Origin of the sequence: Polaribacter sp. HaHaR_3_91 (assembly GCF_019278525.1) — a bacterium.
Taxonomy (GTDB): domain Bacteria; phylum Bacteroidota; class Bacteroidia; order Flavobacteriales; family Flavobacteriaceae; genus Polaribacter.
This window is the reverse complement of sequence record NZ_CP058986.1, coordinates 2,209,730-2,671,102: the sequence shown is the minus strand read 5'-3', so window position 1 is coordinate 2,671,102 and position 461,373 is coordinate 2,209,730. Positions and strand designations below refer to the sequence as shown.

419 protein-coding genes, 1 other RNA gene and 2 riboswitches (1 of these 422 running past the window's edge) are annotated in these 461,373 nt (G+C 29.9%); of the genes, 228 read left to right on the top strand and 192 right to left on the bottom strand.

Going from position 1 to position 461,373, the window contains the following annotated elements; genetic code table 11:
* The 4 genes in view from H0I27_RS11335 to pyrR are tightly spaced (at most 41 nt apart) and all read right to left on the bottom strand, a layout consistent with a single transcriptional unit that may run on beyond the window.
* Positions 1–34, bottom strand: partial view of a T9SS type A sorting domain-containing protein gene (locus tag H0I27_RS11335; protein ID WP_218730816.1) — the 5' end (the start) only. Its footprint begins 287 nt before the window's first position; only the first 34 of its 321 coding nucleotides appear in the window; its start codon is at positions 32–34; its stop codon lies beyond the left edge, outside the window.
* Positions 35–45: 11 nt separating this feature from the next.
* Entirely contained in the window at positions 46–378 is a 333-nt protein-coding gene (locus H0I27_RS11330; RefSeq protein ID WP_218730815.1) for a hypothetical protein, read from the bottom strand.
* Between the two features lie 41 nt (positions 379–419).
* On the bottom strand, positions 420–1,349 hold the full coding sequence (locus H0I27_RS11325; protein ID WP_218730814.1) for an aspartate carbamoyltransferase catalytic subunit: 930 nt from the start codon (positions 1,347–1,349) through the stop codon (positions 420–422).
* 2 nt (positions 1,350–1,351) lie between these two features.
* Positions 1,352–1,891, bottom strand: a complete 540-nt coding sequence (pyrR, locus tag H0I27_RS11320; protein ID WP_218730813.1) for a bifunctional pyr operon transcriptional regulator/uracil phosphoribosyltransferase PyrR — start codon at positions 1,889–1,891, stop codon at positions 1,352–1,354.
* Positions 1,892–2,109: 218 nt separating this feature from the next.
* Between pyrR and H0I27_RS11315 the strand changes: the two genes are divergently transcribed.
* Positions 2,110–3,456, top strand: coding sequence for a lipopolysaccharide assembly protein LapB (locus H0I27_RS11315; protein ID WP_254713080.1), 1,347 nt, complete (start codon positions 2,110–2,112; stop codon positions 3,454–3,456).
* Positions 3,457–3,516: 60 nt separating this feature from the next.
* Here H0I27_RS11315 and H0I27_RS11310 read toward each other — a convergent pair whose 3' ends face one another.
* The 5 genes from H0I27_RS11310 to H0I27_RS11290 all read right to left on the bottom strand — a co-directional run bounded on the left by H0I27_RS11310 (position 3,517) and on the right by H0I27_RS11290 (position 8,523).
* Positions 3,517–4,671, bottom strand: a complete 1,155-nt coding sequence (locus tag H0I27_RS11310; RefSeq protein WP_218730811.1) for an iron-containing alcohol dehydrogenase — start codon at positions 4,669–4,671, stop codon at positions 3,517–3,519.
* Positions 4,672–4,868: 197 nt separating this feature from the next.
* Complete coding sequence (locus H0I27_RS11305; protein WP_218730810.1) at positions 4,869–5,900, bottom strand: M28 family metallopeptidase; 1,032 nt, start codon at positions 5,898–5,900, stop codon at positions 4,869–4,871.
* Between the two features lie 50 nt (positions 5,901–5,950).
* On the bottom strand, positions 5,951–6,751 hold the full coding sequence (locus tag H0I27_RS11300; RefSeq protein ID WP_218730809.1) for an ABC transporter ATP-binding protein: 801 nt from the start codon (positions 6,749–6,751) through the stop codon (positions 5,951–5,953).
* Positions 6,752–6,800: 49 nt separating this feature from the next.
* Positions 6,801–7,829, bottom strand: a complete 1,029-nt coding sequence (locus H0I27_RS11295; RefSeq protein WP_218730808.1) for an iron ABC transporter permease — start codon at positions 7,827–7,829, stop codon at positions 6,801–6,803.
* Between the two features lie 112 nt (positions 7,830–7,941).
* Positions 7,942–8,523 (bottom strand): non-canonical purine NTP diphosphatase, encoded by a 582-nt coding sequence (locus H0I27_RS11290; protein WP_218730807.1) that lies wholly within the window; start codon positions 8,521–8,523, stop codon positions 7,942–7,944.
* Between the two features lie 954 nt (positions 8,524–9,477).
* Here H0I27_RS11290 and H0I27_RS17640 point away from each other — a divergent pair.
* Positions 9,478–10,197 (top strand): AraC family transcriptional regulator, encoded by a 720-nt coding sequence (locus H0I27_RS17640; protein WP_254713079.1) that lies wholly within the window; start codon positions 9,478–9,480, stop codon positions 10,195–10,197.
* 11 nt (positions 10,198–10,208) lie between these two features.
* Here H0I27_RS17640 and rlmH read toward each other — a convergent pair whose 3' ends face one another.
* Positions 10,209–10,682, bottom strand: a complete 474-nt coding sequence (rlmH, locus tag H0I27_RS11280) for a 23S rRNA (pseudouridine(1915)-N(3))-methyltransferase RlmH (protein ID WP_218730805.1) — start codon at positions 10,680–10,682, stop codon at positions 10,209–10,211.
* A gap of 166 nt (positions 10,683–10,848) precedes the next feature.
* Between rlmH and nadC the strand changes: the two genes are divergently transcribed.
* The 7 genes from nadC (at position 10,849) to folE (ending at position 18,153) form a co-directional block, all read left to right on the top strand.
* Positions 10,849–11,706 carry a carboxylating nicotinate-nucleotide diphosphorylase gene (gene nadC / locus H0I27_RS11275; RefSeq protein WP_218730804.1) on the top strand — a complete coding sequence of 286 codons (858 nt, stop codon included), beginning with the start codon at positions 10,849–10,851 and terminating at the stop codon, positions 11,704–11,706.
* A gap of 100 nt (positions 11,707–11,806) precedes the next feature.
* A complete protein-coding gene (locus tag H0I27_RS11270) occupies positions 11,807–13,909 on the top strand; it encodes a M3 family metallopeptidase (protein ID WP_218730803.1) in 2,103 nt (700 codons plus the stop codon).
* Between the two features lie 8 nt (positions 13,910–13,917).
* Entirely contained in the window at positions 13,918–14,286 is a 369-nt protein-coding gene (locus tag H0I27_RS11265; protein ID WP_218730802.1) for a copper resistance protein NlpE, read from the top strand.
* Positions 14,287–14,292: 6 nt separating this feature from the next.
* A complete protein-coding gene (locus tag H0I27_RS11260; protein ID WP_218730801.1) occupies positions 14,293–14,865 on the top strand; it encodes a pentapeptide repeat-containing protein in 573 nt (190 codons plus the stop codon).
* 91 nt (positions 14,866–14,956) lie between these two features.
* Positions 14,957–15,895, top strand: a complete 939-nt coding sequence (locus H0I27_RS11255) for a YihY/virulence factor BrkB family protein (RefSeq protein WP_218730800.1) — start codon at positions 14,957–14,959, stop codon at positions 15,893–15,895.
* A 117-nt stretch (positions 15,896–16,012) separates the two neighbouring features.
* Positions 16,013–17,380, top strand: a complete 1,368-nt coding sequence (gene hisS, locus H0I27_RS11250; RefSeq protein WP_218730799.1) for a histidine--tRNA ligase — start codon at positions 16,013–16,015, stop codon at positions 17,378–17,380.
* 104 nt (positions 17,381–17,484) lie between these two features.
* Complete coding sequence (gene folE / locus H0I27_RS11245; RefSeq protein WP_240915486.1) at positions 17,485–18,153, top strand: GTP cyclohydrolase I FolE; 669 nt, start codon at positions 17,485–17,487, stop codon at positions 18,151–18,153.
* Between the two features lie 206 nt (positions 18,154–18,359).
* On the opposite strand, the gene secA is transcribed toward folE, so the two are convergent.
* The 4 genes from secA to H0I27_RS11225 all read right to left on the bottom strand — a co-directional run bounded on the left by secA (position 18,360) and on the right by H0I27_RS11225 (position 23,675).
* The gene (gene secA / locus H0I27_RS11240) at positions 18,360–21,701 is read right to left on the bottom strand and encodes a preprotein translocase subunit SecA (protein ID WP_218730798.1); all 3,342 of its coding nucleotides are present in this window, start codon (positions 21,699–21,701) and stop codon (positions 18,360–18,362) included.
* 142 nt (positions 21,702–21,843) lie between these two features.
* Positions 21,844–22,065, bottom strand: a complete 222-nt coding sequence (locus tag H0I27_RS11235; protein ID WP_065318236.1) for a DUF2795 domain-containing protein — start codon at positions 22,063–22,065, stop codon at positions 21,844–21,846.
* Positions 22,066–22,234: 169 nt separating this feature from the next.
* Positions 22,235–22,807 (bottom strand): cob(I)yrinic acid a,c-diamide adenosyltransferase, encoded by a 573-nt coding sequence (locus H0I27_RS11230; RefSeq protein ID WP_218730797.1) that lies wholly within the window; start codon positions 22,805–22,807, stop codon positions 22,235–22,237.
* 91 nt (positions 22,808–22,898) lie between these two features.
* Entirely contained in the window at positions 22,899–23,675 is a 777-nt protein-coding gene (locus H0I27_RS11225) for an O-methyltransferase (protein ID WP_218730796.1), read from the bottom strand.
* 86 nt (positions 23,676–23,761) lie between these two features.
* Between H0I27_RS11225 and H0I27_RS11220 the strand changes: the two genes are divergently transcribed.
* Together H0I27_RS11220 and H0I27_RS11215 are read left to right on the top strand one after the other, a co-directional pair.
* Positions 23,762–24,553 carry a polysaccharide biosynthesis/export family protein gene (locus tag H0I27_RS11220; RefSeq protein WP_218730795.1) on the top strand — a complete coding sequence of 264 codons (792 nt, stop codon included), beginning with the start codon at positions 23,762–23,764 and terminating at the stop codon, positions 24,551–24,553.
* A gap of 6 nt (positions 24,554–24,559) precedes the next feature.
* Complete coding sequence (locus H0I27_RS11215) at positions 24,560–27,028, top strand: exopolysaccharide transport family protein (RefSeq protein ID WP_218730794.1); 2,469 nt, start codon at positions 24,560–24,562, stop codon at positions 27,026–27,028.
* Positions 27,029–27,108: 80 nt separating this feature from the next.
* On the opposite strand, the gene H0I27_RS11210 is transcribed toward H0I27_RS11215, so the two are convergent.
* Positions 27,109–27,582, bottom strand: coding sequence for a nucleoside deaminase (locus H0I27_RS11210; protein ID WP_218730793.1), 474 nt, complete (start codon positions 27,580–27,582; stop codon positions 27,109–27,111).
* Between the two features lie 89 nt (positions 27,583–27,671).
* On the bottom strand, positions 27,672–29,069 hold the full coding sequence (gene fumC, locus H0I27_RS11205) for a class II fumarate hydratase (protein ID WP_218730792.1): 1,398 nt from the start codon (positions 29,067–29,069) through the stop codon (positions 27,672–27,674).
* Between the two features lie 159 nt (positions 29,070–29,228).
* Between fumC and H0I27_RS11200 the strand changes: the two genes are divergently transcribed.
* Positions 29,229–29,402 carry a hypothetical protein gene (locus H0I27_RS11200; protein ID WP_165733463.1) on the top strand — a complete coding sequence of 58 codons (174 nt, stop codon included), beginning with the start codon at positions 29,229–29,231 and terminating at the stop codon, positions 29,400–29,402.
* Between the two features lie 292 nt (positions 29,403–29,694).
* Here H0I27_RS11200 and H0I27_RS11195 read toward each other — a convergent pair whose 3' ends face one another.
* The 3 genes from H0I27_RS11195 to prfB form a co-directional block, all read right to left on the bottom strand.
* Positions 29,695–32,157: a TonB-dependent receptor gene (locus H0I27_RS11195; RefSeq protein WP_218730791.1), complete on the bottom strand. Its 2,463-nt coding sequence runs from the start codon at positions 32,155–32,157 to the stop codon at positions 29,695–29,697.
* 100 nt (positions 32,158–32,257) lie between these two features.
* Positions 32,258–32,599 carry an arsenate reductase (glutaredoxin) gene (gene arsC / locus H0I27_RS11190; RefSeq protein WP_218730790.1) on the bottom strand — a complete coding sequence of 114 codons (342 nt, stop codon included), beginning with the start codon at positions 32,597–32,599 and terminating at the stop codon, positions 32,258–32,260.
* A 132-nt stretch (positions 32,600–32,731) separates the two neighbouring features.
* Positions 32,732–33,826, bottom strand: coding sequence for a peptide chain release factor 2 (prfB, locus tag H0I27_RS11185; RefSeq protein WP_218730789.1), 1,095 nt, complete (start codon positions 33,824–33,826; stop codon positions 32,732–32,734).
* 87 nt (positions 33,827–33,913) lie between these two features.
* Between prfB and H0I27_RS11180 the strand changes: the two genes are divergently transcribed.
* Positions 33,914–36,334 (top strand): zinc-dependent metalloprotease, encoded by a 2,421-nt coding sequence (locus H0I27_RS11180; RefSeq protein WP_218730788.1) that lies wholly within the window; start codon positions 33,914–33,916, stop codon positions 36,332–36,334.
* Between the two features lie 11 nt (positions 36,335–36,345).
* Positions 36,346–37,365 (top strand): low specificity L-threonine aldolase, encoded by a 1,020-nt coding sequence (locus H0I27_RS11175; RefSeq protein ID WP_218730787.1) that lies wholly within the window; start codon positions 36,346–36,348, stop codon positions 37,363–37,365.
* Here the strand turns inward: H0I27_RS11175 and H0I27_RS11170 are convergent.
* The 3 genes from H0I27_RS11170 to H0I27_RS11160 are packed head-to-tail and all read right to left on the bottom strand — an operon-like array spanning position 37,362 to position 38,966.
* Entirely contained in the window at positions 37,362–37,844 is a 483-nt protein-coding gene (locus H0I27_RS11170) for a hypothetical protein (RefSeq protein ID WP_218730786.1), read from the bottom strand. The two genes, H0I27_RS11175 and H0I27_RS11170, sit on opposite strands and share 4 nt — an antisense overlap.
* 8 nt (positions 37,845–37,852) lie before the next feature.
* The gene (locus H0I27_RS11165) at positions 37,853–38,467 is read right to left on the bottom strand and encodes a hypothetical protein (protein WP_218730785.1); all 615 of its coding nucleotides are present in this window, start codon (positions 38,465–38,467) and stop codon (positions 37,853–37,855) included.
* A 4-nt stretch (positions 38,468–38,471) separates the two neighbouring features.
* The gene (locus H0I27_RS11160) at positions 38,472–38,966 is read right to left on the bottom strand and encodes an RNA polymerase sigma factor (protein WP_218730784.1); all 495 of its coding nucleotides are present in this window, start codon (positions 38,964–38,966) and stop codon (positions 38,472–38,474) included.
* Between the two features lie 119 nt (positions 38,967–39,085).
* On the opposite strand from H0I27_RS11160, the gene H0I27_RS11155 reads away from it, so the two are divergent.
* The 5 genes from H0I27_RS11155 (at position 39,086) to H0I27_RS11135 (ending at position 44,001) form a co-directional block, all read left to right on the top strand.
* Entirely contained in the window at positions 39,086–39,979 is an 894-nt protein-coding gene (locus tag H0I27_RS11155) for a MerR family transcriptional regulator (protein WP_218730783.1), read from the top strand.
* A 58-nt stretch (positions 39,980–40,037) separates the two neighbouring features.
* Positions 40,038–41,504: an NAD(P)/FAD-dependent oxidoreductase gene (locus H0I27_RS11150; RefSeq protein ID WP_218730782.1), complete on the top strand. Its 1,467-nt coding sequence runs from the start codon at positions 40,038–40,040 to the stop codon at positions 41,502–41,504.
* 2 nt (positions 41,505–41,506) lie between these two features.
* The gene (locus tag H0I27_RS11145; RefSeq protein ID WP_218730781.1) at positions 41,507–42,349 is read left to right on the top strand and encodes a phytoene/squalene synthase family protein; all 843 of its coding nucleotides are present in this window, start codon (positions 41,507–41,509) and stop codon (positions 42,347–42,349) included.
* Complete coding sequence (locus H0I27_RS11140; protein WP_218730780.1) at positions 42,349–42,798, top strand: sterol desaturase family protein; 450 nt, start codon at positions 42,349–42,351, stop codon at positions 42,796–42,798. The genes H0I27_RS11145 and H0I27_RS11140 overlap by 1 nt, the downstream gene beginning before the upstream one ends.
* Before the next feature lie 66 nt (positions 42,799–42,864).
* Complete coding sequence (locus H0I27_RS11135) at positions 42,865–44,001, top strand: lycopene cyclase family protein (RefSeq protein WP_218730779.1); 1,137 nt, start codon at positions 42,865–42,867, stop codon at positions 43,999–44,001.
* On the opposite strand, the gene mqo is transcribed toward H0I27_RS11135, so the two are convergent.
* The 4 genes from mqo to H0I27_RS11115 all read right to left on the bottom strand — a co-directional run bounded on the left by mqo (position 43,996) and on the right by H0I27_RS11115 (position 47,971).
* On the bottom strand, positions 43,996–45,357 hold the full coding sequence (gene mqo / locus H0I27_RS11130) for a malate dehydrogenase (quinone) (RefSeq protein WP_218730778.1): 1,362 nt from the start codon (positions 45,355–45,357) through the stop codon (positions 43,996–43,998). The two genes, H0I27_RS11135 and mqo, sit on opposite strands and share 6 nt — an antisense overlap.
* A 312-nt stretch (positions 45,358–45,669) precedes the next feature.
* Positions 45,670–46,581 carry an alpha/beta hydrolase gene (locus H0I27_RS11125; protein WP_218730777.1) on the bottom strand — a complete coding sequence of 304 codons (912 nt, stop codon included), beginning with the start codon at positions 46,579–46,581 and terminating at the stop codon, positions 45,670–45,672.
* A 10-nt stretch (positions 46,582–46,591) separates the two neighbouring features.
* Entirely contained in the window at positions 46,592–47,320 is a 729-nt protein-coding gene (locus H0I27_RS11120; RefSeq protein WP_218730776.1) for an esterase family protein, read from the bottom strand.
* Positions 47,321–47,350: 30 nt separating this feature from the next.
* On the bottom strand, positions 47,351–47,971 hold the full coding sequence (locus tag H0I27_RS11115) for a GDSL-type esterase/lipase family protein (RefSeq protein ID WP_218730775.1): 621 nt from the start codon (positions 47,969–47,971) through the stop codon (positions 47,351–47,353).
* A 390-nt stretch (positions 47,972–48,361) separates the two neighbouring features.
* On the opposite strand from H0I27_RS11115, the gene H0I27_RS11110 reads away from it, so the two are divergent.
* Complete coding sequence (locus H0I27_RS11110) at positions 48,362–49,147, top strand: metallophosphoesterase (RefSeq protein ID WP_218730774.1); 786 nt, start codon at positions 48,362–48,364, stop codon at positions 49,145–49,147.
* Between the two features lie 5 nt (positions 49,148–49,152).
* The gene (locus H0I27_RS11105; protein WP_218730773.1) at positions 49,153–49,749 is read left to right on the top strand and encodes a hypothetical protein; all 597 of its coding nucleotides are present in this window, start codon (positions 49,153–49,155) and stop codon (positions 49,747–49,749) included.
* Positions 49,750–49,829: 80 nt separating this feature from the next.
* Here H0I27_RS11105 and argH read toward each other — a convergent pair whose 3' ends face one another.
* The 11 genes from argH to H0I27_RS11050 all read right to left on the bottom strand — a co-directional run bounded on the left by argH (position 49,830) and on the right by H0I27_RS11050 (position 61,266).
* Positions 49,830–51,104 (bottom strand): argininosuccinate lyase, encoded by a 1,275-nt coding sequence (argH, locus tag H0I27_RS11100; RefSeq protein ID WP_218730772.1) that lies wholly within the window; start codon positions 51,102–51,104, stop codon positions 49,830–49,832.
* Between the two features lie 105 nt (positions 51,105–51,209).
* The gene (locus tag H0I27_RS11095; protein WP_218730771.1) at positions 51,210–52,277 is read right to left on the bottom strand and encodes a M20 family metallo-hydrolase; all 1,068 of its coding nucleotides are present in this window, start codon (positions 52,275–52,277) and stop codon (positions 51,210–51,212) included.
* A gap of 3 nt (positions 52,278–52,280) precedes the next feature.
* Positions 52,281–53,057: an acetylglutamate kinase gene (argB, locus tag H0I27_RS11090; RefSeq protein WP_218730770.1), complete on the bottom strand. Its 777-nt coding sequence runs from the start codon at positions 53,055–53,057 to the stop codon at positions 52,281–52,283.
* Positions 53,058–53,144: 87 nt separating this feature from the next.
* Positions 53,145–54,083, bottom strand: coding sequence for an acetylornithine carbamoyltransferase (locus H0I27_RS11085; protein WP_218730769.1), 939 nt, complete (start codon positions 54,081–54,083; stop codon positions 53,145–53,147).
* A 91-nt stretch (positions 54,084–54,174) separates the two neighbouring features.
* Complete coding sequence (gene proB / locus H0I27_RS11080) at positions 54,175–54,939, bottom strand: glutamate 5-kinase (protein ID WP_218730768.1); 765 nt, start codon at positions 54,937–54,939, stop codon at positions 54,175–54,177.
* 52 nt (positions 54,940–54,991) lie between these two features.
* Entirely contained in the window at positions 54,992–56,188 is a 1,197-nt protein-coding gene (locus H0I27_RS11075) for a glutamate-5-semialdehyde dehydrogenase (protein ID WP_218730767.1), read from the bottom strand.
* Positions 56,189–56,265: 77 nt separating this feature from the next.
* A complete protein-coding gene (locus H0I27_RS11070; RefSeq protein WP_218730766.1) occupies positions 56,266–57,396 on the bottom strand; it encodes an aspartate aminotransferase family protein in 1,131 nt (376 codons plus the stop codon).
* Positions 57,397–57,435: 39 nt separating this feature from the next.
* Positions 57,436–58,227: a pyrroline-5-carboxylate reductase gene (proC, locus tag H0I27_RS11065; RefSeq protein WP_218730765.1), complete on the bottom strand. Its 792-nt coding sequence runs from the start codon at positions 58,225–58,227 to the stop codon at positions 57,436–57,438.
* A 154-nt stretch (positions 58,228–58,381) separates the two neighbouring features.
* Positions 58,382–59,365, bottom strand: coding sequence for an N-acetyl-gamma-glutamyl-phosphate reductase (gene argC / locus H0I27_RS11060; protein ID WP_218730764.1), 984 nt, complete (start codon positions 59,363–59,365; stop codon positions 58,382–58,384).
* Between the two features lie 100 nt (positions 59,366–59,465).
* Positions 59,466–60,644, bottom strand: a complete 1,179-nt coding sequence (locus H0I27_RS11055; protein WP_218730763.1) for an argininosuccinate synthase — start codon at positions 60,642–60,644, stop codon at positions 59,466–59,468.
* Positions 60,645–60,648: 4 nt separating this feature from the next.
* On the bottom strand, positions 60,649–61,266 hold the full coding sequence (locus H0I27_RS11050) for a GNAT family N-acetyltransferase (RefSeq protein ID WP_218730762.1): 618 nt from the start codon (positions 61,264–61,266) through the stop codon (positions 60,649–60,651).
* 610 nt (positions 61,267–61,876) lie between these two features.
* On the opposite strand from H0I27_RS11050, the gene H0I27_RS11045 reads away from it, so the two are divergent.
* The 16 genes from H0I27_RS11045 (at position 61,877) to H0I27_RS10970 (ending at position 74,631) form a co-directional block, all read left to right on the top strand.
* Entirely contained in the window at positions 61,877–62,290 is a 414-nt protein-coding gene (locus H0I27_RS11045) for a DUF2141 domain-containing protein (RefSeq protein ID WP_218730761.1), read from the top strand.
* Between the two features lie 29 nt (positions 62,291–62,319).
* On the top strand, positions 62,320–63,681 hold the full coding sequence (locus H0I27_RS11040; RefSeq protein WP_218730760.1) for a 2TM domain-containing protein: 1,362 nt from the start codon (positions 62,320–62,322) through the stop codon (positions 63,679–63,681).
* Positions 63,681–64,004, top strand: a complete 324-nt coding sequence (locus H0I27_RS11035; protein ID WP_218730759.1) for a 2TM domain-containing protein — start codon at positions 63,681–63,683, stop codon at positions 64,002–64,004. The genes H0I27_RS11040 and H0I27_RS11035 overlap by 1 nt, the downstream gene beginning before the upstream one ends.
* 2 nt (positions 64,005–64,006) lie before the next feature.
* A complete protein-coding gene (locus tag H0I27_RS11030; protein ID WP_218730758.1) occupies positions 64,007–64,294 on the top strand; it encodes a 2TM domain-containing protein in 288 nt (95 codons plus the stop codon).
* Positions 64,295–64,296: 2 nt separating this feature from the next.
* Positions 64,297–64,632 (top strand): 2TM domain-containing protein, encoded by a 336-nt coding sequence (locus H0I27_RS11025; protein WP_218730757.1) that lies wholly within the window; start codon positions 64,297–64,299, stop codon positions 64,630–64,632.
* 4 nt (positions 64,633–64,636) lie between these two features.
* The gene (locus H0I27_RS11020) at positions 64,637–64,948 is read left to right on the top strand and encodes a 2TM domain-containing protein (RefSeq protein ID WP_218730756.1); all 312 of its coding nucleotides are present in this window, start codon (positions 64,637–64,639) and stop codon (positions 64,946–64,948) included.
* A 79-nt stretch (positions 64,949–65,027) separates the two neighbouring features.
* A complete protein-coding gene (locus H0I27_RS11015; RefSeq protein ID WP_218730755.1) occupies positions 65,028–65,783 on the top strand; it encodes a LytTR family DNA-binding domain-containing protein in 756 nt (251 codons plus the stop codon).
* A 154-nt stretch (positions 65,784–65,937) separates the two neighbouring features.
* Complete coding sequence (locus tag H0I27_RS11010) at positions 65,938–66,402, top strand: nuclear transport factor 2 family protein (RefSeq protein WP_218730754.1); 465 nt, start codon at positions 65,938–65,940, stop codon at positions 66,400–66,402.
* Positions 66,403–66,517: 115 nt separating this feature from the next.
* Positions 66,518–66,733, top strand: coding sequence for a DUF2007 domain-containing protein (locus H0I27_RS11005; protein WP_218730753.1), 216 nt, complete (start codon positions 66,518–66,520; stop codon positions 66,731–66,733).
* Positions 66,734–67,084: 351 nt separating this feature from the next.
* The gene (locus H0I27_RS11000) at positions 67,085–68,086 is read left to right on the top strand and encodes a bifunctional oligoribonuclease/PAP phosphatase NrnA (protein ID WP_218730752.1); all 1,002 of its coding nucleotides are present in this window, start codon (positions 67,085–67,087) and stop codon (positions 68,084–68,086) included.
* A gap of 155 nt (positions 68,087–68,241) precedes the next feature.
* Complete coding sequence (locus H0I27_RS10995) at positions 68,242–70,329, top strand: lipocalin family protein (RefSeq protein WP_218730751.1); 2,088 nt, start codon at positions 68,242–68,244, stop codon at positions 70,327–70,329.
* A 70-nt stretch (positions 70,330–70,399) separates the two neighbouring features.
* Positions 70,400–71,971 carry a helicase HerA-like domain-containing protein gene (locus tag H0I27_RS10990; RefSeq protein WP_218730750.1) on the top strand — a complete coding sequence of 524 codons (1,572 nt, stop codon included), beginning with the start codon at positions 70,400–70,402 and terminating at the stop codon, positions 71,969–71,971.
* 41 nt (positions 71,972–72,012) lie between these two features.
* On the top strand, positions 72,013–72,579 hold the full coding sequence (locus H0I27_RS10985) for a hypothetical protein (RefSeq protein ID WP_218730749.1): 567 nt from the start codon (positions 72,013–72,015) through the stop codon (positions 72,577–72,579).
* A gap of 188 nt (positions 72,580–72,767) precedes the next feature.
* A complete protein-coding gene (locus H0I27_RS10980) occupies positions 72,768–73,172 on the top strand; it encodes a hypothetical protein (protein ID WP_218730748.1) in 405 nt (134 codons plus the stop codon).
* Positions 73,169–73,534 (top strand): cupin domain-containing protein, encoded by a 366-nt coding sequence (locus tag H0I27_RS10975; RefSeq protein ID WP_218730747.1) that lies wholly within the window; start codon positions 73,169–73,171, stop codon positions 73,532–73,534. The genes H0I27_RS10980 and H0I27_RS10975 overlap by 4 nt, the downstream gene beginning before the upstream one ends.
* An 80-nt stretch (positions 73,535–73,614) precedes the next feature.
* The gene (locus H0I27_RS10970; protein ID WP_218730746.1) at positions 73,615–74,631 is read left to right on the top strand and encodes an AI-2E family transporter; all 1,017 of its coding nucleotides are present in this window, start codon (positions 73,615–73,617) and stop codon (positions 74,629–74,631) included.
* Positions 74,632–74,701: 70 nt separating this feature from the next.
* On the opposite strand, the gene folD is transcribed toward H0I27_RS10970, so the two are convergent.
* The 9 genes from folD to msrB all read right to left on the bottom strand — a co-directional run bounded on the left by folD (position 74,702) and on the right by msrB (position 83,230).
* Entirely contained in the window at positions 74,702–75,577 is an 876-nt protein-coding gene (gene folD, locus H0I27_RS10965; RefSeq protein ID WP_218730745.1) for a bifunctional methylenetetrahydrofolate dehydrogenase/methenyltetrahydrofolate cyclohydrolase FolD, read from the bottom strand.
* Positions 75,578–75,662: 85 nt separating this feature from the next.
* Positions 75,663–76,991, bottom strand: a complete 1,329-nt coding sequence (gene ffh / locus H0I27_RS10960; RefSeq protein WP_165733415.1) for a signal recognition particle protein — start codon at positions 76,989–76,991, stop codon at positions 75,663–75,665.
* Positions 76,992–77,222: 231 nt separating this feature from the next.
* Positions 77,223–77,765, bottom strand: coding sequence for a DinB family protein (locus H0I27_RS10955; RefSeq protein WP_218730744.1), 543 nt, complete (start codon positions 77,763–77,765; stop codon positions 77,223–77,225).
* Between the two features lie 216 nt (positions 77,766–77,981).
* A complete protein-coding gene (locus H0I27_RS10950; protein ID WP_218730743.1) occupies positions 77,982–79,367 on the bottom strand; it encodes a hypothetical protein in 1,386 nt (461 codons plus the stop codon).
* Positions 79,368–79,501: 134 nt separating this feature from the next.
* Complete coding sequence (locus H0I27_RS10945; protein ID WP_218730742.1) at positions 79,502–80,200, bottom strand: hypothetical protein; 699 nt, start codon at positions 80,198–80,200, stop codon at positions 79,502–79,504.
* Positions 80,201–80,287: 87 nt separating this feature from the next.
* Positions 80,288–81,436 carry a hypothetical protein gene (locus tag H0I27_RS10940; RefSeq protein WP_218730741.1) on the bottom strand — a complete coding sequence of 383 codons (1,149 nt, stop codon included), beginning with the start codon at positions 81,434–81,436 and terminating at the stop codon, positions 80,288–80,290.
* A gap of 9 nt (positions 81,437–81,445) precedes the next feature.
* Positions 81,446–82,096 (bottom strand): hypothetical protein, encoded by a 651-nt coding sequence (locus tag H0I27_RS10935; RefSeq protein ID WP_218730740.1) that lies wholly within the window; start codon positions 82,094–82,096, stop codon positions 81,446–81,448.
* 33 nt (positions 82,097–82,129) lie between these two features.
* The gene (locus H0I27_RS10930; RefSeq protein ID WP_218730739.1) at positions 82,130–82,657 is read right to left on the bottom strand and encodes a T9SS type A sorting domain-containing protein; all 528 of its coding nucleotides are present in this window, start codon (positions 82,655–82,657) and stop codon (positions 82,130–82,132) included.
* Positions 82,658–82,753: 96 nt separating this feature from the next.
* Entirely contained in the window at positions 82,754–83,230 is a 477-nt protein-coding gene (msrB, locus tag H0I27_RS10925; RefSeq protein WP_218730738.1) for a peptide-methionine (R)-S-oxide reductase MsrB, read from the bottom strand.
* Between the two features lie 186 nt (positions 83,231–83,416).
* On the opposite strand from msrB, the gene H0I27_RS10920 reads away from it, so the two are divergent.
* Entirely contained in the window at positions 83,417–84,220 is an 804-nt protein-coding gene (locus H0I27_RS10920) for a M48 family metallopeptidase (RefSeq protein WP_218730737.1), read from the top strand.
* A 99-nt stretch (positions 84,221–84,319) separates the two neighbouring features.
* Positions 84,320–85,627 (top strand): MFS transporter, encoded by a 1,308-nt coding sequence (locus tag H0I27_RS10915; protein WP_218730736.1) that lies wholly within the window; start codon positions 84,320–84,322, stop codon positions 85,625–85,627.
* Positions 85,628–85,680: 53 nt separating this feature from the next.
* Here the strand turns inward: H0I27_RS10915 and H0I27_RS10910 are convergent, their stop codons facing one another.
* The 6 genes from H0I27_RS10910 to H0I27_RS10885 form a co-directional block, all read right to left on the bottom strand.
* Positions 85,681–86,241: a type 1 periplasmic binding fold superfamily protein gene (locus tag H0I27_RS10910; protein ID WP_218730735.1), complete on the bottom strand. Its 561-nt coding sequence runs from the start codon at positions 86,239–86,241 to the stop codon at positions 85,681–85,683.
* A gap of 24 nt (positions 86,242–86,265) precedes the next feature.
* Positions 86,266–88,668, bottom strand: a complete 2,403-nt coding sequence (locus H0I27_RS10905; RefSeq protein ID WP_218730734.1) for a TonB-dependent receptor — start codon at positions 88,666–88,668, stop codon at positions 86,266–86,268.
* A gap of 36 nt (positions 88,669–88,704) precedes the next feature.
* A complete protein-coding gene (locus H0I27_RS10900; protein WP_218730733.1) occupies positions 88,705–88,986 on the bottom strand; it encodes a hypothetical protein in 282 nt (93 codons plus the stop codon).
* A 226-nt stretch (positions 88,987–89,212) separates the two neighbouring features.
* Positions 89,213–89,698: a hypothetical protein gene (locus H0I27_RS10895; protein WP_254712658.1), complete on the bottom strand. Its 486-nt coding sequence runs from the start codon at positions 89,696–89,698 to the stop codon at positions 89,213–89,215.
* Between the two features lie 3 nt (positions 89,699–89,701).
* Complete coding sequence (gene purB / locus H0I27_RS10890) at positions 89,702–91,045, bottom strand: adenylosuccinate lyase (RefSeq protein WP_218730732.1); 1,344 nt, start codon at positions 91,043–91,045, stop codon at positions 89,702–89,704.
* A 45-nt stretch (positions 91,046–91,090) separates the two neighbouring features.
* Entirely contained in the window at positions 91,091–91,642 is a 552-nt protein-coding gene (locus H0I27_RS10885; RefSeq protein WP_218730731.1) for an adenylosuccinate lyase, read from the bottom strand.
* A gap of 78 nt (positions 91,643–91,720) precedes the next feature.
* Between H0I27_RS10885 and H0I27_RS10880 the strand changes: the two genes are divergently transcribed.
* From H0I27_RS10880 to H0I27_RS10850, 7 genes are all read left to right on the top strand, one after another.
* The gene (locus H0I27_RS10880) at positions 91,721–92,434 is read left to right on the top strand and encodes a toxin-antitoxin system YwqK family antitoxin (RefSeq protein WP_218730730.1); all 714 of its coding nucleotides are present in this window, start codon (positions 91,721–91,723) and stop codon (positions 92,432–92,434) included.
* Between the two features lie 126 nt (positions 92,435–92,560).
* Complete coding sequence (gene mnmA, locus H0I27_RS10875) at positions 92,561–93,748, top strand: tRNA 2-thiouridine(34) synthase MnmA (RefSeq protein ID WP_218730729.1); 1,188 nt, start codon at positions 92,561–92,563, stop codon at positions 93,746–93,748.
* Positions 93,749–93,788: 40 nt separating this feature from the next.
* Positions 93,789–95,447 (top strand): S8 family serine peptidase, encoded by a 1,659-nt coding sequence (locus H0I27_RS10870; protein ID WP_218730728.1) that lies wholly within the window; start codon positions 93,789–93,791, stop codon positions 95,445–95,447.
* Entirely contained in the window at positions 95,447–96,388 is a 942-nt protein-coding gene (locus H0I27_RS10865; RefSeq protein WP_218730727.1) for a nitronate monooxygenase family protein, read from the top strand. The genes H0I27_RS10870 and H0I27_RS10865 overlap by 1 nt, the downstream gene beginning before the upstream one ends.
* Positions 96,389–96,505: 117 nt before the next feature.
* Positions 96,506–96,697, top strand: coding sequence for a cold-shock protein (locus H0I27_RS10860; RefSeq protein WP_018943662.1), 192 nt, complete (start codon positions 96,506–96,508; stop codon positions 96,695–96,697).
* 189 nt (positions 96,698–96,886) lie between these two features.
* The gene (locus H0I27_RS10855) at positions 96,887–97,078 is read left to right on the top strand and encodes a cold-shock protein (protein WP_218730726.1); all 192 of its coding nucleotides are present in this window, start codon (positions 96,887–96,889) and stop codon (positions 97,076–97,078) included.
* 87 nt (positions 97,079–97,165) lie between these two features.
* Entirely contained in the window at positions 97,166–97,363 is a 198-nt protein-coding gene (locus H0I27_RS10850; RefSeq protein WP_284041439.1) for a YwbE family protein, read from the top strand.
* An 8-nt stretch (positions 97,364–97,371) separates the two neighbouring features.
* On the opposite strand, the gene H0I27_RS10845 is transcribed toward H0I27_RS10850, so the two are convergent.
* From H0I27_RS10845 to mtaB, 3 genes are read right to left on the bottom strand one after another with little or no spacing between them, the layout of a single operon-like run.
* Positions 97,372–98,274, bottom strand: coding sequence for a lytic transglycosylase domain-containing protein (locus H0I27_RS10845; protein WP_218730725.1), 903 nt, complete (start codon positions 98,272–98,274; stop codon positions 97,372–97,374).
* A gap of 45 nt (positions 98,275–98,319) precedes the next feature.
* The gene (locus tag H0I27_RS10840) at positions 98,320–98,979 is read right to left on the bottom strand and encodes an alpha/beta hydrolase (protein ID WP_218730724.1); all 660 of its coding nucleotides are present in this window, start codon (positions 98,977–98,979) and stop codon (positions 98,320–98,322) included.
* 30 nt (positions 98,980–99,009) lie between these two features.
* The gene (gene mtaB, locus H0I27_RS10835) at positions 99,010–100,344 is read right to left on the bottom strand and encodes a tRNA (N(6)-L-threonylcarbamoyladenosine(37)-C(2))-methylthiotransferase MtaB (protein WP_218730723.1); all 1,335 of its coding nucleotides are present in this window, start codon (positions 100,342–100,344) and stop codon (positions 99,010–99,012) included.
* Between the two features lie 123 nt (positions 100,345–100,467).
* Between mtaB and H0I27_RS10830 the strand changes: the two genes are divergently transcribed.
* On the top strand, positions 100,468–100,962 hold the full coding sequence (locus H0I27_RS10830) for a GNAT family N-acetyltransferase (RefSeq protein WP_218730722.1): 495 nt from the start codon (positions 100,468–100,470) through the stop codon (positions 100,960–100,962).
* 38 nt (positions 100,963–101,000) lie between these two features.
* The gene (locus H0I27_RS10825; protein ID WP_218730721.1) at positions 101,001–102,170 is read left to right on the top strand and encodes an NAD(P)/FAD-dependent oxidoreductase; all 1,170 of its coding nucleotides are present in this window, start codon (positions 101,001–101,003) and stop codon (positions 102,168–102,170) included.
* Positions 102,171–102,175: 5 nt separating this feature from the next.
* On the opposite strand, the gene H0I27_RS10820 is transcribed toward H0I27_RS10825, so the two are convergent.
* The 7 genes from H0I27_RS10820 to H0I27_RS10790 form a co-directional block, all read right to left on the bottom strand.
* Positions 102,176–103,183: an endonuclease/exonuclease/phosphatase family protein gene (locus H0I27_RS10820; RefSeq protein ID WP_218730720.1), complete on the bottom strand. Its 1,008-nt coding sequence runs from the start codon at positions 103,181–103,183 to the stop codon at positions 102,176–102,178.
* 4 nt (positions 103,184–103,187) lie between these two features.
* Positions 103,188–104,039 carry a rhomboid family intramembrane serine protease gene (locus H0I27_RS10815; RefSeq protein WP_218730719.1) on the bottom strand — a complete coding sequence of 284 codons (852 nt, stop codon included), beginning with the start codon at positions 104,037–104,039 and terminating at the stop codon, positions 103,188–103,190.
* Complete coding sequence (locus H0I27_RS10810; protein WP_165733389.1) at positions 104,039–104,773, bottom strand: rhomboid family intramembrane serine protease; 735 nt, start codon at positions 104,771–104,773, stop codon at positions 104,039–104,041. The genes H0I27_RS10815 and H0I27_RS10810 overlap by 1 nt, the downstream gene beginning before the upstream one ends.
* A 2-nt stretch (positions 104,774–104,775) precedes the next feature.
* Positions 104,776–106,593, bottom strand: a complete 1,818-nt coding sequence (mutL, locus tag H0I27_RS10805) for a DNA mismatch repair endonuclease MutL (RefSeq protein WP_218730718.1) — start codon at positions 106,591–106,593, stop codon at positions 104,776–104,778.
* A gap of 6 nt (positions 106,594–106,599) precedes the next feature.
* Positions 106,600–106,869 (bottom strand): riboflavin synthase subunit beta, encoded by a 270-nt coding sequence (locus H0I27_RS10800; protein ID WP_165733387.1) that lies wholly within the window; start codon positions 106,867–106,869, stop codon positions 106,600–106,602.
* A gap of 223 nt (positions 106,870–107,092) precedes the next feature.
* Positions 107,093–107,599 carry a 6,7-dimethyl-8-ribityllumazine synthase gene (ribH, locus tag H0I27_RS10795; protein ID WP_218730717.1) on the bottom strand — a complete coding sequence of 169 codons (507 nt, stop codon included), beginning with the start codon at positions 107,597–107,599 and terminating at the stop codon, positions 107,093–107,095.
* A 79-nt stretch (positions 107,600–107,678) separates the two neighbouring features.
* Positions 107,679–108,470 (bottom strand): tol-pal system YbgF family protein, encoded by a 792-nt coding sequence (locus H0I27_RS10790; protein ID WP_254712656.1) that lies wholly within the window; start codon positions 108,468–108,470, stop codon positions 107,679–107,681.
* Positions 108,471–108,558: 88 nt separating this feature from the next.
* On the opposite strand from H0I27_RS10790, the gene H0I27_RS10785 reads away from it, so the two are divergent.
* From H0I27_RS10785 to H0I27_RS10775, 3 genes are read left to right on the top strand one after another with little or no spacing between them, the layout of a single operon-like run.
* Entirely contained in the window at positions 108,559–109,638 is a 1,080-nt protein-coding gene (locus H0I27_RS10785) for a DNA replication/repair protein RecF (protein WP_218730716.1), read from the top strand.
* Between the two features lie 43 nt (positions 109,639–109,681).
* On the top strand, positions 109,682–109,978 hold the full coding sequence (locus tag H0I27_RS10780) for a DUF721 domain-containing protein (RefSeq protein ID WP_165733384.1): 297 nt from the start codon (positions 109,682–109,684) through the stop codon (positions 109,976–109,978).
* 15 nt (positions 109,979–109,993) lie between these two features.
* The gene (locus tag H0I27_RS10775) at positions 109,994–111,106 is read left to right on the top strand and encodes a tetratricopeptide repeat protein (protein WP_218730715.1); all 1,113 of its coding nucleotides are present in this window, start codon (positions 109,994–109,996) and stop codon (positions 111,104–111,106) included.
* Positions 111,107–111,188: 82 nt separating this feature from the next.
* Here H0I27_RS10775 and H0I27_RS10770 read toward each other — a convergent pair whose 3' ends face one another.
* Positions 111,189–111,608, bottom strand: coding sequence for a nucleoside-diphosphate kinase (locus H0I27_RS10770; RefSeq protein ID WP_218730714.1), 420 nt, complete (start codon positions 111,606–111,608; stop codon positions 111,189–111,191).
* Between the two features lie 415 nt (positions 111,609–112,023).
* Between H0I27_RS10770 and H0I27_RS10765 the strand changes: the two genes are divergently transcribed.
* The 6 genes from H0I27_RS10765 to pheT all read left to right on the top strand — a co-directional run bounded on the left by H0I27_RS10765 (position 112,024) and on the right by pheT (position 118,912).
* Positions 112,024–113,052 (top strand): bifunctional oligoribonuclease/PAP phosphatase NrnA, encoded by a 1,029-nt coding sequence (locus H0I27_RS10765; protein ID WP_218730713.1) that lies wholly within the window; start codon positions 112,024–112,026, stop codon positions 113,050–113,052.
* The gene (gene gldI, locus H0I27_RS10760) at positions 113,042–113,575 is read left to right on the top strand and encodes a gliding motility-associated peptidyl-prolyl isomerase GldI (RefSeq protein ID WP_218730712.1); all 534 of its coding nucleotides are present in this window, start codon (positions 113,042–113,044) and stop codon (positions 113,573–113,575) included. The genes H0I27_RS10765 and gldI overlap by 11 nt, the downstream gene beginning before the upstream one ends.
* A gap of 2 nt (positions 113,576–113,577) precedes the next feature.
* The gene (locus H0I27_RS10755) at positions 113,578–114,306 is read left to right on the top strand and encodes an FKBP-type peptidyl-prolyl cis-trans isomerase (protein WP_218730711.1); all 729 of its coding nucleotides are present in this window, start codon (positions 113,578–113,580) and stop codon (positions 114,304–114,306) included.
* 8 nt (positions 114,307–114,314) lie between these two features.
* Positions 114,315–115,478, top strand: a complete 1,164-nt coding sequence (locus H0I27_RS10750) for a peptidylprolyl isomerase (protein WP_218730710.1) — start codon at positions 114,315–114,317, stop codon at positions 115,476–115,478.
* A complete protein-coding gene (locus tag H0I27_RS10745) occupies positions 115,468–116,040 on the top strand; it encodes a phosphatase PAP2 family protein (protein ID WP_218730709.1) in 573 nt (190 codons plus the stop codon). Before H0I27_RS10750 ends, H0I27_RS10745 begins: the two co-directional genes overlap by 11 nt.
* Positions 116,041–116,485: 445 nt before the next feature.
* Positions 116,486–118,912 carry a phenylalanine--tRNA ligase subunit beta gene (pheT, locus tag H0I27_RS10740; RefSeq protein WP_218730708.1) on the top strand — a complete coding sequence of 809 codons (2,427 nt, stop codon included), beginning with the start codon at positions 116,486–116,488 and terminating at the stop codon, positions 118,910–118,912.
* A 291-nt stretch (positions 118,913–119,203) separates the two neighbouring features.
* Here the strand turns inward: pheT and lipA are convergent, their stop codons facing one another.
* From lipA to H0I27_RS10715, 5 genes are all read right to left on the bottom strand, one after another.
* Entirely contained in the window at positions 119,204–120,073 is an 870-nt protein-coding gene (gene lipA / locus H0I27_RS10735) for a lipoyl synthase (RefSeq protein ID WP_218730707.1), read from the bottom strand.
* A 111-nt stretch (positions 120,074–120,184) separates the two neighbouring features.
* Entirely contained in the window at positions 120,185–120,337 is a 153-nt protein-coding gene (locus tag H0I27_RS10730) for a hypothetical protein (protein WP_218730706.1), read from the bottom strand.
* A 53-nt stretch (positions 120,338–120,390) separates the two neighbouring features.
* Complete coding sequence (locus H0I27_RS10725; RefSeq protein ID WP_218730705.1) at positions 120,391–120,954, bottom strand: RNA polymerase sigma factor; 564 nt, start codon at positions 120,952–120,954, stop codon at positions 120,391–120,393.
* On the bottom strand, positions 120,945–122,048 hold the full coding sequence (locus H0I27_RS10720) for a glycosyltransferase (RefSeq protein ID WP_218730704.1): 1,104 nt from the start codon (positions 122,046–122,048) through the stop codon (positions 120,945–120,947). Before H0I27_RS10720 ends, H0I27_RS10725 begins: the two co-directional genes overlap by 10 nt.
* 13 nt (positions 122,049–122,061) lie before the next feature.
* Positions 122,062–122,265 (bottom strand): membrane or secreted protein, encoded by a 204-nt coding sequence (locus H0I27_RS10715; RefSeq protein ID WP_165733369.1) that lies wholly within the window; start codon positions 122,263–122,265, stop codon positions 122,062–122,064.
* A gap of 133 nt (positions 122,266–122,398) precedes the next feature.
* Between H0I27_RS10715 and H0I27_RS10710 the strand changes: the two genes are divergently transcribed.
* The 10 genes from H0I27_RS10710 to H0I27_RS10665 all read left to right on the top strand — a co-directional run bounded on the left by H0I27_RS10710 (position 122,399) and on the right by H0I27_RS10665 (position 130,061).
* Positions 122,399–123,229: a mechanosensitive ion channel family protein gene (locus H0I27_RS10710; RefSeq protein ID WP_218730703.1), complete on the top strand. Its 831-nt coding sequence runs from the start codon at positions 122,399–122,401 to the stop codon at positions 123,227–123,229.
* Positions 123,230–123,298: 69 nt separating this feature from the next.
* Positions 123,299–123,892 (top strand): RNA polymerase sigma factor, encoded by a 594-nt coding sequence (locus H0I27_RS10705; protein ID WP_254713078.1) that lies wholly within the window; start codon positions 123,299–123,301, stop codon positions 123,890–123,892.
* A 63-nt stretch (positions 123,893–123,955) separates the two neighbouring features.
* On the top strand, positions 123,956–124,276 hold the full coding sequence (locus H0I27_RS10700; protein WP_218730702.1) for a hypothetical protein: 321 nt from the start codon (positions 123,956–123,958) through the stop codon (positions 124,274–124,276).
* Between the two features lie 5 nt (positions 124,277–124,281).
* Entirely contained in the window at positions 124,282–124,770 is a 489-nt protein-coding gene (locus tag H0I27_RS10695; protein ID WP_218730701.1) for a Spy/CpxP family protein refolding chaperone, read from the top strand.
* 228 nt (positions 124,771–124,998) lie between these two features.
* Entirely contained in the window at positions 124,999–125,292 is a 294-nt protein-coding gene (locus H0I27_RS10690; protein WP_218730700.1) for an EF-hand domain-containing protein, read from the top strand.
* 43 nt (positions 125,293–125,335) lie between these two features.
* Positions 125,336–126,748 (top strand): CotH kinase family protein, encoded by a 1,413-nt coding sequence (locus H0I27_RS10685; RefSeq protein ID WP_218730699.1) that lies wholly within the window; start codon positions 125,336–125,338, stop codon positions 126,746–126,748.
* Positions 126,749–126,884: 136 nt separating this feature from the next.
* The gene (locus H0I27_RS10680) at positions 126,885–127,964 is read left to right on the top strand and encodes a YHYH protein (RefSeq protein WP_218730698.1); all 1,080 of its coding nucleotides are present in this window, start codon (positions 126,885–126,887) and stop codon (positions 127,962–127,964) included.
* Positions 127,965–128,031: 67 nt separating this feature from the next.
* Positions 128,032–128,796, top strand: coding sequence for a YHYH protein (locus tag H0I27_RS10675; protein WP_218730697.1), 765 nt, complete (start codon positions 128,032–128,034; stop codon positions 128,794–128,796).
* A gap of 1 nt (position 128,797) precedes the next feature.
* Entirely contained in the window at positions 128,798–129,418 is a 621-nt protein-coding gene (locus H0I27_RS10670) for a toxin-antitoxin system YwqK family antitoxin (RefSeq protein WP_218730696.1), read from the top strand.
* On the top strand, positions 129,387–130,061 hold the full coding sequence (locus tag H0I27_RS10665; protein ID WP_218730695.1) for an SCO family protein: 675 nt from the start codon (positions 129,387–129,389) through the stop codon (positions 130,059–130,061). The genes H0I27_RS10670 and H0I27_RS10665 overlap by 32 nt, the downstream gene beginning before the upstream one ends.
* A 58-nt stretch (positions 130,062–130,119) precedes the next feature.
* On the opposite strand, the gene murB is transcribed toward H0I27_RS10665, so the two are convergent.
* From murB to H0I27_RS10640, 5 genes are all read right to left on the bottom strand, one after another.
* Positions 130,120–131,130 (bottom strand): UDP-N-acetylmuramate dehydrogenase, encoded by a 1,011-nt coding sequence (murB, locus tag H0I27_RS10660; protein ID WP_218730694.1) that lies wholly within the window; start codon positions 131,128–131,130, stop codon positions 130,120–130,122.
* A gap of 81 nt (positions 131,131–131,211) precedes the next feature.
* The gene (locus tag H0I27_RS10655) at positions 131,212–131,439 is read right to left on the bottom strand and encodes a PLD nuclease N-terminal domain-containing protein (RefSeq protein WP_218730693.1); all 228 of its coding nucleotides are present in this window, start codon (positions 131,437–131,439) and stop codon (positions 131,212–131,214) included.
* Between the two features lie 173 nt (positions 131,440–131,612).
* Complete coding sequence (locus tag H0I27_RS10650; protein WP_218730692.1) at positions 131,613–132,167, bottom strand: hypothetical protein; 555 nt, start codon at positions 132,165–132,167, stop codon at positions 131,613–131,615.
* A 159-nt stretch (positions 132,168–132,326) separates the two neighbouring features.
* On the bottom strand, positions 132,327–132,923 hold the full coding sequence (locus tag H0I27_RS10645; protein WP_218730691.1) for a hypothetical protein: 597 nt from the start codon (positions 132,921–132,923) through the stop codon (positions 132,327–132,329).
* A gap of 99 nt (positions 132,924–133,022) precedes the next feature.
* Positions 133,023–134,213: a pyridoxal phosphate-dependent aminotransferase gene (locus H0I27_RS10640; protein ID WP_218730690.1), complete on the bottom strand. Its 1,191-nt coding sequence runs from the start codon at positions 134,211–134,213 to the stop codon at positions 133,023–133,025.
* A 302-nt stretch (positions 134,214–134,515) separates the two neighbouring features.
* Here H0I27_RS10640 and H0I27_RS10635 point away from each other — a divergent pair, with 302 nt between their 5' ends.
* Entirely contained in the window at positions 134,516–135,736 is a 1,221-nt protein-coding gene (locus H0I27_RS10635; RefSeq protein WP_254713077.1) for a retropepsin-like aspartic protease, read from the top strand.
* Position 135,737: 1 nt separating this feature from the next.
* Here H0I27_RS10635 and H0I27_RS10630 read toward each other — a convergent pair whose 3' ends face one another.
* Entirely contained in the window at positions 135,738–136,142 is a 405-nt protein-coding gene (locus H0I27_RS10630; protein ID WP_218730688.1) for a DUF1573 domain-containing protein, read from the bottom strand.
* 123 nt (positions 136,143–136,265) lie between these two features.
* Between H0I27_RS10630 and H0I27_RS10625 the strand changes: the two genes are divergently transcribed.
* Both H0I27_RS10625 and H0I27_RS10620 read left to right on the top strand, forming a co-directional pair.
* Positions 136,266–138,902 carry a valine--tRNA ligase gene (locus tag H0I27_RS10625; RefSeq protein WP_218730687.1) on the top strand — a complete coding sequence of 879 codons (2,637 nt, stop codon included), beginning with the start codon at positions 136,266–136,268 and terminating at the stop codon, positions 138,900–138,902.
* A 183-nt stretch (positions 138,903–139,085) separates the two neighbouring features.
* Complete coding sequence (locus tag H0I27_RS10620) at positions 139,086–139,952, top strand: OmpA family protein (protein WP_218730686.1); 867 nt, start codon at positions 139,086–139,088, stop codon at positions 139,950–139,952.
* A 176-nt stretch (positions 139,953–140,128) separates the two neighbouring features.
* Here H0I27_RS10620 and H0I27_RS10615 read toward each other — a convergent pair whose 3' ends face one another.
* Positions 140,129–141,127 carry an aldo/keto reductase gene (locus H0I27_RS10615; protein ID WP_218730685.1) on the bottom strand — a complete coding sequence of 333 codons (999 nt, stop codon included), beginning with the start codon at positions 141,125–141,127 and terminating at the stop codon, positions 140,129–140,131.
* A 106-nt stretch (positions 141,128–141,233) separates the two neighbouring features.
* The gene (locus H0I27_RS10610) at positions 141,234–144,131 is read right to left on the bottom strand and encodes an FAD-binding and (Fe-S)-binding domain-containing protein (RefSeq protein ID WP_218730684.1); all 2,898 of its coding nucleotides are present in this window, start codon (positions 144,129–144,131) and stop codon (positions 141,234–141,236) included.
* Between the two features lie 331 nt (positions 144,132–144,462).
* Here H0I27_RS10610 and H0I27_RS10605 point away from each other — a divergent pair, with 331 nt between their 5' ends.
* Positions 144,463–145,530: a methyltransferase gene (locus H0I27_RS10605; protein ID WP_218730683.1), complete on the top strand. Its 1,068-nt coding sequence runs from the start codon at positions 144,463–144,465 to the stop codon at positions 145,528–145,530.
* A gap of 305 nt (positions 145,531–145,835) precedes the next feature.
* Here H0I27_RS10605 and H0I27_RS10600 read toward each other — a convergent pair whose 3' ends face one another.
* Positions 145,836–147,011, bottom strand: coding sequence for an MFS transporter (locus H0I27_RS10600; protein ID WP_218730682.1), 1,176 nt, complete (start codon positions 147,009–147,011; stop codon positions 145,836–145,838).
* Positions 147,012–147,097: 86 nt separating this feature from the next.
* On the opposite strand from H0I27_RS10600, the gene H0I27_RS10595 reads away from it, so the two are divergent.
* The 6 genes from H0I27_RS10595 to H0I27_RS10570 all read left to right on the top strand — a co-directional run bounded on the left by H0I27_RS10595 (position 147,098) and on the right by H0I27_RS10570 (position 155,950).
* Positions 147,098–147,955 carry a hydroxymethylglutaryl-CoA lyase gene (locus tag H0I27_RS10595; protein ID WP_218730681.1) on the top strand — a complete coding sequence of 286 codons (858 nt, stop codon included), beginning with the start codon at positions 147,098–147,100 and terminating at the stop codon, positions 147,953–147,955.
* Between the two features lie 110 nt (positions 147,956–148,065).
* Complete coding sequence (locus tag H0I27_RS10590; RefSeq protein WP_218730680.1) at positions 148,066–149,571, top strand: bifunctional UDP-sugar hydrolase/5'-nucleotidase; 1,506 nt, start codon at positions 148,066–148,068, stop codon at positions 149,569–149,571.
* Positions 149,572–149,694: 123 nt separating this feature from the next.
* The gene (locus H0I27_RS10585; protein WP_218730679.1) at positions 149,695–150,876 is read left to right on the top strand and encodes a DUF4856 domain-containing protein; all 1,182 of its coding nucleotides are present in this window, start codon (positions 149,695–149,697) and stop codon (positions 150,874–150,876) included.
* A gap of 94 nt (positions 150,877–150,970) precedes the next feature.
* The gene (locus H0I27_RS10580) at positions 150,971–152,071 is read left to right on the top strand and encodes an imelysin family protein (RefSeq protein WP_218730678.1); all 1,101 of its coding nucleotides are present in this window, start codon (positions 150,971–150,973) and stop codon (positions 152,069–152,071) included.
* Positions 152,072–152,142: 71 nt separating this feature from the next.
* Positions 152,143–153,546 carry an HTTM domain-containing protein gene (locus tag H0I27_RS10575; protein ID WP_218730677.1) on the top strand — a complete coding sequence of 468 codons (1,404 nt, stop codon included), beginning with the start codon at positions 152,143–152,145 and terminating at the stop codon, positions 153,544–153,546.
* A gap of 4 nt (positions 153,547–153,550) precedes the next feature.
* Positions 153,551–155,950, top strand: a complete 2,400-nt coding sequence (locus tag H0I27_RS10570) for a TonB-dependent receptor plug domain-containing protein (protein ID WP_218730676.1) — start codon at positions 153,551–153,553, stop codon at positions 155,948–155,950.
* 122 nt (positions 155,951–156,072) lie between these two features.
* On the opposite strand, the gene H0I27_RS10565 is transcribed toward H0I27_RS10570, so the two are convergent.
* From H0I27_RS10565 to H0I27_RS10555, 3 genes are all read right to left on the bottom strand, one after another.
* Complete coding sequence (locus H0I27_RS10565; RefSeq protein WP_218730675.1) at positions 156,073–157,140, bottom strand: imelysin family protein; 1,068 nt, start codon at positions 157,138–157,140, stop codon at positions 156,073–156,075.
* A gap of 2 nt (positions 157,141–157,142) precedes the next feature.
* Positions 157,143–158,552, bottom strand: coding sequence for a di-heme oxidoredictase family protein (locus H0I27_RS10560; RefSeq protein ID WP_218730674.1), 1,410 nt, complete (start codon positions 158,550–158,552; stop codon positions 157,143–157,145).
* Between the two features lie 84 nt (positions 158,553–158,636).
* Positions 158,637–159,851, bottom strand: coding sequence for an imelysin family protein (locus H0I27_RS10555; RefSeq protein WP_218730673.1), 1,215 nt, complete (start codon positions 159,849–159,851; stop codon positions 158,637–158,639).
* A gap of 209 nt (positions 159,852–160,060) precedes the next feature.
* On the opposite strand from H0I27_RS10555, the gene guaB reads away from it, so the two are divergent.
* Complete coding sequence (gene guaB, locus H0I27_RS10550; RefSeq protein ID WP_218730672.1) at positions 160,061–161,536, top strand: IMP dehydrogenase; 1,476 nt, start codon at positions 160,061–160,063, stop codon at positions 161,534–161,536.
* Positions 161,537–161,688: 152 nt separating this feature from the next.
* Here guaB and H0I27_RS10545 read toward each other — a convergent pair whose 3' ends face one another.
* Positions 161,689–162,237, bottom strand: coding sequence for an acyl-CoA thioesterase (locus H0I27_RS10545; protein ID WP_218730671.1), 549 nt, complete (start codon positions 162,235–162,237; stop codon positions 161,689–161,691).
* Positions 162,238–162,737: 500 nt separating this feature from the next.
* Here H0I27_RS10545 and H0I27_RS10540 point away from each other — a divergent pair, with 500 nt between their 5' ends.
* On the top strand, positions 162,738–163,913 hold the full coding sequence (locus tag H0I27_RS10540; RefSeq protein ID WP_218730670.1) for a GlmU family protein: 1,176 nt from the start codon (positions 162,738–162,740) through the stop codon (positions 163,911–163,913).
* A gap of 148 nt (positions 163,914–164,061) precedes the next feature.
* Here the strand turns inward: H0I27_RS10540 and priA are convergent, their stop codons facing one another.
* Positions 164,062–166,506: a primosomal protein N' gene (gene priA, locus H0I27_RS10535; protein WP_218730669.1), complete on the bottom strand. Its 2,445-nt coding sequence runs from the start codon at positions 166,504–166,506 to the stop codon at positions 164,062–164,064.
* A gap of 549 nt (positions 166,507–167,055) precedes the next feature.
* Here priA and H0I27_RS10530 point away from each other — a divergent pair.
* The 7 genes from H0I27_RS10530 (at position 167,056) to H0I27_RS10500 (ending at position 178,168) form a co-directional block, all read left to right on the top strand.
* A complete protein-coding gene (locus H0I27_RS10530) occupies positions 167,056–168,804 on the top strand; it encodes a TrkH family potassium uptake protein (RefSeq protein ID WP_218730668.1) in 1,749 nt (582 codons plus the stop codon).
* 4 nt (positions 168,805–168,808) lie between these two features.
* Complete coding sequence (locus H0I27_RS10525; protein ID WP_218730667.1) at positions 168,809–169,492, top strand: TrkA family potassium uptake protein; 684 nt, start codon at positions 168,809–168,811, stop codon at positions 169,490–169,492.
* A gap of 38 nt (positions 169,493–169,530) precedes the next feature.
* A complete protein-coding gene (locus H0I27_RS10520) occupies positions 169,531–170,100 on the top strand; it encodes an AraC family transcriptional regulator (protein ID WP_254713076.1) in 570 nt (189 codons plus the stop codon).
* 102 nt (positions 170,101–170,202) lie between these two features.
* Positions 170,203–172,416: a cation-translocating P-type ATPase gene (locus tag H0I27_RS10515; protein WP_218730666.1), complete on the top strand. Its 2,214-nt coding sequence runs from the start codon at positions 170,203–170,205 to the stop codon at positions 172,414–172,416.
* A gap of 12 nt (positions 172,417–172,428) precedes the next feature.
* Complete coding sequence (locus H0I27_RS10510; RefSeq protein WP_218730665.1) at positions 172,429–172,641, top strand: heavy-metal-associated domain-containing protein; 213 nt, start codon at positions 172,429–172,431, stop codon at positions 172,639–172,641.
* Positions 172,642–172,799: 158 nt separating this feature from the next.
* A complete protein-coding gene (locus tag H0I27_RS10505; protein WP_218730664.1) occupies positions 172,800–174,077 on the top strand; it encodes an APC family permease in 1,278 nt (425 codons plus the stop codon).
* A gap of 350 nt (positions 174,078–174,427) precedes the next feature.
* Positions 174,428–178,168 (top strand): ATP-binding protein, encoded by a 3,741-nt coding sequence (locus tag H0I27_RS10500; protein ID WP_218730663.1) that lies wholly within the window; start codon positions 174,428–174,430, stop codon positions 178,166–178,168.
* Between the two features lie 225 nt (positions 178,169–178,393).
* On the opposite strand, the gene H0I27_RS10495 is transcribed toward H0I27_RS10500, so the two are convergent.
* Both H0I27_RS10495 and lon read right to left on the bottom strand, forming a co-directional pair.
* On the bottom strand, positions 178,394–179,185 hold the full coding sequence (locus H0I27_RS10495; protein WP_218730662.1) for a sugar phosphate nucleotidyltransferase: 792 nt from the start codon (positions 179,183–179,185) through the stop codon (positions 178,394–178,396).
* 322 nt (positions 179,186–179,507) lie between these two features.
* Complete coding sequence (lon, locus tag H0I27_RS10490) at positions 179,508–181,961, bottom strand: endopeptidase La (RefSeq protein WP_218730661.1); 2,454 nt, start codon at positions 181,959–181,961, stop codon at positions 179,508–179,510.
* Positions 181,962–182,190: 229 nt separating this feature from the next.
* Between lon and H0I27_RS10485 the strand changes: the two genes are divergently transcribed.
* Positions 182,191–182,565: a DUF2200 domain-containing protein gene (locus H0I27_RS10485; protein ID WP_218730660.1), complete on the top strand. Its 375-nt coding sequence runs from the start codon at positions 182,191–182,193 to the stop codon at positions 182,563–182,565.
* Here the strand turns inward: H0I27_RS10485 and H0I27_RS10480 are convergent.
* Positions 182,555–183,226: a class I SAM-dependent methyltransferase gene (locus H0I27_RS10480; protein WP_254713075.1), complete on the bottom strand. Its 672-nt coding sequence runs from the start codon at positions 183,224–183,226 to the stop codon at positions 182,555–182,557. The two genes, H0I27_RS10485 and H0I27_RS10480, sit on opposite strands and share 11 nt — an antisense overlap.
* 59 nt (positions 183,227–183,285) lie before the next feature.
* On the opposite strand from H0I27_RS10480, the gene H0I27_RS10475 reads away from it, so the two are divergent.
* Together H0I27_RS10475 and H0I27_RS10470 are read left to right on the top strand one after the other, a co-directional pair.
* On the top strand, positions 183,286–184,239 hold the full coding sequence (locus H0I27_RS10475; RefSeq protein WP_218730659.1) for a hypothetical protein: 954 nt from the start codon (positions 183,286–183,288) through the stop codon (positions 184,237–184,239).
* Between the two features lie 95 nt (positions 184,240–184,334).
* Entirely contained in the window at positions 184,335–185,069 is a 735-nt protein-coding gene (locus tag H0I27_RS10470; protein ID WP_218730658.1) for a head GIN domain-containing protein, read from the top strand.
* Position 185,070: 1 nt separating this feature from the next.
* Here H0I27_RS10470 and H0I27_RS10465 read toward each other — a convergent pair whose 3' ends face one another.
* Positions 185,071–185,883 carry a DUF1853 family protein gene (locus H0I27_RS10465; RefSeq protein WP_218730657.1) on the bottom strand — a complete coding sequence of 271 codons (813 nt, stop codon included), beginning with the start codon at positions 185,881–185,883 and terminating at the stop codon, positions 185,071–185,073.
* A 251-nt stretch (positions 185,884–186,134) separates the two neighbouring features.
* Here H0I27_RS10465 and H0I27_RS10460 point away from each other — a divergent pair, with 251 nt between their 5' ends.
* Entirely contained in the window at positions 186,135–186,806 is a 672-nt protein-coding gene (locus H0I27_RS10460) for a DUF2461 domain-containing protein (protein WP_218730656.1), read from the top strand.
* Positions 186,807–186,994: 188 nt separating this feature from the next.
* Here H0I27_RS10460 and H0I27_RS10455 read toward each other — a convergent pair whose 3' ends face one another.
* Entirely contained in the window at positions 186,995–188,335 is a 1,341-nt protein-coding gene (locus H0I27_RS10455) for an MATE family efflux transporter (RefSeq protein ID WP_218730655.1), read from the bottom strand.
* Positions 188,336–188,440: 105 nt separating this feature from the next.
* Between H0I27_RS10455 and H0I27_RS10450 the strand changes: the two genes are divergently transcribed.
* The 3 genes from H0I27_RS10450 (at position 188,441) to H0I27_RS10440 (ending at position 190,684) form a co-directional block, all read left to right on the top strand.
* Entirely contained in the window at positions 188,441–188,836 is a 396-nt protein-coding gene (locus H0I27_RS10450; RefSeq protein ID WP_218730654.1) for a thioesterase family protein, read from the top strand.
* 30 nt (positions 188,837–188,866) lie between these two features.
* Positions 188,867–189,988, top strand: a complete 1,122-nt coding sequence (locus H0I27_RS10445; protein ID WP_218730653.1) for a DEAD/DEAH box helicase — start codon at positions 188,867–188,869, stop codon at positions 189,986–189,988.
* A 75-nt stretch (positions 189,989–190,063) separates the two neighbouring features.
* On the top strand, positions 190,064–190,684 hold the full coding sequence (locus H0I27_RS10440) for a trimeric intracellular cation channel family protein (protein ID WP_218730652.1): 621 nt from the start codon (positions 190,064–190,066) through the stop codon (positions 190,682–190,684).
* 54 nt (positions 190,685–190,738) lie between these two features.
* On the opposite strand, the gene H0I27_RS10435 is transcribed toward H0I27_RS10440, so the two are convergent.
* A complete protein-coding gene (locus H0I27_RS10435) occupies positions 190,739–193,993 on the bottom strand; it encodes a S41 family peptidase (RefSeq protein ID WP_218730651.1) in 3,255 nt (1,084 codons plus the stop codon).
* A gap of 140 nt (positions 193,994–194,133) precedes the next feature.
* Entirely contained in the window at positions 194,134–194,568 is a 435-nt protein-coding gene (locus H0I27_RS10430; RefSeq protein WP_218730650.1) for a hypothetical protein, read from the bottom strand.
* A gap of 118 nt (positions 194,569–194,686) precedes the next feature.
* On the opposite strand from H0I27_RS10430, the gene H0I27_RS10425 reads away from it, so the two are divergent.
* The gene (locus H0I27_RS10425) at positions 194,687–195,130 is read left to right on the top strand and encodes a hypothetical protein (protein WP_218730649.1); all 444 of its coding nucleotides are present in this window, start codon (positions 194,687–194,689) and stop codon (positions 195,128–195,130) included.
* Between the two features lies 1 nt (position 195,131).
* Complete coding sequence (locus H0I27_RS10420) at positions 195,132–195,332, top strand: helix-turn-helix transcriptional regulator (protein ID WP_218730648.1); 201 nt, start codon at positions 195,132–195,134, stop codon at positions 195,330–195,332.
* Between the two features lie 10 nt (positions 195,333–195,342).
* Here the strand turns inward: H0I27_RS10420 and H0I27_RS10415 are convergent, their stop codons facing one another.
* The 5 genes from H0I27_RS10415 to H0I27_RS10395 all read right to left on the bottom strand — a co-directional run bounded on the left by H0I27_RS10415 (position 195,343) and on the right by H0I27_RS10395 (position 201,671).
* A complete protein-coding gene (locus tag H0I27_RS10415) occupies positions 195,343–196,743 on the bottom strand; it encodes a TolC family protein (protein ID WP_218730647.1) in 1,401 nt (466 codons plus the stop codon).
* A 27-nt stretch (positions 196,744–196,770) separates the two neighbouring features.
* Complete coding sequence (locus H0I27_RS10410) at positions 196,771–198,123, bottom strand: HlyD family secretion protein (RefSeq protein ID WP_218730646.1); 1,353 nt, start codon at positions 198,121–198,123, stop codon at positions 196,771–196,773.
* Between the two features lie 6 nt (positions 198,124–198,129).
* On the bottom strand, positions 198,130–199,794 hold the full coding sequence (locus H0I27_RS10405) for a peptidase domain-containing ABC transporter (RefSeq protein WP_218730645.1): 1,665 nt from the start codon (positions 199,792–199,794) through the stop codon (positions 198,130–198,132).
* A gap of 2 nt (positions 199,795–199,796) precedes the next feature.
* A complete protein-coding gene (locus tag H0I27_RS10400) occupies positions 199,797–200,468 on the bottom strand; it encodes a TetR/AcrR family transcriptional regulator (RefSeq protein ID WP_218730644.1) in 672 nt (223 codons plus the stop codon).
* Between the two features lie 174 nt (positions 200,469–200,642).
* Entirely contained in the window at positions 200,643–201,671 is a 1,029-nt protein-coding gene (locus H0I27_RS10395; RefSeq protein ID WP_218730643.1) for a hypothetical protein, read from the bottom strand.
* A 276-nt stretch (positions 201,672–201,947) separates the two neighbouring features.
* On the opposite strand from H0I27_RS10395, the gene H0I27_RS10390 reads away from it, so the two are divergent.
* From H0I27_RS10390 to H0I27_RS10380, 3 genes are all read left to right on the top strand, one after another.
* On the top strand, positions 201,948–202,400 hold the full coding sequence (locus H0I27_RS10390) for a cold-shock protein (RefSeq protein WP_068449806.1): 453 nt from the start codon (positions 201,948–201,950) through the stop codon (positions 202,398–202,400).
* A gap of 88 nt (positions 202,401–202,488) precedes the next feature.
* Positions 202,489–203,304, top strand: a complete 816-nt coding sequence (locus tag H0I27_RS10385; protein ID WP_218730642.1) for a helix-turn-helix domain-containing protein — start codon at positions 202,489–202,491, stop codon at positions 203,302–203,304.
* A 184-nt stretch (positions 203,305–203,488) separates the two neighbouring features.
* The gene (locus H0I27_RS10380; RefSeq protein WP_218730641.1) at positions 203,489–206,002 is read left to right on the top strand and encodes an outer membrane beta-barrel protein; all 2,514 of its coding nucleotides are present in this window, start codon (positions 203,489–203,491) and stop codon (positions 206,000–206,002) included.
* Between the two features lie 92 nt (positions 206,003–206,094).
* On the opposite strand, the gene aroB is transcribed toward H0I27_RS10380, so the two are convergent.
* Entirely contained in the window at positions 206,095–207,153 is a 1,059-nt protein-coding gene (gene aroB, locus H0I27_RS10375) for a 3-dehydroquinate synthase (protein ID WP_218730640.1), read from the bottom strand.
* An 88-nt stretch (positions 207,154–207,241) separates the two neighbouring features.
* Here aroB and H0I27_RS10370 point away from each other — a divergent pair, with 88 nt between their 5' ends.
* From H0I27_RS10370 to H0I27_RS10305, 14 genes are all read left to right on the top strand, one after another.
* Positions 207,242–208,405: a proline dehydrogenase family protein gene (locus H0I27_RS10370; protein WP_218730639.1), complete on the top strand. Its 1,164-nt coding sequence runs from the start codon at positions 207,242–207,244 to the stop codon at positions 208,403–208,405.
* The gene (locus tag H0I27_RS10365) at positions 208,405–208,710 is read left to right on the top strand and encodes an LETM1 domain-containing protein (RefSeq protein ID WP_218730638.1); all 306 of its coding nucleotides are present in this window, start codon (positions 208,405–208,407) and stop codon (positions 208,708–208,710) included. Before H0I27_RS10370 ends, H0I27_RS10365 begins: the two co-directional genes overlap by 1 nt.
* An 87-nt stretch (positions 208,711–208,797) precedes the next feature.
* Positions 208,798–208,892, top strand: a riboswitch (TPP riboswitch).
* Between the two features lie 48 nt (positions 208,893–208,940).
* Complete coding sequence (gene thiS / locus H0I27_RS10360) at positions 208,941–209,144, top strand: sulfur carrier protein ThiS (RefSeq protein ID WP_068449831.1); 204 nt, start codon at positions 208,941–208,943, stop codon at positions 209,142–209,144.
* Between the two features lie 49 nt (positions 209,145–209,193).
* Complete coding sequence (gene thiC / locus H0I27_RS10355) at positions 209,194–211,053, top strand: phosphomethylpyrimidine synthase ThiC (protein WP_218730637.1); 1,860 nt, start codon at positions 209,194–209,196, stop codon at positions 211,051–211,053.
* 200 nt (positions 211,054–211,253) lie between these two features.
* On the top strand, positions 211,254–211,850 hold the full coding sequence (locus H0I27_RS10350; protein ID WP_218730636.1) for a thiamine phosphate synthase: 597 nt from the start codon (positions 211,254–211,256) through the stop codon (positions 211,848–211,850).
* Positions 211,851–212,270: 420 nt separating this feature from the next.
* On the top strand, positions 212,271–213,035 hold the full coding sequence (locus H0I27_RS10345) for a hydroxymethylpyrimidine/phosphomethylpyrimidine kinase (protein WP_218730635.1): 765 nt from the start codon (positions 212,271–212,273) through the stop codon (positions 213,033–213,035).
* Positions 213,032–213,637, top strand: coding sequence for a thiamine phosphate synthase (gene thiE, locus H0I27_RS10340; protein WP_218730634.1), 606 nt, complete (start codon positions 213,032–213,034; stop codon positions 213,635–213,637). The genes H0I27_RS10345 and thiE overlap by 4 nt, the downstream gene beginning before the upstream one ends.
* Before the next feature lie 104 nt (positions 213,638–213,741).
* Positions 213,742–214,512: a thiazole synthase gene (locus tag H0I27_RS10335; RefSeq protein WP_218730633.1), complete on the top strand. Its 771-nt coding sequence runs from the start codon at positions 213,742–213,744 to the stop codon at positions 214,510–214,512.
* A 4-nt stretch (positions 214,513–214,516) separates the two neighbouring features.
* A complete protein-coding gene (thiH, locus tag H0I27_RS10330; RefSeq protein ID WP_218730632.1) occupies positions 214,517–215,626 on the top strand; it encodes a 2-iminoacetate synthase ThiH in 1,110 nt (369 codons plus the stop codon).
* 43 nt (positions 215,627–215,669) lie between these two features.
* A complete protein-coding gene (moeB, locus tag H0I27_RS10325; protein WP_368407318.1) occupies positions 215,670–216,719 on the top strand; it encodes a molybdopterin-synthase adenylyltransferase MoeB in 1,050 nt (349 codons plus the stop codon).
* 123 nt (positions 216,720–216,842) lie between these two features.
* Positions 216,843–218,615 (top strand): translational GTPase TypA, encoded by a 1,773-nt coding sequence (gene typA / locus H0I27_RS10320; RefSeq protein ID WP_218730631.1) that lies wholly within the window; start codon positions 216,843–216,845, stop codon positions 218,613–218,615.
* 180 nt (positions 218,616–218,795) lie between these two features.
* Positions 218,796–219,572 (top strand): zinc-dependent peptidase, encoded by a 777-nt coding sequence (locus H0I27_RS10315; RefSeq protein WP_218730630.1) that lies wholly within the window; start codon positions 218,796–218,798, stop codon positions 219,570–219,572.
* 38 nt (positions 219,573–219,610) lie between these two features.
* Positions 219,611–219,988 carry a hypothetical protein gene (locus H0I27_RS10310; protein WP_218730629.1) on the top strand — a complete coding sequence of 126 codons (378 nt, stop codon included), beginning with the start codon at positions 219,611–219,613 and terminating at the stop codon, positions 219,986–219,988.
* A gap of 424 nt (positions 219,989–220,412) precedes the next feature.
* Complete coding sequence (locus H0I27_RS10305; protein WP_218730628.1) at positions 220,413–221,222, top strand: SHOCT domain-containing protein; 810 nt, start codon at positions 220,413–220,415, stop codon at positions 221,220–221,222.
* 139 nt (positions 221,223–221,361) lie between these two features.
* Here H0I27_RS10305 and H0I27_RS10300 read toward each other — a convergent pair whose 3' ends face one another.
* The 8 genes from H0I27_RS10300 to H0I27_RS10265 all read right to left on the bottom strand — a co-directional run bounded on the left by H0I27_RS10300 (position 221,362) and on the right by H0I27_RS10265 (position 230,650).
* Entirely contained in the window at positions 221,362–225,015 is a 3,654-nt protein-coding gene (locus tag H0I27_RS10300; RefSeq protein ID WP_218730627.1) for an AAA family ATPase, read from the bottom strand.
* A gap of 12 nt (positions 225,016–225,027) precedes the next feature.
* Complete coding sequence (locus H0I27_RS10295; protein WP_218730626.1) at positions 225,028–226,230, bottom strand: exonuclease SbcCD subunit D C-terminal domain-containing protein; 1,203 nt, start codon at positions 226,228–226,230, stop codon at positions 225,028–225,030.
* 278 nt (positions 226,231–226,508) lie between these two features.
* The gene (locus H0I27_RS10290) at positions 226,509–227,567 is read right to left on the bottom strand and encodes a YHYH protein (RefSeq protein WP_218730625.1); all 1,059 of its coding nucleotides are present in this window, start codon (positions 227,565–227,567) and stop codon (positions 226,509–226,511) included.
* Between the two features lie 44 nt (positions 227,568–227,611).
* Positions 227,612–228,205, bottom strand: coding sequence for a hypothetical protein (locus H0I27_RS10285; RefSeq protein ID WP_218730624.1), 594 nt, complete (start codon positions 228,203–228,205; stop codon positions 227,612–227,614).
* Between the two features lie 28 nt (positions 228,206–228,233).
* Positions 228,234–229,226 (bottom strand): YHYH protein, encoded by a 993-nt coding sequence (locus tag H0I27_RS10280; RefSeq protein ID WP_218730623.1) that lies wholly within the window; start codon positions 229,224–229,226, stop codon positions 228,234–228,236.
* Between the two features lie 209 nt (positions 229,227–229,435).
* Complete coding sequence (locus H0I27_RS10275; protein ID WP_218730622.1) at positions 229,436–229,627, bottom strand: hypothetical protein; 192 nt, start codon at positions 229,625–229,627, stop codon at positions 229,436–229,438.
* Between the two features lie 91 nt (positions 229,628–229,718).
* Complete coding sequence (locus H0I27_RS10270; RefSeq protein WP_218730621.1) at positions 229,719–230,135, bottom strand: UPF0158 family protein; 417 nt, start codon at positions 230,133–230,135, stop codon at positions 229,719–229,721.
* Positions 230,136–230,305: 170 nt separating this feature from the next.
* Entirely contained in the window at positions 230,306–230,650 is a 345-nt protein-coding gene (locus tag H0I27_RS10265; RefSeq protein ID WP_218730620.1) for a DUF3024 domain-containing protein, read from the bottom strand.
* A 588-nt stretch (positions 230,651–231,238) separates the two neighbouring features.
* Between H0I27_RS10265 and H0I27_RS10260 the strand changes: the two genes are divergently transcribed.
* Positions 231,239–231,685, top strand: a complete 447-nt coding sequence (locus H0I27_RS10260) for a peptidylprolyl isomerase (RefSeq protein ID WP_218730619.1) — start codon at positions 231,239–231,241, stop codon at positions 231,683–231,685.
* A gap of 135 nt (positions 231,686–231,820) precedes the next feature.
* Here the strand turns inward: H0I27_RS10260 and H0I27_RS10255 are convergent, their stop codons facing one another.
* The 8 genes from H0I27_RS10255 to H0I27_RS10220 all read right to left on the bottom strand — a co-directional run bounded on the left by H0I27_RS10255 (position 231,821) and on the right by H0I27_RS10220 (position 237,318).
* The gene (locus H0I27_RS10255) at positions 231,821–232,654 is read right to left on the bottom strand and encodes a DUF6503 family protein (protein ID WP_218730618.1); all 834 of its coding nucleotides are present in this window, start codon (positions 232,652–232,654) and stop codon (positions 231,821–231,823) included.
* A gap of 129 nt (positions 232,655–232,783) precedes the next feature.
* The gene (locus H0I27_RS10250) at positions 232,784–233,449 is read right to left on the bottom strand and encodes a peroxiredoxin-like family protein (RefSeq protein WP_218730617.1); all 666 of its coding nucleotides are present in this window, start codon (positions 233,447–233,449) and stop codon (positions 232,784–232,786) included.
* Between the two features lie 189 nt (positions 233,450–233,638).
* Entirely contained in the window at positions 233,639–234,289 is a 651-nt protein-coding gene (locus H0I27_RS10245; RefSeq protein ID WP_218730616.1) for a DsbA family protein, read from the bottom strand.
* 50 nt (positions 234,290–234,339) lie between these two features.
* Complete coding sequence (locus tag H0I27_RS10240) at positions 234,340–235,008, bottom strand: hypothetical protein (protein WP_218730615.1); 669 nt, start codon at positions 235,006–235,008, stop codon at positions 234,340–234,342.
* Positions 235,009–235,026: 18 nt separating this feature from the next.
* Positions 235,027–235,722: a haloacid dehalogenase type II gene (locus H0I27_RS10235; RefSeq protein ID WP_218730614.1), complete on the bottom strand. Its 696-nt coding sequence runs from the start codon at positions 235,720–235,722 to the stop codon at positions 235,027–235,029.
* 2 nt (positions 235,723–235,724) lie between these two features.
* Positions 235,725–236,039 carry an EthD family reductase gene (locus tag H0I27_RS10230; protein WP_218730613.1) on the bottom strand — a complete coding sequence of 105 codons (315 nt, stop codon included), beginning with the start codon at positions 236,037–236,039 and terminating at the stop codon, positions 235,725–235,727.
* 86 nt (positions 236,040–236,125) lie between these two features.
* Positions 236,126–236,677 carry a carboxymuconolactone decarboxylase family protein gene (locus H0I27_RS10225; RefSeq protein ID WP_218730612.1) on the bottom strand — a complete coding sequence of 184 codons (552 nt, stop codon included), beginning with the start codon at positions 236,675–236,677 and terminating at the stop codon, positions 236,126–236,128.
* 77 nt (positions 236,678–236,754) lie between these two features.
* The gene (locus H0I27_RS10220; RefSeq protein WP_218730611.1) at positions 236,755–237,318 is read right to left on the bottom strand and encodes a TetR/AcrR family transcriptional regulator; all 564 of its coding nucleotides are present in this window, start codon (positions 237,316–237,318) and stop codon (positions 236,755–236,757) included.
* A gap of 270 nt (positions 237,319–237,588) precedes the next feature.
* On the opposite strand from H0I27_RS10220, the gene H0I27_RS10215 reads away from it, so the two are divergent.
* The 3 genes from H0I27_RS10215 (at position 237,589) to H0I27_RS10205 (ending at position 242,332) form a co-directional block, all read left to right on the top strand.
* On the top strand, positions 237,589–239,055 hold the full coding sequence (locus H0I27_RS10215) for a carbohydrate porin (RefSeq protein WP_218730610.1): 1,467 nt from the start codon (positions 237,589–237,591) through the stop codon (positions 239,053–239,055).
* A gap of 49 nt (positions 239,056–239,104) precedes the next feature.
* Positions 239,105–241,126, top strand: a complete 2,022-nt coding sequence (locus H0I27_RS10210; RefSeq protein WP_218730609.1) for a glycoside hydrolase family 97 protein — start codon at positions 239,105–239,107, stop codon at positions 241,124–241,126.
* A gap of 135 nt (positions 241,127–241,261) precedes the next feature.
* The gene (locus tag H0I27_RS10205) at positions 241,262–242,332 is read left to right on the top strand and encodes a LacI family DNA-binding transcriptional regulator (protein ID WP_218730608.1); all 1,071 of its coding nucleotides are present in this window, start codon (positions 241,262–241,264) and stop codon (positions 242,330–242,332) included.
* 55 nt (positions 242,333–242,387) lie between these two features.
* Here H0I27_RS10205 and ttcA read toward each other — a convergent pair whose 3' ends face one another.
* From ttcA to H0I27_RS10180, 5 genes are all read right to left on the bottom strand, one after another.
* Positions 242,388–243,185 (bottom strand): tRNA 2-thiocytidine(32) synthetase TtcA, encoded by a 798-nt coding sequence (gene ttcA, locus H0I27_RS10200; RefSeq protein WP_218730607.1) that lies wholly within the window; start codon positions 243,183–243,185, stop codon positions 242,388–242,390.
* 221 nt (positions 243,186–243,406) lie between these two features.
* Positions 243,407–244,033 (bottom strand): energy transducer TonB, encoded by a 627-nt coding sequence (locus tag H0I27_RS10195; RefSeq protein ID WP_218730606.1) that lies wholly within the window; start codon positions 244,031–244,033, stop codon positions 243,407–243,409.
* A gap of 181 nt (positions 244,034–244,214) precedes the next feature.
* The gene (locus H0I27_RS10190; RefSeq protein WP_218730605.1) at positions 244,215–245,363 is read right to left on the bottom strand and encodes a serine hydrolase; all 1,149 of its coding nucleotides are present in this window, start codon (positions 245,361–245,363) and stop codon (positions 244,215–244,217) included.
* Positions 245,364–245,486: 123 nt separating this feature from the next.
* Positions 245,487–246,740: a DUF6161 domain-containing protein gene (locus tag H0I27_RS10185; protein ID WP_218730604.1), complete on the bottom strand. Its 1,254-nt coding sequence runs from the start codon at positions 246,738–246,740 to the stop codon at positions 245,487–245,489.
* Between the two features lie 310 nt (positions 246,741–247,050).
* Positions 247,051–248,649, bottom strand: coding sequence for a T9SS type A sorting domain-containing protein (locus H0I27_RS10180; RefSeq protein ID WP_218730603.1), 1,599 nt, complete (start codon positions 248,647–248,649; stop codon positions 247,051–247,053).
* Positions 248,650–249,430: 781 nt separating this feature from the next.
* Here H0I27_RS10180 and H0I27_RS10175 point away from each other — a divergent pair.
* Positions 249,431–251,743: a T9SS type A sorting domain-containing protein gene (locus tag H0I27_RS10175; RefSeq protein ID WP_218730602.1), complete on the top strand. Its 2,313-nt coding sequence runs from the start codon at positions 249,431–249,433 to the stop codon at positions 251,741–251,743.
* Positions 251,744–252,082: 339 nt separating this feature from the next.
* On the opposite strand, the gene H0I27_RS10170 is transcribed toward H0I27_RS10175, so the two are convergent.
* On the bottom strand, positions 252,083–253,210 hold the full coding sequence (locus H0I27_RS10170; protein ID WP_254713074.1) for an MBL fold metallo-hydrolase: 1,128 nt from the start codon (positions 253,208–253,210) through the stop codon (positions 252,083–252,085).
* A 530-nt stretch (positions 253,211–253,740) separates the two neighbouring features.
* On the opposite strand from H0I27_RS10170, the gene hisG reads away from it, so the two are divergent.
* The 8 genes from hisG to hisIE all read left to right on the top strand — a co-directional run bounded on the left by hisG (position 253,741) and on the right by hisIE (position 261,537).
* On the top strand, positions 253,741–254,598 hold the full coding sequence (hisG, locus tag H0I27_RS10165) for an ATP phosphoribosyltransferase (RefSeq protein ID WP_218730601.1): 858 nt from the start codon (positions 253,741–253,743) through the stop codon (positions 254,596–254,598).
* Positions 254,599–254,710: 112 nt separating this feature from the next.
* Positions 254,711–255,991 (top strand): histidinol dehydrogenase, encoded by a 1,281-nt coding sequence (gene hisD / locus H0I27_RS10160; protein ID WP_218730600.1) that lies wholly within the window; start codon positions 254,711–254,713, stop codon positions 255,989–255,991.
* A gap of 38 nt (positions 255,992–256,029) precedes the next feature.
* Entirely contained in the window at positions 256,030–257,088 is a 1,059-nt protein-coding gene (gene hisC, locus H0I27_RS10155) for a histidinol-phosphate transaminase (RefSeq protein WP_218730599.1), read from the top strand.
* Between the two features lie 178 nt (positions 257,089–257,266).
* Positions 257,267–258,406, top strand: a complete 1,140-nt coding sequence (gene hisB, locus H0I27_RS10150) for a bifunctional histidinol-phosphatase/imidazoleglycerol-phosphate dehydratase HisB (protein ID WP_218730598.1) — start codon at positions 257,267–257,269, stop codon at positions 258,404–258,406.
* On the top strand, positions 258,406–258,987 hold the full coding sequence (gene hisH / locus H0I27_RS10145) for an imidazole glycerol phosphate synthase subunit HisH (protein ID WP_218730597.1): 582 nt from the start codon (positions 258,406–258,408) through the stop codon (positions 258,985–258,987). The genes hisB and hisH overlap by 1 nt, the downstream gene beginning before the upstream one ends.
* 162 nt (positions 258,988–259,149) lie before the next feature.
* Positions 259,150–259,887 (top strand): 1-(5-phosphoribosyl)-5-[(5-phosphoribosylamino)methylideneamino]imidazole-4-carboxamide isomerase, encoded by a 738-nt coding sequence (gene hisA / locus H0I27_RS10140; protein WP_218730596.1) that lies wholly within the window; start codon positions 259,150–259,152, stop codon positions 259,885–259,887.
* 84 nt (positions 259,888–259,971) lie between these two features.
* Complete coding sequence (gene hisF, locus H0I27_RS10135; protein ID WP_218730595.1) at positions 259,972–260,727, top strand: imidazole glycerol phosphate synthase subunit HisF; 756 nt, start codon at positions 259,972–259,974, stop codon at positions 260,725–260,727.
* 210 nt (positions 260,728–260,937) lie between these two features.
* Positions 260,938–261,537 (top strand): bifunctional phosphoribosyl-AMP cyclohydrolase/phosphoribosyl-ATP diphosphatase HisIE, encoded by a 600-nt coding sequence (gene hisIE / locus H0I27_RS10130; RefSeq protein WP_218730594.1) that lies wholly within the window; start codon positions 260,938–260,940, stop codon positions 261,535–261,537.
* 80 nt (positions 261,538–261,617) lie between these two features.
* Here the strand turns inward: hisIE and H0I27_RS10125 are convergent, their stop codons facing one another.
* From H0I27_RS10125 to H0I27_RS10100, 6 genes are all read right to left on the bottom strand, one after another.
* Positions 261,618–262,568 (bottom strand): DUF5694 domain-containing protein, encoded by a 951-nt coding sequence (locus H0I27_RS10125; protein ID WP_218730593.1) that lies wholly within the window; start codon positions 262,566–262,568, stop codon positions 261,618–261,620.
* Between the two features lie 93 nt (positions 262,569–262,661).
* The gene (locus tag H0I27_RS10120; RefSeq protein ID WP_218730592.1) at positions 262,662–263,459 is read right to left on the bottom strand and encodes a LytTR family DNA-binding domain-containing protein; all 798 of its coding nucleotides are present in this window, start codon (positions 263,457–263,459) and stop codon (positions 262,662–262,664) included.
* A gap of 283 nt (positions 263,460–263,742) precedes the next feature.
* On the bottom strand, positions 263,743–264,237 hold the full coding sequence (locus H0I27_RS10115) for a hypothetical protein (RefSeq protein WP_218730591.1): 495 nt from the start codon (positions 264,235–264,237) through the stop codon (positions 263,743–263,745).
* 203 nt (positions 264,238–264,440) lie between these two features.
* On the bottom strand, positions 264,441–264,578 hold the full coding sequence (locus tag H0I27_RS10110) for a hypothetical protein (RefSeq protein ID WP_218730590.1): 138 nt from the start codon (positions 264,576–264,578) through the stop codon (positions 264,441–264,443).
* A 2-nt stretch (positions 264,579–264,580) separates the two neighbouring features.
* Positions 264,581–264,874 carry a hypothetical protein gene (locus H0I27_RS10105; RefSeq protein WP_218730589.1) on the bottom strand — a complete coding sequence of 98 codons (294 nt, stop codon included), beginning with the start codon at positions 264,872–264,874 and terminating at the stop codon, positions 264,581–264,583.
* A gap of 7 nt (positions 264,875–264,881) precedes the next feature.
* Positions 264,882–265,037, bottom strand: a complete 156-nt coding sequence (locus H0I27_RS10100; RefSeq protein WP_218730588.1) for a YqaE/Pmp3 family membrane protein — start codon at positions 265,035–265,037, stop codon at positions 264,882–264,884.
* Between the two features lie 365 nt (positions 265,038–265,402).
* Here H0I27_RS10100 and H0I27_RS10095 point away from each other — a divergent pair, with 365 nt between their 5' ends.
* The gene (locus H0I27_RS10095; protein ID WP_218730587.1) at positions 265,403–265,543 is read left to right on the top strand and encodes a hypothetical protein; all 141 of its coding nucleotides are present in this window, start codon (positions 265,403–265,405) and stop codon (positions 265,541–265,543) included.
* A 167-nt stretch (positions 265,544–265,710) separates the two neighbouring features.
* Here the strand turns inward: H0I27_RS10095 and H0I27_RS10090 are convergent, their stop codons facing one another.
* Positions 265,711–267,207 (bottom strand): hypothetical protein, encoded by a 1,497-nt coding sequence (locus tag H0I27_RS10090; protein ID WP_218730586.1) that lies wholly within the window; start codon positions 267,205–267,207, stop codon positions 265,711–265,713.
* Positions 267,208–267,357: 150 nt separating this feature from the next.
* Here H0I27_RS10090 and yiaA point away from each other — a divergent pair, with 150 nt between their 5' ends.
* The 5 genes from yiaA (at position 267,358) to H0I27_RS10065 (ending at position 272,515) form a co-directional block, all read left to right on the top strand.
* Positions 267,358–267,846, top strand: coding sequence for an inner membrane protein YiaA (gene yiaA, locus H0I27_RS10085; RefSeq protein WP_218730585.1), 489 nt, complete (start codon positions 267,358–267,360; stop codon positions 267,844–267,846).
* A gap of 151 nt (positions 267,847–267,997) precedes the next feature.
* Complete coding sequence (locus H0I27_RS10080) at positions 267,998–268,918, top strand: EamA family transporter (protein ID WP_218730584.1); 921 nt, start codon at positions 267,998–268,000, stop codon at positions 268,916–268,918.
* Between the two features lie 207 nt (positions 268,919–269,125).
* A complete protein-coding gene (locus tag H0I27_RS10075) occupies positions 269,126–271,153 on the top strand; it encodes a VWA domain-containing protein (protein ID WP_254713073.1) in 2,028 nt (675 codons plus the stop codon).
* A gap of 14 nt (positions 271,154–271,167) precedes the next feature.
* Positions 271,168–271,557 carry an acyl-CoA thioesterase gene (locus H0I27_RS10070; RefSeq protein WP_218730583.1) on the top strand — a complete coding sequence of 130 codons (390 nt, stop codon included), beginning with the start codon at positions 271,168–271,170 and terminating at the stop codon, positions 271,555–271,557.
* Between the two features lie 127 nt (positions 271,558–271,684).
* Positions 271,685–272,515 (top strand): prohibitin family protein, encoded by an 831-nt coding sequence (locus H0I27_RS10065; RefSeq protein WP_218730582.1) that lies wholly within the window; start codon positions 271,685–271,687, stop codon positions 272,513–272,515.
* Between the two features lie 634 nt (positions 272,516–273,149).
* Here H0I27_RS10065 and H0I27_RS10060 read toward each other — a convergent pair.
* From H0I27_RS10060 to smpB, 4 genes are all read right to left on the bottom strand, one after another.
* Positions 273,150–273,953 (bottom strand): carboxypeptidase-like regulatory domain-containing protein, encoded by an 804-nt coding sequence (locus H0I27_RS10060; RefSeq protein ID WP_218730581.1) that lies wholly within the window; start codon positions 273,951–273,953, stop codon positions 273,150–273,152.
* A gap of 519 nt (positions 273,954–274,472) precedes the next feature.
* Positions 274,473–275,051 carry a Maf family nucleotide pyrophosphatase gene (locus tag H0I27_RS10055; protein WP_218730580.1) on the bottom strand — a complete coding sequence of 193 codons (579 nt, stop codon included), beginning with the start codon at positions 275,049–275,051 and terminating at the stop codon, positions 274,473–274,475.
* Between the two features lie 40 nt (positions 275,052–275,091).
* Positions 275,092–276,060, bottom strand: coding sequence for a geranylgeranylglycerol-phosphate geranylgeranyltransferase (locus tag H0I27_RS10050; protein WP_218730579.1), 969 nt, complete (start codon positions 276,058–276,060; stop codon positions 275,092–275,094).
* On the bottom strand, positions 276,060–276,527 hold the full coding sequence (smpB, locus tag H0I27_RS10045) for an SsrA-binding protein SmpB (protein ID WP_165733248.1): 468 nt from the start codon (positions 276,525–276,527) through the stop codon (positions 276,060–276,062). The genes H0I27_RS10050 and smpB overlap by 1 nt, the downstream gene beginning before the upstream one ends.
* Before the next feature lie 102 nt (positions 276,528–276,629).
* On the opposite strand from smpB, the gene H0I27_RS10040 reads away from it, so the two are divergent.
* Positions 276,630–277,376 carry a DUF6503 family protein gene (locus tag H0I27_RS10040; RefSeq protein WP_218730578.1) on the top strand — a complete coding sequence of 249 codons (747 nt, stop codon included), beginning with the start codon at positions 276,630–276,632 and terminating at the stop codon, positions 277,374–277,376.
* Positions 277,377–277,509: 133 nt separating this feature from the next.
* Here the strand turns inward: H0I27_RS10040 and H0I27_RS10035 are convergent, their stop codons facing one another.
* Together H0I27_RS10035 and clpB are read right to left on the bottom strand one after the other, a co-directional pair.
* Complete coding sequence (locus H0I27_RS10035) at positions 277,510–278,007, bottom strand: histidine phosphatase family protein (protein WP_218730577.1); 498 nt, start codon at positions 278,005–278,007, stop codon at positions 277,510–277,512.
* Between the two features lie 153 nt (positions 278,008–278,160).
* Positions 278,161–280,770, bottom strand: a complete 2,610-nt coding sequence (gene clpB / locus H0I27_RS10030) for an ATP-dependent chaperone ClpB (RefSeq protein WP_218730576.1) — start codon at positions 280,768–280,770, stop codon at positions 278,161–278,163.
* 165 nt (positions 280,771–280,935) lie between these two features.
* Between clpB and ytxJ the strand changes: the two genes are divergently transcribed.
* From ytxJ to H0I27_RS09995, 7 genes are all read left to right on the top strand, one after another.
* Positions 280,936–281,337 carry a bacillithiol system redox-active protein YtxJ gene (gene ytxJ / locus H0I27_RS10025; protein WP_218730575.1) on the top strand — a complete coding sequence of 134 codons (402 nt, stop codon included), beginning with the start codon at positions 280,936–280,938 and terminating at the stop codon, positions 281,335–281,337.
* A 59-nt stretch (positions 281,338–281,396) separates the two neighbouring features.
* Positions 281,397–282,947, top strand: a complete 1,551-nt coding sequence (locus tag H0I27_RS10020) for a DEAD/DEAH box helicase (RefSeq protein ID WP_218730574.1) — start codon at positions 281,397–281,399, stop codon at positions 282,945–282,947.
* A 595-nt stretch (positions 282,948–283,542) separates the two neighbouring features.
* On the top strand, positions 283,543–284,934 hold the full coding sequence (locus H0I27_RS10015; protein ID WP_218730573.1) for an arginine decarboxylase: 1,392 nt from the start codon (positions 283,543–283,545) through the stop codon (positions 284,932–284,934).
* An 11-nt stretch (positions 284,935–284,945) separates the two neighbouring features.
* Positions 284,946–285,893 (top strand): agmatinase, encoded by a 948-nt coding sequence (speB, locus tag H0I27_RS10010; RefSeq protein WP_218730572.1) that lies wholly within the window; start codon positions 284,946–284,948, stop codon positions 285,891–285,893.
* A 9-nt stretch (positions 285,894–285,902) separates the two neighbouring features.
* Positions 285,903–287,435: a carbon-nitrogen hydrolase family protein gene (locus tag H0I27_RS10005; RefSeq protein WP_158837720.1), complete on the top strand. Its 1,533-nt coding sequence runs from the start codon at positions 285,903–285,905 to the stop codon at positions 287,433–287,435.
* Positions 287,436–287,444: 9 nt separating this feature from the next.
* Positions 287,445–288,413 (top strand): deoxyhypusine synthase family protein, encoded by a 969-nt coding sequence (locus H0I27_RS10000; protein WP_218730571.1) that lies wholly within the window; start codon positions 287,445–287,447, stop codon positions 288,411–288,413.
* A 67-nt stretch (positions 288,414–288,480) separates the two neighbouring features.
* Positions 288,481–288,759 carry a hypothetical protein gene (locus H0I27_RS09995; RefSeq protein ID WP_218730570.1) on the top strand — a complete coding sequence of 93 codons (279 nt, stop codon included), beginning with the start codon at positions 288,481–288,483 and terminating at the stop codon, positions 288,757–288,759.
* Between the two features lie 66 nt (positions 288,760–288,825).
* Here H0I27_RS09995 and H0I27_RS09990 read toward each other — a convergent pair whose 3' ends face one another.
* Entirely contained in the window at positions 288,826–289,530 is a 705-nt protein-coding gene (locus H0I27_RS09990) for a hypothetical protein (RefSeq protein WP_218730569.1), read from the bottom strand.
* 803 nt (positions 289,531–290,333) lie between these two features.
* Here H0I27_RS09990 and H0I27_RS09985 point away from each other — a divergent pair.
* The 17 genes from H0I27_RS09985 (at position 290,334) to H0I27_RS09905 (ending at position 309,564) form a co-directional block, all read left to right on the top strand.
* On the top strand, positions 290,334–290,861 hold the full coding sequence (locus H0I27_RS09985) for a UpxY family transcription antiterminator (protein WP_218730568.1): 528 nt from the start codon (positions 290,334–290,336) through the stop codon (positions 290,859–290,861).
* A 447-nt stretch (positions 290,862–291,308) separates the two neighbouring features.
* Entirely contained in the window at positions 291,309–292,760 is a 1,452-nt protein-coding gene (locus H0I27_RS09980) for a lipopolysaccharide biosynthesis protein (protein WP_218730567.1), read from the top strand.
* A complete protein-coding gene (locus H0I27_RS09975) occupies positions 292,753–293,319 on the top strand; it encodes a serine O-acetyltransferase (protein WP_218730566.1) in 567 nt (188 codons plus the stop codon). The genes H0I27_RS09980 and H0I27_RS09975 overlap by 8 nt, the downstream gene beginning before the upstream one ends.
* On the top strand, positions 293,309–294,622 hold the full coding sequence (locus tag H0I27_RS09970) for a glycosyltransferase family 4 protein (protein WP_218730565.1): 1,314 nt from the start codon (positions 293,309–293,311) through the stop codon (positions 294,620–294,622). Before H0I27_RS09975 ends, H0I27_RS09970 begins: the two co-directional genes overlap by 11 nt.
* Before the next feature lie 84 nt (positions 294,623–294,706).
* A complete protein-coding gene (locus H0I27_RS09965; protein WP_218730564.1) occupies positions 294,707–295,846 on the top strand; it encodes a glycosyltransferase family 1 protein in 1,140 nt (379 codons plus the stop codon).
* Positions 295,847–295,850: 4 nt separating this feature from the next.
* On the top strand, positions 295,851–296,984 hold the full coding sequence (locus tag H0I27_RS09960) for a glycosyltransferase family 4 protein (protein ID WP_218730563.1): 1,134 nt from the start codon (positions 295,851–295,853) through the stop codon (positions 296,982–296,984).
* A gap of 113 nt (positions 296,985–297,097) precedes the next feature.
* Complete coding sequence (locus tag H0I27_RS09955; RefSeq protein WP_218730562.1) at positions 297,098–298,390, top strand: O-antigen ligase; 1,293 nt, start codon at positions 297,098–297,100, stop codon at positions 298,388–298,390.
* Positions 298,391–298,397: 7 nt separating this feature from the next.
* Entirely contained in the window at positions 298,398–299,327 is a 930-nt protein-coding gene (locus H0I27_RS09950) for a glycosyltransferase family 2 protein (protein ID WP_218730561.1), read from the top strand.
* Between the two features lie 6 nt (positions 299,328–299,333).
* On the top strand, positions 299,334–300,437 hold the full coding sequence (locus H0I27_RS09945; RefSeq protein ID WP_218730560.1) for a glycosyltransferase: 1,104 nt from the start codon (positions 299,334–299,336) through the stop codon (positions 300,435–300,437).
* Between the two features lie 354 nt (positions 300,438–300,791).
* Positions 300,792–301,913, top strand: a complete 1,122-nt coding sequence (locus H0I27_RS09940; protein ID WP_254713072.1) for an MBOAT family protein — start codon at positions 300,792–300,794, stop codon at positions 301,911–301,913.
* Between the two features lie 3 nt (positions 301,914–301,916).
* On the top strand, positions 301,917–302,828 hold the full coding sequence (locus tag H0I27_RS09935; protein ID WP_218730558.1) for a hypothetical protein: 912 nt from the start codon (positions 301,917–301,919) through the stop codon (positions 302,826–302,828).
* Positions 302,829–302,911: 83 nt separating this feature from the next.
* Complete coding sequence (locus H0I27_RS09930) at positions 302,912–303,430, top strand: serine O-acetyltransferase (protein ID WP_218730557.1); 519 nt, start codon at positions 302,912–302,914, stop codon at positions 303,428–303,430.
* A complete protein-coding gene (locus tag H0I27_RS09925; RefSeq protein WP_218730556.1) occupies positions 303,430–304,524 on the top strand; it encodes a glycosyltransferase family 4 protein in 1,095 nt (364 codons plus the stop codon). The genes H0I27_RS09930 and H0I27_RS09925 overlap by 1 nt, the downstream gene beginning before the upstream one ends.
* 14 nt (positions 304,525–304,538) lie before the next feature.
* A complete protein-coding gene (locus H0I27_RS09920; protein ID WP_218730555.1) occupies positions 304,539–305,261 on the top strand; it encodes a WecB/TagA/CpsF family glycosyltransferase in 723 nt (240 codons plus the stop codon).
* A gap of 12 nt (positions 305,262–305,273) precedes the next feature.
* On the top strand, positions 305,274–306,395 hold the full coding sequence (locus H0I27_RS09915; protein ID WP_218730554.1) for an MraY family glycosyltransferase: 1,122 nt from the start codon (positions 305,274–305,276) through the stop codon (positions 306,393–306,395).
* Positions 306,396–306,442: 47 nt separating this feature from the next.
* Entirely contained in the window at positions 306,443–307,198 is a 756-nt protein-coding gene (locus H0I27_RS09910) for a polysaccharide biosynthesis/export family protein (RefSeq protein WP_218730553.1), read from the top strand.
* 14 nt (positions 307,199–307,212) lie between these two features.
* Positions 307,213–309,564 carry a polysaccharide biosynthesis tyrosine autokinase gene (locus H0I27_RS09905; RefSeq protein WP_218730552.1) on the top strand — a complete coding sequence of 784 codons (2,352 nt, stop codon included), beginning with the start codon at positions 307,213–307,215 and terminating at the stop codon, positions 309,562–309,564.
* 271 nt (positions 309,565–309,835) lie between these two features.
* Here H0I27_RS09905 and H0I27_RS09900 read toward each other — a convergent pair whose 3' ends face one another.
* From H0I27_RS09900 to H0I27_RS09890, 3 genes are all read right to left on the bottom strand, one after another.
* Positions 309,836–311,488: an ATP-dependent endonuclease gene (locus tag H0I27_RS09900; protein ID WP_218730551.1), complete on the bottom strand. Its 1,653-nt coding sequence runs from the start codon at positions 311,486–311,488 to the stop codon at positions 309,836–309,838.
* Between the two features lie 130 nt (positions 311,489–311,618).
* Positions 311,619–312,275, bottom strand: a complete 657-nt coding sequence (locus H0I27_RS09895; RefSeq protein WP_218730550.1) for an HAD family phosphatase — start codon at positions 312,273–312,275, stop codon at positions 311,619–311,621.
* A 28-nt stretch (positions 312,276–312,303) separates the two neighbouring features.
* Entirely contained in the window at positions 312,304–312,720 is a 417-nt protein-coding gene (locus tag H0I27_RS09890; RefSeq protein WP_218730549.1) for a thiol-disulfide oxidoreductase DCC family protein, read from the bottom strand.
* 244 nt (positions 312,721–312,964) lie between these two features.
* On the opposite strand from H0I27_RS09890, the gene H0I27_RS09885 reads away from it, so the two are divergent.
* From H0I27_RS09885 to H0I27_RS09870, 4 genes are read left to right on the top strand one after another with little or no spacing between them, the layout of a single operon-like run.
* The gene (locus H0I27_RS09885; protein ID WP_068452426.1) at positions 312,965–313,657 is read left to right on the top strand and encodes an ABC transporter ATP-binding protein; all 693 of its coding nucleotides are present in this window, start codon (positions 312,965–312,967) and stop codon (positions 313,655–313,657) included.
* A 2-nt stretch (positions 313,658–313,659) separates the two neighbouring features.
* Positions 313,660–314,889 (top strand): ABC transporter permease, encoded by a 1,230-nt coding sequence (locus H0I27_RS09880; protein WP_218730548.1) that lies wholly within the window; start codon positions 313,660–313,662, stop codon positions 314,887–314,889.
* 2 nt (positions 314,890–314,891) lie between these two features.
* Positions 314,892–316,112 (top strand): ABC transporter permease, encoded by a 1,221-nt coding sequence (locus H0I27_RS09875; RefSeq protein WP_218730547.1) that lies wholly within the window; start codon positions 314,892–314,894, stop codon positions 316,110–316,112.
* A 35-nt stretch (positions 316,113–316,147) separates the two neighbouring features.
* Entirely contained in the window at positions 316,148–317,257 is a 1,110-nt protein-coding gene (locus H0I27_RS09870; RefSeq protein WP_218730546.1) for an efflux RND transporter periplasmic adaptor subunit, read from the top strand.
* Positions 317,258–317,563: 306 nt separating this feature from the next.
* Here the strand turns inward: H0I27_RS09870 and H0I27_RS09865 are convergent, their stop codons facing one another.
* Positions 317,564–318,214, bottom strand: coding sequence for a hypothetical protein (locus H0I27_RS09865; protein WP_218730545.1), 651 nt, complete (start codon positions 318,212–318,214; stop codon positions 317,564–317,566).
* A complete protein-coding gene (locus tag H0I27_RS09860) occupies positions 318,201–319,073 on the bottom strand; it encodes a hypothetical protein (protein WP_218730544.1) in 873 nt (290 codons plus the stop codon). Before H0I27_RS09860 ends, H0I27_RS09865 begins: the two co-directional genes overlap by 14 nt.
* 260 nt (positions 319,074–319,333) lie before the next feature.
* Between H0I27_RS09860 and H0I27_RS09855 the strand changes: the two genes are divergently transcribed.
* From H0I27_RS09855 to H0I27_RS09815, 9 genes are all read left to right on the top strand, one after another.
* Positions 319,334–319,894, top strand: coding sequence for an RNA polymerase sigma factor (locus tag H0I27_RS09855; protein WP_218730543.1), 561 nt, complete (start codon positions 319,334–319,336; stop codon positions 319,892–319,894).
* Positions 319,881–320,696, top strand: a complete 816-nt coding sequence (locus tag H0I27_RS09850) for a hypothetical protein (RefSeq protein WP_218730542.1) — start codon at positions 319,881–319,883, stop codon at positions 320,694–320,696. Before H0I27_RS09855 ends, H0I27_RS09850 begins: the two co-directional genes overlap by 14 nt.
* 102 nt (positions 320,697–320,798) lie before the next feature.
* Positions 320,799–321,887 carry a hypothetical protein gene (locus H0I27_RS09845; RefSeq protein WP_218730541.1) on the top strand — a complete coding sequence of 363 codons (1,089 nt, stop codon included), beginning with the start codon at positions 320,799–320,801 and terminating at the stop codon, positions 321,885–321,887.
* Positions 321,888–322,093: 206 nt separating this feature from the next.
* On the top strand, positions 322,094–323,194 hold the full coding sequence (gene ald, locus H0I27_RS09840) for an alanine dehydrogenase (protein ID WP_218730540.1): 1,101 nt from the start codon (positions 322,094–322,096) through the stop codon (positions 323,192–323,194).
* A 288-nt stretch (positions 323,195–323,482) separates the two neighbouring features.
* Positions 323,483–323,824, top strand: a complete 342-nt coding sequence (gene rpsF / locus H0I27_RS09835; RefSeq protein WP_105048729.1) for a 30S ribosomal protein S6 — start codon at positions 323,483–323,485, stop codon at positions 323,822–323,824.
* A 3-nt stretch (positions 323,825–323,827) separates the two neighbouring features.
* Positions 323,828–324,124 (top strand): 30S ribosomal protein S18, encoded by a 297-nt coding sequence (gene rpsR / locus H0I27_RS09830; RefSeq protein WP_068452452.1) that lies wholly within the window; start codon positions 323,828–323,830, stop codon positions 324,122–324,124.
* A gap of 14 nt (positions 324,125–324,138) precedes the next feature.
* The gene (rplI, locus tag H0I27_RS09825) at positions 324,139–324,585 is read left to right on the top strand and encodes a 50S ribosomal protein L9 (protein ID WP_166384849.1); all 447 of its coding nucleotides are present in this window, start codon (positions 324,139–324,141) and stop codon (positions 324,583–324,585) included.
* A gap of 100 nt (positions 324,586–324,685) precedes the next feature.
* On the top strand, positions 324,686–327,859 hold the full coding sequence (locus H0I27_RS09820) for a carboxypeptidase regulatory-like domain-containing protein (protein WP_218730539.1): 3,174 nt from the start codon (positions 324,686–324,688) through the stop codon (positions 327,857–327,859).
* A 63-nt stretch (positions 327,860–327,922) separates the two neighbouring features.
* Entirely contained in the window at positions 327,923–328,393 is a 471-nt protein-coding gene (locus tag H0I27_RS09815; protein ID WP_218730538.1) for a DUF6495 family protein, read from the top strand.
* 202 nt (positions 328,394–328,595) lie between these two features.
* On the opposite strand, the gene H0I27_RS09810 is transcribed toward H0I27_RS09815, so the two are convergent.
* A complete protein-coding gene (locus tag H0I27_RS09810; protein WP_218730537.1) occupies positions 328,596–329,522 on the bottom strand; it encodes a sterol desaturase family protein in 927 nt (308 codons plus the stop codon).
* Between the two features lie 252 nt (positions 329,523–329,774).
* On the opposite strand from H0I27_RS09810, the gene H0I27_RS09805 reads away from it, so the two are divergent.
* Complete coding sequence (locus H0I27_RS09805; RefSeq protein ID WP_218730536.1) at positions 329,775–331,571, top strand: long-chain fatty acid--CoA ligase; 1,797 nt, start codon at positions 329,775–329,777, stop codon at positions 331,569–331,571.
* A gap of 59 nt (positions 331,572–331,630) precedes the next feature.
* Here H0I27_RS09805 and H0I27_RS09800 read toward each other — a convergent pair whose 3' ends face one another.
* The gene (locus H0I27_RS09800; RefSeq protein WP_218730535.1) at positions 331,631–334,003 is read right to left on the bottom strand and encodes a type IA DNA topoisomerase; all 2,373 of its coding nucleotides are present in this window, start codon (positions 334,001–334,003) and stop codon (positions 331,631–331,633) included.
* A 191-nt stretch (positions 334,004–334,194) separates the two neighbouring features.
* Between H0I27_RS09800 and H0I27_RS09795 the strand changes: the two genes are divergently transcribed.
* Positions 334,195–334,377, top strand: a complete 183-nt coding sequence (locus tag H0I27_RS09795; protein ID WP_218730534.1) for a hypothetical protein — start codon at positions 334,195–334,197, stop codon at positions 334,375–334,377.
* A 212-nt stretch (positions 334,378–334,589) separates the two neighbouring features.
* Here H0I27_RS09795 and H0I27_RS09790 read toward each other — a convergent pair whose 3' ends face one another.
* The 5 genes from H0I27_RS09790 to lysA all read right to left on the bottom strand — a co-directional run bounded on the left by H0I27_RS09790 (position 334,590) and on the right by lysA (position 339,479).
* Positions 334,590–334,736, bottom strand: coding sequence for a hypothetical protein (locus tag H0I27_RS09790; RefSeq protein WP_218730533.1), 147 nt, complete (start codon positions 334,734–334,736; stop codon positions 334,590–334,592).
* 24 nt (positions 334,737–334,760) lie between these two features.
* Positions 334,761–336,884, bottom strand: coding sequence for a Tex family protein (locus H0I27_RS09785; RefSeq protein ID WP_218730532.1), 2,124 nt, complete (start codon positions 336,882–336,884; stop codon positions 334,761–334,763).
* A 132-nt stretch (positions 336,885–337,016) separates the two neighbouring features.
* The gene (locus H0I27_RS09780; protein WP_218733848.1) at positions 337,017–337,529 is read right to left on the bottom strand and encodes a GNAT family N-acetyltransferase; all 513 of its coding nucleotides are present in this window, start codon (positions 337,527–337,529) and stop codon (positions 337,017–337,019) included.
* A gap of 13 nt (positions 337,530–337,542) precedes the next feature.
* The gene (locus H0I27_RS09775; RefSeq protein ID WP_218730531.1) at positions 337,543–338,154 is read right to left on the bottom strand and encodes a fumarylacetoacetate hydrolase family protein; all 612 of its coding nucleotides are present in this window, start codon (positions 338,152–338,154) and stop codon (positions 337,543–337,545) included.
* A gap of 95 nt (positions 338,155–338,249) precedes the next feature.
* A complete protein-coding gene (gene lysA / locus H0I27_RS09770) occupies positions 338,250–339,479 on the bottom strand; it encodes a diaminopimelate decarboxylase (RefSeq protein WP_218730530.1) in 1,230 nt (409 codons plus the stop codon).
* Between the two features lie 302 nt (positions 339,480–339,781).
* Here lysA and H0I27_RS09765 point away from each other — a divergent pair, with 302 nt between their 5' ends.
* The 5 genes from H0I27_RS09765 to H0I27_RS09745 all read left to right on the top strand — a co-directional run bounded on the left by H0I27_RS09765 (position 339,782) and on the right by H0I27_RS09745 (position 346,440).
* Positions 339,782–341,644: a DNA topoisomerase IV subunit B gene (locus tag H0I27_RS09765; protein WP_218730529.1), complete on the top strand. Its 1,863-nt coding sequence runs from the start codon at positions 339,782–339,784 to the stop codon at positions 341,642–341,644.
* On the top strand, positions 341,634–341,825 hold the full coding sequence (locus H0I27_RS09760; RefSeq protein ID WP_218730528.1) for a hypothetical protein: 192 nt from the start codon (positions 341,634–341,636) through the stop codon (positions 341,823–341,825). Before H0I27_RS09765 ends, H0I27_RS09760 begins: the two co-directional genes overlap by 11 nt.
* Before the next feature lie 46 nt (positions 341,826–341,871).
* Positions 341,872–342,045 carry an ORF6N domain-containing protein gene (locus H0I27_RS09755; RefSeq protein WP_218730527.1) on the top strand — a complete coding sequence of 58 codons (174 nt, stop codon included), beginning with the start codon at positions 341,872–341,874 and terminating at the stop codon, positions 342,043–342,045.
* Positions 342,046–342,187: 142 nt separating this feature from the next.
* A complete protein-coding gene (locus H0I27_RS09750) occupies positions 342,188–344,941 on the top strand; it encodes a DNA gyrase/topoisomerase IV subunit A (protein ID WP_218730526.1) in 2,754 nt (917 codons plus the stop codon).
* A gap of 179 nt (positions 344,942–345,120) precedes the next feature.
* Positions 345,121–346,440 (top strand): LuxR C-terminal-related transcriptional regulator, encoded by a 1,320-nt coding sequence (locus tag H0I27_RS09745; protein ID WP_218730525.1) that lies wholly within the window; start codon positions 345,121–345,123, stop codon positions 346,438–346,440.
* A 151-nt stretch (positions 346,441–346,591) separates the two neighbouring features.
* On the opposite strand, the gene H0I27_RS09740 is transcribed toward H0I27_RS09745, so the two are convergent.
* Together H0I27_RS09740 and H0I27_RS09735 are read right to left on the bottom strand one after the other, a co-directional pair.
* Positions 346,592–347,722, bottom strand: coding sequence for an ABC transporter substrate-binding protein (locus H0I27_RS09740; protein ID WP_218730524.1), 1,131 nt, complete (start codon positions 347,720–347,722; stop codon positions 346,592–346,594).
* The gene (locus H0I27_RS09735; protein ID WP_218730523.1) at positions 347,722–348,759 is read right to left on the bottom strand and encodes a GMP reductase; all 1,038 of its coding nucleotides are present in this window, start codon (positions 348,757–348,759) and stop codon (positions 347,722–347,724) included. Before H0I27_RS09735 ends, H0I27_RS09740 begins: the two co-directional genes overlap by 1 nt.
* Before the next feature lie 75 nt (positions 348,760–348,834).
* Positions 348,835–349,082, top strand: a riboswitch (cobalamin riboswitch).
* A gap of 138 nt (positions 349,083–349,220) precedes the next feature.
* Between H0I27_RS09735 and H0I27_RS09730 the strand changes: the two genes are divergently transcribed.
* Positions 349,221–351,158: a TonB-dependent siderophore receptor gene (locus tag H0I27_RS09730; protein WP_218730522.1), complete on the top strand. Its 1,938-nt coding sequence runs from the start codon at positions 349,221–349,223 to the stop codon at positions 351,156–351,158.
* Positions 351,159–351,222: 64 nt separating this feature from the next.
* Here H0I27_RS09730 and H0I27_RS09725 read toward each other — a convergent pair whose 3' ends face one another.
* Genes H0I27_RS09725 through H0I27_RS09715 form a run of 3 tightly spaced genes read right to left on the bottom strand, consistent with a single transcriptional unit; the run spans position 351,223 to position 353,074 of the window.
* Positions 351,223–351,735: a hypothetical protein gene (locus tag H0I27_RS09725; RefSeq protein ID WP_218730521.1), complete on the bottom strand. Its 513-nt coding sequence runs from the start codon at positions 351,733–351,735 to the stop codon at positions 351,223–351,225.
* Between the two features lie 3 nt (positions 351,736–351,738).
* On the bottom strand, positions 351,739–352,437 hold the full coding sequence (locus tag H0I27_RS09720) for a DUF3307 domain-containing protein (protein WP_302849946.1): 699 nt from the start codon (positions 352,435–352,437) through the stop codon (positions 351,739–351,741).
* 22 nt (positions 352,438–352,459) lie between these two features.
* The gene (locus H0I27_RS09715) at positions 352,460–353,074 is read right to left on the bottom strand and encodes a sigma factor-like helix-turn-helix DNA-binding protein (protein ID WP_218730519.1); all 615 of its coding nucleotides are present in this window, start codon (positions 353,072–353,074) and stop codon (positions 352,460–352,462) included.
* Positions 353,075–353,313: 239 nt separating this feature from the next.
* On the opposite strand from H0I27_RS09715, the gene H0I27_RS09710 reads away from it, so the two are divergent.
* The 12 genes from H0I27_RS09710 (at position 353,314) to H0I27_RS09655 (ending at position 369,031) form a co-directional block, all read left to right on the top strand.
* Entirely contained in the window at positions 353,314–355,635 is a 2,322-nt protein-coding gene (locus H0I27_RS09710) for an ATP-dependent helicase (protein ID WP_218730518.1), read from the top strand.
* A 141-nt stretch (positions 355,636–355,776) separates the two neighbouring features.
* Positions 355,777–356,433, top strand: coding sequence for a DUF4290 domain-containing protein (locus tag H0I27_RS09705; RefSeq protein WP_218730517.1), 657 nt, complete (start codon positions 355,777–355,779; stop codon positions 356,431–356,433).
* Positions 356,434–356,436: 3 nt separating this feature from the next.
* Entirely contained in the window at positions 356,437–357,747 is a 1,311-nt protein-coding gene (gene murA / locus H0I27_RS09700) for a UDP-N-acetylglucosamine 1-carboxyvinyltransferase (protein ID WP_218730516.1), read from the top strand.
* Positions 357,748–357,785: 38 nt separating this feature from the next.
* A complete protein-coding gene (locus H0I27_RS09695) occupies positions 357,786–358,334 on the top strand; it encodes an HNH endonuclease (RefSeq protein WP_218730515.1) in 549 nt (182 codons plus the stop codon).
* A 91-nt stretch (positions 358,335–358,425) separates the two neighbouring features.
* The gene (locus H0I27_RS09690; protein WP_218730514.1) at positions 358,426–358,974 is read left to right on the top strand and encodes a nucleotide exchange factor GrpE; all 549 of its coding nucleotides are present in this window, start codon (positions 358,426–358,428) and stop codon (positions 358,972–358,974) included.
* A gap of 131 nt (positions 358,975–359,105) precedes the next feature.
* Positions 359,106–360,248 carry a molecular chaperone DnaJ gene (dnaJ, locus tag H0I27_RS09685; protein WP_218730513.1) on the top strand — a complete coding sequence of 381 codons (1,143 nt, stop codon included), beginning with the start codon at positions 359,106–359,108 and terminating at the stop codon, positions 360,246–360,248.
* A 190-nt stretch (positions 360,249–360,438) separates the two neighbouring features.
* An RNA gene (gene rnpB / locus H0I27_RS09680) (RNase P RNA component class A) lies at positions 360,439–360,741 on the top strand.
* Between the two features lie 234 nt (positions 360,742–360,975).
* A complete protein-coding gene (locus H0I27_RS09675; protein ID WP_218730512.1) occupies positions 360,976–363,753 on the top strand; it encodes a bifunctional aconitate hydratase 2/2-methylisocitrate dehydratase in 2,778 nt (925 codons plus the stop codon).
* A gap of 525 nt (positions 363,754–364,278) precedes the next feature.
* Positions 364,279–366,546, top strand: coding sequence for an aconitate hydratase (locus H0I27_RS09670; protein WP_218730511.1), 2,268 nt, complete (start codon positions 364,279–364,281; stop codon positions 366,544–366,546).
* Positions 366,547–366,610: 64 nt separating this feature from the next.
* Positions 366,611–367,306, top strand: a complete 696-nt coding sequence (locus H0I27_RS09665; RefSeq protein WP_218730510.1) for a peptidoglycan DD-metalloendopeptidase family protein — start codon at positions 366,611–366,613, stop codon at positions 367,304–367,306.
* Between the two features lie 63 nt (positions 367,307–367,369).
* The gene (locus H0I27_RS09660; RefSeq protein ID WP_218730509.1) at positions 367,370–368,041 is read left to right on the top strand and encodes a Crp/Fnr family transcriptional regulator; all 672 of its coding nucleotides are present in this window, start codon (positions 367,370–367,372) and stop codon (positions 368,039–368,041) included.
* A gap of 75 nt (positions 368,042–368,116) precedes the next feature.
* Positions 368,117–369,031, top strand: coding sequence for an anti-sigma factor (locus H0I27_RS09655; RefSeq protein ID WP_218730508.1), 915 nt, complete (start codon positions 368,117–368,119; stop codon positions 369,029–369,031).
* 119 nt (positions 369,032–369,150) lie between these two features.
* On the opposite strand, the gene H0I27_RS09650 is transcribed toward H0I27_RS09655, so the two are convergent.
* The 3 genes from H0I27_RS09650 to H0I27_RS09640 all read right to left on the bottom strand — a co-directional run bounded on the left by H0I27_RS09650 (position 369,151) and on the right by H0I27_RS09640 (position 372,770).
* Complete coding sequence (locus H0I27_RS09650) at positions 369,151–370,332, bottom strand: aspartate aminotransferase family protein (protein WP_218730507.1); 1,182 nt, start codon at positions 370,330–370,332, stop codon at positions 369,151–369,153.
* A 2-nt stretch (positions 370,333–370,334) separates the two neighbouring features.
* Entirely contained in the window at positions 370,335–371,978 is a 1,644-nt protein-coding gene (locus H0I27_RS09645) for an OstA-like protein (protein ID WP_254713071.1), read from the bottom strand.
* A 78-nt stretch (positions 371,979–372,056) separates the two neighbouring features.
* Positions 372,057–372,770 (bottom strand): DUF542 domain-containing protein, encoded by a 714-nt coding sequence (locus tag H0I27_RS09640; RefSeq protein WP_218730506.1) that lies wholly within the window; start codon positions 372,768–372,770, stop codon positions 372,057–372,059.
* 269 nt (positions 372,771–373,039) lie between these two features.
* Between H0I27_RS09640 and H0I27_RS09635 the strand changes: the two genes are divergently transcribed.
* On the top strand, positions 373,040–374,476 hold the full coding sequence (locus H0I27_RS09635; RefSeq protein WP_218730505.1) for an aspartate aminotransferase family protein: 1,437 nt from the start codon (positions 373,040–373,042) through the stop codon (positions 374,474–374,476).
* Here H0I27_RS09635 and H0I27_RS09630 read toward each other — a convergent pair.
* Positions 374,445–375,665: a hypothetical protein gene (locus H0I27_RS09630; RefSeq protein WP_218730504.1), complete on the bottom strand. Its 1,221-nt coding sequence runs from the start codon at positions 375,663–375,665 to the stop codon at positions 374,445–374,447. The two genes, H0I27_RS09635 and H0I27_RS09630, sit on opposite strands and share 32 nt — an antisense overlap.
* 2 nt (positions 375,666–375,667) lie before the next feature.
* Positions 375,668–376,102, bottom strand: a complete 435-nt coding sequence (locus H0I27_RS09625) for an Rrf2 family transcriptional regulator (RefSeq protein ID WP_218730503.1) — start codon at positions 376,100–376,102, stop codon at positions 375,668–375,670.
* 145 nt (positions 376,103–376,247) lie between these two features.
* Here H0I27_RS09625 and nirK point away from each other — a divergent pair, with 145 nt between their 5' ends.
* The 6 genes from nirK to H0I27_RS09595 all read left to right on the top strand — a co-directional run bounded on the left by nirK (position 376,248) and on the right by H0I27_RS09595 (position 382,664).
* Positions 376,248–377,699 (top strand): copper-containing nitrite reductase, encoded by a 1,452-nt coding sequence (gene nirK, locus H0I27_RS09620; RefSeq protein ID WP_218730502.1) that lies wholly within the window; start codon positions 376,248–376,250, stop codon positions 377,697–377,699.
* A gap of 22 nt (positions 377,700–377,721) precedes the next feature.
* Complete coding sequence (locus H0I27_RS09615; RefSeq protein WP_254712839.1) at positions 377,722–378,492, top strand: formylglycine-generating enzyme family protein; 771 nt, start codon at positions 377,722–377,724, stop codon at positions 378,490–378,492.
* A gap of 4 nt (positions 378,493–378,496) precedes the next feature.
* Positions 378,497–379,213, top strand: a complete 717-nt coding sequence (locus H0I27_RS09610; protein ID WP_218730500.1) for an SCO family protein — start codon at positions 378,497–378,499, stop codon at positions 379,211–379,213.
* Position 379,214: 1 nt separating this feature from the next.
* The gene (gene ric / locus H0I27_RS09605) at positions 379,215–379,937 is read left to right on the top strand and encodes an iron-sulfur cluster repair di-iron protein (RefSeq protein ID WP_218730499.1); all 723 of its coding nucleotides are present in this window, start codon (positions 379,215–379,217) and stop codon (positions 379,935–379,937) included.
* 156 nt (positions 379,938–380,093) lie between these two features.
* The gene (locus tag H0I27_RS09600) at positions 380,094–381,890 is read left to right on the top strand and encodes a hypothetical protein (protein ID WP_218730498.1); all 1,797 of its coding nucleotides are present in this window, start codon (positions 380,094–380,096) and stop codon (positions 381,888–381,890) included.
* Between the two features lie 267 nt (positions 381,891–382,157).
* Positions 382,158–382,664 carry a cytochrome c family protein gene (locus H0I27_RS09595; protein WP_218730497.1) on the top strand — a complete coding sequence of 169 codons (507 nt, stop codon included), beginning with the start codon at positions 382,158–382,160 and terminating at the stop codon, positions 382,662–382,664.
* A gap of 141 nt (positions 382,665–382,805) precedes the next feature.
* Here H0I27_RS09595 and H0I27_RS09590 read toward each other — a convergent pair whose 3' ends face one another.
* From H0I27_RS09590 to H0I27_RS09580, 3 genes are all read right to left on the bottom strand, one after another.
* Positions 382,806–384,086 carry an adenylosuccinate synthase gene (locus H0I27_RS09590; RefSeq protein WP_218730496.1) on the bottom strand — a complete coding sequence of 427 codons (1,281 nt, stop codon included), beginning with the start codon at positions 384,084–384,086 and terminating at the stop codon, positions 382,806–382,808.
* 41 nt (positions 384,087–384,127) lie between these two features.
* Positions 384,128–384,577 carry a Fur family transcriptional regulator gene (locus H0I27_RS09585; protein WP_165734070.1) on the bottom strand — a complete coding sequence of 150 codons (450 nt, stop codon included), beginning with the start codon at positions 384,575–384,577 and terminating at the stop codon, positions 384,128–384,130.
* A gap of 73 nt (positions 384,578–384,650) precedes the next feature.
* A complete protein-coding gene (locus H0I27_RS09580; RefSeq protein WP_218730495.1) occupies positions 384,651–386,870 on the bottom strand; it encodes a bifunctional (p)ppGpp synthetase/guanosine-3',5'-bis(diphosphate) 3'-pyrophosphohydrolase in 2,220 nt (739 codons plus the stop codon).
* A 107-nt stretch (positions 386,871–386,977) separates the two neighbouring features.
* Between H0I27_RS09580 and H0I27_RS09575 the strand changes: the two genes are divergently transcribed.
* Positions 386,978–387,451, top strand: coding sequence for a hypothetical protein (locus H0I27_RS09575; protein WP_218730494.1), 474 nt, complete (start codon positions 386,978–386,980; stop codon positions 387,449–387,451).
* Here H0I27_RS09575 and H0I27_RS09570 read toward each other — a convergent pair.
* The 10 genes from H0I27_RS09570 to H0I27_RS09525 form a co-directional block, all read right to left on the bottom strand.
* Positions 387,448–388,680 (bottom strand): M48 family metallopeptidase, encoded by a 1,233-nt coding sequence (locus H0I27_RS09570; protein ID WP_218730493.1) that lies wholly within the window; start codon positions 388,678–388,680, stop codon positions 387,448–387,450. The genes H0I27_RS09575 and H0I27_RS09570 overlap by 4 nt on opposite strands.
* 45 nt (positions 388,681–388,725) lie before the next feature.
* On the bottom strand, positions 388,726–389,178 hold the full coding sequence (locus H0I27_RS09565; RefSeq protein WP_218730492.1) for a GNAT family N-acetyltransferase: 453 nt from the start codon (positions 389,176–389,178) through the stop codon (positions 388,726–388,728).
* 56 nt (positions 389,179–389,234) lie between these two features.
* Entirely contained in the window at positions 389,235–389,981 is a 747-nt protein-coding gene (gene ppgK, locus H0I27_RS09560; protein WP_218730491.1) for a polyphosphate--glucose phosphotransferase, read from the bottom strand.
* 5 nt (positions 389,982–389,986) lie between these two features.
* Positions 389,987–390,781 (bottom strand): RNA methyltransferase, encoded by a 795-nt coding sequence (locus H0I27_RS09555; RefSeq protein ID WP_218730490.1) that lies wholly within the window; start codon positions 390,779–390,781, stop codon positions 389,987–389,989.
* Positions 390,782–391,006: 225 nt separating this feature from the next.
* Positions 391,007–391,813: a type 1 glutamine amidotransferase domain-containing protein gene (locus H0I27_RS09550; protein ID WP_218730489.1), complete on the bottom strand. Its 807-nt coding sequence runs from the start codon at positions 391,811–391,813 to the stop codon at positions 391,007–391,009.
* Between the two features lie 8 nt (positions 391,814–391,821).
* Positions 391,822–392,982 (bottom strand): iron-containing alcohol dehydrogenase, encoded by a 1,161-nt coding sequence (locus H0I27_RS09545; protein WP_218730488.1) that lies wholly within the window; start codon positions 392,980–392,982, stop codon positions 391,822–391,824.
* Between the two features lie 15 nt (positions 392,983–392,997).
* On the bottom strand, positions 392,998–393,993 hold the full coding sequence (locus tag H0I27_RS09540) for an NADP-dependent oxidoreductase (protein ID WP_218730487.1): 996 nt from the start codon (positions 393,991–393,993) through the stop codon (positions 392,998–393,000).
* 16 nt (positions 393,994–394,009) lie between these two features.
* On the bottom strand, positions 394,010–394,639 hold the full coding sequence (locus H0I27_RS09535) for an NAD(P)H-dependent oxidoreductase (RefSeq protein WP_218730486.1): 630 nt from the start codon (positions 394,637–394,639) through the stop codon (positions 394,010–394,012).
* 14 nt (positions 394,640–394,653) lie between these two features.
* On the bottom strand, positions 394,654–395,316 hold the full coding sequence (locus tag H0I27_RS09530) for an NAD(P)H-binding protein (protein ID WP_218730485.1): 663 nt from the start codon (positions 395,314–395,316) through the stop codon (positions 394,654–394,656).
* Between the two features lies 1 nt (position 395,317).
* Positions 395,318–395,902 carry a TetR/AcrR family transcriptional regulator gene (locus H0I27_RS09525; RefSeq protein WP_218730484.1) on the bottom strand — a complete coding sequence of 195 codons (585 nt, stop codon included), beginning with the start codon at positions 395,900–395,902 and terminating at the stop codon, positions 395,318–395,320.
* A 209-nt stretch (positions 395,903–396,111) separates the two neighbouring features.
* Between H0I27_RS09525 and H0I27_RS09520 the strand changes: the two genes are divergently transcribed.
* The 7 genes from H0I27_RS09520 to H0I27_RS09490 all read left to right on the top strand — a co-directional run bounded on the left by H0I27_RS09520 (position 396,112) and on the right by H0I27_RS09490 (position 403,206).
* Positions 396,112–397,014, top strand: coding sequence for an AraC family transcriptional regulator (locus H0I27_RS09520; RefSeq protein WP_218730483.1), 903 nt, complete (start codon positions 396,112–396,114; stop codon positions 397,012–397,014).
* Between the two features lie 123 nt (positions 397,015–397,137).
* Positions 397,138–397,944 (top strand): universal stress protein, encoded by an 807-nt coding sequence (locus H0I27_RS09515; protein WP_218730482.1) that lies wholly within the window; start codon positions 397,138–397,140, stop codon positions 397,942–397,944.
* A gap of 194 nt (positions 397,945–398,138) precedes the next feature.
* Positions 398,139–398,570 (top strand): Rrf2 family transcriptional regulator, encoded by a 432-nt coding sequence (locus H0I27_RS09510; RefSeq protein ID WP_218730481.1) that lies wholly within the window; start codon positions 398,139–398,141, stop codon positions 398,568–398,570.
* 59 nt (positions 398,571–398,629) lie between these two features.
* Positions 398,630–398,965, top strand: coding sequence for a cupin domain-containing protein (locus H0I27_RS09505; RefSeq protein ID WP_218730480.1), 336 nt, complete (start codon positions 398,630–398,632; stop codon positions 398,963–398,965).
* Positions 398,966–398,985: 20 nt separating this feature from the next.
* Complete coding sequence (locus H0I27_RS09500; RefSeq protein ID WP_218730479.1) at positions 398,986–401,205, top strand: nitric-oxide reductase large subunit; 2,220 nt, start codon at positions 398,986–398,988, stop codon at positions 401,203–401,205.
* A gap of 66 nt (positions 401,206–401,271) precedes the next feature.
* On the top strand, positions 401,272–401,661 hold the full coding sequence (locus H0I27_RS09495) for a group III truncated hemoglobin (RefSeq protein ID WP_218730478.1): 390 nt from the start codon (positions 401,272–401,274) through the stop codon (positions 401,659–401,661).
* A gap of 270 nt (positions 401,662–401,931) precedes the next feature.
* Positions 401,932–403,206 carry a porin gene (locus H0I27_RS09490; protein ID WP_218730477.1) on the top strand — a complete coding sequence of 425 codons (1,275 nt, stop codon included), beginning with the start codon at positions 401,932–401,934 and terminating at the stop codon, positions 403,204–403,206.
* A 19-nt stretch (positions 403,207–403,225) separates the two neighbouring features.
* Here the strand turns inward: H0I27_RS09490 and H0I27_RS09485 are convergent, their stop codons facing one another.
* Entirely contained in the window at positions 403,226–403,663 is a 438-nt protein-coding gene (locus H0I27_RS09485; protein ID WP_218730476.1) for a redoxin domain-containing protein, read from the bottom strand.
* 151 nt (positions 403,664–403,814) lie between these two features.
* Between H0I27_RS09485 and H0I27_RS09480 the strand changes: the two genes are divergently transcribed.
* The 6 genes from H0I27_RS09480 to H0I27_RS09455 all read left to right on the top strand — a co-directional run bounded on the left by H0I27_RS09480 (position 403,815) and on the right by H0I27_RS09455 (position 411,227).
* Positions 403,815–404,822, top strand: coding sequence for an LLM class flavin-dependent oxidoreductase (locus H0I27_RS09480; RefSeq protein ID WP_218730475.1), 1,008 nt, complete (start codon positions 403,815–403,817; stop codon positions 404,820–404,822).
* A gap of 239 nt (positions 404,823–405,061) precedes the next feature.
* Positions 405,062–405,847 (top strand): patatin-like phospholipase family protein, encoded by a 786-nt coding sequence (locus H0I27_RS09475; RefSeq protein WP_218730474.1) that lies wholly within the window; start codon positions 405,062–405,064, stop codon positions 405,845–405,847.
* An 858-nt stretch (positions 405,848–406,705) separates the two neighbouring features.
* On the top strand, positions 406,706–408,037 hold the full coding sequence (locus tag H0I27_RS09470; RefSeq protein ID WP_218730473.1) for a TolC family protein: 1,332 nt from the start codon (positions 406,706–406,708) through the stop codon (positions 408,035–408,037).
* Positions 408,038–408,048: 11 nt separating this feature from the next.
* Positions 408,049–409,254 (top strand): efflux RND transporter periplasmic adaptor subunit, encoded by a 1,206-nt coding sequence (locus H0I27_RS09465; protein ID WP_218730472.1) that lies wholly within the window; start codon positions 408,049–408,051, stop codon positions 409,252–409,254.
* 6 nt (positions 409,255–409,260) lie between these two features.
* The gene (locus H0I27_RS09460) at positions 409,261–410,004 is read left to right on the top strand and encodes an ABC transporter ATP-binding protein (protein WP_218730471.1); all 744 of its coding nucleotides are present in this window, start codon (positions 409,261–409,263) and stop codon (positions 410,002–410,004) included.
* A 2-nt stretch (positions 410,005–410,006) separates the two neighbouring features.
* Positions 410,007–411,227: an ABC transporter permease gene (locus H0I27_RS09455; protein WP_218730470.1), complete on the top strand. Its 1,221-nt coding sequence runs from the start codon at positions 410,007–410,009 to the stop codon at positions 411,225–411,227.
* Positions 411,228–411,299: 72 nt separating this feature from the next.
* Here H0I27_RS09455 and H0I27_RS09450 read toward each other — a convergent pair whose 3' ends face one another.
* The 9 genes from H0I27_RS09450 to H0I27_RS09410 form a co-directional block, all read right to left on the bottom strand.
* Complete coding sequence (locus tag H0I27_RS09450; RefSeq protein ID WP_218730469.1) at positions 411,300–412,478, bottom strand: MFS transporter; 1,179 nt, start codon at positions 412,476–412,478, stop codon at positions 411,300–411,302.
* Between the two features lie 390 nt (positions 412,479–412,868).
* The gene (locus H0I27_RS09445; protein ID WP_218730468.1) at positions 412,869–413,546 is read right to left on the bottom strand and encodes a hypothetical protein; all 678 of its coding nucleotides are present in this window, start codon (positions 413,544–413,546) and stop codon (positions 412,869–412,871) included.
* A 238-nt stretch (positions 413,547–413,784) separates the two neighbouring features.
* The gene (gene blaOXA, locus H0I27_RS09440) at positions 413,785–414,591 is read right to left on the bottom strand and encodes a class D beta-lactamase (RefSeq protein ID WP_218730467.1); all 807 of its coding nucleotides are present in this window, start codon (positions 414,589–414,591) and stop codon (positions 413,785–413,787) included.
* 320 nt (positions 414,592–414,911) lie between these two features.
* Complete coding sequence (locus H0I27_RS09435) at positions 414,912–415,256, bottom strand: NAD(P)H-dependent oxidoreductase (protein ID WP_302849955.1); 345 nt, start codon at positions 415,254–415,256, stop codon at positions 414,912–414,914.
* 60 nt (positions 415,257–415,316) lie between these two features.
* Positions 415,317–415,880, bottom strand: a complete 564-nt coding sequence (locus H0I27_RS09430) for a Crp/Fnr family transcriptional regulator (RefSeq protein WP_218730466.1) — start codon at positions 415,878–415,880, stop codon at positions 415,317–415,319.
* A gap of 29 nt (positions 415,881–415,909) precedes the next feature.
* Entirely contained in the window at positions 415,910–416,530 is a 621-nt protein-coding gene (locus tag H0I27_RS09425; RefSeq protein WP_218730465.1) for a hypothetical protein, read from the bottom strand.
* A gap of 306 nt (positions 416,531–416,836) precedes the next feature.
* Complete coding sequence (locus H0I27_RS09420) at positions 416,837–417,334, bottom strand: hypothetical protein (RefSeq protein WP_218730464.1); 498 nt, start codon at positions 417,332–417,334, stop codon at positions 416,837–416,839.
* A gap of 438 nt (positions 417,335–417,772) precedes the next feature.
* The gene (locus H0I27_RS09415) at positions 417,773–418,168 is read right to left on the bottom strand and encodes a hypothetical protein (protein WP_218730463.1); all 396 of its coding nucleotides are present in this window, start codon (positions 418,166–418,168) and stop codon (positions 417,773–417,775) included.
* Positions 418,169–418,201: 33 nt separating this feature from the next.
* Complete coding sequence (locus H0I27_RS09410) at positions 418,202–418,828, bottom strand: hypothetical protein (RefSeq protein WP_218730462.1); 627 nt, start codon at positions 418,826–418,828, stop codon at positions 418,202–418,204.
* A gap of 847 nt (positions 418,829–419,675) precedes the next feature.
* On the opposite strand from H0I27_RS09410, the gene H0I27_RS09405 reads away from it, so the two are divergent.
* From H0I27_RS09405 to H0I27_RS09375, 7 genes are all read left to right on the top strand, one after another.
* A complete protein-coding gene (locus tag H0I27_RS09405; RefSeq protein ID WP_254713069.1) occupies positions 419,676–420,647 on the top strand; it encodes a sensor histidine kinase in 972 nt (323 codons plus the stop codon).
* Between the two features lie 3 nt (positions 420,648–420,650).
* The gene (locus tag H0I27_RS09400; protein WP_218730460.1) at positions 420,651–421,379 is read left to right on the top strand and encodes a LytTR family DNA-binding domain-containing protein; all 729 of its coding nucleotides are present in this window, start codon (positions 420,651–420,653) and stop codon (positions 421,377–421,379) included.
* 319 nt (positions 421,380–421,698) lie between these two features.
* Positions 421,699–422,193, top strand: coding sequence for a TlpA disulfide reductase family protein (locus H0I27_RS09395; RefSeq protein ID WP_218730459.1), 495 nt, complete (start codon positions 421,699–421,701; stop codon positions 422,191–422,193).
* A 10-nt stretch (positions 422,194–422,203) separates the two neighbouring features.
* The gene (locus H0I27_RS09390; RefSeq protein WP_254713068.1) at positions 422,204–422,902 is read left to right on the top strand and encodes a thioredoxin family protein; all 699 of its coding nucleotides are present in this window, start codon (positions 422,204–422,206) and stop codon (positions 422,900–422,902) included.
* Positions 422,903–423,065: 163 nt separating this feature from the next.
* Complete coding sequence (locus H0I27_RS09385; protein WP_218730458.1) at positions 423,066–423,812, top strand: hypothetical protein; 747 nt, start codon at positions 423,066–423,068, stop codon at positions 423,810–423,812.
* Between the two features lie 250 nt (positions 423,813–424,062).
* The gene (locus tag H0I27_RS09380; protein WP_218730457.1) at positions 424,063–424,365 is read left to right on the top strand and encodes a hypothetical protein; all 303 of its coding nucleotides are present in this window, start codon (positions 424,063–424,065) and stop codon (positions 424,363–424,365) included.
* 351 nt (positions 424,366–424,716) lie between these two features.
* Positions 424,717–425,331, top strand: a complete 615-nt coding sequence (locus H0I27_RS09375) for a DUF6515 family protein (RefSeq protein WP_218730456.1) — start codon at positions 424,717–424,719, stop codon at positions 425,329–425,331.
* 76 nt (positions 425,332–425,407) lie between these two features.
* Here H0I27_RS09375 and H0I27_RS09370 read toward each other — a convergent pair whose 3' ends face one another.
* The 4 genes from H0I27_RS09370 to H0I27_RS09355 form a co-directional block, all read right to left on the bottom strand.
* A complete protein-coding gene (locus tag H0I27_RS09370) occupies positions 425,408–426,661 on the bottom strand; it encodes a mechanosensitive ion channel family protein (protein WP_218730455.1) in 1,254 nt (417 codons plus the stop codon).
* Between the two features lie 175 nt (positions 426,662–426,836).
* Complete coding sequence (locus tag H0I27_RS09365) at positions 426,837–427,475, bottom strand: thiamine phosphate synthase (RefSeq protein WP_218730454.1); 639 nt, start codon at positions 427,473–427,475, stop codon at positions 426,837–426,839.
* A 64-nt stretch (positions 427,476–427,539) separates the two neighbouring features.
* A complete protein-coding gene (map, locus tag H0I27_RS09360) occupies positions 427,540–428,304 on the bottom strand; it encodes a type I methionyl aminopeptidase (protein WP_218730453.1) in 765 nt (254 codons plus the stop codon).
* 24 nt (positions 428,305–428,328) lie between these two features.
* Positions 428,329–428,943 (bottom strand): DEAD/DEAH box helicase, encoded by a 615-nt coding sequence (locus H0I27_RS09355; RefSeq protein WP_218730452.1) that lies wholly within the window; start codon positions 428,941–428,943, stop codon positions 428,329–428,331.
* 433 nt (positions 428,944–429,376) lie between these two features.
* Here H0I27_RS09355 and H0I27_RS09350 point away from each other — a divergent pair, with 433 nt between their 5' ends.
* Positions 429,377–430,000 carry a MarC family protein gene (locus H0I27_RS09350; RefSeq protein WP_218730451.1) on the top strand — a complete coding sequence of 208 codons (624 nt, stop codon included), beginning with the start codon at positions 429,377–429,379 and terminating at the stop codon, positions 429,998–430,000.
* 115 nt (positions 430,001–430,115) lie between these two features.
* Here the strand turns inward: H0I27_RS09350 and H0I27_RS09345 are convergent, their stop codons facing one another.
* Positions 430,116–433,967, bottom strand: coding sequence for a T9SS type A sorting domain-containing protein (locus H0I27_RS09345; RefSeq protein WP_218730450.1), 3,852 nt, complete (start codon positions 433,965–433,967; stop codon positions 430,116–430,118).
* 423 nt (positions 433,968–434,390) lie between these two features.
* Between H0I27_RS09345 and H0I27_RS09340 the strand changes: the two genes are divergently transcribed.
* Positions 434,391–436,223: a cation:proton antiporter gene (locus H0I27_RS09340; RefSeq protein ID WP_218730449.1), complete on the top strand. Its 1,833-nt coding sequence runs from the start codon at positions 434,391–434,393 to the stop codon at positions 436,221–436,223.
* A gap of 449 nt (positions 436,224–436,672) precedes the next feature.
* On the opposite strand, the gene H0I27_RS09335 is transcribed toward H0I27_RS09340, so the two are convergent.
* On the bottom strand, positions 436,673–437,554 hold the full coding sequence (locus tag H0I27_RS09335) for an outer membrane beta-barrel protein (protein ID WP_218730448.1): 882 nt from the start codon (positions 437,552–437,554) through the stop codon (positions 436,673–436,675).
* 339 nt (positions 437,555–437,893) lie between these two features.
* Positions 437,894–438,946: an oxidoreductase gene (locus H0I27_RS09330; protein WP_218730447.1), complete on the bottom strand. Its 1,053-nt coding sequence runs from the start codon at positions 438,944–438,946 to the stop codon at positions 437,894–437,896.
* A gap of 47 nt (positions 438,947–438,993) precedes the next feature.
* Between H0I27_RS09330 and H0I27_RS09325 the strand changes: the two genes are divergently transcribed.
* Together H0I27_RS09325 and H0I27_RS09320 are read left to right on the top strand one after the other, a co-directional pair.
* A complete protein-coding gene (locus H0I27_RS09325; RefSeq protein ID WP_218730446.1) occupies positions 438,994–439,962 on the top strand; it encodes a patatin family protein in 969 nt (322 codons plus the stop codon).
* 1,604 nt (positions 439,963–441,566) lie between these two features.
* Positions 441,567–442,115, top strand: a complete 549-nt coding sequence (locus H0I27_RS09320) for a transposase (RefSeq protein ID WP_218730445.1) — start codon at positions 441,567–441,569, stop codon at positions 442,113–442,115.
* Between the two features lie 706 nt (positions 442,116–442,821).
* On the opposite strand, the gene H0I27_RS09315 is transcribed toward H0I27_RS09320, so the two are convergent.
* A complete protein-coding gene (locus tag H0I27_RS09315) occupies positions 442,822–444,294 on the bottom strand; it encodes a S41 family peptidase (protein ID WP_218730444.1) in 1,473 nt (490 codons plus the stop codon).
* Between the two features lie 144 nt (positions 444,295–444,438).
* Between H0I27_RS09315 and H0I27_RS09310 the strand changes: the two genes are divergently transcribed.
* The 5 genes from H0I27_RS09310 (at position 444,439) to H0I27_RS09290 (ending at position 449,376) form a co-directional block, all read left to right on the top strand.
* Entirely contained in the window at positions 444,439–444,948 is a 510-nt protein-coding gene (locus tag H0I27_RS09310) for an RNA polymerase sigma factor (RefSeq protein WP_218730443.1), read from the top strand.
* Complete coding sequence (locus H0I27_RS09305; protein WP_218730442.1) at positions 444,935–445,357, top strand: hypothetical protein; 423 nt, start codon at positions 444,935–444,937, stop codon at positions 445,355–445,357. Before H0I27_RS09310 ends, H0I27_RS09305 begins: the two co-directional genes overlap by 14 nt.
* A gap of 42 nt (positions 445,358–445,399) precedes the next feature.
* A complete protein-coding gene (locus tag H0I27_RS09300; RefSeq protein WP_218730441.1) occupies positions 445,400–445,906 on the top strand; it encodes a DUF4252 domain-containing protein in 507 nt (168 codons plus the stop codon).
* 118 nt (positions 445,907–446,024) lie between these two features.
* Complete coding sequence (locus tag H0I27_RS09295) at positions 446,025–446,567, top strand: DUF4252 domain-containing protein (protein WP_218730440.1); 543 nt, start codon at positions 446,025–446,027, stop codon at positions 446,565–446,567.
* Positions 446,568–446,934: 367 nt separating this feature from the next.
* Positions 446,935–449,376, top strand: a complete 2,442-nt coding sequence (locus H0I27_RS09290; RefSeq protein WP_218730439.1) for a M1 family metallopeptidase — start codon at positions 446,935–446,937, stop codon at positions 449,374–449,376.
* Between the two features lie 104 nt (positions 449,377–449,480).
* Here H0I27_RS09290 and H0I27_RS09285 read toward each other — a convergent pair whose 3' ends face one another.
* The 7 genes from H0I27_RS09285 to H0I27_RS09255 all read right to left on the bottom strand — a co-directional run bounded on the left by H0I27_RS09285 (position 449,481) and on the right by H0I27_RS09255 (position 457,363).
* On the bottom strand, positions 449,481–451,838 hold the full coding sequence (locus H0I27_RS09285; protein ID WP_218730438.1) for an ATP-binding protein: 2,358 nt from the start codon (positions 451,836–451,838) through the stop codon (positions 449,481–449,483).
* A gap of 254 nt (positions 451,839–452,092) precedes the next feature.
* Positions 452,093–452,617 (bottom strand): thioredoxin family protein, encoded by a 525-nt coding sequence (locus H0I27_RS09280; RefSeq protein ID WP_218730437.1) that lies wholly within the window; start codon positions 452,615–452,617, stop codon positions 452,093–452,095.
* A gap of 36 nt (positions 452,618–452,653) precedes the next feature.
* Positions 452,654–453,304 (bottom strand): peroxiredoxin-like family protein, encoded by a 651-nt coding sequence (locus tag H0I27_RS09275; RefSeq protein ID WP_218730436.1) that lies wholly within the window; start codon positions 453,302–453,304, stop codon positions 452,654–452,656.
* A 7-nt stretch (positions 453,305–453,311) separates the two neighbouring features.
* Positions 453,312–453,917 (bottom strand): YbhB/YbcL family Raf kinase inhibitor-like protein, encoded by a 606-nt coding sequence (locus H0I27_RS09270; RefSeq protein WP_218730435.1) that lies wholly within the window; start codon positions 453,915–453,917, stop codon positions 453,312–453,314.
* A 193-nt stretch (positions 453,918–454,110) separates the two neighbouring features.
* Complete coding sequence (locus H0I27_RS09265; protein WP_254713067.1) at positions 454,111–454,743, bottom strand: tRNA-uridine aminocarboxypropyltransferase; 633 nt, start codon at positions 454,741–454,743, stop codon at positions 454,111–454,113.
* Between the two features lie 151 nt (positions 454,744–454,894).
* Positions 454,895–455,503: a hypothetical protein gene (locus H0I27_RS09260; protein ID WP_218730433.1), complete on the bottom strand. Its 609-nt coding sequence runs from the start codon at positions 455,501–455,503 to the stop codon at positions 454,895–454,897.
* A gap of 51 nt (positions 455,504–455,554) precedes the next feature.
* Complete coding sequence (locus H0I27_RS09255) at positions 455,555–457,363, bottom strand: ATP-binding protein (protein WP_218730432.1); 1,809 nt, start codon at positions 457,361–457,363, stop codon at positions 455,555–455,557.
* 187 nt (positions 457,364–457,550) lie between these two features.
* Between H0I27_RS09255 and H0I27_RS09250 the strand changes: the two genes are divergently transcribed.
* Together H0I27_RS09250 and H0I27_RS09245 are read left to right on the top strand one after the other, a co-directional pair.
* Positions 457,551–459,410, top strand: a complete 1,860-nt coding sequence (locus H0I27_RS09250) for a radical SAM protein (RefSeq protein WP_218730431.1) — start codon at positions 457,551–457,553, stop codon at positions 459,408–459,410.
* 633 nt (positions 459,411–460,043) lie between these two features.
* The gene (locus H0I27_RS09245) at positions 460,044–460,373 is read left to right on the top strand and encodes a GIY-YIG nuclease family protein (protein WP_368384537.1); all 330 of its coding nucleotides are present in this window, start codon (positions 460,044–460,046) and stop codon (positions 460,371–460,373) included.
* 361 nt (positions 460,374–460,734) lie between these two features.
* On the opposite strand, the gene H0I27_RS09240 is transcribed toward H0I27_RS09245, so the two are convergent.
* Positions 460,735–461,247 carry a VOC family protein gene (locus H0I27_RS09240; protein WP_218730430.1) on the bottom strand — a complete coding sequence of 171 codons (513 nt, stop codon included), beginning with the start codon at positions 461,245–461,247 and terminating at the stop codon, positions 460,735–460,737.
* Positions 461,248–461,373: the final 126 nt, after the last annotated feature.

Genomic DNA, 461,373 nt, shown 5'->3' with positions numbered 1-461,373 from the left:
ATAAAAATAAAATAAAAAGTAGTTTTTTTACCATTTGCTTCTTGTTTAAAATCCTAGTTCCCTTTCCATAGCTTCCATTTCTATTACATCTATTGCTTCTTGTAAGGTAGGTGTAATGTTGAAGTGGTCTGGAAAATCGTCTATATTAATACTAGAATTTACTAATACAAATGATGTGCCATTTTCCTTTTTTTGTGCTGCTATTCTCAAAAATAGTGAAAAATCTTTTATTGAAGCGTTAATGTTATCTGAAATTTGTATAATAATATGCTCTTTAGATCTTTTTTCTTCTTCAATTAAGAAAGAATTATAGAATTCAGAGAATGACTTTTCATCACTTGAAATAAGTGTATATGTATCTTTTTTGTCTATTTTCATGTTTACAGATTTAGTACACGAATTGTAAATCGCGTTTATATTTATCTTTTAACCTGTTGTGCTAATAAATAAATAACGGCCATTCTTACGGCAACTCCGTTTTCTACTTGGTTTAGAATAATAGATTGATTAGAGTCAGCAACCTCACTTGTTATTTCTACACCACGATTTATAGGTCCTGGATGCATGATTACAATTTTCTTGTCTAAATTATCTAGAATCTCCTGATTTATACCAAAAAGTTGCGTGTATTCTCTGGTAGAAGGAAAGTACTTAAGATCCATTCTTTCATTTTGAACACGTAAAACATTGGCAACATCACACCATTCTAAAGCTTTTTTAAGATTGGTTTCTACTTCTACACCCAAACTAGAAATGTATTTAGGAATAAGGGTTGTAGGACCACAAACCTTTACTTTAGCACCTTGTAATTGCAGCGCAAAAATGTTAGATAATGCAACTCTAGAGTGTAAGATATCACCTACAATAACAATTTTTTTGCCCTTTACACTACCCAATTTTTCTCTAATAGAATAAGAATCTAAAAGAGCCTGTGTTGGATGTTCATGCGTTCCATCTCCAGCATTAATAATTTTAGCATCTACATGTTTAGATAGAAAAACTCCAGCACCAACACTTGCATGTCGCATAACAACAATGTCAACTTTCATTGCCAATATATTGTTTACAGTATCAATTAAAGTTTCTCCTTTTTTTACAGAAGATTGTCCTGCAGAAAAGTTAATTACATCTGCAGAAAGCCTTTTTTCTGCCAATTCGAAACTTAGTTTTGTACGCGTACTGTTTTCAAAAAACAAGTTAGCAATAGTAATATCTCTAAGAGAAGGAACTTTTTTAATAGGTCTGTTAATTACCTCTTTAAAATGATCTGCAGTTCTAAAAATAAGATCAATATCAGTTTCTTTTAGATACTTAATTCCTAATAAATGTTCTACACTTAATTCTGACATAATTATTTTGATTCTATGTAAACTGCGTCTTTTTTATGTGTTTCTTTCCAGGTAACTAATACCTTTTCATGGTTAATAGCATCTACTTGACGGCCTCTATAATTTGGCTGAATTGGTAAATGTCTACTAAAACGTCTGTCTATTAATACTAATAGCTCAATATTTTCTGGTCTGCCGTAGGCTTGCATTGCAGTTAATGCAGCTCTAATACTTCTACCAGAAAACAAAACATCGTCAATAATTACTACATTTTTACCTTCAATTATAAAGTCCATTTTAGTTGCTGTAGCTGCTAAAGGTGCATCTCTTCTTCTAAAATCGTCTCTGTAAAAGGTAATATCTAATAATCCTAATTTTAAGTTTTTAACGTTGTAGGTGTTTTTTAATAAATCGGCTAATCTATTAGCCAAAAAACTACCTCTAGGTTGTAAACCAATTAATACGGTATTAGAAAAATCGTTATGATTTTCGATTAACTGACAAGCCAATCGATGTAAAATTATTTCAATATCCTTTGAGTTAAGTAAGTTTTTTTTGCTCATAAGAAAAGCTATCAATTTAGCTTGATAGTTATTGAAAATCAAAATTACTGTAAATAAATGTATGTGCAAAATTTATAGCAACTAAAAACGAAATCACTTTAATGTTAACTAAATTGTTAAAAAAAAAATAACCTAAATTAAATGGGAACTAGGAGTTATAGTACCTTTAATATACTAATTCAAAACTAATAGTTATGTCCCTCTTAAAGTTTGAATCCATGCTTAAAACCAACGCAGTTTATTTTTTTGATCTGGTTGAGTTTGAAGAAATAATTGTACATTATTTAGATGCTGGTAAACATGCTTTGGCTAAAAAAGCAGTAAAATTAGGGTTGCAACAACACCCTGCTTCTGTAGATTTAAAATTACTACAAGTAGAAATTTATGTTTTTGAAGATGAGTTAGATAAAGCATCCATATTATTAAAAATAATTGAGCGTTTAGAGCCTAATAATGATGAAGTTTTTATACAAAAAGCAACCATCAGTTCTAAACAAGGAAACCATAAAGAGTCTATAGAATTATTAAAAAAAGCGTTGACTTTTACAGATGATAAAGTAGATGTTTGGTCTCTTTTAGGCATGGAATATTTGTATTTAGACGACTTTAATAATGCACGTTCTACGTTTATAAAGTGTGTAGAAGTAGATTTTGAAGATTATTCTGCCTTATATAATGTTGTCTATTGTTTTGATATGGAGGCTAAACATGAAGAAGCAATTACCTATTTAAACAGTTATGTAGAAATAAATCCATATTGTGAAGTTGCTTGGCATCAATTAGGAAGGCAGTATTTTATTTTAGAAATGTTTGAAAAGGCATTGATGTCTTTTGAATATGCTGTTTTAATTGATGAATCTTTTATTGGGGGTTATTTAGAAAAAGCAAAAACCTTAGAGCAACTAGGGCGTTATAAAGAAGCGATAGATAATTATTTAATTACCTTAGAATTAGATGATGCGACTGCTTTTGTGTGCCTTAGGGTAGGTGAGTGTTATGAAAAATTATTAAATTTAGATGAAGCTATTTCATTTTATAAAAAAGCGGTACATGAAGATCCTTTATTAGATAAAGGTTGGGTGTCACTTGCTAATTTATCATTCTTAGATGAAAACTATCAGAAAGCAGCTTATTATATTTCTAAGGCGTTAAAAATTGAAGAGGACAATTTCTTGTATTGGAGACGATATGCTGAAATTAATTTAAGACTTAATTTCTATGAAGAAGCTGTAGTTGGTTATGTAAAATGTTTAAGTTTAAATGATACTGACTTAGAGGTTTTTATTGGTCTAACGGATGTATTATCTTTTTTAGGTGAATTTAACGATGCAATAAGTACTTTAATTAAAGCACAAAAATTTTACAAAGATGCTGCTGAAATAGAATATAGATTAGCAGGCTTATTTTTTATTCTGAATAAAGAAAAATACGGATTTGACCACTTAATTACTGCTTTAAAAATAGATTACGATTATAATATTATTTTAAAAGAATTGTACCCAATTGTCTATGATGATAAAAAAGTACAAAAGCTTTTAGTTGATTATAAAAAAGCGATGGAATAAGTTCAAAAATTAAAAACCTCACAATATTGTGAGGTTTTTAAATATTATTTTAAAAAAAAATTACATTGCTGATTTATAAATTGCAATAGTATCTTCTAGTGTAACTTCTCTAGGGTTTCCTCCTGTACAAACATCTGCTAAAGCATTTTTAGCCATTTCTGCAAAATCTTCTTCTTTAACACCTAATTCTTTTAATCCAGAAGGAATTCCAACAGATTTAGATAAGGCTTTTATAGCAGAAATAGCAGCATTAGCACCTTGTGTATCGCTCATTTCTAATACACCAACTCCCATAGCTCTTGCTACTCTTTTTAATTTATGTGCACAAGCAGGTAGGTTAAAAGCTTCTACATGTGGTAATAGAATTGCATTAGCAACACCATGAGGTAAATTATACATACCACCTAGTTGATGTGCCATAGAATGCACATAACCTAAACCAGCATTTGAAAAAGCTTGACCAGCAATAAACTGACCCCAAGCCATCTTGCTTCTTGCTTCGATATTTTTACCATCTACAACAGCTATTTCTAAACTTTGTGAAATTAATTTAATAGCCTCTAATGCCAAAGCATCAGACCAACCAAAAGCTCCTTTAGTAACATACGTTTCAATAGCATGTGTTAAGGCATCCATACCTGTTGCTGCGGTTAGACCTGCAGGCATACCAATCATTAATTCTGGATCGTTTACAGCAATTGAAACTAAACAATTTTTATCGACCATCACCATTTTAATATGACGTTCCGCATCGGTAATCACATAATTAATAGTAACCTCACTCGCAGTACCAGCAGTTGTATTAATTGCTACAATTGGTAATGCTGCTTTTTTTGATATATTAATACCATCGTAATCTTTAATATCTCCACCATTTGTTGCTAAAATACCAATAGCTTTACCACAATCTTGTGGAGAACCGCCACCTAGCGTCAAGATAAAATCACATGAATTGTCTTTTAACAATTCTAAACCTGCGTTTACATTTTGGCAAGTAGGGTTTGGCTGAACCTTATCAAAAAGGACTACTTCAACCTCTGAAGCTTCCATTACATCAATAATTTTTTGAGCAACACCAATTTTCACTAAAACCTCGTCAGTTACAAAAAGTGCTTTTTTGTAAGGTAAGCTTTTTAATTCTTCTCCTAAATCGTTTAACGCTCCTGGGCCAATTAAACTTAATGGTGGTAAGTAAATTCTTCTGTTTTGTAACATTTTTAGTTTGTTTAGTTGTAGTTAATAAAAATCGGTGTTTTTACACTGTTTTTCTGTTCGCAAAATTAGCGGTTATATAAGTTTTTAGATATGACTATTATCATGATTCATTTTGTTATCAATAAAAATTAATTATGCATACAAAAAAACCTCACAATATTGTGAGGTTTTCTTAATTTTTTATTGACTAAAATGTATTACTTGCCAGCTTTATCAACAACTAATCTTGCTTCTCTATTGGCAACTTCCCATGCTGTATAAAACACTAAACGCGTTCTTTTTTTTAATAAGTCATATTCAATTTTATCAGGAGTATCAGAAGGCTTGTGGTAGTCTTCATGAGTTCCGTTAAAATAAAATATTACAGGTACATTGTGTTTTGCAAAGTTATAATGATCTGATCTGTAATAAAAACGATTAGGATCATTTTCGTCATTATATTTATAATCTAAATTAATATTGGTATATTTTGTATTTGCTTTTTCAGAAATTTCGTGAAGCTCTGTACTTAATTTATCTGCACCAATTAAATACACATAATTAGAATCTAAAGTATGTGCTTTATCAACTCTACCAATCATATCTATATTTAAATCACAAACGGTATTTGTTAAAGGAAAAACAGGGTTTTCTGTATAGTACTTAGAACCTAATAAGCCTTTTTCTTCTCCGGTAACATGTAAAAATAACACAGATCTTTTAGGCCCTTTTCCAGCTTTAGCTGCTTTTTGAAAAGCTTCTGCAATTTCTAAAATAGCCATAGAACCAGAACCATCATCATCTGCTCCATTATAAATTACACCATTCTTTATTCCTTCATGATCTAAATGTGCAGAAATAACAACAATTTCATTTGGTTTTTCTGTACCTTTTATAAAAGCTAAAACATTTTCAGAATCTTTTAAGTTTCCTCTTCTAGAGTTTTTATTTAAAAATTCTGCAGAAACTTCCTGAAAATAATCATCACCACCTAAAGGTGAAGCAATACCTTGGCTTACGTAAAAATCTTTTAAATATTTAATTGCTTTTTTTTGTCCAGGCTCACCTGTATTTCTTCCCTCAAACTCATCTGAAGCAAAAATATATAAATGTGTTTTTAAGTTTTCAGCCGTAATTGATTCTGCATATTTTGCAGCATAATCGATATTTAAATCTTCTTGCGTGGTGGTTTTACTAGAGCTACATGCTATTAAAAAGAATAGCCCAATAGTGTAAAAGGTGTTTTTCATGAGTTGGTTGAATAAAAATTATAAAGTTGATTGTAAATTAAACATCAAACTTAACTTTTGTTAATCACAAATTGTTGTAACGTTTTGTTAAAATTAACAAGTTCTTTAGGAAAAAGGGTGTCAAAAGCATTTGTTGCTATCAATTCTGTTGGCGTACCAAAATGAACGGTGTTTTCTGTTAAAAGCATTACTTGATCGGCTAATTGAATAGAAAGGTTTATTTCGTGAGAAGAAATAATAACGGTTTTATGAGTGTCTGCAACTAACTTTTTTAACAATGAAAATATTTTAATAGTATGATGCATATCTAAATGGGCTGTTGGCTCATCTAAAATAATAATATCTGTATCTTGTGCAAGTGCACGTGCAATTAAAACTCTTTGTAATTGACCGTCACTTAATTCATAAAAACGATTATTTTTAAGATGTTCTATTTCTGTTTGTTGTAATGCAGTTTCTACTTTTTCGATGTCTTTACTAGAAAGTTTATCAATCCAATTTGTGTAAGGTTGTCTACCAAGGGCAATTAATTCGTAAACCGTTAATTGGCTTTCTGGTAAACGTTCTGTTAATACTAAACTTAACTGTGTAGAAAGTGTGGTTTCTGTAAGGTTTTTTAAGTTTTTCTGATGAATAAATATAGCACCAGAAATAGGTTTCTGAACCTTAGAAAGTGTTCTTAAAAGAGTCGATTTTCCAATTCCGTTTTTGCCTAAAACCGTTATTAATTTTCCCTTTTCAATTTCTAAATTGATGTTTGAAGCAATAATTTTAGGGGTCTTTTTTTGCTGATAACCTATAGATAGATTTTCAGTTTTTAAAACGATATGTTTATTTTCTTGTTTATTCATAAATGAGCTACCTCCTTCCCAAAAGGAAGGTTAGGATTAATTTATCCTTTTAAACAAATAATCTCTTTTTTCTAATTAGCAACCAAATAACAATGGGTGCACCAAATAAAGATGTAATTGCATTTATAGGCAATGTAAATTCACTTGTAGGCATTTGTGCTATGGCGTCGCAAATTAACAAAACAATGGCACCAATAATAGCTACTGCGGGCAATAATATTTTATGATTAGAGCTCGAGAATAACATTCTTGCAATGTGCGGAACTGCCAATCCTACAAATGCAATTGGTCCAGAAAATGCTGTAATTACACCCGTTAAAACACTGGTAATTAGTAAAATAATATTTCGGCTTTTTTTGACATTAACGCCTAAGCTTTTTGCGTAATTTTCACCTAATAAAAAACTGTTTAAAGGTTTTATAACGGTAATAGTTCCTAAAATTCCGATGCAATAAATAATAGTAAAAACGGTAATTTCATTCCAAGTTAAATTACCCAAACTTCCAAAACTCCAAAAGAGGTATTGCTGTATTTGGGCTGCTTCACTAAAGTAAGCTAAAACACTAATAACTGCAGATGTTAGTGAGCCAAACATTAATCCAATTATTAAAATAGACATAGTGTTTCTAACTTTGTTTGCTGCAATAATTACAGCAGATAAAACTAAAAAAGCACCAAGACTTGCAGCTATAGGTAATGACCAATTAGATACAGAACTTGTTAGAAAAAAGCCACCAAAAACAGAAGAACCTAAAATTAAAATAGCAACTCCTAAACTTGCTCCAGAAGAGATACCCAATACAAAAGGACCCGCCAAAGGATTCCTAAATAAGGTTTGCATGAGTAAACCACAAATAGACAAGCCAGAACCTACTAAAATAGCTGTTATGGCTTTTGGTACTCTAAAATTAACAATAATGGTTTCCCAACTTTCTTTGGTTACATTACCGCCAAAAAGGCTGTTGAAAATATCTTTAAACGGAATAGAAACAGACCCAAAACTGATATTCAAAAAGAACAAAACTACCAGTGAAATTGATAAAAAAAGGAAGTGTTTTGTGTATGATTTGTTTTCCATTGATGCTTGTTGGTTGTGCACAGTCTAAACTTACTTAAACTTCTCTAAAGCTGTGCTTTTATCTTCAAGTTAAAATATTTTTAACTTGAAGATAATGTTCCAGAGTTTGATTCTAATAATTATATTTTGATAAAAATTTTACTAATTTCTGAATTGCAATTCCTCTATGAGAAATGGTGTTCTTTTCTTCTGAAGTCATTTCTGCAAAAGATTTTTCATAACCTTTTGGTTTAAATATGGGGTCATATCCAAAACCTTTTTCTCCGTGTTTCTTTTCTAGAATGTCTCCTTTGCAAATTCCTTCAAAAAGAAAATTTTCGTCATTTAAGTTTAAAGCAACAGCGGTTCTAAATTGTGCTTTTCTATTTTCAGTAGGTTTTAAATCTACCAATAATTTTTGCATATTGTTTTCAGAATTAGAAGGCTCACCTGCAAAACGTGCAGAATATACACCTGGTTTTCCGTTTAAACTTTCTACTTCTAAACCGGTATCATCAGCAAAACAATTATAACCGAATTTTTTGGTAATATAATCTGCCTTTAATTTAGCGTTTCCTTCTAAAGTGGTTTCTGTTTCTTCTATTTCATCAAAACAGTTAATGTCTTTTAAACTCAATAATTGTATTGAGTCTGGTAACATTTCTTGAACTTCAGCAAGTTTGTTTAAATTGTTGGTAGCGAAAACTAATTTCATCTGTTTCATTTTAGCAAATGTAAGAAATTAAACAGTGAAATTTTAAAGAGTTCAGCGATAGAAATTGATTAATATAAAAATTTAAATTAAGGAATTATTGTAACAGGAAGAGCTCTTGTGAAAAGTGTAAAATAAAGTGTTATAGGTTACGATTTTTTTTTGGTAAGTATAAAAAACTTGTCAACATGTGTTTACATAAAAATCAAAAGAAACTATTTTATTATTCCCCCAAATTCATAAAAATTACTTTTTAATTTTCTATAAACACATATATTGTCGTTGACAAGTTTATTTACTCTTCTTCTTTTTCTTCTTTGCATATGCCAACTCAAACTTAGAATAAATAAATAATGTAAACTTCATTTAAAAATTTAAGGACTAGTCATTTTAATGAAATCAGTAAGAATTTTAATGAATCAGTAATAAAATTAAAAGAATATTAGTTAATTTTTTGTAGGTTTGATAAATAAAAACACCTCAAATGGTTTGATCGAAGCCTTTTTATTTTTATTTACAGGCATTATTGGGCTTGTTATACTTACCTTAATGATTAGGTCATATAGATCTAATCCATTTTGTAATTTTTTTTTAGTTTTAATTATAAGTGTAATTTCATTTCGTTATTTTTTTCATGGTAGTTATGTTTTAGGTTTACAATCGATTTTAAAACCAGATAGCGGTTTATATTCCTTACTTTTTTTAATTCTTGCTCCTTCTTTATATTTATATTATAAGCATTTAGTAGATCAGAAAAAAGCATACAACCCTAAAGATTTTAAACATCTTTTTTTTATAATATTTCTATATCTAATCAATTCAGTCGAAGTTTTACAAAATAGCTTTATATTTTATTTTGGTACAATGACTAATTTTTATTTGATATCAATTTTTGTGCTGTTTTATATCGTTTTAATATTTATATTGTTAAAGAATAAAGTTTGGTTCAGAAAAAACATGCTTTTAAATAAAGATCATTTTAATTTGGTTAAAAATTGGACCATTTATTTTTTTGTAATTAACATACTTTGTAGTTTAATGGTTTTTATTTCCTTGTATTTAGAGTTTAAATCAGGTAGTAAGGTTTCGGGGAAAACAATGGCTGTTTTTTCAATGGTTTTCTGGTTATCCGTTTTCTTTAAAATTTTAATCTCTCCAGAAATTTTATACGGACTTCCTATTCTTAATAAAACCTTATTAAAATTTAATGAGGTATCACCTGAAGAGGAAGAGCAATTAGCTTCAGTAAGTGACATTGTAGGTAATAATTGGGTAATAGAAGTCGCTATAAAAGAAGATAGTCAAGATTATAGATTACAAGAAAATATAAGAACCAATATTGTAAGTTATATTCAAGAAGTTGATAAATTAAGTGCAGAACAATTTATTTTTAGAGGTCAAAAAGTTTCACAGAGTGATATTGCAGAAACTTTAGGGGTACCTACAAGTCATATTGTTTATTTGTTTAAATATCATTCTAAAATTTCTTTTACAGAATATAGAAAAAATAGTAGAATACAAGATGCTCTTAAACTTATTGAAGGTGGTTTTTTAAACACAGAAACCTTTGAGTCTTTAGCCTATAAAACGGGATTTGCATCTTATAATCCTTTTTTTATTGCCTTTAAAAGTATTACATCACATTCACCTCAAGATTACAGTAGAAGTAAGAAATAGAAAAATATTTTTTACTCATGATGGTAAGGCTCATTCTTAAGAATTGTAAAACCTCTATACAATTGTTCAACAATAAAAAGACGAATCATTTGGTGTGAAAATGTCATTTTAGATAAAGATATTTTTCCGACAGACTTTCTATAAACCGCATCAGAAAAACCATAAGGTCCACCAATTACTAAAACTAATTGTTTTATACCAGCGTTCATTTTTTTCTGTAAATATTTAGAAAACTCAATAGAGGTGAAGTGTTTGCCTTTATCATCTAACAAAACTAAATTATCTGTGTTTTGTAGTTTAGATAAAATCAATTCACCTTCTTTTTCTTTTTGTTGAATTTCGCTTAAATTCTTTACGTTTTTAATATCGGGAATAATCTCTAATTCAAACTTTATATAGTGCTTTAATCTATTTTGATATTCATCAATTAACTGAATCAAATTTTTATTGTCAGTTTTACCAATGGCTAGTAATTTAATTTTCATAATTCTTGTCAGGTCGAGCGCAGTCGAGACCTTATAAAAACCTCTCGACTGCACTCGAGGAGACAATTATTGTCGGTACAAATTTATCTGTTTTAAAACATAAATTCAACAGAAGTAACAAAAAGTTGAAAATCATTGGTTATTTTTACATCAGAATTCAATAATTATGATATCAAAAGAACAATTTCAGAACGAGTTAGATTTAATTATAAAAAATGCTATTAGAGAAGATATTGGAGATGGAGACCATACTTCACTTTCTTGTATTCCTGCCGATGCAGAAGGAAAGGCAAAATTGTTGGTAAAAGAAGACGGAATTATAGCCGGAGTAGAATTTGCAAAACAAGTTTTTTCTTACGTTGATAAAGATTTAGAAATAGAAACATTTATAAATGATGGTGATGATGTAAAATATGGAGATATTGTTTTTCATGTTTCCGGGAAGTCTCAATCGATTTTAATGGCAGAACGTTTGGTTTTAAATGCTATGCAAAGAATGTCTGCAATAGCAACAAAAACAGCCTTTTTTGCAAATTTATTAAAAGGAACAAAAACTAAAGTATTAGATACTAGAAAAACAACACCAGGAATTAGAGCTATTGAAAAATGGGCTGTAAAAATTGGAGGAGGAGAAAACCATCGTTTTGCATTGTATGATATGGTAATGATTAAAGACAATCACATCGATTTCGCTGGCGGAATTACAGCTGCAATTACCAAAACAAAGAAATATTTAGCAGAAAAGAATATCGATATTAAAATTATTGTGGAAGCGAGAAGTTTAGAAGAAATTAAAGAAATTTTATCTAACGACGGTGTTTACAGAATTTTAATAGATAACTTTAATTATGAAGATACTAAAAAAGCAGTTGCACTAATTGGTGATACTTGCTTAACAGAATCTTCAGGCGGAATTAACGAGGAAACGATTAGAAAATACGGAGAATGTGGTGTAGATTTTATATCTTCTGGTGCATTAACACATTCGGTTTATAATTTAGATTTAAGTTTAAAAGCTTTTTAAGAATGTTAAAAAGTTTGAAAAAAATACAAAGTTGCAGTATACAAAGTCTGACTTTGCAACTCTGTTACTGCTTTTAACTTTGTAACTAAAATAAAAAAAAATGAAAAAATATATAACAATAGCTGCATCTTTAATGTTGGTGATTTCTTGCAACACTAAAGAAGCTAAAAAAGAAAACACAATGGATATTTCTAAAAATCCTTTATTAGTGAAAAGTACGTTAGAATATGGTACACCAGATTTTACTAAAATTAAAGCAAAACATTTTTTACCGGCTATTTTAGAAGGTATGAAATTGCAAAATGAGGCAATTGAAAAAATTACTCAGAATACTGAGGCTCCAAATTTTGAAAATACCATTTTAGCTTTAGAAGAAAGTAGTAAAAAGTTAGATGATGTAACTGCTGTTTTTTATGGATTGGCAGGCGCGCATACCAATGATACTATTAAAGAAAATCAAAAAGAATTAGCGCCAAAGTTTTCTAAACACAACGATGATATTTTATTAAATACACAATTGTTTGCAAAAGTAAAATCGGTTTATGAAAATCTTTCTGAAGCTAATTTAGATGCTGAATCTAAACATTTGGTTGGAGAATATTTTAAGAATTTTTCTAAAGCAGGCGCAAATTTATCCGAAGAAAAAAAAGAGAAATTAAAAGAAATCAATTCAGAAATAGCGAGTTTATCTAACGATTTTGGAAAAAAATTATTAGATGCAAGTAAAAAAGGAGGAATTACAGTTACTAATAAAGAAGGTTTAAAAGGTTTTTCTGATGAAAAAATAAAGTCTTTAGAAAAAGATGGTGCCTATGAAATTCAGTTAGTAAATACAACGCAACAAGCTTCTTTACAAACGTTAGAAAATAGAGAAGTAAGAAAAGAATTGTTTGAAAAATCAATTCATAGAGCAGATGCTGGTGAGTATGATACAAGTGATCTTGTTTTAAAAATGACAAAGTTAAGATCGGAAAAAGCACAAATATTAGGTTTTGATAACTATGCTAGTTGGAGTTTACAAGGAACCATGGCGGCAACTCCAGACAAGGTTTTTAACATGTTCAAAAATTTAATTCCTGGTTCTTTAGACAAAGCAGCATCAGAAATAAAAGAGATTCAAGCAGAAATTAATAAAGAAGGAGAAGACTTTAAATTAGCTGCTTACGATTGGAATTATTATGCAGAAAAAGTACGTAAATCTAAATATAACTTAAATGAAGATGATGTAAAACCTTATTTTGAAATGACAAACGTTTTAGAAAAAGGAGTTTTTTATGCGGCAACAAAATTATACGGAATTACATTTAAAAAACGTACAGATATTCCTACTTATCACCCAGATGTTGTGGTGTATGAGTTGTTTGAAGAGGACGGTTCTAAATTAGGATTATTCTTTGGAGATTATTTTGCAAGAGATAGCAAACGTGGTGGTGCGTGGATGAGTAATTTTGTAAAACAATCTAAATTACGCAATCAAAAACCTGTAATTTATAATGTTTGTAATTCGTTAAAACCAGCAGAAGGAGAACCGACATTAATCAGTTTTGATGAAGTTGAAACCATGTTTCATGAGTTTGGCCATGCATTACACGGTTTCTTCGGAAATCAAAAATATGCATCTATTTCTGGTACAAGTACCGCAAGAGATTTTGTAGAATTTCCTTCTCAGTTTAATGAAAATTGGTCAACACATCCAGAAATTTTAAATAATTACGCGATACATTATAAAACAGGAGAAGTGATTCCTGCTGAATTGTTGCAAAAAATTAAAGATGCGGGTACTTTTAACCAAGGATATTCTATGATAGAGAATTTATGTTCTTCTAGTTTAGACATGAAATGGCATACAATTTCACCAAAAGAGACCATTGAAGATGTAGCTAATTTTGAAGCAGAAGCCTTAAAAAGTATGAAATTAAATTTGGATGAAATTCCTCCAAGATACCGTTCTACTTATTTTGCACACATTTTTAGTGGTGGTTACGCTGCTGGTTATTATTCTTATTTATGGACAGAAATGTTGAGTCATGATGCGTATGATTGGTTTAAAGACAATGGCTTGTTAACTCGTGAAAACGGACAAAAATTCCGTGAGCAAGTTTTATCTAAAGGAAACACAATGGATTATGCAGAAATGTATAAAACATTTGCAGGGAGAGATCCTAAAGCAGCACCAATGTTAGAAGCAAGAGGTTTAAAATAATTAATAAAATGAAACATATTATAAAAGTTATAGCGGTAGTTTGTATTCTATTTTTAGCATGTAAAAATAACACAGCACAAGATGTTTCTGGTGTTTATATTGGCGAGTTTCCATGTGCTAATTGTACGGGAATCGATAATAAAATGACCTTAAATTCTGATAAAACTTTTGTGTTAGAGAGTGTATATAAGGGACAAGGTGATGATACTGTTTTTACGAAAACAGGAAATTATTCCGTTGAAAACGGAAAAGTAATTTTAGAGTTGGAAACGAGTCCTTTTAAATATGAAATTGGAGACAATTATATTGAAATGCTAGATATTGATGGTAATAAAATTAAAAGTGAATTAAACTATAAATTAACAAAACAAGAGTAAGTTTAGATGACAGATACTTATTTTGATAGCGAAGAATTTACTAAAATAGATTTCAGGAAAACTAAAATAAACAAAGGCGAGTATGATAATTGTACATTTACCAATTGTAATTTTGAGAATGTACATGCGTCCAATATTCAGTTTGTAGAATGCGAATTTATAGATTGTAATTTTAGCAATGCAATTTTAGATAATACTGCTTTTAGAGAGGTTGCTTTTATCAATTGTAAAATGATGGGAGTGAAATTTAATGAATGCGATGCGTTTTTACTACAGTTTAGTTTTAAAGATTGTCAATTAAGTTTTTCGTCTTTTTATAAATTAAAAATTCCGAATACAAAGTTTGGTAATTGTAACTTACAAGAAGTAGATTTTACAGAAGCAGTTTTAACCAATTCTTCTTTTGATAATTGTGATTTTAAAGGGGCAATTTTTGACAGAACAAATTTAGAGAAGTCAGATTTTAGAACTGCTTTTAACTTTAATATTAGTCCGGAAAATAATAGTTTAAAAGGAGGGAAGTTTAGTAAAGAGAATATTATTGGGCTTTTATCAGAATATAAAATTATTATTGAATAATTTATAATTAAAACGAAAGTAAAATTAACTACTGTTTTTACTCATGCAGTTTGTAACTTTGCTACTAAATTTAACTTTGTAACTCAAAATAATGAGTAAAGAAATAGAAGAGAAATTAGAAAAAATACCAGTTGTAAATTTCTTGGTACTATTTGGAAAAAGAGTAAAAATTCCTGGTTTAGAAGGAATGTCCTTGTACGATGTTATAGAAATGTACATAATTGGTATTGTAAAAGGAGCTTTAACAACTAGAGCAGGTGGAATTGCATTTAGTTTTTTTATGGCCGTTTTTCCTTTTTTACTGTTTATTTTAACGTTAATTCCATACATTCCAATAGAAGGTTTTCAAGAAGGCTTATTTTCATTTATAAAGGAGGTGTTGCCTCCACAAACATTTGAAGCTGTAGATGTTGTGTTAAAAGATATTATTAACAATCAATATGGAGGTTTGCTTTCTTTTGGTTTTTTATTGTCTATCTTTTTAATGACAAATGGTGTGAATGCTATCTTTGGTGGTTTTGAGCATTCATATCATATAACTGATGTTAGAAATGTTTTTAGAGCCTATTTTGTTTCTTTAGGAGTTTCTTTATTAATGTCATTCTTTTTAATAGTTACCATTACCACCTTAATTTTATATCAAGTAGCACTATCTAAAATAGACGAAACGGGTTGGTTAGATACCGGTGATTTAGATCTTTTTCTTTTGGGTAAAAATGCCGTTTTCTTAGTAATGATTTTTACTATTGTATCTTTGCTTTTTAGGTACGGAACAAAACAGGGTAAAGAAACAAAATTCTTTTCTGCAGGTGCAATTTTAACCACAGTTGTGTCTTTATGTACGTTTTATTTATTCGGTATTTATGTAGTTAAATTTGCACAATACAATCAATTATACGGTTCTATTGGTACGCTTTTAATCTTGATGTTATTTGTGTGGCTAAATGCAATTATCTTATTGTTAGGCTTTGAGTTAAATGCTGCTATTTACGCTTTAAGATTCAGAAATAAAATTGATTCTATTTTATAACATTTCTAAGTTTTTCACGATATTTGCGTTCGCTAAAAGCGATTATCATTTAACAATTATCAGTAATCTAATCTGGTTTATTAAAAAATGATAAAAGAACATTGATAACTGATTTATATGAAACCAAGTATTCCAAAAGGAACTAGAGATTTTTCGCCAACAGAAGTAGCCAACAGAACGTATATAATGAATACGATAAAAACTGCTTTTGAAACATTCGGATTTCAACCTATAGAAACGCCAAGTTTTGAAAATTCATCAACTTTAATGGGGAAATATGGTGAAGAAGGAGATCGTTTGATTTTTAAGATTTTAAATTCTGGAGACTTTTTAAAGAAAGCCGATGAAGGTCTTTTATCACAAAAAAACAGCTTAAAAGTTACTAGTCAAATTTCAGAAAAAGCATTACGTTACGATTTAACAGTGCCCTTTGCACGTTACGTTGTACAACATCAAAATGATATTACATTTCCTTTTAAAAGGTATCAAGTACAACCCGTTTGGAGAGCAGACAGACCACAGAAAGGACGTTTTAGAGAGTTTTTTCAGTGTGATGCAGATGTTGTTGGTAGTAAATCTTTATGGCAAGAAGTAGAATTTGTACAATTATATGATACCGTTTTTAGTAAACTTGGTTTAGCAGGTACGAATATTAAAATTAATAATAGAAAAATACTTTCTGGAATCGCAGAAGTTATTGGTGCACAAGATAAATTAATCGATTTTACAGTAGCTTTAGATAAGTTAGATAAAATTGGTAAAGACGGTGTTGTTAAAGAGATGTTATCTAAAGGAATTACGGAGGACGCCATTGATAAAGTACAACCTTTGTTCGATTTTTCTGGATCTAATTTAGATAAACTAGCTTCGTTAGAAAGTATGTTGTCAACTTCTGAAGAAGGAACAAATGGAGTAGAAGAGTTGCGTTTTGTAATTAATTCTGTGGAAGAATTAGGTTTAGAAACAGCAACTTTAGAAGTAGATGTTACTTTAGCAAGAGGATTAAATTATTACACCGGTGCAATTTTTGAAGTTGCTGCGCCAAAAGGTGTAAAAATGGGGTCTATTGGTGGTGGTGGAAGATATGACGATTTAACAGGAATCTTTGGTTTAAAAGATGTTTCTGGAGTTGGTATTTCTTTTGGATTAGACAGAATCTATTTAGTATTAGAAGAGTTAGGTTTGTTTAAAGCTGTAGACTTACCAAAACCTAAGGTTATTTTCTTAAATTTTGAGTCTGATACGAATGTTCTAAAAATGAAAGCCATTAAGGTTTTAAGAGAAAATAATATAAAAAGTGAATTTTATCCTGATTTAGCAGAAAGTAATAAGGCACAAAAACGACAATGGAAATACGTTAGTTCTAGAGAAATAGAATTTGTAGTTTCTAATGTAGTAAATGATGTTTTTACTTTAAAGAATATGAATTCAGGAGAGCAAACAGATGGTGATTTATCAGAAATACTAACCTTACTAAAAGCATAAATTATAGTTTTATAATTTTTATTGATTCGTAAACTAAAATAATACGTTGCAAACACGTAAATTTGCACTATAATAAGAATGAAATGTTTGAATTGAGCAGCAAAATGAATGACGAAAGAATTGAAGAAATAGGAGAGAATCACGTTGGTACATCAGCCAAAACTCCATTAAGAGCAGATGCTTTTGATATAACTGATGAAGAAAAAATTGAAAGAATTCAACAGAGTGTTAAGGATATTTTAACCACTTTAGGTTTGGATTTGACAGATGATAGTTTACAAGGAACTCCTAAAAGAGTTGCTAAATCTTTTGTTAATGAACTTTTTATGGGATTAAACCCTAAAAATTTACCAAAAGCATCAACTTTTGATAATAATTACAATTATGGTGAAATGTTGGTAGAAAGAAATATCGTTGTATATTCTACTTGCGAACATCATTTATTACCAATTATTGGTAGAGCACATGTTGCTTACATTTCTGATGGGAAAGTAATTGGACTTTCTAAAATGAATAGAATTGTAGAGTATTTTTCTAAGAGACCTCAAGTGCAAGAGCGTTTAACAATGCAAGTTGTACAAGCGATGCAAGAAGCTTTAGGTGTAGAGGATGTTGCTTGTGTTATTGATGCAAAGCACTTATGTGTTAATTCTAGAGGTATTAAAGACATTGAAAGCTCTACTGTTACTGCAGAGTTTGGAGGTAAATTTAAAGAAAAAGAAACGAAAAGAGAATTTTTAGAGTACTTAAAAATGAATACAAGTTTTGAATAAAACTATTATTTCTGCTTAAACAGAATTCTATAAATATTAAAAACCGTTTAGAAATTTTCTAAACGGTTTTTTTTGTTTAATATTTTTGAATTATTCTTGAAATAATAAAAATGAATGCTGTATTCTTTAAAATAAAAAAGTCCAGAGCTTAAAACTCTAGACTTCTATTGATGATATACTGTTTCTTTTAATAGAAAATAAATAGATTAGTTATTTACCAATACCCATTCTCCTTTTTCTAATAAAGGAATTGCTTGTTTAAATTTAACAGCTTTTTCTTCTCCGCTCATTACATTTTTAATGGTAACTCGCTCATTTCTACCAACTTTAGGTTGTTCACGAACTATGGTTTCAACAGGTTCAGATTGTTTTTGACGAGAGCTTTCTATAGCTTGCTCTGTAGAGTTTTGAACATCTGCTTTAGATGTATTTAAACTTTCTCTTTTTTGTTGACGCGCTTCTGAAATTTGATTTGCATCTTGACTAGGAAGCTCTCCTTTAAATAAGAAAGATAAAACCTCTCTATTTATTTCATCAACGGTAGTTTTAAACAATTCAAAAGCCTCAAACTTATAGATTAATAAAGGATCTTTTTGCTCATAAGACGCATTCTGAACAGATTGTTTTAAATCGTCCATTTTACGTAAATGATCTTTCCAGTTCTCATCTATAATTGCCAACGTAATATTTTTCTCGAAATCTGTAATTAAACTTTTTCCTTCACTTTCATAAGCATCTTTTAAGTTGGTTACAACTTGTAAAGATTTAGTTCCGTCTGTAAAAGGAACTACAATACGCTCATAACGATCACCTTCATTTTCAAAAACATCTTTAATTACAGGAAACGCTAAAACGGCATTTCTTTCAATTTTGTTTTTGTAATGTTCAGTAACAAGATCATATAATTTGTCTGTGATTTCTTTTTGTGAAAGTTTATCAAATTCTTCTTCTGTAAAAGGAGAAGTCATTGATGAAAATTTAATCAATTCAAATTCAAAATTATGAAAATTCTTAGCAGCTTTATTCGTATTTGTAATAGATTCGCAAGTGTCATAAATCATGTTTGCAATATCTACCTGTAAATGTTTACCATCTAATGCATGACGTCTTCTTTTATAAACAAACTCACGTTGAGCATTCATTATATCATCATATTCTAACAAACGCTTACGAATACCAAAGTTATTTTCTTCTACTTTCTTTTGTGCTCTTTCAATAGATTTGGTAATCATAGAATGCTGAATTACTTCACCTTCTTTTAAGCCCATTCTATCCATCATTTTGGCAATTCTATCAGAACCAAAAAGACGCATTAAATTGTCATCTAAAGCAACGTAAAATTGAGTAGACCCAACATCACCTTGTCTTCCTGCACGTCCACGTAATTGTCTATCTACACGTCTAGAATCATGACGTTCTGTACCAATAATAGCTAAACCACCAGCATCTTTTACTTCTTTAGATAATTTAATATCGGTACCACGACCTGCCATGTTTGTTGCAATGGTTACAATACCAGGTTTACCAGCTTGGGCAACAACATCTGCTTCTCTTTTGTGTAATTTTGCATTTAAAATATTATGAGGAATCTTACGCATTTGTAACATTCTACCTAATAACTCTGAAATCTCTACAGAAGTTGTACCAACTAAAACAGGTCTATTTTGTTCTACTAGTTTTACAATATCTTCAATTACTGCATTGTATTTCTCACGTGCAGTTTTGTAAATTAAATCTTCTTTATCATCCCTTTGAATAGGTCTGTTTGTAGGGATTTCTACAACATCTAATTTATATATTTCCCATAACTCACCAGCTTCTGTAATTGCTGTACCTGTCATACCAGACAGTTTTCTGTACATTCTAAAGTAGTTCTGTAAAGTTACGGTAGCAAAAGTTTGAGTAGCATCTTCAATTTTTACATTTTCTTTTGCCTCAATTGCTTGGTGTAATCCGTCTGAATAACGACGACCGTCCATGATACGCCCTGTCTGTTCATCAACAATCATTACTTTATTGTCCATAACAACATACTCAACATCTTTTTCAAAAACAGTGTATGCTTTTAATAGTTGATTCATTGTATGAATACGCTCACTTTTTATGCTAAAGTCTTTGTATAACTCTTCTTTTTGAGCAGTTTTTTCTTCTTTACTACTTTCAGAATTATCTATTTCACCAATTTTAACTCCGATGTCTGGTAACACAAAGAAGTTTTCATTTGCAGTTTTTTCTGATAAATCTGCAATTCCTTTGTCTGTTAAATCAATTTGATTATTTTTTTCTTCAACAACAAACCATAAGTCTTCATCTACTTGTGGCATTAACTTGTTGTTATCTTGCATGTAGTAGTTTTCTGTTTTCTGCAAGATTTGTTTATTTCCCTCTTGAGATAAAAACTTAATTAATGCTTTGTTTTTAGGTAATCCTCTGTAAACTCTTAATAATAAGAATCCACCATCTTTATCATTACCGTCTGCAATTAATTTTTTGGCTTCAGCAAAAACACTTACCAAATGATTTTTTTGTTTAGTAACTATTTCAGAAACTAAAGGTTTTAATTCGTTAAATTCATGTCTGTCTCCTTGAGGTACTGGTCCAGAAATAATTAAAGGAGTTCTAGCATCATCAATTAAAACAGAATCTACTTCATCAATAATAGCGTAGTTAGGAGCTCTTTGTACTAAATCGTCTTTAGAGCTAGCCATATTATCACGTAAATAATCGAAACCAAATTCGTTATTTGTACCATAAGTAATGTCTGCGTTGTAGGCTTTTCTACGTGCATCAGAATTTGGTTGATGATAATCGATACAATCTGTTGTAAAACCATGAAACTCAAAAATTGGTCCCATCCACGCTTTATCACGTTTTGCTAAATAATCATTTACGGTTACTAAATGAACTCCGTTACCAGTTAATGCATTTAAATAAACAGGTAGGGTAGAAACTAATGTTTTTCCCTCACCAGTCATCATTTCAGCAACTTTACCTTGGTGTAAAACGGATCCACCAATTAATTGAACATCATAATGAACCATGTCCCAAGTAACAGCTTTACCCGATGCATCCCAAGAGTTTGCCCAAAAAGCTTTATCACCTTCTAAAGTAACGTTATCTCTTTCTGCAGATAATTCTCTATCAAAAGCAGAAGCTGTAACTTCTACTTGTTCATTTTCTACAAAGCGTTTTGCAGTTTCTTTTACAACAGCAAAAGCTTCTGGCATAATTTTAAGTAAAGTTTCTTCAGAAACTTTATATGCATCATCTTTTAGAGTATCTATTTCAGTATAAATATCTTCTTGACGATCTATATTTGCTGTCTTAGCTTCTTCTTCTAATTCAGTAATTTTAGTATCAAATTCTTTTGTAGCGATTTTTATTCTTTCTTTAAACTCAATGGTTTTTGCCCTTAAAGCATCATTAGAAAGTTTAGAAAATTCTATCTCGAATTTTTTTACATTTTCAACAACTGGTTGTAAAATTTTTAAATCTTTTTCTTGTTTATCACCAACAAAAAGTTTGATTACTGAATTTAAAATATTCATTTATTATGTTATTTTCAGTTAAATTAATAACTGCATTATAGTTCCGTATCAGGTTTTTTAAAAGCCTGAAAAATAGTTTCCTAGGTTGTAAGAAAACAAAAAAAAAGCCTCTTTAGAGACTTTTTATATTTAATTATTATGTTTAGTATTCATCCTCATTCCAAAGATAATCATCTTCGGTAGGATAATCTGGCCAAATTTCAACAATTGAGTCATACGCATCACCTTCATCTTCTATATCTTGTAGGTTTTCTACTACTTCTAAAGGAGATCCAGTTCTAATAGCGTAATCTATTAATTCGTCTTTGGTTGCTGGCCAAGGCGCATCTGCTAAATAAGATGCTAATTCTAATGTCCAATACATTTCTTAATGTTTAATTTTGTGCAAAAATAATTTTTTTACTGAATTATACAAGTCTTTTTTAAGAAATATATAGAGAAGTTATTCTTTCAATTTGTTAATATCTTAAAATTAATGCTTTAAGGATGAAATAAAATGAAAAACTTCTTTAAATCGATAAAAAAAGAACGTGTTAGTTTTTTGTAGGAATCCATTTGATTTCGGCTACTGATAAGTCTTTGGACAACTTTCGTGCCAACGTAAAAAGGTAGTCAGAAAGTCGGTTTAAGTATTTTAGTATGTCAATATTAATGTTTTCTTGATCATTTAGTTCTACAACTAAGCGTTCTGCCCGTCTGCAAATGCATCTTGCAATATGACAAAATGACACAGATTGATGTCCGCCAGGAAGAATAAAATGAGTCATTTGAGGAAGCTCTAAATCCATTTTATCAATTTCTTCTTCTAAAAACAGAATAGAAGCATTATCAATTTTTGGAATGTTAAGTCTCTCTTTTCCATTTTTTAAAGTTTCTTTTTCTGGAGGCGTTGCTAACATGGCACCTAAAGTAAATAATTCATTTTGAATTTTTAATAAAGAATCTTTTATAGGTATACTTATGTCTTGATCTTTTATTAATCCAATATAAGAATTTAGTTCGTCTACATTACCATAACTTTCTATACGTAAATTGTATTTTTTTACTCTAGTACCTCCAAAAAGAGCAGTTGTACCAGCGTCACCAGTTTTTGTGTATATTTTCATAATATTAGTCGCGGTTTTTCATTAAATCAAAGTTACAAAGTTTAAAAAGAGTGCTGTTTAAAATTAACACGATTTAACACTTTAAAAAAAATTAGACTCTTATTTTAAAATGTTCTTTTTCTTGTTCTTTTCTAAAGAAAACAATTCCCCAGTAAAAAATATCAACGGTAACGGTTACTTTTTTGTGATTTTTAATTTCTGTCCAGGCTTCTTTCATTTCGTCACTCCAATAAATGTCATCAAAAATCCATACTGAATTATTAGTAACCGTATCTAAACAAGTATTAAAATAATGTAAGGTGTCTTTTTTTGTATGATTCCCATCAAAATATATACAATCGAATTCTTGGTTTTTAATAGCTAAAGGTAACGTTTCTTTAAAATCACCTGTAATTATTTGAATGTTTTTGTAATTGTTATTAGAGAATAAATAATCTGCAACTTTACTTGTTTCTGGGCAACCTTCTAATGTTGTAATATTTGTTTTATTATTTCCAATTTTAATTGCTGATGTACCTAAACCTAAAGAAGTACCAATTTCTAATAAATTATCAGGTTTAAAATATTGAATTAAACGAATTAATAATTTAGCTTTTTTGTTTGATAAACCTGCAATTTTTGCAATTTTAGAAACTTGACGCTCATTATTTTTAAAAACTTTAGATCCTGCACCAAAATCTGTGACTTTTATCAAACTTTTGTTGTCTAATAATTGTTGTTTTGTTTTAGAAAACAATTTTACTAATATTGGATCTGTTTTTTTATAAAAACATTTGGTTATTAAATCATACACAAAAGGAGAGTGGACCCCATGTTGATTAGATGATTTTACGAGAAATTTTAAATATTTTGTTATCAAATAAATCATTTTTATATAAAAAACGAAAGTAAAATAAAATTATAGTAAACCACTTTTAAAAAGTATATTTGTGCATATTTATGATTAAAATTACAATGAGAAACCATTTTTTACTGCTCTTATTTATTCCTTTTCTTTTTTCGTGTATACCAGCTAAGGATATAATTTATCTACAAGGAGAGCCAATTGCAAAAAAAGAGATTAAAAGAATTAATAATATACCCTACAAGTTACAGGTTGATGATATCTTAAATATAGATATAAAATCTAATGAAGAGTCTTTAGTCGCTGTTTTTAAGAAACAATCTACAGGAAATGCAGGAGGTGCTGCAGCTGGTCTTAGTGAAGGAGCATCTTATTTTTCAGGATACAGTATAGATAGTTACGGAAACATTAGAATGCCAACTTTAGGTGAAATTAATGTTTTAGGATATACAGTGCTGGAGGTTCGGAAAAAAATAGAAAATGAATTAAAAAAATTCATTAAAACCCAAGAAGAACTTTTTGTTTCAGTAAAATTGGCTGGTATTAAATATACCGTTATTGGAGAAATAGGAAGTCCTGGGCCTAATGTTATATTTCAAAATAAGCTTTCAATTATAGATGCCATTTCTAGTTCTGGAGATATTACTGCTGTTGGAAATAGAAAAAAAGTTGAAATTATTAGAAACTCAATTACGGGAACAGAAAAATTTACAATTGATTTAACACAAATAAGTGCTTTTGATTCTGATGTTTTTTATGTTAAACCAAATGATATTATAAATGTTATTCCATTGAAACAAAAAACATGGGGAACAGGTACTACTGGTCTTGGAGCACTCACAACAATTGTTTCGTTATTTACATTGATAAGTACTACTTTTATTTTAGCAAGAAATTTATAGGGATTTATGGATAATTTAAATAAACTAAATAACAGTACTATTCAAGCTAATGTTGATGTTAAAGGGTATGTTTTTAAGGTTTTATCTTATTGGAAACTTTTTTTTGTAACTATTATTATTGCCTTGATAGTTGCCAAATTTATGAATGATTATAAAACAAAAATTTATAATCTAAATACCGTAATATCTGTAAAAGAAGAAAACAATCCATTGTTTTCTACAGGAACAAACATAGCATTTAATTGGGGAGGAGCAAGTGATGCCGTAGAAACTATAAAAGTAGTTTTAACTTCTAGAACACATAATGAAAAGGTAGTTAGAAAATTAAATTTCTTCATAAACTATTTAAAAGAAGGCAGGTATAGGTTAGTGGATGTTTATGGTTACACTCCCTTTGTGGTAGATTTAGATACTAGTAAACCTCAATTATATGGACAACTTATACAAGTAGAAATTACAGGTGAAGATACTTATAAATTATCTTTTGATCTTAAAGAGAATACTTCAAATGCTTTAATTACCTATGATACAAATACAACAAGTGTTCACAATTTTTCCTCTCCACTTTTTTCTAAAGAGTATAAAATTGATGAACAGATAAATACTGAATTTTTAAATTTTTCATTGCAAAAAACCAAAAAGTTTACTGTTGGTGAAAAATTTTATATTCAATTTGTAAGTTTTGATGGAACTGTAGGTAGTAATAAATCTATTGGTGTTGAAGGTATAGCTAATGGAGCTTCTATGCTTAGATTGTCTAAAGGAGGTACAAATAAAAATAGAATTGTAGACTACTTAAATGCAACGGTTGTTATTCTTGATGAAGATAAGCAAGAACAAAAAATTCTTTATGCTAAAAAGACGAAAGATTATATAGAGCTTTTGTTTACACAATTAGAAGATAGTTTACAGCGAATAGAAAAGGAATTAGGGGTTTTTAAGGAAAAAAATAATATTTACAATTTATCTGAAGAAGGTAGTCTTGTTTTTAATGAAACTATTGAGATAGATCAAGAGAAAAAAAATGTTTTAGAGTTTAATGAATATCTTAATAATTTAAGAAGTTATTTACTTTCTCACGATACCTATGGGGAAAATATTCCTGTTCCTGCTTTAATAGCTGTTCAAGATGGGAAGATTTCTGGTGAAATATCTACACTTATACAATTATCTAGTTTAAGAGAAAAATTAAGAGGTTCTGTAACAGATAATCATCCACAGGTTATTAAGTTGAGTAATGACATTAATATTTCTAAAACTAATTTATTAGAAAATATATCCACTTTAAAAGTTGTTAATCAAAATAAAATTAACAAATTAAATGCTGAATTAGCTACTTATAAAAGCAAACTTAAAAAATTACCTAAAACAGAACAAGGTTTATTAAAGTTTGAAAAAAACTATCAAATTTCAGAAGCAAATTATAATTATTTGAAGCAAAAAAGTTACGAAGCAGGTTCTGCAATTGCTGCAAATGTATCTGATGTTAAAATTATAGATACGGCTAAAGACTTAGGTAATGGTCCTGTATACCCAATACCAAGTTTTAATTATTTAGTTGGTTTAATGTTGGGAATTGTTTTTCCTTTATTTTATATTATTACTAGAGAGGTTTTAGATAATAAAATTCACACAGCAGAGGATATTCAAAATAACTATGCAATTCCTGTTTTAGGTGTTGTAGGTAAAAACCATGGAAATAATAATCTAGCGGTTTTTAATAAGCCAAAATCCTCAGTTTCAGAATCCTTCAGAGCGCTTAGGTCTAATATTCAATTTTTATTTAAAAATACAGATTCAGATAAATCCAAAACATTGGTTTTAACTTCTTCAGTAAGTGGTGAAGGGAAAACAATGATTTCTATAAATATGGCAACTGTTTTTGCTTTAAGCGGAAAGAAAACAGTTTTAGTAGGTTTAGATTTAAGAAAACCTAAAATTTATGATGATTTTGATTTAACCAATGATGTTGGTGTGGTAAACCACTTAATCAAGCAAAAGACATTAGATGAAATTATAATTAAGACTAAAGTGCCAAACTTAGATCTTATTTTGTCTGGACCAATACCTCCAAATCCTTCTGAATTATTATTGAATGAAACAGCAGACAAGATGATTAAAGACCTTCAAGAAAGATATGATTATGTTATTATTGATACACCACCTGTTGGTTTAGTTTCTGATGCATTAGAGTTGTTTAAATATGGAGATGCTATTATTTATGTTATCCGTCAGGATTATTCCGAAAAGGGAATGATGAGAATGATAGATGATAAGTATAAAAATAAAGAAGTAACCAATATTAGTTATGTTTTAAACGACTTTTCTATAAAGAATAAATACGGTTATGGTTACGGCTATGGTTATGGCTACGGTTACGGCTATGGTTATGGAAAATACGGTAATGGTTATCATGAGGATGAAGATAATAAAGGCTTCTTCTCTAGAATATCTAGTTTATTTAAAAAGAATTAAAAATTAAAAAAGCATCGTTAATTCGATGCTTTTTTAGTTATATAAAAACTGAGGAAAAATTTCAGTTTTTTAGAGGGAATTTAATAAGCTGTTTTATCTTGCTTTTCTGCCCATTTATTAAAAGGCTCTAGTGAAATCTCTCTTCCTATTTGCTCAAACGGAATGCTTCTTTTCTCGTAAGGTAAAGGAATTTCTTTGTAGATAAATTCATCGTCAAAGCCAATATTTGCAGCATCTTGCTGATTACTTCCGTAAAAAACTTTGTCTGGTCTTGCCCAGTAAATAGCACCTAAGCACATAGGGCAAGGTTCGCAAGAAGTATATATAATACAACCGTCTAACTGAAAAGAACCAATATTTTTACAAGCATCTCTTATTGCAGTAACTTCTGCGTGTGCAGTTGGATCATTGGTAGATGTTACTTTGTTATTTCCGCGACCAATTACTTCTCCGTCTTTTACAACGATACACCCAAAAGGCCCCCCTTCGTTATTATTCATTCCTTTTAAAGCTGCTTTTACAGCTTCGCTCATAAATTCTTCGTGTTTGTTCATCTTCATTTTCTTTTATTATGATTTACTTTGTTTAGCCAAAAAAAGCTGCATAAGGTATGCAGCTTTTAGAGAATGTAAAATTAATATTTTTATTTTAAACCGCCGGTCATTTCTTCTGGTTTTACCCATTCGTCATATTGTTCTGGAGTTACATAGCCTAAACGAACAGCTTCTTCTTTTAAAGTTGTTCCGTTAGCATGCGCTGTATTTGCAATTTCTGCAGATTTATAATACCCAATTTTAGTATTTAAAGCAGTAACTAACATTAAAGAATTATTTACCAATTCTGTAATTCTAGCATGATTTGGTTCTATACCAGAAGCACAATGTTCATCAAAAGACTTACATACATCACCAATTAATTGAGCAGATTGTAAAACATTTGCAGCCATTACAGGTTTAAAAACATTTAATTCATAATGTCCTTGAGCACCACCAATTGTTACGGCAACGTCATTACCCATCACTTGAGCAGCAACCATTGTCATAGCTTCACACTGTGTTGGGTTTACTTTACCTGGCATAATAGAAGATCCAGGTTCGTTTGCAGGAATAATAATTTCTCCAATTCCAGATCTTGGTCCTGAAGCCATCATTCTAATATCGTTGGCAATTTTATTTAAAGAAACAGCAATTTGCTTTAAAGCTCCATGCGTTTCCACTAAAGCATCGTGTGCTGCTAAAGCTTCATATTTGTTTTCTGCTGTAATAAATGGCATTCCTGTAAATTGTGCAATATATTTTGCTACCAAAACATCATAACCTGCAGGTGTATTTAACCCTGTACCTACTGCTGTACCACCTAAAGCTAATTGAGATAAATGATCTAAAGTATTATTTAACGCTTTTAAACCGAAGTTTAATTGTGCAACGTAACCAGAAAACTCTTGACCTAAAGTAAGTGGAGTAGCATCCATTAAATGCGTTCTACCAATTTTTACTACATCTTTAAAAGCTTCTGTTTTTGCTTTTAAAGTATCTCTTAATTGCGTAATTCCAGGAATAGTAGTTTCTATAATTTTTTTGTAAGCAGCAATGTGCATACCTGTAGGAAATGTATCGTTAGATGATTGCGATTTGTTTACATCATCATTTGGCTGAATCACTTTTTCGCCTTCACCAATTACTTTTCCTGCAATTTCTTGCGCTCTATTAGCAATTACTTCATTCACATTCATGTTAGATTGTGTACCAGAACCTGTTTGCCAAATAACTAAAGGAAACTGATCATCTAATTTTCCTTCTAAAATTTCATCACAAACTTGTGCGATTAAATCTCTTTTTTCTTCTGTTAAAACACCTAATTCTGCATTTGTATATGCAGCTGCTTTTTTAAGATATGCAAAACCATAAACAATTTCTAATGGCATAGAACCAGAAGCACCTATTTTAAAGTTGTTTCTAGAGCGTTCTGTTTGTGCACCCCAATATTTGTCTGCAGGAACTTCTACGTTTCCCATAGTGTCTTTTTCGATTCTATATTTCATAATTATAATGTAAATTTTAGATACACAAATTTACAAAAAACTATGATTACATAAAGTTGATATTTATCATTTTTAGATAACTAAAAAAAATGTTTTTTTGATGCCTATCTTTTAAAAATAAATATTATTTTTGCATTAATAATTTTACAAAATATACAAATGTTAGATTTTTCAGAATTTTCAGGATTGGTTTTATTTATGTTTATTTTTACAGCTGGTTTTTGGTTGTTAATATTCTTATTAACATTTGTGGTTCCTTACTGGATTGGTGGAACTATCTGGGAAAATATGAAGTTAAAAAAAGAAGCTAAAAAAGCTGCGGAAGGTAAGTAGTCTTTTTAAAACATATAATTAAAAAAAACTCGTTCATTTATTTGAACGAGTTTTTTTTGGGCGTTACCACAAGGGTCGGGCTTTCTGTTACAAGTCCTCGTTTTTTACAAAGGTAAAAATCTGTGGGCTTTTCACTTCAATCCCTAACGCGGGCAAACTTGCAAAAACTTGTTGTAGTAACAAATAATTAGCAAATATGCCCGCGTTAGGGATTGAAGCATTTGTTTGAGCTCTTTTTTCTTTTTCAGAAAAAAAGCGAGTGTGGAAAGCCTGTTAAAACGCCCAAATACTTTTAAAATTCATCTCCGCCACCATCATCTTCTCTATTTTCAGCTGGTTTTCTATCTTTTTGGTTTTTACTCTGATTAAATCTGTAGGTAAAAGTTAAAGACACCTGGCGCATTCTTCTTTGAAATGTTTGGTCTGTGATATTGGTTGGGTTTTCTCTACTTGGAGCGTACCCAACAACCTCGTACTTTCTAGAGTTAAAAAGATCACTAACATTAAGTACTAAGGTTCCTTTGTCTTTTAAAATATCTTTACTAAGTGCTATGTTTGTAGATAAAATACCTTCTCTTTCGCTTTGTGCATCGTTTTTTGGACCGTAATAAAAAACTCTTGTTTGAGATTGAATATCCCAAGGAAGTGTAATTTTAGCATCGAAACGTGTGAACCAAGAGTCGTTTTTTGTATCGAAATTTTGAGTAATTGGTGTTAGGTTACCATTACTTGGGTCTGTAACGTTGTAAGTGTATTCTCCTTCTGTTTCGAATTGATAGTAGTTAAAGCTACCAGAAAAACGTACTTTTCTACTAGCATTATAATTTGCTGTAAATTCAAAACCAGATCTGTCTTCTGAAGCCAAATTAATTGGTTGTCTAATAATTACATTGGTTTCTAGTCCGTTTACAACTCTAACATCTTGACTGTTAACTCTCGAAATATTGTTTGTTGAATGTTGGTAATAAATAGAAGAGTTTAAAGTTAATTTACCCCAAGTATTTAAGTAACCTAAATCGAAAGAATTTGTATATGTAGGGTCTAGGTCTACGTTTCCTTTAGAAAAAATAACTTCACTTTCTCTACTTTCAAATGGGTTTAAATAGCGAGAGCTTGGTCTTCTTAACCTTTTACTATACCCTAAGGTAAAACTTTGATCATCATTTAATTCATATCCAAAGTTTACGGTTGGAAATAAATCTGTATAATTTTTATTGTAATTTTCATTGTTATTCAATAATTGAATATCAATGTTTGTAATTTCTGCTCTTAAACCTAATAAATAAGAAAACTTGTTAATTTTACTACCAAATTGTGTGTAAAAAGCATTTACATTTTGAATGAATTCTAAGTTATTAGAAGGGTTGTATGCTGGGTCTAAATTAGGAGCGACAACTAGGTAATTTGATGATAAATCTTGGAAACTACCACGGTAACCTGCTTCAAATTGCGAGTTTTTACCAATTGGTAACACGTAATCTGCCTGCACTAAATTGTCTATAGAAAGTTCGTTTGTAGTGTTTGTTTCTGGGTTTATATCTATAATAATTGCATTCTCGTTTTCCTTACTAGCACTATGTTGTAAATCTAGCGTTAATTTATGTCCGTCTTCATTAAAATTATTTACATAATTTAAAGAAAACTGTAATGTTTTATCATCTTCTCCTTCAGTTTGAATACGTGTAGAGTTGTATAAATTGTTATCTAAAGCATCAAAAGAGCTAATGTTATTCTTAGAAATATCATTACCATCAGAATCTCTTACAAATATAGTACCTGTAATAGAACTTTTTTTGTTTAAATAATATTCTAAACCAAAATTAGCATTAAAGCCTTTTCTACTTCGGTCATTATCTCTGTTTTCTACTCTAATACTATCTATATTTCCATTAGTTAGGTAAGTTATATCAGAATTATAAACACCAGGACCTGCATTATCGTTATACCCTAAATTAGTAAAGACATTTATTTTTTCGGTACGTAAATTTAAATTTACACCACCTTGATAATTTTTAGGATCTCCAACAGTAACGTTTACAGAACCATTTAAACCAGAAGATTTTCCTTTTCTTAAAATGATATTTAAAATACCTGCAGTTCCTTCAGAATCGTATCTTGCAGATGGAGATGTAATTACTTCAACTCTTTCAATAGCATCAGAAGGTAATTGTTTTAAGGCATCTGCACCGCTTAAACCAACTAAAGCAGATGGTTTTCCGTCGATTAAAATACGTACGTTTTCACTACCTCTTAAACTAACAATTCCTTCGGGATCTACGTCTACAGAAGGTACATTGTCTAAAACATCAGAAGCGGTACCACCTTTAACCGTCATGTCTTTACCAACATTATATATTTTTTTATCTAAACGAATATCTACAGTAGATTTTTCGGCTATAACAACCACTTCATCTAAACTACTAGCATCTTCATATAGTTTAATAGTTCCTAAGTTTTTGTTTGATGAAATTTCTTGAACTGGAAATTTGATGGTTTTAAAAGAAATAAACTCTACACTTATTTCGTACGTTCCTTTTGGGTTTTTAATATTAAAACTACCTGTTTGATCTGTAATTCCACCAGAAACTACTTGTGTTTCAGTGTTTTTTAAAACTACAGTAGCATATTCTAATGGTTGATTGGTGTTTGCATCTACAACTTTACCTGTAATAGAAATGGTTTCATTACTAGGCTTTTGAGCTAGCAAATAGGTTGATGTTAATAGGCAAAGTAATAAGAGTGTAATTTTCTTCATAATTGTCTTTGAATCTTGTTATTTTAAGACAGCAAAGTTCTCTCTAAGTTTAATTAGAAGTAGTTAAAGAAAAGTTAAACAAAACACAAAAAAGTTAAGGTTAAATTATTGATTTAATATTTTCTGGAGGTCTGCCAATAACTGCTTTGTTATTATTGATAACAATTGGGCGTTCTATTAACTTTGGGGACTCTATCATTGCTTTGATAATCTCCTTGTCTGATAATTCTTTCCCTTTGTAGTTTTCTTTCCATATTTTTTCTGTTTTTCTAACTAACTGAATAGGAGAGATGTCTAACATTTTAATAATTTCTGTTAGTTCTTTTTCTGATGGAATTTTTTCTAAATATTTTACAATTTCGAATTCTTTCTTAGAGTTTTCTATAATTTCTAAGCCTTGTCTAGATTTAGAACAACGTGGATTGTGATATATTTTAATCATCTGTATGTTTTTAGTTTTCTATTTGTTAGCAAACAAGTTTAGCCCTGATTGAAATGACATCCTTTTTTTATTTTTCTTAAAAAAAGATATAATGGAAAGCAGGAAACAGCTTCTAATAATTGTGTTTTAAATCTAATCGCTTTTTTGTCCATTTAACATTAAATAAGACTTTAAAAACGGGTTTATATCTCCGTTCATTACATTGTCTACATTACCCGTTTCGTGACCAGTTCTTACATCTTTCACCAATTTATAAGGATGCATTACATAGTTTCTAATTTGGCTTCCCCATTCCGTTTTTAGCTTTCCAGATTCAATCTCGTCTCTTGTGGCTTGTTGTTTTTGCAATTCAATTTCATATAATTGAGATTTTAGCATTTTTAATGCTGTTGCTCTATTATCGTGCTGAGAACGTGAGTTAGAACAAGAAATCTGAATTCCGGTTGGTTTGTGTGTTAACTGAACTTTGGTTTCTACTTTGTTTACATTTTGTCCGCCAGCACCACTAGAACGCGCAGTTACAATTTCTATATCTGCCGGATTAATTTCTATTTCTATAGAATCATCGGCAACAGGAAAAACATAGACAGAGCCAAAGGTTGTATGACGTTTTCCATTAGAATCGAATGGTGAAATACGTACCAAACGATGCACGCCATTTTCTCCTTTTAGCCATCCAAAGGCATAATCGCCATCTACTTCTATGGTTATGGTTTTAATACCAGCTACATCACCTGCTTGGTAATTAAGTGTTTTTAATTTATAACCTTGTTTTTCTGCCCACATGGTATACATTCTGGACAACATTTCTACCCAATCGCAACTTTCTGTTCCACCTGCGCCTGCATTAATTTGTATGGTAGCAGATAATACATCTCCTTCGTCGGATAACATGTTTTTAAACTCTAAATCTTCTAAAAATGTACTTGCTTTTTCAAATTGTTCTACAACTTCTGCTTCTTCAATTTCACCTTCTTTGTAAAACTCGTATAAGACATTTACATCTTCACTTAAAGTGATGGATTTATGATAGTCTTCTACCCACTTTTTCTTTAATCGAAGCTCTTTCATAAAAACTTCTGCTTCTTTAGGGTTGTTCCAAAAATCTGGATCTACCGTTTTCTCTTCTTCATTGGCAATTTCAATCAGTTTTTTATCAATCTCTAAATAAGATTTTAACTTTTCAATTCTTTCGGCAATATCTTTAAGTTGTTCTTGTGTAATCATAAGTAGAACAAAAATAAATGAAATTTTAAGATTTCTTGTTTTAAAAGGTGATAGTTATTTTATAGTTTTATAGAAATTATACAAAACATGAAAAAAACACTACTTATTTTATTTTTAATTACACTTTCTGTTGATGGATTTTCTCAGTTTTTTACAGAAAAAACAGGTAATAAATTGCAAAAAGGAATTACTAAATTCGAAGGTTATTTTACCTTTTATTATAATGATAACTCTGATAAAATATTTCTTGAAATAGATACTTTAGAAGAAGAATTTCTTTATGTACGTTCTCTTTCTGAAGGAGTTGGGTCTAATGATATTGGTTTAGATAGAGGCCAGTTAGGAGGTGGTGTAGTAGTTTATTTAAAAAAAGCTGGTAATAAATTATTGTTAATACAGCCTAATTTAGAGTATAGAGCTATAACAGATAATAAGGAAGAAAAAGAATCTGTAAAAGAAGCATTTGCAAAATCTGTTTTGCATGGTTTTACAATAAAAGAAACTAAAAAAGGCGTGTATTTAGTAGATGCAACAGATTTTTTTATAAGAGATGCTCATGGAGTTTCTGCAAAGTTGGTAAGAACAAAACAAGGTAGTTATAGTTTAGATAAAAGTAAATCTGCTTTTAATATTAAAAGAACAAAAGCGTTTCCTAAAAATGTTGAGTTTGATGTTTTGTTAACTTTTAAAGGTACTGCCAAAGGAGGTGACATAAGTAGTGTAAGTCCTAATGCTAGTTTGGTAACTGTAAACCAACATCATTCTTTTGTAGAATTACCAGATAATAAGTACAAACCAAGAAAGTTCGATCCTCGTTCTGGTGGGTATCCAATGTCTTATTTAGATTATGCAACTCCAGTAAACGAGCCCATAAAAATGCAATTTATTCGTCGTCATAGATTGGAGAAGAAAAACCCAGAAGCAGTAATTTCTGAAGCTAAAGAACCAATTATTTATTATTTAGATAGAGGTACTCCAGAACCTGTACGTTCTGCTTTGTTAGAAGGCGGACGTTGGTGGAACCAAGCTTTTGAATCGATTGGTTACAAAAATGCTTTTCAAATGAAAATGTTGCCAGAGGGAGCAGATCCGTTAGATGTTCGTTATAATATGGTACAATGGGTACATCGTTCTACCCGTGGTTGGAGTTATGGTGCTAGTATTTCTGACCCAAGAACGGGAGAAATTATTAAAGGGCATGTTAGTTTAGGAAGTTTAAGAATTCGTCAAGATTTTTTAATAGCACAAGCTTTGCAAGCTCCTTATGCAAATAATAATTCTGATGATAGTTTTGCTTTAGAAATGGCAGTTGCAAGAATAAGACAATTATCTGCACATGAAATAGGGCATACTTTAGGTTTTGCTCATAATTTTGCTGCTAGTACAAATGGTAGAGCTTCTGTAATGGATTATCCGCATCCAAAGTTTACTTTAAAAGGAGGTAAAATTGATTTTTCTAATGCTTATGATAATAAAATAGGAGATTGGGATAAAGTAATTGTCGCCTATTTTTATCAAGATTTTAAAACGGATGAAGAGAATGAATTAAATAAAATTATTGAGAATGCTACTGCAAAAGGATTTAAGTATTTATCTGATGCAGATTCTAGATCTCAAGGAAGCGCCAGTGCATCTTCTCATTTATGGGATAATGGCGGTACTATTTATGAAGAATTATATAATTTACTTGAAATTAGAAAAATGGCGATTGCTAATTTTTCTACCGATAATATAAAAACCAATCAACCTTACTCTGTTTTAGAAGATGTATTTGTTCCGTTGTATTTTTTCCACAGATTTCAAACAGAAGCAACCGTAAAATTAATTGGTGGTTTAGAGTATTCTTATGCAGTAAAAGGAGGTAAAGAAACTGTTGTAAAAAGAGTTTCTGGTTCTTTAGAAAAAATAGCATTAGAAGCAGTTTTAAAAACAATAGCTGTTGATGAAATTGCAATTCCTAAAGAAAAACTAGCTCTGTTTCCGCCAAGGGCGATGGGTTTTGGTAGAACTAGAGAATCTTTTAAAAGTAATTTAGGTGTAGAATTTGATGCTTTTGGAGCCGTAGAAACTGCTTCTGAAATGACTTTAAACTTGTTGTTAAACCCACAAAGAGCATCAAGATTAATTGCACACAAAAGTTTAGATGAAAATCAATTAGGTTTAGATGAACTAATAGATAAGTTAATCTCTAAATCAATAAAAAAAACACATAAAGATTCTTATTATCAAGAGTTACAAAACGTAATTAATACCACTGTTTTAGAGCAATTATTTTATTTAGCGTCTTATAAAAATCAGTACAAACAAGTTAATGCAATTGTGCTTTTTAAATTAGATGAAATAAAATCAATTTTAGAAAACAAAAAATCAAAAGGAGTTCAGAAAATATATGATATTGCAATGATAAAAATGATTGATGATTTTAAGAAAAAGCCAACATCATTTAAGAAAACAAAAGCACTACAAATTCCTGATGGATCTCCAATAGGAACAGATTATAAATATTAAAAAAAGACGTAATGATAATTGATTTAATTTCTGATACAGTTACCAAACCAACAAAAGAAATGTTGGCTGCAATGATGACTGCCAACGTTGGTGATGATGTTTTTAAAATGGACCCAACTACCAACGAATTACAAGAAAAAGCGGCAAAATTGTTTGGTATGGAAGATGCGTTGTTTTTTCCGTCCGGAACCATGGCAAATCAAACTGCCATAAAATTACACACACAACCAGGAGATAAGTTAATTTGCGATAAATACGCACACGTTTATAATTATGAAGGTGGAGGAGCAGCATTTAATTCTGGTGTTACTTGTAAGTTAATTGATGGAAATAGAGGTATGTTTACTGCAGAGCAATTACAAGATGCTATTGATGAAGGCTTTGGTATTCATACGCCATTTGCGAGTTTGGTTTGTATTGAGAATACTACAAATAAAGGAGGAGGAGCTTGTTGGGAGTTTTCTGAATTAGAAAAATTACAAAAAATATCGAAAGAAAATAATTTAGCCTTTCATTTAGATGGTGCACGCTTATTTAATGCTATGGTTGCAAAAAATGAGACTCCAAAACAATATGGTGAATTGTTTGATACGATTTCTATTTGCCTTTCTAAAGGGTTAGGTGCGCCGATTGGTTCTATTCTTTTAGGCTCTAAAGCGCATATTGCAAAAGCATTACGAATAAGAAAATTATTAGGAGGAGCAATGAGGCAAGTCGGTTTTTTAGCTGCAGCCGGAATTTATGCTTTAGATAATCATGTAGAAAGATTGGCCGAAGATCATAAAAAAGCACAGGAAATAGGTGCTGTTTTAGAAGCTGTTTCTTATGTAACAAAAGTAGAACCTATAGAAACTAATATTGTAATTTTCTATGTTGATGCTAAAATAGGAGCAGACAAATTTATCCATAAAATGGAAGCAAAAAATATCTTATTAACGCCAATGGGCGAGGGAAGAATAAGAATTGTTACCCATTTAGATTACACAGCGGAAATGCATGAAATTCTTTTAAGGGAATTGAAAAGTTTTTAAAAGTAAAAACGAATAATTGGTGATATGGCAGAAGAGTAAACGCTTCTGTCATCATACAAAACATCATATCTTATACCAATAGCAAAACGCCCCGTATTATAAGCAGCTCCTAAATATAATGCAGGAAAACTAGTACTTGTACTTTGTGAATTAAACGTTTGTTTAGCAAATGATTGTTCAAATTCTCCAGAAAGCTGAATACCTATATTAGGTATTTGGTATAAAGAAATAATGCTTGCTCCATAAACATTTGTTTTGACATCTTGGTTTTTACTATAGATATAGGTTAAACCAGTTCCTAAAGCAAAGCCATTGTCAAAATTATAAATGGCACTCGGAGAAATACCAATAGTGGTTTGTGAACCAAAACTCATACTTACGCCACCACCAAACTGTACATTGTCCCAAAAATCAGTGTTTTCTTGAGAAATCATGGTAAAAGAAGTGCTTAAAAACAAAAGAAGGAAATACTTTTTCATAATAAAAATTAATTATTCTCGTCTAATTTAGCTAATTCTTTATAATTTCTATTCAATTTTTTTAATAATATTCCGTAAAGCAATTGATAAAAGAGCCATAATACACCTAATAATACCAATGTAACAACAAGAGTTAAAAGAATTATTAAAAATATTTGTTTGGTTTCTAACTCTTCAGATTTAAAGTTTATTTCTGCTACCATTACAATAATCATCAATAAAGCCATATAACCTAAGTTAAAGATTACGTAGTTTCTTACTGTTTTTCTAGTTTTAAGAATTTTTTTCATCAACTTTTTAGTTGAATCAATGGTAGAAATACTTTTGTAATTCTTGTAGAACATTACTAAAAAATAGAACAAAATTATATATGCCAAAACTTGAGAATAATAAACAAAATTTATTAATCCAATTTTTTCATATTCTAAATATGCTTCTTCCATATCTAAGAAAAAGCAAATAGAATTTAAAAATACAAATTCTAAAATACCAATAATAAAGATCCATTTTACAATAGATGATGACTTAGATTTAGCCATTTTGTAGATATCAACAGCAGAAAATTTATTTCCTTCTTCTGGTTGATTTTCCCAAGTTTTTTTATATTTATCTAATAAATCCATGCTGTTATGGGTTTAAAATGTTTTTTAATTTCTCTTTTGCTCTATTCATTTTTACTCTTGCATTTACAGATGAAATTCCTAATGTTTCAGAAATTTCTTTGTAAGGTTTGTCTTCAAGATATAAAAATATCAACGCCTTGTCAATATCATTCAATTGATGAATTGCTTTGTACAGCGCTTTTAATTGTATTTCTTCTGTATCATCATAATCAGTCGCTTTTATTTTATAAGCAAAATCACTAATATCTTGTGTTTTAACTCTTCTTGTAGATTTTCTATACAAAGAAATTGCTGTATTTAAAGCTACTCTGTACATCCAGGTGCTAAATTTAGAGTCTCCTCTAAACTTTGGATAGTTTTTCCAAAGCTGAATGGTTATCTCTTGAAATAAATCATTATGAGCACTTTGGTTTGTAGTGTAAATTCTACAAATTTTATGAGCAATATTTTGATTTTCTTCAAAGTCCAATAAAAAATTTTTCTCTAAATCTTTTTGCACTTTTGTAAATTAGTTAGTTACCTATTAGTAGGGTAAAAGTATAAATTGTTACATTTTAAATAAAAAATATTTTATTCTTTGTTTTTTCGTTAACTTTGTTGAACTAAAAATAAAATACATTGAACAATATTAAATTGGATTTTACCATTAAAGACCTTGAAAATATTTCAGGGATAAAAGCACATACAATCCGTATATGGGAAAAAAGGTATAATCTTTTAGAGCCAAAAAGGAGTGAAACAAACATTCGTTTTTATTCAAATGAAGATTTACAGAAACTCCTAAATATTGTTTTATTAAATAATAATGATATTAAGATCTCTAAGATTTCAAAAATGTCTGATGAAGAGCTAATTTTACAAACTAGAGCATTAGCTTTTGTAACATCTTTAAATGACGAATCTATTAATGCTCTTAAACTATCGATGTTTCAGTTTGATAAACGCTTGTTCAATAATGTTTATGAAAAACTTTTAGAAGAAAAAACTTTTCAAGAAATTTTTCAAGAAGTCTTTATTCCTTTTTTAAATGATGTGGGTTTATTGTGGCAAACGGATACTTTAAAACCAGCTCACGAACATTTTATTTCTAATTTAATTGTTCAGAAAATTCTTATAAATACAGAAAAACTACAGTTTAATATTTCTGAAACAAGTAAAACGTATGTGTTGTTTTTGCCAGAAAATGAAATTCATGAAATTGGACTTTTATATTTAAATTACGAACTTGTTTTAAGAGGGGCTCATACCGTTTATTTAGGGCAAAGTTTGCCTTTAAACAATTTGGATTATTTTTTAGAAAGTGATAATGAAATTTGTTTTATTACTTCTTTAACTATTAAACCGTATGATGATAAAATAGAAGATTATTTTAAAGAAATAGATGCTATGATACGTAATTCAGGTAAGACTTTTATAGCTATTGGTCAAAAAGTAAATCAGGTTAAACACTTAGATTTAAGTCCACAAATTCACCTACATAACACTATAACTGATTTGTTAAAGGTGATATAATTTTATATTTTCAATTTTATGTTTAATAAAATTGTATATTTGTTAAACAAAATTAAAAATGAAGAAGAAAATTTATATAATAGGATCGGGTTTTTCTGCTTTATCAGCTTCTTGTTATTTAGCAAAAGCAGGTTATGAAGTTATTATTTTAGAGAAAAACGATACTTTAGGAGGAAGAGCAAGACAGTACAAAAAAGATGGTTTTACTTTTGATATTGGGCCATCTTGGTATTGGATGCCCGATGTGTTTGAGCGTTTTTTTGCTGATTTTGATAAAAAACCATCAGACTATTATACCTTGGATAAATTAAATCCTGGTTATGAAGTTTATTTTGGAGAAAACTCATCTGTTAAAATAGCCAGTGAATTAAAAAAGATTTATCAACTTTTTGAAGATGAAGAAAAAGGAAGTGCCAAGCATTTAAAAACTTTTTTAGATTCAGCAAAATCTAATTATGATACTGCCATAAAAGATTTGGTGTATCAACCAGGGGTTTCTCCTTTAGAATTAGTGAATACAACAACTATTGCAAGAGTTTCTCAGTTTTTTTCAACCATAAGAAAACAAGTGAGAAAGGATATAAAAAGTGAAAAATTAATCAAGATTTTAGAATTTCCTGTTTTGTTTTTAGGAGCAAAACCAAATAATACTCCTGCATTTTATAATTTTATGAATTATGCAGATTTCGGGTTAGGAACATGGCACCCAAGAGGAGGTATGTATACCGTAATAGAAGGTATGGTTTCCTTGGCTAAAAGTTTAGGGGTTAAGTTTAAAACGAATGCCAATGTTGAAAAAATTATAACTGATACTTCTAAAAATGTAACTGGTTTATTGGTAAATGGAAAAGAAATTAAAACGGATTTAGTTTTAAGTGGAGCAGATTATCATCATACAGAAACTTTGTTAGATAAAAATGTAAGACAGTATTCAGAAAGTTATTGGGAGAAAAAAACCTTTGCTCCATCCTCTTTGTTGTTTTATGTTGGTTTTGATAAAAAAATAGAAAACGTAAGTCATCACACGCTGTTCTTTGATACCGATTTTGATGCACACGCTAAAGAAATTTATGATAAACCGCAATGGCCAACAGATCCTCTCTTTTATGCGAATTTTACATCTATTACAGATAAAACTTCTGCACCAGAAGGTAAAGAAGCTGGTTTTTTTCTAATACCTCTGGCTCCTGGAATAGAGGATACGGATGAACTGAGAGAAGAATATTTCCATAAAATTATGGACAGGTTTGAGAAGTTAACAGGTCAGGAAGTAAAAAAACATGTATTGTTTAAGAAGTCTTTTTGTGTAAATGATTTTAAAAGTGAATACAACTCATACAAAGGAAATGCGTACGGAATGGCAAATACACTTTTGCAAACTGCTTTTTTAAGACCAAAAATTAAAAGTAGTAAAATAAAAAATTTGTATTTTACGGGACAGCTAACGGTTCCTGGTCCTGGAGTTCCTCCTGCTTTAATATCTGGAAAAATTGCATCAGAATTAATCTTTAAAAATCAACTATAATTATGAAAGAACTATTTGATAGCGTTTCTAGTGAATGCAGTAAGTTGGTTACAAAAAAATACAGCACTTCTTTTTCTTTGGCTGTAAATATGTTGTCTCCAAAAATTAGAACAGATATTTATAATATTTATGGTTTTGTGCGTTTTGCAGATGAAATTGTAGATTCTTTTCATGATTATGAAAAAGAACTTTTAATGGAACATTTTGAAAAGGATTATTATCTAGCAAAAGAGCTTGGTATTAGTTTAAATCCCATTTTAAATTCTTTTCAGCAAACGGTTCATAAATACAAAATACCAGATGAAATGGTGCAAGCCTTTTTAAAAAGTATGAAAGCAGACTTATTTAAAACAGAATACCAAACTAAAGAAGAATATGATGCGTACATTTATGGTTCTGCAGATGTTGTTGGGTTAATGTGTTTAAAGGTTTTTGTTGATGGTGATAATAAAAGGTTTGAAGAATTAAAGGAGGCTGCAATGCGTTTGGGTTCTGCTTTTCAGAAAGTAAATTTTTTACGTGATTTAAAAGATGATTTTGAAGTGTTGAATCGCTCTTATTTTCCGAATATAAATTTGGGAGAATTAGATGCATCTTCTAAGCAGTTGATTATTGACGAAATAGAAGCAGATTTTGAATTTGCTTATCAAAACGGAATTCTTAAATTGCCTGTTGAAGCTAAGTTTGGTGTTTATATGGCATATAGATATTATAAAAGATTACTGAAGAAATTAAAAGAAGTTCCATCAGAAAAAATTATGGATACTAGAATTCGTATATCGAATCCGATGAAAATAAATTTGTTAGCTAGAAGTTACGTAAAATATAAATTAAACATTATTTAATGATTTTTGTACTAATTACTTTAGGTGTTTTTCTTTTTATGGAATGTGTTACTTGGTGTACGCATAAATTTGTGATGCATGGTTTTGGTTGGTATTTGCATGCAGATCATCATCAACCAAAATACCAAGGTGTATTCGAAAAAAACGATGCTTATTTTATTGTTTTTGCAATACCTAGTATTTTACTTTTTTACTTTGGTACGTATACTGAATACACGTTCTTGTTTTTTATTGGACTTGGAATTCTGTTTTACGGAATAGCCTACTTTTTAGTGCACGATGTTTTAATTCACCAGCGTTTTAAGTGGTTTAAGCATACTAATAACCGTTACTTAAGAGGTTTGAGAAAAGCGCATAAAATGCATCATAAACATTTAGGAAAAGAAGAAGGAGAGTGTTTTGGAATGTTATTTGTCCCTTTTAAATATTTTAAAAAACCTAAACTTTAGAGTTTAAAAATTTACTAGTTTCTTCGAATTATTTCAATTTTTACTAAACACATTATTTTATCTATTTTGAATTATTACGACTACATAATTGTTGGAGGGGGAGCATCTGGCTTAATGATGGCTTACAGAATGTCTAAAGATTCTTTCTTTGATAACAAATCCATATTGATTGTAGACGAAGTAAAAAAGCAAGTTAACGATAAAACTTGGTGTTATTGGGAAGAACAAGATGGCGAATGGAATGACATTTTAACTACTTCTTGGAAAAATATTGTATTTAAGAGTGCTATATATAATAAGGTAGAAAATATTGCTCCTTATCAGTATAAAATGATTCGTAGTAAAGATTTTTATTTAAAAATATGGAATCAAATAGCCTCAAAAATAAATATTTCTTTTCTTGAAGAAAGTGTTCTTAATATTAATCAATTATCCTCTGAAGCAGAAGTAATAACAGAAAATAAGGTATTAAAAACACGAACTGTACTTAATAGTATTTTGAGTGATGATTATAAAAAACAGTCTAAATACCCTGTTTTAAGACAACATTTTGTTGGTTTTTTTATACAAACAGAAGAAGATTTTTTTGATGATAGTGCAGCAACTTTTATGGATTTTACGGTTGAGCAAAAAGGAAATACACGTTTTATGTATATACTTCCTTACAATAAAAAAGAAGCATTGTTTGAGTATACCTTGTTTTCTAAAGATTTATTAGCTTATAATATTTATAAAACAGAAATAGAAAAATATCTACAAAGTAAAAATATTAACAATTATAAAATTATTGAAAAAGAGCAAGGTTTAATACCAATGACCTGTTATAAATTTTGGAATAAAAACTCTAAAAATATTATTAATATTGGTACTGCAGGTGGCTGGTCTAAAGCAAGTACAGGTTTTACTTTTAATAAGATTAATAAAAAAACAATCCTTTTAATCAATCATTTAAAACAAAATAAACCATTACCAAAATTTCATAAAATAAATAAATTTTGGTTTTATGATTTACTGTTATTAGATATTTTAAGTGAAAAAAACCATATAGGATCTTTTCTTTTTTCAAATTTATTTAAACGTTCTTCACCTAAAAAAATATTAAAATTTTTAGATGAAGAAACTTCTGTTTTTGAAGATTTACAAGTGATACTTAAAATGCCTCCAAAACATTTTATCATAGCACTTTTTAAAAGAATTTTATAATTTAAAACTTTTGTCAAACACTTCTTTCATTACAGAGTAAGAAGTAGATGCACCAGGTGAAGCGCCTAAAAGAGCAGCAATTGTTTTATCTTCAGAAATTATTATTTCTGTTCCAAATTCTAATTTACCAAACCCTTTTTTATTTCTTTTTATAATTTGAACACGTTGTCCAGCAATTACAGTTTTCCAATCGTCGTTATTTGCTTCAGGATAAAAAGCTCTTAATTCTTCCATCCTGTCTTTAAAGGATAATCTTACTTGTTTTATTAAGTATTTTACAAGCGGTAAATTTTGATAACCTGCACCTAATAAACTCATAATATTATCAAACTCAACAGATCTTGGTAAATCAAACATAGAACCATGTTTTAAGAATCTAGTTGTAAAGCCCGCAAAAGGGCCAAATAATAATTCTTTTCTACCGTTAATCATTCTAGAATCCATATGAGGAACAGACATTGGTGGTGCACCACGTCCTGCTTTACCGTAAGCTTTTGCGTTATGTTTTTCTATAATTTCTGGATTGGTACAACGTAACCATAGACCACTTATAGGAAAACCTCCATAACCTTTTGCTTCTTTTATATTTGCTTTCTCTAATAAAGGCAATGTACCTCCACCAGCTCCAATAAAAAGATATTTAGAGGCAAGCATCCAACTTTTAACAACGTTTTGTCCTTTTATAGTTACTACCCAATTACCTCTTTTAGACTTTTGTATATTGTTAACATTGCTATGATTTAATAATTCTACGTTGTCTTGTTTTTTTAAGAAACGAAATATTTGTTCTGCAATTTCACCAAAATTAACATCATATCCTTTTTCAAAAAAGGTAGCAGCAATTTCTTCTTTATCGGCTCTTCCTTCCATCATTAAAGGTAGCCATTTTTTTATTTGTTCTTTATCTTTAGAGAAAAGCATGTCTTTAAATTGAGGGGTATCTTTTATAACCTCATAACGCTTTTCTAAAAAAGCAACGTCCTTTTTTCCTCTAACAAAACTAAGATGTGGAACTTCACTTATACATTTTGATAAATTGTTGATATAGCCTTTTTCTTCACAGTCTTTCCAAAAATTATAAGTTTCTGTAAATTGCTCCGATATACTGATGGCTTTTGTAATATTTACAACACCTTTTTTTTCTGGAGTATAATTCAATTCACAATTTCCAGCATGTCCAGTACCAGCATTATTCCAAGCCTCAGAGCTTTCTTGGGCTATTGTAGGTAGCTTTTCTATGATGGTTATTTTCTTTCCAGGAAATTTTTCATAAAGCAAGATGGCTAATGTTGCAGACATTATACCGCCTCCAATAAGTACAAATTCGGAATGTTTTACAGATGAAATCTTTGGCATTTTTTTTATTTTAAGAGCACAAAGATACTTGTTTCTTGAGGTTTTTAAAACTGATTTTTGTTGAGATTTCAGTAATTATTGTACTGTTAAATTATGTAAAAGATAAATAAATCTCTTATAAGTAAATATATAGAAATTTATATTGAAGATATTGGTTTGTGTGATCCATTTTAAAAACTAATAGAACGAAGTTAAAAAATAAATGGATTCTCTTTTTTCTGAATTAATTAAAGTATTTAAGATTTCTAAATTATTAAAAAGAGATAATTTCCTGGCACGTTGTTAAATATAGAGCTAAAAATAGATTTAAAATTATATGGTTTTTAGCCAATCTTCTAATCGATCTAACCAAGTGTGTAAGTACCCTTTTTTATTTATTGCTAAAGAAAAACCGTGACCTCCATAAGGATAAATATGTATTTCTACTTTTACTTTTTTATCATTTAAAGCTTTGTAAAACTGTAAACTGTTTTCTACAGGAACTGCAGTATCATTAGAGGAGTGTACTAAAAAAGTAGGAGGTGTATTTTCTGTAACTTGTAACTCATTAGAGTATTGTTCTATTAATTCTTGGGTAGGTTTTTTACCTATCAATTGATTTCGAGAACCTTTGTGTGTGTAATCATCTTTCATCGTAATTACAGGATAAATTAAAGCCATAAAGTCTGGTCTTGCAGAAATGGTGTCTGTAGGTTCTTCTTTAAAGTTATTTTTAGTATGAAACTGAGTCCCTAGAGTAGCGGCTAAATGTCCTCCAGCAGAAAAACCGATAACACCAATTTTATTAGGATTAATACCGAATTTATCAGCATTAAAACGAACCCATCTCATAGCTCTTTGGGCATCTTGCAAAGGAGCTTCATTGGGAGTTTTTATAGATTTGGAATTTGGTAATCTATATTTTAGAACAAAAGCAGTAATTCCCTTGCTATTAAACCATTTTGCAATTTCAGTGCCTTCCCAATCATAGGCTAACATAGTATAACCTCCCCCCGGACATATAATAACAGCTTTGTCTGTTGCATTTCGTTTCGATGGAGCATAAATTTCTAATGTTGGTTTTTTAACTTTAGATATTTTAACAATATCTCCATGTTCTATAAATTCTTCTTCGCTGGTTTCTTTGCTATTTGGTATGGTTTTCCAAAGAGAGACAACTTTATTTTGTGCTTGTAATTGACCAAAGGATATCATCATAAATAAAAAAATAAGTATTAGTTTCATATAGATAATTTTAAAAATAGAGATTTACCATTGTACGCCAATAACATGCTCTATGAGCTTCTTCTTGCCATTCAAATAAGTGATGTGGAATTCCTTTTTCCTGTAAAATATTAGATAGTTTATAGTTGCTTTCTAGAAAAACATCTTCTTTTCCGACTGCTAATATAATATTCATTTTACTCAATTGACTAAGTAAAATTTGATCATCTAAATTTTTTAAATATTGATTCGGCATGTTAAAATACACAAAATCATTATGGAAACCACTTAACAAGTCTTTAAAGTAACCATTAGATTTCGTTAAATCATAACGTCCACTCATACCAACAACTTTAGAAAACAATTTTGGATGTCGCATGGCTATGTTTACTGCATGGTAAGCACCTAAACTGCAACCTGCAGAAACTATATTTTTATTTGAATTTTGTAAATTGGCAAAAGGGAGTACTTCTTCTATAACGTAGTTTTCATATTGTATATGTCTATAAATTCTATAACCTGGATCTTTAAAACTATTGTAAAAAGATTCTAAATCTACACTGTCTACACAATAAACTTGTAATTCTCCTTTTTTAATCTTTTGCTCTACAGAGGCAATAATTTTCCAGTTTTCATAATCATAAAAACGTCCCATTCTCGGTGGGAAAAACAAAACTTTTTCACCTGAATATCCAAATACAAGGAGTTCCATTTCTTTTTCAAGATTTTGACTATACCATTTATGATATTCTCTTTTCATGAAAAATTAATTTTCCATTAAGATACTATTTTAAAATGTTTTTTCGAGTATTTTTTGAGGGAAAATTATAGGATGTTTCTGGAGTGCTTTTTCTAATAAGTTGTAACCCTTGGTATTAAAATGTAATCCATCTTCTTCAAAATACTTGCTATTAGGTTTTCCTTTTTTATCTAATAAGTCATCATAAATATTTACAAAATGAAAATTATCGTCTTTAGACATTAATTTTTGAATTTTTATATTTGTATAATTGATGCTTTCTTGCAGATGACTGCGTGCAATACTAGGTTTTATAGAAATACAAGTGCATTTTATGTTACCGTATTTAGTTCTAATTTTAAGTAGTAAGTTTTCTAAAAATAGAATAATTTCTTCTGGATGTCTGCCATCTCCCAAATCATTATCTCCTGCATAAATTACAATAGCATCTATGTCTTTTATATTCTCAAAAACACGATCAAAGAACCAAGTACAAGCAGCCAGGGTAGAGCCTCCAAATCCTAAATTTATAGGTTTGTGTTCTTTAAAAGTAGTAGTTAAGTTATTCCATAGGGTTAATGTAGAACTTCCGTAAAAAATCGTTTTGGGATGATATTCTAATTCTTGAATTTGATTTTCTAATCGTTCTAAATCTGGATGATACCAAAACATGTATATTTTTTTAGGGTTAATTTTTCAATATAGAATTAAAAAGTTAAATAGTATTAAAATGGTTATAAAATTAAGCGTTGTCCTTGCGTTTTTAAGGAATATCCCTACTAAAATACAAGTAGAATCACTTTTTATGTCTACGAAAGTGATTTTTTCGAGTTCAATTATCAATTTATAAAAGAAGTATGTATGGTTTTTTGTTAGTACAGCGACTAATTATATTATTTATTTAATTTGTAAAGTTTGTTATTTATGTAGTTTATTTATAGTTGGTTAGGTCTGTTTGTGTTTTTGGAATCATTTTTTATTTTACTTAATGTAAGTTTATGTTTTTGTGTCGTCTACTTATTGAATAAATTTGCATTAAATTATAAAACATAGTTAAAATATATGAAATATATTAGAATATTAATACTAGGTCTTACACTCGTTTTTACAAGCTGTAAACATCCTTTTGAGTTTAGTGTTTATGAAGCAAACGTTAAAACCGAACAACAAAATACTACTGATAAAAATTTAAAATTATTAGAGAATATTACAGTAGACTCTAAAGAATTTAAATTTGCTTTTTTATCAGATGTACATTTTTTTTATGATCAACTTAGTACAGTAATTGATGATATAAATAAAAGAGATGATATTAAGTTTGTAATCTTTGGAGGTGATATTGCTGATCAAGCATTATTAAGAGAATATGAGATTTTTCATGATATAATGTCTAAATTGAAGAAACCTTATCTAACCGTTATTGGAAATCATGATTATAATATAAATGGAGGAATCATCTACAAGAAAATGTTTGGTGATTATAATTATTCTTTTGAATTTAATAATAACAAGTTTGTTCTTTTTGATGATGTTGTTTGGGAAAGTGAAAAGGAGTTAGATTTTGATTGGTTAACATCAGAATTAGAAGACAATATATCTTTTAATCAAGTATTTGTCATTGCTCATATTCCTCCTTATGGAGATCAATTTGATGATGAATTAAGAGAAAAGTACAGATCTACCATGTCAAAATACAATGTTCCATTATCTATTCATGGACATACGCACAGTTATTTTTATGAAGAAGGTGATGTAAGTTACCTAACTGCACCTGCTGTTAAAGAGAAGGCGTATAATATAGTATCTGTGAAGGATAAAGGGTTTAGTGTTGAATTGATTGAATTATAAAATAAATGAAAATTAGAAAAATATTTATAGTATCTATATTGTTGTTATTATTTAACAATGTTTATGCTCAAGAAACTGATGTAGTAAAAGAAAAATCTTGGTATGTACCAGATTATGTAAAAGCTCAATTTGCAGGAAATATTGGTCTTGTTTCTGTGGGAGCAGGTTATCAATTATTTAATGATGTTTTGTACTCAGAATTATTATACGGCTTTGTTCCTGAGTTTGCATCTAGAGCAGATAACATACATTTAATTACCATTAAGAATACGTTTCCTATTTATAGAAAAGTAATTGGTGAAAACTTAACAATAACACCTATAGCGGGTTTTACAACAACTTTAGACATAGGAACGAATTCTTTTACTACGCTTCCTAGTTTGTATCCTGATGGTTATTATGTGCCTACAGCTGTTCATTTTACTTTTTTTGGTGGAGCTTTATTGCATAAGGATTTTAAAAAGCCAAAAATTTTTAAAGGAGTAGATTTTTATTTAGAATTCGGGACTGTAGAAACCTATTTATGGTATGCAATTACGTCTAAAGAGGTTGGTGTACTTGATGTTTTTAGTGCTGATGTTGGAGTGAACTTTTATTTTTAAACAATATTTAAGTTAATTAATAAAGTAAAAAGCCTTGTTTACAATTTGTAAACAAGGCTTTTTTATGGAATAGATAATTTCTACTTCGGATATTTCTCAGCAATCTTATCCAAAGATAAATTGTGAATACTACCAACATGTGTATGCTGTTTTCCTAAATCTGGTTTGTATGTTCCGGCTTGTACTTGTCCACCAATTTTCTGATAAGCTTCTCTAAAACTCATACCGTCAACAACTAAATTATTGATGCTGTCAACTGTAAATAAATATTGATACTTTTCATCATTCAAATCAATATCTTTTACAATTACTTGTTGAATAGAGTAATTAAAGATGTCTAAAATATCTTTTACATCTTCAAAAGCTGCAATAATATTTTCTTTTAATAACTGAAAATCTCTGTGATATCCGGTTGGTAAATTATTAGTAATCATCACCATTTCTGTATGTAATGCCTGAATTTTATTACACTTTCCACGAATCAATTCAAATACATCAGGGTTTTTCTTGTGTGGCATAATGCTACTTCCTGTTGTTAATTCGTCAGGAAAAGTAATAAACCCAAAGTTCTGACTCATGTATAAACAAACATCCATTGCAAAACGAGACATGGTGTTACATAATCCGCCTAAGGCGGAAGCAATAGAACGCTCGCTTTTTCCACGACTTAATTGGGCTGCAACTACATTGTATTTCATCGTAGCGAATTCTAATTCCTTGGTGGTTAATTCTCTGTCTATAGGAAAAGAAGATCCGTAACCAGCTGCAGAACCTAATGGATTTTGGTCTACAACTCTAGAAACTGCATTTAACATATATACATCGTCTATTAACAATTCCGCATACGCAGAAAACCACAAACCAAAAGATGATGGCATGGCAACTTGCAAATGTGTATAACCAGGTAAAAGACTTTCTTTATGTGTTTCTGCTAATCCTAAAAGGGTATCAAAAAGTGTTTTTGTTTTATCGTTGATAATTGCCAAGTTCTCCTTGTAGTACAACTGTAGTGCTACTAAAACCTGGTCATTTCTAGAACGAGCAGTATGGATTTTCTTACCAACTTCGCCTAACTTATTGGTTAATTCCCATTCAATTTTAGAATGTACATCTTCAAAAGAAGCTTCTATAACAAAGGTTCCGTTTTCAATATCATCCGCTAATTCTTGCAATCCTCTTTTTAAGTCTTTCAATTCATCCGCAGTAATAATACCAATTGATTCTAGCATTATGGCATGAGCCAAAGAAGCCTGAACATCATATTTAGCAATATGCATATCAATTTCTCTATCATTACCAACGGTAAATCTTTCTATTTGTTGATCTATTGAAAATCCTTTATCCCAAAGTTTCATATTTTTTATATTTTGTTGTCATTGCGAGGTACGAAGCAATCTCTTTATTAATTGAGAGATAACTTTGTGATACTTCCTCGTTTTGACGTTTTGTTATATTACTTTTTAAACAATTACTCTATTCAGCAATTCTACATAAATTTGAATTCCTTCTTCAATTTCTGCAAGATAAATAAATTCATTGGCAGAATGAGAACGAGTACTGTCTCCAGGTCCTAACTTTAAGGATTGGCAAGTTAACACAGATTGGTCGGATAGCGTAGGAGAACCGTAAGTTTCTCTTCCCATCGCAATTCCTGCTTTTACCAAGTCATGATTTGTAGAAATGCAAGAGGAGTTTAATCGTAAACTTCTTGGTGTAATTGTAGTACAAGGTGCTTTTTCTTGTAATATTTCATTAATTTCTTTATTCGAATACGCATCATTTACACGTACATCTACTACTAAATCTACATGTGCTGGCACAACATTGTGTTGAGAACCTGCAGAAATTTGTGTAACGGTCATTTTTACATCACCTAAAGCCACAGAAGGTTTCTCGAACTTAAAATCTTTAAACCATTGTAATACTTCAATAGTATTGTAAATAGAGTTGTTATTATTTGGGTGTGCAGCATGACTCGGAGTTCCTTCTACAACAGCATCAAAAACAACTAAACCTTTTTCTGCAACCGCTAAATTCATTAAAGTAGGTTCACCAACAATTGCTACATCAATATGTGGAATAATAGATAACATACTATTTAGTCCATTAGGACCACTATTTTCTTCTTCTGCAGAAGCTACAATTACCAAATTGTATTTTAGGTTTTCTTGTGCATAAAAATTAGTGAATGTAGCCATTAAAGAAACCAAACAACCACCCGCATCATTAGAACCTAACCCATATAATTTACCATCTTTTACAATGGCTTTTAAAGGATCATTGGTGTATGCTGAATTTGGATGTACGGTATCGTGATGGGAATTTAACAATAAGGTTGGTTTGCTGTCATCAAAATATTTGTTGGTTGCCCAAATATTATTTTTTGTTCTTTTAAAAGGTATTTTATTTTCTATAAACCAACCTTCTATCAATTTTGCTGTATTTTCTTCTTCTTGAGAAAATGATTGTGTTTCAATCAAGTTCTTTAAAAGAGAAATAGCCTTTTCTGTTAATTTTTCAATATTCATTTTTTATAATGTTATTGTGGTAAAATTATCGTTTTCTTTTGTTAGCATAGATGTATTTCCAATATGTACTTTTGAAACTCCATTATCTAAAGCATCAAAACAGTTGTCTATTTTTGGAATCATTCCGTCTGTAATAATTTTAGCGTCTAATAATTCTTTATATGTATCTGTATCGATTTTTTTTACCACAGAATTTTTATCATTAAAATCTTTTAAAACACCATTTAATTCAAAGCAATAATAAATAGATGTTTCGTAGATTTCACTCATACCAACTGCAATGGTACTCGCAATTGTATCTGCATTGGTATTTAATAATTGTCCGTTTCCGTCGTGTGTAATTGCACAAAAAACAGGTGTAAAATTAGCTTTAATTAATTTATCAATAGAATTAGAAGCCACTTGTTTTACATCACCTACAAAACCAAAATCGACATTCTTAACAGGTCTTTTTTCTGATTTAATACTGTTAATATCAGCTCCTGTTAAACCAATAGCATCAACTTGCAATGCTTGTAATTTAGCTACAATATTTTTATTGACCAAGCCACCATAAACCATGGTGATTACTTCCAGCGTTTCTGCATCTGTAATACGTCTACCATTTACCATTTTAGATTCGATACCTAATTTAGAAGCAATATGAGTGGCACGTTTTCCTCCTCCGTGGACCAAAATTTTGTATCCGTCTAAGTTAGAAAATAATTTTAGAAAAGCATTTAAAGAAGTTTCATCTTCAATGATGTTTCCTCCAATTTTTATGATTGATAGTTTTTCCATTTTTGTTAAGTATCTGTCATTGCGAGGAAGAATGACGAAGCAATCTCTTAATTAAATAGACAGATTACTTCGTGCCTCGCAATGACGTTAGTTGTTTTCTAATATCTTCTTTAATACCAATTGAGCAGCGTATGTTCTGTTATTTGCTTGTTCAATAACTAATGAACTGTCAGAATCTAAAATAGCATCTTCTACTACAACATTTCTTCTAACAGGTAAACAGTGCATAAATTTTGCTTCACCAATTTTTTCTTTGGTAATCATCCAATCTAAATCTGTTTTTAATATTTTTCCGTAGTCATCGTAAGAACTCCAGTTCTTTGTATAGATAAAATCTGCATCTTTAAAAGCTTCTTCCTGATTATGATAAATAGGAGTGTCCTTTGTTATTTCTGAACTTAAATTATAACCTTCAGGGTTTGCAATTACAAATTCGATATCCATTTTTTGCATTGCTTGTGTAAAGCTATTAGCAACAGCGTGTGGCAAAGCCTTTACGTGTGGAGCCCAACTTAACACTATTTTTGGTTTCTTTTTTGTAGTGTTTTCAGAAATAGTAATTGCGTCTGTTAAACCTTGCAAAGGATGACCAGTAGCACTTTCCATGCTTATAACTGGTACTGAAGCAAATTCTACAAATGAATTTAATATCTGTTCTGATTCGTCTAGTTCTTTATCCGTTAAGGTAGGAAAAGCTCTTACAGCAATAATATCGCAATATTGAGATACTACAGCGGCAGCTTCTTTAATATGTTCTGCAGTGTTTCCATTCATTACTGTTCCATCGCCAAACTCAATTCCCCAGGCATCCCCAGAAACATTCATTACAATAGGATCCATGCCTAAATTTAAAGCTGCTTTTTGTGTACTTAAACGTGTACGCAAGCTAGAGTTGAAAAATAACAAACCTAATGTTTTGTTTCTTCCTAACTCAATGTTCTTTAGAGGGTTTGCTTTAATTGTTTTTGCTTCTTCAATCCAAGAATTGATATTGTCTATGTCGTTAATGGATGTGTAATGTTTCATTTTTTACTTTTTTTTATCAGATCCTATAGATTTTAAATTTTATAGGCCTTCTTTTATGATACCTAAAAGGTTTTAAAACCTTTTAGGTAAATTATTTTATTTTTGTAAATGGTACTGTATTATTCATGGCATTGGTCATAAAATTGTCTTCTAAACCGTTTACAATCCAAGTTTCTATGTTTGCGTTTTTTGCAAGTTCTGCTGCTTCAACTTTAGAAGCCATTCCGCCACTTCCGTGGGATGATTTAGAATTTACAACTTCATCCTTTAAATGGTCAAAATCTTCAACAACCAAAATAGTTTCTGGTGCGTTGTTTTTAAAAGACTCTTTGGTGTAAATTCCATTGGTATTTGTGGCAATAATTAGTAAATCTACATGTAATAAAGTAGCTGTTAAAGCTGCTAGTTTATCATTATCACCAAACTGAATTTCATCGGTTGCAACCGTATCATTTTCGTTAATAATAGGAATGTAGTTGTTGTTTACCAACACATTAATAGTGTTTACAATATTGGTTTTACTTTGTTGTTTTTCAAAATCTGAATAGGAGAGAAGGCATTGAGAACTCAATAAACCGTATTCTCTAAAAATTTCTTGATAGATTCTAATTAAATGTGGCTGACCAATAGAAGCCAAAGCTTGTTTTACAAAAACTTCTTCATGTTTACTTTCTAGTTTTACAAACTGTTTTGCAACGGCAATTGCTCCAGAACTTACTATAATAAACTCACAAGTATCTTGTAATTTTGCAATCTGATTCGCAATATCTTCAATTTTTCCTCTAGAAATATTATCCGTTTCTTTGGTAAGCGTGTTAGAGCCTATTTTTAATAAAATACGTTTCTTTTTTTGCATTGTGTTTAATTTTCAACTGTTTACTGTGATTGTAAACTGCCAACTAAAATTTTTAACTTCTCACCTGTCCATTTCCATGAACGTACCATTTATTGGTTACCAAATGCTGTAAACCGATTGGCCCACGTTGGTGTAATTTGTCTGTACTAATTGCTAATTCGCCACCCAAACCTAATTGACCACCATCTGTAAAACGAGTAGAAGCGTTATGATAGACAACTGCGGTATCTACGTTTTCCATAAATACTTTAGCTTTCTTAATTTCTTTAGTAATAATTGCTGATGAATGTCCGCCAGCATATTTGTTAATCATTGCAATAGCGTCAGTATTTGAAGCTATTTCACCAATTACAATTTTATAATCTAAAAACTCTTCGTACCAAACTTCGTTTGATGAAATCTGATTTAATTGATGGTTTTTAGCTACAGTTTCATCACCTAGAACTTTAATTTTAGATTCGTTTAATTTTGATATTAATTTATTGATGAATACTTCTTTATTAGTAAGATTAGCATCAATTAATACTTTATCAACAGCATTACAAGCAGATATTTTTGATTTTCCGTTGATGATCACATCAATTGCAATATCTAAATCAGCATCATTACTTACATACACAAAGTTGTTTCCTCGTCCGCTAATTATAACAGGACACGTAGCGTGTTTTTTTACAAAAGCAATTAAACGTTCGCCACCACGAGGAACAATTAAATCTACCTTTTGTGTTGGTTTTTCTAAAAAAGCTTGTGTTTCTGTTCTGTTAAATTGTAAATATTCTACCCAATCTGTAGAAGCATTGTGCTTTTTTAAAGCCTGATGCCATAATTCAACAATTTTTAAGTTAGAATTTAAAGATTCTTTACCACCTTTTAATAATATTTTATTTCCAGATTTAAAAGCAATTCCTGCAGCTTCTACAGTAACATCTGGTCTCGATTCATAAATAATAAGAATCGTTCCAAAAGAAGCCGTTTTATTATAGACTTGCATTCCGTTATCATGCTTAAAACTAAAACGCTCTACACCAACCGGATCTTCTTGTGAAGCTAAATGTTTTGCAGCAGCAATCATTTCATCCACTTTTTTATCATCCGCTTTTAAACGATCGAACATAGAAATATCATCTCCTTTATAAGATTCTAAATCTTTTTTGTTGATACAAATAATAGCTTCTCTTTCTTTATCAAGAAGTTCTGCCATTGTAAGTAAAACAGCATTTCTAATTTCAATTGATAATAACGTATTCATAGTTTAAGTTTATAGTAATCAGTTGCAGTTTCTAGTATTAGTTTAAGTAAAAATCTTTGCGACTTTACGGGAGCAAATTATTCTCCTAAAGCATCAACCAAAGCTTCAAAAAACTGATTGATATGCTCTTTCTTTAGTGTTAATGGAGGTAAAATTCTTAAAAGGTTTTTATTCATCGCACCACCTGTAAAAATATGATAGTCATAAATTAGCTTCTTACGTAAATCTCCAACTTCAAAATCGAATTCTAAACCAAGCATTAATCCTTTACCTTTTATATTCTTTATTTGTGGAATTGTCTTTGCAATTTTTATGAAATAGCAAGACATTTCATTTACATTATCTATTAGGTTTTCCTCTTCAATTACTTTTAAAACAGATAAACCAGCAGCACAAGCCAAATGATTTCCTCCAAAAGTAGTCCCTAACATTCCGAATTTAGCTTCAACATTTGGGTGAATTAAAATTCCCCCAATCGGGAAACCATTTCCCATTCCTTTTGCTATCGAAATAACATCGGGAGTTACATTATAATGCTGAAAAGCAAAGAATTTACCAGACCTACCGTAACCAGACTGCACTTCATCGGCAATAAAAAAGGTGTTATTTGCTTTACAAAGTACATCTACTTGTTCGAAAAACTCACTAGTTGCTTGATCTAAACCACCAACTCCCTGAATAAATTCAACGATAACCGCACAAACATCACCTTTTTCTAGTTCTGTTTTTACAGCGTCAATATCATTTAATTCTAAAATAGTAACCTTTTGTTGCGCGTTAATTGGTGCAATAATATTTTTATTATCGGTTGCAGCAACCGCAGCAGAAGTTCTACCATGAAAACCATTTTTAAACGCAATAACTCTAAATTCTCCGGTTTTAAAAGAAGCTAATTTTAGGGCATTTTCATTTGCTTCAGCACCAGAATTACATAAAAATAATTCGTAGTCTTTGCAGCCAGAAAGGGCTTCTAATTTATCGGCTAATTGAACTTGTAAAGGATTCTGAATAGCATTCGAATAAAAACCTAGTTTTTCAACCTGACTGGTTATCGCTTTTACGTATTTAGGATGTGCATGACCTATAGAAATTACAGCATGTCCGCCATATAAATCTAAATATTCTGTTTTGTTTTCGTCATAAACATAAACTCCTTTAGCTTTTACAGGAGTAACATTGTACAGAGGATAAACGTTAAATAATGGCATAATGATAGTTTTTAGTAGCAATGGGTTTACACCCGTTGATTAGTTTTTAATTTGGTTAATTTTATCGAAAGATTTATTGATCCCTTTAATTAAAGAAGAGCTTAAACCTTGGTGTTCCATTTCGTTTAACCCTTCTATTGTACAACCACCAGGAGTGGTAACTCTGTCTATTTCTGCTTCTGGATGATTGCCTGATTCTTTTAATAAACTAGCCGCACCAAAACATGTTTGCATGGCTAATTTATGGGCTTCATCGGCTTCAAAACCTAACTGAATTGCGCCTTGTGTAGTGGCACGAATTAAGCGCATCCAAAAAGCAATTCCGCTTGCACAAATTACTGTTGCGGCTTGTAATTGTTCTTCCGGAATTTCCATAGACTGACCTAAGCTATTAAAAATAGTTTTGGCTAATTCCACTTTTTCTTTTCCTTTTGTATTTGGCGAAAGGCATGTCATAGACTGACCAACAGCAGCTGCAGTATTTGGCATAGAACGAATAATAAATTTATCGACTCCAATAATAGCCTCTATTTTTTCTATAGAAAAACCTGTAATTACTGTAATTATAACATGATTTTCTGTTAAAAGAGATTTTAAATCTTTTAAAATTTTATCTAAATGTCTTGGTTGAACGGCAAATATTAAAATGTCAGAATTTTTAACAGCTTCTTCATTATCCGAAGTTAAAACTACTTCATTATAAGTGTTAAAACTTGCTATTGAACTTGTATTTCGTTTTGTTAAATACAAAGAACTTACCACTTTGTTTTTTAATAAACCTTTGGCAATAGACTGTCCTAAACTTCCTGCTCCAATAATTGCTGCTTTCATAATTAATATTTTTTTACGTTCCCTAAAGGTTGCGCTTTACACTATATCTTATTTTGTTCTCGATACAAATTTTTTTAAACCGACACCAAAAAAGGATGGAGCCTGTCTTGAGCGTAGCCGAAAAGTTTCAATCGCTAACTCGAGTTACTTACTACTAGAAGTAATTTGCTTTTAAATTTAAACCTAGGGTTTCTTCAAAACCATGCATTAAGTTTAAATTCTGAATTGCAGCACCAGAAGCGCCTTTTAATAAATTATCAATAGTGGTTGTAATTAACAACTTATTGCCGTGTTTTTCTAACTGTACTAAACACTTGTTGGTGTTTACAACTTGTTTCATAAAAATGCTTTCATCAGAAACAAAGGTAAAAGCAGCATCTTTATAATACGCCTTATAAATTTCTGTTGCTTCTTTAAGAGAACCATCGAACTTTGTATACGTAGTTGCAAAAATTCCTCTAGAAAAATCACCACGATTTGGCATAAAATTAATTTCAGAATTAAAACTAGGTTGTAGTTGGTTTACAGTTTGGTTGTACTCTCCTAAATGTTGATGATTAAATGCTTTATAATGAGAAAAGTTATTATCTCTCCATGTAAAATGTGTCGTTGCAGATAATGACGTTCCTGCTCCAGTTGCACCTGTTACTGCATTAATATGCACATCATCTTTTAACAAACCATTTGCTGCTAAAGGTAAAATAGCCAATTGTATTGCAGTGGCAAAACAACCAGGATTTGCAATGTATTTTGCTGTTTTTATACTTTCTTTATCTAATTCTGGTAAACCGTACACAAAATCTTTACCTTCAAAATTCTTATCAGCAAGTAATCTAAAATCATTACTTAAATCAATAATTTTCGTGTTATCAGAAAAGCTGTTTTTTTGTAAAAATGAAGTTGAGTTTCCATGACCTAAGCATAAAAATAAAACATCTACATCAGCATTTATTTCACTTGTAAAACTGATGTCTGTATCACCAATTAAATCTTGATGCACTTTATACAATTTGTTACCAGCGTTAGAAGTACTGTATACAAAATTGATATTTGTCTTTGGATGATTCAACAATAATCTAATTAATTCACCAGCAGTATAACCAGCTCCTCCTATAATTCCTACTTCTAAATTTTTCATGCTTTTGAAAATTTTTAACTGTGTAACTGTTTAATCGTGTAATTGTTATGTTGTGTAATCGTTGTGAAAATAATCACTTAAACAATTACACGATTCAACATTATTTGTTATTTACTTGTCTGTATATTTTATTCTGATTTCCTAAAATTTTAATAAAACCTTTTGCATCATCTGCTGTCCAAGCTTTGTTTTCTTCTCCATACGTACTAAATGCACTAGACATTAAATCGTGATCAGAAATTATTCCGTCTAAAGTAAAATGATAAGGTTTCAAAGAAACTACTACATTACCTGAAACCATTTTTTGAGAACTTTGTAAAAAAGCTTCCGTATCTCTCATTACAGGATCTAAATATTGCCCTTCATGTAAATGCATTCCGTAAAAACTAGATAAATACTCTTTATGCTGTAATTGCCATTTTGTTAAGTTGTGTTTCTCTAACAAATGGTGTGCTTTTACTGTGATTAAAGCCGCTGCAGCTTCAAAACCAACTCTTCCTTTTGTACCAACAATTGTATCACCAACATGAATGTCTCTACCAATTGCATATGCAGAAGCGATGTCGTTTAATTTTTCGATATTTACTTCCGGAGCATTTTCTTGTCCGTTTAAAGCAACAAATTCACCATTTTTAAAAGTTAGAGTTACTTTTTCTTCACCTTCTTTTTCTAATTGAGAAGGATATGCTTCACTAGGTAAAGGTAATTCTGACTTTAAAGTTTCTACTCCACCAACACTAGTTCCCCAAAGACCTTTGTTTACAGAATATTTAGATTTTTCCCAAGGCATATCAATACCTTCAGATTTTAAATAATCTATTTCTTCTTGTCTTGTTAATTTTTGGTCTCTAATTGGCGTAATAATTTTGATTCCAGGAGCCAAAGTTTGAAAAATCATATCAAAACGAACTTGATCATTTCCTGCACCTGTACTACCGTGAGCAATATATTCAGCTCCAATACTCTTTGCGTATTCTACAATTTCAATTGCCTGAATAATTCTCTCTGCACTTACAGAAAGTGGATACGTAGCGTTTTTTAATACGTTACCAAAAATTAAATACTTTACTACTTTGTTGTAGAACGTAGCAACTGCATCAATATTTTTGTACGTAGAAACTCCCATTTTATAGGCGTTACTTTCAATGTGTTTAATCTCTTCTGTTGTAAATCCGCCTGTGTTAACACTTACGGCATGTACATCATATTCTTTAGATAAACTAACTGCACAATAAGATGTGTCTAAACCTCCACTATAAGCTATTACTAATTTTTTCATAATATTATTCTTTATTTTTTTTAAGAAACAATGCTTGTTTTATTCGTTTTAATCTTTGAAATGTTTTTTCTTTAAAAGGAGTTTTCTCTTCTTTTTTTATTTTTGCAGGATCAAAAAGCATCCCCGTACACAAACACATTTTTCTGTCTGTTCTTGTTAAAACATCGTAGTTTCTACAAGTTTGGCATCCATCCCAAAAAGATTGATCGTCTGTTAACTCAGAAAAAGGTACAGGTTTATAGCCTAAGTCGCTATTTAATTTCATTACAGCAAAACCAGTTGTAATACTAAAAACTTTCGCATCTGGAAATTTAGTTCTAGAATGCTCAAATATTTTTTGTTTTATTTTTTTTGATAACCCAATATTCCTATAATTTGGGTGTACAATTAAACCAGAGTTGGCAACAAATTTTCCATGCCCCCATTTTTCTATGTAGCAAAATCCTGCAAATTCACCATTTTGTAATGCTATTACAGCATTACCGTTTTCCATTTTTGTGGCAACATATTCTGGTTTTCTTTTTGCGATACCTGTTCCTCTAACCTGAGCAGCATCTTCTATTGTTTTGCAAATAATATCTGCATAAACAATATGTGACTTGTTAGCAATTACAATTTCCATTGCATTGTGTTTTTTATTTTATTAAAGTTGTTGTTTGTTCTTTTTGAATGTAGAATCGGACTCACCTAAACTCTATAATTATCTAAACACCCAAAGGGCGAATAGAAAAACTACGTCGTAAATTGTTATTTTTTAAGATAACGAAAGATTGTAAGTAAGTTTTGTAAGAATTGTTCACGATAAAATAAATAAATGGATAAATACTATAATAAGTTGTCTTGTAGCTAAAGTAGAATATTAGCGACGGCGGTTGCGCAAGCGCAAGCTGGGAACTATTGTAGTACATAAATTATTTATTCTTGTGGTAATCATACTGCTAAAGTAAATATTTTTTAAAAATTATTATCAAAAATGTAGTGCTTTTTTATCAGTTTTATCAAATTTAAACAAATTTATGGTTTGCGTTAAAAATAAATCAACAGATATCTTAAAAAATCTTTTTTTCATAATATTAATGGTGATTAAATTACTGCTTATTATTTATTACTGATTATTTTATGTGAAAACTACAACTCATCCTTAAAAAATTACAACTCGGTATTCTTAAATTTATAGAACTAAGGTTGATTTGCATCTTTGTAGTATAATTAACCACTTAAAACAACTTATTATGAAACTTATCTTAGCAATTTTAACAACGGCAATGTTATGTGTTACAAACTTAGTAACAGCTCAAAACAAAACAATTACAGCAACTGTAGTAAATATTACTTCAGATTCTGGTAAAGTTGGTTTTGCTTTATATGACAAAACAAATTATAGAATGAAACCAATACAGAGTGCTAATGCTATAATTGAAGCAGGGAAAAGTACAGTGGTTTTCGAAAACGTAGAAGGAGGCGAATATGCAATTATTTGTTATCATGATAAAAATGATAATGATAAAATGGATTTTAAAGCTAATGGAATGCCTTTAGAAGATTATGGTGCTTCTAACAATAACATGACTTTTGGTCCGCCAAGATTTGAACATGCAAAATTTAAGGTTAACGATAAAAATGTATCTTTAGAAATTAAATTTTAGTTAGAATTTTTTAAGAACAATTTCCCAAAATGAAGACACCTACCAACCACATTTATAATAAAATTAAAGATGATTTTATACTTTGTACAAAACTGACCATAGTTATAGGGATCGTTTTTATAGTTATAAACCAACAATTTAGTTTTAAAGGTGCAGGTATTACCTTTTTAATTTCGGGAATGTATTCTTTTACTTTAGGACTTGGAAACGGAATTATTAATGAATACTTAAACACCAAATGGGATTGGGTTAAAGAAACCAACAAAAGAGTTTGGGCAGGAATTATAACTACCGTAATTTATACAGTAATTGCCGTTTTAATTATTCATTTTATACAATATATATTGCTTTTTGGATATAAAGTAGAAAACTTCTTTCAAGGATATTTAGTTTGGGTCCATTTATTTGCAATCATATTTTCATTAGGAGTCGCTGCTTTTTTTCATGCCAAAGGTTTTATGGTGAATTGGAAAAGTGCTATGACCCAGGAAACTACCAAACAAGAAATTGTTGCAAAAACAGAAACTGCAAAATTTGAGTCTCTAAAAAATCAATTAGATCCACATTTTTTATTCAATAGTTTAAATGTGTTAACGAGTTTGATTGGAGAAAACCCTGCGCAAGCAGAAAAATTTACAACCAAATTATCTAAGGTATACAGATATGTTTTAGAGCAAAGAAACAAAGATTTAGTACCTATTGAAGAAGAATTAAAATTTGCAAAAACGTATATGCAGTTGTTAGAAATGCGTTTTGAAGATGCAGTGAAATTTAATATTCCAGATACCATAAGTAATAATGACTTAAAAATTGTACCACTTTCTTTGCAACTTTTGTTAGAAAATGCGGTAAAACACAATGTGGTTTCATCTTCTAAACCTTTAACAGTTAGTATTTATGAAGAAGATACTTATTTAATAATAGAAAACAATGTAAATCCTAAAGAAGCAATAGGGAAAAGCACTAAAGTAGGATTGCAGAATATTGCGGATAGATATGGATTGATCACTCAAAAGGGAGTGAAAATAGATAACAATAACAAAACTTTTAAGGTGAGTTTACCTCTCTTATATAAAATGAACGATATTATGTACAACGACGATTTAGAAAATAGCAAATACGTGAAAGCAGTAGAAAGAGTAGAAAAATTAAAAGAATTTTATCAGAATTTAGCAGCTTATTGTATTGTAATTCCTTTTTTAATTTTTATCAATTTAAGGTTCTCTTCAGGTTTTCATTGGTTTTGGTTTCCAATTTTTGGATGGGGAATGGGATTGGCATTTCACTTTTTAGAAGTAAATAACTACAATATTTTCTTAGGCAATAATTGGGAGGAAAGAAAGATAAAAGAAATGATGGAAGCCGAGAATCAGCATAAAAACAGAAGATAATGGAAAAGGAACTTACACAAGAACAAAAATATATTTTAGCAAAGAAAAGAGTTGAAAAGATTAGTAAATTCTATAAACACCTGGCAACTTATATTATTGTAAACAGCTTTTTAAGTGCCATTTTTATAGTTGGAGATATAAATGATGGAGATACCTTTATGGAAGCTTTTTCTAATTATCATAATTATAAAATTTGGTTTTTTTGGGGAATCGGAATTGCTTTTCAGGCTTTGAATACTTTTGGTTTAAGTTTGTTTATGAATAAAGATTGGGAGCAAAAGAAGATTCAGAAGTATATGGATGAACAAAATTATAGAAGATAATTATGGATACAGATACTACGCAAAAACAACAATATATTAGAGCGCAGAAAAGAGTAAAAAAGATAAAAGGGTTTTACACACATTTAAGTATTTATTGTATTGTGATACCGATTATAATTTTTGTAAATTTAAAATTCGAACCTCATTTTCATTGGTTTTGGTTCTCTTTATGTGGCTGGGGAATAGGGCTTTTCTTTCACTGGTTGTCTGTTTTTGGACTAAAGTTATTAGGTTTAGGAAACAATTGGGAAGAAAAAAAGATTAAAGAATTTATGAATGAAAAAAAATAGTTATGGAAAGAGATTTTACAAAAGAACAAAATTATATTAAAGCTAAAAAAAGAGTTAAAGCAATAAAAGGTTTTTATGTACATTTAATGGTTTACGTTTTGGTAAACATTTTTATTAGTGGCGTTGTTATTTTTGGCTTAATGCAAAGCGGATATAATTTTGAAGATGCTATAAGTAACTTTGGTACTTATTCTACTTGGCTTTTTTGGGGAATTGGTATGTTTTTTCATTGGATGGGCGTTTTTGGTTTTAAATCGATTGGCTTTGGCGCAGATTGGGAAGAAAAGAAAATTAAAGAAATGATGGATAAAGAAGATCTCAGGAAACATAAATTATAAGATTATGGAAAATTTAGACGAAAAGAGATTTTTTGAAGCAAAACAAAGAGTTGCAGAAATTAAAAAGTTTTACAAACATGTTGTAACCTATGTTTTAGTAAATTTATTTTTAACATTTGTTTGGACGTTTTCTTTTAAGATTTTCGGTGACTTTGTGCTAAGCAATCAATACGATTCAGACGGATTTAAGCATATTCCTTTTTGGTTAATTTGGGGAGTTGTTTTGTTAATTGATACTTTTAAAACATTTGGTTTTGCAGGTGTTTTTAATAAAAATTGGGAAGAGAAAAAAATCAAAGAATTTATGCAAGATTAAAATCAACTGAATATTATTTAAACAAAAAGAAGAATTTAAAAATATAAAAGACCAACAATCTTAAAAAGCGATTACAAAAATGAATGTATTAATAATTGAAGATGAAAAACCTGCAGCAAGAAGGCTAAACAGAATGTTAGCAGCATTAAATTTAGAAGTTCAGCAGATGTTGCACTCGGTAGAAGAGTCTTTAAATTGGTTACAAAACAATGAACATCCAGATTTGATTTTTTTAGATATTCAGCTTTCTGATGGATTGTCTTTTGAGATTTTTGAAGAAATAGAAGTGAAATCTGCTATTATTTTTACTACTGCTTATGATGAATATGCGTTAAAAGCATTCAAGTTAAATAGTATTGATTATTTGCTAAAACCTTTAGATGAAGATGAACTAAAAGTTGCCGTAGAAAAGTTTAAAGAATATCGGCCAAAAGAAACAGAAGTACAGGTAAACTTGGATGAAATTCGTAAACTATTGGTGAATCCCGTAGATAGAAAATTTAAAAAGAGATTGACGATTAAGGTTGGTCAACACATAAAAATTATAAATATTGATGAGGTAACATGTTTTTACAGTGAGAATAAATCTACTTATATTCATACAAAAGAAAATAGGAATTACTTGCTAGATAATTCTTTAGAAACTTGGCAAGAACAATTAAATCCGGAACATTTTTTTAGAGTTAACAGAACTTTTATTGTGCACATAAATGCTATAAAAGACATTATAGCATATTCTAATTCTCGTTTAAAGTTAATCTTAGATTCTTATTCTGATAGTGAAATTATTGTGAGTAGGGAACGTGTAAAAGATTTTAAGAACTGGATTGACTAATATCGTTAATTTATTATTAAAGAAACCTTTAGTTTTAGAGTTAGATTTGTTTCCGTACCTATTTTCTTATAACTTCGCTAACTTCTGATAATTGGACTTTGAAACGATGTGATATCATCGTTAACATTAAACTCAATTAAAAAACAGCAACTAAATGGAAAATAAGGAAATAATAAAGAAGTTTTACACATCATTTTCTAATGGAAATGTAACAGGAATGCTAGAATGTTATCATAAGGATGTTGTCTTTAAAGATGCTGTATTCGGAAGGTTAGAGGGAGATAGAGCTTTTAAAATGTGGGAAATGCTACTTTCTAATAAAAAACAAGACACTACTATTAACTTTAGTAATATAGAAGCAACTGCAGAAAACGGAAAAGCAAATTGGGTAGCAGAATATCTTTATGGAGACAAGAAAAGAAAAGTGGTTAATAGAGTTTCTGCCGATTTTAGATTTAAAGATGGTAAAATTATACAGCATTTTGACACTTTTGATTTATGGTCTTGGACAAAACAAGCAATGGGACTTCCTGGTTATTTATTGGGATGGTCCTCTTTTATGAGAAATAAAATTCAGCAAACTACCAACAACCGATTAGATGTTTTTATAAAAAAATAACAACGCCTAATTAACATAAGATTCAGTCATTTTAATGATGTATCAATACTAAAATTAAATTGTAAGTAATATTGTAATTTAGTAAAAATATTATTATATTCACTAAAAAAATGCTATGAGCTTAATAACAATTCAAAAATCACACAACATTTCCGATTTATTTATACTAAAAGGCAGGTTAGAGCACGAAGGAATTAAATGTTTTTTACTAAATGAATTTACAACTCAAATAATGCCACATATGGGATCATTTGAAGTTGAGCTACAAGTTCATGATGCAGATATAGATAGAGTAAAAGAGATTTTAGCTGAAGTTAATCAAATTGAGTAGAATTAACATCAGAAATAAAGCGGATAGATTACTTTAATACTGAAAATATAAAAGCAAAATTGTAATTGTTTAATCAAATGCTTCTTTAAATATTACTGTATGAACAAAATAAATGAGGTTTAAATCTAAAATAAAAATAGTTCTTTAAGGATTACTTTTGTTTTTATCAAGAAAATATTTTTATTTAAAGGTTTAACTACTTAGAATCTTAAAATTAGTGAACTTGTTTTTAAATAATTTATTGGCAATTAAATAATAAGAACTCACTGCTTCACTTCAATAATAAACCTAACTTCGCATCCTCATAAAAAAATACAATTGCTGAGTATTTGCAATTGAAAAACACACGACATGAATATTTACCAACAAATAGAAGCAGAAATTCAAGCTGCTTCAAACATCGTTATTACAGCACACAAATCTGCAGATGGAGATTCCATAGGTTCTTCTTTAGGTTTACTTCATTTTATAGAAAAGTTAGGAAAGAAAGCAGTTGTTTGTCACCCAGATAAAGCACCAGATTTTTTATATTGGTTAGATACTTCTTCAATTCTTTTAATGGAAGAAAACCCGGAAGAAGTAACAGTAGAAATGCAAAAAGCAGATTTAATTTTCTGTTTAGATTACAATGCAACCAATAGAGTAGGTCCAGAAATGCAAGTTTTGTTAGAAGAAGCAACTTGTAAGAAAATTATGATAGATCATCATTTGAACCCTGAAGAATTTCCTACAATCACAGTTTCAGAAACTACAGCATCATCAACATCACAATTAATTATAGATTTAATAGAGCAATCTGGTCATTTAGAATTGTTAGATGAAAAAATAGGAACCCCTTTATATTTAGGAATTTTAACAGATACAGGAAGTTTTAGATTCAATTCTGTAAAACCAAGAACACACGAGGTTTTAGCTAAAATTTTAGCAGCAGGAGTAGAACATCATTTAATTCATGAAAAATTAAGTGATAATAATACAGAAACTCGTTTGCGTTTACAAGGATATGCAATGAGTGAGAAATTAGAAATTTTATACGATTATAATGTGGCAATTATTTCTTTATCTAAAGAAGAGTTGGCGAAATATCACTATAAGAAAGGAGATACAGATAGTTTGGCAAATTTAGTTTTATCAATAAAAGGGATGAAAGCTGCTATTGTATTTACTGAAAGAGACGGAATTATGAAAATTTCTTTCCGTTCTAAAGGAGCAGAAAACCCGGTTAATATGTTAGCAAAAGAACATTTTAACGGAGGAGGACATGCTAATGCTTCTGGAGGAATGAGTGATTTAACTGTTGATGAAACTCTAGAAAAATTAAAAGGATTAATTCCTGAGTATTTTCAGAAATAAGACCAATTGTCTTTTACATATAAAAAGAGGTTTTAGCTTTACAAAGTTAATACCACTTTTTTATTGCGCTCAATTTTAATTTTTTTCAAAACTAGTTCAAAGAATTATTTACGTTCAATAAAACTTTGATTATTTTTATCAAAAATTAGATAAACATGATGCAACATTACGAGTTTGTTAATAGAAAAGGCATTACAAAAAGAATTTTTAATCTGTTAGTAGTTGTTTCTTTTCTAACCATATTCTTTTCTTGTAATAGTAACGATGATAATTTATTTAACGAGGAAGAAATTATACAAAAAGACGCTAAAATAGAAGATTTAGCGGGTGCTTGGTCTATTTATAAAGTTGAATATGATGGAAACGAAGCTTCTGTACCTGCAACAACTGAAGAGTGCGGGAGAGATTTTTTTATTTACAATAGTTCTGGTACTTATGAAGAATTTCTCTATCAAGAATCCTATCTATGTCAACCGACACAGAATACGTTAAACTGGACTTTAAATAATGGAATAATTACGTTAAGTTCTGATGAAGACAATCAGTATGAAACAATAAAAATTAAAAATTTAAGTAAAGATAACTTTGTGTTTTTTGCTAGTTTAGATACGGATGGTGACGCTGTTAAAGAACAATATACTTTTACTGCTTACAGATATTTACCACCAAATGAAATGGATTTGTATACAGCTACTTTTCAAAAAAAGGAAGAGGAGCCATTTACAAATCACATAGAATTTGGTTGGGATGCATATAATGGCTACAATACATTTGAAAAATACGAGATTTATAGAAATGGTAAGGACTGTAACTTAAACGGAGCTACTTTATTAAAGACAATTACAGACGTAAATTTAAATACTTTTATAGATGAAGATCCTTTATCAAATAGCGAAGCGTGTTATTTTCTAAAAATTTACACTAATAAAGGCCTTTTAGGAGAAAGTGATCCGAGGTATATAAACCCTGAATTTATATTTCCAGAAAATGTTGTTTTTAAAAATGCCGAAGTAATTGAGAATGAGGTTTCTTTATCTTGGGAAAAATATTCTGGTTATTATTTTTCTCATTATGAGATAAGAGTGCAAGATCAGAATGAGAATTCTAGCCCTAATATAGAAAGCGTTAAAATTATTTCGGATATCAATACAACCACCTTTATAGATGAGAATCCACCTTATGTAAACAATCCTATTTATACTATTTATGTGCACAATATATTTGGGAATATTAGTAACTTGAATGATGAGAAATCTGTTGTAGAAACAGCTTTTATAAGACCAGAATTGTTAGACGCTGATTATATTAAATATTTAAGTTTTGATCCGGAAGGTCAATCCTTTTACTTTTATTTAAGAAATACCAAAAACGAGCCAAGATTGGTAAAATATGATTATATCAAGCAAGAAATAACAGCAGAAGCTTTTAAACTACCAACGTCGTATACAGAAGTGGAAATGAAATTAATTACTTCAGAAAATGGAAAAGAACTAGTTTTTTCTCAAAGTGATAACCTATTTATTTACGACGCAGAAACCTTAAATTATAAATATTCTTTAGTTTCATCATATAGGGCAATGGGTAGTTTTGAATATTTTGATGATAATATCTGGGTTTTATCAGACAGTGATGATGTTTTTACTTACAAAAGAAATGGAGATCAATTTGTAGAAATTGATGAAAAACCACATTTTTCAGATCACCAAGGAGGTCAGAATTATGAAATTACAAAATTAGATAAAAACAACTTTTTTTTAAGTCATAATAACGAGGGCAGAGCAATACATTATAGTATTAGTAATACAGGAGAAATCTCTAATAATGGAATAATAGAAATTCCTTTAAAATTCAAATATAATAGTGATGTGTCAGCAAATACAACAAGTTCTTATTTACTAAACAAAAAAAGAAATACGGTTTATTCTTTAGATGACTTTTCTAAAATAGTAAGTTATTCTACTCCAATAGTTACATCAAATTTTAGTAAAAATGGGACTGAAATTTATGGTACAAATAATGATTCAGAAGTTTATGATAATCATAAAAATTTTAAAAAGGAAATTATAGTTTATAGTATTTTAAATAATAATTTTAGAACCTTACCTACAAAAGGATTTCCACTATACATTGCAGAAGATAATTTAGGAAATATAATAAGTCTGTCTTCTGGTTTTCCTAGAAATTCTTATTATGATAGTTATAATGGCAATGTTGCAGATCTGTTTGTAGAAATTATTAAATAAGCAAAACAAACTCTTTAAATAATTTCACAACAATCAAACTTTGATTATTTTTATCAAAATTTAGTTTTAAATGAGTCAGAAAGAAGAATTTTTTGAATACATCAATAACGGTTACAAAACCAAAGGCGATTTTATAGCATTAGGTGCCGCAATGTTAGGGGAAGAAACCGTAACAGATGCGCTGGTGAAAATACCACTTAAAACTCTAAATAGGCATGGTTTAATTGCTGGAGCAACCGGAACAGGAAAAACAAAAACACTACAAGTTTTAGCAGAAAACTTATCAGAAAAAGGAGTCCCTGTTTTGTTGATGGATATTAAAGGAGACCTTTCTGGTTTGGCACAACCTAGTCCAGGACATGCAAAAATAGACGAACGTCACGCAAAAATTGGTTTTCCGTTTACGGCACAAAAATTTCCTATAGAAGTTTTAACGATTTCTGAACAAGACGGAACAAGAATGCGTGCTACAATTTCAGAATTCGGACCTGTTTTATTATCAAGAATTTTAGACTTAACAGAAACTCAAAGTGGAATTGTTGCCATCATTTTTAAATATTGTGATGATAATAAATTTGCCCTTTTAGATATTAAAGATTTCAAAAAAGTTTTACAATACGTTACCAATGAAGGTAAAGAAGAAATTCAAGCGGAGTATGGGCGAATTTCATCTTCATCTACAGGTGCAATTTTGCGTAAAATTGTAGAGATAGAACAACAAGGAGGAGATTTATTCTTTGGCGAAAGATCTTTTGAAGTAGAAGATTTAACAAGAGTAGATGAAGACGGAAAAGGAATTATTTCTGTTTTGCGTTTAACAGATATTCAAGACAAACCAAAGTTGTTTTCAACATTTATGTTACAATTATTAGCTGAGGTCTATGAAACTTTCCCAGAACAAGGAGATAGTGACAAACCGGAGTTAATCATATTTATAGATGAGGCGCATTTGGTATTTGAAGAAGCTTCTAAGGCTTTATTAAATCAAATAGAAAGTATTGTAAAATTGATTCGTTCTAAAGGGATTGGTTTGTATTTTGTTACGCAAAACCCTAAAGATGTGCCAGAAGATATTTTAGCACAATTAGGTTTAAAAATTCAACATGCATTAAGAGCATTTACAGCAAAAGATAGAAAAGCTATTAAGTTGGCTGCAGAAAATTATCCATCTTCTGAGTATTATGACACCAAAGAAGTTTTAACGCAATTAGGAATTGGAGAAGCTTTTGTATCCGTTTTAAACGAAAAAGGAATTCCAACTCCGTTGGCAAGAACCATGTTACGCGCACCAATGAGTAGAATGGATGTTCTAACTGATAAAGAGTTAAAAAATGTAATTAACAACTCACGTCTTTTCTATAAATACAATGAAAATTTAGACAGAGAAAGTGCGTACGAATTATTGAATGAAAAGATAGAAAAGGTTAATATTGCAGAAGCAAAAGCTATACAAGCAGAAACCGATAAAAAAGAAAGAGAAAAATTAGCAAAAGAAAGGGAGAAGGAAAGAATAAGAGAAGAAAGAGCTTCTAGAAGTACTACCAGACGCAGAAGTACGGCACAAAATCCATTAATTAAAGTATTAACAAGTGCAACTTTTATTAGAGCTGCATTTGGGATTTTAAAAAAAGTATTAAAATAAGAAATAAATAAAAAGAACATTTAAATAACAAACATACTATAATGATTAACAAAAATATCCTTCCAATTATTGCAATCGCATTTTCACTATTTGTAATTAGCTGTGATAATACTAGTAAATTTAAAATAGAAAAAGGTAAAGTTGGTGCGCTTACAACCACAACTACAATAAAGGAATTAAGTACTATTTTTAAAAACGATTCTATTGTTAAAAATTTAAGTGAAGGTGCACAAGGAGACAATTATTTTCAAGAAGACGATGAATATTTCATTTTTGAAAAAGGAGGAAAATTGTTACTTACAATTTTGCCAAAACAACAATTAGATTCTACATCTACAATAAAAAGTATAGAAATTAATGATGTGCGTTATACAACTGCATCTGGAATTAATTTAAATTCTAGTTTTTCAGAAATAAATGCCAATAACAATATTAACAGAATAGAGACTACTTTAACTTCTGCAACGCTTTTTTTAAACGACTTAAATGCAACAGTTGCTATAGATAAAGAAGAGTTAGGTCTAAAAGAATTGATTACTCAAAAAGTAACAAAAGAACAAATTCCAGATTTAGCAAAAATGAAATCTTTTATCGTTTGGTTTAATTAAATTTTAGGGCAAATTTTGTCGCTTTATTTTTTTAACAAAACCGCGCTTTCAACTATATCTTTTTATGTAAAAATAAATTGATACTTTAAAAACTCTTATTTAATAAATAATATTTTGTTATATTTATTAAATAAGAGTTTTTACATAAAAAGGATGCCGTTTCAATCGCTTTCGCAAAACCAATATTTATGAAAACATATTCAATTGAAAACAGTGAAGGAACAGTTTTAAGACCAAATTCTGAGTTTGAAAGAAGAATTATCTTTCAATATTATTTAGATAATGACATTAAAATAAACTCCAAAGAAAAAGAGATTCTTTTAAAAACAGATGTGTCAGAACATGAGTCTATTGGTATTATAGGGTGTTTATTAAATGATAGCACTCATTTAAATACTCTTAGGTTAGCGATTGGTTCTAAAAATTTGTCAAATAAAAAATTATCTAATTTAGCAAGTTCATTATTTAATGCTGAAGAATTAGAAAAAGCAGATACGGTTTACTTTGTAGAAAAAAACGTTGATGATTTAACTAGAGTAGAAAATATAATAACAAGCGAATATCTTGCAGCATTTAGTAGTTATAAGAGATGAAAAAATATACCATTCAAAAAGCACCCTTTGTGGTTCCAACTACAGACGGTAAAGTAATAGAAGAGCATTTTGGCAATGCTACTAATGGAAATTCTCAAATAAGCATTGCTCATATGATTGCACCCTCTGGTTGGAGTGAACCTTTTCAAACTCCAGAGTTTGAAGAATACACCTACATTATCAAAGGAAAAAAACAATTTATAATAGATGACGAAACTATTATTTTATCTGCAGGTGAATCTATTAAAATAGAAAAAAATACTAGAGTTCAATATTCAAATCCTTTTACAGATCCTTGTGAATATATGGCTGTTTGTTTACCAGCTTTTTCTATAGACTTGGTACATAGAGAAGAAGTATAAATTACATTTGTGTTAATTTATAAATTGATAGTTATAATATTAACTTTATATTATTTCTAAATTGCGATAAACTACTACATATGAAAGATACTATTGCACCAAGAATAATAAGACAAATATTTGTTTTATTACTTATTTTATTTATTCTTATTCTAATTTTCAGGGAGTTAATTCCATATTTATCAGGTATTTTAGGCGCTGTAACCATTTTTGTTTTATTAAGAAAGGCAATGCTTTTTCTGGTAAAGAAAAATTGGAAACCAAATATTGCTGCAGCTTTTTTAATCTTAGTTTCTTTTATAGGTATACTTTTACCAATTTCGGGTATTTTATTAATGTTGGCAAATAAAGTGCGTGATGTCGTTGGAAATTCAGAAGAGGTTGTATCCAAGTTTAAAACACAAATGACTTCTTTAGAAAGTAAAGTAGGTTATAATTTTACAGATAGTATAGACGCGGAAGAAGTGTCTAGTTGGATAACAGATAACTTACAAGGATTTGTAGGTAGTACCTTTAATATATTTATATCTATTGGTTTAATGTACTTCTTATTATACTTTATGTTGGTAAATGAAAAAATCTTAAGAAAATCTTTATACAAATATTTACCGATAAACGAAGTGAATTTAAAGATTATAGGTTCCGAAGCGAAGTCTATGGTTCGTTCTAATACCATAGGAATTCCTTTAGTTGCTATTGCACAAGGTATTATTGCGTTAATAGGTTTTCTGATTTTCGATATAAATAACCCATTCTTTTGGTTTACAATTGTTACAGTAGGTTCTATGATTCCTTTTATAGGAACCTTTGTAGGTATATTACCTGTTTTTATTTTAACGTTAGCTTCTGGAGATAGTGTTGCTGCTTGGGGAATCTTAATTTATGGGATAGTTGTAGTTGGTTCTACAGATAATATTATAAGGCTTTTGGTATTAAAAAAATTAGATGATGTGCACCCTTTAATTACCTTAATTGGTGTTATTGTTGGGGTGCCTTTATTTGGGTTTATTGGTTTAATTTTCGGACCATTATTAATTAGTTTATTTTTAGTAATTGTAAAAATTTACAGAAAAGAATTTGCCGAAAATAATATTTAATCAATACAATTTTAAGCAAAAAAAAAAGCGATGCATTTAATGCATCGCTTTTTTTATACCTTATAAAAAATTAGCTTTTTCTTTGGCAAGCTAATAATGTGTTTTTTAATAACATGGCAATAGTCATTGGACCAACTCCACCCGGAACAGGAGTAATAAAATCAGATTTTTTAGAAACTTCATCAAAAGCGACATCACCAACCAATCTAAATCCACTTTTTTTAGAGGCATCTTCTAAACGAGTAATACCTACATCAATTACAGTAACATGATCTTTTATCATATCTGCTTTTAAAAATTCAGGAATACCAATTGCAGCAATAATAATATCTGCTTGTAAAGTTATTTCTTTTAAATTTTGAGTTCTACTATGGCACATTGTTACCGTTGCATTACCAACCTTTCTTTTTTGAGATAATAAAATACTCATTGGGCTACCAACAATATGACTTCTACCTAAAACAACCACGTGTTTTCCAGAAGTCTCAACCTTATATCTTTCTAATAGCTCTAAAATTCCAAAAGGAGTTGCAGAGATAAAAGTAGGTAAATTTAGAGCCATTTTTCCAACGTTCGTTGGATGAAAACCGTCTACGTCCTTATCAGGATTTATAGCCATTAATATTTTTTGTTCATCTATGTGTTTTGGTAACGGAAGTTGCACAATAAAACCATCAATATCTTTATCAATATTTAAAATAGCAATTTCATTTAATAAATCTTCTTCGGTAGTATCATCTGGTAATCTAATTAAAGTAGATTCGAAACCAACAAGCTCACAAGCTTTTACTTTTGCATTTACATAAGTGATACTTGCACCGTCGTCTCCAACGATTATCGCTGCTAAATGAGGTGTATCAGCTCCTTTACTTTTTAAATCTTTTACTTCTAAAGCAATTTCTTCTTTAATGTCTGCAGATGTTTTTTTTCCGTCTAATAAAATCATTTCTAGTTTGTTGTGTTGTTGTCTAGTTGTTGTGTATTATGTAAATTAAAAAAAGATAAACGTGTGTTTATCTTTTTTAATATTTTTACTTCATTCCTTTCATCATTTGCATCATCTTTTTGCCGCCGCCGCCTTGCATCATCTTCATCATTTTACTCATTTGGTTAAATTGCTTCATTAGCTGGTTTACTTCATTAACCGAAGTTCCAGAACCTTTTGCAATTCTCTTTTTTCTACTGGCGTTTATTGTTGTTGGTGTGCTTCTTTCTTCCGGTGTCATAGAATGAATAATAGCTTCGATACCTTTAAAAGCATCATCGTCTATATCTACATCTTTCATAGCTTTACCAGCTCCAGGAATCATACCAACTAAATCTTTCATGCTACCCATTTTTTTGATTTGTTGAATCTGACTTAAAAAGTCATCAAAACCAAATTGATTTTTAGCAATCTTTTTCTGTAATTTTCTAGCTTCTTCTTCATCGTATTGGTCTTGTGCTCTTTCAACTAAAGAAACAACATCTCCCATCCCTAAAATACGATCTGCCATTCTATCTGGATGGAATACATCTATTGCGTCCATTTTTTCTCCAGTACCAATAAACTTAATTGGTTTATCAACAACAGATTTAATAGATAATGCAGCTCCACCACGAGTATCTCCATCTAATTTTGTAAGAACAACTCCATCAAAATTTAAGATATCATTAAAAGCTTTTGCAGTATTTACTGCATCTTGCCCTGTCATAGAATCTACCACGAATAAAGTTTCTTGTGGACTTACAGCTTTATGAATGTTAGAAATTTCATTCATCATCTCTGTATCCACGGCTAAACGACCAGCAGTATCAATAATAACTACGTTTTTACCGTTTGCTTTTGCATGTTTTATAGCATTTTGTGAAATTTCAACAGGATTATTGTTTCCAACTTCTGCATACACCTCAACACCAATTTGTTCTCCAACAACTTGTAATTGATTTATTGCAGCAGGTCTATAAACATCACAACCAACTAATAAAACTTGTTTAGATTTTTTATCTTTAAGAAAGTTTGCTAATTTTCCTGAAAAAGTAGTTTTACCAGAACCTTGTAAACCAGACATTAAAATTACAGTTGGCGAACCACCTAAATTAACACCTACAGTTTCTCCACCCATTAATTCTGTTAGTTCATCTTTAACTAACTTTACCATTAATTGACCTGGGTTTAACGTAGTTAAAACGTCTTGCCCTAATGCTTTGGTTTGAACTCTTTTGGTAAATTCTTTGGCAATTTTAAAGTTAACATCGGCGTCTAACAACGCTCTTCTAACTTCTTTTAATGTTTCTGCAACATTAACCTCTGTAATTTTACCATGACCTTTTAAGGTGTGTAAAGCTTTATCTAATTTATCGCTTAAATTATTAAACATAATTCGTCTTCTTTTTTAGGAAGCACAAATATATGAATTAGAATAGTTTTTTATTGAATCAGAATTAGAAAATATGTAGTTAAAGATATTTATTAATTGATTTGAGATCAATTAAAGGTAAATAGGTTAATAAAAACGAAGTTTCTTATTAAAATCTTGAATAATATGAATTTAAACTTATGATCTTATTTTTATCACGAAGTAAAATTCGATATTTTATACCTACTAAGGTTAGCAATAAGTCTCTTCACCATAATGCATTATTAATATTTTGGTATGATGTTCTGTGTGATATGCTGTCCACATTATAATTTCTCTAATAGTCATTTTACCCATTAATGGATGCGGAAGTACCAATGTGTCTAAATTAACATCACTAATTTTTTTGAGTTTAAATTGTAGTTTTTTACTATGTATTTGCAGTTTTGTTAATAGACGTTCTCTATCTTTTAATAATGTTTTTTTTAACTTTTGATTGTATTTCTTTGTTTTATCTTTATTGTCAAGTAATTTTTGATGGTACTTGCTTACAATCGTTTTGTAATCTATAGGTTCTCTATTACACAATCCAAATTTGTATTTTAAAAAAAAACGAGGATAACTTAAAGCGTTATTTAAAAGTTGTAAGCTATTTACTAAGTGAAGTATTTGTTGTCCTACAGTCCATTTTCCATCGGGACCTTTTTCCCAGTTGTCATTTGGTTGATCTTCTAACCATTTAAATAAAGTATTGTGATTTTCCTCTAATAAATCTGCAATTTCCTCTTTTTCCATCAAAAATAAATTATCTAAGTAAGATACAAAAAAATACGTTATAAACTGTTGAGGCTTAATATGAATTTTAGTGTTTTTTAAGTGTGAATGGTTGTTTACTTCAGCGAATACTCTCTCGTATTCCACAATAATAGATATCCTGAAAACTGCAAATGGTTATAGCAGAATTAGCAAGTAAATTCGCTTTATAATAAGATAAAGTGTTTCGTTTTCTTCTTAATTAATTTTTTCAAGAGTTAGCATAGTTCCTTCAGGTAGTATGGTTAAACTATCTAGAGTTCCACGATCACTTTCGTAAACTCTACCTTGAACTCCAATTTTATCATTTGCAATTAAATCTAAAATTTTTACCATCGTTACCGTACTTTTATTTACCAAATTACTTGTTTGATAACTATAAGCTATTGTATTATTTACCGATATCGTATTTTTTGTGAGTTGAAATTCTCCTCCAACTCGAACATTATTTATTACTTCGGATGTAATTCTGTATGTAATTTTATATCTACCTGTGTTAAGTGCAATAATTCCATCTGTAGTATTAGTGTAATCTGAAGAGTTGGGAGTAAAATCTTGAGATTGAAATTTGATTGTTGTAAAATTGGAAGATTCTGCAATTGTTTGTATTGCATTTGGGTAGCGTTCGCTTACTGTAGGTGTATAAAAATTTTTTGGTATATATTGAGATGAAGTATTATCATAAACTAATGTTTGTCCGTTTGTTGGAGGTATGTTCGAAACATCTATGTTTTGTATTTTTATAACGGTGGATGCTGCTAAGGTTCCTGAAATATCACCTGTAATTTTTAATGCTGATAAATCTGTTTGTTTTGTTGTTTCAGCATCATTTTCTAATGAAATCTCTAAATTTTTTCCATCTATATTTAAAGTATAAATATCAATTTTTTGAGTATCCGTATTTATAGTTGAAGCATCTATCCAATTTGTTCCAGTATTAGTTGCTGATAAAATTTGTCCAGTAATACCTGTAGAATTATTTTTATCCTTAATACGACCATCTAATTTTAGGGTTTCTTTTATAGTTACAGTTGTTGTGTTTGCTATTTCATCAATATTGAGAGCTTCTATACCACCAACTGAAAAGCTGATTTCATCTGCGACTGGGCTGTACATTCCTGTATCTATATCATTTTTAAATCTGTATGATGGTCTACCCATAGTACCATCAGAATTTAAAATGCCTTCCGTTCTCATGGCTCCTGTAACATGGAACTTATTTGTAGGTGAACTTGTCCCTATACCCAGCCTATTATTGGTGCTATCCCAGAATAATTGAGTATTGTCTTCTGTAGGTATACCTGTAGCACTTGCAAAAAATACAGATCCTTCGGTAGCTGTTGGAGATAATTTTTCCCAAGAAGTGCCATTATAAATTTTAATAGTAGTGGGTGAGGAGGAAGTATCAAACCAAATATCGTTTTCTACTGGGTTTGAATTACTCGTGTTAGAAGTTGTAACTGTATTATTTCTTATTTTAAGTATAGTTCCTTTGTTATTGATAACGCTAACTTCTTGTGCATACAAACTAGCTACTAATAGTAGTAAAAAAGTTATGATATGTTGCTTTAGAAATTGCTGCATTTTTATTTATAAAATAGAGTTATAAAGTCAAAAAAATAAGAAAGTTGATTTTGAAAATAAGAGTTGTATTCTTTTATGAATAGTAATATTATGGCTTGTAATTTTACAAACCATAATTTATAAAGATGCTATTTTTACTTAATAAAGTGTACTTCAAAAACATCTCCAGTATAAGCAGTACCGCCTAATGAAGCAACAACTATGTTTACTTCATTAACGTTAGTAATTGTGTAATCTGTACCAGATCTTAATTTTGCTCCATTTCTATACACAGATACACGATTAACGTTTGTAGTTGCTAAAATACCAACAGCATCCACAGTAAAGTCAGTTGTTACATCTGCAGTCAATTCTGTTTCATCCCATAGAACATCAATGAAATTAGTCATTAAAAGTTTTTTTGTTTCACCAGTAGCTTCATCCCTAACTAATAATGAATATCCTGTAGTGTCAAAAGCTGTTGCAGCTGAGTTTTCAGCATCACCAGCGGTTGTGTCAATTCCATCAATTCCTGTAATAGCAAAAATAGCTCCTGATGCGTCTATATAAGTATCATCTGTTAAAGTACCACCCAATTGCCAGGTTGTAATTACACCTCCATCTGGTGCGGTGTCCGTAAAAATTGTTACGCCATTACTAGATTGTAAATACTTAATTGTACCCTTATTATCAATAACTTTTATAGATCCGCCAGCCTCACCTAAAACGGTATTTGCTTGTTTTGTAAAATCGGTTGCAGCATTAGTTGAGGTTTCTGTTCTTTGGGCATTTATGGTGCTACTCGCCATAATTATAATACCTAATATTGTTGATTTTAAATAATTCGTTTTCATAGTTTTCATTTTTAATTAATTTAATTGTTATTTTTCTTTTTTAATTGTTTTTATTCATAGGCTTTTCAGTTTTTTATGAGTGATGTATTAATATAGTTGGACTATTCTAACTTTATCATCTTGGTAACATTTCGCTTCTTGTTCTAGTTTTATAGTTGTATTGTTAATTGCAATAAAATTGATGCGAACACCGTTTCTAAATACATCTATTTTATCAGAATTTGTAATGTTGAGGGGAGTGGTAAATTCTAATTGACCATCAGAAGCAATAATAATTACTTGTTTTTTTTGATGGAGAGTAGAATTAGGTTTTTGTCTTAAAACACCTGTACTTTTATCCATAACGACTATTTGATCTTCAGTATTTGTGCTTTCTTGCAATCCTGCAAAGGCAAATGTGTTTGTTGCACTTGTGGTAATTAAAGTTGGTTCTATTAAAATACCACCTAATTTTATTTTATTGTCTCTTGTGTAAAGGCCATTTTCAGCTTTCATATTTCTTAATGAAACCCATTGAGTACCATCATATACTTCTAAACAATTACAAGTCTGATTCCAAACTTGATCTCCAGTTACAGGTTTTTTGAATTGAGCATCTCTAAAGCTATCATTACCCACTACTATAAGTCCAAATTCATTAGTAGGATCAAAATCATTATTAATAGGTGTCCATTTTATATCATCCCAAATCATTAATGATGGGGAGTTATTTATACCATAATCTGTAAGCCAAATGATATCTCCTAATTGATAAGGAGGAGATAAGTCTCCTAAAGAACTTACTATTTTTATGTTCCCATTTCTATTCTCACTACCACGATCAGGTTGAGGTATGTATAATATTTTTTGACTGTCTAAAAAGACAAAACCGTCGTTATCATTTAGAATATTTAGTTCAACATTTAAATATTTTAATTTTCCATCCCAATTAATATCATAAAATGTATTACTTATGGGTATTCCTTCGCCTACAATAAGAGAAACCATGCCGTTTTTATCTGTACTAATTGTATGTTCTTCTATATATTCTACAGAGGTTTCATTTGATATAGTAAAACGTAGGATAATTTCTTCTAGACCTAAAGTAACTTTATTCTCTAATACGTTTGTTCCAGGAATCTGAATTTCTTCGTTATTTAAAATTAGCGCCTGATAATTAAAACCAGGTGTTTGACCAAACAGAAAAGTGTTTGTTAGTAAAAATAAAAAGAGCCGTATTTTATGTGAAAATTTCATATTTATTTTTTAGAACCTTCTGTTATTTAATCTTAAAATATAGAATAACAATCCAAATGAAAATGCCTTGGTGTGAAATGAATATGCTTCTTCTATATTACTGTCTTTGTTTTTTTCTTTAAAACTATCAGCTACATTATATTTTACATAAGTAGATAGATTGTCATGAATAACATACTCTACACTTATTCCTATGTGTATTCTAATTAAATTTTTGTCAAAAGTATTTTCCTTGTATAAATTTACTGTATTATCTTTATATGTTCTTGTGCCTGAAATAAGCCAATCGTAAGAAATATGTGTGTGTACCTGTACTTTTAATCGCCTTTCATTAACAAATGCAAAGTTTATCCCTGGTTTTAAGGTTAAATAACTTAAATCATACGTTGTTGGTGTGCTGATCTTACCAGAATAAAAACCAGTATTAATTTTATATTTGTTGTATCCAAGTCCTATATCCCAAGTAAATCGTTCTTCATATAACGCAAATCTAAAACCGCTTTCAATGAAAAAATCTTGTGCTTTTGAGTAACTTAAATCTAAAGTGTTATTTCCTAAATTATTTACATAATCTTTAAAATAGGCATTTTCAAACCCAGTTTCTAAATAGACCTGTTGTGCTTTTGTTGTATTATTTATGAAAATAAATACAGCAGTCATAATTATAATATTTGAGATATTTTTCCACATCCCTTATTCTGTTTTTAGTATTTTTTCTGTAAACGTATTATTACCGCTTTGTATGCGTATAATATAAGTACCTATACTATAATTTTTTAACGGGATAAGTAAATTGTCTGTAGAGGAATATTCTTTTTTTAAGATGATTTTCCTAGTAACATCATATATGTGTATATGAATTTTATGCTTAGTTTCTTTGGAGAAATTGAGTGTTAGATATTCTATAAAAGGATTTGGAGAAATGACAAGGCGAAGGGATTTATCAATAATATCCTTGTCAGAGTTATTGATGTTAAATATTTTACTATTATTTAAAAAACCTTGTTGTACATCTATTTTACCAGTGCTTTTTGTGCCAATAATACTAGATTGACCAATGCTTTGTAAAACTGTATACCTTATTACATTGTTAGAAATAGGGTATACAGATGCACTACCTACTGTAGATATTGTAGGTTTTAAAAGAGTTTGTTTTGTTTGTTGAGAATGCGTTTCAATTACAAGTAAAACAAGTATTATGAAAAGTAGTTCTTTAATCAATGAATTTCTTTTTAATTATAATGCAGTTTTTTCTTAAATATATGCATTTTTAACAAGAAATTAACTTTAATTTGATTTTTTGTTTATAATTATCGTTTATTTAGTTATGAATTTTAAGGCGTCTCCATTAATACAATGACGTTTTCCAGTGGTGTTTTTAGGGCCATCATCAAAAGAATGACCTAAGTGACCTCCACAAGTATTGCATTTTAATTCTGTTCTTGCATAACCAATTTTATAATCTACATCTAACTCAACATTTTTCTTTATTGCTCGGTCAAAAGAAGGCCAACCAGAACCAGAATCATATTTGTATTCAGATTTATAAAGAGGTGTTTCACAAGCAGCACAAACGTAAGTTCCTTTTGTTTTGTTTGTGTTAAAAGAACTCGAAAAAGGTTTTTCGGTACCTGCTTCTCGTAATATATAATACTGTTTAGCTGTTAATTCTTTTTTCCATTGAGTATTTGTTTTTTCAATGGTGTATGTTTTTTTTTCTTTGGATGATGTTTGAGCTATACCATTACAGCTAATCATTAAAATAACAACTAGTAAAGAGAAAATATTTTTCATAAATTTTAAATGTTTTTAAGTTAGACGAAAACTTTGTGACATAATTACAGATTTAACTTTCGGCAATAAATTATTTTTTTGATTAAGATAGAATATGTAATTTTATAGAATTGTAAATAATCAACCAATAGTGACAATTTAGAAATAGATGTGTCTTATTAATTAGTGATCATAAAAAATAAATAGATGAAAAAAATAGCAGTTTTACTTTTAACAGTTTTACTTTTCGTAGAATGTAGTACCGTACCAATTACGGGGAGAAGTCGTGTCAATTTTGTAAGTGATGCACAAGTGTTACCTACTAGTTTTGCTCAATACAGTACTTTTTTAGAAGAAAATAAATTATCTACAAATACTGCAATGTCTAACCAAATTAAAAATGTTGGTAAAAATATTTCTGCAGCGGTAGATCGTTTTATGCGAGCAAATAATATGAGCTCAGAAGCAGATTCTTATAGATGGGAATTTAATTTAGTAGATGATGAAACTGTAAATGCTTGGTGTATGCCAGGAGGAAAAGTTGTTTTTTACACTGGTATTATGCCAATTTGTGCTAATGAAAATGGAGTTGCTGCAGTAATGGGGCACGAAGTTGCACATGCTTTTGCTAAACACGGACAAGAAAGAATGTCTCAAGGACAATTACAACAATTAGGTGGTGTTGCCGTAGCGTTGGGTACTTCTGGTAAAAGTGACGAATCTCAACAATTATGGAATACTGCATTTGGTGTTACTACTGGTTTAGGAATGTTAAAATTCAGTAGAGTTCATGAGCAGGAAGCAGACAGGTTAGGTTTGGTTTTTATGATTATGGCAGGTTATGATGGAAGGGAAGCTGCTGAGGTTTGGGTAAGAATGAGTAACTTATCTAACGGAAGTTCTCAACCAGAAATTTTAAGTACACACCCTTCTAATGAATCTAGAATACAAGATTTAAGAAATTATTTACCAACGGCTAAAAAATATGCAGCAGAGTACAACGCCAAGTAAAAGATATAAATAAAAAATAAGGAAACAAATAGATTTCCTATATTGTAACCGTTCAAAAAAAGATGTTTTTTTGAACGGTTTTTTTATAAAATAGATTTTATGTTAAAAATTGGAGATAAAAAATTAATTAATGCTTGGGCATTTTATGATTGGGCAAACTCGGTATATTCTTTAGTAATTAGTACTGCTGTTTTTCCAATTTATTACGCAGGCTTAACGGCTTCGGAAGGTTTTGCAAATGCAGAAGGGAAAATTACTTTTTTAGACACACTTTGGAATCCGACAACCTTGTATAATTATGCAATGGCATTTTCTTTTTTAGTAGTGGCTTTTATATCCCCTATGCTTTCTGGTATTGCAGATTATGCTGGTAATAAAAAGAAATTTTTAAAAGGTTTCTGTTTATTAGGCGCGCTATCTGTAATGAGTTTATATTTTTTTACAGGAAAAGAAACGCTTTGGGTCGGAATCCTTTTTACCATTTTGGCGAGTATAGGTTTTTGGGGAAGTATCGTATTTTACAATGCGTATTTGCCAGAAGTTGCTTTACCAGAACAACAAGACAATGCAAGTGCAAAAGGCTTTATGTTAGGGTATTTGGGGTCTATTTTATTATTGCTTTTGTGCTTAGTTTTAATAGAAACTGAAGTTTTTGGTTTTTATGATAAACAATTTGGCTCACAATTATCTTTTGTCTTAGTAGGTTTGTGGTGGCTTGGTTTTGCACAAATAACTTATGCTAAATTGCCAAACGAAGAGAAAAAAGAAATCCCAAAAGACAATTATTTTGCGAAAGGATTAAAAGAAATAAAAAAAGTTGCCAAAGAATTATTTGCTTATAGAGAATTAAAGATTTTTTTAATTTCATTCTTTTTATGGAGTATCGGCGTGCAGACTATTATTTTAATGGCAGGTATTTTTGGTACTATTTTAGGTTTAGAAACCTTAAACTTAATTGGTACTATTTTACTAGTTCAGTTTGTAGGGATTTTAGGTGCTTTCTTATTTTCTAGATTGTCAAATAAAATAGGGAATATAAAAACATTAAAAATTACCATTGCTATTTGGGGATTGGTTTGTTTTATAGGATTTAGCTTAACTAAAGACACTCCGAATATAGAAATTTACTTTTATATTTTAGGAGCTTTAATAGGTTTGGTAATGGGAGCTATACAATCTTTAGCAAGATCTACATACTCAAAAATGTTACCAAAAACAGAAGATAATGCGTCCTATTTTAGCTTTTTTGATGTAACAGAAAAAATAGCCTTAGTAGTAGGTATGGTAACTTTCGGAATTTTAAATTCTATGATATCTATACAATCTAGTGTTTTGGCTTTAGCTGTTTTCTTTTTAGCTGCTTTTATTTCTTTAAGTACTATTAAGAAAACAAAATATGTTAAATAAAAAAAGTGCTGAGTTCTAAAACTCAGCACTTTTTTTTTATTTTTAATAAAAAATTATTCAATAGTAATAGCGAAAGTTACTTCTGCATCTGTTTCTCCAGCAGCATTAGAAATATCACCATCTACAACACCTTCACCACTTTTATTTGGCTCATGTATAAGAGAAACTGTTAAGCTTTCTGATCCTGCATCTGTTGTTGTTAATGAAAAATCAATACCAATTGGTGCCCCATTTAAATCTGTATCTATGTACGTTGTAGAAGCTATTTCGTTAGTAAAAGTATAAAAGAATTGGTGATCTACACCTTCTTCTTCAACTTCTAATGTAATATCTTCTGCAGGGTTTTCAGTTTCGTTTAAAACTTTTGTTACTCCTGTATATATGGTGTTAGCAGCTAAATTTCCAGAAATACTAACTTCTGGTTCCGTTGGTCCGTCTCCATCTAAATCTGTACTTTTTAAAGTAATAGTATCACCACCATTTTCAGGAGTTAAAACTAGTGTTACAGTTGTGATTAATTCTTCTTCGTTAACAGCTATTGGGTCATCATCTGAACAAGATGCTGCTAAAACAATAATTGATGCTAATACTAATACGTGTTTAATTGATTTCATAATGTGTGTTTTAATAATTGATTTTTAATAATTAATTTTTAATTGTAAACTATAATTTCTTCCTAAATCATCAGCATAATATCGTAACCTATTTAAGTTGTTTCTATATCTTGTGTTTAATAGATTTGTTACGCCTGCTGAAATTTGTAAATCTGTTTTTTTTGATAACTGAAAAACAGCATCTGTATGTAAATGTAATAGGTGATAACCTGATGGTGTAGAGCTAATGTCTACTAAAGCATCGATATCTTGTGTTGGTAAATAAACAGAAAAGTTGTTATCTGGATAATTGATTTGTTTTAAAACCAATTCACTCTCTAAACGAACTCCTAATTGATGCCATTTTTTATTTCTGTACTCCAAAGAGTTTTTAAAACTTGGAGCAGGAATGTCTATTAAGTCTCTATTTGTTTTTGTTTCGTACCCAAAAGTTAAAGAAGATTTATTATTAAAAGTAAAAGCATCATTAATTTTTTGTTGCCACGTAAAATCGATTCCGTACAAACTTGCATTTGTAGCTCTGTACTCCCAAACAGGAAAAGCACCACGAATTGTTTGTTCTATACCTGTTGGTTCTAAATAAATAAAATTATGAATGTTATTAAAAAATACCTCTGTAGAAATTCTTGTATCGTTAGATTGATAAGTGTACGTAGCAGAAACTCTATTTGAAACTTCTTGTTGTAAATCTAAATCTCCCAATTCAATTCTTGAAGCAGAATGATGTAAACCGTCACTAAATAGTTCTGATGCATTTGGTGCCCTACTAGATAAACCATAATTAAATAAGACCGCATTTTTATCATTTACTTGATAAACAATTCCTGCGGAAGCAGATACATTATGAAAAGTTAATTTTGGATTTACTAACCATTGTGTGGTAAAATCTCCAATAATTAAATCGTTAAATTCTGTATCGTAACCTCTTTCTGTCCATCTACTTTTTAAGTAGAATTTTTTTGCATCTATATAATTATAATCATATCTAACACCAATATTTGCTGTTGTATTATCACTTAAAGTAAAATTACCAATAGCAAAAATTCCGGCATCAATTTTATCATAATCTGGTATTAATCTTCTAACACCCGTTAAAGGATTTGCAAAATTATTTTGGTAACCTGCTTTAATTCCAACTTTATAAGTTTGATCTAGATTGTTGTTAAAATCAAAAGAAGAACTTATTGAATGTGTTGTTAAATCTAAATCAATAGCAGCTTTATCTTTATCGTCTCCAACTCTTATATCAAACTCAAAACGTTGATTTTTTTGAAAATCGTATTGAATATCAAGTTTACCTAAGTTTTTAAATCTTTTGTAATAACTGGCTTTAATTATATGATGATTTACTTTTTGTTTCGGTGCGTTAATATCATAACTAAAATCCTCTATAATTAGAGGTTCTTTGTTGTTTATAGCGCTTACCAAATCGTCTAGGTTACCAATGTGAGATGCTTTTAAAATACCAATGTTATTGTTTACAAAACTATAATCAACAGTAAATCCACTTTCGTACTTTTTTAATCCACTTTGTATAGAAAAAGCAGTAGAACTTAAACCTGTATTTGTTAAATTATAATCTGGACTATTAAAGTCTCCAAACCTTTTTAAAGTAGTTTTAGCATTTACAAACCAACCTTTTTTAGAGGTTTTAGTAATACTACTATGTAAATTACCACCACGTCCGTTACTTTGTAAACCTACAATGGTTTTACCAAAAAGACTGTCTTTTAAAACATACTTTGTTGGTTCTAAAACAATAACACCACCAATAGCATCGCCACCAAATTCTAAAGAATTAGCACCTTTAACCACTGTAATTTTATCGGCATTATTTATATCAATATTAGGTGCATGTTCTATACCCCAATCTTGATCCTGTAATCTAACACCGTTTGTCATTACAATTATTCTACTACTGTGTAAACCGTTTATTACGGGTTTTACAATAGAATTTCCGGTATTAATAGAAGAAACTCCTGCAACATTGTTTAAAGCATCACCCAAACTTTTACCACTATATTCTTCAATAGTTTTGTTATCTATTTCAGTGGTTTGTGTAGTATTAGATGTTACGTTATGTGTAGATGTTATTACTACCTCCTCTAGATCTTCTATATGGTGTTCTAGAGTGAAGTCTTTAAACGTATCTCTGTTTAAGTTTATCGTAACTTTTTTAGTCTCACATGATATATGTTCTATTGTCAAAGTAATTTTTCCTTCGCATAAATTTTTAAACTCAAACAAACCATCAAAATCAGTTATGGCATATTTATTTGAATTTTCAATTTTTAAGGAAGCTCCAACAATAGGCGTACTATCATGAAAATCCGTAATTTTTCCTTTAAAAGAAATTTGGCAATCTTGTGCAAGTGCAGATGTAGTTATACACATTGCAAATACAAATTTACAAAGTAATTTTATCATTTTTTATTTTCATAATTTAAATTAAATAATCCTAATTTAAATACCTACAGGCGGGCCTCTTAATGAAAACGATAAATGATAATGATTTTTTAAGAAATTATATTGTAACCTATTATTAGTATAAATAGGAGTGTTTAACTTAATGTTAAAGAGGTTTTCAGTTAAGAGAGAATTGTTTGTTTGATAAACATCTAACTTACAATCAACGTCTTTTTTATGAATATGATTTTCAACTTTAGAAATGCAAACACCGTGTTCATGGTTGCTAAACGCATGAGCAGAAAGTGTAAAAATTGGCAATAGGAATATTACCAACATTAAGATACCAATATATTTATTTAGCTGTTTGATATTACTTTTGTTTCTATGGTTGATATATCTAAAATAATGGGTGCAAATTACAACTATCCTATTGGATAACTAATTTCATTTTGTTAAAAAAAACTATATAAATTAAATTACATATGACGACGTAGATATTCTAAGACAGCGTTTGTTTTAAGTTGGTCGTTTTTTACAGTATGGAATTACAGGAATAATAATTTTATTTCACCTTATAAATAGTACCATCTGTAGCAAATTTACTAAAGCCAATTTTTGCAGAAAAACTAAAAGAACTATCTGTTACTTTTGTAATTTGAACATAAATAGGTTCTTTATCAATTTCCTTTTTTGGAGATTTCATCTTTAATGTATAGAAGAAATTATTTTTCCATTTGATATATAATGTATCAATATGTTTTATCTTTTTTTCTCCATAAGTACTATCATTAGAGATGCTTATAATTTTATCATACTCTTCAATTTGAAGACTATCTTTTCTAGTGATTGTTGTTTTACTATATCCATCTCCTGCAGGGATCTCAAAAACACCTTTTTTAAAGCGATCTGAGTTATCTTTTAAATCTGACTGACAAGAGAAAAATATAATACTGAATAAAACCAAGAAACAAGATACAAAAGGATACTGTTTTTTAGCATCCTTTTGTCTTGATTCTTGATTCTTGTTTCTTGGTTCTATTTTTAACATAGCTTATATACCTGTATAATTACTTGGTGTAATTGCTTTTAATTCTTCTTTAATTTCTAATGAAACTTCTAAAGTATCAATAAAGTCTGCAATAGATTTTTGGTTGATTTTAGCATTCGTTCTCGTCAATCCTTTTAATGCTTCATAAGGATTAGGATATGCTTCACGTCTTAAAATAGTCTGAATTGCTTCTGCAACAACTGCCCAATTGTTTTCTAAATCTTGTGCAAACTTTTCTTTGTTTAACAATAATTTATTCAATCCTTTTAAGGTAGATGTAAATGCAATAATTGTATGACCAAATGGTACACCAACATTACGTAAAACAGTACTATCAGTTAAATCACGTTGTAAACGAGATACTGGTAATTTAGCAGAAAGATGTTCAAAAATTGCATTTGCCAAACCTAAGTTTCCTTCAGAATTTTCAAAATCGATAGGATTTACTTTATGTGGCATTGCAGAAGACCCCACTTCACCTGCTTTAATTTTTTGTTTAAAATAATCTGTAGAAACATAGGTCCAGAAATCTCTATCTAAATCTAAAATAATAGTGTTTATACGTTTTAAATTATCAAATAAAGCAGCTAAATGATCGTAATGTTCTATTTGAGTTGTAGGAAAAGAGTGGTGTAAACCTAATTTTCCTTGTACAAAAGTACTTCCAAATTCTTTCCAATCTATACTTGGGTATGCAACTTTATGTGCGTTATAATTACCTGTTGCTCCACCAAATTTTGCAGCACTTGGTATGTCATTTAATAAGTTGAATTGTGCTTTTAAACGTACCACAAAAACTTCTATTTCTTTTCCTAATCTTGTTGGAGATGCTGGCTGACCATGTGTTCTTGCCAACATAGAAATGTCTTTCCACTCAATAACTAATTCTTGTAACTTTTCTAAAAGCCCAGTATAATGAGGTACATAAACATCGTTCATTGCTTCTTTAATAGAAAGCGGAACAGCGGTGTTGTTGATATCTTGAGAAGTTAATCCAAAATGGATAAACTCTTTATGTGCTTGTAAACCTAAGGCATCAAACTTTTCTTTGATAAAATATTCAACAGCTTTTACATCATGGTTTGTAATGCTTTCAATATCTTTTATTTTCTGAGCATCTTCAGCAGTAAAATCAATATAAATTTTACGTAAATCATCAAATAAATCGTTGTTAAAATCTGATAATTGAGGTAAAGGAATTTCGCACAAAGCAATAAAATATTCAATTTCTACACGAACTCTGTATTTTATTAAGGCTTCTTCCGAAAAATAATCTGATAATTTTGATATTTTACCTCTATAGCGACCATCAATAGGAGAGATGGCATTTAATTGTGTTAATTCCATTTTTTAGTTATGTTGTTAACTGCAAAAATAGTGAATTTAGCAGATTTATAAAGTAGATTTTCTATGTTTTTCTATCAATTCTAAAATGAATCTTCCACGAGCTTTACCCCCCTTACTTTCATGTATAATTTTAGTTTGAATTAAGTGTTTTAATTCAGGATGAATCCACTCTTTTTCTAATCCGAAATAGTACAAAGTAGTCATTGTATAAGCTCTTACTGCAATTTTTTGTGGTGTAATTAACCAATCGAAACCTGTTTCGACAATACTGTTTATATGGTTTTTTGTCAGTTTTTTTTGTACAATGTTTTCTGTTTTAGAGTAATAAGCAGTCGCTAAATGTTCACAAATTTTAGCACATGGTCTAATGGCACTATCAAATTTTAAGGTTTTAATTTTTAGAGTGAATTCATCTAAATGAGGTAAAATCCACTCTAAATGATGATGTGTACAAATCCATTCTAAAATCCAAGCAGCCTTTATAGATACTTTATTTTCGGTATCAAAAGTAATAGTAACCAGTTCTTTAAATAGTTGTGGGGTTTCTATAATAATATTGGCAACTCTTTGTCTGTTTTCCCTTTTAGGGTTTTCCATGTTGTGGAGTTGTTCGGTTACGAAAAGTAAATTTGATTTTGACACGATTAATGTATCTTTGTTTTAAAATTATATTTAATGATAAAGATAAAAAGACTGTTTTTTATTTTACTGTTTTTCGCTTGTTTTTTTACAAGTGAAGATTTTAATGGACAAAAAATTAATCAAGTAAATGCTAATAACCAAAGGGTAGGTGTTTGGAAAAAGTATTATTCTAATAAACGAATACGCTATGTTGGTCAATTTAGAAACGGAAAAGAGATAGGTGTTTTTAAGTTCTACGACATTACAAGTTCGAGACATCCTGTGATTATTAAAAAATTCTACGAAAACTCAGATTCTCTATATGTTCAATTTTTTACTCTAAAAGGAAAAATAGAAACAGAAGGTGTTCTAAAAGGCAGAAAACGAGTAGGTAATTGGAAATATTTTTATCCTGATGGTATAATTATGTCGGAAGAAAATTATAAAAATGGAAAATTACATGGATCACAAATAATTTATTATCAAGATGGTCAAGTTACAGAATTTGCTACTTACAAAAACGGATTGTTAAACGGTATTGTTAGTAAATACTCTAATAAAGGAGTTTTAATTGAAGAGGTTACGTATGAAAACGGTGCTTTAAATGGCTTAGCAAAATATTTTGAATTAGACGGTGTTTTAAAAGAAACTGGAAATTATAAAAACGGATTAAGAGTAGGTAATTGGGAGTATTATATGGATGGAGAAGTGTCTTCAGAAAAAGAAATTAGAAAGAAAAACACGTTTTCTCGTAAAAAAGAAGATTAATTCTCGGTTTGTTCCGTGTATTGTTAAAAAGAACTTGTTATATAAAACAAAACAATGGCTTTATCAATTCTTTCAATCTGTTAAAACCATTTCTAATGTGTACCTTTGCATCCTCAAAAATTAAAAATGAAACGAGTAGTTGTTGGTCTTTCTGGTGGTGTAGATAGTAGTGTTACTGCACATTTATTAAAGGAACAAGGGTATGATGTAATTGGGCTATTTATGAAAAATTGGCACGATGATTCTGTCACTATTTCTAATGAATGTCCTTGGTTAGAAGATTCTAATGATGCAATGATTGTTGCAGAAAAATTAGGGATTCCTTTTCAGGTAGTAGATTTAAGTGCGCAATATAAAGAACGTATTGTAGATTATATGTTCGATGAATATTCTAAGGGTAGAACACCAAATCCAGATGTACTTTGTAACCGAGAAATTAAGTTTGATGTTTTTATGGACATCGCTTTAAAATTGGGTGCAGATTATGTGGCTACAGGTCATTATTGTAGAAAAGGTGAAGAAATTATAGACGGAAAACCAGTTTATAAATTATTGGCTGGTAAGGATAATAATAAAGATCAGTCTTATTTTTTATGTCAATTATCTCAAGAACAATTAACAAAAGCATTGTTTCCTATTGGTGAATTAACAAAACCAGAAGTTAGGGAAATAGCAAAAGAAGCAGATTTAATTACTGCAGAAAAGAAAGATTCGCAAGGTTTATGTTTTATTGGTAAAGTACGTTTGCCAGAATTTTTACAACAAAAACTACAACCTAAAGAAGGAGTTATTGTTACGATTCCAACGGATTTTGAGCAATACACTAAACAGGCTCCTACTTTTGAAAACAAAGAAGAAGAATTAAAATATTACGCTACCAAATTTACTTACAATAAAGAAGATGGTAAAGTGGTTGGTAAGCATCAAGGAGCACATTATTTTACAAAAGGACAACGTAAAGGTTTAAATGTTGGTGGTACAAAAGAAGGTTTATATGTGATAGAAACCGATGTTGTAGAAAATGTAATTTATACAGGAGAAGGTAAAAATCACCCAGGATTGTACAGAAATGTATTGTTCGTTTCTAATGAAGAAATGCATTGGATTCGTGAAGATTTAACTTTAAAAGTTGGAGAAACTATGCAGGTCGATGCAAGAATTAGATACAGACAACCTTTAGAAAATGCTATTTTACACAAAGTAGAATCTGGCTTGTATGTGGAGTTCGAAAACAAACAATCTGCCATACAAGAAGGTCAATTTGTAGCTTGGTATAAAGAGGAAGAGTTATTAGGCTCTGGAGTTATCTCTTAAAATATTTATAAAAATCATAAAAAAGTAGTAATTTCGGAGTATGAAGAAATTACTACTTTTTTTATGTCTAATGATTTTTTTAAAAGTTGATGCACAAGAAGATGCTTGGCTTTTTATTAAAGATAAACCTCAAGAAACTAGTTTTTTAGAAAACCCTATTTCAATGCTTACTCAAAGAGCGTTAGATAGAAGATCTAGACTCAATATTCCTTTAGATTCTAAAGATGTTCCTGTTGATGAAGCGTATTATAATCAACTTAATAATGATGAAACAGTTACTGTTTTAGGTAAATCTAAATGGTTAAACGCTATTCATGTTCAAGGAGAAGTTGCAGATATAAATACTTTAATTACTAATTATAGTTTTATAGCATCTGTAGAATTTGCTAATAAATCATTGAATCTAAATGGTAAATCAAAAGGAAAAACAATAACTCCAAATCATTATAATAAGTTGAATGAAACGCTTACTGATTTTAATTATGGTGATGCAGATAATCAAATTAAAATGTTAAAGGGAGATTATTTGCATCAACAAGAATTAACTGGCGAAGGACAAATAATAGCAATTATAGATGCAGGGTTTCCTAATGTAAATACCTTAGATGCTTTTAGTAGAATAAGAGATAACAATCAAATTTTAGGAGGCTATAATTTTGCTGATAGAAATGATAACTATTATACAAGAAGTAGCCATGGAACGCATGTTTTGTCTTCAATTGCTGCGTATATTAAAGATGAATATGTTGGTACGGCTCCAGATGCAAAATTTTATTTATTTATATCAGAAATTTCAGAAACGGAAACTGTTTTAGAAGAGACTTTATGGGTAGAAGCAGCAGAACGAGCAGATAGTTTGGGGGTAGACGTAATTAACACCTCTTTAGGCTATACTACGTATGACAATCCTAATCACAACCACACCTACGCAGATATGGATGGTAAAACCACTTTTATTTCTAGAGGAGCAGAAATTGGTGCTTCACGTGGTTTGCTTTTGGTAAATGCGGTTGGTAATGACGGAACTAATTCTTGGAAATATATGGGAGCACCAGCAGACGCCCCTTCTGTGATTTCGGTTGGAGCGGTAAATTCTTCAGGAAATATTGCAAGTTTTAGTTCTTTCGGACCAACATCCGACGGACGAATAAAACCAGAGATTTTAGCAAAGGGAGCAAGTGCAGCTATAATTAATTATTCTACAGGTGCTATTACAACTTCTAGCGGAACGTCTTTTTCATCACCCATAATGGCAGGTCTAATTGCTTGTTTAAATCAGAATGAAGGATTTCTTTTAAAATCATCCTTAAAAAAATCTGGTGAAAATTATAATGATTATTTAAAAACTGCTATTTACGAATCTGCGGATAAATTTAATAACCCTACGGACCAGCATGGTTATGGAATTCCTAACTTTGAAATAGCATTGAATAGTTATATTGCTAGTTTATCTTTATTAAAAGATGAAGTTATCAATTTAAAGATTTCTCCAAACCCTGTTCAAGATCGTTTTACTATTTCTACTGATAATTTTGAGGATCTGTCAATTCAAATTTATACCATTTTAGGTGAAAAAGTATTTGAAAAAGCAGCAGTAACTTCCAAAAATATTGATATTTCGTTTTTGAATACAGGTATTTATTTGTTGAAAATATTAAAAGGAAATCAGCAAAAAAATATTAAAATTATAAAACAATAATGACTAATAAAATAACAACTCTTTTCAATATAAAATACCCGATTGTACAAGGAGGCATGATTTGGGTTTCTGGATGGAAATTAGCTTCAGCAGTTTCTAATGCAGGTGGTTTAGGTTTAATTGGTGCAGGTTCTATGTATCCAGATGTTTTAAGAGAACACATTATTAAATGTAAAAAAGCAACTTCAAAGCCTTTTGGTGTAAATGTACCAATGCTGTATCCAGATATTGAAAAAATAATGGATATTATTGTAGAAGAAGGCGTAAAGATTGTTTTTACTTCTGCAGGAAATCCAAAAACTTGGACGTCCTTTTTAAAGGAGAAAGGAGTTACGGTTGTACATGTTGTAAGTTCTGTTAAGTTTGCTTTAAAAGCAGAAGTGGCAGGTGTAGATGCTGTTGTTTGTGAAGGTTTTGAGGCAGGCGGACATAATGGGAGGGAAGAAACAACTACTTTTACTTTAATACCAATGGTAAAAGAGCAAGTTAAAATACCTGTAATTGCGGCTGGTGGAATAGGAACCGGAAGAGGGATGTTGGCGGCTATGGTTTTAGGTGCAGATGGTGTACAGATAGGAAGTAGGTTTGCTGCAACGTTAGAGTCTTCTGCTCATATTAATTTTAAAAATACCATTGTTACCGTTAAAGACGGAGACACACAGTTAACGTTAAAAGAATTAGCACCAGTTCGTTTGGTGAAAAATAAATTTTATAATGATGTACAAGAATTATATAAACAGAACCCAACTAAAGAAAATTTAATAGAATTATTAGGTAGAGCAAGATCTAAAAAAGGAATGTTTGAGGGAGATTTAGATGAAGGTGAGTTAGAAATTGGTCAAATTGCTGGTTTAATTCATGAAATAAAACCAGTAAAAGACGTTCTAAAAGAGATTGTTGATGAATTTAATGTAGTTAAATCACTAGTAATTAGTGTTTAGTGTTGCCGTTTTAAAAAAAACTTAATTATTTTGATAGGATTGTTAATTTTTGGCATTACATTTGCAATTCAATAAACGTTGTTAGGAATTAATTTAACAACACAATATTTTTTTATTATGAATAAAGGTACCGTAAAATTTTTCAATGAATCTAAAGGATTTGGATTTATCACTGAAGAAGGATCAAACAAAGAACATTTTGTACATGTTTCAGGATTAATCGATGAGATTCGTGAAAACGATGAGGTTGAATTCGACTTACAAGATGGAAAAAAAGGATTAAACGCAGTAAACGTAAGAGTATTATAATATATATTTATTACTAGTTAATTTTTTAACTAAAAGCCTATCAATTTATTGATAGGCTTTTTTTATGCTGTAATAATTCAGAATAAATAAAGTATCATAAAAAATTACTCTGTTATTCAAATTTTGGCATTACATTTGTTATTATATAAATGTTGTTAGTAATTAAATTGACAACAAATAATTTTTATTATGAATAAAGGAATCGTAAAATTTTTCAATGAATCTAAAGGATTTGGATTTATCACGGAAGAAGGATCAAACAAAGAACATTTTGTACATGTATCAGGATTAATCGATGAAATTCGTGAAAACGATGAAGTTGAATTCGACTTACAAGATGGAAAAAAAGGATTAAACGCAGTAAACGTAAGAGTATTATAATATATATTTATTACTAGTTAATTTTTTATCTAAAAGCCTATCAATATTGATAGGCTTTTTTTATTTTAGTATTTTAAAACTGTATTTATGATAGACGGAAGACAAAGAAAAAATGTTAAGATTGGCTTATTTGTAGAAATTGTACAGAAACCACATCAACGAAGTGGAGAATTAACAGAAGGTGTTATAGCAAAAATTCTAACTAAATCTCAAAACCATCCGTATGGTATTAAAGTTCAGTTAGAATCTGGGTTGGTAGGTAGAATTAAAAATATTATTGAATAATAACTATTTTAGTTAATAGGTATTTTAATCTCGTATACCTTTCTACTTTTATTGTTTAGTTTATTTTCTCTTAACCAAGGGTTATGAATTTTAAACTCTTTATAATTCATTCCGAATTTTTTGGCAAAATGTGTAATGTTAGATATTGCTGTATCAACTTTTATAGTTCTTGTTTTTGCTAAGGTATATAAGTCTTCATTTTCAAAGACAAAACCATATTTTTTTGGATTGCTTATTACTTCTTTTAAAGCAATAATTCTTAATACATATCTTTCGGTTTCATCTGGCAATTTAGCATCGTAATAATTAGTTACTTCTTGCTCATCTAATCTTTTACTAACGCCATAGTTTCCTGCATTATATGCAGCGGCAGCTAAAGTCCAAGAATTAAAACGTTTTTGAGATTTTTTTAAATACTCAGCAGCTACTTTTGTCGATTTTTGAATATCGTAACGCTCATCTACATTACTATTAATCTCTAATCCGTATTCTTTACCTGTTGCCTTCATAAAATGCCACATACCTGCTGCACCTACGTTAGACGTTTCATCTATAAAAGCACTTTCTGCCAAGGCTAAAAATTTAAAATCGTCTGGTAAACCATATTTTTTAAGCAATGGTTCTAAAATAGGAAAGTACTTATTAGCTCTCTTTATCAATAATAATCCATTAGATTGCCAATAGGTATTAACTAACAGTTCTCTCTCCATTCTTTCTTTAACATCAGGAATTTCTAAAGGAACGCTTTCACCTGCAAGATTTAAATTATTAGGTAGTTTTAACGCTTTTATTTTATATGTTGCATGCGTACTTGTTTGCGGGTCTGTTTCATTTTTATTTATGCCATTATAAAATAAAAAAGCAATTATTAAAATGCTAAGTAGTGAAAGAAAACGGAGTGATTTATTCATGAGATTGCAATTTTTTGTGATTTAAAAATAAGGATGACCTGTATTTTAACTAGTTAAAGTATCGTTAATAATTTTAGTTAATTTTTTGGCTTTAGTGATAATCATAATATGGCTACCACCTTCTATTTGTATACAATTTTTTATGTTTTTTATAGGAAATACATGATCACTTGTGCCGTGAATATGAGTAATGTTTTGGTCTTTTTCTGTTTGTACCCATCTAATAATGGTGCCAATAGACCAGTTTAAATACAATTCGCTTCTAACAGAAAGATACTTTTTATATATATCTGCTCTCTTCTTTAACGATTTTCCTAAAAAATATTGCGCATAATCTTCAAAATTTGAAACAACTTTTGTAGGAAAGAATTTGTAAGCTTTTGTAAATTTCACAAATTCAAATCTCTTTGGCAATTCTTTATGGTGTTTTACGCTAGATATAATAATAACTTTTTTAACATCTAGATATTTACTCATTTCTTGTACCATAATTCCGCCAAAAGAAACACCTACTAAAACAGGGTTTTCTTCTTTTACTTCTTCGCTCATTCTCATTGCATAATTAGCAATAGACTCTTCTTGTGCTATGGGTGTTATCCACTCTAAATAATGAACGTCATATTTATCTTTTGATAATTCTAAGTTTTCAAAAATTTCTGGTCCAGCTGCTAAACCAGGTACCAAGTATATTGGAATCTTTTTCATATCTATTTATTTTAATGTAGCAATTACATTTTAAATTGTAACGCTATTGTTTTCAAAATTAAACCTAACCAGACCATCTTCATCAATTTCAGTAAGTGTAATAGTATGTAACGTATTTACTAATTCTGGGTTCCAAGGTGTTTTAACTTTAACATAATTTTCTGTAAAACCGTTTATATACCCCTCTTTATTTTCATTTTCAAATAAAACGGTTAGCGTATTTCCTAACTGACTTTCATAAAAAGCACGTCTTTTTTTAGCGGATAAACCACGTAGCATTTTACTGCGTTTTGCACGTACTTTTTTAGGAACGACACCTTCTAGATGTACTGCTTCTGTATTAGGTCTTTCAGAGTAGGTAAAAACATGTAAGTAAGAAATGTCCATCTCGTTTAAATAGTTGTACGTTTCTAAAAACAGTTCATCTGTTTCACCAGGAAACCCAACTATAACGTCTACACCAATACAAGCGTTAGGCATTACTTCTTTAATTCTTGTTACTCTGTTTGTATATGTATTGGTTAAATACCTACGCTTCATTTTCTTAAGTAGCGCATCGCTACCAGATTGCAAAGGAATATGAAAATGAGGTACAAAAGAGTCCGATTTAGATACAAACTCAATCGTTTCATCTCTTAGTAAATTAGGCTCTATAGACGAAATTCTTAAACGGTGTATTCCCTCTACTTTATCTAATTCTTTTACAAGTTCTAAGAACGTATGTTCGTGCTTTTTGTTACCAAATTCACCTTTACCGTAATCACCAATATTAACACCTGTTAAAACAATTTCTTTAATTCCTTTTGATGATATTTCTTTGGCGTTTTCTATTACATTTTCTAAAGTATCGCTTCTAGAAATTCCACGTGCTAGCGGTATTGTACAATAGGTACATTTATAATCGCAACCATCTTGTACTTTTAAAAACGCACGTGTTCTATCTCCAATAGAATAAGAACCTACGTAAAAATCTGCATCAGAAATTTCACAAGAGTGAACTTCACCAACATTATTTTTAGTTAAATCGTTTATATAACTGGTAACATTAAACTTTTCTGTAGCTCCCAAAACTAAGTCTACACCATCTACAGCTGCTAATTCTTCTGGTTTTAATTGCGCATAGCAACCAACTGCTATTAAAAAAGCGTCATCATTTTTCTTTAAAGCATTTTTTACAATGGTTTTAAAGCGTTTATCAGCATTATCTGTAACAGAACAGGTATTTATAACATACACGTCTGCTTTTTCTTCAAAATCGACACGATTAAAACCTTCACTCACAAAATTACGAGCAATAGTAGACGTTTCTGAAAAATTTAATTTGCATCCTAAAGTGTAAAAGGCAACTTTTTTATCTGCATTCATTCTAATAAGGTTGTTTAACAAAAAACAAAACTTTAAAAAAGGATTTATTTCTTAAAGTTCAAAATTGTATATTTACAAATACTGTATAAAACAGTTTAGAAGCGCAAAAGTACGATATTATTGATGATTTTTGAAACGGAAAGGTTAATTATTAGGAGACTAAATGTAGAAGATTTAGATGCATTTCATAAACTAGAAAGTAATGCAAATGTTTTAAAATATGCTATAGGAAACCCAAAGAGCTATATTGAAAATGAAATTGAGTTAAAAGCTTTAATTTTAAAATATAATATCCCTAAAAATGACTTTCGGGTTTACGCTATTATCAGGAAAACGGACAATCAATTTATAGGAACAGTGGCCTTGGTTAAAGACAATCTAGACGATGAAATTGGATATCGCTTTTTAGAAGAATTTTGGAATTTAGGTTTTGGTTCTGAGGTTTGCTTCGGATTAGTTTCTTATTGTAAGCAAATTAAAATTAAATACATTATTGCTTATGTGGTAGATGAAAATAAAGCATCTGCAATCATTTTACAAAAAAACAATTTTATGATTGTTAATGAATTTATAAATGATGAAAATCAACCAGAAACAAAATACGTATTAAAATTATAGGGGTTATAAGTAGTTTTTAATACGGCTTCCTTTTAGTTATGAATAAAATTGAAAAAACAACTGTTTGTATTATTGGTGCAGGACCTTCTGGAGCTGCCACTTCTATACAGTTATCAAAGTTAAAAATACCACATTATATTATTGATAAATCTACTTTTCCTAGGGATAAAACTTGTGGGGACGGTTTAATTCTATATGCTTTTAAAGCTATGAAGTTTTTGGGAGATGATTTATTTGCTAGTTTTTTAAAACACCCAAAGTTTATACACAGTAAAAAAATTAGTTTGCATTTAAATAATACTTCAAAGATTGTATTTAAAGAAAGTGATGATAGAAATATGATTATTTCCTATGCTAAACGTATCGATTTTGATCAATTTTTGGTAAGTCACTTATCAGATGTTTATGCCAATCAACAATTTGGAAGTGGGGTTAAAGAAATTAGAGAAGTACCAGAAGGTGTTTTTATTAAATTAAAAAATGGTAAAGAAATAATATCACAATTTGTAGTGGGGGCAGATGGAGCTAAATCTATTGTTGCTAATAAATTAGCGAAGACAAAAGTTGATAGAAAGTTAGCATCAACTTTTGTTAGTGCATATTATAAAGGAGTAAAAGATTTGCCAACAGGAAACGCAGCAGAAGTAAGAATGGTTTATAAAAAAATGCTCTTATTTTTTTATGTTTTTCCTTTATCTGATGGACAAGTAAATATTAGTTTGGGTGGGCGTTCAGATCATATAAAAAAGTATGGTGTTAATTTAGTTGATGAAATTCAGAATATTATTAAAAACCATAAAAAAGTTAAAAATAAATTTAAGAATGCTACTAAAGTTAATAATTGGAGAGGTTGGTCAATTCCATTTCATTTTGGTAATCATAAAACTTCTAATGATCGATTTTTATTAGTGGGAGATGCCGCTGGTTTAGCAAATGCTTTTTACAAAGAAGGAATCGGTACAGGAATGATGTCTGGCATTATTGCTGCAAAAAATATTGACAGATGTTTAAAAAATGATGATTTTTCTGAATCTTCATTAAAAAAATATGATGAGGATTTAAAAAAAGAATTCGGGAAACTTTTGAAATTTAGCTATTTTGCTTTGAAAGTTGCACGATTTAAGTACTTCTTTTTAGCAATGGCTGGTTTGTTGCATAAAAAGATTGAAAGTAAAGCGCATAAGATTATAGAGAAAAGAAGCTATTAATAATTTTACCAATTAATTTTTGCCATAACAGGAAAATGGTCTGAGTATTTTTCTGAATAGGTTGTAAACTTGTTGCTAATTGCCTCTTGGTCGGTTAAAATGAAATCTATTCTCATAGGAAACCAGTAATCATAGGTTTTACCAAAACCTTTACCAGATTCTATATAAGTATCCTTTTTATCTTTTGCTATTTGGTTATATACCCATGAATAACTTGTATTGTTAAAGTCTCCACAAACAATTTTTTTCCCTTTCCACTGTTTCTCATGCGCTAAAAATTGAATAGTTTGTTCTGCTTGTTCTTTAAAAGAATTAGAAACCCTCTCTATTAATTTTTCTGAATTTTCTTCTCCAAAATTTTCTTCGTTTGGCTTTATTCTTAAAGATTCTAAATGGATATTATAAATTCTGATGGTATCCTTTTTCTTTAATATATCAGCAAAAATAATATTATTGCCAGCACTATTTAAATCTAAAGATCCAGCATTAATAATCTTATGTTTAGAGTATATCGCCATTCCGTATTTTTTACTATTCGGACGAAGTTTTACGTATTTGTATGGAAAAGAGAAGTTGTTTTTATTTGACTTATAGTACTCTTGTATGCTAATAATGTCTGGGTCTTTTTCAGTGATAAATTCGTAACCATCTTGTACTATTGAGTCCTTTTTTTTATGAAAAAGATCGAAGCTTTTTACATTATAACTCATTACTTTTAAATCGCTGTTTAAAGAAGAGTTGTTCCCTGAAATTTTAAAAAAAGGAGATGAGAAAAAGACTCCAATAATAAAAACAGAAACAGATAATAAAAATTGTTTTTTTAACTTAATTAACCAGTAAATAGCAAAAAGCAGGTTAATTATCATTAAGAAAGGTACAAAAAGGCTTATAATTGCAACAAATGGTATGGTAACGGGAGATATAAAATGTAGTACATATGATAACAATAGAAGGGTTGCTAATATTGAGTTTACAAAATATAAAACCTTATCTATGGGGGACAAATTTTTCATACTATTACCTTCCTTGTTTAAATAAGAATTCTTTTTCTTCTTTTGTTAAAGTATCATAACCAGACTTGCTAATTTTATCTAAAATAGCATCTATTTGTTGTTGGTTTATAGAAGTGCCTTTATTTGTTTTTACTGTTTTTTTTGGCGATTTATAAACAGTTTTTAAAGGTTTCTTTTTTGTTGAAAATAGGGCTGCTATTTTATCGAAAATAAGTATTTCTTTATTGGCAGCTCTTTGAACATATAAAAAGCCAAATAAAGCGCCTCCTAAATGGGCAAAATGTCCACCAGCATTTCCTCCAGAGAGTGCTAATATATCTAAACCTACCCAAATAGCGCCCAAGTACCATAGTTTAACAAAACCAATAAAACGTATTTTTAATTGATAGTTGGGTATATATGTGGTAATTCCTATAAATATGGCTGAAATTCCTGCAGAAGCTCCTACTAATATAGAAGATTGATCTTGAAACAAAGGAAAGTAGATGTGGCTTAAAATAAACAATGCACCACCAAAAAAAGTACCTAATAAGTAGAAGGTTAATAGTTGTTTTTGTGTAAAATACTCGATGAATAAGTTTCCTACAAAGTATAGAGTTATTAGATTTAAAAGAATGTGTAGAAAGTCGGCATGTAAAAAACCATAAGTAATAATAGTCCAAGGTTTGGTCAGTAATGATGTAAAATTATCATCCAAAGAAAACCATGAAACTACCCAATTAATTTCACCTTTATATAAATCTTGAAAAACAGATGTTAACAAGGTGAATACAAAGATAGCAAGGTTTATGTAGATTAATTTTTCTACAATATTTCCGCTTTTATAGCGGTTTTTTATGTCGTCTATAAAACTCATTAATATGTTTTAAATTCATTCTTTTTCCAATACCAAGCAATTATAAAACCTATTAAAGCCCCTCCAACGTGTGCAAAATGAGCTATGTTTCCAATAGAGTATTTAGTCATTCCAAAGAATAAATCTCCCAAAATCATTACCGGTATAAAGTACTTTGCAGCAATAGGAACAGGGAAAAATATCAATGCTAATTTTGCATCTTTAAAATAAAGACCAAAAGCTACTAAAACACCATATACAGCTCCAGAGGCTCCAACTGCAGGAGTATTGTATAAAGAGGTTATTTGATTAAATTGATCTTGCGTAATGGCACCTATAATACGAGCATCATTGGTGCTACCAGATTTTAATATAGATAAAACTTCAGAATTATTTAATCCTGCATTTATAAAAAGTTCATAGATGCCGTTAAATTGATAATAATTGACTAATGTGTAAATTACTCCGGCTCCAATTCCTGCGGAAAAATAGAAAAAGATAAATTTCTTTTTTCCCCATATTTGTTCCAAGGGAGTACCAAACGCCCATAAACCGTACATATTAAACAATATATGACTAAAACCACCATGCATAAACATGTGTGTTACGTACTGCCAAATTCCGAAATGTTCATTTTCAGGAAAATGTAAAGCCAAGATATTTGTAAAATCTAATTTTAAAAGTTGTGGTGCAACAAATAAAATTACATTTATAATAATTATATGTTTTATGGCATCTGTAAGTTTCGTGTTCATTTTTAACTGTTAAATAGATTGTCTATTTCGTTTAATGTTAATGTTTTAAAAATTGGTTTTCCAAAAGGAGAAATGGTCGGTTCCTTACAAGAAAATAAATCATTTACCAATCCTTCTTGTTCTCGTTCAGAAAGTTGTGTACCTGTTTTAATAGACAATGTTTTTGAAAATGATTTTGCCATTACATCAAAATGACTAAAACTAGCATCTGGTACTTCTAAATCGATATCACTTAATAACTCTTCTAAGATAATTGTTATTTTACTCTCTGTAACCGAAACAGGTATTCCTTTTATAGTAACACTGTCTTTTGTAAATTCATCAAAAGAAAAACCAGCATTTTCTAATTCAGTTTTTATAGTATAAATCATTTCTATTTCTGCCGATGTGTAAGAAATTTTAACGGGAAACAATAATTGCTGACTGTTAGCTTCTTTTACAGTAATACTTTCTAAGAAGTCTTCATATAAAATACGTTGATGCGCTAAAGATTGATTGATTAAAACTACACCAGATTTTATGGAGCTTAGTAAATATTTTCGCTGAATTTGAAATGTTTTTTGTGTTTTTATTTCTTGTTGATTGTCAAATAATTCCGATTGTATCTCTTCTTCTGTATCTGCAATAGTAGGAGTATATAGAGATTCCCAACTTTCTGTTTTTGGTTCGCTTTTAAACGGCGTATGAATTTCTTTATTTGCTTCTTCCTTAAATGGATTAAAATCTGGATCTACGGATATTTTTGGTGTAGATGTAGATTTTGGTTTTGAATTAAAATGATACGGTGTATCTAAATTAGCATCTCTATTAAAATCTAAAACAGGTGCTACATTGTATTGGCCCAAACTGTGTTTTACAGTAGCTCTTAACATGGCATACAATGCTTTTTCATTATCAAACTTTATCTCTGTTTTAGTTGGATGAATGTTAATGTCAATAGTATTTGCAGGTACTGTTAGGTATAAAAAATAGGAGGGATGTGATCCCTGTTCCAACAAACCATCAAAAGCATTTACCACTGCATGATTTAAGTATGAACTTTTTATAAAACGATCGTTTACAAAAAAGAATTGTTCTCCTCTTTTTCTTTTAGAAAATTCTGGTTTCGCAACAAAACCTTCTATACCTACTATATCAGTATATTCGTTTATAGGAACTAACTTTTCATTCATTTTAGTACCAAAAACACTCACAATTCGTTTTCTTAAATTACTGCTTTTTAAATGATAAACTTCATTATCATTATGATGCATTAAAAAAGCAATATTTGGATGCGCTAAAGCTACTCTTTGAAATTCATCTATAATATGACGCGTTTCTACAGTATCCGATTTTAAAAAATTTCTTCTTGCCGGAATATTGTAAAACAAGTTTTTTACAGCAATACTGGTTCCTTTACTAGTAGAAATAAAATCTTGTGATACAATTTTACTTCCTTCAATTTTTATGCAAGTACCTAGCTCTTCGTCGTCTTGTTTTGTTTTTAATTCTACATGCGCAATGGCAGCAATAGATGCTAAAGCTTCTCCTCTAAAACCTTTGGTGTTCAGGTTAAATAAATCTTCTGCCTTTTGGATTTTAGAAGTTGCATGACGCTCAAAACTCATTCTAGCGTCTGTGGTACTCATTCCTTTTCCGTTATCAATTACTTGAATTAACGTTTTTCCAGCGTCTTTTAATAAAAGTTTTATATTGTTTGAACCAGCATCAATGGCGTTTTCTAGCAACTCTTTTACAACAGAAGCAGGGCGTTGAACGACTTCTCCTGCAGCAATTTGGTTAGCAACATGATCTGGTAATAATTGAATAATATCCGACATTAATTTTTATTGAAAAATGGATAAATCGAAATCTATGATGTACAAAAAGATAAGTACTAAAATTGCGATAATATAAAAAAGTGTTTTGTTTACGCTTCTGTCTGAATTTTTTAAATCATCAAAAGCATCACTAAATTTACCTTTAATTCCTTTATTTTTACCAGTGGTTGTTCTAAACTGATCTAATTTGTGTTCTATTTTAAAAGGGCTACCTTCTCCTTTGTAAAAACGAGGTTGGTAATCAAATTTTTTATTAGTACGTTTTAAAAATCCCATAGTTTTAGTATTATTGGTTTATAAATTCTAGAATAAATCAAGGATTATACCAACTTTATAAGTGTTTCAAATTTACAGAATTAAAAGGAATTCTTCAAACAAAGATGTTAAAAGAGTTCTTAATTTTTCTTGCAAACTTTTTAAAAACTGTGTAGAGAGAGCTTTAGGGAAAATAAAAGAATCCCTACAAGGTTAGAGAAACCTTGTAGGGAAATGGTTATTATTAATAACCAATACTTTCTGAAGTAGCATCAATATTTTTAAGTGCAGCCATTTTAATTGCTGCAACAGCACATTCTGTTCCTTTGTTACCTAATTTACCTCCAGATCTGTCTAAAGATTGCTGTTTTGTGTTATCTGTTAAAACACAAAATATAACAGGAACATCGTATTTTACATTTAAATCTACAATACCTTGGGTAACGCCTTCACAAACAAAATCGAAATGTTTAGTTTCTCCTTGTATTACGTTTCCAATGGCAATAATTGCATCAAGTTGTTGCGTTGCAATCATTTTCTTGCAACCATAAACTAATTCAAAACTTCCAGGAACATCCCAAGAAATAATGTTTTCTTTAGTTGCACCGCAATCTAATAAAGTTTCAATTGCACCTTTTTGTAAATTCCCTGTAATTTCAGGATTCCATTCTGAAACAACAATCCCAAATCGAAAAGATTTCGCATTTGGGATTGTTGTTTTATCGTAAACTGATAAATTGGTTGTAGCCATATTTTTAGTGTTCAGTCTGCAGTTATCAGTTTTTAGTTAGTTATTTACTGCCAACTGTACTGTTTTACTGCGAACTATTTTAGTTAGCGTATTTAGCTGCTGCTATATATTTTTCTATATCTCTACCTTGGTCAGATTTAGAATAGTTTTCTTTAATTTTTGTAAATAATGTTTCTGCTTTACCAAAATCTTTTAATTCCATAGCAATTTGACCTGCTTTAAATAAGTATAATGGAGTTGTAAAATCATTACTTTTTTTGTTTGCAGCTTTTTCATAGTAACTTAAAGCATCTTCAGATTGGTTAATGTCTGCAAAAGCATCACCAATAGCACCAATAGAAACTGGACCTAATAACTCATCATCAGAATCAAATTTACTTAAGTGCTCAATTGCTTTGTCGTATTTCTTCATTTGTAAATAAGAAACACCTGCATAATAGTTTGCTAAGTTTCCTGCATCCGTTCCGCTAAAAGAATCTGCAATGTCTAAGAAACCATAATTACCATCTGCACCTTCTAATCCTAAAGTTAATAAAGAATCTACTCCAGAACCTGCAATTGACGCTTCGTTAAAATATTTTCTAGGAAAAGCTAACTCGTTAGAAGCTTTTGTTTCGTTTGGCTCCACTACATATTTAGTATAACCCATGTAAGCTAAAAACAATACTACTACTGCTATTAAAGATAAAAATAATGGTTTGTTGTTTTTCTCAATCCATTGCTCAGATTTAGACGCTGTTTCGTCTAAAGTATTTAATACTCCAGCTGTTTCAAATTCAGATTCATCAATTTGATTTTCTACTTGTTTACTTTCTGCCTTGTATTTTTTCTTGTATGTAGCCATTGTTTCCTTAAAAATTAGTGGCGACAAAAATAGTTTTTTTAATTGGATTTTAAAAGCGGATAATTCGCTAAATTTTCAATAATTTGCAAAACGTTTTCAATATCAAAATTTATCCATGTATTTACAGAAAATTTCTTTACTTAATTTTAAAAATATTGAGTCGCAAACTTTTGATTTTCAGAAGAAAATAAATTGTTTTGTGGGTAATAATGGTATTGGAAAAACGAATGTTCTAGATGCTATTTATTACCTGTCTTTTACAAAAAGTTACTTTAATTCTGTCGCTTTGCAGAATATTAGACATGGAGAAGGTTTTTTTATGATAGAAGGAGACTATCTTTTAAACGATAGAAATGAGAAAATTGTTTGTAGCTTAAAAAAAGGTCAAAAAAAGGTTTTAAAGCGAAATGGTAAAAGTTACGAGAAGTTCTCTGAGCACATTGGGCAGTTACCATTGGTTATTATTTCTCCTGCAGATAGAGATTTGGTTACCGAAGGGAGTGATACAAGAAGAAAGTTTATAGATGGCGTAATTTCTCAACAAAACAAAACTTACTTAAAAGATTTATTGTCTTATAATAAGGTGCTGAGTCAAAGAAACGCATTGTTAAAATATTTTGCAGCAAATAGAACTTTTGATGCTTTAAATTTAAGTGTCTATGACGACCAACTTTCTGAGTTTGGAGCGCGTATTTACGAAGTTAGAAAAAGTTTTTTAGAAGGTTTTATTCCGATTTTTAATGAGAAATATCAAATAATTTCTGGTGATAAAGAGCGTGTTAATTTGTTGTATAAAAGTCAGTTGCATGATTTTTCTATGGAGCATTTATTAGAAAAGTCCTTAACAAAAGATAAAATTATACAGTATACAACTTCAGGCATACATAAAGATGATTTAAGTTTTGATATTGGCGATTATCCTATTAAAAAATTTGGTTCTCAAGGACAGCAAAAATCATATTTAATCGCTTTAAAATTGGCTCAGTTTGAGTTTATTAAGCAACAATCCAAAGTGACTCCTATTTTATTATTAGATGATATTTTCGATAAATTAGATGAAAATAGAGTGTCTCAAATTATAGATTTGGTAAATAACGATGAATTCGGACAGATATTTATTACAGATACGCATTTTGAAAGAACAGAGAATATATTAAAGCATGGGAGTAAAGAATATCAGATTTTTAAATTGTAATATTAGTTTTAAAGTTTCAAAAAATCCAATAATCTATTATATAATGGCAAAAAGAGAAAATGATTCCTTTTCTATTGAAGATTTAATGAAAAGTTTTATCAAGGAAAACAACTTGAGTAAAGGAATGCAAAAAATTAAAATAGAAGAAACTTGGAATAAAATGATGGGACCTGGTGTTGCCAATCATACCACTTCTGTTAAGTTGCAAAATAAAACATTGGTTATTCAGTTAACGTCTTCTGTTTTACGTGAAGAATTAAGTTATGGTAAAGATAAGATTGTAAAAATGATGAATGAAGAAATTGGCGATGATGTAATTTCTAAATTATTGTTGGTATGATAAAAAAAAGAGGGTATGAATAAATTTATAATTTGTCTTTTTATATTATTATGCCCACTGTTGGGGTTTTCTCAAAGAGCTAAACTTTATAAAGATTTACCCGCTAAATCTTATTATGAGAATGGAAATTTAAGAGTTGCAAGGAATTTTAAGTCTGGAAAATTTTTAGGTTATAAAACTTTTTATAAAAGTGGTGCTTTAAGGTCTAACTACGTATTTAACTCTAAAGGTTATCATGATAGTATTGCTAACTTTTACTATCCAAATGGTAATGTTAAAACAGTTTGGAAGTATAAAAAGGATAAAGTGAAAAATCGTGTTGATTATACTTTGGAAGGAGCGGTTGTTAAAGGGAAGAAAAGTTATAAAAAAATAAGAATATGTAATGGTTTTTTACCTTATGGTAAAGATAATTTAATGTGGGCTTTTAGAAGAGCTAAATTAAATTCGGGACTTGGTTTTTACGATGAAGCTTTAGAAGATTTTAACTTTATTCTTTCTAATCTAAGTCCAAATGAAATAAGATTATCTTCTCAAAGAAGTATATATCATAGTTTGGCTATTGTTTATAGCGCTATTGAAGATTATGAAAAAGCATTGATGTATAATTTTAAAGCTTTAGCTATTGAAGGTGACAATCAAGCTGTTTTAAATAATTTAGGTTGGTTGCTGTTAAAAGCTAAAGATTATGACTTAGCATTAGAGTATTTAAATAAATGCCACGATATTAATCCGAATAATTATTATGCTTTCTTTAATAAAGCGAAACTTTATTTGGAAACTGGAGATTATACAAAAGCTGTAGGTTTTATAGAGAAAACGATAGCGGATAAAAGAAGTCATAAGTTATCAGAAAAAGATATTTCAGTTGAAAAAACTATTTGGGCAACAAGAGGAGAGATATATTATAAATTAGGTAGGTTTGAAGAGGCTATTAAAGATTTACAAAAATCCCTAGAAGAAAACACGGTTAATTCTTATGCTTATAAATGTTTAGCTTTAATTTATATAGAAAATAATCAATTAGATAAAGCTTGTAATGCTTTAGCTAAAGCAAAAGAATACAAGTATGATAAAACTTACAATACCAATGAGGTAGAAGAGTTGCAAAACAAGTACTGTTTATAAGAATAATGTTAAAACAAAAAAACTCACAACTTTCGTTGTGAGTTTTTTTATGAAATATAGTTTTCAAGAATTTTATAAATTCTTAAAATTGGTCTCTTCCAGAAAAGTGAAAGTTTCCTTCAATTTCTGCATTTTCATCAGAATCAGAACCATGTACAGCATTTTCTCCCATAGAAGTTGCGTATAATTTTCTAATTGTACCTTCTGCAGCATCAGCAGGATTTGTAGCACCAATTAAGGTTCTAAAATCTTCTACAGCGTTATCTTTTTCTAAGATTGCAGCTACAATTGGTCCACGTGTCATGAACTCTACTAACTCACCAAAAAACGGACGCTCATTATGCACAGCATAAAAAGTTTCAGCATCTGCTTGTGTCATTTGAGTTTTCTTTAAAGCTACAATTCTAAATCCAGCAGCGTTAATTTTGTCTAAAATTGCTCCAGTATGTCCGTTTTCTACAGCATCTGGTTTAAGCATTGTAAATGTTCTATTTGTTGCCATTCTATTTTTTATATTTTTGCAAAAGTACATTATTTAATGTTAACTGCAAGTTAAGGGTAAACTTGTGTGAATTCTTGTTGTAACTTATTATTTTACCCCGCATTTCTATGGAGATTTCTTTTTTCTTAAAATTGAATTTTAAAAGTCTAAAACTAAGCTCTGAAGCTGCATTTTGTACGCTATATTTATCCGTTTTTTTAGTGAAATAATTGTAGGGATTTATAAGTCTGCTAGAAGTAAAAATCATTGGTGTTATTGTAGTAAGTTCCTTTAGTGGATTACTAATATTCTAAATAAAAACAACTAAAAGGTAGATTCTAATTGTTAAATTTTAAGACTAAATGGGTTTATTTTAACAGAAATGTAAAAGAAAATATGTTTTGAACAATGTTATTAAATTGTATCTTCGCATCTTATGATTTTAAAAGGATTGGAAGAGTTAAAAAGCTTTCTTGATACATCGAGAAATATTGTAATTGTAGGGCATAGAAATCCAGATGGAGATGCTATGGGGTCTACATTAGCTTTAAAACATTATTTAGATAAAAAAGGACACAATGCAACTGTTGTTGTGCCTAATGAATATCCAGAATTTTTACATTGGTTACCAGGTTCAGAAACTACCTATCGTTTCGATTGGCAAAATAATCAATCTCAAAAAGCCATAAAAGCTTCAGATCTTATTTTTCTTTTAGATTTTAATACGTTGCATAGAGTAGGTACTGATATGCAAAAAACGTTAGAAAAATATCCCAACGATTTTGCGATGATAGACCATCATCAACAACCAGATGATGTAAAATATATGTATTCTGATGTTACTATTTGCTCTACAAGTCAAATGGTATATCAATTTATAGAAATGAATGCCGATTTAGATTTAATTGATGCAGATATTGCTACATGTTTATATACAGGTATTATGACAGATACTGGATCTTTTCGTTTTAGATCTACCACAAGTACTACGCACAGAATTATTGCCGCTTTAATAGATAAAGGTGCAAAAAATGATAAAATACATAATAATGTATATGATGCCAATTCTTATAATAGATTGTTGTTATTAGGACAAGCATTAAGTAATTTACAAATTTTACCAACGTACAATACCGCTTATATTACGTTGTCTTCGGAAGAAAAAAAGAGATTCGATTTTCAAAAAGGAGATACAGAAGGTGTTGTAAATTATGCACTTTCTTTGAAAGGAATTATTTTTGCTGCAATTTTTATAGAAGATAGTGAGCAAGGCATGGTAAAAATATCTTTCCGTTCTAAAGGAACTTTTTCTGTAAATCAATTTTCAAGGAATCATTTTTCTGGAGGCGGACATGACAATGCAGCAGGAGGAAGGTCTGACATTTCCATGGCAGAGACAGTGACCAAATTTGTTAGTTTATTACCACAATATCAAAATGAATTAAAAGCTTCTTATGAAAATTAAAATTTTAGTTCTAACATCAATTTTATGTATAGGTTGCTCTAAAATAGAGCCTAGAAAACCGATTAATCCTAAGGCCTCTACAACGGTATTAAAGGAAACTATTAAGGAATCTATAAAGTTAAATGCTTTAGAAGAAGCTAAGATTTTAGACGTAATTAAAAAAGATTCAGTAAATACATATCAAGTTTCTCCTAATGGATTTTGGTATGCCTACATCAACAAAATAGAAGAAAACGCTCCAACTCCAAAAGAAGGAGATCTTACGGTGATATCGTATAATATTGCTGATTTACAGGGAGATACAATTTATAGTAAGGACGAATTAGGGGTGAAAAATTATAGAGTAGATAAAGAAGATTTTATTTCTGCACTTCAAGTAGGAATAAAGTTGATGAAAGTTGGAGAAACCATTACATTTGTGATTCCGTCTTATAGTGCTTATGGCGTTTCTGGAGATGGAAATAAAATAGGAATTAATCAATCAATTAAGAGTACAGTAACATTAATCAATATAAATAATTAAAAATGAAAGTAGTAAAAAGTATTTTAGCAGTAGCTGTTGTTGCATCTATGGTTTCTTGTGGTAACCAAGTAAAAGAAGTTAAATCTTTAGAAACAGAAATAGACTCTGTTAGTTATGCAATTGGTTTAAGTATGTCTGGTCAATTAAGATCTGGTTTCGAAGAAGTAAATAAAGATATTCTTACACAGGCAATTAGAAATGGTTTAGATTCTACTAATTTATTAATAGATGTTAAAGATATTCAGAGTGTAATTAGCCCTTATTTTCAAAAGAAACAAGCAGAGCAAATGAAAGAGCAGCAAGAAAAAGCAGCTAGTGAAGCAGAAGCTAAGTTTGGAGAAAATAAAAAAGCAGGAATTGACTTTTTAGCAGAAAATAAAACAAAAGAAGGTGTAATTACTACAGATAGTGGTTTACAGTACATTGTTTTAAAAGAAGGTAACGGAGACAAGCCAGAAGGACCAACAACTAAAGTAAAAGTTCATTATCATGGAACTAACATAGAAGGAAAGGTTTTTGATAGCTCTGTAGATAGAGGTACTCCAGCAGAATTTGGATTAAACCAAGTAATTAAAGGATGGACAGAAGGTGTGCAGTTAATGAATGTTGGTTCTAAATACAAATTTTTTATACCTCAAGAATTAGCTTACGGAGCACAACAAAAAGGTGCAGATATTAAGCCATTTTCTACATTAATTTTTGAAGTAGAATTATTAGAAATTACAAAATAATATACTTGATGAAGAATTTAAAATACTTAATTGCATTTGTTATTTTATTAACTGCATGCAGCACTACACCAGAAAAGTACAAAGGACTTAATGATGGAGTTTATGCTGAAATTTTAACCAATAATGGGGAGATTTTAGTAGAATTATATGCAGAAGATGTACCAATGACAGTTGCAAACTTTGTTTCTCTTGTAGAAGGAACAAATAGCAAGTTAGTAGATTCTTTAAAAGGTAAAGACTTTTATGAAGGTGTTATTTTTCATAGAGTTGTAGATAACTTTGTAATTCAGGGTGGTGGTTTTACTGCTAGTGGAAGAAAAGATGCAGGTTATGTTTTTGGTGACGAATTTCCAAAGAGTGAAGATGGAGATTTAATGTACAGACATAATGATAAAGGGATTCTTTCTATGGCAAATGCAGGACCAACAACCAACAATACTCAGTTTTTTATTACTCATAAACCAATTCCACATTTAGATGGTAAACATGCTGTGTTTGGTAAAACAATAATAAACGCACTTCAGTTAAAAGAATTAAAAAGTAAAATTAAAGATTCTTTACAGTTAAACAAAGCAATAGATTCTACAAGAATGTCTGTTGTAAATAGTATTGTACAAAAAGATACTATTTTATCTGTAAAGATTCTTAAACTTGGGGCTGAAGCAAATAGCTTTAATGCCGCAGAAGTTTTTGATACTCAATTAGGAGATTTCGCAAATTTAGAAAAAGATAAAAAGAAAGCTGAAGATGAAGTTGAAAAAGCAAGATATGCTAATTATTTAGTAGAAAAGGCGGCTTTTTTAGATGAAATGGATGAAGCTAAAGCAGAAAAAACATCTTCTGGACTTCGCATTTTAAAATTAAAAGAAACTTCTGGAAAAAAAATAGTTGACAACAAACCTTTAACTATTAATTATACCTTGTATACTGCAGATGGTAAAAAAATTCAGTCTACAGCAGAAACTAGTGGAACACCTTTTGTTTGTCAGTTAAATGATACTCAAAGACCTATGATTGCAGGTTTTAAAGAAGGTGTCTTAACGATGAACGAAGGAGAAAAAGTACGTTTATTTATCCCTTACTATTTAGGGTATGGTGAAGAAAAATATGGTCCTTTTCCTGCAAAATCTGATTTAGTTTTTGAAGTTGAAGTATTAAAAATTGGAAAATAATTTGTTAGAAAATATTATACATTTAGATAAAGAGTTATTAATTTTTCTAAACAGTTTAGGGAGTGAGCAATGGGATCCGTTTTGGTTGGTAATTACCAATCAGCTTTATTGGAGCCCATTGTTTATTCTTATTTTTTATTTAACCATTAAGGCTTATGGTTGGAAACAAGGTGGATTTATGATTCTTACCATGATTTTATTGGTCGCCTTTTCAGACCAATTTACGAACCTTATAAAAAATTCGGTACAACGTTTACGTCCTAATAACGATCCAGAAATAAAGCACTTATTAAGAACGCTAATTACTCCTCAGAGTTTTAGTTTTACCTCTGGGCATGCTTCTACATCAACATTTTTCTCTGTTTTTGTAGTATTACTTTTAAAAGATAAATATAAGTATATCTACTTTGTTTTATTTTGGCCATTAATTTTCGCTTATAGTAGGTTGTATTTAGGAGTACATTTTCCTCTAGATATTATTGTAGGCGCTTTAGTAGGTGTCACTTTTGCTAATATTTATTACTACTTTTTTAAGAAGGTCAATCAAAAAATATTTCAATAAAATTAGACAAGATCCTTACTTTATTTTGTGTTTTTTTTTCGATAATTATCGAAGTAAAATATATGCAATAAATTCTTCAATTTAAAATATTAAAACCAGTTTTATAAATGCATAATTAGGTTGTTCTAACTTTTTTTACGAACTAATTTTTAATTTTAATAAAAAAAATGTAATCAAAATACATTTAAACTTTAGAAGTAGCAACTTTTTTATAGTACAGGTCCGAAACTAAAAAAAGAGGCTGTAATTGGTGCTCTTCAGAAATAAAACATTTGCTAGAAAGTAGTTGATAATTCTGTGTTTTCTACAACATTATTCAGATTTAAAGACACGTTATAATTTATTTTAGAAATATTAAAAATAAACTTACTTTTTAGAATTAAAATGGATGATAAAAAGTAGATTTTAAGTAAATTTGCAGTTAACAAACCCGGAAAAAAATAATATGAAAATATCATACAATTGGTTACAACAATTTTTGCAGATAGATTGGGAGCCTGTTAAAACAGGAGAATTGTTAACTGATTTAGGTTTAGAGGTGGAAGGAATTGAAACCAAAGAATCTATAAAAGGAAGTTTAAAAGGAATTGTTGTTGGTAAGGTTTTAACTTGTATACAGCATCCTAACGCAGATCGTTTAAAAGTAACTACAGTAGATTTAGGCCTAGAGAATCCCGTACAAATTGTGTGTGGTGCACCTAATGTTGCTGCAGGACAAAAAGTGCCAGTTGCAACTATTGGAACTACTTTATATGACGAGAAGGGTGACGGCTTTAAAATAAAAAAAGGTAAGATAAGAGGAGAGGAGAGTCATGGAATGATTTGTGCCGAAGACGAATTAGGTTTAGGTAAAGGGCATGACGGAATTTTAGTCTTAGATAAAAAACTAAAAACGGGTACACCTGTTGCAGAAGTTTTTAAAATAGAAACAGATTATGTTTTCGAAATAGGGTTAACGCCTAATAGATCTGATGCAATGAGTCATTTTGGTGTTGCAAGAGATTTACGTGCAGGTTTAATTCAGCAAGACATTAAGTTAGAATTGATATCTCCTTCTGTAAGTAATTTTCATGTAGATGAAAGAACGTTACGCGTAGATGTAGAAGTAGAAAGTAAAGAAGCTACTCCTCGTTATTGTGGTATTACGATTACAGATATAGAAGTTAAAGATTCGCCAGAATGGATTCAAAATAGGTTAAAGGCTATTGGCTTAACACCTAAAAACAATATTGTAGATATTACAAATTATGTTTTACATGAATTAGGACAGCCTTTACATGCCTTTGATGCTCAGAAAATAAAAGGAAATAAAATACTTGTAAAAACATTAGAAGAAGGTACTAAGTTTACCACTTTAGATGAAGTTGAAAGAGAATTATCATCAGAAGATATTATGATTTGTGATGGAGATTCTAATCCGCTTTGTATCGCAGGTGTTTTTGGAGGTTTACATTCTGGAGTTACAAAATATACAAAATCTATATTTTTAGAAAGTGCTTATTTTAATCCGGTTAGTGTTCGTAAAACAGCCAAAAGACATGCTTTAAATACAGATGCATCTTTCCGTTTTGAGCGTGGTATAGATATAAATACAACAGAATATGCTTTAAAAAGAGCAGCATTGTTAATTGAAGAATATGCAGGTGGTAAATTAGCATCAGATGTTTCTGATTTTTATCCTGTTAAAATAGAAGATTTTCAAGTATTTTTGTCTTTTGAGCATGTGTATAGATTAATAGGACAAGAGATTCCTAAGGAAACCATTAAAAATATTTTAGCTTCTTTAGAAATTAAAATTAACAGTGTAACTAACGGTGGTCTTGGCTTAACAATACCTTCTTACAGAACAGATGTACAGCGTGAAGCAGATATTATTGAAGAAATTTTAAGAGTATACGGTTACAATAATATTGAATTTTCTCACAAACTAAATACTTCAATTTCTTTTGATTCTAATAAAGAAACTAAGATAGAGAACGTTATTGCAAACCAATTAAGTGCTTTAGGTTTTAACGAAACAATGGCAAATTCTTTAACAAAGCCAGAATACACGGCATTGTCTGAGAATATTAATGAAGAGGCAAATGTAGAAATGTTAAATCCGTTGAGTAACGATTTAAAAGTATTACGTCAATCTTTATTGTTTAGTGGTTTAGAATCTGTTAGTTATAATATCAATAGAAAAAATAACTCACTACAATTTTATGAATTTGGTAAAACATATCACAAATACAACGAGAAATACGAAGAAAACAAACATTTAACGCTTTTTGTTACCGGTAACAGAACAAAAGAAAGCTGGAGTGTTGCTAGTAAATCAACTGACTTCTTTTACTTAAAAGGTGTTATTACTTCTTTATTAAGTAGATTAGGAATAGATAAAGTAAAATCGTCACCATCTAAACAAGATATTTTTTCTGAAGGAATTTCTTTTGGTTTAGGAAAAATAAAATTAGTAGAATTTGGAGTTGTGAAAGCTTCTTTATTAAAAGAATTCGGAATTAAGCAAGAGGTTTTATTTGCTGATTTTAATTGGGATACTATTTTAAAATTAGTAGGAAATAAGAATATTAAAGTAAGTGAGTTATCTAAATTCCCAATTGTAAAACGTGATTTAGCCTTATTATTAGACTCTAAAGTTTCTTTTAACGAAGTATACAATTTAGCTTTTCAAGCTGAAAAAAAGCTATTAAAAGAGGTTGATTTATTTGATGTTTACGAAGGTGATAAATTACCAGAAGGAAAAAAATCGTATGCAATTAGTTTCTTATTACAAGATGAAACAAAAACTTTAGCAGACAAACAAATAGATAAAATAATGCAAAAATTACAGCAATCATTCGAAAAGAATTTAGAAGCTGTATTAAGGTAATTTAAAAATTACTTTTATTAATTTTCATAAAAAAACCATCTCATTTGAGATGGTTTTTTTTACTTACTAATTCAAATATTTATCTCAAAAACAGTTTACAAAGTTGCTTTCAATAGTGCTTTTTCAAACACGGTGCAAAAATAGTATATTATTTGAGAATATGTTAATTAAATTTAATTTTTATATTAATTTAATAAAAAAACGACTCTCAATTGAGAATCGTTAAATTTTATTCATTTTTGATGTAAAGATATAAGTGTTTATGCTAATACATTATAAACTTAAAAATATTTATACAGCGTGTTTATGTGCCTTGTAAGAAGAACGCACTAAAGCACCACTTTCTACATACATAAAGCCCATTTCTAAACCTAATGTTTCGTATTTTTTAAACTGATCTGGAGTGATAAATTCTTTAACCGGTAAATGCTTTTTGGTAGGTTGTAAATACTGACCAATCGTAATAATATCACAATTTACTGCACGTAAATCTTTCATGGTTTGTATAACTTCTTCTTCCATTTCTCCTAAACCTAGCATTAAACCAGTTTTAGTTCGCATTCCGTTTTCTTTTAAGTATTTTAAAACACCTAAGCTTCTATCGTATTTTGCTTGTATTCTAACTTCACGAGTCAACCTTCTAACGGTTTCCATATTATGAGAAACTACTTCTGGATGTACTTCTATAACTCTATCTAGCTGCTTTGTATTTCCTTGAAAATCTGGAATTAAAGTTTCTAAAGTTGTTTTTGGGTTTGCTCTACGGATTGCATCCACAGTTTCTGCCCAAATAATAGAACCACCATCTTTTAAATCGTCTCTATCTACAGAAGTAATTACAGCGTGTTTTATGCTCATTAATTTTATAGAACGTGCCACTTTTTCTGGTTCATCCCATTCTACAGTATCTGGTCTTCCGGTTTTTACACCACAAAAACCACAAGAACGAGTACATGTGTTTCCTAAAATCATAAATGTAGCAGTACCTTCTCCCCAACATTCTCCCATGTTTGGGCAGCTTCCACTAGTACAAATGGTATTCAGTTTATATTTATCTACCAAAGTTCTTAGTTCCGTGTATTTTTTACCAACAGGTAATTTTACACGTAACCATTTTGGTTTTTTAGCTTTTTCTGGAAGTATTACAGATTCTATTGCCATTTTTTATTGAATTTGAAAAACAAAGATACAAAGGAAAAAATAAAAAAGTAGAGTTATCATTTTAAGTATTAAACTTGTTTTATAAGAAATAATGAGATGTTGAATTTTCTTCTAAAAGTGCCCGGTTAAACCCGCCTTAAAATGTTCCCAATCAGAAATTATAGCTTTAAAAATAATAAAAGAAACTACAGCAATTAAAGTACTTATTCTTATGTTATTCTTGTCTTTTTTAGAGATGGAGTTCTTTTTCTGTTTTGTTGTCATTACAAGGTTTTTTAGAAAATAAAGAATTAATTACAAAAACATTGGTATATAGTTTAAGATTTCTTAATAATCTCTGCTAACAATTTTTTAGCTCTCAACAACTTTACCTTTACGTTATTCATAGGTTCGTTAATTTGCTCGGAAATTTCTTTATATGATAATTCCTGAAAATAACGTAATTGAATCACTTCTTGGTATTTCGGTTTTAATTTTTTGATGTCCCTTAATAACTTTGCTAAGTTTTGTTCTGTAATAATTTTATCTTCAGGAGTAGGGTTTTCATCGACTACTAAATACGCTTTTTCTTCTTGTTCTTTAGAAGTATTAGTAGCGATAGAAATATTTTTCTTTCGTAGTAAATCGATATGAACATTCTTAGAAATGGTGATTAGCCAAGTTTTAAAAACATACTGTTCATCAAAAGTATTAATTTTGTCAAAAGCTTTAGAAAACGTTTGTATAGTAATATCTTCTGCTTCGTTTTCGCTTTGTGTTCTCTTTAATTGATAATTATAAACGGCAGACCAATAGGTATCCAATAAGAATCTAAATGCAGATTGATTTCCACTTTTAGCCTTTGTAATATTGATTGTAAGTTTAGTATTGTCTATTTCCAATGATTTGGTTTTGACGACAAATTAGTGATAAATATTGAAAAGTGAAATATTAGTAGGCCTATTTCTAAAAAAGGCAATACATAAGTGATGGTTGGTTCTTTTAATTTTTTAGCAGAAAAACCGATAACAATGAATTGTACTAAATAATACGTTAAAAATATTGCTAAAACAGGTTCCCAAGGATAAAGGAAAAATAAAAGAATAGCCAAAAGATAAAACAATACTTTAGAAACAAAGAACAAGCCTAAAAAGAATTTATGTTTTGGTTTATAGTATTTTGCTGTAGATATATGTCTCCTTTTTTGTTGAAACCATTCTTTAAAGCTTTTGGGAGCAATAGATTCTGTAAAACTTTTTTTAGAGATGGTAAAGGTCGTATTTTCTTTGTTAGCTGCATCTTGAATAAACAAATCATCATCACCAGATTTTATATGGATATGATTTATAAAACCTTTCACATTAAAAAACTCAGATCTATGATATGCTAAATTACGACCAACTCCCATATACGGAGATCCTAATTTTGCATAACTAAAATATTGTATTGCAGTTAACAAGGTTTCGAAACGAACAAATAAATTTACTAATGATTTTTCTTTTTTATACTTACCGTATCCTAAAACAATGGTTTTTTCTTCTTGGAAATTTTTAGACATTTCAGAAATCCAATGTTTAGATACAGGTTTACAATCTGCATCTGTAAACAGGAGATGATCATTTTTTGCACCTTTTATTCCTAGTGTTAACGCGTATTTTTTATTTCCCCAAAAAGCCTCTATATTCTCAACATTAATTAACTTAATATTAGAATGTTCTTTTTCAAAAGACTCCATAACCTCTAATGTTTCGTCTGAAGAAGCATCGTTTATTAAAACAATATCAAAATTTGAATAATCTTGATTTAATATAGATGGTAAAAAATCTTGTAAGTTTTTAGCTTCATTTTTGGCACATACAATTACAGTTATAGGAATATCTAAGGCATTTTTTCTATCTGTTTTTTTTTTGAATAAAAAAGAAGAAAAAATGAGATAATAAATAATTTGTATTGCTGTAAATACTACAAAAGAGTAGAAGAGTACAGATAATATCATTTAAAAAAGAGAGTTAGTTATGTTCGGTGTCTTCGCAAGTATCAAATTGGTCTGGAGTTTTTCCACAAAAACCACAAGACTCTCCTGATTTGTTTAACATTGGGTTTTGGCTTGCACAAGTACCTGCAAATTTACCATCTTTTTTTGCCCATATTTTTATAGCGATTCCTGCCACTGCAAGTGCTAATAAACCTAAAGTAAGAAATAATAATTTCATAATAAAAATTTGAGATACAAAGATACGAATTCTTAAGCTGTCTTAAAAAACAATATAGAATATTTATATAGTGACTTTTTAAGAAATTAGGTGTCAAAACTTTGAATATAATTAACAACTTTAACATAAAATTATGGATACAATTACACAATCTTTACAAAACTTTTACAACACAATTTCTGCGGGTTTAGGAAACTGGGGACTTCAATTAATTGGTGCTTTTGCAGCATTAATAATTGGTCTTTGGATTATTAGGATGATTATGAAAGGAGTTTCTAAAGGGTTTGAAAAAACAAAATTAGATGAAACTTTACAACCTTTTCTATTAACCAGTATTGGTTTTATTTTAAAATTACTATTAATTATTTCTATTGCAGGTATTGTTGGTTTGCCAATGGCCTCTTTTGCAGCATTAATGGCAGGTGTAGGTTTGGCAATTGGTGCTGCTTTTAATGGTTCTTTAGGGCATATAGCTTCAGGTATTATGTTACTTATTTTTAAGCCTTTTAAAGTAGGAGATTTAATTAAAACAAACGGAGCTTTTGGTTTTGTAAAAGAAATATCTGTCTTTGTTACCGTTATAGAAACGTTTCAGAATGAAACTGAAATTATACCAAATTCTACCATTACTTCTAATAAGATTACCAATTTAACTAAAATAGGAAATCTACGTATCGACATGCCTTTTGCAATTAGATATGGATCGGATATTGAGAAGGCAAAACAAATTGTATTGGATGTTCTTTTAAAAGATAATTATGTTTTACAAGAAGGTGCAAGTGCTCCAAGAGTTGCCGTAAATAATTTAGGACAAAATAGTGTTGAGTTATTAGCTTTACCTTATGCTAATTGTGAAAATTATTGGGATGTTTTTTGGGATACTAGACAGAGAATTGTAGAAGCTTTAGGAAACGCCGGTTATGAAGCTCCTTTACCACAAAGAGTTGTTACAATGACTAAATAATATATTTTATATTTAAGAATAAAGAAAAGACTGTTTATCTAGACAGTCTTTTTTTGTATGTTTACTTTTTTGAAAACAATAATCTTGACCGAAGAGAACTTAATAGCACAATTAAAATCAGGAAAACAGACTGCTTTTAGTCAACTTTTAGATGACTATCAACAGAAAGTTTTTGGTACCTGCATTTCTTTTGTGCCTAATAAAGAAGATGCAGAAGATATTGCACAAGAAGTTTTTTTAGAAATTTTTAGATCTATTTCTAAATTTAAAGGAGATTCTAAACTTTCTACTTGGATTTATAAAATAGCGACCAATAAGTGTCTAGAATTTATCAGAAAAAAGAATACTAAAAAGAGATTTGCGTTTATGCAAACTATTTTAGGAAATGAAATTCCGTTAGATAAAACAAATTATTTTACAGAAGTAAATCACCCAGGTATTTTATTAGAGAATAAAGAAAAATCTGCAACTATTTTTAAGGCTATAAATACTTTGCCAGAAGCACAGAGAATTGTGTTTACGTTGGCAAAGATTGATGATAAAAGTTATCAAGAAATAGTAGAAATTACGGGTAAAAGTTTATCCTCGGTAGAGTCTTTAATGTTTAGAGCTAAGAAGAGTTTGCAAGAAAAATTAATAAATTTTTATAAAAACAATAATTAAGCGCAAGTTTTTAAAATAATTTGCATCTAAAAAAGTATAATGTTATTTTATAATTGAAATAAAATGAATAAAAAAGATATACATAAAAAAGTAGAAGAGACCTTTAAGGTATTAGATACTATTGATAAAGTAGAAGTAAATCACTTTTTTAAGCATAAAGTTTTACAAAAAATACAAGCTGAAAAGGTAGAAAAGAAACCTGTTTTTTCTTGGTTTACACCGCAGTTACAATTGGCAACCTTAGGTATTGTTTTGTTATTAAATATAGGAACTATTTTTTATGCTTTTAACAGTTCATCTCAAAGTACAAGTTCAGCTTCAGATATTAAAACGTTTGCACAAGAATACTCTTTACAATCAGATAGCAGTTCTATTTTAAATTAAAAGTTATGAAATCAAAATTACTTCCTATTCTTCTAATCTTGTTACTACTATTAAATGGAGTATTAATTTTTATGTTGGTAAAAAAGCCACATGAAAATCAAAGAATTAATCCGACAAGAAATTTTTTAACCGAACAATTAAGTTTTACAGAAACTCAAAAAGCATCATTTAAAACATTAGATGTAGCGCATAGACAGGTAATGAGAGGTCTAGAAGATCAGCTTAAAGATCAAAAAGATATTTTATTTGATAGCTTTAATAAAAAAGATTTTAAGATTGATTCTTTAACTACAAAAATTGGACTTTTACAAGCAAAAAAGGATGCAGAGGTTTTTTCTTTTTTTAAACAGGTAAGAGAAATTTGTACAGCAGATCAAGCGCAAAAGTTTGATAAAATAATTAAAGAAGCCATAAGAGGTGGAGATAGAATGCCTCCAAATGATGGTAACATGCCTCCTCCGGGAAATGAAAGAATGCCACCGCCACCAAGATAATATATTTATAAATAATTTAGTTATAAAAAAAATCCAAAGCTTAACTGCTTTGGATTTTTTTTTGAGAATGATGAAGTTAATTTTTAAAGTGTTTTTAAAATAAAATTAATGCTTTAATTTTTAGGTGTTACTATTTTTTAATTAGATATGTTAAAGTAAAGTTAACGTGCACAAGTTTTTAAAAGCACTCGCATCTAAAGGTATATAAACTTAATAAATAGATTAAAAATGAAAAAATCAACAAATAAATTTTTAGCAGTAATAATAGTTTCTTTAGGAGTATCAGTATCAACTTTTGCACAACAAGGTAATTCTGATGAAAAACCAAAAGGGCCTCCAACATTTAAACAACTTTTAAAAGAATTTGATGCTAATGAAGATGGTAAAATTTCTCAAAAAGAAGTAAAAGGGCCTTTGGTTAAAGATTTTAAAAAAATTGATACAGATGAAGATGGTTTCATTTCAGAAAAAGAACTGAAAGATGCCCCAAAACCAGAAAGAAGAGAAAGAGCTAGAAATTAAGGGTAACAAAATAGAATCAAAAAAATCAATCAAACAATTAATTATGAAAAATTATAAAATTCAATTATTCTCATTAGTGATTACACTTTTTATTTTTTCGTGTACAAGTGATGATGTTTCTGATGTTGTAGTAGATGACACAGATGATAACGAAGAAGTTGCTGTGGTAATAGATGATACAGATTTTGAAGCAATAGATTGGACCGAAGCTACACATAGTAAAGATGTAGACCCAAATATTAGCGAAGTTTTTGAAGATAACACAGTAAAAAGGTTAGACTTTGTAATTACAGAAGAGCGTTGGCAAACCATGTTAGATGATATGGAAAACCTTTACGGCACATTTGGGCAAAGTGGTGCAAGTGGTTTTTCAGACGAAGATCCTATTTTTGTTCCTGGAGAAGTTTTTTATGAAGGTAATGAATGGTACAGAGTTGGTTTGCGTTTTAAAGGAAATTCTAGTTTGCAGTCTAGTTGGCAAGCAGGTATTTTAAAGCTATCGTTTAAATTAGATTTTGATGAGTTTGAAGATGATTATCCTCAAATAAAGAATCAACGTTTTTATGGAATTAAAAAATTGAGTCTTAAAAATAATTATGATGATAGCTCTATGTTAAGAGAAAAGGTAGCCACAGATGTGTTTAGAAATGCTGGTTTAGTAGCTTCTCATACCGCATTTTACACCTTATATGTAGATCATGGAGATGGACCACAGTATTTTGGGTTGTATACTTTAGTTGAAGAAGTAGATGGAAGTGTTTTAGATACACAATTTTCTGATGATGACGGAAATTTATACAAACCAGATGGAGATGCAGCAAGTTTTGCAAGCGGAACTTTTGATGAAGATGAATATGTGAAAAAGAATAATGAAGATGAGGCAGATTTTTCTGATGTACAAAACCTTTTAACAATTATAAACGATGGTACTAGAACTTCAGATCCTGAAGCTTGGAGAACCACTTTAGATGCTGTTTTTGATACTGAGGTCTTTTTAAAATATTTAGCAGTAAATACGGTGGTTCAAAATTGGGATACTTATGGTAGAATGACACATAACTATTTCTTATACAATGACCCTGCTACGAGCAAATTAACATGGATTCCTTGGGATAATAATGAAGCTTTACAAACTGGTAAAATGGGAGGTTCTTTACCTTTAAATTTCTCTGGCTTAAGTTCATCTCAATGGCCTTTAATTGGGTATATGTATCAAGATGAAGTTTATAAAGAAAAGTATGATGCGTATGTAGAAGAGGTTATAAATGGTGCATTTAATGAAACTACAATTCAGGCTTTATATACAAGTTATGCTGCTTTGGTAGAAGAATATGCAACATCAGAAGTTGCAGGATATTCATTTTTAAATAATAGTTCAGATTTTCAATCGGCAGTTAGTCAATTAAAATCACATGCGACCTCTAGAAAAACAGCGGTAGCAGCTTATTTAGATTAAAGAAAATAGTATTTGAGTTTGGTTAATTGTTAAAAGCTTCATAAGAAATTATGAGGCTTTTTTTGTTAAAATAAGTTAAAGAACACAAGTTTATCTATAAAAAGACATCTAAACTTTTATAAAACAATTTAAAAAAATGAAAAAGTATTTCATACCAATATTAGCAAGTATTTTATTAATAGGTTGTAAAAGTCAGGCAACAAAGCATACACATCATGGAGAAACAGAAAGCCATACACATACTGCTGTAAATTATTTTGATTCCTATAGTTTAATAAGTAAAATCTTTGGAACAAAAACAATTGTTACTGTAACAGGTAATGAACGAAAAATGGTTACAAATGCATTGCCAGACCATAAAACCGGTGCTTTTCCAAGAAAAGGAAATCCGAATACAATTTCTGAACAAAATAAAAATTACACGTTTCCTGTAAATCCAAAGTATACAGGGAAGGCAACTTGGGTTAGAGAACCAGGAGTTGCTTTAAATGGTGTAAAGTTTGAACCCGGAACAGCAGAAGTTGTTGTTTGTGAAACGGGAGAAAATTATAGGGTAGAAGCTTTTCAAGATGTTATAGATTTAGGACTCGATTTTAATCATGCACATGTGCAACCTACCGGCGAGTATCATTATCATGGAACGCCAACGTCTGTAATTGAAGAATTTGATACCGGAAAAGATTTAGTACACGTTGGTTTTGCGCACGATGGTTTTCCTATTTATTACTCTAAAAGTAATGCTTACAAACCGAGTTACAAATTATTAGACGGAACGCGTGAGGGAGAAGATTGTGTTTATGAAAACCCGAAAGAAACTATAAATATTGCTGTAAATGATGATCATGATGGAACCTATGGTTCCGATTTTGAATATGTAGCAAATTCAGGAGATTTAGATGAATGTAACGGAATTACAATTGATGGAAAATATATGTACTTGGTTACAAATGAATTTCCGTATGTAAGCAGATGTTTAATGGGAGAGGTAAAAGAAGATGAGCGTAGAGGACCGCCTAGAGATGGGAATGAAGAAAGAAAAGGAGGAGAACGTAAAAACTTTGAGGAACTATTAGAAATGATGGATACAGATAAGGATGGAAAATTATCTAAAACAGAAACCAAAGGACCTTTAAAGGAAGATTTTTCTAAAGTTGATAAAAATAATGATGGTTTTATAACCAAAGATGAATTGGGAAAAGAACCCAAAAAGAAATAAAAAATAAAAACCGCAAGTTTTTTTTAGAAACCACATCTAAAGATTATATAAACCAATAATTAAAAAAATGAAAAACCAATTTATTAAGACCACATCACTTATTGTTTTACTTTTTTCTGCATTTGTTTCTTGTACGTCTGATAGTGAATCGGATTTAAGTACAGACACTGAAATAGATGATGTTGTTATAACAGAATTGCATGCAGCGTATGCAGAGTTTAATACAGATGCAACCGATATTTATTTATCTAATGGAGGTACAACGGTAACTATAGAAACAACAGGTTTACCAAATCACGAAAGTGTATATTGGGGAGAAGATAGCGATTTATACTTGGAAGAATCTGATGTAGCTACAACTCCATCTATAATGTCTAGTAATAATAACGCAGTTACCATTACGGTAGATGCTACTCCAAATTTAACGGGTAGTACGGTCAGTACACAATTAAATACGATTGGTGTTGCTATAAGTGGTGCTTCTATATTTAATGACCAAGAAGGAAACGGAGCTTTAGATCAAGCAGCAGCAAGTTTAGATTGGACCGGAGCACATATTGGACCTGGAGTATATCATTATCATTTAGAACCAAAAGCATTTACAAACGATGATAAAAATCTAGTAGGTATTTTATTAGATGGTGTATTCTTATATGGTAGAAAATGTAATTCAACAGATACTTACCCAACGGATTTAGATACTTCTGGCGGACATACTTCTATAACTCAACATTCAAATGGAATAGAAGAATATCATTATCATATAATAAACGAATTGTACTCTACAACAGGTTCTTATATTGCTTTTGCAGGCCCTTACCAAGGTTACTAATATGAAATTAACAGCATTCTTTTTTTTCCTTTTTTCAATTTTTATTATTGGTTGTAATTCTTCAACCAATAATAAAAAGAAAAATACTGCTATTAAAATTAGAACTATTGATAGTACTGTTACGGTTCATAAAGATAGTTTAATCTTAAACGGTAACGAAGGGAATTGGTATTATAAAAACAAGCTTTTTAATGGGGTTGCAGTTAAATATCATACCAATGATTCCTTAAAGGAAAAGACCGGTTTTTATAATGGTAAAAAAGAAGGAGTTTATAACGTTTGGTTTAAAAATGGAGTTTTAAAAGTAACATCGCATTACAACCAAAATGTTATGGAGGGCAGTTATAAAGCTTGGTGGCTAAACGGTACTTTGGCTTATGAGGCAACTTACAAAAAAGGGAAGTTGCAAGGTCTAGAGCGACAATGGTATGTTGATGGAGTAATGTCTAAAGAAAGAAATTTGTTAAAAGGAAATGAAAATGGTTTGCAAAGAGCTTGGTTACAAAACGGCAAGATCTATGTAAATTATGAAGCTAAAAATGGCAGAACTTTTGGAATGAAGCGTGCAAATTTATGTTATCAATTAAAAGATGAAAAAATTAAAAAAAATAAAGAATTATAGTTTTTTACTAATAGGGTTATGTCTTTTGTTAAGTTGTAAAAAAACAGATCATAAAGAAATAGCAAGTAAAGTTGATGTATTGCCTTATTATAATGAAGCATCTTTTACACCAAAATGGATCGATGCTAAAAGCGATGCTTTAAATACTTTTCATACCATTCCAGATTTTAGTTTAACAAATCAGGATGGGGAGAATATCAGTCAACAAACATTTGAGAATAAAATTTATGTTACAGATTTTTTCTTTACAACGTGTCCTGGTATTTGTCCGATGATGACCGATAATATGATTCTTGTTCAGGAGGCTTTTAAAAATGATGATGAAGTTTTAATACTTTCACATTCCGTAACACCTTCTATAGATTCTATAGCTCAGTTAAAAAAATATGCTTTAGATAAAAATATAGGCCAAAATTGGCATTTGGTTACTGGTGATAAAAAACAAATTTACGATTTAGGAAGAAAGTCTTATTTTGTGGAGGAAGATTTAGGCAAACCAAAAGGAATTGATGATTTTCTACACACAGAAAACTTTGTTCTTATCGATAAAAATAAACACATTAGAGGTATTTACAACGGTTTAAGTAAAAACTCTGTAAAGCAATTAATCGTAGATATTAAAACATTAAAGTTAGAAATATAGTATTCGAGGGAATATTATATTTTAAATTATAAGCTCATCATTAATTTGTTGAGTTTTTTTATGCGATAATATTTACCTCAATTTCTAGAGGAATTCCAAATTTATTAAAGATGGTTTCTTTTATTTTTTCAGCAAGCTGATAAATTTCTTTTCCAGTTGCATTACCATAATTTACCAATACCAACGCTTGTTTCTCATGAACACCATAATTTCCAAAACGTTTTCCTTTAAAGCCTGCTTGTTCTATTAACCAACCTGCAGGAACTTTCACTTCAGTATCAGAAATTTTATAACTAGGTATGGTTGGAAAGTCTTTTTGTAATTCTAAAAACTGAGTGGCAGCAATTACAGGGTTTTTAAAGAAACTACCACTGTTACCTATTTCTTTAGGATCTGGAAGCTTCGATTTTCGAATAGCAATTACAGCATCAGAAATATCTTTTAAAGTAGGTTTTGTAATGTTTTTAGACGTTAATTCGGTATTAATAGCGCCATAAGAAGAGTTTAAATGATGGTTGGTTTTTGTCAACTTAAAACTAACCGAAGTAATAATGTACTTTCCTTTTACTTCATTCTTAAATATAGAATTTCTGTAACCAAAACTACAGTCTTCATTAGAAAACTGAACCAATTTACCCGTTTCAATATCTAGTACTTCTACTTTTGTAATAGTGTCTTTTACTTCTACGCCATAAGCACCAATATTCTGAATAGGGCAGGTACCCACATTCCCCGGAATCAAAGACAAGTTTTCTATTCCGCCATAATTTTCAGAAACACACCACAATACAAAATCGTGCCAATTTTCTCCAGCATTTACAGTAATATAAACAGCGTTTTCATCTTCGTAATCAATAGAAATACCTTTAATAGCTAAGTGTACCACTAATTTTTCAATATCTTTTGTCAGCAACATATTGCTTCCACCAGAAATTAAAAAAAGGTCTTTTTCTACTTTTAAAAGTTGTTGTAATTGATATACAGAATCAATAGAAATAAAACGTTTGGCATTTACAGAAATGCCAAACGTATTATAATTTTTTAAAGATGTGTTTTGTTGAATATTCACAATTAATATTTAAGTTGCTTTTAACTGAGTTCTTTGTTAGTGTTTGCTAAAGCTGAGTACTAATGGAGCTCAAAACCTGATTTATGATTTCTTAACCGTTATTTTTTGTTCTCTACCAATTAGAAAATATAAAATAGCACCAAAAAAGTTTGTAAATAAAACGACTAGCACCCAAACAATTTTATTATTCCCTTTAAATTCACTCTTTAAAATATCTACAAGAGCAATTATTGTTGGTAAAATTCCTAGAAGTAAAACGACTAATATTATAATTAGTTGGAAAACTCCGATAAATAAAAAAGAGTTCATAATTTTTGTTTTAAATTTTAATCAGTATTAAAGCTGAAGTTTATGTATAAAAATAGTGCGGTTTTGTGTGCGAGGATTTTCCGAAGGAAAATCAGACGTAACAAAATTTCACTAACCTTTGATTAAGAACTAAACTACGCATTATTTTTATACTTTGTTGTACATAGTTTTTATCAATAGTTTTTTAATTTTTTTTCCTTATTTACTCTTCTGTCAGCCATAAATAAAATTCTATCGGATTTGTCAAATGGAATGTCTAAATCGGAGCAAACTTTTCTCAACTCAGTCAAGTATTTTAGATAAAGGTCAATTTGATAATTCAGATTCTTTTCCGATAAATACGTGTTGAGTTTCAATTCTTGGTTCTCGTAAATTATTCGATAAACCCTTTGGTCAATAATTTGGTAAATACTCGGATTTCTATATCTCAAAATTGTTGATGCCATTGCAAGTTGAACTCCATTGGTATTTAATAATCTTCTTAAAATAAGTTTGGTTTTGTCAGTATCAATTTTCGTTTCGTCACGTTTAACGGAGTTAATCAGAGAAATTAAGTCAGTATCAAATTCTGCATAACGATTGACTTTCCATAATACAATTTCATTCAGTGTGTTTTGGTCAAAATCAGTTGAATTGGAATCAAGTTTTTTAGTTAAAGATTCTTGATAATCAAATTTCAAGTCGTCTTGCGTGATACTGAAGTCAGAGTTAAAAACTGTTTTATGCATAGGTTTTTTCAAATTACGTACAACGGTATTTTATAAGATTTGTGCGACTGGAAAATCAGAGATTTTTCGGACGTAGCAAATCGTTTGTTGGATGTTAATCAGTTTGTTATTTAGTTTAAATGTAAGCATAAATTTTATGAGGTGTTGTAAAACGTTTTTTCATCCGACTGTTCTTAGAATATAAAATCTTTGAATAATATTGTTCTCATTGTCAAACTCAATCAAGTAATGTCCTTTTCTTGGATGGTAAACGATTCTTTCATCTACTTTTTTATCGATTATGATATATTCGATATTTATCAAATTATCTGCTCTCTCAGAGAATCTCAACAAAATCCTTTTACTCAAATTATTATTTTGTTCAGAATCAGTTTCGTCTAAAGATACTCTGTAAGGTAAAAACTCATTAATTGAATCTCTTTCATTTAGAAATTTCTCAAACTCGGAATAAGTTAAATCTCTGTATTTACGGTAAAATTCGGTGTTTACCAAAGTTTCCATTCTATAATTACTCAAACGTAAAAATTCAATCGTTCCTATTGGTTCAAATATCAATTCTGAAGAGTTTTTTAAATCAGGGAAATAATTCTTTAATTTATTTGTGAAAATAGAATCCTTAGAAATATATTCAGTTAATCTCTCAATATTTTCTTTGGTTAACTTCTCAGTTTTATTCTCAGTTGTTGAATTTGTTATTTTACAAGAAAAAAATTCTAAAATTATAATTCCGATTAATATGTAATTTATCTTTTTCAATTTTCAATCGCAATGTTTTACAACTAGATTATATAGTAACTTTTAGTACTATTATCCCGTAAATACGTTAGGATAATAGTACTTTATAAACAGTTATAACTAATCCTTATAAACTTTTAAAGCTTCTCCTAAAATCTCTACAGATCTAATTAAATCTTCTTTGTTTAAAACGTATGCCATTCTAATTTGGTTTTTTCCTTCACCTTCAGTAGAATAAAAACCACTTGCAGGAGCAACCATAACGGTTTCGTTGTTTAAATTAAAGTCTTCTAATAACCATTTTGCAAAATGATCTGAATCTTTAACAGGCAATTGCGCAACACAGTAAAAAGCACCTTTTGGATTGGCTACTTTTACACCTTCAATTTTGTTTAATTCTGCAATTAAAGTGTTTCTTCTGTCTACGTATTCTTCTTTTACATCATCAAAATATTGTTGTGGAGTGTCTAAAGCAGCTTCACTAGCAATTAAAGCATATGTTGGTGGACTTAAACGTGCTTGTGCAAATTTAATAGCCGTTTTTATAAAATCTTCATTTTTAGAAACAATACAACCAATTCTTGCACCACACATACTGTATCGCTTAGAAACAGAATCTATAACTATAGAGTTTTGCTCTAAACCATCTAAAGCCATTACAGAGGTATGTTGTAAACCATCGTAGGTAAACTCTCTATACACTTCATCAGCAATTAAAAATAAATCGTGTTTTAAAACAATCTCTTTTAATTTCTGAATCTCTTCTTTAGAATATAAGTATCCAGTAGGATTCCCTGGGTTACAAATTAATATTGCTTTGGTGTTCTTTGTAATTAACTTCTCGAAATCTTCAATTTTAGGCAATGCAAAATTGTCTTCAATTTTAGAAATAACAGGTACTACGGTAACTCCAGATGCGGTAGAAAATCCGTTATAGTTTGCGTAAAAAGGTTCTGGAATAATAATTTCATCTCCCGGATCTGTAATACTACCAATGGTAAAAAGCAATGCTTCAGAACCACCTGTGGTAATAACAATATTGTTTGCAGTTACGTTAACTTGATGTTTTTTATAATAACTAACTAGTTTGTTTCTATATTCTTCAGAACCTTCAGAACGAGCATAAGACAATGTTGTAATTGTATTGTTTTTTACTGCGTCTAAGGCAACTTGTGGTGTTTTTATATCTGGTTGACCTATATTTAAATGGAATACTTTAACACCTCTTTTTTTAGCGTCTTCAGCATACGGTACCAATTTTCTAATTGGTGATTCTGGCATTTTTAATCCTTTCTTAGATATTGCAGGCATAATTATGTTTTAAATATTTGTAATTGCGAATTTCCGAAATATATTTTATTTAAAAGAGTATATTAAAGAAACTTTGCAGGTGGTTTATTGTCAAATAGGTATGTGATATATTTTAGTTGAACTTTAAGAAATTCTTTAATTGTTTTGTTTTGTTGTATATTGTATAGGTTCTAAAAACAATTAGTTTGATAAAATCACATGCTCTTATCATAATATCATTTTTATTTTCACTCATCGTAAATTCTCAAACAGGGTTTACTTTTAATGAAAAAAATAAGCATAGTCAACAAATAAGTTTTAGATTGATTAATAATTTAATTGTAATTCCTTTAGAAATTAACGGAAAACAATTATCCTTTATCCTAGACACGGGAGTTAATAAAACGATTCTATTTAATTTATCAGAAAAAGATAGTATAGAATTGTTAAATACTACACGATTGAGGTTGCGTGGTTTAGGTAGCGGTGATGGGGTAGATGCAATTATTTCTAAAGAGAATATTTTTAAAGTAAAGAACTTAATAAGTAAGAATGAAACAGTTTATGTTATTTTAAAAGATTACTTCGATTTATCGAGCAAAATGGGCACAACGATACACGGAATTATTGGTTATAATTTATTAAAAAATGTAATTGTAAAGATTAACTACAAAACAAAAAAAATAAATTTTTACAATCCTAAAACATACAGCTATAAAAAATGTAGAAAGTGCGAAACTTTTCCGTTTCAGTTTTATAGGAAAAAACCATTTATAGATGCTTCGGTGCTTTTAGATACTGTTGGTAGTGCGCTTATTGATGTAAAATTATTAGTAGATTTAGGAGGAAGTGATGCTATGTGGCTTTTCGAAAATTCTAAAAAATCAATTAGAACACCTAAACGTTTTTTTAATGATATTTTAGGAGAAGGTTTAAGCGGACCTATTTTTGGAAATAGAAGTAGAGTTCCTAAATTTAAAATGGGGAGTTTTGTTATTGAAAGCCCTACTGTTTCTTTTTTAGATTCCCTTTCTACACATAATGCAAGAAAATTTAAAGAAAGAAATGGTAGTGTTGGTGGCGGTATTTTAAGCAGATTTAAAGTTTGGATTGATTATCCTAATAAAAAAATCACCCTAAAAAAGAATGGTTCTCTTAGTGCAGGGTTTAATTATAATATGAGTGGTTTAGATGTGGTATATAATGGAAAGCAATTGGTAAAAGAAGAGATTGTTGATAAGTACAAAAGTGCCTATAATAACCAAATGCCAAATAAAAACTCGATTAGTTTTGTTACTAGGTATTCTTTTAATTTTAAACCATCGTTTATTATCCGTCGTGTTGTTAAAAACTCAGCAGCAGAAAAAGCAGGTTTGTTAAAAGATGATGTTATTCTAAGAATCAACGGAAAACATGCTCATGAATTAAAGATAGAAGATATTATCTATAAATTTCAAGAAAGGGATAAAAAGAAAATTCGAATTACAGTTGAACGCAATGGCGTACAAATGAAATTCGAATTTCGTTTGATAAAAAAAATATAGATTAAATATCTGTTAAGATACTTTTCTCTTTTTCTAAAGAAAGTTCTTTAGTTACTACTCCTTTAATTCTAATTACTTTATTTCCTTCTTTTGCATTTGAAAAAACAGTTATAGATTTAGAAAAACCACCAATTCTGTTCGTATCATAAGATACTTTAATTTCTCCTTTTTCTCCTGGCATTATTGGTGCTTCTGGTTTTTTAGGAATTGTACAACCACAAGAAGATTGAATTCTACTAATAATTATTGGTTCATCACCAACATTAGAAAAAACAAAGACTCTTTCTTTATCAGATCCTTTTTCAATTTTTCCATAGTTAATGGTCTCTTTTTCAAATTTAAACTCTTGTGCGTTTATTGAAAAAGAAATAAAGAATACTACTAATAATGTTCCGAAGGTTTTCATAATAAATATTTTATACTGTAAAATTAAGACTAATAATTTGTTTTAAAAAATCAACTACTAATTTTCTCTACAAAATAGATAATTGTACTTTTGCTAACTATATTACAAAAACAATACCAAAGTATGACAATTCCATCTAAATATGATGCAAGCCAAGTAGAAGATAAATGGTACGACTACTGGATGAAAAACAACTATTTTCATTCTACACCAGATGAAAGAGAGCCTTATACAATTGTAATTCCGCCGCCAAACGTTACAGGTGTCTTACACATGGGGCACATGTTAAATAATACCATACAAGATGTATTAATAAGACGTGCACGTTTATTAGGTAAAAATGCATGTTGGGTTCCCGGTACAGATCATGCATCTATTGCTACAGAAGCAAAAGTTGTTGCTAAATTAAAAGAGCAAGGAATTAAAAAAAGCGATTTAACTCGTGAAGAATTTTTACAACACGCTTTTGATTGGAAAGATGAATACGGAGGTATTATTTTAGAACAATTAAAAAAATTAGGTGCTTCTTGCGATTGGGAAAGAACTGCATTTACAATGGACCCGGAAATGTCTGAATCTGTAATTAAGGTTTTTGTTGATTTATACAACAAAGGTTTAATTTATAGAGGATACAGAATGGTAAACTGGGATCCGGAAGCAAAAACTACTTTGTCTGATGAAGAAGTAATTCATGAAGAAAGACAAGGAAACTTGTACTATTTAGAATATAAAATTGAAGGATCTGATGATACTTTAACCATTGCTACTACAAGGCCAGAAACTATTTTTGGTGATACTGCAATTTGTATCAACCCCAATGATGAACGTTTTACGAATTTAAAAGGAAAGAAAGCAATTGTTCCTTTATGTGGTAGAGTGATTCCTATTATTGAGGATGAATATGTAGATTTAGAATTTGGTACAGGTTGTTTAAAAGTAACACCTGCACACGATGAAAATGATAAGAATTTAGGTGATAAGCACAAATTAGAAGTTATTGATATTTTTAATGATGATGCATCTTTAAACTCTTTCGGATTACATTATCAAGGAAAAGATCGTTTTGTTGTAAGAAAAGAAATTGCAATAGAATTAGAAGAAAAAGGCATTTTAGTAAAAACGGAAGTTCATACAAATAAAGTAGGAACATCAGAAAGAACAAAAGCTGTTATAGAACCAAGATTGTCAGATCAATGGTTTTTAAAGATGAAAGATCTTGCGCAACCTGCAATTGATGCTGTTTTGGGTGAAGATGCAGAAATCAATTTATATCCAAAGAAATTTGAAAACACATACCGTCATTGGATGGAAAATGTGCGTGATTGGAATATTTCTCGTCAACTTTGGTGGGGACAACAAATTCCTGCATTTTTCTATGGTGATGGAAAAGAAGATTTTGTTGTAGCTGAAAATATTGATGATGCTTTAGTTTTAGCAAAAGAAAGAACTAAAAACACTTCGCTGTCGGCGTCCGACCTTCGTCAGGATGAAGATGCACTAGATACTTGGTTTTCTTCTTGGTTGTGGCCAATGTCTGTGTTTGACGGAATTAGAAATCCAGAAAACGAAGAAATTAAATATTATTACCCAACAAACGATTTAGTTACCGGACCAGATATTTTATTTTTCTGGGTAGCAAGAATGATTGTTGCAGGATATGAATATAAAGACGAAAAACCTTTTAATAATGTTTATTTAACAGGTTTAGTTAGAGATAAACAAAGACGTAAAATGTCTAAATCTTTAGGGAATTCGCCAGATGCTTTAAAATTAATTTCTGATTATGGAGCAGACGGAGTAAGAGTAGGGCTTTTATTAAGTTCTGCAGCCGGAAACGATTTAATGTTTGATGAAGATCTTTGTCAGCAAGGAAAAGGGTTTGCAAATAAAATTTGGAATGCTTTCCGTTTGATAAAAGGTTGGGAAGTTGATGCTACTTTACCACAACCAGAAACATCTAAAATTGGTTTAGAATGGTACGAAGCTAAGTTTCAAAAAACGTTGGCAGAAATAGAAGATCATTTTTCTAAATACCGTTTGTCTGATGCTTTAATGGCAATCTACAAGTTAATTAACGATGATTTTTCTTCATGGTTATTAGAAATTGTAAAACCTGCTTATCAGCAACCAATAGATAAAACTACATTTGATGCTATTATAGAAGTTTTAGAAAATAACTTAAAAGTATTGCATCCATTTATGCCATTTTTATCAGAAGATATTTGGCAATATATTGCAGATAGAACACCAGAAGAAGCATTGATTATAGCAAAATATCCTGTAATTAAAGATTTTGATGCAAAAATTATAGAAGATTTTGAATTTGCTACAGGAGTTGTATCAGGAATTAGAACTATCAGAAAAGATAAGAATATTTCTTTTAAAGATGCTGTAGAATTATTTGTTATCGATAATGATAAAAGTACAAAACAATTTGATGCTGTTATTCAGAAATTAACAAATACAGAAACAATAAACTATGTTTCAGAAAAAGTAGAAGGTGCTTCTTTTAGAGTAAAATCTAATGAATACTTTGTGCCAATTTCTATAGAAAATATAGATGTTGAAGCAGAGATTAAGAAATTAGAAGGAGAGCTTAAAAGAGCAGAAGGTTTCTTATTTGGTATTACAAAGAAGTTGTCTAACGAGCGTTTTGTGTCTAATGCACCAGAAAAAGTGTTGGCTTTAGAACGTAAAAAAGAAGCAGATACAGTAGCAAAAATTGAAACTATTAAAAGTAGTTTGAGTTCGCTACAATAAATTTTTATTTTTTTAAATATTATAAGCCCATGAAAATTAAGTTTTTATGGGCTTTTTTTGTTTTTATAAAAAAAAAATAAATTTTTAAGGTAGGGTATTTATAAACTGAGTTGTTTAACTAATAGAAGTAACATTAAATAACTAAATAACCGCTATAGGTTATATCATTTAAACTAATTAATTATGAAAAAATTTATTATACCTGTTGTAGCAATATCGTTAATGGCAACATCTTGTGTTTCTAAAAAAAAGTATGTAACGCTAGAAAATCAGTATATTAATACAAAAGGGACGCTTCAAAAAACTACTTTAGAAAAAGAAGCACTAGAGGGGAAATTTGCTAAAATTGAAAGTAGGGTAGCAGACTATAATGAAAAAATTAATTCACTAAAAAGTGATAATTCAAGCTTACAAGATGCCAATGACGTAAAGTTAGATATGGTTGGTAAAACAGCTGTAATTTCTAATAATACAAGAGAAAGAATGAGAGAAACTTTATCTAAAGTAGATCCAGCAGAGTTAGCAAAAGCTAAAACTTTAAAAGATTCTTTAAACCTTGCCATTTCTTATAATTTAAAAAATAAGTTTGATAATTCTGATTTAACAGATTCTGATGATTTAAATATAGACATTGATCAAACGGTAGTAATGATTTCTGTTTCTGATAAATTATTATTTAACAACGCAAGTTATAGAGTTAAAAATGGTGCTTATGGTTTAATTGAAAAATTAGCGGCAGTTATAAAATCTGAACCAAGTATGGATGTTATGATTGAAGGACATACAGATTCTAGAACCATTAACAATGCAGTTGTACAAGATAACTGGGATTTAAGCGTAAAGAGAGCTACTTCTATTGTACGTCTTTTAGAAAGTAAATATAATATTGATGGTAGTAGATTAATTGCTGCAGGTAGAGGTTCTACAATGCCTTTAGTAGAAAATACTACTAATGATAATAGAGCAAAAAATAGAAGAACAAGAATTGTAATTCTACCTAATTTAGATAAATTCTTTGCTTTACTTTCAGATGATCAATTAAAAGAATAATAAAAATTATATGAAAAAGGAAGAGTTTAGGAAAAGGAAGAGTATAGTATTAGTAGTGAAAAGCTCCTTGTTAAAGGAGCTTTTTTTATATAATAAATAATCCACTTTTGTTCGTAGATAATAAAAAAAAGAGTCCTTTAGGTTTATAAAACATGTAGGAGCTTTTATAATTTATTTTAAGCTAAAATGGAATTAATTCTAGTCAATTCTTCTTCAGAAAAAGTAGTGTTTTCAGTAGCTTTTATACTGTCTAATATTTGCTCAGTTTTACTTGCTCCAATTAGAACAGACGTAATTCTTTCATCTTTTAAAATCCAAGAAATTGCCATTTGTGCTAAATTCTGATTTCTGCTTTTAGCAACTTCATTTAAATCTTTAATTTTTGGAAGCATTTCTAGTACTTTATCCGTTTTTAAATAACGACCATCTTTTACCGCTCTAGAATCTTTAGGCAATCCGTTAATATATTTGTCAGTTAGCATTCCTTGTGCTAAAGGAGAGAAGCAAATTGCTCCAACCCCCGAATTTCCTAATAAATCTAATAATCCATCTTCTATCCAACGATCAAATAAACTATATCTTGGTTGGTGAATTAAACACGGAGTACCTAAGTCTTTTAATATTTTAAATGCTTTTTCTGCTTCTTTTGGTTGATAATTAGAAATACCAACATACAATGCCTTTCCCTGTCTTACCATTAAATCTAAAGCACTCATAGTTTCGTCTAAAGGTGTGTCTGGATCTGGTCTGTGATGATAAAAAATATCTACATAATCTAAATTCATTCTTTTTAAACTTTGGTCTAAACTAGAAATTAGGTATTTCTTAGAACCAAAATTTCCATAAGGACCTTCCCACATATCATAACCAGCCTTCGATGAAATAATCAATTCATCTCTGTGTTTTTTGAAATCTTTTTTTAATATTTTTCCAAAAGTAGATTCCGCAGAACCATAAGGAGGTCCGTAGTTGTTTGCTAAATCAAAATGTGTAATTCCGTTATCGAAGGCACATTTTAATAAATCTCGAGCATTATCAAAATCATCATTTTCACCGAAGTTATGCCATAAACCTAAAGAAAGTTCAGGTAAAAGCAAACCGCTATTTCCTGTTCTTCTATAATTCATTTTCTCATAACGATTTTCATCAGCTATGTATTTTTGTTTTTTACTCATAACTTTTATAAAGATTTTTTTAAACCAAAAAGTTGCTAAAAAAAATAAGAACTTTTTAGTGGTTAGAAGCGTGACTGGAAACTGAAACTAAAAACTACTTACTTAATTAAACCAACGCTTCTCTTAACAACGTAACCGGATGTTTTGCAATACGTTTAGTTCCATCAAAAATTTGATGTCTACAACTTGTTCCTGCAGCAGCAATTTCAGTATCAGAACTACAATTTCTAATTTTAGGAAACAAAGTGTCTTCACCAACTTGCATAGATACCTTATAATGCTCTTTTTCATAACCAAAAGAACCTGCCATTCCACAACAACCAGAACTAATAATTGTTACTTTATAATTTTCTGGAATATTTAAAATTTGAAAACTAGCCTGTGTACTAGACAATGCTTTTTGATGACAATGTCCGTGTATTTTTAAAGTCTTAGACTCCTTTGTAAATAAAGAAGTATCAATACTTCCTTTTTCTAACTCTTTAGCTAAGAACTCTTCTAATGTAAAACTATTTTTCGCTATTTTTTCTGCGGATGCTTTATCATCAGCTAAACGAATATATTCATCTCTAAAACCTAAAATTGCAGAAGGTTCTATTCCTACTAAAGGAGTTTCGTTTGTAATAAGATCTTTAAAAATAGCAACATTATTATTGCAAATGGCTTTTGCTTCTTTTAAAAATCCTTTAGAAATATGACTTCTTCCACTTTCATCATGCTTTACGGTTTTTACTTCGTAACCTAATTTTTCTAATACAATAACAGCATCTTGTCCAATTTCTGAATCATAAAAATTGGTGAATTCATCATTAAATAAATAAAGGGACTTTTTAGATGTTTTTGGGTGATGTTTCTTTAACCAACTTTCTAAAGTCTGATTCGCTAATTTAGGTACAGAACGTTCTACAGCAACTCCTAAAACTTTTTTAGCAAGTGTAGAGTTTGTGAAAAAGTTGGTGATTGAAGGAAATGCACTTCCTAGTTTATTGTATTTTGCATTATTAGCAAACATTTTATTTCTAAAAGAATATCCGTTTGCTTCTTGATATTGATATAAAAACTCGGCTTTCATTGTTGCAATATCCACATTACTTGGGCATTCTGATGCACAGGCTTTACAGCTTAAACAAAGATCGAAAACTTGTTTTAATTCTTTATGATTAAATTTATTTGCTTGGTCTGAGTTTGTTAAAAATTCACGTAGCGTATTTGCTCTTGCTCTTGTAGTGTCTTTTTCATCTTTAGTAGCTCTATAACTAGGGCACATGGTTCCGCCAGCTTCTACAGGTTTTCTACAATCTCCAGTACCATTACATTTTTCTGCGAGTTTTAGAATTCCTTCGTTATCAGAAAAGTCTTGAATGGTTTTAATCTCAGGTTCAATTCTATCAACTTCATATCTAAGACTTTCATCCATAGCAAAAGCATCCGTTATTTTTCCTTGGTTAAAAACATTATTCGGGTCAAATGCTTTTTTAATTCTTCTTAATAATTGGTAATTTTTATCACCAATCATTAACGGAATAAATTCTGCACGCACAATTCCATCTCCATGTTCACCAGAAAAAGAACCTTTATATTTTTTAACCAACTCAGCCGTTTCGGTTGTGATTTTTCTAAATAAAACAACATCTTCCTTTTTCTTTAAATTTAAAATAGGACGTAAATGCAATTCACCAGCTCCAGCATGGGCATAATAGACCGCATTTTGTTGGTATTTAGCCATAATTTGAGTGAATTCCTCAATATAATTTGGCAAATCTTCTAAAGCAACTGCTGTGTCTTCTATACAAGCTACCGCTTTATTATCGCCAATAATATTACCCAAAGCACCTAAACCTGCTTTACGTAAATAATGCACTTTAGCAATATCTGCTCCGTATACTTTTGGGTGGTGATAACCGAAATTATTTTTCTCTAAATCAGCAATTAATTTATCTGCTAAAACTTCTGTTTCTTCAATGGAATTAGAAGATACTTCTAGCATTAAAATAGCTCCGGGATCTCCTTGTAAAAAGAAACGACTTTTAGCTAATTCTCTATTGTTTTTGGTGCAATCTAATATGGTTTTATCCATTAATTCACAATTATATAAATTGTGATTCATGGCAACTACTGTAGCTTTTAAACTTTCGTTTATGGTTTTAAAATGCGTACAAACCATAATACTTTGAGTAGGAGGAAGCACATCTAATTGCAAGGTGATTGCCGTAGAAAAAGCCAAGGTTCCTTCACTTCCAGATAGCAATTTTGCAACATTTATAGTTGGAGAAGTTCCTCCAAATAAATCTGATCTTAACAACACGTCAACCGCATATCCCGTACATCTTCTATGAATACTTTCTTTAGGAAATTCATTCTGTATTTCTAGTTGATTTTCAGTTAAAGAAAGTTCGTCAAAAAGAGTTTTATAAATCTGCCCTTCTTGGGTTTTTTCTTTTGTTTTTTTGATGAAATCTGCAGAGCTAATTTCTTTAAAAACAGCAGTGCTTCCATCACTTAAAATCGCATCGATTTCTAATACTTTATCTATTGTAACTCCGTATTTTATAGAGGTACTTCCAGAAGAGTTGTTACCAACCATTCCACCTATCATACATCTGTTAGAAGTAGATGTATTTGGTCCAAAAAACAAACCAAAAGGTTTTAAATATACGTTTAAAGAATCTCTAACAATACCTGGTTGTAGTGTAATTGTCTTTGCTTTTTCATCAAAAGAAATAATATTGGTAAAATGCTTAGAAACATCTACTACAAGTCCATCTCCAACACATTGTCCTGCTAAAGAAGTTCCTGCAGTTCTTGGGATTAAAGTAATATTGTTTTTAGTTGCAAAGGCAATTAAGGTTTTTAAGTCTTTTTCATCCTTTGGAAAAGCAACCGCTAATGGAATTTTCCTGTAAACAGAAGCATCAGTTGCGTATAAAGTTTTATGTAAATTATCAAAAAGAACATCACCAGAAAGTGAGTTATGAAGTTGTTCTAAAACAGTATTTTGAATCATTTTGTTTTGTAAATAAGAATTCGGTACACAAATATCTGAATAAAAAACTCATTATTTCTATATCAAAAAACTTCTTTGTTTATTTTTATGGATTCTATAAAAAAGCACTAATAATACTGATAATTTATATGGCGAAAAATGTGATATTTATTAATCTACGCTATTTCTATGAATCGTATTTATACTAGGTTTTAAAAAGTATCTTTGCAAAATATTATTTAGCAAAGATTTGAATACAGATTGTTGCTAAATTCTATTTCTAATACTATTTTTAATACCAAGAATTGCAAACATTAATAATTTGCAATTCTATATAATACAACATAAATAAATGAGTTCAGCGCTAAAAATAAACAAACCAACACCAATTCACCCAGGTGATGATTTAATAAAATTCGATAGTAATACAGATGTAAGAGAAACGCTTTATGCGATGAGGGAAGGGCAATCTGTTTTAATTACAGAGTTTTATAGCAACGGAATGTTGCTTTTAAAAGAGTTGCAAAAACATTTAAAAATCCGTTTGCCAAACAAAACAATTAAAGAGCAACATGCATTTCGTGCAGAATACCATAAGCTTTCTAATCAAATATTATTACAAATTAAAAATCAAAAATTGGTTGTAGATAAAGCTCCAAAAATTGGTTGGTTTGCTAAAATGTTTGCAAATAAAAATAATTTTTTATTAACGTTTCCAGAAGTTCAAAGACTAAACAGTGCTTGGCAAAAATATAACAAAGGAGTTAAAGTACCTGTTTTAAGAAATAAAGTACACCCTTATTTAGGTACATATTTTCCAACTCGATTCGATCATTTAACGTTGTTTGATAATTGGTTAAAACGTTACGAAGGACCTAAGAAATCTGCTATAGATGTTGGTATTGGTAGTGGTGTTTTGGCATTTCAAATGGTGCAACATGGTTTTCAGAAAGTATTTGGTACAGATACAAACCCAAATGCAATTTTGGGTTTAAAAGAATTTATGGGCGAGACCAAATTGTCCCGTAAAATAGAATTAGATTACGGAAACCTTTTTGGTAAATGGGAAAAAGAAACAGAATTAATTGTTTTTAATCCACCTTGGTTACCTGCCATTTCTAGTGAAGAAAATATAGATGAAGCTGTTTATTATAATAAAAACTTATTTTCTAAGTTTTTTGCAGAAGCAAATAACAGATTGTCTGAAGATGGAAAATTAGTAATTTTATTTTCTAATTCAGCACAAATAAAAAAGCTAACTAAAGAAAATCCGATAGAAAAAGAATTGGCAAAAGGGATTCGTTTTAAACTAGAAAAATGTTTAAAGAAAACCATAAAACCTACGGTTGATAAAACAAAACGAAACAAAAAAGAGTCTGCTCTAGAAGAAGTACAACTTTGGGTTTTGACTAAGGTTTAGTGAATTATTTGTCATTTCGACCAAAGGAAGAAATCACATTACAGTGATCGCACTAAATTGATCAGTTTGAATTTTAGTAAAGTAGAATAAGAATATAAGGATAGTAATTAGTTTTACTATCCTTTTTTATTGATTAGAAGTTATAAAATTCTCTTTTATCTATTCGAGCGCAGTCGAGAATTATTTGAATTTTAAATTAGGTTTCGACTGCGCTCAACCAGACATCTTACGTTACTAAATTTAATATAGAATTGGTACATCGATCGATGTTGCTTTCGAAAAATTGTATCGAGATGTTTTTAAGATTACGAAATAACTTTTTTTCTCGAATAAGTAAGTAAACCCAAAATAGGACCAATTGCCAGTAGCAGATAAATAAGGTTAGAATCCGTAGTTTCTGTATAGCTACTTATCAATTGAATGCTAACAATAGTAATGGTAAAGCCAATACAATTAACAATGGTTAATGCGGTTCCTTTGTTTTCTGATGCTACATTTTGTGCCACTAAAGTAGAAAATAACGGAGAATCTGCAACAACCACCATTCCCCAGAAGAGTAAAAAAGCAATAAAAAGATTTTCATTAGATAATTGAAATATCAACGGAGAAATAAGGCAACAGATACAAGAGAAAAGCAAAGCTAAATAAGCGATATTTTTAGTGCCAAATTTCTCGGATAAATAACCTGCTACTACACAAGACAAACTTCCTATTGCTATAATAAAAAAGGATAGTAAAGGTATATTAAAAGAAACATCGGAATGCAAATTTTCATATATTTTTAAAAGAATCGGGACAAAAGTCCAAAAGGTATAGAGTTCCCACATGTGTCCGAAATAACCAAAAGCAGCTTTTCTAAACTTTGTGTTTTTAAATATTGAAAAACAGATGGTAATATCTAGCTTTTTTCCGGCAGTTCTATAAGGTCCATTAGGTACAAAAAGCAACATTAATAATCCGCCGAAAGCTGCTAAGGTAGAGATGGAAATGATAATTGTTTTCCATGAATATCCTTGCATTAAATCTTTTAATAAATGTGGTAAAGCAGTGCCTAAAACCAAAGCTCCAACTAAATATCCTAAAGATTTACCTAAGCCTTTGTTATAATAATCTGTAGCAATTTTCATCCCTACAGGATAAATTCCTGCTAAGAAAAACCCAGTTAAAAACCGCATACCTATTAAGGTTAAAAAAGTTTGATTTTCAAAAACAAGTCTCAAATTAAAAAAAGCGCCTAAAACAGCACATACAAAAAACACTTTAGATGGCGAAAATCTGTCTGCAATAGTAAATAAAGCAAATAACAAAGTTCCTATAATAAAGCCAAATTGCACAGAAGAGGTTAAATAACTTAACGCAATTTCATCTAAGTTAAAACTAGTGATTAAATCTGTCATTACTCCATTGCTTGCAAACCACAAAGAGGTGCAACAAAATTGAGAAATAATGATTATTGGAAGAATGTATTTTGATTTGCTCATATATAAAGGCGAAAGTACCAAAAATCATGTAATAATCAATTAAAAAATGTTTTGCCACTTCAATAGAATATCTATCTTTGATATTGATGAAAAAAGTAAAAATCATAGAGTGTCCTCGTGATGCGATGCAAGGAATAAAAAGCCATTTTATTTCTACACATCAAAAAGCATTGTATATAAACTCATTATTAAAAGTGGGTTTTGATACCATTGATTTTGGCAGCTTTGTTTCACCAAAAGCAATTCCGCAGATGCGAGATACTGCCGCAGTTTTATCAAAATTAGATTTGTCTAGAACTCAAAGTAAACTGTTGGCAATTATAGCCAATGTTAGAGGTGCAAATGATGCTTCTGTATTTGAAGAAATCAATTATTTAGGATATCCTTTTTCAATATCAGAAAACTTTCAAATGCGTAATACGCATAAAACAATACAAGAATCTATAGAAACGTTAGATGAAATTTTAAACATTGCAGACAAGACGAATAAAGAAGTCGTTGCATATTTATCGATGGGCTTTGGTAATCCGTATGGAGATCCTTGGAATGTAGAAATAGTAGGTGAGTGGACAGAAAAATTGTCTAAAATGGGTGTTAAAATATTATCGCTTTCAGATACTGTGGGGACTTCTACGCCAGAAGTAATAGATTATTTATTTAAGAATTTAATTCCGCAATATCCATCTATAGAATTTGGTGCACATTTACACACAACCCCAGATAAATGGCACGAAAAAGTAGATGCTGCTTTTAAGGCTGGTTGCAATCGGTTTGATGGAGCTATAAAAGGCTATGGTGGTTGCCCAATGGCAAAAGATGAATTGACTGGGAATATGCCGACAGAAAAATTATTGAGTTATTTTACAGCCCAAAAAGTGGATATTAATTTAAAACCAATGAGTTTTGAAAGTGCTTATAACAAGGCTTTAGAAACTTTTATTTAGAGTAACCAGAGTTTAGTTTATCTCAATGTTTTGTCAAATTTTAAAGTGTCACCTTGAGCGCAGTAGAAAGGTTATTGTTATCTTTCATTACAAATTATAACTGAATCAAAATGAAATTCACAAAATTACTTTTATACTTTTTATCAATCATCTTTTTAGCATCTTGTTCTAAAGACGATCAGAAAATAGACTTTACTTTTCTACAATTGAATGATGTTTATGAAATTGCTCCAATTCAAGGAGGAGAATATGGTGGAATGGCAAGAGTGGAAACGGTGCATAAAGAATTGTTAGCCGAAAATAAAAATACCATGCTTTTTATGGCTGGAGATTTTTTAAATCCGTCTTTAATCGGTACTGTAAAAGTTGATGGAGAAAGAGTGCGAGGAAAACAAATGGTGGAGGTAATGAATGCTATGAATTTCGATTTGGTGGCCTTTGGTAATCATGAGTTTGATATTCCGCTAGAGGATCTTCAAAAAAGATTGAATGAAAGTAATTTTCCTTGGATCTCTGCCAATGTAAAGTTAAAAACAAAAGAAGCAGCAATTCCTTTTTACAAAGAAATTAACGGTCATAAAGAACATGTTGGGGAAACATTTATAAAAGAACTTTCTGATGAAGATGGCACCAAAATAAAAGTAGGTTTTATAAGTGTTTGCATTCCGTCTAATCCAAAAGATTTTGTAGAATATGGTAATATGTTTGTAAAAGCAAGAGCATCGTATGCAGCTATAAAAGATTCTGTAGATGTTGTTTTTGGCTTAACACATGTTAAAATTAATAATGATAAAAGAATAGCAGGATTAATACCAGATTTACCATTAATAATGGGCGGTCATGAGCATACCAATTCTTACGATACAATAGGAGACGTACGTATTGCTAAAGCAGACGCTAATGCAAAAACAGTATATGTACATAGAATTTCTTATGATAAGAAAACAAATAAAACGAGTATAAAATCAGAATTAAAAGAAATTAATGCAACGATAAAATCGGATAAAAATATAGCCGAAATTGTAAACAACTGGCAAACCATTTTAACTGCAAAAATTAAGGAAGTAATTGCAAATCCAGCAGAAGTTATTTTTGAAGCTAAAATTCCTTTAGATGGTAGAGATACTCCAATTAGAAGTACACAAACTAATTTAGGTGTACTGATTACAAAAGCGATGTCTTTTGGGTATAAAGATGAGGTAGATTGTGCGTTGGTTAATGGTGGTTCTATAAGAATAGATGATCAATTAAGTGGTCATATTACAGCAGTAGATATTTTTAGAGTATTGCCTTATGGAGGAGCTGTTTTAAAAGTAGAAATTAAAGGAAGATTATTAAAAAGAGTGTTAGATTATGGTGTTTTGGCTGCAGGAAACGGCGCTTATTTACAACGCTATAATGCAGAGAAAGTAGGTGAGAAGTGGATGATTAAAAACCTGGAGTTAGACATCAATAAAACCTATACCGTTGCCTTTTCTGATTATTTATTAAAAGGGTTTGATATTCCTTTTTTATCTGCGGAAAGTAAAGAAGTGCTTTCTGTCTATAGTCCAAATGATAAAGAATTGGCTGTAGATATTAGAAAATCTGTGGTTGCTTATTTAAAAACCATCTAATTTTTAAAGATATGTTAAACCTTGTTTTTATTTAAATTAAATCTAAATAAACTTTGCCAATGTAAAAATCAATTTTATATTTGACGAGAATTATTTAATTATTTGTAATTAATCTAAATAAAAATGAAAAAAGTAATATTATCGTTAGCAGTCGTAGCAACATTAATCTCTTGTAGTAGTGATGATGATAACCCAACGGTTTCACCTTCAAATTATAGTTTCTCTAGAAACGGAACATCAACAGTAAGTTATGGTGGTCAAACTACTAGAATTCAAATGGGAGAAGAGTTATTAGATGCTTTAAAAGTACCTACAGAAACTTTAGCTTCTTTAACAGGTAAATTTGCACATTCAGAAGGAGATGCAGATTTTACAGATGCTAATTTAAATGCGTCAGATAAAAGTATTAGAAGTAAAACAGCTGCTTCTTCAGATTTTTTCTCTGCAAACTCAACAGGTGCTGCTGTTATAAAAGAACAGTTTGATTCTTGGATTTCTGCGCAAGTAGATGAGGTTTTTCCTAGTTGGTCTGTAGATGCATCTGCAGGTGTTGCGGGACAAATACAACAAGCAGGTGGTGGATCTGTAAGATATATTAATGCAAAAGGGTTAGAATATAACCAAGCAATTAATAAAGGTCTTATTGGAGCTTTAGTTGCAGATCAAATTTTAAACAATTATTTAAGTACTGCTGTTTTAGATGAAGCTTCTAACAGAACAGATAACGATAATGAAACTTTAGATGGTGATAATAACTACACCACTATGGAGCATAAATGGGATGAAGCTTTTGGTTATTTATACGCTTTAGAGCCAGATGCTACTTCTCCAGTTTTAAATAACGATAGTTTTTTAAACGAATATTTAAGTAGAGTAAATGACGATGCTGACTTTGCAGGTATTGCAGACGATATTTACAATGCATTTACTACAGGTAGAGCAGCAATTGTAAATAAAGATTATACTACAAGAGATAACCAAGCAGAAATTATTAAAGAAAAAATTTCTGAAGTAATTGCTGTAAGAGGTATTTACTATTTACAACAAGGTAAAAATTCTTTAAGTGTAGATGATGCATCTGCTTTTCATGCATTATCAGAAGCAGTTGGTTTTATTTATAGCTTACAGTTTACAAGACAACCAAACTCTACAGAACCTTATTTATCAGCAACAGAAGTAGATACTATTTTAAATGCACTACAATCTGGTAATGGTTTTTGGGATGTTACTGAAGCTACTTTAGAGGAGATATCAGAAACAATCGCAGCAAAATTCAATTTTACAGTTTTACAAGCAGCTAGTTAATACCTTACTTGTTTAGTTTTAAGAATAGTAAAAAGTATTTTGTTTAAATGCTTTTTACTATTTTTGCTTTATATTTAGATTTAATAAAAATAAGATGATTAAAAATTTTTGTATCCTTTTTATATCAATAGCTCTTTTAGCTTCTTGTAGTTCTTCTGGTGAAGGAGAAGAAGTAGCAGTAGATAGTTTTGATAGAGCAGCAATGTTAACTAATTTTGCAGATAATATTATTGTACCTGCTTATAACGATTTTAGTACTAAATTAGCAACATTAAAAACGGCAGGAGAAACATTTACTACCACTCCAGACCAAACAAATTTAGATGCCTTAAGAACATCTTGGTTAGCAGCATATACCACTTGGCAACAAGTAGAAATGTTTAATATTGGTAAAGCAGAAGAATTACAATATTCTTTTTTTATGAATATTTATCCTTTAACGGTTGCAGATGTAGAAAACAATATTTCTAACGGAAGCTACGATTTAGATAGCGCTAACAACCACGATGCACAAGGTTTCCCGGCATTAGATTATTTATTATACGGTGTTGCAGATACAGATACTGCTATTCTTGCAAAATATACTACAGATGCAAATGCTGTTGGTTACCAAAATTATATAACAGACGTTTTAAACCAAATGAGCATTTTAACAGCACAAGTTGTTACAGATTGGGCTTCTTATAGAAACGAGTTTGTTGTAGGTGTTTCTAATACAGCAACAAGTCCAGGAAATAAGTTGGTAAATGATTATGTGTATTATTTTGAAAAAATTATAAGAACAAATAAATTTGGAATACCAGGTGGTAGTTTTTCAGGTACAGCTTTACCAGAAAAAGTAGAAGGTTTTTATAGTAGAATCTATTCTAAAGAATTGGCATTAGAAGCATTAAATGGTGCAATAAACTTCTTTGAAGGTAAACATTACAATGCTATTACAAAAGGACTAAGTTTTAATGATTATTTATTAGAGCTTGATAGAGCAGATGTTTCTACAGCTATTATTGATAAATTAGCAATTGCTAAGACGCAGATTAATACATTAAATGCCAATTTTTACGAGCAAATAATGACTGACAAAACACAGGTAACATTATCTTTTGATAAGTTACAAGATGTAGTACAACATTTAAAATCAGATATGTTACAAACTTTTAGTATTAGTGTAGATTATGCTGACGCAGATGGAGATTAATACCTATAATATAAACTAACATAAACCCGAGTATTTATTGATAAAATAAGTACTCAGGTTTTTTTATTTTGATGAAATTTTTAAAGTACAATTTTAAAGAACAAACAAATGCAGCTCCTTTAGCTGTTTTTCGTTTGTTTTTTGGTTTAATGATGTTTGCAAGTATCGTACGTTTTTGGGCAAACGGTTGGATTGAAACGCTATATTTAGAACCAAAATTTCATTTTTCTTATTACGGCCTTAGTTTTATAAAACCTATTGGCAATTACACCTACTTATTGTTTATTATTTGTGGTTTATCTGCCTTATTTGTAGCGTTTGGTTATAAGTATAGAATGGCAATTATTACCTTTTTTCTATCTTTTGGTTATATAGAATTTATGGATAAAACCACGTACTTAAATCATTATTACTTTATAAGTGTTATTAGTTTTGTGCTTATTTTTTTACCTGCAAGTGCGGTTTTTTCTGTTGATAATTTACGAACTAAAAAGAAGTACCTAAACATACCAAAATGGACTATAGATATTATTAAAGTACTTTTAGGCGTTGTTTATTTTTATGCAGGTTTGGCAAAATTAAATTCAGATTGGTTATTTAGAGCAATGCCTTTAAAAATATGGTTACCTTCTAAGTACGATCTTCCTTTAATAGGAAACACTTTAATGCAACAAGATTGGTTTCATTTTGCAATGGCTTGGTCTGGCATGTTGTACGATTTAAGTATTCCGTTTTTACTGTTATATAAAAGAACACGAGTTTTTGCTTTTGTAATTGTGGTCTTTTTTCATGTTTTTACAAGAATTTTGTTCCCAATTGGTATGTTTCCTTTTATTATGATTGTTTCTACGCTTATTTTCTTTGAAGCATCGTTTCATCAGAAAATAATAGATTTTATAAAAAAATATATTTTAAATGTTAGTTCTAATGATTTAAAGAGACAAAAAAGAGTATCGAAAAAACCTTTAATTATCCACCAAAACTATACATTTTCATCAACCAAAAGAAAAATAGCATTACCCATTTTAAGTGTGTTTGTTGTTATACAATTGTTATTGCCTTTTAGATCGTTATTATATCCAGGAGAATTATTTTGGACAGAAGAAGGCTACCGTTTTTCTTGGCGCGTTATGTTAATGGAAAAAGCAGGGTTTACAAACTTTAGAGTTGTAAACACTAAAACAGGTAGTTCTTTTATGGTTGACAATAAAGATTTTTTAACCACGTTTCAAGAAAAGCAAATGAGTTATCAGCCAGATTTTATCTTAGAATATGCGCATTATTTAGGAAATCACTTTAAAAGTCAGGGCCATAAAAATATTGCTATTTTTGCAGATAGTTACGTGGCTTTAAACGGAAGGTTAAGTACAAGATATGTAAACCCAAAAGTAGATTTATATCAACAAAAAGAAAACTTTAAACACAAAGATTGGATTGTTCCTTTTTCGTCAAAAATAAAAATTAAAGGAATTTAAATATATGAAATTTAGAATCATTTTTATCATTCTTACCTTATTGCAAACAGCCATTTATAGTCAATATAAAGTTTCTGGAACGGTAGTTTCTGATGAGAACAAGCCCTTAAAAAAAGTACAGATTTATAATGAATCTGGCGGATTATTAACAGAAACAGACGCTTTGGGGAAATTTTTATTTTCTATTGATGCAGAAACAATTTCGTTGGTTTTTTATACGGATAATTTTAAAGTAGAAAGAACTGTTTTAAACGCAGTAAACTACGTTGATGTAAAAATTGTCTTAAACTCTTTTTCAGAAGAATTATCAGAAATAGAGATAAAGGCAAGAAAACGTAAAGTTTTTGAGCTAAAAAGATTAAAAGATGTAGAAGGAACTTCGATTTTTGCAGGTAAAAAAACAGAAGTAGTTTTGGTAAATCAATCTGCGGCAGCATTATCAACAAACAATGCACGTCAGATTTTTAATCAAGTTGCAGGTTTAAATATTTATCAGAATGATGATGCAGGTTTGCAATTAAATATTGGTGGTAGAGGTTTAGACCCTAACAGAACTGCTAATTTTAATACGCGTCAGAATGGATATGATATTAGTGCAGATGTTTTAGGATATCCAGAAAGTTATTATACGCCAGCATCCGAAGGATTAGATGAAATACAAGTTATTCGTGGTGCTGCTTCTTTGCAATACGGAACGCAATTTGGTGGTTTGGTAAATTTTGTAACCAAGAAACCAACAGAAGATCAAGAAATCGTTTTTAGAAATACGGTAGGTAGTAATGGTTTGTACACTAACTTTACCAGTTTAAGCGATACACACGGTAAATTTAGTTATTACACGTATGTCAACTATAAAAAAGGAGATGGATTTAGACCCAATTCTGAGTTTGAATCTACCAATGTATTTGCACATTTAGGATATCAAATTAATGATAAAAGTAAATTATCTGCAGAGGTAACCGTTTTAAAATATTTGGCACAACAAGCAGGAGGTTTAACAGACCAAATGTTTAATGAAGATCCTTTACAGAGTAATAGAGAACGTAATTGGTTTCAGGTAAAATGGTTTTTGTACAATTTAAAATGGGAACACGCTTTTTCTGATGATACCAATTTTTCTTTTAGTTTCTTTGGTTTAGATGCCTCTAGAGATGCCTTGGGTTTTAGAACCAATAGAGTAAGTCAGGTAGATTCTGGTGAGGAAAGAGATTTGATAAAAGGGACATTTAAAAACTATGGTTTTGAGTCGCGTTTGGTAAGTAATTACACGTTGTTCGATAAAAAATCTACCTTTTTAATTGGTACCAAGTTTTATAAAGCAAACAACACCAATATGCAAGGACCTGGTTCTGATGGATCGGATGCAGATTTTAATATGTATTTAGAGGAATATCCAGATTATCCAAGACAATCGGATAGTAAATTTCCAAATCTAAATGTGTCTTTATTTGGTGAGAATATTATTTATGTAAACGATAAATTATCGATTACACCAGGTTTTAGATTAGAATATATTAATACCAAAAGAGACGAGATTATAAAGGATATTGTAACAGATGCTGCCGGAAATGTAATTAATGAAAACTTAAGAGATGAAGAAGAAACCAACGAAAGAAGTTTTGTTTTATTAGGTTTAGGTTCTAGTTATAAATTGAATAGAACAACAGAATTTTATGGTAATATTTCTCAGAATTACCGTTCTGTAACCTTTTCGGATATTAGTACTGCAAACCCAGCTTTTGAAATTTCTCCGGATATTTCTGATGAAAAAGGATTTACAATTGATGCCGGTTTTCGTGGAAATTATAAAAACTTCTTTTCTTATGATGCCAATGTTTTTGGCTTGTTTTATAACGATAGAATTAATATTTACACAAGAGATGATGGTAAAGCAGAAAGAGATAATATTGGTGATGCAAGAATTTTAGGAGTAGAAAGTTTGATAGATTTTAACCTGAAAAAGTTTTTTACAAATGATTCTGATTATGTGTTAAATTACTTTATCAATTCTTCTTTTATAACATCAGAATATACCGAATCTGATATTAATGGAGTAGAAGGGAATGAGGTAGAATTTATACCAAACATTAATATTAAAACAGGTATGAAGTTTGGTTATAAAGATTTTTTAGCCAGTATTCAATACTCTTATTTATCGCGCCAATTTTCTGATGCTACCAATGCAATAGGCGGAAGTATTAGCGGAGTTACAGGAGAAATACCTGCCTATGATATTTTAGACTTTTCTGCTTCTTATAAATACAAGTTTATGAAGATAGAAACCGGTGTAAACAATCTTTTAGATAACAGTTATTTTACACGTAGAGCAACGGGATATCCTGGACCAGGAATTATACCTTCTGCACCAAGAAACTACTATGTTACTTTAGAGTTTAAGTTTTAAGATGCTTAGATTGATGTAACTTATTTATATAAAAAATCAACCTATACTTTACATATAGGTTGATTTTTTTTTTGTTGAAATACAATGGAGTTTGTACTCCTTATTTTAAAGAATGATTGTTCTTAATCTCCATCATTATCCGTAGGTAAAACATTTACAGATAAAATACTTGCTCCGTCTACAGAGAAATATTGTAATAAAGTTAGTAAAGATGTATGTAAAGTTGCTACACTTTGATCTCCATTAAGAATAGCCGTATACAAATCGGTATCAATCGCATCTATATTATTGTAAACTGTATTGAAACTATTATTTATCTCCGAAGATATTTCTGATGAATCTGATATTTCATCAACAATATTGGCAAAATTAACGCTACTTAAAGCATAGGCATTTTGTATTTCCTCTAAAGAACTTTGTATCAATTTTAAAGAACTTTTACTTCTATATGCTTCTAAAAGTTCTACATCTGTATTAGGTGTTTTTTCTAATCCTGCAGGTTTACCTATTTTGGTAACTCTAATAATATCTATAATATTTATAAGTTGATTAAATGCCAAACAACGTGCGTTTTCTATACAAGACAAGCTTTTGTAGCTCTTAAAAGTGTCTTTGTAACCTTGTTGCCAAAAATCGATTAATAGGTTTATTTGCCTTAAATTTTCTTTTGTAATGGCTAATAAATAATTTACCCTAAAGGTATCCTCTTGCAAAAGAGTAAGACTATTTTTTGTACCATTTTCATTATAAAGTAAATATTCCATTGCTGCCAATCCTTTAGAAACCGTACTGCTATTGCTAATATAATCGGTATTAAAAGTTGTTTTTTCTAAAATATTATTTTCTATAAGACTTGGATTTACAGGGAAATTATAAATTATAATATCATAATACAAAGACTTTACATCTACTACATTATATACACGCGTTTTAGAAAAAGAACTTGCACAATTTACCCATTGTGTTTGTAATAAAGTAAAGTTTTCTTGCGTTGTATTGGTTTTAAAATTTTCTGTAAGTGTTATTTGTTTCTCTATAGCTGCTTTAAAATTGTTTAAAGACGGCAATATATTTACGCTGTAATATTCTTCGTGAAAAAGATCTATTGCAGATGATGAATTTGAATTTTCTTTACTACAAGATGAAAGGAATATTATTGCAGATAGAAAAAATAAAAGATGCTTTTTCATGATTATAATGAATTTAAAAATTTAAGTAGTTGTTCGCGTTTTTCTTTTGATAAATTTTTGAAATTATTCTTAGCGTTTTCTGCTTCTCCACCATGCCATAAAATAGCTTCTTCGATATTTCTTGCTCTACCATCGTGTAATAAAAAAGTATGCTTATTAACTTCTTCGATTAAGCCTAAACCCCAAAGAGGTTGTGTTCTCCATTCGTTTCGATCAGCTAAAAAATCGGCTCTATTATCTGCTAATTCATCACCCATATCATGCAATAAAAAATCTGAATAAGGTCTAATAATTATATTTTCTAGTTGCTTTAATAATGAGTAGTCATTGCCTGTTGTAAAATTGTTTACATGGCAAATAACACAAGCTAAATCATTAAATAACTGTTTCCCTTCTAAGACATCTAGCGTTTTAAAATCTCTTCTTTTAGGTACAGAAATAGCTGCTTGGTATACCATTATTCTACTCATTTGAGTATCTGGTACTTCTACTGTTTCATTAACATTATTACCATTATTTAATTTGCTACAATCTACACCATGCGGACAATTTTCATCCGGAAATAAAGAAGAAGTTAAACCCATATCTCCATTAAAAGCACCAGCAACTTGTTGTTCTAGTGTTGGTTGATTGGCTTTCCATCCAAATTTACCAATGGTAGATTTAGACGCTCTAACATTCCAAACATAATTTGCTTTTCCCGAAATTCCGTCTCCGTCAATATCATTAATATCTTCGTTTGCTAAAATACTAGCTTCGCTTAAAGCATCTATAAAACCTAAACCAATTACTTGCGGGCCAACGCGTGGAGATTGTTTTGGGTTGTTTAAAGAACCATAATTTTCATTTACAATTGTGTAGGTTGGTTTTCTTATTTCGTAACCTTCTCCATCAGAATAGCTACCTGTAATTGTTTCGAAATGCACATTAATTGTTGCTTCTTTAGCCATACCTAAATTAGAATTGTCTTGTAATTGACCTCCATAATTAGCAATACCAATTGGGCCTGAAATTAAATCGTTTCCAGAACTTAAACGGATTAAAAATCCTTCGGAAACGGCACCGTTTTCTAATATAGGAGTTCCTCTACCATCATTAGAATGACAAGTAGCACAAGCTCTAGCGTTAAATATGGGACCTAAACCATCTCTAGAAGTGGTTGTTGCCGGAGCAGAAACCCAACTTTGCTCAAACATGGCATTACCAATACCAAAAAAAGCCAGTTCTAAATTTGATAATCCCGGAATTGATCTACCAAAAGCTTTTTCTGCTGTAAAAGCTTCTACAGATAAACCAGATACTAGATTTTCTTCGCCTGCTTCGTAATTAATGTCTATATATTCTTCTTCAGAAAACTCATCAGAAGTACAAGAGAAAAGGAAAAAAATTAGAATGTAAAAAAAATACTTCATTTACTTTTTATTTATAAAATAGAGAAAACTGAAGACTATAAAAGCCTTCAGTTTTATTAATAATAATTGTATTATTTAAATTACTTACTCTACAGTAATACTAACACCTAAAGCACCTGCTGCATCAGAAATTGCGTGACTTTGATTTACTAATGCTACTGCCAAATCATTAGCAGGACCACCGGAAGTTAAATTTTCTTCGCTAATAATTTCATCGAAATTCTTACCCAAACCTAATAAAGTATTTAATTTAGAAATCGTTTCGGAAGATTTTACATCTAAAGACGCTCCAAAAGTTGCATTATTTTGATTCACTAATTCTATCAATGAAACACCAGAAATAATAGCACCACTTTCTGTAGTATAGGTACCAACAATAATATTATTTAATCCATGTACATTTGCCCACATATCTTGGTTTGTATTGTCAGAAAAACAAGAATGTTCATTTTCTTGCCCTTCATCTATAGCAGCAAAAATTCTTTCTTGAGCAACTTCACCATTAGAAATAAAACCAATACCGCTTAAGATATTTTTTAGTGCAACATCTTCCTCTAAAGCTTCAAAAGTTGTTCTATAAGTACCACCAACTGCCCAAGTATTATTTAAATCATTTAAGTCATTAATTAATAAATCTGTAACAACTTGTAAATAAGTAGCTCTTCTATCTGCAAAGTCTGCCGTTGTATAATCTGTGTAAGGTCTATCTCCAGAAACAGCATAATTATCTGTGGTATGGTTAATAGGGTCGTAGTTTAAATCTTGCCCCCAAAGTAAAAACTCAATAGCGTGCCATCCTGTAGCAATATTGTCTGCACCACCATCTTCATTTTTAGCTATAAGATTTGCTGCTGTTAATTCAACAGTAGTATCACCAATTAAGCCATTTTGTACAGTTCCTCCAGTACTATTAAAAACATAATCAATATAACCTTCATCTAAAGGCCATGCGTTAATTTGTCCTTCGGTTGCTAATAAATCTTCGTTATCAATTGGTCCGTTCGCTTCTCTATACGCTTCTGTTTGTCCATAAAAATCTCTAGCATATAACCAAGAAGTTCTTGCTTCTGCTAAAGTAGTTTCTGTAGGTGCTGCAATAAAAGCATTAATTTTGGTTTGCATTGCTACAGCAGTATTGTATGTGTCTGAATAATTTGTAGATGCTATTGTTGCATAGTTTTCTATAAAATCCGCTTTAGATATTTGTTCTGTTGGTATTTCATCTTCATTATTAGAGCAAGAAATAGCTAAAATACTTGTTAATAATAGTAAAGGTAGTTTTGTAAAGTTAAATTTCATTTTGTTAAATTTATTTAGATTGATTTAAAATAGTGTGTTTTTACGTCGCAAATATACAATTCAATTGCTATCACACAAGTCTTATTTAGAATAAATAAAAATAACTTAAAATGTAAACTAATTGTTATCATTATAGATACTAGGTTCTTGATAGTATAAAATTCATATATTATTTGTAAATTTGCACGCAATTATACCTTAATTGCAACATGACAGCACACGACAACAAAATTTTAGGAGAAGGATTAACATATGACGACGTTCTTTTAGTCCCAGCCTTTTCCGATGTACTTCCAAGAGAAGTAAGTATTCAAACAAAATTTACTAGAAACATTACAATCAACGTTCCAATTGCATCTGCTGCTATGGATACCGTTACAGAATCTGCTTTAGCAATTGCTATTGCAAGAGAAGGTGGTATTGGTGTTTTACATAAAAATATGACTATTGAGCAACAAGCTAAAGAAGTTAGAAAAGTAAAACGTGCAGAAAGCGGAATGATTTTAGACCCTGTTACATTGCCTTTAACGGCTGTGGTTGCTGAAGCAAAAGCAAACATGAAAGAACATGGTATTGGAGGGATTCCTATTGTAGATGACAATGGCATCTTAAAAGGAATTGTTACTAATAGAGATTTACGTTTTGAGCATGATAGCCAAAGACCTATTGTAGAAGTAATGACTAGCGAAAACCTAGTAACTGGAGATGTTGGAACTTCTTTAAGTGATGCAGAAAAAATTCTTCAGAATTATAAAATAGAAAAACTTTTAATTGTTGATGAAAATTATAAATTAAAAGGATTAATTACTTTTAGAGATATCACTAAAGTAACTCAGAAACCAATTGCTAACAAAGATTCTTTTGGTAGATTAAGAGTTGCAGCGGCATTAGGTGTTACAGGAGATGCAGTAGATAGAGCAGAAGCATTAGTAAATGCTGGTGTAGATGCTGTAATTATAGATACAGCTCACGGACATACTAAAGGTGTAGTTGCAGTTTTAAAAGCTGTAAAAGCAAAGTTTCCAGAATTAGATGTAGTGGTTGGTAATATAGCAACAGGAGCTGCGGCTAAATATTTGGTAGAAGCAGGAGCAGATGCTGTAAAAGTAGGTATTGGACCAGGTTCTATTTGTACTACCAGAGTAGTTGCAGGAGTTGGTTTTCCTCAGTTTTCTGCTGTTTTAGAAGTTGCAGCAGCTATTAAAGGTAGTGGAGTGCCAGTAATTGCAGATGGAGGAATTCGTTATACAGGAGATATACCTAAAGCAATTGCAGCAGGAGCAGATTCTGTAATGTTAGGTTCTCTTTTAGCAGGTACAAAAGAATCGCCAGGAGAAACTATTATTTACGAAGGAAGAAAATTTAAATCTTATAGAGGTATGGGATCTGTAGAAGCTATGAAACAAGGCTCTAAAGATAGATACTTTCAAGATGTAGAAGATGATATTAAAAAACTAGTACCCGAAGGTATTGTAGGTCGTGTTCCTTATAAAGGAGAGCTTGCAGAAAGTATCCACCAATTTATTGGAGGGTTACGAGCTGGAATGGGATATTGTGGTGCAAAAGATGTAGAAACATTAAAAGAAACGGGTAGATTTGTAAGAATTACGGCAAGTGGAATTAATGAAAGTCATCCGCATGATGTAGCAATTACTAAAGAGTCTCCTAATTACAGTAGAAGATAATTAGACATTTTAAAATATTAAAAAACCGAGTAAAATTAATTTTACTCGGTTTTTTTTATTTTTTTAATAAAATAGTACAACGAACGTTTTATATAGTTTTCTTAACGCTTAAATTTAGGTATTTGAGAAGGTCTTATTCCTTTATATAAATCTTATTTTAAGTCAATTTTAGCATTGCTTTCCTCTAGTAAGTGAATATACTCATCTACTTTAAAAACTTTGCTATGAAAACGAGAAGTTCTATTTCTTCCTTCACTTTGTCTAGTAATACTTCTTGCAAAACGTCTAACTTCGTCTTTAGTTGTTAGTACAATTCCGGGTACAGGTGTACTTTTTCCATCATCATCTTTTGCAACCATTGTAAAATAAGAAGAGTTACAATGCTTTGTTTCTCCAGTTCTAATATTTTCAGAATCTACACGTAAACCTACAACCATAGAGGTTCTTCCTGTAAAATTAATAGAAGCTTTCATGGTTACTAATTCGCCAACTTCAATAGGGTTTAAAAAATCAACCTTATTTACAGAAGCCGTAACACAGTAATTTCCAGAATGTTTAGAAGCACAAGCAAATGCTATTTGATCCATCAAATTTAAAATATAACCTCCATGAATTTTACCGCTAAAATTAGAGTTGGATGGTTTCATCAACTCCATAATTTTTACTTGTGATTCCTTAATATGTTTAAATTGTTTAATCATAATCTAGTTTTATGCTTATCAGTAATAGGTTTTTTATAACTTAAATATTATCGTAACCCATTTCTATTTATAAAAGCGAAATTATCATTTTATTTACGCTATTAAATAAAAAAGAGTACTTATTATATATTATTAGGTATTTCTTAGTAAAATTGAATAATTATTATGGATTATTTATTTCAAATATATAAAATTATACAATAACTTGTTGTGTCATGCTAATTTTAAAGAACTTTAGAAATCCGTATTTAAGTTATTTTTGATAAAAAATGCTGAGAAAACTGATTTTGAAGTTAAAATTTACTTGAATTTATAGAATTATATAAAAAAGCAGCACCTAAATTTTATGATATGTTAATGTCCGAAGAAATAAAGTTTTAGAATAGTATAAAAAAAGTACTGTTTTATTTGAGACTTGATAAAAACGAATTGTAATTAATAAAATTCGTATTTTTTATGCTCATTTTAAAGTAAATTTGTGGCACTTTTAAAAAGAAAAAATGAATTATATTCTATTTGATGGAGATGTTAGAGACGCTCTATTACCTTTTACATATACAAAACCAGTTGCAGACATTAGAATAGGAATATTAACCATTCGAGAAAAATGGGAAAAATATTTAGGTTTAACAACCACGACTATTACACAGGAATATTTAGAAGAAAAATATCCGATGGTAGAAATGGAAGAGAATATATTAATCAATGCTTCTTTTTGTCCTACAGAAAATTTAATTGAAAAAGTAAAGAATTTATCAAAAAATGAAGCTATTTTTAAAGGTGATGATGTCATTGCTTTTTTTACTTCAGATTCTCAAGAAGAAGTAAATTTTGATGAATACACTCAAATTGAATTTGATGAAGATTTGATACAAGTTAAAAACACGTGGGATATTTTTTCTTTAAATGAAAAAGCTATTCAGCAAGATTTCGATTTAATTACAGAAGGAAGAGAGTCTGAACCAATACCAGAAGGAACAAGGTATTTGAATAAAGAAAATATTTTTATAGAAGAAGGAGCAGAAATTACTTTTGCAACTTTAAACGCATCTACAGGACCAATTTATATTGGTAAAGATGCTGTTATTATGGAAAATTCTGCAATTAGAGGTCCTTTTGCAATGTGTGAAAATGCCGTTGTAAAATTAGGAGCTAAAATATTTGGAGCGACTACTTTAGGTCCATATTGTAAAGTAGGAGGAGAGATTAGTAATGCTGTTTTATTTGCATATTCAAGCAAAGGTCACGATGGTTATTTAGGAAATTCTGTAATAGGAGAATGGTGTAATTTAGGAGCAGATACAAATAACTCTAATCTTAAAAACAATTACGCTCAAGTAAAATTATGGAATTATGAAACAGGTCGTTTCGCAAAAACAGGCTTACAGTTTTGTGGTTTAATGATGGGAGATCACTCTAAATGCGGAATTAATACCATGTTTAACACTGGTACCGTAGTTGGTGTAAGTGCCAATATTTTTGGAAGCGGATTTCCAAGGAATTTTATTCCGTCTTTTAGTTGGGGAGGAGCTTCTGGATTTACGGAATATAAAACTGATAAAGTTTTTGAAGTAGCAGAAGTTGTTATGAAACGTAAAGATTTGTTTTTTGAAGAAATCGATAAAAGAATTCTAGAGCACGTTTTTGAAGAAACGAAACAATATAGAAATTATTAAAAAAGTTTACAGTTTTCAGTAATAGCAAGCAGTTAGTTTATATTGAAAAATTATACTTATTGCTTGTTTTTTTCATGATCGGTACGCTCACGCTCGCGAATATGAGTTGTTTTCTAACTGAAAATAGAGACTGAATACTATCCAGTATTTAATACGCATCCACATCTGTAATAAATCGGATTGGTCTAAAATCTTTAACAGCTTCAAAAGTATCTTTAATCTTTTGAAGTTGTTTTTTTGTTTGTGCTAAATTTTGTTTTGGCGGAATTTTAATGACAATATTTTTAATATATTGATTTCTAACTCTAGAAACAGCTGGTGCAGTTGGACCTAAAACATTTTCACCAAAAGAACTATACAAAGCTTTAAATAGCCAATTTACACCACTATCAACTTTGTTGTAATCTTTGTGCTTTAGCGTAATTTTTATCAATCTATAATAAGGTGGGTATTTATATTGCCAACGTTCCTGCAATTGTTCTTTATACATTTCTGCATAATTTGTGGTAGAAACTTGTTGTAATATTTGATGATGCGGATTATAGGTTTGAATGGCTACATTTCCTTGTTTTTTACTTCTTCCTGCTCTTCCTGAAACCTGTACCATCATATCATACGCACGTTCATGTGCTCTAAAATCTGGGAAATTTAGCATAGAATCTGCATTTATGATTCCTACCAAAGTTACATTTTCAAAATCTAAACCTTTAGAAAGCATTTGCGTTCCTACTAGTACGTCTATTTCTTTAGCTTCGAAAGCACCAATTATTTTTTGATACCCATATTTTCCACGAGTAGTATCTAAATCCATTCTTCCGATCTTAAAATCTGGAAATAACGTGGTCAGCTCTAATTCAATCTGTTCAGTTCCAAAACCTTTATTGTCTAAAGTATTGCTTCCGCAAGCACCACAGCTATTTGGCATGGATCTTTGATAGTTGCAATAATGGCAACGCAATTCGTTCCTGAATTTATGGTAGGTTAAACTAACATCACAATTTGGACATTCTGGTGATACTCCACATGTATTACATTCTACAACTGGCGAAAATCCACGTCTATTTTGAAACAAAATTACTTGCTCTTTTAAGTCTAAAGCTTCCTGAATCAGTTTCAGTAATCTATCAGAAAAATGACCTTTCATTTCCTTTTTTCGCTGCTTTTCCTTTACGTCTATCAATTCAATTTTTGGCAGTTGCACATTTCCATGACGACGATTTAATGCTACAAAACCATATTTATTTTGTTGTGCATTAAAATAGGTTTCTAAGGATGGAGTAGCAGAACCCAATAATATTTTAGCATTATGAAGTTTCGCTAAAACAATAGCGCAATCTCTTGCATTGTACCTTGGTGAAGGTTCAAACTGTTTGTAAGAAGTTTCGTGTTCTTCATCAACCACAATTAAACCTAAATTAGAAAAAGGTAAAAATATAGAAGAACGAGCACCTAAAATAATGCGTGCTTTCGGTTTGTTTTCTAAAACGTTATTCCAAACTTCTACACGCTCATTCATAGAATATTTAGAGTGAAAAACAGAAATTTGTTCTCCAAAATAAAACTGTAAACGCGTTATTATTTGTGTGGTTAATGCAATTTCTGGCAACAAGAATACTACTTGTTTCCCTTGGTCTAATACTTCTTGAATTAATTTTGTATAGACTTCTGTTTTTCCAGAACTTGTAATTCCGTGTAAAAGCGTAACGTCTTTTTCTTTAAAGGTTTCTTTAATTTCTGTAAGTGCTTTTTCTTGAAACTCATTCAGCACTTTTAAATCATTAGTATCTCCATTAAACTCAATTCTATCTGTTTGAATGTGATAAAATTCAAAAATGTTTTTATCGACCAAAGACTTTAAAATGGAAGCAGAAACACTTGCTTTTTCTTCTAGATCTTTTGCTTTTATAGGTTTTTTAGAAGTTGATAGTTGAAAAAATCCTAAAACGGCTTCCCGTTGTTTTTTTGCTCTAGATAATTCTTCTAATAATTTTCCTAGAGAATCATCCGAAGAATAATCTGCATGTAAACGAACATATTTAACCAATTTTGGTTTGTATTGTTCGTAAATTTCTTCCTTAATTATAATTGCTTCTTTTTTAATTAAAGAGTTTATAATAGGCATTACTTTTTGCTTTCCTAAAATAGCAATTACTTGATGAATGGTCAATTGAGATTGATGTTGTAAAGCTTCAAAAATTAAAAATTCATCATCAGCTAAAATATCTTCTTCAGTAAAATCTTCATTTTTATTGATAATGGTTTCGCTTTCTAACAAAAAAGCAGAAGGCAAAGCAGCTCTATATACATCACCCAAAGAACACATGTAATAACTAGAAATCCATTGCCAATGTTTTAGTTGTAATTCATTTACCAATGGAACTTCATCTAAAATTTGATGAATATCTTTGGCTTCGTACAAAACCGGTTTTGTTTGATGGATGTTTAAAATCAAGGCAGAATACATTTTCGATTTTCCAAAAGAAACTGCAACACGCATTCCTTTTTTTAGAAAATTAGCTTCGTCTTCAGTAACAGAATACGTGAATGTTTTCTGTATAGGAATGGGTAGTATGACGTCTATAAAATGTAGCAATTGACTTATTTTTAAGTATTTGTAATTCTCTTGTTAAATGAAGTCTTTAAATTTTGGTAAAAGACTTCTAGATCTCTCGTTATTCTTAATTCGAAATGATATTAATAATCAAAATTACATAAAATTTAACACATTTTTTTGATAAATAGCTAAAGTTCTATTTTAGAATTGTTAGAATGATAAATCTTTATTTCTGTTGAGGTTCTAGTTTTTTTCTGAGCTTTAAAAAGATAACTTTGTAGCTCTTTTTAGGCTTATTTTTTTATTACTGAGGTTTATCATAAAAACGATTTTATTAAAGAGGTAATTTTGATACTTATTTCAAATTAATACCTAAATTTAATCTCTGTTAGTATTAAAAAAAAACTAAAGTTTAAAAAAGGCTCTTGTTAAAGTAAATATAGAGTTACTTATTTTAACAGCTTTCTATTCATCAATAAAATCAGATAGATTTATTGGTTATAAATTACTACTACATTGACTTCTGCCAATGAAGGCAAACATTAAGAACGGAATAAGAATACGAATTATGAAGATTATTTTTGCAAAATGAATATTGCTTTTAAAAAAATATATAAGACTGCATTTTGGGCAAGTGTTTTAGGATTGTTTGCTTTTATTTTTCATTTTGGTTTTGAGCAAACTATTTTTGTACAGCAGCTTATAGATGGTTTTTACTTTATTGTAATTGCATTAGGCTTAACGTCTACTTTTGTGCGGTATTATGAAAATCCGCATCTTTTAAAAAGAAATGTTGTGGTCTTTGACCTCCTTTCTATCGGATATTTATTAGGTATTATTTATATGTATTTGTTTGTTGGTGAATCCTTTCAGACAGATTTGGTTTTAGAGAATCCGTTGTGGTTGGTTTTTGCGGTTATTTTATCATTTATAAGAGAGTTTTCTGAACTGAAATTAAACCTAAATAGAATTTATTTTAATCCTGCTCAGTTATTTATTTTAAGTTTTTTAACCATCATCTTTTTAGGTTCTTTATTATTGATGATGCCAAAAGCTACGTATAACGGTTTGTCTTTTATAGATGCTTTGTTTACTTCTGCAAGTGCCGTTTGTGTTACAGGATTAGCTGTAGTAGATACGGGTACTTATTTTACCGTTTTTGGGCAATCTATACTTTTAATTCTAATTCAAATTGGTGGTTTGGGAATTTTAACTTTTGCGAGCTATTTTAGTTATTTCTTTAAAGGTGGTAGCACGTATGAGAATCAGTTAACGTTGAGTGAAATGACCAATTCACAAAGAATTGGAGGTGTTTTTAATACCTTAAAAAATATTATTGTAATTACTGTAACGGTAGAGTTAATTGCCGCCATACTTATTTATGTTTCTTTAGATGATGCTTTAGTAACCAATTTTGTAGACAAAGCTTTTTTCTCTATTTTTCATGCTATTTCTGCTTTTTGCAATGCAGGTTTTTCTACGTTAAGTAATAGTATTTATGAAGTTGGTTTTCGTTTTAATTATCCTTTACAACTGGTAATTATTGCTACATTTTTTCTTGGGAGTTTAGGTTTTCCTATTGTAGTAAACCTCTTAAAATATTTAAAGCATGTTATTCTCAATTTTTTTAAGTTTCAATCTTATAGAAAAACCTATAAACCTTGGGTATTAAAAATTAACAGTCGAATTAATTTAGTAACTACTTTGTCGCTTACAGCTATTGCTTTTATACTTTTCTTTATTATAGAATACCATAATACTTTAGAAGAACATTCGCTTTTTGGTAAAATGGTCAATGCTTTATTTATTGCAACCACACCAAGAACAGCAGGTTTTAATTCGGTAGATATGACTGCTTTATCATTACCCACAATTATGATTACCTTTTTATTAATGTGGATTGGAGCTTCGCCAGCATCCACCGGAGGTGGTATAAAAACCAGTACTTTTGCTATTGCCACTTTAAACATATTAAGTTTGGCAAAAGGAAAAAACAGAATAGAAGTATACAGAAGAGAAGTTGCAGATATTTCTGTAAAAAGAGCATTTGCCACCATAGCACTTTCGTTAATTGTAATTGGTTTTGGTATTATGCTGATTACCATATTTAACCCTGAACTAGGACTGTTAAAAATCGCTTTCGAAAGTTTTTCTGCCTACAGTACTGTTGGTTTAAGTTTAGGTATTACGTCTAGTCTTGGTACGGCAAGTAAGTTGGTTGTAATTGCTATTATGTTTATAGGAAGAGTAAGTATGCTTTCTATAATGGTAGCCGTTTTTAGAAAAATTAAACATAAAAATTATCGCTACCCAAGCGAAGAAATAACCATAAACTAATATTATGAAATATATTATTGTAGGACTCGGAAATTTTGGAGGTCCATTGGCAGAAAAACTAACGACGCAAGGAAATGAAGTTATTGGGATAGATAGCAATATGGCAAAAGTAGAATTGTATAAAGAAAGAATTTCTCATACTATTTGTATGGATGCTACGGATGAATCTACTGTTTCTGGATTGCCTTTAAGTGATACCGATGTGGTTATTATCGCCTTTGGGCAAGACCAAGGAGCTAATGTAATGACTACTGCATTGTTTAAAAATTTTCAAGTAAAACGATTAATTAGTAGGGCGATAAATCCTTTACATGAAAAGGTTTTAAACGCCATTGGTATTGAAGAAATTGTACATCCAGAAGAGGAATCGGCAGAGCGTTGGGCTAAAAAACTGTGTTTAACAAATGTGGTAGATTCGTTTGAGTTAAGTGCAGATTATAGCATTATTGAGGTGAATATTCCCGAAAGATATATTGGAAGTACCATTAAGGAAATTCAGCTTCGTAGAAAATACAATATCTTAGCGCTAACCACCATTAAAAAAACAAAAGTAAAATCTCTTGTTGGTAAATCTAGAAACGAAGAACAAGTACAAGGTGTAATCGCACCAAATACTGTTTTAAATGAAAATGATATTTTAGTAATCTATGGTGCTAATAAAGATTTAAGAAAATTCACCAATAAATAACCCAAAAGAAGCGTTAATTGCTCTTTTAAATTCTAAAAATGGACACAAATACAATCTATATAAAAAACATGGTTTGCCCGCGTTGTGTGGATGTGGTAAAAGAAATTTGTGAAGATTTACAAATTCCTATTCAACATCTTCAATTAGGGAAGTTAGAAAGTGTTACCGCAGTAAATGATGCTTTAAAAGTGGAATTAGGTAGCCGTTTAAAAGAAAGAGGTTTTGAGTTGCTAGAGGATAAAAATCAAAAAATAATAACGCAGATTAAAGCGTTAATAATTGCACAAGTACACCATTCTAAAGAATATTTAAATATCAATTTTTCAGATTATATTTCTGATGAATTGCATCATGATTATGCTTCTCTTAGTAGGCTTTTTTCTTCTGTAGAAGGGATTACTATAGAACGTTTTATTTTAAAACAGAAAATAGAGCATGTAAAAGAACTCCTTTTTTACAAAGAATATTCACTTTCAGAAATTGCTATTCAGATGAATTATAGCAGTGTAGCACACCTTTCTGCTCAGTTTAAAAAAGAAACAGGTATGTCTCCTTCTCAGTTTAAAAAGATGAAAGATCCCAAGCATCAACCATTAGATTCGCTTTAAGTAAAAAAGCATTAAATCAGAATTATACAAATGATACTCATAATTCTGTAACAAATTAGATATACAGTCGCTGTACTTTTGTAGTACAATAAAAGTAATATCATGAAAGAAGAATATAAAGTTGCTGGTATGACGTGTGCATCATGTGCTATCAGTATAGAATCTTATTTAAAACCACAAGAAGGAGTTATTGACGTTGCTGTAAATTACCCAAATCAATCGGTGACCATTTCATATGACGAAAATATTATTCCGTTGGAAACTATTGGGAATAAAGTTAAAGAAATAGGTTTTAAATTGATTTTAGGTACAAAAGAAGATACTAAAAAAGAGTTTGAAGCCTTAGAAGAAAAAAGATTAGCAACCCTTAAAAAGAAGTTGATTTTCGCGGCAATCTTTTCGGTGCCTATTTTTATCATGTCTATGTTTTTAATGGGGAAAATACCTTATGAAAATTGGATTATGATGGCGCTTGCACTACCTGTTCTATTTTATAGTGGTGCAGAGTTTTATACTATTGCGTGGAAAAGGTTAAAGAATTTTTCTACAAATATGGATACATTGGTGGCATTAAGTACCGGAATCGCTTTTTTATTTAGTGTGTTTAATACCGTAAATCCGCAGTACTTTTTAAGCAAAGGTTTGGTACCTCATGTGTATTTCGAATCGGCAGTAATTATTATTACTTTAATTTTATTAGGACGTTTTTTTGAAGAAAAAGCAAAAAGTAAAACCTCTTCTGCTATTAAGAAATTAATGGGTTTAAAACCTAAAAAAGTAACCGCAATTAGAAATGGTGAAGAAAAAGTAATCTCTTATGATGAAATTCTAAAAGGAGAACTCATCATTTTAAAACCGGGAGATAAAATTCCTGTAGACGGAAAAGTAAAAAAAGGAACTTCTTTTATAGATGAAAGTATGATTTCTGGAGAACCGATTCCGGTTGAAAAAGTAAAAGGAAGCAAAGTTTTTGCAGGTACTATCAATCAAAAAGGATCTTTAAGAATTATTGCTACTAAAATTGGCGATGAAACTTTACTGTCTCAAATTATTAGATTGGTAGAAGAAGCACAATCTAGCAAGCCTGCTATTCAGAAATTGGCAGATAAAATTGCAGGTATATTTGTGCCTATTGTAATCGGTTTAGCGATTGTAACTTTTGTTTTATGGTATTTCTTAGGGCCAGATCCTTCTATAACCTACGCATTATTAACACCAATTACTGTTTTAATTATTGCTTGTCCGTGTGCTTTAGGTTTGGCAACTCCAACCGCTTTAATGGTGGGTATTGGTAAAGGAGCACAACAAGGAATTTTAATTAAAGACGCGCAAGCATTAGAAACTGCTTATAAAATTGATACTTTAATATTAGACAAAACAGGAACCATTACCGAAGGAAAACCAAAAGTAACCGATTTAATTTGGAATAAAAATACAGTTTCTACCGAACTCGAGAAAGTAGTATTTGCCATAGAATCAGAATCAGAGCATCCTATTGCAGAAGCAATTGTAGCACATTTAAAAACGATAGATACAGAAAGCGTACCCATCGATTCTTTTACAAGTATTACCGGTTTGGGTGCAGAAGCAACCTTTAAAAATGAATTGTATCGAATTGGGAATGAGAGTTTAATGGTTCAAAAGGAAATTACAATTCCTACCCAATTGAGTACGAAAGCAAATAGTTTAAAATCAGAAGCAAAAACAGTGGTGTATGTAGCGCATAAAAATACCGTAGTTGGTATTATTGCAGTAGCCGATAAAGTAAAAGAAACAACGCTTGCTGCGATACAGAAACTACAACAAATGGGGATCGAAATACATATGTTAACTGGCGATAATGAGCAAACTGCAAAAGCAATTGCCAACAAAGTTGGGATAAAAAACTACCAAGCCAATGTAATGCCTGCAGATAAAGGTGCTTTTGTTAAACAGCTACAAGCAGAAGGAAAAGTGGTTGCGATGGCAGGAGACGGAATTAATGATTCGCATGCTTTGGCACAAGCAGATGTTGGTATTGCTATGGGAAGCGGAACAGATATTGCTATGGAAAGTGCAGGAATCACGTTAATGCATTCCGATTTAAAACAGATTTCTAAAGCGATTCAATTATCTAAAGCAACGATGAAAACCATCAAACAGAATTTATTCTGGGCATTTATTTACAACCTTATTGCCATTCCTATTGCAGCAGGAGCATTGTATCCCATCAACGGATTTTTATTAAACCCAATGATTGCTGGGGCAGCAATGTCTATGAGTTCTATATCTGTGCTCTCAAACAGTTTAAGACTAAAAAATAAAAACATTAATTAAAAATAAAAAAAGATGACAACCGTAAAATACAAAACAAATATCCATTGTGGAAGTTGCATTAAATCTGTAACGCCTGTGTTAAATAATTTAGATAACGTAGATTTATGGAAAGTAGATTTAGAGCACGATGATAAAATTTTAGAAGTAACCTTAGATGATGAAGATAAAAACAGCGTAGTAGAAGCTGTAAAAAGTGCAGGTTTCGAAATTGAAGAAATTCAATAATAAATTAAAAAGAAGAACAAGTAAGTTCTTTTTATAATACAAAGAAGCATAAATGCTCAAAACACAATTACGTTGTTTTGAACCTTTTATTTTTTATAGCGAATTCTTAAGACAGAATCCTTTAATAAAATTTACCTTTATACTTTAAATCACCATAAATGAACAAAAAAATAGGATTAAAAGAAGCAATATCAATTGGAGTAGGCGGAATGGTAGGTGGTGGAATTTTTGCAGTTCTTGGTCTTGCGGTATCACTTGCAAAAGGCGGAACACCTATTGCTTTTTTATTGGCAGGAATTTTGGCTTTAATAACCTCTTACAGTTACGTAAAACTTTCAATAGCGTACCCAAATAGGGGAGGAACGGTAAAGTTTATCAACCAAGGGTTTGGTAAAACGGTGTTTAGTGGTGCAATTAGTAATCTTTTATGGGTAAGTTATATTATAATGCTTTCTCTTTATGCTTCTGCGTTTGGTTCTTATGCGCCTAATTTATTAGAAATTACGCATCATAAAACCATAGATTTTCATATTTATGCCAGTGGTATCATTCTTTTGGCAACTGTAATAAATTATTATAGTGTTGCTGTGGTTGGTAAAATAGAAGCTTATGCTGTTGTTATTAAACTGATCATTTTAATTGCCTTTATTTTTATAGGAGGTTACGGGTTAATAGGGAATCCAGAACTGACGCAATTGGCAGTGACTAATTGGGAAGCTCCTATTAAATTATTTGCTGGGGGAATGGTTATTTTTGTGGCTTATGAAGGTTTTGAGTTAATTGCAAATGCAGCGCCAGATATCATCAATCCAGGAAAAAATATTTCTAGAGCTTATTACATTTCCGTTATTTTTGTCATTATTTTGTACATTATTATTGCCATTGTTACGGTGGGGTCACTTCCTTTTTCAAAAATTGCTACGGCAGAAGATTATGTTTTGGCAGAAGCCGCAAAACCAATGTTAGGACAAATTGGTTTTTCTATAATTACAGTGGCTGCTTTAATTTCTACCTTTTCGGCAATCAATGCTTCGTTATTAGGTGCTGGTCGTGTAAATTATGAAATTGCAGAAGATGACGAGCTCGATCATCATTTTTTAGCAAAATTATGGAACCAACCTATAGGATTAATGGTGACCGCCATTGCTACTTTAATTCTTGTAAATATTCTAGATTTAGAAAGTATCTCTACAGCAGGTAGTGTTGGGTTTTTACTTATTTTCGGTATTGTAAATTTTGTTGGTTTTAGATTGTCTAAAAACACGGGGAGCAATAAAGTAATTCCGTTAGTTGGTTTTGTTTTATGTATGGTTGCCACCGTTATTTTAATAAACCAACAGTACGAAACAAACCTATTGGGAGTACTCATTTCTATTTCAATTATAGGTTTTTGTTTTATAGCGGAATGGATTTATAAAAAAACAGAAAAAAAATAAAGGAAGATAAAAAGACTTCTTCGTAAAAACGATATAAAAACCTCCAATTTCTGTAATAGTTGCAGTTAAATTGGAGGTTTTTTTGCGGGGTTGTTGTTTTTGTAAAACGATATATTTACCTAAAAAAAGTGTTATTTAAATGTTGATAAACAGTTATTTAATAATTGATTTTTTATGGTTAAAAAACTAACTTAGCTAACTGTTGATGTAGGTTGTATTGTTGATAACGCTTGTGATTTATATTGAATAGGTAAGCATACCAAATATTATATTTGATGTTTTTCTACATATCATCCAACATTAAAAACCAAAAAGAGCTGTTTTTTCAATGCTCGAAGAAATTGAATAATATGAGTAGACTTCAAACAATAGAGAACCAACTTAAAGTTATAAATGGAACTGTCTTCCAAGAACTTTGTGATAGTTATTTAACGATTAGACATAAAAATTATTCTGCTATATCTCGAACAGGAAGTCAAATAGGAAAACAAAAGACAACAAAAGGAACTCCTGATACATTTTTTCAATTGTCAAACGGTAACTTCTTATATTCTGAAATAACAACAGATACAAGCACAAAAAATAAGTTGGCAAATGATATAAAAGCTTGTTTTGACCCAGTTAAAACAAAAATACCAATTGAGAAAATTGAGGAAATAGTTCTTTGCATTAATTGGAATATTGATCAAGAAAAAATCACAGAATTAAATACTCTAGCTAAGAGTTTTAAAACTGACATTAGAATACGCTATTTAATGTTACAAGAATTAGCATTGGAAATCCACTTGCATCATAGAGATTTAGCTCACATATATTTAGAATTACCTTTAGATACAGGTCAAATTGTTTCAATTGAAAATTTTATTAAAGAGTATGATAGAGCTTCAAAAGGGATTGCTACTCCATTGAATAATATATTCTTACATAGGGAGTTGGAATTAGAAAAATTAAGTAATGCCATAGATAATGAAGATTTTATAATCCTTACAGGAGCTCCTGGAGTTGGAAAAACAAAGTTAGCAATTGAAACTATCAATAATTATTTAACAAAAAATGAATCGTACCAAGCATATTGCGTTTCATATAAGAGCTATACTTTGCTTGCGGACTTGTATCAATATTTTGACGTAGACAAAGACTATTTACTTTTTGTTGATGACGCTAATAGAATTGATGCATTTGAACAAATAATAGGCTTTTTTAAAGCTAATAGAAAAGGTAAACTTAAAATAATAATTACTGTAAGAGATTATGCATTTCAAGAAATTGGGAGTAAATGTCAAGAATTTTCAACCCAAAGAGTGGATTTGCAAAAGCTTAAAGATGAGCAAATTATTGATATAATAAAATCTGAGCCATTTGAAATTTTAAATTCAAATTATTATGATAAAATAGTAAGAATTTCTGAAGGTAATCCAAGGTTAGCAATTATGATTTCTTTATATGCTAAAGAAGTTAATAATCTGGATGCTTTAAATGATGTTTCCGATTTATTTGAGAAGTATTTTTCAACATTCATCAAAGATAATGGAGAGTTTGAAAATTCTTTAAACATTAAATGTCTTGGAATTATTTCATTCTTTTATACTATTCCATATAAGAATAAAGAAGTAACCGAATCAATTCTCGATAAATTTGAAATATCATACAATGATTTTATAGATACAATTGTTAAGCTTGACAAGTTAGAATTAGCAGAAATCCAATTTGAACACGTAAAAGTTCCAGAACAAAACCTTGCCATATTTTTCTTTTACAAAGCATTTATAAAAGATAATTTACTCTCGTTTCAAATCCTTTTAAACAACTATTTTGAAAACTATCAAAATAGATTTACAGATAGTATAATCCCAGCTAATAACACGTTTGGTCCACAAAACGTAATGGACAAGATAAAACCAGAATTAGTTAATTATTGGAATCTAATTAAAAATGATGACATAAAAGCTTTAGATTTTCTAAAATCGTTTTGGTTTTACCTTCAAGACCAAACTTTAGAATTTATATATGAGTATATAGAAACTTTACCAAAGATTGAAGAAAATAAATATGATACTTCTTATGAAAACAATCAATTTACTTTTGACAAGGATAATATTATAGAACTAGTCAGCAATTTCTTTCGTCTTAATAGTAATTACCTTAAAGATTCAATTGAATTATTATTTGAATATGTATCTCGACAACCCGAAAAACTACCTGAACTTATTCATAAAATAAGGGAATTATTAATTTTTGATAGAGATGATGAACGATATAATTTTTATAGACAAAATACCCTTTTCGATATTTTAATAAATGGTGTAAATAATGGGAATGAATTACTTTTAACATCATTTTTTGAACTTGCTAAAACTTTTCTTTCACATTCATTCCAGCAATTCAAAGGAGGAAGAAATAACAGTTTTATTCATTATCAATACCCAATTCCGAATAATAAAAATATCCAAGAGTTTAGAATGAAAATATGGGATGTTTTGGATTCTAATTTTGTCTCTCGTTCCGAAATGTCTTTTAAACTACTTTGCAGTTATTCAGTAGTTTATCCAGATGTCAATAAAGAAATAATGGAATTCGACCTTCCATTTATTTTAAACATTATTGATAAACACTTAAAGGTTGAAAGCTTTGAACATTGTAAATATGTACAAAGTCAAATAAGATGGTTTAAACGACACGACTTTGATTTAGAAGAATTCACGAATTTGACGAATAGATTTGTTAACGATATCTACTTTACGTTTCTTAAAATAGATTGGGATAGGTTTAGAGATAAGGAGATGTACGAATTCGATGATTTTCAAGAGTATGACAGATTAAAAGAAGCAGAAATAAGAAGTTCATTTATACTAACGGATATTAATGAAATAAATCAGTTTTTCAACACTTTTTTACTATTAAGAAATTTAGCAAAGAATAATTACAATTATAATAACTCTCTTGATTATATTATCGATGAAAATTGCTCAAGAAATTTTGATAATGGACTTAATTTACTGAACATAGTTATTGAAGATGGAAATGAAATTAATTATATACCGAGAACTGTTTTTAGAAATCAATTAAAAACTGAGATTTTAGCAAATCGAATTTGGGAAATTATTCAATCAAAAGAGTTTCACGCAAAAGAACTTTGGGAATTATTATTTTACGATTATATAGACGATTCATTGATAAGCAAAGAATATTCTATATCTCTAATTAATACAATAAAAAAAATGAATAGTTCTAACACTATTTATTTTAATAGGATAGAACGTTTTCTTTCAGTAGAACCAAACTTATTTCAAATAATTATAAAAATTATTACCGAAAAAAACGAAAAAGAGAATACACGATTACAGGTTTGCATGGATTTTTTTAGTAAACATTTTAAATATCTAGGTAACGACATTGAGTTAATAAAAAAGGCATATATACAACAAAACCTGATTCAAAATCATTTTGATTATCAAGGAAAAGGTGTTTTAGAAATATTAAAAATTGATAAAAATTTCTTAATCGAATTTGTTGAAAGCTTATACTCTGCAACGGACAAACATAGTCTTGGTGGCGACCATAGTGATATGAGTTACATATGGAATATAAATGATATTGAAGAAAGGCTAATCCAGGTATTTGATTTAATTATTGAAAAAGACTTATATATTGGTTTTTTAGAAGATTATTGCAATGTTTTCTTTAAAAACCTTAGACAAGAAAAACAGATTAAAAGAGCTGATAATTTTATTAGGCAATATGTAATTGACAATAATACAAACTATCAAAAGATGAGAGTCATTGTTGACCTCATAAGACATTCAAGAAAAGAACTTTTTGAGGAAATATTCTTATTATTTGTTTCTGTAAATCAAGATAAAGAGATTTTTGGAAGACTTATGTGGAATGGAAGTGGAGGAATATATTCTGGAGATGCTATTATTGGAGATATACAAGCAGTAGAATGGAGAAATTTATTAGAGATAGTAAAAAAATCTGATTTAGGTATAAAATTGATTCCCATAAAAAGCTACATAAATGAACAGGTTGATTCTTGTCTTAAAAGTGGGGATTGGGAGAGAAAACGAAAGTTTTTAAGAGAAAAAAGTTAAAAATTAGAGTAGATAAATTCAACTAAATTTTAGAGTTGGCAGAAGTTAGAACTAAGATTGAATATTAGAATAAAGTTTAACTTTATTAATGATAACCTGTTGCTAATTAAATCAAACAAGTATAGCCCTGATTGAAACGGCATCCTTTTTTCTTTCATTTTTGCATTCGCAAGAAATGAAAGAAAAAAGATACAGTGAAAAGCAGGAAATAGCTTCTAATAAAAATTAATAAAGAGCATAGGTAACTTCTTCTTCAGTAGCTACTGGAAATAATTTTTCTGCTTCGGCTAAATCTAAAATAGTATCTACTTCGTACCAAGGTTTTTCATCGAAAGAAACAGCATCGAATGCTATTGTTTTTTCGGCTACTAAGGTTGTAAAAACGGTTTCGTAATAGGCGTTTACGTTTCCGGCTTCAATATATTGATTCAGTTTTTTGGAAACTTCTTGCCAAGATTCTAAAGAGAAACTATAAATATTTACGGTTTTATAGCGCGTTTCGGTATACGGTTCTGTGGTACCTGGTTGAAACTGCATCACTTTATTTTGAGCGTTAATAGTTACAGTAGTTCCGTTGAGCCAAGGTTGCATTTTTGCCACTGCCATTTTATCTGGATACACCATATTGCTTAGTAAAGAGGTGTCTAAAACCAAGTCGCTTTCTATAAGTACAAAAGGTTCTTTTATACTATTTCTTGCCATCCAAAGTGAGTAAATATTGTTGGTGGTTTTGTATAACGGACTGTGTACATACTCGATACTTAAGCCGTCTGTTTGGTTGCCTAAAAAATCTACAATACATTCTTGTTTATAACCAGTTACAATAACAAGACGCGTAAAACCTTGGTCTTTTAAATTGGTTACAAGACGCTCTAACATAGATTTTTCACTGACTAAAGTTAAGCATTTAGGAGCATCTTTTGTGATTGGAAAAAGACGACTTCCGGTTCCGGCAGCCAATAATAATGCAGTAGTAATTCTATTGTTATGTGTATGTTTTTCTGAAGTAATGGTCATGTAATATTAATTTGGGGGCTCTATCAAAAAAAAACATAAAAGCAATTTTAAGAGCTTTTATGTTTACTAAATTGAATGTTTTTAATATGTTATTTATGGATAATTTAAAGAACGTTTATAAAAGCTGTTAATGTAATAATTGGCTTGTAAAAATAGTTCCTTAAAATCCATTTTTTGCAAATTTACTATGCTAAGGTGGAATGTGCTATTTATATTTAACAATTTATTAGTGATAAAAAGTGTTCGCAAAAAAGCATAAAAAAACCTCTAATTACCAATTGAATATCAGTAAAATAGAGGTTTGTTTAAACTAAATATTTAATTATACTAATTTCTTAGCATTCTTTACTTTTTGCTTTGTAAGTGCTATTTCTATTACTTCTTTCATTTCAGAAACATAATGGAAAGTCATACCTTTTAAGTAGCTTTCTTTGATTTCTAAAATATCTTTTTCATTTTCTTTACACAGAATAATTTCTTTAATATTTGCTCTTTTAGCCGCTAATATTTTTTCTTTAATTCCGCCAACGGGTAACACTTTTCCACGTAAAGTAATCTCACCTGTCATGGCTAATTTATTTTTAATTTTACGTTGTGTAAAAGAAGAAACTAAAGAAGTTAACATGGTAATACCTGCACTTGGTCCGTCTTTTGGCGTTGCGCCTTCTGGTACGTGAATATGTACATTGTATTTTTCTAAAATTTCTTGCTTAATACCTAATTCTTCTGCATTTGATTTTATGTATTGTAAAGCAATCGTTGCAGATTCTTTCATTACATTCCCTAAATTACCAGTAATAGAAAGATTTCCTTTTCCTTTAGATAAAATAGATTCTATAAATAAAATATCTCCACCAACACTTGTCCACGCTAAACCAGTAACTACACCAGCAACTTCATTATTTTCGAATTTATCTCTAAATCTAGGTGTTCCTAAGATTTTTTCTATTTTTTCTGAAGAAATTGCAATGTCATACTCTTCTTCTAAAGCGATAGATTTTGCTGCGAAACGAACCACTTTTGCAATTTTCTTTTCTAAGCCACGTACGCCAGATTCTCTTGTATATCCTTCTACAATTTGCTCTAATTGTTTTTTACCTAACTTTAAGTGCGCAGTTGTTAAACCATGCTCTTTTAATTGTTTTGGTAATAAATGTCTTTTAGCAATTTCTATTTTCTCTTCAATAGTATATCCAGTAACATTTATAATTTCCATTCTATCACGCAAAGCCCAAGGAATTTGACCTAAGTTATTTGCAGTAGCAATAAAAAGTATTTTAGATAAATCGTATCCAACTTCTAAATAGTTATCGTAAAAAGATTCATTTTGTTCTGGATCTAAAACTTCTAACATTGCAGAAGAAGGATCTCCTTGATGGCTGTTACTTAGTTTGTCTATTTCATCTAAAACAAAAACAGGATTCGATGTTCCAGCTTTTTTTAAGTTCTGAATTAAACGCCCTGGCATAGCACCAATATAGGTTTTTCTGTGTCCTCTAATTTCTGCTTCATCACGCAAACCACCTAAAGACATACGGATGTATTTACGTCCTAATGCTTCTGCCACAGATTTTCCTAAAGATGTTTTACCAACTCCTGGAGGTCCGTATAAACAGATAATTGGCGATTTCATATCTCCTCTTAATTTTAAAACCGCTAAGTGTTCTATAATTCTATCTTTTACTTCTTCTAAACCAAAATGATCTCTATCTAAAACTTTAGTCGCAAATTTTAAGTCGAATTTATCTTTCGAGTAAATTCCCCAAGGTAATTCTAGTAATAATTCTAAATAGCTTCTCTGAACACCATATTCAGCAGCTTGTGGATTCATTCTTTTTAAACGATTGATTTCTTTTTCAAACGTTTCACCAACTTCTTTACTCCATTTTTTAGTTTTAGCCTGCTTACGCATTTCTTCTAACTCTTCGTCATTAGAAACGCCACCAAGTTCATCCTGAATGGTTTTTAATTGTTGGTTTAAATAATATTCACGTTGTTGTTGGTCTAAATCTTCACGAGTTTTAGACTGAATATCATTACGCAATTTTAATTTCTGAAGCTCTTTGTTTAAGTTTTTTAACGCTAATAAGGCACGTTCTTTTAGATTGTCTTTTTCTAAAATTACTTGTTTTTGAGCTACAGATAAATCCATGTTAGATGAAATAAAATTCACCAAAAACGAATCTGATTTTATATTTTTAATTGCAAAAGAAGCTTCACTTGGTAACATTGGGTTTTCCTTAATTACCTCTAAAGCTTGTTCTTTAATAGACTCTATAATTGCTTCAAATTCTTTTTCATCATCCACACTTCTGTCTTCTAGTGCTTCTTTTACCGTTGCTTTTAAATACGGTTTGTCTTGTACAATGGCATCAATTTCGAAACGTTTTTTACCTTGTATGATAACGGTTGTGTTACCATCAGGCATTTTTAAAACACGTAAAATCTGTGCAACCACACCTGTTGTGTGTATGTCTTTTAAAGTTGGTTCTTCTTCGTCTTCATTTCTTTGTGCAACAACTCCAATTACTTTATCGCCTTTGTTTGCATCTTTTATTAATTGAATAGAAGCATCTCTACCGGCTGTAATAGGAATTACAACACCCGGAAACAATACGGTGTTTCTTAATGGTAAAATTGCTAAAACTTCTGGAACGCTTTCCTTGTTAATAATTTCCTCATCTTCTGGGGTCATTAACGGAATTAATTCAGAATCTTCATTCAACATATTTTGTAGCGACATATTGTCTAAATGCATTATTTTTGGTTTGCTCATGTGTTATATCTCTGTCATACTGACATTGATTCTTAAAAAGTGTAAAATCAACATCAATTCGTTATTTTTAGTTTACTAGTAATCAATAAAATAGAGTTCTATTTTGTTAATGTCTAATATATAAAAACAATTGTTGTGCCAAGGTTAAAATAGTTTAGATTCCTTTTAAAGTATTTAACTTATTATAATTTTAGTAAATTTGATTGAATAAAACAGTTAATTTCCAATTATGAAAGATACAAGTCATCATGATGAGCGTATTGCAAATATGAAGTTTTTCTCTGTGTACCCACATTACGTAACAAAAGTGGAAAAAAAGGGAAGAAGTATCGCTGAACTATTAGAAGTAATTGAATGGTTAACGGGGTATAATGAAAGTAAATTAAATGAACTTATCGATACACAGGTTACTTTTGAAACTTTTTTTAAAAATGCAACATTACATCCAAATGTACATTTGATAAAGGGCGTAATTTGTGGTTATAGAGTAGAAGAAATAGAGAATTCTTTAACACAACAAGTGCGTTATTTAGATAAATTAGTCGATGAGTTAGCTAAAGGGAAAAAGATGGAAAATATACTAAGGAAAGCGCCTAAAAAATAGTATAAAGTGTAGTTACAATATTCCCTTTTCCGTCATCTAAAGTATAAGACAATAATTTTTTTTCTTCTTTAACCTTCATATTAAAAGGTGTCGCTAATAAGTCAATTCCGCTTTTCTTTTTAATTCGGATTCCTTGTCCGGAAATAATATCTTTATTAGGGGTAAAATCACCTAAAGGAATATGTTCTGTAAGAATAACATATTTGTAATTAGGTAATTTTTCTACAACACTTTGTACTTCTGCATTAGATAAATGTTGCAATACTTGCCTTAAAATAATACAATCTGCTTTTGGTAAATCATCCTTAGCAATATCTACACATTTAAAGTTTAAATTTTCTGCTTTAAAATTTTCTTGATTGTATTTTATCAATGCTGATACAATGTCTATAGCTGTATATTTTTGAGTAAGTTTCACGAAATTTTTACCAATATTAAAATCTCCACAACCTAAATCTAAAACCGTAATTGGGTTTTTAAAAGAAGTTAAAAAAGAGCTAATAGTTTCTATATATGGTTCAATTATTTCTGGTTGATGAGAGCCTGAACCAGAATAAAACTCAGTATTGTTACTTCCCCAAAGGTTCATTTTATAAACCTGATCCATAGCATCTTTTGTAGGCCAAGGTTTTTTGTTCTTTTTGATATTCGTGTTTTTCAAATGGATTAATATTTAACTACTTCAGTTTTTTTCGCCATTTTTGTATTAAAATAAAATAGATGTCAGCAATACAAATTAAAACAATTACTTATAATGGTTGGAAAAATGCTGTTGAAATTTCAAATTTAGAAATTAAATTGATTGTAATTCCAGAAACAGGAAGAATTATTTACTTCGGATTTTTAAATGGAGAAAATTTATTTTATGAAAATAAAGCATTAGAAGGAGTTGAATTTAAAGTTGGAGAATATTTTGCCGAGAATAATATAAAACAAGCACCAAATGTTGGTGGAAATAGAGTTTTACCTTGTTCAGAAGAGTATCATCATTTAATTACAGGTTCTAGACACATTCCAGATCCTTTTATAAACGCTAGTTGTTATTCGGTTGAATTTTTAGTTAACGGAGTTGTTTTAAAAAGTCCGATTAGTGCTATTTTAGGAATTCAAATAAAAAGAACCATTACAATTGCTGAAGTTGGGGCAGGAGTAGATATTCAGCAAGAATTGGTAAAAATTCAAGTGGCAAAAAATACTGTACTAGAAAATATCCCTTTAACGATTTGGAGTTTATCAAAAATTAAAACACCAAATGTTAGTTTTTCATTCATTTCAGAGAATAGCATTTTTGAAAATGGATTTACGATTTCTAAATGGCCAGATGCAAAAAATTATGCAGAAGAAAATGCATCTGTAAAAAACAGTGTTTTATCCTTAAAGTCTTCCAATGAATTTCCTCAAAAAATAGGATTAGACGCTAGGAAATGGGTTGCAGGTTATTTAAACGACACATTGTTTGTAGAACAATTTACTTTTGATGAGAAAGCTACGTATCCAGATAACGGAACTTCTATAACAATTTTTGGGAATCATTTATTTACAGAATTAGAATGTTTAAGTCCTGAAAGAAAGTTGTTAATCGGAGAAAAAATCACATATAATTTAAGTTGGAGTTTACAAAAAGTTAAGAATTACAGTGAATTAAAAGAGATTTTACATACTTTAGATGCATAAAGTTTTTTAGAATCTTGAATTAAAATTACAAAATGTAAATTAAAATTACAAAATGTAAATTATAATTATAGAAAACCCAAATAAAAACAGCTATTATGAACAAAAAAGTACTTTTAACGAGCTTAATTTTAACCATTACTTTTGCTGTAAATTCCCAAAGTTGGTTTGGGAATAGTAAAAAAATAAAAGGAGATGGAAATGTGGTAACTGTAACAAGATCTACTTCAGGTTATGAAGGAGTTTCAATAGGTGGATCTTTTGATGTAGTTCTTGTAAAAGGAAAGGAAGGTAAAATAACTTTAGAAGGGGAAGAAAATATACTTCCTTTTATAGAAACTGAAGTTTCTGATGGTCTTTTAAAAGTAAAATTTAAGAACAACACAAATATTAGCACTACTAAAAAACTAACAGTTACAGTGCCTTATGAGCATATAGAAAGTATTGCTTTGGGAGGTTCTGGAAATATTTTAAGTGAAAGTTTAATAGAAGCAAATAATTTTAATGTGAATTTAGGAGGTTCTGGAAACATTGCATTAAAAGTAGATTCAGACGCTATAAAAGCTTCTATTGGAGGTTCTGGAAATATTAATTTAGAAGGAAAATCTAATGAATTCACCTGCTCTATTGCTGGTTCTGGAAGCATTAATTCTTATGGTTTAGAAACCAATGAAATTTATGTAAATATAGCGGGTTCTGGAGGTGTAAAAACAACTGTAAAATCTAAGATTAAAGCAAAATTAGTGGGTTCTGGTAGTGTTTATTATAAAGGAAACCCTTCTAAGGTTGATAGTAAATCGGTTGGTTCTGGCGATGTGGTAGATAAAAATTAACTTACCACCAAACAAAAAATACTTTTACAAGTTCACCGTTTTGTTTTTTCAACCAGCAAAGTGGTGAGAATTTTCTTTGCATATACTCCTCTACAATAAGGCTAAAATCATTAAAATTTAACCAGGCTACATTTTTATGTGGAATAGTTATCCAATCTTTTTTAATCGGTATAAAAAACTTACAATCTTTAAATTGTTCTAATTCTTTTTTGTTGATGTAAAACCCAGCAATGCAATTTGGATTTAAAATTGATAACTGAAGATTTTTATTAGAGAAAGGAATAAATAATTGTCCTTTAAAATAAACTTGTTGTTCAATTTCTGAAGCTTGTAAATTGATGGTTTTTAAATAAGATACACATTCATTAGAGTAGAGAAGAGGCAGTTGTTTGCCTTTCAATTTATCTAATTTTTCCACTAAAGAATCTTTTCTATTCGGACCAATAAAATGTTCTACTTCTGTTTTTCCTACTGAAGGATCATACAAATAAAATTTATAAATAACTTCTAAATGAATCGGTTGTTCATCCCTTAACAAAATACAATCTAATTCACCTAGCGTAATTTTTTCTTTCTGAATTTGAATATTCTCACAAATAATAGAAATCGATTTTTTATGTGTTAATTGATAAGAAACAAAACGTTCTATATATTTTCCTAAACGTAGTTTTTCATTAAATGCGATATCAATTTTTGTCGATTTCGACTCAATTTCAAATTGATGTAACCCATAAATAGTATTTCCTTTCCACAAACAATGTGTTTGCAAAAATCCCTCATACCTTTTCTGAATGTCTTTTGTTTTTGGATGCATATATGAGAAACAAATTTAAATTAATTAAATGCTAAGTTCACTAAGTTTTTTGCAAAGGACACAAAGAAAAAGCGATTTTATCATTTTTTTTTCTAAGCTCATTTTAAAACAATTTTCTTACCTAAATCTAAACTTAAGAACATTCAACCTTTTCGACTTTACGAGAAAAAACGTTTCTTTGAATCTTCGTGAAATCCACATCAATAATATCTAAAAACTTCGTAAGTTTAACCTCTAAAATTTTCATCAAAATGCAATTCGAAAAATCGAGCTTTCAATTTTTAAAAGATTTACAAAATAACAACAATAGAGAATGGTTTACAGAGCATAAACCTACTTTTGTAAAGCATCAAAAAAATCTAAAAGAATTATTTTTAAAAATGCAATCGAATTTAGAAAAGCATGATGAAATTGATAAAATGAAAATTTATCGTATTTATAGAGATGTTCGTTTTTCTAAAGATAAAACACCTTATAATCCAAGATTTGCTGTTTCGTTTTCTAGATTAGGAAAACAGTTACGTGGTAGTTATTATTTACAAATTAAACCAGGTGAAAATTTATTAGGTGGTGGATTTTGGCAACCAGAAAAAGACGATTTATACCGATTAAGAAAAGAAATTGAACAAGACTCTACAGAATTTAGAGAAATTTTAGAAGATGAAACTTTTGTAAAATACTTTGGAGGTAAATTTGGCGGTGATGAATTAAAATCTGCTCCAAGAGGTTTTGACAAAGAACATAAAAATATTGACTTATTGCGTAAAAAAGGATTTGTTGCTACTAGAAATTTTACAGATGCAGAAGTTTTAGCACCTAACTTTTTAGAAGAAGTAGATAAAAGTTTTAAAGCTTTACGACCGTTTTTTAATTTGTTTAGTGATGTTTTAACGACAAATTTAAATGGAGAGAGTATTATTTAAGAGTTGAGATTGAGCTTGTTGTTACGCGGAGATTCATGGAGGAATCACATAGGTTCGCTGAGTTTTTTTGTTTAAAGTTTCAAGAACGAATGTCATTTAGAAATGAGTCTTTTTAGGCGATTGAGAAATCTCTGAGCTTCTAAAATTATGATTCCTCTTCCTACGTCATTCTGAATAACATGGAAATTTTAATGCTTCAAATTCTTGTCAACCTCACGTTTTAAAACTATAACTGTAATTATGGTAGATAAAACATCTGCAATAGGGAAAGACCACCAAATACCACTAATTCCGTAATACTTCGGTAAAAAATAGGCTAACGGAATTAAGAAAATTCCTTGTTTTAAAAGAGTTAAAAATAAAGCAGGTAACGCTTTTCCTGCGGCTTGAAAATATGCTGATCCAATTAATTGCATGGTAATTACTGGAGTTGCTAAAAAGACAATTAACATTGCATTTGGCGTTTCTGTCAACAAAGTTGTATCAGTGGTAAAAATTCCAATTACTTCTTCCTTAAAAAATAAGATTGCTATAAAAATAAGAGTTCCTAAAACAGATCCATATAAAAGCGCTTTTTTGATTGTTTCTTTTACTCTGTCATTTTTGTTTGCACCAATATTATATCCTGCTACAGGTAAAAAACCTTGCGAAACTCCCATCACCGGAGAAAGAGAAAACATCATCACTCGGTTAATAATTCCGTAAACTGCTATAGATATTTCTCCACCATATTTAAAAAGAGAGTAGTTTAATACAATCATTAGAATGCTGATTGCGCCTTGTCTTACAATAGAAACGCCTCCCAACTCTATAATTTCTCTAACAATTTTGCCATCTAATTTAAAGTTTTTAGGAATAATTTTTAATTCACTTTTAGAAGATAAAAAGAAATATAAAATATATGAACCAGAACTCATAAAAGAAATGGTTGTCGCTAAACCTGCTCCCCACATTCCCCAATTAAAAAACTTGATAAAAATAATATCTAAAACAATGTTTAAAACGGCGGGAACCATCATTGCATACATCGCAAATTTTGGTTTTCCTTCAGCTCTAATCGTTGGGTTTCCCATCATTGCAAAGGCTAAAAACGGAACTCCGTAGATTACAACTTTAAAATATTCAGATGCAATGGGTAAAATATCGCCTTTGGCGCCAAATAAATTTAGGATAGGTACACTAAAAAAGTTTCCGATAATTACAAAAATAATCGCTAAAATAACAGTTAGCGCAACCTGATTACCAAAAGTTAAAAATGCTTTCTCAGAATTTTCTGCACCCAATGCTCTAGATATAATAGAACTTCCTCCAATTCCTATTCCCATACCAATAGAAGATATTAGAAAAACAATTGGTAGTACCACTGTAATTGCTGCAATTGCTAAAACTCCAATCCATTGTCCCACAAAAATAGTATCGACAATCATATTTAAAGACATCACAAGAATCCCTATGGTAGCTGGAGCTGCTTGTTTTATTAATAAGGTACTAATTTTTTGTGTTCCTAGGTTATTTGCTAATTCTGTCATAATATTCTGCAAATATCGATATAAAGACCAAGTTTTGACTAAATCTACGGATCAATAATTGTTATATATATCTTAAAATTTTTATGTTTGCTAAAATTGATAAAAGTGGACAACGTTTTTACATTAACCATTACAGTATCATCTGAAGATATAGACAATTTAGATCATGTTAATAATTTGGTCTATGTAAAATGGATGGACAAAATAGCAACTACTCATTGGAGTCACTTAACTAGAGAACACCCTCTACCGCAGTATGTTTGGGTGGTAATGAGACACGAAATAGATTATTTAAAGCAAGCTAGTTTAGGAGATGTGATTACTGTAAAAACTTGGGTAGGAGAAACAAGAGGGATTACTTCTGTCCGTTTTATGGAGTTTTATAAAGAGAAAGTTCTATTGGTTAAAGCCAAAACAATTTGGGCAATGTTAGATTCTAAAACCTTTAAACCTGCAAGAATTAGAGAAAATGTTTTAAAAGTATTACAACCTCCTAAATAAAAGTATCTTTGCACAAAATTAAGACACAAAATGGCAACTTTTTCTTCCTTAGGAATTACCAAAGATTATATACAAGCAATTAAAGAATTAGGGATATCTACGCCTTCAGAAATTCAAGAGAAAGCGATTCCTATTTTATTGGATTCGCCTACAGATTTTATTGGTTTAGCACAAACAGGTACTGGTAAAACGGCAGCTTTTGGTTTGCCAATTCTACATCATATAGATGCGAGTTCAGACAATATACAAGCGTTAATTTTATCGCCTACTAGAGAGTTGGTACAGCAAATAAAAAAACAATTATTTAAATTTACGAAGTTTAGTGAAGATAAAATTTTTGTAGAAGCTGTTTTTGGTGGAGAAAAAATTGACAGACAAATGAATAATCTTAAGAGAACTACACATATTGTTGTAGCAACTCCTGGTAGATTAATCGATTTAATAGAAAGAGGAAACATAGATATCAGTCATGTTAAAACAGTTGTTTTAGATGAAGCTGATGAAATGTTAAGCATGGGTTTTAAACAAGATTTAAATAGAATCTTAAAGTTTACAACCGAAGGCGATCGTAAAACATGGTTGTTTTCTGCAACTATGCCAGAAGAAATTAAGAGAATTGTTAAGACCTACATGGATGCTAATGCGCCTAGAGTAGAAATTAATAGAAGTTCTTTGGTAAATGCAAATATTCGTCATCACTTTGCTAAAACTACTTTAAAAGAAAAAGCGGCAGACATTGTAACTTTCTTAGAAAAGAGACAAGACCAAAGAGGTATTATTTTTTGTAGAACAAAAGCAGGTGCGCAGAATTTAGCGGCACTTCTAATCGAAGAAGGTTTTTCTACAGCAGCTTTAGAAGGAGATATGCAACAAAAAGAACGCGATAAAGTAATGCGTGCTTTTAAGAAAGAAAACTTACAATATTTGGTTTCTACAGATGTTTCTGCACGTGGAATTGATGTTAGTGGTTTAGAATTTGTAATTCACCATCAATTACCAGAACAATTAGAATACTACACACATAGAAGTGGAAGAACTGCAAGAGCAGGACAAACAGGAGTTTCAATTGCTTTTATTTTACCTTCAGAAATCGTGAGAATTCATGAAATTCAGAAAGAATTAAATATTAAGTTTTCTGAAGTAACTGTATAACATTATCTAAACCGAGGCTTTTTTAGTAGAAAAACTTCGGTTTTAATACTAATCATTGTAATTAAATTGATATAGATGGAGCTTATTTATGTTTTAGATATATTAGGAACCTTTGCTTTTGCAATTAGTGGTGCTTTGGTGGCTTATGATAAAAAATTAGATTTATTTGGAATTTTAATTATTGCGTTTGTTACTGCTGTTGGTGGTGGTATGTTGCGTGATGTTTTAATAGACGCACATCCAATAAATTGGATTGGTGATTTAAATTATTTATACACCATTTTTGCAGCCGTTATTTTTACCTTTCTTTTTAAAAGTAAAATAAACTATTTAGGCAAAACAATGTTTTTGTTTGACACCATTGGTATTGGTGTTTTTACTTTATTAGGTTTAAAAAAAGGGTTGTCTTTCAATTTACATCCTATTATTGCTTTAATAATGGGAATGATTTCTGCCGTTTTTGGAGGCGTTTTACGTGATGTTTTAACTAATAGAATTCCATTAATTTTCGAAAAAGAAATTTATGCTTCTGCTTGTTTAGCGGGTGGAATTGTATATTTAACTATAAGTCAATTTAATGTTCCAGAAAATATCATATTTGTAATTTCTGCATCTGTAATTGTTATTATTAGAGTAGTTTCCGTGAGGTATCAATTAGAATTGCCTAAGATTAAAGAAGATATTTTTGGAAAATAAACATAAAAAAAGCGAAACATTTGTTTCGCTTTTTTTATTAAAATTATATATTTTTTAATTTACATCTTTTAATAATTCTTGTATAGATCTTATTAATTGTTGGTCTTTTCCGTTGTCAATTAAACCTGGCATATTTTTTACTCTAATGCTTGGTTCTGTTTGATTATTTTCCATCCATTCTCCAGCTTTATTTTTAGCACTAATTGGTACAACTCCCCATCTAGCTCCGTTAGATAATCCTTCCCAACCAGCAAAACTACAAGTTCCAGGAACTGGCATTCCTACTGTTTTTCCTATTTTTAAATCTGTATAACCAGAAGCATAACAATGTCCGTCAGAATACATACTTTCATTAAAAATAGATAAAGTTGGTTTTGTCCAACGAGACGTTGGTTCTCCACCAACAACTTTAGCTTCTGTAGCATAAGTTATAAAAGGTTCTCCAGTAAAAAACATAGCTAAATCTGCTACTAAATCTCCACCACCATTAAAACGAGTATCTACAATAACACCTTTTTTATCAGAATATTTACCCATCATATCTTGGTAAATACTTCTGTATGGCCCGTCACTCATTCCTGGAATGTGTACATAACCTAAAGTTCCGTTACTTTCTTTTTCCACTTCTTTTTCGTTTATTTTTACCCATCTGTCATATAACAATCTATTTTCTGAGCCTAACGAAATTGGTTTTACGGTTATCGTTTGATTTTTTTTAGTTTTAGGATCTAAAATATCTAACAGCATAAATTTACCCGATTTTCTGTTTAAATATTTAGCAACATCTTGATTTTTATCTAATGTAACTCCGTTTATTTTTTCGATAATCATACCTGGTTTTACATCAAACTTTGCTTTGTCTAAAGGTCCATCAGAAATGATTTCTTTTATTAAAATTCCGTCTTCAGTATGATTGTAATCCATAAAAATACCTAAAGAAGCGGTTTCATCTGCATTTGAAATAGCAGAACCTCTGTAACTTGCGCCAGAATGAGAAACATTAAGTTCTCCTAACATTTCAGAAAGCATTTCAGAAAACTCAAAAGCATTACTAATGTAAGGTAAGAATTTTTGATATTCTGTTTTCATTAAATCCCAATCGATGCCATGAAAATCTGGGTGATAAAAAATGGCATTTGTACGAATCCAAACATGGTTAAATAAAGCTTCTCTTTCTGCGTATTCATCTAGCTGAATTTCACCTTTAATCTGTACCGCTTTTTGTTTTGTTGTTTCCGGGTTTAATTGTGTAATTTTTCCGCTACTTAAAAGGTAAAGGTTTTTCATTTCTTTATCCCATTCTAAACTTCCAGACCTTGTGTTTAATTTCATTAACATTTTGGTTTCTCTGGTACGTAAATTTGTTGTCCAAAGATTAGAACGACCTTCAAAACTAGATAAATAATACAATTTATCACCTTTTTTAGAAAGAACAGCATCACCCAAACTAGAAGAATGTATGGTTAATCTTTTGGTTCTCTCTTTCATTTTATCCCAATCAAACGTAAGTGCTTTTATTTCTTTTTTGTCTTTGGCATCTTTTTTATCTTTTGATGATTTAGATTTTTTCTTATCCTCTTTTTTCTCCTCGTTTTTTTCTTTTAGCTTTTTTTCTTCTTCTTTAATAGCTTCTACTAATTTATAATCTTCATCACTTAAATTAGCATTGTCCCAAGCGTCTTGTGTAAAATACATGCTATATACATCACTTTGAGATCGACCACTTGTTGCGTAAGATTTTAATCCGTTTTGGTTACTAAACCACAACATTTGTTTTCCTTTATTTACCCATTTAGGAGAATAATCTGCATAACCACTTTCATTTAAATTGATTCTTTTAGAACCATCTGCAGCCATTAATAATACTTCGCTATTGCTTAATGTTTTTCCCCAATCTACCAAAACCCATTTACTATCTGGGCTCCAAGTAAAATATTGATCTCCATCTCGCATATGAAATAAATCTTTTGGAGTTAATAATGTTACTTCTTTTTTAGAAGTAATATCTATTATTTTTAAAGTTCTTCTATTTTCTATAAAAGCTATTTTTTTACCATCAGGAGAATATTGAGCTAAATAATTATCGCTTGTATTTTCTATTAAAGAAGTTTCTTTTAATAAAGTTGCTGCATAGAAGAATGGTTCTTCTTTTCTTGTTTTTTCTGTTTTGTAAACATTCCATTTTCCATTTCTTTCACTACTATAAATTACAGATTTTCCTTCTGGTCCCCAAGAAACAAAACGTTCGTTTTCTGGTGTATTGGTTAATCTTTTTGTAAATGATTTGTCTATTGAAGTTACAAAAACTTCGCCTCTAGCTACAAAAGCAATTTCTTTTCCGTTTGGCGAGACAGCCATTTCATTAATACCGCCATTTATAGAAATAAATTTATCTGTGTTTTCTTTGTCTTGTGTAATAATATTGACATTAACTTTTTTAGGAGATTCACCTTCTTTCATTGTGTATAAATCGCCATCATATCCAAAAGAAATAATATCATTTCCCATACTTAAAAAACGAATAGGATGTAATTTAAAAGAAGTTAATTGTTCACTTTTAGAAGGATTATCTAACTGTAGTTTATGAATATTGAAAGTACCACTTCTTTCGCTTAAAAATAAAAGACTTTTTTCATCGACACTAAAAAGAGGTTGTCTGTCTTCTGCAATATTAGTGGTAATCATTTTATGCTTTTGGGTTTTGGTGTTGTATACCCAAATATCTCTTGCAATAGAAGAAGTATGGTGTTTTCTCCATTCATTTTCTCCTCCTTTTTTATCTTGATAAACCATTATTTCTCCATTTTTAGAATACTGAACATATTCTGCGGGAATGGTTAAAACTTGATTTACTTTTCCTGTTTTTACAGGAACACTATATAATTCTGATTGTGATCTATGGGGATATTGCCTATGATTTGCTGCATCTTGTCTTAATGCTCCAAAAACAACATCAGTATCGTTATTAGAAAAGGTATATGGAAATTCGTCATTAGAATGAAATGTTAAACGTGTTGCAGAACCTCCGTTAGCATTCATTACAAAAATATCAAAATTACCATATCTATTTGATGCAAATGCAATTTTAGAGCCGTCTTTACTCCAGACAGCTTTGTAATCATGCGCGCTGTGATACGTGAGTTGTTCGGCATTTCCTCCGTTAGAATTTACTTTGTATAAATCACCTTTATACGTAAAAGCAATTTGTGTACCGTCTGGTGAAATTGCTGAATGTCTCATCCATTTTGGTGAATTTTGACCAATTAATGATAATGAAATGAATGTAAAGAGTAGTGTTAGTTGTTTCATTTATAAAATTTTTTCTAAAGTAAATAAATAGTAATAGTAGGTTGATTTTTAAAGTGTTAAAAAAATCTTAATGCTTTTAAAATTTTTTAATTTATTGGCAAAAAAAAAGCTGCATTTAAGCAGCTTCTTGTGTTGTCTTTTTAGGTTAAAATTCCATCATCTGCACATTTTTTAGAGAACCAAAATAAGAATACAGAGAACAACGGAATTATTATCAACATAGAATACTCTAAATATCCATACCATTCTCTACCTGGGTTTATAAAAAGATTATACGTAGTTTGTATTATAACTGCAATTAATCCTATTAGAAAAAATGTTTTGGCTAATTTTTTTCTAAAGAATAATAAAATACAGGCAAATACTGATGAAAAAACAGCAATGGCAAAAGCAACCATTACCCAAGAAGGAATATTAAAAATAATTTCTAATTGCTCTTTAGAATACATAGATTTAAAACGTTCCGTTTGATAAGCCTGATTTAAATAACCATCAACACCCATCAGATTCCAAATCAATCCAATAACAGCAATTATCCAAAAAGCAATACTTGGCTTATTCATGTTGTCCTTCATAATTTTACGTTTATAGTTTAGATATCTTAAATGTACAAAAAAACTTGTAGAATATTAAAATGTAAAGTATATTTGTCATTATAGAAAATAAACTTGTCTAATTGTAAAACAAAATATCATGTCTAAATTATCCATTTGCGAAAGAGAAAGAAATCAATTAGAAAAATTAAATAAATTTCAACTTGGTAATCAATATAAAAAAATAGGGTATATTATAGCTATCGGAAGTTTTGTTTTAATGATTGCTAGAAAATATATTGAAGATTCAGATTGGTTAGAACCAGTTTTACATGGAGTATTGTTAATAGGTTTACTTGTAATTTCTTTATCCAAAGAAAAGCTAGAAGATGAATTTATAGATAGTTTACGTTCACAATCTTATCGATTGGCATTTATAATGGCAATTGTTTATTCTTTAGTACAGCCGTTAGTAAATTACGGAGTAGCAGTTTTATTTAATCAAGATGATAAATTACAGGGGTTTAGTTATTTTCAGGTGTTGTTTTTTATGTTGATTGTTCAATTGATGTTTTTCTGGCAATTAAAAAGAATGAATAAATAAGATGAAAAACACTTTAAAAGTACAAAGAGCAATTTTAGATTTAACCCAAGATGAATTAGCCAAATCTATTGGTGTATCTAGACAAACCATAAATTCTATTGAAAAAAACAGGTATGTTCCGTCAACAGTTTTAGCTTTAAAGTTATCTAAAGTATTTAATATCCCTGTAAATGAGTTTTTTACTTTAGAAGATAATGATTAAATAAATACGATTATTCTGCGATAGAGATAACAGTAGCTTTAAATAAACTTGCTTTAGTTTTAAAGAAATTATTTTCTAAATCGATTGCTTTTAGTTTGGCTTCAATTAGTTTAACTTCTCTATAATTTACTAAAAATAAAGAGCTTTCTCCTAAGAAAAACTTACGATCTTCTGCTTTTAGCATGGTTCCATAATCACGAACAATATCAGTAGTTAAACTATTTTGTAAAACATAAGAACTTAATTCTTGCTGAATTGCATTTACTTTATTTTTAATGGCAATTTTTGCAACTTCGTTTTCAAATTTTTTGTCTTGTAATTTAATTTTAGATAGTTTAAAATCTCCACGTTCTTTTCTTAAAAATAAAGGAACTTTAAAATTAATTCCGGCTTTATAATTTCTTGCATTTAAAGAATTTATTTGATTTCCGTTTTCTGTAAGAAAGTTATACTGAACATCTAATTTGGGTAATAAATTGTTCAATTTTAAATTTTTATCAATATTTAAACTCTTTATTTTATATTCTAAAGATTTAATTTTAGGGTGATTATCAATATTAAAATCAGCATTATTAAACAATGCAATATTAAAAGTAGTATCTACATTATCAACAGTATGTATATCTGGAATGATATTGTCTTGCAGCTCTACAGGAGTGTTATCATTTAACCACAAATAATTAGACAATTCTAAAGAAGCTTTTATTAATTTAATTCTTGATTTTTCTAGGTTTAATTTTCTGCTTTTTAAAGTAATTCCTGCTTCTGTAGTATCTATGGCAGGTTTTTCACCTTCTAGAAATGCTCTTTTTGTAGCTTTAAAACGAATTTCTGCATTTGTTAAAAATTCTTTATAAACACTATTTTGATGATACATTTTTAACCAATTAAAGTAGGAAATAGATGCATTATATAAAATCTCATTCACTAAAATTTGTTGGTCTTCTTTGGCTTGGTTTAAAAAGAATTTAGCTTGTTTTAAAGAAGCCATTCTTGTATTTATTAAAAGACCTTTTAATAAAGATACAGAAACTCCGGCACTATATAAACCGTCTTCTGGAACCGAATTTTCTGGGTTTAAATAATAACCATCATTATCCTCAAAATTTGCTTTAAATTCAATTCCGTAATAAGTAGGAATTTTAAAAGCTGCGTTTAATTTATTGTAATATTCTTTTTCTTTAAACTGTTTTTTATTAAAATCCACTTCAATTTTTGGGTCAAAAGCACCTCTTGCTTTTAGTAATTTGGCTTCACTTTCATTAATAACAAGATTTGCTTGTTTTACAATAGGATGATAGTTTTTTACATAGCTTAAATATTCGGAAAGTGTCATTACAGACGTTATTTTTTCCTGAGCAAAATATCCAGATGTAAATAGTAGAAGTAATATTAAAATATATTTTTTCATATAAATGTCTCAATAAATAAATTGAAATTATTTTTTCTTTGCATCAGTTTTTGTTCCTTTTGGCTGATAGTAGTTAGGAGGGAAGCTGTTAAGTTGTCTCCACATTTCAAAATAAATAGGTACGTCTTCTAAAAGTGCAATGGTTTTTGCGCCAGAACCGACTCTAATACCTTCTGGCCAATTATAATCTTTAGTATCTGGTGCAATTAAAACCCTGTATTTACCATTAGTACTTATAAAGTTTTCGATAGCAATAACTGTTGCTCCATAGGTTCCGTAAGAAGCATTAGGCCAACCACTAAAAACAATTGCAGGCCAACCATCAAACTGAACACGCATTTTATCTCCAATATGCAGTAGAGGTAAATCAATTGGTCTCACAAAAGTTTCTACAGCTAAATCATATTTTTCTGGCATTATACCTACTAGGTCTTCGCCTTCTTTAAAGGTTCCTCCAATTCCGCCTTTAATAGCCTTGTTTATATATCCATTTTGTGGAGCAGTAATGTATAATAAACTATTTCTAACGCTGTAGTTACTTCTACTATTTTCTAATTTAGAAACTTGTGCTTTTGCATCAAAACCACTAGATTGTGCTGTATACATATCACTTTGTGATTTAGAAATTTTATCAGTATAAGTCGCGTTTATTCGAGAAAGCTCTAGTTGTGCATTCAAAATATTATTTCTACTTGCTAGTAATTTATTTTCTTGAGATATTAATTTTGCTTGTGTAGCTTGTAATTTTAATCTTTTCTCTTCTACATCTTTTACTGCTTTTAGGCCTTCTCTTTGTAGGGTTTGTGTACGGTTGTATTGTTTTTCAGCTATTAAAGAATTTGTTTTAGCAGCTTCAAAATCAATACTATCACTTTTTACTTTTAATTTAGCTTGTAAAAGTTTGTTTCTTGTTTGTTCTATTTTTAAGCGTTGTTCTTTTCTTAAAGCATTAACTTGTCTTTGTAAAGCAGCTACTTTTCCTTGATATGCATCTACTGAAGAGGATTTTGCATTAATTTGATCGCTAGTTCTTTCTATTAATCGATTATCAAAATAATCACTTTTTACTTCAGAAATTCTTAAAATAGTATCTCCTTTTTTTACAAAATCACCTTCAGTTACAAACCACTCTTCAATTCTTCCAGGAATTTGAGATTGAATGGTTTGTGGTCTTTGGTTAGGAGTTAGTGTGGTTACTAATCCTTGACCAGATATATTTTGTGTCCAAGGTAAAAAGAGAGCTACAAGACCGATACAAGCAAAAACCAAAAGAAATTTGTTAAAAGCTTTGTAGTACTCTTTTTTGAAGATAATTTTGCCCGATTTAAAATCTTTTAAATCAAGATTTTTGTGTACTTGGTTGTTAGATATGTTTAACATTGCTCCTTAATTTATTGATTTAATTTCACCTTTTTCTAATATAATTGTTTCCTTAGATTGAGTTCTCCAACTCTTTTTACTGCTAGCTACAATTAAAGCCCATGGCCTTTTAGCGTCTGTTAAATAATTAATAATGCGTACAGTTTCTTCTAAATTAAATTGATCTAAAGGATCTTCTAAAATCATTATTTTAGGTTTCTTGATGATTGCTCTAGCTAAAATCAATTTTTTTGCAATTGTATAAGACATTTGCTTTCCTTCTGGATATAAAACAGTTTCTAATCCTTTAGGTTGTTCTTTTAAAAATTGTGTTAAACCAACAATTTCTAAAGCTTCATATATAGCTTCATCTTTAATTTCTTTATTACCAAAAACTAAATTGTTTTTGATGCTACCTTCAAATGGAGTTTCATCTGATAATGATAAACCAAGTTGAGATCGATAATGATTTAAATGTAAACTACTTAAAGATAGGTTGTTGATGTATATGTTTCCAGAAGTTGGTTCCATAATACCTGCTATTAAATGTAATAATGTAGATTTTCCGGCACCACTTTCTCCCATAATTAAAATTCTACTTTTAGGTTTTAGGGTAAAAGAAACATTTTTTATAATGTGTTTCTCTCTATTTTCTACACCAAAAGAAACGCCTTCTAGCTCTACGGTTAAACCGTCTTTAAATATCGGTTTATCTCCTTCTTGAGCTTCTAATTCTTTATCTACAACTTGTCCTATTTTTTCTATGGATGTAAGCACATCGTAAAAAGACTCTAAACCTATTATTAGTTTTTCTACAGATTGTATCACTAAAAGAATAATAATTTCTGCGGCTACAAATTGCCCAATATTCATTTCTTGATTTAAAACTAAAGCACCACCAATTAACAGTAAACTTGCAGTTACAATTACTTTAAAACCTATCATTTGAATAAATTGTAGCATCAATATTTTAAAATGATTTTCTCTTGCTTCTAAATAATTACTAACTAAATTATCATTTTTTTGAAGTGCTAAATTTGTGTTACCAGATAATTTAAAACTAACTAAAGCTCTTGCAACTTCTTGTATCCAATGGGCTACTTTGTATTTCTTTTTAGATTCTATAAGACTAGTTTCTAATCCTTTTTGAGCAGTAAACTTAAATACGATATAAATTAAAAGCAATAAAAGAATACCAAAAACGATAAAAAATGCGTGGTAAAAAGAGAGTAAAATCAACGCAAATATAATTTGCAATAGTGCGGTGGGTACATCTATTAATATTTTAGACAATCCTTTCTGAATGGTTAAGGTATCAAAAAAACGATTGGCTAATTCTGGTGGATAATCATTTCGTAGCTCATTCATTTTTATTTTAGGAAAACGGTAACTCAACTCAAAAGAAGCTCTTGTAAAAATTCTTTGCTGAATGGTTTCTATAATTCTTAATTGCATTAATTGCAATGCACCCGAAAAAATGACACCTATAGTTACTAGAATAACTAAAACAATCCAAGAAGTTGAGATTTGTGCACCTTGAATTAAGTTTATAATTGCTTGTATGCCTAAAGGGAGAGAAAGTGCTACAAGACCACCAAAGACAGCGTAGTAAAATATTTGAAAGATATCTTTTTTCTCTAATTTTAAAAGACCAACAAATCTTTGCCACGGGGTTAATTGTTTGCTTTCCATATTTATTTAATTGTAGCTTTAACTAAGTGAATAAAAAAATTAGTAGGTGTTTCTGATGTTTTATAGTTTGTAATTAGTGGGAAATGATATTTAAGATAATGTTGATGTAGGCTTCCTATTACAATGGTACTTGCCAAACTTAAAGCAAACGGATATTTTTTATTTACCTCCAAAATTATGTTACTTATTCTAGTTATTACTCTTTTATAGACCTCAAAATACCCTTTTTTATTATCTAAATCTACTTCTTTTGTTAAAAAAGATTTTGAACTTTCATTGATGATTATATTATACAAAAGAGGTTTGTTTATGTGTAAAAAATTATCATCTTCTTTTACGTTTCTAGTTACCACGTCTATCGCTTTTTCTAATTTTTCATCAGCGTTAGAAATACTAAAAGTTTCAATAACCAATTGATACTCTATCCATGCCCAATACCAAGAGGATAGATATAAAAGTAATTTATGTTTGCTCTCAAAATATCTGTAAATAGAACTTTCGTTAGAGCTTATTTTTGCACCTAATTTTTTAAATGTAAAAGCTTCAAAACCAATTTCATCTATCAATTGAATACCCTGTTCTATGATTTTTTTTCCCAAAACAGAGGTTTCAGGATCTTTGATAAATATTTTATCTGGTACAGAAATTTTTAAAGCAGATAATAAGTTTTCCATAATTTGTATTTTACAAAACAAATATAATAGTAATACTATTATTAAAGTGTATTTTACTATTTGTTTGCGTTTTTTTAACATATAAAAACTTAAATATATTTCATAAAAAAACCTTCCGTAAAAACGGAAGGCTAACATCAACATGCAATATTCAACTAAAAAGTTGAATATTTTTTATTTCTTATATAAGTATACTGCAGAAGCTGAAGCTAAAGTGTTGTTGTATACAGGAGTTAAGTTTCCTCCATTAGAAATGTTATTATAGGCTAAAATTCTTCCACCACCATTTCCTGCTTCCGCAATAAAAACAGTTTTAGTATCACCGTCATAAGCAACATCTACTGGGTTTCCCATTAAGGTATTAGAACCTGCAACTCTTGTTTGTTCTGTTAAGGCTAAAGTATTACCATTAGCCGTTGCACTAAATTTACTTGTAAAGTTTTCTATGACTTGGAAACCACCATCATCTTGTCCGTTAGACGCTTCTCCGATATCTGTTAAAATCATTGTATCGGTAGCTATATCATAAGTTAAACCATGAGTTCTTACAATACCTTCAATTGCTATTTGTTTTGTTGCATCTAATGAGGTCGTAGATGTGTTGTTTAAAAAATTAGTAAAAACAGCTAACTCGTTTGTTGTGTCTGCAATAGCGTACAAATCGTTACCAATAAAGGTAATTCCCCAAAGCTTAATATTTGTTGTAATAGTATTTCTTAAATTAAATTGATTTCCACTTTTAGTGTAGATATACAATTTACCATCATTTGTTGCTGTATTTCCATCTGCATCCGCATTATCTGCAACTACATAAAAGTCACCATTTACAGCCAATTCTCTAGGACTTTGCATATCTAAGCTACCAACAACACTAGCGGTTACATTAGCAGAAATAACAGAGGTTGCTACCGATACGTCTGTATAACCTTCTAAGCCAAAAGTGCTTCTAGAAGCTTGTACTACTAAGTCGTCTTCACTGCTATAATAGATACCATCTGCGGCATTGGAAGAAGTTGTTAAGGTAGATTTGGTTACATTGTCTGTACTGTTTACGTTGTAAATATTTACATTCCCGTCAGAATTGTTTGAAGTAAATAATAATTTAGTTTGCACTTGAGCTGTAATATTATTCTCGCTATCAGAGCAAGACGTTAAACTTAGAGCTGTTGCACACAATAATGTAAAAATTTTAATTGTCTTCATAATTTAATGTTTTTTTAGTTATCAAAAATATATACGTAATAGTTTTACAGTCGGTTTTTTTTAAATGCATTTTTTTATAATATTTTAAGGATTAATAAAATAAATGTTCATAAACCTATAACTATTTTGAAAACTTTTAAATTTATCGTACCTTTGCAGGCATAAGAAAAAATACACTCCTCTAAATACACTAGTTAGCGTTAGTTTGATTTCGAATTTCCAGTTAGGTATTTTATCTTTTCAGAAATATTAATTTAAAAAACTCTTATATTTTTAATGGCAAAATCGCAGCAAACCTTTAGTAAAAGTGAAAAAGAAAAAAAACGTTTAAAGAAACGTTTAGATAAGCAAAAGAAAATGGACGCTAGAAAAGCGGAGAAAGATGAAAATGGATCAACAGGTATTCAATTTGCTTATGTGGATCATAATGGAAACTTAACAGATACTCCACCAGATCCAGAATTGAAAGTAGAATATGAATTGGAAGACATTCAGATTTCTGTAACCAAAAAAGAAGATTTACCAGAAGAAGATCCAGTAAGAAAAGGAAAAGTTTCTTTCTTTGATTCTTCTAAAGGTTTTGGTTTTATTATTGATTTAGAAAATAACGAAAAATATTTTACGCACGTAAGTGGTTTAATAGATGAAATTGCAGAAAACGATAAAGTTTCTTTCGAATTAGAGAGAGGAATGCGTGGTATGAATGCAGTTAAGGTAAAGAAAGTTTAACACTTTACTAACTTTATAAAAAATGAATCCTTCTGAAAAGAAGGATTTTTTTTTGTAGTATTTTTACGATCGATTAAAAAATATGTTGATGAGGGACAAAATTGATACCTATAATAAAATATCTGAATACAATGATATTAAAATTGAAGAGTTTGATGTTACTAAGCGCTATACAAAACCGCATAAACATAATAAATATTTAGAAATTGTCTATTTTATTAAGGGAACAGGTTTTCATCATGTAGATTTAAAGAGTTATAAAATTAAACCATCTACTATTTTTGTAATTAAAAGAGATGAGGTTCATCATTGGGAAATAACAACCAAACCCAAAGGATATGTAATCATTATTAAAGAAGATTTTTTACAAAAAACTTTAGATAAATTTATCAATATTCAGCTTTTAAAATTGCAACAGGTCTCAAAAATAAAACTATCTCAAAAAGATATTTCTCTAAAAGCGTTGTTTAGGTCTCTAACTTGGGAGAAAAACCAAGAAGCAGTAAATAGAGAAGCTGTAGAAGGTGGTTTAAGAGCATTATTTTCTAAGTTGGTAAAATATGCGCAGATAGAAAAAGTAGAAAGTACAGATCTAGTGGTTTTGTTTACAGATGTTTTATCTCGTACGTTAAAAAATAATGTTAATTTTTATGCAGAACGTTTAAATACAACGCCTCAAAACTTAAATGCAATTTGCAGAAAGGAGTATGATAAATCTGCATCAGATATTATTGCAGATTATATTATTAAAGAGGTTAAAAGGCGTTTAATATATACAAATGAGGCAATTAGTGATATTGCTTATGGTTTAGGTTTTAAAGACGCATCTCATTTTTCAAAATATTTTAAACGGTATACAAAAAAAACTCCAAAAACTTATAGGTTACAAAATAAGTCCAATTAGACCTTGAAATTTTCAAACAGACCATTTTAAAGGTACTGAACTAGAATATTTTTGCTATAAATTATTAAGGATATTTTTTTTAGGTAGTTTAAATCTACCTACTAAAAATTAAACGTTTTAAATTTATTTATCCAATCACTAAATTATAATTTACTAAACTATTAACTAAAAAAAAACTATTTAAATGAATTTTAAAAAATCAGTGTTTTTATTGCTAACTCTTATTTTAAGCCAGTTAACAACAGCTCAATTAAGCGGAAAAGTTATTGAAGCAGATGAAAACTATCCGCTAGAATATGCTACAGTAGCGCTATACAAATCAGGTAATAAAGAACTTGTTACTGGAGTTGTAACAAATTTTGATGGAATATTTTCTTTTGCAGGTGTAAAACCGGGGAGCTATTATTTAAAAACTTCTTTTATAGGATATCAAGTAAGTACATCCAATGCAATTGTTATCAATAAGAAAGGAGAAAAGAAGGATTTAGGAATAATAAAACTAATTTTAGGTTCTGGAAATGAGCTGAATGAAGTTGTGATTAAATCTGAGAGAAGTGCGGTTGTTCATAAAATAGACAGACAAGTTTTTGATACTAAGAAATACCAAAGTACTGTAGGTGGAAATGCCGTAGATGTTGTTAAAAATCTACCTTCTATTACCGTAGATGGTTTAGGAGATATCAGTGTAAGAGGAAGTAAAGGTTTTACAGTTTTAATCAACGGAAAACCAACACAAGGAGATGCAAGCACTATTTTAGCGCAATTGCCAGCGAATGCTTTAGAAACTGTAGAATTAATTACTGCGCCTTCAGCAAAATATGATCCTGAAGGAAAAGGTGGAATTTTGAATATTATCACTAAAAAAGGGGCTATTAACGGAACTTTTGCACAGATTAATGCTCGTGGTGGATTTCCTTCAATAGAAGAATACGATACAAAAGTTCTTGCTGAGAGATACGGTATAGATGCAACCGTAAATAAAAGAACAGACAATTGGAATATTTCTGTGGGTGCCAGTTATCAACGAAATGATATTACAGGTAGAAGAGAAGGAGATATGTTTATTATAAATACTCCAGAAAATAAAACTACTTTTTTACCTTCTGATGGAGAGCGTAGTTTTGATGAAGTTACCTATAATGGTCGTTTTAATATAGATTATACACCAAATAAAAAGGACACTTATTCCGTTGGACTTTTTGCAGGAAAACGAACTAAAGAGCGTTTGGCAGATATTGTGTATTATGATAATCATGCTATTTCTCCTATTGGTGGAAACACGCGTGATTATACGTTTTCATATTATAATCATAATTTAAGAATTAGAAAAGGAGATTTTGCTTTAGGTAGTTTTGATTATTCACATAAATTTGATAATGATTCAAAAATAACTACTTCAATACTTTATGAATATACTTTTTTAGGAGGTCCTACAGAAAATGATAATTTAGGGAGCCCTGATAATAGTATTGTGTATCAAAAAGAATACAATACAAATGATAATCCTTTATACGGAGCACGTTTTAATTTAGATTACCAATGGAAACCTTTTTCTTTTGGTACCTTAGAAACAGGATATCAATTTAGAGACTTAGATCATACGGGTAAATTTGTGTATGAAAGAGATGGATTTCAGGTACCTGAATTTTCTAGTGATGTAAGTTTAAAGAGAACTATTCATTCTGGGTACGCACAAGTTACAGGAGCAAAAAGCAAATGGGAATATGCAGCCGGAGTTCGTTTAGAATCTATGGATAGAGTATATAAAGAAGCTTTACAAAGTGAGGTAACAGAAAATGTATATAACTACGATTTTGTAAAGTTGTTTCCTTCTGCATCTTTACAGTATAAAATTAATGATAAAACAAATATTAAAACAGCTTATAGTAAAAGAGTAGAAAGAACAACTACCTTTAAAATGAATAGTTTTGCAGAACGTGAGCATTCAGAAGTTTTTGAGCAAGGTGATAATACTTTAGAACCAGAATTTATAGATTTAGTAGAATTAGGAATTACTAAAACATTAAAAGGAGGGAACTCATTGTATGCAACAACGTATTTTAGACATGTAGATAATGTTATAAATCGTGTAAATACGTTAGCTTATGAGCAAAGTGGTGCAATTATAGATAGTGTAATTAATAGAGTATACTCTAATGTAGGGAAAAGTAATGCTATTGGTTTAGAGATTGGTGCAACAATAAAACCAACTGTAAACTGGACCAACTCTATTGGAGCCAATGTGTATAATTATGCTATTGATGGCGTGTTAAACTTTAACCATAGAGATGGAATTGATAGAAGTTATAATATAGATTCTAAATCAACTATTTATTCTTTTAACTTAAACTCTACCTATAGTTTCTGGGAAAACGCATCTGTACAATTCACTTTTAATTATTTGTCTGACAGAAATACGGCAATGGGAGAAGATTCTCGTTTTTACTCTCCAAATTTAACGTTCAGAAAAATGTTTATGGATGATAAATTAACAGCTACTTTGCAATGGCAAAATATGGATATGGGCTTATTGAATACCAATGAACAGCGTATAACAACCTCAGGAGTTAATTTTTATACAACTACAAACTACAAGTATGAAGTAGATATGGTTTCTTTAAATTTATCTTATACCTTTAATGCAGCTAAAAATAAATCTAAATTTATTGATAGTGAATTCGGAAAGAAAGAATTTTAATTAATTAATTTTAAAACATAAAAAAATCCCCTTACAGTTTTTGTAAGGGGATTTTTTATAATATATATTTTAGTATCTAATTGATAAAAGAATTACAAATTATAGAACTCCATACTCTCCACAATCAATTCTTCAGGAACTTTGCAGTCTATTTTGTAATCTTGAAAATCGTTTAATAAAACAAAATTTACTTGTCCGTTTACGTTTTTCTTATCGTGTTTTAACATTTCCATAATTGCAGAAAAGTCTTCTTTTAAAAGATTCGTTTTATTATAAATAGATAAAACAACGTCTTTTACTTCGTTTACTTTTTCGGTAGGGAAGCCTATTAATTTAGAAGACATAAAACACTCGCAAACCATCCCAATAGCAATTGCTTCTCCGTGTGTTAGGTTTTCTTTGTCTTCAGATTCTAAGTAAAAAGACTCAATAGCGTGACCTAAAGTATGACCAAAATTTAAAATTTTACGTAAACTTTGTTCCTTCGGATCTTGTAAAACAACTTCGTTTTTTATCTCTATAGATCGATGTATTAAATCACTAATAACTAGTTTTTTATTGTCTTTTATTTCATTGAAAAGTTTAAGGTCGTAAGTAATACCGTATTTAAGTATTTCTGCTGTTCCAGATTTAATTTCTCTGTCTGTTACAGTCGTTAAATAATCAGTATCTACAATTACCATTTCAGGGTTTGCAAACAATCCAATCTGGTTTTTTAATACGCCTAAATCAACACCTGTTTTTCCACCAACAGAAGCATCCACCATAGATAATAAGGTAGTAGGAATATTTACAAAGTCAATTCCGCGTTTAAAACAAGATGCTACAAAACCACCAAGATCTGTAATTACGCCACCACCTAAAGTGATAATTAAACTTTTTCTATCACCACCTAATTCGGTAATTGCATTCCAAACCCCAACACAAGTTTCTAGGTTTTTGTTGATTTCTCCAGACTCAATTTCTATTACCTCAATACGTTTATCTGTTTCTAAATTAGGTATAAATTTAGGGTAACAATGTTCCATTGTATTCTCATCAACCAAAATAAAGAGCGTAGAATAGTTATTTGTAGCGATTAAATTAGAAAGCTCTTTGTAGGCTTTGTCTTGAAAATGAACAGGATATGTTACTGCTTTAATAGATTTCATAGGTAAATTATTAAGTGTGCAAATTAAAAATAAATTATTCAATTATTGCCATTCAAATACTATATTTGTTTTACTAAATCGTTATAGTATGAATATTTTTGACAATACAGAAATTGCCTTTTCTTTAAAAACAGATTCTCAATTAGAACGTGCTTATTTTTTGTTTAGAATGATACAGAACGAACCAATGGTTAGAATTGGTAGTGCTGTAACAAATTTTGCATTAAAGGTACATTTACCTGTAGAGGGCTTAATACGTTCTACTGTTTTCGATCATTTTTGTGGAGGCGTAACAGAAGAAGATTGTATGCCTATTATAGACAATATGTACAATAACGGAAATGTGCATAGTGTGTTAGATTATTCTGTAGAAGGGCAAGATCAAGAAGTTAGTTTTGATGGAGCCTTAGAAAAAATATTAAAAATCATTAATTTCTGCGAAGAAAAACAATCCATCCCGTATGCGGTTTTTAAACCATCTGGTTTTGGTCGTTTTGAATTGTATCAAAAACTATCCGAAGAAAAAAGCCTAACTCAAAAAGAGGAAGAAGAATGGAATAGAGTGGTAGCACGTTTTCATAAAGTATGTAAAGTAGCCATTCAAAAAGACGTTCCTTTATTAATAGATGCAGAAGAAAGCTGGATGCAAAAAGCTGCAGATGAATTAATAGAAGAATTAATGGAGACTTATAATAAAGAAAAAGCCATCGTTTTTAATACATTACAAATGTATAAACACGACAGAATGGATTATCTAAAAACATTACATGCAAAAGCAAAAGAAAAAGGTTTTTATATAGGAATGAAAGTTGTTAGAGGTGCTTATATGGAAAAAGAGCGAGAAAGAGCAGAAGAAAAAGGCTATGCTTCTCCAATATGTGCAGACAAACAAGCTACAGACATTAATTATGATGCTGCTATTAATTACATGATGGAGCAGCCTAAAATGGCTTTGTTTGCAGGTACTCATAATGAAGATAGTTCTTATTTATTAATGGATTTAGCAAAAAAACATAACATTAAAGAAAACGATAAGCGTTTATGGTTTGGGCAATTATTTGGTATGAGTGATCATATTAGCTATAACTTAGCTAACCAAGGTTATAATGTGGCAAAATACTTACCTTTTGGACCTGTTAGAGACGTTATGCCTTACTTGATAAGAAGAGCAGAAGAAAATACCTCTGTAGCCGGACAAACAAGTAGAGAGTTAAATCTATTAAAAACAGAAAGAAAGAGAAGAAAATTATAATGACCAGCATTGAAGAAATAAAATTATTAATTTATAGAAATAAGTTAAGGCTTGCTCAAGAATTAAGGCAAAGTAAAGAAGCTGTTTTCTTGATTAAAAAAGCTACACATTCTAATTTAACACCTATAGAAAAGGAAAAAATTAAAATACAGTTATTAGATATTTGTAAAGCAATACCTGCTTTGGCTGTGTTTTTACTTCCTGGAGGTGCCTTGCTATTACCGTTATTAATCAAATTAATACCAGATATTTTACCTTCTGCATTTCAAGATGATTTGCCTAATGATAAAACACAGTCATCTTAACTTGTTGTTATTTAGTTGATTATTTGATAATTGTAATTAAACGGACTTAAAATTTAATTATCAAGAAATAATACAATACATTTGTAAAGTAAACTTTAGGAGTAGCTATTAAATTAGTTTGAGAAAAATCCTTAGAACCTGATTTGGTTAATACCAACGTAGGAAAAAGTTGCTTAGATTTAGTTATACAAAACTACCTCTCTACGGTTTACAGTAAATATTTAAAAAATATGATTACTATAAAAGTAAACCAAGAAAATCATCAATTTTCAGAAACTTTAGCGTTAACAGAATTAATTCGTTTTTTAGAAATAAAAACGAACGGAATTGCTGTTGCTATAAATGGCAGTGTAGTTAAAAAAAGCGATTGGTCTTTACGGTTACTTCAAAATAGTGATGAAGTTTTAATTATTAAATCCACTCAAGGAGGTTAGTAATTAGACTATTAAAAAACAAACTATTTAATTGATCTAACTAAAATTTATGAAGAGCAAAGACACCGCACCAAAGCAAGACGGAATTACAAGACATCCGTTTCCTAATTCTACAAAAGTCTATGTAGCAGGAAAAATTCATCCACAGATTAAAGTCGCAATGCGAGAAATTGCATTGAGTGATACGACAGATTCTATGACGAAAAAGAAAACGCCAAACGAACCTGTTACTGTTTATGATACTTCTGGGCCTTACACAGATCCAAACAAAGAAATTAATATTCATGCTGGGATAGAAAGAATTCGTGAACAGTGGATTTTAGACAGAAGAAACGTAGAACAATTAGATTCTTTTTCTTCGGAATATTGCAACGAGCGTTTAAACGATAAAAGTTTAGATCACATGCGTTTTGCCTTATTAAAGAAACCTTTAAGAGCAAAAAAAGGACAAAACGTTACCCAATTGCATTACGCAAAACAAGGTATGATTACTCCAGAAATGGAATACATTGCTATTCGAGAGAACCAACGAATCGATGAAATGACAGAGATTAGAAAGCAGCACAAAGGCGAGCACTTTGGCGCTTCTATTCCAGATAAAATTACACCAGAATTTGTACGAAGCGAAGTAGCAAGAGGTCGTGCTGTAATACCTTCAAATATTAATCACCCAGAAGCAGAACCTATGATTTTAGGTAGAAACTTCTTGGTTAAAATTAACGCTAATATTGGTAATTCTGCCGTAACATCTTCTATAGAAGAAGAAGTAGAAAAAGCAGTTTGGGCATGTCGTTGGGGCGCAGATAATATTATGGATTTATCTACAGGAGAAAACATTCATGAAACGCGCGAGTGGATTGTTCGTAATTCTCCAGTGCCAATTGGTACTGTCCCAATTTATCAAGCCTTAGAAAAGGTAAACGGAGTTGCAGAAGACTTAACGTGGGAAATTTTTAAAGATACTTTAATAGAACAAGCAGAACAAGGTGTAGATTATTTTACCATTCACGCAGGTGTGTTGTTACGTTACGTACCAATGACTGCAAAACGTGTTACAGGTATTGTTTCTCGTGGCGGTTCTATCATGGCAAAATGGTGTTTAGCTCATCATAAAGAAAGCTTTTTGTACACACATTTCGAAGATATTTGCGAAATTTTAAAACAATACGATGTTGCTTTTTCTTTAGGTGATGGTTTACGTCCGGGTTCTGTAGCAGATGCAAATGACGAAGCGCAGTTTGCCGAATTAGAAACTTTAGGCGAGTTAACTCAGATTGCTCGTAAGCACGAAGTACAGTGTTTTATAGAAGGTCCAGGTCACGTGCCAATGCACATGATTAAAGAAAATATGGAAAAGCAAATTGAGGTTTGCGACGAAGCTCCTTTTTACACCTTAGGTCCTTTAACAACAGATATTGCACCAGGGTACGATCATATTACATCGGGAATTGGAGCCGCTATGATTGGTTGGTTTGGTTGCGCAATGTTGTGTTACGTAACGCCAAAAGAACATTTAGGTTTACCTAATAAAGAAGACGTTCGTGTGGGAGTTGTTACTTATAAATTGGCGGCGCATGCAGCAGATTTAGCAAAAGGGCATCCTGGTTCTCAGCATAGAGATAACGCCTTAAGTATGGCGCGTTTTGAGTTCCGTTGGCACGATCAATTTAATTTAGGACTCGATCCGGAGCGTGCTTTAGAATATCACGATGAAACGTTACCTGCCGATGGCGCAAAAGTGGCACATTTCTGTTCTATGTGCGGACCGAAATTCTGTTCTATGAAAATATCGCAAGAAGTAAGAGACTTTGCTGCTGAGAACGACATTGTAGATAATGAAGTAATTGCAAAAGGTTTCGAAGAAAAATCGAAAGAATTTAAAGAAAAAGGATCGGAAGTGTATTTATAATATAATTAGGAAGTTCCCACGCTTAGAAAAAAAGCGTGGTCGGGCTTTCCGTTATATCTTTTGCTGAAAAAGCAAAAGGATGCCACTGCAATCCCTAACTCAACCAACAGATACGTCATTACAAGAAGTTAAAAATTGTAGTCATTACGAGGAGGTACGACGAAGTAATCTTATCTTTTAAAATCAAAACTAAAAACACTATGATAGTTCTTATTGCACCAGAAAAAGATATTCCGAATGAAATTGACATACTAAACCAGTTGTTCGAACATGGTTTGCGTTTTTATCATTTTAGAAAACCAGAAAAAAACTACGAAGAACACGTTGCGTATTTAAATCAAATAGATAAAGAATATCATAACAGAATTGTAGTGCATTATCATCATGAGTTAATAAATGAATTCAATTTAAAAGGCATCCATTTTCAGGAACAAAAACGGATAGATTATATAGATAATCCGAGTGAGTATTTTAAAACGCTAAACATGTATGGAAAAACAATTAGTTCTTCTTTTCATGAGCCAAAAGTTTTAAAGGATTGTTATTTCGAGTTCGATTACCATTTATTAAGTCCTGTTTTTTCATCGATTTCTAAAGAAGGATACGAAGGCAAAGGTTTTGATGTAAATGATATCAACAAAACCATTGTTGGTATGGGCGGAATTAATTCTGAAACCATACAAGAAACTTTACAACTAGGTTTTAAAGGAGTTGGTGTTTTAGGTGGTGTTTGGAATGCAGAAAACCCCGTAGAGAGTTTTAAAAGTATAAAAGAGAAGTTTTACTCGTTAGTTTAATGAAATGTCATTCCGATTGAGGAACGAAAGAAGGAATCTGTTTGTTGTGTATACTAATAATTGTCTGTCAGTTCGAGTGCAGTTGAGAAGTAAAAAAATTAAAAGTCATTTAGATTGAAGAATTTGGAAGATGTATTAAATATAGATTGCCACGTCCTTCGTCCTCGCAATGACAGTTAATTGGAGTTGAACGTCTGTCAGTTCGAGTGTTTTTATGAAGTGATAACGGAATAAAAATGTATCGAGAACATATTTAGAAACACAAGTCATTTTAAAAAATACTTATCGTTTTGCGTTAAGGATTGAACGGTTTGTTTGAGCTCTTTTTGTGAATTTTTCTTTCACAAAAAAGCGAGTAGTGAAAGCCTGACCTAAAAGGGAACGCCATTATTTAAAGAAGTAAAAAATAAAATAAGAAGTTTGAATCAAAAAAACTACATTTTAACCATTGCAGGATTAGATCCTTCAAGTGGTGCTGGAATCACGTCAGATATAAAAACCTTTGAAGCCCACCAACTATACGGATTATCGGTTTGCACTGCCGTGACGGTTCAAAATGACATTGCATTTACAGACTGTTTTTGGATTGATAAAAACCTCATCTTACAACAAATAGAGACCCTATTTCAGCGTTTTTCTATTTCAGTAGTAAAAATAGGAATCATCCAATCTTGGGAAATTCTATTAAAAGTGATTCAAACCTTAAAAAAGTTAAATTCGGATATAAAAATAGTCTTAGATCCTATTTTAAAAGCAAGTGCAGGTTTTACATTTCATACTATTCAAGATTTAGACACTTTCGAAAAAGTATTACTGAATTGTTCTTTTATCACACCAAATTACGATGAAATAAAAGCATTGTTTCCAGATAAAAGCATTGAAGAAACGATCGAATTTATATCAGAAAAAACAAATATCTACCTAAAAGGCGGACACAGAACCGATAAAAAAGGATGGGATGAGGTGTATTACAGTAAAATAGTAAAACTCAATATTGCGCCAATAACCACAAAACCAATTTTTGAAAAACATGGCAGTGGTTGTGTTTTATCCGCAGCATTAGCGGCAAATTTATCAAAAGAGATTCCTTTAGAAGACGCTTGTAGAAACACAAAATTGTATACAGAACAGTTTTTAAGTTCTAACGAATCTTTATTAGGAACGCATAATTATCAAAACGAATGATTCATAAATTACACTATATATCGCAAGGTGAAACGCCCGAAGTGCATTTAGAAAACATACAAAAAGCGTGTGTTGCTGGTGCAGATTGGGTACAATTACGTTTAAAAAATAGCGATGCTAAAACTATTTTAGAAACAGCAAAAGAAGCAAGAGAAATAACAACGCGCTTTAAAGCCAAGTTAATTATAAACGATCATTACAAGGTTGCCAAAGAAATAAAAGCAGACGGAGTTCATTTAGGAAAAACAGATGAATGTCCTTCAAAAGTTCGTGCTTTTTTAGGAATGTCTTACATCATTGGAGGAACAGCAAATACATTAGAAGATTGCAGAAACCTACTAGATAAAAAAGTAGATTATATTGGTTTAGGCCCTTATCAATTTACAAAAACAAAACAGCATTTAAGTCCGGTTTTAGGTGTCGAAGGATATCAAAATCTATTAGAAGAATTACAAACAGAAACCCCAATAATAGCCATTGGCGGAATTGTTTTAGAAGACGTTGCAAAAATTACAAATACAGGTATTTACGGAATTGCAATTTCTGGAGCCATCACAAAAGATGTAACTAGTATTGCTAAATTTCAAGAAATTTTAAATTGAAAACGAGAGATGTCAACTAGAGCGGAGTTTAAGTATTAGTGATAGGGGATTCAACTAAAATTAAATTTCGTTCAACCTGATGTCAAATCTAAAAAACATATAAAATGAGTCAAAAATTAAAAATAGCAGATAAAGAATTTACTTCACGTTTATTTACAGGAACGGGGAAATTTAGTTCTTCACAATTAATGAAAGAAGCCTTATTAGCTTCCGAAAGTGAGTTGATTACGGTAGCTTTAAAAAGAGTAGATGTTCAGAACGAGGAAGATGATATTTTATCACATTTAAATCATAAGCATATCAACTTATTACCAAATACCTCTGGAGTAAGAACTGCAAAAGAAGCCGTTTTTGCTGCCGAATTATCTAGAGAAGCTTTAGAAACCAATTGGGTAAAATTAGAAATTCATCCAGATCCAAGATACTTATTGCCAGATCCTATAGAAACGCTAAAAGCAGCAGAAGAATTAGTGAAATTAGGTTTTGTAGTGATGCCTTATATTCATGCAGATCCTGTTTTATGTAAGCGTTTAGAAGAAGTTGGTGTACAATGTGTAATGCCTTTGGGAGCGCCAATTGGAAGTAATAAAGGATTGAAAACAGTCGATTTTTTAGAAATTATAATAGAACAATCTAACGTACCTGTAATTGTAGATGCTGGTATTGGTGCGCCATCTCATGCTGCATATGCAATGGAATTAGGAGCAGATGCTGTTTTGGTAAATACGGCAATTGCTGTTTCTCAAAATCCTGTTGCGATGGCAAAAGCCTTTAAAATGGCTGTTGAAGCAGGAAGAATGGCGTTTGAAGCAAAATTGGCTCCGAGAAGTGAAATGGCAATTGCAAGTAGTCCGTTAACGAGTTTTTTAAATTAAAAATATGAGTCATTTTAAAGAACTTTTCGATTCCTATAATTGGGATTTCAGTCTAAAAAGTATTTTTGATAAAACAACTGTTGAGGTAAAACAAGCGTTGGCAAAAGATAAACTCGATTTAGAAGATTTTAAAGCCTTAATTTCTCCTGCTGCAAAACCATTTTTAGAAGAAATGGCGCATAAAAGTCAGTTGCTAACTAAGAAGCGTTTTGGTAATACCATGCAAATGTATGTGCCGATGTATTTGAGTAACGAATGCCAGAATATTTGCACCTATTGTGGTTTTAGTATGACGAACAAAATTCCAAGACGGACGTTAACCGACGCTGAAATTTTAAAGGAAGTCGCTTTTTTAAAAGCGAAAGGATATGATCATATATTATTGGTCACAGGAGAAGCCAATAAAACGGTAGGAGTTGAGTACATTAAAAATGCTATTCAAATCATTCGTTCTCAATTTTCTAATATTACTATAGAGGTTCAGCCTTTAGACCAAGACGAATATGAGTTGTTGGTAGAAAACGGATTGTATGCTGTTTTGGTGTATCAAGAAACGTATCACAGAGACGAGTATAAAAAACACCATCCGAAGGGAAAAAAATCTAATTTTGATTACCGTTTAGATACTCCAGATCGTTTAGGAAAAGCAGGAGTTCATAAAATTGGTTTGGGTTCTTTATTTGGGTTAGAAGATTGGCGTGCCGATAGTTTTTTTACCGCTTTGCATTTAAAATATTTGCAAAAAACGTATTGGAAAACAAAGTATTCGATTTCTTTTCCAAGATTACGTCCGCATTCTGGTGGATTAGAGCCAAAAGTAGAAATGACAGATTCGGATTTAGTACAACTTATTTGTGCATTTCGTCTGTTTGATGAAGACATAGAATTATCAATGTCCACTAGAGAAAGTGAGGTTTTTAGAAATCACATTGTTAATTTAGGAATTACTTCTATCAGTGCTGAATCTAAAACAAATCCTGGAGGTTATACGGTAGAACCCCAATCTTTAGAACAATTTGAAATTTCTGATGAAAGAAGTACTGAGGACGTTGTACAAATGTTAAAAAACCAAGATTTAGAAGTAGTTTGGAAAGATTGGGAACATTTTAAGTAATCAATTACGACTTTCAAATTACGAATTATAAAGAATAATTATCATGCTTACATCAGAAGAAAAAAAGCAATACAATCGTCATTTAATTTTAAATGAAATAGGAGCGAAAGGGCAATTAAAACTAAAACAAGCCAAAGTTTTGATTATTGGAGCTGGTGGATTAGGTTGCCCTGTTTTACAATATTTAACTGCTGCTGGTGTTGGTACAATTGGTATTATTGATGACGATGTGGTAGATCAAAGTAATTTACAACGTCAGATTTTATATACAATGGATGATATTGGTTTGTCTAAGTCTAAAACTGCTGCAAAACGATTGTCAAGATTGAATCCGTTTGTAAATTTTGATGTTTATAATGAGAAATTAACAAGAGAAAATGCCATTTTAGTATTCACCAATTATGATATTATTGTAGACGGAAGCGATAATTTTTCGACACGTTATTTAGTGAATGATGCGGCTGTAATAACAAACAAACCATTGGTTTATGGATCTATATTTAAATTCGAAGGTCAGGTGAGTGTGTTTAATTATAAAGGAAGCGGTACGTATAGATGCTTGTATCCAACGCCACCAAAACCGAACGAATCTCCTAATTGTTCAGAAATTGGCGTTTTAGGCGTGTTACCCGGAATTATAGGTAGTTTACAAGCCAATGAAACTATTAAGATTATTTGTGGAATAGGAGCCGTTTTAGCCAATAAATTATTGATTTATGATTCTCTACAAATGAATCAAATGCTATTAAAGTATGAAAAGGATAGTAAAACCAACGTTACTGCTTTAGAAACAGATTATGATTTTTTCTGTGGAATTTCATCCAAAGAAGAAATTTCTTTAGAAGAACTTCAAAAAAATAAAGAAAAATATAATTTATTAGATGTTCGAGAAATTTGGGAAAGAGAAAAATATCATATCGAAGGGCATCATATTCCTTTAGGTGAGTTATTAGAGCGTTTAGATGAGGTGTATCAAAATAAAGATTTAGTCGTGTATTGTCAATCAGGTGTGAGAAGTGCTAAAGCAATTGAAGTTTTATCGAATCATCATTTTAAGGCAAAACTCTTAAATTTAAAAGGAGGTTGCGTCTAATAAAATATATTAAAATAGGATTATCTTTTACCTTTTTAACACTTAGATAGTTAAAGTTTTTTAGATTGAATGAAATCTTTAAACTAAAAACACTACTTTTGCACGAAATTTAAGAATACATAAATGCAACCAATTAGAAATATCGCTATTATAGCCCATGTCGATCACGGAAAGACAACGTTAGTAGATAAAATTATAGATCAAGCTAAAATCTTAGACGATCGTAAAGAACGTACAGATTTATTGTTAGATAATAATGACTTAGAACGTGAAAGAGGAATTACAATTCTTTCTAAAAACGTTTCTGTGCATTACAAAGACACAAAAATTAACGTAATTGATACTCCTGGTCACGCCGATTTTGGTGGAGAAGTAGAGCGTGTATTAAAAATGGCTGATGGTGTTTTATTATTAGTGGATGCATTTGAAGGACCAATGCCACAAACTCGTTTTGTATTAGGTAAAGCCTTAGAATTAGGATTAACTCCTATTGTAGTTGTTAACAAAGTAGATAAAGAAAACTGTACTCCTGATATCGTTCATGAAAAAGTTTTTGACTTAATGTTTGCTTTAGAAGCTACAGAAGAGCAATTAGACTTTACTACAATTTATGGTTCTGCAAAGAACAACTGGATGAGTACAGATTGGAAAAACCAGACTGAAGATATCGTTCCTTTATTAGATGCTGTATTAGAATCTATTCCTGCAACTAAGTACAATGAAGGTACGCCACAAATGCAAATTACTTCTTTAGATTTTTCTAAATTTACAGGAAGAATTGCTATTGGACGTGTTTTTAGAGGTGACTTAGAAGTTGGTAAAGAATATAGTTTATGTAAAGCTGATGGTTCTACTAAAAAAGTAAGAATTAAAGAATTACACATTTTCGAGGGAATGGGTAAAATTCAAGTAGAAAAAGTACCTTGTGGAGATATCTGTGCAATTACTGGTATTGAAGGATTTGAAATTGGTGATACAATTGCAGATTTAGAAAACCCAGAAGCATTACCAAGAACAGAGATTGACCAACCTACAATGAGTATGTTGTTTACAATTAACAATTCTCCTTTCTTTGGTAAAGAAGGTAAATATGTAACATCTCGTCACTTAAGAGATCGTTTATTTAAAGAATTAGAAAAAAACCTTGCATTAAAAGTTGAAACAACTGATAGTGAAGATAAATTTAACGTTTTTGGACGTGGAGTTTTACACTTATCTGTATTGATTGAAACAATGCGTAGAGAAGGATATGAATTACAAGTGGGAAGACCACAAGTAATTCTTAAAGAAATTGATGGTAAGAAACATGAGCCAATGGAAACATTGTCTATTGATGTACCAGAAGAAATGGCTTCTAAAGCAATTAACTTAGTATCTCTTAGAAAAGGAGATATGTTAGTGATGGAACCAAAAGGAGATTTACAACACTTAGAATTTTCTATTCCTTCTAGAGGATTAATTGGTTTAAGAAACAAAATTTTAACTGCAACTGGTGGTACTGCAATTATTAACCACAGATTTAGTGAATATGGTCCTTATAAAGGAGACTTTACTGAAGAAGTTAAAGGAGCAATTGTTTCTTCTGCTGCTGGTAAAGCAACTGCATATGCATTAAACCGTTTACAAGATAGAGGAGTTTTCTTTATCGATGTAAATCAAGAAATCTATGTTGGTCAAGTAATTGGAGAGAATAGTAAATCTGATGAAATGGCTGTGAACTTAATTAAAGGAAAGCAATTAACAAACATGCGTAAATCTGGTACAGATGATGCTATGAAAATTGCACCGAAAATTGATTTCTCTTTAGAAGAAAACATGGAATACATTAAAGCAGATGAGTATTTAGAAGTAACTCCAGAAAGCTTACGTATGCGTAAGATTAACTTTAAAGGATAATTATCTTTTTCATTCTGATAAAGGATGAATTTATATAAAATTAAAAGCTCAAGTTTTAAACTTGGGCTTTTTTTATGAATTTTAGTTACTATTAAAATAAAATCAGAAAAATAAAGTAGCAAAAAAATAAGTTCTAAACCTTTTAAATTTTCGTAGTTTTCCATTCTTTAAAAAAATATAATGTTATATATAATTGCCATTGCGATACTTCTTATCGTTTTTTTTGTAAGCATACAGTCTAAGCGAAAAAAGAATACAGTTTCTTTAGAAAAACTTGTTGTTCCAGAACATTGGCATCCATTATTATTAAAACATATTCTATTTTATAAAAAATTAAATGATGATGAACAAGAATTGTTTCGCGCTAAAATGGTTTCCTTTTTAAAGGAAACAAATATTGAAGCAGTTCATTTTGAGTTAGAAGAATTAGATACTTTGTTAATTGCTGCGAGTGCTGTAATTCCGGTTTTTAGATTTCCAAATTGGAAGTATACGAACTTATCTACGGTATTAATTTATCCGGATTACTTTGATGATGATTTACAGTTTGATTCTCAAGTAGAAGGGAGAACTATTGGTGGTTTGGTTGGTACGGGAAGATTCGAGAAGCAAATGATTTTATCTAGAAAAGCATTACATCTTGGTTTTAGCAATAAAACAGATAAAGGCAATACAGCCATACATGAATTTATTCATCTTTTAGACAAGGCAGATGGTGTTGTGGATGGTATTCCGTCAGTTTTGTTAAACAAGCAGTATATTATACCTTGGTTACAATTAGTACATAAAGAAATGGAAGCGATTAATAATAATGCTTCTGATATTAGAAGTTATGGAGGAACGTCTGAAATTGAATTTCTAGCAGTTGCTGGAGAATATTTTTTTGAAAGGCCAAAGTTGTTTCAGAGAAAACATCCAGAATTATATAAAATGTTAGCACTATGTTTTAGCAAGTAATTCTACAATTAACAATTTCTTATTTATATTTTTGCAGCATGAGCGATTTTAAAGTTTTTTTTGAAACATTACAAGAAAGTTTAACAAGAGATGAGTTTGTAAAACTGACTTTAAGTAAACCCATGCGAAAAAGTGAAGGTTTATTAAATGTCTATGCCCGTTTATTTAAGGTGGATGGTAAAGATATTTTTGAATTAAAATACCGTTTTGCAGAAGAGAATGAATTTAAACAATTTTCTTTTGAGACATTTACTGTTGAATTAGAAAAATTACTCTTAGAAACTTTTAGAACAGCCTGTTTATTTACGTTAAGTGAAGATTTAATCGTGCTTGTTTCTAAAAAGAAATTAGTTTCTTATAGAGACAACGCACCAAGTTTTAAAAATAAACTTCCAGAAATTCCAATGCAATCTTAATTTATAAGATTTTTTTACCTCTATTTGCAATCAACCTCCCTTTGTAATTAAAATTATTATTGCTTTTTGGGTGATTAAAAGAAGAAAATAAGTAATCAAATTTAAGCTAGAGTAAAAAAGTTTAAAATTTGTAATTTTATTTTTATTTTTTTAACAAGCTAGATTTATTACTATAATTTAATTTGTATGTTATTTTATCAAAAATAAAGGTTAATATCGGTAAATTGTTGTTTTTAACAATACTTTTTTGTAATTATAACAAACATAAAACAAAGAGCTAATGTATTTGTTTTCATGTAAATAGTGTTTTTAAATCACGAAGAATTCACATTAAAAAACGTCTATTGATATTGCTATAGACTACCTTTGTAATAAAATTGTTTTACAGTTATTTTTAATTAAATAAAGAAATACACAAAAAATTATGAATGCAATATTCACAGATGCTAGTTTTCAGAACATGATAAACGTAGCCAACAAATACGGAGTAAGTACTAATGCCGTTACAGATTTAACGCAAAGACTTATGAGTAGCAATGGCTCTATGGCACAATTCAATATTCCTGAGTTAGGCGGAGGGGGCCAGTGGATGCAAGGAGGTATGACAATGGTTGGAGATATGTTTAATAATAATCTTAAATATTTAGTAGATGGTCTTTGTATGGATTTATCAAATTTAATTCAACAAGGAGCTATCCAATACAAACCTTTACCAAAAACAGAAAACGGACAAGGTGTTTTTTCTGGAAATTGGTGGGGAGATTTAGGTTTTCCTAATTCAACAGGAAGTCAAAACGATACAAGCTATGCTATTTTTAATAACATACATCGTTTGGCTATAAAACAAAATGGTAACGTAACAATTTTTGATACGTTAGATCATAATATTGGTGGAGTAGGGCAGCAACAAGGTGGTAATTACTCGGTTTCTTTTACAAGTCAATATGGTAATGTAGATTTAAATGCTTTGCCTATTATTTCTGGAGGAAATAAGCAACAACAAGCGCCTGTTCAAAATAATGAAATACAAAATAATATTGTAGAAGCTCCAATTGCTCCTATTATGGAAGCTCCAATTCAACCCCTTGAAAATAATAACAATAACATCAATAATGCTGCTTTTGAAGAAGATATTTTCATTAAAATTGAAAAATTAGCAGGTTTAAAGGACAAAGGAATTCTTTCTGTTGAAGAATTTGAAAATAAGAAATCTGATTTATTAAACAGGTTGTAATAGGTTCTGTTTTATTTCTTCGAGAGGATAAATTTTATTGAATATATAATATAAAAAAGCTCACGTATATACGTGAGCTTTTTTACATAATTAGAATACTTTTGTATTATTAGAAAGTGTTATAAGTAAAGAAGCTTAACTATATTATTTCAACTTTACTAACTCCGTTACTTTTCTTTGTAATTTGAATTTGAGTAGGAATACGTTCTTTTAAGTTTTCTACGTGAGATATAATTCCAATCATTTTTCCTTGAGATTGCAACGTTTCTAAAGTAGAAATTACGGTTTCTAAGGTATTACTATCTAAAGTTCCGAATCCTTCATCAATAAAAAGAGAATCTATTTTTACATTTTTGCTGGCTAAATCAGACAGTCCTAAGGCCAAGGCCAAACTAATAGTAAACTTTTCTCCACCACTAGAAGTATCTACCAATCTTGCTTGATCTGTTTGATAATGATCTATCAAATTAAAATTAAGCTCTTCTTTTGGCTTGTAAGAATCTTCCATTTTTAAAGAATAACGCTTATTTAATTGATACAAATGCACATTGGCAAGATCTAATAAATGTTTTAACGTTAAACGCTGCACATAGACGTTAAATGCATCTTTAGAGTTTCCTATAATTTTAAAAAGTTCTTTCCAAACTTTACAAATTTTATCTTGAGCATCTATCTTTTTATACGTTTCTTGGTTTCTATCTTTTATTTCTTTGTCTTTTCTAAAAGCTTCTACAATTTTACCTTTAGCAGTTAACAACGCATCTTTTTTAGTCTTTAAATCGACTAAAATTTGTTTGCTTTCAGATTCAGAAGTTTCAAAATTTTTGGTTTCTTGTAATAACTTTAGATCCTTAGCATGTTCTTCTTTTAAGGTCTTTATTTTAAGTTGATTTTCCTTAATGCGTTCTTTATTCTTTTTATACTCATTCGCTATTTCTTCGGATAGTAATGCTGTTTCAATGTTTTCTTTTGATGTAAACTCACTGCCTTTTAATTTAGCATTGAGTATTTTTATAAAGTCAGATCTTTTAATTGATAAACTTTTTAAATCAGTTGTAATATTTACCTGTAAAGTTTCTTGTTTTGTTTTAGTATTGAGTAAGTTTTGTAAGGATTCATTACTCAATTTTGCTTTTTCTACAAAGGTGTTTTTTGCTTTTTGTAGCTGATTTCTTTTGCTTTCTACCGAAATATCAATTGGTAAAATAGCAATTCTTTCTGTTGTTAATTTCTGCTGTTTTGTTGTTGCATCTTTAATTGTTTCAGCAAAAACAACTTTGTTTTTAGCATGATTTTCTAACAGATCTTTAAGGTTTTCTATTTTTGTGTTTAGAATCTTACTTTCTGATTTTAATGCGTCTAAACTTCTTTCTGATTTGTTAAAAAGTGCAATGTTTTCATCTATTTCTTTTAAAAATAGATTGATTTCCGAAAGAATAGGAAGTTGATATTTATATTTAGAGAGTTTTATTGTTAAGCTATTCTCTAATTTTGTACAATGAGCATTTAATTCTAGAATTGATTTTTCTTCTTGAAGAATTACTTCTTTTGCATTTTTATTTTTTTCTTCTAATGTTGCAATTGTTGTTTTTAATTGATTGATTGCTTCTTGCTGTTTTTGAATCTCTTTAGAGAATTGGTCTTTATCTATTTGTAATTGTTGAGCATTTTTTAAACTAGTATTAATTTCAGCTAACTTATTTTTAAGGGAAAGTAATTCAATTTCAACTTTTTCAAAATCAGTTAATTCACAAACAATTGATAATTCATTTACTTTAGTATTTATTGAAGATAATTCGGTTTCTTTACCTTTAATCTGTTCTTGAAAATTTTCTATGCGAGTTTGTATTGTTGTTTTTTTAGTATTAAAAAGTGATTTTTCTTCGTTTAACTTTTTTAAATCTTCCTTTCTTTTGATTAATTCTATTTCAGATTCCGATATATTTATTGTGGGTAGATGTTTTGTATACGGATGCTCTTTAGATCCACATAAACTACAAGGTTCTCCTTTTATTAAAAGATTTCTATCCTCCTTATACTTAGCTACGCTTCGTTCTAAATCTAATATTTTAGTAGCATCAATTACTAATTTCTCCTGATTTTCAAGGACTTTTTGCAGAGCGATTATTTTATCTGTAATTTCTTTTAAATCGGTTACGTATTTTTTCTCATCCGTCTCTAAATCAGTTTTATCTTTTGCTGTTTTTTGATGTTGTTCCGCAAAAACTTTAAATTGTTTCCAATTATTTTCAGACTGATTGTATTTTTCTTTTAACGCTAATAAATCACTTAATGTATTTTTCTCTAACTCTTTGTTTAATGCTGCAATTTTTTCGCCAATAACTTTTATTGCTGCTGATTTCTCTTGAAAAGAACTCTTGTTTTCTTTTAAGTTTTCAGTAGTTTTAGTAACCTCTTTTTCCTTTTGATCAACTAATAAATTGCTTTTTGAAATCGCTTCTTTATGCGTTTTTAAAGTTGATAAATCTGTTCTCCAATCGGTTATTTCTAAGGCAACGGATCTTAAAAATTCGTTTTGTTTTATAAAACTTTCTTTTGCTTTAATTTGATTTGTAGTCTCATTAAAACTGTTGACCAATTTACTTTTGTCTTCAGATGCTTTTTTGATTTCTAACTCAAGTTTAACTAAGCTCTCAGAAGTTTTTTCTTTTACAATTCGTTCGTTTTTTAAAGCACTGTCTAAATTTGTAATCGTATCAAATTTTGGCAACCATTCCGAAAAATCTTTTTCTGCAATTTCTACATTATTAGTGTCTGCTTTGGTTTGCTTTTCTAAAAGAAGTATTCGTGGTTTTAGTTCTATTACTATTTTTTCAATTTCTTTTAGTTGATTTTCTTTTAAAACAGTTTCTTTAGCTGTTTTATTCAAATCTGTTATCAACTCTTTAAAAGGCAATGCTTTTTCATGTAAAGCCAATTGATTTAATGCTATTTTGTGTTTCTCAACAAAAGACTGAACACTTTTAGATTTCTCTTCATGTTCTTCCCCTTCTTTTGTTAATTTTAGAAAGCTAACATACCAATCCACAACTTTTTGAGAAGATTTTATCGCTGTTTCAGTAAGTTTAATATCAGCATCAAGCCTCTTATCTTCAGTAATTAAATTCGCCTTAGCGTCATCATTTAAAATATCATCCGCATTAATTTTGGCTTCAATTTCTCTTAGTTTTTTTTCTTCTTCAGATTTCCGATCTAAAATACCTTGACCAATTTTTTTATAAATCTGCTCGCCCGTAATTTGTTCTAATAACTTTCCTTTTTCTGGACCTTTAGCTGTTAAAAACGAAGCAAATTCTCCTTGTGCCAACATTACAGATCTTAAAAACTGATTGTAATCTAACTGAGTAGCACTCACTACTTCGGTAATTAAATTCCGTTTTTGAGTCGCTAAAATAGTATCTGTAGTTAAGTTTTTTAAACTGACTTCTTCCTTCGGATTTTTATATGCTTTTCCTTTTTTATCAGCAATTCTAATTCCCCAAAAAGCCTCGTAAACGGTGGTGTCATTTTTAAAAGTAACCCGACTAAAAGCATCATGTGCACCGTGACTTACAACATCTAACAAAGTACCTTTTGATCCGCTAAAACGTGGAACGTTATGATACAAGGCAATTGTGATGGCATCTAAAATAGTAGTTTTTCCAGCTCCCGTAGAACCTGTAATTGCATACAAACCGACATCTCTAAATTGTTCGTTTTCAAAATCTATAACAATAGGAGTATCCGATTTTAAGGAATTTATGTTTTGTAATTCTATCTTTAAAATTTTCATAGAGAAGCTGCCTTATTGGTTTTTAACGGATTGCAAAATTTCATTAAAAGCATCCCAAACTTCAGGTCTTTTTTCTAAATCATAGTCCATTTCTTCACATTTTAATTTAAAAACTTCTGTGGGTAATAACTCTTTAATTGATTTTGTGTTCTCCAATAACTCTTCAATACCTTTAACTTTCCGCTGATTTTTCAATCCTATTTTTAATATTTCGAATGGATATTGTGCTGCTTCAGACTTTAAATCGTCTGTGTTAACTGTATGATCTTCCTTTAAAGCAATCTCTACCCAAGGCGTTAATTTATAAGAATTAGAAGTCAAACTAGAAAATTTAGACATGCATTCTTCTAAACTACCTGTGAGTTTGTAAAACTCTCTAAAATTAGGAATTACATCATCTTTTATTTCAGTAATCTTATTGTTTTCTACCGATAAAATAATTACTTTTTTGTCATAATTAATTTCGCTAAAACTTAAAATATTTGGAGATCCAGAATAACGGACTTTGTCATTTCCGCTAATTATTTGTGGTCTGTGTAAATGCCCTAAGGCTATATAATCAAAATAGGTAGGAAAATCTTCTGCACCAATATGTCCTAAAGTTCCTACATAAATATTCTGTTCACTATCAGAAATGGTTCCGCCTGTTGCAAACAAATGTCCCATGGCAATTACAGGCGCATTGTTGGTGTTTATAAGTTTGCATTGGTCTGCAGCAGAGACATAATGGTTAATTAATGCTGTTTTATATTTATCTGTTAATTCATCAAAAGTTTCACCTGCAACTGCACGTCTAATATCACCATCACGCAAATAAGGAACCGCAGCAATAATTACTTTTTCGTTGTTTATTTCAATTTCGAAAACTTCATCTTTAATGTCTTCGGTTGCTTTACCAACCACTTTTATAGACAAAGCACCTAAGATATGTTTTGGGGCATTTAAAGTCCCTGGAGAATCATGATTTCCGCCAGTAATAATAATCGATTTACAAGTGGTTCCGTTTAGTTTTACTAAAAAACTGTAATACATTTCTAAACTTTGGTTAGATGGAGAACCAGTGTCAAAAACATCACCAGAAATTAAAAGCACATCAATCTTTTGATCTATGATATAGGTTTCAATCCAACTTAAAAATAATGATTGTTCTTCAAACTGAGATTGTTCGTGTAATCTATGTCCTAAATGCCAATCGGCAGTATGTAGTATTTTCATTTTCTTTTTCAATTTTTAAATAAGAAATTCTGTTTTATCAATATTAAATATGGTTTTAAAACCGAAAATAATCCTTGATATAACAAATGAATCGCCTAAAAGCTAAATTAACTTTTTTGAGTGAAAAAGTAGAAATCAAAAAGACCTTTTTGTAATTATTAAGAAGATTTATTAGAATAATAGGAGGGAGGTCTGTTTTAAAAATAAACAAGCCCAAGTTGTTGGCTTGGGCTTGTTGAAAATTTAGTATTAAGAATAAAATATTTTATATCAGATTTTTATAAAGCATATTCTCCTCGTAAACCATTGATAAAATTATTATTACCTGCTTTATCTACATGGTAATGATAGCCTCTTGTTTCATCATAATGACCTCTGGATTCATCTAAGTCCGTAGCTTCTTTTCCGTTAACATCTGTGTTTGCAAAGATTCCGTATCCGTCAAAAGCATAGCCAATCATTGGGGCATGATTATCTGCTTGTGTAATTTTTTTAGAAACACCTGTTGCAGCATGGTAATGATATCCGGCCGCTAAATTAATATGTCCGCCTGCATCATCAAACGGAGCTAAAGTATAAGCATTTAAAATGTTATCAGTTGGAGCAGGAGCATCAAAAACAACACCATTAAAAGCCAACCCTCTGCTAGAAGGCATTGTAGAACTATTTTCGGGACGTTTTTCTGGTCTTGGAGGTCTTTCTCCTCCTTCTGGTCTTTTTCCTCCTGGAGGAGGACCACCAGCGCCTCTACCACCTCTAGAAAAAGTATAAGGAGTCGCTGCTTTTTTAGGAGTAACAGGAATGTAATAGGTATGGGTTACATCTGATACATAAGAAGGCAAACACTCTACACAATAGTTTTTATATTCTTCTCCTACATTTGGGTTTGCAGCTTCTTCACATTCTTCTTTAGTAGTTGTTTTTGTAATTTCTCCTGTTTCGCTATTGTAAAGCATCCAGGTATCATCTTTATAAAAAGTGGCTAAGTTTTTTACAAACTCTCCATCTACATCATAGATTTCTCCATCTTGCATCCAAATTCCACCAGCGCTTGCATCATCAGAAATATTTGTAGGACACCAAGGTCCCATTGTGTGATCTGTAGGTGTACTTGTTGCTATAATTTTATAACAATCTGCGGTAGAACCGTCAGACAATGTTCTTGTTACTATTGTAATAGGTTCTGCCAATCCACCAGGTAAGAAATAATTACTATTCACAGCTATGGTTACTTTGTCTTGAGTAATATTCTTCTTACTTTCACTATTACTTGTACAAGCAGAAAGTCCAACAAGAAATAGAATAATTGTTAAGAGTTTTAAATTATATTTTTTCATATTATCAATGATTTTATCTTTTATAGCAAGTGTTATTATATTTTTTATTTTACAGTTTTTTTTCTTTTAATAACTAGAAATACTACTGAAATTACTAATAAAATTGCAAAATAGCCCACATATTTAAAATTAGAAGTCATTTTTTCTTCTAAGATATTTTCCCAATTACCTTTTTTAAGCGCTAAATTTATTTGATATTTATTATCAACATCTAAAGAGAATTTTTGTGTTGGAAATTGTTCTAATAAAAAGATCACTATAGATTGACTATGATAAATATCTTTAAATAAAGTGTTTTTTAATTGAATGCTATTTATGGTTTCTGGAAGTCCAATAATTTCTACAACTAGTTTTGTTTCATGACCTAAAAACACCTTTGGATTCTTAAATTGTAAGGTGTCCTTCTTGTTGATAATCATAGAAAAACGACTGTTAAAGTGCTTTATAACTAGGTTTCTAAATTCTTCTGGAGATTTATAAAAACCTTCGCCATTTACAAAGTTGACTTCCTGCTGAAAAGCAGTTAAGGAACTATTTACTTGTAAAATAACTTGCCCATTTTCGGTTTTAGAAATTACGATATTAGATAAATCTGGTTGATGTGCAAATAAAGTATTGCTCATTAACAGAAATATCATTAATATCGAAAAGTTTTTAATCATTTTTTTATAGTGCATATTCCCCTCTTAAACCATTGATAAAATTATTATTACCAGCTTTGTCTACATGATAATGATATCCTCTAGTGTCATCATAATGTCCTCTAGAATCATCTAAGTCTGTAACTTCATTTCCGTTTTCATCCGTGTTTTCAAAGATACCATATCCATCTAAAGCATAGCCAATCATAGCTGCATGATTATCTGTTTGTGTTATTTTTGTAGAAAGACCGGTTGCAGCATGATAATGATAACCAGCAGCTAAATTAATATGCCCGCCAGCATCATCAAAAGGAGCTAAAGTATAGGCACTTAAAATATTATCTGTTGGTGCCGGAGCATCAAAAACAACACCATTAAATGCCAAACCTCTATTAGAAGGTACGGTACTTATAGCTGTTCCTGGACCTCCACCAAGTCCGGTAGAAAATACATAAGGAGTGTCTGCTATTTTAGGTGTAACTGGAATGTAATAAGTGTGTGTTAGGTCTTCTACATAAGAAGGTAAACACTCCACACAATAATTTTTATATTCTGTGCCAACATTTGGGTTTGCAGCTTCTTCACATTCTGTTTCTGTGCTTGTTTTTGTAATTTCTCCTGTGGTAGCGTTATATAACATCCAAGTATCATCATTGTAAAAAGCAGCTAAATTCTGAACAAAAGCGCCATCTACATCATAAACTTCTCCGTTTTCAAGCCAAATTCCACCTGCAGTAGCATCATCAGAAATATTACTCGGACACCAAGGTCCCATTTCATGATCTGTTGGTGTACCCGTAACTACTATTTTATAACAATCTGCTGTAGAACCATCAGATAATGTTCTGCTTTCAATGGTTATGGGTGTTGCTAATCCTTCTGTTATAAAATTACTACTTTCTACAGATATGGTTACCGCATCGCTAGTGGTTAAATCGGAATTGGTATCTTCACTACAAGAAGTTAAAACGATAAAAAATGAGCTTAAAACAAGTGCTTTGAATTGGTTGGATTTCATATAATAACATTGATTGAAAATCCTTTTTTAATTAAAAGGACTATGTATTAAGATGCTTTCTATTTAAAAAACTTGCGATGAACTCGCTATAATTTTTGAATTAACAATAATCTAAAAATTTAAGGTTAGATAGGTCTATAGGATTTTGCTATAAATTTTTCCTTATTTTAAGTTTAAGAAATGTTTTATGGTTTCGATGTAAAATTTTTCTATAGAGTAACGCTATCTGCCAAATCCCAGTTGTTTATATTTGTGTAATATAAATCTCTCTTTTTTTCTTCGGAAGTTTTTTTACCTATAGTTTTCCAATTTAAGATGGAAACTGCACCCAATTTAGGGTCTTTGCTTTTTTGCAGGTTGATAATCTGATAAATAAGTGTTTCTATATATTCTTTTGCCAAAGCGAATATTTCCCTTTTCAGTATTACCCCCGAATAATCTTAACAAATTATTATATTTAAGGTTTCTAGAAAATCTTTAGTCATCATTTGATTAATGTAATCTTTTAGCAACTATTTTCTCAAGCTCATGCTGTTTAAAATCGAACCAGTTTTGTCTAAAATTAGATTGATCTATTTGATGTTTAAAATTCTGAAAGGGTTTTTGCCTTTGTAAAATAGCTTGTAATTCTATCTTAAAATTTAGGTCTTTTATTTGTGCTGCAAAGTCTTCCATTATTTTAAAGGACTCAAAGCTTTCTAAGGATTCAATTTTTATGAAATCTGTTTTATGCTGCTCTAACTTTTCTAGAGCTTCACCAAAAGCCTCTTTAAATTCTTCTTCATCAAATACTTGTGAAAAATCTGGAATTGCTATAATTTCATTTGTTTTTAAATTATAGTAGCAATCACTACCACAATCTAATTCTTGTGCAATTTCTCTAATTATTTGTTGTCTTGTAGTATTCAATGGTGGTTCGAATTTAAATAACTTCTTTTTTATAGTAATTGAAACATTCTTGGTTGTCTGTTCTAGCTCAGTCGAGAACTAACTGATTACTATAGTAAGTTTCGACTGAGCTTAATAGGACATATTATTTATTCTAAAATTAAATATGTACAATTTAGAAAAAGCTTCTATTATCCAAAAAAGCAACTGTGTTTATCTTTTTTAATAATTGCTACAATTTCATTTAGATGTGTAGATTCTGAAAAAGGTTCATAGAGTTCCCATTTTCCACTGGCACGCATCCAATATAGTTTCCATATTTTTTTTGACTTTATACGCGTAATTTTAGCGAAATCAATTTGTAATTTCTCTTTTGGGTTGTCCCATTTTGGTCTTATTTGAAACAGAATTACCGATTTACCATCATAAGCATAGCCAATATCTATTTGTTTTCTAATCTCTAAATCTTCTGGCCTTAATGATTCTACATAACTTTTTATCGTAGCTTCGTTAATGTCTATAATTTTTGTTGGCATTTTGGTTAGTGGTTTAGGCTTTTTAAATTTGTTTAGTATATGGTTTGTTGCATGTTTCAAGTAACTAATTTAGTAAATTGTTACCAACCACAAAATTCTGAGAGTACTTTTGTGAATAATCAAAAATGATATGAGGTTTTAAGGTTTTTACTTATTAAAAGTAGTTGATTATTAATCAACCTAAAAAAGAACCATTCCAATTTGTCATCCGACGTAAGGAGAAAACCTACACGATGATACTATAAATTTGAAAATATTTATGAGATTTCTCCTTTTTATCGAAAATTAAAGCTTCCTGTCAATAACAAAACTGTCATAAAATAATCTTAATTTTAAGTAAAAACTGACAAAGTTGCGGTTTAAATATTACACAACCTTTTTATTTATAAAAAAACAGAAAGCTTGTAGATTACTACTATAAGAGAGATAGCACTTTATTTTTTGTTTGTAAATGTAGCGAATTAAAGAAAATGGCATTAAAATTCTGGGTTTTGGCTTGGTTATGGCAGCGAATGGTTTGTAAGTTTAAATTAAAATAGTTTTTGTGTAAGAATTATGCAACGCCTATTTTTTCAAATTAATTATAGTATGAGTCAAGTAAAAGCGAATAACACAGTAAAAGTACATTATACAGGTAAATTATCTGATGGACAAGTTTTTGATACGTCTGAAGGAAAAGAGCCAATAGAATTTGTTTTAGGACAAGGACAATTAATTCCTGGTTTTGAGCAAGGTTTAATTGACATGAAAGTGAATGAAAAGAAAACTATTACTATCGCTAAAGAAGAAGCGTATGGTGAGGTAAATGATCAATTGATTCAAGAAATTGATAGAGCTAATCTTCCACAAGATATGGAGCCAAAAGTTGGTATGGGATTGGTTTCTAAGTCTCCAGAAGGACAAGAAATGAATTTAATGATTGTTGAAGTTAAAGATAATAGCGTTGTTATTGATGGTAATCATCCTTTAGCAGGTAGAGATCTTGTTTTTGATCTTGAAGTAGTAGAAATTAAAGATACTGAAATTACAGCATAACATAATTTTTTTCAATATTTTAAAGAGTCTTTGTTAAATCTAATTTAGCAAAGACTTTTTTTTAGCGTAAGAAAAACCCCTTCAAATTTTTAAATCTGAAGGGGTTCTTTGTAAAATTGATTTTCGTGTGTTGGTTTATTTTTTAAACAGTTCTTTTTGTAAGCCGTTATTAAATTTAATATTGGTCCAGTTTACTTGAATCCAAGGAGCATCTGTAACTTCTGCATCCCAATTAGACGCTTTGTATTTACGTTGTGTAGGGATTAAAATACCTTCTATATTTTCATATTTCAGTTGCATTAAAAGAGGATCTGACTTTGCAAAATCCATCACAGTAAATAAAAACTGATCTATCATTTTAGTTTCTTTATTGATGTATACTTGGTAAATATCTTTTGGCTTGTTATTGCTACCATCAAAGGTAATTTTAACAACATCATAAATTGTTCCTTCAATTGTTTGCTCGTTTATAAATTGATATTGTACACTAGGATCTAATAATTTTTGAATCATACAGAACCAGTAAAAATTAGTAGGTCTGTTAAACGCAACTTTTTTTAAGGCTGCCGAATCTGTTATGATTTCTCCATTATTTTTTAACCAATATTCATTTCCGTCATAGCCTTGTTCTACTTTACCTTTTAAGTCTGTTAAAGTTCTTTCATGCTTTGTATATGCTCCGTAAGAAAGTTCTCCATCAAAAATATATTTTTCTGTAGAAATATCTGTTTTCCCATCTGGAGTTTGGTAAGAGTAGGTGTAAACCACATCTTTTTTAGCTGCAAGTGTTTGGTAATTCCCCGTTTTTTGTACGGTGTTGTAGACCAATTCGTGTCCTTTGTTTTTAAAGGTAATTGGAGTTTCTTTTTTTGTATTTATTTCTGATTTTACTTCTGAATTTGTTTTTTTATTTCCACAAGAAAAGAATAAGAAACTAAAAGCAATTAAGATGAGTTTGGTTGTATGCATAAATGTTTTATTTGGTTATTGATAAACCTCAAAATTAATAAAATACGATTGTAAAGGGTACTACAGTTTTGTTAAGATTTTAAAAGAAATAGTTTTTTTTACTGATAAAAAAAAATAAGACTTTTGGTCTTATTTTAATTTGTTTAACGCGTTTAATATGTCAGATGATTCTGCTCTTTCTCTATAGTCAGCATCTAAAAATGCATACTGAATTACACCGTTGGTATCAATAACATAGGTAGCAGCTAATGGCAACTCGTTATTTTTATCTCCATTAAAATCACTTAAACCAAAACCAGCTTCATAAATTTCGGCAACTTCATCAGTTAGTTTAAAAACAACACCATATTCTTTTCCGACGGTATTACCAACATCACTTAAAACATTAAATTCTAAATTGTTTTTTTCGGATGTGCTTAAAGAATTATCTGGCAACTCAGGCGTTAAAGCTATAAGTGTTGCACCTGCTTGTTGAAATTCTGGTAACTTTTCTTGTAAATAATGTAATGTGATGTTACAATACGGACACCAGCCACCTCTGTACCATGTTAAAACTACCGGTCCGTTTTTTAATTCATCATATAGAGATACAGATTCGTTTAAAGCATTTTTCAGGTTAAAATCAGGAGCTTTATCTCCTACATTTAAAGCTTTTTCAAGTATGCCAGAATTTGCTACACTTGTAATTCCGTCTGCATAAATTTTATTCTTTTCTTTGGTGAATTTAGCTGCACCTTCTTTACGTTTTGCCGCTAATAATGCATCTAATTCTCCTTTATTTTTTTTTGATTCCATAGGTATCTTTTTAAGATATTATTTTGTCTAATAAATTATACTTAATTGCATCGATTATTTTAGTTTAAATAGAAGCAATATATCTTGTTGGGTCTTTAGACTCTGCGTAAGACAAGCATAAGTAGAGAACTATTTAATAATTAAATAGTTCTCTACTGCGCTCGAACTGACATTAGTTAATTTTATAAACTATTCTTGTTCTTTCATTAATTCTGTAAGTACTTGTTTAAAAGTGTCTACAGGTTGTGCACCTGTTACCGCACTTTTTCTATTAAAAACAATAGTTGGTACAGAATTAACTCCTAAATTTTTCCAATAATCTTGTTTGGCTCTTACTTCGCTTCTTGCAGATTCAATATCTAATTTAGCAAGTCCTTCTTCTGCATTTAAACCAACTTCTAATAAAGCCTGTTTTAAAACATCTCTTTTAGAAACGTCTTTACGTTCGCCGAAAAAAGATGCTGTTAAACGCATTTTTAATTCAGTTTGTTTGTTAAAAATCTTAGCGTATTCTAATAAAACATGTGCATCAAAGGTATTTACCATGCGCATTTCGTCAAAATAATCAAATTTAAAACCTAATTCTGCACCAGCTTCGGTCATCATTTGCTTCGATTCGTTTTGTTGCTCGGTTGTAGAACCATATTTTTCTGTAATATGTTCGTTTACATTCTGACCTTCAGCGGGCATATTTGGGTTCAACTCAAAAGGTTGCCATTCTATGTCTACTTTATCTTGAATACCAAGTTCTATAATTGCTTTTTCTAAACGTTTATATCCGATAGTACACCACGGACAAACAACATCAGAAACGATGTCTATTTTTAATTTTTGTGTCATATTATGTTTTTTTTAGGCTTATTTAAATTCAATATTTAAAGTTATAATTACTATTTGCTTATAATATCAGTATTTAAAAAAGCATGTTCTTTTTTCGGGTCTTCAATATTATTATCTTTTGATAACATATTAAAAATCATTGAATTTACTATTCTACTTTTATTTAGATCGGGTTTCACAATTTTTGCTTTGTGAAATACACCTAAGGTTTCTCTGCTTTGTTTTGGATTGCTATTATTAATTATAACAATTTTATAAGTAGGTTTATCAAATGATGCTAGTTTGGTAATATAGGGTTTAAGTATCGTTTCATTTTCCTTAAATACAGGCGTAAAATTTTTAAGATAGTCTTCTGAAGCCTCCTTATTCTCATTTGCATACTTATGATAATCGGCTATATACAATTCACTTTCTACTTCACTTGGTTCGTAACCTAGCATTAAAAAAGATTGATTTTCGGCATTATCTAGATGAAAAGGTGTGCTAACTTGTTGATCGAAACGAACCAACCAATGATAACTTAATTCTTTATTGAATTTCTTTAATGTAAAAGCGGATAATTCATTTTTTAGCGCAACCATAATAGCTCTAAGTTCGGGTGAGGTTCTATTTTCTCCAAAGTCAAGGTACACAAAGCCTGGTAAGTCCGTATTTGTTCTAAAGACATTTTCTAGGCAATATTTTGCTATCTTTTTTATATTGACTTCTTTTACCTCCATGTTACCTTAAATCCCTTTTTATTGATAAGTTACTAGAATATCTGCTACTTTTTTTAAATCGTTTTCTATAATTTCTGTTTTAGGCGCTAATGGAAATAATTGTTGACTAGGTCTCGCTACAAAAGCAGCTCTTAAACCGGCGCTCATTGCTCCATATACATCCCAACCATGTGCTGCAATTAACATGCACTCTTCTGGATTTACATCCATTTTTGATGCTCCCCAAAGGTAAGTCTCTGTAAAGGGTTTAAACTTCCCGGTTTCTTCAACACTTAATTGTTCATCAAAAAAATCGGTTAAACCAGCATTCTCAAATTGATTTTTTAAACCTTCGGTGGATGAGTTTGTAAACGCCACTAATTTGTAACCAGCTTGTTTTAATTGAAGCAATGCTTCTTTTACTTCTGGGTGAGGAGGTAGGTTTTGCATGGCATTTACAATTACCTCTCTTGCATTTTCTTCTGAGATGGTAATGCCATTATTAGCAGCTACCATTTGCAAAGCTGCAGCACCAATTTGTCCAAAAGGTTTATAATCTCCGCTTGCGGATGTTACTAATGAATACTGTAACATTGTTGTAAACCATAAGGGAAGCAATTCGTCTTTTCCACCCAAAGCGTCACCTACCTGTTTTTTCATTTTGGTAAGATCTAATAGAGTTTCATTTACATCAAAAAAAAGCACTTTCGGTTTTATGTTACGGTTATTTTTCATCTTTATAAATTTATCAATTCACTAATTTGAAGTTCTCCTTGTACATTACTGTAATTTTTTACGTCATCTGCAAATACTTTTGCATGCGGACCAAATGAAGCCTGAAAAGAAGCAACATCATCAAATAATAAATGAGCAATAGCTATAAAGGGAGCAGGTTCTCCAGGAACTCTACTTGCAATTCCTAAATCTAACTCTAAACCTTTTAAGGCAGAACCCAATGCATTTACAATCATAGGTAAATGATTGTTTTTATAATAATCTACATCAAACTGTACATTATTACTGTTTGGGTACATTACAGATACTTTTATCATAATAAGTTTTTTTTTTAAATATAAATACCTACAAATTTCCCACTTTATTACGGAAGATTTGTAGGTATAATATTGTTATTTATAAATTATTTTTTCTCCCAAGCAAATGGTTGAAAAGCAGCATCTACAGGTGTATTTGCAATATGATTTGTGTAATTACTAATTACTTTTTGAGACAATCCTAAGATAATGTCTAAAACACTTCTTTCTGTATAACCCGCTGCATAGAATGTGCTTAATTCTTCTGGAGACACATGACCTCTATTACGTGTAATTATTAATGTAAATGTACGTAAAGCTTCTAGTTTTTCATCTGCTAACGGAGTTTCGTTACGTAATGCTTCTATAATAGCATCATCTACTTTCATCATTTTTGCAATTCCTGTATGTGCAGGTACACAATAATGACATGCGTGCTCTACATTGATTGTTTGCCAAACTACTGTTAATTCATCTGCGTTAAAAGCTGTTTTTGTAAATAAATCGTGTAATATTTGGTAAGCTTCTAAAGCTTGAGGAGAGGTAGCTAATACTCCGTGTAAACCAGGAATCATTCCGTAAGCTTTTTGAGATTTTTCTAATAATCCTTTGCTTTCTTCTGGAGCTGTTTCTATATTTTGAACTTTTAATGTTGTCATAATTTCTATTTTTAATTTATTATTATTTATGTTAATTTTAACTAAACTATCGTTTAGTTATTGGGTAAAAAAAATGTTTATATATTTATAAAGGTCATTTCTATGTAATCTTCAATTTCTTTTTTACTATTTACTCTTGCTGCTGCTGCTAAACCATGTTTTGCCAACAGTAAAAAATTGGCTTGTTTTTCTATGGTTTCTAAATCTTTTGATTCGTCTAATTTAAGCTTTTCTATAATTAACTCTTTTAAGTTATTCATAAAAGTACTCATTTCTTCTTTAATCAATGCATCCTCAGAATCTGAAAACTCATTATAGGTGTTTGTTACTAAACATCCTTTTATGTTGTCGTCTTTAAAATTAGAACTTACAGAATCGTAGAAAAATTGTTTGATATCTTCAACTCCGTTGGAAGCATTTTTTAATTTATTTAAAACCACATTTACTTTTACCTTATAGCATTTTAAGCTTTCAAGAAAAAGACTATGCTTATTTCCAAAACTAGCATATATAGAGAACTTGTTAATTCCCATCTCTTTCTCTAGCATTTGCATAGAAGTGGTTTTGTAACCATTCAGCCAAAAAAGCTTCATTGCTTTTTCTATGACTACATCTTCATTATATTCTTTTTTTCTTGCCATTATTTCTAAGTACGGAACAAAACTAAACAATCGGTTAGTAATAAAAAAATATTTAAATGCTTTCTTTTAAATTTTATGATGGTTTTAACAATTTATAATAGAGAGAAGCCAATAAAATAAGAGGATTAAGAGGTGTTTTCAATGGTTTGTATTTTAATTTAATATTGTTATGGAAATAATTTAGGAGTTATTTTTTTAGAAATAATTTATTCTAAACATTGAAAATCATACAATTATATGTATGTTTGCGAAAACAATTAACTAGCAGCAATGAAAAATTATAATTTAAATATCTTTAAAAAGAATAAAGTTCTATTATTTAATAGAGATTTATTATGTGTTGAGCAGTCTAATGGATCTGTTTGGCGTATAGGTGAAAGAGGTTTGTTATCTTTTTTTGTGTTATTTATGTTTTCGACAACATTTAATGTAAAAGCACAAACAATTTTTGAAAAAGTAAATCATACGTTTAAAACTTCTGGTTATTTAAGGACAGGTGTTGGGCAAAGTGAAGGCGGAGAAACGCAAGCTCATTTTCAAATGCCAGGTGCTCAAAATAAATATAGTTTGGGAAATCAAGCGGATACTTATGGTGAATTAGAATTTGACTATTCTTATTATTTTGATAAAGAGAAATCAAAATCTCTAGATGTTATTTGGATGAGTTCTATTTATGAAGATTTTGGAACGGATACTCAAATGAGTTTTAATAAAACGGAACAATTATATGTGCGTGCAAATAATTTTTTAGGAAACGGAGAGGTTATTTGGGCAGGTAAACGATTTTATGATCGTAGAGCGGAACATATGTTAGACAGACAATGGGTAAATCCTGGACAAAGAGGTTGGGGGGTTGGTATGGAGAAACTGATTCAGAAAGGAACTGATGAAGATATTAAATTTGGTATTTGGGCTTTTCAAGAGAGAGGAAAGGATATTTCTTTTATAAATGGTGCAAAAGATCACTTAAGAGCATACACGGCAGATGTGCGTTATGTGCATTTACCGATTAGTGAAACGCTTAAAATGAATGTCTCTTTAAATTATAGTTATCGGGCAGAAAATGAAATCATGGAATATGATGCGAAACACGGTTTTGCGGTTATTTCTTGGTTAGATTATGAGAAGAAGTACATCACCAATACAACAGCTCTTATATTTAGACAAGGTGCTTCTATTCCAATACATCACTGGTCTGGAATGTCAGAAAAAGAAAATCCAGGAAATGATAACATTGTTTTAAATGATAATGCAAGTTCTTACTTCTTGGAAATCAACAATAACTTTTTATATGATGATAAAGAAACTTTTGCTGTAAATGGTATTCTGTCTGCTGTAATGAGAGATTACGGAACAAAGCCTTATGAATACAATAGCGCTAATCCTACTAATAAAGCCTATTTGAAAGGGAGAGACAAAATGCTGTATTGGTTAACTGCAGGAGCAAGAGGAATGTATTATTTGAGTAATAATTTTAAATTACACTTAGAATTAACGCATGAGTATATAAAAAATGAACAATTAAATGTTTCTGGTAATCTTGATAAAATAACGTTTACGCCAGAGCTTTCGTTAGAGAAAGGTTTTTACGCGCGTCCAGTATTGCGTCCGTTTGTTACCTACGCTTTTTGGAGTGATGATTTAAAAGGACTGATTGGTAATACGCCTAATGGAGCTCCTTTTGGTAATAATACTTCCGGATTTACCTATGGATTACAATTTGAAATCTGGTGGTAAATCAACTTAAAAAATAGAATAAACAACAATTAACTTAAAATTTATAATCATGAAAAATACATTTTCAATAATGGCAGCAGCATTATTAATTCTTTTTGGAGCGACAACAATGTCTGCAGCGGATAAAAAAATAATCGTAAAATCTCCTGATGGTAAAACACAGGCAGAAGTAACTGTAGGTAAATCTATATTTTACACTATTTCACAAGACGGAGTGCAAGTATTAGAGCCTTCTCATCTTTCTATGACCTTGTCTGATGGAACTATCTGGGGACTAGGCTCTAAAATAAAGAACATTAAAACAGCGAAAGTAAATACGATAATCAATGCTCATTTTTACAAATCTAAAACGGTAAAAGATGAGTATAATACTGTAAAGGTAACATTTAATGATTATTGGAGCTTAGAGTTTAGAGCTTATAATGATGGCGTTGCGTATCGTTTTGCTTCAACAAAAAAAGGAAATTATGAAGTAGTGAGTGAGCAAGCACAGTACAAGTTTGCGCACGATGTAGAAACTACAGTACCGTATGTGTATTCTCCAGGAACTATGGAGCATCAACTTTTTCAATCTTTCGAAAATCAATACACACGTTCTAAAATTTCTGATTTAGATAAAAATAGGTTAATGTTTTTGCCTTTAAGCATCGAGTCTAAAAACCAAAAACGTATTACTATTACAGAAAGTGATTTAAGAAATTATCCAGGAATGTATTTAACCACAAGTATTGGTAAAAATACAATGAATGCTTTTTTTGCTCCTTTAAGAAATGAGGTAGAAGAACATACTGGGTACAATAATTTACAGGTGATTGTAAAGAGTAGATATCCTTTTATAGCCAAAGTAAATGGACCGCGTAGTTTTCCTTGGAGAGCGGCAATTGTAACAAGAAATGATGTGGAGTTGGCAAATACAACCATGTCTTACAAATTAGCTGCTAAAAATGTTATTGGAGATACAAGTTGGATTAAACCAGGAAAAGTTGCTTGGGATTGGTGGAATAACTGGAATTTAGAGGGGGTTGATTTTAAAGCAGGTATTGATAATAGAACGTATAAATATTATATTGATTTTGCTTCAAAAAATGGCATTGAATATGTAATTTTAGATGAAGGTTGGTCTGTTAATAAGGTATATGATTTAATGCAGGTTGTTCCTGAAATTGATATCAAAGAACTGGTTGAGTATGCAAAAGAACGCAATGTAGATATTATTCTGTGGGCGGGTTATTATGCTTTTGACAAAGATATGGAAGAGGTTTGTAAGCATTATAGTGAAATGGGCGTAAAAGGTTTTAAGGTCGATTTTATGAATGGCGATGATCAAGAATTGGTATATTTTAATGAGCGTTCTGCACAAATGTGTGCAAAATATAAATTAATTGTAGATCTTCATGGAACTTATAAACCGGCAGGTTTACAACGCACCTATCCAAATATTTTAAATTTTGAAGGTGTGCATGGTTTAGAGCAAATGAAATGGCAGCCGAAAGAATGTGATCAAGTTACGTATGATGTTACGTTTCCGTTTATTAGAATGATTTCTGGACCTGTAGATTATACGCAAGGTGCTATGAATAATGCGGTAAAGGCTTTAAATACTATTACCAATGAAGTAGAAACCCAATATGCTCCCAACTTCTCAAAACCGATGAGTCAAGGTACTCGTACGCATCAATTTGCGGAATATGTAATTTTCTTTTCTCCTTTAAATATGCTTTGTGATACCCCTACTAATTATGAGAAGAATCCGGTTAGTACAGAATTTATTGCTTCTATTCCTACTACTTGGGATGAAACCATTACTGTAGATGGAAAAATAGGGGAGTATATTATTACAGCTCGTAGAAAAGGAGATGACTGGTATATTGGTGGTTTAAATAACTGGGATGCTCGTGAAATTACCATCAATGTAAAAGAGATTACAGGGAAATCTGGAAGTGCTACTGTTTTTAAAGATGGGCCGAATGCAGATATGAATGGGGTTGATTTTGTGAAAAAAACAGAAAACATAAAAGATACGTTTACAGTACGTATGGCTCCAGGTGGAGGTTTTGTAGTGAAGATATAATAAGTTTTAATTTTTTTAATTCCACGATAGTTGTAAAATCTATACTTGTTGTAATTCCATACAGGTATAGATTTTTCTATGAATAAGACATTGTAATCTTTAAACAATTATATTTGTTGTAATTAAGGTTTGTTTATGAATAAAAAGGTAACATTTAAGGAAGTTGCAGAATTAGCAGGGGTTTCTACACAGACGGTCTCTAGAGTAACTAATGGAGGGGAAGGAGTAAATGCGAATACCTTAAAAAAAGTTCAGGAGGCAATTGATCAATTAGGGTATGTGCCAAATAAAGGAGCTCAGCTTTTAGTACGTAAAAAAGCAAAGGTTTTTGGTGTCATAACATTAGAGATGACCATGGAAGGTGCTTCTAGTATTGTCAATGGAATTCGCTTAGAAAGTGAAAAAGCTGGGTATGCTATATCTATTGCTGTTTCAAATTCTGAAGAGGAAAACTTAGAAAATGCGATACGGGAGTTAAAATCACAGCAAGTAGACGTTGTGTTTATAAATTTACCCGTACAAAAAGAGTTGGCAGAAAATTTAGTAGCAAAACATAAGCATTTACCTTTTTTATTTATAGATGTTTCGCCTGAAGCAAATGTGAGTCAGGTTGCTGCAGACCATTATAAAGGAGCTGTGTTAATTGCCGAGTTAATGTTGAAGCATGGTAGAAAAAGGTTTGCGCTTTTAAATGGACCTGTACATTCGCACGCTGCAAATTTGAGAAAACAAGCTTGGTTAGATGTTTTAAAACCCTCTGATGCCGAAATTGTAACGGTAGAAACAGGAGATTGGAGTGCTAAAAGTGGGTATTATGAAACTACAAAACTACTCTTGCAACCACAAAATATAGATACTTTATTAGTAGGGAATGATCAAATGGCACTGGGAGCTATAAGAGCTTGTGCAGAGCAAAAATATGCCGTACCAGATCAAATTGCGGTAACGGGTTTTGATGATACTGTAAATAGTGCATATTACAATCCGCCATTAACAACCGTTCATCAAAATTTTTTAGAAATAGGGAAACAAGCTGTAAAGCAAATATTAATACAGTTAAAAAATGAAAATAATATTTCTAAAATGGTGATTCCTGTTCAGTTAATCGAGAGACAAAGTACGATGCCTGTAAAAGAAAATTTAAATTCTGTAAAAGAAATTAAAGATTTACTTCAAAAAATACAAACACTTTTACCGAATAGTTAAGTTTATATGGCTTTTTGTTTTAAAATCTTATTCACTTAAAATAATTCTAACTTCTCTAAATGGTAGCTATAGGTTCTGATATTTTAGATTCTAGATTATCAAAATCATATAAATTTTTATCTAATAAATGAGAAGGAAATACGTTTTGTAAAGCGTTCATCATAATGGCATTTCTATTCGGGAACTCGGTTTCCCAATCGGTAATCATTTGTTTTACCTTTTTACGTTGTAAGTTTTCTTGAGAACCACATAAGTTACACGGTATAATAGGGAAGTCCATAAAATTGGCATACGTTTCAATATCACTTTCATTACAGAAAGCCAAAGGTCTTAAAACAATAATATCACCAGCATCATTTTTAAATTTTGGTGGCATTGTTTCCATTTTCCCTGCAAAGAAGAAGTTTAAGAAAAAGGTTTCTATAATGTCGTTTTTATGATGTCCTAAAGCCAATTTATTACAACCTAAATCTTTGGCTGCTTCATATAAAGTTCCTCTACGCAAACGTGAACATAAGCTACAGGTTGTTTTACCTTCAGGCGTTTTGTCCATCACAATCTTATAGGTGTTTTTCTCTATAATTTTATAATCAACTTTTAAGTTGCTTAAATAAGTAGGTAATACTTCTACCGGAAAACCAGGTTGTTTTTGATCTAAATTTACAGCTACAAGATCAAAAGAAATAGGCGCTACTTTTTGGAAATACAATAACATGTTTAACATTGCGTAACTGTCTTTTCCGCCAGAGAGACAAACCATAATTTTATCTCCTTCGGCTATCATTGTAAATTGCTGAATAGCTTCTGCAACGCCACGCTGTAATTTCTTTGTTACTTGTTTTAGATTTTCCATGGGCGCAAAAATAGTACTAAAATCATTGTTATTCAATGAGTTTTTTGCGTTTCATTCAATTTCATTCAGTTTTATAACCGTTATTATTAAATAAATAGTAATTACATAAAAAATAAAAGCTCATAATATGAATTGAGAGTATTATGAGCCTAGAGTAATAGTTTGTAAATTTAATGAAGAAAAGAGTTGTTTTTAGCTCGGTTCTTTATTTGGGTTAGTTTTTATCCAAAATTAATAGGTATCGTTCTCTTTACTTTTACTGGGTTTCCATCTTGTTTTGCTGGTTTCCAAATTGGCATAAAATTGAACATATTATTAACTTCATTTTTTAAACTTGGATTCGTGTCTTTGAGTATTTTTACATTAGAAGTTTTTCCATTTGATTCAATTGTGAATTTAAAAATTAACTTTCCTCTTGTGTTAGAGCTGTTAGAAGTGAGATGTTTTTTAATAAAACTCTTAAAAGCTATTTTGCCACCAGGAAATTCCGGCTGAATTTCAAAATTATAGTATTCTATTTCTTTTCCACTTTTGTCAAAACACTTTCCGCTTTTAAGTTTACCTTTTTTAAATAATTCTTTTCTCTTTAATTCCCCGTTTTTCCAATAGCTAATTCTTTCACCATTTAATTTATTCTTTATATAATTTGTAATGATTTTTAATTCACCAGTACTATACCAAAAAGTGCTTTTTCCTTCCCTTATTTTTTTATTTCCTTTTCTTAGAAAATTTATTTCTGATTTTATATTTCCATTTTCAAAATATTTTTTATCAATTTTAACTTCACTTTGACTAAATAATGAAATGGAAAACAGACTTAAAAAAAATAGAAGATTTAATTTTTTCATAATTATTGTTATTAATCTGATTTTCGTTTTTTTAATTACTACCAAAGTTTTTGTATAAGATTAGCTGCGTGGTAAAGCACGTAATTTAACAAATAAAAACTGAATAGAAAATCCGTAAGAATTTTCGTAAGTAGTTTATCACCAGGAAATTAATTATACATGGTGTTAGGCATCTGGCTTTTTATTCTTTTTCCATTTCTAATAATAGATATGAAAGTTTAATTGATAAATTTCGAACTGCTTCGCTTGAATTCAAATTATTTGCTAAAGTAGCAACTACCACTTTTTTATCAAAATATATTCTAAAATAGCTACTTGACCCAACTTGTGTTCCATTATGTTCAATGACTTTTCCAAATTTAGGACTTTTCCAATTATCCCATCCGAAAGTATATTCCATTTCCTTACTGTTATTAGTCAACTGAATCATTAGTTTTGTTGTCGAAGGATTTAAAAACTTATAATTTAAGACACCTTTTCCAAATTTTAGAAGGTCTTCTGCTGTTGATTGTATTCCTCCACCAGAATATGTGTAACTCAAATCATTTTTTGGACTTCTGTAAAAATGATTTCCGAGTTTTATGTAAACATTTGTTTTAGTCTGTTTTAAATTAGTGTTAGTCATATTTGCTGGTTTCCAAATATTTTCGTGCATATAAGTTTGATATGATTTTCCTGAAACTTTCTCTAAAATTGCACCAAGTAGTGTGTAACCAAATGATGAATATAAAAATTCAGTATCTGGTTTAAAAACTAGTTCTCTATTCTCAAATTTTTCAAGAGCTTTTTCGCAATTGTCATAGTGAGTAAAGTTGAAAATTCCTAAATCAGATTTGTAATGAGGAATTCCAGATGTATGATTTAATAATTGACGAATTGTAATTTCTCCTTTTTTCTTTTTTGGAAATTCAGGTAAATAGTTTTGGATTGGTAAATCTAAATTTATTTTTCCTTTTTCGTAAAGTTGAAGAATAGCAATAGCTGTCATTGGTTTACTCACAGATGCAATTCTGAACTGACTATTTTTAGACGGTTTTTCTTGATTTCCTTTATTTAAAAATCCTGCTGTAGATAACCAATTTCCACATTTTTCTGAATAAACAGCTGTTGAAGTTGCTAAAAACTCATTTTTATTTATTGCGGAATTAATAATACTATCAGCTTTGAAGCTAAAACTATTTAAGTTGTTGCAATTTAGATGATTTTGACTTTCTGATAGTGAAATTGGCTTGTCTGAAAATGGATTTAAACTATAAGGCTCAAAAGCCCAATAGAACAAATAGGAAAGTAGAATTATAATTATTCCTGAAACTATTTTTCGTTTGTTCATTGTATTCGGAATGGTTTTTTCAGCTTGTGTCTAACTTTTTGGGAGCAGTTCAAAATCCGCGAGGATTTTCGTAAGTAGGCGAGAACCAAGTAATAAATTATACACGGTGTTGGCAACTGGCTTTTAATTTCCGCCAAATATTTTTCCTGTTATATCATTTGGCATTGCAGGTCCAGAATCTCCTTTTAATAAACCAGTTTCTGCTCGACTAAATAACGATTGCATTATTAAGGATTTATCTTTTTCATCTACTGCTGAATCCTTAATTAATGATAAATAAACGTATGTTAATTGTTCTCTTTCTTCTGCATCTCTAGAAAGGTGAAATGCACTAAAAGCAACTTTATTTAAAGCTCGTATTCCAAATGCTAAAAATGAAATAAATGTCACATAAATAATAGACCATTTAATTGCGCTTGCTTGTCCTTTTATGAAGCTTAATAACATTCCATCAGGTGTTAACCATAATAAAAAGTATAAAGTTATACAAGCAAAAGCAACTAATCCAACTAACCAATAAATGGCTTTCCATCCTTCTTTATTTAATTTCGTTGCTCTCTGATTCCAATATTCGGCTGGCTTTTTTAATCTTAATAATTCCTCATAAGTATGCTCTAAATCCGCTATTTTCTCCTTTGAAGCAGTATCGAAATCTGTAAATTCTTTTTTAGAATTACCAAACCAATCTTCAAAATGAGTTTCTTTTTCGGTTTTTAATTCGTCAATTTTTTGCGTGTAGTTCTTAAATTCAACATTAGCAGACTTTAGATGTTCTGCTAACTGAGTTTCGCTTTCTGATAATTGGCTCCTAAAGTCATTTCTTAAACGACCAATTGAAGATTTTTCCTTATCTCTGCGTTTTGTTATTTCTGTGTAGTCTTTTAGTTCAAACTCATACGCTAAAAGATGTCCAATCATAGATTCCTTATTTGAAATGTTATAATTTCCCATTACAAAATTATAAGCTCCAGCGTAGTATTTAGGAATCTCTCTATGAATCTTTATTAGAAATTCAGTTTGAGGTGAGTCAAATACAAATAATGTCTTATTGTTTTGAATTTGATTTTTTTCCGAATTCCAAGAATTATTTAATTGACTTTCATTGTGATTGGAATTAATGAATGAGTTCAAGTGGTTTTCAAGTCTTGATTTAAATGTAGAAAAATGTTTTTTAGAAACCTTTAGTTCGCTAGGAATATTTTCTCCAAACTTGTCCCATCCATTAATCTGTTGTTCTAAAAACTTATGAATAGAACTAAACCCTGTTAATGTTTGGTCAAAATCCAAATGTGGATATGTGATATGTAAGTTTATAGATTCGTACCAATCTGAATGTTCGGAATCAGCAATTATTTTTCTTACTTCGTTTGTTGTCATTCAGTTAGTGTTGTTTTTTAGCTTGTTGCCAACTTATTATAAGGTAATAATACCTTGCTATATCCCAAAGAAAACAACCAAATCTAATTATTCTTTCAGGAATTATTAATACATAAAGATTTAGAAAACGTCTAGCAATTTTATTTTTTCATCAATCTGTTTCAAATTTAGAGTATTCAAATCATATAAATGATATTTTTACAATCAACTTAACAACTATTGTCAACTTTTTAATGTTGATAAGTCTTTCAATGTGAAAAGGATACGTTGCGTTGTTTAAGGGGTGAATTACACTGGGTGTTTACAAAAGTTATTTTTTTAATAGTTTTCTGTTCGTAATACTATGATTCTTATTAATTATTTTAATAATGTAGGATCCTGATTTTAAGTTGCCCAGGTGTATTGTGTTATTTGTGAAATTATTTTCTTTAAAAACTAGCTTTCCATTTAAATCATAGACTTTAATTTGAGAAATATCATCTGGTCTATTAAAGTAAATAAAATCTGATGTAGGATTTGGAAAGACTTGCAATTCTTGATTATTTTTAAATGTATTTATACTAAGGCTATTAGTATTAAATTTCCATAGTTGATAATCTTTAGAATAGTATAAGTCATTTTTATAGATGATTTTTTGCCCAATGCCATGAAATAGGTTGTCTAATTCTTCAACAGGATTTAAAGTTGTAGAACTTTTATCTAAAATCCACCCTTTTTTACTTGTAGAATTTTTAGGTGAACTAACAAAAAAAAGATTTCCATTTATATTATCTAAAGATAATGCTGAATGAGAATGTTTAAAGATAATTGGTTCTTGTGATGCTTGGTCTATTTCAATGATTTCTGTGACTAAATTAGTATTACTGTCTAAATAAAATAGCGAAGTACCGTTATTAGTATTCACAGAAGAAAAAATTAAATTATCGCCAGATGTATTTAAATATGAAGGGTAAAAATATTGGCTATTGGTTACTGTGTAAATTTCTGAAGTGCCATTAAATGTGCCATCAGATTTATAAATAGATAATTTATTCAAATTTTTAGAAAAAAAGGAAAAAAACATTTTGCCATTTAACTCAATTACATCACCAAAACTCACTATATCATTCTGAGCATTCCATACACTTGTAATATTGTTCGTTCCATTAATAGTGCCATCTGTTTCATATAAAGAATAACGAGTAATAAAATATAATTTGTTGTTGTATTTTATATACTGACTAAAATTAGAAGTACTGCCTGTAGATCCATTACCATCTAATTCTTTAGTAAGTTCATAAGTTCCTGAATCAGTTCCGTCGCTCCTCCATACTCTAGAGTTATTAGTTGATGGTACTTGGATGGTGTAAATGAAAATGTTATTTACACTACCTTGAAATGTAGGCACACCCCATATGGCGATATTATCTTTTACTAATACTGTTCCTAAATCAGTCCCGTCAGATTTCCAAATTTGTAAAGTAGTATCATCAGTTTTTATTGTTATATAAATTAGACTTCCAACAGTTGTTAATCCAAATAATTTCCCTGTGTATTTTGTTACTAGAGAAGAACCTACTGTTTCTCCACTTGTTTTCCAAATTTCTCCACCTGAATAGCTATTGTCATCATTTGCAACAAAGTACAATTCATTATTAAGTGTTGTTGAGTTTAAATTGGTTAATCCGTCAGTTTCACCAGGTTTAATATCTATTACTAAATTCGTCTTTGAAGATGTGCCATTACTTGACCATAACTCTCTGCCAGAACCATCATTTACAGCTGAAAAGAAAATCTTTCCATTAAACTCCTGTAATCCTATAGGATGCGAATTTTGAAGATTATTGTAAGTGAAATTAGAAACCTGTATTTGAGCATTTATGTTACAGCAAATTAATAATGAGACTAAAAAAAGTAAAGGTTTTTTCATATGGTTGCTTTTAATTTTTATTTAGGTAATTACACACGGTGTTCTACGCTGTTTTTTATTCCGCTTAATTTTTCTTTCAGTTTTCAATTTTACAAACTAGTTAAATTTCGGAAGCGTAAATTTTGTTTCTTAGTGCATTTTTATGCAACATTTATAAATTTCGTTTGAGTAATAATTCCGCAAGATTAAATACGGCATTTTGTTCCGACTCAGAGTATTTTATTCAATCGTTTTAATTTATTTCTTTTATTAATTTGCTAAATTTTAATTTTCCATTTTTTTTTGGTTTTTTTCCATTTGTCAGATACAAATACACTATATATTGTTAATGTAACTCCAAAAGTTAGAGCGCTATATTGTAAAATTTTGTGTTCGTTCAAAATTGTTAAACCAAGAGTTGTAAACATCAATCCTATTACCATAAAGGTCGTTCCATTATTTTTTTTCATTTCTTGTATGTTATTGTTCAGGGTATTAGTATATTAAAATATTAATATGTTACAATTTAGATGTTTTTAAATTGCGTAGAACGTTGTTGTGTATGGTTTGTTGCGTGGTTTAAGCAGTAAAGTTAGTAAATAGAACACAGATTTTAGAAAATCCGTAGGATTTTCTAAAATAAGCTAAAACCAGCAATAAATTATACACGGTGTTAGCTTTTAGTGCATTTTTGTTTAGAATTAATTGTTTAAAACGAGTATTAATTCCCGTTTTTTGAATTAAACAAAGAGGTTGAAATATTTTAGTCTTGATAAAATTTATTTATTTTTACAATAAAAATATGAAAAATACTTTTACTTTTTTACTCGTTTTTATTATCTATATTGGTTATTCCCAATGTCCTTCAAACAGTTTAAATTTTTATACTCAATCTGACATAGATTCATTTAAAGTTAATTTTCCTAACTGTACAGATGTAGGCGTAAATATAAGTATTAATAATTATTCAAATGAAATCCAAAATTTAGATGGATTATCAAATATTACTTCAATTAAGGGCGATTTTTCAATTGCAGGACTTAATCAATCAATAAATATTAATGGATTAGAAAGTCTGACTTCAATTGATGGAGATTTTACCATTTCAAATAATTCTATTGACAATTTAAAGAGTTTAAAAAACCTGACTTCAATTAGTGGTAATTTTAAATTAAATAATAATAATGATTTAACTGGCCTAAATGATTTTGAAGAACTAAAAAATATTAACGGAAATTTAGAATTCTCTAATAATAGTGCTCAAACAATTGCAGGATTTAAAGAATTAACCTCTATTGGAGGTACTTTGATTTTCGAACAAAATACAAGTTTACATATTAATGGCTTTAAAAAGCTAATATCTATTAGCAATGGAATTTTATTAGAACGTAATAATGCACTTATAGACATTAATGGATTTAATCTTCTAGAATCTATTAATGGTAATTTTTTAATAGAAAGTAATGAGAGTGATATTCTATTTAGTGGGTTTGAAAAACTGAATATAATTAATGGAAATTTAACCTTTAGATTTAGTAATGATTTCATATCTTTAGATGCTTTTGATACTTTACAAATAGTTACTGGTGATGTTAAATTTTGGTATAATTACACTAACATTATTGAAGGGTTTGAAGAGTTAGCTAATATAGGAGGTGATTTAGAATTTAGGTATAATAGAACAGAGACTATATCTGGTTTTAATAAACTTAAAACTATAGCTGATATTTTGAATTTTTATGAAAATTATAGCTTAATTACTATAAATGGTTTTAACGACCTTGAAACTATTGGAGGCTCCTTTTTTTCTGTGTTACGAAATGATGAATTAACTACAGTTGTCGGTTTTGATAATTTAATAAGTATTGAAGGCGATTTAGGATTCAGTTCTAATCCTAAATTAGCGACCTTAAGTGAATTTCCAAGTTTAGAAAATATTAAAGGAAGCTTTACTATATGGCAAAGTTCATTAAAGTCAATTAACGGTTTTAATTCTTTAACCGGATCTGTAAACAATATTACAATTCAACATAGTAATCAGTTGGAAACTATTGAAGGTTTTAATCAAATTGAAGAATTAACAGGAGAACTTGGAATTGAAAAGAACAATTCACTAACAAAAATTACAGGATTTAACAATCTAAAACAGATAGATGATGTTTTATCTATAGAAAGTAATCCTAATTTAGATGAAATAAGTGGGTTCAACTTATTAGAAACTATTGAATCTAATGTTCGTTTTAGTAAAAACTCAATTAGTGATTTCAGTGGATTTAATAATTTAAAAACTATTGGAGGTTATTTAAGTTTTAATGAAAATGGTGGAATAGTAGAATTAAACAATTTTAATGAACTTGAATCAATCGGTTCAGATTTAAATATGTATAAGTTTAGTGTGTCTAATTTAAGTGGATTTAATAAGTTGTTGAATTTTAATTCTTTAAATATAAACACCAGCAGTATAACTAATTTTAATGGATTCAATAATTTAGAACAAATTAAAGGGAACTTTAAAATTTATGATACTAATATTGGTAGTTTTGAGAGCTTTAAAAAATTATCTTCTATAGCTTTCAATTTGAGTTTTACCTTTAATAATACCTTAAAAGAATTAAAAGGATTTGATTTATTAACATCAGTTGGATTAGATATAGATATAAACTTTAATAATGGCTTAACTAACATTAATTCTTTAAATAACATAAATAGTGTTGGACGGATTATTCGAATTTATGGAAATTCAAATTTAAAAGTATGTAATATTAATATTGTTTGTGATTTTTTAGAAAATAATATCAAGAACATTGGTATAGGTAATAACAAAGATGGTTGTAATAATAAAGAAGAAGTTAAAACAAGCTGTGAAACTTTAAGTATTAATGAAAATATAAAAAGAGATATAAATGTTTTTCCTAATCCTACTAAAGACTATATTAATTTAAATTATGGTGATATTATTCCAAAAAAAATAGAGTTATTTGATATGAATGGAAGGGCTGTTTTAACTACAACAAAAATAAACTCTATAGACATAAATAGTTTGAGTAAAGGAACTTATATTCTTAAAATTCTATTTGTTAGAGGTGTTTATGTAAAGAAAATTATTAAAGATTAATTTTTTCTGACTTGTCACAAATGCTTATCAATTTTGAGTTAGATTCAGTTCAGTTTTTTCCTTTTCAGAACTTCAATTCCTTAAACTAGCTCTCGCATTAAAGCTAACTTATTATAAGGTAATATAAACTTACTATATCCCAAAGAAAACAACCAAATCTAGTTATTCTTTCAGAAATTATTAATATATAAAGATTTAGAAAACATCTAGCAATTTTATTTTTTCATCAATCTGTTTCAAATTTAGAGTATTCAAATCATATAAATGAGATATTTACAATCAACTTAACAACTATTGTCAACTTTTAAAGTTGATAACTCTTTCAGTGTAAAAGGATACTTACAAATCTTTCCACCAGTTATTGGTGTAAGTCTGTAGAGAATCTTTCACCATAATTTCTTCACCAATTTTAGGCGTAATTACTTTTAGGTTTAGTTCTTTCGCTTTTATAGTTACACGCTCAATAGGATCTGTCCATTCATGCATTGCCAATTTAAAACCACCCCAATGAATCGGAATTATTTTTTCTGCTTGCACATCAATTCCTGCTTGTGCAGTTTCTTCTGGCATCATGTGTATATCAGTCCACATTTCGTTGTATTGCCCACATTCCATCAAAGCTAAATCGAAAGGGCCATATTTTTCACCAATTTCTTTAAAGTGATTTGCGTAGCCACTATCACCACTAAAATAAATGTTTTCATTTTTAGACTGAATAACCCAAGAACTCCATAAAGTACTTTGTCCGTTGTTTAATTTTCTACCAGAAAAATGTTGCGCAGGTGTACACACCAAGTTCAAATTATCTAACGGTACATTTTGCCACCAATCTAGTTCTGTTATTTTATTAGAAGGAATGTTCCAAGCTTTTAAATGCGTACCCACACCTAAGGGAACATAAAAATGATTGGTTTTGTCTTTAATCTTTAAAATAGATTCATAATCTAAATGATCGTGAGAAAAAATGACGGCATCAATTTTTGGTAATTTGGCTATTTCTATCGGAAACTGTTCATTAAAACGATTTGCGCCTAACAGCGGATGAGGAGCAGGCACTTTACCAAACATAGGATCTAGTAAAATTGTTTTCCCGTCTATTTGTAGTAAAAAAGACGAATGCCCAAACCAAATCAATCTAGCTTTTCCTTTGTAATTAGCAATATTTAAAGAATCTATAGTAATGGGTTTTAAATCTTCTTTAGGTCTTGCGTTTGGTACTTTTTTAGTAAAAAAGGTATAAGCTATTTTTAAATTCTCGTTAAAACTTAATTCTTTAGGCACCGGATTGGTGTTGTTAAATTTACCGTTTTTAAATTGTTGAGATGTTTTGTAGGTTTCTTGTTCCTCTTTAGAAACATCTCCACCAAAACTTGGGTAATAATTTGTGAATAAGAAGTAAGCGATTACTAATATGCCTATGATAGTAAGAGTTGTGATCATTATGTGTTTTAATACCTTTTTAATCATTTTATTTAAATGGATGCATTACAATTTTTATCAAAAATAGTGCTTCTAAAGCATGTATCCGTATTATAAAGACTATTAGCTGTAGATTTTTGAGTTCAAAAGATTTTTTTGAAGCGATTGTGCAATAGCGTCTTGTTTAAAATTGATAGGATTCTAGGTAATGTTTAAATATGAGTTTGTTGATTGGGGAATTTAATTACAGAATGTTAAATTTTTATTGAAATCTATTAAAAAACCAAAAACTGAAAGTTGTAAAATCAAACAAAAAATCAAAAAATGATAAATATTATCATAAAAACTAATTTTTAGGTGAATAGTTCGTAATATTAAAAATAAAATTTTGATATTTGCATAGAAATAAACAAGACATGACTTTTATTCAAAACCATCATCATCATTTTTACAATTGCAGTCAAGCGATTTAAAAGTGTATTGAATAAAATCAAGATATTTATAAACCCGTTTGAGCGAATCAAACGGGTTTTTTTAATTTTAAACCGTATTTGCTCAGGCATCAAACAAAAACAAAAATGAGTAATTTAAGAATTGCAGTACAGAAATCAGGAAGATTAAATGAAGATTCAATGAGAATCTTAAAGGATATTGGTGTTTCTATAGACAATGGAAAAGATCAATTAAAAGCAGCAGCGAGAGATTTTCCTGTAGAAGTTTTCTATTTAAGAAACGGAGATATTCCTCAGTATTTAAAAGATGGTGTAGTAGATGCAGCCATTATTGGAGAGAATGTTTTAATTGAAAAAGGAGCAGATATTGAGTTTGTAGAACGCTTAGGTTTTTCTAAGTGTAAAGTTTCTATTGCAGTGCCAAAAGAATCTGAGGCGAATTCGTTAAAAGATTTAGACGGAAAAAGAATTGCGACTTCTTATCCAGAAACTGTTAAAAAGTTTTTAGATGAACAAAATATCAAAGCAGATATACACATTATTAACGGTTCTGTAGAAATTGCACCAAATATTGGTTTAGCAGATGGTATTTGTGATATTGTTTCTAGTGGTTCTACTTTATTTAAGAACGGTTTAAAAGAGATTGAAGTTTTATTGAAATCGGAAGCTGTTTTAGCTGTTTCTTCTAAAATATCACCAGAAAGAAGAGCTATCTTAGAGAAAATTCAGTTTAGAATTCAATCCGTTTTAAAAGGACAAAATTCTAAATATGTGTTGTTAAATGCACCGAATGATAAATTAGAAGCTATTTTAAAATTGTTACCAGGTATGAGAAGTCCTACTGTTTTGCCATTGGCAGAAAAAGGCTGGAGTTCTGTGCATACTGTAATTAGCAAAAATGCATTTTGGGAAATTATAGATGAGTTAAAAGCAAATGGAGCAGAAGGTATTTTAGTGTGTCCTATTGAAAAAATGGTACTTTAAAAATATTTTAGAAAAACCTATTTAAAGCATATTGAACTTGTTTCAGTATCTTAATAAAAGAAATATAGTAAAAAGACCCTGAAATAAATTCAGGGTGATTAACAAGTTAATCATGAATACAATTATAAATCCATCAAGAAAAGATTGGTCTCAAATTTTAGAGAGACCCACAAAAACGGTTGATGATATAGAGGGAGTCGTAAACGATGTTTTTGCAGATATTAAAGCAAATGGAGATGCAGCTGTAAAGAAATACACAACAAAGTTTGATGGTGTTTCTATAGAAAATACAATTGTTTCGCTTGATGAGATAAAAGAAGCAATTTCATTAGTTTCTAATGAATTAAAAGATGCAATTATTCTTGCAAAAGAAAATATCACCAAATTTCATACTGCTCAAAAAACAGAAAAAGTTTTTGTAGAAACGGCAAACGGAGTTTCATGTTGGCAAGAAAAAAGACCAATTACTAAAGTTGGTTTGTATATTCCTGGAGGAACAGCACCTTTGTTTTCTACGGTTTTAATGTTGGCAATTCCTGCACAAATTGCAGGTTGTAAAGAAATTGTGTTATGTTCTCCTCCAAATAAGGAAGGAAAAATTCATCCAGCTATTTTGTATGCTGCAAATCTTTGTGGTGTTACAAAAATTATAAAAGTTGGCGGAATTCAGGCAATTGCAGGGTATACATTTGGTACAGAAACGATACCACAAGTTTATAAAATATTTGGCCCAGGAAATCAGTATGTAACGGTCGCAAAGCAATTGTCTACAAAACATGGTGTTGCCATCGATATGCCTGCGGGTCCAAGTGAATTGTTGGTGGTTGCAGACGATTCTGCAAACGCAAGTTATGTAGCTTCAGATTTATTAAGTCAGGCAGAACACGGTGCTGATAGTCAAGTTATTTTGGTTTCAACATCCAAAGAAATGATTGCAGAGGTTGCCAAAGAAATTGATGTTCAGTTAGCTAAATTAACGAGAGCGGAAATTGCTCAGAAAGCTATCAATAATTCAAAATCTATTTTTGTAGAGAATGATGAAATCGCTTTAGAGTTGATTAATGAATATGGTCCAGAGCACTTTATTGTTTGTACAAATAATAATGATTTTTATATAGATAATATAGAAAATGCAGGTTCTGTTTTTATCGGCAATTATACACCAGAAAGTGCAGGAGATTATGCTTCAGGTACCAATCATACCTTACCAACAAACGGGTTTTCTAAATCTTATTCTGGAGTAAATTTAGATAGTTTTACCAAAAGTATTACGTTTCAACAAATTACAAAAGAAGGTATTAAAACTATAGGGAAATCTATTGAGTTAATGGCAGCGGCAGAAGGTTTAGATGCGCATAAAAATGCAGTTTCTATCCGTTTAAAAGATATATAAATTAAATGTCTCCTCGAGCGCAGTCGAGAGGTTTTATTATGAAAACAAACTTTAACCTAGAGAGCTTAATTAGAGAAAATATAAAGTCTCTAAAACCATATTCTTCTGCAAGAGATGAATATAAAGATGCTAATACTACAGAAATGATTTTCTTAGATGCTAATGAGAATCCTTTTGAAAACGGTGTTAATAGATATCCAGACCCACAACAAAATGGTGTAAAAGATTTACTTGCTGAAATTAAAGGAGTCAGTAAAGAAAACATTCTTTTAGGAAATGGAAGTGATGAGGTTTTAGATTTAATTTATAGAGCTTTTTGCGAACCTAATAAAGACAATGTAATCTCATTGCCACCTACATATGGAATGTATGATGTGTTGGCAAACATTAATGCCATAGAAAATAGAACGGTATTGTTAAGTGAAGGTGATTTTCAGCCACAAGTTAGCAAGATTTTGAAAGCTGTAGATGCAAATAGTAAGATTTTGTTTTTGTGTTCACCGAACAATCCAACAGGAAATAGTTTTACAGCAGAATCGGTTAGAGAGTTGCTTACAAAATTTAAAGGATTAGTTGTTATTGATGAAGCGTATATCGATTTTTCTGAACAAAAAAGTTGGTTAGAAAGATTGTCGCAATTTCCTAATTTAATCATTACACAAACTTTATCTAAAGCATTTGGTTTAGCGGGTATTCGTTTAGGAGTTTGTTATGCATCCAAAGAAATTATTAAAATTTTAAACAACATAAAGCCACCTTATAACGTAAATGAACTAACACAGCAAAGAGCTATTTTAAGATTGGAGAAGATTGATGAAGTAGAGAACGAAATTTCTCAACTAATCAGCGAAAGAAAGCGTCTTAAAAAAGAGTTAGAATGTTGTGTGAGTTATATTGAAAAAGTATATCCTTCGGATGGTAATTTTTTATTGTTAAAGGTAGATGACGCAACAAAACGTTATAAACAGTTAATTGAATATGGTGTGGTTATTAGAAACAGAACTACACAACCTTTATGCGAAAACTGTTTGCGAATTAGTGTCGGTATTTGTGAAGAAAATCAAAGATTACTAAGAGCTTTAAAGGCAATACAGTAATTTATTAATACGGAGTGTCGTTCCGAAAGAAGTTCATTGAATAGAAATCTGATAATAAGATTTCTCAAGAGTTTATCCTAAGTATAGTGAAAGACTTAAAATAGTTCATTTCGAAATGATAAAATTAAAATAAAACAAATCTACAAGGTTCTAAAAAACCTGCAAGAAAAAATATAAGATGAGTAAAAAAGTATTATTTATAGACAGAGACGGAACTTTAGTACTAGAACCGCCTGTAGATTATCAATTGGATAGTCTAGAAAAGTTAGAGTATTATCCGAAGGTGTTTCGTTATATGGCAAGAATTGCCGAGGAACTAGATTTTGAATTGGTGATGGTAACCAATCAAGATGGATTAGGTACAGACTCTTTTCCGGAAGATACTTTTTGGCCAGCACAAAACAAAGTAATATCAGCATTTGAAAAGGAAGGTGTTGTTTTCTCTGAAGTTTGTATCGATAAAACGTTTCCGCATGAAAATGCAGAAACTCGTAAACCAAGAACAGGTTTGTTAACCAAGTATTTTTCTGAAGAATATGATTTGGCAAATTCTTTTGTTTTAGGAGATAGAATTACAGACATGGAATTGGCAAAGAATTTAGGTGCAAAAGGAATCTTTTTATCTGAAGATCCAGAATTGGGTGTAGATGAAATTGAAACTTCTAAACAAGAAATTTTAGACTGTATCGCTTTAACTTCTACCGATTGGAAAGCTATTTATGAGTTTTTAAAATTAGAAGATAGAGTTTCTGAAATCACTAGAAATACCAACGAAACTAAAATTTACATCAAACTAAATTTAGACGGTTCTGGTAAAAATGATATTTCTACTGGAGTTAAGTTTTTCGACCATATGTTAGATCAAATTGGTCGTCATGGTGCAATGGATTTAACTGTAAAAGTAGACGGAGATTTAGAAGTTGATGAACATCATACCATAGAAGATACCATGATTGCTTTAGGTGAGTTATTCAATAAAGCATTAGGAAATAAATTAGGTATAGAACGTTATGGATTCTGTTTGCCAATGGACGATTGTTTAGCACAAGCAGCTGTAGATTTCGGAGGAAGACCTTGGTTGGTTTGGGAGGCTGATTTTAAGCGTGAAATGATTGGAGATATGCCAACAGAAATGTTTTTACACTTGTTTAAATCTTTTACAGACGGAGCAAGATGTAATTTAAATATTAAGGCAGAAGGCGCAAATGAGCATCATAAAATTGAAGGTATTTTTAAAGCTTTTGCAAAAGCGATGAAAATGGCGGTTAAAAGAGATGCTAACAAGATGTTTTTACCATCAACAAAAGGAGTTTTATAATGAAATTAGTAATTATAGATTACGGAGCAGGAAACATAAAAAGTATTCAGTTTGCGTTTAAGAGATTAGGAATTGATGCTGTTTTATCAAATAATATTGATGAAATAAAAGGGGCGGATAAAGTGATTTTTCCAGGAGTAGGAGAGGCAAGTTCTGCCATGAAAATGTTACAAGAAAGCGGATTGGATAAAGTGATTCCTACTTTAAAACAACCTGTTTTAGGTATTTGTTTAGGAATGCAATTGATGTGTAATTCTTCTGAAGAAGGAAATACGAAAGGATTAGGGATATTTAATGTAGCAATAAAGAAGTTTTCGAATGCTGTAAAAGTTCCTCAAATGGGGTGGAACGTGATTTATAATTTGAAATCGGATTTATTTACAGGTGTTAAAGAAAAAGAATTTATGTATTTAGTGCATAGTTTTTACGCAGAAAATTGTGAAGAAGCCATTGCAACTACAGACTATGAATTTGAATATGCATCTGCTTTACAAAAAGATAATTTTTATGGAACTCAGTTTCATCCAGAAAAAAGTGGTTTAGCAGGAGAACAAATATTAAAGAACTTTCTAAATTTATAAATAAAATCGTTTGTCATTCAGAATGTTAATGAAATCAAAATATATTTTGATTGAAATTAAATAACGAAGCTAATTAATAGAGATCTAATAATCTCATTAAAAGATTTCTCAATTGCCTAAAAGGCTCATTTTGAAATGAAAATAATTAATAAAAAGACTATTTTGAGAATAATACCAGCAATAGATATTATAGACGGAAAATGTGTTCGTTTAACAAAAGGAGATTATAACACAAAGAAAATTTATAACGAAAATCCTTTAGAAGTAGCCAAAGAGTTTGAAGCTGCAGGAATCGAATATTTACATGTTGTAGATTTGGATGGAGCAAAAGCAAGTGAAATTATCAACTATAAAGTATTAGAGCAAATTGCTTCTAAAACCAATTTGAAAATTGATTTTGGTGGTGGTTTAAAATCTGATAAAGATTTAGAAATTGCTTTTAACTCTGGTGCTAATCAAATTACTGGAGGAAGTATTGCTGTAAAAAATGCTGAAATATTTGAAAGTTGGATTGAAAAATATGGTTCAGAAAAAATTATTTTAGGAGCCGATTTTTATCCTGATGCAACAGGAGGAAAGATTGCAACCAATGGTTGGCAAGAAGAAAGTTCTTTAGAATTGATTCCTTTTATTGGAGATTATCAGCAAAAAGGAATTCAGTATATCATTTGTACAGATATTTCTAAAGACGGTATGTTGCAAGGACCAAGTTTTGATATTTATAATCAAATTTTATCTGAAGTAAACAATGTGAAATTAATTGCTTCTGGAGGAATTTCAACTTTTGATGAAATCCCAAAGTTAGCTGAAAGTGGTTGCGAAGGTGTAATTATTGGAAAAGCGATTTATGAAAATAAAATCAGCTTAAAACAGTTGGAGCAATTTATATTAACAAAATAAATGTCATTACGAAAAAGAATGACGAAGTAATCTTCTGATTAATTCACAGATGCTTCATTACATTCGCAATGACGAATAACGTATATGTTAACAAAAAGAATAATACCTTGTTTAGATATTAAAAACGGAAGAACTGTAAAAGGTGTTAATTTCGTAAATTTAATTGATGCAGGAGATCCTGTGGTTTTAGCAAAGCAATATGCCGATTTAGGTGCAGATGAATTAGTTTTTTTAGATATTTCGGCAACGTTAGAAGGTAGAAAAACCATGATAGAAATGGTGCACCAAGTGGCGGAACAAGTGAATATTCCGTTTACAGTTGGTGGCGGAATTTCTTCTGTAGAAAATGTAAATGAGTTGTTAAAATGGGGAGCGGATAAGGTTTCCATCAATTCATCTGCAGTAAAAAGACCGGAATTGGTTAACGAATTGGCAGAGAAATTCGGAAGTCAGTGTGTTGTTGTTGCAATTGATGCAAAACAAATTGATGGAGAATGGTTTGTGCATTTGGCTGGAGGAACAATTCCTACCGAAATCAAACTTTTTGATTGGGCAAAAGAAGTTGAAAATCGTGGAGCAGGAGAAATTTTATTTACTTCTATGAATCATGATGGCACAAAAGGAGGTTTTGCAAATGAAGCTTTGGCTCATTTATCAGAAATATTAAACATTCCTATTATTGCTTCTGGAGGTGCAGGAACAATTCAGCATTTTGCAGATACGTTTAAAGAAGGGAAAGCAGATGCAGCATTAGCTGCAAGTGTTTTTCATTTTGGTGAAATTCCTATTTTGGAGTTGAAAGAAGAGTTGAAAAAACAAAATATACCAGTTAGACTATAAAATATAAAGAATGTTATTCCTAAGAAAAAGGAATTTCAGAATTGATAATAAACAAAAAGTTCTCGATACAATTTCGATGAAAAATCGAAATCACTCGAACTGACAGAAAATAACAGAAATAAAAATGTCATTCCGAATAAAGAATGAGGAGGAATCTAAATCTCTGAAAAAGCTCATTTTGAAATGACAATACAGTATAAAAATAATATTATGAATATCGATTTCAATAAAAACAACGACGGATTAGTACCTGCAATCATTCAAGATGCAACCACAAAAAATGTATTGATGTTGGGGTATATGAATGAGGAAGCTTTTGCAAAAACGCAAGAAACTAAATTAGTTACTTTCTTTTCTAGAACTAAAAATAGGCTTTGGACAAAAGGTGAAGAAAGTGGAAATGTATTGAATTTAGTAGATATAAAGCTAGATTGTGATAATGACACATTATTAGTTTCTGTAAATCCGAATGGTCCAACCTGCCATAAAGGAACAGAAACGTGTTGGGGAGAAGAAAACAAACCAAACTATGGTTTCTTTTCTACGTTAGAGGACGTAATTACAGAAAGAGTAGCTAACAAAGACACTAAAAAATCTTATGTAGCAAGTTTATTTGCTAAAGGAATTAATAAAGTAGCACAAAAAGTAGGTGAGGAGGCTGTAGAAACTGTAATTGAAGCAATGGATAATAACGACGAGTTATTTTTGTATGAATCTGCAGATTTAATGTTCCATTACTTAATGTTATTACAAGCAAAAGGATTTACTTTAAAAGATATTGAAGAAGAGTTAAAAGGTAGACATAAGTAGTTTGATTTTATTCTAAAATAAATAAAAAACCCTCATGGTATTAATTGTGAGGGTTTTTTGTTTTTAAGAGTTAAAAAGGTTTAATAATCTTTCATTAAAATCACCTTAAAATTAGGGTAGTTTTCTTTGAATTCTTTTTCTAAACCAATTACATGTGCTGCACCAATAATAACAACGTTTTTGTTTTTCTTCGATTTTATTACTTGACTAGAAATGTTTTTAGCTATTCTCATGTTTCTTTCATCGAAATACTTTCTGCCTTGCTTACAACCTTCTGTATCTTTAACAACATAAGAAAATGACGCCATATCGTGTAATTGTTGAAGTGATTTTCTTTTATTTGTGTGTTTGCCTAAACCTCTAAAAATTGCAGGAAAAATAGCGCTATTATAATTTTTCTTGTATAATTTAGAATTTGCAGCATTGTTACCGTTGCTAGCCCCTTCTTTACTGCATTTGCCCCATGCATCATGATATTCTTTATTAGTTTGCTGGTCATCAATATTTATAACTGTTTTATGATTCATGTATAAAGCTAACTTGTAAGTTAAATCTCCATCTTCATGTCTTGTTGGTTTTTTTGCTCCATTTACACCGTATTTTTTTATGTAAGAATACAATTCATAATTTCCATGATCTCTTTTGTAAATGAAACATTTTATTAAATAATCTAAATCAACATTATTCATTTTTGAAAAATCTTTGCTAATAGTTGCATTGAATTGAGAATCGTTATAATTGAATTTTTTTTGTAAAGAATCTGATAATTTATAAAATTTCTGATACCCTTTAGACCAACCATTCTTTAAATATTGCCAAGATATAGAATCACTTGCCATTGGTGCTTCTACGTAGATAGCTTCTGGTTTATATTTTTTTGCAAACTTTAGCATTGGTTTGTAGCTTTTTTTTACAATTTTAGGAACTGTGTGCATTGTTCCTATAATTACAATTTCTTGTTGTTTATTTTGAGCAGATAAAACAAAGAATGATAGTAAAAAAGTTACTGTAAAAGTGAATTTAGTTTTCATGATTTTAATTTTTGTGATTAAATTTCCTGAAACAAAATTAGAAAGTAATCTTTTATAAAATCAATATATAAAGGCCTTTGGGGCGGAATGCAGCTATTCTGTGGTAGAATTCAATACTAACTTTACTTTATTTTGATAGGTTCTAGAAACAGGCACTTCTATGTGGTGAGATAACAGTGTAAAAAGTTTACTATTTTCTGTTTTCCATTGTACAAAGTGATGTGGATTGATTAAAAAAGAGCGATGCGTTCTTAAAAGTTGAGGGAATTCTGCAGTAATAATAGATAGTTTATTTCTAATTAGACTTTTCTTTAAATCATCTCCCAAAATATAAAATACTTCAATATAATTATCAGAGGATTGTATGCAAATAACATCATTTAGATACAAACGTAAACCTTCGTAATTTCCTTGACCTTTTATTTCAATTTTCTGAGCTTCCGTTTTTTTGTTTTTGTATTTTCCAAAAGCAAAACGACCAAAAAGTATAATTGGTAAAATGGTAGCAAATACGGGTAAAATTATTGTTTTAAGTTGGTAGCTTAAATCATGAGGAAAAGGTTCACCAGGTACAATTACATATAAGTAAAACAATCTCGTAGCAATAATTCCAATAAAAATAAAAAGAAAAAAGAATAATATTTCTGTTTTTACAAACCAGTTTTTATTATTCTTTAAATATAAAAAATGCTGTACCGGTAAAAAAAGAACATAACAAATAGCACCTAATACCCCATAAAGAGGTAAGTAAATTAATTTTTCTGAATCGCTAAAGACATTTACATCAAAAGGTTCTGTAAAATATAGAAACACAAAAATCCAAATGGCTAAACTAATTGTAATAATTAAATGGTGTTTTATGGATGGATCGAAAGGAAATTTTTTATTCAATTTTAGCTTTTTTTCAAATATAATAATTTAAAGAGTCTTTTTTTATCTCTATGAAATGATTTTTAATCATTTATTGAGCAAGCTAATTGTCTAAAAGTAAAATAAGTATGTAGCTAATTTATTTTTTAAGGGATTAATAAAGTAGATAAATAAGCAGTAGCTATTAAAGAAAAGGATACCCATAAATTATTTACTTATAATTTACAGTTTTAATGTTATTACAAACAAAAGGGACTATTTTAAAAGATATTGAAGAAGAATTAAAAGATAGGGTGAAAAACAATTATGGTATTGATGTAAAGACTAAAGTTTTTCCATAATAAGGATATTCACCTCCTGTAAAAACCATTCTAGTTTCACTAAGTTCCTCTAAACTAAGAATAGTAAGCATATTTCTAAAATTTTCATCAAGACTTTCTCCTTTAGAAATATTGATGAAAATTTTACCTGTACTTTCGTAAAAGCTATAGGTTAAACGACCATCTTGTTCTGTTGGGTTATCATAGTAACAATAAGTGTTACCAAGTGTTACTTGAGCTTCATTTGTATCGTGGAAAAAAGTATACTCATCATCGGTATAACAATCGTTAAATTCGCTGAGTAAATCATTTTCATAGGTTTTGTAAAAACCTTCAACTTTCCATGTTTTAGAACCGTTTCCATGGATTTTTTGTAAATCATCTACCGTATATGTCTCATTTATTCCTTTGTTGTCATTATTACAGTTGCATAAAAATAAAGTGGAAAGAATTAATAGAGATAGATAGACGTGTTTCATAGTAGCAATTTTTGGTTTTCTGAAAATATTATTAACCAATTATTGTGCCATTATTTAATGTCTTTGCAAGTAAAAGTACTCACTTTAAAAGATGTTGAAGAAGAATTAAAAAGAATACATAAAAAAAATGTAGTTATTTTACATAATAAAACCTAACAAGTATTTTACTTGTTAGGTTTTATTATTTCTAAGATTCGAAAAACTTATTTTATTTCTTTATCAGGAATGTAATTAATTCCTGTTCTGTTATTCGAGCTCGGATTATCCTTATCATCAAAATTTAAGGTTAAATTCTTTTTTTTATTTTTTTTACTTGGTGCTTTATCTTCTTTGTTCATCATAATTATTTAGGTTTATCAATTGTATCAATTTCTGAATTTTTATTTTCTTCACTATCAATGCTGTATAATTGATTCTCTTCATCTTTTAATGTTTCATTCGTTTTGTTTTTTGGTAATTTTCTACCAGGAATATCTAACGCTTGTCCACTAAAATCAGGTTTATTTACTTTATTTTTTATAAGTTCGTCATCTGCATTATCGTTTCTTAGATTTCCTGCTTTATCTCCTAAAGCTTGTAAATCTTCGTTTGTGATATCTGAATTATAGGTGTTCTCCTCTGTTTTCTTTGTTTCCATAATTAAATTATTTATTATTTACATATAGTGCATGTACAACTCCTGGTAACCATCCTAAAATAGTTAATAAAATACTTAGTAAAAATTGCTTTCCAATTCCGTGTTTTAAAAAAACGGCTAAAGGTGGAAGTAATACACTTATTATTATTGTTAAAATAGACATAGTTCTTTCAATTTGGTTATGTTGCAATTTACAGACACAAAAAGGTTTGAATGATCGTTATAGCTGTTTTTATTAACTCATAAGCTAATTTTTACAGATTAGAAATAGAGATGTGGTTTTATATAATGCTGTAACCCATGATTATTAATTTAAATTGTGAAAAGTAGTTGCTTCATTAAATTGTGTTACGTCTAAACTGTCTAAAATTAATAGGTATGTACAGAAGACTTTTGCTCATATAAGGTTTATTTTAATTCATATAAAACTTTAACTTTTATTATTTAATCTTAACAATTTTTAACAGTATGTTTTTTGGTAATAGTCTGTTTTTGTGTAAATTAGACTTGAACTTAAAATAAATGAAGATGAGCACAATTAAAGAAAGTAGAAAATTTAAAAGAACAAAGACACAAGAGAACCCTATGAATATAGAAGGGGTTAAAGACAAAAAAAATAAACAATTTAGTATTGATAATGATACTATTATTGAAGAAAAAGAGAAATAATAAAATTATATAATTTTTCAAATAACAAGCCCTTAGAAAATTTTCTAAGGGTTTGTTATTTGAAAAAAAGTGAATATTAAATCTCATTCATTAAAATTACTTTTAATTGTAAGTTATTTTCTTTCAATTCTTTATCAAAATCACTTAAAAAGTCATATTTCTCTTTTTTAATTGTTAATCATATTTAAAGTGACTACATAGATATCTTGTTTGGTCATTTTTGCTTTTAACCACGCAAAGAAACTCATCATAAAAATATCTTCTTTTTTGCTATCTAACCAGTTAAAAGAAGTCTGTACTTTTTCTTTAAAAGTTGCAGTTATAGCTATCTCTGGATTTTTATAATAGATTTCTACTAACTTTAAATAGGTAATTACTTTTTCTTGGTTTATTTCTGTAAGATTCGAAAAATAGTTTCTTTTAAAACTTTTTAACCTAGAATCTACCAAATCTATATTTCCTAAATCTATTTGTAATAAAATTTCAATTAAGTTTTTTTTGATGGTCCAAACAATGCCTGCTTTTTCAATATACCATTTATCTGTATGGTAAAGTTTAGATACCATTTTTTGAGCTTTTTCTAAGGATTTATGTTGATAATAAAAAACAATTAAAGAAAGTGTGAAATCTAATTGAGCAACGATATCTGTGCTTTTTTTATCAATATAAGACTCTAATAAAGAAATAGCTTCGACTTGTTTATTTGTGTAGTTTAAGTTTAGAGCTTGTAATAAATCATATTTCTGAATAAAATCATTATAATATTTTTTCTTTTCTGCATTCATATAAACGAGCATCAATTTTAAATATTTTTCGGATTCTTCAAACTTCTTGTTTCTAAAAAGTACGTTTGCAATTAAATACAAAACCTCTAAGTGATAATTGAGTTGTTTGTCTTTTGATGTATGATTTTGAATAACTTGATACGTTTCAATAATGAATTCTTCAATATTATAATAATCAAATTTTTGAGCAGAAGATATACTTGTTATCTGAATAATTTGATATAATGATTTAAAGGATAAAGAATCACTAATTGTAATGTTTTGTTCTTTTAAAACAACATCTATCAATTTTTTAATATCAATGTTAGATTTATTTTGACGATAATTAGCCAATGAAGTTCTAATTTTAGCGTACGCAATATTTAGATTGTCTTCTAAGACTAGTCGATTTTGGTTCTCTTTAAAATCGGCGATTAACTTATCTAGGTTAATGTCTGGGTTTAAATGTGCATATTGAATTTTAGTATGATATACTTCATTTAAAATTGCAAATAGTTGGTATTCGTTTGCTGTTACGATTGTTTTGTCTAAAATTTGATATCCAACTTTTAGTTGCCCCTTTTTTAGAAAATACCTAGCAGAAAGAATATTTTTTATCAAAAGAATATCGATAGAGTTTTCTTCTTTCATGCTAGTATTTGCGGTAAAATCTATAATAGATTGAAACAATCGTTTTCTTAATGCGTGTAAGGCTGCTTTGTTTTGCTTACCATACAATTTATTAGAAATTTCTTTAGATGATAAATTGTCTTCTAGCAAAAGGTTTACTAATTGACAGTTTTTAGTATCTTTTCTTTTGTTTTTTTTATCAAGGTATAAGAGGAAATCTTGTTGTTGTTCCTTCGTAAAAGTACTTAATACTTCTTTTAAATTTATCATTATATCGTCAGTTAATGTATTGTAAATATACTGAATTTATAAATTTTTATATATTTTAATAAAATTATATCGTCAGTAATAATTGAAAGTTGAGTTCTTAGAACTTTAAAAGAGTCGCAAATTTGTATCATAATTATTAAACTAAATATTATGAATTATCAAACAACATCTTCAATTAATGAAGAAACTAAAAAAGAAAGTAAAAAGAAAAATGGAAAGAATAATTTAAATTCAAAACCAACTTCTGCCTATGTAGGCGCTTCTTGGGGAGCATTAACCATTGGTTTGGTTTCTTACTGTATCGGTTTGTGGAATGCTACTATGGAATTGAATGAAAAAGGATTTTATTTTGTTATTCTTTTAATGGGTATTTACGCTGTAATTTCTCTTCAAAAAGCAGTAAGAGATAAAGCGGAAGAGATTAAAGTAAGTGAAATGTATTACGGAATAAGTTGGGTTGTGGTTCTTGCAGCAATATTATTGTTATTCATTGGACTTAGAAATGCAGATTTACTATTAAGTGAAAAAGGATTTTACGGAATGTCCTTCTTGTTAAGTCTATTTGGAGCCATTACTGTTCAGAAAAATACAAGAGATATCGATTTTATAAACAAGAAAATAGAAGAAGAAAAAAGTTAGTTTAGTAATGGTTTTAGATAACCAAAACCTCACAAGTATTTACTTGTGAGGTTTAAATTTTATAAGAAGTTAATTTTAATGCAAAATAGGTTAAGCAGTAATTTTATTTATAGACTATCTATATTTATCTTTGATTGATAAATTACTTGTTTTGAAAAAATCAAAAATATTAATAGTTTTAGCCTTTTTTACAATTTACATTGTGTGGGGTTCCACTTATTTATTTAATAAAATTGCGGTAACGGCGTTACCACCATTTTTTATGGCTTCGTTACGTTTTTCAGGAGCTGGAATTTTAATAATGATTATTTCTAAAATCTTGAAATTAGATCTTAGAATTACAAGAAAACAACTAATTAACTGCTGTATTTCTGGCTTTTTTTTCTTGGTGTATGGTAATGGTGTTTTTGTATGGGCACTTATGTATTTAGATAGTGGTTTTGCTGCTTTGTTAGCGTCTACTCAGCCATTATTTGTATTAATATTATTACGACTGATAGATAGAAAACCAATGCAAAAACAATCTATAATTGGTGTTTCTTTGGGGATCTTAGGAATGTATTTATTGGTGAGTCAACAATCTATTACTGCCTCAGAAGGAAGTTTACTCGGTATTTTTATGATTTTAACCTGTGTGTTAAGTTGGAGTTATGGAGGCGTGTTCGTATCTAAAGCAGATTTGCCTAAAAACTTCTTTATTACTACAGGGTATCAGACATTGTTTGCTGGTTTGTTTTTAATTATAATGAGTTTTTCTTTTGGTGAAACCATGATTTCACCTTTAGACTGGTCTCAAGAAGTGCAGTATTCTATGGGGATGTTGGTTATTTTTGGAAGTATTATTGCTTTTACAGCCTTTAACTATTTACTAAAGTTAGTTTCTCCAGAAAAAGTTGCTACTTCTGCTTATGTAAATCCTATTATAGCAATGCTTTTAGGATGGTACTTTTTAGATGAAGTGCTTACAAGTCAATCTATTATTGCGTCTATGGTTTTATTAACAGGTGTCTATTTTATTACTTCTAGAAAAAGGATTGCAAAGGTAGATGCAGAAGAAGTTATAAAACCTTAGATAAGTGAAAAGCGAAAATTCGTTATCTTTTATAATTCAGGAAGTTATTTTGATGTTTAAATCCTTTTTTGAGTCTTTTTTATCTTAGTTTTATTGAGGTTTAAGTAATCATGAAAATATAGAATCTTTTAACCATAACTCAAGTATCACAATAATTAACATTCGTTTATAAATAGTTCTTTATATATTTCACATAAATAATAATCATTGCAAACAATTACAATTCTATATATCATTTTAGCCTTGTTACTGAGTATTTCGGTAGCTTATTTTCAGTACTTTTTTAAAGAAAAAAATAAGGCTAAAATCAATGTTGTATTATTTGTTTTAAGAACACTGAGTCTTTTTTTATTGCTTTTGTTGCTGATAAACCCAACAATTAAAAAAACAGAACTTATAAATACAAAGCCTGTTTTAGCTGTGTTAGTAGATAATTCTAAATCCATTCCGTATTTTAAAGAAACGAAGCGTATTACAATCTTTTTATCAGAAATTAAAAACGATAATAACATTAAGGAGAAATTTGATATCAATAGCTTTAGTTTCGGAAGTGATGTAAAGCCTTTAGATTCTCTTTCTTTTACAGAAAATGAAACCAATGTGTCTAAAGCAATAACTGCTGTAAATGATTTGTATGAGGATAAAATTGCGCCGATAATCATATTATCAGATGGAAACCAAACGATTGGTAATAATTATGAATTTATCAATTCTAAGCAAAAAATATATCCCATTGTTTTTGGTGATACCATACAGTATCAAGATTTAAAAATAAGTCAGTTAAATGTTAATAAATACAGTTATATAAAGAATAAATTTCCGGTTGAAGTATTCTTGAATTATGAAGGAAAGGAAAATGTGTCTTCTCAGTTTTCGATCTATAAAGAAGGAAAAACTGTTTTTACTAAAAAAATACAGTTTTCAGAAACGAATAATGTTCAAACAATTTCGACAAATATAACTTCAAGTAAAGAAGGACTTCAATATTACACGGCATCAATTAATAAGATAGAGGGAGAGAAAAACACAAAGAATAATAGCAAAAGTTTCTCTGTAGAAGTAATCGATGAACAAACAAAAGTATTGATTCTAACTTCTGTGTTACATCCGGATTTAGGAGTTTTAAAAAAATCAATAGAAAGTAATAAACAACGTTCTGTAGATGTTTTTTTAATTGATAAATTTAAATTCAATATTAATGATTATCAGTTAGTTGTTTTAAATCAACCAAACAATAGCTTTAATAAAATTTTAAATGAGGTTAAATCGAGTAATAGTAACTATTTTTTAATTTCGGGAGCAAATACAGATTGGAATTTTATCAATAAACAACAATTAGGTTTTACTAAAAACGCTCTGAATCAAACAGAAAATTATGGGGCATCTTTTAGTAATTCTTTTTTAACTTTTTCTCAAAAAGATATTGGTTTTAATCAATTCCCGCCACTTAAAGATCAGTTTGGAGAAGTTGGTATCTCTAAAGAACATCAAACATTATTGTTTCAAAATATAAACGGATTAGAAACCCAGCAACCATTATTGGCCACTTTAGAAGAGAATAATCAGAAAATAGGTGTTCTGTTTGGTGAAGGTTTATGGAAATGGAGAGCTGCTAGTTTTTTAAACTCAAATTCTTTTGAAGATTTTGATGTCTTTATTGGAAATTTAGTGCAATATTTAGCTTCCAATAAAAAGAGAAATCGCTTAGAGGTTAATGCGGAAAGTTTGTATCCTGCCAATGCTAGCATTCAAATATCGGCTTTTTATACAGATAAAAATTACCTGTTTGATTCAAGAGCTTTCTTAGAGATCACTGTTACGAATTCTGTAACAAAAGAAGTTGTGAAAAATCCTTTTTCGTTAATAAATAACGCTTATCAAGCAGAAATAGAAAATCTGAATGCGGGAGATTATGAGTATAAAGTTTCAGTAAAAGGGCAAAATATACATAAATACGGTAAGTTTAAAATTACAGATTATCAAATAGAAGAACAGTTTACCAATGCAAATTCAGAAAAGTTGCAAAAATTGGCAAATAGAACAGGAGGTAAGTTGTATTTTAAAAATGAAATAGAGAAATTAAAGAAAGTTCTTTTAGAAGATAAATCGTTTTATACAACTCAAAAATCAATTAGTAAAGAACAAAACTTAATAGACTGGAAATGGGTTTTATTTGTTGTTATAGGCTTGTTATCAATAGAGTGGTTTATTAGAAAATATTACGGAAAAATTTAAATTTAAAAATTAATATGAGATTTCACACAAGAAAGTGGGTTAAACCCGAAGATTTAAATCCAAATGGAACCTTATTTGGAGGTAGATTATTACAATTTATAGATGAAGAGGTAGCTATTTATGCAATTATTCAATTAGAGCACACAAGAACAGTTACAAAATACATGTCTGAAATAGATTTTGTAAGTTCTGCAAAACAAGGTGATATTATTGAAATAGGAATTGATGTTTTAAAATTTGGAAATTCCTCTATAACTTTAACATGTAGTGTTAGAAATAAGTTAACAAGAAAAACCATTATTGTGGTAGATAAAATTGTTATGGTTTGTTTGGATGAAAATGGGCACCCTAAAAAGCATGGAAAAACAGAAATTGAATATGTGAAAAATCGATTAGAAGATTAGATTTAAGGTTCATTTTTATATCTAAAATTATGTTAAGTATTAACGCTTTTTAGCCAATATATAGATTATATATATTGTGTTTCACAAAGTTAAATTGTAAATTTGTAATTAATCAAAATTTATAAGTATGGCGAATAATCAAGTAGATATAAAGTTTCCTAAGGGAGGTGTTTTTTTTATCATTTTAGCGGTAGTAGTAATCATTTTATTTTCTAAATCTACAGTGACTATTGGGCCTGGAGAAGGTGGTGTTGTTTTTGAGGCATTGGGAGATGGTATTAATACAGAAAAAACATACGGAGAAGGTTTTCAGATTGTAGCTCCTTGGAATCGTATGATTGTAAGAAAAGTGCGTCAGCAAGCTATTTCTACAGAAATGAATGTACTTTCTGTTAACGGATTAGAGGTAAAGGTAAATGGTACAATTTGGTATGAGCCAGAGTTTACTAATTTAGGGAAATTAATTAAAACAAAAGGTGAGGATTATGAGCGTGAATTGTTAGATCCTGCAATTAATGCAGCTGCAAGAAGTGTTGTTGGTCGTTATACTCCAGAGCAGTTATATTCTAGTAAAAGAGATGTAATTGAACAAGAAATTTTAGATGAAATTCAAATCGTTTTAAAAGGTCAATTTTTAGCAGTAAAAAGAGTTTTAGTAGAAGATGTTAAGTTACCAACTACCATTAGAACTGCCATTGAAACGAAGTTAAAGCAAGAGCAAGAATCTTTAGAATATGAATTTAGATTAGCTAAAGCGTTAAAAGAAGCAGAAAGACAAAAAATTGATGCGGAAGGTAAAGCGGTTGCAAATAAGATTTTAAGTGCTTCTTTAACTGATAAAATTTTACAAGAAAAAGGAATCGGTGCTACTTTAGAGTTGTCTAAATCACCTAATAGTAAAGTTATTGTTATTGGTTCTGGTAAAGATGGTTTACCTATTATTTTAGGAAATCAGTAAAAAGATAATTTCCGCTAACGCGGGATGTAAAAATTAATAAGAGAAATTATTCTCAATGAAAATCCAGCGATAGCTGGATTTTTTTTTGTGCTTATTTTTAGAAACTTAAAGTTCTGTTAAAGTACATTTTAACTTGTAACGATACTTCCTTTTTTGTGTCTTATAAATGTAGGTAGTAGAATTGACCTTTTGTAAGTTTTAAAATTTAGATAAGTTAGTTTGATGTGATTTAGTCTTAGAACTTGTTTAAGTTTTGCTTACTATCTATAATATTTCAAAATAACATTATGGTTTTTGAGATTCAAGATTATATAAAAGAATTCAAAATAGGATAAAGGAAATTTAAAAGGTGTTGATGAAGAGATAAGAAAGTTTAGATACAAATACAGTAACACTGTATTTTAGTTGGTTAATAGTTAGTTTTAATAGTTGATTAGAGTCGGAAGCAATATTGTTTTCGACTCTTTTCAGTTTTGGGTAATTTTTTAAGAATGAAATATTAGTTGTCAATAAGTTTGTAGGATTAAAATGGCAATAAAAGAAGATGGAAAAAGTTCTTATAAATAAAAACCTTGAGGGTGTAGCCTCAAGGTTGTAATAATATTGTTATTTCTATATTACAATATGTATAGAATTAATTTTTTACGGGAATTTTATCGCGTTCAATTTTACCGTTTTTAATGGCTTTGTAGTTTTCGTAACAATCCAATACAGCCTCTATCATTTGTAAATCAGACGCCTTTTTAATAAAGTATTCAGAGTAGTTACAGTCTGTAAGTAATTCTGTAAGTTCTTGTCTGTCCATTTGCAGATATTCCATCATTACTTCTCTGTCAAACTTACCAGCTAACATTTTACGTAAATCATCCTCTTTTTTAAGCTTCTGTAATTTTTTTAATTGTTTCGGTTTGCTTCCAAAAAGATTGTATAAGTAATCTACAGGTTGAAATAATGCCGCAATAGGAGATGAGAAGTCTTTTCCTTTAGGTTTACCAACCTCATAGGTTTGTGGTAGTCCGTTTATTTTAATTCTTGTAAATCGATCTTTTGGTACTTGTTTTACGTCAATTTCTAAAACACCTATTAATTGTGTGGATTTTATAACAACTTCTCTAATTTCTTCTGGTTTTTCATACAAAGCAATTAGTAGTTCGTTTCCTTTTAATAAATCGTTTGTGATTTTTAGTTTTATAGATTCGTATCCTAAATAAGAAACTAAGATTGTGTCGTTTGCTCTTGTTGGTATTTCAAAAAAACCTCTATCATCTGTAATGGTTCCTTGAACTGTATTTAGGTTTAATATATGAGAAGCGCTTAAAGCTTTTTTACTTTCGGCGTGAATAATTTGTCCTTTTAACGTTTTAACACGAATGGTATCGTTCTGTGAGAGTGTGCTTAAAGAAGCGAATAAGCACAAAATGTATAATAGTCTTTGCATATTGCAATAATATGAATAATTGCTTTTAGAAAGGTTAATTTTTTGTGAAACCCGATGATTTATTTGTAAAAATGGATTAAATATAAAAGCGAAGTGTTTTTTAGTAGAAAAACAGCTCTTTAACTTCATTTAGAGCTTATCTAAATTGTAGGTATCTAAAAGTTGAAGATGTTCACTATCTTAATTATGAGACGAAAAAAAAGCTCTTTTCATAGAAAAGAGCTTATAAGTTAAAAGGAACTATATTTATCTATAACGTCTTTTTAAATTCCAAAGCGTTGAATTTGTGTTGCTTAAATTTTTTGTTGGTTCACCAACTTTACTTTTTACTTTCTGATTACTTGTTTTCATAAATTGCTTAATTTGCGGGTGCAAAATTACGCAGTTTATAATGTTATAAAAACAACAGGTTTAATGAGTTTGTATAGTATGTTAACTTTAGGTTAAGAAATTGTTTGCTTTATGGTAACGTGTTGTTGTTGAGAGAAATAAATTTCCGTTTTACTGTTTTTGATTGCTTTATAGATTCATTAATTCGGCATACAATTTTTGAACCGGTAAACCCACCACATTAAAATAGCTTCCTTCTAAATTATCAATAGCTATAAAACCAATCCACTCTTGTATACCGTATGCTCCAGCTTTGTCATAAGGCTTGTAATTTTTGATGTAATAGTTTATTTCGTCATCAGATAGTTCTTTAAAAGAAACTACGGTAATGTCATTTATAATCTTTTGAAACTGTTTGCTCTTTATACTTATAGAAGTAATTACTTCATGTTTTTTACCAGATAACGCCCTTAACATGGCAAAAGCATCTGCTTCGTCTTTTGGTTTTCCTAAAGCTGTATTTTCTAACCAAACAATGGTGTCTGAAGTAATTAAGATATCTTTTTCTGATAAATTTGAAAAAGCTTTCGATTTTAAATCTGCTAAAAAATCTGTAATGTCTGTTCCTTTTAATTCAGGTGGATAAATTTCTTCAACTTCTTTTAATTGAATTGTAAAATCTATATCTAAATCTTTAAAAAATTGCTGTCTTCTTGGTGATTTAGAAGCTAATATAACGTTATACTCTTTTAATTTTTCTCTTAACATATATTTGTGTTGTTCATCCTGTGGAAGCAGGAATCTATTTTTATTTCAGTTTGAATAATATCATAGATAAAATTCCGAAAAGCATTATTACTTTCATTAAATTACTTAGAAAACTAAATTCCTTTTTGCTTTCAGAAAACCATAATTTGTACATAAAATAAAGTAGTGGAAGTAAAGTAAACAGAATTCCGTAGGTTAAAAGTACGTATTCATTTATTAAAGATTGTAAAACGATTAAAAGAAACACTAGTAAAATGGCACTAAAGAAAAAAGCGACTTTAGAAGCTCTTTTTCTTCCAAACAAAATAGGTAATGTATTAGCTTTTATTTTTAAATCGCCATTAATGTCTTCTATATCTTTAATAATTTCTCTAATAAGATTGGTCAGTACAGAAAAAACAATATAAGTTATCATTATAAAAAGAAAACGAATACTTGTGGCCATGTTAATTATTAATTCTAACAAATTACTGTTATGTGCTTTTGGTTCGTTAAATATTACGGTTATAAAGACCACCAAACCTAAGAGAACTGAAACTAGTAAATTACCAATAAAAAGAGTTTTTTTTAAGTATTTAGAATATAAAAAGAGAGCTAAAATAGTTCCTAAAAAAAAGAAACTATACAGATTGTTTTCGGTAGTAAAGGATAAATATATACCAGAGAGTAAACCTAGAATGCTGGTAAAATAGTAAAGAATCCAAGCCTTTTTTTTAGAAATAGATTTTTCTATAATTACTTTTAATGGTTTGTTTATTTTATCAGTTTCTACATCAAAAATATCATTTATAATATATCCGCCAGCGGTGATACATAAAATGCTGAAAGAAAATAATATAAATAGACAATGAGTTAAGGTAATTCCTAAATAAGTAGTGTGTATTAAGGTGTAATTTTTAAAACTAAGATTGCTAAAAAAGATAGAATCTATTAGCGCGTATTTGGTTAAAACCATTGTTAATAAAACCATCAATAGGTTTTTGTAACGAATAAGTCTTAAAAAATCCATTAACCGTTAAAACTCTTTTTAATACGTGCCAAATCACGTTTGTTATCTCTGTCTTTAATAACTTCTCGTTTGTCGTGCGTTTGTTTTCCTTTTGCCAATGCAATTTCTAATTTGGCAAAACCTTTATCATTAATAAACAAACGTAAAGGAACAATGGTATTTCCTTTTGCTTCAACGTCTTTTCTTAAAGATCGTAATTCACGTTTGTGCATTAATAATCTACGTTCACTTTTAGGTTTGTGGTTAAAGTGATGCCCAAACATGTATTCTTGAATGTACATATTTACAATAAACAATTCTCCGCCATCATTAAATTCACAAAAACTCTCTGTAATTCTAGCCTGACTTAAACGAATAGATTTTATTTCCGTTCCGGTTAACTGAATTCCAGCAACGTATTTGTCTAGAATTTCAAATTCGAAACGTGCTTTTTTGTTCTTTATGTTTATCTTTTTCTGAACAGCCATAGACTGATTTTAATTTTAATAATTTTAACAAAGATACATTTTTACTTTGGTCAAAGAAATGTAATTTTGAAATCTATTATCCACCTTATAAAACAACATCTCATGAAATATTTACCAATTCTTTTTTTAGCTTTTTTAATTTCTTGTAAACCTTCTGAAAACAAGTTGACTGCACAACAAATTATAGATAAGGCTATTATTTCATCAGGGTCAGATAAAGTAGCTAATTCCGAAATTAATTTTAAATTTAGAGACAAAAAATATATTGCAAATAGAAAACCTAATGGAAGTTTTAAGCTTACAAGAAAGCAGAAAGATGACAAAGTAGGGTTTATTTCTGATGTTTTAAGTAATGACGGGTTTAAAAGATTAGTGAACGGAACTCCTTATCAAGTAAACGATTCGATAGCTAACATTTTATCGAATTCGGTAAATTCTGTGCATTATTTTTCTGTGTTACCCTTCGGATTAAATGACAAGGCAGTTATAAAAAAGTTATTACCATCAACTTCGATAAAAGACGAAGAGTATTATAAAGTACAAGTTACTTTCTCTGAAGATGGAGGAGGAGAAGATTTTGATGATGTTTTTATTTATTGGATTGGTAAACAAGATTTTTTAGTTGATTATTTAGCATATTCTTACCATACAAATGATGGAGGAAAACGTTTTAGAGCTATAACCAAAGAAGTCTTAAAAAACGGAATTCGTTTTGTAAATTATGATAATTATAAGCCTTTAAATGATGGGATTTCTTTAATTGATATAGATAAAGCGTTTGAAAAAAATGAGCTTAAAAAATTATCAGAAATAAATTTAGAAAATATAGAAGTACAGATTTTGGAGTAAGGTAAGTAGTGTTCTATGAAGCTATTTCCTATTTGGATTTTATCTTGAGTGAAGTTGAAGGATACTCGCTATTTTAAAAATGAAATACAAATAAATCGTTTTTATTAAGATAAGTTTATGTATAAAAAATAAGTTATTCAACTTTTTCTACAACACTTGTTTTTTCATCACCAGAAATAGTAACAATATATAAGTTAGCGTTATTGTTATCGTCTATATCTTCATACTTTTTTTCTCCTAAAATCTTATTTACAAAAGCAGGAGTGGTGTTGCTATGTCCAACTATTAAAACGGTTTTGCCTTTTGTTTCTTGCTGAAAAATGGAATCGTACATTTTACTCGGATTGTACTTTTTAATTTTTAAACTTTTACTGTCTGCAGTTGGTGTAGCAGTTTCTATAGTTCTGTTGTAGTTTGTTGAGTAAATAGCATCAAACGGAACGTTTTTAAAATGATTTGCCCATTTTTCTGCCCTTTCTATTCCGTTTTTATTTAAAATAGGATTTCTATTAGATTTATTTGTTCTGTCTTTTTCTGCATGACGAATTAAATAATACGTGGTTGTTTCATCGGAAGAACAAGCAGTTATAAAAGTAAAAGCGAAAACAAAAAGCAGTAAAAATTTCTTCATTATATTTGGTTTAGAGAACAAATGTAATCAAAAAGAAAAAGCGATGTTTTTTCAAACACCGCTTTTTACAAACGAACTAAAACTCTTTATTGTTAACTAAAACTTGTTTTAGATTCTTGCTTTTAATGCTGAAGTAAATTCAGTATGACAAAATTATACATTTTCTACAAAATCAGACTGATTTCTAAAAACCAATTTATCATCAAAAGCATCAATTAAAATAATACTATCTGTTGTGATTTTTCCAGATAAAATTTCTTTAGAAAGCTGATTTAATACTTCCTTCTGAATCACTCTTTTTACAGGACGGGCACCAAATTCTGGCTGATATCCTTTTTCAGCTAAATACGTAATTGCTTCATCGGTTGCATCTAAAGTAATTTCTTGTTTACCAATCATTTTCTTTAAATGATCTATTTGTAATTTTACAATTTCAAATATATTTTCCTTGTTTAAAGGTGTAAACATAATTACATCATCAATTCTATTTAAAAATTCTGGTCTTACAGATTGTTTTAACAAGGCTAAAACTTCTATTTTTGCCAACTCAGTTACAGCTTCTAAATCTGCTTTTGGGTCGCTAAATTTATCCTGAATAATATGGCTACCAATGTTAGAGGTCATAATGATAATGGTGTTTTTAAAGTCAGCTACACGTCCTTTATTATCCGTTAACCTTCCTTCATCTAACACTTGTAATAAAATATTAAAAGTATCTGGATGCGCTTTTTCAATTTCATCTAAAAGTACTACAGAATAAGGTCTTCTTCTAACAGCTTCTGTTAATTGTCCGCCTTCATCATACCCAACATATCCCGGAGGCGCACCAACCAATCTACTTACAGAATGTTTTTCTTGATATTCACTCATATCAATACGTGTCATTGCGTTTTCATCATCAAAAAGATATTCTGCAAGGGCTTTTGCTAATTCGGTTTTACCAACTCCCGTAGTTCCTAAAAACAAGAAACTACCAATAGGTTTGTTTGGGTTTTGTAAGCCTGCTTTAGATCTTCTAACGGCATCAGAAATGGCAACAATTGCTTCTTCTTGGCCTACGACTCTTTTATGTAATTGACCTTCTAGTCTAAGCAATTTTTCACGCTCAGATTGAATCATTTTTGTCACCGGAACACCAGTCCATTTAGCAACTACTTCAGCAATATCATCATAAGTTACTTCTTCTTTTATCAAAGATTTTTCAGATTGATTCTCTGCTAAAACTTTTTGGAAACCTTCTAAATCTTCTTGGGCTTTTTTAATTTTCCCATATCTAATTTCGGCAACTTTACCATAATCTCCATCACGTTCTGCTTTTTCCGCTTCCATCTTTAAATCTTCTATGGCAGCTTTTGCATTTTGGATATTATCAACTACATCTTTTTCCGATTTCCATTTTGCGTTCATCTCATTTCGTTCTTCTTTTAGATTCGCTAAATCAGAACGTAAAGATTTTAACTTGTTCTCATCTTTTTCACGTTTTATGGCTTCAATTTCAATTTCTAATTGCATCACCTTTCTGTCTAAAACATCTAGTTCTTCTGGTTTAGAATTGATTTCCATACGCAGTTTAGCCATTGCTTCATCCATTAAATCAATCGCTTTATCTGGTAAAAAACGATTGGTAATATAACGCTGAGATAATTCTACCGCACCAATAATGGCTTCATCTTTAATACGAACCTTGTGGTGAGTTTCATATTTATCTTTAATTCCTCGTAAAATAGAAATGGCACTTTCTGTATCAGGTTCATTAACTTGCACTTTCTGAAAACGTCTTTCTAAAGCTTTGTCTTTTTCAAAATATTTCTGATATTCATCCAACGTAGTTGCACCAATTGCACGCAATTCTCCACGTGCTAAAGCGGGTTTTAGAATATTTGCAGCATCCATAGCTCCATTTCCACCACCAGCACCAACTAAAGTGTGAATTTCATCAATAAATAGCACAATATCTCCATCGGCGCTTGTTACCTCTTTAATTACAGCTTTTAAACGCTCTTCAAATTCTCCTTTATATTTTGCACCTGCAATTAATGCACCCATATCCAAAGAAAAAATTAGTTTTCCTTTTAGGTTTTCTGGTACATCACCATCAACAATTCTGTGCGCTAAACCTTCTGCAATAGCCGTTTTTCCGGTTCCTGGTTCTCCAACTAAAATTGGATTATTTTTTGTTCTACGAGATAAAATCTGTAATAATCTACGGATTTCTTCATCTCTACCAATTACAGGATCTAATTTGCCGTCTTGCGCTAATTGATTTAAGTTTTTAGCAAATTTATTTAAAGAATTATAGGTTTCTTCTTGACTTTGAGAAGTTACTCTTTCTCCTTTTCTTAACTCATCAATAGCTGCTTGTAAATGCTTTTCTGTGACACCTTGGTCTTTTAAAACTTGTGCAATATTACTTTTAGACTTAAAAATAGCCAGAATTAAATGTTCAATAGAAACATAATCATCTTTCATCTTTTTTGCAATAACAGCTGCTTCTGTTAAGGTTTTACTAGCTTCTCTAGAAATCATTAATTCTGCACCAGAAACTTTAGGTAAACTCTCTAGTTGTTTGTCTAAAATTTGGTTTACAATATTTATATTAATGTTTAATTTTTTCAAAAGAAAAGGTAAAACATTTTCATCTACTTCTGTTAAAGCTTTAAAAATATGTTCATTTTCTATTTGATTATGACCAAAACCTTGCGCAATCTGTTGCGCCATTTGTATGGTCTCTTGCGATTTTGTTGTATAATTGTTAAAGTTCATTTTTCTAAATTTTTATTTTTTTTGATAACAATAGAGCAATTTTAATACCATCCGGTCATTAGTTTTAAAATGAGTCATTTTGTCTTGTAAGTGATTGTTTTTACTGACTTTTTGACAAATGAAAGTTTCGTATATTTACATCGACAAACCAATAAAAAACATACAATGAGTATATTTAATAAGATTTTTGGAGCAAAAGAAGATGCTACATCAAAAGTACAAAAAGTGTCATACTTAAACTGGATTCCTTTAACTTCTATAGAGCAATTAGAAGAAATTAAAGAAATTTCTAAAACAGAAGCTGTTTTAATTTTTAAACATTCTACTAGATGTGGAATTAGCAGTATGGTAATTAAGCAATTTGAAAAGCTTTTTACAGAAGAACATCAAAATTTAAAAGTTTATTATTTAGATTTATTAAATTATAGAGATATTTCTGATGAAGTTGGGTTTACTTTTCAAGTAATGCATCAATCACCGCAATTAATTGCAGTTAAAAATGGAGTTTCTGTAGAGAATGCGTCTCATTATGAGATCACAAATACAAATTTATCGAGATTTATATAGGATAAACTTGCATAAACCCTTATTTAAGTCTTATTTTTGTAGCCTAAATTTATATTCCTTTGGCAGAGATAGACACTTCAGTAAAGAAAGTAGGTAAAGAATTATACGGTTATCAACAAGATGCACTTCAAGAGATTTTTAGGAGGTTTAAAGATGCACCTAAAGATTACCATTTATTGTATCAATTACCTACAGGTGGTGGTAAAACTGTTATTTTTTCTGAAATAGTTAGACGTTATTTAGAAACTTTTAAAAAGAAAGTTTTGGTTTTAACACACAGAATTGAGCTGAGTAAGCAAACTTCTAAAATGTTAAAAGAATTTGGAGTTTCTAATAAAATTATCAATTCTACAGCTATTTTAGATGATCAAGACGATTTTAATTGTTTTGTGGCAATGGTTGAGACCTTAAAAAATAGGTTAAATGATGATAAATTAGATATTTCTGATATCGGTTTAGTAATTGTAGATGAGGCACATTACAATTCTTTTACAAAAATCTTTAAGTTTTTCGATGAGTCTTTTATACTTGGTGTAACAGCAACTCCTTTGAGTTCTAACATTAAATTACCAATGTATGAGAATTATCAAGAGTTATTTGTTGGAGAAACGATTCAGCATTTAATAGATCATGAATATTTAGCAAGTGCAAATTTATATTCTTATAATGTTGGTTTAACTTCTTTGGAAGTAGGAGCAAATGGAGATTATACAGTAAAATCTTCTGAAGATTTATATACGAATTCAGACATGCTTTCTAAATTAGTTTCTGCATATGAAGAAACGGCAAAAGGAAAGAAAACCTTGATATTTAATAATGGTATTAACACATCTATACAAGTGTTTCATGCGTTTAAAAAGGCGGGGTATCCAATTGCACATTTAGACAATACAAATACAAGAGCAGAGCGTGAACTCATTTTAAAGTGGTTTAAGAAAACTCCAGGAGCAATTATTACTTCTGTAAGTATTTTAACAACTGGTTTTGATGAGCCAACCATTGAAGCAATTATATTAAATAGAGCAACAAAATCATTGACTTTATACTACCAAATGATTGGTCGTGGTTCTAGGGTTTTAAATAACAAAAGCACTTTTGATGTTATCGATTTAGGTAACAACTTTCATAGATTTGGTCCTTGGGGAGCAGATTTAGATTGGGAAAAAATGTTTAGAGCGCCAGACTATTATTTAAATGCAATTCTTTCTGATGAAGATATAGAAAGTACCTTTAGATATGAATTAACGGCAGATGTTAAAAAAGAATTTGAAAAATCTACAGATACTTATTTCGATATGAAAAAAGTATATATAGATACTATTAGACAAGGAGAATCTTCTAAAAGGGTTTTAGAAAAATCTATTGTACACCATGCAAAAATGTGTATTGAAAATAGTGAAGATGTTTTTGATGCATTAATCTTAGCAAAATTATTAGGAGAAGAAATTGATGATAGAATTAATAGATATGCAAAATGTATTTCTAAAAGTACTCACAATTTTGTAACGTGGTTAAAAGACGATTATAGAAAGAAATTAAATGCTTATTTAAGAACTAATTTCGATGAAGATTTTGAGGAAATTCATGGTCATCCACCAATTGAAGAATAAAAAAAATAAAAATTGATATTTTGAAGTTGTTTCAAGAAGTCTAATCAATTAATCATAAAATCTGATGAAATTCAGATTGACAAAAAACTCTGAATTTTCAGAGTTTTTTTTGTTTTAATATCTTTCCTTTAATCTGCTAAATAAAAGTTTCTTTTAGAAACTTTTATATCCTTATTTTGGTTAAATATCTTAGCTTATTATCAAGAAGTGTTTGTAACTCCTTTAATCACTATTATTTACGAGAAAAATTAATAACCAAAAAAAATGTCATTTTTTTTTTGATTTTGTTATTTGTATTCAAAAAAAATATACATTTGCTTAACTTATTTAAGTAAAATGTTTAGTTTTTCTTATTTCGGAAATATCTTTCTATCGGAGAATGAAAGTTATATCGCATTTTGGAAATGCAACGAAAAAATTAAGGTATCTCCATTTTCAATTCTTCAAGAATTGCAGCTTTTTTCAAAGTTGCACGTTGTTTACTTGCAAATATTACAGTGATAACATCCTTTTTTCAGGGTTATAATTTCTATTCTAAAACATTCGTTTGTTTTAGTTTAGACGGATTTATCATATAATTAATTAAAAAAGTAAAGTGAATACAAAATACATAGATTTAGTCGAGCAAACGTTCGATTTCCCACAAGAAGAATTCAAAACAGAAAATAATAAATTGTTTTGGCACGGAATTAATTTAATGGAATTAATAGAACAATATGGTTCACCATTAAAATTTACGTATTTGCCAAAAATTTCAGAAAACATCAACAAAGCAAAAGGATGGTTTCAAAATAGTATTGAAAAACATAACTATAAAGGAAAGTATTTTTATAGCTATTGTACAAAAAGCTCTCATTTTAAACATGTTTTACATGAAGCTTTAAAAAATGATATTCATATAGAAACATCGTCTGCTTTTGATATAGATATTGTAAATAATCTTAAAAAAGAAGGAAAGATAAAAGACAATACGTACATTATTTGTAACGGATTTAAACGTGACCAATACATTAAAAATATTGGAGGTTTAATTAATTCTGGTCATACAAATGTGATTCCTATTATTGATAATTACGAAGAAATCAACCTATTATTAGATGAAACTGATAAACAGATAAATGTTGGTATAAGAATAGCATCAGAAGAAGAACCTAAATTTGAGTTTTATACTTCTAGATTAGGTATTGGATATAAAAATATTGTTGCTTTTTATGAGCGAGAAATCGCTACTAATACACAAGTAGATTTAAAAATGTTACATTTTTTTATCAATACAGGTATTAAAGACAATGCATATTATTGGAACGAATTGATGAAATGTTTAAACGTTTACATCAACCTAAAGAAAATATGTCCTACGTTAGATTGTTTGAATATTGGTGGTGGTTTTCCTATTAAAAATTCATTGGCATTTGATTATGATTACGAGTATATGATTGATGAAATTATCAATCAAATAAATGAAGTTTGTAAAGATGCAGGTGTAGAAGTACCAAATATTTTTACAGAGTTTGGAAGTTTTACCGTTGGAGAATCTGGAGCAGCTATTTACGAGATTTTATATCAAAAGAAACAAAATGATAGAGAGCGTTGGAATATGATAAACTCTTCATTTATAACAACTTTACCAGATGCTTGGGCTATAAATAAACGTTTTATTATGTTACCAGTTAATAAATGGAACAGACAATATGAACGAGTTTTATTAGGTGGTTTAACCTGTGATAGTGATGACTATTATAATTCTGAACAACATATAAACGGAATTTATTTACCTGTTTATGAGAAAGATAATCCGTTGTATATTGGTTTTTTTAACACTGGAGCATATCAAGAATCTATTGGAGGTTTTGGAGGTTTACAGCACTGCTTAATTCCGCATCCAAAACATTTAATTTTAGATAGAGATGAAGACGGAAATTTAACTTCAAGAGTCTTTAAAGAACAACAAAAAAGTAGCGAATTATTATCAATTTTAGGATATTAAAAAGAAAAAAAATGAACAAAAATAAAACATATGCAGGAATTCCAGAAGAATTTGGAAACCTGTCAACATCAAAGATCGTAATTATTCCTATCCCTTATGATGGAACAAGTACTTGGCAAAAAGGAGCAGACAAAGGACCACAAGCTTTTTTAGAAGCATCAGAAAATATGGAATTGTATGACATAGAAACAGATTCTGAGGTTTATAAAGAAGGTGTTTATTTGGCAGATGCCATTACAGAAAATACATCACCAGAAGCTATGGTAGATGCTGTACATCAAGTTACGAAAAAGTACATTAATAGAAATAAATTTGTGACTGCTTTTGGTGGAGAGCACTCTGTGTCTATAGGAACTATAAGAGCTTTTAATGAGTGTTTTAGTAGTTTAACTGTTTTACATATTGATGCACATGCAGATTTAAGAAAAGAATATGATGGTTCTAAATGCAACCATGCTTGTGCGGTTTATGAAGCTAACCAAAATACAAATTTGGTACAAGTTGGTATTAGAAGCATGGATATTTCTGAAAAAAGAGAAATGAATTTAGATAAAGTTTTCTTTGCGCATGATATGGCTGTAAATGAAGATTGGGTAGAAGATGTAATTGATCAATTAACAGAAAATGTTTTTATTACGTTTGATTTAGACGCGTTAGATCCATCAATTATGCCATCTACCGGAACTCCAGAACCAGGCGGATTGTTTTATTATGAAACATTAGAATTCTTAAAACAAGTTTTTAAACAAAAGAATGTTGTTGGTTTTGATATGGTAGAATTGTGCCCTAATGAAAGTGAAAAATCTTCAGACTTTTTAGCAGCAAAATTATTTTACAAAATGTTAAGCTACAAATTTGCTTCTAATGATGATAGTTATGATATTGGTGATGATGCTACTGATGTAAATCCATTTAGTAAATTGTCTAAGTTTAAAGATGATAATAACGACGATTTTTAGTTCTATAAAATGATTAAAAACATCGAGAACATTGAGCTTCATTATTTAACGTTAACTGATTATAAACAGTTAAAAGAAGCAATGATTCAGGCATATTCAAGTATGCCAGGTTCTTATTGGAGAGAAAATCAAATTAAATCGTTGATTGATAAATTTCCAGAAGGACAAGTTATTATTAAAGTAAATGGTGAGTTAGCAGGTTGTGCATTGTCTATTAAATTAGATTATGATAGTTTCGACGATCAGCATACGTATGAAGATATTACGGGGAATTATACCTTTGATACACATGATGAAAATGGAGATGTTTTATACGGAATTGATGTTTTTATCAAAAAAGAATACAGAGGTTTACGTTTAGGTAGAAGGTTGTATGATTATAGAAAAGAGCTTGCCGAAAAACAAAATTTAAGAGGAATTGCGTTTGGAGGTAGAATTCCGAATTATCATAAATATGCAGCAACATTATCACCAAAAGAGTATATAGAAAGTGTAAAACGTAAAGAAATTCACGATCCGGTTTTAAACTTTCAAATTTCGAATGATTTTCATCCTTCAAAAATTTTAAAAGGATATTTAGAAGGTGATGAAAATTCGGGTGAGTTTGCAGTTTTATTAGAATGGGATAATATTTATTACGAGAAAAAGTCTAAAAAAGCAGCTACAAAGAAAAAAGTAGTACGTTTAGGGTTGATTCAGTGGCAAATGCGTTTGTATAAAGATTTGGAAGAATTAATGCAGCAAGCAGAGTATTTTGTAGATGCAGTTTCTGCTTACAGATCGGACTTTGCATTGTTTCCAGAGTTTTTTAACGCTCCGTTAATGGCAGATAATAATCATTTACCAGAATCGGAAGCAATTAGAGAATTGGCAAAATATACGCCAGAGATTGTTCAGAAATTTTCTGAGTTGGCAATTACGTATAACATTAATATTATTACTGGTAGTATGCCAGAAATTAAAGATGAGTTGTTGTACAATGCGGGTTATATCTGTAAAAGAGATGGATCTACAGAGCGTTATGAAAAATTGCATGTTACACCAGATGAAGCAAAAGTTTGGGGAATGCAAGGAGGAAATGAGTTAAAAACCTTTGATACAGATTGTGGTAAAATAGGCGTATTAATTTGTTATGATTCTGAGTTTCCAGAATTAAGTAGACTTTTGGCAGAAGAAGGCATGGATATTTTGTTTGTTCCGTTTTTAACGGATACGCAAAATGGATATTCTAGAGTACGTCACTGTGCACAAGCTAGAGCTATAGAAAACGAGTGTTACGTTGCCATTGCTGGTAGTGTTGGTAATTTACCAAAAGTAAATAATATGGATATTCAGTACGCACAATCTATGGTGTTTACGCCTTGCGACTTTTCTTTTCCTGCAAACGGGATAAAGGCAGAAGCAACTACAAATACTGAAATGATTTTAATTGCAGATGTAGATTTAGATTTACTAAAGGATTTAAACCAGTTTGGTAGCGTACGAAATTTAAAAGATAGAAGAACAGATATATTTGAAGTAAGAAAACTTCCAAAAAAATAAAAAAACAAAATGAGCAAACATATTACAAATTTTATAGAAAAATACTTTTTACACTTTAACGCTGCAGCTTTAGTAGATGCTGCAAAAGGGTACGAAGCACAATTAAACAAAGGATCTAAAATGTTAGTTTCTTTAGCAGGAGCAATGAGTACTGCCGAATTAGGGAAGATCTTTGCAGAAATGATTCGTAAAGATAAAGTACAAATTGTTTCTTGTACAGGTGCAAACTTAGAGGAAGATGTTATGAATCTTGTTGCACATTCTCATTACAAACGTGTGCCTAATTATAGAGATTTAACGCCACAAGACGAGTGGGATTTACTTGAAAAAGGATTAAACAGAGTTACAGATACTTGCATACCAGAAGAAGAAGCTTTTAGAAGAATTCAAGAACATATTGTAAAAATATGGAAAGATGCAGAAGCTAAAGGTGAGCGTTACTTACCACATGAATACATGTACAAATTATTACTATCTGGTGTTTTAGAGCAATATTACGAGATAGATATTAAAGATTCTTGGATGTATGCTGCTGCAGAAAAAAACTTGCCAATTATTTGTCCGGGTTGGGAAGATTCTACCATGGGTAATATTTTTGCTTCGTACGTGTTAAAAGGAGAATTAAAAGCAAGCACTGTAAAATCAGGAATTGAGTACATGACGTTCCTTGCAGATTGGTATACAAATAATTCTGAAAACGGAATTGGTTTCTTCCAAATAGGAGGTGGGATTGCAGGAGATTTTCCTATTTGTGTGGTGCCAATGTTGTACCAAGACATGGAAAAACCAGAAACACCATTTTGGAGTTATTTCTGTCAAATTTCAGATTCTACAACAAGTTATGGTTCATATTCTGGAGCAGTACCAAATGAAAAAATTACTTGGGGTAAATTAGATATTGATACGCCAAAGTTTATTATAGAAAGTGATGCAACGATTGTGGCACCATTAATTTTTGCTTATTTATTAGAAATGTAGCGTCGCAGATGCTTTTATTATAAAAGCAGAATTGCTAATTTTTAACTTATAATTAAAAAATATAAAAATGAAAAGAGTAATCGTAGAATACGCAAAATTGACTACTGATATATTAGATATGTTGGTAGAAAAGTATCCTGACGGATATGACTATGAAGATATTATTTCCTTTAAAAATGCAAAAGGAGAAACTGTAAAAGCAGTAGAAGTGAAGACAGAAGAAACTATTTATCTTGTAAAAATCAGTTCTAAGCTAGAACAGACTATGGAGGATTATGCAGAAGATGAAGATTCTTTTGATGAGGATGGAGATTTAGATGTTGATGATATAGAGGGGGAAATATAGGTAAAAACAAAAATAGCTTGGAAATTTTTCCAAGCTATTTTTTTATCAAGAATAATTATTCTCTTATTAATTCATTGCAGGGTCAGACCTTTTAACACCAGCATTTGTATGTACATTACCAACTTCTGTAATTACTACACCTTCAGGACCCGCCATTTGCCAATGCGCAGATTCAACTTCTTCTAATTTAGCAAAATCACCTTCATTTGCTTCAATAATATGATTTGCTGTTACTTTTCCATCCCAGTGAAACTGAGGAACTATAACTTGAGGGAAATCGGCTCTATTGTCAACACCAACACCAGCTACATAACTTTTTCCGTGTCTTACAACCCAACCTTCCATTTTTGCAGGGTTCCCATCAGCAGCAAAGTGCATGTGCTCTCCTAACATTTGACCTGGAAGTAAAAAGATGTCCATAAGCATGTATTTATCTACTTCATTGTTTACAAACATTATAGAAGCTAAACCTAATTCGGCATATTTTCCTTTCTTATAATCGGTAAGCCAAATTCTTTCACGTAAACCTTCGAAAACAGGGTAATCGTGATAAGCTAACATTTCCATTAATGCATCTTTTGCTTTTTCTTCTAAGAATTTTCCATCAGCGTCATAAAACTGTTCATTGGTGAATGTTAATTCTTTTTTAGCAATTTGCTTTAGTTCTGTCGTTTCATTTTCTTCCGTATTTGCTTTTTTCTCTACTTTGTCTGCACAACTTGTAAATAAAATTGAAATTAATAAAGCGATTAATAATGATTGTTTTTTCATGAATTTGGTTTTTAATTTAATACATAAAATTTATGTACAGTTTTTTCAAATTTAAGATTTTTGCTAATTATTCTATATTAAGAAAAGCACTTTAACATAAATTATAGAAAGTAATATTTTTTTATAAATTATAAAAGAGTGTTTTACCCTAAATTATAAAGGTTAATACTTATTTTTTTATAAATTGAAAGTGGATAAATTATCTTGAATAGTAATTATCTTCTTTTTTTATATAATAAGTAGACATGTAGATTTAATTCATTTTTTTATAAAATATCTGTTTTTTGATGTTGTTATTCCTAAAAATGTAAAATTATTCTTATAAAATTACTTAAAACTTAATATCTGGTTTTATTATTTATGAGGAAGAATAGAGCTTAATAAAAAAACAGATTTTTTTTGTTAATTAAATTTGTTCAAGAATCAAAATGGTATAAATTAGCACTGTATAAATATAAATAATTAATCTACTGTTTATCAAATCCATTTTATATTGGTATCAATAAACAATAGTAAATTTCTCCCTAAATTATTTATTATATATCATTTTTATTTTTCTAAGTACTAGCATCGTCGTCATTTTTTTTAGTTTTAAATTTCTATAATTTACTACTCAGAATGTGATTTTCGATGGCGAAGCCGTAAAATAGATGCAAATACCTTCCCCTAATTTTTACTGTTGAATATACTCCTTTATCAAGAAGTTTTTCACGTACACAAATTTCCCCTTAAAATATTAATAACCATTACTGTTGTAGTTAATATAAACACATATTAATTGGAGATAAGAAAAACGTTACAGTATGAATACAATCAGAAAAAGAAAAGAAGAATTACAATGGTTTGCCGTTTATACAAGACCTAAGGCCGAACAAAAAGTAAAGGAAAGACTATCTGTTGCTGGGTTTGATACTTTTTTGCCAATGCAAACTGTAGTTAAACAATGGAGTGATCGTAAAAAGAAAACACAAGTTCCTTTTATTAATTCTTATGTTTTTGTAAAGTCAACCCAGAAAAATTTAGCTCAAATTTACCCAACAGCAGGGGTACTAACTATTTTAAAATATTTAGGAAATTATGCTGTAGTTAAAAATTATGAAATTGAAAATTTAAGAATTTTATCTACAAATAGTTATTCACTAACCACAGTGTATAAGAGACCAACAGATTTCGCTAAAGGAACAAAAATAACAGTTTCTGAAGGAGCCTTTAAAGGTTTGTATGGGAACTATTTATCTAATTCAGGTAAAGACAAAGTGATTATTGAAATGGAAGCCTTAGGAAGTTATGTAGAAGTAACATTACCTATAAATAGTCTGCAAAAAGTATGATGCTTTTTAATTTAAAAGACTGTTTCAAAATAAAATATATTTATTAATTAATAAAAACAGATAGCTATGAGCGTAATTAAAAAAGTTTTAAGAGTTGCATTAGTAGCAACAGTAGGTATGGTATTAATTGCTGTTGTGAATTTTATAATGTTTCCATAAAAATCAACTGTTTTATTAAAAGGAATTTTAGATTTATCTAACTGATAATGTTTTTTTAGATAGTAACGATGCAGCGTTAAAAGAACTTAAGCCAATAGGCATTTGTAAAAAAGGATTTTAATGGGGTATTAGTAAGTTTCGTTGTCTACAATTATTTATATGTTAGAAAGTAAAGGAGTTTTTTTAAATAATCTAGTTTTAAGAGAGTGTAATTCTATTAATAATATTGAGGTAGAGTCTTCAATACAGTGAAGAAGTTAATATTCTGAAAATAGGATATAAAGTTAAATGACAAGTTTAAAGAAAAAAAGTTTAACAGGTCTTGTTTGGGACTTTGTAGGAAAATTAGGATTGCAGGGAGTTGGCTTTTTTGTATCCATAATTTTAGCTAGAATTTTATTACCTGAAGATTTTGGTTTATTGGCCATAATTACCGTTTTTATAAATTTAGCAAATGTCTTTTTAGATTTTGGTTTTAGTACAGCTTTAGTTCAGCGTACTAATGTAACTAATGAACATTACGCTTCTGTTTTTTTTATGAATGTAATTATGGGAGTCTTTTTAGGAGGGCTTGTTTTTTTTACAGCTCCATTGGTTGCCAATTTTTATGAGAAAGAGGTGTTAACAAATCTTATTAGAGTTATGTCTTTTAGTTTTGTTATAAATTCATTTGGTAATGTAACCAGAGCGTATTTAAGAAGGATCATGAATTTTAAGATCATATCTGTATCCAATATTATATCTGCTTTTATTAGTGGTTTTATAGCTGTATATATGGCATATAATGGTTATGGAGTATGGAGTTTGGTTGTACAAATATTGATTTCAGAAATACTTAACAATATTTTAATTTTTGTACTAAGTAAGTTTCGCTTTAAACTAGTTTTTAGTCTGAAGGCAGTAAAAGAATTATGGGGATTTGGATCGAAAATTTTTTTAACAGGAGTTTTAGATACTATATTTATAAATTTAGATTCGTTAATAATTGGAAAAATATTAAATCCAGCCACTTTAGGATATTACTATAGGTCAAAATCTTTAGAAAATTTTTCATTTAGATATACAGCTTCTACATTATCAAATATTTTATTACCTAGTTTAAGTACTATTAATAACGAACCAATTGTATATAAAAATACAGTTTTAAAACTTTTTAAGATAATTTCATTTGTGTCTTTTCTTGCTTGCGGGGTATTTTTAGTTGGAGCACATGAAATTATATTATTGTTATTTTCTGATAAATGGGAACCTTCAGTACGTATATTTCAAATAATTATATTTGGTGCTTTTGCACCACAAATTTTTAATTTATTTTATAATATATTATTAAGTAAAGGGTTGTCTGGGTTGTATTTAAAGATTAATGTTTTTAGTAAGATATTGTTTTTTGCAAATTTTATTTTTTTGTTTTATGGGAATTTAAATAGCTATTTAATAGGCTTCGTTTGTGCTCAGATTATTGTTTTTTTTACAGGTTTAATAGTGATTTCAGAAAAATTAAACTTTAAAAATGAATTGTATTACATCTCAATTAAAAATATGGTAATCTACCTAGTTTCAATACTAATTATTTTTGGATTGAAACAATATGTTTACTTACAGATCTTACATATAGACCTTTTAATCTCTTCAATTACTTTTTTAATTGTGTTTTTGACTTTCTATTTTGTGTTCATGAAAAAGGATTTAATTTTAATGGTCAAAGAAATTAAAGAAGTGTTAAACATAAAAAATGGTTAAAAATAAAAACATCTTAAAGCTCTATCTTCAGGAAGATGCTAAAGCTAATGATATAATTTCTTTAACTAATTACGAATTGTTTTTAACAATTTTTACACCTAATTTATTATGGTTATTTCTTAAATATTTAAGACATTATGAATATTATTTGAATGCAAATAAAAAAGACATAGCATCTAGATTAAAGCGAAAATATTATCTAGTTAAATATAAAAAGTTAGGCTATAAATTAGGTTTTTCAATACCACCAAATGTTTTTGGGCCAGGTCTTAGAATACCACATTATGGAACAATCGTTGTTCATCCTTTTGCAAAAGTAGGAGCTAATTGTGTATTACAAGCTGGTGTTAATATAGGAATTAATAATAATGGAGTTCCAATTATTGGGAGTAATGTTTACATAGGTCCTGGTGCTAAATTAATGGGTAATATAAAAATTGGTAATGATGTTGCTATTGGAGCAAATACAGTTGTTACAAAATCTTTTCCTGAATCTAATATAACTATTGTGGGTATTCCTGCAAAAATAATAAAGTATACAAAGGCAGATGAACGATGAAAAACCTTTAAAGATTTTAATAATATCATCAGCTAATTTTTTCTCTAATTATGGAGGAGGTCAGGTTTATGTAAAGAACATCGTAAACCAAATGATTACGCAAGATATAGATGTTAGTATTGCAACACCAGTAATTTCTGGGTCAAAGTTATCTCACTATAAAGAAAAACCTGTTTATACTTTTACGAATAAAATGTTAGAGGGAGATTTATTAGAATTAAGAAATTTTATAAAAGAGATTAAACCAACAATAGTGCATCTTCATGGTTTTAAGGCTCCTTTTTCTTTGGCCTGTAAATCATTAGGTATACCATGTGTTGTTACGGCGCATCATGGTGGTTTAGTTTGTCCGGCAGGAGCATTGTTAAATTCTAAAGATAAAATTTGTACGGTTGCAGCATCAGGTACCAACTGTTTACCTTGTGTATTAAGGAATGTAAAGGGAGGTACATTTACTTTAACACTACAAAAGTTTATTCCATTTAAATTACGGTTAGCAATTGGTAAAGTATTTAATAAAATTCCCTTTATTTATTATGTTACACCCATTGTTACTACTACCCTTTCTATAGAGAATAAAAAAATGGAATGGGAAAATATTTTTAATAATGCAAGTTTATTAATAGCTCCATCAACAGCTATTAAAAAAGCAATGTTACGGAATGGAGCTCCGGAAAATAAAATAAAAGTTATTACTCATGGAATACCTTCTATAAATGTAAATAAAATTACTGAGGTAAAGAAAGACATAGAAGTATCAAAAGAAAAGAAACCCGTAAAGTTTTTTTATATAGGAAGAATTTGCAGAGAGAAAGGTGTACATGTTATGTTGGAAGCCTTTAATAATTTAACCTTACCTGCAGAAATTCATGTTATAGGAGGTACAGGTAATCATTTGGAAGAAAAGTATTTAAAATATTTGAAAAAAAAATACAAAAACGAAAATATCATTTGGCATGGTAAAGTACTTCCAGGTGAAGTAAATGAAAAAATAAAAATGTTTGATGTTATGATACATCCTGCTTTCTTTTTAGAAGTATTTGGACTTACCATCGCTGAATCTTTACTAATGGGTAAACCTGTAATAGCAACAAAATGTGGTGGAGCAGAAATGCAAATTATTCACAATAAAAATGGTTTATTAATAGCTCCTAATAATGTTAATGCTTTAAAGAAAGCAATAATAGAGATAATAGAATCGCCAGATTTATTACTTAAGTTAAAACAAAAAACCACTTTAAAAGTAAACTTAATAGATAATCATGTACAAGATTTAATGAAAGTTTATAGAGGTTTTGTATAAACAACTTAAGAGAGCATTTATTTCATCGACTTCTAAAATTAGATTATTTCTTAAGTATCAATTGTCCAGGGTTTATAGGTAATTATGAAAAAAATATTATTTGACATTAATTCTGTTGTTCCTTATTTATTAACGGGTAAAACTACAGGAGTTGGCAGAACTACTTTAGAGTTAATTGATTCGTTTTCTAAATTAGAAGAAGATTTACCTTTTGAGATTACTTTGTATTCTCAAAACATGAAAGGCATTGGAGCAAAAGATTTTATTGATGATTTTAAAACAAAACATTTATACCTGCCACATCGAGAAGTTATCAATAAAATAATTGAAAAATTACCAATAAAAGAAAGCTTTACAAAATACGACTTAATGCACGTTCCTCATAATTATGCTCGGATTTATAAACCCGAAAAAGCCATTATAACTTTACATGATGCCTTATTTATGAAAATACAAGAAAAAGCTTTTAATCATAATCAAATGGTAAAAGATGTACCGCCTTTAATGCAGCAGTGTAAAGGGATTATAACTTGTTCTGAAGCCTCTAAAAAAGATATTGTTGAAACGATGCAAATAGATCCCTCTAAAATTGATGTAGTTTATTGGGGAGTAAAACACGAGGTGTTTTATGAATTATCAAAAGATGATTTACTAAAAAAAGGAATTGAAAAGGTAGTTGGAATTGATTCTCCATACTTTTTAAGCGTATCGTGTAATGCAGAACGTAAAAATACACACAAGTTAGTTGAAGCATATATACAGTTATCTGAACAGTCTCCTATGAATGATTTAGTACTTATTTGGGGAAATCCACCTTTGTATGTTTTAGAAATGATAGAGAGATCTAAATGCAAAGAAAGAATTCATTTTATATCGAACATTACAGATAGCGAATTATCTATCATGTACAATGGAGCAACAGCGTTGGTGTTTCCATCTTCTTATGAAGGTTTTGGATTGCCTATTTTAGAAGCCATGGCTTGTGGTTGCCCTGTTATAGCATGTAGTAATAGTTCTCTAAAAGAAGTGGGGGCGAATGCTGCTTTATATCTAAAATCTTCAGAACCAGAGGATATTTGTTATGCGCTCGAACAATTTGAAAATAAGTCTTTTGACATAGATGAATTAAAAAAGAAAGGATTGGTACAAGCTTCCAAATTTGTTTGGAGAGATACAGCTTTAAAATATATTACTATTTATAATAAACATTTAGCCATTAATTAATAGAATGAAAATTGTATATATTATTAATTCTTTAGAAAATTCTGGCGGTATGGAACGCGTTTTAACTTCTAAGGTTAATTGGCTTGCATCTCAAGGAAAATTTGAGGTAATTATTATTTCTAGAACTGATAATAAAAACGGTTGTTTTTTTGATCTTGATAAAAATATAACTGTAGAAAATTTAAATTTAAAACAGTCTAACAGTAATATTTTAAATCTAATTTTTAAAACGGATAGAAAAAAGTTTAAAAAGGAGTTATCTAAAAAATTATTCAAATTAAAACCTGATATCACTATTAGTATGTTTGGAGATGAATATCAGTTTTTACATACGATTAAGGATGGTAGTAAAAAAATTATCGAATTTCATTTCTCTAAAAACTATTTGAGTCACTTAATGTCGAATATACCTAATCTATCATTTAGATGGCTTCGGAAATTATATGCTTCGTATCTACAGTACAAGCAGCAAAGGGTAGTTTTAAAGTATGATAAGTTTGTGTTGTTAACAGAAAAAGATCAATTACTGTGGAATAATCCTGTAAATAGTTCTGTAATTTCAAATCCTTTATCTTTTAATTCTATAGAGAAATCGAATGGTAAACAAAAAGAAATTATAGCCATTGGTAGGTTTATAGCGCAAAAAGGATTTGACTTATTAATTAAAGGTTTTAGTTTAATTGCAAAAAATAATCCCGATTGGAAAGTAACGATTTATGGTGAAGGTCAAGATCAAGATTATTTATTAGAGCTTATAAAAAGTTATAATTTACAAGATATAATTTTATTAAAACCACCAACAAAAAAGATTAAAGAAGCATTATTAAATAGTTCTATACTAGCTTTTCCGTCAAGATATGAAGGCTTTGGGTTGGTGTTAACAGAAGCAATGGAATGTGGGGTCCCTTGTGTAGCTTTTAATTGTGAATGTGGTCCTTCAGAAATTATAACTGATGAGAAAGACGGTTATTTAATAGCGGATTTTAACGTAGAAATTTTTTCAAAATCTTTAGAAAAATTAATGATAAATAAGGAATTAAGGTTGTTAATGGGAGAAAAAGCATCGCAGAATGTGAAACGTTTTCATATAGATGAAATTATGAGAAAGTGGACTAAATTATTTAATGATACAATATGAATATTCTAATAAAAATATACATTAATTATATAAAGAAATTACAACTTTATATAAAACGATTAGAAAATGTTGTTTTTAATCAGAAAAGAATGTTTTTATATCTTCAAATATAAATGGCTATAGGATTAAGTTTATTAGCTTTTTTAATTGTAATCATTTATGGTTTTGAATATGCCTTTTTAGGTAAAACCTATTTGGTAAGTACTACTTGGAATAAAAGAGTTAAATTTAAAGTAAACACGCAACAACGTTTTATTTTATTCTTATTAGCGACAGCAATTGTACAGGCAGGGAATTTTTCTGCATTGTTGTTATTAATTTGGATGGTATTTTTATTAGGGTTATTATTTAAGTATGGCATTCAAATGTTTTCATCACCAATGCTTAAAATTTACGCCTTGTATTTGTGTTGGCTTCTTTTTTCGTTGGTTTTAACAACTGAAAAAGGATATGGTATTCGTGTCTTTTTTAAATTTTTATTTCCTTTTTTAGTCATATTGGTTGTTACTTCTATAAAAATTACAGATGTATTTTTTATAAAAGCGTTAAAAATAAGTTTTTTAGCAGGTGTTTTTATAAATGGATGTATTGTATTGATGAAAATTATTCCCATCTATTCTATTTATAACCCTATTTTATGGTGGCCTCCTGCAGTAATAGATGTAAATCCATTTTTTATAGGTACTGGAATATTATTGTACAAGTTTTCAAAAAAGAAATATGTATTATTTGCCATACTTCTTTTTATTAGTATTCCAATAGTAGAGAGTGTTAGAACAGGTTTAATAGGTATTGGTGTCTTTTTTTTAGCGGTGTCCTTTTTTAAGTATAAGTTAAAAGCACTTCCTGTATTTGTATTGATAATTGCCAGTTTTGTAGCGTCTGTTTTATTTGTGCCTACAGTAAGAGATAAAATGTTTAGGACTTCTTTTAATAGTGCAGAAGAAGTTCTTAATATGAGTGGTAAAATATCACCAGACACTATTGATAGTAATGGTCGTTTTGCAATGTGGGAATGGAGTTTAAAAGTTTTCTATAAAGGAAATGAATTAATGGGTGCGGGTTTAGGGCAAATGCAAGCTCGTTTTTATTCTGGAAATCATCCTTTTGGAGTAATAAGAATAGCTCATAACGATTACCTTCAAATACTTTGTGATACCGGCCAAATAGGATTCGTTTTATACTTACTCATAATAATAAGTTTTGTTTGGCAAGCATTTCGAATTTATAACAATAAAAAAAATAATGTTTCTGCAAGATATGCTGCATTTATTGCAGGTACTTCTCTGTGTGGTATTATGGCAACAGCGTTTACAGACAATGTTGTAAACTATTCTTTAATTACCTTAAGTTATCCTTATATATTTTTTGGTTTTGCTTTGGTAATGAAATCTAAAAGAAAGTAATTTTATCATGAAAATAAGTATTGTTATTCCGCTTTACAATAAGAAAGATAGTATTGTTAATACTATTAAAACAGTCTTAAACCAAACTGTTTTACCAGATGAAATAGTTATTGTTAATGATGGTTCTACAGATGGTTCAGATAAAATTGTATCTAAATTAGAGCATCCATTAATAAGATTAATATATCAAAATAATTCTGGTGTTTCGGTTGCTCGTAATACAGGAGTTGATAAAGCTAAATATGAATGGATTGCCTTTTTAGACGCAGATGATATATGGAATGTAAATTACCTGAAAGAAATTAAAGCACTGTCAAAAAAGTACCCAAATAGCAATGTATTGGCAACTGCTTATTTAATGGAAGATTATAAAGGAAAACAGACACCTATAAAATTAAATAAAATTCCATTTAAAGGAGATACAGGAATCTTAATTAATTATTTTGAAGTAGCTTCCTGTTCTCATCCGCCACTTTGGTCTTCTGCTATTGTAATCAAAAAGGAAGCGTTACTAGAAATTAATGGTTTTCCATTGGGTATTAAATCTGGAGAGGATTTATTAACATGGGCTAAATTGGCAATTAAAAATCAGATTGCTTATAATTTAAATGCATTGGCTGTTTTTGTGCAAGATAGTGCACATACCTATGACAATAAACCGAATAGAATACCAGAAAAAATAGATATAGTAGGTCAGGAATTATATGATTTATATAAAAAAAATAAGGATGTAACTTGTTTAAAAGAATACATTTCTTCTTGGAAAAAAATGAGAGCTTCCATTTATTTAAGATTAGGCTTAAGATATAAATCAATTAAAGAATCTTTAGAAGCGATATATTATAACCCTTCAAATAAAGTAGTTTACGCTTACTTATTTCTAACAATAGTTCCGAGTTCAGTTTTAAACAAGATTTTAAAGAAGAATCAAAAATAAAATTAAATGAAAGCATTAATTTTTCATCCTGCCTTAGCACCTTACAGAGTAGATTTTTTTAATTCTTTAAATGAGTATTATTTAGCTTCATTTTATTTTAGTTTAAAAAATGTTAGTGATCAAAAATTTAATCAAGAGAACTTAAAATCTCTTTGTAATTTTAAATGTAACTATGTTTCTAATGGCTTCGAAGTTTTGGGAAGATCAATAAGAACCGGTGTTTTTTCAATTATTAAAAAAGAAAATCCAGATATTATTTTTTGTGCAGAATATAGTCAAATTACGTTATTAGCATTTCTGTATTGTAAAATTTGGAACCCTAAAATTAAAATATACACTCTAAGTGATGATAGTATAAAAAATTCTGAAGACAGAAAAGGCTTGAGGTTGTTTTTTAGAAATTTTATTTCAAAGAATATTAATGGAGTTGTGTTTACGAGTAAAGAGGTTTCTAATTGGTATAAAAACAATGTTAGCATTACCAATAATACACTTGATTTTCCTGTTATTCATTCAGAAAAATCACTTGTAAAAAAATATTCAAATGCTATAAATCAAGCCAACACAAATATTGTCAAATATGATTTAAAAGATAAAAAAATATTGCTTTATGTTGGACGATTAGTAGCTGTTAAAAATTTATTTTTTCTAATAAAATGTTTTTCCAATGTTAAAGGAAGTGATAAAAAACTGGTAATTGTTGGAGAAGGAGTTTTGAAAGAAAAATTAATTGAGTTTACACAAAAATTAGGCATTTTAGAGGACGTTTTATTTATAGGTAGAAAAGAAGGTGTAGAATTATACAATTGGTATCTTTTTTCTCAATTATTTGTTTTACCAAGTACCTATGAGCCTTTTGGAGCAGTTGTTAATGAAGCTTTAGTTGGTGGTTGTCGTGTTTTATGTTCAAGTGTTGCAGGTGCATCATCATTGATAAATGAGAATAATGGGGTGTTATTTAATCCTGATGCCGAAAATGATTTATCAACGAAGTTACAACAAGCCTTTGAAGAAGCGAAACCATTAGAGACTAGTATTACTGAATTAAGAGATAGCGCAATGCCTTTTACTTTTGATCAAAAAATGCAAGACTTATTAAAAAACATATAATAGTCTCTATAGTTATATCAAAAAATATAAACCTATAAATAAATTATGCTATTTAATTCTTGGCAGTATGTATTCTTTTTTTTAGTTGTTTTAGTTATTTACTTTTCTCTAATACATAAATGGCGCATACATTTTCTATTAATTGCGTCCTATATTTTTTACTCGGTATGGAGTTGGAAATTTGCATTGCTAATGTTTGGAGTAAGTGTTTTAAATTTTTTTTGTGGAAAAAAAATATTTTATGCTGCTACTAAAAAGGCAAAAAGGAAATGGTTTGCAATTGCACTGATGTTTTCATTGTTGCCCTTATTTTATTTTAAATATGCCAATTTTTTTATTGATTCATTTTCTAATTTGGCCAATTTTTTTGATGTCCATGCGAATAAATATACTTTAAATGTTATACTACCAGTCGGAATTTCATTTTTTACTTTTCAGGCATTAAGTTACTCTATAGATATTTATAGAAATAGGGTAGGTGTAGAAACTAGCTTAGTTAGATTTACAACCTATGTTGCTTTTTTTCCTCAATTAGTTGCAGGACCTATAGAGCGTTCCACTAATTTACTACAGCAATTTTATGAGGAACATGAATTTGATATTAAAAGATTTGTAGAAGGAGCAAAATTGTTTATTTGGGGTTTATTTAAAAAAATAGTAATTGCAGATAGATTATCTGTCTATTCAGATTCGGTTTTTAACAATCCAGAAGCACATTCGAGTCCAACATTAATAGTAGCAACTGTATTTTTTACTTTTCAGATTTATTGTGATTTCAGTGGGTATTCAGATATGGCTATTGGTAGTGCAAGAATGTTAGGATTTCGTTTAATGCAGAATTTTAATTTACCTTATTTATCGAATTCTATAGGAGAGTTTTGGAAACGTTGGCACATTTCTTTATCAACTTGGTTTAGTGATTACGTATATATTCCTTTAGGAGGAAACCGTGTTTCAATTAGTCGTTGGGCATTTAATATTTTGGTAGTGTTTTTACTTAGTGGGCTTTGGCATGGAGCCAATTGGACTTTTGTTATATGGGGAGCGTTGCATGCCTTTTATTATTTTATTGAATTTATTGGTAAAAAAATGCTAGTATTAATAGGAGCTGACGATGTAATGAAAAAAGGATACTATAAATTTATTAAAATTATTATTGTATTTATTTTGGTCTGTTTTGCTTGGATATTTTTTAGAGCAAATTCTGTTTCTGATGCTTTCTTGATTATTACAAAAATAATTAGTTTTTCAGGGCAATTATGGACAGGTGGATCCTCTGTAACAACAGTACTTTCTGTATTGTTAATCTTATTTTTAATAGGAGTGCAAATTTTGCAATTCAAAAATAAGGTATCCATTTACTTTTCAAAAACTCAATTGCCAAGTTTTGTTGAGTGGCTGTCTTATGCCTTTTTGTTAATTACAATTGCTTTATTTGGAATGTCTTCGAATGCTTTTATTTATTTTCAATTTTAAATTATGATTAAAAAGGAGATTAGCAACAAGCTTTTTAAGGACTACGTAAAAAAAGGATTACTATTTCTGTTATTGCTTATTGTTTTAGATAACGGAGTTAATTATTTTCTATTAAATGGGTTATATAAATATTATGGTTTATATACGGATAATGAAATTGCGCTTGTTGGTCACTCTCATTTAATGTTAGGTATTGATAAGGTAAAGATGGAGAAAGAACTTAATGTAAAAGTTTCTAAATATACAAGAGAAGGAGTAAACATTGTTGAAAGAGATTTAATGATAGATCAATTGTTAAAAAGTAATCAACAATTAGAATTAGTAGTATACGCTGTAGATGCTTGGATGTTTACAGGAGAGGGATTAAGTGAAAACTCTTACAAACAGTTTTATCCTTTTATGGGGGAAAAGACAATTAATGATTATGTTTTTGAAAACGCAACATTTGGAGATTTCTGGCAGCATCAAATTATAAAATCATCTAGATATAACGAAGGTCTAGTAAGTGGTAGTTTTAGAGGCTATTTAAAAAGTTGGGACAATTTAAAAGTCGGAATTCTAGATACAGTTGCTTTGAATTCTGATATTAAAAAAGGTGATTTTAGAAAGATTGTTTCTACAAAAGAGAATAGAAAAATATTTGAGAATACATTAAAAAAGATTACTCAAAAAAACATGAAAATCATATTGTTGTACGTTCCAACCTCCTCAATATATAACAACGCTGAAGTTGGAAAATTTAATTCTGAAATAACTTATTTCAAAAGCATTGAATCTAAGTTTAATAATATAAAGTTTTTAGATTATAACGAGTTATATAGTGCTAATGCAGATTTGTTTTATGACAGAATACACTTAAATCCTGAAGGGCAAAAGCTAGTTACTGCTAGTTTTATTGAATATTTAAAAAAATAGTACGCTTCCAATTAATACAATAGTATTTCTTATAGGAAAAATAAGAAGTACAAATTTAGTTCTATGACATTATTGATAAAAGTATGTTGATTTCTCAAATAATACAAGCAGGAAAACAGAATTCTAATTTTAAAGGAAAAATTGTAGTCTGCAATTATGTCTTTATGCGATATTTTAGAATTAGAATGAATAACATTTTTACTAAAATCTTATTCTCTCCTGTTATTATTTTATACAAGTTTATAACGGATTTTTTATTGAAGTGTGAAATTCCAGCATCAACGGTTATTGGAGAAGGTTTAGTAATTCATCATGTTACTGGTTTGGTTTTAAACAACAAGGTTGTAATAGGAAAAAATGTAACTCTAAAACATAATACTACCATCGGAAATAAAGAATCTTTAAAAGGAGAAGATTTAGGTTCTCCTATAATTGGAGATAACGTATTAGTTGGACCTCATTGTATAATTATTGGTCCTATTACTATTGGTAATAATGCTGTTATTGGTGCGGGATCTGTGGTTGTAAAAGACGTACTTCCTTTTACTGTAGTAGCCGGTAATCCTGCAAAAGTAATTAGTGTTTTAAAAGAAGATATTTAATGACTAAAAAAATACTATTCCTTTTGCATTTACCACCTCCGGTACATGGTTCTTCTATGGTGGGGCAATTTATAAAGGAAAGCGATTTAATTAATAGAAATTTTGAAACCAATTATATCGATTTAGGAACATCAAAAACGATTGATGAAATAGGGAAAAATCCATTAGGAAAAATTTTAAGGTATTTGTCTATTGTTTTTCAGACGTTTAAGCAACTGTTAGTTAACAAGCCCGATTTAATCTATTTAGCTATGACGGCTAAGGGATTCGGTTTTTATAAAGATGCTGTTATTGTGTTTTTGGTAAAGTGTTTCCGAGTTCCATTAGTACTCCATTTTCATAACAAAGGGGTACATACGAGACAAGAAAAAAGATTTGATAATTTTTTATATCAAAAGGTATTCAAAAACACAAAAGTGATCCTACTTTCTAAGCACTTATATTTTGATATTAAGACATATGTTGATGAAAACGATGTATACTATTGCCCAAATGGAATACCTCCTATAAATAAAGACTCGGTTACTAAACGGCTAAAAAATGAAACACCTAAATTATTATTTCTATCAAATTTAATAGCGTCTAAAGGTTTTATTGTTCTTTTAAAAGCACTACAAATTCTAAATAAAAAAGGAGTTGACTTTACATGCAATTTTGTTGGAGGAGAAGGAGATGTTACAAAAGAAATATTTACAGAAAAGTTAAAAGAATTGCAATTGATAAATAACGTTTTTTATTTAGGTAAAAAGTATAATAGTGATAAAACAGCAATATTTAATTCTTCAGACATATTTGTATTGCCAACGTTTTATCATAATGAATGTTTTCCATTAGTCTTATTAGAAGCCTCTCAGTTTGGTTTACCTATGGTTACAACTTTTGAAGGTGCAATACCTGAAATTGTAAAGGATGGTGTAAATGGTTTTTTAGTAGAGCAGCAAAATGTAGTTGACTTAGCAAATAAGTTAGAGATATTAATTAATGATGTCCCTCTTAGAAATCGCTTAGGAATAGCTGCTAAAGAGAAATATGAAGAATCTTATACGTTGAAAATTTTTGAAAAAAATATGTTTAATATTTTAAATTCTATCTAAAATAAAACCAAGAGATGATTAAATTAAAAGATGTTATAGAAAAGGTTTATTCTAACGATTTAAGTGAATTGTCACTTTTTAAAACAAAAAAAATAATTAATACAATAAACCCTCATTCTTATTGTGAGGCTAAAAAAGATCAATTTTTTAGTCAAGCTTTAAATGAAAGTAATGTATTGCTACCAGATGGAACCGGAATTGTTTTAGCAACCAAAGTACTTAATGGAAAAGTGATAAAAAAAATTGCAGGTGCAGATATACATCAATTTTTGTTAGAAGAAGCAGCATTAAAAAAACTAAATGTTTTTTATTTAGGAGCTTCTGATAATACCTTAAGTTTAATAAATACAAGAATAAAAAAAGAGTTTCCATCTATCACTGTAAATAGTTATTCTCCACCGTATAAACCGGAATTTTCTAAAGAGGATAATGTTAAAATGATAGCCGCAGTTAATAAATGCAAACCAGATATTTTATTTGTTGGTATGACGGCTCCTAAGCAAGAAAAATGGGTACATACAAACAGTGTCTTTTTAGATGTTAAAGTGATTACTTGTATTGGTGCTGTGTTTGATTTTTATGCAGGTACCGTAAAGAGATCTAGTCCTTTTTGGATTAAATTAGGATTAGAATGGTTCCCTAGATTATTAAGAGAACCTAAACGTTTATGGAAACGGAATTTTGTGTCTACACCCCTTTTTTTATGGGATTTGCTAAAAGCAAAAAATTATAAATAAAACCTACTAAAAATGCTACAACAACTTTTGTCTAACTTAACGGTGGTAAGCATACTAACTGTTATCAGTTCACTTTTATTAGTTTATTATATAATACCTAAAATTAGTTGGGTAATAATAAGGCGTAATTTAAATGAAAAACCCAATGAGCGTAGTTCTCATAAAGGAGCAACGCCTACAATGGCTGGAGTTGCCTTTTTTATAACTTTAATTTTAATGTTATTTTTTATTCAACATTTCGATACAGAAAATATTGGTTTAAATTTAATAGCAAGTACTACACTCATATTTATGGTAGGAGTTAAAGATGATTTAGTCGTTTCTTCTCCAAAAGCAAAGCTATTTATGGAAGCATTGGCTGTATTGTTTTTGTTTTTTCATAATGCTTTAGAAGGAAATAATTTGTATGGTTTTTTGGGGATTTATGAAATACCATTATGGCTAGTATATATTGCTAGTACTTTATTGGTCTTAACAATTATAAATGCCTATAATTTAATAGATGGTATAGATGGTTTGGCGTCTATTATTGCAATTATAATCTTTAGTGTATTTAGCCTAATATTTTATGCTATTAGTTTGTTTTTCTATTACTTAATCTGTTTAAGTTTTATTGGGATGTTATTAGCCTATTTATTTTTTAATTTTTCTATCAAGAAAAAAATATTTATGGGAGATACAGGCTCTTTACTAATAGGATTTTGTATTGCTTTTTTGTCTTTAAGATTTATGGCGATAGATATTAGCATGTATAGTCATTTTACATTTAAACCAGAAAATGGCTTTTTTGTTTTAATGGCTATTTTATGTATTCCTTTGTTCGATTTGTTAAGAGTAATTGGAGTTCGTTTACTGCAAAAGAAAAGTCCGTTTTATCCAGATAGAAACCATTCTCACCATGTTTTAATAGATTTTGGTATGTCTCATTTTAAGGCAACTATGCTATTAGGTCTTGTTAATTACCTATTTGTAATCTTTATCATAAAATTAGGAACTTACTTAAATAGTTTTCAAATGTTAGGTGTGTTTGTTCTGGCTTTCGGATTGTTTTTATTGCTTTTTTATAGACTAAAAAGTAGTATTAATACAGAACGCTTAAAAATTAAAGAAGAGAAAATAGAAAGTATAATATAATAACTGTAAAAAAGAATTTTATCAATAATTAAATATCTATAAAAAAAATGAAGTATCTATATGTAACATCTGTATTGCTTTTATTTTTAGTCACATCATGTGTTTCTAAAAAAAAGATTGTGTATTTCGGAGATAAAAAAAAGGTGATAGTAAATAGTAGATTGCAAAAGTATGAACCTACTATTCAAAAAGATGATTTATTAAATATAAATGTATCTGCAGCAAATGCAGAAGCCGTTTTACCTTTTAACCTTTATGAAACTCCAATTTTAGATAATTCAATTGGAAGTGCAAAACCATTACCCTATTTAGTAAATGCTAGTGGCGAAATTAAGTTTCCGGTATTAGGTGTTTTAAAAGTAACAGGTATGACAACTAACGAATTAAGTGAGTTTTTACATACAAAATTGGCAGAATATATATCTAATCCTATTATAAATATTAGTACCATCAATTTTAAAGTAACTGTTTTGGGTGAGGTTAATAAGCCTGGTACATATCAAATTCAAAATCAACGAATCACCATTGTAGAGGCTTTAGGTTTAGCTGGAGATTTAACAATTAATGGAAATAGAGATATTACATTAATAAGAGAGCGAGATGGAGAACGTGTTTTTATACCTATAGATATTACCAATAAAGCCTTATTTAATTCCCCATATTACTACTTGTCACAAAACGATCTTATTTATGTGGAACCCAATAAAAGTAAGATTAACTCTTCTGGTATAGGGGCAAATACGAGTGTTATATTTACTTCGATAGCCACGTTTATATCAATTATTGCCATTTTAATACAATAACTATTTTTTAAATTATGCAACAAGAGAACCCTTTAAATTATATTTTTCAGGAAGAAGAACCTATAAATATAAGAGAACAGTTAGAAAAATATTTATTTCATTGGAAATGGTTTGTTTTTACTACAATAGTAGCAATAGGAATAGCATATGCGTATTCTTATTATACACCAAGCCAATATAGAGTAGCAACAACAATTTTAATTGATGATGACAGTAATGGTGGTTTATCTAGTGAGCTTTCTGCCTTTGAAGATTTAGGTTTAATAGGAGGAGGAAAAAAATCGATAGACAATGAAATAGGAGTTTTAAAATCGTATACGCTTATGGAGCGTGTTGTAAAGGAATTAGGAGTCTATACAACATTTTACAAAGAAGATAGAGGGCGTATTACAGAATTGTATGATACAGAAGTACCTTTTAAAATAACTTTTTTTTCTAAAGAAAAAGTATATAATTTAAATACTACATTTAAAATTCATGTACTATCTGCATCTCAATTTGAGCTTATTTCAGAAGATGAAAGTGTTAAGAAACATGTCTTTGGCGAGAGTGTAAGTACCGTCTTTGGTAAGATAACGATAACACCTACAAAGACAGAAATTAAGAATATTAATGAAACCATAACGGTTAGAATATCTGCATTAAAAAATGTTGTTGAAGGTTTAAGAGGAGCGCTGCAAGTAGGTTTAATGTTTGAAAAATCTAGCTTATTAGAACTTAGTTTAATATCTCAAAATAAAGAAAAATCAACAGCAATTTTAGATGGATTGGTAAGACAGTATAATGAAGATGCTGTTGCTGGTAAAAATTTAATAGGTAACAATACTCGTACTTTTATTGATGAGAGGTTGGCTGTTATAGAAAAAGACTTATCTGCTGTAGATAAAGGAGTAGAAGATTTTAAATCTAATAACAGGTTAACTGGTATTCCTGCGGAAGCGGCCATAGTACTAGAGAATAATGCAGAGTTAGAAAAGAAAATTGTAGATTTAAATACGCAGATTAGGTTAACTGATTATGTAATGTCTTATATCACTGAAAATAAAGAAAATTTAATACCTGCTAATTTAGGTTTAAATGATGGTAATTTAGACGGCAACAGTATTCAGTACAATGAGCTAATTTTAGAACGTAATAGAATTTTAAAAGGATCTAGTCTTAAAAATCCAGTAATTGTTAATTTAAACTCTCAAATTGCTCAGTTACGAGGTAGTATTTATCAAAGTTTGGTAAACTTAAAATCATCTTTAACTATTTCTTTAATTGATGCCAAAAAAGCAGAAAGTAAAGTAGGTTATAGAATGTCTTCTGTACCTAAACAAGATAGAGAGTTTAGGGATATTGAAAGACAACAACAGATAATAGAAACATTATACCTGTACTTATTACAAAAGAGAGAAGAAAATGCAATTTCACTAGCAGTAACAGTACCTAATGCAAAAGTAATTGATACCGCAAGAGGTAGTGATAGCCCAATAAATGCTAAAGGTAAAGTGGTATATTTGATTGCTATTTCATTAGGTTTAGCAATACCATTTGCAATTATTTATGTGTTATTTTTATTAGATAATAAAGTACACAACACCAAAGAAGTAGAATCTATTGTAAAAGCACCTTTAATGGGAGAAATTCCAAAAACAAAGGATACTAGTAAAGTCATTCAGAAAGATGATAGAAGTGGTTTGTCTGAATCTTTTAGAATGATTCGTACAAATTTAGATTTTATGCTTTCTGGAGCCGGAATTAAAGATGGAGGAAAAACTATTTTTATAACTTCTACATTACCGAGTGAAGGTAAAACTTTTATTTCTGTAAATTTATCTGCGGTATTGGCATTATCAAACAAAAAAGTATTATTAATTGGTGCGGATATTAGAAAACCTCGTTTAGAAGAATATTTAGGTATAAAATTAGGTAAAGGAATCACCCATTATTTAACAGATAATTCGTTAAAAGTTCCTGATGTAATTGAACATGTAGATGCACTTAATATTGATGTGTTGCACTCTGGTGTAATAGCACCAAACCCTTCGGAATTATTAAGTAACGGACGTTTTGAAGATCTTTTAGCGTATGGAAAAGAACATTACGATTTTGTAATTGTTGATACAGCTCCGGTAAAATTAGTAACAGATACTATGTTACTAGGTAGAAGTGCCGATTTGTTTATTTATACAATTAGAGCCAATTATTTAGACAAACGTTTGTTAGAAATACCTGCAAAGTTATACAAAGACAAACGTTTACCTAATATGACCGTTTTATTGAATGATGTAGATGTAGAAGCAGAGTATGGTTACGGTTATAGCTATGGCTACGGTTATGGAGAAGCTGAGGTTAAGAAGTCTTGGTGGAAAAGAGGATAAAAGAACTATTTGAAAAATATAATTCATTTATTAGAGGATTAGCCAATATTAAATTGGTTGTCTAGAATTGAATATTTTGTGATTTAAAATAAAAAATAGCTTGGAGGTTTTTCAAGCTATTTTTTTGTTTTAGATAATTTTTTGTTCAAGATTAATAGTATGTTTTATAGACTAAAGTTAGTAAATAAAGTGCAAAAAGTAAGTCCGAGAAGAAATTCATAAATAGGCTAAAAATATCAGTTAATTCTTTATAGTCATATTGCTGACTTTATTAATATGATAACTCCCAACATTTTTGAAGAGCTTGAAAACAGATACTTAATTCACTCTCAAATTGTTGTTGTGATATGTTAAGCCCTACGTGTTTTGCTAATTTCTTCTTTTTTGAACCTGTTATTATTTTTTTTCCTTTTTCATTTACAGCATCAAGTTCTTCTTGTGTTTTTCTCCAGTTCCCATAGGTTGGACATTCTTGATTTGGATATGATTGTTCAAGATCTCTTCCTACTAATTGAAAAAACTGTCCATTTTGGATTATTGATTTGTAGTTTTGATGAAATTGATTAACACCACCTATTGTTTGCCTACTAGGTTCATCTATTGAAATAACAGTCTTTGTCCCATATATACTTGATTTTAATGGAATAAAAGCTTTTTCTATTGCGTTTATTGTTCGTTCTACTTGATCAATATCTCCATTGGCTTTAATTATTTGAATTCTTGGTTTATCTGCGTAAAACCGTTTAATAACTCTTGTTAATAATTCAAACTCTGATTGACCTTCTACAATCATAAAGTTTTTTGGTAAAAGCAAATCACTAGGACTACCTCCTAAAAGTTCAAAGACTACATATGGTTTGTCTAAATCTGTCGTTAATTCAAATTCCGTTTGACCTTCTAGCTTTTCTACTTTTAAAATTGATTGATTATCAAAATTGTCTGCTACAAAAACAGAAGAATGAGTATTGATAAAAACTTGGTCATTATTATTAGATAATGTGTGTAAGACTTCTTTTAGCTTTCTTTGTGCAGTAGGATGTAAATGAAGCTCAGCTTCGTCAATAAAGAATAAAAAAGATTTACCTAAATCATCATTAGATTTTCGGAAATCAGCATAAGCTTGAATTATAGCAAGCATTAATGCTCTCTGCATTCCATCTCCTTTTTCTTCAGCAGAAGTTTCAACTCCATCATCTATAGTCGTTTCAAAATTCTTGAGAAGGTCATCAAAAACGGGTGCGGTAACTTCAAATTTTACTTTTGTACAATCAGGAAATTGTTTTTCTAAATAGACTTGAACTTTATTTCCAACATTATCAAACTCTGTTTTTATTTCAGATGTATCGTCTTCAAATAATTCTCTAAATTTTGTTTGAAACTCTTGATACTGCACATTCTCTTGTAAGATAGCTGAAAGAACACCTGATAACATAATTCCCATTGGTGTTGTCTTTCCGTATTTAGCCACTGCATCATAATATTGTTTGGTAGTAACGTATTCAAATTTGGGTAAAAAGTCATTTAAAGCTTTATCAAACCCTGTGCCTGGGTTTACTTCTTCACCATTTATTATAAATTTTCTCTTTTTGACATCAACCGAGCTTCTTGATACAATTACTGTATCATTTTCAGAAAGAGCATTTATTATTTTTGTTTTATTAGTCTGATTCCGCATATTTTCAGCACCTTGTTGGGCACCTGAAAATTCTAATTCAATAAAAATTTCATTTGTAGATTGTCTCTTGTATTTTAATTCGGTAATGTTTTGCCCTCTTCCCAATCCATTATAAAAAAATTGAATTGCCTCAAAAAAGTTAGTCTTTCCACAATTATTCTGCCCTACAGCAATATTAAAATCTGAGGTATTAAATTCTGTATTTTTAATTGAACGAAAGTTTTCAATTTTAATTCTGGTTATTTTCATTTTTTTATTTTCATAGCAATATAAAATACAATTATTATAATAAAAAGTTCGTTTTAATAACTTAAAACAGAAGCTAGCTAAGTTCGTTTATTGTACTTAAATAACCAAAAGTTCCCCCTCCCAATATTCGTTACAATATCTTATGCAACCTTTTAAAATTATTAACTATAAAATCAGCTTTTTTTAAAGATTGATCTTCTGCCATTGGGTTTCTGTATCCAAATACAAAAATACCTGCATCATTGGCTGCTTTAACACCGTTATCAGAATCTTCTATAACCACACAGTTTTCCTTTGGTGTATTTCCTAAAGAAGCTGCTTTGTTAAAGATTTCTGGGTTTGGTTTCGATTCCGTTAAATCTGCTCCACTAATTTTAGCTGTAAAATATTTGTTTAAATCAAATCGATTAAAAACTCTATCGATATTGACCATCGCAGAGGAAGATGCTAAAATTAAGGTCAAACCTTTTTTATGACAATGTTTTATTAAATCCTCTACACCTTTTACCAAATGCAATGTTGGGTCATTTTCAAAGAAATTTACATAGCGTTTTCTTTTATTTAAAACCAATTCTTCCGGATCTAAATCTAACTTAAAGTGTGCTACTAATTTCTGAAAAGCATTAATGGTAGACGAACCTGTTAAAGTTTTGTATAAATCGTCAGAAACAGTTACACCAATAGAGGCAAAGGTTTCGTAATACGCTTTTTTATGAATTTCTTCTGAATCTATAATTACGCCATCCATGTCAAAAATGACACATTTTATTTCTTTTGGTACGTTCATTTATATAATTTTTTTCTATTCTTTATTTTTAATCTAAAAATTTCGCATTTAATTCAGGTGTAGGAATCATGCAAGTTTCTTTTTTGCCAAACCATTTGTAACGGTTTTTTGCAATATAATCGTAGACATAATTTCTAAATCCTTCTGGTAAAAATAAAAAGATTTGACTTAGGCTCCAGATTCCTCCAAAGTCATTCATTATTTTTAAAGCTGCTGTAGATTTTATTTCATAAGAAACACCAGGTTCATACAAAACAATAGAATCAATTTTAGAAATGTCAATTCCTAATTGATTGATGATTTCTTTCCCTTTATTAGACTGTAAAGCTGTAAATAAAAAGGTGTTTTTTGTATCGTATTTTATTACCTTTAAGACAGAATCATTGCATAAATTACAAACTCCATCAAATAAAATAATCTTTTTGTCTTTTGATAAATCAATCATTTTGCATTTCAAAATTAAAGAAAACAAAGATACTTTATCTTTTTTCGAAACCCATAAAAAAGAACTATGGTTTCTAAAGTAGTTTTCTCTATAATAAAATCTAAATATATCAGCAAAATTAAAAAAAATGTAATTTTCTTGTAACATTTTTTTTAATGAGGCGTCTTATGTTAGTATTCGAGTAAATAGGTCTTTTTTTTAAGGATATTTACTTTTAATATTTTAGCTTAAAATTAACCAACCAATGATTAGAATAGAAAAACTACACAAATCTTATCCGATAGGTAAAGATTCTCTACATGTTTTAAAAGGTATCGATTTACATATAAAAGAAGGCGAATTTGTTTCTATTATGGGATCTTCAGGTTCTGGTAAATCTACTTTATTAAACATTGTTGGTTTATTAGATGAACATGATGAAGGTGATTATTACCTAAACGGACAACTAATAAAGAACTTGAATGAAAAAAAAGCAGCAATTCTTAGAAATAAATTCTTAGGGTTTATTTTTCAATCATTTAACCTTATTTCTTACAAAACTGCTTTAGAAAATGTAGCGCTTCCTTTGTATTATAAAGGAATGGCAAGAAAAGAACGTTTAGAAAAAGCTTTAGAATATTTAGAAAAAGTAGGTTTAAAAGATTGGGCAAACCATTTACCAAACGAACTTTCTGGAGGACAGAAACAGCGTGTAGCAATTGCAAGAGCGTTAGTTACAAAACCAAAAGTTGTTTTAGCAGATGAGCCAACAGGAGCTTTAGACTCTACAACTACAGATTCTGTAATGGATTTATTAAAAGACATTAATAATGAAGGAATGACAGTGTTTGTTATAACGCACGAGGAGGAAGTTGCAGAGCAAACCAAAAGAATTGTACGTTTAAAAGACGGTCTTATTATTAGTGATGAATATACAAATGTATCTAAAACAGTTTAATTATGTTTGATTTAGATCGTTGGAGAGAAATTTTTCAAAGCATTAGTAAAAACAAGTTGCGCTCTGCGTTGTCTGGTTTTACGGTTGCGTTTGCTATTTTACTTTTTACGTTACTTTTTGGTATTGGTAACGGACTTCAAAATACCTTTAAAAATGAATTTGCAAAAGATGCTATGAACTCCATTTATATTTGGAGTAATAACACCACAATAGCTTATAAAGGAAACCAAATAGGCAGAAGAATTCAGTTTAAAAATGATGATTTTACCTATATCAAAGAGAATTTTGGAGATAAAATTCAAACCATAAGTCCAAGAATTCAGAGATCTGAAAATGTTGTTTATAAAGACGAAAAAGATAACTACACCATTAGAGGTGTATATCCAGAATATTACGTGTTGGAATCTGCAGAAGTAACAGAAGGTCGTTTTTTAAATTATAGAGATATACAAGAAAGAGGAAAAGTTGTTGTAATTGGTAGAATGGTAGAAAAAGATTTGTTTGGTCAATTAAGTGCTTTTGGAAAACAAATAAATATAGGAGGAATTATGTATAAAGTTATTGGTGTTTTCTCTGATCCTGGAGGGGATAGTGATGAAAGATATATTTATACACCATTTTCTACAATGCAAAGAATGTATGGTAATAATGATTATGTAGATGAATTTGGAATTACATATAACCCGGATTTAAGTATCGATGAAGCCATTGCATTTAGTAGTAAATTACACCGAGAATTAAAGAAAAGACACAATGTTTCGCCTAACGACCAAAGAGGAATTGGCTTAGATAACTACGCAACAAATAATAAAGAAGTATCTGGGATGATGTTTGGCTTAAGCATTTTAATTCTAGTAATTGGTTTTGGAACCCTAATAGCTGGAGTTGTAGGTATTAGTAATATTATGGTGTACATCGTTAAAGAAAGAACTAAAGAATTAGGAATTAGAAAAGCAGTTGGCGCAACACCAAGTATGATTGTTGCCATGATAATGCAAGAAGCTGTTTTTATTACGGCAATATCTGGTTATTCAGGTTTACTACTGGGAATAGGGATTTTAGAAATTGCTGGACCAAGTTTAGAAAAATACTTTATTTTAAATCCAAGTGTTTCTCAACCTGTAGTTATTGGAGCAACATTAACACTTGTTTGTGCAGGTTTAATTGCAGGATATTTACCAGCCAAAAAAGCAGCAAAAATTAAACCCGTGGTAGCATTAAATTCAGATTAATTATGAGATTTTTATTTGAAAAAGATACTTGGCAAGAAATTTACGGTAGTATTCGAAAGAATAAAACTAGAACTGCAATCACCATTTTTGGAGCATTTTGGGGAATTCTATTACTGGTAGGTTTATTAGGTGCAGCCAAAGGAATAGAAAATAGTTTTAATAGCATGTTTGGTAATTTTGCTACTAACAGTGTTTTTATGTCTGGGAGTAGAACTTCAATGCCTTTTAAAGGTTTTCAAGAAGGACGCCAAATTAGTTTAAGATTAAGTGATGTAGATAAAATTCGTTCAGAAATAGAAGGTATTCAGTTTGTAGTGCCAAGAAATGCAACTGGCGGACAAGTGGTTCATGGTCTAAAGACTGGTAATTTTACTATTTTTGGAGATTTTCCTTTAATAGATGAAGTTCAAAAAAAGAACTTGATAGAAGGTCGATTTATCAATCAAAATGACATGGACGGAAACAAAAAGGTTTGTGTTATTAGTGAAGGTGTTTATAAAGAATTATTTGATAGAAATGAAGAGGCTATAGGTGTTTATATAAAAGTAAGTGGCATCAATTATAAAGTAGTTGGGGTTTATGAAACAAGTCAGTTTGAAGGGAAAAACAACATCCACATTCCTTTTAGTACCTTTAAATTAGTTTATAATAAAGGAGATAAATTCGAATGGATGGTTGTAACCGGAAAAGAAGAGTTTGATATCGTTCAATTAGAATCTGATGTAAAATTATTATTGAAAAATTTACATAAAATCCACCCAGATGACAACAGAGCATTTAGAGGATTTAATTTAGGAGAACGTATAAAACAAGTTACAGGTTTTTTAACAGGTATGCAGTTTTTAACATGGTTTGTAGGTATTGCAACCTTAATAGCTGGTGTTTTTGCAATTGGTAATATTTTATTGATTACTGTTAAAGAAAGAACAAAAGAAATAGGAATTAGAAGAGCTTTAGGGGCAACGCCAAATAAAGTAAGACAACAAATTATATTAGAATCGTTATTTTTAACGCTGTTAGCAGGTTCTTTAGGAATCATTGCTGGTGGATTAGTTTTAATGTTATTAGATAATTTTGTAGAATTTCTTGTAAATCCTACAGTAGATATTCCTATTGTTTTAATAGCATATGCAGTATTAGTATTTTTAGGAACATTAATAGGCTTTATACCTGCGTATATGGCAACGATAGTGAAACCAATAGACGCATTAAGAGAAGAATAAAAAAAAATCAACTAACAAGAATAAATAGAAGATAAATGAAAAAAGTAATCATTTTTGGAGGAATAGCTGTTGCATTAATAGCAGTACTAATTTGGTTTGGTAAAAAGAACAGTGCATCACCGATAGAGTACAAAACAGAAAAAGCTTTTAAAGCAACAATTGTTAAAAAAAGTGTTGCTACTGGTAAAGTTACTCCGTTAGAGGAAGTAGAGATAAAACCACAAATAGCAGGTATTATAGATAAAATTGTTGTGGAAGAAGGCGCAATTGTAAAAGCAGGAGATTTGTTAGCAACAGTAAGAGTTGTACCAAACGAACAGTCTTTAACAAGTGCAAAAGGGCGTATTAATTCTGTTCAAATTCAATTGAACAATACAAAAGTACAATACGACAGAAATAAAAAATTATTTGATAAAGGAGTTATTTCTCGTCAAGAATTTGAATCTCTAGAACTTTCTTATAATCAAGCAAAAAACGATTTACGTAACGCACAAAATGATTATCAGATTATTAAAAAAGGATCTGCAGGTTCTTCTGGTGCAAATACAAATATTAGAGCAACAACTTCTGGGATGGTGGTAGAAATTCCTGTTAAAAAAGGATATCAGGTTGTAGAAACAAATGGATTTAGTGCAGGTACCACAATTGCTACGATTGCAGATATGACTAAAATGATTTTTGAAGGAAAGGTAGATGAATCTGAAGTTGGTAAGTTGGTAAAAGGAACAGAAATAGAAATTTCTTTAGGAGCTATCGAAAACAAGAAGTTTCCAGCAGTTTTAAACTTTATTGCACCAAAAGGAACAGAAGAAGCAGGAGCAGTTCAGTTTAAAATTAAAGCGGATGTTTCTTTAGATGATGAACATTTTATTAGAGCTGGATATAGCGCTAATGCAGAAATTGTTTTAGAGAGAAAAGACAGTGTTTTATCTATTAAAGAATCTTTATTACAGTTTGATAGAAAAACGGAATTGCCTTATGTAGAAATTAAAAATGCAGAAGGAACATTTGATAAGAAAGATGTAAAATTAGGAACATCAGATGGTGTAAATGTTGAGATTTTAGAAGGAGTTACCAAAGATGATGATATTAAAATTTGGAATCAAACTTCTAAAGAAGATGATAAAGACAATAACAATAATTAAGAATTTTTAATATTCTATTTAAAAAAAGGGGCTCAGTTTTGAGTCCCTTTTTTTGTTTAAAAACTAATGTTTAAGTAATGATGCATAAAGAAGGCAGAATAGATTTTTTTGCTTTAAGTTTAAAAAGTACAAGTGCTAAATATAGCGATGTTTTAAAAGTTAGCAAATGTGTACAGAGTATTAAAAAGGAAATCAACTTTTAAAAGATATGGTACCTTTTTATAAAACAGAAGTTATCAAAGTATTGTTTGAAAAGGAATTGGAGAAGAGTAAGGTTGTTTTGGGGTTGTCGTGTTTTTGACTTAATTAATCTTTAGATAAATCTTCTTGAAAAAAATCACCTAATGCTCCAATTGAATAAAATAAGAACCAAATAAATTTTAAAAAAATAAAAATAAAAATTGTTTTCAAACTATATGTAAATAATAATTTTAAGAATAACAATATACCCTTTTTGGTGATATTATTTTGAATAGTATAATCTGAAATATTTAGTTTTAAATAATCTATAAAGAAGAAATTATAAATTAAGATTAAAGTAATTATAGAAAAAGCTATAAAAACATTTTCTAATGTCGTGAAAATAAATCTCTTAACGAAGTTTTTGTGAAGTAAGATTCTATTTTCGGCGTATTTGCTTTTTTGTTCAATTTCTGATAAATGATTATTAATCCCATTATTAAACTTGTCGTAAACCATTATAATTACGGGAATTATAAGCGTTGCAAAAATTGTTGTAAAATTCAGCAAACCATTTAATAAAGATTCACTTATTTTATTTATTAAGAAAGTTAAGACTAATGCTATAAATAAAATTAAAACGTTTAAAAAACTAAAAAACGTAAATTTAATATCTTTTTGATTAGAATCAGAAAGATTTGTAGCTCTCCATTTGTAACTTTCTGTTACAATTTTAGTAAGATTATAAAATGTTTTAGTTTTATCAATAAACTTCATTCTCTAGTTCTGGTATTAACTCATTAATACAATAATCTTTTAATGTTGTCCAATTAGGAGTTCCATTTTCTTCAATATCTACTTCTTCAATTTTTTCTAAATATATTGTTGGTTTTACACTTATAGAATCTTTTTGAATTTCAAATCTTGTTGGATTTTTTAGTGTATCACTTTTTAAATAACCAGTTTTAGAATTAAAATCATCTAAAGAAACTTCTCTGTTGGGGAGCTTTAAAACTGAATTACCTAGAGCTTTTCTCCATTTTGACAATGTATGTAAAGGTAAACTTTCATCTATTGGAACAATACTAATTTTAATGTTGAATTTAGCTTCTAAATCATCTCCAATTCTTTCATCAGAAATATGGTTTACAGTTAAGTCTTTAGTAGAGTAGTTGAGCTCACTAACAATTGCAGTTTCTTTAGCTAAATCTTTTATACTATTTGGGATAAAAGGTTCTATAACTGCTTTATATGTTTGTCCCGAAAATTTAAATAGATTTTTAATGAAAGGTTTGAAAATGTCATCAATATTTTCTTGCCCGTAAGTTTGGAGAATTAAAATACCAGTTTTTTCATTTAATTTAGTTTGAAGTAAAAAATAAAAATCATCTTGTATAATTATATTTTTTCCGATTTTTTTACTTTCTCTTTTTGTTTTTTTATTTCCACTTGTTTTACCACTATCATAAGGACCACCTTCAATAACACCATGAATTATTGAATTAGCGAATTTTTTTGAAATATCTTTTAGTCTAAAAGCTTTTCTTTTTTTAGAGCTATCATTATATCCGGATACTTTAAATACATTGCTAAAAAACTTATTAAAAATTTGATTATCCGTTGAAGAATCTTTCATATCATATTTTTTGATAAAAAATTCTCTAAAAGAATATGATTTTGATTTTTTTTTTGAACTTGGAACTAATCTAACTTTGTAAACACTTAATTTAGGATTTTTAATCATTTTCTTCTTTTTCTAAGTAGTAAAGATAAAACTAAAAATTAATCACTTATAAGCATTCAGAAAAAAAAACAAAAAACTTTTTTTCGAAAGCAACCTTTTTAAGACTTCTGTAGTCTATATATTTGTAAGGCAGTTAAAACGAAACGAGAGGCTTGAAAATTATAAAATTACATAACAAAGAGAAATCGTTAATTAAAAAAGCGATAGACAACAATAGGGAAGCGCAACAACAATTGTTCGAGCAACATTCGCCTAAAATGTTGGGAGTTTGTAGGCAATATGTAAAAGATATGCATCATGCAGAAGATTTATTATTACAAGGCTTTTTAAAGGTTTTTACCAACTTACACAAGTTTAAACACGAAGGTAGTTTTGAAGGTTGGATTCGCAGAATTATGGTGAACACTTGTATTTCTTATCTGCGTAAAAAGAATTTAATTGATTTGTCAGACGAAGATTATGTCTTTAATGATGCAGCTACAGAAAGTTTAGAAAACACGTCTGTAGAAGATATTCAGAAATTGATAGATCAATTGCCAGAAGGTTACAAAATGGTGTTTAATTTATATGCCATAGAAGGGTATAAACATTCAGAAATTGCAGAAAAATTAAATGTTTCAGAAAGTACCTCTAAATCGCAATTATTTAAAGCACGTAAATTATTGCAACAGAATTATTACAAAATGAATACAGTGAGTAATGGAGACAAATAATATAGATAAAAACATAAAAAACAAGTTTCAAAATAGAACGATCAATCCATCGGCTTCTGCTTGGGAACGTTTGTCTACACAATTAGACGAGCAACCAAAAGCGAAGAAAAAAGGGTGGTTTTTTTATGTAGGAGCTGCGGCAAGTATTTTATTGTTAGTTAGTGTTGGTTTTCTGTTTTTCAATAAAAATGAAGATGTTAAACCATTAGAAATTATTGTTGAAAACCCAATAGATACGATTACAATTGATGCAAAAATAGATCAATTTATAAAAGAAATTCCTGCAGAAGAAGCAATTGTTAAGATTGATAAAGTAGAAGAGAAGCAAGTGGAGATTTCTAATAAAAATGTAGTTACAAAGGAGGAATCTAAAAAATCAATCAATAATTCTATAGTTGCAAATAACAAAAACAATGTAATTCCGACAACGGAGGAAGTTATCGAAACAGTGGTAGCAGTATCTGAAGATCATCCGACGAAGGAGAAAACAATAAATAAAGAAACCTTAAAACAAGACTCTAATAGTAGCATAAAAATTAATAGTGATGATTTGTTATTCGCGGTAACACATTCGTCTACAGAAGTAAAGGAGTATTATGCAAAACTAAATTTAACTAGGGAAGATGTTTTAAGTACGATTAAAAATGAGCTTAAAAACTCTAATATAAAAGTGAGTCCAGAAGCTATTTTGGCTGAAGTAGAACGCACTATTGGAGAAGAAGATTTTCAGAATAATTTCTTACAATCTTTAAAGAAAAGAGTAACAGATATTGCAACTGCTATTGCAAGTAGAAACGACTAAGTTAAATCACTTTTTGTTGCAGTAAAATTAAAAGACGTTTTAATTGAAACTAGTTTATGAAAGGATTTTATCAAGCAAAAACAATTTTTTAAAACATACAAGATGAAAAGAATACTACTAATATTAGTGTTGTTTAGTACAACTATTGCCGTATCTCAAGAAACAACTTTTGAGAAAGAAGTAAATAAAATATCTAAAAGAATAGAGCAAATTACAACAACTCAAAAAGATTCATTAAGAATAAAAGTGGTTGCTATTGATGAAAGGCTAGAAAAAGGAGAAATTACAAAAGTAACTTCTAACACTTTAAAGAAAGAGGTTGCTTCTTATCATGCTAGAAGAATTGAAAAGTTAATAGGAGAACAAGAGCGTTTGTTGCAATTATTGGTGCAAGATAAAACCAATGGTAGAATAGCGAGTTCAGATGAAGAAAGTGAGTTTGATGATGACGATAATACGTTTACTGTTGGAAAGAAAACATTTTCATTTAACTTAAATAATGATGATAAAAGTGAAAGAATAGAAAAGAGAAAAAGAAAAATGAATAGAAAAACTACATCTCAGTTCGTATTTTCTATGGGTGTTAATAATGTATTAAATGACCATGAAGTATCTTCTTTAAATGATTCTGATTATAAATTCTGGCAGTCTCATTTTTATGAGTTAGGCTGGACGTGGAAAACAAGATTTACTAAAGAACCTTCTAAATTGTACTTTAAATACGGACTTTCTTTTCTTTGGAATAACTTACGTTTAGATAATAATAGTATCCATGTAAAAGATGGCGATATGACAGAAGTTCAGGTCTTTGATAATAAATTATCAGAAAGCAGATTGCGTCATGTACAAATGAATTTTCCGATGCATGTAGAGTGGGATTTTTCTAAAAATAAGACGGATAAAGATGGTTTTGTAAAAGATAGAACAAACAGATCGGTTCGTTTAGGTCTTGGATGTTTTGTTGGTTTTAAATTAGGAACAAGACAGTATTTAGAATACAAAGATGAAAACAATGTTGAAGTTGAAGAAGTGCAATTCAATAATTTTAATATGAATACTGTTAACTATGGATTAAGTGCTTATGTAGGTTATAGATCTACTAGTTTTTATGTGAAATATGATTTGAACCCATTGTTTAAAAATACCGAAACTAGAAACATTTCTATGGGAATTCGTTTAGATTTAGATTAAATCGTTAAAGATAATATTAGTGATGTCAATTTTTTGTGAGTTTTATTGAGTATTTGATAATTTTAATGAATAGAATTTTGGTTTAAATCATTTTAAAATAATAAAAAATAGGACATCAGTAAAAATAACAATTTTTATTTTTTTTGTTAAAATACAAACAAAAAGACTGTAAATTTACTTGCTTAAAACATCTAAATTAAGCAATAATGAAAGTTGGAATTCCTAAAGAAATTAAGAATAACGAAAGTAGAGTTGGTATGACACCTGCAGGTGTTTTTGAGTTGACGAAAAAAAATCATACTGTTTACGTACAGTCAACAGCAGGAGAAGGAAGTGGTTTCTTTGATGCAGATTACATTAAGGTAGGAGCAACTATTTTACCTACCATAGAAGAAGTTTACAGCCAGAGTGAAATGATTGTAAAGGTTAAAGAACCAATTGCTTCGGAATATCCTTTAATTAAAGAAAATCAAATTGTTTTTACGTATTTTCATTTTGCATCGTGCGAACCTTTAACAAATGCAATGATAGAAAGTAAATCTATTTGTATTGCTTATGAAACGGTAGAAGATAGTGAAGGAACTTTACCCTTATTAACACCAATGTCTGAAGTTGCAGGAAGAATGGCAATTCAGCAAGGTGCTAAGTATTTAGAAAAACCAATTAAAGGACGTGGTATTTTATTAGGTGGTGTACCAGGTGTTGCTCCAGGAAAAGTATTAATTTTAGGAGCAGGAGTTGTTGGAGTACAAGCAGCAAAAATGGCAGCAGGTTTAGGTGCTCATGTAACTATTATGGATATTAATATGAAACGTTTACGTTATGTAAATGATGTATTACCAAACCATGTTACAACAGCTTTTTCAAGTGAATATAGTATTAGACAATTAATTAAAACACACGATTTAATTATTGGAGGTGTTTTAGTAAAAGGAGGAAAGGCTCCAAAATTAATTACTAAAGACATGCTTAAAGACATGCGACCAGGTACTGTTATAGTAGATGTTGCTGTAGATCAGGGTGGATGTTTTGAAACTACAAAAGCAACAACACACGAAGATCCTACTTATATTATAGATGATGTAGTACATTATTGTGTGGCAAATATGCCAGGAGCTGTACCTTATACTTCTACAATTGCATTAACAAATGTAACATTGCCATATATTTTAAATATCGCAAACAAAGGATGGGAAGAAGCGTGTGCTACAGATGTATCTCTAGAAAAAGGATTAAATATTATAAAAGGAAAAATTGTTTATAAAGAAATTAGCGAAGCTTTTCATTTAGAGGCTTTTGAAGTCTAATTTTAACTAGAATATTTTTGATAAACCTCTGGTGTTGTTTTGTGTTTCAACCTAGAGGTTTTATCAACCTTTTTTTTGAATTACACTTTTATAAATAAAAAATTAATTCTTTAGAAATATATCTAAGAATTTTACTTTTGATGTAAAGAAATAGAAGTATCTACATTTTTTTACCTAGAATTTTCCACTTTTACTTAAAGTTGATAAGAATAACTGATATATATAACGCTAGTTATAAAAAAGTTATTATATTTGCAGCCTTAAAAATAAACAATAAATATTTAATTTATGAATCATTACGAAACTGTTTTCATTTTGAATCCCGTTTTATCTGATACTCAGATAAAGGAGACAGTACAAAAATTCGAAGATTATTTAGTTTCCAAAGGAGCTGAAATGATCTCAAAAGAGAATTGGGGCTTAAAGAAATTAGCATATCCAATCCAAAAGAAAAAAAGTGGTTTTTATCACTTATTTGAGTTTAAAATTGCTGGAGAAGAAATCTCTGCATATGAGTTAGAATTTAGAAGAGATGATAGCGTTATGCGTTACCTAACTGTTAAATTAGACAAACATGCAGCTGCTTGGGCAAAAATTAGAACTGAACGTGTTAAATCTACAAAAAAATAAGAAATGGCATCAATAGAACAACAAGCAAAAGGCGGTAAATCTGCTGACGTTAGATATTTAACGCCATTAGATATAGACACTAAAAAAGAAGCTAAATACTGTAGATTTAAGAAAAAAGATATCAAGTATATCGATTTTAAAGATGCAGACTTCTTAATGTATTTAGTAAACGAACAAGGTAAAATTTTACCAAGACGTTTAACAGGAACTTCATTAAAATATCAACGTAAAGTTGCGCAAGCAATTAAAAGAGCGCGTCATTTAGCGTTAATGCCTTACGTTGGAGATATGTTAAAATAATAAAGAGGTAGAACATGGAATTGATATTAAGACAAGACGTAGAAAATTTAGGATTTAAAGATGATATCGTAGACGTGAAAAACGGTTATGGTAGAAACTTCTTAATCCCTACAAGACAAGCAGTTTTAGCTACTTCATCTGCAAAGAAAGTTTTAGCAGAGAATTTAAAACAACGTGCTTACAAAGAAGCTAAATTAATTGAAGACGCTAATGTAATAGCAGAAGCAGTTAAAGGATATGAAATTAAAATTGCATCTAAAGTTGGTTCAGGAGACAAATTATTTGGTTCTGTAAACAACATCGATTTAGCTGCAGCACTTGCAAAAGCAGGAACAGACTTAGATAAGAAATTTATTAAAGTTGTTGGTGGTTCTGTAAAAAGATTAGGTAAATATGAAGCTTCTGTAAGATTACACAGAGCAGTAGTTGCTGAAATTTCTTTTGAAGTTATTGCTGAATAAATAACAATTGTTAAATAATTGTTAAGAACTAAAAGTCTACTTTAACGAGTAGACTTTTTTTTTGCTTTATTTTTGGTTATATAAACTTAAATCCAAAAACATGAAGCAAAAATTATTTTTTTTATGTTCATTTATTTTAATGTTTAGTTTTGTTGCAAACGCACAAACAACAACATCAAAAATTAACGGAACTATTACGGACAATTCTGGAGAACCATTATTCGGAGCAACTATTGTTGCTTTGCATACTCCTACAGGTACTGTATCTGGTACAACAGCACAAGATAATGGTAGATACGCGCTATCTAACTTAAGAATTGGAGGTCCTTATACGATTACAATTAGTTATCTAGGTTTTAAATCTAATAAGATAACAAATATCTTTTTAACCTTAGGAAAAACCTCAAATATTGATGTTGTTTTATCCGAAGATAGTAATACTTTAGAAGAAGTTGTAATTAGCTCTGGTAAAAATGCTGTTTTTAATAACGATAGAACAGGAGCGCAGACCAGTATTAGAACTAAAGATTTAAAGATATTGCCAACGATATCTAGATCGGCATCAGATTTTACACGTTTAGACCCTTCTGCTTCAGGTGGATCTTTTGGAGGAAGAAATGACCAATTTAATAACTTTACATTAGATGGTTCTATATTTAACAATCCATTTGGTTTAGATGCAGCAACACCTGGTGGGCAAACAGCTTCTCAACCAGTGTCTTTAGATGCGATTGAGCAAATTTCTGTTTCTACTGCACCTTATGATGTTACTTTATCTGGTTTTACAGGTGCTTCTGTTAATGCAGTAACCAAAAGTGGAACAAACACAGTAACAGGAACTGCTTACGGATATTACAGAAATCAAGATTTTACAGGAGGTAAAATTAAAGGAGAAAGTATTTTTGTTCCTAAATTATCACAATCTCAAGTAGGAGCTAGTGTAGGCGCACCGATTATAAAAGATAAATTATTTGTTTTTATAAATTTCGAAAAAGACAATAGATCAGATTTAGGTCAGTCTTGGTTACCAAACATAGGCTCGGGAGCTATTAACGAGTCTAGAGTTTTAAAATCAGATTTAGATGAAGTTCAAAGCGCATTAGCGGGTATTGGTTACAGTACCGGTGCTTATGAAGGTTTTACCCATGACTCTAACAGTACGAAAGGGTTATTTAAGTTAGATTGGAATATCACCAAAGACAATCGTTTATCATTTGTCTATAATTTTTTAAATGCCTCTAGAGATTTGCCAGCGCATCCAACAGCACTAGGTTTTAGAGGTCCAAGTTCTCAAATGTTACAATTCGAAAATTCTGGATATCAAATTAATAATAATTTAAATTCTTTTTTACTTGAATTAAATTCTACTGTTACAGATAATATAACAAACAAGTTTCAAGCAGGATATACACATTTCGATGATTTTAGAAGCCCTAAATCAGCACCTATGCCAGCATTTAGAATTCAAGATGGTAACGGAGGGAATTATATAATTTCAGGTCATGAACCTTTTTCAATTAACAATACATTAGATCAAAAAGTTTTTCAAATTACAAATAACTTAAATATCAGTAATGGGGACCATAACTATACTATTGGTTTTTCTTTTGAAAAATTTGAATTTGAGAATTCGTTTAATTTAGGAGCATATGGTTTTGGAGATGCAAGAGGTTATGTTGGTGCATTTGGTGGAGATTTTGCCAATATGGATGCGTTTAGAACAGGAGTTTCTAATGGTCTTTTAGCTGATGCTATGGCTGCTGCTCAAAGCACATTTACAACTAATAACGCCAATGATTCTTGGGCTTTAGCAGAAACAAATGTTGGTCAGTTTGCTTTTTACGTACAAGATGATTGGAATATAAACGATAATTTTAAATTATCATATGGTGTTCGTTTTGATAAACCTTTATTTTTTAATTCTGCAGATAAAGCACAAGATGTTATAGATAAAAGTTTTTACTTACCCAATAATCCATACACAGACCCTTCTACAGGAGAAACAGTATTGTTTGATTCTACTAAAATGCCAAATAATAACTTCTTAGTTTCACCAAGAATTGGTTTTAACTGGGATGTAAATGGAGATAACTCTTTACAATTACGTGGTGGTTCTGGCTTATTTACAGGTCGTTTTCCTTTTGTTTGGTTAGGTAACCAAATAGCAAATCCTAATGTATATTTCTATCAAGTAGTAGATCCAGATTTTAAATTTCCACAAGTTTGGAGAACAAGTTTAGGAGCAGATGTAAAATTAAAAGATGGTACTATTTTAACTACAGACCTTTCTTATACAAAAGACATTAATGGAGCACATGTACAAAACTGGGGGTTAAAAACACCAACCGGAACTTTAGCAGGAGGTATAGACAACAGATTAGTATACACAGATACAGATAGAAGTCCTAATTGGGGAGGTCCAAATGATAAATCAAATGCTTACGTATTTACCAACTCTGATAAAGGAAGAACTTTAAATGCATCCTTAAAAGCACAGAGAAATTTTGATAATGGATTGTATTTAATGGCAGCTTATAATTACTTAAATTCTAAAGATGTAAACTCTATTGAAGCAGAAATAACTGGAGATGCTTTCGATTTTAATCCAGTTTTATCTAATGCAAATGATGCAACATTAGCACATTCTAAATATGGAGATACACATCGTTTTATTGCGGTAGCTTCTAAATCTTGGAATTATGGAACAAATGATAAATGGACAACAACAATTTCTTCTTTCTATGAATTGGCAAAAGGAGGTCGTTTTAACTACACATACGCAGGCGATCTTAATAATGATGGTTCTAACTTAAATGATTTAATTTACATACCAACAGACAGCGAAATAGATGCAATGACATTTAAAGCACCAGTAAATACTGGAGACTTATCTATTCAAGATCAAAAAAATGGCTTAAGAAATTATATCAATCAAGATGATTATTTAAGTGATAGACAGGGAGAATATGCAGAACGTTATGGAGCATTATCACCTTGGAGAGGAAAAATGGATGTAAAATTTATTCAGAATTTAAAATTAGGAAACAATAATTCTTTAGAGTTTACTATAGATATTTTAAACTTTGGTAACTTATTAAACTCAAACTGGGGCTTAGTGCAACAACCAGATGCAGTACAGTTATTAGGTGTTACTGTAGATAATACAGGTTTACCAACCTATAGTTTTAATTCAGACTTAAAAGAAACTTTTGTATATAATTCTACGTTACTTTCTAGATGGCAAGCACAAGTTGGTTTAAGATATTCTTTCTAAATCAATAAAGAATTCAGATATTTGAACCGCCCATAATTGGGCGGTTTTTTTTTACCATAAATTATGAAATATAGACAACTTACCAAAGAACAATTCGAAAGCTTACACGAAGATTTTGCCCGTTTTTTAGCAACCCAAAGTATAGACGTTAAAGAATGGAATCAAATAAAAGAAGAAACACCAGAAGTTGCAGAAGAGGAGATGAATGTTTTTTCTGATGTTGTTTGGGATAATGTGCTAACAAAAACAAATTACGTAGAACATTTTTCTAAAACCTCTGTAAACCTGTTTAAGTGTGATGCAGAAGAAATACATAGAATTGCTATTAAAGTTACTTGGGATATTAATTTATTAGAACAAAAAGGATTTGAATGGTTGATGCAAAACCCTATGGATAATTCTGTAGAGATTTTTAAAGGCACAAAACCTTATAATAAAGAGGACCGAAATAGCGAAATTTTCGATTTAATAGAAAAAGGAAGTTCTATTTCTAAAGGAGAGATTTTTGAGTTTTTTAGTCAAATAACTTCTTAGTTTTATAGAAGCTATTTCCTCTTTGGAATTTATCTTGAGCGAAGTAGAAAGACGGCATCTTTTTCGTGCCTCAAAAAGTATGATGTTTTAGTTAGGGCTAAGTTTAATTGCCTATTAACTGATTTAACTAAAAAAGGAATCTCAAATTTATTTTGAGATTCCTTTTTTTTTTAGTTGAAAAGTTTTACTTTTTAAACAAATATTATTCTTCTTGTAAAGCCTTACGGGCTTGTTTAATGGTTAGTGTGCTTCCATCATGACTCCAACCTGGTGCGGCAAATGCATACATAAATTTATGATACCAGTTTTTAGATTTTTTCATATCATTCCAAATATCTTTATATTCATGTGTTAGAATAACAAATGGATTATAAGAATTTGGTGGATGCGTAACTCCATATTTGATGTCAATATTTTCGTCGAATTCTTTAAAAGTACCAAACATTTTATCAAAAGTGTTTAAAAATCCACCATGATTTTTATCCATATACTCAAAATTTTGAGCATGATGCACTTGGTGCATGGTATGCGTATTTAATATTTTATCTAAGAAGCCTAATTTACCAATGTAAACGGTATGTAATTGAAATTGCCACAAAGCCTCTATACCTAAACAAACTACTAACATTTCTGGAGGAAAACCAATAGCAACAATCCAAACATAAAAGAAAGGTTTGTAAAGAATGGTAAACCATCCGTTTCTAACGGCAGTTCCTAAATTAAAGTTGTCGGAAGAATGGTGTACAATATGTGCCGCCCATAAAAAACGAACATTATGATTTTGTCTGTGAAACCAATAATAACTAAAATCGTCTAATACCTGACAAATAAGCCAAATATACCAAGCATAACCAAAAGATTCGTACCCCATAATATTTGTACGAACTCCATCAACTAAAGGGTTGAATATTTCATAGACAAAACTAAAAAGTACAATTGCCGCGATTGTTTTTGTTAAAGGAGCTAGAATAGCAGAACCAATACCCATGGTAAGGCTAGCCGCTAAATCTTTCCATTTATAAATTTTCTTCTTTTCTTCTTTTTTATTGTGCTTACTATATGTTAATTCGACTAAAATAAGTGCTAAGAAACATGGTACACCATATACTAGTGGGTTTGTAAAATCCATTTACTTTTTTAAAATTTTTGATAAAACTAAGGTAAAATATGGAAACAGCTATAGGTTTTATCATTAGTTATTGTTAAAAATATAATAAAAAGTTTAAAAAGGAAAATATTAATTTTTAATCTGTAAAAATTTAATAAAAAAAATGAAATTATAAACTGGTTTTGTATTTCATTAACATTAATATATGTACAAGTCATTGAAATATTCGTAAATTTGATGGTTATAAAATCCTTATTTTAAAATAATCGAAAGATGAATTATAAACATTTACTAAAAGTAATTAAAGATAACACTAGTCGATTTACAACTAAAGAAGCTGTTTTTTATAAAGATGAAGCTTCAAAAAATTGGAAAGGTATTTCTTGGGATTCTTTTTATTTTCAAATTCAACAAGTTTCTAAAGCTTTAATCAATTTCGGAATTAAAGAACAGGACAATATTGGTGTTTTTGCTCAAAATATGACCGAGTGGATTATAGCAGATTTAGGGATTATGGGGGTAAGAGCCGTAACGATTCCTATTTATGCAACGAACTCTCAAAAGGAAGTTGAATACGTTGTAAATGATGCAGAAATTAGTGTGTTGTTTGTTGGTGATCAAGAAGAATTTGATAAAGTAGAATTAATATCTGAAAATAATAAATATCTAAAATTAATAGTAGCCTTAACAAGTACTGTAGATTTAAGAGGTCATAAAAACGCTGTTTATTTTACTGATTTTATAAATGCAGAATTTCCAAAAAGCATTGAAACAGTTTTAGAAAAGCGTCATTTAGATTCTAAATTAGATGATTTAGCAAGTATTATTTATACTTCTGGTACAACAGGAGAACCTAAAGGTGTAATGTTAGATCATAATAATTTTGCATCCTCATTAAAAGCACATGAAGCAGAATTAGATGTGGATGAAAATGATGTTTCTTTAAGTTTTTTACCATTAAGTCATATTTATGAACGTAGTTGGGTGTTTTTCTGTCTACAACAAGGAATTCAGGTTTATTTTAATCAAGACCCTAAAAAAATAGCAGATGTTTTAAAAGAAGTAAAACCAACATTAATGTGTACGGTTCCTAGAATCTTTGAGAAAATTTTTGCTGCTATTCAAGAAAAAAGAAAAGAAGCTTCACCTACTAAAATGAAATTAGCAAGTTGGGCATTAGGGGTTGGAAATAAATACCATAACAAGTATCAGCGTCTTGATAAAAAAGTACCAGCTATATTACAGCTAAAATATAAAATAGCAGATAAATTGGTGCTTAGTAAATTACGTGATGTCTTTGGTGGAAATATAAAATTTATGCCTTGTGGCGGAGCACCTTTAGTGCCAGACATGGTTTCGTTTTTTCATTCTTTTGCATTAAATATAAAATGTGGATATGGTTTAACAGAAACAACTGCTACCGTTACGTTATTCGGAAATCAGTTTTTTGAATTTAATTCTGCAGGTAAGCCAATTTCTGGAACTGAAATTAAAATTGATGCTAATGATGAAGTTTTGGTAAAAGGCCCTGGTGTTATGAAAGGATATTATAAAAAACCGGAAGCTACTGCTGAAGTTTTTGATAATGGTTGGTTTAAAACAGGCGATGCAGGAAAAATTGATGAATTAGGAAACTTAGTAATTACTGATAGGATTAAAGATTTAATGAAAACTTCTGGAGGTAAATATATTGCACCTCAAAAACTTGAAATGGCTTTAGTAAGTGATTCTTTTATTGAGCAAATTGCAGTAATAGGTGATCAACAAAAGTATGTTACGGCTTTGGCTGTACCAAGTTTCGAGAATATTAAAAAATATGCTGAAGAGCATAAAATTAGTTTTAAAGATATAGAAGATTTGATTGCTAACAATCAAATTAAAACGATGTTAGAAAAACGTTTTGAAGAATTACAAAAAGAGTTTTCTAAGTTTGAAAAAATTAAGAAATTTACTTTATTACCGAAAGAGTTTAGTATTGAAGCCGGAGAAATTACAGCAACTTTAAAATTAAAACGTAAAGTAATTTATAAAAAATATAAAGCACTTATTGATAAAATGTATGCTGAGTAAGTAGTGTTTTACTTATTGGCTGTATAAAGGGCATTTCGAGATTACAAATCGTTAAAAATTTAAGCACTTATAATTTTTATAACCAAATCTTTAGTCAATGGTTTTCCGTTGGCTATTTTTTTGATGTTTTCAAAGGAGAAAACGAAATCACATCCATTTTTATAATTAGAACAACCATACGCCGTTTTTCCTTTTAAAATTGTTCCTTGCTTACATTTTGGACACGTAATTTTATCATTGTCATTACGAGGAGTTTTCGACGAAGTAATCTCATTATTATTAACAGATTGCTTCGTTTCACTCGCATTGACGTTTTGTTTGGGTTCTAATTTCAATTTAAAGTCATCATCAAAACGTATTAATCCTTCAATAGCACCTGCATCTGTTTTAAAACCTTTTAAATTGGTTGTGCAACCTTTATCAACCAATCGTATTAATTGATTTTCAGAAACCTTTTTTCCGTAAATTTCAAAAGGAATTTTTAAATTACAATTGTTTTTATATTCAGAACACCCAAAGGCAGAAGAACCTTTTAAGAGTTGTCCTTTTTTACATTTCGGGCAAGTTTTTCCTGCTACTTGTTTTTTTGTTGATTTTTTACTCTTTGATTTAGAAGAGCTCTCAACTGCATTCGAACTGACAGGTGGAGTAGAAGTAATTCGTTTTTTAGTAGTGTTAGAACGAACCTCATAGACCAATTGATCTACCATTTTTTTCATGTTATTAATAAAAGTTCCTGCATTGAATTCTCCTCGTTCAATTTCTTTTAAACGTTTTTCCCAACGTCCTGTTAACTCCGCAGATTTCAATAATTCGTTGTCAATAATATTAATTAAATCAATTCCTGTTTGTGTTGGTAAAACCAATTTTTTCTTACGTTCAATATATTTTCTTCGGAATAAAGTCTCTATAATACTTGCTCTTGTAGAAGGTCTTCCAATTCCATTTTCTTTCATTAATTCACGTAAATTTTCATCATCTACTTGTTTACCTGCGGTTTCCATGGCACGTAATAAACTAGCTTCTGTAAAATTTCTTGGTGGTTTTGTTTCCTTCTCTAAAAACGAAGGTTCATGAGCTCCTTTTTCTCCTTTTACAAAAGAAGGCAAGGTCATTTGCTCGTTTAATTCTTTCTTAATTTTGCTTTCTTCGGTTTCAAAAGCAACGCGCCAACCTTTGGTTAAAATTTCTTTTCCGGTTGTTTTAAAAGGTACTTCTGCAGCTTTACCAATTACAGAGGTATTAGAAACATCTGAATCTGGATAAAAAACACCAATAAACCTACGGGTAATAATATCGTACACCTGTTGCTGATTGTATTGCAAATTCCCTTGGATTCCTGTAGGAATAATAGCATGGTGATCGGTTACTTTTTTATCATCAAAAACACGTTTTGATTTCTTTATTTTACTACCTAAAAGAGGTTGTGTTAATGCACTATAGTTTGTTAACTTAGATAAAATTCCGCCAATTTTAGGATATACGTCATTTGGTAAAAAAGTGGTATCAACTCTTGGGTAGGTAACAACTTTCATCTCATATAGCTTCTGAACCATTTTTAAAGTTTCATCCGCAGAAAAGCCAAATTTATTATTACAATATACTTGTAAGCCTGTTAAATCAAAAAGTTTAGGAGCATATTCTTTTCCTTTCTTTTTGGTTACAGAAACAATTTCAAAGTCAGATTCTTTTACTTTATTCGCTAAAACTTCACCATCTTCTTGTTTTAGAAAACGACCATCTTCATAATTAAAAAGTGTATTTCTGTATTTTGTTTGTAATTCCCAATAAGGTTGTGGTTTAAAATCTCTAATTTCAAAAAAACGATTAACCAACATCGCTAGGGTAGGAGTTTGCACTCTACCAACAGATAATACTTGTTTGAATCCACCAAACTTTACGGTATACAAACGCGTTGCATTTAAGCCTAAAAGCCAATCTCCAATAGCTCTAGAATATCCTGCATAATATAAATTATCATATTTCTCTGCAGGCTTTAAGTTTTTAAAACCTTCTTTTATAGCTTCTTCTGTTAAGGATGAAATCCATAAACGCTGAACTTTTCCTTTATAACCAGCCTGATTAATTACCCAACGCTGAATTAATTCTCCTTCTGTCCCGGCATCCCCACAATTGATGACAACCGTTGCTTTATCAAATAAAGCTTTTACAATATTGTATTGTTTCCTAATTCCTGCATCGCCTGTAACTTTGGTATCAAAACGTTCTGGAAGCATTGGTAAATTATTCAAATCCCAACTTTTCCAATGCGGTTTGTAATCTTTAGGTTCTAAAAGTGTACATAGATGTCCGAATGTATATGTTACCGCATAACCGTTTCCTTCATAGTAACCATCACGTTTTGTGTTGGCTCCTAGAATATTAGCAATTTCTCTTGCTACAGATGGTTTTTCGGCAATACAGACTTTCATTTGTGTTTTTTGTGAATTCGAAATTAAGAAAATTATTAAGAATACTGATTCGTTTTTTTGAAAGAAAATAGAAAATTAAAATTGAAGATAGCATTCTAAATTTTCATTTATAATATTATGTGTATATAAATATAGAAAGAAGCGTATTTTAGAAATGGTTCTTAAATATTAAAATATCTTTCTGATAAATTATGTTAAATTTAAAATTGCATGAAGTTTTTGAGTTAAATGACTTCACAAAAGTATTAAGAGTTGAAAAAGGTGTTATTTATCTATTTTTCGAGAACGATAAAGTAACTAACAGTTGCTTTGTTGAAATGGAGGATAAACTATTTATAGAAACTAAATCTGATAATAGGGTAGACCTTAGGTAAGTACTTTAATAGAGAATATAGTTTTTTTCTTAATTCTATATTCTCTATTATTTTATTTTTTAAGCACGATTTTACTTCACCAAAGCCAATTGAATTCGTTTTTTCGCTATATCAATTTCTAAAAATGCACAATAATTTCGGAGGAATAAGAACAATGATTTTTACCTTAAAATTAGGAAAAAATACTTTTTTTAAAATTCGAAGGAAATTTATTACTTCAATTTTGAGAGTTCTTTTTTAACATCGTCCCAAGTTGTTTTTTTCTTTTTGTTAGATTCATTAACTTCTTGTTGTATCTCATTCTTTTGAGAATCCGTTAAGTCATCCCAAAGATCATTTTTTTCTGTTTTATTGCTCATTTTATAAATATAAGAATTATTATTTTACTTTACTAAAGCCAATTGAATTCGTTTTCTCGCAACATCAACCTCTATTACTTTAGCAATAATTTGTTGTTGTAGGTTTACAATTGCATTTACATCTTTTACAAACGTATCCGATAAATTAGAAACGTGAATTAAGCCACTTTCTTTGATTCCAACATCTACAAAACAGCCAAAATTGGTAATATTATTTACAATTCCTGGTAAGAGTTGCCCTATTCTTAAATCGGCAATCGTTTTAATGTTTTTATCAAAAGAAAATACTTTCGCTTTTTCTCTTGGGTCCAAACCTGGTTTTTCTAATTCTTTAATAATATCTTCTAGAGTAGGTAAACCAATAGTTTCTGTAATATAATTTTTCAGGTTTATTTTCTGAATTAATTCTTTGTTACCAATAAACTCTGAAACTTTTATGTTATTATCTTTAGCCATTTTATCAACCAAAGCATAACTTTCTGGATGCACGCCAGAATCATCTAACGGATTTTTTCCTTTTTTAATTCGTAAAAAACCAGCAGCTTGTTCGTATGCTTTTCCTCCTAAACGAGGTACTTTTTTAATGGCATTTCTAGAAGTAAAAGAACCATTTTCATTTCTATGATTTACAATGTTTTCGGCCAATTTAGGTCCAATTCCAGAAACATAACTCAACAAAGATTCGCTTGCAGTATTAATGTTTACACCAATGGTATTTACACAACTTTCTACGGTTGTATCAAGAGATTTTTTTAGTTTTGTTTGATCTACATCATGTTGATATTGTCCAACCCCAATTGATTTTGCATCAATCTTAACCAATTCAGCCAATGGATCTTGCAAACGTCTTCCGATGGAAACAGAACCACGAACAGTAACGTCAAAATTAGGGAATTCATCTCTTGCAATTTTAGAAGCGGAGTATATAGACGCTCCAGCTTCACTTACTACAAATACATCGACCGGATGTTTAAATTCAATTTTCTTTACTAATTGCTCCGTTTCTCTTGATGCAGTCCCGTTTCCAATAGCAATAGCTTCAATTTTATGCGCTTCTGCTAAAGAATTTATTTTTTTGATGGATTCAATGGTTTGATTTTGTGGTGCATGCGGAAAAATAGTTTCATTATGCTCTAAATCTCCTTGCTCATTTAAACATACAATTTTACAACCAGATCTAAATCCAGGATCGATTGCTAAGATTCTTTTTTCGCCTAAAGGAGCACCTAAAAGTAATTGCTTTAAGTTTTTAGAAAATACGGTTATAGCATCTTCATCTGCATTTTCTTTTGCTAATGATAATCTTTCGTTAGATAAAGATGGATACAATAAGCGTTTATAAGCATCTTTTATAGCGAGCTCTATTTGTGGAGTGCATTCGTTTTGCGTACGAATAATTCGTTCTTCCATTTTTTGAATGGCTCTTTCTGTATCAATCTCTATTTTAACACGGATAAAACCTTCATTTTCTGCTCTTAAAATTGCTAAAAAACGGTGTGATGGAATTCTACTTAAAGATTCGCTCCAATCAAAGTAATCTTTAAATTTTTGCGCCTTTTCATCTTCAGACTTTGTTTTTATTACCTTAGATGAAATTGTAGCATAACGTTCTAATTCGCGTCTAATATTATTTCTGATATCTGTGCGCTCATTAATCCATTCTGCAATAATAAATCGTGCTCCTTCAAGTGCATTATCAATAGTTGCAACTTCCTTGGATGTGTATTTAGATGCAGTATGTTCTAAGTCGTTTACACGCTGACTCATGATCATTTTTGCCAACGGTTCTAAACCTTGTATACGTGCCGTTTCTGCTTTTGTTTTACGCTTTTTCTTAAAAGGTAAATACAAATCTTCTAAAGCAATTAAATCTTTAGAAGTAGTTACTTTTTGTTCTAATTCTGATGTTAAAACACTTTGTTCTTCTAATGCCTTTAAAATGGCTTTTTTTCGCTTTTCTAAAATCTCAAAGACTTCTTTAAATTTAACGATTTCTCCTATTTCTACTTCGTCTAAATTACCAGTCATTTCCTTTCTATATCTAGATATAAAAGGAATTGTAGCATCTTCATTTAATAATGAAATAGTGTTTTCTACAGATTTAGAAGAAAGTTGTGTTTGCTGAATTATATATTGAAGGATTTGCATTTTTTATTTGAATTTTATCAGAAAAAATAAACCTCATAAAAATGAATTTATGAGGTTGCTAATATAATAGATTTTTGTCTCCTTGAGCGTAGTGAAAAGGTTAAAAAGTTCTCGACTGCACTCGAATAGACATTATGAAATTACTTTCTCAAAAGCTAATCTCTTAGCGTTATAATTGGTATAAATAATTCCGCAATAAGTGTAACCTAATTTTTTGATTAAAGATTGCATTCCGATATTTTCTTCATGTGTATCTATCTTTAAACTTTTTACTTTTTTATCTTTTAATTGTTGATGAAATTCATCAAATAGAAAAGTAGCTAAACCTAATTTTCTAAATTCTTTTTTAATCGCCATTCTATGAATAACTCCGTATACTTCTGTTTCATCAATAATCCAATTTCCATCAATAATTTTATAGGTTGGTTCTGGGTTTGTAGTAAACATAGAGGTTGCCATTACTTGATTTTCATCATTAATAACAACGTAACTTTCGCCTTTTAGAATATCATTTTCTATTTGTGCTGTATTTGGATATCCGTTTTGCCATTGATCAATATGTAAAGATGCTAAAAGTTCTTTGGCATCGTTAATAATAATCATAATTTCTGAAACGTCTTCAATTTTAGAAAGTCTAATTTTCATCAAAAAAAATAAATTATATCATTTTAAAATCTAACAACAATTCTCCGTTTACAGAACATTGTAATTGATCTCCTTTAAAGATTTCTCCTTTACCAAGTGCAGGTGTTCCTGTAAAAATTAAATCTCCAGGTTGTAACGTCATGTACTTTGATATAAACACAATAATATCAGCAAAATCGTTAATCATATAAGCCGTATTACTTTTTTGTTTTTCTTCTCCATTAATTTTTAAATCGAAATCGATATCTGCTAAATTATAATCAGCAACGGGTTTAAAACTAGAAATTGGTGCAGCGCCATCAAAACCCTTTGCAAAATCCCAAGGATGTTTTGTTTCTCTGGCATCTTTTAAAATATCTGTTGCCGTATAATCGATACCAACAGCAATTTCAGAAATGTAAGAATTAGCGTCTTCTTTAGCAATGTTTTTTCCTTCTTTACCAATTTTAACAACAAGTTCAACTTCGTAAATTAATTCGTTTGTTATGCTACTTGGGTATTCCACATCACAATTAACAGCCAAACTACTTTCTGGCTTAGAAAAGATAAATTTTTTACCTTTCTTTTTGTCTTCGATATCTTTTAAGTCGGTAACGTAGTTGCTTCCAATTCCTAATATTTTCATTTTAAATTTGTTTTAAATGTAGAAGGTAAATTTAATAAAAAAATCCACCAAAAAATATATTTTCTGATGGATTTATAACTTGTTTAAAAGCTTTTCTAAGCTTCTACTTTTTCTGTTTTAGAAAAATCTACTACAACTTGGTTGTGTAAAATATCTTGAATAGTTTGTCTTTTTCTAATAAGGTAATCTTTTCCTTTATGCACCATAACTTCTGCAGGAATATAACGAGAATTGTAGTTAGACGCCATTGAGAAACAATATGCACCCGCATTGTGGAAACATAATACATCTTCTTCAGAAATTTCTGCAATTCTTCTATTTGATGCAAACGTATCCGTTTCACAAATATAACCTACTACTGAGTAATAACGATCTCTTCCTTTTGGGTTAGAAATATTGGTAATGTGGTGGTAAGAATCGTACATCATTGGTCTTACCAAGTGATTGAAACCAGAATCTACATGTGCAAAAACGGTAGAAGTTGTCTGTTTAACAACATTTACTTTCGCTAAAAAAGAACCTGCTTCAGAAACTAAAAATTTACCAGGTTCAAACATTAAAGTAATGTCTTTCCCATAATTTGCACAAAATTCATTGAATCTTTCTGATAATTGCAAACCTAATTGCTCTATATCTGTAGAAATATCTCCTTCTTTATAAGGAACTTTAAATCCACTTCCAAAATCGATAAAATCGATGTTTTCGAATTGTTTAGCTACATCAAATAAAATATCAGAAGCACGTAAAAAAGTATCGATATCTAAAATATCAGAACCAGTGTGCATGTGAATTCCGTTGATGTTCATTCCCGTATTTTCTACCACACGTTTAATATGAGGTACTTGGTGAATCGAAATTCCGAATTTAGAATCGATATGACCCACTGAAATTTTAGAATTTCCACCCGCCATAATATGTGGGTTGATACGTACACAAACAGGAATATCTGGGTGTTTTTGTCCGAATTGCTCTAAAATAGAAAGGTTGTCAATATTAATTTGAACACCTAATTTAGCAACTTGTTCAATTTCTGATAAAGAAACACCGTTTGGTGTATAAATAATATCGTGAGGCTCAATTCCTGTAGTTAAACACAATTGTACTTCTTGAAATGAAACAGTATCTAAACCAGAACCTAAGTCTTTAAAGAACTTTAATATATTAATATTAGAAAGTGCTTTTACAGCATAATTTAACTTTAAACTTTTAACACTACTAAAAGCATTTGTTAATCTATTGTATTGAGATTCTATTTTATCTGTATCGTAAACATATAACGGACTTCCGTATGTATTTGCTAACTTAATTAATTGTGCGTTTTTCACTTTGTTTTATTTTATATCAGACGTCAAAAGTAATAAAATTGTTTAGTAAATAATGACTTGTTTGAAAATATAACATATTGTTTTTTTTTGTGATTTTTATGCGGAATTTGTATTTTTGAGTTCCTGTTAAATTTGATGATTTTTACCTTAATTTTTTTAGATTTTATTTTTTATAAGTTGATGAAATTTAGAGAAAAAAAACGTTAAAATCATGTTGATAACTAATTGTCTGAATCCTTTTATTTTAGTTTGTTTAATGCTATTTTAGCAAGGCTTCAAACCTAACAATAGTAAGATATTTCATGAGTCAAGAAACAAAATATACCGAAGATAATATCAGGTCTTTAGACTGGAAAGAGCATATAAGAATGCGTCCCGGAATGTACATTGGTAAATTGGGCGATGGGTCTTCTGCAGACGATGGAATTTACATTCTTGTAAAAGAAGTTTTAGACAACTCTATAGATGAGTATGTTATGGGCGCCGGTAAAACCATTGAAATCTCTATTCATGGAAGCAAAGTTATTGTTAGAGATTACGGACGTGGAATTCCTTTAGGGAAAGTAGTTGACGTAGTTTCTAAGATGAATACTGGTGGAAAATACGACTCTAAAGCGTTTAAAAAATCGGTAGGTTTAAATGGAGTTGGTACTAAGGCGGTAAATGCACTTTCGTCATTTTTTAGAGTAGAATCTTCTCGTGAAGGAAAATCTGCTTCGGCAGAATTTAGCCAGGGAAATTTAGAAAATCAGGAGTTTTTAGAAGAGTCATCTCGTAGAAAAGGTACTAAGGTTTCGTTTATTCCGGATGAAGAAATATTTAAAAAGTACAAATTCAGAAATGAGTATGTAGCCAAAATGTTAAAATATTATGTGTATTTAAACCCCGGTTTAACCATAATTTTTAATGGAGAAAAATTCCTTTCGGAAAATGGATTGAAAGATTTATTGGAAGATAACAACAATGTAGATGATATGTTGTATCCAATAATTCACTTAAAAGGAGATGATATAGAAGTTGCCATTACCCATAGTAAAACGCAATATTCAGAAGAATATCATTCTTTTGTAAATGGGCAACATACCACGCAAGGAGGAACGCATCAATCTGCATTTAGAGAAGCAATTGTAAAAACAATTAGAGAATTTTACGGCAAAGCTTTTGAAGCTTCAGATATTAGAAAATCTATTATTTCTGCGGTTGCTATTAAAGTGATGGAACCTGTATTTGAAAGTCAGACAAAAACAAAATTAGGTTCTACAGATATGGGAGGAGATTTGCCAACTGTAAGAACGTATATTAATGATTTCTTAAAAACAAAACTAGATAATTACCTGCATAGAAATACAGATGTTGCAGATGCGTTACATAGAAAAATTGTTCAGGCAGAGAAAGAGCGAAAAGAACTTTCTGGAATTAGAAAATTAGCAAAAGACAGAGCTAAGAAATCTAGTTTACACAATAAAAAATTAAGAGATTGTAGAATCCATTTGGGGGATACAAAAAAAGAAGCGTATTTAGAATCTACACTTTTTATTACAGAGGGAGATTCTGCATCTGGTTCTATTACAAAATCTAGAAATGTAAATACACAAGCCGTTTTTAGTTTAAAAGGAAAGCCTTTAAATTCTTACGGATTAAGTAAGAAAATTGTGTATGAAAATGAAGAATTCAATCTTTTGCAAGCAGCATTAAATATAGAAGATGGTTTAGAAGATTTGCGTTATAATAATATTGTAATTGCAACCGATGCCGATGTAGATGGTATGCACATTCGTTTGTTATTGATTACATTTTTCTTACAATTTTTCCCTGAATTAATAAAAGAAGGGCATTTATATATTTTAGAAACTCCGTTGTTTAGAGTTCGAAATAAAAAAGAAACGTTTTATTGTTATTCTGATGAAGAGAAACGAGAAGCAATTGATAAATTAAGGGGAAAACCAGAGATAACTCGATTTAAAGGTTTGGGAGAGATTTCTCCGAATGAATTTGTGCATTTTATTGGTAATGATATTCGTTTAGATCCTGTAATGTTAGATAAAGAAATGTCTATTGAGCAAATGCTAGAGTTTTATATGGGAAAAAATACTCCTGACAGACAGAAGTTTATTATTGAGAATCTAAAGGTTGAATTAGATACGATTGAAGAGGATGAAATATAATAAAAAACTAATTAAGAATATTCTTACCGGAATTTTTGCTTTGATTTTATTGTTTTGGTTGTTTCAAATAGATTGGAATAACATGTCTAGTAAATCTAATTCTGGTGCATTCTTTGGAGTTTTATCTGGTACATTGTTTATAATTTCTATGCAAATAAAAAATAAAGAACCTAAAAAGTAAGCATGAAAACTGGAGGTTTCAATTTGGCACTTCCAATTCTGAAACGATGAGTTTACGTTATGCTCCAATGGTTTTTACAGAACAAGGAGTTACCATATTATCTAGCTTATATGAATTGGTGGAGAAGAAAGAAAATACGCTAGAGAGAAATAAAATTGGTTTTAAAAAAGGAAAAAAAATAAAGAATATAGTTGGTAAATATACTTGCGTTAGGGATTGAAGTGACATCCTTTTTTATTTTTCATAAAAAAGATACAACGAAAAGCCCGACCTTTAGGTAACGCCCAAAAGCTTTATCTACATTTATATTTTAAATATAGAAAAATACATAGTTCAACGATTAAACTGTTAAACGTTTAAAAATGAGTGAAGAAATTAACGAGAACGAACACGAAGAAGAATTAACGAATCCTGAAGATCAATCTGATTCTCTAGAAAATCCGGCAGAAGCAGTAGAAACCATAACCAAAGTTACAGGGATGTACAAGGAGTGGTTTTTAGATTATGCTTCTTATGTAATTTTAGAAAGAGCGGTTCCGTCGTTAGAAGATGGGTTAAAACCAGTGCAGCGTAGAATTATGCATTCTATGAAAGATTTGGATGATGGACGTTATAATAAGGTAGCGAATATTGTTGGTCATACGATGCAATATCACCCACACGGTGATGCTTCTATTGCTGATGCCATGGTGCAAATTGGTCAGAAAGAATTGCTGATTGATATGCAAGGGAACTGGGGTAACATTCTTACAGGAGATAGGGCTGCTGCTTCTCGTTATATTGAGGCTCGTTTGTCTAAATTTGCCTTGGATGTTGTTTTTAATCCGAAAACTACTGCTTGGAAAATGTCTTACGACGGACGTAGAAAAGAGCCGATAGATTTACCTGTAAAATTTCCGTTATTGTTAGCACAAGGAGCAGAGGGAATTGCGGTTGGTTTGTCTACTAAAATATTACCACATAACTTTATTGAATTAATAGATGCTTCTATAAAATACTTAAAAGGGAGAAGTTTTAAAATTGTTCCTGATTTTTTAACAGGAGGAATTGCAGATTTTACTCATTATAATGATGGTAAACGTGGGGGAAAAGTAAGAGTTCGTGCTAAAATTCATCAACTAGATAAAAAGACGTTGGTGATTACTGAAATTCCGTTTTCTACGACTACCACCACTCTAATTGATAGTATTTTAAAAGCCAATGATAAAGGGAAGATTAAAATAAAAAAGATTGAAGATAATACAGCTGCAGAAGTAGAAATATTAGTCCATTTGCCGCCAAATGTATCGCCAGATAAATCGATTGATGCGTTGTATGCTTTTACAAGTTGCGAAACATCTATATCGCCTTTAGCATGTACCATAGAAAATAATACACCTGTTTTTGTAGGTGTTTCTGAAATGTTAAAACACTCTACAGATTTAACAGTTCAGTTGCTTAAAAAAGAATTAGAAATTCAGTTAAACGAACTAGAGGAGCAATGGCACTTTTCTTCTTTAGAGCGTATTTTTATAGAAAACAGAATTTACCGAGACATAGAGGAAGAAGAAACTTGGGATGGTGTAATTGAGGCGATAGACAAAGGATTACAACCACATATAAAACATCTAAAACGTGCGATTACTGTAGACGATATTACACGTTTAACAGAAATTAGAATTAAGAAAATATCTAAGTTTGATATTGATAAAGCAAGACAATTTATAGAAGGTTTAGAGGAAAAAATTGCTGTAGTTAAAAATCATTTGGCAAATTTAATAGAGTTTGCCATAAACTACTTTAAGCGATTAAAAGAGACTTACGGAAAAGATAAAGAGCGAAAAACAGAAATTAGAATTTTTGATGATATTGTGGCTTCTAAAGTAGCAATGAACAATGCAAAACTCTATGTAAATAGAGAAGAAGGGTTTATAGGAACTTCTCTAAAAAGGGATGAGTTTGTAACTGATTGTTCTGATATTGATGATGTTATTGTCTTTAGAAAAGATGGTGGAATGATGGTCTCAAAAGTAGATTCTAAAACCTTTGTGGGGAAAGATATTATTCATGTTGCTATCTTTAAAAAGAAAGACAAAAGAACCGTTTATAACTTTATGTATAGAGATGGAGCAAGAGGCATGTCTTATATGAAGCGTTTTAACGTTACGTCTGTTACAAGAGATAAAGAATACGATTTAACCAACGGAAATAAAGGGTCTATTGTGCATTATTTTAGCGCAAATCCAAATGGAGAAGCAGAAGTTGTAACTGTTAATTTACGTGCAGCTGGTAGTGTTAAAAAATTAAAATGGGATATCGATTTTGCAGATTTAGCTGTAAAAGGTAGAGCGGTAAGAGGAAATAGAATTACAAAGTATGCTATTAAATCTGTAGATTTTAAATCTGAAGGTGTTTCTACATTAAAACCTCGTAAAATTTGGTTTGATGATACTGTGCAGCGTTTAAACGTTGATGAAAGAGGTGAGTTGCTGGGTGAATTTAGAGCTGAGGATAAGTTATTGATTGTTACACAAAGTGGAAAAGCAAAAGCGGTAAAACCAAACTTAGCAATGCATTTTGAAGATGATATGATTGTCTTAGAAAAATGGAAACCTAATAAGCCAATTTCTGCAATATATTTTGATGGTGAAAAAGAGCGTTACTATGTAAAACGTTTTTTAATTGAAACAACTGAAAAAGAAGAAGAATTTATTTCTGATCATGTAAAAAGTCAGTTAGAAATTGTTGCAACTGATTATAGACCAATCGCTGAAGTTCAATTTTCTAAAAGAAGTTTAGAAAACGAAGAAGTTAATTTTGAAGAATTTATAGCTGTAAAGGGTATAAAAGCACAAGGAAATCAATTAACAACGGATAAAATTAAACAGGTTAATTTATTAGCGCCTTTACCTTTTGAAGAACCAGAAGAAGAAATATCTGATGATATGGAGGTTGTTGATGAGGAAGTTATTGAAGATGAATTGCCTATTGATATTCCAGTACCAGAAACTAAAAAACCTATTTTAGAAGAACTTTCTGCAGAAGAAAAAGCAAAAATTGCATTACAAAAATCGATAGCAAGAAAAAAAGCAGAGCAGAAAAAAATAGATGATGAAAATCAGACAAAATTGTTTTAATAAATATTTATTTTAAGGTTTTATGGAAGATAATTCTAGATTAAAGGATAACGATAAAAAGGAAGATAAGTCACCTGAGATTCAATATCAAAAAGACAAAACAAAACAGCAACAAGAGCAACAACAACAATAATAATAATAATAATAATAATAATAATAATAATAATAGGAACGTTTGCATGAAATTTAAGGCACTACTACTTTTTCTTTTTTTTGTAGTATCTACTTTTTCTCAATCTGAAATTTATTATTTTAAAGATGCTAATAGCAGTTTAAGTTATAGTAACATTGCTCAAGAAGAATTTAAACCTCTAAATAAACAAGTTTTAGAAAAACATTCTGATGCTACTTTTTGGTTTAAAGTGCCTGCTAATAAAACTGACTTAAATTATATATTTAGAATTAAAAGTATAAGAGCCACTAATGCAAAGGCATATCAAAATTTAAGTGAAATTAAAAAGTTGAATAACCAAAGGTATTCATCTTTTAAATTTTCTAGAGGATCACCAATCTATATAAAAGTTAGTTCTAATTTTAGTTCTTATTTTCCTGTTGAATTAAATATAGTGGAAGATGCTACTTTTGAAGAAAAAATACAATTACTTATTGATGGTTTTTATTATGGAGTCGCTTTTTTAGTAATTTTGTTCAGTATTAATTATTTTTATTTTTTTAAAGACAATTCATTTTTATATCATGCCTTTTTATTGGCAAGCTTAACGCTTAGTTTTATTTTATCGGACGGTATTTTGCATTTATTTGCTGTAGATGAAAAAAATATTGAATTTTTAATTCTTTTAAATTATGTGATACTCACATATTGTTCTTCTAAGTTTGCTAATGGTTTTCTGTTAATAGATGACTATTATCCTAAAGTAAAAAATTATACTTATGTTATAGGTGGTGCTATTATTCTATTTGTAATTTTATTTTTAATCTTTAAAAAGAATGATTTATATATAATCTTAGGTATTTTAACATCGATAATTCTACTTATCTATTGGTTTTTAGGTGTGTTACTTTTTAAGGAAAACACGCATACTAAATTATTTACGTTTTCTTATGTAATTATATTGTTTAGCGGAATAGATTTTTATGTTTTAAAAAATTTCGGAATTTCTTTATTTGAAACCAATGCCACTAATTTAAAAATAGGTGGTTTTATACAGATTATAATCCTTTCATTTGCTGTGATATATAGGGAAAAGGATTTAAGAAAGTATAACTCTTTAATGAAAAATGAGATTATAAAGTTTTCAGAAGAAATAGAGCAACTTACAATACAAGAGGAACCTATAAAGATAAAATTAGATGTTTTAAGTTTTAGAGAAAGAGAAATTTTTAATTTAATTGTATCTAGTAAATCAAATAAAGAAATAGCCGCTGAAGTAAATATCTCTGTAAATACTGTAAAATTTCATGTCAAAAATATTTATGGAAAATTAAATATTAAAAGTAGAAAAGAAGTTTTAACATTAAAAAAAGTCATAAAACACTAGGGCTTTTAGTTAAAACCACCCAAATACTACCCCAATACTACCCGTAAAATAAATAGAATTACTTAATATATATAGTAAATTTGAAATATAAAATTACCCCCAATAATTTTAATAGTAAAGACCTCCAATAGAAATATTGAAGGTCTTTTTTTTATTTCATTTTCTCAAAAAATGTCATTTTATAATCGGGCAATAAATCTGGATTTGTAATTTTAATAAAATCTTTTAAAACTAAATCAGGTCTCGTAGCAGCTAATTCATAATATATAATTCCGCCCGTTTTTCCTTTCTTGATTGTAGATGTATAAACTTTATCATTTTTAAAAGCATCAAATTCAGCATAAATTTTATTGCTTTGTAATAATTGCTCTTTGGTAGAAAAAAATCCAGGAGAAATCCAATATTCAGCATTCTGACCTTTATCAAAAATACTTTCAAAACTTAGAGACAAACTTCCTTTTCCTTTTGTGTCTTTCCATAAGTAATTAAGGTTTGCGTCATTTATAAATTGTGCCACAAAACTTTCTCCTGCAGGTAAATTCCAAATATCTTTACTCATGATTGCACCAGACAAAATGGTTGGTTTTTTTGTTGATTTTAGTGCGATTTGTTTTGCTGCTAAATAATTACTTTCAATTACTTTAAAAATACTATCAGCTTGTTTTTCTTTATCAAAAAGAACACCAAAAAATTTAATCCATTCTGCTCTTCCTAAAGGAGTTTCTTCTAACCAATCTCCATTATAAATTACATTTATTCCTGCTTTCTGTATAGTTGTTAAGCTTTTATCTGCAGAAGTAACACTATAACCAACCACTAATTCTGGCTGTAAGTCTAATAGTATTTCAGTATTTAAAGAGGTTTCTTTTCCTATTTCTTTTATTTTTCCTGCATCAATTAACTGTCTTGTTTTTTCTGAAGATACATATTTAGCATAAGGAAAACCGATAATTGAAGTTTCTTCGTTTAACAACTCAACCATAGGGATATGTGTTGTAGAAGTAACTACAATTTTTTGAATAGGAGTAGAGATGGTGTTTTCTAAAGGTGTATTATTTTCTGATTTATTTTTAATAATATATTCAGTAACTTCTTTAGAGTTCTGATAGGCAGATTTTATAACTAACTTTTTAGCGCCATTATCTTCTACAATATCAAATCCCTTTGCGTACTTAATACTACTTTTTACTTGTGTATGATTATCAACTTTAACAGCTTCTTTTTTACAAGAAACGGTCATCAACAAAAATAATAAAACAGGAATTAAATTTATGTTTTTCATTATGAATATACTTGATTTTCTTGCTCTTGAACTCTAATAAAAGTAGTTCTTTTGGTCAATTCTTTTAACCTACTTGCACCAACATAGGTACATGTAGATCTAATTCCGCCTAAAATATCTATAATAGTATCGTCTACATTTCCTCTGTAAGGAACTTCAACCGTTTTTCCTTCGGAAGCTCTATAATTTGCAACACCACCAACATGTTTATTCATGGCTGTTGTAGAACTCATTCCGTAAAAAGCTTTAAATTTTTCTCCATTTTTTTCAATCAATTCACCACCACTTTCTTCATGTCCAGCAAGCATGCCGCCTAGCATTACAAAATCTGCACTACCACCAAAAGCTTTAGAAAGGTCTCCAGGAATTTTACAACCTCCATCAGAAATAATTTGTCCACCCATACCATGCGCTGCATCTGCACATTCTATAATAGCAGAAAGTTGCGGATAACCAACTCCAGTTTTTACACGAGTTGTGCAAACCGATCCCGGACCAATACCTACTTTTATAATATCTGCACCAGCTAATAATAATTCTTCAACCATTTCTCCAGTGACTACATTACCTGCAATAATTACTTTGTTAGGATGGGCTTTACGCATTTTCTGAACAAAATTTACAAAATGTTCCGAGTAGCCATTGGCAACATCAACACAAATAAAGTTTATTTTCGGAAATTCGGATAAAATTTGTTTTACTTTTTCAGAATCATCTTTTCCTGTCCCTGTACTAACGGCAATATTATTTAAAGTTTTTTCATCAGCTTTTGCTGCAAATTCTCTCCATTCTTCTATAGAATAATGTTTATGAATTGCGGTGAAAAGTCCGTGTTTTGCAAGTGCTTTTGCCATTTCAAAAGTACCAACAGTGTCCATGTTTGCAGCCATTATAGGAATTCCTTTCCAGACAACATCGCTGTGTAAAAAAGTAAACTCTCTTTCTAAACTTACTTGTGATCTCGATTTTAGTGTAGATCGTTTTGGACGAATCATTACATCTTTAAAACCTAACTTTAATTCATTTTCTATTCTCATTTCTATCAAAATTATCAATCCTTAAAGGTATAAAATTTGGAAACGAATTAATTAGATTGTTCATAAGAATGCATATATATTTGCAAAGATTTTGGTTTTGATGTAGAGATAATTTGCATCGAATTAAAAGGGAATCTGGTTAAAATCCAGAGCTGTTCCCGCAACTGTAAGTTTATACTAAGTTTGTGCTGAGTTTATTTTTAGCATCATTTAGTCCCTCTTTAGAGGATGTTATTAATTCTTTTACCACTGACATTTTTTTGTTGGGAAGGTATAATAACATAAAACGAGTCAGGAAACCTGCCATAAATCACGAGTTTAAAACTTTCGGGATAAAGGTTTATGTACTAATTCTATTTTGTACACAAATTTACCTGATTTATTTAGATTCCTTGTTTAACAAGGAGTGAAACATTATTGTTTTCTTGTAAAAGGAGAAGACTTAAATTAAATCATTAAAAATGAAAAAACAATTATTAATTGTTGGTGTTTTGGCATATAGTTTTGCTAGCACAAATCTTTTTGCACAGCAAAAAGAAAAAGTAGAAGCTTTAGATGAAGTTGTTGTTACAGCAACAAAATTCAATCTAAAAAAAGAGAATACTGGTAAGGTAATTCAGAAAATTACTCAAAAAGAATTGCAACAAAATGCTGGTAAAAATGTTATTGAAATTCTAAATAATGTTGTTGGTATTGATGTTAGAGGTGTAAATTCTAATGCATCTGAACCAAGAAGTATTAATATTAGAGGAGGAAGAAATAGACAATTTTTGGTTCTAATTGATGGTGTGCCAGTTACAGATCAATCTGCAATTAATCAACAATTCGATTTACGTTTATTAGCCGTTAGTCAAATAGAATCTATTGAAATTTTAAAAGGAGCATCATCTACATTGTACGGTTCTGGAGCAGCTACTGCAGTTATTAATGTTGTTTTAAAGAAAGCATCAGCAGATAAAATTTCTGGTTCTTTTGAAACAAGTGTTGGTACAAATAATACCGCAAATGTTAAAGAAAGCGGATTGTCTGACAATAACCAGAATGTAAGTTTAAACGGTACTTTAGGAAAACTTAATTTCTTAGGTTCTTTTAGTATTACTGGAACAGACGGAATGTCTGCTGCAAAAAGTAAAACAAATGCTGTTTATGAAAATGATAGTTTTTACAGTAAAAATGCGTTGTTAAAATTAGGTTATGCGGTAAATGATAAGTTTTCTATAGAGACTTTCTTAAATTATGATAATTTTGATTATGATTTTGACGCAGGGGCTTTTTCTGATAGTGATGCAAATACTGGAGATCAAGAGCAGTTTAGAGTTGGTGTAAAACCAAAATACACTTATAATAAAGGAGAAGTTTACTTATTAGCCTCTGCAAATGTGGTAGAAAGAAATTTAGAGCAATTCAATTCTTATGGTGGTACTTTAGATAGCTACGAGTTTGTTGGTAGAAGTGTAAATTTAGATTTAGTAAATAGATATGATTTTAAGGATGGTAAAATTCAATTAATTACGGGTTTAAATTACCAAATTCATAGTAATAATACAGTTACTCCTTTTGCCGAAATTGAAAAAGGAATTGCAAACTTTAATACTGTAGATCCTTATGCAAGTGTAGTGTATATAACAGATTTTGGTTTAAGTGCCAATGTAGGTGGACGATTAAATATTCATAATGTATATGGTAATCATGCAGTTTATGACGGAAATCTTGCGTACTCAGTTTTAAAGAATGAAAATGCTACTATTAAGTTATTAACCTCTTATAGTACGGCTTTTATTACACCAAGTTTGTATCAATTATATGATGGTTTTTCTGGTAATTTAGATTTAAAACCAGAATCTAATGAAACTTTTGAAGCAGGTTTTGATGTAAATTATAAAGATTGGCTTCAGTTTGATGTGGTTTATTTTAATAGAAAAGAAGAAGATGCAATTATTTATGATAATGCTACTTACAAATACGGTAATGGTTCTTCAGATGCAAATGGTTTTGAAATAAATACCAATATTACACCTGTTAATTTCTTAACTGTTAACGCTTCTTATACGTATGTAGATAAAGATAAAACAGAAGATTTTAACGATTATATTCCTGCAAATAAATTTGTAGCAGGTTTAGATGTGGATGTTTTAAAAAATACATTCTTCAATATTACTTATAAAAATGTAGGAGATAGAAGTATTTATGATAGATATGGTTCTTTTGGAACCGCTGGAGAAGATGTTACTTTAGAGAGTTATCAAGTATTAGATTTTGCTGCTAATTATAAATTATTAGGAGACACTGTAACTTTATTTGGTGGAGTTACAAATATTTTAAACGAAGATTATGATGATATTTTAGGGTTTTCTACACGTGGTAGAAACTTTAAATTAGGAGTAAGACTTCAGTTTTAATATAGGGAAATTTGCTATTTTCGAAAAGAGGAAGAAGACCATCTATTTTAGATGGTCTTCTTTTTTATAATAACTTTTTTACTTCATTTTTAATAATACTTATAACAGTATCTGTTGGAGGTAATGTTTTAGAGTAATCGATAATCACGTTTTCGCGCAATTCATTAGCAGTTTTTGCAGTTTCTGCAACTTGTCTTAATTTATTAATAATGGTATTTTTTGTAGCCACAACTGCTGTCCAAGAATCGTCTGTAATGTACATTTGCTGTACTAAATTATGTTCAAACTCTTGATCTATATTTGCAATCAACAATTGCAAATAATCTTGTGTATCTTCTGTAATTGGTTTAATTCTTACCAACATTTTAACAGGGTTAATGCGCTCACAAAACAACAACATTCTTTCGTAAGCCTGTAATTTTATTGGTAAAGCTTCTTTTTTTCTTTGAGATAATAGCGCTATTTTTTCATCAGAACTTAGCTTTATGATTAATCTGTTAAAAATATAATAAGCAACGAAACCGGTAACAGCAGCGGGTAGAATATAAGCAATACTTTCTATTAGTTTATCTTCCATAAATTAGATGAATTTTAAAGTGTACAAATATAGTACTCCTAAAAAGATAGCAATACCAAAACTTAATAAAGTACCAATTAAAATATATTCGGTTAATTTTCTGTCTTTTGATGATGTTAAATCTCCAAATCTAAAAACAGATTTTGCTGCTAATAGAAAACCGATTGCTTCCCAATGATTGGTAATTACAAAGGTAAAAACAAATAAACGTTCTAGAATTCCTATATAGCGACCTGCTTTTGCAAGAGAATCATCGTTTTCTTTTTTACTTTCAGGGTTCCATTGTGTAATTATTATTTTGATGATAATTGCAGAAACAAAAATAACCAACAGTAAAAAGATAATCAGTAATAAGAGTTGATCTGTTATTAAGTTTTCAGTTGATAAAGAAAAATTCACATAAAAAGAAGTCGCAAACGCTAGTACGATAAGATGCAAAACTTGATCTATAAAAAACCAAATCCGTTTTGTTTTCTTTTTTTGAAGATAGAGTTTTAATAGGTCTATACCATAATGAGATGCTATAATTAACAAAAAAGCAAGCCAATATTCTTTTAAATTAAATTGAATGACTAACGCTAAAAATAGGGCATGAAGCGCAATGTGATAATATAAATTTACCGATTTCACTTTCTTTTTTTCTTTATTTTCAACCCATTTTTCTGGTTGAAAAACAAAATCTCCTAAAATATGAGCTAACAAAAATTTTAACAATAAGAGCATTTTATAAATGTGTTTTTTGATTGATAATTTTTCTAAAACGTTTTTCTAGTTTCATAATAGGTTCAAAACCAGCACGTTTTTGGCGTTCGCTAACCCGTCCTTGTGTAATTCCTAAAATAGCTGCAATTTCATTTTGCGTACTGTTTTCTGATTCTAAGGATATTTTAAATACTTCTGCAGAGTTTTTTGTCCAAGAATCCATGGTTAATAAAGCTAAATCAAAAGCTATATTTAGTTCTGCATCAACTTCTTGCCAAGGTGTTTTTATGGCAATGGTTTGTTTCTTTAAATAAGTGTCAAACGCATAACCAGAATTTATAAAAGCTTCACCGTTAGACGCTGTAATTTCTGGAGTATTAAATTCTTTTTCTCCGATTCCAATTCCAATTCTAACATCTATATCTACTGTAGATTTTAAATGAGATTTCAACTTTAAAGCTGCATAAAAAGCATTTTCACAGTTTTCTATTTCTAATTGAAAGCTATCTCCTCTGTAAATCTGCCAAAATTTTGGAGAGTCACCAAAAGTACTTAACGCCTCTTTTAGCGTTTCTAACCAAAAATTATCATCCTTTTTTCTAGAATTGATGATGTCGCCTGTTAAAATACTAGTCATTTGTAAATCTTAATTTTTAGCTAATATATCAATTATTAAGCTAAACAACAATATTATCTGTCTGCAAGCAGATATTTTAAATTATCTGTCTATAGGCAGATATTTGTGTTTATCTGCTCTTAAGCAGATATGTTTAGGTTTTCTTATGTAAAAATTGTGAATAAATAGTATTCATCTTCTTTTATAGAAACGAATAGTTTGGTTAATTTCACGCTTTCAAATTCCTTTAAAATAAACCATTGAGCACATATTTAGATTCTTTAAACGAACCACAGAGACAGGCTGTCTTACAGAAAGACGGACCCATGATTATTATTGCTGGTGCGGGTTCTGGTAAAACACGTGTATTAACCTATAGAATTGCGCATTTAATGAAGCAAGGCGTAGATTCTTTTAACATTTTATCACTTACATTTACCAACAAGGCAGCCAAAGAAATGAAGGCTAGAATTGCCGGTGTTGTAGGTCATAGTGAATCTAGAAACCTATGGATGGGAACTTTTCACTCCGTTTTTGCTAGAATTTTGCGTACCGAAGCAGACAAATTGGGGTTTCCAACTAATTTTACAATTTACGATTCTCAAGATTCTGTTCGTTTAATATCAGCAATTATTAAAGAGAAGAATTTAAATAGAGAACAATACAAACCCAAACAGATTTTAGGTCGAATTTCTTCCTTTAAGAATAGTTTAATTACGGTTAAAGCCTATTTTAATAACCCAGAATTACAAGAAGCAGATTTACATGCAAGTAGACCAGAAGTTGGTAATATCTATAGAGCCTATGTAGACCGATGTTTTAAGGCTGGTGCAATGGATTTTGATGATTTGTTGTTAAGAACCAATGAGTTATTGGCTCGTTTTCCAGAAACTTTGGCAAAATACCAAGATCGTTTTAGATATATAATGGTAGATGAGTATCAGGATACAAACCATTCTCAATATATTATTGTGAGAGCTTTGGCTGACAAATTCGGGAATATTTGTGTGGTTGGAGACGATTCTCAGAGTATTTATAGTTTTAGGGGAGCAAATATTCAGAATATATTAAATTTTCAGAAAGATTATCCGGATGTAAAAACCTTTAAATTAGAGCAAAATTACCGTTCTACAAGTAATATTGTAAACGCTGCAAATTCTGTTATCGAAAACAATAAAACAAAATTAGATAAAGAAGTTTGGACCTCTAATGATCCTGGAGAAGCTATAAATGTAATGCGTACTATTTCCGACGGAGAAGAGGGCCGTTTTGTGGCACAATCCATTTGGGAGAACCAAATGAACCATCAATTAACTCCAGATGATTTTTGTGTTTTGTATAGAACAAACTCACAATCTAGAGCTATTGAAGATGCGTTGCGCAAAAAAGGAATTGATTACAAAATTTACGGAGGAATCTCTTTTTATCAAAGGAAAGAAATTAAAGACATCTTGTCTTATTTACGTATTTTAATCAACCCAAATGATGAAGAAGCGTTAAAAAGAATTATCAATTATCCAGCAAGAGGAATTGGTGCAACAACCATAGATAGGTTAACAATAGCTGCAAATCATTATAAAAAATCTATTTTCGATATTATTAAATATATTGACAAAATAGATTTAAAAATAAATACGGGTACTAAAAATAAGCTTCGTAATTTTATGACGATGATGCAAAGTTTGCAAGTAGAATCGCAAACAAAAAATGCATTCGAAATTGCGGAAACTGTTGTAAAAAAGGCACAATTAATAAAAGATTTAGAAAAAGACGGAACGCCAGAAGCAGTTAGTAAAGTAGAAAACGTTCAAGAACTTTTAAACGGAATTAAAGATTTTATTACCGATAAAATTGAAGAAGGAGGCGATACTTCTTTAACTACTTTTTTAGAAGATGTGGCGTTGGCAACAGATTTTGATGCTAAAAAAGAAGATGACAAACCATCTGTTTCTTTAATGACTATCCACCAGTCTAAAGGATTGGAGTATATGTATGTGTATGTTGTTGGATTAGAGGAATCTTTATTTCCCTCTGCAATGAGTATGAATACGCGAAGTGAATTAGAGGAAGAGCGCAGGTTGTTTTACGTAGCTATAACAAGGGCAGAAAAAGTAGCTTATTTAAGTTATGCGCAAACCCGTTACAGATGGGGGAAATTGGTAGATGCAGAACCTAGTAGATTTTTAGAGGAAATAGATGATCAGTATCTAAATTACATCACTCCAAAAAGTACCAATCCAGCAATCAATAACTTTGTTGATAAAAGTATTTTTGATGATGCTCCAAAAGGAATTCGTTTTCAAAAACCGATTCAGCGTAAAAAAATGGAACGTGATTTGGTGAAGAAAAAAGAGATTATTATTCCTAAAAACCTAAAAAAGGTATCTCAAGCAACCTCAAAACCCAATTTATTTGATGGTAATATTGTTGTGGGTAATTTTGTAGAACACAATAGATTTGGAACAGGAGAGGTAATTGGATTAGAAGGAAATGGACCAAATAAAAAGGCAGAAATTAAATTTGGTACTGTTGGTAAAAAGAAATTATTACTTCAATTTGCCAAATTAAAAGTGATTGGTTAAAAATCAATCCATAAAACTAAAAATAAATTGTTATTTTGCAACGTTAAATAACTACAAACTATAATTTTTCAGTTCTAGTGTTTTCTTTTGGTTAAAATGATAAAGGAAAATGTATCGAGAACACTTCTCAAAAATATAAAAATGACATTCGATTTAGAATACAATTCAGAAAGACCGTTAATGATAATACCAGAATACGGCAGACATATACAAAAATTAGTAGACCATTGTTTGGCTTTAGAAACTAAAGATGAACGCGATAAAATGGCAAAAGCTATTGTAGATGTTATGGGAAATTTACAACCACATTTACGTGATGTACCAGATTTTAAACACAAACTTTGGGACCAGTTATACATCATGGCAGATTTTAAATTAGATGTAGAGTCTCCATATCCTCAGCCATCTAAAGAAGAATTACAAGAAAAGCCAGAAGGATTAGCGTACCCAAAATCAGCCTCTAGATATCGTTATTATGGTAACAATATTCAAACAATGATAGATATTGCTTTAAGTTGGGAAGAAGGAGAGAAAAAAGAAGCTTTGGTATTTACAATTGCAAATCACATGAAAAAGTGTTATTTAAATTGGAATAAAGACACTGTAGATGATGCTGTAATTTTTAAACATTTATTCGATTTATCTGATGGTAAATTAGATTTAAGAAATACAGAAGAAGAACTTTCTGAAAGTAAAAACTTGTTAAGAAAGCCACGTACACAAGGGCAAAGTACAAGTAAAGGTACTTACAAGAAACCACAACATAGCAATCAAAATAAAAATAGAAAAAGATATTAGTACATGGCATCATTTAAAATTGAAGGCGGTCATAAATTAAGCGGAACCATTACTCCACAAGGAGCAAAAAACGAAGTTTTACAAATACTCTGTGCTGTTTTATTAACACCAGAAAAAGTTGTTGTAAATAATGTTCCAGATATTATTGATGTCAACAAACTAATTTTTATTCTTGGAGAATTAGGTGTAAAAATAGAAAAATTAAGTAGAAATTCTTACGCTTTTCAAGCGGATGAAATCAATTTAGAGTATTTAGAATCTGCAGATTTTAAAAGAGACGGAAGTTCTTTACGTGGTTCTATTATGATAGTTGGTCCACTTTTAGCTCGTTTTGGTAGAGGATATATTCCAAGACCGGGAGGAGATAAAATTGGTCGTAGACGTTTAGACACCCATTTTGAAGGATTTATAAGATTAGGCGCAAAATTCCGTTATAATAAAGAAGAGCATTTTTACGGCGTAGAAGCAGAAGAATTGTTTGGTGTAGATATGTTATTAGATGAAGCATCTGTAACAGGAACCGCTAATATTTTAATGGCGTCTGTTTTAGCTACAGGAACTACAAAAATTTATAACGCAGCTTGTGAACCTTATATTCAACAATTATGTAAAATGTTGAATTCTATGGGAGCTAATATCTCAGGAGTTGGCTCTAACTTATTAATCATAGAAGGAGTAGATGCTCTTGGTGGTTGTGAGCACAGAGTTTTACCAGATATGATTGAAATTGGTTCTTGGATTGGTGTTGCAGTAATGACAAGATCTGAATTAACCATTAAAGATGTTAGTTGGGACAACTTAGGACAAATACCTAATGTGTTTAGAAAATTAGGGATTATATTAGAGAGAAAAGGAGATGATATTTACATTCCTGAACAAGAATCGTATGAAATACAGAATTTTATAGATGGTTCTGTTTTAACCGTTGCAGATGCTCCTTGGCCTGGGTTTACACCAGATTTATTGAGTATTGTTTTGGTAATTGCAACACAAGCAAAGGGAACTGTTTTAATACATCAAAAAATGTTTGAAAGCCGTTTGTTTTTTGTTGATAAATTGATTGACATGGGGGCGAAAGTAATTTTGTGCGACCCACATAGAGCCACTGTAATTGGTATGAATTTTGAGAGCTCATTAAAAGCAACCAAAATGACATCGCCAGATATTAGAGCAGGTATCTCCTTATTAATAGCTGCTTTATCTGCTAGAGGAACATCCATAATAAATAATATAGAACAAATAGATAGAGGTTACGAGAATATTGAAGCTCGTTTAAAATCTATTGGTGCTAAAATTGAAAGAATTGCTGAATAAGAAAAAGTTTTTTATTAATTTAAAAATACTTTTAGATCATGATAAGAAGTTTGTGGAAAGAAGAATGGAGGCATATTAAATTTGATGAGAAAATTTCTGATGTAAAAAAATTTAAGATTTCTAATTTAGGAAGAGTGCTTTATTTTAAAGAAGATAAAGAGTTTTTAAGAAATAAGAGTTTTATAAATGGATATGAAACTATTTATGTAAAGCAAGTTGCTAATAACAAATCTACAAGTAGATATGTACATAAGTTGGTGGCAGAGCATTTTTTAGAAAAAGAAAACGAAGATCAAATTTATGTTTTACATAAAAATTATGACAAAACAGATAATACTGTAGAGAATTTAAAGTGGGCAACTAAAAGAGAGAAAGAGTTGCATCAATTTAAAAACCCTGTGTATATAGAAGCTATTAAAAATAAAAAAACTAGTTATAAGCTTACAGAAGGAAAAGTAAAAATCATAAAAAGGCAACTTAAAAATAAAAGAACTAGAATCACAATGATTGCCAAACGATTTGGAGTTTCAGATATGCAAATTCATAGAATTAAATCTGGAGAAAATTGGAGCCATGTTAAAATATAAAGAGGTTAAAAATAGTGTCAATCTGACACTATTTTTTTGTTGGCAACGTTTTTGCCTTTTAATAGTAGACATTTTAACGATTACAAAGATAATGAGTAAGAAAGATAACACCCAAGAAGAAGAAATAAAGAACGAACAAGAAACTGTTCAAGTTGAAGAAAATCAAGAGGTTGAGGCTGAAGTTGTAAAAGAAGAACCTACAACAGAAGAGTTACTTCAAACTGAAAAAGATAAGTTTTTACGTTTGTTTGCTGAGTTCGAAAACTATAAAAAGAGAACTTCCAGAGAAAGAATAGAATTATTTAAAACTGCTGGACAAGATTTAATGACATCTTTACTGCCAATTATTGATGATTTTGAACGTGCGCTGTCACATATTGAAGATGATAAAGAGGCAGAAGAATTAAGAAAAGGAGTGTTGTTAATTTATCAAAAATTATTTAACACTTTAGAATTAAAAGGATTGTCTACAGTGGAAACTAAAGCTGGTGATGTTTTTGATGCTGAAATTCATGAAGCAATTACACAAATTCCTGCTCAATCAGAAGATTTAAAAGGAAAAGTAATTGACTGTGTTGAAAAAGGATACAAATTAGGCGACAAAATTATTCGTTACCCTAAAGTAGTTATCGGACAGTAAAAAAGTATTCAGTTTACAATAACAGTGAGCAACATATGCAAAACTAATGTTGTAAACTAAAGAAGTATTAATGACAGTGAGCAGTGAGAGCTGAAAAATTGTTGTGAAATACTGAAAATTAAAAATAAAAAATGGCAAAACAAGATTTTTACGAAATATTAGGTCTCTCAAAATCTGCTACTCAAGCAGAAATAAAGAAAGGGTATAGAAAAATGGCGATCAAATATCATCCTGATAAAAACCCGGATGATAAAACTGCTGAAGAAAATTTTAAGAAAGCTGCAGAAGCTTATGAAATTTTAAGTGACGAAAACAAAAAAGCTCGTTATGATCAATACGGTCACGCAGGTTTTGAAGGTCCACAAGGTGGCGGTGGTTTCGGTGGAGGCGGCATGAATATGGATGACATATTTAGTCAGTTTGGTGATATCTTTGGCGGCGGAGGCGGTGGCTTCGGAGGTGGCTTTGGTGGTTTTGGAGGTGGCGGAGGCCAACGACAAGCTAGAGTAAAAGGAAGTAATATGCGAATTCGTGTAAGACTTACTTTAGAAGAAATAGCTAAAGGAGTAGAAAAGAAAGTAAAGGTAAGACGTAAAGTACAAGCAGAGGGAGTAACTTATAAAACCTGTACTACGTGTAATGGATCTGGACAACAAATGCGAGTTACCAATACAATTTTAGGTAGAATGCAAACTGCAACTACTTGTGGTACTTGTTCTGGTGCTGGAGAAATAATTAGTACAAAACCAAGTGAAGCAGATGCACAAGGTTTAATTATAAAAGAAGAAACTGTACCAATTAATATTCCTGCAGGAGTTACAGAAGGGGTACAATTAAAAGTAGGAGGAAAAGGGAATGAAGCTCCTGGTAAAAATTCTGTTGCTGGAGATTTATTAGTATTAATTGAAGAAGTTCCTCATGATGTTTTAAAGAGAGAAGGAACCAATATTCATTATGATTTATATGTAAATTTCTCTGAAGCTGTTTTAGGAACAAGCAAAGAAGTTGATACAGTTACAGGTAAAGTAAAAATTAAAATTGATGCTGGTACACAATCTGGTAAAATTTTAAGATTAAAAGGAAAAGGTTTACCAAGTATAGAAAGATATGGTACTGGAGATTTCTTAATACATATTAATGTTTGGACACCACAAGAGTTGAATAAAGAACAAAAACAATTCTTTGATAAAATGTCTGACAACGAGAATTTTAGACCTAGTCCAAATAAATCAGATAAGTCATTTTTTGAAAAGGTAAAAGACATGTTTTCTTAACGAAATGTTAATTTCAAATTAATAAGTATCTTTTTAATATAAGTTGTATTTTATTTACAATATTTAATGTACATTTGCAGTGTTGCCGATTTTATCGGCAACACTTTTTCTTTTTCATAGCAATTTTTCCCACTCATTTATGAGTGGGTTTTTTTTATGACTAAAGATAAAATTATAACATAATATAGAAATTGCAGACTTATCTTATCGACTTGTGTATGCAAGTAGGAAAGTCCGGACACCAAAGAGTATCATAGCGGATAACATCCGTCCAGCGAGAGCTGAGGACCAGTGCAACAGAAAGAATGTACAGTTAGGCTGTAGTGAAACCAGGTAAACTCTATGAGGTGCAATGCCATGTAAATTAGAGCTTGAGAGCTACTCGCTCGATTCTAAAGGGTAGGCAGATAGAAGTTACGAGTAATTGTAACTCTAGATAAATGATAAGAGCCTTTTTAAGGAACAGGATTCGGCTTATTAGTCTGCATTTTCTATATAATTATTAAAACTTCAAAATAAATCAAGAAAGAATCCTTTTTGTTGATTTAAAATCAGTGTTTTATCGAATAACTTTTTTTTATTCATTAATTCACGCAATCTATTATTTATCTTTTAATTTTAATATAAAAAATGTAAGTTTGTCATACTAAAATAAATAAATAATTTTACAGTTTGTCTTTTCGTTTATAAGAATTAAAAAGGCCTACAGTAACTAAAGATTTCTTTCATGAGTATTTATAAAGACTACCTTAAGCAGATAGAAGAACGTAAAGAACAGGGTCTTCATCCACAACCAATTGATGGTGCAGAATTACTAAGCAAAATCATTGAACAAATTAAAGATTTAGAAAACGAGTACAGAGAAGAATCTTTGAACTTTTTTATATATAATGTTTTACCAGGAACTACAAGTGCTGCTGTAGTAAAAGCTAAATTTTTAAAAGAAATTATTTTAGGTGAATCAATCGTAAAAGAAATTACAACTTCTTCTGCTTTTGAGCAATTATCACACATGAAAGGTGGGCCATCTGTAAAAGTGCTATTAGATTTAGCATTAGGATCAGATGCTGACGTTGCAAAACAAGCAGCAGACGTATTAAAAACACAAGTTTTTCTTTACGAAGCAGATACAGCTCGTTTAGAAGAGGCGTTTAATAGTGGTAATAAAATTGCAATTGATCTTATTAAAAGTTACGCAAATGCAGATTTTTTTACAAAATTACCAGAAATAGAAGAAAAAATAGATGTTGTTACGTTTATCGCAGGAGTTGGTGATATTTCTACAGATTTATTATCTCCAGGTGGTGATGCACACTCTCGTTCAGATAGAGAATTACACGGTCAGTGTTTATTTGAGCATAATAAAGAACAACAAGCAGAATTAAAAGCAGTACAAGCACAGCATCCAGACAAAAGAGTGATGTTAATTGCTGAAAAAGGAACAATGGGAGTTGGTTCTTCTAGAATGTCTGGTGTAAATAATGTTGCTTTATGGACAGGTATTAAATCTAGCCCATATGTGCCATTTATAAATATTGCTCCGGTAATTGCTGGAACAAACGGAATTTCTCCAATTTTCTTAACAACTGTTGGTGTAACTGGTGGTATTGGTTTAGACCTTAAAAACTGGATACAACAAAAAGATGTAGGAGGAAATACTATTCGTGATGAAAACGGAGACCCTGTTTTAAAAGAAGAGTATTCTGTTGCAACAGGTACTGTCCTTACAATTAATACAAAAGAAAAAAAATTATATAACGGAGATACAGAATTAAAAGATATTTCTGCAGCATTTACACCACAAAAAATGGAGTTTATGAAAGCAGGTGGTTCTTATGCTGTTGTTTTTGGTAAAAAATTACAAACCTTTGCTTCTAAAGTATTAGGTATAGATGTAGTGCCTGTTTATGCACCATCAAAAGAAATTTCTATTGAAGGACAAGGTTTAACAGCAGTTGAAAAAATATTCAATAAAAATGCTGTTGGAACAACACCAGGAGCAGTTTTACATGCAGGTTCTGATGTTCGTGTAGAAGTAAATATTGTAGGTTCTCAAGATACTACAGGTTTAATGACTTCTCAAGAATTAGAAATGATGGCTGCAACAGTGATTTCTCCAATTGTAGATGGAGCTTACCAATCTGGTTGTCACACAGCATCTGTTTGGGATGATAAATCTAAAGCGAACATACCAAGGTTAATGAAGTTTATGAACGATTTTGGTTTAATTACTGGTCGTGATCCTAAAGGGAAATATTTTCCAATGACGGATGTTATTCATAAAGTGTTAAACGATCTTACAGTAGGAGATTGGGATATTATTATTGGTGGAGATTCTCACACACGTATGTCTAAAGGTGTTGCTTTTGGTGCAGATTCAGGAACGGTTGCCTTAGCATTAGCTACAGGTGAGGCTTCAATGCCAATTCCAGAATCAGTAAAAGTTACTTTTAAAGGGCAAATGAAATCTTATATGGATTTCCGTGATGTTGTACACGCTACACAAGCTCAAATGCTTAAGCAATTTGGTGGAGAAAACGTATTTCAAGGAAGAATCATTGAGGTTCATATTGGTACATTGACTTCAGATGAAGCATTTACATTTACAGATTGGACTGCAGAGATGAAAGCAAAAGCTTCTATCTGTATTTCTGAAGATGATACTTTAATTGAGTCTTTAGAGATTGCAAAAGGTCGTATCCAAATCATGATTGATAAAGGAATGGACAATGCAGGTCAAGTTCTTAAAGGTTTAGTAGAAAAAGCAGAAAATAGAATTGTAGAACTTAAAACAGGTATTAAACCTTCTTTAAGACCAGATGCAAATGCGAAGTATCATGCAGAAGTTGTTATCGATTTAGATGAAATCGCAGAACCAATGATTGCAGATCCAGATGTAAATAATGATGACGTTTCTAAACGTTATACACATGATAACATCAGACCATTATCTTACTACGGAGGTACTAAAAAAGTAGATTTAGGTTTCGTAGGTTCTTGTATGGTTCACAAAGGTGATATGAAAATATTAGCTCAAATGTTAAAGAATGTGGAGGCTCAATATGGTAAAGTTGAATTTAAAGCACCTTTAGTAGTTGCACCACCAACTTACAATATTGTTGATGAGTTAAAAGCAGAAGGAGATTGGGATGTTTTAGTAAAATATTCTGGTTTCGAATTCGATGATAACGCACCAAAAGGAGTAGCACGTACAGGATACGAAAACATGTTATACTTAGAGCGTCCAGGTTGTAACTTATGTATGGGTAACCAAGAAAAAGCAGCACCAGGAGATACAGTAATGGCAACATCTACACGTTTATTCCAAGGAAGAGTTGTAAAAGATTCTGGAGAGAAAAAAGGTGAATCTTTATTATCTTCTACACCAGTAGTTGTATTGTCTACAATTTTAGGTAGAACACCAACTATGGCTGAATATGAAGCAGCAGTAGACGGAATTGTTTTAACGAAGTTTAAACCATCTCAAAAACAATTAGTGAGATAGTTTTAAGTTTCTAATTATATATTAAAAAGCCTGGGTTTTAAACTCAGGCTTTTTTTGTTCTTCTTATAAAAGAAATAAGTTGAAATGAATTTGCAAAGTTTTAAATAGATTGTAGATCAAAATAGCTATTATGCTTTTAATATCAATACACATAATTAGAATAAAACTTACAGGTTGATTATAATAATCTAAAGTCAAAATGATTTTTAAGCATTTATAAGATTTACTTTAGATAAAACTTAGATTAGAGTTTGGGGTTCCCTCGCCAAAAGAGGCGAGGTCGGGCTTTCTATTACAATCTTTTTGTTCATACTTCTCAAAAAGGATTTCCACTTCAATCCCTAACCTAGGCTATTCGTATCTTTTTATGTAATTGCATATTCCGAGCAACTATTTTCTATCAAAATTATCTATTTCACTATCAGTATTAAATCTTTTCTTAGCAAAATTCAGTTATAAAACTAGTAGATATTTTTGTATCTTAGTGTACTTATAAATATTAACAACTAAATTATATATAATCTTATGGCATTTGATATTAATATGATTAAAAAAGTGTATTCAAACGTAGTAGAACGTGTGGATGCTGCTCGTAAACTTACAGGAAAACCTTTAACTTTATCAGAAAAAATTCTGTATTCGCATTTATGGGATAAAACATCAGATAAAGCTTTTGTTAGAGGTAAAGACTATGTAGATTTTGCACCAGACAGAATTGCATTACAAGATGCAACTGCGCAAATGGCATTACTGCAATTTATGCAAGCTGGTAAAAGTAAAGTAGCAGTTCCTACAACCACGCACTGTGATCATTTAATTCAAGCTAAAAACGGTGCAAGTATGGATTTACAGTCTGCACTTAATACCAGTAATGAAGTTTTTAACTTTTTAGAATCTGTTTCTAATAAATACGGATTAGGTTTTTGGAAACCCGGAGCAGGAATTATTCACCAAGTAGTTTTAGAAAATTATGCATTTCCAGGAGGAATGATGATTGGTACAGATTCTCACACAGTAAATGCTGGTGGTTTAGGTATGGTTGCTATTGGTGTTGGTGGTGCAGATGCAGTAGATGTAATGGCAGGTATGGCTTGGGAATTAAAGTTTCCTAAATTAATAGGAGTGAAATTAACCGGTAAATTATCTGGTTGGACTGCACCAAAAGACGTTATTTTAAAAGTAGCAGGTATTGTTTCTGCAAAAGGAGGAACAGGAGCCATTGTTGAATATTTTGGTGAAGGAGCAACTTCTATGTCTTGTACAGGTAAAGGTACCATTTGTAATATGGGAGCCGAAATAGGAGCAACCACATCTACTTTTGGGTATGATGAATCTATGGAACGTTATTTACGCGCTACAGATAGAAGTGATGTTGCAGATGCTGCTAACGAAGTAAAAGAATATTTAACAGGTGATGCAGAAGTGTATGCAAACCCAGAAGAATATTTTGACCAAGTTATAGAAATTAATTTATCAGAATTAGGACCATTATTAAACGGACCTTTTACGCCAGATTTATCTACAAAAGTAGGAACAGATATGGCAAAGGCTGCTAATGATAACGATTGGCCATTAAAAGTAGAATGGGGATTAATTGGTTCTTGTACAAACTCTTCTTACGAAGATTTATCGAGAGCTTCTTCAATTGCACAACAAGCGCTGGATAAAGGTTTAAAAATAAAATCGGAATTAGGAATTAACCCTGGATCTGAAAAAGTAAGATATACAGCAGATAGAGATGGTATTATTGGTATCTTCGAAAAGTTAGATGCAAAGATTTTTACAAACGCTTGTGGACCATGTATTGGTCAATGGGCTCGTTATGAAGATCCAAAAAACGCACCTAAAAATAGTATTGTTCATTCTTTTAATAGAAACTTTGCAAAGCGTGCAGATGGTAACCCAAATACGCATGCTTTTGTTGCTTCACCAGAATTAACAGCAGCTATTGCAATTGCTGGTCGTTTAGATTTTAATCCGATTACGGATAAATTAATCAACGAAAACGGAGAAGAAGTAATGTTAGATGAACCAACAGGATGGGAATTACCTCCAAAAGGTTTTGAAGTAAAAGATGATGGTTATTTAGCACCAGAAAAAGATGGAAGTCATGTAAAGATTGCAGTAAAAGATGATTCTGACAGATTACAATTATTAGAACCTTTTAAACCTTTAGGAAACAAATTAGAAGGTGTAAAATTATTAATAAAAGCATTTGGTAAATGTACAACAGATCATATTTCTATGGCGGGACCATGGTTGCGTTACAGAGGGCATTTAGATAATATTTCTAACAACTGTTTAATTGGAGCTGTAAACGCGTTTGGAATGAAAACCAATTTTGTTAAAAACCAATTAACTGGTGAGTTTGGAGGTGTACCAGATACTGCAAGAGCTTATAAAGCTGCAGGTATAAAATCTATTGTAGTTGGAGATCATAATTATGGTGAAGGTTCTTCTAGAGAGCACGCTGCAATGGAGCCTAGACATTTAGGTGTTGCTGCTGTTTTAGTAAAATCTTTTGCTAGAATTCATGAGACCAACTTAAAGAAACAAGGAATGTTAGGTTTAACATTTAATAATGAAGCAGATTATGATTTAATTCAAGAAGATGATACGTTTAACTTTGTGGATTTAAATGAATTTGCTCCAGATAAACCTTTAACGATAGAAGTTGTTCATGCAGATGGATCTAAAGATATGATTGTTACAAACCATACTTATAATCAAGGTCAGATTGAATGGTATAATGAAGGTTCTGCCTTAAACTTAATTAAAAAAGAAAATGCTTAAAATTTAAGCGTTTTAAATATAAAACTCTCGGAGAAATTCGAGAGTTTTTTTGTTACTTCAAATTATGAATACAGAAAAATTTAATCAGTTTTTAAATAAAATTTCAAAAGAGCCTCTACCTGTAATAGATGCAGCAATTTCTTTAGAAAGTTATTTTCCAATAGTAATTTCATCCAAAAATAAAGAGTTATTAAATTTTGATATCTCTTCTTCATCGGAATGGGAAGTATATATAAAATCGTTTTTAGAGAAAAACAAAGCTAAAATAGCTTTTGGAGGTTATTTAGAAAAAAGAAATATTTACGACAGAAGTAATTATTTTAAAAATGTATCAGAAAAAGAAAAAAGAAACATTCATTTAGGTACTGATTTATGGTGTAAAGAAAACACCAAAGTATTAGCGGTCTTGGATGGGGAAGTCCATAGTTTTAAAAATAATAAAAATTTTGGAGATTATGGCCCAACTATTATTTTAAAGCATGAAATAGAAAATGAGGTTTTTTATACTTTATATGGACATTTGTCATTAGCATCCATAGAAAATATAAAAGTTGGAGATGCTGTTTTACAAGGAAATACCATTGGATATTTAGGAAGTTCTACTGTAAACGGAGAGTATGCGCCACATTTACACTTTCAAATTATTAGAGATTTAGAAGATAATTTTGGAGACTATCCTGGAGTGTCATCCAAAGAAAATATAGCATTTTATAAAAATAATTGTCCAAACCCAAATTTATTACTAAAATTAGCTATTTAGTTTTTTTGTAAGCTATTAGGCTGTTTATAGACTCAATAGGTAACCAAAACTAAAACTCCTTTTATGAATAACTTATGGTTTTTTGATAACGTAAACTTATTTAACCTTCTTTGTCCTCACAAATTTAAAGAATATAAAAAGTGTCACTCTTTTGATGCTTATAAAAAAAGTGATTACATCTACTTTGAAGAAGACTCTGCAAGTAAAGTTTATCTCATAGAAAAAGGAAAAGTGAAGTTAGGGTATTATACAGAAGAGGGAAATGAAGTTGTTAAAGCCATTTTAACCAAAGGAGAATTGTTTGGAGAAAAAGCCATTTTAGGAGAGGAAATAAGAAATGAATTTGCGCAATCTGTAGATGCATCAACATCAATTTGTCCCATAGGAGTAGAGACTATGCACGATTTAATGCGTGATAATAAAACCTTTAGTTTAAAAATTTATAAGTTTTTAGGACTTCGTTTTAAGAAATTAGAAAGACGATTACAATTAATATTATTTAAGGATTCTAAAACAAGGTTTTTAGAATTTATGAAAGAGCTTTGTGAGGAATTTGGTCATGATTGTGAAAAAACAGGTGATAAAGTAATAGTCCATCCATATACACAAAAAGATATAGCCTCTTTAATTGGTACTTCTAGATCTAATTTAAATGTATTAATGAATGAGTTAAAGGAAGCAAACATTATCAGTTTCAATAGAAAAGAGATAAGATTACTTCAAAAAATAGCATAAGTGTTAGCTAGCTAACATTTAAAGACTTGTTAAACTTATAATTTTGTCATCAACATTAACATAAATATTAATAAGATGAAAAAAATTTTAAATTTAGCATTCGCATTTGCAATTGCAACTACTTTTGTAGCTTGTAGCGACGATGACAACAACAACAACATTGCACCAACAACAGGAGATTTAACAGTAGACTTTACAGGTTTAGAAGCATTAGGAGCTGATTTCGTTTACGAAGGTTGGTTAATTGTAAACGGAAGTCCGGTAAGTACAGGTACATTTACAAGCGTAACTTTTCCACAAACGTATACTGTTGGTATTGATGATTTACAAGCAGCAACAACGTTTGTTTTATCTATTGAGCCAGCTGGAGAAACAGGAGCAGAAGCTTTAGCACCAGCAGCAACGAAACTTTTAGCAGGTAACTTTTCTGGAAATATAGCAAGTGTAAATTCAGACAACATAGTTGTTGATGCTAGTGGAGAAATTAAAGATTTAGGATCTTCATGGGGAAAATATATTTTAGCTACACCTACAGATAATGACGATACAAATGATGCAAGTGGAATTTGGTTTTTAGATAATTCTAACGATCCTACTGTTGCGGGTTTAGGTTTACCAACTTTAACTGATGGATGGAAATATGAAGGATGGGTTGTTATAGATGGAACTCCAGTAAGTACAGGTACTTTTACTGCAGTTGATGTAGCAGACGATAACGCAGCAACATCACCTTTTAAAGGGGCTGTTAGTAATGGACCAGGTTATCCCGGTGAAGATTTTGTAACAGGATCTGCAGCAGGTGTAGATTTCCCTACAGATTTAAAAGGAAAAACAGTGGTAATTTCAGTAGAGCCAAGTCCAGATAATAGTTCTGCACCTTTTGCTTTAAAGCCTTTAGCGCATGTTGTACCATCAGATGCAATGACTTTTACAGTAATAAATATGGTAACAGGACCATTACCAATTTTATCTGGAAGTGTAACAAGATAACAGAAAAAAAATATATCTACTATTGTGTTAATGGTTGATTTATTTGAAGGGTAATTATATATTATATAATTGCCCTTTTCTGTTTATAAAAAAAAAGTTTGGATAAATTTAGAAAACACCTATTCGGTTACTTCGTCAATTGTCTTTAAAATGATGTTGCAGCCTTTAATTATTTCTTCGTCAGAAATGGTCAATGGAGGCGTAATTCTCATTGCTTTTTCTTCAAACAATAAAAAGAATAGAACTAATCCGTTTTCTAAACATTTTAAAATTACTTTAGAATTTAATTCGGCAGATTCTAAAATAGCGGCTAACATTAATCCTTTTCCTCTAATTTCTACAATTGAAGGATGTACTAAATGTTCTCTGATTAACGCTTCTTTTCGTAAAACTTCTTTAATAAAGTTATTCTGAGTAATTTCTTTTACAGTTGCTACGGCTGCTGCAGAAATAACAGGATGACCAGCAAAAGTAGAAATATGACCTAATTTAGGATTGTCTTTTAACAAACTCATGTTTTCAAATGAGGAAATAAATGCACCAATTGGCATTCCACCACCTAAACCTTTCCCAGTAATTATGATATCCGGAATTACATTGTAGTTTTCAAATCCCCAAAATGTACCAGTTCTACCAATTCCTGTTTGTATTTCATCTAAAATTAACAAAGCACCAACTTCTAAACAACGTTGTTTTACTTTCGATAAAAAATCATCTTTAGATTCAATAAAACCAGCACCACCTTGTATGGTTTCTATAATTACAGCAGCAGTTTTATTCGTGATCTTATCTATTTCACTTTCATTATCGAATTCAATAAATCTTGTTCCAGGAATTAAAGGTCTAAAAGCTTGATTCTGTTTTTCTACCCCAGAAACGCTCATAGAACCCATTGTATTACCGTGATAAGAGTTTTTTGCAGCAATTATTTCTGCTCTATTAGTAACTCTTTTGGCTAATTTTAAAGCACCTTCTGTTGCTTCTGTTCCAGAGTTTGTAATATAAACAGTGTTTAAATTCTCTGGAGAATTTTGTGCTAAAATTTTACACAATGCTACTTGAGGTTGTTGTATAAACTCGCCATAAACCATAACATGCGCATACGCATCTAATTGATTTTTTATGGCATCTGTAACTTTAGGGTGATTATGACCTAAACTATTTGCAGAAACACCTGCAACAAAGTCTAAATATGCTTTTCCTGAAGTATCGTAAATATAACTTCCTTTTGCCTTAGAAATTTCTATTGCAAGTGGGTGAGGAGTGGTTTGTGCTTGGTATTTAAAAAAATCTTTTTTCAAGCTTATTGTTTTTTAGGAGAAATATCTGGCTTAGGTAATTTAATTTCTTCTTTCTTTTTCGTATTCTTTTTTGGACTAAGAAGGTCAGAAATATTTTCGACTTTATCTTCTGTTTTAGTAGGGATTGTATCTTTATTGTCTTTTATAAAAATGTCTTCCATCTTTTTAGGTTGTTCATCTTCACGCCAAATAAAACCTTTTAGCTCTCTAACATCATCTGGTAATTTAGAAGGAGGATAGGTATTTCCATCAGATTTTTTTAAATACTTTATAGTTTCAATCTGCCCACTGTCTAAGGTGAATTCGATGTTACTAGATATTTCTTTTGTAATGGTTTCTAACACATTTGTCTCTTCATTTCTATTAAAATAAACAGATTCTGCATTACCTTTTACCAAAAGCAAGCGCAGTTTATTTTCCTTAAACTTCCCAAACATATTTCTACCTTTTATTTGGTTAAAGTCTTTGTTAGAAACAGAATCTTTAGAGACAATAAATGAGTTGTTTAAAACTTTTAACGAGTCTAATTTTTCGGTTTCTACGTTAGATATTAAGTGGATTGTATCTCCTGTAATTTGATTTTGATCTGACCAAATTACAGGGTTTTTAAACATTTTTGTCAAACCTGTTTCTTGGTTTGTATGTATGGAGTCACATTTTCCTTGTAAATCCGATTTAAAAATTTTTACATTGTGATACGTTCTTACAACCCTTTTATCAGGTTTACCGGTAACTAAAAGAGTATCTCCATGAATAAACATAGAATCTTTATCAATAATAGAAATGGCAACAGCTTTTTTAATAATATACAGCGAATCTTTTAATTCAAATATTTCTGCGTAATTTCCTTTGGTTATAAAGTTTTGAACCGTATCTATTACCTGAATATTATTCGTTGCAGAAGCAAACCCTTTTCTCTTATCATAATACAAACTATCACCTTCTATAGTTCTTTCTTTTAGATAGAGTTTTGCATTTTTAACAAAATGAGAAACATCTGTTTTGGTATTATAGAATCCTTTTTCACAATAAATTCTATTATCATTTTTTGTATTTGTAATGGTAGTTGGGCCATACAAGTAGGTAAGTCCGGAATTGGTATAATAATCTAAATGATCAGATTCTAGGTGATTTTCTGGGTTTACAACAGTAACTCTTGTAGTTGCAGTAAACTTTTTATCTTCTAAATAAAAGTTTCCATTTTTACTTTTTAAGGTATTTGTTTCGTCTTTTATAGTAGCGTAACTTTTATAATACAGTTTTTGATTTAGTCTGTCAAAATGCAATGTATCTGTAGTTAAAGTCATTGTTGGGTCTTTTAAAACTACATTTCCCCAAGAAACTGCCTGCTTAGAATTAGCATCGTAATCTGCATAACTACTTGTTTGTGTAATGGTGTCACCTTGTTTAATTAGCACATTTCCAATAGCTTTAAAGAAGTTCTTGTCCTTATAGTACAATGCTTGTTGACTTGTTAAAATAATTCCGTCGTGAATCATTTTAACATTACCAATTAATAATGTTGCTCCAGGATATTTTTCCTCATCAGCTTCTTGCTGTTCTGCATAATATTCAATTTTTCTGTTTTCTTGCGAAAAAGAAATGGCCGATGAAATAACAAGAAGTAAAAAAAGTATTCTTTTCAAGATGATGAATTTTACGCAAAAATAATGAAAAGATAATGGCTAAGTATTAAAGAAAAGTAAAAATTAGTTGAAATAAATCTATGAAAGTATAGTTAAAGATTGTTCTAACCTTTTAGCTTTTGGAAACAATATATTATTCTCTATATGAATATGATTATTTAATAATTCTTCAAACTGCTGCAGTTTTAAGTATAAAACTTTAAATGAAATACATGCATTTTCTGGAATTTTGTAATTATTAGTTAATTTAGCTATTTTTTTAAAGGTTTTACTCACCTTTTCATGATCATCTTCTATGATATCAATAGGTATGTTTAAGGGAGAGTTACTTGTATTAGTCACTATTTTTTTAGTATTCGCATCAATAAGCTTCTTAATATAAGGGAAAATAATACGTTCTTCATTTTTCATATGTTCAAGAATGTTATCTGCAACTTTTAATATTAACAGATTAACTTCTATAAGCTCCTTATATTCTTCTCCATAAATAGCTGCTACTTTTTCTCCATATTCCTTTAGAAGCAATATATTTTCTTCTTTGTATTCATGTTGAATGTTAACTAAAAAGTCAATTAAAAAATCTAATTTCCAAGAATTATAATCTTTTAAATAGTAAACCTTATCATTTACCGCTTTCAAATCTTTTAGAATTTGTTTTAAATTGGTGTTTTTTTCTTCACAAGCCTGACTAAGTAACATGTTTCCATGAATACTAAAGTCTATTTTATATTTTTTAAAAACGGAGGCAGTATTTATGTTCTCAATAACTATTGTTGCAACACTTTTATTCATTAGATCCTTCACAATGATAGGCTTTGAATTCTTAACAAATATGCTCTTATTATTAGGGATAAAAAATGACTTTTGTCACTTTTTTACATAATTATAGATATTTGTATTAAAACGATATCATTTTCGGATAAGTACATGTTAAATGATGAATAAAAATCATTTATTCATAACGTTAAAATGAAGTTTTTTGGACTTACTATTGAGATAAAACAACTTTTACCTTCAATAAAAGTTTAAGATGATGTAATTTGCGCTAAAATTATTTTAAAATGAAATCACCTTTTTATTTAACAAAAGAAGAAATGAAATCTTATGGTTATAAGATTGTAGATATTATAGTAGACCATTACAAAGAAGAAGAAAATAAAAAGCCAGTAATTAAGGCTTCTAGAGAAGAAATGGACTCATTATTTTTAAGTGAAGCTCCAGATGATGCTACTGATGCAAATGAAGTATTAGATTTTGTGGTGAATAATGTGCTACCAAATAGTAATATATCTACCCATCCGAAATCTTTTTCTTTTGTACCTGGCCCAAGTAATTTTATTAGTACTATGGCAGATTCTTTAGCAACAGGTTTTAATATTTTTTCTGGTGGATGGATTGTTTCCCCTGCAGCTGCAGAGTTAGAAATAGTAACTTTAAATTGGTTGCTAAAAATGTTTCATTTCCCTGTTACTAAAGGTGGCGGAATTTTTACAAGTGGTGGTTCTATGGCTAATTTAACAGCCTTAACTACTGCTAGAAGAATAAAGTGTGGTGATGATTTTTCTAAAGGTATTATCTATTTATCTGACCAAGCACATTCTTCTAACATTAAGGCAATTCAGGTTTTAGGGTTTAAAAAAGAACAAATTAAAATAATTCCGACAGATTCTGAATTTAAGTTTAGCATGAATAAACTTAAAAATGAAATAGCAAGGGATCAGTTAGAAGGTAAAAAACCATTTTGTATTATTGCATCCGCAGGTACTACCAATACAGGTACTGTAGATCCTTTAGACGATTTAGCAGACATCTGTGAAAAAGAAAATCTTTGGTTTCATATAGATGGTGCTTATGGTGCTGCTGCAATTTTATCTAAAAAAGGGAGTAGAATTTTACGCGGAATAGAACGTGCAGATTCTTTAACAGTGGATCCTCATAAATGGTTTTTTCAACCGTACGAGATTGGTTGTCTACTAGTAAAAGATGCCTCTTGGTTAAGTAATACATTTAGTGAAAAACCAGAATATTTAAGGGATATTGAAGGGAATGAGTCTGAAATTAATTTTTATGATTACGGGATTCAATTAACAAGAAGGTTTAGAGCTTTAAAGTTTTACATGTCTATAAAAACGTATGGTTTAAATGCATTTAAGAAAGCCATTACCTATAATATAGATTTGGCTGATAAAACTGAAGATATCTTAAGAAAAAGTAAAAACTGGGAAATTGTTTCTCCGGCTACTTTAGCAATTATTAACTTTAGATATAACCCATTAAATAAAGATTTAACAGAAAAAGAAGTAGATACATTAAACCAAGAAATTTCTACGAGAGTGGTAGATTCTAGAGAAGCCTTTTTAGTAACCACTGTTTTACAAAATCAAGTAGTTATTAGAATGTGTTTAATAAACCCTAAAACAACTTTAAAGCATGTTACAGACACTTTAGACCAATGTGAAGTATTTGCTAAACAGATTCTTTTAGATTGGAAAAAGTAGGTTTTATATTGGTAATAAATATTCCCAAAACACCAATTGGCATCAATACAGAAATCAGTACTAATATTGTATAATAATTATTGATAATAGATAATTGCTGCCAATTGCAAAAACCTTTATAAAATATTAAAATTTCAGAAAAAAGAAATCCTATTAAGTAAATGCTTATCCAAACTTTGGGTAATTTTAATAGTTTGTTTTGATGTAAAAAAAAGAAGATACTCAAACTTATTACCCCTAAAAAAACGAGGTGTAAATACCCTATTACAAAGTCTTTAATTTGATAAGATAAATCTACAAAATAAGGGATTACCGTTATAGATTGCATTAAAGTTTTTAGAGTAAAAAACACCAAAACAAAGCTGATTAAATTAAAGAAAAAACGAGGTGTTTTCTGTTTTAAAACAAATTTATGGCTCTTTATTATTTGATATAAATAGCTTAAAGCAAAGAGTTGGATAAATACACCTAATAAAGCTGTTAGATAAAGGGTTATGTGTGGTTTAATCCATAAAAAAGATAGTGGTAAAGTTAGTATGCATCCCCATAGCATCAATTTATAAAAGGAACCAACTTTTTTTTTAGAAATAACGCAGCGATGCTTTTCTAAAAGTGAAAAAAATAATCCTAATAAACAGAATATAAACCATCCATTATATTGAAAATGTAAATAGAAATAAATGGCATTTTTATACCAATGAGATGTACTACCTAAAGTGTTCATAATAATTCCTAATGACCAAGGGCCAATACTAGAAATAATCATAAAAACTAGAGAGGTATTTATAAATTTTAACGCATAACTGTCTTTCTCTAAATGGTTATTTTTTCTAAAAAACGCAAAAAACCAATAAGAACAAATTATAAATAACGTAGAAAAAATAATAGAAAATAAAGCATAGCCAGTTATTGGGAAACTAATAAGCATTCCTACAATTGTAATCTGAGTGCACAAAAATAGTGTTGTATATTTTTTTTTAGCATCCTCATTTATATACAAGTAAAATAATAAGCTAGTTAATCCAATATATACCCAACCCAAAAGTGCTACATGAGAGTGGGTGTGTACAAAAAATTTATAATCAATATTTATATCAATAATAGGAAAAAGACGTAATAGAATACCTAAAGAAGAAGCTATTAAAAAATACAAAAGTGCCACAAAACTTTGTGTTTTGGCTTTTATCATTATTATAACGTATTTATAATATTATTATTTTTTACATATTCAATAGACATTTCTAAGATGGTTTTCTTTTTTAATTTAGAAATTAATTTATCTTTAAATGGTGCATATAAATGATGAACAACGCAAGGATTTTCGGAGCTACATTCTGATTGTCCTAAATAACATTCATTAAATTTTTCTACACCATCAATACAATCGATAATATCAAATAAGGAGTTTTTTTCATTAGCTTGTGTTAAATAAAACCCTCCATGAGGACCTTTTACAGAGCTTATAATATTTTTTTTAGTTAATTCTTGTAAAGTTTTAGCTAGAAAAGGAGCTGGCATCATTAAATCATTCGCAACCTTTTTAGAGCCAATTTTATTGTCTACACTCGCTTTTTCTGTAAGATATAGAACTGCTCTAATGGCATATTTACTTGAATTTGATAACATTTTATTTTTTTTGTAAAAATATAAAGATAAAACTATCTTTTAGTATGATAAATATCATTTATTTTTTTAATCAAGATTAATAATTTTGCTTCACAATAAAAGATTAAAGAGTCTTTTATTATAACTAAACCTAAAAATCAAAAAAATGAAATTATTAAAAGCAGTGTGCATACTATTTGCAGGAAGTTTACTACTAGTTAATTGTAAAAGTGAACCAAAACAAGAATTAGCTAAAGCAGATAGTTCTACAATTTATATAAAAGGAACTATGGAAGCAGAATTGACTTCTCCACCTTTTGTGCCAGCTCCAATAGGAAATAGAACAGCAAAAAAATTATTGGTAAATATGGAAATTCTAGAAAAAGAAGGAACCATGACAGATGGAGTACAATATGTTTATTGGACTTTTGGAGGTACAGTGCCTGGAAGTTTTATAAGAACTAGAGTAGGAGATGAAATAGAATTTACTTTATCTAATCATCCAGACAATAAATTACCTCATAATATAGATATGCATGCTGTGACGGGCCCTGGTGGTGGAGCAGAATCATCATTTGTAGCTCCAGGACATGAAAAAACGTTTTCTTTTAAAGCTTTAAATCCTGGTTTGTTTGTGTATCACTGTGCTACAGCACCAGTTGGAATGCACATTGCAAATGGAATGTATGGTTTAATTTTGGTAGAACCAGAAGGAGGTTTACCTAAAGTAGACAAGGAATATTACATTATGCAAGGTGATTTTTATACGAAAGGAGCTACTGATGAAAAAGGCTTACAACCTTTTGATATGACAAAAGCAATTAAAGAAGATGCAGATTATGTTGTTTTTAACGGTAAGGTTGGATCATTAACTGGTGATAACGCTATTACTGCAAATGTTGGTGAAACGGTTCGTTTGTTTGTTGGTAACGGTGGTCCAAACTTAACTTCATCTTTTCATGTTATTGGAGAAATTTTTGATAATGTGCATGTAGAAGGAGGAGATTTAATTAATACAAACGTACAAACAACGTCTATTCCTGCTGGTGGTGCAGCAATTGTAGATTTTAAAGTAGAAGTTCCTGGAACATTTATTTTGGTTGATCATGCAATTTTTAGAGCTTTTAATAAAGGAGCATTAGGAATGTTGAAAGTGTCTGGTGAAGAAAATAAAAAATTATATTCTGGAGTAAAACAAGAAGGAATTTATCACCCAGAAGGGGGAACAATTCAAACCATGCCAGTAGATAAAAATAAAAATGAAGTTGCGGTTACTACAGAAAAACCTTTAGCTAAAAAAATAGCAGATGGTAAACAAGTGTATATGACTACTTGTTTTGCTTGCCACCAAGCGGAAGGGCAAGGAATACCAAATGCATTTCCTCCATTGGCAAAATCAGATTATTTAAATGCAGATGTTAATAGAGCTATTGGTATTGTTTTGCATGGTAAAACAGGAGAAATTACTGTTAATGGTAAAAAATATAATAGTGTAATGACAAGACAAACATTAACGGAAGGGGAAGTTGCAGATGTTATGACCTATGTATATAATTCTTGGGGTAATAATAAAACCAATGTTACCATTAAGAATGTACAAGATGTAAAAAATAATTAATAATAATTTCAATTCAATTTCTATGAAAACTATTTTAAGATTGACAATTTGTTTCATCCTCCTAAATATAACTTATGCAAGTTGTCAATCTAAAATGGTACCAATTAAAGGAGGAGCTTACATCCCATTATACGGTAGAGATTCTATGAAAGTTGAAATAGATAACTTTTTAATGGATGTATATCCGGTTACAAATAAAGAGTATGTGGCTTTTGTAAAAAAGTATCCAAAATGGCAGAAAAGTAAAGTCATAAAATTATTTGCGGATGAAAGCTATTTACGTGATTGGAAATCGGATACTCTTTTAGGAGAAAACAAAAAAGAAAACTCTCCAATTACTCAAGTATCTTGGTTTGCAGCAAAAGAATATTGCGAATGTCAGGGAAAAAGATTGCCAACTGTAGATGAATGGGAATATGTAGCCATGGCAAATAAAAAAATACCAGATGCTAGAAAACAAAAAGAGTACAATGCTTTTATTTTAAGTTGGTACGAAAAACCAAAGACCTTCAATCAAACTATAGGGTCTACTTTTAAAAATTATTGGCAAGTATTTGACTTACATGGCTTAGTTTGGGAATGGACTTCAGATTTTAATTCTGTATTAATTACAGGTGAATCTAGAAAAGATGTAGATACAGATAGTAATCTGTTTTGTGGAAGCGCAGCTGTAAATGCAACAGATTTAATGAATTATGCTGCTTTTATGAGGTATGCAATTAGAGGGAGTTTAAAAGCAAAATATACCATGAAAAACCTAGGTTTTAGATGTGTAAAAGATGATAAAAAATAGCAACATGAAAACACTTAAATATCTTATAGTATTAATTATTACAGTTACTTCATTAAGTTCTTGTAATACATCTACTTCTAAAGAAAGTAGTAAGGTAGAATACCAATGTCCTATGAAATGCGAAGGAGATAAAGTTTATTTAGAACAAGGCGCTTGTCCTGTTTGCAAAATGGATTTAAAACCAACATCTAAAATAGTGAAAAAAGTTTTGTCTACCATGATTTCTGATGAGTCTATTTTTAACTTAACTTCTAAATGGAATACGCAAAATGGTACTGAAATTCAGTTAAAAGAGTTAAAAGGTAAAACTTTGGTTATGGTAATGATTTATACAACTTGTAAAGCTGCTTGCCCTAGGTTAACAGCTGATATGAGAAATATAGATGCTAAAATTCCATCCGAATTAAAGGAAGGTGTAGAATTTGTTTTGGTTAGTATAGATCCAGAGAATGATACGCCAGAGAGGTTAAAAGAATTTGCAGAAGAGAATTTTCTAACAGATAAAAATTGGACCTTATTACAAGGTACAGAAAGTGGTGTTAGAGAATTTGCAAATGTACTAGCGGTAAAATACAAACAAATTTCTCCTTTAGATTTTTCTCATTCTAACATCATAAGTGTTTTTAACCCGAATGGAGAATTAGTACATCAGCAAGAAGGATTAGGTGTTGATAATAAAGAAACGATTACAAAAATTATAGAAACTATTAAAACATATTAAAATGAAAATTACAAAGGATAATACAGTAGCAGAAGTAGTAACATATAATATTAAAACAGCAGATGTATTTAAAAAACACGGTATAGATTTTTGTTGTGGAGGCGGAATTAGTATAGAAAAAGCGTGTAAAAAACACAATGTTTCTTTTGAAGAAATGGAAAAAGAACTACTAGAAATAAATACTCCAAGTACAAATGCTTACAATTATGATAGCTGGAAGCTAGATTTTCTGGTAGATCATATTATAAGCATTCATCATGCTTATGTAGAAGAAAATACCCCTATAGTATTGCAATATGCAGCTAAAGTTGCAAAAGTTCATGGGCATCATTATACAGAAGTTATAGAAATTAACAGACTTTTTAATTTGGTTGCACAAGAATTAGCGGCTCATTTAAAAAAGGAAGAACTTATTTTATTCCCTTTTATTAAAAAGTTAGTAAACGCAGATAAAGAAGGTGTAAAAGTAAATCAACCTCATTTTGGAACCGTAAATAATCCAATAGCAATGATGGAAGATGAACATGAAAGTGCAGGTGATATCTTAAAAGAAATTAAACAACTTTCTAATAATTATACACCACCAGAAGGAGCTTGTAATACGTTTAAAGCGTTGTATGCTAAGTTAGATGAGTTTGAGCAAGACTTACATCAACATATACATTTAGAAAATAATATTTTGTTTCCTAAAGCCATTCTTTTAGAGAAAAAAAATAAACAATAAGAATATTTCATTCTTAAGAGACAGTGTAAAAAACTGAGTGTTATTTATTTAATACTTAGTTTTTTTTATTTCTAATGATATTAATCATGTTTTGTAGAAGCAAATAAATATAAATTGCAAGCTTAATTAAATTTAGTTAAACATTTAAATTAAACAATGAAAAACTCACATTCATTTCACATTCCTGTAATGGGAATTGGTTTTACTATAGACTCTCCTTTAAAAGTAGCACAATTTGGTATTGATTCTGTTATTTCTTTAGTGGATGATATTTTAGTAGAAAAAATGCGAAAAATTTACAGCGAAAAATTTGAAATACCATATAAAGAAATTTCAGATAAAGTTGATGATTTTAGAGCAAAGAGAATTACTTCTTATTTAGATTTATTACACGACCAAACAGAAGAAAAGTTCAATCAATTAAAGAATATTACATCAGAAAAAAGTAAAGCATTAATGGATTATATTCACATGTTACCAGAATATTCTTCATTAAAAAAAGACTTTTTAAAGTTGACTGAAGAAGGAGTCGACTTTTCTAAGATAAAAGATTGGGCAAATAAGAATTTATCAATGGGTAGTATTGATGTTAATATTATGACCAAAATTGATAAAGGAAATTATGTAGATAAAGAGTTATTACCAATAGAATACAACGATGCACATGCTGCGTTAAGAGGGTATTCTAATAGTAAACTATCTTCGTCTTTAATTCTTTCTGCAGGTATGAATCCAAGGTTATATACCTACATGAGTAATTTTGATGATTTTTTTCCAGATGTAAACGGAAACATTAAAAAGAAAATTATTTTAAAAGTTAGTGATTATCGATCTGCTTTTATTCAAGGAAAGTTTTTGGCTAAAAAAGGATTATGGGTTTCTGAATATAGAGTAGAATCTGGATTAAATTGTGGTGGACATGCTTTTGCAACTGATGGTTTTTTAATGGGAACTGTTTTAAAGGAATTTAAAGAAAATAAGGAGACTTTAATAAGTCAAACGCAAGAATTAATGCAGCAAGCTTTAAAAGATGCAGACCGTATAATTCCTACCAAAGAATTAGAACTTAAAATAACAACGCAAGGTGGTGTTGGTACTGGTGAAGAGCATTCTTTTTTATTAGAAGAATATCAATTAGATTCTGTAGGGTGGGGAAGTCCATTTTTATTGGTTCCGGAAGCAACAAGTGTCGATGAGAAAACGGTAGCACAATTAGCAGAAGCCAAAGAACAGGATTTGTATTTAAGTAACAGTTCTCCTTTGGGAGTTCCTTTTAACACTCTAAAAGGAAATACAAAAGATGTGCAAAGACAAATGCTTATCGATAAAGGAAGACCAGGTACTTCTTGCCCTAATAAATTTATCGCTTTAAATCATGAATTTAAAGATACAGGTTTGTGTACGGCATCTAGAGAGTATCAGCATTTAAAACTGAAAGAAATTGATGCTTTAGAAATTTCATCAGAAGAAAAAGAAGAAAGAGTAAATAAAGTCACCGAAAAATCTTGTATTTGTGTTGGTTTAGGTACATCAACTTTACTTTTAAATAATATAAGTACAAAGAAAGTAGGAGACGGAGTTTCTGTTTGTCCTGGACCTAATATGGCATATTATGATAAAATAATGAGTTTGCGTGATATTACAGACCATATTTATGGTAGAAAAAACATGCTAACTAGAACAGATAGACCAAATGTTTTTGTAAAAGAACTATCTCTTTATATTACTCATTTACAGGATAAAGTAAATGAAGCAAAAACTACAATTGATAAAAAACAATTGAGAACTTTAACGAAGTTTAAAAAGAATTTAGAAGCCGGAATTGAGTACTATAATGAATTATTTTTAGCGAAAAAAGATGCTTTTACAAATAGCAAAGAAACACTTTTAAATTCCCTTAAAATTGAACAACAAAAACTTGTTTTAATAGGTCTAGAAATAGAGAATTTATAAGGAACAATATTATAACATGAAAAAGCCTCTTTTAATATTAAAAGGGGCTTTTTTTATGTTTATAAAGGATTATGTACTGTTTGTTTTAAATAATTACTGTTTTTATAAAAGATAAAAAAGTCTTTTAAATGTGATAATAGTCATGTTTTTTAGCAGTCTACTTTTTTAAATTTGTTTGGAGTAATACAAATCAAATAGCAGGAAAAAGTATTATAAAAAATAATATCGATAGAAAAAATAACAATTAACCTTTTAAATAAAACAAAAATGAAATTAAGAAATTTAATCGCCTTATTTGCAGTACTATTATTAATTAGTTGTGGAAAAGAAGAAAAAAAGAAATCTACAGATGACATACCTACTAAAAAAGCAGCTGTTAAAAAAGCTCCTGAAAAAGCGAAAAAAACTAAAGTAGTAGAAAAAGAAGAAATAGCTATAGATTTAAATAACAAAGGAATTGGCCCTGTTAAGACTGTAACTTTAAAAGAAACTATTGATAAAAATATGGTTGCAGATGGTAAATTATTATTTAAAAACAAATGTTCATCTTGTCATAAAGTAAATAGAAAATTTATAGGCCCAAGTATGGAAGGAGTTATAGCAAGACGTTCTCCTGAATGGATTATGAATATGATTTTAAACCCTGAAGAAATGGTTAAAAAGGATCCAATTGCAAAAGCTTTATTAGTTCAATTTAAAGGATCTCCAATGGCTAATCAACATTTAACAGAAGAAGAAAGTAGAGCAGTTTTAGAGTATTTTAGAACGCTATAATCGATTGTTAATCAAACTCTAATTAAGCTTAAAATAAAGATTTAAAGATTTTTAAAATTAATAAACAGCAGCATAAATAATAAAAGCATCTTTCAAATAAATGAAAGATGCTTTTTAAGTTTATAGAATAAAAATTTTCTCTTAAGAAATTTCTCTAGTAATTGTTTGTTTTCTATCTGGTCCAACAGAAACGATAGATACAGGAACTCCAGTTTCTTTTTCAATAAAAGCAACATAATCCATTAAATTCTTTGGTAATTGATCTGCAGAAGTCATTTTAGTTAAATCTTCATCCCAACCTTTAAACTCAGAATAGTTTACAGAAACATTTTCTGGTTCTATGTTGTATGGTAAATGACTAATTTCTTCTCCTTTATAGTTATAAGAAGTACACACTTTTAAAGTATCAAATCCAGATAAAACATCACCTTTCATCATCATTAATTGTGTAACACCATTAACGTCTACAGCATATTTTAAGGCTACTAAATCTAACCAACCACAACGTCTTGCTCTACCTGTTGTTGCTCCAAATTCATGACCAATTCTTGCCATGTCTTCACCATCTTTATCAAATAATTCAGTTGGAAAAGGTCCAGAACCAACACGAGTAGTATATGCTTTAAAGATTCCAAAAACTTCACCAATTCTATTTGGCGCAACTCCTAAACCAGTACAAGCACCTGCTGCAGTAGTGTTAGAAGAAGTAACAAAAGGATATGTACCAAAGTCAATATCTAATAAAGAACCTTGCGCTCCTTCTGCTAAAATTGTTTTTTTGTCTTTTATAGCTTGGTTTAAAAACTCTTCACTATCAATAAAAGCTAAAGTTCTTAATTTATCAATTCCTTTAATAAATTCTGCTTCTAATTCTTTTAAATCATATTCTACCTGAACATCAAAGAATTCTAGCATTTTAATGTGCTTTTCAGTTAAAGCATCATACTTTTCTTTCCAGTTGTTTAACTCTAAATCTCCAACTCTCATTCCGTTTCTACCGGTTTTGTCCATATAAGTTGGACCAATACCTTTTAATGTAGAACCAATTTTAGCTTTACCTTTAGAAGTTTCTGAAGCTGCATCTAATAACCTATGTGTAGGTAAGATTAAGTGTGCTTTTCTAGAAATTAACAATTTAGAAGTATAATCTATATTGTGTTTGTCTAGATTTTCTAATTCTTTTTTAAAGATTACAGGGTCAATAACAACACCGTTTCCAACAACGTTTAAAGCTGTTTTGTGGAAAATTCCAGAAGGAATTGTGTGTAAAACATGTTTATGTCCATCAAAAATTAAAGTGTGTCCTGCATTTGGTCCACCTTGAAAACGTGCAATGATATCATAGTTTCTTGTAAGTACGTCTACAATTTTACCTTTTCCTTCATCTCCCCATTGTAATCCTAGTAATAAATCTACAGCCATTATAGTTGTGTTAATTGTTGTTTATTTTGTTATGTTGTTAATTAAGATTTGTTCTTTTTTGTTCCATAAAAATAAAGTGAATGATTATGAATATCAATATCAAAAACTTCTTCTATGGTTTTTTTTATAATTTGAATTCGTGGATCACAAAATTCTTTTACTTCTCCAGAATCTGTAAAAATAACGTGGTCATGATTTTTATCGAAATAACTTTTCTCATAACGTGCCATCGATTGTCCGTCAAACTGATGTTTTCTAACCAAACCGCAATCTAAAAGCAAGTCTATTGTATTATAAAGTGTAGCTCTACTAACTCTATAATTTTTATTTTTCATTTTTATATATAGAGATTCTATATCAAAATGCTCTTCAGCCGCATATATTTCTTGGAGAATAGCATAGCGTTCTGGAGTTTTTCTATGCTTATTTTCGCCTAAGTATGTGGTGAAAACTTTTTTTACTACTTCTTGATTTTCAAGAGAACTACTCATTTAGATTGATTTTTTACAAAAAGCAAATTTACAGTTATTTCTTAATTAAATACGACTTTTAATCAATTGATATTTATAAAGTATTAACACGATCTACTTTTTTAACTCCTTCTATTTTAAGAAGTTTTTTTATCAATTTATCTAGTTGTGAAATATTCTTTACACTTATAGAGATTTTACCTTCAAATACACCTTCATCTCCTTTAATATTAATGCTATTAATAAACACGCCCATATTACCAGAAATGGTACGGGTTACATCATTTGCCAGACCTTGGTTGTCTACACCAGAAATGTGTAAAATTACCTTAAAGTCTTGTTTTGTAGAATCAATCCATTTTGCAGGCATAATTCTATAGGCATAATTAGATTGTAAAGAAATAGCATTTGGGCAGTTCATTTTATGAACTTTAAGACCATCATTAATAGTTAAAAAACCAAAAACTTTATCCCCTGGAATAGGATTACAACATTTAGATAGTTTATAATCTAGTTTTTGCTCGTCTTTACCAAAAACTAAAGCATCAAATTTACTCGATACTTCTTCTGTTTCTACGTATTCTTTTTCTGGAGTATTTCTTTTTAATTTAGATTTAAAGAAATTAAATAATTTACTATTTCGCTGAGACACAAAAGCTTTTAACTGTGTATTGTCTATAGCACCATTACCAATTCTAAAAAATAAATCGAAACTTGTTTTTAATTTAAAATAATTAACGAGTTCATTGGTTGTTTTATCATTAAAAGTAATTTTTAAATGACGTAGTTTACGTATTAATATTGCTTTCCCTTCGTCTGCAATTAATTTTTCTTCTTCATTTAAAGCGGCTCTAATTCTTGCTTTTGCTCTTGCTGTAATTACAAAATCTAACCATCTAGCATTTGGTTTGTTAGATGAACTGGTAATTACTTCTATTTGGTCTCCACTTTTTAATTGGTGACTTAAAGGCAATAATTTTCCGTTTACTTTTGCCCCTCTACATTTTAAACCAACATCTGTGTGTATCGAAAAAGCAAAGTCTAAAGCAGTTGCATTTTTTGGAAGCGATTTTAAATCACCTTTAGGTGTAAAAACATATATTTCTTTAGAATATAGATTCAGTTTAAAATTTTCTACAAAATCTACCGCATTTAAAGTCTGTGTTTCTAGGGTTTCTTTTAATTTATTTAGCCAATCATCTAATCCGTTGTCTTTAGTTACTCCCTGTTTGTATTTAAAATGTGCAGCATACCCTTTTTCTGCTATTTCATTCATTCTATTAGAACGAATTTGTACTTCTACCCATTGAGAATCTGGTCCTACAACCGTAATATGTAAGGCCTCATAACCGGTAGATTTTGGTTGAGAAATCCAATCTCTTAAACGAGTAGGGTTGGGTTTAAAGTAATCGGTTACAATGGTATAAATTTTCCACGCATCAAACTTATCATCATTAGAATTTGGGTTGTAAATAATTCTAATGGCATATTTATCATAAACCTCATCAAAAGTTACATTTTGATTGATCATTTTTCTACGAATAGAATAAATAGACTTAAAACGTCCTTTTATTTCATAGTCAAAATTCTCCTTATCTAACCCAGATTTTAAAGTCTCTTCAAATCGTTGCAAATATTTTTTCTGATCTTCTTTACTTTCTTTTATTTTACCAAGAATACCAAAATAAGCTTCTGGTTCTGTATATTTTAAGCCAAGATCTTCTAATTCTGTTTTTATATTATACAAACCTAATCTATGAGCTAAGGGCGCATAAATATATAAAGTTTCCGATGCAATTTTAACCTGTTTATGAGCAGGCATTGCATCCATAGTTTGCATGTTGTGTAATCTATCTGCAATTTTTATTAAAATAACTCTAACATCATCATTTAATGTTAAAAGCATTTTTCTAAAATTCTCTGCTTGTATAGAAGCATCTTGCTCTTTGTTTAAGCGAGATATTTTAGTTAATCCGTTTACAATTTTAGCAATGGTTTCCCCAAAAAGGTTTTCCATATCTTCTAAGGTGTATTCTGTATCTTCTACAACATCGTGCAGAAGGGCAGAAGCTATAGAAACCGCATCTAAACCAATTTCATAAGCAACAATTTTTGCAACTGCAATGGGATGATAAATATAAGGTTCACCTGTTTTTCTGCGCTGATCAGAATGCGCATCTACAGCAATGTCAAATGCTTTTCTTATGAGTTCCTTATCTTCTTTAGACATAATCTCATAAGTACCCTTTAGCAAATCTTTATATCGTTTTGCTATTTCTTTATTTTCCTCTTCTATGGTTGCGGTGTATTCCAAATGCGTTATTTTATTACTAGGGGTTAACTCAAAGTGAAATTAAGAATAAGTATTTTAACATACAAGTATTTCGTTTTCTAAATATATTTATTTCTTATTTTTGTAAAATGAAAAATATTTGTATCAGTTTTATCGTTTTATTTATCAGTTTTACTATTAACTCTCAAGAAAAAGCAGGGCAGAATCGTCTTTTTGAACTTCAAAAAAAGAAAGTAGAAATAGATATAAATAAAGATATTTTTACAAGTGTAACTACAAATATGTATGTATCACAAAATCCACAAGCATTAATTGTAGGTTTGTTTTTACCTATTTCTTATGAAACTAAAAAGACAAAAATAAATAATAAACCTGATGAAGGAATGGAGTTTAAAGGGGAGCAGAAGATAAATAGTAAAAATATTTTATTGTTAAGTGGTACGGTAATTAAAAAAGGAATTGAGTTCTCTAAACAAAAATATTATATAAAACAAGATCAAAACACTTGTATAGAACTTACAACCATGCTTCCTGTTAATGCAGATGCTAAAGATAAAATGATGTTAATGAAAATAGTACATTCCGTAATAGAAAAAAATTAACTTTCTAAATTATTAATTCTTTCCAACAGAGTTGGATGAGAGTAGTGCGCAAAAACATAAGCCGGATGCGGAGTTAAATTACTCAAACTATTTTTAGATAATTTTTTAAGTGATGTTATTAAGGCATTTCCTTCAAAAGTTTCTTTCGCATAATTATCAGCTTGATATTCAAATTTACGAGACATATAATTCATAAATAAACTTGTAATTTCTGATATCGGCGAATATAAAATTCCGAATGCAATTAATCCAATATGAAAACTAGGTATTGCAACTCCCAATGCTTCCGATAATACAGCTGAATTGATAAATATTGATAGAATAAACAACGTTAATCCTGTTAATAAAATTGACGCAACTAAATTAAAAACGATATGTTTTCTTTTATAATGGCCAACTTCATGTGCTAATACAGCTACAATTTCATCTGTTTCTAAGTCGTTTATTAAAGTATCATATAACGTAATTCTTTTTTGTGATCCAAAACCAGAAAAATAAGCATTTGCTTTTGTAGATCTTTTAGAACCATCTATCACAAAAATATTATTGATGGTAAAACCAACATTTTTTGCATATTTTTCTATGGCTGTTTTTAATTCTCCATCTTCTAACGGACTTTGTTTGTTGAATAAAGGAACAATCAATTTTGCATAAAACATGTTCATGAACAAAGAGAAAATAGCGACAAAAGCCCAAGCATAAATCCAAAAATTCTCTCCCGTAAGTTGATAAAACCAAATAATTAAAGCTAAAATTCCGCCACCTAACAAAGCGCTCATTACCAATCCTTTTAATTTATCTAACCAAAATATTTTTCTTGTAGATTTGTTAAAACCAAATTTTTCTTCAATTACAAACGTGCTGTAATAGGATAGAGGCGTGGTCATTATTTCTGATGCCAACATAATAACTCCAAAGAAAAGTAAAGCAACCAAAATTGGATTATCTGTATAGCTTCTTGCAAAATTATCTACATATTTAAACCCATCTACAAAAAAGAAAACTAATGTTAATAGTGTAGAAAAGAATGAAGTTATATTCGAAAACTTTGCACTGGTTTTTTTATAAGCTTGTGATTTTTTGTATTCATCTTCATCATAAACATCCTTTAACTTTTCTGGAATTTCTGCATCAAAACGTTTTTCATTTAACGTGTCTAAAATTTTATCAACCAGAAAACTGATGATTAATATGGCAATAATGATATAGAATAAAGTAGTTGGTTGCATAAAATAGTTGAAAGGATCTAAACAGCGTGTTTAGTGTTGTTTTTATTAAAAGTGTAATTTCATTCCTTCGTGCGTTCCTTTGAACCCTAATTCTTCATAGAATTTAATTGCACGAGGTCTTTTTTTATCAGAAGTTAATTGTACTAAATGCACCTTTTTTTCTTTGGCTCGATTTATTGCCCATTCAAAAACATTTTTTCCTATTCCTAAACCTCTTTGATCGCTTCTAATAAACACATTTTCTATTTGTGCTCTCCTACCTCCACAATAACTTAAATACTGAATATAAGTAATTTGTAAAGTTCCAATAATTTCTAAATCATTATTTTCGACAACAATAAGTTCTTGATTTTTATCAGCATCTATTTTTTTAAATGCTTCTAAATAGGAGGTTGGTAAAGGATTCTGAAAGTTTTCTCTTTTTTGACCAAGTTCATCTTCAGCCATCATTTTAATAATTTCCGAAATGTCGTTTATGGTAGCTTTTCTAAAGTTCATAGTCCATTAAGTTTTACTGAAAGTAGTATTGTAAAAGGAAATTAATAAAGCGTGTTTTATTTTTTATGTTCTTTGCTCGCATAAATTGCTGCTCCAATAATACCAGCATTATTTTTATATTCAGCAACTTTTACTTTTACATCAGTTTGTAAATATTCTTTAAAACCGTCATATCTTTTGCTAATTCCTCCACCTAAAACAATTAGACTAGGTGTGTATACAATTCTAATATATTCTAATAAAGAATCGAATCTTATTGCCCATTCTTTTAATTTTAAATTCTCTTTTTTCCTTACAGAGTCGGCTGTATAAAACTCAATTATTTTTCCATTAGTATGTAGCATTTTACCTATTTCTAAATTAGGAATTAGGTTTCCGTTAAAGAACAAACCAGAACCAATTCCAGTACCAATGGTAACCATAATTACAACGCCTTTTTCTTTTTTAGCAGCACCTAAACTAACTTCAGCTAAACCAGCTAAATCAGCATCATTACTCACATAAAAGGGCAATTTACATTCTTTTCTAAATAATTTATCAACCTTAACATTCAACCATTTTTCACTTAAATTTCCTGGATGAATACATTTACCATTCACAATGGTGGTAGGAAAACTACAACCAATTGCTTTTTTCCAATTAAAATGATTTACCATTTCATTTACAACCTTTGCTACTGCTTCTGGTGTTGCTGGTTTTGGAGTATCTATTCGGTGTCTTTCAGAAAGTAATTCTCCTGTTTTGGTGTTTACAATTGCGGCTTTAATTCCAGATCCACCGATATCAATTCCTAATACTTTCATATTTACTATTTAAATTTTCTTTGTCTTTTTGCTTCAAACAAAATAATTGCAGCAGAAACAGAAACATTCATAGAATCTATTTGTCCTTGCATAGGTATGTTTACGTTTTGTGTAGCAGCTTCTCTCCAAACATCAGTTAAACCAGTTGCTTCTGTACCTACAACAATTGCTGTGCTTTCAGTATAATTTTCTACATGATATTCATTAGAATTCTGCAAAGTGGCAGCATATATATTGATGTTCTTCTCTTGTAGAAACGTAATTATTTCTTCTGATGTTCCTATGGCAATCTGATTGGTAAAAACACAACCTACACTAGAACGAATAATATTTGCATTGTACAAATCGCTTTTAGGATTTGCTATAAAAACAGCATCTACATTTGCGGCATCTGCAGTTCTCAGTAAGGCGCCAATATTTCCAGGTTTTTCAACACCTTCTGCGATTAATATTAATGGATTTTTAGTTTGAAACAAGATATTCTCTAAAGAGAAGTCTTTTGCTTTTGTAACCGCAATTATTCCTTCTGTAGATCCTCTATAAGCCAGTTTCTGATAAACTTCTTTAGAGATTTCAATTCTATTTACATTTGCATTAAAAAGATGTAAAATTTCATTTTCTGAAATTAAATCTGGATAAAAAAGAATCGTATCGAATTCATATTCAGCAGAAATTGCTAGTGTAATTTCTCGTTTACCTTCAATAATAAATAAACCCTGTTTTCTTCGTTCACGTGCTTTTTCTTGCAGTTTAAGCAAATTTTTTACATACGTATTTTGAATACTAGTTATTTCTTTCATTAGTACAAATATACCTATTTATAGGTATTGGAAAAAAGGTAAATAATAACAATATTTGTGTTTATAAACCAAATTATTAATTTTTACTATTAAATGCACGTAAATTTAAATTTCTATGAAAAGGAGAGGTTCTATTTGGTTTCTATAAATTTAAAAGGCTCGCATTTTGCGAGCCTTTTCTATACTAATAAACTTTTACTGTTTACTTGCGTTTAAGATTACTAATTATTTTAAACTAGCTAATAATTTATCTGCAACTAATTCTGATGATGCAGGGTTTTGACCTGTAATTAAATTACCATCTTGTATTGCAAACGGAGCCCAATCTTCTCCATTAGAATAAAATGCACCATTTTCTATAAGCATATCTTCTAATAATAAAGGTACAATTTCTGTTAAACCAACAGCAGCTTCCTCTTTATTAGAAAAACCTGTTACTTTTTTACCTTTAACTAATGCAGTTCCATCTGCATTTTTAACATCTCTCAACACAGCTGGAGCGTGACAAACAAATGCAATTGGTTTCTCTTGACGATCAAACTTTTCGATTAACGCAACAGATACTTTATCATTTGTTAAATCCCATAAAGGACCATGACCACCAGGATAAAATACAGCATCAAAATCATCTGCATTCATATCTGCTAATACCTTTGTATTTTCAATTAAAGACTTAGTAGCTGCATCATTATTATAACGATCTGTAGAAGCTGTAGCTGCGTCTGGAGCATCACTACTTGGGTCTATTGGTGCTGCTCCTCCTTTTGGAGTTGCAATAGTAATTGTTGCTCCTTTATCTAATAAAGTATAATATGGAGTAGCAAATTCTTCTACCCAAAATCCTGTTTTTTTTCCTGTGTTTCCTAATTTATCGTGAGATGTTAATACAAATAATATATTCATTTTTTTTTCTTTTTTAATTGTTGTTTTTACTTCTGATACTTTATCAATAGTAGTTTCTTTTTTAGAATCCTTACAACTAGAAGCTGTAATAATTGTAAGCGTTAAAGCTATAATTTGTGTGAATTTCATATTTAAAATTAGTAAGCCATTTTTACAATTTCTTTTACTTTCTCTGGCGATAAATTTTGGTGTTCACCTAAACCTAACCAACCACGATCTGTAAAACGTTTTGCTATTTCTTCTGCAGTCCCTTCATAATTATCTGTATAATCAGATAATTTTGTTTCTATGCCTAATTTATGGAAAAAGGCAACTGTTTTTTCTATAGCAGCATACGCTCTATCTTCTTTACTACCTTCTTTAATTTTCCAAACACGTTCTCCATATTGAGCTAATTTTTCTTTTTTAGCATCAAAGTTATATTTGTAATGGCTAGGTGTAATTATAGCTAAAGTACGTGCGTGATCTATACCAAATAAAGCCGTTAATTCGTGCCCCATTGCATGTACAGCCCAATCTCCAGGAACTCCTTTTTGTATCAATCCGTTTAAAGCCATGGTACAACTCCACATAAAGTTTGCAGCTGCATCATAATTTGTAGGGTCTTTTAAAACCTTTGGAGCTATTTCAATAATAGTTTGTAAAATACTTTCTGCAAAACGATCTTGTAACAATCCATTAACCGGGTACGTCATGTATTGTTCTAAAACGTGCGTAAAAGAATCCATTAATCCATTTTGTAATTGACGTTGCGGAATAGAGGCAATTACTTGAGGATCTAGTATAGAGAATACAGGAAATAAACCTGGACCACCCATTGCTAGTTTTTCTTTTGTTTCTCTTCTAGTAATTACAGCACCAGAATTCATTTCAGAACCGGTAGCAGGTAATGTTAAAACAGTTCCAAAAGGCATTCCTTTTTCTGTTTTAACGTTATTTGTTAAAATATCCCAAGGAGTTTCTCCTTCAAATACTGCAGCTGCAGATAAAAATTTAGTTCCGTCTATTACAGATCCACCACCAACAGCTAATAAATACGTAATTTGTTCTTCTTTAATTACATTTAAAGCTTCCATTAAGGTTGCGTACTCTGGGTTTGCAGGTATTCCTCCAAACTCTACAACTTCAATATTTGCTAACGCTTTTTTTACTTGGTCGTAAATTCCGTTTTTCTTTATACTTCCTCCACCATACAACAGTAATACTTTTGCATCTGCAGGAATTTCAGTTTCTAATTGTTTAATTGTATCCTTTCCAAAAATAATTTTAGTAGGATTTTTTAATTCAAAATTGTTCATCTTCTTTTATTTTTTTTAGATTTTAACGATCATTTTACCTTTGTTCTTACCATCAAATAAATCGATGAAAGCAGTAGGTATATTCTCGAAACCATTTACGATAGTTTCTGTGTAAGTTAACTTCTCTTCTGCTAACCATTCTGATAACTGTTTAATAGCTCCTGGAAATTTATCAGCATAATTAGAAACAATAAATCCTTGCATTAGTGCACTATTTTTAACTAAAAACGGTTGTACACTTACACTTTTAGGAATTTCAGTCTCATTATAAACTGAGATTGCTCCACAAATAATAATTCTTGCAAAACGGTTGATGTTAAATAATACAGCATCCGAAATTGGCCCACCAACATTATCAAAATAAATATCGACACCATTTGGTGCTAATTTTTTAATTTCAGCATTTATATCTTTATTGGTGTTGTAGTTGATACCTGCATCAAAACCAAATTTAGATTTTAGCATATCAATTTTTTCATCTGTACCTGCAATTCCAATTACATTTAATCCAAGAATTTTAGCAATTTGCCCAACAACAGAACCAACTGCACCTGCAGCACCAGAAACTACAACTGTTTCTCCAGCTTTCGGTTTTCCAATTTCGTTTAATCCTAAATAAGCAGTTAAACCAGTCATACCTAAAATACCTAAAAAGGTACTTAATGGCGCTTTTGTTCCGTCTACTTTATTTAAACCATCTCCATTAGAAACTTGTTGTGTTTGCCAGTTTAATAAACCAGAAACATAATCTCCTTCTTTAAAATTATCATTTTTAGAAGCAGTAACTTTAGCAATAACACCAGATTGTACTGGTTCGTTTAATTGAAAAGGAGGTACATAAGATTTTGCGTCGCTCATTCTTCCTCTTAAATAAGGATCTACAGAAACGTACGCAGCTTCTAGAAGAATTTCTCCATCTTTAATTGCTAACTCAGTGTCTTCCGTTACAAATTCAAAATTAGAAGTTGTTGGTTTTCCTTGTGGTCTATTGTTTAATAAAATCGTTTTCATTTTTTTTTTTTTTAAATTATATTACAGTCACTAAATCTTTCATCGGTTTTCTAACTTTTACCAAGTTTACCAACCAATCTTCATCTTCTTTTCTATAACCTAATGGTAATAAAACAGCACTACGTAAACCTTTTTCCCTTAAGCCTAAAATTTCATCAACCGCTACAGGGTCAAAACCTTCTACTGGCGTTGCGTCTACTCCTTCGTAAGCTGCAGCAATAATTGCATGTCCGAATGCGATGTACGCTTGTTTGGCAGCATGATTAAAATTTTCTTCTGAATCTCTTTGCGGATAAGAGCTTAATAGCATCTGACGGTAGTTTTCCCAACCTTCGTTTTCAAAACCACGAATTTCGTTTGTTAAATCGAACATATAATTGATGCGTTCTGGGGTATACGTATCCCAAGCTGCAAATACCAATAAATGAGAACAGTCTGTAATTACAGATTGATTCCAAGCGATTGGTCTAATTTTCTCTTTTATTTCTTGATTTTTTACTACAAAAATTTCGAAAGGTTGTAAACCACTAGAAGTTGCTGCTAAACGAGCTGCTTCTAAAATGCGTTCTACTTTATCTTCTGCTACAACTTCTCCATTCATTGCCTTTGCAGCGTATCTCCAATTTAATTTATCTAATAATTCCATATTCTGTTCTTTATTTATTTTTTTGAAAGTTTTTTTATATCGTTTGAAGTAATTATGACTCCGGCATTATTTTTAGTATTTGCTAAGTTTATCATTGCTTGTGCAATATTTTCAGCATCTATAATTTTATATTCTTTTAGTTTTCCTATAAATAAAGGTTGAATTAATTTAATAACAACCAAACCTATTTTTTCTAAGATTCTACTTTCTTTTCTTTCTCCACCAATTAAGGAAGGTCTTAAAATAAAAGTGTTTATAATATTTTGTTTTAAAACATCACGTTCCATTTCGCCTTTTGTTTTATTGTAAAAGACAGTACTTTGTGCATTCGCTCCCATTGCAGAAACCACTAAAAAAGTAGCGATGTTATTTTCTTTTGATAGTTTTGCGGCAGCAAACGGAATGCCATAATCTATCTTTTTATACAATGTTTTATCTGGAGTTTTTTTAGCAGTTGTACCAATGCAACAATACACTTCGTCTGCTGTAAAATTTGCTTTAAATTGTGTTAGATCTAAAATGTTACCTATAAACTGTTTTACCTTTTTGGGTAAACCATCAATTTTAGAACGAGAAAATAATTTTATTGTCTCGTAGTTTTTATCTTCAATTAATTTATGAAGAATATGATTACCAGTTAAACCGGTTGCACCTAAAATGATTGCCGTTTTCTTCATCTTATTTACAAAGTTTTATACTGCTCCATGCAGATTGATACGCTTCTTCTAAATGAGTTTCATTTAATTTAAAAGAACCTCTTTTTTCAGACATCATTAAAAATGATAATGGATTTATAGCATATGCGTACAAAATATAATCGGACATTGGTTTTATAATACCTTCTTTTTTACCGCGAGTCCATAAGTCGAGTAAAGGCTGTAAATGTTTAATACCCTCTTGTCTACTTGGTTCGTCAATCATTGGCGTATTATCACATTGTGCCAAAAACATAGCATTCTCACATTCTTTTAATTTAAAGTTAGCAATGCGATTCCAAATTAATTTAAAACCTTCTTCAATAGACATATTTGCTTTATAAGTTTCAAATGCATAATCTGTATATCTTGCTTTTACCTCTATATAGGTTTTATTTACTAAATCTTGCTTGTTTTCAAAATACAAGTAAATGGTAGCAGGGGATACATTTGCCATTTTCGCAATTTTACTCATAGGTGTCGCATGAAATCCGTTATTATTAACGAGCTCAATTGTTGCCTTTATTAGTGCATTACGTTTATCTATACTTTTTTGAAGCCTTGCCATATTGTTTTATTCTGATGCAAATGTACATAAAAATGAACGTTCATTCTTTTTTTTTAACAAAGATTTATATTTATACAATTATAGATATTATTGATTACGGTGCATAACCAAAAGTAAGTCTAGAATAGGGAAGACAATAGAAAAGAGATATAATACAAGTTGATTATAGAAATTGGTATCTTTGATCAACCAATAACTAGAAGAAACAATTGCAAGAACCTTTCATTAAAAATTATAGTATTAACGACGTTGTCAAAATTATTGGAGACAAGCCACAACTGTACACAGATTTACATGTGCATATATCTAAAAATAATTTTGATGAAACTCCTTTTTTAGCACCCTTTAGATCCGGGAATTATACTTTTTTGTTGATACTTAAAGGATTCATTAAGTTACAGTTAAACTTAATTAAACACACTTTAGAAAGTAGTGAGATGATTGTTGTGAAACCCCAAACGGTTTCTCAAATTACTGAAATAAGTAAAGATATAGAGATTATTAGCGTTAGTTTTACAGTCGATTTTATTTTTAAGATCCTTTTAAAAAAAGCAGAATTTGATGCCATAGACTTTTTAACGGCAAACAGTTATCCGAAGTTAAAATTATTAAACGAAGAAAAAGAAACTTCTATAGTATTGTCTAAATTATTAGCGAATAACAACAATGCAGATGCACTTCTTTTACCTTTTAGAAATGAAATTATAATGCACTCCTTTGGTTTATTATTATATCATTACGGAGCCATTTTTAAAAGAGAATATCCAAATTTAGAAGCGCATTTAAATAGGAAACAGCAATTAACACTTCAGTTTTTAACCATTTTAAATGATCATTTTAAAAATGAACGTTCTGTTAAGTTCTATGCTGGTTGCATGCATTTAACAGCTGCACATTTATCAAAGGTTTTAAAGGAGGTTTCAGATAAAACTGCCAGTCAATTAATTGATGATGCTGTAATTATGGAAGCTAAATTATTATTAAGCAATCCTTTATTAAGTATTTCTGAAGTTGCAAATGAATTAAAATTTAGCAACCTTTCTTTTTTTGGTAAATATTTTAAGAAAAATACAGGTGTATCACCTTCTTACTTTAGAAAAAACACAAATTAATTGAAGTACAATTTTTTGTTAAACTTCTCTAAAAACACGTTTTTGACCAATACATCCCTTTTTTCGACTACCTCATAATGCTGATTATTTTTTATCTTTGAATATAATCAAATCATCTACCTTATGAGTATTATAGTAGCTACCAATTTTTCTAAACTATCTGATAACGCTGTATTATACGCCGCTGCATTAACAAAACAATTTCAGTCAGAACTTGTACTTTTCCATGCATTTAGATTACCTGTACATGCTGCAAATAGTAGGTTGTCTGCCATGTCTTTAGATATTTTATTTCAAAAAAATAAAGAAAAATTAAAAAAATTAGCTGCCAATTTAAGTAAAGAGTTTCAAATTAAAGTTTCTTACAAGAGTAGTTATAGCGATTTAGGAGAAGAAGTAGATCACTTAATGAAAGAGTATAACGGTCGTTTTTTAGTAATTGGAATGTCTCCAAAATCTATGGAACAAAATTTATTAGGGAATCCAACAACGAGTGTCATCAGTATGAAAGAATTTCCGGTATTAGCAATTCCTTTAGAAGCAAAATTTAAGGAAATAAAACAAATACTTTTTGCGTGTGATATTTTACAAGATATTCCCTTAAAAACATTGGCTAAATTGCGTCAGGTTGCCTTAAGTTTAAAAGCTGCTGTAACTGTTTTTTATGTGGATCAAAAAGTTGAAGAATTAAAGACAAAAACACCTAGTATCTTAAATAAAGAATTAGAAGATGTTACCCATTTTTATAAAAATGTAAAATCGAACTCTGTAATTGAATCAATTGAGAGTGAAATTAAAAAATCGAATTCAGATCTTTTGGTTATGATGCCAAAAAAATATGGTTTTTGGGAATCTATTGTACATAAAAGTAAAACAAGAGTCATGGCTTCTGGGCAAAATATTCCGTTACTGTCAATCCCTATAGAATAACAATTCCTCATTGAATATTTCCCTAATTTAAATCTTGTATTGTTCCAAAAGGAATAGTACAAGGTTTTTTTATTAGCAAGAAACTGTTTTTTTAGGAAAAAAGGAGGGATAAATAATTAATATTTATTTTATAAGGGATATATTTGTCCTTTATAAAATATACCATATATTTGCGGCATTAAAACTAAGATAATATGTTTTCAAAAACTTGTGAATACGGCTTAAGAGCAGTACTATTTATAGCGCAAGAAACTGCTCATGGTCATAAAGTCAGTATGAGTAAAGTTTCTGATGAAATAAACTCACCACAAGCTTTTACAGCTAAAATTTTACAGCAATTAAAAAGAAATAATATTATAACCTCTGTAAAAGGTCCGTATGGCGGTTTTACTATTACAGAAGACAAAATGGAAACCAAACTAAGTGAAATTGTAAGTGTTTTAGATGGAGATACCATTTACAAAGGTTGCGGTTTAGGTTTAAAACAATGTGATGCAAATTCACCTTGTCCGTTACATTATAAATTTGTTGATATCCGTGAAAACCTAAAAAACATGTTAGAAAACACTTCTATTACATCACTTTTAAATGATATGAATTTAGATGGTTTCATCTTAAAACGATAAAAATTTAATCAAATAAAAGATATAAAAATCTTTTAATACTTTAATTAAACTTAAACATTATGAAAGCAACATCAATAACAGAAAATTTAATCTACGGAGAAGACAAACCTGCAATAACCGTATTAATTAAAACAGCAACTACAAAAGAGATAAGAATCCTTATGAAAAAAGGGCAACAAATGAAAGAGCACAAAGCACCGTTTCCTATTGTGATAGAAATATTTGAAGGAGCGATAGATTTTGGAGTAGAAGGAGAAAAACAACTATTAAAAAGAGGAGACTTAATTGCGTTAGACGCAAATGTACCTCACGATTTATATTGTAAAGAAGATTGCATAATTAGACTTACAGTTTCAGTTGCAGACAGTGTACAAAGAGTAAAAGACGTAGTATAATTTATTAAAAGAAAAGAGAAATGAAAAAAGTTTGGATCGCATTTACTAGCGTAGTAACCCTTTCCTTTATAGTACTTATTTGGGTAGGAACAGAGGTATATCAAACACAACCACCCATCCCAGAAACCGTTATTATAAAAGAAACCGGAGAAACATTTTTAACCAAAGCAGATATACAAATTGGTCAGAATGTTTGGGAATCTATTGGAGGAATGGAAGTAGGTTCTATTTGGGGCCATGGTAGTTATGTAGCACCCGATTGGTCTGCAGATTGGATACATAAAGAAGCCGTATTTATGTTGAATGCTTGGGCAGAAAAAGATTTTAATTCAACTTACGAAAACTTAGGTGTAGAAAATAAGGCTGCTTTAAAAGCACGATTAATTCAGCATATTAAAACAAATACCTATAATGCTAAAACAGGTAGCATTACCATTTCTAAAGATCGTTATGCGGCTATATTAGAAAATTACAAACATTATACAGACATTTTTTCTAATGGATATGAAAAATATGCAATTCCTAAAGGGGCTTTAGTAGACACTACAAAATTAGCACAATTAAATGCTTTTTTATTCTGGACTTCTTGGGCAGCAAGTACCAACAGACCAGAGAAAGATTATACGTATACTTCTAATTGGCCTCACGAACCTTTAATTGACAATACAATTACGCCAGACTCTCAAATATGGTCTGGGTTTTCTATTGTTCTTTTACTTTTATTTATCGGAGGATTAACGTATTACTACATCCGTAATCATGAAAAAGGAGAAGCTGTAAAACACCCAGACAAAGATCCTTTAGATACTTTAGTGCTTTCTAGATCTCAAAAAGCAGTATTAAAATACTTTATTGTAATTTCATTATTAATTGCCTTACAAGTTGTTTTAGGGGCTTTAACAGTGCATTATACCGTAGAAGGTCAAGCGTTTTTTGGTTTTGATTTATCTAGTTTTCTTCCATATTCTATTACCAGAACTTGGCATACACAATTGGCTGTCTTTTGGATTGCTGCAACGTGGTTAGCAACAGGATTATTTTTAGCACCAATGATTAGTGGTAAAGATATGAAGTATCAAGTATTCGGAATAAATTTTCTATTCATAGCGTTATTACTTATTGTATTAGGTTCTATGATGGGTGAGTGGTTAGGTGTGCATCAATTTTTAGATTTAACAACCAATTTCTTCTTTGGTCATCAAGGATATGAGTACATGGATTTAGGTAGGTTTTGGCAAATATTCTTAGGTGTCGGTTTGGTTTTATGGGTACTTATGGTAGGTAGACACGTAGTGTTTGCTATCAAGAAAAATGATGATTCTAAACATTTATTAATTATTCTTTTAATATCTGTTATTGCCATTGGTATGTTTTTCTTCTCTGGATTAATGTATGGAGAAAACAGTAGTTTACCAGTAATTAACTATTGGAGATGGTGGCTTGTACACCTTTGGGTAGAAGGTTTCTTTGAGGTTTTTGCAACTGTAGTTATTGCTTTTATTTTCTTAAGAATGAAAATTTTATCAGCAAAAACAGCAGGAAAAGCTTCTATTGCTTCTGCAACCATATTTTTAGCAGGAGGAATTATTGGAACTTTACACCATTTATACTATTCTGGAACACCCGTGCAAGCCATTGCTTTAGGTGCAACCTTTAGTGCTTTAGAAGTAGTGCCGTTAACTTTAATGGGATTTGAAATTCGTGAAAATTGGAATCTTTTAAAATCTAACGAATGGATTCAGAAATACAAATGGCCTATATTTTTCTTTATTGCTGTAGCATTTTGGAACATGGTAGGAGCAGGTGTATTTGGTTTCTTAATTAACCCACCAATTGCATTATATTATATTCAGGGATTAAATACCACAGCAGTACACGCACATACTTCTTTATTTGGTGTTTATGGATTGTTAGGTATGGGATTCATTATTATCTGTTTGCGTTTTTATTCTGACAGAGTATGGAGTTCTGTAAAATTAAAAAGAGCTTTTTGGTTTTTAAATATTGGTTTAATAGCTATGGTCTTTTTAAGCATGTTACCTATAGGAATTATACAGGCATACACATCAATTACAAAAGGATATTCTTTTGCAAGAGATGCAGAATTATTGTATTCTCCAACAGTACAAACCTTAAAATGGATGCGTATGATTGGTGACGTTATTTTTTCTGTAGGTATCTTTTACTTTTGTTGGTTTACCATACAAGAAACCATTTATTGTATCAAAAAGAAAAATTAATTTTTAAATTAATATAGAATCAGCATAGGCCTTTCATAGGTTTGTGCTGATTTAATTTTTTATAAAATGAAAGAAATAGAAAACAGAGCAGATATAAATATATTGGTCACTACTTTTTATAATGAAGTTAGAAAAGATGCGTTATTAAGTCCCATATTTAATCATCATTTAAAAGCAGAACAATGGCCTCCACATTTAGAAAAGTTAACTGATTTTTGGGTGACGGCATTATTGGGTGATGTTTGCTTTAAAGGAAACCCTACAAAAGCACATTTAAAAGTCGATAAACATTTAAAGCATACCATGAGTCAGGAACATTTTGGACAATGGTTACAGATTTGGTTTCAAACAATTGATTCTTTATACTTTGGTGATGTAGCACAAAGAGCCAAAGATGCGTCTAGAAGAATGGCAACAGGCCAGTATTTAAATGTTTGGAAAAGTAGAGGAGTGTAATCTCTTGTGCAGTTAGAAGTGCTTAAACACTAATACTTCTGTTTTTTATTGATATAATTATGATCTAAGGTTCAAAAACTGAAATTTGTGGTTATTTTTATCTTTGATAATATTTAATCATGATAGCCTTTAAAATCTAAAAAAATCGAGACCTATTTCAAAAAAGTAATTAAGTGACAAATGTCAGTAAGTCTATTTTAGAATTTATATAGTTTTGCTGCTTGTAAAGTGTTTGAACATTAATTGCATCAAACAATTATTAAACCAATTATGAAAGTAATAAGACTTCTTTTTATTTTAACATTATTATCCAATTTTAGCTACGGACAAAGCAATAAACTAAAATTAAATCTCGATGAAACAGGGGAAACCTATATAAAAGCCTCGCTTAGAATGAATTTATGGGCTAGGTATATGGATACTAACCCGGGTACAACTATAAATAATGAAACTGCTAACAATGTGTTTGATGTCTCTATAAGAAGATTAAGAATGGGAGTTTCTGCACAATTAACACCTAAATTATATGTATACTCTTTGTTTGGTGGTAATAATATGAATAGCAAATCTGAAAAAGATTTTAAGTTTGGTGTTTTAGATTTGTATGCCGAATATGAGTTTGCAAAGGAATTTGCTTTAGGTTTTGGAGAATCTGGTTGGGATGGTTTAAACCGTTGGAATGTAAGAAGTAGTGCTAATTTAATGGCTATTGATGCTCCTTTGTATTCTCTACTAACAGTAAATAAAAATGATGATATTGCTCGTGGATTAGGTATTTGGGCTAAAGGACAAATACATAAGTTCGATTATATACTATCTTTAAAAGACCCTGTTCAATATGGAATAGCAGCAACGGAAGGTAAAGTAGACTATGCAATTAATAAACCAAGAAAAAGAATTTCTGGTTATGTCAAATATGAGTTTTTAGATAATGAAAGTAACAAATCTGCCTACAGCGGAGGAGCAGGAACTTATTTAGGAACAAAAAATATTTTAAATCTAGGTGCTGGTTTTATGAATCAACCTAAAATGACTTCGCAATTGGTAAATGGTATCGAAAAATATTACGATTTTAAAAATTGGGCAGTAGATGTGTTTTATGATGCTCCTTTAAATAAAGAAAAAGGAACTGCTATTACTACTTATTTAGGATACAATCATAATGATTTTGGCCCTAATTATGTTAGAAACGTTGGTGCGAATGATATTACCTCTGGAGGGACCTCTTTTAATGGAAGTGGTAACGATTTCCCGATGATGGGAACCGGAAATACTACCTTTTTTCAATTAGGATATTTATTAGCAAAGGGTAAAAAAAGTTATCAATTACAACCTAATATTGCTATACAATATTCAGATTTTGATGCCTTAGATGATACCATGGTGGTGTATGATTTAGGAGTAAACTGTTTCTTTAAAGGGCACAGTAATAAATTAAGTTTAGGATATCAAAATAGACCTGTTTATCAAAATATAAACAATCAAATAAAAGTAGATGAACGTAAAGGTATGTTGGTATTACAGTATCAAATAATAGTAAATTAAAAAATCATTGTTCAGTAAATTACTTTTCATCTAAACTTTCTAAAGCATAAAACAAACGATTTGCTGCATTTTCTTGCGACCCGAAAATAGAACGATACAATTCTCCTTTTTCTGTAATTAACAACCATTGTGGCGTTCCTTCTGCTTTAAATTGATCATAAACTTTGTGGTTTTTATCAATATAAATAGGAAATGGATTCTCACCACTTGTAAAAATACTTTTAATATTGGCTTTTGTTCCTTCTCTATTTGGAAAATCGGCATGAATGCCAGCAACTTGAATGGTTGGATATTTTTGCTGAAATTCATACGCCAACGGAATGGCACGCCCCGTGCAGCCTAAACAATCGTTGTTATAAATTATCAATAGTAAAACTTTATTTTGATAAGCAGTTATTAAATCTACAGCATTACCTTCTAAATCTAAAACAGGGATTGATTTTATAAAACTATGCATCTATATTTTTGGCTTTAAGAGTGATATACAAATTTAAGGTTTCATTATGTATATTAACAAAATATTCCCTTAAAAACGTACTGCTTTCTGTAATTTTGTACCCCTCAAAACGACTTTATATTTTAGATATAATTATTGATTTTAAATACTTATGAAAACTCAAAATACCGCATATTCCATTTTAGATCTTGCTTTAGTTTCTAAAGGAAATACTTTAAAAGATACTTTTAACAATGTACGAGAACTGGCACAAAATGCCGAAACATTTGGGTATACGCGCTATTGGTTAGCAGAACATCATAACTCTACTAATATTGGTAGTATTGCTACCAGTATTTTAATTGGTTATGCCGCTGAAGGAACAAAGACCATTCGTGTTGGTTCTGGTGGTGTTATGTTGCCTAATCATTCGCCTTTAATTGTGGCCGAACAATTTGGTACGTTAGGTGCTTTGTATCCAAATAGAATAGATTTAGGTTTGGGGAGAGCTCCCGGTACCGACAGAGAAACGGCACAAGCCATTCGATCGGATTTTATGGAAGCAGCGCAACATTTTCCGAGAGAGATAGAAAAAATTCAGACTTATTTTTCTAAAGAAAACGAGCAAGCAAAAGTAAGAGCAACCGTTGCAGAAGGAGTAGATGTGCCACTTTATGTTTTAGGATCTAGCACAGACAGTGCACATTTGGCAGCTAAAAAAGGATTGCCGTATGCATTTGCAAGTCATTTTGCTACTACACATTTATGGAATGCTTTGGCAATTTATAGAGAAGAATTTCAACCTTCGGATGTTTTAGAAAAACCGTATATCATTGCGGGTGTAAATATTATTATTGCAGAAACAGATGAAGAAGCAGCCAATTTATCTACTTCTTTAATTAGAATGATACTTGGTTTGTTTACAGGAAAAAGAGATTTTGTACAACCACCAACGCCAATGACGGATTATTATAAGGAGATTCTAGAAAATCCACAAGTGCATCAAATGCTAAAATATTCTTTTATAGGAAGTAAAGCAACTGTAAAAGCACAAGTAAAGGAGTTTTTAGCACAAACACAAGCAGACGAATTGATTGCCGTAACTAATATATATGGTATTGATGATAGAATACGATCTTATAAATTGTTTGCAGAAATTATGAAAGAGTTGAATTCTTAATGAATCAGCAACGAATCAAAGTAATTGTCAAATCTCTCATTCTCCGTTCGAGCGCAGTCGAAAACTATTGAATTGCTAACATAGGTTTCGACTCCGCTCAATCAAACATTTTGATTTAAGTCAATAGAATCGTTATTCGAATTTTATGACTTCTATAGTTGTGATATGATTGCCGTCGTAATAAATAGCTTATAAGCCATTTTAAAAGTATATTTACGTGTATTTTAGAGTTTAAATAAATGATCCCAATACCTATAAATTACAGTGAACAACTTTCTAAACTAAATGTAAACATTCCTATAAATTTAGTATTATCTGGAGGAGGCATTAAATGTGCTGCTCATTTGGCTTTGATAGAAAAAATAGAAGAATTAGGCTTGCAAATAAATGCTATTTCCGGGAGTAGTGGAGGCGCTTTGGTTGCCTCATTATATGCTTCTGGTATTTCTACGCAAGAAATTTTAGAAATCTTTAAAAGAACGAGTCTTTTTAAGTTCTCCTTCTTTAGCATGACAAAAGCAGGGATTTTTGATACTTTTTTATTCAAATCGATTATAGAAAATAAAATAAAAGATAAATTTAGAGATTTAAAAATTCCAATTTACATTACTGCCTCTAACATGCAAAGCGGTAAACCTCGTTATTTTAGTAAGGGTAAATTATTAAAACCTGTATTGGCATCTTGTGCCATTCCAGGTATTTTTACACCTATTATCATTAATAAAACCTTGTATTCCGATGGCGGAATTTTAGATAATTTTCCAATAAAACCCTTTCTAAAATCAGGATTACCCATTATAGGAAGTTATGTAGCAGAACCTGCCCCAAAAACACCTTTACAATTAAATTCGACCTTTAAAGTAATTACACATGCTACTTATTTAAAATCGCATGCTGCAGAAAATTTTAAGTTTGATTTCACAAAAATGACTGTTAGTTTTCCGTTGTCTGAGTATTCTGGATTGGATAATAAAGATTCTGAAAAGATCTATAATATTGGGAAATTGTATTTAGATGGTCTTTAATTTATTCTCTTTTATCTAGCAACAATCTAACCCCGACATATTATAATTTTAGTAGTAATTCAAAAGATATGGAGCGGCAAGTGTCCAAAGAGCTTTTGCGGTCTGGACACGATAGAGCAATACCTTGTAGAATTCAATAAAATTATCAGAAGTCTAGATTTTTGGTTCTTTTTATCAATGGGAAAGAACAATGAATATAAATTTTAAAAAGTATAACTTTAAGATCATTATAAACAAATCCAATTATTCTATAGTATCAGTCATAGATTGCTTCGTGCCTAACAATGACTTATAAAAAACCTTATTAGACTTTCCTTTTAAAAAGTGTAAATGTTTCTGAGACATAAAATGAAATACGATTGAAAAATATAAATTACAATCTAACCCCGACATATTATAATTTTAGTAGTAATTCAAAAGATATGGAGCGGCAAGTGTCCAAAGAGCTTTTGCGGTCTGGATACGATAGTGTAAAATCTTGTAGAATTCAATAAAATTATCAGAAGTCTAGATTTTTGGTTCTTTTCATCAATGGAAAAGAACAATGAAAATAGTTTTTAAAGGAGTTATTAAAGTTTTACTTTTTAATTCTTCTAGCTAAATTCCCGTTACTCACAGTCAATTTAATTATAACTTAAAAAGACCTTTTAGATCTTAAAAACTTGAAGTCGGTCTAAAATCTCATAATAATAAATAATCCTTTTTATTATAAATAGGTCTTCTTCATGGAACAAATCATAAAATTCCCATCCATAAAAAAAAGGCTTTCGTATAGTCAATTCCTGCAAACGTATATTGCATTCTTATAAGAGAGTATATAGTTTCACCTTTGAAGTGTTAATTTAAAACACTGATAAAATGAAATTATATATACTCATAGCAAGTTTACTATTTGTGCAGTTTTCTTTTGCGCAAGATGTAACTACAAATTCCGTATCAAAAGTATGGTCTTTGCAAGATTGCATCGAATATGCTTTAGAAAACAATATTACAATTAAAGATGCAGCACTTACTAAAAACATTGCTGAAATAGATTATAACAAAGCAAAATCATCTCGATTACCAAATTTATTTGGAAGCGCATCGCAAAGTTTTTCTAACGGAAATACCATCGACCCAATTACAAGTAGTTATGTTACAGATCAAATACATAGTACAAATGTAGGTATCAATACTTCTATGACGTTGTTTCAAGGGAATCAGATTACCAACCAAATAGCACAAAATAAGATCTTATTTAGCCAAAGTGTATTTGAAGAAGAAGTAACACAAAATAACATTGTTTTAAATATTTTAGAAACGTATTTACAAACATTGTATAGCAAAGAAAGTATTGAAATAGCAAAAAATAACTTGTTAGCTTCAGAAACAGAAGTAGTAAGAGCAAAGTCGCGTTTAGATGCAGGAACCATTGCCTTAAGCGATTATACCGAAGCTCAGAGTCAGGCAGCAACTAACAAATACAATGTAATTACTGCTAAGAATAATTATCAACAATATATTATTGCCTTAAAACAATTACTAGAATTATCTCCAATTCAAGAGTTGGAAATTGAAACCATTAATGAAAATATGGATTTGGTAAATATAGAATTAAACAAAGCGGATGTGTATGAAAAAGCATTGGGGATTTTACCAGAAATACAATCTAGTAACTTAAATATAGAAGCCAATAAAAAACAACTAGACATTGCAAAAGGAGGATTTTTACCAACACTGGCTTTATCAGGAAGTTTAGGTTCTGGATATACAAGTATTAACGATAATACATTTTCAGATCAGTTTGATGTGAATTTCAATCAGAAATTAGGGTTGACTTTAACGATTCCAATTTTTAATAGAAATCAAACAAAATCGGCGGTACAAACGGCAAGCATCAACATTGAAAAAGCAGAAATACAAAAGTTATCTACAGAAAAAGAAGTGTATAAAAAAGTAGAAACAGCGTATCAAAACGCATTGTCTGCACAAGAGCAAGTTATTGCAGCAGAAGCCTCTAAAGTAGCGGCTGAACAATCTTATAAATTGGCACAAAAAAAGTACGAATTAGGGGCTTTAAGTACTACTGATTTAGTGATTAGTCAGAACACGTATACCAACGCACAACAAAACTATTTACAATCTAAATACTTAAATATTTTATACCATCAATTATTACAATTTTATCAAGGAAACGATATCAAACTTTAATTAATAAAATCATGAAAAAAAATAAAAACATCATCATTATCAGCATTGTAGTCGTTGTATTGGCTATTGTAGGATACTTTTTTATAAATAGCGATGATGCTATCATTATAGAAGCAAAAACAGTGTTGGCTAAAAAAGAAAATGTAACTACTATGGTTACTGCAACCGGAACGATAGAACCAATTACGCAAGTAGAAGTAGGTACACAAGTTTCTGGAGTTGTAGAAAAAATATATGTAGATTATAACAGCATTGTTAAAGAAGGTCAGCTAATTGCAGAGTTGGATAAAACCAATTTAAAATCGTCTCTTTCGCAAACGCAAGCAAGTTATGACAATGCGGTAAGTCAAAGAAATTACATGAAAACAATTTACGACAGACAAAAATCTTTGTTTGAGAATCAGGTAATCAGTAGAGCAGATTTTGATGAGGCAACTTATAATTACGAAACCGCAAAAGGAACGGTTACTCAACGTTATTCAGACTTACAATCTGCAAGAACAAATTTAGGATATGCCAATATTTATTCGCCTATAAATGGAGTTGTATTGTCTAGAACTATAGATGAAGGTCAGACGGTTGCAGCTAGTTTAAGTACACCAACCTTGTTTACCATTGCGCAAGATTTAAAAGAAATGCAAGTAGAAGCAGATGTAGATGAAGCAGATATAGGTCAGGTTAAAGAAGGACAAAGAGTAGAGTTTACTGTAGATGCTTATATAGGCGAAACTTTTAATGGTGTTGTAACCCAAGTACGTTTGGATCCTACAGTGACCTCAAATGTAGTGACTTATACAGTTGTGGTTAAAGCTGATAATGAAGACTTAAAATTAAACCCAGGCTTAACAGCAACCATTTCTATTTTTACCTTAGAGTTGAATAATGTGTTAACAGCAGAAGCAAAAGCGATTAATTTTAGTCCACAAGCAGCAATTTTATCGACCTATAATGTACATCATAACATACTGGAAGCAACCAATTTTCCCGTAAAAAATGAAACAACGCTTTGGGTATTAAATAAAGATAGAAGTATTACTCCAAAAACAGTAACCTTAGGCGCAAGTGATGGTGTAAATGTTCAGATATTAAGTGGTGTTTCTATGGATGATAAATTGGTGTATAGTTTAAAAGAAACTACGAAAGCATCAGCAGCATCAGGAACTAACTCTAATGAAAGTCCGTTTATGCCACAACGTCCAGGAGGCAAAAAAAAATAAAAAACCATGAGTAAAGAAATCATTAAAATAGAAGATTTAAAACGAGAGTTTACCATGGGAACCGAAACGGTTCATGCATTAAGAGGTATTTCTTTCGATATTAAAGAAGGAGAGTTTGTAACTATTATGGGCTCTAGTGGTTCTGGTAAAAGTACCCTATTAAATATTTTAGGATGTTTAGACCAGCCAACTTCTGGTATTTATGAGATTAATGGGGTAAAAGTGAAAGACTTAAGCAGAAATGAACTGGCAACCATTAGAAATGAAAAAATAGGATTTATTTTTCAATCTTATAATTTATTAGCAAGAACATCTGCCATAGAAAACGTAGAATTACCATTGTTATACAACAGTAAAGTTTCTACAGAAGAACGAAGAGAGCGTGCTATAAAAGCCTTAAAAATGGTAGGTTTAGGAGAGCGAATGGATCACACTCCATCTCAACTTTCTGGAGGACAACAACAGCGTGTTGCCATTGCAAGATCTTTGGTAAATAACCCTGTAATGATTCTTGCTGATGAAGCTACAGGGAATTTAGATACTAGAACATCTTACGAAATTATGTCCTTATTTCAAGAGTTAAATAAACAAGGCATTACGATTACTTTTGTAACACATGAGCCAGATATAGCTACATTTAGTAATAGAACAATTGTGTTAAAAGACGGTAATGTTATTAAAGATTATCAAAATGAAAAAATTCTATCCGCAGCGATAGAATTAGCAAAATTACCTAAACAAGACGATTAATTATGAGACTATTAAACTTATTAAAAATAGCATTTAAAGCCATCGTTCTTAATAAAACAAGAACCTTATTAACCATGTTAGGTATTATTATAGGTGTGGCTTCTGTAATAACGATGTTGGCAATTGGTGAAGGATCTAAAGAAAGTATTAGAACTTCTATTTCTGCCATGGGTTCTAATATGATTACTATAAGACCAGGGTCTGATGTAAGAGGTGGTGTTAAGCAAGCACGAAGTGCTATGGAAACATTAAAGTTAAGTGATTATTTTGCCATTAAAGAACAAGCAAACTTACTAACGTATATATCACCATTAGTTAATGGAGGTGGACAAGTTATTAGTGGGGCAAATAACTGGCCAAGTACTATTTATGGTGTAAACCCAGATTATTTAAAAATTAAAGTAGTCGATTTACAAAGCGGAAGTATGTTTACAGATACCGAAGTAAAAACAGCTGCAAAAGTTGCTTTAATAGGACAAACTGTGGTAGATAATGTTTTTCCTGATGGAGCAGAACCTGTAGGGAAAATGATTCGTTTTAACAATATTCCTTTTAAAGTTATTGGTGTTTTAGAAGAAAAAGGAGAAAATACGTTTGGTCAAGATCAAGATGATGTTGTAATAGCACCTTACACAACAGTTCAAAAAAGGATTTTAGCTATAACTCATTTAGAATCTATTATGGCATCTGCAATAAGTGAAGATGAAGCACCAGAAGCTGTAACGCAAGTTTCAGAAATTATAAGAAACCAACACGAACTAAGAGAAACTGATGAAGACGATTTTAATGTACGTTCTATGGAAGAATTAATTTCTACTTTTAGTTCTACCAGTGAAATGTTAACGCTACTTTTAGTAGCAGTAGCAGGTATTTCATTATTAATTGGTGGTATTGGTATTATGAATATTATGTATGTTTCTGTAAAAGAACGTACCAAAGAAATTGGTTTACGAATGGCAGTAGGAGCAAAGGGGGCTGATATTTTAATGCAGTTTTTAATAGAAGCTATTTTAATTAGTATTACAGGCGGGTTATTAGGTGTTTTATTGGGACTTGCAGCCACGGTATTTATAGAGAAATTCTTAAATTGGCCTACCAGTGTGGCGTTATACTCTATCATTATTTCTTTTGTAGTTTGTGCTGTAACAGGTATTTTCTTCGGATGGTATCCTGCAAGAAAAGCATCAGCATTAGATCCTATAACAGCGCTTCGTTACGAGTAATAGCATTACATTTAATAATTAAAATATAACAGCTATTTAAGTATATTTTAAAAGACTAATTGTTTAAAACAGTTAGTCTTTTTTTATAATTGAAGTCTTTGAGTCATAAATAAATTGAACCATTAAAATAGCGATTGCTATAAGGAAACCTAAAGTAGAAACACCTTGCCAACCAAAATGTTCCCAAGCAAAAGCTCCTAAAAAAGTACCGAAAGCACCACCTATAAAAAAGCCGACCATATAAACTGTATTCACACGGTTTCTAGCTTCCGGATTCTTAGAAAATATACTAACCTGATTGGTAATGTGTAAAACTTGCAAACCTAAATCTACAATAATTACCCCTAATGCTAGACCAATTAAAGAGTATCCCGAAAAAAAGAAAATCATCCAAGAAATCATCAATAGTATGGTAGAAAAGACAATAAGTTGTTTTTGTTTATATTTATGACTTATCTTCCCTACAACGGTTGCTCCAAGTGCACCAACAATACCAAAAACACCAAAGGCTCCAGCAATATCACTATCGTAACCAAAATGATCTTCCATTAAAAAAACAAAGGTTGTCCAAAAAATACTCAATCCTGCAAAACCAAGTCCGCCACGTAATGCAGCCAATCTTAATGAGGGTTCTGTTTTAAAATAATGTCCTATAGATTTTAATAAACTTCCGTAACTTCCTTTATAACTAGGTTTAATTTTTGGTAGTTTATATTGAAGTAAAATAAACAACAATACCATGAGTACTGTTGCGGCAGTAAACATAAAGCGCCATCCGTACCATTTGCCTACAACACCACTTATAACACGGCTTCCTAAAATACCAATAAGTAGTCCGCTCATTACAATACCAATGGCACGTCCTTTGCCTTTATCATCCGATAATTGTGCAACCATCGGTACAAATAATTGAGGTATTGCTGATGAAAAACCAATAAAAAAACTACTTATAATCAATAGATATAATGTGCTTGATAATGAAGCCGCAATCAATGAAAGTATCATTAAAGCAAAATCGAACTGTAATATTTTTTTGTTAGAAACTTTATCCCCCAAAGGCACAATAAATAACAATCCAAAAGCATACCCTAATTGTGTTGCTAAAGGCACATTACTTACGGCAGATTCACTAACCCCAAATTCTACAACCATTTGGTGTAAAAGAGGTTGGTTGTAATAAAGGTTTGCAACAACAAGTCCAGCAGATATACTCATTAAGTATAATACAGAATTGGATAATTTTTTACTCATATTTTAAATCTTAATAATGCCTTTAAACAATGCACCAAATGTATAAAACTATAAAAAGTATCAGTAATTAAAGGCTTAATTAATTTATCTAATTTTAATTTTCTTTATTTTTTAATTAAGAAATTGTATTCCTAAAACATATACAACTTTTGTAATCGTTTTCTAATTGTTGCCAATGTGTTTAAAGTAATTAAATTAACTACAAAAACCGAATAGAAAATTTGATAGTATTTACAGAAATAGTGGATAATTAATTATTATGGGTATGAGCAATAGTATTTTTAAGGAATTATTTAATTTTACCATATATTCTTTTCGTTCAAGTAATATAATTGTGAATACCTTTGAAGAAAAGAGTTGTTTTTTAGCTCAGTTCTTTGTTGGGTAAGGTTATTTGTATTTTATTTCTCGGATTATCACTGTTTTCAAAGTTCCGTTTTCAATTATCTTTTTTTCAGTCCAATTGTCAAATTGATCTATTTTATACTCAAATTTCTGATTTGACAGCAAAGAATCTTTTTCATTATATTCCTTAAGTCCTATAAAATTCTTTCGATCAGATTCGTAAACTGATTTTCGACTCTGTCCTTGTCTACGAAGATTGATAGATAAAATACTGTCAATTTTTTTATTAGTATTGAAGTAAGTAATCACCGTTGAATTTCGAATCGTGTCATTAGTTTCTTTATCAATAAATATTTGTCGCATTATCGATTTTTCTTTGGTTTTGTTATTTCTGTAATAATAATTTTCTATTTGCTCAAACCTTTCAGTTGCATTGTCCATAATTCCGCTTGACTGAAAAAGCAAAGAGTTTTTGTATGAATAGTTTACTTTGATAGGCATACTGTCTGTTGACATTTTTACAATTTCTTGCTTTAATCTGTCGGAAGAGTCATAGACATAATCAATTTCCATCTGTTCATTGTCAAACAAAGTTCTTCGAGTTTGAAGAGCAATTTGGTCATCATCTCTATATCTTTTTATCGCAATTAAAAGAGTGTCTTGAATTTCGTTTTTTAAGGAATCTTCTTGAATTCGAATCGTGTATTCGGTTATTTCTTCCACACTTTTGATCAATCCGTTGTCCAAAAACTTCTTTTGTTTACTGCAACCAATTATGGATAAAGAAAAAAATAATATCAGTAGTCTGTTCATTTGGTTTTAATTGTTCCCAACGGTTTTTGTGTATAATTATTGGCATGTTTAAGTAACTAATTTAGTAAATAAAAACAGAATAGAACATCTGCAAGGAATTTTGTAAGTGAGCAAAACCTATTAATTATACAGATATTAATAACTGTATTTATTTCATAAATTCTAAAGCTTTAAGAGTGATTTCTTTTCTTAATTTTGGAAATAATTCTTTATTCGTATTTTCATTAGGTTCAATATTAATAGCAAAAAAATACGTGTTATTTTTCGATTTACGATACCCTACAAACCAACCATTATGATTTCCATTTCTAACTGATAAACCTGTTTTTCCATATAATTTATATCTTTCGTTTTCTTCAATAAAAGATATTCTTTTTAGGATTTCTTCAGTTCTTTTAGAAATTTTCAATTCTGAATTAACAAAACGTTTTAAAAAATCTATTTGTTGAAATTGATTAATTCTTGATTTTCCTTCTAACCAAAAGATATCTAAATTTTTAGAGGTAACATTCATATCTCCAAATTGTAATTTTTTAAGATATTTATTCATTCTTTTTTCTCCAATTTTATTAGCAATTTCTTGATAACACGGAACACAAGAATATTGAAAAGCATTTCTTAATATTAAATCTTGTTCCCAGATTTTATAAGCTCTTTTTTCTCCATTCCATTTGAATAATGTACTATCATTTTCTACAACTTTAGTTTCTAAAGCAATTATAGAATTCGGAATTTTAAATGTAGATGCGGGTAATCGTCCCGTTTTAGCCCAATCAAAGTTATTAGAATAAAATAAATCTTTATGTAGATTATAAATTAGAATAGATCCATCTACATTACTTGAATCAATAATTGATTGAAATTCAGGTTTAAGTATTTCTTTTGTTTTAGCTTTTTCATTACAAGAAACTAAAATACTTACTATTAAAATAATATTTAATATTTTTATTTTCATATGGTTACCGATGTTTTTGTATGTGTTTTGTTGCGTGTTTTAAGAAACTAATATAGTAAATAATTACCGACAAAGAATGACCTCGAAGACTTTTGCAAGTAGGTAATGGTAAGAAATTAGTTTTGATATCAGTTTCAAATAAATTGAAAAAAACAACGTTTTGCTATTGCAAAATAAGGCTTACCATATTACGAATCCTACGTTTCTGTTTTATCAAAATAAATAGTAATTAAATAAAAAATAAAAGCTTAAAATACTAACGAATAGAATTATGAGCTTGTAATAATAATGTATAAAAGAGTTGCTTTTTAACTCAATACTTATTTCAACCTCTCTCCTAAAAATGTCACTTTTTTCAACCAACTTGTTCTAAAGTTTGAAGAGGATTTTTTTATTGAAGCAATATAAGTTGTTCTTACAGGGTTTACTCCGCAAAATTTTAATGTTCCATTTTTGAATTGGTTAATAGCTGGACTTTTCATAATCAGGAAATCATACCATTTTGGGGTATCTGCCGTAATTATTAATCTTGCAGATTTTCCTTTCAAAAGTTTTTCAGGTAATGATTTCCCTTCAATTGGTTGATATGTAATTCCTGGTAAAAAGACTCTATCAATAAATCCTTTCATTATAGCTGGGTAACCATACCACCACATAGGAAATATCCAAACAATATGGTCTGCTTTTTTAATCTTTTCTATTGCTACAGATAGATCCGGTTCCGTCTAATTCGTAATTGTTTTTCTTATTCTACTTAAATGTCTTTGGGTGATACCTAGATATGAAGCCAGAAAATTTAAAGGAATGGATTGTAAATATTCTGGGTGATTTATAAGTAAATCTGTATATTTTTTTTCAGCTGATTCTTTTTGCAACAACAAAACTCTCTTTTCCATTTTAATGTATTCTTGTTCAGTAATTAATTTGAAAAATTTCAACCAATTTGTACTTGATTTCTCCAATATTAAAATATCTTCTCTAGATATCGTTAGTAGTTCTATATCTGTGAGGGCTTGAATATTTTCAATAGTTTTGGTTTGAGATAAAAAAGAAGAGTAGGCGCTAACAAATGAATTTGAAAAGGTAAAACAATAGGTAACTTCCTCTTCAGAAGAAGAATAATAGAATGACCTAAACAATCCAGAAACGACAAATGCGACTTCTTTAGAGACTCGATTTTCTTTGATAAAAAAATCACCTTTTTTTAATTTAATATTCTGAACCTTACTTTCTAAGAGGTCGATTTCATGTTCGGTTAGCAAATTAAATGTTCGTAGGTAATTTCTCATTTTTTAATTGTTGTCAATGCTTTTCTAACTCAGTTATTTATTACTAACGTATTTTCAGTTTCCGACATTTTATTAATTTTCGGTTGTATAATCCAAATTCCAATAAAGTAAAACCATAACATAAAAAATTCACCTGCAAATTCCCCAAAATTCACTTCTTTTTGCAATTCAACTGTTTTAAATGTTTTTGCAACAAAATACAAAGAGTAAAACATTCCAAACATTGACAATAAATGAAGAGGAAGAATTATTCCAACCATTCCAGCGACAAACCCTGCACTTGGTCCTGTTTCGGTTTGCATTATTCCGCTGAACATTCCACCAATAAAAATAGAAATACAGAGTATATAAACTAATGGAATAAAGAAAAATACTTTAAATGTCTTCGTTTTCATTATTACGTTTTCTGGTACTTTCTTTTGTAAGCCAATTGCAATAGACCAAAACCAACCAAAGAAGACGCCCATATAGAGTATCATTATTATTGGGGAAAATTTAAATATATTAAACATTTCTGTTGGATCAGGATTTGTTTCAGAATTAATTTTCGAAAACATAGTTCCCATCATTACTAGTTGGAATAGTATCGGAATTCCAAACATTAATGTGAAAAGTTGCCAATGTTTTGCTTTTAAAAATCTGTCTATCATTTTAGTTTCGTTTTAGCATTACTGCCATTTCTATTATATAAAATTAAATATATTAATTATCAAGTAGACCTTTTTGAATAAAGAACATTTTTCTTTGATATGATGTCTTTATATCGCTTATTTTATATAAAACAAAAAGATGCACGATTACTGTGAATAGTCGTTTCTAACAAGCTTTAAAACAAGCTTTTGCGATTTCTAAATCAGGATTGACATATGATAATAATTATAGAAGTGTTTTAGTGAAAAATTAATGAGGTTTTACTTGTTTTATTTACCACACTACTTTGTTTTGTGTAGTTTTTATTATCCGCCACCATTCATTTGATTAATTAATGTTCCATGCATAATTAGAAATGCTGGGTAGTATGAATAAATAATTAATTCATTTAAATCAATTATTTCCTCTGGCTGTTTTATAATTTTACAGTTTATTTCAAAAACAGAAAAATCACCTTCAGTCTTTTTGTACTTTAATAAATGAATTTTATTGTCATCATACAGATTGAATTCCTGCTTAAGAGTATTTATTTTTAAGATGTATTTTTTTTCTAGCCCTTTTTGATTAATCGTTATTATACTATCAAGAAGCCAATTAAATTTGATAGAGCCAATAGTTTTTGAATTCTTAATTATAGAATATTGATATCTTTCCCACCAGTTATCTTTTGTTCTAAACTCAATAGAATCTCCTAAATAATTTGTTTTTCCAATTGAATTAGAATCAGATGTTAATTTGCAAATAGAGTTTCCATTTTCAATAATTTCAAAACAGTATTTGTTAAAGTCTGTTGTTATATTCATAAACATTTGTTTTACTATTTGAAGATAATAATAATGAATTGTTACATTTTTATGTAATTATTTTTTAATAAGCAGTTCCGTTCTGCCATTATATCGGTCTTGTATATAAAAAGTGACGGTTTCGATTGCTTTAACAGTGAAAGTGAACTTTGCAGTTATGCAGGTTTAACTCTAGCGATAGGACAAAATGGAAGTAGTTAGTTATGGACGAGATTGAGATAAAAGAGAAATCACAAAAATTTCAAGAAACTAGCAAAGACAATACCTCTGATAGGCTCACAAGGAGGAAAGGAATGAATGTAATTCTCTTAAAAATTCTAATAGGAGTACTCTGGTGATAGCCTTTGCTTAAAGTAGAAATACCAAACCTAAAAAGAGCTTTGGTTTGAGGGGCACTCCATTATTCAATAGCGGAGCTACCTACTAGATTGTTAATAGTTATTGTTTAATTCTATTGTCAATCTCTTCACTTTGTTCTAACATAACTGTTTCGTCTAAATATTCAATAACTATTCTATTTTGTTTAAATTTTCTCATTAATTGCTTTGTCAATTTCTCAATTTCCTTCTTTAATTTTTCTGGCTTTAAAGGGAATTTAGGGTAATTTATAAAGCTTAATAAAATATGAGGTTCAATTTGACCGCTCATTACAATATTGGTATCGGATATTGAAACACTTAAATAAATATTTTCAGTAAGAATTAAGTCTTTCTGTATCTTTTGAAGATATTGTATAATTTCTGTTTTTTCTATTAATTTCTCGGTATATCCTAATTCAAGTCCTAATGTTACTTTAGCAGAAAAAGGTTTTAAAGTTTTCTTTGTTATATTCATTTTAAGATTCTAAATTTTTAATATAAAATCATTTTATTTAAAATACTTTTCGGCGTTTTCCCAAATGTTATATTTACTATGTTCTCCTAAATAATAATAAAATTTTCCATCGGGTTTAATGAGAATATAATTTCCAAATCTTACATCGTAAGGAAAAAACAATTTTTTGAATAAATTTTCTTTATCTGCTATCCAATTTATTTTTTTGGAATGATTGTATTCTAGATTATCGCATTTGGGTGAGTTTATCCAAAATTGATTAATATTTGCTATTTTATGCAGTTTTTTTAGATAATTTCTATGTAAAACATTCCAACCTGATTTTGTGGTCGTATTTTTAACCTTTTTTGGAAATGGTGTTAAGTAATTAATTACAATGTTTTGTGACGAGTCAATTTGCTTAGCAGTCAATTTAGTTAAGTATGATTTCAGATTCTCAAAAGTACTTTTATCGAGATGTCCGAAATTTTGTCGCGTTACTAATAGAGCTATTTTTGTTGTATCGTTCTTAAAATGTATATCCAAATTTTTACTATAATCTTTAGTTTCAAAGAACTTTTGTTTGCTTATTTCCTCTCCACTTTCATCGAAGAAAACTATTGTTTTTTTTTGTCCAAAAGTCAAACAAGTAAATAGAATAAATACAAATGTTAATCTCATAGTCTGTTTTTTAGCTTAAATGTTTGGTAACATATTTGTCTAAGCTTTATTGCGTGGTTAAACAACTAATTTACTAAATAAAACACGAATGCCGAAATTCAGAAGGAATTTTCCAAATGAGCCCAAAAAAAGCAATTAATTAACACGTTGTGTTTGCTCGAATTGGCATTTTTAATTTGCGGAGAGGTAAATAATTAATTTATATGACTAAATTCCCATATGAGTTAAACTACCCCTATGTTTACACTAAAGACAGACCAACAAAAATCGAATACAGAGGTGTATTTACCTAGATAAGTAACCACATCATTTTAAGATTATCAAAAGCAAAGTAAGGTGGATATGGCAGTGATTAAGATAAAGAAGGTGTCTTAATAACACTAGTATAGCCTATGTTTAAAGTATAAGTTAATACCAAAGCTAAAAAGAGCTTTGGTGCAATGATTTACAAATTACCTTATAAGAGACCCATTTGGTTTATCCTGAGCGTTTGTTTGGGTAGGTTAGGGGTGTGTATTTTTTAAATACATACTTTTACTAAGTAAACAGCGAGTAAACAAGTAGTAGCTTTATTACAAAAAGGTTAGTGTTGTGCTACTGTTTGCTTTTTATAAAAGTAATTCTCATCTATAAAAAGGTTGTATTGGTATAGAGAATACTGTAAAATAGCAATTATATACTACCAAAAGCCTAAATATTTTTACCTTTGGTATGTGCTTTAAAAAGCGCATTATTAAATAATGAATTGTAAGCGAAATAAGTTTGCCTTTCAAACACTAACAAAATGCATAAAAATAAAAAAATAACCCTCTTTTCTCATCTACTCGTTTGGCTCGTGCTCTTTAGTATGCCTTACATATTATCTTACGGACAAGAGCAAGATTTAAATAGAGTTATTGCTCATTTTTGGGTACCCATAGCGTTTTACGCTGTTATTTTCTATATTAATTATTTTGTATTAATTGACAAATACTTATTTTCTAATAAAACAGTTCAGTTTATTCTTATTAACATAGTAATAATTGCGTTCAGCCTTATTTTAAAAGAATTGCTTGAAGATTTATTTTTTGCTGAAAGTTTAAAGAAAACAGCTAATAAAGACGAAAATGGGCCACCTATAAAAATGTTTTTGTACGTACAAATGCTCTCATATATGGCTCCTTTATTATTTTCAATAGCCATAAAAACCACCAAAAGATGGATACAAACAGAAGCAGAACGTAAAGAAGCGTTGAATGTTAAATTAAAATCAGAATTACAACATTTACATTATCAATTACAACCGCATTTCTTTTTTAACTCGTTAAATAATATTTATGCGATGGTAGATATTTCACCAGATCAAGCCAAAACATCTATTCACAGTTTAAGTAAACTGATGCGCTATATGTTGTATGAAACCAATGAAGAAACTATTTCCTTATCTAAAGAAATAGACTTTATGAAAAAGTACATCGATTTAATGAAATTACGTGTTTCCGACAAAACTGTTGTCAATTATAATTTTCCCCCCGAAGAAACAGGTATAAAGATTGCGCCCTTATTGTTTATTTCGTTAATTGAAAATGCCTTTAAGCATGGTGTTTCCGCGAGTAAACCAAGCACTATTGATATTAATATTAGTACCTTAGAAAAAACGGTTTTGTTTACCATCGAAAATGATGATTTTCCTAAAAAATCTGATGATAAAAGTGGTTCTGGTATTGGACTTGTAAATATTAAAAAACGCTTAGAATTATTATATCCGAATAAAAATAGTTTTAACACCACTGTAAAAGACAATCGTTTTATGGCTAAATTAGAAATTGAAACCAACTAAATAATGAGCAATATAAAAATTACCTGTGTTATTGTAGATGATGAACCAATGGCGCTTAATTTAGTAGAAAGTTATGTAGAAAAAACACCTTTTTTAGTACTAAAAAAGAAGTGTAGCAGTGCTATAGAAGCCATGGAATTTTTAAAAAATGAGCCGGTAGATGTACTCTTTTTAGACATACAAATGCCAGATTTAACAGGTATTGAATTTTCTAAAATGCTACCAAAAGAAACTCGTGTTATTTTTACCACTGCGTTTGATCAATATGCGTTAGAAGGTTTTAAAGTGGAAGCACTAGATTACCTATTAAAACCTTTTGATTATGCAGAGTTTTTGGCTGCTGCTAACAAAGCAAATACCTGGTTTGAGTTGGTAAAAGGCAAAAAACAGCCTATAGTTTCTGAGGAAAAAGAATTTCTTTTTGTAAAATCTGAATACAAGCAATTGCGTATTAAATTGGCAGATGTCTTGTATTTTGAGGGATTGAAAGATTATATTAAAATTTGGTTGAAAGACAATCCAAAGGCTATTTTAACACTGATGAGTTTAAAATCTTTAGAAGAAGAACTACCAGAAACTCAATTTATGCGCGTGCATCGTTCTTTTATTGTATCGTTAAAAAATATTGAAGTAATAGAACGAAGTCAGATTGTAATTAACAAACAACGGATTACTGTTTCTGAAAATTACAAACCTAAGTTTTTAGAGTTTGTAAATAATAATTCTTTGTAACGAATTACTGTTATTTCAATCGAGGATTGTGGTATTCCAATCCAAACTTGTCATTCCGAAGAATTGAGGAACCGCCTAACAAGAGAACATTATGCATTTTATGAGATTCCTCCGTTGTCGAAATTGTAAAACTCAACTAGTTCTCGACTGCGTTCGAACGGAGATCTTATTCATTTACAGATCCCTATAGTTTTCTAATTTTCTTCTATAATAAAGACAGTTTCATAGATAAAATGTGAGGTATTATCTATTTTGTTTTATTTAAAAGAATAATACAAATACTTTTAAACTTTATAAGATCAAATAATTAGAGATACATATGTATAAAAATATTTTAATAGCAGTTTCTGTACTATTTCTTGGTTTTACAACGCAAAGTAATTCACAGAATAGCAAAAACATAAATATTCCAGTTTTAAATTTTGAAACTTTAAAGCCTTATTTATATACAGATTCGGAAGAAATACATATTGTCAATTTTTGGGCAATGTGGTGTGCACCTTGTGTAAAAGAATTACCAATACTAGAAGCGTATCAAAAGAAGCATCCTAATTTAAAAATTACATTGGTAAGTTTAGATTTTTCAGATGATTTAGAAACAAAAGTAAAACCGTTTTTAAAACGAAAAGGAATTATATCTAATGTAGTTCTTTTAGACGATCCAGACGCTAATAGTTGGATCGATAAAATAGACCCAAATTGGTCTGGATCTATACCATTTACAATCATATTCAATAATAAAAAAAGGACTTTTCATGAACGTATGTTTAAGAGTATAGAAGACCTTGAAAATGAAATAAAAAAAATAAATTAAAATCACAATCATGAAAAAAAGCAAATTAGTTTTCGCTGCCATTATTTTAATGAGTAGTCTATTTATTACTCATACAGCAACGGCACAAGATAGAAAAGGACCACCACCAAACGGAGAAAGAAAAGGTCCTCCAGGAGGCGGACACAGTCCAGTACAATCTAAAACATTAGAAGAAATTGGTGGATACAAAATAGGAGATGTAGCTGCTGATTTTAAATTAAAAAATGTAGATGAAAGTATATTTTCTTTATCAGATATTAAGGATGCAAAAGGATACATTGTAGTTTTTACGTGTAATGAATGTCCGTTTTCTAAATTGTATGAAGACAGGTTAACAGCGCTTCATAACACCTATGCTTCTAAAGGATATGCTGTGGTTGCTATCAATCCGAACGTAAGTGAAGATAATGATAAAGAAAGTTTTAAAGCCATGCAAAAAAGAGCCTCTGAAAAAGCGTTCCCGTTTGTGTATTTAGCGGATGAAAACCAGGAAGTATCTCCTAAATTTGGGGCTGTAAGAACGCCACATGTGTTTTTATTAGACGCAAATAAAAAAGTACAATACATTGGTACTATTGATGATAATGCAAGATCTGCAGAAGCTGTTAAAGTAAAATATGTAGAAAATGCTATTGCGGCTTTAGAAAATGGTGAAAAACCGACACCAAACTTTACAAAAGCTATTGGGTGTCCTGTAAAAGTGAAATAGTACGTTATTAAAATACATGATTACTTTATAGAGTAACAACTTAAAAAGACTGTTAAAATACTAGTGCGTGTGTGTTTGTGTTTCTTTTTTCTTCGGAAAATATGCACAAACATTTGCGTACTTTTTTTTATATATACACAAAAAAATCATTCAAAATAGTATTATGAAACTGTTTCGTAAAATAAGAAGAAATTTAATAGACTTAAGAAAGTTTAAATCCTATGCCTTATATGCTTTAGGTGAAATAATTTTGATTGTAATTGCTGTGTCTATTGCTTGGAAAATAAATGATTTAAGCGATATTCAAAAAAACAACATTCTGGTAGATGAAATTTACACCAATCTACATGATGAATTAACAACCAATTTGCGTTTATTAAAACGTTCTTTGGAAGAAAATACAGAAACTATAACGTCTTTAGAAAATACGTTAAATTATGTTGGTAAAAACACCAATGAACTAACACAGGGTGCAAAAGATACTATTTTAAATGTAGCAGTGAAAGAAGTTAATTTACAAGACAGTTCTGTAAAATCTATTCTTAGTACAGCTAAAATGGAACTGATAGAAAGTAGTAAGTTAAAAGATTTAATAGCTACGTATTTAACCAAAATTGAGCAATTTAATAATCAGGATAAGAAAAATAAAAACATCGTAGAAAACAAGATAAAACCTACTTTAGAAAAATTTATTTCATTGATAGATATGCTTCCTGACAATGATTTAAAATATAAACATATTAAAGAATTTGGAAATAAATCTGATTATAAAACCTTATTGGCTACCAAAGAATATCAGAACAGTATTATTGATCGATTATTACAAACCAAAATACAATTAGGTTACGCAAGAACTCTACATAGTAAAACCAAAATACTGATTACAAAGTTGCAAGAAGAAATAGAGTAGCGTATTATTAATTGGCTTTTATAAACTAAAATTTAGTTAAAAAATCTACTTCAAAATCACTATTTAATAATTAATTATTCCAGAATTATAGGCAGTTTTTTATCATCATTCACAGAATAATCCAGTGCATTTTATTTTATCTGTTGTGAGCTCTTATTAAGCGGTAAATATATGGTGTTTGTCTATTTTGTTTTATAAAGCCAATCGTTAAAAGTACTTTTGATGCAACATAAAATCATACATATATTACATGAGAAAAATCGCATTAACCCTAGTACTTACCGTTACAATGTTTAGTTGTAATAGTATTCAGAACATTGGTTCTTCATCTAACCTTAAACAAGCTGCAACCTTATTAGGTTCTTTAAGTTCAAACTCTACTGTACAGCAAGTTTCTACTCTTTTTACATTATTAGACACTAATAAAGACGAAACAATTAGCACAACAGAGGCAATTGGTTCTGTATCAGAAAACTTTAACGTATTAGACACAGACAATAGCACTTCTCTAAACCTAACTGAATTAACAGGTTTATTAGCGTTATTAAAATAATATTGTTTTAAATTAGGACAAAAGAAGACATACTGTAAAGTATGTCTTCTTTTGTTTCTAATATGATTTGTCTTTTATTGATACTATTATAGATTTGGTTACGCAGTGTAAAACCTATTATGGTTATCAAATGGTTCTCTACTAATCTAAAACTAACAATAATACTTTAAATGAATTAAGGATAGGAGTGATGTTGGCCTTTTTTCATATATAATTGCGTCTATAAAATGATCTTGTTCATAGATATAAATCCCCTGTTTATCTATTCCTCTAAAAAGTCATTAAACCTAAGTTATATTTAGCAGTCTTAGAAGTATAAAAAAAGAAGTTTAATTTAAAAATATGAATATTATGAAAGCATTTATAAAAACATTCGTTCTACCATCTATGTTTATCGTTGCTGTTGCAACACAAGTTTCTGCACAAACACGTAGAACCACAACAACTAAATCTACTCCAACAAAAACAACAAGAACAGTAACTACAACAACGACTAAAAGAAGTACGGCAAGTAGAAGAATACCAAGTAAGACAGTAACGTATAAAAAGCCTACAAAAAAAGTGGTTTCTGTTAGAAATGTACCAAATAGAACGGTTGTAAGCCATAAAGGACAAAACTATTATTATGCAAATAATAAGTATTACACACAATCTAGAGGACGTTATATCGTAATAGCTCCAAAAATTGGGTTTAGAGTACGTGTTTTACCAACAAATTATAAAAGAATTAGATTTAACAATTACAATTATTACAATGTAAATGGTACTTTTTATCTAAATATAAATAATGAATATGAAGTAGTAGAACCAGAAGTAGGAACTGTGGTTTATGAGTTACCAAATGATTATGAAAAAGTAGTTATAGACGGACAAACCTATTATGAATATGCAAATATTCTATATGAAAAAGTACAAGTAAATGGCACTAGAGCTTATGAAGTAGTGGGTGTTATAGATGTAAATTAAGGTAAATATATTGGTTGATTGATTGAAGAAAAGGAGGGTAATTGTAAAATTACCCTCCTTTTTATATGCTTTTAATTTATTGCTGCTTTAAGTTTGTAAAGCTAGAATTACTAGGTAGTTCAAAAACTTGTAAATTAAAATAAGGAACTGCTGCAATTACATGGTCAAAAATATCCGACATAATGTATTCGTAGTTTTTCCAACGTTTATCACTACTAAAAGCATAAATTTCAATCGGAATACCTTGCGTTTCTGGTGGCATTTGGCGCACCATAATCATCATATCTTTATTGGTACCAGAATGGTTTTCTATGTAGGTTTCAATATATTTTCTAAAAACACCAATGTTCGTTAAATTTCTACCGTTTAATAATAGTTCTTTATTGATGTTATTTTTTTGATTATACGCATCAATATCTGCTTGTCTTGTTTCTAAATAAGCGCTAATAGACTGAATTTTCTTAAAGTCTTCAACTTCTTGTGTAGATAAATAATGAATGCTTTCTAAGTTGATATTTAAAGACCTTTTAATACGTCTACCACCAGAATTAGTCATTCCACGCCAGTTTTTAAAAGAGTCAGAAATTAAGGCGTAGGTAGGAATTGTTGTAATCGTTTTGTCAAAATTTTGAACCTTTACTGTTGATAAATTAATTTCAATAACATCTCCATCTGCACCATATTTTTCAAACGTAATCCAGTCGCCAATTCTTACCATATCATTGATAGATACTTGAATACTGGCAACAAAACCTAAAATTGTATCTTTAAATACCAAGATAATAACTGCAGAAGCAGCACCAATAGTAGTAATAAATTTAATAAACTCGATACCCGTAATAATTGCAAAGGCTGATAAAATACCGAATACCCAAGCAAAAATCATAAATACTTGCGTGTAACTATCTATCGGTTTGTCTTTTAAACTAGGTAAGGTTTTAAAAAAATCTTTAAGAGAATTTAAGAAACTTCTTACAATCCAAAGTACTAAAACAATGGTAAATACCTCTAAACTTTTCTGAATTATATTTTCTATATATTGAAAATCAAAAAATACAAAAGGCACGCATTCTAAAGCAAAAATTAATGGAACGATATGCGCTATATTCCGAGGTACTTTATTTTTTACTAAAATATCATCAAAATTGGTCTTACTTTTTGAAGCAAATTGACTGAACAACTGTACAAGAATTTTTCTAATAATATAATCAATTAAAAATGTAAGAATTAATACAGTTATTAGCAAAGCAAACATATTTATATATGCTGCATAGGTTTCAGGGATTCCCGTATTTACTAAATAATCGTATAATTGATGTGTAATTTTCATAAATAAAGATTTTAAATAAGCCTTAATGTTAAAAAATGGGCGACTTATTATATAAATAAATGTATTTAAAACAAACCAATTTATTCAGTTCATTTTATAAAGTGTAGCATTTTAGCTCTAAAACTAATATGTATAATTATATTATAGAGCTAAGCTCTAAAGTAAATTATTGAGACTAAAAAGTGTGTCGTTGCTCTTGTGTAGAAGATGCATTTAACAATTCGTTAAACTTTTTAATGGAATCAAAGTTTTGTGAAATTGCATCTGAAACGGCTATTCCAGAAACTCCAGTTTCTAAAATATCAGCAACATCATCTGTTGTAATTCCTCCAGCACCAATAATAGGAGTTTCAGTTTTTAAAGCTTCTACAATTAAAGAAAAACCATTTAAACCTAAATCCTTTGTAGAATTCTCTTTCGCTTCCTTATTCTTAAACGGACTTAAAGTAATATAATCTACTTTTTTACTAATTAAGGTGTTACAATCTTGCAAGGTGTTTGCTGTTGCACCAACAATTTGCCAAGTATATAAATGTTCTAAAGCCGTTGTAGCACAGAAATCTATGTCCTCTAAATGAACACCATCTGCTTTTACTTCTTTCGCAATTTTAAAGTGATTGCTTAAAATTAATCTAGTTTGAAAATGAGATGTAATTTCTCTCGCTTCTAGTGCTAATTTTAGATATTTCTTTTCAGAAATACCAGCAATGTTTAATTGTACCAATTCTGCTCCAGACGAACATGCTTTCTGAATATTTTCTAAATGTTCTTTTGGAGAATTACCTTGAGATATATAGTGTAGTTTAGGAATCATTTTGTGTTCGTTTTAGGGTGATGGTTATAATCGCAAATGAATGCGTTTTATTAGTAAGTGGTTTTTAATTCCACATCCCATTAGATTCAGTCAAAATAATAGGATTTTTGTCTGTAATCAATATTGTTTGCTCATGTTGTGTAACGTATCCACCTCTATTTCCAACTAAAGTCCAACCGTCATTTAATTCTACAGCCACAGTTGATTTTGTTGAAATAAATGTTTCAATAGCTACTGTTGTATTTTTTCTAAACCTTTCACGATTAGATTTTACACGGTAGTTTAAAATGTTTTCAGGTTCTTCATGCAAACTTCTTCCTACTCCATGTCCTGCCAGATTTTTAATCACTTTAAAACCAGATTTTTTTGCTTCTGTTTCTATTAAATGTCCAATATCAGCTATTTTTACACCACCTTTTATGTTGCTTATAGCTTTATGTAAAATATCTTTAGAAGCATTTACAAGAGGTTGGTGATTATGAATGTCTTTTCCAATTACAAAAGAACCTCCATTATCAGACCAAAATCCGTTTAACTCTGCAGAAACATCAATATTTATTAAATCTCCCTCTTTCAATATTTTTTTGTCTGAAGGAATTCCGTGAGCAGCTTCTTTATTTACCCTGATACAAGCATACCCAGGAAAATTATAAGTTTCATAAGGAGCAGATTTAGCACCATAACTCTCTAATATTTCAGCTCCATATGCATCTAACTCTTTAGTTGACATACCAACTTTGGCATGTTTTTTCATGAGTTTTAGCGTTGTTCCAACAACTTCACTAACCCTTTGCATTCCGATTAATTCTGCTTCTGTAGTTATTGACATTTGCTTATTTTTTTGGATGAAATATTATTTAACAGATACTGTTTTAGCGTATTGCATAAAATAAGATTCAAATCGTTTTAAAATAGGGTCCATTTTTTCTGAATATAATACATATTGGCATTTATGAATACTTTGTGTAATTGCCATTAATGCTGCATAGGCAGTTTTTTCCACTAAAAACTCGGCATCATCTATACTTAAAATCTTTAATTGTGTGGTATTTACACCTTCTAATAAAAGTAATTTATTCATGGTTTTAGGCGTAGCAATAAGCACGTCAACACCTTCAAAAATTTCTGATTTTAACAACTCTATGTGTTCTCTGTCATCACAAGCATATACACGTAAAGCATCGTATTTACTAAGTTTTATAAATTCATCATGCAATGCAAGTGCTTTTTCAGAATTTTCTACTAAAATCAATGCCCTTGGAGCAGAACCAACTTCTTGGCACTTTAATTTATGCAAGGTAGTAAGTACTAGTGTAGTCGTTTTTCCACTGTTTGCTGGAGCTGTACAATAAATATTTGCACCACTTTTAATAACAGGTATACTTTTACTTTGAAATGGAGTAGGAGTTGTTATTTCTAGAGATTCTAAGATCTCTTTTATATCAGCATGTAATTTTTTAAAAGGCATATCTAAAAAAAGGTAAATGTTTGTTGTAAAAATAAAGGCAAATATACAATTTAATTGACGTACTCATTTCTTTTGAGGACTCGATTTTATAGGAACATTGAACAGAAACTTACACCAAACAATTCCCTCCGGTTTTTCAGCTTTGAGTAAAAGAATTGGTAGTACCAGAATTTAGGATTGAAACTACCTTAGAAATACATATATCAGAATAATAGATAAAATAAAAACACTTAAAAAGGCTCAATTAAATAGGTTGCTTTAAGCATATGTATTCTTCCTCTTTTTTAAACTCAGATAAGACCTATTTTAATGATTTTTTGGAGGTTTAAAAAGAGGATATATGTGTGTAAATATTTTAAGAAAAAAATATCATAATTACTTAGGTTATAAAGAACTAATTCAATTGTTTTGCAGATTCAAAACTTTAGAATAAATGGATAATTTAATAACCTTTGCAATAACTGTTTTTACAGGCTTTTTTGCAATAACCAACCCGATCTCGAACATGACGGTTTTTGTGTCTTTAACGAGAGGTTTGGACAAAGAAACGAAAAGAGACATTAACAAACGAAGTAATATTATTGCTTTTGTAATTGTAACTGTTTTTGTGCTTTTAGGTAAATATATTTTTGAATTGTTTAATATAAGTGTCCCTGCATTTAAAATTACAGGAGGTATTTTAATATTTTACATTGGATTTGAAATGCTACAATCTAAAAAATCTGATGTAAAGAACATTAAAAATGTAGATGTTGATGAAGATATTGCGGTGTCTCCATTGGCAATTCCTATTTTGGCAGGTCCAGGAACCATTGTAACTGCCATGAACTTTGTGGCGAATGTACAAACCATACACATCATTTTAGTGATTGTGATCTTCGGAACCATGAGTTTAATTACTTTTTATACGTTTAGATTGAGTGATTTAATAGTAAAAGTAGTGGGGAATAACGTAATTTCTGTAATTGGTAAAATAATGGGTTTAATCATTGCCATTATTGGTACAGGTATGGTAATTACAGGTATTAAAATTTCTTTTGATTTGATAACCACATAATTTTATAGTAAATTTTTTAGTTTAAACTTTATATCTGAAGGTTTCAAGATAATCTTAAATAAAAAAAGCCAGTTAGTAGTTTTACTAACTGGCTTTTACTTTTTAAAAAGAATGCTTATTTCTTTACAATTTTCATGGTCGTATTCAATTCAGCAATGTGTAAGACATAAACTCCTGAATGCAACCTAACCATATTGTCTAAAGTTACTTTACCAGTTGATAGATCCATTTTTTTACTAAAAACAACAGCACCTAACATATCTATAATTTTTACGGTAGCCATTGTTATATTCGTTGATGTATTTAGTTGTAAATGTAATGTATCATCAAAAGGAATAGGAAACGTTTTAACCGTATTTACTGCATTATCGTAAACACTTAAAACAGTTCCTTTATTTCCTGGTGAACCTATAGCTGCTTCATTTGCATCATTTACTACGGTTGCATTGGCAAAATAAGGTGCTATATTAATTTCACTAAATCCAGCTTTTTCAACATCATACGATTGTCCTGGGTTAGAAGCCGTATCCGGATAGGTTTCAAAGTCAACGATTGTTCCAACCGTAGTTGGTTCTCCAATCCATAAAGTTACAGCATCTCCACCGCCAGATAAACCAGCACCAGCATAGGTTCCTATTTGAACATCAGAAATAGCATAAACTCCGCCCCAAACTGATATATAATTATCTGTGTCTGAAGCATCAACTGCAATTACAGATTCTCCTGGTTGAATAGAAGTAATCCCAGAAATTAAAACTGCAGATGCAGGATCTTGAGAATCATCATCAAAATAAAGTCCACCTAATTCTGGTGTCCAAGGTAATGGTCCATTATTCGTAATTTCAAACCAATCTGCAGTAAGATTATCACCCTCGCCGTTCCCTGGCCAGATTTCTGTAATATTTAAAACAGGTCCAACAAGTTTGTTGTAAGAATTCGGTGTATTAATTGCTTCACCTTCTACAGGAGTTCCTGTAAATCCGTCAAAACCTTCACCATTATAATCATTTCTTACCCAATCGCTTGTACTATCTGTGTCTACACCATTTAGAATACGAGAAGCACCACCAACTTGATTTTCATTCCCATCAAAACCAGGAGCTAAATCTAAAGCATAGACTAAATCACCGGTTTGTCCTTCCGAACTAGCAATACCATCTACAACTGCAGACCAATAAGTGGTATCAATTGTTCCATCGTCATTGGTGTCTATATCATCTCCAAGTGTCCCAGTATAATCCTTCACTAATAAAAATGTTGTTGCTCCATTTTCAAGAGTATTTTCTTGAAAAGGACTGGTCCAATACCCATTTTCATCCGTAGTACCTGCGGTAAAAGTTGCATCATCAATTAAACCTGTATTTCCGCTATCTCCTTCAATTTCTACAATTGTATAATTTGAATAATCCGTAAAAGGATCTCCATAAATTTCTATAAATTCTCGTGTATCTGTTCCAGAATGATCTATTACAAACTCGTTTATTACAGGGGTTTTAATAAATGGTGTGCCAACAGTTCCCAAAGTAACTACATCACTTCTAAATTTTTTCCATTGATCGCGTAAGCCTTTATTTTCTTCACCATCATTATAAATAACAGTTGCACCTAAATCTACCAATAATTTTACAGTATCTGTATCACCATCTGCCCCTAAAAAGGTTGAATTTGGCAACGAAACCAAACCTTCAAAAGAACCGTTTGCATTTAATGCTGTTAAATCTGCATTTCTTAGTTCTGGTTGATCAGACTCATTTCCGGTCCAAGTATATAATTTAAAATCTGTTTTTGTTCCGAAAGGACCACCGATTAAAATACATCCGTTTTCGTTACATTCCATACTTCTTAAACTTCTACCAGCTAAATCTAATAAAATAGGTGTTCCGAAAGTTGCAGAACCAGAAGGCATGCCTGGTAAACTGGTAAAATTAGTAACTGGTATTACAATGGCTTTATTTTCTACAGTAGAACTACGCAACCCCAAATAAGCAGTGGTTGTGCTGTTTGGTGCAAGTGCCAATGCTTCAACTTCTAAAACAGTACTTAATTGGAAATAGTTAGCGCCTAATCCATGTAGATTATTCTCATCCCAGTTTAATAAATCTTCTTGTAAATTGTTGTATTTATCATTGTACGTTAAGTTTGAGGCTGTTCCGGTTCCTGATAAAGTTGTAGTAAAAATCACCGATCTATCAGCTTCTGCAGTAGAACCAATCCAATAAATAGTATCATCTAATCTAAAAGAACCTTCTAAATCTGCTTCTTTGGTTGAACCTAAAAAACTATTAAAATCGATTTCTTTTACAGGTAAACCTGATTGATTTGCGTTGTATAAACGAATCGTTTGATCTTCATCATCACCAATCCAAATATAATCATCATCTATAGCAATTCCTGTAGAACCGTCTGCAGAACCAGTATGAAAACGACTTGTACTTGGTGTAATAGAAGCTGCTGAAGCTGCATAATTAATGGTATATGTTGCAGCGTTTTCTTCTGTATCTTTAACAGTAATTGTTATCTTTGAAAAGCCAAAAGTACTCGGTATAATTTTTAATAATCTTTCTCCACTAGTACCTGTAAGAACTAAGTTCGCGTTAGACACAACGGCTTCATTGCTACTGTTTATAGAAACAGTTAAATCTGATAATGCGGTATTAGAGTCTGAAATTAAAAAAGGAATACCAATAGTGCTTGCAGGATCGGTAGCATCATTTACAACACCACTTACAAAGCCAGCATTTGTTTCAGAAACATCTAAAAACGACGTTAAATTAGCCGTATCTACAACGATATTTATAGTAGAAGCAGCTACTTTTTCTAAGTTACCAGGAGATCCTATTGCAGATTCACCTTCATTATTTACCGCTGTAGCTGCAGGTACAAACGGCCCTTCTCCAAGAACACTGAAACTTCCTTTGGTAACATCGTAAGACTGACCAGGATTTGTTGCTGTATCTGGATATGCTTCAGAATCTACTCTTGTACTATTATCCGTTGGAGTAGTGGTGCTTACAAATAAATTAACCGTATCTCCTCCGCCACCTAACCCTTTTCCGTCATGCGTAGCAATCTGAACATTGGTTAGGTTGTAAACGCTTTCCCAAACAGCAATAAACTGTGTAGAATTTTCATCTTTTATAGCAATAATAGATTCTCCTGGTTGTATTATGGTAACACCATTTAATAATACAGCATCGTCTACATAGTCAATTTCATCTCTGTCATCTACGTAATAAAGGTTTCCTTCGGCAGAAGTCCATGCGCCAGAACCTGTATTTGTAATTTCAAACCAATCACCAGTAAGATTATCACCTTTTCCGTTACCAGGCCATATTTCTGTAATTTGTAAATTAGGTGCTGTAGAACCTGTGTTTCCTGGAGATGCAATGGCAGATTCACCTTCATCATTTACTGCTGTAGCAACCGGAACATATGGTGCTTCACCAATAACACTAAAAGCGCCTTTAGTAACATCGTAAGACTGACCAGGATTTGCTTCTGTATCTGGATACGCTGCAGAATCTACTCTTGTGCTATTATCCGTAGGAACGGTTGCACTTATAAATAAATTAACAACATCACCACCTTTCCCTAATCCTTTTCCGTCGTGTGTTCCTATTTGAACATCTGTTAAATCATAAACATCATCCCAGACCGATGTAAATTCTGTAATATCTTCATCTTTAATAGCAATAATAGATTCACCTGGCTTAATAACAGCAATACCGTTTATGAGTACAGCGTCATCTATATAATCAATTTCATCTCTATCATCAATAAAATAAAGGTCTCCCATGGCAGGAGTCCATGCTTCAGAGCCTGTATTTGTTATTTCAAACCAATCACCAGTAAGATTATTCCCCTTACTATTACCGGACCATATTTCTGTTATTTTTAAGGTTGTTTGTGAATAACCAACAAAATAGCTAAATAAGGCTGCAGTTAAAATTGTAATTTTTTTATACATATTTTCTCTTTTAGAATAGCTACAATATTAACCTTACATCGTTAAAATAATTGAAACTTATTATTACATATTGGTTAATTAAATAATGGATATGTAAATAAATTGTTTATTTTGAAATCATTTTTTTAATTGTAATTAGTTAATTTTAAGTGCTTATAAAAGAAGTAAACTGTATACTTTTGACGTTCCTATAAAAGTTCTTTTTATTCTTGACTCTTTATACTTATTTATAGCAGAAACCTTTCTTTTTTTTTTATCAATGATAAAAAAAGGTCTTTTAATTAAAACTAATTTTAAACATTCGATTTCTTAAAAAAATAAGTAATTAATTTAATAATCGTGATATCTTTGAACTTAATATAATGATTTGCAACTTTTACAGTTGTAATTATAAATAAAGAACCAAATAAATAGAGTAAAAATATGACAGGAAGTTTACTTTTTGTAGCAATTATATTGTTAGCAGGAGCAATTATTTGCGTGTCTATTGCCAAACGATTGGGCTTAAGTTCTGTTTTAGGCTATTTGATTGCAGGTGTAGTAATTGGACCTTATATGCTAGGAGTTATTGGGGAAGAAGGACAAGATATTATGCATATTTCTGAGTTTGGAGTTGTAATAATGTTGTTTTTAATTGGTCTCGAAATTGAACCAAAGAATTTTTGGGAGATGCGAAAAACCATTTTAGGCATGGGAGGTATACAAGTTTCTCTAACTATGTTGTTGTCTTATTATCTCTTTACTTCTTTTGATTATGAGTCTAAAGTTGCCTTGGTATTATCTATGGCAGTCGCACTTTCTTCTACTGCAATTGTACTACAAACGATAAAAGAAAAAGGATTGATGCATACCACTTCGGGGGCTTCTGCTTTTTCAATTTTACTATTTCAGGATATCGTTGTTATTTTTATGATTGGTTCTATTCCGTTAATGGCGAGTTCTAATTCAAAGATGCCTGCAGATACTCATGGCGGTCATGTAAACTTATTAGATGGTTTGCCAATGGAATTGCAAACACTTGCCATTATTGCATCTGTAGTTTTTATTATTATAGCAGGTCGTTATTTAATTGTACCTATGCTACGTAAAGTTGTAAAATCTGGAGTTAGAGAACTCTTAATTGCAGCTGCTTTTTTAATTGTATTCGGAATTTCCTTTGTAATGGAATACGTTGGCTTGAGTCCGGCATTGGGAGCATTTTTAGGAGGTGTAGTACTATCTAACAGTGAGTTTAAACACGAGCTAGAAAGTACTTTAGAGCCCTTTAAAAACTTAATGTTAGGGTTGTTTTTTATAGCTGTTGGAGCTTCGATTAACTTTATTGTAATTCAAAACAATCCTTTTACTATTGGAGGTATTTTACTTGCCGTTATTTTTATTAAAGCCATTGTTTTATTTATAGTAGGACTTGTTTTTAAATTAAAAATAGATCAAAATTTATTGTTGACTTTTAATTTATCACAAGTAGGGGAGTTTGCTTTTGTATTGTTGTCATTTGCTTTTCAATCTAGTATTTTAGAGCAAGAACAATTAGATATTATGCTTGTAGTTACCGCCTTAACCATGGGGATTACACCTATTGCAAGTATGATTAACGAACGCTTAATTCTTCCTAGAATAGGTACAAAAGAGTCTATAAAAAGACCAATGGACGAACACACTAAATCTGAAAAAATTATATTGGTTGGTTTTGGACAATTTGGTAGTACTGTAGGTCGTTTTTTGAAATCTCATGATATAGAAACCACAATTTTAGATCACGATTCTAATCGTGTAGATTATCTTAGAAAATTAGGTTTTGAAGTGTATTATGGTGATGCAACACGTATGGGATTGTTAGAATCTGCAGGTATTGCAGAAGCAAAGATTTTAATTTGTGCAGTAGACAACCCAGATGCTGCACATCAAATAAGCAAACAGGTTAAGAAAAAATATCCTCATGTAGAATTAATGGTTAGAGCAAGAAACAGATATGATGCTTATGAGTTGGTTAATTTAGGAATTGAAAATATTTATCGTGAAACATTAGATACTTCCTTAACCTTGGCTTGTGATGTTTTAACTAAAGTTGGTTTCGAAAAAGAAACATTAAAAAACCAAGTAGCCAAATTTATTAAGTACGACGAAGAAAGTATAAGGCGTTTGGCCGCTGAACCAAAAGGAGACGATGATTATATATTTAAAAAACGTGAAGAGTATAAACAACAAGTAGCATCTCTTAAAGAAGATTTTAAAAGAGACAAACAACAAACTTAAATTTATTATTTACTATAGGTAATTTAATTTATTTAAAAACAATGGTTTATATTTTTATTTAAACATGATATTCTAGTGAGTTATATTGATAAAATAACTTCCTGTTAATGTAAAACTACATAACGTAAAAGAAAATATTAGTCCTGCTTCGGTAGGACTTTTTTGTAACTGGATTCTAATAGAAAGTAGTAAATTACTTCAGTTTTCAAGGTTTATTTCAATCCTTAAGTCTATTAATAGAGATTATCTACGTAGTAAAAAGGTGCTTAAAGTTGATAAAAATTATCTTTATCAATGATAAAAAAGAAGAAGTTAATGGCGTTTAATAAAACGGAAGAAGACAAAAAAATGGTTGTCTAAAAGAAAGTTTTACATCAATCTGAAGCTAGTTCAGTATAACATGATTTAAAACTTTTTAGACAACCACTTGTACTTAAATAGTAATACTTTTATTTACTAGAACCACTAAATTTATAAGTAACTCCAAAGTTTAATCCGAAAGAAGAATAAGGTACTTTTTGAGATAATTTTTTAGAACCATCAGTATTGTTATGAGGTAATTCATCTACATAAGTTGTATTTTTATAAATACCTTGTGGTATTAAAGGTAAATCATCTAAAGTAAGAACTGCAACTATATTATCATCAGGTGTGTGTATATTTGAATTAAATTCTGTTATCTCAGAATCTTTTCTTTTCAAACTAATTCCGTAATATTCTGCTTCAACAAAAAGAGAAAAATGTTCATCTAAATCAAATGAATATCCCAATGCACCTACAAATCCTAAAGGAAATTGTCCGTGATAATCTTCTACAAAATTGGTTTCTGAATAAGAACCACTTGGTAATCCTTGCGCTGCAGCTACTGGGTCTGAAAAAACCTCTTTTCTATAAGCAACAGCTTCAGTTTTACCACCAACTTTTATCAAAGCACCAATACGTCCGTAAAAGTTCTCTGTAAAATTATATACCATAGAAGCAGAGGCTCCAAATGCACGAGCTCTTGCAACTGCATCTACATCTATATTTTCATCATAGTTTCCATTATTATCAACATTTCCCTTTGATATTGTTTGGTCTGCACCGTGTAAATATCCTAAACCTATTTCTAATCCAAATTTTTCATTTAAAAAGTAGGTACCTCTTATCTGAACATTTGAACCTTCTCCGTAACTACCATAATAATTTTCGGTACTAGTTTCTGTTGTAGTTGCTCCTAATTTCATTCCTGCACTACTCATTGCGTATCCTGTGCTTGCAGATACTTGAAATTGTGCGAAAGAAGCTGTACTAACTAAAATTGCTGCTACTGCTGTAATTAATTGTTTCATAATATATAATTTTTGAATTATTTATAAAAAGATAAAAATTTTAGGGTTTCTAATATCTCACATAAATGCAACTAATTTACAAAAACTTAGAGATCATTATTGTACACCTTAAATTAAAATCGAAGGCAAATATACTTTTTTTTTGATAAGGTTGATGAACCTAACTAAAGGTAAAAAAATCCATCGAATTATTTCGTTTTAAAGTAAAAATATTACTTCTTAATTCTTAGGTGTATTCGTTAAAAAGCTGATAATATGGGTGTTTAATTCCCGTTTTGGTGTGTAAATGAAAATCTAAAGTATTTAATTCTGAAATAATAGTTTAAATCTACTGTTACACTAGTCTAAAATCAATTTCCCTAATTTATTGTTTCCAGATAACCAAGCCGTATTTTTATCTACAAACTGAATTGCATAATACGCTTCTTTACTGACTTCTACCCAACTAAGACCTCCATTATTAGAGAACGAAATTCCTGTTTTACCAACAGCAAAAACCTCTTTTCCGTTGGTTTTAGGCACATACTGTACACTGCTTTTGTAGTTAGGGTTTTGTCCATTTGCAACTAAAGTCCAAGTGAGTCCGCCATCATTTGTTATGGCTTTATTTGCTTTGTTTTCTAGAGGTTTTGAGTAGTCACCACCAATTGCAATTCCGTTATTTTTATCATTAAAATCAATAGAATAAATACCTTGTGGTCCATTTCCTTGTACGATTGGTGTATCATAAACTTGCCAAGTATTTCCATAGTCATCAGACTTTAAAATACGAGCTTTTTTTCCTCCGGATGCAATCCAAACCGTGCTTCCAATCGTTTTTATATTGGTGTTACTTGCCGCAAAAAATGCTTCACCTTCTTCAAATTCAGGTAAATTAGCACACGGAATTTTAGACCATGTATCTCCACCATCCGAAGTCAAAAGGATAGATGCGCAATTTTCTGTAGGATCTCCAACTGCAATTCCATGTTGGTTATCATCAAAAAACTGTAAAGCATCGTAAAAAACTTTCTCGTGGTTTTCTGTATATTTTAAAGTTGCTTTTCCATCTGAAAGATGATATAATAAAGCAGGATTACTAATACTTAAGGCAAAAACAGCTTTGTTATTAGAAGCAATACTTCTAAAGTTCGGTCGAATAGAATCTTGATATTTTACTTCTAAAACCCTTGGTGTCAACTTAGAATCTTCGCTATCTGAAAAGAAACCAATATCTCCATTAGAACCTGCATATATAACTTCATGCTTATTGATAACCTGAATTGCACGAATGCTAACGCTGTCTATTTTAAACTCTTTTACGGTAATAGCATTGATTTCTCTAGGTTGATAATTGACTGCACAAGACGCCAAACCTAGGAAACCAAAAATAAATATGAATATTCTCTTCATTTTTGATACTTTTATAGCACTAAAATATAACAAATCATTTTTAGATAATGAAAAAAGCATTGGTAATTTCAGGAGGAGGAAGTAAAGGGGCATTTGCAGGCGGAGTTGCACAATACTTAATGAAAAAAGAAAAAAAAGATTACGATATATATATTGGTACTTCTACGGGAAGTTTAATGGTTTCTCACTTAGCTCTTGGAAAATTAGATGAACTAAAAAAATTATACACGAATGTAAATCAAAAAACTATTTTCAGTAATAATCCTTTTAAAATTAAAAAAGTAGCTGGAGAAAAAGTGGTTACTATTCGGCATTTAAATACCTTTTGGAACTTTTTAAACGGAAGAAAAACTTTTGGAGAGAGTAAAAACTTACGGACTTTAATTAAGAAAAAAATTACCAAAGAAATATATAATGAGATTAGAGAAAACAATAAAGAGGTTGTTGTAACAGTTTCTAATTTAACAGCCAATCAAATTGAATATAAATCTATTAACGATTGCACCTATGACGATTTTTGTGATTGGATTTGGGGATCTTGCAACTATGTGCCTTTTATGAGTTTGTTAGAAAAAAATAATTGTCAGTATGCAGACGGTGGTTTTGGGTCTTTAGTGCCTATCAGAGAAGCTATTTTACGTGGTGCCACAGAAATTGATGCTATTATCTTAGAAACAGAAGTTACTCAGTTTAATAAGTTGCCCGCTACAAATCCGTTTTCTTTATTGTTTGATGTGTTCGATTTTATGTTGGCACACGTAGAAAGACACAATATTACCATAGGTAAATTAGCTGCTACTAATAAAAATATTAAACTAAATTTGTATTACACTCCAACGGTTTTAACTACCAATTCTTTAGTTTTTGATGAAACTTTAATGCGTAAATGGTGGAAATCTGGTTATAAATATGCAAAGTCTAAGAGAGAAGAATTAATGAGTGAATTTAGACCCGATGTTTTAACAGATCAAGAAATAGAAGAAGGTTTAGACGATTTAGAGGACTTAAATTTGTAAGTTAATTAGTTTTTTTTGCCTTCAGATATAACGGTTACGATATTTCATCAATAATCGACTTATATTAATCATTCGCTAGCGAGAGCGTCTCGCTCATGAAACAACAAATAAGGTACAACAAACGATTTACCAACGTTTGTTTGAATCATTTATAGTGATTGTGTTTTTTCTAAAATAGTATGTTTATATTGTGTGAGCACGAGCGGGACGCTCGCGCCAGCGGATGGACTTAAATTTGTAAGTTAATTAGTTTTTTTTGCCTTCAGATATAACGGTTATGATATTTCATTGATTATCGCACTTATATTAATCATTCGCTAGCGAGAGCATCCCGCTCGTGAAACAACAAATAAGACACAACAAACGATTTACACAAAGCTTGTTTGAGTCATTTATAGTGATTGTGTTTTTTCTAAAATAGTATGTTTATATTGTGTGAGCACGAGCGTCCCGCTCGCGCCAGCGGATGGTACTTAAATTTGTAAGTTAATTAGTTTATTTTTTTAGGCCTTCAGATATAACGGTTATGACACTTCATCAATAATCGCACTTATATTAATCATTCGCTAACGCAAGCGTCCCGCTCGTGAAACAACAAATAAAACACAACAAACGATTTATACAAAGCTTGTTTGAGTCATTTATAGTGATTGTATTTTTTCTAAAATAGTATGTTTATATTGTGTGGGCTCGAGCGGGACGTTCGCGCAAGCGGATAAGGTTAGTTCGATTTTCAAAAATTAAACTTAACGATTGAGCGTGTATTTCTTTCGCTAGCGCGAGCGTCTCGCTCGTGAAACAACAAATAAAACACAACAAACGATTTATACAACGTTTGTTTGAATCATTTATAGTGATTGTGTTTTTTCTAAAATAGTATGTTTATATTGTGTGAGCACGAGCGGGACGCTCGCGTCAGCGGATGGTACTTAAATTTGTAAGTTAATTAGTTTTTTTTGCCTTCAGATATAACGGTTACGATATTTCATCAATAATCGACTTATATTAATCATTCGCTAGCGAGAGCGTCTCGCTCATGAAACAACAAATAAAGTACAACAAACGATTTACCAACGTTTGTTTGAATCATTTATAGTGATTGTGTTTTTTTTAAAATAGTATGTTTATATTGTGTGAGCACGCGCGGGACACTCGCGCCAGCGGATAAGGTTAGTTCTATTTTCAAAAATAAAACTTAACGATTGAGCGTGTATTTCTTTCGCTAGCGCGAGCGTCTCGCTCGTGAAACAACAAATAAGACACAACAAACGATTTTCCAACGCTTGTTTGAATCATTTATAGTGATTGTGTTTTTTCTAAAATAGTATGTTTATATTGTGTAAGCACGAGCGGGACACTCGCGCCAGCGAATAAGGTTAGTTCGATTTTCAAAAATAAAACTTAACGATTGAGCGTATATTTCTTTAGCTAACGCAAGCGTCCCGCTCGTGAAACAACAAATAAAGTACAACAAACGATTTACCAACGTTTGTTTGAATCATTTATAGTGATTGTGTTTTTTCTAAAATAGTATGTTTATATTGTGTGGGCGTGGGCACGAGCGGGACGCTAACGCCAGCAGATAAACATAATAAACTTTATATATGAGTAGAAAATATAAATTTGGAGAAAAATCAGGAGCTTATTTTATCAGTTTTGCTACGGTAAATTGGATAGATGTATTTACAAGAGATGCTTATTTTTGGTGTATTATAGAATCTTTAGATTATTGCAGAAAGCATAAGGGAATGGAAATTTACGGATATTGTATAATGCCAAGTCACATACATTTAATTTTTCGTTCCGCATTAAATGATCCCTCTGGATTAATTAGAGATTTTAAAGGTTTTACTTCAAAAAAAATGTTGAAAGAGATTGAAGAGAATCCGCAAGAAAGCAGAAAAGAATGGATGCTTTGGATGTTTGAACGTGCTGGAAAAAAGAATAGTAATGTTACCAATAAACAATTTTGGCAACAACACAATCAACCAATTGAAATTTGGTCTTTAAAGGTATTTGAGCAAAAACTAAAATATATTCATAATAATCCTTTAGAAACCGGATTTGTAACTGATCCAATCGATTGGAAATATAGCAGCGCTAGAAATTATGGCAATGACGATTCTACTATCCTAGAAATTGATTTGAATTAGATTATTGTGATGGCAAGAGGCACGAGCGAGACGCTCTCGCTAGCTTGAATACATGTTATTATTGATTGAAATTGTTTGTAGAATTACTTGTTGCAGCAATTAGTTTTCTACAAGTCAAATAATATTTATTTTAAACTAGAAACTCATAATTACTGTCCGTTAACGCGAGCGTTCCGCTCGTGACACAATAATAAGAAGTCAACAAGCAATTTATAAAAAGCAAACATCAGATATTTTAATGATTAGCTTTTTAATAAAATAACACGTTATGTGTATAGACACGAGCGAGACGCTCGCGCTAACTTAAATGCATGTTATTATTGATTAAAACTATTTATAGAATCTACTAATTGGCTACACTCTGTTTTTCAATATCAATTATACTCATTTTAAGCTAGAGGCTAATATCATTATCTGCTGCTAGCGCGAGCGTCCCGCTCGTGACACTATACCAAAAAAGTCAAAAAGAAAATTAGAAAAAGCTGATATATACTGTTTTAAATTAATATTTTTTGAATAAATGAATAAATATTACGTAGAAATACGAGTGAGACGCTCGTGACACAATAATAAAAAGTCAACAAGCAATTTACAAAAAGCTGATATATGCTGTTTTAAATTATTATTTTTTGAATAAATAAATATTATGTAGAAGCACGAGCGGGACGCTCGCGCCAGCTGATTTTTTTATAAGTTTCAATTCTAATTATTTAAAATCTACATACATTTCGTTTGCAAAAGGTCTTTGTAATTTAGAATTGGTAATTTTATTTTTATTGAAAGTAGTTATCGTTTTTCCTGTAGATCTAGCTCCAGTAGTTATATATTGAATAGTTCTCGCTAATAAAGGTTCTGTTTTACTTCCTAATTCACCTAAATTTATAACACCAGTATCTAGACCAAAATCTTCTTCCAATTGAACTTCTGCTGTATATCCATTAGGATTATTTTCTTCATTAGCATTTTTTATTTCTAAAACAATAGGTTGCATTGCGTAGGTGTGATTGGTGTTTAAGTCTGCACCATTTCTTCCATAACCTTCAGAATCATATAAGGTAATAGATCCTACTTGCTTACCCACAGTTTGTGTACCCACTAATTTTACATCAATATAAGCACTTAAAGCATTTATAACCAATTCAGATGCAGATGCGGTATCTTCGGAAACAATAAAATAGACAGTAGAAAGGTTTAAACTATTGATAGATTCGTTTGTATCTGTAATTTTATCGGTAAAATAATTTATAAAATTACTAGCATCATTATTTTCCATTACTTTTTCATTCCAAACTTGTTTAGAAAAAACAGTTGTATTAGACTCTGTAGTAATCATACTACCTAAATACGTTGCTGTTTGCACAGATCCACCACCATTGTAGCGTAAATCTACGATTAAATCTGTAAGTCCACTTGCCTTAAAAGTCCCAAAAGCAGCGTTTAATTCACTATCATAAGAACTTGCAAATTGGTTGTATAATAAATATCCAATTTTTTTAGTTCCTTCAGTAAAAGTTTCTACAATTGCTACTGGGTTTTCTTGTAATTGAATTTTACTTAAAGCAATAGAAGTACCGTTTAAAATTGGGTTTCCACCATTAAAATCGGCTAAATTAATGGTGTAATCTGTATTTGTACCAAATAATAAATCTTGATAATTATTTGCTGTAATTTGAGTTCCATCAACACTACTAAAAACCATACCTCTTAAAACTCCTTGTGTTTTTGCATCAGAACCAGGTACTACATATCTAACAACGCCATAAACATTGGTAGTACTTCCGTTTTCTAAATATAATTGAAAGTCCATTCCGTTGCTTACAGTAATTCCCTGAAAAGCATTTTCTAAAGCAACATAATCATCAACAATCCAAGAAAAACGATCATAACCCTTTTCATTTGCTGGATAACCATTCTCTGCTGTATATAATAAATTATCAAATAAATTTTCTGGAGATGAAAAACCTTCTAAATAACTATTTAATTGATTCTGATTGCTAAAACGTAAGTCAGACAAATCAGGAACATCACTTTGCCATAAATAGTAAGCATTTAGACCTCCCCAAACAAAATTTTCAACTTCTAAATCAGTGGGAATGCCATCTTCACTTTTATCACAGTTAAAAAAGAGTAGAGAAACAATGAAAACAAATATTATTTTAGGGAATAATTTAAACTTCATAAATTTATGTTTATAGAATACAACGCAATATAAAAAGAAATAGTATTATTTTTAAATATGTTGTAACAAAATATATTGTGCATCGTCTTAATTATGTAAACCCGATATTATAGATCAGTTTACATCAAAAATCAACCAAACCAAATGAACCAGTCAGACTTTTTAAAAGTTGTTTTACCCTTTAAGGATAAAGTCTTCCGTTTAGCAAAAAGACTTTTAGTTTCTACAGAAGAAGCTGAAGATGCTACACAAGAGCTGATCTTTAAATTATGGAAAAGCAAAGAAAAGATTGCTGATTATAAAAATGTTGAAGCGTTTGCTATGACCATGACAAAAAACTATTGTTATGATCGTTTAAAAAGTAAACAAGCAAGTAATTTAACATTAATACACAGTAATTATAAAGAAAAAGATACGTCTTTAGATAAGCAAGTAGAACATCGAGACAGTGTAAACCAAGTGCACCAATTGATAGCAGCATTGCCAGAGCAACAAAAAATTATTATTCAATTAAGAGATATTGAACAATATGATTTTGATGAAATCTGCAAAATGGTAGATATGAAACCTACTGCAGTACGAGTAGCATTGTCTAGAGCAAGAAAAACAATAAGAGAACAATTAATTAAAAAACATAACTATGGAGTTAGCTAACATAGAAAAATTAGTAGAAAAATACGAAAACGCAGAAACGTCTTTGCAAGAAGAAACAACCCTAAGAAACTATTTCACAGGAGGGAATGTTGCACCACATTTGCAAGAATACGAATACATGTTTAATTATTTTGCTGCTAGCAAGGATGAAACGTACACAAAAACCATTGAGTTAGAACCTAAGAAATCTAAAAAGAGAAACTTAAAATGGTTATCTGTTGCAGCGTCTGTAGTCTTATTATTTAGTGTATTTATTGGTCAGCAAGAATACAAAAGATACCAAGCTAAAAAACAATTCGAGCAAATAAGTAAAGGGTTAATGCTTTTATCATCTAACCTTCAAAAAGGAGAGCAAGCGGTGGCAACCTTATATACTTATGAAGATACCGTAAAAAAAATATTAAAATAAAAAACCAAGTAACAATAGTAAAACCAAGTAAACACAGAAATTATGAAAAAAATAGCAATATTAATAGCGTTAGTCGTTGCCCCAATGGTAACAAGCGCACAGTCATTTTTTGACACTTTAGAAGATATGAACGGAGTAGACATGGTAGTAGTTACCAAAGATGCTTTTGAATTAATTTCTAAGTTTAAAAATGTTAAAGTAGATGATAACGAAGGCATGAAAGTCTTTCAAATGATTCAAGATTTAAAAGAATTTAAAATGTTTTCTACAAAAGATACAGACATCGCAAATAAAATGGAGGCAATGGCAAATGCTGCAATTAAGAAGCAGAATTTAACACAGTTAATGCGTATTAAAGACGATAATTCTCGTGTAAAAATTTATGTCCAATCTACACCAAATAAAGATTATGTGAGTGAAGTTTTAATGTTTATTAAAGGTGTTGATAAACAAACAAGTGGACAGGCAGACGCGATTGTTGTTTCTTTAACAGGAAACATAGATATTAATAAAATGTCTGAATTAGCAGACACTTTTTCTAAAAATTAAATCATTAAAATAATATCTTCTAGAGTGCAGTTGAGAACTTTATCAGTTCTAAAACGATAGAGGTAATTTTCAACTGAGCTCAAAAAGACAATATATCAACAAAAACTTAAAATAAATCATGAAAAATATAACCAAAATACTTTCACTTTTATTACTTGTTTTGATGATTACTTCATGTAAAAATGAAAAATCATTACAAGGATATTTAGTCGAAAGTCAAGAAAAATCAGGTTTTATAACTGTAGATATTCCTACAAGCTTTTTGCAGTTAAAATCGGAAGTTGTTTCAGACGAAGTAAAACAAACGTTAAAAAGTATACGAAAAGTTAACGTAGTAGCTTTGCCAATTAAAGGAAATGAAGCAGCGTATGAAGTTGAGAAAATTAAATTAAAAAGTATTTTTAAAGATAATGAAGATTATAAATCTTTAATGTCTCTAAAAGCACAGGGAATGAACGTAAGTATTTACTATACTGGGGATACAGAATCTATCGATGAAGTAATTGCTTTTGGTTACGGTAATGAAATAGGAGTAGGAGTTGCCCGTTTATTAGGCGACAATATGAATCCTGCTAAAATTATAGAAATGATGAACAACGTTAAATTTGATGGAGACAACGTAAACCTAGAGCAATTTAGTGCCATTTTTAAAGGTAAATAAATCTTCTTATAATAAGTTTAAAGCTGTAATTTCATTAGAAATTACAGCTTTTTTTTTGACTCCGAATTAATTACTTCTATTTTAAAGGATAAGAAATATTCTAAAAAATGAATGAGATCTATAATTGTCCTTTCTATGAAAATTAAAATGTAAACATAAATAAAACCAATTTACACTTAACTTTATGTCGTTATTCTCTTCATTTAAAATAACAAAATTGCAAGTTTTTTTCCTTTTGACTCCTTTTTTTACATCACAGATATAAAACATAGCAGACAGCAACTGTAACTATCAACTATTTAACGGCTAATTAACGAATTGCACTAGTAATATTTATTACTTTTGAAACTTTACGAAAATATAATTTATGATGATTAAAAAAGTGCTGTTTATTGTTTTAATTTTAGTGAGTACGATCAGTTTTGCTCAAAACTATACTACTTATAAACCAGAAAGAGATAAAATTAACGATCTAGTTCATACAAAATTAAAGGTTGATTTTAACTTCAATGAAAAACAGCTAAATGGAGAAGCTTGGGTTACTGCCAAACCTCACTTTTATGCAACTAATAAAATTACATTAGATGCAAAAGCGATGGTTATTCATCAAGTTTCTTTAGATAACAAGAAATTAGACTATAATTATGATGATGCAAGCATTGTTATAGACCTACCAAAAGAATATAAAAAAGACGAAGAGTTTACACTTTATATAAAATATACTGCACGTCCAGAAAAAGTACAACAAAAAGGAAGTGCTGCAATAACCGATGCAAAAGGATTATATTTTATAAATGCTGATGGTTCTGACAAAAACAAGCCAACACAAATCTGGACGCAAGGTGAAACAGAAGCAAGCAGCTGTTGGTTTCCTACCATAGACAGTCCGAATCAGAAAACTACACAAGAAATTTATATTACGGTTCCAGATAAGTTTGTAACACTTTCTAACGGAAAATTAGAAAGTTCAATTAAAAACGGAACAAACAGAACCGATTATTGGAAAATGGATCAAAAACATGCGCCTTACTTATTTTTTATGGGAGTAGGAGAGTATGAGGTTATTAAAGATTCGTATAAAAATATTCCTGTAGATTACTATGTAGAAAAAGAATATGCTCCGTATGCAAAAGATATTTTTGGTTTAACTCCGGAAATGATTGGTTTCTTTTCGGACATCTTAGGAGTAGAGTATCCTTGGAATAAATATAGCCAAATTGTAGGAAGAGATTATGTTTCTGGTGCAATGGAAAACACAACAGCAGTAATTCATGGAGAACAAGCCTACCAAACACCAGGTCAATTAATTGATGAAAACACACAAGAAAACACCATTGCACACGAGCTTTTTCATCATTGGTTTGGAGATTTGGTTACTTCAGAAAGTTGGTCTAATTTAACGTTAAACGAGTCTTTTGCAAATTACAGTGAATACCTTTGGAGAGAGCATAAGTACGGAAAATTAGATGCAGACATGCATTTATTTGAAGATAGTCAGGCGTATTTAGACGGACAAAATACAGATAAACATTTGGTTCGTTTTAACTATGTGGATAAAGAAGATATGTTCGATTTAGTGAGCTATAATAAAGGTGGTGCTATTTTACATATGTTGCGAAACTATTTAGGTGATGAAGCTTTTTTCTTAGGATTAAAAACATTTTTAACTGAAAATAAATACCAAGCAGCAGAAGTTCATCAATTAAGATTGGTTTTTGAAAAAATAACAGGGAAAGACTTAAACTGGTTTTTTAACCAATGGTATTTTGGAGCAGGACATCCAAGAATAGAGGTTTCTTATGACTATAATACCATTCAGAAAAAAGTAACTGTAAACCTTTTACAATTAAATGTAAATGAGTTTAAATTTCCTTTAGCCATTGATATTTTCGAAAACGGAAAAAAAACAAGACATAACGTTTTTGTAAATGGAAATGACGCTTCTTTTACGTTTCCTTATACAAAACAACCAACGTTAATTCAGATAAATGCTGATGGAGTTTTGCTATCTGAAATAACAGAGAACAAGGTTTTAAGTGATTATATCTTTCAGTTAAAAAATGCAGAGAACTATCAACATAGAAGAGAAGCTTTATTAGAAGTCGCTAAGAAACAGGAAGAAAAAGATGCATTTAATGCAGTTGAGGGAGCAATGAGTGATGCTTCTTACAAAATTAGAATACTTGCTTTACAGAAAATCGACTTAATAAATAAGTTTTCTAAAAAAGATGCCATTCATAAAATAATGCAAATGGCAAATAATGATGAGAAAACATTAGTACAAGCAACCGCTATTGAAACTTTGGGTAAATTAACAGATCCAGAATTAAAAGGTATTTTCGAGAAAGGCTTACAAAGTAAATCGTATTCTGTAATAGGAAAATCTTTGGTTGCCATGTATTATATAGACAAACCAACAGCAGTTGCTAAGTCTAGAGAATTACCAGATGAAATTAGAAAAATATTAGCGACGCCTTTAACACGTATTTACATTGAAGAAAAAGACGAAAACGAATTGCCTTTTATAGCAAAAAGCGTGTTATCTGGTATGTTTTTAACAGGAGACGATGCTACAAAAAACTTGTATCAAAAAGCATTTAAACAAATCTCTGAAAGTAATAATTCTGAGGCAATTCAGAATTTAGTAGATGATATGGTGGTTAAAGGAAATCAATATAAGTCCTTTAATTTTGATAAAGTGGTTATCAATTTAATGAGAACCATGATAAGTGATCAAAAGGCAAAAGACACAGATAATAAAGTTAGAAATACAGAAATTATAAAAGAAGGAATGGCAAAGTTATTATAACGATTCCTTTTCAACACAGTCTCTTAAAAACAAAAAATCTAAGCTTAATAAGCTTAGATTTTTTTGTTTTATCAACTTTACAAAGTGGATATTAAAAGTGTTTTTCATTTATTTGAAATCTTAGGAAGCGTAAAGTAAAAAGTAGTTCCTTTAGCAACTTCACTTTTTACCCAAATTTCTCCTTTGTAAAAATGAATTACTTTCTTAACAATAGAAAGCCCAATTCCTGATTTAGTTTCACTCTCATCTATACTTTGAAATAGCTCAAATATTTTTTTGAAGTATTTTTCTTCAATTCCTTTTCCGTTATCTTTTACATAGAACTCCCAAAAATCAGGCATTTCTTTTACACCAACTTCAATTTTACCTGTTTCATTCGTGATACTTTTTATAGCATTCTGAATTAAATTCTGAAACACCTGAAGAACTCGATGTTTATTTCCATTAATAATAGGAAGGTTTTGATCTATCTTAATTTCAATAGATTTTGGCACAAGAATTAATTTTACAATTTCGTTCACCAAATCATGCGTATTAATCTCGTATTCAGACATTTTATCATCGTCTATACTCGAGTAACTTAAGATTCCCGTAATTAGAGATTCCATTTTTTCTAGGTTCTCTAAAATTAATTGAGCATACATGTTGCTTTCTTCTGTTAATGTATTTTCAGGTTCTTCTTGAATCCAATTTAGTAAGGTATAAATGCTTCTTAAAGGCGATTTTAAATCATGTGAAACAATATGTGCATAGTTGTTTAACTCGGTATTTTTGTGTTCTAAATTTGTTAAAAGCTCTTCTCTTGCTTTGTTGGCATTTAAAATATCTTCCGATTGCTTTTCTATGTATTTTACTAAATTAACAGATTCATTCACTTCAGAAATATTCTCTGTAGAATCAATTTTTAAAACTGTTGCAATATAGTTTAGACTGTGAATTATTTTTTTAAGGTTTTTAGTTTCTTTTTGTGCTTCTTTACGTTCTGTAATATCACTAACAGCACCTATTACATTTATAATTTCGTTTTCGTCATTAAGTAATAGAGAAACGTTTAAATCACCCCAAATAACCTCTTTATCTTTACGTACATATCGTTTTTCTATGTTGTAAGAGTCTATCTCTCTATTTATTAATTTATTAAATTGAATCAAATCGGTTTCTAAATCATCAGGGTATGTAAAATCAGAAAAAGTCATTTGTTTCAGTTCTTTATCTGAATATCCTAAAACATCTATTAATTTTTTGTTTGTAAATACAGGTTTTCCTTCTAAATCGATTAGTGTAATTCCAATACCTGCATTATTAAAGATCGAATAATACTTTTTCTCCGTCAGGTTTAATTCATCTAATTTGATTCTTAAAGTTTCTTGAAGTTTATTTTTTAAATTTTCTAATTCATCATTTTTACCTTGTAACGAATTATTTTGAACATGCAATTTATGATTGTAATATTGAATTCCTAATAACACAAAAAGTATTAAAACGATTATAATAATAAAAGAAGACCATTTGTAGAAAACATAAATAAACTGAGAGGCTTGTACTTTTTTTAAATCTATTTTATGAATAAGTAAAAATGATGTTTTGGCTTTATAATTACTATTTTTGGTACTATTGCTATCTATTTTTAAATTTTTATAAAGATAGAGCACATCTTTAGATGCATAATTTCCAACAGGATTTTTCTGAATTTCACTCCAAAATTCTTGGTCTGTATTGTATAACGCCAAACTATCAGAACTAGACGTAATGTGCTTAAAGTTCTTGTGTGTGTCTTCTGAAACTAAGTTGAATCCCTCTGCGGTTCTTAGTTCAAAACTAGTATATTCTAGATTACTCTGAGTAGATAATTTATGAAACAGATTGTCCATAAAATAATTGATAATCAATACACCATTCCAATTTCCATCTGTGGTATATACTTTTTTAGCGACTCTAAGTACTGGATTGTATGGGATTTCAATTTTACCATATTCCATATTCAAATCAATATCAGAAAAATAGATATCATCTTTTTCTAATTTCTGAGCATTTTTAAAATAGTATCGATCACTTTTATTTTGAAGCTTCTTATAATCTGTAACTTTTGCTGCATTGATACTATCAAAATCTACACGAACAATTTCATTACCCAATGTATCTATAAAACGAACTTGATCATAAGTAGTTTGTAAATTAGCTAAATGAAGAAAAAGGTCTTCTAATTTGTCTTTATTTGGTTCTAAATCTAACGCAAAATCTTTTTTATACTCCCAATCAATAATATCAATGTCTTTTGCTAGATATTTATACATATCATTAATTAAAATTCCTTTAGAATTCAAATCATTAGCAGCTCCATTTTTAATAATCTCCAATTGATTTTCAGTAATAATTGTATAATAATTATCGATAACTAGATACGTTATTACAGATAATGGAATGAAAAATAGGAGTAGCTTTTTAATTTGTATAAATTTCATTCTTACTATTTTAAGGAAACAAAAACTGTTTTAGTCTTTTTAAATTTCGTTTTTAAATTTTAAAAAATAGGGTATTTATTATTTGAAAAACCTAATATCTTTTAATTTTTAAATTTATAGTAAAACTTTTATACTGTAAAATATTTTGTAGAGTTTGTTTTACTGAAAACAGAAAAGGGATTTAACAGAAAACATCCAACATTATCTAAAATGTTGGATGCCTATTTTGTACTATAACTGTGTTGTATCTGTTTTTATTTTTTCATTACAAATTGATTTGTAATGTTTTCAATATCGTTTTCCGTAACTTTTTTGGCAGATTTCTTTATTTTTTCAATAAATACTGTTACTTCTGCTGCACTTCCTGGAGCACCTAAATTATTACCATTCACATCATAAGAATTGGTAATTACCTTTAAGTCTGCATCTAAAATAACCCAAAAAGGCAAACCTGCTGTATCGCCATTGTATTGCTTTAATAATTGATCTGAACCTGGGTTTTCTAAATGTTTTTTATCTTTAGATTCTTTAACCACAACAGGCACCATTACATAATTATCATTAAAGAACTTTTTTGTGGTTTCTGCTTTCATGTCTTTGGTCATTTTATGACACCAACCACACCAAGAAGATTCAAACTTTATAAAGATAGCTTTTCCTTCTTTTTTAGCGATTTCTTGTGCATTTTTTAATAGAACATCTGTACTTTCTTGTGCTGATGTTTGTAAATTAATAGCTAATAAAGCGGTGATAAAAAGGGTAATAATTTTAATTTTCATGGATTGTTTTTAAAGTGATATTCAAATATAAATAATTTAAGACAGCTTTTTTAAAGCTTCAATAATTTCTTCTGGTTCAGAACGTGTTCTGTAATCTACATTTACATAGTTCCAAGTAACAACGCCATCTTTTCCTAAAATAAAAGTAGCAGGAATAGGCAATATACTTCCATCTCCGTTATTTACTTTATCTAAATCTAAACCTCGGTCTGCACGCATGTGTTCTGCTAAAAATTCTGGCACTTTCCAAGCAACACCATATGTTGTAGCTACTTTTGCATCTTGGTCGGATAATACCGTAAAATCCATTTCGCTAATTTCACTTTTGGTTAAGGAACCGTCTGGTACTTGCGGACTAATAGCAACCAAGCTTGCGCCAAGTTTATGAATTTCGGGTAATCTAGCTTGTAATGCTCTTAATTGTAAGTTGCAATACGGACACCAATCTCCACGATAAAATGTAATTACAACGGGGCCATTTTTTAATATTATATCTAAGGATATCATTTTTCCTTCAGCGTTTGGCAACTCAAAATTGGGTGCTTTTTCTCCGATTTTAAGTGCATTTTTTCCTTCTTCAAAAGCTTTTGCTTTCTCAATAACGTCATCAACACCTTTCATAAAGTCTGGTTTTGCATTTCGTCCTGCTGCTATTTTAGCATCTGTTTGTTCTCTTAAAGTTTTCATTTTTATATTATTCGTTTAAATCTGTAAATGTTAAGCTTGTTCTGTCTAGCACTTCAACTTTAGAAATGGCTTCCATAAATGTAGTGTAATTTACAAGTACAGAACTCTTTTTAGGAAGCGATTTTAAAGGTTCTTTTAACGCAAATAACGCAATGTTATAGGTGTGTTTTCCTGGGCCTCGAGAACAAGGCGAAGTGTAAGAAATTGCGGTTCCGTCTTTATTTGCTCCCATTGCCCAATTGGGGTTGTTGGCCATTTTGTAAGGAATAGAAGTTACCGATGGATCAATGTTCCATAAAAGTAAGTACGAGTTTACTTCATCAATATTATTTTTTTTAGGATAATGATACATTACAACCGCTAATGATTTTGTGCCTTCTGGTACATTAGTCCAAGATAAAGGGATGGAATTTTCTACATCTTTTACTTTTTCTTCGCATTTGTAAGCGGCTAACAACTCGCCATTTACAACAGCTTTACTGTTTACTATAAAGTCTGCGTTAATGGTTTTAAAATCGTCGTAGTTTTTAAAAGTGGAAGTCTGTTTTTGACAAGATTGCAACGAAATAATGGCTATTGCCATGATGAATAGGATACTTTTTTTTGATGCCATTTTAAGATATCTTAATAATGTGATGTAATCCGTGAGGTGCTATAAAATCGTTTCACTAATGAAGCGCAAGCATTAACGAATTTAAGGTTTTTCAGTTAAAAAACCACAAGGATCAATAGTCTTAAGGAAGTTTTAACAAAGAAAATATCTAGCAGCGTATAAAATGGTATCGATACTATAAATCTATTTATTGCTATTCAAAAATAACACGTCTTTCTGTTGGTTTTTTATACAGATTCTTAGAAATTTCTGTACTGTTTTCTGTAGCGCAATAGTTTTTATGAGTTGGGTCTAGCGTATATTCTAGTTGATAGGCTATCATTTTTTCAAAAGGAATTAAAAAGTCTTTCGTATCGCATTTTTCTAATTCGGCTTTCTTTAATAAATTTAAGACCGTATATACCGACTCAATAGTACTTAAACAAAGAGGATCTGGCTGCTGTTTTATAATAAATTTTGATATTATCTTGTTGTCAAAACTTACTCTTTTTAAGGCTTGCAAGTTGGTGCTCAGTTTCAACATTTTTCGGGCGCAAGGCCATGTGCCATCTAGAATAAAAATGTTTGCATTATTTCCTATAACCGTTTGTATTTCTGTATTTTTTCTTGTCGATAAATTAAAACTGTCCTTGCCAGGATATAATAAAAATGAGGTACTATTTTCTTCTGTAAGTATCTCATTGATACGTTTATGATTCGTAAAATCGACACCAACGATGATTTCTGAATTTTCAAGTTGAAGATGCGTCATAAATCCCGTTCCTTTTTTTTCTTTTTTGTACTCCTTTGGGTGCATCAAAATAATAAAACGCGTCTTGTTCTGCAAAGAACTAATGTATTTGCAAATACACGTGCTTAGAGATCGCATGCATTTGTAACATTTTATTCTTGGTTCTTTTATGGTTAGTGGCAAGGTTTGAGTATTTTCTAATAGAGTTAAACATCTAACACTGATAAAGATATAAGGTGTTTACTATTTAGTTGAATAATTTCTTAGCTTCAATATTATTTTGGGCCTTTTTTTTAGCCTGTTCAATTGAAGATAAAGAAATTCCGTTTATAAATAAATTAACTTGATTTTTGTCTAGGTAAAATGTTTCTAATTTGTATTCTATAAATTGATTTGAATTAGAAGTTACTAGATTTGAAGAGATGATAAATTGATGCCTTGTTTTTGATTGTGAGAAAAATTTAAAATTCATTTTTGTACCTGTACTGTGATACCAGTCATTAACATAATACCAAGATACTTTACAATTTAATTCTGAGTTTGGAAATTCTTTCTCTAATTCAACTTTATTTTTAATAGCTATAGCTTCCCAATCGTTAAATTTTTCAAGTGTTAACCTAAACTGGTTTAGTTGTTCCTCTTTCAATATTATCCAACCTTTTTTCATGAAATCAGAAGAAAAAAAATAATAAATTTTATCTTCTGTGTCGTATTTAATAGAAAACTCAGTTTTTACCATTGCGCTTAATATCTCATTGAAATGATATGCCTCTCCTTTGTAAATAGTAATTTGTTCTGCGAACATTTGTGAGATTTGAAATAAAACTATAATAAATAATATTTTTGTTTTTTTCATTGTTATATAATTTACTTTTTTTTATTAGAATTTAAAGTAATTAAGGCTTTTTTATGTAGTTTTTATTATTCTTTTTATTTGTTCAAATAATGGAATGAATTCAATAAAATAACTTGGTTCTAATGACTCAAGTTTCAATGCAAATTTTCTTTTATCTTTTTTGAATAAAAAGAGACTACCACCTCCAATTACAGATACTTTTTCAAAATAAGTTTCCTTAAAATTAGGAGCATTTAAAAATAAAGATTCGATTGTTAAATTTGATTTATCTTCAAAAGTTTCATTCTTATTTTTGATTACTAAATCTTTAATAGGTTCTTGTTCTGATGCAGGTAGTAATATTAAAAAAGCATTTGCTCCATTTGTTCTAATTAAGCATTTTCTAGGATTGTTTTCTTCTAATATTGGAAATTTTTTCTTTCTATTCCAATTACTATATCCAGCAGAATCAAAATCAAATAGTGCTATTAATTTTTTTTCAGGAAACTGTATAAATAATCCATCAGGTTTTTGGTCTCCTTGATTAAATAAGGATCCTAAAAAACTTGCAGAAAAAGAGTCTTGAATCAAAAAAGGTATTTCTTCATTAGGATAAAGTTTTTTCCAAGCAAGTTCAATAATGATTTTATCAGTTATTCCTTCAGTGAAAAGTATATGCTTATTAGTTCTTTTCAAATTATAACTAATTCCAAAATTTCCATCTTCAAAAGTTAGAGAAGCTAAACCATTACTTAATGTTTGAACTGCTATATTTCTCTTTTCTTTTACAGGATACCCTAAGTTTCTATCCATTCTGTAAATTGCTTTTTCTGGGGAAAGAGCAATGGTGGAAGGTGAGTGAGTAGTTAATATAACTTTTACATTTTGTTCTTCTACTAATATTTTCTTTATAACTGAAAGGAATAGTTGAGTTAATGAAGGGTGTAAATGAGAATCAGGTTCATCAAATAAAATAACTTCAGGAAATTTACCATTACTTGAAGCGTGATATAAAACAAAAATTAACGACATTATTGTTTTCTCTCCTGAAGATAAACTACGAAAAGTTGCATTGTCTATTCCTGTTTCATTGTCAATTAATTTTACAGGCTGTGGTAATTCTTCATTATTTGAAGGACTATATTGGGCTTTATATTTAAAATTTGCTTTTAGTAAGATTTGATTAAAAACTTCCCAAGGAGGTGTGACACCATTTGTTAAGTTTTGATAATATTTTTGTTTTAAATGAAATTGATGAAACAATAAATCTAAAGCTGAAGAAAAAAGATGTGTTGGAGCATTAAAAAAAATTAAAAAATCTATATAATAAAGTTCATCTATTGACTTGTTTGCTTTAGAACTAATTTTTTTTAATTGTTGAAGTTGTTGTGTATTTGCTTTTTTTAAGTTAGTAGTTGAAAACCTTTTAGTGTCAGTTGTTAAGTTTCTTACAAATTGGATGATTGCATTATTTAATGCTTGTAATTCTAATTGTTCGTTCTCAAATTCTTTGTCTTTTATGAAACTGTACGACCTAGCTATCGGCATTAATACGTTCCATTGCTCACGAATTTGTTGTATTAATGGTTTTTGATGTGAAACAGCATTTTCATTATCCATTAAACCAGGAGAAGAGTAAATAATATGGTTAAATTCTTTTCCATTATTATCAGTAATTGGAAAAGTCATTTGAATATTTTCTTCAGGGTTTTGATTTTGTATATTGTAAAATCTATCTTGGTAAAACATTTGATCTCTTAGACTTTCCAAAAGTTGTGTTTTTCCTGAACCATTTTCTCCAGTTAAAACTGTAAAATCTGGAAGAATTAAATCAAATTTTTCTTTTAATATTTTTTGGTTGTCTAATATGTTTAAAATCATTTTTTAATTTTCATAAGTGCAGTTAACAAATTTAACTTTTTCCCTTCAAAAAAATCAAAAGTTAAAAAACAGGTTATAACAACTTATCAACCAAAAAATCCATTCCAAATCTCCCATCAAGAAAAACCAATAAAACTTTTCTGCCCTTTTCCTAAATGAGGTAGTATCTTTGCACTTTATTTTATTTATGTCTGTAAACACACTTCTAGTAACTCCACCATTTACACAGTTAAATACTGCGTATCCTGCAACCGCCTACATTAAAGGATTTTTAGATTCTAAAGAGGTGCCAACAACGCAAATAGATTTAAGTATCGAGTTGTTTACGGCAGTGTTTACCAAAGAATTTATAGATGCTATTTTTAAACAAGCAGAAATGCTAGGTGGTAAAGAATTGCCTTTGGTTTGGCAACAAAAGGAAGAATACATTAATAAAGTAGATTCTGTAATGAACTATTTGCGTGTGCAAGAAGTTACGGCAGCGTATCAAATTGTGCATAAAGATTATTTGCCACACGGACACCGACGCATAAAATTAGACAAAGATTTAAGTACCGAATTCGGAAAATTAGGAATCTTAGATAAAGCCAAACACATTGCCACGTTGTTTGTAGAAGAATTAGGCGATTTTATCAACGCCAATGTAGATGAGTTTTTCTCGTTTACCCGTTATGCCGAACAAATTGGTAGAGCAGCTTCTAGTTTCGATGAGTTAGACGACTGTTTACAGTTTGAAACGACGCTGATAGAAGACGAAATGTTGTATTTGTTAGACCAAGAATTACAAGAAAACAAGTACGATTTAATCTGTTTTACAGTTCCTTTTCCTGGTAATTTGTTTTCTACGTTGCGATGCGGGCAGTTTATCAAACAGAATTATCCGAACATTAAAATAGGAATGGGTGGCGGTTATTGCAACACCGAATTAAGACGTTTGTCGGATCCTAGAATTTTCGATTTTGTAGATTTTATCACTTTAGATGATGGCGAAGGTCCGTTGTTAAGAATCACAGAATTTTTAGACGGAAAAATAGGCGAGGAGCAGCTAGAAAGAACCTATATCTGTAGAAATAACGAAGTTGTGTATGCAAATAAATTGCCCAACACGATATTTCATCATAAGAATTTACCAGCGCCAAGTTATATTGGTTTGCCAACGGAAAAATATTTGTCTTTTTTAGATGTAATGAATCCGATGCACAGAATGTGGTCTGACGGAAAGTGGAATAAACTTACCATTTCTCACGGTTGTTACTGGAAAAAATGTTCTTTTTGTGATGTAAATCTAGATTATATAAGCAATTACCAAAACACCACAGCCGATGATTTGGTGGATAAAATTGAACAAATAATATCAGAAACCGGAATTACAGGTTTCCATTTTGTAGACGAAGCTGCACCACCAAAAATGTTAAGAGCCTTGGCAAACAAGTTGCTAGAACGCAAAGTGTACATTACTTGGTGGACCAATATCCGTTTCGAGAAAACGTTTAATGCAGAATTGTGCGCATTATTATCTAAATCTGGTTGTATTGCGGTTACTGGCGGATTAGAAGTTGCCTCTGATAGATTGTTAGAGAAAATGAAAAAAGGAGTTGACATCGGACAAGTTGCAAGGGTAACCAAAGCCTTTTCTGATGAAAACATTATGGTACATGCCTATTTAATGTTTGGTTTTCCTACAGAAACAGCGCAAGAAACCATCGATTCTTTAGAAGTGGTACGTCAGTTATTTTACAACAATTGCATTCAGTCTGCTTTTTGGCATCAATTTGCGTGTACAAGCCACAGTCCGGTTGGTAAAAAACCAGACGAATTTGAGATTAATATTATTGGTCCAGAATTTAAAGGATTTGCAGAAAACGATTTATATCACGAAGATCCAACAGGAGCAGAGCATCATTTATATAGCGAGGGTTTAAATTCAGCTTTAAACAACTACTTAAATCACAAAGGATTTGAAATTCCGCTGCACAAATATTTCGATTTTAAGGTTCCTAGAATAACTCTAGAAAGTAATTTGATTGAAAAATGCTTGAAAGAGTAGTTTTTTCAACGTCATTGCGAGGAACGAAGCAACCTCTTAATGTATCACTCAAAACAAACAAATTACTTCGTCCTGTCGTCCTCGTAATGACAGTCCGTTTGTCATTGCGAGGTTACGAAGCAATCCCATAATATGCTACTCAAAATAAACAGATTACTTTGTCCTATTGTCCTCGTAATGACAGTCCGTTTGTCATTGCGAGGTTACGAAGCAATCCCATAATATGCTACTCAAAATAAACAGAGTACTTAGTCCTATTGTCCTCGTAATGACAGTCCATTTGTCATTGCGAGGAACGAAGCAATCCGATAATGTGTAACTCAAAACAAACAGAGTACTTAGTCCTATCGTCCTCGTAATGACAGTCCATTTGTCATTGCGAGGAACGGAAGAAATCTCATAATTTGTAACTCAAAACAAACAGAGTACTTAGTCCTATCGTCCTCGTAATGACAGTCCATTTGTCATTGCGAGGTTACGAAGCAATCTCATAATATGTAACTCAAAACAAACAGATTACTTCGTCCTATCTATCTCCTCGTAATGACAGTCCATTTGTCATTGCGAGGAACGAAGCAATCTCTTAATGTGTAACTCAAAATAAACAGATTACTTCGTCAGAACTTCCTCGTAATGACAAAATTATTTATTTTAGAGGGAAAAAGCATGAAAAAATACCATATTTACTTTTTAACCAATAAAAATAATACTGTTCTATATATTGGAGTCACTAGTAATTTATTAAAAAGAATTTATCAGCATAAAACGAAAGAGTACAAAGGTTTTACAGCAAAATACAATTGTGATAAATTAGTGTATTTTGAAGAATATGATGATATAAATTCTGCTATAGCAAGAGAGAAACAATTAAAAGCTGGAAATAGAAAACGTAAAAATGATATGGTAAATTTAGAAAATCCTAATTGGAATGATTTGTCTGATGGTTGGTTATTTCAGTTTTAATTATCATTGAGAAGAAGAGAGCAATTTCATAATTTGTAACTCGGAATAAACAGATTACTTCGTCCTATCGTCCTCGTAATGACAGTAGATTTGTCATTGCCATATAACGCGAAGTAATCTCATAATGTTTCACTCAAAACAAACAGATTACTTTGTCCTATCGTCCTCGTAATGACAGTCCATTTGTCATTGCGAGGTTACGAAGCAATCTCATAATTTGTAACTCAGAATAAACAGATTACTTCGTCCTATTGTCCTCGTAATGACAGTAGAATCGTCATTGCGAGGAACGAAGCAATCTCTTTGGCCAAATAGGTATTACTTCATTCGTACCTCATTCGTAATGACAAAACTGTTCGCTTTACTTTGCATACGCTCCAGAAGAATAGGTTAACTCGTAACTATGTGTGTACACTTCAAAAACAATCCCGAAAGGATCTTCTACATAACACATTTTAAATGGCTTGTCTTTTGGATAATACTCTCTAATTGGCATTCTTTGTTTTCCTCCGTAAGCAACAATTTTTTCAATCAATTCTTCTATATTAGGATCTTGAATGCAAAAATGAAAAAGACCTGTATTAAAAGGACTAAATTCTGGTGCTTCTTTAATTCCGTTCGGAAAACAAAACAACTCAACACCAATACCATCTGAAGTAGATAAATGTGCAATTTCAAATTCGGTCCAATCTTCACCAAAAACATCAATACACATTTTACCAATGGCAGTTTCTGTTTCTTTTTTAACTGTAGAAGGTTCCATAATAATATACCAACCCATTACTTCTGAATAAAATTTTACAGCTTCTTTAATGTTAGGAACGGTAAGACCAATATGTGAGAATGATTTTGGGTAATTTTTATTTTCAGTCATAATTTCTAATTTAGACTTCAAAATTAATCTATATTTGCCTTATAGGCAATAACTTACCTAAAAGTAGCATAGTTACCTAAACGAGTAAATTAATGATTATAAGCATTTTAAATTTAATATTTTGAT

What these genes read in the sequence shown, in the direction of transcription:
- H0I27_RS11330 (WP_218730815.1), bottom strand. Translation starts at nt 378, where the DNA reads ATGAAAATAGACAAAAAAGATACATATACACTTATTTCAAGTGATGAA.
- H0I27_RS11325 (WP_218730814.1), bottom strand. Translation starts at nt 1,349, where the DNA reads ATGTCAGAATTAAGTGTAGAACATTTATTAGGAATTAAGTATCTAAAA.
- pyrR (WP_218730813.1), bottom strand. Translation starts at nt 1,891, where the DNA reads ATGAGCAAAAAAAACTTACTTAACTCAAAGGATATTGAAATAATTTTA.
- H0I27_RS11315 (WP_254713080.1), top strand. Translation starts at nt 2,110, where the DNA reads ATGCTTAAAACCAACGCAGTTTATTTTTTTGATCTGGTTGAGTTTGAA.
- H0I27_RS11310 (WP_218730811.1), bottom strand. Translation starts at nt 4,671, where the DNA reads ATGTTACAAAACAGAAGAATTTACTTACCACCATTAAGTTTAATTGGC.
- H0I27_RS11305 (WP_218730810.1), bottom strand. Translation starts at nt 5,900, where the DNA reads ATGAAAAACACCTTTTACACTATTGGGCTATTCTTTTTAATAGCATGT.
- H0I27_RS11300 (WP_218730809.1), bottom strand. Translation starts at nt 6,751, where the DNA reads ATGAATAAACAAGAAAATAAACATATCGTTTTAAAAACTGAAAATCTA.
- H0I27_RS11295 (WP_218730808.1), bottom strand. Translation starts at nt 7,829, where the DNA reads ATGGAAAACAAATCATACACAAAACACTTCCTTTTTTTATCAATTTCA.
- H0I27_RS11290 (WP_218730807.1), bottom strand. Translation starts at nt 8,523, where the DNA reads ATGAAATTAGTTTTCGCTACCAACAATTTAAACAAACTTGCTGAAGTT.
- H0I27_RS17640 (WP_254713079.1), top strand. Translation starts at nt 9,478, where the DNA reads ATGCTTTTAAATAAAGATCATTTTAATTTGGTTAAAAATTGGACCATT.
- rlmH (WP_218730805.1), bottom strand. Translation starts at nt 10,682, where the DNA reads ATGAAAATTAAATTACTAGCCATTGGTAAAACTGACAATAAAAATTTG.
- nadC (WP_218730804.1), top strand. Translation starts at nt 10,849, where the DNA reads ATGATATCAAAAGAACAATTTCAGAACGAGTTAGATTTAATTATAAAA.
- H0I27_RS11270 (WP_218730803.1), top strand. Translation starts at nt 11,807, where the DNA reads ATGAAAAAATATATAACAATAGCTGCATCTTTAATGTTGGTGATTTCT.
- H0I27_RS11265 (WP_218730802.1), top strand. Translation starts at nt 13,918, where the DNA reads ATGAAACATATTATAAAAGTTATAGCGGTAGTTTGTATTCTATTTTTA.
- H0I27_RS11260 (WP_218730801.1), top strand. Translation starts at nt 14,293, where the DNA reads ATGACAGATACTTATTTTGATAGCGAAGAATTTACTAAAATAGATTTC.
- H0I27_RS11255 (WP_218730800.1), top strand. Translation starts at nt 14,957, where the DNA reads ATGAGTAAAGAAATAGAAGAGAAATTAGAAAAAATACCAGTTGTAAAT.
- hisS (WP_218730799.1), top strand. Translation starts at nt 16,013, where the DNA reads ATGAAACCAAGTATTCCAAAAGGAACTAGAGATTTTTCGCCAACAGAA.
- folE (WP_240915486.1), top strand. Translation starts at nt 17,485, where the DNA reads ATGAATGACGAAAGAATTGAAGAAATAGGAGAGAATCACGTTGGTACA.
- secA (WP_218730798.1), bottom strand. Translation starts at nt 21,701, where the DNA reads ATGAATATTTTAAATTCAGTAATCAAACTTTTTGTTGGTGATAAACAA.
- H0I27_RS11235 (WP_065318236.1), bottom strand. Translation starts at nt 22,065, where the DNA reads ATGTATTGGACATTAGAATTAGCATCTTATTTAGCAGATGCGCCTTGG.
- H0I27_RS11230 (WP_218730797.1), bottom strand. Translation starts at nt 22,807, where the DNA reads ATGAAAATATACACAAAAACTGGTGACGCTGGTACAACTGCTCTTTTT.
- H0I27_RS11225 (WP_218730796.1), bottom strand. Translation starts at nt 23,675, where the DNA reads ATGATTTATTTGATAACAAAATATTTAAAATTTCTCGTAAAATCATCT.
- H0I27_RS11220 (WP_218730795.1), top strand. Translation starts at nt 23,762, where the DNA reads ATGAGAAACCATTTTTTACTGCTCTTATTTATTCCTTTTCTTTTTTCG.
- H0I27_RS11215 (WP_218730794.1), top strand. Translation starts at nt 24,560, where the DNA reads ATGGATAATTTAAATAAACTAAATAACAGTACTATTCAAGCTAATGTT.
- H0I27_RS11210 (WP_218730793.1), bottom strand. Translation starts at nt 27,582, where the DNA reads ATGAACAAACACGAAGAATTTATGAGCGAAGCTGTAAAAGCAGCTTTA.
- fumC (WP_218730792.1), bottom strand. Translation starts at nt 29,069, where the DNA reads ATGAAATATAGAATCGAAAAAGACACTATGGGAAACGTAGAAGTTCCT.
- H0I27_RS11200 (WP_165733463.1), top strand. Translation starts at nt 29,229, where the DNA reads ATGTTAGATTTTTCAGAATTTTCAGGATTGGTTTTATTTATGTTTATT.
- H0I27_RS11195 (WP_218730791.1), bottom strand. Translation starts at nt 32,157, where the DNA reads ATGAAGAAAATTACACTCTTATTACTTTGCCTATTAACATCAACCTAT.
- arsC (WP_218730790.1), bottom strand. Translation starts at nt 32,599, where the DNA reads ATGATTAAAATATATCACAATCCACGTTGTTCTAAATCTAGACAAGGC.
- prfB (WP_218730789.1), bottom strand. Translation starts at nt 33,826, where the DNA reads ATGATTACACAAGAACAACTTAAAGATATTGCCGAAAGAATTGAAAAG.
- H0I27_RS11180 (WP_218730788.1), top strand. Translation starts at nt 33,914, where the DNA reads ATGAAAAAAACACTACTTATTTTATTTTTAATTACACTTTCTGTTGAT.
- H0I27_RS11175 (WP_218730787.1), top strand. Translation starts at nt 36,346, where the DNA reads ATGATAATTGATTTAATTTCTGATACAGTTACCAAACCAACAAAAGAA.
- H0I27_RS11170 (WP_218730786.1), bottom strand. Translation starts at nt 37,844, where the DNA reads ATGAAAAAGTATTTCCTTCTTTTGTTTTTAAGCACTTCTTTTACCATG.
- H0I27_RS11165 (WP_218730785.1), bottom strand. Translation starts at nt 38,467, where the DNA reads ATGGATTTATTAGATAAATATAAAAAAACTTGGGAAAATCAACCAGAA.
- H0I27_RS11150 (WP_218730782.1), top strand. Translation starts at nt 40,038, where the DNA reads ATGAAGAAGAAAATTTATATAATAGGATCGGGTTTTTCTGCTTTATCA.
- H0I27_RS11145 (WP_218730781.1), top strand. Translation starts at nt 41,507, where the DNA reads ATGAAAGAACTATTTGATAGCGTTTCTAGTGAATGCAGTAAGTTGGTT.
- H0I27_RS11140 (WP_218730780.1), top strand. Translation starts at nt 42,349, where the DNA reads ATGATTTTTGTACTAATTACTTTAGGTGTTTTTCTTTTTATGGAATGT.
- mqo (WP_218730778.1), bottom strand. Translation starts at nt 45,357, where the DNA reads ATGCCAAAGATTTCATCTGTAAAACATTCCGAATTTGTACTTATTGGA.
- H0I27_RS11125 (WP_218730777.1), bottom strand. Translation starts at nt 46,581, where the DNA reads ATGAAACTAATACTTATTTTTTTATTTATGATGATATCCTTTGGTCAA.
- H0I27_RS11120 (WP_218730776.1), bottom strand. Translation starts at nt 47,320, where the DNA reads ATGAAAAGAGAATATCATAAATGGTATAGTCAAAATCTTGAAAAAGAA.
- H0I27_RS11115 (WP_218730775.1), bottom strand. Translation starts at nt 47,971, where the DNA reads ATGTTTTGGTATCATCCAGATTTAGAACGATTAGAAAATCAAATTCAA.
- H0I27_RS11110 (WP_218730774.1), top strand. Translation starts at nt 48,362, where the DNA reads ATGAAATATATTAGAATATTAATACTAGGTCTTACACTCGTTTTTACA.
- H0I27_RS11105 (WP_218730773.1), top strand. Translation starts at nt 49,153, where the DNA reads ATGAAAATTAGAAAAATATTTATAGTATCTATATTGTTGTTATTATTT.
- argH (WP_218730772.1), bottom strand. Translation starts at nt 51,104, where the DNA reads ATGAAACTTTGGGATAAAGGATTTTCAATAGATCAACAAATAGAAAGA.
- H0I27_RS11095 (WP_218730771.1), bottom strand. Translation starts at nt 52,277, where the DNA reads ATGAATATTGAAAAATTAACAGAAAAGGCTATTTCTCTTTTAAAGAAC.
- argB (WP_218730770.1), bottom strand. Translation starts at nt 53,057, where the DNA reads ATGGAAAAACTATCAATCATAAAAATTGGAGGAAACATCATTGAAGAT.
- H0I27_RS11085 (WP_218730769.1), bottom strand. Translation starts at nt 54,083, where the DNA reads ATGAAACATTACACATCCATTAACGACATAGACAATATCAATTCTTGG.
- proB (WP_218730768.1), bottom strand. Translation starts at nt 54,939, where the DNA reads ATGCAAAAAAAGAAACGTATTTTATTAAAAATAGGCTCTAACACGCTT.
- H0I27_RS11075 (WP_218730767.1), bottom strand. Translation starts at nt 56,188, where the DNA reads ATGAATACGTTATTATCAATTGAAATTAGAAATGCTGTTTTACTTACA.
- H0I27_RS11070 (WP_218730766.1), bottom strand. Translation starts at nt 57,396, where the DNA reads ATGCCATTATTTAACGTTTATCCTCTGTACAATGTTACTCCTGTAAAA.
- proC (WP_218730765.1), bottom strand. Translation starts at nt 58,227, where the DNA reads ATGAAAGCAGCAATTATTGGAGCAGGAAGTTTAGGACAGTCTATTGCC.
- argC (WP_218730764.1), bottom strand. Translation starts at nt 59,365, where the DNA reads ATGAAAAATTTAGAAGTAGGAATTATAGGAGGAGCTGGTTATACTGCT.
- H0I27_RS11055 (WP_218730763.1), bottom strand. Translation starts at nt 60,644, where the DNA reads ATGAAAAAATTAGTAATAGCTTATAGTGGAGGTTTAGACACATCTTAT.
- H0I27_RS11050 (WP_218730762.1), bottom strand. Translation starts at nt 61,266, where the DNA reads ATGGAAATTGTAATTGCTAACAAGTCACATATTGTTTATGCAGATATT.
- H0I27_RS11045 (WP_218730761.1), top strand. Translation starts at nt 61,877, where the DNA reads ATGAAACTTATCTTAGCAATTTTAACAACGGCAATGTTATGTGTTACA.
- H0I27_RS11040 (WP_218730760.1), top strand. Translation starts at nt 62,320, where the DNA reads ATGAAGACACCTACCAACCACATTTATAATAAAATTAAAGATGATTTT.
- H0I27_RS11035 (WP_218730759.1), top strand. Translation starts at nt 63,681, where the DNA reads ATGGAAAAGGAACTTACACAAGAACAAAAATATATTTTAGCAAAGAAA.
- H0I27_RS11030 (WP_218730758.1), top strand. Translation starts at nt 64,007, where the DNA reads ATGGATACAGATACTACGCAAAAACAACAATATATTAGAGCGCAGAAA.
- H0I27_RS11025 (WP_218730757.1), top strand. Translation starts at nt 64,297, where the DNA reads ATGGAAAGAGATTTTACAAAAGAACAAAATTATATTAAAGCTAAAAAA.
- H0I27_RS11020 (WP_218730756.1), top strand. Translation starts at nt 64,637, where the DNA reads ATGGAAAATTTAGACGAAAAGAGATTTTTTGAAGCAAAACAAAGAGTT.
- H0I27_RS11015 (WP_218730755.1), top strand. Translation starts at nt 65,028, where the DNA reads ATGAATGTATTAATAATTGAAGATGAAAAACCTGCAGCAAGAAGGCTA.
- H0I27_RS11010 (WP_218730754.1), top strand. Translation starts at nt 65,938, where the DNA reads ATGGAAAATAAGGAAATAATAAAGAAGTTTTACACATCATTTTCTAAT.
- H0I27_RS11005 (WP_218730753.1), top strand. Translation starts at nt 66,518, where the DNA reads ATGAGCTTAATAACAATTCAAAAATCACACAACATTTCCGATTTATTT.
- H0I27_RS11000 (WP_218730752.1), top strand. Translation starts at nt 67,085, where the DNA reads ATGAATATTTACCAACAAATAGAAGCAGAAATTCAAGCTGCTTCAAAC.
- H0I27_RS10995 (WP_218730751.1), top strand. Translation starts at nt 68,242, where the DNA reads ATGATGCAACATTACGAGTTTGTTAATAGAAAAGGCATTACAAAAAGA.
- H0I27_RS10990 (WP_218730750.1), top strand. Translation starts at nt 70,400, where the DNA reads ATGAGTCAGAAAGAAGAATTTTTTGAATACATCAATAACGGTTACAAA.
- H0I27_RS10985 (WP_218730749.1), top strand. Translation starts at nt 72,013, where the DNA reads ATGATTAACAAAAATATCCTTCCAATTATTGCAATCGCATTTTCACTA.
- H0I27_RS10980 (WP_218730748.1), top strand. Translation starts at nt 72,768, where the DNA reads ATGAAAACATATTCAATTGAAAACAGTGAAGGAACAGTTTTAAGACCA.
- H0I27_RS10975 (WP_218730747.1), top strand. Translation starts at nt 73,169, where the DNA reads ATGAAAAAATATACCATTCAAAAAGCACCCTTTGTGGTTCCAACTACA.
- H0I27_RS10970 (WP_218730746.1), top strand. Translation starts at nt 73,615, where the DNA reads ATGAAAGATACTATTGCACCAAGAATAATAAGACAAATATTTGTTTTA.
- folD (WP_218730745.1), bottom strand. Translation starts at nt 75,577, where the DNA reads ATGATTTTATTAGACGGAAAAAAAACATCTGCAGACATTAAAGAAGAA.
- ffh (WP_165733415.1), bottom strand. Translation starts at nt 76,991, where the DNA reads ATGTTTAATAATTTAAGCGATAAATTAGATAAAGCTTTACACACCTTA.
- H0I27_RS10955 (WP_218730744.1), bottom strand. Translation starts at nt 77,765, where the DNA reads ATGGAAAAAGAGGAAATTGCAGATTTATTAGAGGAAAATCACAATACT.
- H0I27_RS10950 (WP_218730743.1), bottom strand. Translation starts at nt 79,367, where the DNA reads ATGCAGCAATTTCTAAAGCAACATATCATAACTTTTTTACTACTATTA.
- H0I27_RS10945 (WP_218730742.1), bottom strand. Translation starts at nt 80,200, where the DNA reads ATGAAAACGAATTATTTAAAATCAACAATATTAGGTATTATAATTATG.
- H0I27_RS10940 (WP_218730741.1), bottom strand. Translation starts at nt 81,436, where the DNA reads ATGAAATTTTCACATAAAATACGGCTCTTTTTATTTTTACTAACAAAC.
- H0I27_RS10935 (WP_218730740.1), bottom strand. Translation starts at nt 82,096, where the DNA reads ATGACTGCTGTATTTATTTTCATAAATAATACAACAAAAGCACAACAG.
- msrB (WP_218730738.1), bottom strand. Translation starts at nt 83,230, where the DNA reads ATGAAAAATATTTTCTCTTTACTAGTTGTTATTTTAATGATTAGCTGT.
- H0I27_RS10920 (WP_218730737.1), top strand. Translation starts at nt 83,417, where the DNA reads ATGAAAAAAATAGCAGTTTTACTTTTAACAGTTTTACTTTTCGTAGAA.
- H0I27_RS10915 (WP_218730736.1), top strand. Translation starts at nt 84,320, where the DNA reads ATGTTAAAAATTGGAGATAAAAAATTAATTAATGCTTGGGCATTTTAT.
- H0I27_RS10910 (WP_218730735.1), bottom strand. Translation starts at nt 86,241, where the DNA reads ATGAAATCAATTAAACACGTATTAGTATTAGCATCAATTATTGTTTTA.
- H0I27_RS10905 (WP_218730734.1), bottom strand. Translation starts at nt 88,668, where the DNA reads ATGATAAAATTACTTTGTAAATTTGTATTTGCAATGTGTATAACTACA.
- H0I27_RS10900 (WP_218730733.1), bottom strand. Translation starts at nt 88,986, where the DNA reads ATGTTGGTAATATTCCTATTGCCAATTTTTACACTTTCTGCTCATGCG.
- H0I27_RS10895 (WP_254712658.1), bottom strand. Translation starts at nt 89,698, where the DNA reads ATGTTAAAAATAGAACCAAGAAACAAGAATCAAGAATCAAGACAAAAG.
- purB (WP_218730732.1), bottom strand. Translation starts at nt 91,045, where the DNA reads ATGGAATTAACACAATTAAATGCCATCTCTCCTATTGATGGTCGCTAT.
- H0I27_RS10885 (WP_218730731.1), bottom strand. Translation starts at nt 91,642, where the DNA reads ATGGAAAACCCTAAAAGGGAAAACAGACAAAGAGTTGCCAATATTATT.
- H0I27_RS10880 (WP_218730730.1), top strand. Translation starts at nt 91,721, where the DNA reads ATGATAAAGATAAAAAGACTGTTTTTTATTTTACTGTTTTTCGCTTGT.
- mnmA (WP_218730729.1), top strand. Translation starts at nt 92,561, where the DNA reads ATGAAACGAGTAGTTGTTGGTCTTTCTGGTGGTGTAGATAGTAGTGTT.
- H0I27_RS10870 (WP_218730728.1), top strand. Translation starts at nt 93,789, where the DNA reads ATGAAGAAATTACTACTTTTTTTATGTCTAATGATTTTTTTAAAAGTT.
- H0I27_RS10865 (WP_218730727.1), top strand. Translation starts at nt 95,447, where the DNA reads ATGACTAATAAAATAACAACTCTTTTCAATATAAAATACCCGATTGTA.
- H0I27_RS10860 (WP_018943662.1), top strand. Translation starts at nt 96,506, where the DNA reads ATGAATAAAGGTACCGTAAAATTTTTCAATGAATCTAAAGGATTTGGA.
- H0I27_RS10855 (WP_218730726.1), top strand. Translation starts at nt 96,887, where the DNA reads ATGAATAAAGGAATCGTAAAATTTTTCAATGAATCTAAAGGATTTGGA.
- H0I27_RS10850 (WP_284041439.1), top strand. Translation starts at nt 97,166, where the DNA reads ATGATAGACGGAAGACAAAGAAAAAATGTTAAGATTGGCTTATTTGTA.
- H0I27_RS10845 (WP_218730725.1), bottom strand. Translation starts at nt 98,274, where the DNA reads ATGAATAAATCACTCCGTTTTCTTTCACTACTTAGCATTTTAATAATT.
- H0I27_RS10840 (WP_218730724.1), bottom strand. Translation starts at nt 98,979, where the DNA reads ATGAAAAAGATTCCAATATACTTGGTACCTGGTTTAGCAGCTGGACCA.
- mtaB (WP_218730723.1), bottom strand. Translation starts at nt 100,344, where the DNA reads ATGAATGCAGATAAAAAAGTTGCCTTTTACACTTTAGGATGCAAATTA.
- H0I27_RS10830 (WP_218730722.1), top strand. Translation starts at nt 100,468, where the DNA reads ATGATTTTTGAAACGGAAAGGTTAATTATTAGGAGACTAAATGTAGAA.
- H0I27_RS10825 (WP_218730721.1), top strand. Translation starts at nt 101,001, where the DNA reads ATGAATAAAATTGAAAAAACAACTGTTTGTATTATTGGTGCAGGACCT.
- H0I27_RS10820 (WP_218730720.1), bottom strand. Translation starts at nt 103,183, where the DNA reads ATGAAAAATTTGTCCCCCATAGATAAGGTTTTATATTTTGTAAACTCA.
- H0I27_RS10815 (WP_218730719.1), bottom strand. Translation starts at nt 104,039, where the DNA reads ATGAGTTTTATAGACGACATAAAAAACCGCTATAAAAGCGGAAATATT.
- H0I27_RS10810 (WP_165733389.1), bottom strand. Translation starts at nt 104,773, where the DNA reads ATGAACACGAAACTTACAGATGCCATAAAACATATAATTATTATAAAT.
- mutL (WP_218730718.1), bottom strand. Translation starts at nt 106,593, where the DNA reads ATGTCGGATATTATTCAATTATTACCAGATCATGTTGCTAACCAAATT.
- H0I27_RS10800 (WP_165733387.1), bottom strand. Translation starts at nt 106,869, where the DNA reads ATGGGATTTTTAAAACGTACTAATAAAAAATTTGATTACCAACCTCGT.
- ribH (WP_218730717.1), bottom strand. Translation starts at nt 107,599, where the DNA reads ATGGCTACAACCAATTTATCAGTTTACGATAAAACAACAATCCCAAAT.
- H0I27_RS10785 (WP_218730716.1), top strand. Translation starts at nt 108,559, where the DNA reads ATGTATTTACAGAAAATTTCTTTACTTAATTTTAAAAATATTGAGTCG.
- H0I27_RS10780 (WP_165733384.1), top strand. Translation starts at nt 109,682, where the DNA reads ATGGCAAAAAGAGAAAATGATTCCTTTTCTATTGAAGATTTAATGAAA.
- H0I27_RS10775 (WP_218730715.1), top strand. Translation starts at nt 109,994, where the DNA reads ATGAATAAATTTATAATTTGTCTTTTTATATTATTATGCCCACTGTTG.
- H0I27_RS10770 (WP_218730714.1), bottom strand. Translation starts at nt 111,608, where the DNA reads ATGGCAACAAATAGAACATTTACAATGCTTAAACCAGATGCTGTAGAA.
- H0I27_RS10765 (WP_218730713.1), top strand. Translation starts at nt 112,024, where the DNA reads ATGATTTTAAAAGGATTGGAAGAGTTAAAAAGCTTTCTTGATACATCG.
- gldI (WP_218730712.1), top strand. Translation starts at nt 113,042, where the DNA reads ATGAAAATTAAAATTTTAGTTCTAACATCAATTTTATGTATAGGTTGC.
- H0I27_RS10755 (WP_218730711.1), top strand. Translation starts at nt 113,578, where the DNA reads ATGAAAGTAGTAAAAAGTATTTTAGCAGTAGCTGTTGTTGCATCTATG.
- H0I27_RS10750 (WP_218730710.1), top strand. Translation starts at nt 114,315, where the DNA reads ATGAAGAATTTAAAATACTTAATTGCATTTGTTATTTTATTAACTGCA.
- pheT (WP_218730708.1), top strand. Translation starts at nt 116,486, where the DNA reads ATGAAAATATCATACAATTGGTTACAACAATTTTTGCAGATAGATTGG.
- lipA (WP_218730707.1), bottom strand. Translation starts at nt 120,073, where the DNA reads ATGGCAATAGAATCTGTAATACTTCCAGAAAAAGCTAAAAAACCAAAA.
- H0I27_RS10730 (WP_218730706.1), bottom strand. Translation starts at nt 120,337, where the DNA reads ATGACAACAAAACAGAAAAAGAACTCCATCTCTAAAAAAGACAAGAAT.
- H0I27_RS10720 (WP_218730704.1), bottom strand. Translation starts at nt 122,048, where the DNA reads ATGATATTATCTGTACTCTTCTACTCTTTTGTAGTATTTACAGCAATA.
- H0I27_RS10715 (WP_165733369.1), bottom strand. Translation starts at nt 122,265, where the DNA reads ATGAAATTATTATTTCTTACTTTAGGTTTATTAGCACTTGCAGTGGCA.
- H0I27_RS10710 (WP_218730703.1), top strand. Translation starts at nt 122,399, where the DNA reads ATGGATACAATTACACAATCTTTACAAAACTTTTACAACACAATTTCT.
- H0I27_RS10700 (WP_218730702.1), top strand. Translation starts at nt 123,956, where the DNA reads ATGAATAAAAAAGATATACATAAAAAAGTAGAAGAGACCTTTAAGGTA.
- H0I27_RS10695 (WP_218730701.1), top strand. Translation starts at nt 124,282, where the DNA reads ATGAAATCAAAATTACTTCCTATTCTTCTAATCTTGTTACTACTATTA.
- H0I27_RS10690 (WP_218730700.1), top strand. Translation starts at nt 124,999, where the DNA reads ATGAAAAAATCAACAAATAAATTTTTAGCAGTAATAATAGTTTCTTTA.
- H0I27_RS10685 (WP_218730699.1), top strand. Translation starts at nt 125,336, where the DNA reads ATGAAAAATTATAAAATTCAATTATTCTCATTAGTGATTACACTTTTT.
- H0I27_RS10680 (WP_218730698.1), top strand. Translation starts at nt 126,885, where the DNA reads ATGAAAAAGTATTTCATACCAATATTAGCAAGTATTTTATTAATAGGT.
- H0I27_RS10675 (WP_218730697.1), top strand. Translation starts at nt 128,032, where the DNA reads ATGAAAAACCAATTTATTAAGACCACATCACTTATTGTTTTACTTTTT.
- H0I27_RS10670 (WP_218730696.1), top strand. Translation starts at nt 128,798, where the DNA reads ATGAAATTAACAGCATTCTTTTTTTTCCTTTTTTCAATTTTTATTATT.
- H0I27_RS10665 (WP_218730695.1), top strand. Translation starts at nt 129,387, where the DNA reads ATGAAAAAATTAAAAAAAATAAAGAATTATAGTTTTTTACTAATAGGG.
- H0I27_RS10655 (WP_218730693.1), bottom strand. Translation starts at nt 131,439, where the DNA reads ATGAACTCTTTTTTATTTATCGGAGTTTTCCAACTAATTATAATATTA.
- H0I27_RS10650 (WP_218730692.1), bottom strand. Translation starts at nt 132,167, where the DNA reads ATGCATAAAACAGTTTTTAACTCTGACTTCAGTATCACGCAAGACGAC.
- H0I27_RS10640 (WP_218730690.1), bottom strand. Translation starts at nt 134,213, where the DNA reads ATGCCTGCAATATCTAAGAAAGGATTAAAAATGCCAGAATCACCAATT.
- H0I27_RS10630 (WP_218730688.1), bottom strand. Translation starts at nt 136,142, where the DNA reads ATGAAAACCTTCGGAACATTATTAGTAGTATTCTTTATTTCTTTTTCA.
- H0I27_RS10625 (WP_218730687.1), top strand. Translation starts at nt 136,266, where the DNA reads ATGACAATTCCATCTAAATATGATGCAAGCCAAGTAGAAGATAAATGG.
- H0I27_RS10620 (WP_218730686.1), top strand. Translation starts at nt 139,086, where the DNA reads ATGAAAAAATTTATTATACCTGTTGTAGCAATATCGTTAATGGCAACA.
- H0I27_RS10615 (WP_218730685.1), bottom strand. Translation starts at nt 141,127, where the DNA reads ATGAGTAAAAAACAAAAATACATAGCTGATGAAAATCGTTATGAGAAA.
- H0I27_RS10610 (WP_218730684.1), bottom strand. Translation starts at nt 144,131, where the DNA reads ATGATTCAAAATACTGTTTTAGAACAACTTCATAACTCACTTTCTGGT.
- H0I27_RS10605 (WP_218730683.1), top strand. Translation starts at nt 144,463, where the DNA reads ATGAGTTCAGCGCTAAAAATAAACAAACCAACACCAATTCACCCAGGT.
- H0I27_RS10600 (WP_218730682.1), bottom strand. Translation starts at nt 147,011, where the DNA reads ATGAGCAAATCAAAATACATTCTTCCAATAATCATTATTTCTCAATTT.
- H0I27_RS10595 (WP_218730681.1), top strand. Translation starts at nt 147,098, where the DNA reads ATGAAAAAAGTAAAAATCATAGAGTGTCCTCGTGATGCGATGCAAGGA.
- H0I27_RS10590 (WP_218730680.1), top strand. Translation starts at nt 148,066, where the DNA reads ATGAAATTCACAAAATTACTTTTATACTTTTTATCAATCATCTTTTTA.
- H0I27_RS10585 (WP_218730679.1), top strand. Translation starts at nt 149,695, where the DNA reads ATGAAAAAAGTAATATTATCGTTAGCAGTCGTAGCAACATTAATCTCT.
- H0I27_RS10580 (WP_218730678.1), top strand. Translation starts at nt 150,971, where the DNA reads ATGATTAAAAATTTTTGTATCCTTTTTATATCAATAGCTCTTTTAGCT.
- H0I27_RS10575 (WP_218730677.1), top strand. Translation starts at nt 152,143, where the DNA reads ATGAAATTTTTAAAGTACAATTTTAAAGAACAAACAAATGCAGCTCCT.
- H0I27_RS10570 (WP_218730676.1), top strand. Translation starts at nt 153,551, where the DNA reads ATGAAATTTAGAATCATTTTTATCATTCTTACCTTATTGCAAACAGCC.
- H0I27_RS10565 (WP_218730675.1), bottom strand. Translation starts at nt 157,140, where the DNA reads ATGAAAAAGCATCTTTTATTTTTTCTATCTGCAATAATATTCCTTTCA.
- H0I27_RS10560 (WP_218730674.1), bottom strand. Translation starts at nt 158,552, where the DNA reads ATGAAGTATTTTTTTTACATTCTAATTTTTTTCCTTTTCTCTTGTACT.
- H0I27_RS10555 (WP_218730673.1), bottom strand. Translation starts at nt 159,851, where the DNA reads ATGAAATTTAACTTTACAAAACTACCTTTACTATTATTAACAAGTATT.
- guaB (WP_218730672.1), top strand. Translation starts at nt 160,061, where the DNA reads ATGACAGCACACGACAACAAAATTTTAGGAGAAGGATTAACATATGAC.
- H0I27_RS10545 (WP_218730671.1), bottom strand. Translation starts at nt 162,237, where the DNA reads ATGATTAAACAATTTAAACATATTAAGGAATCACAAGTAAAAATTATG.
- H0I27_RS10540 (WP_218730670.1), top strand. Translation starts at nt 162,738, where the DNA reads ATGAATTATATTCTATTTGATGGAGATGTTAGAGACGCTCTATTACCT.
- H0I27_RS10530 (WP_218730668.1), top strand. Translation starts at nt 167,056, where the DNA reads ATGAATATTGCTTTTAAAAAAATATATAAGACTGCATTTTGGGCAAGT.
- H0I27_RS10525 (WP_218730667.1), top strand. Translation starts at nt 168,809, where the DNA reads ATGAAATATATTATTGTAGGACTCGGAAATTTTGGAGGTCCATTGGCA.
- H0I27_RS10520 (WP_254713076.1), top strand. Translation starts at nt 169,531, where the DNA reads ATGGACACAAATACAATCTATATAAAAAACATGGTTTGCCCGCGTTGT.
- H0I27_RS10515 (WP_218730666.1), top strand. Translation starts at nt 170,203, where the DNA reads ATGAAAGAAGAATATAAAGTTGCTGGTATGACGTGTGCATCATGTGCT.
- H0I27_RS10510 (WP_218730665.1), top strand. Translation starts at nt 172,429, where the DNA reads ATGACAACCGTAAAATACAAAACAAATATCCATTGTGGAAGTTGCATT.
- H0I27_RS10505 (WP_218730664.1), top strand. Translation starts at nt 172,800, where the DNA reads ATGAACAAAAAAATAGGATTAAAAGAAGCAATATCAATTGGAGTAGGC.
- H0I27_RS10500 (WP_218730663.1), top strand. Translation starts at nt 174,428, where the DNA reads ATGAGTAGACTTCAAACAATAGAGAACCAACTTAAAGTTATAAATGGA.
- H0I27_RS10495 (WP_218730662.1), bottom strand. Translation starts at nt 179,185, where the DNA reads ATGACCATTACTTCAGAAAAACATACACATAACAATAGAATTACTACT.
- lon (WP_218730661.1), bottom strand. Translation starts at nt 181,961, where the DNA reads ATGAGCAAACCAAAAATAATGCATTTAGACAATATGTCGCTACAAAAT.
- H0I27_RS10485 (WP_218730660.1), top strand. Translation starts at nt 182,191, where the DNA reads ATGAAAGATACAAGTCATCATGATGAGCGTATTGCAAATATGAAGTTT.
- H0I27_RS10475 (WP_218730659.1), top strand. Translation starts at nt 183,286, where the DNA reads ATGTCAGCAATACAAATTAAAACAATTACTTATAATGGTTGGAAAAAT.
- H0I27_RS10470 (WP_218730658.1), top strand. Translation starts at nt 184,335, where the DNA reads ATGAACAAAAAAGTACTTTTAACGAGCTTAATTTTAACCATTACTTTT.
- H0I27_RS10465 (WP_218730657.1), bottom strand. Translation starts at nt 185,883, where the DNA reads ATGCATCCAAAAACAAAAGACATTCAGAAAAGGTATGAGGGATTTTTG.
- H0I27_RS10460 (WP_218730656.1), top strand. Translation starts at nt 186,135, where the DNA reads ATGCAATTCGAAAAATCGAGCTTTCAATTTTTAAAAGATTTACAAAAT.
- H0I27_RS10455 (WP_218730655.1), bottom strand. Translation starts at nt 188,335, where the DNA reads ATGACAGAATTAGCAAATAACCTAGGAACACAAAAAATTAGTACCTTA.
- H0I27_RS10445 (WP_218730653.1), top strand. Translation starts at nt 188,867, where the DNA reads ATGGCAACTTTTTCTTCCTTAGGAATTACCAAAGATTATATACAAGCA.
- H0I27_RS10440 (WP_218730652.1), top strand. Translation starts at nt 190,064, where the DNA reads ATGGAGCTTATTTATGTTTTAGATATATTAGGAACCTTTGCTTTTGCA.
- H0I27_RS10435 (WP_218730651.1), bottom strand. Translation starts at nt 193,993, where the DNA reads ATGAAACAACTAACACTACTCTTTACATTCATTTCATTATCATTAATT.
- H0I27_RS10430 (WP_218730650.1), bottom strand. Translation starts at nt 194,568, where the DNA reads ATGAAGGACAACATGAATAAGCCAAGTATTGCTTTTTGGATAATTGCT.
- H0I27_RS10425 (WP_218730649.1), top strand. Translation starts at nt 194,687, where the DNA reads ATGTCTAAATTATCCATTTGCGAAAGAGAAAGAAATCAATTAGAAAAA.
- H0I27_RS10420 (WP_218730648.1), top strand. Translation starts at nt 195,132, where the DNA reads ATGAAAAACACTTTAAAAGTACAAAGAGCAATTTTAGATTTAACCCAA.
- H0I27_RS10415 (WP_218730647.1), bottom strand. Translation starts at nt 196,743, where the DNA reads ATGAAAAAATATATTTTAATATTACTTCTACTATTTACATCTGGATAT.
- H0I27_RS10410 (WP_218730646.1), bottom strand. Translation starts at nt 198,123, where the DNA reads ATGTTAAACATATCTAACAACCAAGTACACAAAAATCTTGATTTAAAA.
- H0I27_RS10405 (WP_218730645.1), bottom strand. Translation starts at nt 199,794, where the DNA reads ATGGAAAGCAAACAATTAACCCCGTGGCAAAGATTTGTTGGTCTTTTA.
- H0I27_RS10400 (WP_218730644.1), bottom strand. Translation starts at nt 200,468, where the DNA reads ATGGAAAACTTATTATCTGCTTTAAAAATTTCTGTACCAGATAAAATA.
- H0I27_RS10395 (WP_218730643.1), bottom strand. Translation starts at nt 201,671, where the DNA reads ATGAAGACAATTAAAATTTTTACATTATTGTGTGCAACAGCTCTAAGT.
- H0I27_RS10390 (WP_068449806.1), top strand. Translation starts at nt 201,948, where the DNA reads ATGGCAAAATCGCAGCAAACCTTTAGTAAAAGTGAAAAAGAAAAAAAA.
- H0I27_RS10385 (WP_218730642.1), top strand. Translation starts at nt 202,489, where the DNA reads ATGAGGGACAAAATTGATACCTATAATAAAATATCTGAATACAATGAT.
- H0I27_RS10380 (WP_218730641.1), top strand. Translation starts at nt 203,489, where the DNA reads ATGAATTTTAAAAAATCAGTGTTTTTATTGCTAACTCTTATTTTAAGC.
- aroB (WP_218730640.1), bottom strand. Translation starts at nt 207,153, where the DNA reads ATGAAATCTATTAAAGCAGTAACATATCCTGTTCATTTTCAAGACAAA.
- H0I27_RS10370 (WP_218730639.1), top strand. Translation starts at nt 207,242, where the DNA reads ATGAATATTTTTGACAATACAGAAATTGCCTTTTCTTTAAAAACAGAT.
- H0I27_RS10365 (WP_218730638.1), top strand. Translation starts at nt 208,405, where the DNA reads ATGACCAGCATTGAAGAAATAAAATTATTAATTTATAGAAATAAGTTA.
- thiS (WP_068449831.1), top strand. Translation starts at nt 208,941, where the DNA reads ATGATTACTATAAAAGTAAACCAAGAAAATCATCAATTTTCAGAAACT.
- thiC (WP_218730637.1), top strand. Translation starts at nt 209,194, where the DNA reads ATGAAGAGCAAAGACACCGCACCAAAGCAAGACGGAATTACAAGACAT.
- H0I27_RS10350 (WP_218730636.1), top strand. Translation starts at nt 211,254, where the DNA reads ATGATAGTTCTTATTGCACCAGAAAAAGATATTCCGAATGAAATTGAC.
- thiE (WP_218730634.1), top strand. Translation starts at nt 213,032, where the DNA reads ATGATTCATAAATTACACTATATATCGCAAGGTGAAACGCCCGAAGTG.
- H0I27_RS10335 (WP_218730633.1), top strand. Translation starts at nt 213,742, where the DNA reads ATGAGTCAAAAATTAAAAATAGCAGATAAAGAATTTACTTCACGTTTA.
- thiH (WP_218730632.1), top strand. Translation starts at nt 214,517, where the DNA reads ATGAGTCATTTTAAAGAACTTTTCGATTCCTATAATTGGGATTTCAGT.
- moeB (WP_368407318.1), top strand. Translation starts at nt 215,670, where the DNA reads ATGCTTACATCAGAAGAAAAAAAGCAATACAATCGTCATTTAATTTTA.
- typA (WP_218730631.1), top strand. Translation starts at nt 216,843, where the DNA reads ATGCAACCAATTAGAAATATCGCTATTATAGCCCATGTCGATCACGGA.
- H0I27_RS10315 (WP_218730630.1), top strand. Translation starts at nt 218,796, where the DNA reads ATGTTATATATAATTGCCATTGCGATACTTCTTATCGTTTTTTTTGTA.
- H0I27_RS10310 (WP_218730629.1), top strand. Translation starts at nt 219,611, where the DNA reads ATGAGCGATTTTAAAGTTTTTTTTGAAACATTACAAGAAAGTTTAACA.
- H0I27_RS10305 (WP_218730628.1), top strand. Translation starts at nt 220,413, where the DNA reads ATGAATGCAATATTCACAGATGCTAGTTTTCAGAACATGATAAACGTA.
- H0I27_RS10300 (WP_218730627.1), bottom strand. Translation starts at nt 225,015, where the DNA reads ATGAAAATTTTAAAGATAGAATTACAAAACATAAATTCCTTAAAATCG.
- H0I27_RS10295 (WP_218730626.1), bottom strand. Translation starts at nt 226,230, where the DNA reads ATGAAAATACTACATACTGCCGATTGGCATTTAGGACATAGATTACAC.
- H0I27_RS10290 (WP_218730625.1), bottom strand. Translation starts at nt 227,567, where the DNA reads ATGAAAAAATATAATTTAAAACTCTTAACAATTATTCTATTTCTTGTT.
- H0I27_RS10285 (WP_218730624.1), bottom strand. Translation starts at nt 228,205, where the DNA reads ATGATATTTCTGTTAATGAGCAATACTTTATTTGCACATCAACCAGAT.
- H0I27_RS10280 (WP_218730623.1), bottom strand. Translation starts at nt 229,226, where the DNA reads ATGAAATCCAACCAATTCAAAGCACTTGTTTTAAGCTCATTTTTTATC.
- H0I27_RS10265 (WP_218730620.1), bottom strand. Translation starts at nt 230,650, where the DNA reads ATGCCAACAAAAATTATAGACATTAACGAAGCTACGATAAAAAGTTAT.
- H0I27_RS10260 (WP_218730619.1), top strand. Translation starts at nt 231,239, where the DNA reads ATGAGTCAAGTAAAAGCGAATAACACAGTAAAAGTACATTATACAGGT.
- H0I27_RS10255 (WP_218730618.1), bottom strand. Translation starts at nt 232,654, where the DNA reads ATGCATACAACCAAACTCATCTTAATTGCTTTTAGTTTCTTATTCTTT.
- H0I27_RS10250 (WP_218730617.1), bottom strand. Translation starts at nt 233,449, where the DNA reads ATGGAATCAAAAAAAAATAAAGGAGAATTAGATGCATTATTAGCGGCA.
- H0I27_RS10245 (WP_218730616.1), bottom strand. Translation starts at nt 234,289, where the DNA reads ATGACACAAAAATTAAAAATAGACATCGTTTCTGATGTTGTTTGTCCG.
- H0I27_RS10240 (WP_218730615.1), bottom strand. Translation starts at nt 235,008, where the DNA reads ATGGAGGTAAAAGAAGTCAATATAAAAAAGATAGCAAAATATTGCCTA.
- H0I27_RS10235 (WP_218730614.1), bottom strand. Translation starts at nt 235,722, where the DNA reads ATGAAAAATAACCGTAACATAAAACCGAAAGTGCTTTTTTTTGATGTA.
- H0I27_RS10230 (WP_218730613.1), bottom strand. Translation starts at nt 236,039, where the DNA reads ATGATAAAAGTATCTGTAATGTACCCAAACAGTAATAATGTACAGTTT.
- H0I27_RS10225 (WP_218730612.1), bottom strand. Translation starts at nt 236,677, where the DNA reads ATGACAACATTAAAAGTTCAAAATATAGAAACAGCTCCAGAAGAAAGC.
- H0I27_RS10220 (WP_218730611.1), bottom strand. Translation starts at nt 237,318, where the DNA reads ATGGCAAGAAAAAAAGAATATAATGAAGATGTAGTCATAGAAAAAGCA.
- H0I27_RS10215 (WP_218730610.1), top strand. Translation starts at nt 237,589, where the DNA reads ATGAAAAATTATAATTTAAATATCTTTAAAAAGAATAAAGTTCTATTA.
- H0I27_RS10210 (WP_218730609.1), top strand. Translation starts at nt 239,105, where the DNA reads ATGAAAAATACATTTTCAATAATGGCAGCAGCATTATTAATTCTTTTT.
- H0I27_RS10205 (WP_218730608.1), top strand. Translation starts at nt 241,262, where the DNA reads ATGAATAAAAAGGTAACATTTAAGGAAGTTGCAGAATTAGCAGGGGTT.
- ttcA (WP_218730607.1), bottom strand. Translation starts at nt 243,185, where the DNA reads ATGGAAAATCTAAAACAAGTAACAAAGAAATTACAGCGTGGCGTTGCA.
- H0I27_RS10195 (WP_218730606.1), bottom strand. Translation starts at nt 244,033, where the DNA reads ATGAAAAAATTAAATCTTCTATTTTTTTTAAGTCTGTTTTCCATTTCA.
- H0I27_RS10190 (WP_218730605.1), bottom strand. Translation starts at nt 245,363, where the DNA reads ATGAACAAACGAAAAATAGTTTCAGGAATAATTATAATTCTACTTTCC.
- H0I27_RS10185 (WP_218730604.1), bottom strand. Translation starts at nt 246,740, where the DNA reads ATGACAACAAACGAAGTAAGAAAAATAATTGCTGATTCCGAACATTCA.
- H0I27_RS10180 (WP_218730603.1), bottom strand. Translation starts at nt 248,649, where the DNA reads ATGAAAAAACCTTTACTTTTTTTAGTCTCATTATTAATTTGCTGTAAC.
- H0I27_RS10175 (WP_218730602.1), top strand. Translation starts at nt 249,431, where the DNA reads ATGAAAAATACTTTTACTTTTTTACTCGTTTTTATTATCTATATTGGT.
- H0I27_RS10170 (WP_254713074.1), bottom strand. Translation starts at nt 253,210, where the DNA reads ATGATTAAAAAGGTATTAAAACACATAATGATCACAACTCTTACTATC.
- hisG (WP_218730601.1), top strand. Translation starts at nt 253,741, where the DNA reads ATGAGTAATTTAAGAATTGCAGTACAGAAATCAGGAAGATTAAATGAA.
- hisD (WP_218730600.1), top strand. Translation starts at nt 254,711, where the DNA reads ATGAATACAATTATAAATCCATCAAGAAAAGATTGGTCTCAAATTTTA.
- hisC (WP_218730599.1), top strand. Translation starts at nt 256,030, where the DNA reads ATGAAAACAAACTTTAACCTAGAGAGCTTAATTAGAGAAAATATAAAG.
- hisB (WP_218730598.1), top strand. Translation starts at nt 257,267, where the DNA reads ATGAGTAAAAAAGTATTATTTATAGACAGAGACGGAACTTTAGTACTA.
- hisH (WP_218730597.1), top strand. Translation starts at nt 258,406, where the DNA reads ATGAAATTAGTAATTATAGATTACGGAGCAGGAAACATAAAAAGTATT.
- hisF (WP_218730595.1), top strand. Translation starts at nt 259,972, where the DNA reads ATGTTAACAAAAAGAATAATACCTTGTTTAGATATTAAAAACGGAAGA.
- hisIE (WP_218730594.1), top strand. Translation starts at nt 260,938, where the DNA reads ATGAATATCGATTTCAATAAAAACAACGACGGATTAGTACCTGCAATC.
- H0I27_RS10125 (WP_218730593.1), bottom strand. Translation starts at nt 262,568, where the DNA reads ATGAAAACTAAATTCACTTTTACAGTAACTTTTTTACTATCATTCTTT.
- H0I27_RS10115 (WP_218730591.1), bottom strand. Translation starts at nt 264,237, where the DNA reads ATGAAACACGTCTATCTATCTCTATTAATTCTTTCCACTTTATTTTTA.
- H0I27_RS10110 (WP_218730590.1), bottom strand. Translation starts at nt 264,578, where the DNA reads ATGATGAACAAAGAAGATAAAGCACCAAGTAAAAAAAATAAAAAAAAG.
- H0I27_RS10105 (WP_218730589.1), bottom strand. Translation starts at nt 264,874, where the DNA reads ATGGAAACAAAGAAAACAGAGGAGAACACCTATAATTCAGATATCACA.
- H0I27_RS10100 (WP_218730588.1), bottom strand. Translation starts at nt 265,037, where the DNA reads ATGTCTATTTTAACAATAATAATAAGTGTATTACTTCCACCTTTAGCC.
- H0I27_RS10095 (WP_218730587.1), top strand. Translation starts at nt 265,403, where the DNA reads ATGAGCACAATTAAAGAAAGTAGAAAATTTAAAAGAACAAAGACACAA.
- H0I27_RS10090 (WP_218730586.1), bottom strand. Translation starts at nt 267,207, where the DNA reads ATGATAAATTTAAAAGAAGTATTAAGTACTTTTACGAAGGAACAACAA.
- yiaA (WP_218730585.1), top strand. Translation starts at nt 267,358, where the DNA reads ATGAATTATCAAACAACATCTTCAATTAATGAAGAAACTAAAAAAGAA.
- H0I27_RS10070 (WP_218730583.1), top strand. Translation starts at nt 271,168, where the DNA reads ATGAGATTTCACACAAGAAAGTGGGTTAAACCCGAAGATTTAAATCCA.
- H0I27_RS10065 (WP_218730582.1), top strand. Translation starts at nt 271,685, where the DNA reads ATGGCGAATAATCAAGTAGATATAAAGTTTCCTAAGGGAGGTGTTTTT.
- H0I27_RS10060 (WP_218730581.1), bottom strand. Translation starts at nt 273,953, where the DNA reads ATGCAAAGACTATTATACATTTTGTGCTTATTCGCTTCTTTAAGCACA.
- H0I27_RS10055 (WP_218730580.1), bottom strand. Translation starts at nt 275,051, where the DNA reads ATGTTAAGAGAAAAATTAAAAGAGTATAACGTTATATTAGCTTCTAAA.
- H0I27_RS10050 (WP_218730579.1), bottom strand. Translation starts at nt 276,060, where the DNA reads ATGGATTTTTTAAGACTTATTCGTTACAAAAACCTATTGATGGTTTTA.
- smpB (WP_165733248.1), bottom strand. Translation starts at nt 276,527, where the DNA reads ATGGCTGTTCAGAAAAAGATAAACATAAAGAACAAAAAAGCACGTTTC.
- H0I27_RS10040 (WP_218730578.1), top strand. Translation starts at nt 276,630, where the DNA reads ATGAAATATTTACCAATTCTTTTTTTAGCTTTTTTAATTTCTTGTAAA.
- H0I27_RS10035 (WP_218730577.1), bottom strand. Translation starts at nt 278,007, where the DNA reads ATGAAGAAATTTTTACTGCTTTTTGTTTTCGCTTTTACTTTTATAACT.
- clpB (WP_218730576.1), bottom strand. Translation starts at nt 280,770, where the DNA reads ATGAACTTTAACAATTATACAACAAAATCGCAAGAGACCATACAAATG.
- ytxJ (WP_218730575.1), top strand. Translation starts at nt 280,936, where the DNA reads ATGAGTATATTTAATAAGATTTTTGGAGCAAAAGAAGATGCTACATCA.
- speB (WP_218730572.1), top strand. Translation starts at nt 284,946, where the DNA reads ATGAACAAAAATAAAACATATGCAGGAATTCCAGAAGAATTTGGAAAC.
- H0I27_RS10005 (WP_158837720.1), top strand. Translation starts at nt 285,903, where the DNA reads ATGATTAAAAACATCGAGAACATTGAGCTTCATTATTTAACGTTAACT.
- H0I27_RS10000 (WP_218730571.1), top strand. Translation starts at nt 287,445, where the DNA reads ATGAGCAAACATATTACAAATTTTATAGAAAAATACTTTTTACACTTT.
- H0I27_RS09995 (WP_218730570.1), top strand. Translation starts at nt 288,481, where the DNA reads ATGAAAAGAGTAATCGTAGAATACGCAAAATTGACTACTGATATATTA.
- H0I27_RS09990 (WP_218730569.1), bottom strand. Translation starts at nt 289,530, where the DNA reads ATGAAAAAACAATCATTATTAATCGCTTTATTAATTTCAATTTTATTT.
- H0I27_RS09985 (WP_218730568.1), top strand. Translation starts at nt 290,334, where the DNA reads ATGAATACAATCAGAAAAAGAAAAGAAGAATTACAATGGTTTGCCGTT.
- H0I27_RS09980 (WP_218730567.1), top strand. Translation starts at nt 291,309, where the DNA reads ATGACAAGTTTAAAGAAAAAAAGTTTAACAGGTCTTGTTTGGGACTTT.
- H0I27_RS09975 (WP_218730566.1), top strand. Translation starts at nt 292,753, where the DNA reads ATGGTTAAAAATAAAAACATCTTAAAGCTCTATCTTCAGGAAGATGCT.
- H0I27_RS09970 (WP_218730565.1), top strand. Translation starts at nt 293,309, where the DNA reads ATGAACGATGAAAAACCTTTAAAGATTTTAATAATATCATCAGCTAAT.
- H0I27_RS09965 (WP_218730564.1), top strand. Translation starts at nt 294,707, where the DNA reads ATGAAAAAAATATTATTTGACATTAATTCTGTTGTTCCTTATTTATTA.
- H0I27_RS09960 (WP_218730563.1), top strand. Translation starts at nt 295,851, where the DNA reads ATGAAAATTGTATATATTATTAATTCTTTAGAAAATTCTGGCGGTATG.
- H0I27_RS09955 (WP_218730562.1), top strand. Translation starts at nt 297,098, where the DNA reads ATGGCTATAGGATTAAGTTTATTAGCTTTTTTAATTGTAATCATTTAT.
- H0I27_RS09950 (WP_218730561.1), top strand. Translation starts at nt 298,398, where the DNA reads ATGAAAATAAGTATTGTTATTCCGCTTTACAATAAGAAAGATAGTATT.
- H0I27_RS09945 (WP_218730560.1), top strand. Translation starts at nt 299,334, where the DNA reads ATGAAAGCATTAATTTTTCATCCTGCCTTAGCACCTTACAGAGTAGAT.
- H0I27_RS09935 (WP_218730558.1), top strand. Translation starts at nt 301,917, where the DNA reads ATGATTAAAAAGGAGATTAGCAACAAGCTTTTTAAGGACTACGTAAAA.
- H0I27_RS09930 (WP_218730557.1), top strand. Translation starts at nt 302,912, where the DNA reads ATGTTGATTTCTCAAATAATACAAGCAGGAAAACAGAATTCTAATTTT.
- H0I27_RS09925 (WP_218730556.1), top strand. Translation starts at nt 303,430, where the DNA reads ATGACTAAAAAAATACTATTCCTTTTGCATTTACCACCTCCGGTACAT.
- H0I27_RS09920 (WP_218730555.1), top strand. Translation starts at nt 304,539, where the DNA reads ATGATTAAATTAAAAGATGTTATAGAAAAGGTTTATTCTAACGATTTA.
- H0I27_RS09915 (WP_218730554.1), top strand. Translation starts at nt 305,274, where the DNA reads ATGCTACAACAACTTTTGTCTAACTTAACGGTGGTAAGCATACTAACT.
- H0I27_RS09910 (WP_218730553.1), top strand. Translation starts at nt 306,443, where the DNA reads ATGAAGTATCTATATGTAACATCTGTATTGCTTTTATTTTTAGTCACA.
- H0I27_RS09905 (WP_218730552.1), top strand. Translation starts at nt 307,213, where the DNA reads ATGCAACAAGAGAACCCTTTAAATTATATTTTTCAGGAAGAAGAACCT.
- H0I27_RS09900 (WP_218730551.1), bottom strand. Translation starts at nt 311,488, where the DNA reads ATGAAAATAACCAGAATTAAAATTGAAAACTTTCGTTCAATTAAAAAT.
- H0I27_RS09895 (WP_218730550.1), bottom strand. Translation starts at nt 312,275, where the DNA reads ATGAACGTACCAAAAGAAATAAAATGTGTCATTTTTGACATGGATGGC.
- H0I27_RS09890 (WP_218730549.1), bottom strand. Translation starts at nt 312,720, where the DNA reads ATGATTGATTTATCAAAAGACAAAAAGATTATTTTATTTGATGGAGTT.
- H0I27_RS09885 (WP_068452426.1), top strand. Translation starts at nt 312,965, where the DNA reads ATGATTAGAATAGAAAAACTACACAAATCTTATCCGATAGGTAAAGAT.
- H0I27_RS09880 (WP_218730548.1), top strand. Translation starts at nt 313,660, where the DNA reads ATGTTTGATTTAGATCGTTGGAGAGAAATTTTTCAAAGCATTAGTAAA.
- H0I27_RS09875 (WP_218730547.1), top strand. Translation starts at nt 314,892, where the DNA reads ATGAGATTTTTATTTGAAAAAGATACTTGGCAAGAAATTTACGGTAGT.
- H0I27_RS09870 (WP_218730546.1), top strand. Translation starts at nt 316,148, where the DNA reads ATGAAAAAAGTAATCATTTTTGGAGGAATAGCTGTTGCATTAATAGCA.
- H0I27_RS09865 (WP_218730545.1), bottom strand. Translation starts at nt 318,214, where the DNA reads ATGAAGTTTATTGATAAAACTAAAACATTTTATAATCTTACTAAAATT.
- H0I27_RS09860 (WP_218730544.1), bottom strand. Translation starts at nt 319,073, where the DNA reads ATGAAAGATTCTTCAACGGATAATCAAATTTTTAATAAGTTTTTTAGC.
- H0I27_RS09850 (WP_218730542.1), top strand. Translation starts at nt 319,881, where the DNA reads ATGGAGACAAATAATATAGATAAAAACATAAAAAACAAGTTTCAAAAT.
- H0I27_RS09845 (WP_218730541.1), top strand. Translation starts at nt 320,799, where the DNA reads ATGAAAAGAATACTACTAATATTAGTGTTGTTTAGTACAACTATTGCC.
- ald (WP_218730540.1), top strand. Translation starts at nt 322,094, where the DNA reads ATGAAAGTTGGAATTCCTAAAGAAATTAAGAATAACGAAAGTAGAGTT.
- rpsF (WP_105048729.1), top strand. Translation starts at nt 323,483, where the DNA reads ATGAATCATTACGAAACTGTTTTCATTTTGAATCCCGTTTTATCTGAT.
- rpsR (WP_068452452.1), top strand. Translation starts at nt 323,828, where the DNA reads ATGGCATCAATAGAACAACAAGCAAAAGGCGGTAAATCTGCTGACGTT.
- rplI (WP_166384849.1), top strand. Translation starts at nt 324,139, where the DNA reads ATGGAATTGATATTAAGACAAGACGTAGAAAATTTAGGATTTAAAGAT.
- H0I27_RS09820 (WP_218730539.1), top strand. Translation starts at nt 324,686, where the DNA reads ATGAAGCAAAAATTATTTTTTTTATGTTCATTTATTTTAATGTTTAGT.
- H0I27_RS09815 (WP_218730538.1), top strand. Translation starts at nt 327,923, where the DNA reads ATGAAATATAGACAACTTACCAAAGAACAATTCGAAAGCTTACACGAA.
- H0I27_RS09810 (WP_218730537.1), bottom strand. Translation starts at nt 329,522, where the DNA reads ATGGATTTTACAAACCCACTAGTATATGGTGTACCATGTTTCTTAGCA.
- H0I27_RS09805 (WP_218730536.1), top strand. Translation starts at nt 329,775, where the DNA reads ATGAATTATAAACATTTACTAAAAGTAATTAAAGATAACACTAGTCGA.
- H0I27_RS09800 (WP_218730535.1), bottom strand. Translation starts at nt 334,003, where the DNA reads ATGAAAGTCTGTATTGCCGAAAAACCATCTGTAGCAAGAGAAATTGCT.
- H0I27_RS09795 (WP_218730534.1), top strand. Translation starts at nt 334,195, where the DNA reads ATGTTAAATTTAAAATTGCATGAAGTTTTTGAGTTAAATGACTTCACA.
- H0I27_RS09790 (WP_218730533.1), bottom strand. Translation starts at nt 334,736, where the DNA reads ATGAGCAATAAAACAGAAAAAAATGATCTTTGGGATGACTTAACGGAT.
- H0I27_RS09785 (WP_218730532.1), bottom strand. Translation starts at nt 336,884, where the DNA reads ATGCAAATCCTTCAATATATAATTCAGCAAACACAACTTTCTTCTAAA.
- H0I27_RS09780 (WP_218733848.1), bottom strand. Translation starts at nt 337,529, where the DNA reads ATGAAAATTAGACTTTCTAAAATTGAAGACGTTTCAGAAATTATGATT.
- H0I27_RS09775 (WP_218730531.1), bottom strand. Translation starts at nt 338,154, where the DNA reads ATGAAAATATTAGGAATTGGAAGCAACTACGTTACCGACTTAAAAGAT.
- H0I27_RS09765 (WP_218730529.1), top strand. Translation starts at nt 339,782, where the DNA reads ATGAGTCAAGAAACAAAATATACCGAAGATAATATCAGGTCTTTAGAC.
- H0I27_RS09760 (WP_218730528.1), top strand. Translation starts at nt 341,634, where the DNA reads ATGAAATATAATAAAAAACTAATTAAGAATATTCTTACCGGAATTTTT.
- H0I27_RS09755 (WP_218730527.1), top strand. Translation starts at nt 341,872, where the DNA reads ATGAGTTTACGTTATGCTCCAATGGTTTTTACAGAACAAGGAGTTACC.
- H0I27_RS09750 (WP_218730526.1), top strand. Translation starts at nt 342,188, where the DNA reads ATGAGTGAAGAAATTAACGAGAACGAACACGAAGAAGAATTAACGAAT.
- H0I27_RS09745 (WP_218730525.1), top strand. Translation starts at nt 345,121, where the DNA reads ATGAAATTTAAGGCACTACTACTTTTTCTTTTTTTTGTAGTATCTACT.
- H0I27_RS09740 (WP_218730524.1), bottom strand. Translation starts at nt 347,722, where the DNA reads ATGAAAAACATAAATTTAATTCCTGTTTTATTATTTTTGTTGATGACC.
- H0I27_RS09735 (WP_218730523.1), bottom strand. Translation starts at nt 348,759, where the DNA reads ATGAGAATAGAAAATGAATTAAAGTTAGGTTTTAAAGATGTAATGATT.
- H0I27_RS09730 (WP_218730522.1), top strand. Translation starts at nt 349,221, where the DNA reads ATGAAAAAACAATTATTAATTGTTGGTGTTTTGGCATATAGTTTTGCT.
- H0I27_RS09725 (WP_218730521.1), bottom strand. Translation starts at nt 351,735, where the DNA reads ATGGAAGATAAACTAATAGAAAGTATTGCTTATATTCTACCCGCTGCT.
- H0I27_RS09715 (WP_218730519.1), bottom strand. Translation starts at nt 353,074, where the DNA reads ATGACTAGTATTTTAACAGGCGACATCATCAATTCTAGAAAAAAGGAT.
- H0I27_RS09705 (WP_218730517.1), top strand. Translation starts at nt 355,777, where the DNA reads ATGACATTCGATTTAGAATACAATTCAGAAAGACCGTTAATGATAATA.
- murA (WP_218730516.1), top strand. Translation starts at nt 356,437, where the DNA reads ATGGCATCATTTAAAATTGAAGGCGGTCATAAATTAAGCGGAACCATT.
- H0I27_RS09695 (WP_218730515.1), top strand. Translation starts at nt 357,786, where the DNA reads ATGATAAGAAGTTTGTGGAAAGAAGAATGGAGGCATATTAAATTTGAT.
- H0I27_RS09690 (WP_218730514.1), top strand. Translation starts at nt 358,426, where the DNA reads ATGAGTAAGAAAGATAACACCCAAGAAGAAGAAATAAAGAACGAACAA.
- dnaJ (WP_218730513.1), top strand. Translation starts at nt 359,106, where the DNA reads ATGGCAAAACAAGATTTTTACGAAATATTAGGTCTCTCAAAATCTGCT.
- H0I27_RS09675 (WP_218730512.1), top strand. Translation starts at nt 360,976, where the DNA reads ATGAGTATTTATAAAGACTACCTTAAGCAGATAGAAGAACGTAAAGAA.
- H0I27_RS09670 (WP_218730511.1), top strand. Translation starts at nt 364,279, where the DNA reads ATGGCATTTGATATTAATATGATTAAAAAAGTGTATTCAAACGTAGTA.
- H0I27_RS09665 (WP_218730510.1), top strand. Translation starts at nt 366,611, where the DNA reads ATGAATACAGAAAAATTTAATCAGTTTTTAAATAAAATTTCAAAAGAG.
- H0I27_RS09660 (WP_218730509.1), top strand. Translation starts at nt 367,370, where the DNA reads ATGAATAACTTATGGTTTTTTGATAACGTAAACTTATTTAACCTTCTT.
- H0I27_RS09655 (WP_218730508.1), top strand. Translation starts at nt 368,117, where the DNA reads ATGAAAAAAATTTTAAATTTAGCATTCGCATTTGCAATTGCAACTACT.
- H0I27_RS09640 (WP_218730506.1), bottom strand. Translation starts at nt 372,770, where the DNA reads ATGAATAAAAGTGTTGCAACAATAGTTATTGAGAACATAAATACTGCC.
- H0I27_RS09635 (WP_218730505.1), top strand. Translation starts at nt 373,040, where the DNA reads ATGAAATCACCTTTTTATTTAACAAAAGAAGAAATGAAATCTTATGGT.
- H0I27_RS09630 (WP_218730504.1), bottom strand. Translation starts at nt 375,665, where the DNA reads ATGATAAAAGCCAAAACACAAAGTTTTGTGGCACTTTTGTATTTTTTA.
- H0I27_RS09625 (WP_218730503.1), bottom strand. Translation starts at nt 376,102, where the DNA reads ATGTTATCAAATTCAAGTAAATATGCCATTAGAGCAGTTCTATATCTT.
- nirK (WP_218730502.1), top strand. Translation starts at nt 376,248, where the DNA reads ATGAAATTATTAAAAGCAGTGTGCATACTATTTGCAGGAAGTTTACTA.
- H0I27_RS09615 (WP_254712839.1), top strand. Translation starts at nt 377,722, where the DNA reads ATGAAAACTATTTTAAGATTGACAATTTGTTTCATCCTCCTAAATATA.
- H0I27_RS09610 (WP_218730500.1), top strand. Translation starts at nt 378,497, where the DNA reads ATGAAAACACTTAAATATCTTATAGTATTAATTATTACAGTTACTTCA.
- ric (WP_218730499.1), top strand. Translation starts at nt 379,215, where the DNA reads ATGAAAATTACAAAGGATAATACAGTAGCAGAAGTAGTAACATATAAT.
- H0I27_RS09600 (WP_218730498.1), top strand. Translation starts at nt 380,094, where the DNA reads ATGAAAAACTCACATTCATTTCACATTCCTGTAATGGGAATTGGTTTT.
- H0I27_RS09595 (WP_218730497.1), top strand. Translation starts at nt 382,158, where the DNA reads ATGAAATTAAGAAATTTAATCGCCTTATTTGCAGTACTATTATTAATT.
- H0I27_RS09590 (WP_218730496.1), bottom strand. Translation starts at nt 384,086, where the DNA reads ATGGCTGTAGATTTATTACTAGGATTACAATGGGGAGATGAAGGAAAA.
- H0I27_RS09585 (WP_165734070.1), bottom strand. Translation starts at nt 384,577, where the DNA reads ATGAGTAGTTCTCTTGAAAATCAAGAAGTAGTAAAAAAAGTTTTCACC.
- H0I27_RS09575 (WP_218730494.1), top strand. Translation starts at nt 386,978, where the DNA reads ATGAAAAATATTTGTATCAGTTTTATCGTTTTATTTATCAGTTTTACT.
- H0I27_RS09570 (WP_218730493.1), bottom strand. Translation starts at nt 388,680, where the DNA reads ATGCAACCAACTACTTTATTCTATATCATTATTGCCATATTAATCATC.
- H0I27_RS09565 (WP_218730492.1), bottom strand. Translation starts at nt 389,178, where the DNA reads ATGAACTTTAGAAAAGCTACCATAAACGACATTTCGGAAATTATTAAA.
- ppgK (WP_218730491.1), bottom strand. Translation starts at nt 389,981, where the DNA reads ATGAAAGTATTAGGAATTGATATCGGTGGATCTGGAATTAAAGCCGCA.
- H0I27_RS09555 (WP_218730490.1), bottom strand. Translation starts at nt 390,781, where the DNA reads ATGAAAGAAATAACTAGTATTCAAAATACGTATGTAAAAAATTTGCTT.
- H0I27_RS09550 (WP_218730489.1), bottom strand. Translation starts at nt 391,813, where the DNA reads ATGAAATTCACACAAATTATAGCTTTAACGCTTACAATTATTACAGCT.
- H0I27_RS09545 (WP_218730488.1), bottom strand. Translation starts at nt 392,982, where the DNA reads ATGAACAATTTTGAATTAAAAAATCCTACTAAAATTATTTTTGGAAAG.
- H0I27_RS09540 (WP_218730487.1), bottom strand. Translation starts at nt 393,993, where the DNA reads ATGAAAACGATTTTATTAAACAATAGACCACAAGGAAAACCAACAACT.
- H0I27_RS09535 (WP_218730486.1), bottom strand. Translation starts at nt 394,639, where the DNA reads ATGGAATTATTAGATAAATTAAATTGGAGATACGCTGCAAAGGCAATG.
- H0I27_RS09530 (WP_218730485.1), bottom strand. Translation starts at nt 395,316, where the DNA reads ATGAAGAAAACGGCAATCATTTTAGGTGCAACCGGTTTAACTGGTAAT.
- H0I27_RS09525 (WP_218730484.1), bottom strand. Translation starts at nt 395,902, where the DNA reads ATGGCAAGGCTTCAAAAAAGTATAGATAAACGTAATGCACTAATAAAG.
- H0I27_RS09515 (WP_218730482.1), top strand. Translation starts at nt 397,138, where the DNA reads ATGAGTATTATAGTAGCTACCAATTTTTCTAAACTATCTGATAACGCT.
- H0I27_RS09510 (WP_218730481.1), top strand. Translation starts at nt 398,139, where the DNA reads ATGTTTTCAAAAACTTGTGAATACGGCTTAAGAGCAGTACTATTTATA.
- H0I27_RS09505 (WP_218730480.1), top strand. Translation starts at nt 398,630, where the DNA reads ATGAAAGCAACATCAATAACAGAAAATTTAATCTACGGAGAAGACAAA.
- H0I27_RS09500 (WP_218730479.1), top strand. Translation starts at nt 398,986, where the DNA reads ATGAAAAAAGTTTGGATCGCATTTACTAGCGTAGTAACCCTTTCCTTT.
- H0I27_RS09495 (WP_218730478.1), top strand. Translation starts at nt 401,272, where the DNA reads ATGAAAGAAATAGAAAACAGAGCAGATATAAATATATTGGTCACTACT.
- H0I27_RS09490 (WP_218730477.1), top strand. Translation starts at nt 401,932, where the DNA reads ATGAAAGTAATAAGACTTCTTTTTATTTTAACATTATTATCCAATTTT.
- H0I27_RS09485 (WP_218730476.1), bottom strand. Translation starts at nt 403,663, where the DNA reads ATGCATAGTTTTATAAAATCAATCCCTGTTTTAGATTTAGAAGGTAAT.
- H0I27_RS09480 (WP_218730475.1), top strand. Translation starts at nt 403,815, where the DNA reads ATGAAAACTCAAAATACCGCATATTCCATTTTAGATCTTGCTTTAGTT.
- H0I27_RS09475 (WP_218730474.1), top strand. Translation starts at nt 405,062, where the DNA reads ATGATCCCAATACCTATAAATTACAGTGAACAACTTTCTAAACTAAAT.
- H0I27_RS09470 (WP_218730473.1), top strand. Translation starts at nt 406,706, where the DNA reads ATGAAATTATATATACTCATAGCAAGTTTACTATTTGTGCAGTTTTCT.
- H0I27_RS09465 (WP_218730472.1), top strand. Translation starts at nt 408,049, where the DNA reads ATGAAAAAAAATAAAAACATCATCATTATCAGCATTGTAGTCGTTGTA.
- H0I27_RS09460 (WP_218730471.1), top strand. Translation starts at nt 409,261, where the DNA reads ATGAGTAAAGAAATCATTAAAATAGAAGATTTAAAACGAGAGTTTACC.
- H0I27_RS09455 (WP_218730470.1), top strand. Translation starts at nt 410,007, where the DNA reads ATGAGACTATTAAACTTATTAAAAATAGCATTTAAAGCCATCGTTCTT.
- H0I27_RS09450 (WP_218730469.1), bottom strand. Translation starts at nt 412,478, where the DNA reads ATGAGTAAAAAATTATCCAATTCTGTATTATACTTAATGAGTATATCT.
- blaOXA (WP_218730467.1), bottom strand. Translation starts at nt 414,591, where the DNA reads ATGAAAATAAAAATATTAAATATTATTTTAATAGTAAGTATTTTAGTT.
- H0I27_RS09430 (WP_218730466.1), bottom strand. Translation starts at nt 415,880, where the DNA reads ATGAGAAATTACCTACGAACATTTAATTTGCTAACCGAACATGAAATC.
- H0I27_RS09425 (WP_218730465.1), bottom strand. Translation starts at nt 416,530, where the DNA reads ATGATAGACAGATTTTTAAAAGCAAAACATTGGCAACTTTTCACATTA.
- H0I27_RS09420 (WP_218730464.1), bottom strand. Translation starts at nt 417,334, where the DNA reads ATGAATATAACAACAGACTTTAACAAATACTGTTTTGAAATTATTGAA.
- H0I27_RS09415 (WP_218730463.1), bottom strand. Translation starts at nt 418,168, where the DNA reads ATGAATATAACAAAGAAAACTTTAAAACCTTTTTCTGCTAAAGTAACA.
- H0I27_RS09410 (WP_218730462.1), bottom strand. Translation starts at nt 418,828, where the DNA reads ATGAGATTAACATTTGTATTTATTCTATTTACTTGTTTGACTTTTGGA.
- H0I27_RS09405 (WP_254713069.1), top strand. Translation starts at nt 419,676, where the DNA reads ATGCCTTACATATTATCTTACGGACAAGAGCAAGATTTAAATAGAGTT.
- H0I27_RS09400 (WP_218730460.1), top strand. Translation starts at nt 420,651, where the DNA reads ATGAGCAATATAAAAATTACCTGTGTTATTGTAGATGATGAACCAATG.
- H0I27_RS09395 (WP_218730459.1), top strand. Translation starts at nt 421,699, where the DNA reads ATGTATAAAAATATTTTAATAGCAGTTTCTGTACTATTTCTTGGTTTT.
- H0I27_RS09390 (WP_254713068.1), top strand. Translation starts at nt 422,204, where the DNA reads ATGAAAAAAAGCAAATTAGTTTTCGCTGCCATTATTTTAATGAGTAGT.
- H0I27_RS09385 (WP_218730458.1), top strand. Translation starts at nt 423,066, where the DNA reads ATGAAACTGTTTCGTAAAATAAGAAGAAATTTAATAGACTTAAGAAAG.
- H0I27_RS09380 (WP_218730457.1), top strand. Translation starts at nt 424,063, where the DNA reads ATGAGAAAAATCGCATTAACCCTAGTACTTACCGTTACAATGTTTAGT.
- H0I27_RS09375 (WP_218730456.1), top strand. Translation starts at nt 424,717, where the DNA reads ATGAAAGCATTTATAAAAACATTCGTTCTACCATCTATGTTTATCGTT.
- H0I27_RS09370 (WP_218730455.1), bottom strand. Translation starts at nt 426,661, where the DNA reads ATGAAAATTACACATCAATTATACGATTATTTAGTAAATACGGGAATC.
- H0I27_RS09365 (WP_218730454.1), bottom strand. Translation starts at nt 427,475, where the DNA reads ATGATTCCTAAACTACACTATATATCTCAAGGTAATTCTCCAAAAGAA.
- map (WP_218730453.1), bottom strand. Translation starts at nt 428,304, where the DNA reads ATGTCAATAACTACAGAAGCAGAATTAATCGGAATGCAAAGGGTTAGT.
- H0I27_RS09355 (WP_218730452.1), bottom strand. Translation starts at nt 428,943, where the DNA reads ATGCCTTTTAAAAAATTACATGCTGATATAAAAGAGATCTTAGAATCT.
- H0I27_RS09350 (WP_218730451.1), top strand. Translation starts at nt 429,377, where the DNA reads ATGGATAATTTAATAACCTTTGCAATAACTGTTTTTACAGGCTTTTTT.
- H0I27_RS09345 (WP_218730450.1), bottom strand. Translation starts at nt 433,967, where the DNA reads ATGTATAAAAAAATTACAATTTTAACTGCAGCCTTATTTAGCTATTTT.
- H0I27_RS09340 (WP_218730449.1), top strand. Translation starts at nt 434,391, where the DNA reads ATGACAGGAAGTTTACTTTTTGTAGCAATTATATTGTTAGCAGGAGCA.
- H0I27_RS09335 (WP_218730448.1), bottom strand. Translation starts at nt 437,554, where the DNA reads ATGAAACAATTAATTACAGCAGTAGCAGCAATTTTAGTTAGTACAGCT.
- H0I27_RS09330 (WP_218730447.1), bottom strand. Translation starts at nt 438,946, where the DNA reads ATGAAGAGAATATTCATATTTATTTTTGGTTTCCTAGGTTTGGCGTCT.
- H0I27_RS09325 (WP_218730446.1), top strand. Translation starts at nt 438,994, where the DNA reads ATGAAAAAAGCATTGGTAATTTCAGGAGGAGGAAGTAAAGGGGCATTT.
- H0I27_RS09320 (WP_218730445.1), top strand. Translation starts at nt 441,567, where the DNA reads ATGAGTAGAAAATATAAATTTGGAGAAAAATCAGGAGCTTATTTTATC.
- H0I27_RS09315 (WP_218730444.1), bottom strand. Translation starts at nt 444,294, where the DNA reads ATGAAGTTTAAATTATTCCCTAAAATAATATTTGTTTTCATTGTTTCT.
- H0I27_RS09310 (WP_218730443.1), top strand. Translation starts at nt 444,439, where the DNA reads ATGAACCAGTCAGACTTTTTAAAAGTTGTTTTACCCTTTAAGGATAAA.
- H0I27_RS09305 (WP_218730442.1), top strand. Translation starts at nt 444,935, where the DNA reads ATGGAGTTAGCTAACATAGAAAAATTAGTAGAAAAATACGAAAACGCA.
- H0I27_RS09300 (WP_218730441.1), top strand. Translation starts at nt 445,400, where the DNA reads ATGAAAAAAATAGCAATATTAATAGCGTTAGTCGTTGCCCCAATGGTA.
- H0I27_RS09295 (WP_218730440.1), top strand. Translation starts at nt 446,025, where the DNA reads ATGAAAAATATAACCAAAATACTTTCACTTTTATTACTTGTTTTGATG.
- H0I27_RS09290 (WP_218730439.1), top strand. Translation starts at nt 446,935, where the DNA reads ATGATGATTAAAAAAGTGCTGTTTATTGTTTTAATTTTAGTGAGTACG.
- H0I27_RS09285 (WP_218730438.1), bottom strand. Translation starts at nt 451,838, where the DNA reads ATGAAATTTATACAAATTAAAAAGCTACTCCTATTTTTCATTCCATTA.
- H0I27_RS09280 (WP_218730437.1), bottom strand. Translation starts at nt 452,617, where the DNA reads ATGAAAATTAAAATTATTACCCTTTTTATCACCGCTTTATTAGCTATT.
- H0I27_RS09275 (WP_218730436.1), bottom strand. Translation starts at nt 453,304, where the DNA reads ATGAAAACTTTAAGAGAACAAACAGATGCTAAAATAGCAGCAGGACGA.
- H0I27_RS09270 (WP_218730435.1), bottom strand. Translation starts at nt 453,917, where the DNA reads ATGGCATCAAAAAAAAGTATCCTATTCATCATGGCAATAGCCATTATT.
- H0I27_RS09260 (WP_218730433.1), bottom strand. Translation starts at nt 455,503, where the DNA reads ATGAAAAAAACAAAAATATTATTTATTATAGTTTTATTTCAAATCTCA.
- H0I27_RS09255 (WP_218730432.1), bottom strand. Translation starts at nt 457,363, where the DNA reads ATGATTTTAAACATATTAGACAACCAAAAAATATTAAAAGAAAAATTT.
- H0I27_RS09250 (WP_218730431.1), top strand. Translation starts at nt 457,551, where the DNA reads ATGTCTGTAAACACACTTCTAGTAACTCCACCATTTACACAGTTAAAT.
- H0I27_RS09245 (WP_368384537.1), top strand. Translation starts at nt 460,044, where the DNA reads ATGACAAAATTATTTATTTTAGAGGGAAAAAGCATGAAAAAATACCAT.
- H0I27_RS09240 (WP_218730430.1), bottom strand. Translation starts at nt 461,247, where the DNA reads ATGACTGAAAATAAAAATTACCCAAAATCATTCTCACATATTGGTCTT.